We start from the raw sequence: 454,658 nt of genomic DNA, 5'->3' as shown, positions 1-454,658 counted from the left end.
GGATGGCGGTGATCTCGATGCCGCCGAAGCGCCGGCCGCAGGCGGCGACGATCTCGGCGATCGACTGTGGCCTGGCGATCAGCGACAATTGCCCGCCTGGGATTATGATGGCGCCGGCGGTGCGGATCCAGCTTTCGAACAGGCCGTCGGTCATCGCATGGGCTTCGGCCTTCAGCGCGTCCGGTGTGCGCCGGTCGCCGGCGTCGTTGAAGGGCGGGTTCATGATGACGTGGTGGAAGCTCTCATCGGTGAGCCCGGCATCGTTGCGCGCCTTGGCGGTCAGCGTCACATCGGCCTCGACGACGCTGACGCGGCCGGCGACATGGGCATTGTCAGGCAGCAGGATGCTGCGGCGGGCATAATCGGCCATCTCGGCCGAGCGCTCGAAAAGCACGACTTGCGTATTGGCAAGCCGCGAGGCGACGGCAAGGCCGGCAGCGCCGGCGCCGGCGCCGAGATCGGCGACCCTGACCGGACGATCGTCGGCGACGAGCGCCGCAAGCAGCATCGCATCCATGCCGGAGCGATGACCCCTGCCCTTCGGCTGCACCACATGGAAGCCGCCGCGATGAAAGGCATCGACAGTGTCAGTGGCGGTCATCGGAGCTCACTTCCGCTCGCGCAGCTCGCCGCCGAGACCGGCATCGGTGAGGATGCGGCGCGCCTGATCGGCCATCTCCTCATCCACCAGCAGGCGGCGCGACAGCATGCCGAGCGAGCCTTCCAGCACGCTCATGCCCTGATCGGCGATGAAGCAGTGAATTCCGGCATCCTTCATCAAACTCTCGGCAAAGGAGAGCAGAACGGGGTCGTTGGCGCGGATAAGCTCATGCATTTGCCGTCGTTTTCCTTCCAATTTCGCTCGGCGCGACAATTCACCCCTTGCCGCGTCCATCGCCCCTTTCTATTGTCAGGTGCAATGAATGAATAGGAGTCCGGGTCGTTGGGCGTGGTCATACCGCTTGAAGAAAGCAAAAACAAACTGGCATCCATAAAGCCGCTGGTCGATCTCACCAGGGCGGATATGGAGCGAGTAAACCAGCTCATTCTGTCTAAGGCCGGCTCCGACGTGCAGATGATCCCCGAAGTGGCGAACCATCTGATCTCGTCCGGCGGCAAGCGGCTACGGCCGATGCTGACGCTGGCTTCCGCCTCGCTGTTCGACTACAGGGGCGAAAACCACGTCAAGCTCGCCACATCGGTCGAGTTCATGCACACGGCAACGCTGCTGCACGACGATGTCGTCGACGAAAGCGATCTGCGCCGCGGCAAATCGACGGCGCGGATGATCTGGGGCAACCAGGCAAGCGTGCTGGTCGGCGACTTCCTGCTCGGCCAGGCCTTCCGGATGATGGTCGATGTCGGCTCGCTCGATGCACTCGACGTGCTGTCTTCCGCCGCCTGTGTGATCGCCGAAGGCGAGGTGCTGCAGCTTTCCGTCGCCAAGAACATGGAGACGACGGAGGACGATTATCTCTCCGTCATCCGCGCCAAGACGGCGGCTCTCTTTGCCGCCGCCGCCGAAGTCGGGCCAATCGTCGCCGAGGCCGGCCGGTCCGGCCGCAATGCGCTGAAATCCTACGGCATGAATCTCGGGCTCGCCTTCCAGCTGGTCGACGACGCGCTCGACTATGGCGGCAAGGCGGCCGATCTCGGCAAGAATGTCGGCGACGATTTCCGCGAGGGCAAGATCACCCTGCCGGTCATTCTCGCCTATCGCCGCGGCACCGAGGACGAGCGCGCGTTCTGGCGCGATGCGATCGAAGCCGGCAACAGCACCGACGCAAACCTCGAAAAAGCGCTGGGGCTGATCACCAAATATGGCACGCTGAGCGACACGATCGGCCGCGCGATCCATTACGGCACGATCGCACGGGATGCGCTTGCGCCCCTTCCCGATACGGTCTGGAAATCCGCCCTGATGGAAGTGATCGACTTCTGCATCGAGCGCGTCAATTGATCAAACGTCCTTGATCGCAGGCTGATTTTCTTGCGGCGCCGCTTCAAAAAAGCCATCCTGTTATGAATCAGTGATCGCAACTTGTTTTGCGACCGGCACATTGTCCGGGACGCTGTCGAAGAAAGGTTTCCTAATGCGGCAGAGACTTGCCATCCGTCTTCTTACGAGCGCAGCGCTTGCCGCTGTCCTTTCGCTCAGCGGTGTCGGCGGCGCGAACGCCGAGGATGCGGCCAAGACAGACGATGCCGGCACGGCCGTTCACTTCGATGCAGACAGCGTCACCACTTTCTCCGGCGCCTTCCTCGCCGCGCGCACGGCCGATGTCGATCATGACTACGAAACCGCGATCGAACTCTACAAGAAGGCGCTGCAGATCGAGCCCGGCAATCCCGAGATTCGCCAGCGGCTGATGATCTCGCTGCTGCTAAATGGCGATATCAAGGACGGCGTCAAATATGCCAACGACCTGAAGGGCGATCCTTCCGTCGAGCGCATCACCACGATCGTGCGCGGCATGGATGCCGTGCGCCGCGACGACTACAAGTCCGCCGAGGCCATCCTGAAATATAAGGGGCCAAACGATCTCGACCGGATGATGAACGACCTGCTGCTCGCCTGGGCCCGCGTCGGCGCCGGCCGCGGTAAGGAAGCGCTCACCATGGTCGAGAAGATGAAGGGCCCGGACTGGTTCCGCATCTTCCAGAATTACAATGCCGGCGCGATCGCCATCGTCACCGGCGACGTGAAATCCGCCCACCAGCATCTGAACGATGCCGTGCTCGACAAGGAAGGCGGCGCGACGGCGCCCGACACCTTCATGCGCGCCGTGATGGCGCTTGCCCGCCTCGAAGCAACACAAGGCAATAAGCAGAAGGCGCTCGACGCCGTTTCCGTCGGCGACAACCTGCTGCCGAATTATGCGCCGCTGAACGCGCTGCGCGACAGTATCGAGAAGAACGAGAAGCAGGACCAGCAGGTCAAGACGGCCGAAGAGGGTGCTGCCGGCGTGCTCTTTTCGGTCGGCGGCGCGCTGAACCGCGACGGCGCCGAAGACATCGTCTCGCTGTATCTGCAGACGGCCAATGCGCTCGATCCGAACAGCGCCGATACGCTGGTGCTGCTTGGCGGCATTGCCGAGAAGCAGAACCAGATGGACCGCGCCATCGCGCTCTACAAGAAGGTGCCGGAGAATTCGCCGATGCGGCGCATCTCCGAGCTGCAGCTCGGCCTTGCGCTTGCCCAGGGCGGCAAGGTGGATGAGGCGCGCAAGCACCTGCAGGCGCTTATCACCTCCGACCCGAAGGACATCCGCAGTTACCTCGCTTATGGCAGCGTGCTCTCCGACGCCAAGGACTACCAGGCGATGGCCACGAATTACGACAAGGCCGTCGAAACGATCGGCCCCATTCCCGGCCGCGCCAACTGGAGCGTCTTCTTCCAGCGCGGCATCGCCTATGAGCGGCTGAAGAAGTGGGACCAGGCGGAACCGAACTTCCGCAAGGCGCTGGAGCTCAATCCCGACCAGCCGCAGGTGCTGAATTATCTCGGCTATTCCTGGATCGACATGAACCGGAACCTCGATGAAGGTCTCGGCATGATCAAGAAGGCCGTCGACCTTCGCCCTGACGACGGCTACATCATCGATTCGCTCGGCTGGGCCTATTTCCGCCTCAACCGCTTCGACGATGCCGTCGACGAGCTGGAGCGGGCCGCACAGATCAAGGCCGGCGACGCGACGATCAACGACCATCTCGGCGATGCCTATTGGCGCGTCGGGCGCAAGCTCGAGGCCGTCTACCAGTGGAACCGGGCGCTCGCCTCCGAGCCCGAAGCTGCCGAGATCCCGAAGATCAAGGACAAGGTCGCCAACGGCCTGCCTCCCGCCAGTGACGATGCCAAGGCGGCCGACAAGAAGCAGCCGGATCCGGCGCCCGTCACCCCGCCGCCGGTCGACAAGAAATCCTGACGGACCATGCCTGATGAGGGCGTGGCCGGCGTGAGATCAAAGAAATAGAGCATGATGTCGTCCGAAAACCGCTCACACTTTTCGGCATCATGCTCTAGCTTTTCCGAGGAAGCACGCGCGAAAATCAACCTCGCCCTGCATGTGACGGGCCAACGGCCGGATGGCTATCATCTGCTCGATATGCTGGTGACCTTCGCAGGTCACGGCGATCGGCTGGACTTCATGCGGTCGCCGACCGACGCATTGACCCTGTCCGGCCGTTTTGGCGAAACGCTTGCCGGCGACGGCGGCACCAACCTGGTGCTGAAGGCCCGCGACCTTCTGCGTGAGGTGGTCGGTCCCCTCGCCTTTCCCGTCCGCATCCATTTGGAAAAGAACCTGCCTGTTGCCTCCGGCATCGGCGGCGGCTCGGCCGATGCGGCCGCGACGCTGCGCGGGCTGATGCGGCTCTGGGGCACGACGTTATCTGCGGAGACGCTCGCAGCATTGGCTCTGAAGCTCGGCGCCGACGTGCCGATGTGCCTGGAGAGCCGGCCGCTGATTGCCCGCGGCATCGGCGAAAAGATCGAACCGGTGCCTGATCTGCCGGCCTTTGCCATGGTGCTTGCCAATCCGCTGAAGGGCGTCGCGACGCCTGAGGTTTTCCGCCGGCTGGCGACAAAGAACAATCCGGCCCTGAGCCTGGCTTTGAGCGGGTCTCAGGCTGCCGACTGGCTCGCGGCGATTGCTGCTGCCCGCAACGACCTGGAGCCGCCGGCGCGCGAACTCGTGCCCGAGATTGCGGCGATCTCGGCGATGCTGCAGGCTCGCGGCGCCCTGTTGACCCGCATGTCCGGTTCCGGCGCCACCTGTTTCGGCATCTTTGCGAGCATGACTGCTGCCGAAGGTGCGGCGGCAGCTCTTCACGACAAGCGCCCTGACTGGTATTTCCAGGCGACAGAAACGGTTTCGGGAGGCGCGTGATGGCAGGTCTGGACGAAAAGCGACCCTTCATCGCGGTCGGCATTGCGGTTTTGACGATCTCGGATACCCGCACGCCGGAGACGGACAAATCAGGCGACACGCTGGCGGCGCGGATCAGGGAGGCGGGGCACAGGCTGGTCGACCGGGGGATCGTGCCCGATGATCGCGAAAAGATTGCCGCGCGGGTGAAGGCCTGGACTGAGAACCAAGACATAGACGTCGTCATCACCACAGGCGGCACCGGCTTTACCGGCCGCGACGTGACGCCAGAGGCGCTGGAGCCTTTGTTCGAAAAGCGGATGGACGGCTTTTCCGCCATTTTCCACCGGATCTCCTACGAGAAGATCGGCACGGCGACGATCCAGTCGCGCGCCACGGCGGGCGTTGCCAACGCCACCTTTATCTTCGTGCTGCCGGGTTCGCCCGGCGCCTGCCGGGATGCCTGGGACGGCATTCTGAAAGGACAGCTCGACTATCGCAGCGCGCCGTGCAATTTCGTCGAGATCATGCCGCGGCTGGACGAGCACCTGAAACGCGGCGCGACGAAGTAGGGCATGGTTGCCCCTGGCACACCAGGAGCATTCACTATGTGGCCAGGCCCGGCAGGACGGGCATCGTGTCCCAGCTGTCACCCGACAGCAGAACGCAGCTTATGCCGTGAACGTCCGTGACGATGAGGGTCCAGGTGCCGCTTTCGGCGGCATAGACCTCAAGAATGGCGTTCTCGTTGATCAGTCCGACTGCCGTGAGCTTTTCGGCGAAGTTCTTGTCCAGGAAATTGACGATTTCGGGTCGGCCTGCGCAACTGCGCATCATCTGCGATGCAGCCGAATGCGGATGCGCGATCACCAATGTCGGCAATATGACGGCTATGAGGCCGTAGATCATACTGCGTACGCCGTAGATCCTACCGCGTGCCATGACGCACCTCCTTTCGCCGGGAGCCCGGCAGAAGAGGAGATTCTCGCTGACCTGTTCTGCCGTTCACCGGCATTCCATGGCCATTCCGTTGCGAAGCGAGGCGCTTCGACGGCGCCATGTTGAATTATAGCGCGAAATCCTATTGGGCGCCATCTTTTGCTCATGGAGAGAGTTGTGGCACCTATCGCGCAGCGCGGGCAACCCAGGACGGAATCAATTCGCTCGCGAGCTTGCGCGGCTTCTGGCCCTTGACGAATTCGGTAAGCCGCATCCCGCTTTTGGCGATAGCGAGCGCCTGCTTCCTCGGCAGGAGAAAGCCGAGTTCCAGCGGCGGCACGGCCCGGCCGACACGCTGGAAGAAAGGGCGCCTATAGGCACGCGATGCGGTGAAGCGCGCCGGCAATTTGTTCAGCGCGACATATTCAGCGATCTCATCGATCCAGCCGGCCTGGGGTCTGGCGCCCGGCTCGACGAAGAGCAGCCATTCGCCGCGCGCCGAGCGGACGATGTCCTTGATATCCCACTGCGAATGGAAGCGGCAGCCGGCGGCGTCGGCCACCCGCGAGGTGCCGTCGCGCGAGCCGTGATCGAGCACGACCACATCGCTCACCAGCCCCTCCACCGCGCCTGCCACCAATACCGATAAAGTCTGTGCCAGCTCAGATTCCTGATCCTGACATTCGAGAACAACCGTCAACATTGACCATTTATAATGCGCCGCACAAATTTTTGCCAGCACCGTTTTCCTCATTTTGTTCTTGCATTGTTCTCGTTTTGCGGATAGGAATTTAATCAGCAAAACGGACGAGGGCGATGGCTTTTCGCCGCGGGAGAATCCGATGAGAGAGCAGTCCCTGGCAGGGCAGGCCGCATTCGCGCCTGCCAATACGGCAGATATTGCCGATGCGATGATCGTTTCCTCCGGTCTGAGAGTCGAGGTCGATCGGCGGCGTGGACGTGGAGCGGGACTGAACCCGACAGGTCGGTTCGAGGCGCAGCAACGCGAAACCGTCGACGATGGCTGGCAGACGTGGGAAGAGCTGCCGCCATTCAAGACCGAAGTGCAGGTCGAGAAGCCGCGCACGGCCATCACCCGCAACGAATCGCCGGACATTCCCTTCGACCGCTCGATCAATCCCTATCGCGGCTGCGAGCACGGCTGCATCTATTGTTTCGCCCGACCGACACACGCCTATATGGGGCTTTCTGCAGGGCTCGATTTCGAGACGAAGCTGTTTGCCAAGCCCGATGCGGCGAAACTCCTGGAGCGGGAACTCGCCAAGCCCGGCTACAAGGTGCGGGTGATCGCGATCGGCACCAATACCGATCCCTATCAGCCGATCGAGAAGGAATGGCGCATCATGCGTGGCATTCTCGAGGTGTTGAACAAGGCGAACCATCCGGTATCGATCGTCACCAAGTCGGCGATGATCCTGCGTGATCTGGACATTCTGCAGGAGATGGCAGCTAAAAACCTGGTGCGCGTCGGCATCTCGGTGACCACGCTGGATCGCAAGCTTGCCCGGACGATGGAGCCGCGAGCCGCCACGCCGCCGCGGCGGCTGGAGACGATCCACACGCTTGCCGAAGCAGGCATCCAGACGGCTGTGCTGGCCGCCCCGCTCATCCCGGCGTTGAACGACCACGAACTGGAGCGCATCCTCGAATCGGCCAAGGCTGCCGGAGCCGCCGAGGCGAGCTACGTCATCCTCAGGCTACCACTCGAGGTCAGCCCGCTGTTTCGCGACTGGCTGCTGCAGCATTACCCCGATCGTTACCGGCATGTGATGTCGCTGGTGCGCTCGATGCGCGGCGGTAAGGATTACGATGCCGAATTCGGCAAGCGCATGAAGGGCGCCGGCCCCTATGCCTGGCAGATTGCCCGGCGCTTTGAAATGGCCGCCCGACGTTTCGAGCTGACGCGCCGCAGCATGCCGCTGCGCGACGATCTGTTCGTGCCGCCCGATGGCAGCGGCGTGCAGCTGTCGCTTCTTTGATTTTTGAGCTTGCGCATCGGCTCTCGAGAAACCGCCTGTTTTCGAGCCCGAGCGCAATTCCCGCGGATGGCCCTGACCGCCACCATCCGCCGGAGCGTCCCCGGCCGCCGCCCTGATCCGGGGACTTGCGGGCAATCGGGTTGGCGTGCGAGGTTCAGCCGCATGAAACCTCGCACGTCACCCGATTCTCCCCTGCTTTTCGACACGGCTCCGCTCGTGCCGGATTTCCGACTGGAACTCAAAGCCCGCAAGGCTGGCCACTGGCCGGTCGCCGGCGCCGACGAGGCAGGCCGCGGGCCGCTGGCGGGACCCGTCGTGGCGGCCGCCGTTATTCTCGATCCGAGGCGCATCCCTGAGGGTCTCAACGATTCCAAGCAGCTTTCGGCGCAACGGCGCGAGGAACTGTTCGTGCAGATTCTGGCGACTGCGACCGTCTCCATCGCCTCCTCCAGCTCGACGCGCATCGACGAGACGGATATCCGCAAGGCAAGCCTCGACGCCATGCGCCGGGCCATCTGCAGCCTCGCCATTCCGGCAAGTTACGTGCTGACCGACGGGCTCGACGTGCCGCCCGGCCTCGATTGCCCCGGACAGGCGGTGGTCAAGGGCGATGCCCGCTCGGTCTCGATCGCCGCCGCCTCGATCGTCGCCAAGGTGACGCGTGACCGAATGATGGCGCGGGCCCACAGCGTGTTTCCGGATTACGGCTTTGCCGCGCATGTGGGCTACGGCACGGCGCAACACCGCGCCGGCATCGAGAGACACGGCCCCTGCTCGCTGCACCGGATGAGCTTCAGGCCATTGCGTAAGACCGAGGGCGCTCCTGAGACGGACGAGCTGCTTTCCGAGTAGGTTATTCAAAAGACCGGGATATGCCCGAGCTTGTCCCAATGCTGTCCGGTTCACGCCGAAGGCTGCCCCTCACCCTAACCCTCTCCCCGTAAACGGGGCGAGGGGACGTGCCCTGCGAGAGATAGGCGGGGGACGGAGAAGGCCGCGGCATATCCCTTCTCCCCGTCTGCGGGGAGAGGTGGCGGCAGCCGGATGAGGGGCTGGCGCCGGGTGAGAGCAGCGGACCGCAGCGGGTTTGCCCGAACGTCTGCAGTCGGTTTATCTGCGGCAGATACCCGGCACGAGACCGAGTAATCAACAAGAGAAAAGGCCGGGACATGCCCGGCCTCCTCTCAAATCTTTTCGAAACCGCTCAGTTCAGCCGGGTCTTGACCTGGCCGACGGCATTGCCGAAGAGCTCGGACTGGATTTTGGTGTCGGCCCGCTTGGCAAGCACGGTTTCAGCGGCCGCGATTGCGAGATCGACAGCAGCGGAACGCACCGCCTTCATCGCCTCGACCTCGGCCTGCTTGATTTTCTGCTCGGACAGCGCCGTGCGGTTGGCGACGAATTCTTCGGTCTTCTTCTTCGCTTCGGCGGTCAGCATTTCGGCTTCGCGCTCAGCGGCGGCAACGATGTGGGCCGCTTCGGCTTCCGCTTCCTTGCGCTTGCGCTGGTATTCGGCGAGCAGGTGCTGGGCCTCTTCGCGCAGACGCTTGGCTTCGGCCAATTCGTTGCGGATCTGATCGGCGCGGTCATCGAGCGACCGTGCCATCATTCCCGGAACCTTCAGATAAACGACCAGCGCCAGGAAGAGGACGAGGCCGACAAAGGCGAAGAAAGTCGCGTCAAAGGCAAATTCCATCGATCAAGCCTCCTTCTTGGCAGCCGCGACGGCGGCGGCGACATCGGCCTTGGCGACGGTGCCGCCGATCAGCTGATCGACCACGGCAGCCGCCGTTTCCTCGGCAATGGTGCCGACGTCGGCGAAAGCCTTGGCCTTGATCTCGCCGATACGCAGCTCGGCAGCCTTGATCTTTTCCGAAAGGCTCGCCTCGACAGCGCGGCGTTCCTCTTCGGCCTTGGCCTTGGCGGCGTCGCGTGCGGCGGAGCCGATCGCGTTGGATTTAGCGCGGGCAGCGGCCAGTTCACCTTCATAGGTCCGGACGGCGGCGTCGGCTTCGGCCTTCAGGCGGCCTGCTTCTTCCAGATCCTGGGAAATGCGCGTGTGACGCTGATCGAGGATGGTCCCGATGCGCGGCGCGATGACCTTTTGCATGAGCAAATAGAAGACGCCGAACGTGATCACCAGCCAGAGCAGCTGGGACGCGAAGGTCGTCGAATCGAAAGGCGGGAAAGGGCCGCGGGCGTGTTCGCCTTCGGCGACACCAGTCTCGGTATGGACCTCGCCTGCGGCCGGAGCGGCGTGCGCATCCGTACCCGTCGCTGCCGCCGGTGCTTCCTCAGCGTAAGCCGGGGTCACAAAAAACATGCTCACCTCCAGGTGGACTGCAAATGCAAAGGATCACGGCTTGCGGTCGCAGGCCGTGATCCATCTATTCGCCGATATCAGACGGCGAAGAGGAGGAGGAGAGCGACGAGCAGCGAGAAGATGCCCAGAGCTTCCGTAACGGCGAAGCCGAATACCAGACGGCCGAACTGGCTGTCAGCGGCAGACGGATTGCGCAGTGCGCCGGAGAGGTAGCTGCCGAAAATATTGCCGAGGCCGAGAGCCGTACCGGCCATACCAAAGCAAGCCAGGCCTGCACCGATGTACTTTGCTGCTTCCGCTTCCATGTTGAACTCCTTTGAAATGGTTGTTGCGGCGAATGACTGACGCCCTTTGACGTCGATGTCGTTATCCTTAGTGCCCGCCCGGATGGATTGCGTCGTTGAGGTACATGCAAGTCAGCACCGCAAAGACGTAAGCCTGGAGGAAGGCGACGAGGAACTCGAGACCGGTCAGGGCGACGGTCATGATGAGGGGAAGAACGGCGCCACCGATACCGAGAGCACCCATGGTTCCGAGCGAGGCGACGAAACCTGCGAACACTTTGAGCGTGATGTGACCGGCGAGCATGTTGGCGAAAAGACGAACCGAGAGTGAAATCGGACGCGACAGGAAGGAGATGATTTCGATCGTGACGACCAGCGGCAGCAGAAGGCCCGGCACGCCGGAGGGCACGAAGACATTCAGGAAGTGGAAGCCGTGCTTATAGAAACCGTAGACGAGAACCGTACCGATAACCAGAATCGCCAGAGCGAAGGTGACGATGATCTGGCTGGTGACAGTGAAGAAATACGGGAACATGCCGAGCAGGTTCGCCGTCAGGACGAACATGAAGAGCGAGAAGACCAGCGGGAAGAACTTCATTCCCTGCTTGCCCGCGCCTTCCTTCAGCATGTTGGCGATGAATTCATAGGACATTTCCGCAACCGACTGCGAACGGCCCGGCACGATGGCCCGGTTCGAGGTCGCGAAATAGAGGAAGCCTGCGGCAGCGGCAGCCGAAACGGCCATGAAGAGCGATGCATTGGTAAACGAAAAATCAATTCCGCCGATTTCGATCGGCACAATCTTCTGGATCAGGAACTGATGAGTCGGATCGTTAGACACCGCTTGTTCTCTCTCTTTGGCCCGCAGGACGCGGGGTCATTGCACTGGACCGGAACCGGTCCTTATTTCTTGTCGTCCTTGTCGTCCAGGGGATGGGCAACCACCCCCGCAGAACGCAGCACGTTCAGAACGCCGGCACAAAATCCAAGAAGCAGAAGAACAATCAAACCCCAAGGCGCCGTGCCAACAAAACGGTCGAGGAGATAGCCAAGCAGAGCACCGACGACGATTGCGGAAATGAACTCGCTGGAAAGCTTCATCGCCTGGGCATAACCTTTGCGGCTTACCTCGGCGCGGGCTTCCCTAGCCTCGTCTTCTCCCGTCTCGACGCCCTTGGTCGCGAGTTTCGCTCCCAATTGCGCACGGCGCTTTTCTAGACTTTCCTCGCGGTCGTCCGCCATGGATCTCTCCTCGCCTGCCCGTCGCCCGCACTCCCGCTACCCCGGTCATTCGGACCCCGGACGCGAAGGTTGAGACCCTTCCGGCCCGTTCTGAAGTCGCGCGCAACATAGTTTTAGGGATTAGCATAGTCAAGGCGTAGACAGCTTCTGTCCAGTGAGAAAATAATCCCATCAAATCAAAGAGATAAATCGACTCTGGGTCGATCGCGCAAATTCGACGGAAAGAATCCGCTTTTCCGGGCCGGAAATCGGCTTGCCCTGGCGATTTATCTCAGCTCCAGCCGCCGCCATAGGTGCGATAGAAGACGTGAAGACCGATGCGGCCGACCTTTTCCATGGTCTTTGCCCATTTCGGTCTGACATAGACGGCATGATAATGCGTCGCCGAACCCACCTGCGGCAGCCAGATCTTGCCTGATGTCACCGCCATCGCCACGTCACGGGCGACTCGCCAGTGATATTCCGAGTTCACCCTGTCCTTGATGCTGTCGCAGGCGAAGGAAAATTGGCAGCGGTTGCGCCAGTCCTCGTTCTGGTAGACGACGCCGCAGATGGTCTTCGGATAGGAAGGGTTGCGGACGCGGTTGAGGATGACCTGGGCGACGGCCGCCTGGCCCTTCACCGATTCCCCCCGCGCCTCGAAATAGATGCCGGAGGCAAGGCACTGCTGTTCGCGGGCGGAAAAGACGCTCGGCGCCAGCACGCTTGCGGCCCAGGCATGGTCGCGCGGGCCGATCTCCGGAACGAAGCGGCCGCTGTCCGGTTCGGCCAGGATGGAATCGAAGGGCGATTGGCGGGCATAGTCGGGTGCGGCCGGTGCATAGGCGGTGGCCAGAACATCGGCCTTGTTGTTGGTGACGAGGCTTGCGAGCATTGCCGGCACGCCGTTATCGGTCACAACGGGCTGCGTCTTATAGAAAGATGTGGCGATCTCGATTTCCTTGCCCTGGATCGTCGGCTTGACGAAGGCCGACCGGTCCTTGAGATCGAAGCTCGGGGTGAAGAGCATCTTGGTGCGCTCGAGGATCGAGCCGGCGGAAAAATCCTTCGGCGGCTGCATCTTCTCGACGGCGACGACGCGGCCCTTCTTGGCGCTGCGATTGACGCGATCCTCGTCCGGGGTGTCCTCATGGCCCCTATCCTTGGCAGTGCCCTTGTCCTTGGCATTGAAGGCGACCTTGCGGCCATCGGGCAGCACCATGCCGGCATCGGCTGCGATCGAACCCGTCACCATCGGCTCGGCAAAGGCGAGTTCGGCCTGGTGGATGGAGCCGGCCGGAGAATTGGTCAGTACCATACGCCAGTTCTCCCCCTCATGATCGAGGCCGGCGAGCATGGCGGCGAGATCGGCATGGGATGCGACGCTCGGGAAAATCAGCCAGCCGGCAAGACCGAAGATTACGGGGGACACCCAATTCTCGGGAAAAAGACGCAGCTTGCTACGGGAAGGGCTCTTTCGACGCAACACGGACTCCGGGCATGGAACGCTGGAACATTCCATTGAAAATCCCGCATTAACCTTGATGTCCGGTTAACAGGCCGTGCCGAAATGTGTCCATGAGAATTTTTGGATGTTCTAATGTGATGGATAGTTCGAGGGATGAGATGTGTCGTAGCCTCGCGAAAGGACCCTCCCCACAAGCGGGAGGGACTTATTGCGGCACCGCCTCGCTTATCTGAAATGTCGAAAAGTTGGCAGACGGCCCAACAGGTTAAACCCCTCCCCCTTGTGGGGAGGGATTTGGGGCGGGGTCTTTGCCCACCCTCAAATAATAACGTGCGAGCCCAGTTCCACCACCCGGTTCGCCGGCAGGCGGAAGTAGTCCGAAGGGTTGGCGGCGGCGTTGGCGAGCGCGATGTAAAGCCGGTCCTGCCAGTAAGGCATGCCCGACTTGGCGTCCGGCACCAGTTTGCGGCGGCCGAGATAGAAGGAGGTCGACATGATGTCGAACTTCAATCCTGTCTTGCGCAGCGTCGCCAAAGCCTGCGAGACGTTCTGCGATTCCATGAAGCCGAAGAGCAGTTCGACGCGGGAGAAACGCTCGGAAATCTGCTCTATCTTGTAACGGTCGTGGCTCGGTACACGCGGTTTGTTGATCGTGCGGATCGTCAGGATGACGTTGCGGTCGTGAAGCACATGGTTGTGCTTGAGATTATGCAGCAAGGCGGCGGGGGCCGATTCCGGATCGCTGGTCAGGAAGATCGCGGTGCCCGGAACCTGGGCCGGCGAATGTTCGCTCTTGCGCTCGATCGAGCTGACGAAGGAGGCGAGCGGAATATCGGTATGACGGGTCTTCTCCATCAGGATCGCCGTGCCGCGACGCCAAGTCCACATGACGACGGTAAAGGCGGTGGCGATCATGATCGGGATATAGCCGCCGTCGTGGATCTTCAAAAGATTGGCACCGAGGAAGATCATTTCCAGCACCACCAGCGGCGCGAGCGCGATCACCGCGACGGGAAGCGACCAGTTCCAGCGGGCGCGGACGAATTCGAAGGCCATGATCGAAGTGACGACCATGGCGCCGGTGACGGAGATGCCATAGGCGGTCGCCAGCGCATCCGAAGTCTTGAAACTCAAGACCAGGAAGATGACGCCAATGAACAGCACGGCGTTGACCGAAGGCACGAAGATCTGCCCGGTATTGGTTTCCGAGGTGAAGAGGATTTCCATGCGCGGCAGGAAGCCGAGGTTGATGCCCTGGCGCACCATCGAGAAGGCGCCGGTGATGACCGCCTGGCTGGCGATGATCGTCGCGGCGGTCGCCAGGATGACGACCGGCAGCAACGCCCATTTCGGAAACATCAGATAGAAGGGATCGGACATCGTCGCCGGATTGCCGAGAACGAGGGCCCCCTGCCCGAGATAATTCAGCGTCAGCGCCGGGAAAACCAGCATGAACCAGGCCCACTGGATGGGACGACGGCCGAAATGGCCGAGATCGGCATAGAGCGCCTCCGCACCCGTCACCGTCAGGAAGACGGCGCCGAGGACGACGACGCCGTAGAAGCCCTCATGCAGCAGGAAGCTGACGGCATAATAGGGATTGAAGGCGGCCAGAATGCCGTAATCGTCAGAGATATGGGAAATGCCGGCGGCGGCCATGACGAGGAACCAGACAGCGGTGATCGGGCCGAAGAACCTCGCGACGGCGCCAGTGCCGCGCGATTGCACGACGAAGAGCAGCGCCAGGATCACCACCGAGATCGGCACGATATAGTCCGCGAGTCTGGGTGTGACGAGTTTCAGGCCCTCGACGGCCGACAGCACGGACAGAGCCGGGGTGATCATCGCATCGCCGAGGAAGAGGGCAGCGCCCATCAGGCCAAGCAGCATCAGGATGGCGGTATGGCCGTTGGCGGTCTTCATCAGAAGGGCCAGCAGCGACAGCGTGCCGCCCTCGCCGTCGTTGTCGGCGCGTAGCAGGAAGAGCACATATTTGATGGTGACGATGATCGTCAGCGCCCAGATCATCAGCGAGATCAGGCTGATGACTTCAAAACGGGTAACGCCGTCATGGGCCACCGGCTTCAGCGCTTCGCGAAAGGCATAGAGCGGGCTGGTACCGATATCGCCGTAGACGACACCGACGGAACCCAGCGCGAGATAGAACAGCTTTCGCGGCGTCATATGGCGTTCGTTCGGATGGCTCTCTTCGGACATGAAGTTGCAACAGGCTCCTTAGAGCCAGCCTTTCCAGCGGAAAAAGAAAAAGGGGATGACGGCGGATATCACCATCAAGGCCAGCGAATAGGGATAACCCGCGGCCCAGGTCAGCTCCGGCATGACCTGAAAATTCATACCATAGACGGAGGCGACCAATGTCGGCGGCAAGAACACCACCGAGGCAATCGAGAAAATCTTGATGATCGAGTTCTGCTCGATGTTGATCAGCCCGAGCGAAGCATCGAGCAGGAAGGTGATGTTGGCGGCGACGAAGGAAGCATGCTCCGACAGCGACTGGATATCGCGCGAGACGGTGCGGCAAAGCTCCTTCGCCTCGCGGTCCTGCTGGATCGCCGGAATCGTGTGAAAGAACGTCAGCAGGCGGGCAAGCGAACCGAGACTGTCGCGCACCTTGCTGATCATCCGGTGATGGCCGGCAATATCGCGCAGCTTCTCCTCGAGATAGTTCGAGGGCTTACGCACCTTCCTTGCCCGCTCGCCGAAGACATGCATCGACAGGATGTCGAGGCGCGAGACGGCGATCTCGAGGATCTCGGCGGTGCGGTCGACGATCGTCTCCAAGAGCTTGGCAAGAAGGGCAGCGCCGCTGCGCCAGTTTTCCGGCAGCCGGTGGAGGGCGGCGATGAACAGCGCAAAGGATTTGGGATGGGCGTAGCGAATGGTGACCAGGCGGTTTCCAGCCAGGATGAAGGCAACATCGGTCAGCGTCGGTACGTCGGTGTCAGCCTTCCAGAGCAGCGAGGCGGTCATGAAGACGGCGTCGTTTTCGACATAGAGACGGGCGGAAGGCTCGATATCCTTGAGATCGTCGCGGGTCGGGACCTCGATGCCAAGAACCTTCTCAACATAGAGTTCCTCATCGCGGGTCGGCTCGATCATGTCGATCCAGACGACATCCTCGGGGAAGGACGCAGCATGCGACAGATCGCCGATCTCGACCGACTTGCAATTGGAACAGTAGGCGGTAATCACCGGTCGTCTCTCCGGCTGCATCCAACCTTAAAGGCCGGCATGCGCGTTGTGCTCAACCGCATCGCAGTTCCCAATCCTTCGATCGACAAGACAACTCCGAACTTGCAGGCGGGCCGGCATCTTCGATACGAAGACGACCGTCATTGAGCATCTGCAGCAAAATGCCATCATGGCGCCGCGGCATATGAAGCAAAGCCGTGAAATAATCAAGACATCTTCCGTGAAGCGCGGCTTTTCACCACGTTTCCCCCACAATTTGGGGTATCCGCTGCGGCGATTCGGGCCGCTAAAGCGCCGCGCTTTAGCCGCTGCACACGTCCCGGTGACATGCATTTTGTTTTATGCATGCCGTTATCCCGGAACCGCTGCACTTCCGGGCGACATGCATTTGTTGTGATGCGTGCCTTTATCCCGGAACCGCTGCACACTTCCGGGCGGCATGCATTATTCGAAGACGATCGTCGGTGCCGGACGCTGGGGCTGGCCGGCGACCTGCTCCCAAACCTTGGCGGCGATGCCGCGATAGATGCCGGCGACGACGCCGTTCGGCTCGGAGGCGACAAGCGGCGTGCCGGCGTCGGAGGTTTCGCGGATGTTCATCGTCAGCGGCACTTCGCCGAGGAAGGGCACGCCAATGCGCTCGGCCTCCTTGCGGGCGCCGCCATGGCCGAAGATGTCGTAGCGGGTGCCGGTATCCGGGGCGATGAAATAGCTCATATTCTCGACGATGCCGAGCACCGGCACCTCAACCTTGCGGAACATGTTGAGGCCCTTGCGAGCATCGATCAGCGCGAGATCCTGCGGCGTCGAGACGATGACGGCGCCGGCAAGCGGCACTTGCTGGGCCATGGTCAATTGGACGTCGCCGGTGCCGGGCGGCATGTCGACGACGAGGACATCCAGTTCGCCCCAGGCGACTTCGCGCAGCATTTGCAGCAGCGCCGACTGGACCATCGGCCCGCGCCAGATCATCGCCGTCTCCTCGTCGACAAGAAAACCCATCGACATGACCTTGAGGCCATAATTCTCCATCGGATTGATGATGCGGCCGTCGATCTGCGTCGGGCGGCCGGATATCTTCAGCAGCCGCGGCATCGAGGGACCATAGATATCGGCATCGAGAATGCCGACACGAAGGCCGTTGGCGAGCAGGCCGAGTGCGAGATTGACGGCGGTGGTCGACTTGCCAACCCCACCCTTGCCCGAGGCGACGGCGATGATCGCGCCGATGCCGGGCACACCGATCTTGCCGGCGCGCGGCGGTTGTTGAGGAGCGTGAGCATGACTCCCATGATCGTGCCCGGCATGACCGTGAGGCGGGTTCGCCGCAGGGCGGGCAGCCGGAGCGGCGGCGGCGGCCTTCTTGTCCGCCGTCAGTGTGACGAGGGCACCCTTGACGCCTGGCATTTCCTTGATGACGCGTTCGGCGGCGAGCCGCATCGGCTCCAGCTCCTTGGCGCGATCGGCCGGGACGGTGATGGAGAAATAAACCTTGCCGTCGGAGATGAAGACGTCGGAAACCATGCCGAGCTCGACGATATCGTGCTCGAGATCCGGTCCACGCACTGTCTTCAGCGTTTCGAGAACTTGTTCCTTGGTGACGTCGGCCATTCCACCCTCACTGCTTCTTGCAGATCACAGATAGTGGAGACGGAAGCCTTCGCCAAACAAAATCATCGGGAGGAAAATCCGGTGCGCCAAAAGAGCGCCGGGGAGAATTGGCAATCCGTTGCGGCCATCAAGTCCGCCGGGCTTTCGCCCTGATGGCCGCAACGGTCTCCCCGAGAACCGGCGCAATCCGGGGCGAACTAGAGCAAGCCGAAGAAAAGACCAGCGAAAAGTGAACGCGGAAGATGAATCGCCAACAGCCGGGAAAGAAGCGGTGCCAAAACGCAACAACCGCCGCCGACACCGAAGGGCCGGAAGAAAAGCGGCATCGGCGTCGGGCAGCGGTGTGTCGGCCGCGCCATTTTCTGGCGCTGGTCTCAAAGTCCCCTCTGGACCTCTCGCAGAAGAGATGCAGAAAGCGTGCCAGATGGAAAATCAGGAAAAACAGGGCAAAAGCGCTCGGGACAGGCTTCCAACGGGAAGGACTTGCCTATGCGCTGGGCGGCTTCGAAAGCACTCGGTTGTTTTTTGCAACTTATTTGATCAGGCCGATGCGCAACGCCTTGGCGACCGCCTGGGTACGGTTGACCGTGTCGAGCTTCTTGGTGGCACGGTTGAGGTAGTGATTGACCGTATGCTCGGACAGGGTGAGGATTTCGGCGATTTCAGCACTGGTCTTGCCGGCCGCCGTCCAGTTGAGGCAATCGATCTCGCGGTCGGTCAGCGTATCCGTCATGCGCGTATCGAGGTTGCGGATCTCGGCAAGCCTGTCAAAGATATGGATGGAAATGTAGCAGAGCTCACGCATCTCGGCCGGACTGAAGGGCTCGCGGTCGCCGGCGAAAGAGATGGCGCCGCGCAGGCCGGAGGGCTCATGCGTCGGGAAATAGGCGCAGCGCATCATCTTGAAACGTTCGAACAGGGAGGCGACGAGAATGGACTTACCGTCGTCCCGCGACAAGTTCTGCCGTGACATGTCGTAGAAGAAGGGCCGCGCCGATGTTCTGAGGCGTCTGAGGACCGGGCTGTTCACCATCAGGCCTTCCTGGTCGTAGAGCGCCAGAAGCTCGGCCGGCCAGCTGGTGATGACGGTGCTGCCCTGAAGATCGAAGGAGGTGATCGGCGGCAGGTTGAGAACCATGAAGGCACGGCTGCGATAGGCTTCCGTCACCCGTTTCATGAAACGGAAAATATCGAACTGGGTCTTCAGGCCCGCTATTTCCTGAACGTAGTCGTCTTCTTCCGTGGATGTTTGCGACAAGGGTGCCATCACATTTCTTCATCTTCGGCACAGCGGCCGGCAAACCGTTTGCGAAACCTGCCCGCCGTGGCCGGCTCGATTGCATCGGGAAACGACGATCGCTGGTTGGAATCGGCTTCAGCGTCGAGCGTTCGGCCGGTGAATGGTTGTAGATTTCGCGGACCGTTCTAGTTGTGGTGATTCGCCGGAAAATCTCAATATCGCGCTTATCATAAGCATGCTCTGCGATTACGTCCAGCAGCAGCAGCCGACGGCGATTTTTTCCGTCAGCGGCGCGGACCGAGCCGGACGCGCATGCCTTCCATGATCCTGACAGCCGCCAGTTGAACGGGAACGGTCCATTGATGCAGAAGTTCCATCGACAACCGATAGGCCGGGCCGGTAATCGAAATGCCCCCCATAAAGGTCCGATCCTCCGACCAAACGGGTGCGGCAACGCAGCGGATGCCGGCCTCATGCTCCTCGCGGTCGAAGGCATAACCCTGATCGGCAATCTCGCGGATTTCGGCAAGCAACGTTTCGGCCGAGACATGGGTCGAGGCGGTAAAGCTGGTGAAGCTCAGGCCGGCGATGAGATCGACGAGGCTTTCGGCCGGCAGCAGCGACAGGGCGGCCTTGCCGACGCCAGTGCAATAACAGGGCGAGGCATTGCCGATCTGCGAATACATGCGCACTGGCTGACGGCCCTCGACCTTATCGAGATAGATGATCGACTGGCCCCTGAGGACGCCGAGATGGACCGTCTCGCCGGTCGCCTGCTGCAGATCTCTAAGGTGTGGTTCGGCAATCAGACGAAATTCGTTGCGCGCCCAGCTGCGCGCGGCGAAATCGAGCAAGCGCAGGCCGGGCGCATAACGGCCGTCGCCATCGAGCTCGAGCAGCCCCTCCTCCACCAAGTGGCTCAACTGGCGATGCAGCGTGCCGCGCGGCTGGCCGGCAAGGGCCAGGATGTCGGTGAAACGCAGGGGCGCATCGGCATGGGTGACGAGATCGAGCAGAACCATCAGTTTGCCGAGCGTGCCGGTTTCGCGTGCCTGTGCTGCGCCGTCGCCGTTTGAATTCATCGCGTCACTCACCCTTGACAGAAAGGGCACTGTAATTCGATAATTCCATATAGTCAAATTAAGTTCCATATAATGGAACAACGATAAGGTCGGGAGGCGACGGTGACCATGATGCCAGCAGCACAATTTCCCGAGTTCAAAAACCGAGCCGTGCTGGTGACCGGCGGCGGATCGGGCATCGGTGCTGCGATCGTCGAAGGTTTCGCGCGCCAAGGCGCCAAGGTTTCGTTCATCGATATCGCCGAGGCCGCCGGCCGCGAGCTCGCCGAAAGGCTGTCGCGGGAGACCACGCATCCGGTCTCCTTTCACCATGCCGACCTGCGCGACATCGCGGCGATCCGGCGCACGGTCGATAGCGTCATTGCTAGCTCAGGGCCGATCCGCGTGCTGGTCAACAATGCCGCCTGGGACGACCGCCATGAATTCGACGCGGTGACCGAGGCCTATTGGGACAACAACCAGGCGGTCAACCTCAAACATGTGTTCTTCACCTCGCAGGCAGTCGTGCCGTCGATGCGAGCGGCCGGCGGCGGGGCGATCATCAATATGTCGTCAATCGCCTTCAAGCTGAACATGGGCGGCTTTCCCGCCTATGCGGCAGCCAAGGCGGCGGTCGTCGGGCTGACGAAGAGCCTGGCGGGCAGGCTCGGGCCGGAGAACATCCGGGTCAACTGCATCCTGCCCGGCATGGTCGTCACCGAGCGGCAGATGCAGCACTGGCTCACCGAAGAGAGCATTGCGCGCTCAGTCGAGGACCAGTGCCTGAAAGTCGCGCTCAAACCCGATGCGATCGTCGGTCCCTGCCTGTTTCTTGCATCCGACTGTGCGGCGGCGATGACCGCCCAGTCCCTGATTGTCGATGGAGGTGTTCTGTAATGGCAAATCCCGCTTATGTCGCGGTGGACTGGGGCACCAGCAGCTTTCGGCTCTGGCTGATCAGCAGAGACGGCACCGTCCTTGCCGAACGCCGCAGCGGCGAAGGCATGACGAGCGCGGCAAAGATCGGCTTTTCCGCGGTGCTTGCCGGCCATCTCGCCGCCATCGAGGCACCCGAAAACCTGCCGGTGATCGTCTGTGGCATGGCCGGCGCCAGGCAGGGCTGGGTCGAGGCCGGTTATATCGACGTGCCGGCGCCGCTTGCCTCGATCCTGACCGGAGCGGTCTCCGTGCCCGGCGAAAGCCGCGACATCCGCATTCTGCCGGGCCTTGCCCAGCGGGACATCGCGAGGCCCGACGTCATGCGCGGCGAGGAAACCCAGCTTCTCGGCGCGCTCGGCCGCGCAAGCGCGGGCGCGCAGGCGGTCTGCATGCCCGGCACCCATTCGAAATGGGTGCATGTGACGGATAGCAAGGTGACCGGCTTTTCGACCTTCATGACCGGCGAGCTTTTCGACGTCATCAGCAAACACACGATCCTTTCGCATGCCGTTGCCGGTGCGGAAGAGCAGCCGGCGGATGCGGCGGCCTTCGAGGCCGCGGTCTCGGCCGCTTTCGCACGTCCGGCCCTTGCCTCCAACCTGCTCTTTGCCGCCCGCTCCGGTCAGCTCCTGCACGGGATTTCTGCGGCTGCCGCGCAAGCCCGGCTTTCCGGTACGCTGATCGGCCTTGAAATCGCCGGGGCGCTGCAGGATGCGGCAAACGGCACCACCATCACCCTCGTCGCCTCCGGGCGCCTGCAGGCGCTCTACGAACAGGCCTTCAAAACCCTCTCCCTTGCCTTCACCGCCATTGACGCCGACGCCGCCGTGCGCCGCGGGCTTTCGGCTGCCGCCGAAGCCATCTGGCCGAATTGAGAAAGCTGACACGATGAACCGTATCCCCTTCCCCGACATGAAGCGCCCGCTGATCGCCATCCTTCGCGGCATCAGGCCCGACGAGACCGAAAGCGTCGTCGGTGCTCTGATCGACAATGGCCTGACGGCGATCGAGATCCCGCTCAACTCGCCGGAACCGTTCAAATCCATCGAGATCGCCGCGAAGATGGCGCCGGCCGAAGTGCTGATCGGCGCCGGCACGGTGCTGACCGTCGAGGCGGTCGACAGCCTACATGCGGCCGGCGGCAAGCTGCTGGTCACGCCAAATGTCGAGCCCGAGGTGATCATCCGGGCGCGCGACTACGGCATGGTGACGATGCCGGGCGTCTTTACACCGACCGAGGCGTTGGCGGCAGCGCGCGCCGGGGCCACCGGTCTCAAATTCTTTCCGGCCAGCGTGCTCGGCCCTTCCGGCATCACGGCGATCCGGGCGATCCTACCGCCGGAACTGACGATTGCCGCCGTCGGCGGTGTCTCGGACAAGAATTTCGGCGATTATACCAAGGCCGGCATCTTCGCCTTCGGTCTCGGCACCAGCATCTACAAGCCAGGAATGACTGCATCAGAGGTTGCCGAGCGCGCCAAGGCGACCATTTACGCCTATGATGCAGCCATTGGGAGCGTGAACGTATGACCGATATTTATGAGTTCGAGGGCAAAACACTTTGCAATACCAATTCCGTTCTCGGTGAAGGTCCGACCTATGATCCGGACAGCAATACCGTTTGGTGGTTCAACATCCTCGGCAAGGAACTGCACGAGCTCAATCTCTCGACGGCCGCGAAAAAGGTGCATCCGCTGCCTGTGATGGCGAGCGTGCTTGCCCGCATCGATGCCGGGCGGCAGCTGATCGCGACGGAGGAAGGGCTTTTCGTGCGCGATGTGGCAAGCGGCAACCTCACCTTCTACGCCGCCCTCGAAAACGACAGGCCGGAAAACCGTTCGAACGACGGCCGCACCCACCCGTCCGGCGCGCTCTGGATCGGCACGATGAGCAAGCGGGCGGAAAACCAGGCCGGCGCCATCTATCATGTCGCGAGCGGCAAGGTGACGAAGATCTTCAACGGCATCAGCATCCCGAATTCGATCTGCTTCTCGCCTGACGGCACGGTTGGCTATTATACGGATTCCCGCATCAACCGGCTGATGCGCGTTATGGTCGATCCGTTGACCGGCCTGCCCTCGGGCGAGCCGATCGTGCTCGTCGACAGCATGGACGACCCCGGCAGCATCGACGGCTCGGTCGTCGATGCCGACGGCTATCTGTGGAATGCGCGCTGGGGCGCCGGCGTCGTCGACCGCTATAGTCCAGACGGTCTGCGCATCTCGCGCTATATGGTTCCTGCCGTCCAGCCGTCCTGCCCTGCCTTCATCGGCGTCAATGCCGACCGGCTGGCGGTGACGACTGCCTGGGAAGGGCTCGACGAGGATGCGCGGTCGGCGCAGCCGAGCGCCGGCGCGCTGCTGGAACTCGGCATCGACGTCAAAGGCGTGTTCGATCCCGTCTATGTAATCTGATTTTTGCTTGCCAGCGGCGATCAGAGGCGCTCCCCATCGGGGCGCCTTTTTCTCGTTTTGGCCGCAGCTCTTCGATAAATGTTCCGTGAAAATCGAGAAATTTTCCGTGTTTTCAACCGGAACCAATCGCGCCACCAGCCATTTTCCTTTCGAACCGGCGCGGCAAAGAGACCTGGGAAACAGGTGTTGCCGGGTCAGCGATCACTCTAGGGAAAAACGAAGGTAGGTTCGAAATGACACGCAAACTCTTGACGACCGTTGCCGCTGGCGCACTGTTTGCCACGGCTTTCGCACCGGCGGCATTCTCGCAGGCGGCACCGCAGCCTGCGGATCCGGCCGCGCCGACCCAGGCGGCTCCCGCCGATCCGGCAGCACCGAAGCCGATGACGCCCGACGTCACCAAACCCGCAGGCGATGCCGCACAGGCTCCGGCCGCAGCACCGACAGCAGACACGGCACAGGCCGGCTATCTGACCGAGCAGTCTCCCGACCAGGTCAGCGCCAACACCTATATCGGCCAGTCGGTCTATAACGGCAACAATGAAAGCATCGGCAGCGTCAACGACCTTATCCTGAAGAAGGACGGCGGCTTTGTTGCTGCAATCGTTGGTGTCGGCGGCTTCCTCGGCATCGGCGAGAAGAACGTCGCCGTGCCAATGGAAAAGATTACCGTCGCCCAAAACACTCAGGACGGCAGCGTCAAGCTGACGACCAGTGAAACGGCTGAATCGCTGAAGGCCGCACCTGAGTTCAAGACGCTGGCAATGCAGTCGGCCGAAAAGGCTCCGGCTGCGACCGGTACAGATACCACGGCGACAGGCTCGACCACGCCTAAGTAATCCGTGCGCGGTAGTATAGCGTAGGCGATGGCGCTCCTAGGGGCGCCATCGCTTTATGCTGCGCCATGGCTTTATGCGCTGACACGCTCCACCATGGTCGGATCGTAATAATTCTCGTGCAGGAAGCGCAACGTGGCGATACCGTCGGCCGGACGGCCGAAATGATAACCCTGGCCCATGCCGCAGCCAAGCGTGCGCAACTTCACCGCCTCGGCATAATCCTCGATGCCTTCCGCCACGACCTCCAGCTCCAGGCCTTCGCACATGGTGAGGATCGCCTTGATGATATGTTCGGAGGCGCGATCGGAATTGATGCGTGAGACGAAGGCGCGGTCGATCTTGATCTTGTCGAAGATGAAGTCGCGCAGGCGCCCGAGGCTCGACTGGCCGGTGCCGAAATCGTCGAGCGAGATGCGCACACCGGCGGCACGCAGATCGGCGATGATGCGGTGAGCGGTATCGGCCGAACTCATCACCGCGGTCTCGGTGATTTCCAGCTCCAGGCGATGCGGATCGAAGCCGACGCGGCCGAGGATCGACAGGACGCTGCTGCTCGTACCCGGATCCATCAGCTGGGCCGAGGAGAGATTGAACGACAGGAAGAGTTCGCGCGGCCAGGAAAGTGCGGCTTCGGCGGCTTTGCGCAGCAGCGCCTCCGACAGCGCATCGATGAAGCCGCGCTCTTCGGCGAGCGGCACGAAGACGCCGGGCGACACGAAGCCGAGATCGGGATCGTTCCAGCGGGCGAGCGCCTCGAAGCCGACGACCTGATTGTTGGACAGCGAGACGATCGGCTGGAAATGCACATCGATAGCATCCGAGATGATGGCGTTTCTGAGCGCCTGCTCCAGCTGCGTGGCGCGCTTCATCTCCTGGGCGATCTCGCGCGAATAGACGGTGATCTGGCCGCGGCCGCGGCGCTTGGAACGGTAGAGCGCGGTTTCGGCGCTCTTCAGCAGTTCCTCGCAATCCTCTCCGGCGAAGGGATAGATGGAAAAGCCGAGGGAGGCGGAGAGACGGACATTGCGGTCCCCGAGGTCATACGGCGCCGACAGCACCTCGCGGATCATCTGGCCGAATTTCTCGGCACTCGCCCGCTCGAAGATCAACGGCAGCACGAAGGCGAATTCGTCGCCATCGTGGCGGGTAACCAGCGCGCCATCCGGAATACAGGCCCTCAGACGATGGGCGACCTGGCAGAGGATTTCATCGCCGGCTGTCGAGCCGAATAGATCGTTGATCGGCTTGAAACTGTCGAGGTTGACGATACCGATGGTGAAGGGGGCCGGATCGCTGGCGCGCTCAGCGGAGATCTGCAAGACCTTGTCCCGCATGCGATTGCGATTGCCCAATCCGGTCAGCGGATCGGTATAGGCCATCGCCTGAAGCTCATTCTGACCGACGGTCAAGAAAGCTATGTCCGCCGATTTCATCATCCAAACCCGAGCTTTCCTCCGGAGCCATGCAGAAGAATGACCGGCAGGTCTTAACAATTCGATAGTAAATCAGCGGCATAGCCGCCTGAACCTCCCCAAAATCTAGGGAGTTGACGGGTATTTTGGCGCCTGCACACTTTTCCGCGACATGCTTCAGTTTTGCGCCCGCATGGCCTCATTCATTAGGTATTTCTGAAATATGGTCTCCAGCATGTCGGGGCTGACGGGTTTCATGATGACGTCGTCCATGCCTGACTTGACGCATTCGGCGCGGTCGCGCTCGAAGGCCTGGGTGAGCACGCCGATGATCGGGGTGCGGATGCTGCCGCCGGTTTCCTCCATCTGCCGGATGAGGCGCGCGGCCTCGAAGCCGTTAAAGCCCGGCAGGGAAATATCCATCAGCACGATCTGCGGCCGGTGCTCGGCCCAGAGGCGCACGGCCTCGTCGCCGGTCGCCGCCAGCATATGGCGATAGCCGAGACCTTCGAGGATCTGCGAAAAGACGATCTGGTTGATATCGTTGTCTTCGGCGACGAGAACTTGCAGGCCAATCGCGTCGTCGGAAGTGCTGATTTCCCAATCCGCATCCGAACCGGCGGCGTTGCGGCTGTTGCGATTGAAATGGCGGGCGATCTGGAAGGTGAGCTCGTTGGCGATCTGGAAACCGTCCATGACGAGCGCCGGAATACCGTATTGTTCGGCAAGTTCGAGGCAACGCATGCCCATCTGGTTGTCGATGATCAGCAGATCGAGCGAAATGCCGGAGGAGGTGGCGATTTCCAGGAACCGCTCCTCTTCGTCCTCACCGCGGACCGAGCAGGATTCGAAGCCGTATTTCGTCAGCGTCCGCAGCGCGGCGGTCTCGGCGGCGAGGTCGGCAGTGACGACGAGGACCTTGCGGCCGGAGAAATTCTCCGGAACGATCGCTTCCATCGCCGCCGGCTCGCGCCGTTCGATGCCGCTTGGCACCGGCACATAGGCCCGGCGATAGCTTTGATTGCTGGAGGCGGTGATCGCGGACGCTTGGCCGAATTCGTCGAGATCGGCGCCGTCGCGCGGCAGATCCTGCATGGTCGACACCAGGAAATAGCGGCCGGGCTTGCCGATGCGGTGCTTGCGGCTGACGATGTCGCGCTCGATGCCGTCGCGGGAGATCTGCCGCTGGCGGGAGACGGACATCTCGCCGGTCTCCAGCACATGGCGGTCGCTTTCTTCGAAGCGCTTGGCGATCTCTTCTGAAAAAAGATCACCGCTCTTGCGCCCGAGCACCTCGTCGGCGCTCGTCTGATATTTCTCGCAGAAGGCAAGGTTCACCGCGACATAGCTGAGGTTGCGATCCTTGACGAATAGCGGGAACGGCAGATTGTCGAGAATGTCCTCGGTGAGCTGCACCCGCTCCAGATCGGAGCGCCATTGCTCTTCGCGCTTCTTGCTCTCGGAAATGTCGGAGATGATGCTGACGCCGTAACCGCCCGGCAGCCTGCGCTTGACGAAGCGGACCCAGCGGTCGGCGCCGTGGCGCTCGACGGCATCGAAGCGCTCGCGCCAATGCGAGGCGATTTTCTGTGACAGCCAGTCTTCGCGGCTCAGCGAGCCGCCCTGCCTGACATCATACTGCTGGCGAATGCCGGTGTCGTACATCGCGCCGAGGAAATCGCGAAGCCGCGTGCCGGGCTTCAGCATTTCGGACGGCAGCGGAAAGAATTCAAGTATCTGGCGGCTTGCGAAGACCAGATGATCATTCTTGTCGTAGATGATGAAAGCTGCGGAAAGGCTGTCGCACACCACATCGAAAAGCGCCGTCTGCAGATCGGCCTCGGCGGGAGTTCCATCGATTTCTGATGATGTGTCCGCCTTTTCGAAGCCGGCACTCATTCTGTTGCGTCCCACATCTGTTCGATTTCGCAGCTTCCGGAGGTATGTGATTAGAAATGCCATTTTTATGTTAAAACCGGCTTAACATTACCTATTCCCAAATTTGGGGGAGCTCCGGATCACGTTTCGGGAAAGCCTGTCGAAACCCCTTCCCTCCGGCCCGCGAATCCCCGAAAATAGCCCATGGCCATCAGACAGCTTTCCGAAACGCTCATCAACCAGATCGCCGCCGGCGAAGTCATCGAACGGCCGGCGAGCGCTGCCAAGGAACTGATCGAAAACGCGCTCGACGCGGGTGCGACGCGCATCGAGATCGCCACATCAGGCGGCGGCAAGGCGCTGCTGCGCGTCAGCGACAACGGCTCGGGCATGGACGCGGCCGATCTGGAACTGGCGGTCAGGCGCCACTGCACCTCGAAGATCTCAGAGACGCTCGAGGATATCCGCACGCTCGGCTTCCGCGGCGAGGCGCTGCCCTCGATCGGCTCGGTCGCAAGGCTCAGCATTGCAAGCCGCAGGCGCGACAGCACAGGCGGCCACGAGATTGCCGTTGCCGGCGGCAAGATCGCGCATATGCGCCCGGCTGCCGCCAATCCCGGGACGATCGTCGAAGTGCGCGACCTGTTCTTCGCGACACCCGCCCGGCTCAAATTCCTGAAGACGGAGAAAGCCGAGGCCGGCGCCATTACCGAGATCGTCAAGCGCATGGCGATCGCCTTTCCGGCGGTACGCTTCGTGCTGTCGGGTTCGGACCGCACGACACTGGAATTTCCGGCGACCGGCGACGACCATCTGGCGCGCATGGCGCAGGTGCTCGGCAAGGAGTTCCGCGACAACGCCATTGCGCTCGACGCGGTGCGCGAGGAGATCGCGCTTACCGGCTTTGCCGGCGTGCCGACCTTCAATCGCGGCAACTCCGCCCACCAATACGCTTTCGTCAACGGCCGGCCGGTGCAGGACAAGCTGATCCTCTCGGCGATCCGCGGCGCCTATGCCGAGACGATCCCATCCGGACGCTATCCGGTGGCGGTGCTGGCGATCACGCTCGATCCCGCTCTGGTCGACGTCAACGTGCATCCGGCAAAATCCGACGTGCGATTCCGCGATCCTAGCCTGGTGCGCGGCCTGATCGTCGGCGCCATCCGCGAGGCCCTGGCGCGCGACGGCAGCCGGGCGGCAACCACCGGCGCGAGCGACATGCTGCGCTCCTTCCGCCCCGGCTTCCAGCCGAATAGCCAGCGGCCGCAGGGCGGATGGTCGGCCGAAACGTCGCCCTCCCGGCCCTATCAGCCGACAACGGGTTTCGGCGAGCGGCCACAGGCGTCCTTCGACGGACTTTCGATGCCGACGGCGCGGGCCGAGCCGCAGTTTTCGCCGCAGCCGGCAGCACCCGAACCAAACGCACGGTATCCGCTCGGCGCGGCGCGGGCGCAGATCCACGCAAACTATATCGTCGCCCAGACCGAGGACGGGCTCGTCATCGTCGACCAGCATGCTGCGCATGAGCGGCTGGTCTTCGAAGCGATGCGCAAGGCGCTGCATTCGAAGCGGCTGGCCTCGCAGGTGCTGCTCATCCCCGAGATCGTCGATATTCCGGAAGAGGATTGCGACCGGCTGATGCAGCATGCGGCCGAGCTTTCCGAACTCGGCCTGGCGATCGAGCGTTTCGGCCCCGGCGCGATCGCCGTACGCGAAACGCCGGCAATGCTCGGCGAGGTCGATGCGCATGGGCTGATCCGCCAGCTTGCCGACGAGATTGCCGAATGGGACACGGCGTCGGGCCTATCGGCCAAGCTCGAATATGTGGCAGCGACCATGGCCTGCCACGGATCGGTGCGCTCGGGACGGCGGCTGCGACCGGAGGAAATGAACGCGCTGCTCCGGGAAATGGAAGTAACGCCCGGCTCCGGCCAGTGCAATCACGGCCGGCCGACCTATATCGAATTGAAGCTCAGCGATATCGAGCGGCTTTTCGGCAGAAGCTAAAAAAGCTGGAAAAGCAGCCCTTGCGGGAGTATGGCAGACTAAAGCGTGTCGCGATCTTTCAGATTCGCGTGCCACGCTTTAGGGCTTTGGTGTTCCGCATGTCGTGATCGCAAAACCGCGGCACACTTTTGCGCGACATGCTCTAATGACAGACGGCAGGGAACGGAGCGCATGAATTTGTTCGAAGGGCACGGAAACCGCGAGGCGAAGATCCGGTATCTCGATGGCGATTTCCAGATTCTCTCACCCGGCTCCTATGTCGTCTGCGCGATGACGGGGAAACAGATCCCGCTCGACGAATTGCGCTACTGGAGCGTCGCCCGGCAGGAGCCCTATGCCGACGTGATCTCGGCCATCGATGCCGACAAACGCGCCGGCGTGCTGCCGAACCAGCGGCGCTAGAGCAATTCCAGCAAAAGTGCGCAGCGGTTTTGCGTCCGGATTTGCGTGAAAACAAAAAGATAGAGCATTTCCGTGATTCGGAGAAAAACGGAAATGCTCTAACTGTGAGCTTGTCCATCGGAGCTTATTTAGAAGACTGGAATTCCCACCTCAGTTTTCCAGGAGAGGTCCGAATGGACGCAAACCGCTGCGGACTTTTGCTGGAACTACCCTAGATAGCCGAGGCTCGGCTTCGCTCAAGGTAGAGCTGCCGAAGTCGGGCTGCCATTGGTCCCGGCGTTCCCTTTCCGACCACCCGCTCGTTGATCCTGACGACTGGACTGACCAGGCCGGATGAGGAGGTCGAAAACGCCTCGGCGGCGTTCTCGACCTCCTCGACGGTAAACGGACGCTCCTCGATTCTCAGCTGAAGATCCTGTGCGCATTGCAAAACAGCCTCACGCGTGATCCCGCGCAGGATATCGGTTGAGAGATCCCTTGTCACAACCGTGCCCTCCAGGGTCACGATATAGGCATTGTTCGATGAGCCTTCGGTCACAAAGCCATCTCTGACCATCCACGCGTCGTCGGCGCCGCGCGACTTGGCTTCCATCTTTGCCATGGAGGGGTAGAGGAGTTGCACCGTCTTGATATCGCAACGTCGCCACCGCAAATCTTCCACCGTGATGACATGGAGCCCGCGCTCCGCCAATGGGCTATCAACGAGCGATTTTTTCTGCGTGAAAACCACGAGCGTTCTGGGCGTCGCATCGGCGGGAAAGAGAAAGTCGCGATCAGCGGCCCCTCGGGTCACTTGCAGATAGACCAGCCCTTCCTCGATATCGTTCCGCCGGATCAGTTCCCGATGGATATCCAGCAGTTTCTCGTTGGTCAGTGCGAAAGCCATGTCGAGTTCGCCGAGCGAGTGGCGCAGGCGGCGCATATGGCCCGCAAAATCAACAAGCTTACGGTCGAGTACGAGCGTTACCTCATAGACCCCGTCGGCAAACAGAAAGCCCCGATCAAAGACAGAAATCCGGGCCTCGGTTTCAGGCAGATAGTCCCCATTAACATAGACTTGGCGCATGAGATCAATCCCAAAGAAATACAGGTGGCGGCTGCATCAGCGAGCCATCTTAAGAGGCATTTTGCGGACAATGTTTCTCGTCCTTTGAGAGCGAGGCTGACAGGCAGGCTCCGTTGCGGCAAATGCCGTTTTCCGATAAGTTATGCAAAATTTGCATAAGGTTTGTGATGGAACTCGGTTGGCTAGAAGACTTCATGGAACTCGCGGCCGTGCGGAACTTTTCTACCGCGGCAGCGGCCCGACATGTGACGCAGCCCGCCTTCAGCCGCAGAATAAGGGCGCTGGAAAACTGGATCGGCGCCGCGCTGATCGATCGCAGCTCCTATCCGGTCAGGCTAACGAACGCCGGGGAGACGTTTCTCGAGTCGAGCCGTGAGTTGATGCGCGAAATCTACCGCGTCCGCGATGAATGCCGGCAACAGGCACGCGCCGGCATCGAGGTGCTCACCTTCAGCGCGCTGCACACCATCGCTCTTAGTATCTTTCCCGATCTTCTTACGAGCGTCGAACAACGCACCGGTCCCTTCATAACCCGTATGCATGCGACGGACTTCTACGACTGCGTAGAATCGCTTGCGCTCGGCCGCTGCGACATCGCCTTTTGCTATTCCCACGAGTTCGGGCCACCGGTCCTGCAGACCGGGCAGTTCTCCTCGAAGGTTATCAGAATCGATCCTTTCCACCTCGTCAGCAAGGCAGATCAACGAGGAAACCCGGTCATCGACTTGGCAACTTGGCCCGGAAACGAAGATATGCCTCTCGTCGCCTATTCATCCGACTGCTTTCTCGGAAAAGTGCAAACTCAGCTCATGCTCGACATGCAGAAGACAGGGCGGAGCTTTCGAGTAACCTATGAAAACTCGATGTCGGAGTCGGTCAAGCGCATGATTCTCGCGGGGAAAGGCATCGGCTGGCTGCCGGAAAGCTCTGCGACCCGCGAGATAGAGCGGAACGAACTCTGTATCGTCGACGCGCGACAGGCTGAGGTCACCCTGAACGTCCTCGCTATCCGCAAGCAGGGTAGCGGCTCAGCCGCCCTCGAACGCTTCTGGTCAAATCTGCAGGGTTTGTGATGATGCGTATTACGCGCTGATACCGTGATGCGATGACGACAGCAGCAAGTTCCGATGAATTCCGACATACCGGCTATGGAGCTCTGCGCCCCACCGAGCCTAGAGCCTTTCCGGGTTAGATTGAAGCATTCTGTTGGCTCAAACGGAGTCGGATGGTCGACCGGCCGGCGCGCGTCGTAGCCCAGCTCTACGGCCAAGCCGGCCGGTCGATCAGCCGGCCCGTTTCAGCCAACCCGAAGGGCCGGGCATCTTTGCGCCAGGATCAGAGGCGATCGGCTCGGACGTACCAAGAGGTATGCCCTTCGCCAATCGCCTCTGCCCTGACGAAAACCTGCTCCGGCAGAATGCTTCAATCTAACCCGGAAGGGCTCTAAGCCCCAGCCTTCATTTCCCGCAGCCGCCGCTCGCGGCAGGCGACGATCGCCCGGTCGATGATCAGGCTGGGGGCGAGGTGATCCTCGAAGACCATGTCGACCTCGATCACCCGGCTCTTTTCGACGAGCCGTGCCGCCTTGCCCTGATGGCCGGACAGGCGGACGAAATCCTTGGAGGTGGTGACGATCAGGAGACCTTGACGCTCGGCGGTTGTCAGGATGTCGTCGATCTCCTCCTCGGTCAGGTGCTCGTGATCGCCGAAGGACTTGGCGACGACGATCTCGGCGCCGCGGGATTCGACCGTGCGGAAGAATTTGGCGGGATCGGCAATGCCGGCAAAGGCGAGCACCTTGGTGCCGGCCAGCGTATTGTCGCCGCGCACTTTCAGCGATGCGGTGAAATAGGGCTTTGCCGCGCGCGCCGCCATGCGGACGATCCTGTCGGCGGCATTGCCGCCGCCGACCTTCAGCAAAGCGGTCGCGGACCGCAGCTGCTGGCGGATCGGCGCGCGGACCGGGCCACCCGGCACGATATGGCCGTTGCCGAGGCCGCGCGTCGCGTCGATGACGAGCAGGGCATAGTCGATCGCCAGACGGGCACTCTGGAAACCGTCATCCATGACGATGAGATCGGCGCCCTCCGCCACCAGCCGTGCAGCCCCTTCGACGCGCCGGCGCGAAATCACCGTCAGCGCTTCCTGGGCAAGCAACAACGGCTCGTCGCCGACGGCAATCGCCCGGTGATGATCGGGATCGACCACGGTGGTCACATCGAGCGAGCCGCCGTAACCCCTGCTGAGAAAGCCGGGCTTCAGCCCCTTCGCCCTGGCGGCACGGGCGATCGTCAGCGCCGTCGGCGTCTTGCCGGCGCCGCCGACGGTGAAATTGCCGACGCAAATGACCGGGATGGGAACGGAAGCGCGGCGCGCATGGGCCATACGGTGGCCGGCGATACGGCCATAGAGAAAGGAAAGCGGCAGCAGCAGCCAGGCCCGCCAATCGGCTTTCCTCCACCAGAACGGTGGCGCTTCGGATATCATCTTGCCGTCCCGCTCCCCTGCCCGGCTTGTTCTCACGCAATCCCTTGGGAAAGTCGCTGCGCGCTTTTCCCGGCAAAACCGCTGTGCACTTTTGCTGGAATTGCTTTAGCCACAGCCAGTCCCCTGCTTTTCGACCGGTCGGATTGAGAAGCCAAAACCGGTGAAAATGCAAGCCCTTACCGGTCAGGCCGGCTGCAAGTCGGGCAGCAGCGTCTCGATGGCGGTGATATCGTCGAGCACATGATCGGCCGCGGCGGCAAGCGTCTCCCGCGAACCGGTGCCGGTCAGCACCGCGATCCTGAGACCCGTGCCGGCATTCAGACCCATGTGCAGATCGTGATTGTTATCGCCGACCATGGCGACCTCTTCAGGCAAAAGACCGGTCGCAGCGCAGAAGCCGAGCACCATGCCGGGCTCCGGCTTGACGCCGAAACCGCTGTCGTAGCCGGCGATGTAATCGATATAGCGGGCAAAACCGAAACGTTCCGCCGTCTGGCGGATCGACCGCTCATTGTCGCTGGAGGCGACACCGAGCTTGAAGCCGCGCCGATGCAGCCGCTCGAAGAAGCCGGCGAGGTCGGTCACCGGCACGGAAAATTCGGCGGCACTGGAAAACAGGTCGTCGAGGCGGACCGTCAGTTCGTCGACATCCACCATCGAACCCGCGGCAACAAGGCCTGAGGCGATCTGACGGGTATTGCCGGCGGCAAGCAGGCTGTCGGGAACGATATGGCCGGTCACCGGATCCATGCCGCAGGCCGACAGCAGCCGGTTGGCGAGAAGCTCATCCCCTCTGGCGGCGATGCGGGCAAGCTCGCGGTTGACCGGCAGCCAGCTCTCGTCATAGTCGAGCAGCGTGCCGTCCTTGTCGAAGAGAATGCCTTTGATAGGGGCCACTGCCGACATCTTCGCTCCTCAGACCTGGGCCACGGCCTTGGGCAGCAGCCGCGCCTTCACCGTCAGCGGATTGATATAGGGTTCCAGCCCCTTTACCGTTGCCGTCAGCGCGCCGCGCATCTCGTGCACGGCGGTGATGCCGGCCTCGATCATGTTGCGGCGGGCGTCGTCGTTGATCAGCAGATAATGCACACCCTTGGCCAGCATTTCAGTATCGCGCACCATGCGGGCGCTGCCGCTGCGGGCAAGCTTCTGATAGGCATCGCGGAAATTCTGCACATGGCCGCCGGAGAGAATGGCGCAGCCGAGCATGGCTGGCTCCAGCGGGTTCTGGCCGCCTTCGGCAAAGAGCGAGCGGCCGACGAAGGCGATTTCCGTCAGACGGAGATAAAGACCCATTTCGCCGATCGTATCGCCGAGGAAAATATCGACATCGGCGGACAAGACATCGTCGCGGGTGCGGCGGGCGACCTTCAGCCCCTGCTTGACGAGGGCCGCCTCGATCTCGTCGCTGCGCTCGGGATGGCGCGGCACAATAATCGTCAACTGGCGGTCGCGCTCCCTGAGCGCCCGGTGAACGATGGCGGCAGCGTTCTCCTCGCCGTCGAAGGTCGAGATCGCCGCCCAGGTCTTGCGCTCGCCGATCTGCTTCTTGTAGCGGGCGAAGACAGCGCTGTCATAGGGCGGTGCGTCGGTATCGACCTTCAGATTGCCCGAGGTGATGACGGGCACAGCGCCGAGATCGCGGAAACGTTCGGCATCGACATCCGACTGGGCGATGACGAGGGCAAGATTCTCGAACAAGGCTTCGGCGATCGCCGGGCGGCGGCGCCAGCGGGCAAAGGAGCGGTCCGACATGCGGGCATTGATCAGGATCTGCGGAATGCGGCGGCGGCCGAGTTCCAGCACCGTTGCCGGCCAGATCTCGGATTCGGCGATGATGGCGCAATCGGGCTGCCAATAATCGAGGAAGCGGCTGACGGAGGGCTTCAGGTCGAGCGGCACATATTGATGGATCGCTTCCTGGCCGAGGCGCTCGGCGGCGAGCTTGGCCGAGGTGATGGTGCCGGTCGTCAGGATGACATGGATGTCGCGGCGGCGGATTTCGCGGATCAGCGGGATGACGGCGTTGGTTTCACCGACGCTTGCGGCGTGAAACCAGATGAGCGGGCCCTGCGGCCGGTTGGCGCTCGGATAGCCGAAGCGCTCCAGGCGGCGGGCCCGGTCTTCCTTGCCCTTGGCCGTGCGGTAGGTGATATAGAGGCCGACGACTGGAGAGGCCACGGTTCCCGCCAGACGGTATGCGTTCAGACCGAACCGCGCCATCCGGGAACTCATCGCGCCAGCCTCCGATCAAAACCGATCGACATCAAACCCATTCCCTAATTATCGTTGCGGCCGCAATGGCCGATTAATTTGTTCAGAATGCGTCCAACAATCCGGATCGACGGGCGCGCCCGGTGCACCAAAGCTCCGCTCGACGAGCGGCCGGCCGGCGGAACTTGCTAAGCTCAGCCCTTGGGCTTTTCCTGCGGATCGAGCAAACGATGCATGTGGACGATGAAGTAGCGCATATGCGCATTGTCGACCGTCTGCTGCGCCTTCGACTTCCAGGCCGTCAGCGCCGTGGCATAATCCGGGAAAATGCCGACGATATCGAGACCCTGCAGATCACGGAACTGGACGTCATCGAGGCTTTCAAGTTCGCCGCCAAAAACGAGATGCAGAAGCTGCTTCTTGTCACCGGAGTCAGTCATTTTTTCTTCTCTTTCTGCCTATTCTCCTCCGCCACCCATCTGCGGGATTTTGACGGAAACGTCAACTGTCTCGTCGCCCCGCAAAGGCCGCGAGGAACTCACTGATGCGGGGCGTTGGGGCCGCGCAGAGGACATTGTGGGTGACTTCGGCGCGATTGTAGACAATCGGCCGGCCTTCGATGTCGACGAGGCCGCCACCGGCACAGACGAGGATCAGATCGGCAGCGGCAAGGTCCCAATCATGTGAATTGCCCTTGACGAAGGTGCCGTCGAGACGACCGTCCGCCACCATGGCGATGCGATAGGCCAGCGAGGGAATGTATTTCTCGCGCGTCACCCGATCGCGGAATTCCGTCGGAAAGGTCTTCAGCAGGTCTTCGCCGATTGCAAGGCGGCTCATCTCTTCCGGTCCGGCCGCCGAGACGGTGAAGGGGACGCCGTTCTTCAGCGCCACGCCGCCCTCGACCGCCTCATAGAGCTCCTCGAGCGCCGGGGCATAGAGCACGCCAGCGACCGGCCGGCCGCGATGAACCACCGCGACGCTGACGCACCAGACCTTCTGCCCGCCGAGGAAGGCGCGCGTGCCGTCGATCGGATCGATGATGAACAGCGTTTCGCGTGAAAGGCGGTCGGCATCGTCGTCGGTTTCTTCCGACAGCCAGCCATAATCCGGCCGGGCCTTGCGCAGGATGGTCTCGAGCGTCTTGTTGGCGGCGAAATCGGCGGCGCTGACGGGCGAACGGTCCTCGTTCTTCCACCAGACCTCAGGCGACTGGTTGAAGAAGCCGAAAGCGACGGCGCCCGCCTCTTTCGCAGCATCGGCGATCAGCGTGAGATCGCTCTGCCAGCGGGCTTTCTCCATGTCGCTCATCAGATCAATCCATTTCTCAATTCAATAGTGAGAGCATGATTTCGCCCGAAAACCGCTCACACTTTTCGGCATCATGCTCTAAAGCGCGTCGCGATCTTTCAGATTCGCTTGCCACGCTTTAGGTCTTTGCTTTTCCGCATGTCTTTATCGCAAAACCGCTGCACACTTTTGCGAGACATGCTCTAGCGCCCCGCGAGCGTCATGCCTTCGATGGCAAACGTGGGAGCCGCGACGCCGAATTTGCGATCGATGTCGTTTGCCAGCGTCAGGCGCATGAACATCTCCTTGAGGTTCGAGGCGATCGTCACCTCGGAGACCGGGAAGGTGAGTTCGCCGTTCTCGATCCAGAAGCCGGTGGCGCCGCGGCTGTATTCGCCGGTGATCATGTTGACGCCGTGGCCGATCAATTCGGTCACATAAAAACCGTTGCCAACGCTGCGGATCAGATCCTCCGGCGAGATGTCGCCGGGTTCCAGCGCAAGATTGGTGGAAGAAGGCGAGACGGCGGTGCCGCCGCGCACGCCGCGGCCGTTGGTTTCGAGGCCGAGCTCGCGCGCGGTCGAGGTCGAGAGGAACCAGTGCTTCAAAACACCATCCTCGATCATCACCAGCCGCTCGCCGGACACTCCCTCGCCGTCGAAGGGCCGCGAGGAAGGGCCGCGCACGATCAGCGGATCGTCGGTGATCGACAGGCCTGACTTCAGGATCTGCTGACCCATCTTGTCGCGCAGGAAGCTGGACTTGCGGGCGACGGCAGCACCATTGATCGCACCGGCGATATGGCCGACGAAGCCGCGGGCGACACGCGGATCGAAGATGACGGTGATGTCCTTGCCGGTCGGCACCTGGCGCGGATTGATCCGTTTGATCACCCGTTCGCCGGCGCGACGGCCGATTTCAGCGGGATCGTCGAGCTCGGCATAATAGAGACGGCTGTCATAATCATAGTCGCGCTCCATGCCGGTGCCTTCACCTGCGATGACGCTGACGGAATGGCCGAAACGCGAGGCCATGTAACTGCCTTCGAAACCGTGCGAGGTGGCAAGAACGAGGCCGCCCATGCCGGCCGACGCGCCGGCGCCGGAGGAATTGGTAACCCCCTTGACCGCAAGAGCTGCTGCTTCAGCGGCAAGACCCGCCTCGCGCAGCATCTCGGAGGAGACCTCGGTGGTATCGAGCAATTGCAGGTCGGGATAGGATCTCGAAAGACTCGCCTCATCCGCCAGGCAGGCGAAGGGGTCTTCCGGAGAAACCTTGGCCATGGCGACGGCGCGTTCGGCCAGCGCCTGAAGATCGAAGCCCGGATTGGCCGAGACGCTGGCGACACGCTTGCCGATGAAGACACGCAGCGAGAAATCGTCGCTTTCGGAGGATTCCGTGCCCTCGACCTTGCCGAGGCGGACGCTCACCGATTGCGAGCGCGACCGGACGACGACGGCGTCGGCGGCATCGGCCCCTGCCTTCCTTGCCAGATCGATCAATTGACTTGCGCGGGAAAGAAGTGTCGAGGAATCAATTTCAGAGGACATGATTTGGCCTTTCCTTCGGCTTCCATTTATTGTGCACTCTCCCAAGCATCAAGGCCGCCGTCACCGATTCTTTATCGGGGCTGCCTGCTTGCTCCCCGCCGTCGAGAGAAATTGCCAGCATGTCAGCGTCCAATGCCTTTTTTTCCGAAACGATCCTGCTGCTTGGCGGGGCGGTGGTCGCCGCGCCGATCTTCAAGAAACTCGGGCTCGGCACGGTGCTCGGCTATCTCGCCGCCGGCATCGTCATCGGCCCGGTCTTCCACGGCATCACCGATGGCGAACAGATCCTCGCCGTCGCCGAACTCGGCGTCGTCTTCCTGCTCTTCATCATCGGACTGGAGTTGAAACCCACCCGCCTCTGGCAGATGCGGCGCGACATCTTCGGCCTCGGCGCGGCGCAGGTGGTGCTGACGGGGCTAGCGCTGACCGCGCTTGCCTGGTTTTCCCAGGTTCTCGACTGGCGCGGCAGCATCGTTGCCGGATTTGGCCTGGCGCTGTCTTCAACCGCCTTCGCCATGCAGATCCTCGAGGGCGACGGCGACGTCAATACCAGATACGGGCAACGCTCCTTTTCGATGCTGCTGTTCCAGGACCTGGCGATCGTGCCGCTGCTGGCGCTGATCACCATCCTCGACGGCGGCGATAAGGGCAGCAACGCGCCACTGTTCGATTTCGCTATCGCCGTCGGCGCGGTTGCGGCGATGATCGTCATGGGACGTTACCTGCTGACGCCGCTCTTCCAGATCATCGCCCGGACCGGCGCGCGCGAAGCAATGATCGCGGCTGCCCTCTTCGTCGTCATGGGATCGGCGAGCTTGATGCAGCTGGCCGGGCTTTCGATGGCGATGGGCGCCTTCCTATCCGGCGTGATGCTGGCCGAATCCTCCTACCGGCACGAGTTGGAGGCAGATATCGAGCCGTTCCGCGGCGTGCTGCTCGCTATCTTCTTTATCGCAGTCGGCCTGTCGCTGGAGCTCGACGTTCTCGCCGACAACGCGCTTTTCGTCATCGTCGCCGTGCCGATCGTCATGGCCGTCAAGGCGATCGTCATCTACGGGATCTGCCGGATCTCCGGCTCTTCGCACGACGATGCGATCCGCATCGCTTTCCTGCTGCCGCAGGGCGGCGAATTCGGCTTCGTGCTGTTTACCACGGCGGGTGCGGCCGGGCTGATGTCGACGAGCACAGCCTCGCTGCTGGTCGCGATCGTCACGCTGTCCATGGCGCTGACGCCGATCGGCTCGGCCCTTTCGAAGCGGCTGCTCAACGGCGACGAACAGGAGGAACTGGACGAGGATTTCGAGGGCGCGGGCGCCGACGTGCTGATGGTCGGCTTCTCGCGTTTCGGCCAGATCGCCGCCCAGATCCTGCTTGCCGGCGGGCGTAGCGTCACCGTCATCGATTTTTCCGCCGACCGCATCCGCCAGGCCTCCTCCTTCGGCTTCCGCATCTATTTCGGCGACGGCGCCCGCAAGGACGTGCTGCGCTCGGCCGGCATCGACCGGGCGAAGATCGTGCTGGTCTGCACGCAGAAGAAGGAAATCACCGACAAGGTGGTGGAGCTGGTGCAGGCCGACTATCCGCACACCCGGCTCTACGTGCGCTCCTACGACCGCATCCATTCGATCGAACTGCGCAACAAGGGTATCGACTACGAGCTGCGCGAAACGCTGGAATCGGGCCTACTCTTCGGACGGCGAACATTGGAGGCGCTCGGCGTTTCCGAGGTCGACGCCTACGAAATCGGCGAGGATATCCGCAAGCGCGACGAGGCACGCCTGGTGCTGCAGGTGTCCGAAGGACTGCAGGCCGGGCGCGACATGCTGTTTTCCCACCCTGTCCGCCCCGAACCGCTGGTCAAGCCGAAACGCGCCGCCGATCCCTTCGAGGACGATCCGCTGGCCGGAACCGCCGATGCGACGGCGGATGCCTGATCGCCCCTGACCGGCTTGCGAAATTGACGCATTGAATATGGAGGGGGCGGCGTTTATCAAACGTCCGATCGGAGCGATCCAAGAGGGAATCTTGATCAGACGGACGAGACAGATCGAACAATGGGCGCTGCGCATCCTGTGCGCGGTCGCACTGGTGTTCGTCGGCTTCGCCCATCAGGTTCCTCTCGCAGCAGCCGGCGAATTCGATCCGGCTGAACTCGCGCAATATGTGCTTCCGGACGGGACGCTGCCGACGCTTTGCGTCACCACGACAGACACATCCGGTCAGGAGCAGCACGACAAGGCGCATTCGCATGGTTGCGAAGCCTGCCGGATCAGCGCCTCCATCCTCCTGCCGGCGCCGACGGACATCGCCGGTTCCGCCATACACTTTGCGGCTACGGTTGAACTGCCGATTCCGGCCGAGGCCTTCCATCGCCAGCTTTTCCCGCCCAATACCGGCCCTCGGGCGCCTCCTTCCGATCCGATCCCTGCCTGAACTTCGCGTTGCGGCAGGCGCCGTGACGCGCCTTTCAACGCCGGCCGACCTGCATGCGTGCCGTCGGTCGTGGATACGGATCCATTCTCATGTCGACTATTACTGCTGCCGAACCGGCAGAGGACGCCGCAAACGGCGTTTCGCTCTACCGTGCCATCTGGCGCTGGCATTTCTTTGCCGGGCTTCTCGTCATACCCTTCCTGCTCAATCTGGCCGTTACCGGATCGCTCTATCTCTTCAAGGACGAGATCAACAGCACCTTCTTCGGCTACCGCTACAGTGTCCAGCCGGCTGGCGAAGCGCTGTCGCCGGAGCGGATCGCAGAGAGCGCCGCCTCCGCCGTGCCGGGCTCAACCGCGACATCTTACAAGGACCCGGTCCTGCCCGAGCGATCGGCCATCGTCACCCTCTCCAGCGATGCCGGCTCGATGCTGGTCTTTGTCAACCCCTATGACGGCAAGGTGCTCGATGTGGTCGGATCGACCGACGAGTTCAATTATGTCGTCAAGCGCATCCACAGCCTCGCCTATTTCGGCACCATAACGAACCGGCTGATCGAAATTGCCGGCGGCTTTGCCATGGTGCTCGTCGTCACCGGCATCTATCTCTGGTGGCCGCGACGCCAGACGGGCGGCGTTATCAGCGTGCGGGGAACGTCCGGCCGCCGCGTTTTCTGGCGCGACCTGCATGCCGTGACCGGTGCCTTCGCCGGCATCCTGATCTTCTTCCTTGCGATGTCAGGCATGCCATGGTCGGGCTATTGGGGGGCGAACGCCAATGCCTGGCTGACCGAACATGGCCTCGGCTATCCGGTCCAGCTCTGGGGCGACGTGCCGAAGTCGCGGAAAGTCACCGAGGATATCCTTCCGAACAGCGGCTGGATCGTCGAGAAGGCGCCCGTTCCGCTTTCCGATATCGCCGCAGCGCAATCAGCCAGGCCAATCGGCCTCGAAAAAGCCGTGGAGACCGCCAAACGGCTGGGCATGGCGCCGGGCTTCGACCTAGCGATCCCCTCCGACGAGACGGGCGTCTATACAGCCTCGCTCTTTCCCGACGATCTTGCCGACGAACGCACGCTCCATATCGACCAGTATTCCGGCAAACCACTGATCGATATCGGCTTCGATCAATATCCGTTCCTCGGCAAAGCGATCGAATGGGGCATCAATGTCCACCAAGGACAGGAATGGGGGCGTTTCAACCAGTTGCTGATGCTCGCAACATGCCTCGCAATTGTGCTCAGTTGCGTGACCGCTATCGTCATGTGGTGGAAACGGCGCCCGATCGGCCGCCTCGGCGTGCCACCCATGCCGCCGAAGCCTTCGATCTATTACGGCCTGTGGGTGATCGTCGGGATCTTCGCCGTCACCTTCCCGATGAGCGGGCTCGCGATTGTCGCCATGATCGCCTTCGACCAGATCGTCGTGCGGTTCGTACCGTTGCTGAAACGTGTTCTCGCTTGAGGAAGGCCATCAGATGAAGAAGATCATCGCTATTGTTGCCGGCGTGCTGCTTGCATCCATGGCATCTGCGGATGACGATCCGCAACAGGCGATCCCGGCGAGGCTGAAGGTGATGTTCGAACGGCCAGACAAGCCGCTCGATATCGCGCCGGTCGTCGTTCAGGCCGATTGGGCGATCGTCGGCTGGCGGCAGAACGGATACGGCGGACGAGCCCTGATGAAGAAGTCGCATCACGGCTGGAGCATCTATCTCTGCAGCGGCGACAGCCTGAAGGATGCCGGGACGCTGGAGACGATCGGGCTCTCCGCAGTTGACGCCGCCGGGCTGGCTGCGAAACTGAAGAATGCCGAGGCCGGCCTCGATTCTTCCGCGCTTGCGCTGTTCTCAAGCTTCGAGGGCACGGTGATGATGAACGAGGCTGCAAACGGTGCGGGTCACGCCGGCCATGAAGGCCATGCTCAGTGAAGCCAAGAGTGCTTTAGCGCTTCAGCCGAGCCTCGATTTCCCGGTCAAGGGCGAATTTCAGGTCGTCCTTGACGCCGACGGACATGGCAAGGACTTCGCGGGCCTTCAGGAAATCCATGACGCCGGTGCGCCCGACCGTCGGGCGCAGGAAGATATGCGGCGGGCGAAGCCTCAGCTTCAGCGAGATCGCCGTCTGCATCATCAGCTGGCCGGAACCGAAGATGCTCTCCATACGGTTCGGAATATGGGTGCCGTCGCCTTCCGGCGCGCCGACGACATCGATGCCGACGACGATGTCGGCAAGATCCATCAGGCATTCATAAGGCACCGGATTGCTGATGCCGCCGTCGATCATCACGCGGTCGTGCAGGCGCACCGGCATGAAGACGGCGGGGATGGCGGAAGAGGCCGCAAGTGCGGGAAACAGCTCGCCCTGTTCGATGATGACTTCGCACTGCCCGTAATAATCGGTGGTGATCACCTTCATCGGGACCAGCAGATCCTCGAAGCGGGCCGGCAGCTCGGAGGGCAGGAAAGCCTTGAGGATCCGCTCCAGATTGAACTGGCCGATGCGGATACCCTTGGCCACCGCATCGCGCACCGTCGCCGGCCTCAGGCCCCAGATGCGGGCGACGACGGCCGTCTTGTTGCCGACGGTCGTCAGCGCATGTTCGCGGATTTCGGCGCCTGACATGCCGGCCGCCATGCCGGCCGCCATGATCGCGCCGATCGACGAGCCTGATACCGCCACCGGGCGGATGCCGAGTTCATCGAGCGTCTCGATGACATGGATATGGGCAAGTCCGCGCGCACCGCCGCCGCCAAAAGCGACGGCGACCGTCGGCACATCGCTGATCGCAGGCAATTTCGGGCTGATGATCTCTGCCTGCTGCACGCCCGCCCCCGCTTATTGCGGCTGATATCGGAAGAAATGCACCCTCGTATCGCCAAAGATGCGGCTTTCGAGGAAGACATAGGAAGGATGGACGGAAACGACAATATCGGCCCGTTCTTCGAGCACCGCGATTGCGCCTGGCCGCAGCCAGCCGCCCTCGGCCGCCGCAGCCATCGCCTTCTCACCGAGACCCTTGCCATAGGGTGGGTCGGCAAAGAGCACGTCGAAGGGGTCGAGATTGCCGACGCTGCCGAGATCGGTCGCATCCCGGCGCAGGATGCGCGTTCGACCATGCAGGCCGAGCGCATCGATATTCTCCCAGAGCAGCGCCCTGCCCTCGACACTGTTTTCGACGAAGAGCGCATGGCGACAGCCGCGTGAGACGGCTTCGAGGCCGACGGCGCCGGTGCCGGCAAAAAGGTCGAGAATCCGGGTGCCATCGACGCATTCCGGATAGGCATGGCTCAATATATTGAACAGGCTCTCGCGCGTCCGGTCGGCGGTCGGCCGGATCTCGTTGGATTTTGGCACGGCGAGAGGCCGTCCGCGAAACTCACCGCCGACGATCCGCACCGCGCGTCATTCCTTTTCCTTTAGCACCACCTCTGGACGGCCCGCCCGCAGGCCTGTCGCCGCCCGGTCTGTCCCCGCCCGGCTTGGTGCCTTTCGGCTTGCCGGAAAAACTCTTGGCCCCACCAGGTTTCGCCCCGCTGGGCTTGGCCGCAAAGCCCTTGCCGCGCGGCCTGTCTCCAGAAGGCCTGTCACCCGAAGGCTTGTCACCGCGCGGACGCTCGGAGCGGCCCTCGCCGGCAAAGCTTCTGGCTGCCCGCGGACGCTCATCACCGTCCTCGCGCGGCCTGCGATCGCCACGCGGCTTATCACCGAAGGGCCGGTCTCCACGTGAAGGACGATCACCGGAGGGGCGGTCGCTGCGCGGACGCTCAGAACGGCCCTCATCGGGGGCGGTTCTGGCGGCACGAGGACGCTCGTCGCCATCCGCACGCGGCTTGCGATCACCGCGCGGCTTGTCGCCGAAGGGGCGGTCTCCACGCGAAGGACGGTCGCCGAAGGGGCGGTCGCCGCGCGGACGCTCCGAACGGCCCTCACCGGCAGGGCTTCTCGCGGCACGAGGACGCTCGTCGCCATCCGCACGCGGCTTGCGATCGCCGCGCGGCTTGTCGCCGAAGGGCCGATCACCACGCGGGGGACGATCACCGAACGGCCGGTCGCCGCGCGCCGGGCGGTCGCCAGAACCGCGGTCTTCGCGGGCGGGGCGATCACCAAAGCCGCGCTTGCGGCCGAAGCCTTCGCCCTCATCCTTGCCGCGGGGCTGCTCGCTCGAGCGGATCCATTCGCCATCCTCTTCGCGCACGCGGTTCACCTGCGTGCGCGGGCGATCCTCGATGCGATCATTCTTTGCCGGCGCCTGCTCGCCGCGCCGGCGCGCAGTCTGCGCATTCTTGGCGGCTTTCGCCGCTGCCTTTTCGCCGAGCGGCCGGGCGCCCGGCGCCATCCAGACATTGGCGCTGCGGCGCTGGCCGAGCGGCTGGGGACGCTTCGGCTTCTCGTCGTCCCTGCGGCCGCCGTCGCGGCGATCGTCCTCTTTGCGCGCCCCACCGTGGCGGTCGTCGCGCTTCGTATCGAGACGGCTCAGCGCCCGTTCGCGCTTGTCCTCGTCGCGACGCGGACGCTCGCGCTTTTCCGGTGCTGCCGGCTCTGCCTCCTCCTCGGCAGCGACCGCCGTCGTATTGTAGATCGGCGCGTCGAAATTCGCCTTGGCTTCCTCGATGAGGCGCGGGCCGAGCTGGTCGCGCAGTGTGCGGCCGCGCACTTCGACGACATGGCCTTCCGGCAGGTCGCCAAGCTGGAACGGGCCATAGGAAATGCGGATCAGGCGATTGACGTCGAGGCCGAGCGCACCGAGAACGTTCTTGATTTCGCGGTTCTTGCCTTCGCGAAGACCCATGGTGATCCAGACGTTCGAGCCCTGCGTGCGGTCGAGCGTCGCCTCGATCGAGCCGTAGAGCACGCCGTCGACGGCGATGCCGTCCTTCAGCTTGTCGAGCGCGTCCTGATCGATCTCGCCATGGGCGCGGACACGGTAACGCCGCAGCCAGCCGGTCGCCGGCAGCTCGAGCGCGCGGGCGAGACCGCCGTCATTGGTCAAGAGCAGCAGGCCCTCGGTGTTGATATCGAGGCGGCCGATCGACATGACGCGCGGCAATTCTTCCGGCAGGTTGTCGAAGACGGTCGAGCGGCCTTCCGGATCGGCATTGGTGGTCACCAGGCCGGTGGGCTTATGATAGAGCCACAGTCTGGTGCGCTCGATGCCGCGGATCGGCACGCCGTCGACTTCGATGCGATCGGCGAGCGTGACGTTGACGACGGGGGTGTCGAGCACCCTGCCGTTCAGCGTCACACGGCCTTCCATGATCATGCGTTCGATGTCACGGCGGGAGGCGACGCCGGCACGCGCCATCACCTTGGAAATGCGTTCGGCCTTGGCGTCACTATCGGTTTCGGCGGCGATTGCGCGTGCGACCGCAGGCTTTGCCGGCTTGTCGCCGTCCGCCTTCGGGCCGGCTTTCGACCTGATATCCCGTGAAAGGGGCTTTGCGCCCGGGCGTTTTGGCTTGTCTTTGGGTGTCATTTGTTGTTTGCCTGCCTTTTGGGCCTGTCTATCAGGTCACGCATCTGCGGTTAAGTGGAAATTCTTGCGATCGTGAAGACAAATCGTTTCATGGAGATGGCGCTCGAAGAAGCGCGTGCCGCCGGAGAACGCGGAGAGGTGCCGATCGGCGCCGTCGTCGTTATCGACGATATTGCCGTTTCACGCTCTGGAAACCGCACGCGCGAGCTCAAAGACGTCACCGCACACGCCGAAATCGCCGCGATCCGGCTCGCTTGCGAAGCGCTCGGACAGGAACGTCTTGCCGGTGCCGATCTCTACGTGACGCTGGAGCCTTGCACCATGTGCGCGGCAGCCATCTCGTTTGCGCGCATCCGCAGACTCTACTACGGCGCCGAGGACCCGAAGGGCGGCGGCGTCGACAATGGCGTGCGATTCTATGCGCAGCCGACCTGCCACCACGCCCCGGAGGTCTATTCCGGCTTCAACGAGGTCCAATCGGCCGATCTGCTGCGAAGGTTCTTTTCGCAAAGGAGAGAGGCGCCGTAATCCCAGCGCCTCTGCGCGGCGCCGTCATCCTTGCCGGCGCGCCGAAAAAGCCGCTATTGCAGGAGGTTCCACCACTGCTTGCCGGTGTTGGCGACCGCTGCATCCTTCTTGCGCTTCTTCTGCTTCTTGAGTTCGGGCTCGCCGACATCATCGAGCTTTGCCGGATCGTCGACGGTGCGGTAGCCGGGCGGCGGATCTGATATATAGCGGCGCTGATCGACATAGGAGCCCTTCTGCAGGGCGCGGGCTTCACGGTAGGCCTTGGTCTGAGCTTCCGTCGTGCGCCGGCCGCCTTCGATCGCAGAGCTTGCGAGCGGCGAGCGGTAATTCGGATTGTCCTCGTTCGCGTCGGCTTCCGAAACGAGACGAGCACGTGTCTCCTCCGGCGATTCAAGCCACTGCGGATTGTCCTTGTTGGCGACCGTCTGCTGCGGCGCAACGAGGGTCTCTTTCTGCGCCTGAGCCGGCAGCACCAGCGTTGGACGCGGCGTGTACTTGACGCCTTTGTTCTTCGGGTCTGGACCGGTCAAAGACACCGACTGGCCGAGATCGTCGGTCAGCTGCTCCATGGCGGTCTTGTCGGTGCCGTAGGTCGGGCTGCTGGCGCAACCGGACACCAGGGAGCATCCCGCCACTACAACAGACAGGCAGGCGCCCATACGGAACCAATGCGTTGCTAACATGAAAACCCTTCCAGCCCTGCCGGTGCAATCATCGCCCAACCGGACAACCGTCCCCCTGACGCAAAAATCCGGCCATTTTCAGGCAGCTTTTACCGGATGAACCGCGAAAACGCAATTCATCCGGCAATATTCTTCACGTAAGTGCGGCAAGCTCACGAAGGGCAGCAGCGTCGCGGGCCGAAACATCGGGATATTCGGGATCGGAACCGACATCCCTGGTGATGCGCCAGGAGCGGGCGCATTTCTCACCCTCTGCAAGCTTCGGCACGACGCTGACCTGAGGCACCTCCGCCAGGCGGAAGGCATCCCCTGGTCCTTCGCCGACCTTGATCTCGATTGCCGAGGTGATGCAGACCTCGGTGAAGTCCTGGCCTTCCAACGCCTTCAGCAGTTCCGGATCGGCGATATGAACGACGGGAGCCGCTTCCAGCGAGGAGCCGATGCGCTTGTCCTTGCGCTCGATCTCCAGAGCGCCTGTCACAACCGAGCGGACCGTGCGGATCTTCTTCCACTTCTCGGCCAGGGCATCGTTGCGCCATTCCTTTGCGACCGGGGCAAACTGTTCCAGATGCACCGAAACGGCGGACGGGTTGCGCGACAGCCAGGCCTCCTCGGTGGTGAAGGGCAGCATCGGGGCAAGCCACGTCACCATGCAATCGAAGATCTGGCGGATGACGTGCAGGCTGGCGCGCCGGCGCAGGCTCGACGGCGCGTCGCAATAGAGCGCATCCTTGCGGACATCGAAATAGAAGGCCGAAAGCTCGACATTGGCGAAATCGATCAGCGCGCGGGCGATCTTCTTGAAGTCGAAGGCATCGTAGTTCTCGCGCACCAGTTCGTCGAGTTCGGCAAGCCGGTGCAGCATCAGCTGCTCCAGCTCCGGCAGATCGGCAAACGCGATCTCCTCGCCCTTGTCGTGGGCGAGCGTGCCAAGCATCCAGCGGATGGTGTTGCGCAGCTTGCGATAGGCATCGACATTGGTCTGGATGATCGTCTTGCCGACGCGCAGGTCGTCGGCATAATCCGAGGTCATCACCCAGAGGCGCAGGATATCGGCACCGGCGTCCTTCATCACTTCCTGAGGTGCTGTGACGTTGCCCTTCGACTTCGACATCTTCTCGCCCTTCTCGTCCATGGTGAAGCCATGGGTGAGGACGGCGTTATAAGGCGCGCGGCCGCGAGTGGCCGCCGATTCCAGCAGCGACGAATGGAACCAGCCGCGATGCTGGTCGGATCCCTCGAGATAAAGATCGGCCGGCCACTTCAGGTCCGGGCGGTCTTCGAGCGTGAAGGTGTGCGTCGAGCCAGAGTCGAACCAGACGTCGAGGATATCCATGACCTGGGTCCAGCGGGAATGGTCGTGGTCATTGCCGAGGAAACGCTCCTTGGCGCCTTCGGCAAACCAGGCGTCGGCGCCCTCATGTTCGAAGGCTTCGAGGATGCGGGCGTTGACGGCTTCGTCGACCAGGACATCGCCATCATCGTCTGCAAAGACGGCGATCGGCACGCCCCAGGCGCGCTGGCGCGAGAGCACCCAGTCCGGACGGCCTTCGATCATGGCGCGCAGGCGGTTCTGGCCGGCGGCGGGCACGAAGCGCGTATCATCGATCGCACCCAGCGCGCGCGAACGCAGCGTCGTGCCGTCGGCAAGGGTCTTGTCCATATAGACGAACCATTGCGGCGTGTTGCGGAAGATGACCGGCTTCTTCGAGCGCCAGGAATGCGGATACTGGTGCTTCAGCCGGCCGCGGGCAAAGAGCGCGCCGCGGGCGATCAGTTCCCTGATGACACGGTCGTTGGCATCGCCCTTCTTGCCGTTGTCGTCGATGACGCGGGCGCCCTCGAAGCCGGGGGCGTCTGATGTGTAGAAGCCGCCGTCGTCGACCGGAAACGGGATCTTGGTGTCGATGCCGCGGGCCTCAAGCGCGCGGACAGCCGACATCCAGGCATCGAAGTCTTCCCGACCGTGGCTGGGTGCGGTGTGCACGAAGCCGGTGCCGGCGTCATCGGTGACGTGATCGCCATCGAGCAGCGGCACGCGGAATTCATAGCCACCGCCGAGACCCTTGAAGGGATGGGCACAGGTCATCGCTGCGAAGTCGGCTGCAGAGACATCGCTCAAGCGCTTATACTGCAGCTTGGCCTTGGCGAAGGATTCCTCGGCCAGCTTGTCGGCAAAGATCAGCTTTTCGCCGGGACGCGGACCAAAATCGTTCTCGGCGGCCGTCACTTCATAGAGGCCGTAGGAGATGCGCGGCGAAAAGGAGACCGCGCGGTTGCCGGGGATCGTCCAGGGCGTGGTCGTCCAGATGACCACGAACGCATCCTTGAGCGCGACCGGACCTTCGACGACTGGGAATTTCACCCAGATCGTGTCGCTCTCATAGTCCTGGTATTCGACCTCGGCCTCTGCCAGCGCCGTGCGCTCGACGACCGACCACATGATCGGCTTGGAGCCGCGATAAAGCTGACCGCTTGCGGCGATCTTCAAGAGTTCGCCGGCGATGCGCGATTCCGCGTGAAAATTCATCGTCGTATAGGGATTGTCGAAGTCACCCTCGATGCCGAGGCGCTTGAACTCTTCCGCCTGGACTTTGATCCAGCCGGCGGCGAATTCACGGCATTCCCGGCGGAATTCGTTGACCGGGACCTCGTCCTTGTTCTTGCCCTTCTCGCGGTACTTCTCTTCGATCTTCCATTCGATCGGCAGGCCGTGGCAATCCCAGCCGGGCACGTAATTGGCGTCGTAGCCGCGCATCTGGAACGAACGGTTGATGACGTCCTTGAGGATCTTGTTCAGCGCATGGCCGATATGGATGTTGCCGTTGGCATAGGGAGGGCCATCGTGAAGGACGAATTTCTCGCGGCCGGCGGCGGAAGCGCGCAGTTTCTTGTAGAGACCCATCTCCTGCCAGCGCTTGACGAGTTCCGGTTCCTTCTGCGGCAGGCCGGCGCGCATGGGAAAATCGGTCTCGGGCAAATAGAGGGTCTTCGAATAGTCGATCTTTTCGGCTGTATCGGTCATGTCTGACAATCGTTTTCTGGCGGCCCAGGAAGGGGCGCAACGGGCGTGAAATAGCTGGTGACGGAAGCGCTCTTACCAAGCGCCAAAAACCCGGACCTTCCGGCCGCTTAGCGCGCGCGGAAGGCCGGGCCGATAATTCGCATCATCATTGCCAGCCGATATTTCGTCATCGCGCCGGTTCATAGGCGTTTTTGCCGGGAAAAGGAAGAGAAGAATTCGCGGTTGGCAATCCGCTTCAACGGCTGGAATCGCCGGTGGCCGCAGCGACAGCCGCACTCAAGGCGACCTCAGGAAAAGCACAGTTTCCGATCAAGCGCGCCGAGTGGCTTGACACCCGCAAGCAGCGCCCCCGCCTCTTCCTCATCGCGCTTGATCTGGGCGACGAGCGGATCGAGGCCGTCGAATTTCAGCTCGGGGCGGAGATAACCAAAGAAGGAGACGGAGCAGAGCTGGCCGTAGAGATCGCCGCTGAAATCGAAAAGATAGGTTTCGAGCAGCGGCGCGCCGTTTTCCGTGACCGTCGGGCGGCGGCCATAGCTTGCAACGGCATCGTGGAGCGTGCCGTCCTGGCGGCGGAAGCGGACGGCGTAGATGCCGGCGGCAAGATCGACCTCCGGCGGCAGGCGCATGTTGGCCGTCGGAAAACCGAGTTGGCGGCCGAGCTTTTCGCCATCGATCACCTCAGCTTCCACCGTATAGCGGTAACCGAGCATGCCGGCGACTTCACTGACATTGCCCTCCTTCAGGAGCGCGCGGATATGGCTCGAAGAGACGACATCGGCGTTTTCGTCACGGAAGGCATCGATCAGGGTGACGCCGAAGCCGTAGGTATGGCCGGCATTCATGAGGAAGGCCGGACCGCCCTCGCGGCCACGGCCGAAATGGAAATCGAAGCCGGTGACCACTTCGGAAGCGCCGAGCCAATCCTTCAGGATCGAATGGATGAAATCATCGGCCGAGCGCTGCGAGAATTCGTAGTCGAAGGGATATTCGATGACGGCGCTGAAGCCCAGCGTTTCCAGGATACGGGCTTTCAGCGGCGCCGGCGTCAGGCGGAAGACCGGTGTCTGCGGCCGGAAGACCGTGCGCGGATGCGGCTCGAATGTCAGCACCAAAGCGGGGATACCGCGCGCCTTGGAGATCTCGAGCGCCCGGCTCAGCACCGATTGATGGCCGCGGTGCACGCCATCGAAATTGCCGATGGCAATGACGCCGCCCTTTAGATGGGCGGGTAGGGGTTCCCGGGTTTCATTGCGGTGGAAGACGGTCATCGGCTGGCTTCTCTTCATGCAAGGCGTGTCTTCATGCAAGGCGGGGCATCCACCACTTCGGCGCGGCGTTTTCCCGTTCGAGATAGGCGTTGAGGATCGCCTCGTCGGTCTCGCCGTTGAGAGTATATTCCTTAGCGTGGATACCGCCGCTGATGTAGAGGAGGTCGAGGCCGTAATTCAAGGCGCCGCGCACGTCGGTCGGCATGCCGTCGCCGATCGCCAGCACGCGATCGACCGGGAAATCGCCGCGAAGCTCGTGGGCAGCCGCAAGCGTCGCCTCGTAGATCGGCCGGTGCGGCTTGCCGGCGATGCGGGTTTTGCCGCCCAGCTGCTCGTAATAGGCGGCCATGGCGCCGGCGCAAGGGATGATGCGATGGCCGCGCTCGACGATGAGGTCGGGATTGGCGCAGATCATCGGCACGTCGCGGGCTTTGAAATCGAGAAGCATGTCGGTGTAATCCTCCGGCTTCTCGGTCTCGTCGTCGAAAAAGCCGGTGCAGACCAGCGATTGCGCTTCGCCCGCCGGCCGGCGCTCGACGCCAATGCCTTCGAGCAGCGCCTTGTCGCGCTCGGGGCCGAGCAGAAAGACGGTCTTCGGCCCTTCGGCGATCAGCCCGCGCGTGACGTCGCCAGAGGTGACGATCCTGTCATAGGCACTGTCGGGAACGCCGATCTGGCGCAACTGATCGACCACCTGCCAGGAAAGGCGCGGCGAATTGGTGATGAGGACAACGGCGAGGCCGTTTTCGCGTGCCGCTTCAAGGGCTGCGGCCGCCTTCGGGAACGGATCGACGCCGTTGTGAACGACGCCCCAGACATCGCAGAGCACCACATCATAGCGACCTGATATCTCCGAGAAGTTTTCTATCCGCTTAGCCATTCCGATTTCCCGATTTGCTTCAGTCACCGGTGACATTGCAAAGGCGCAAGACGATGGCAAGGCATTTTCTTCGCCGCCGGGCCAATGCGTAGAGCTCGAACGGCGATCCGGAGGAGCGGAAGGGCAAAGGGTTTTGACAATTATCGCGAAGCGGCAGATCGCCGAGCGCGGACGAGTTCGGCAAAGTTCAGCTGCGCCGAGGTTTTGGCCGCAATCTCCGACTATTCTCCGGCATCTTCACAATTCCGGCACAAAAATTCGTGATTGCTCTCATTGACTCCTCTCGGAGCCATCCCTAAATGCTCGTCGCTAGCACTCACCGCAAGGGAGTGCTAACATCTATCCATGTGGGCCAATCCGGTCCGCGAATGTCATTCGATCGAGGGATTAGACAATGGCAAGCACCAACTTCCGCCCCCTTCACGACCGCGTCGTTGTTCGCCGCGTTGAGTCCGAAGCCAAGACCAAGGGCGGCATCATCATTCCCGATACCGCCAAGGAAAAGCCGCAGGAAGGCGAAATCGTCGCCGTCGGCTCCGGCGCGCGCGATGAGTCCGGCAAGGTCGTCGCACTCGACGTCAAGGCTGGCGACCGCATCCTGTTCGGCAAGTGGTCCGGCACCGAAGTCAAGATCGACGGCGAAGACCTTCTGATCATGAAGGAAGCCGACATTATGGGCATCATCGGCTGATCGGCCGACCTGCTTTCCCGAAATGGCTGACGGGCTCTTTGCCCGAACAACTCGAATTCAGGAGTTAAGAATATGGCATCTAAAGAAATCAAGTTTGGCCGCACCGCGCGCGAAAAGATGCTGCGCGGCGTCGACATTCTCGCCGATGCAGTGAAGGTCACGCTCGGCCCGAAGGGCCGTAACGTCATCATCGACAAGTCCTTCGGCGCGCCGCGCATCACCAAGGACGGCGTTTCCGTCGCCAAGGAAATCGAACTCGAAGACAAGTTCGAAAACATGGGCGCCCAGATGGTCCGCGAAGTTGCTTCGAAGACCAACGACATCGCCGGCGACGGCACCACGACGGCTACCGTTCTTGCCCAGGCGATCGTTCGCGAAGGCAACAAGGCCGTTGCAGCCGGCATGAACCCGATGGACCTGAAGCGCGGCATCGACCTCGCTGTCGCCGACGTCGTGAAGGATCTCCAGGCCAAGGCCAAGAAGATCTCGACTTCGGAAGAAGTTGCACAGGTCGGCACGATTTCGGCCAATGGCGACAAGCAGGTCGGTCTCGACATTGCTGAAGCCATGCAGAAGGTCGGCAACGAAGGCGTCATCACGGTTGAAGAAGCCAAGACCGCCGAAACCGAACTCGAAGTCGTCGAAGGCATGCAGTTCGACCGCGGCTACCTCAGCCCCTACTTCGTGACCAATCCGGAAAAGATGATCGCCGACCTCGAAGACGTCTTCATTCTCCTTCACGAGAAGAAGCTCTCGAACCTGCAGTCGATGCTCCCGGTTCTCGAAGCCGTCGTTCAGACCGGCAAGCCGCTCCTCATCGTCGCTGAAGACGTCGAAGGCGAAGCCCTCGCTACGCTCGTCGTCAACAAGCTGCGCGGCGGCCTGAAGATTGCTGCCGTCAAGGCACCTGGCTTCGGCGATCGCCGCAAGGCCATGCTCGAAGACATCGCCATCCTGACGGGCGGCACTGTCATCTCCGAAGATCTCGGCATCAAGCTCGAATCCGTCACGCTCGACATGCTCGGCCGTGCCAAGAAGGTTTCGATCTCCAAGGAAAACACCACGATCGTCGACGGTTCGGGCGCTAAGACCGACATCGAAGGCCGTGTTGCCCAGATCAAGGCCCAGATCGAAGAAACCACCTCCGACTACGACCGCGAGAAGCTGCAGGAACGTCTTGCCAAGCTCGCTGGCGGCGTTGCCGTCATCCGCGTCGGCGGCTCGACGGAAGTCGAAGTGAAGGAAAAGAAGGACCGCATCGACGACGCGCTCAACGCGACCCGCGCTGCCGTTCAGGAAGGTATCGTCCCCGGCGGCGGTATCGCTCTGCTCCGCTCCTCCACGAAGATCACCGTCAAGGGTGCAAACGACGACCAGGAAGCCGGCATCAACATCGTTCGCCGCGCCCTGCAGTCGCTCGTTCGTCAGATCGCTGAAAACGCAGGCGACGAAGCCTCGATCGTTGTCGGCAAGGTCCTCGACAAGAACGAAGACAACTACGGCTACAACGCCCAGACGTCCGAATATGGCGACATGATCGCCATGGGTATCGTCGACCCGCTCAAGGTCGTTCGCACGGCGCTGCAGAACGCTGCTTCTGTCGCATCGCTGCTGATCACCACCGAAGCCATGATTGCCGAACTGCCGAAGAAAGAATCGGCTGGCGGCGGCATGCCGGGCGGAATGGGCGGAATGGGCGGAATGGACATGATGTGATAGGCCAACGGCCTTTCACAGCATCGTTCATGAAACCGCCCATCATCTAAGATGGTTCAGCGCGTCAAGCGCGCTGAACTGGCGGAATGGACATGATGTGATAGGCGAAAGCCATCACTGACCACCATTCCGGCATCCGGAACAGGAAGGGCGGCCCTCGGGTCGCCCTTTCCTTTTGCCCAAAGCGATTCGACGTGCGGCACAGTGATTTGCATAGCCGACGAACGCCCGCCCGGCTCCCTCTTACAGGCCCCGGGCACGAAGCTTGCGCGAGGCTTGCGCTGCCTGCGTCTTTCTCAGCCCACCGACATGCGAGAGATCATTGAGTTGCGGCACGATTTCCGGCCTGACGCAGAGTGAAAACGTTTGCAACGCTCGCAAAGATGATCTTCCCATGCCAATTCTGGCGAAATAGGCCGAAGATGCGGGCACCCCCAGAATGAAGCCGATCCGAATACCCCTTAAAAAGCCGTTGCCGTTTGTCCAAAAGCCCCTATAAATCCGCGCTGCAATTAAAGTGCGCCCGGCGATAATTTTTCGCCAATAGACGAGGCCGGGGCGCGGAAGGCGATGCATGAACGTTCGGCTTCGAAGGGCTCCGGTTACGGAGGCCAGATGGCCGTGGCAATCATCGCCGGATGAAGCGCGGGCATCATGCCCGCTGCTGCGTGATCCTGTTTCTTTGTGTTTGCCGAGCGTGCGGCGGGAGCCGCATCCGAACGGGGGAACGCCTTGTTTAAGATCGCCAGAGCCAATGCAGCCGTACCTTTGACACCCGGCTCGTTTGATGACGCCAATCAAAATCACGAGATGTTGGCGCAGTTTTCCGTTTCCGAAGCTTGGACTGGAGATTTTTCGAGCGGCATGCTCCGTCTCGGCGAATGGAGCGCGATGCTGCACGGCCTTGCCGCACGGGAATGCGGACTGCTCAGCCTGATCCGCTGCTATGATGCCAAGGACCGCAGCCACATATTGGAGCTGTTCGAGCAGGCGGCGACGCTCTGCTCCTCCTTCTGTTTTTCGACGACGATCATCATGCCGAACGGCTTGCGCCAGCCGCTGTTCTGCATGGGCGAGTCCAACGGTCTCGAGCAGAAATACAGCGGCAGCATGGTCGGCGTCTTCGTCTTTCCGCGCTTCAAGCTGGAAGGCACAAAGCAGATCACAAGCCGGCGATAGGCCGGACATCAAGATAAAAGGCCGCCTCGAGGGCGGCCTTTGTACTTTGCAGCGATCCGTCCGTTACTCCGGCTTGACCGGTATGTTGAGTCCCCTGGCACTTGCCGGGCGGGCGATGCAGCGCTCCAGCCAATCCGAGACGGCGGGGAATTTTGCGTATTCGAGCACCTCGCGGCCGCCATAGAAAATATCGGCGCCGCGAACCCAGGTGAAGGTGGTGATGTCGGCGATCGTGTATTGATCGCCCATGATCCATTGACGACCCTTCAGCCGGTCATCGAGCACGCCGAGCAGCCGTTTGGATTCATCGCGATAACGCTCGACCGGATAGGAATTGTTGGCGACCTTGTCGGCGGCGAATTTATGGAAATGCCCGAACTGGCCGAACATCGGGCCGATACCCGCCATCTGGAAAAACACCCACTGGATTGTTTCGTAGCGACCGGCGGCATCAGCAGGGATGAGCTTGCCGGTTTTTTCGGCGAGATAAAGCAGGATCGCGCCGGACTCGAAAAGGCCGATCGGCTTCCCGTCCGGACCGTTCGGATCGATGATCGCCGGAATGCGGCCGTTCGGGTTGAGAGATTCGAATTCCGGCGACTTCTGATCGTTGGCGGCGAAGGAAATATAATGCGGCTCATAGGCGAGGCCGAGCTCTTCGAGGGCGACCGAGACCTTCACCCCATTCGGCGTCTGCAGGGAATAGAGCTGGATGATGTCGGGATTTTTTGCCGGCCAGCGCGTCGTGATCGGAAATGCGGAAAGATCTGCCATCGGAGTCTCCATGTTGGGCGCCGACCATAAGAGACCCGGCTTGGCAAAGGCAAGCGGGGGCAGCTAATGCATGTCGCCCAAAAGTGTGCTGCGGTTTTGGGCCAACGACACGCATGACCACAAAAGATCCAACCGCGTCGCATGAATCCGGTCGAACGCGACGCGCTTTGGAGATCGTTCCATATTAGTGAACGAAGTGTCCCCTTTCGTTTATCTTTCCACAACGCAAGAAAAGAGCGACATAGAGGCATCCGAGGTCGAACCGGTGCTGGGGCACCAAGATCTCCAAAGTCCTTGAAACGGAGACAACGTCCATGTCGAACAACGTCATCATCCTGATTGCCCGTATTCTTCTTTCCTTCATGTTCATCCTTTCCGGCTTCATGAAGCTCACCGATCCTGCCGGTACTGCGGGCATGATCGCCGGTGCCGGCCTGCCGGCAGCAACCCTGCTGGCCTATGTCGCAGGCCTTTTCGAACTGCTGGCCGGCCTTGCGGTTCTCACAGGCTTCCAGGTCCGCATTGCCGGCTGGCTGCTCGCCGCCTTCTGTGTCTTCACGGGCATTGCCTTCCACCTGCCCTACGCGAGTGGCACGGAACTCGTGAACATTCTCAACCAGATCATGGTCATGAAGAATATCACGCTGGCCGGCGCGTACATACTGCTCGCCACCGTCGGTGCCGGCGCCTACTCGCTCGACGCCCGGCGCGGCGCCTACGCAACCGCCTGACACCAGCAGACATCCTCCCGGACATACAAAACCCGCCGTCATCCGACGGCGGGTTTTTCTTTTGCCTTCATGACTGAGATCAGAGGGCGGCACGCACCGCATCGATGATCGCCTGCACAGCGGGTTCGCCGGCGTGGCTTTCCTTGCGGGCGCGCACGAGGCAGGCCTGCGAATGCAGGATGACGCCGTCCTGGAGCACCTTCAGATGGTTGGCGCGCAGCGTCGAGCCGGTGGAGGTGATATCGACGATGATATCGGCCGAGCCGGAGGCGGGAGCGCCCTCGGTGGCGCCCAGGCTTTCGACGATGCGATAAAGCTGGATGCCGTGCTGGCTCGAAAAGAACTGCTGGGTCAGCCGCCAGTATTTGGTGGCGATGGCAAGGCGCCTGGAGTGGCGGGCGCGAAAATCGGCCGCGACGTCGACGAGATCGGCCATGGTGTCGACATCGAGCCAGATCTCCGGCACGGCGACGACGACATCGGCGTGGCCGAAGCCGAGGCGGGCGCAGAATTCGACGCGCTTGTCGACCTCGGCAAAACCTTCCCGCATCAGATCCTCGCCGGTAACGCCGAAATCGACCGTGCCGTTGCCGATTTCGCGGGAGATTTCGGACGCCGAAAGGAAGGCGATTTCCACATCGTCCCAGCCTTCGACGCGGCCGCGATAGGAGCGATCGTTGCCAACAGCCGAGATCGTCATGCCGGCACGTTCGAAGATCGCCGAAGCGTCCTCCTTCATCCGGCCCTTGGAGGGAAGCGCGATGGTGATGGTCATGCGGCTGCCCTTTCGGTTTCGATGCGGTCGAGCCAGAAGGAGAAGCCGACGGCCGGAATACGGTCCGTCGCACCCAGGAAGGTCAGGAGCCGGTCGAAGCGGCCGCCGCCGGCGAGCACCGCGGTCGAGCCTTCCACCGTCACCTCGAAGACGAGGCCGGTGTAATAGTCGAGCGGCCGTCCGAAGGCGGCGCGGTAGTCGAGGCAGGAAAGATCGACGCCGGCATTGGAAAGTGCTGCAACGCGGCCATTGAAGCGGGCGAGCGCGTTGCCGAGTTTCAGGCCGGCAGCATCGGCAAAACCGGAAAGGGCTGCGGAAGCATTGATAAGCGGCACGTCGAGCGACAGGAACTCTTCCAAAACACGGAAGGCCGCATCGTCGAGGCGCGTTTCGGACAGGATGAGCTTTTCCTTGAGCCTTCGGGCGATCTCCAGGGCCGAGCGGCCGGCATTCGTCGAATAGCCGGTCTTCTGCATCTCCCGCTCGAGATAGGCGACCAGCGCCTGCTCGTCGTCTGATGCGACAAGCCTGGCGATATCGTCGTCCAGCCCGGTGACGAATTGCGGGCTGACGAGGCTGGCAAGCAGGGCTTCCAGCTGCGTCATATTGCCGAAGGCGTGGATCAGGCGCTTCTGCCAGCCGAGCGGCAGGCCGAGCGCCTGGACGACAGCCTCAAACACTGCCTGGTCGCCCAATGTCACGGCTAAGCGGCGGCCCGGCAGCAGGCGGGCGAGAATGCCGGTGGCATCGCCGATGGCGCGGGCGTCGGCGTTTGACAGGTCGATATCGCCAAGATCCTCGATGCCGGCCTGATAGAATTCATTGGCGCCGTCGCGGCGCTGGCGGAAAACCTCGCCGAGATAGGCATAACGCTTCGGCGTGCCGGTCGCCGTCTCGATGTGGCGCAGACAGACGGGGATGGTGAATTCGGGACGTAGGCAGAGGCTGGCGCCGGTTTCGCTCTCCGTCATGAAGATGCGGCGGCGCAGATCCTCGCCGGCGATATCAAGGAAAGGTTCGGCCGGCTGGATGACAGGCGTGTCGATGCGCTCGGCGTTGCGCTCGATGAATTCGGCAATGAGGTCGTTGGCGAATTCGGGGAGATTGATCAGGGGCATGCTGCGCTCCGTATAATAGGCGACGGGCGTGCCGGAAATGCCTCAGACATTCGCCGCTCGCTTCCGATCCTCGGCCTGCGCAGCAAGGATCTCCCTGACCTTGGCGACGAGGTCGGCTTCCGGGACCGTCTCCTGCGCCACGCGCGCCTCGCGCCAGCTGGCATTGTCTTCAATCTCGCCGGAGAGCCGCTTGCCTTCGATCAAATCCTTGATCTGCACGACGCTTGTCGCGCGCTCGTCGCCGCCCTGGATGATGGCGACTGGGCAGCCGCGGCGATCGGCATATTTCAGCTGATTGCCGAACTTCTTCCAGTTGCCCTGGAACATCTCGGCGCGGATGCCGGCGGCGCGCAGTTCCTGCGTCATCTTCTGATAGCGGCCCATCGCCTCGACATCGCCGTCCATGACGGTCACCAGCACCGGCTCGATGACCTCACTGGCGCCGAGCTTGCCGAGGTTCTTCAGGGCTGTCATCAGCCTGGAGACGCCGATCGAAAAGCCGGTCGCCGGAACCGGCTGGCCCATGAAGCGGGAGACGAGGCCATCATAACGGCCGCCGCCGCCGACCGAACCGAAGACGACTTTTTCGCCCTTTTCATTGGTGACGTCGAAGGTCAGTTCGGCCTCATAGACCGGGCCGGTATAATACTCGAGGCCACGGACAACCGAGGGATCGATCTTGATGCGGTCAGGGCCATAACCGGCGCTGGTAACCAGCGCACCGATGAAATTCAGCTCGTCGACGCCCTCGCCACCCCTGGCGGTTCCCGCAACCAGCTCGGCGAGGCGGGCAGCGCTTTCGGCATAGTCCGTGATGCCGACGAAGAACAGCACCTTGTCGATCTGCTCCTTGTCGAGACCAGCACCCTTGGTGAAGTCGCCGGATTCATCCTTGCGGCCGGGACCGAGCAGCAGGGCCACGCCCTCCGGGCCGAACTTGTCGAGCTTGTCGATGGCGCGCAGCACGTTGAGCCGCTGGCCGGCCTTGTCGTCGCCGCCGAGACCGATCGCTTCGAGCACGCCATCCAGAACCTTGCGGTTATTGACGCGAATGAGGTAATCGCCGCGCTTGATACCGAGGGCTTCCAGCGTATCGGCCATCATCATGCACATTTCGGCATCGGCCTGCACGCCCGGCGCACCGACGGTATCGGCATCGAACTGCATGAACTGGCGGAAGCGGCCGGGGCCAGGCTTCTCGTTGCGGAAGACGTAACCGGCGCGATAGGTGCGATAGGGCAGCTGGATTTCGTTGAAATTCTCGGCGACATGACGGGCGAGCGGCGCGGTCAGGTCGTAACGCAGCGACATCCACTGCTCGTCATCGTCCTGCAGCGAGAAGACGCCCTCGTTCGGCCGGTCGCTGTCAGGCAGGAACTTGCCGAGCGCATCGGTATATTCGAACAGCGGCGTTTCGAGCGGATCGAAACCATAATGCTCATAGACTTCCCGGATCTTTGCCGTCATCTCGTTGACGGCGCGGATATCGCCGGCCGTCCGGTCGACGAAGCCGCGCGGCAGGCGGGCCTTGAGCTTTTGCGGTTTCTTCTGCTTGTCGTTCATTTCCGGGGATTCCACTGACTGTGACAGTGGCGGTTTCCTAGCGGATTGGGCGGGGAGCGGCAAGGGCGAAGGGCCTTGATCTCAAGACCGGAATCGATTGAACGAAGAGGCATCCATCAGAAATGCGGATATGTTCATGATCACTGAGGCGCTTCTCTATGCCGCAACCTTGCCGCTGACCGGCAAGCCGCATCGAAAGTTCATCCGCTATTCCGTCAATCTCTGGTCGCGGGCCGGGCGCTGCGCGGCGGATTGGGCCGAACATGAGGAGATGAGCCGGAAGGCGATCCTGGCGGCGACGGCCGATCTCAGACAGAAGCGGACCGCCGTCGTCCTCGGCTCCGGCCTGTTGCGCGATGTACCGATCGAAGTGCTGGCGCGAGATTTCGACACCGTCGTCCTGGTCGATCTCGTTCATCTCGCCTCGGTGCGCCTGTGGCTGTCGGCCAAGTTCCATCGCAATGTCCAACTGATCGAGCGCGATCTTTCCGGCTACGACGACCTCGCCGCCGGCCGCGAGCCCGAACCGCTCGGCTTTTTGCGTGCTGTGCCCTATCTCGATTTGGTGGTATCCGCCAACCTGTTGTCGCAGATCGGCCGCGGTGTGAAACGGCGCCATGGGGCCGAGGCGGGGCGAATGCCTGAAGACACGGTGGAAAGGCTGATCGCGGCGCACCTGACCGGGCTTTCGGGGCTTCCCTGCCGCAACTGCCTGGTAACCGACATCGCCTATGCCGTCATCGACCGCAACGGCAAGACGCATGAAGAGGCCGACCTGCTGCATGGCGTTTTGCCGCCGCCGGCAAAAGCCGCCTGGACATGGCCGGTCGCGCCGCTCGGCGAAGAGAGCAAGGATTATAGGATCGAGCACAATGTCATGGCTGCTTGGTGACCAGGATGTGACCGCCGATTGCCTTGGCTTGTATCCAGCATTCGCCTATAAAACAGCATGCGCATGCTCGCCCTCATCACGATGTTTCTCGGCTGGCTGGTCTACAGCGCCATGTCCGCATGGGCCGGCTGCCCGACCTGTGCGTCGATGAATGCGCCGGTCGTCGTCGAAAACGGCATGCACCATCAGATGGCTGGCATGGATAGGCATGAGGCGGCTGATACGGCCGATCCGTTGAAAGACCCTTGCGCCACCGGCAACTCCGCGCATATGCCGCTTTGCGTCGCCTGTCTTTTGCTGCCAGCGACGGTGACGGTCATGGATGGCGGAAAGTCCATTTTCGGCTATCCCGCCCCGGCGCTTGCCCGCGCCCTGGACGACGACAAGCCGACGCCGCAGCCGCCCCCTCCCCGACTGTCCTGACACGACGACTATCCATGCCAATCGGGTGGCCCAGCCGCCCGGCAAACCTATTGTCAGACAGAGGAAGGAACTCTCATGTCTTTGAAAATCATCACCCTCACCGCAATGCTCGCCATCATTGCCGCTCCCGTCCTTGCCAAAGACAAGCCGATGGACATGAGCAAGCCGATGGGCAACCACGATGCGGCGAGCCACGCCTTCAGCGAGGCGAACGCCAAGATGCACAAGGATATGATGATCGACTATAGCGGCGATGCCGATGCGGATTTCGTCCGCGGCATGATCCCGCATCATCAGGGTGCGATCGATATGGCCAGGATCGAGCTGCAATACGGAAAAGATCCCGATATCCGCAAACTCGCCGAAGCCGTCATCAGGGCGCAGGAAGCCGAAATCGCCGAGATGAACGCCTGGCTTAAGGCCCACGGCAAGTAGTCGATCGTTGAGGAAAAGGGGAACGCCGGATGTCCGGCGTTCCCCAAGACTTATGTTGGCGAGGTCAGTCCTTCGGCTCGAAATCGGCCGGGCGGCGGCCGGCGCCCTGTCGCGCCAGCATCCAGCCCGGATATTCGGGCGCAAGCGCGCTCACCTCGTCGAGCTTCTTGATATCCCCTTCATCGAGCTTCAGCTTGACGGCGGCAAGGTTCTGGTCGAGCTGATCGACACGCTTGGCGCCGATGATGACTGTCGTGACGAAGGGCTTGGCCAGGATATAGGCGAGCGCGACGGTGGCGACGCTGACGCCGTGCTTTTCGGCGACTTCGCGCATGACGGCGACACAGGCCCAGGCCTTGTCCTTGTCGACGGGCGGGAAATCGAAACTGGCGCGGCGGCCTTCACCATTGCCGGGCGCGCCGGGACCGTACTTGCCGGAGAGCAGACCGCCGGCGAGCGGGGACCAGACCATCAGGCCAAGCTTTTCCTCCTGCATCATCGGCACGATGTCGCGTTCGAGATCGCGGCCGGCGATGGAGTAATAGGCCTGCACGGTTTCGAAACGGGCAAAGCCGCGGCGCTCCGACAGGCCGAGTGCCTTGGAAATGCGCCAGGCCTGCCAGTTGGAGACGCCGATGTAGCGCACGAGACCACGGGACACGAGATCGTCGAAAGCGCGTAGCGTCTCCTCGACCGGCGTCACCGTATCGGTCGCATGGATCTGATAGAGATCGATATGATCGGTCTGCAGCCGCTTGAGGCTCGCCTCGACCGAGTCCATGATGTGACCGCGCGAGGCGCCGCGGTCGTTCGGCTTGTCGCCCATGACGCCGTAGACCTTGGTGGCGATGACGACGTCCTTGCGTTGGATGTCGAGGTTCTTCAGCGCCTGGCCGAGCAACCTTTCGGACTCGCCGGTCGAATAGACGTCGGCCGTGTCGATGAAATTGACGCCTGATGCAAGCGAGCGCTCGACGATCCGGTCGGCGGCATTCTGGTCGACGTCGGCGATGGCGCCCCAGGCAGTGCCTTGCTTGGCTTCGCCGAAGGTCATCGTGCCAGGCAGATTTCCGAGACGAAAAGTCCGGTATTTCCGAGTTGATTGTAACGCATGGTCGAAAAATTCCTTTGTGTCTGCCGCAAGAGGGGCTTGCGAACTACTGAACTTCATTTTTTGATTATTGGCCTGCATATGACAGGCACAGCCGTGGCTGGCTGCAAGGTGAGGCGATTTTCATGTAGTGCGGCGTCGGCGCTTTTCAACGCCGTAGCTTGGCTCTGCGGAGGCTATGCCCTTGTCTCGACACAGGCCGCCGATAGATTGCCGGCCATATTTTAAGAGGTGCGCATATGACGACGCGACCACTGACCACGATCGGCTTCGATGCCGACGATACACTCTGGCAGAACGAACAATATTACCGGCTGACGGAAGCCCATTTCACCGGGCTTCTTGCCGATTTCGCCGAAGGACCGAAGATTTCCGAACGGCTGCTGGAGGCCGAAAAACGCAACCTTCGCCATTACGGCTTCGGCATCAAGGGTTTCACGCTGTCGATGATCGAGACGGCGATCGAGATCACCGAGGGCAAGATTCCGGCCGGCGTGATCGCCAAGATCCTCGATACCGGCCGCGAGCTCCTCTCTCATCCTGTCGAGACCATGCCGCATGTGCGCGACACGCTGGAGGCGCTTGCCGGCAAATACCTGCTTGTCATGATCACCAAGGGCGATCTCTTCGATCAGGAGCGCAAGCTCGCCCAATCGGGGCTCGGCGACTTCTTCGATGCCGTCGAGATCGTCTCCGACAAGACGGCGGTCACCTATCGCCGCATCTTCGCCAAGGTCGGCGACGGGCCGGAGCGGGCAATGATGGTCGGCAATTCGCTGAAATCGGACATCGTGCCGGCGATCGCCGCCGGCAGCTACGGCGTCTTCGTGCCACACGAACTGACCTGGGTGCTGGAACATGTGGACGAGCCGAAAGAGGCGCCGCGTTTCCGCAAGATCGACCACCTCGGCGAATTGCGCGACCTGATCGCCCGGCTCGGCTAAGCCGGGCGCTACCTCCGCCTCATTGCGGCTTGGGCGGGGCCTTTGGGAACAGCGAGGGGCGTTCCGGCTCGGCCGGCGGTTTCGGCTGCTGCGGGGCAGCCGCCAATGGTTCGATCAGGATGCTGAAGGGAGCGCCGAGGCCGCGGCGCGGCGAGACCTTGGAATAATAGGGACGCAGCAGCCAGGTGGCGTTTTCCTTGATCGTCGTCTCGAAGCTCATGCCGTCCTCGTCGGTGCCGAAGAAGGCCTCGTCATCGGGTTTCGACAGGTCGAAAATCGCCAGGAAGGCAAATTTGCTTTTCGTCGAAAAGCTGATCTTCAGGTGCTGACCGGCTCGCACCGGCAGCGTATAGACATGGCCATTGCCGAACTTCGTCCAGCCCTTCAACTGCATGGTGACGGCCGGGAATTGCAGCTTCTCCAGCTTCTCACCGGGATCGAGCTGCGGCGTCTGCGCCATGGCGGAGACGGTCAGGAGGAAAAGGGCAGCGGCGGCGATCAGTGTTCTCACGGCGTGATCTTTCATGGGCGAACCAGAGCAGTGCGCATCGCCTCGACCTCGGGCCGGCAGAAGCAGCCTTCCAGATGATCGTTGACGAGACCCATCGCCTGCATGAAAGCATAAACTGTGGTCGGGCCGACAAAGGTCCAGCCGCGTTTCTTCAGATCCTTCGAAATGACCACCGATGTCGGCGTCGTCGGATTGGCGACGATGTGCTCGCGGTCGACCACCGCCGGCCGCTCGTTATGGCCGGGCTCGTAGCGCCAGAAATAATGGGCGAGCGAGCCGAATTCGCCCCGGAGCTCGATGGCGCGCTTGGCATTGTTGATGGTCGAGACGATCTTGCCGCGATGGCGGATGATGCCGGCATCGCCCAGGCAGCGAGCGACATCCTCTTCGCCGAAAAGGGCGACCTTGTCGAAATCGAAACCTGAAAAGGCGGCGCGGAAATTCTGGCGTTTGCGGAGGATCGTCAGCCAGGAAAGGCCCGACTGGAAGCCTTCGAGGCAGATCTTCTCGAAGAGGCGGATATCATTGGTGACAGGGCGGCCCCATTCCTCGTCATGATAGCGGAGATAGTCGGGCAGATTGGCGTGCCAGTGGCAGCGGCTCCTGCCGTCCTCGCCGATGATGATGCCTGTCGCGCTCATGATCCTTCATTCTGCGGGGATCCGCTTCGTTCTCTGCTCATGATTCCGGCTTTACCATTTGCAAACCGTCTTTCCAAACCGAACGGTAACCCTGACGAAAAGTTTATCCGATCGGTCGGCTTTTCGTGAATCGATCTTTACCATTCGCTGGCGGATTGGGTGGCAGCGTCTTTCCCGGGTGGGACATCTCCGCCCGGGCGGACATGTCCCGCCAGTCCATTTTCGGTCATTTGTAGAGAGTTCGTCCGATGATGAAACAGCTTGTTCTTGCCGCAGCCCTTTTCGGCATTTTCTCCCCGGCCGCCACTGCAGACGACCGCTACGCCACCCGCCCGCCCGTTGTGCTCAGCCCCGATCTGACCGCACCCTGGATCAACCAACTGGGCGGCGGCAGGGTTCGTCCCGTCGTCTATCAGCGACCGGTCGTCCAGCCGCAGCAGCGCGGCCTTTTCCAGCGCCGGATCATCCGTCGGGCGCCGCAGGTGTCACCGCAGACCGTTTCGGCGATCAATCCCGGCATCCCGTCGATCCGTCGTCCGATCGAACCGCAATACCTGCCGCAGATGGTGGATTACGACACCACGGAAAAGCCCGGCACGATCGTCATCGATACCAACAACCGCTTCCTCTATCTGGTGATGCAAGGCGGCAAGGCGCGGCGCTACGGCGTCGGCGTCGGCAAGCCGGGCTTCGAATGGGCCGGCGCCCACAAAATCACCCGCAAGACCGAATGGCCGGATTGGACGCCGCCTTCCGAGATGATCAGCCGCGAAGCCGCCAAGGGCCATTACCTGCCGGCGCGCATGGACGGCGGGGCGGAAAACCCGCTTGGCGCCCGCGCCATGTATCTCGGCTCGACGCTTTACCGCATCCACGGCACCAACGCCCCCTGGTCGATCGGCAGCGCCGTCTCCTCCGGCTGCATACGCCTGCGCAACGAAGACGTCGTCGACCTCTACGACCGCGTCAATGTCGGAACCCGCGTCATCGTCATGTAAAGGCGGCGCAATACTTACAGCGCCACGCGTCTTTTCGAGAGCCGCAAAGGGCGCTGTAATCCTTTAAATTGCTGCATAATTTTTCCTTAAGTCGAGTCCGATTTGAGGATAAATTATGCAGTGGGAGCCGCAAGAACATCCGGCTCTCCTTCTCCAAAAATGCTTTATCCGGCCACACCGATCTTGAATCAGGCAGAAGTTCATGTAGCTTCGAGCGGATTTGCTTGAGGGGAATCGATCATGATCAAACTAATGCCGGGTCTGGCTGCTGCCGGACTTGTCCTGTCGTTGATGTCTACATCCGCCTTTGCAGCACCTGCGGGCTCCGCGCCCGACAATGCACGGGCACCGGCACAGATCGTGCGCGTCGCGCAGATGCCGAAATATGTGAAGCCGCAGTTCAAGCGCAAGAAAGTGCGCCTGGCAACGACGGAAGCCGCCGGCACCGTTATCATCGATACCAACAACAAATATCTCTACCTCGTCGAAGGCAACAATCGCGCCACCCGATACGGCATCGGCGTCGGCCGCGACGGCTTCGGCTGGTCGGGGGTCGTCAAGATCGGCCGCAAGGCCGAATGGCCGAGCTGGACGCCGCCGGCCGAGATGCGCCGCCGCGAAGCCGCCAAGGGACATATGATTCCTGCTTTCCAGGAAGGCGGCGAGGACAATCCGCTCGGCGCCCGCGCAATGTATCTCTACCAGGGCGGCCGCGACACCATCTTCCGCATCCACGGCACCAATCAGCCCTGGACGATCGGCCTCAACATGTCTTCCGGCTGCATCCGGATGATGAACGAGGATGTGTCGCATCTCTACGATCGCGCGCCCGTCGGCACCAAGGTGATCGTCATCGGCCCCGGCAACAGGCAGGGCAAGGTGGCATTCGAGGACAGGGGCATCGACGTGCTGCGTACGATGTTCGGCGGCTGAGCAACACTTAGCAAAAAAACGAAAGGCGCAGTCTGATGCGCCTTTCGTTTTGCTTAGACTTTGCGGCCAAAAGCTGGCACACGTGCCTAAGAGTCGACATATTTATTTCGGGGCTATTCAATGACATCTGCGCTGCGTTCTTCCGCTTCCCTGCTTGCGGGCATCGCGTTTTTGACAATCTGTTCAGCAGTTTCCGCCTCGGCGGAAGACCTGCAATTCTCTATCTACGGCGGCTACCAGACCGCGCCGCATAGCGGCGTCGATCTTTCCGACGGCACGCACTTCACCGCCGGCTGGGAAGGCAAGTCCTTCGGCAGCCCGCCTTATTACGGCGGTCGCGTCACCTGGTGGCTCGAGAACTTCAACAAGCCGAACTGGGGTATTTCGCTCGATTATACCCATGACAAGGTCTATGCCGACGACGATACGCTGGCAAAGGCCGGCTGGTCGCATTTCGAATTCACCGACGGCCTGAACCTCCTCACGGTGAACGGTCTCTACCGTTTCCAGGATCCGACCCGCCGCTGGACCCCCTATCTCGGCGCCGGTATCGGCGTGAACATTCCGCATGTCGAAGTGATTCGTCCCGAGGGCAAGACCTGGGCTTATGAATTCGGCGGCGTGACGCTGCAGGCCCAGGCCGGCGTCGACTTCAAGGTGACCGAGCGCTGGTCGACCTTCGTCGAATACAAGGGCACCTATTCGCGCGTCGACGTTCCGATCGACAGCGGCGTGGACCTGAAGACCAACATCTTCACGAACGCCGTCAACGTCGGCGTATCGTTCCACTGGTAATTGAGTTGTTGAATTTCGGCTGTGGCGCTATTTCGTGCCGCAGCTGACCTTACCCTCGACGGCATAGGGTTTTTCACCGCCTTCGATAGTCAGGGAATAGCTGCCGCTAAAATTTGCCGCCGGCTTGCCGCGCTCGCCGGCGATAACCACCAGATCCAGCGTTGCGCCGCCAGTGTCATCTTCGCCACCGTCGAAGACTTCCATGAGCAGTTCGCCGTTACGCGACCAATGGTTGGTCAGGTGCTGCGATTCGAAAACACGCTTTCCGAACACGGCCTCTTGGGCCGGATCCTTGACGATCAGCGCGCCGCGGAAGTGGTTGAGCTTGTGGCCGGCGGCGCTTTCGAAACCGCTTTCGAGCGTGAAGCGCGCTTCCTTGTCGTCGGCGGAACAGAAATAACGGCTATTTGCATGGGCGGTGCCTGCCGCACCGAGCAGTCCCGCAAGCACAATCATTCCCCGCCACATCGTCTAAACTCCCGAGACCGGCCCGACGGGCCTTCGCAAGCTTCAGCCTAACGGCAAACCTGTTAATTTTTCCGGCACAGCGCCGCCGTAGGCCCAATCGAGCAGTTCGACCGTATGCAGGATTGGAATGCCGGTGCCGGTAGCGATCTGGGTGATGCAGCCGATATTGCCGGTGGCAATGATATCGGCCTTGGTCGCCTCGATGTTCTTGACCTTGCGCGCCTTCAGCGCCGCCGAGATCTCCGGCTGCATGATGTTGTAGGTGCCGGCGGAGCCGCAGCAAAGATGGCCTTCCGCCGGATCGCGCACCGTAAAGCCCGCCGCTTTCAGCAATTGCTTCGGCGCGAGCGTGATGCGCTGGCCGTGCTGCATGGAACAGGCGGAATGATAGGCGACCGTGATGCCCTTCGGCGTGTGTGCCGGCAGGTCGAGGGTTGCGAGATATTCGGTGACGTCCTTGGCGAGCGCCGAGACACAGGCCGCCTTTGCAGCATAGGCGGGATCGAGGCGCAGCATGTGGCCGTAATCCTTGATCGTCGTGCCGCAGCCCGAAGCAGTGATGATGATCGCATCGAGGCCCTGCCCCTCGATCTCGCGCGTCCAGATATCGACATTGGCGCGCGCACTTTCGAGCGCCTGCTCGGCGCGACCCATGTGATGCACCAGCGAGCCGCAGCAGACCTCGCCTTCCGGCACCACGACCTCGACGCCGAGCCGCGTCAACAGCCGGATCGCCGCCGCGTTGATGCCGGGATCGAGCACCGGCTGGGCGCAGCCGGAAAGGATCGCCACCCGGCCGCGCCGTTCCGTTTCGGGCCGATGCGTGCCGGGTTTTGCGAAGTCCGAAGCAGCGGGGATGCGGCGCGGCGCAAGTGCCAGCATGGCGGCGAAGGGTTTCAACGCGCCACCCCGCATCAGACCGGCGAAGGGCCGGCCGAGACGGGCGAGATTGAGCGCCAGGCGAAAGCGACCGGGATAGGGCAGCACAGCGGCAAGGATGGCGCGCGTCAGCCTGTTCATGAACGGGCGCTTGTAGGTCTTTTCGATATGGGCGCGGGCGTGATCGACCAGATGCATGTAATCGACGCCGGAGGGACAGGTGGTAACGCAGGCAAGGCAGGAGAGACAGCGGTCGATATGGGTGACGACTTCGGTATCGGCGGGGCGGCCGTTTTCCAGCATGTCCTTGATCAGGTAGATGCGGCCGCGCGGGCTGTCGAGCTCGTTGCCGAGCGTCACATAGGTGGGACAGGTGGCGGTGCAGAAACCGCAGTGAACGCATTTGCGCAGAATCTGCTCGGATTCGGCGACATCGGGATCGAGGAGCTGGGTCGGGGTGAAGTTGGTTTGCATCTAACGCGACCGCCGCTTTGGGAGGATATCGGGCGTTGTGCATGCAATACCCCCCTCTGTCCTGCCGGACATCTCCCCCACAAGGGGGGAGATCAACAAGAGGTTGGACCATCGCTTCCTATCTGCCGTGTCGGAGTCGCAGTGCCCTAATTGTTTGGGGAAGTCATAGCCCTCAGCCAATCTCCCCCCTTGTGGGGGAGATGTCCGGCAGGACAGAGGGGGGTAACCCAAGCACAAACTCATCTTATCCCTCACCCCATCTTCCCCGGATTGAAGATTCCCGCCGGATCGAATTTCTCCTTCACCCGCTGCGACAGCATCGTCACCGCCTCGGGCTCGGGATGAAAGGCAGCAGTTGTCGCCCTCGCCTCACCCGATGCACGGATCAGCGTCGCGTGGCCGCCGCCGAGCGCCTTGATGTAGCGACGGACCAGTTCCGCTTCGGGGCCGGCCTCCATGCGCATCCAGACGAGGCCGCCCTGCCAGTCGTAGAAGGCGTCGACGCCTGCCTCGAGGCGGAGCGCTGCGACCAGCTGAGGGCCGGTGCCGGGGGCGACCGAGACGCGCCAGATCGGCCGCATGCTGCCGTCGGCATAGGGCAGCACGTCGCGGATTTCCTGCCAGAGCTTTTGGCTCTCCGGCTGTTCCAGCCGCGTGACCGTGGCGAAACCCGACATTGCCGCGGCAAGCTTCTCGATGCGTACGTCGACCGAGCCCGGCAGGCCTTCGATGCGCAGAGCGGTCGCCTCGCCCTCCGGCAATTTGCCGGCGAGGAATTTCCACGTCACCGTCAGCGGCAGGTGGGCGGCGCCTGAGACTTCCACCGGCAGGGCCATTGCCGCCGCCATGGCGTTTGCCGCCTCGGCGTCGTTGAGGCCTGATAGCAGCACCGTCCGCTCCGTCTTCGGGCGCGGCGGCACGCGGAAGGTGACTTCGGTGAGGAAAGCCAGCGTGCCATGCGAGCCGGCGACCAGCTTGGCGAGATCGAGGCCGGTGACATTCTTCATCACTCGGCCGCCGGCCTTGATGATCTCACCCTTGCCGTTGACGAAGCGCACCCCGAGCAGGCTGTCGCGGGCGGCACCCGCGATCAGCCGACGCGGACCGGAGACATTGGCGGCAAAGACGCCGCCGATGGTCGGCTCGCCGGATGTGCCCATCACCGGGCGATGATCCATCGGCTCGAAGGCGAGCATCTGGCCGCTCTCCTGAAGTGCCGCCTCGACCTCGGCAAGCGACGTTCCGGATCGGACGGTCATGACCATTTCGCCGGGATTATAGGCGACGATGCCGGAAAGTCCGGTCGAGCGCAGCCGGCCCTCGGCGGCAACGGTATTGCCGAAGCCCGAGCGGCTATTGCCGCCGCAGATCGCCAGCGGCCGGCCGCTTTCCGCATGGGCGCGGACGATCACTGCTGCCTCTTCCTCGCTCGTCGGCGTCAGGTCGATCATGCGGCGGGGCGCCCTTCGAGCGGGAAGACCTTCGACGGATTGAGGAGCCAGCCGGGATCGAAGGCGGCACGCGCCGCCATCTGCTGGGTGAGATCGACCTCGGAATATTGGTGCCGCATCAGGTCGCGCTTCTCGATGCCGACGCCATGTTCGCCGGTGAGGCAGCCGCCGGCATCGACGCAGAGCCGAAGGATATCGTTGCCGGCGGCCTCGGCACGGGCGGCATCCTCCGGATCGTTGGCATTGAAGAGGATCAGCGGATGCATGTTGCCGTCGCCGGCATGGAAGACGTTGGCGACGCGCAAGCCGTAATGATCGACGATCTCGGCGGTCCTTTTCAACACGTAGGAAAGCTGGCTGAGCGGCACGGTGCCGTCCATGCAGATATAGTCGGCGATGCGGCCGGTGGCGCCGAAGGCGGATTTGCGGCCCTTCCAGATCAGCGCCGCCTCGGTCGCCGACTGGCATTCGCGCACGGTCTTGACAGCGTGCCGGCGGGCGATCTCGACGATGTCCTTCAGCGCGGCGTCCATCTCCGCTTCCGACCCCTCGACCTCGACGATCAATAGCGCGCCGACATCGAGCGGATATCCGGCATGGGCGAAGGCCTCGCAGATCTCGATCGCCGGCTTGTCCATAAATTCGATTGCGACCGGGATAATGCCGGCGGCAATGACATCGGCAACGCAGGCGCCGGCCTCCTCCGATCTCTCGAAGCCAAAGAGCACCGGGCGCGCGCCTTCCGGCTTGGCGATCAGCCGCACCGTTGCCTCGGTGACGATGCCGAGCTGGCCTTCGTGGCCGCAGACGAGGCCGAGCAGGTCGTAGCCTGCCGCATCCAGCGCCTTGCCGCCGAGCTCGATCACGGTGCCGTCGACCAGTACCATCCTGACGCCGAGCAGATTGTTGGTGGTGACGCCATATTTCAGACAGTGGGCGCCGCCGGAATTCATGCCGATATTGCCGCCGATGGTGCAGGCAAGCTGCGAGCTCGGATCGGGCGCGTAGAAAAAGCCGTCCGCGGAGACGGATTCGGAGATATTGAGATTGGTGACACCGGCCTGGACCACGGCGACCCGGTTCGGCAGATCGATTTCGAGGATGCTGTTCATCTTCGACAGGCCAAGTACGACGGCATCCTCCTGCGGAATGGCGCCGCCGGAGAGCGAAGTGCCGGCGCCGCGCGGCACGACGGGAATGCCGTAGCGATTGCAGTAACGCATGACGGCCGAAACCTCAGCCGTGGTGCGCGGGAGGGCGACGGCGAGCGGCAGGCGGCGGTAGGACACGAAGGCGTCGGTCTCGAACGGCACCAGCTCGCGCGCCTCATGCACCAGGCATTCCAGCGGCAGAAGATCGGTGAGATCGGCAACGATCTGGGCGCGGCGCGCCAGCACGTCGGCGCGCGGCTCGAGAAACGAAATGGCGTCGGACATGGCGTTCTCCCTGGCCCTGACGACGGGAATGACAGCGGGAAGATGACAGCGGAAACCGGCCGCGAACCTCCCTGCCGCCGATAAACCGGCTTAGCACTTTCCCGAAAGTGGCGCAAATGCTAAGCACTTATGCCAAAAGGGAAAAAGTTACGAAACCTTATGACCAATCTGGGTGATCTCGAAATCTTTGCCAAGGTCGTTTCGACCGGAAGCATGTCGCTCGCCGGCCGGGCACTCGGCTTTTCTCCGGCCGTCGTCTCCAAACGGATCAAGCGGCTGGAGGACCGGCTCGGCACCCGGCTTCTGCAACGCACGACGCGGCAGATCTCGCTGACGGAGGCCGGACAGGGCTTCTACGACCGGGTTCTCGGTATTCTCGCCGGGCTCGAGGAGGCAGAATTTTATATCTCAGGCCGCTCGGCGCAGATGCACGGCACGCTGAAGATCTCTGCCCCGACCTCCTTCGGGCGCATGCATATCGCGCCGCATCTGAAGTATTTCATGGAGGCGCATCCGGAGCTTGCGATCAACCTGGTGCTGACCGACGAATTCAGCGACATCGTCGGCGGCGGCTTCGATCTGGCGATCCGCATTGCCGAACTCACCGATTCGAGCCTCGTTGCCCGAAGGCTGGCGCCGGTGCGCCGGCTGCTCTGCGCCTCGCCGGATTACCTTGCGTCGCATGGCGAGCCGAAGCACATCGACGAGCTGAAACGCCATCGCTGCCTGCCGGCCCACAATAACGACACCTGGCGGCTGAACGGGCCGGACGGGGCGCTGAGTCTCAGGCCGGAAGGCTTGCTCGTCACCAATTCCAGCGAGGTGATCCGCGAGGCGGTCATCGCCGGGCTCGGGATCGCGCTGCGCTCCACCTGGGATATCGGTGAAGAGCTCAAGGCCGGCCGGCTGGTGCAGGTGCTGCCGGCCTATGAGAGCTCGCACAATGTCGCGCTGTCGGCCGTTTATCCCAGCCGGCAGTTCCTGCCGGCCAAGGTGCGGCTGTTCATCGACTATCTGGCAGAGCTTTATGGTCCCGTCCCCTATTGGGAGCGCTGACGGCATCACCGATTCAGCGCGCCAGCCTCTCGATGACAAGGTCCAGCAGGGCGCGCAGCCGCGCTAACCGCTTCATGTCGCGGTGATAGCCGACCCAGGTGTCGCGGCCGGGTGGCGGTTCACCGAGATCGACCAGTTCGATGGCCGCAAGAGAATCGCCGAGCGGCCGCGGCAGGACGGCGAGCCCGGCTCCGTTGGCGCAGAGCGCAGCCTGCACGTCGCGGCTGTTGCTGCGCGTGACGATGTCGGCCTGCGGCAACAGGCGCCGCAGCCAGCCGACATCCGGCATCTCGCCGAAAGCCTCGTCCATGGTGACAAGGCGGGCGCCCGCGCCGTCGCCGGCTTCGGGGTGCGGTGCGCCGCGACTGATGTAAAGGCCGTATTCGATACGGATAAGCTTGCGCGATACGATCTCCGCTTCCGTAAAAGGCTGGATGCGAAAGACGAGGTCGGCTTCGCGTCGCGACAGACTGAGAAGCCGGCTGTCAGTCAGCAATTCGACCACCACCTTCGGATGAACTTGCGAGAATTCCGCCAACACAGGCGAAAGCACGTGCGCGCCGAACCAATCGGATGAGGACAGCCTGAGTAAACCATCGAGCTGACGGCTGCCGCCGGCAAGGCTCCGCTCCATGGCGAGCGCCTCCTCCTCGATGCGTTCGGCGCCGGCGAACACGGCTGCGCCTTCGTCGGTCAGGACGAAGCCATCGGTCGTGCGCTGAAAAAGCGTCTGGCCGAGAGAGGCTTCAAGGGCACGCAGCCGTCTGCCCATCGTCGGCTGCGTCAGCCCGCGGTTGCGGGCTGCTGCCCCCAGCGTGCCGAACCGCGCGATCGCCAGAAACAGCCTGAGGTCACTCCATTCCATCGCTCGCATCCGCCAAACAAAAATGCATGGACTTCAGTCGTTATCTTTCATTTTCATTCGAGTTTCAATGAAGCATCTTTCTTCCACGCCAATTGCGGTGGTCCTACCGACGCCGCACCGCGAACGAAGGAGAGCTCCATGTCTGTACAATCAACGATGAAAGCGCTGTTGGCTGAAGCACCGAATTCACCATTGCGCATCGCCGATATTTCAAAACCGGTGCCCGGCGAAGGCCAGGTCCTGGTGCGCATCAAGGCAAGCGGCGTCAATCCGCTCGACCTCAAGATCCGGGCCGGCAATGCGGCCCATGCCCGCCATCCGCTTCCCGCCATTGTCGGTATCGATATGGCCGGTGTTGTCGAAGAGGTCGGAACTGGCGTCAGCGGTTTTCGCCGCGGCGACGCGGTCTACGGCATGACCGGCGGGGTCGGCGGCATTCAGGGATCGCTTGCCGAATTTGCAGCTGTTGACGCCGCGCTGCTGGCGCCAAAGCCGCAGAATCTGTCGATGCGCGAGGCAGCCGCCTTGCCGCTGATCTCGATCACCGCCTGGGAGGGGCTGGTCGACCGCGCCGGGGTCAAGGCCGGCCAGAAGGTTCTGGTGATTGGCGGCGGCGGTGTCGGCCATATCGTCGCGCAGATCGCCAAGGCTGCCGGAGCCGAGGTCTATGTGGTCGACGGCGCGTCGAAAGCAGACTATCTCGCCGGCCTTGGCGCAACGCCGATCGATCGTGACGCGGAAACGGTGGAAACCTATGTCGCAAGACACACCGGCGGCAAGGGTTTCGAACTGGTCTACGATACCGTCGGCGGCCAGGGGCTCGATGCGGCATTCCGAGCCGTCAGCCAGTTCGGCCACGTCGTCAGCTGCCTTGGCTGGGGAAGCCACGCGCTGGCACCGCTCTCCTTCAAGGCCGCCACCTATTCAGGCGTCTTCACGCTGCTGCCGCTGCTGACCGGCGAAGGACGCGCCCATCATGGTGAGATCATGCGAGAGATGACGAAGCTTGCCGAAGCCGGCAAGGTGATGCCGAAGCTCGACCCGCGCCGCTTCACCCTTGCCGATACAGATGAGGCGCATCGGCTGATCGAAAACCGGCAGGCGGACGGGAAGCTCGTCGTCGAGATCGACTGATCTAATCCGTCCGCGGAATCAACGCGCCAGATCGAGGTAGGCGTTCGCCACCATGGCATCGATATCCGCGGGCACAGGCACGACGCAGGATTGGGGGCCGGCCTCGCCCTTGGCGATGCGTTCCAGGCAGCGGGCCTGAAGGGTGAAGCCGAGATCCATCGACTCGACGGTATTGCCGAGCGGCCGCGGGCCGGCGAGATTGGCCATATGGCCGCCACCGAGCAGATGGAAAGAGCGGCCGTCGCTGAGATGGAAGGTCTCGATATGGTCGGCCTCGTAGCGATCGATGCCAATGACATCGGGGTGGCGACGGAAGGCTTCGACATCGATCTCATGCGGGAAATGGCCGCCATTCATCAGGATCGCGCCATCCTTGACGAGCGGCAGGTCGGCCGCCGTCACGATGCCGGCAAAACCCGTGACGGTAACGATGATATCGGCCGAGCGGATCGCCGCGTCGCGCAGCGGTGTGGTGAAACCGTCGAGATGAGCTTCGAGCGTCGTCACCGGATCGATATCGATGACGCTGACGGTGGAAAAGGCATTGCGGAAACAGGCGGCCGTGCCCTTGCCGCAGGCGCCGTAGCCGAACACCGTCACGCGCTTGCCGTTGGTGGAGCGGTTGGTGAAGCGCAGGTAGCTTTCGAACAGGCTCTGACCGACGGCATGCCTGTTTTCGGCGAACTGCTTGATCGGGCTGTCGTTGATGACGAGGATCGGCATGTTCAGGCGCGCGCGTAGCGGCAGCAGGCGGATGCGGCCCGAGGTGGTTTCCTCTGTGCCGCCGCGGAGATTGGCGTAGGGTTTTTCCGCCGCGATGGCGAAAAGATCGCCGCCATTGTCGAGCAGCAGATTCGGCTTTTCGGCAATCACCGCTTCGAGGCTCTGATGGTGAGCGGCGGGATCGGTCGTCTGCGTCGCGAAGACCGAGATGCCTTGGGTACGCAAGAACTCGACCGTCGAAGGCTGGGTGCTGTTGAGATTGCCGGTGCAGACAAGACGCGCCCCACCGGCGCGAAGCGTCGTCAGCAGCGCCACCGTCTTCGGCTCCAGATGGATGCCGGTGCCGATCGACAGGCCCTCGAAGGGACGCGTCCGCTCGAATTCGGCCGCCGTCGCATTGAGCAGCCGGCAGCTGTTGCCGATCCAGTCGATGCGGGTTGCGCTCTTTTCCATCAACTCTTTCCTATTTGCGTGTTGGTGCTGTTTCTAGCGGACCAACAGGGTTGCGAATATGGAAGTAATTCTGGCGAAGGGGCAGAAAATCTGCCCTTTCAGGCTGGTGTCCCGCAACGAAGCAACCAACCGGACAAGGCCGCAAAGGCCGGCCGTTTCATATCCGGCGTGCGGCAGCAGAGGCTGTAGCCCGATGGCCGAGAGATGAAGCCGGAGGGCGCGACCAGATGCCCGCGCTTGAGATCGTCCTCGATCGAGGCACGTGGGGCAAGTGCGATGCCAAGCCCGGAACGGGCGGCACCCAGCGCCAGCAGCAGATCCGCGAATTCCTGGGTGCGGGAAAAGACGACCGGCGGCGTGCCGCTTTCGGCAAACCATTCGTCCCAGAGCCTCGGAACGCTGCGGCTGATAAGCATCGTTAGCGCGCCCATCGCAGCCGGATCGCTCGATAGGGTCGCGGCAAGCGAAGGCGTTGCGACCGGACCGAACTCATCCGCCATGAATCGCAGGGCGGTAATGCCTGCGGCCGGCCGGTATTCGCCGCCCATGATCACGGCGTCCAATTCCGGGTGCATCTGCAGCGGTTCGACCGTGGCCATCGGCACGATGTCGACGGTATCGCCGAGGCTCGCCTGCATGTCTGCTGCACGCGGCATCAGCCACCAGACCGCGAAGGCGGAGGGTACGCCGAGCCGGATGCGGCGCGGCACGGCGCCTTCGAGTTCCGAAGCGGCGCGCTGCAGAATGTCGAAAGCCGCGCTCGCGGCGGCCGCAAAAGCGCTGGCCTGCAAGGTCGGGACCAGTCTGCGGCCGTCGCGCAGGAAGAGCTTGCTACCGAAGTGATTCTCCAGCGTGTCGATCTGCTGGCGCACGGCGCCGCGCACCACATTCAGCTCTTCGGCAGCCTTCAGAATGCTGCCATGACGGCAGACGGCCTCGAAGGCGCGGATGGCATTGAGCGGGGGAAGACGCATGGGGACGACATTCACAAAATCATGGTGGATCACTAGATCTCGGCATTGAACGAAAGGCAAGATCACGCCATATTGTACAGCTGTGCAATGTGACGCATTCGAGACAGGATGCGACGGATTTTCCGAGCCTGTCCGGCCTCGATTTCCCTATGAACGGCGATCAAATCGCGTTTCGAATCGTCCTGCGGCCTTTTGGATTGCGTAAGCTTTCCGTGATATACGTATATGAGTGATTCCTAACGACGACTGCGAAGGTGACCCGACCATTGACTCTTTTCGCCCGACTGGCTTCCGATGTGCAACTGATGTTCCGGCGTCCGCCGCGACAGCAATACGGTGCGCTCTGCTATCGGGTAAAGAAGAAGAGCGGTGAGGTCGAGGTGCTGTTGATGACCAGCCGCGATACCGGCCGCTGGGTCATTCCCAAGGGCTGGCCGATGACGCGCAAATGCGCCCATGAAGTCGCGATGCAGGAAGCCTTCGAGGAAGCCGGCGTCCGCGGCGCGGTCGAAACGGAGACGCTCGGCGCCTACACTTATTCGAAGGCGTTGCGCGACGGGGTGCAAGTGATCTGCAAAGTGCAGGTCTATGCGCTCGAGGTCACCGACATGGCGAAGAACTTCAAGGAAAAAGGCGAACGCCGCATCGAATGGGTCTCGTTCGACGAGGCGGCGGCGCGCGTGCGCGAACCGGAGCTCCGCCACCTTTTCCTCGCCTTCAAGCAAAAGATGACCGACAGGCTTTCGGCCAAGGCGGCCAAGCAAATTCCAGACGTGAAACAAATTCCGGCGGAATGAATCCTGCCATCTTGCACTGCTAGGAAAGCAGCGTAGAAGCAGATTCATCCTCAGGAAAAAGAATGCCGCCACGTCCCGCAGTCCTCACGAAACGCACGCTCGACAAGGACCTCGACAAGATCACCCATGCCGAGGACGTGGCGAAGCATGTTTTGCGGCGGCTGGTGGCGCCTGGTCTCGGGCTGATCTTCGTCGGTCTGGCCATGCTCTTTGCCGGCGTCTATGTATTCGACCGGCCGGGAGCGATGCTCGTCATCGCGGCCGCCGCCCTTGCCGGCTATATGGCGATGAACATCGGCGCCAACGACGTGACCAACAATGTCGGTGCCGCCGTCGGGGCGCGCGCCATGACGATGGGCCAAGCATTGGTCATCGCTGCGATTTTCGAAGTTCTTGGCGCCACGATCGCCGGCGGCGAGGTCGTCAAGACGATTTCCTCAAACATCGTCGACGCCGTCCAGGTACCGCCGGCGCTGCTCGGCTGGATCATGATGGCGGCGCTGATGGCGGCGGCTCTCTGGATCAACCTCGCAACCTGGATGAACGCGCCGGTTTCCACCACCCATGCTATCGTCGGCGCGGTGATCGGCGCCGGCATCTCAGCCGTCGGGCCGGAACCGGTGAACTGGCAGGTAATGCTGGAGATCACCTCGAGCTGGATCACCTCCCCGCTGATCGGCGGGCTGATCGCCGCCGGGCTGCTTTATCTCGTCAAGACCCTGATCATCTACCGCGACGACAAAGTAGCGGCGGCACAGCGCTGGGTGCCGGTGCTGGTCGCGGTGATGGCGGGCGGCTTCATGGCCTATATGGTGCTGCAGCTGTCGCCCCCGGGCAGGTTCCCGCCGCTGACCGTCCTCCTCATCGGAATCGGCATCGGGCTGGTGAGCTGGCTTGCCGCCCGGCCACTCGTTCTCGCCCAAGCGCGGGAGCTCGAAAACCGCAACAGCTCGCTGCGAACGCTGTTCCGGCTGCCGCTGATCGGCTCTGCGGCGCTGCTGTCCTTCGCGCATGGCGCAAACGACGTTTCGAACGCGGTCGGGCCGCTGTCGGCGATCGTCCATTCGGTCGGCATCGGCGGCGGCGGCGGCATCGGGCATCCGCCGCTCTGGGTGATGCTGATCGGCGCCCTAGGCATCTCCGTCGGTCTGCTGCTCTTCGGGCCGCGCCTGATCCGCCTCGTCGGCGAGGAAATTACCAAGCTCAATCCGATGCGGGCCTATTGCGTGGCGCTGTCGACAGCTTTTACCGTCATCGTCGCCTCCTGGCTCGGTCTGCCGGTCAGCACCACACATATCGCCGTCGGCGCCGTCTTCGGCGTCGGATTCTTCCGCGAATGGTATACGCGCCATTCGAAGCGTCGCATCGCCTATATCAGGCGCAAGGCCGAGAGCTTTGATATCGACGAGCCGGAAGAGCCGAATATCCACGAGACGCGGCGGCGCTATCTCGTGCGCCGTTCGCATTTCATGACGATCATCGCCGCCTGGATTGTCACCGTGCCGGTTTCGGCAGCGCTTGCGGCAATGATTTATTGGGTTATGTTCGCGCTCTTCGTCTAAAGCGCGTCGCGATTTGTCCCGGCGCCGTGCTTTAGGTCTTTATTTTCTAGCGTGTCATGATCGCAAAACCGCTGCACAGTTTTACGAGGCATGCTTTGAGACCCCGAGTTTTTTAATGCGCGCCAATTTTCGCATGCAACGGCTTTTCGTCGACGCGCCGCTTACGCGCGGTGCCGGCGTGGAGGCGAATGCCGATCAGTTCAACTATCTCGCCAATGTGCTGAGGATGGAGGACGGTGGGGAGATCCTGCTCTTCAACGGCCGCGACGGCGAGTGGAAGGCAACCCTTACCTTCCCCACGCGCAAACGCATCCTTTTGACGGCAACCGAAGAGACACGGCCGCAGCCGCAGCCTTGCGACCTGCATTATCTCTTTGCGCCGCTCAAGGTCGGCCGGATGGACTACCTCGTGCAGAAGGCGGTCGAAATGGGCGCCGGCCTGCTGCAGCCGGTCATGACCCAGCACGTGCAGGGCAAGATCACCAATCTCGACAAGCTGCGCGGCAATGTCGTCGAAGCGGCGGAGCAATGCGGCATTCTCGGCATTCCCGACGTGGCCGAACCGGTGAGGCTTCTCGACCTGCTCGACCGCTGGCCGAGCGAGCGCCGCATCATCTATTGCGACGAGGGCGATGCCGGGCAGAACCCGCTGCCGGTGCTCTCGGCGATCAGGGAAAGACATCTCGCTCTGCTCGTCGGGCCGGAAGGCGGCTTTTCGGAAGAAGAGCGGGCGCGGCTTCGAAGCCTCGATTTCGTCACGGCCATTCCGCTCGGACCGCGCATCCTGCGGGCCGATACGGCAGCCGTTGCGGCCCTGGCGGTGGTCCAGGCGGCGATCGGCGACTGGAACTAAGGTCGAAAACGGGTTGACATGGAAATCGCTGTTATTTTTTTGATGCGTCGTTGAAAGAATTTCACTTGCAACATGGGTGGCTTGGGTCCTAATCAGCCTTCCAACCGCCCGGCCCCCTGGGCGCCTTTTTGAATACAGGTATCCCGCATGGCCCGCGACACTACCGACCAGACACCGCTCTCTTCGGTCCAGGATCTGACCGATTATATCGCCGCCGGCAACAAGCCGCGGGAGCACTTCCGGATCGGCACCGAACACGAGAAATTCGCCTTCTTCCGCGCCGACAACAGCCCGGTTCCCTATTTCGGCGATGCCAGCATTTCGGCCCTCTTGACCGGCCTGCAAAAAAAAAGCGGCTGGGAGCCGATCACCGACGGCGGCAACATCATCGGCCTTGCCGAGCAGCATGGCATGGGCGCGATCTCGATCGAGCCCGGCGGCCAGTTCGAACTCTCCGGTGCACCGCTGGAGACGATCCACGAGACCTGCAAGGAATCGAACCAGCATCTGGCGACGCTGCGCGAAATCGCCGAGCCGATGGGCATCCGCTTCCTCGGTATCGGCGGCAGTCCGAAATGGACCTACGCGGAAACGCCGCAGATGCCGAAATCACGCTACGAGATCATGACCCGCTATATGCCGAAGGTCGGCACCCAGGGTCTCGACATGATGTACCGCACCTGCACGATCCAGGTGAACCTCGATTTTTCCTCGGAAGCCGACATGCGCAAGAAAATGCGCGTTTCGATGAAGCTGCAATCGCTGGCGACCGCGCTTTTCGCATCCTCGCCCTTCACCGAGGGCAAGCCGAACGGCCTGCTCTCCTGGCGCGGTGACATCTGGCGCGATGTCGACAATCGGCGCGCCGGCCTGCTCGATTTCAGCTTCCGCGACGATTTCGGCTTCCGCGACTATGCCGAATGGGCCCTCGACGCGCCGATGTATTTCATCGTCCGCGACGGCCGCTATCACGACTGCACCCATGTCACCTTCCGCCAGTTCATGAACGGCGCATTGAAGGGCGAGGTCGCCGATCCGGCGCCGACGATGGGGGACTGGACGAACCATCTTTCGACACTTTTCCCCGACGTGCGGCTGAAGCGTTTCCTCGAAATGCGCGGCGCCGACGGCGGCCCGTGGCGGCGCATCTGTGCGCTGCCGGCCTTCTGGGTCGGCCTGCTCTACGATGATGCAGCACTCGATGCTGCCGACGAGTTGACGAAGGATTGGACCTTTGCCGAGATCAGCGCCCTGCGCAATGCGGTTCCCGCCGAAGGGTTGAAGGCGCAATTCCGCGGGCACCCGCTCTTCGACATGGCGCGCGAAGTGGTCGGCATATCAAGGGCCGGTCTCAAGGCGCGCGGTAAGCTCAACCGGGAAGGCCAGGACGAGACGATCTTCCTGGCGCCGCTCGACGAGGTGCTCGCCAAGAAGGCGACGCTCGCCGAGGATTTGCTGTCGCTCTATCACGGCCGCTGGCACGGCTCCGTGGAGCCGGTCTTTGAGGACTATCAGTACTGAGTCCGACCCCGGTTCCCCTTTTCCTGGAATCGCTCTGACAGCCGCTGTTTTCGCCTGTTTCCGAGCAGCGGAAGTGAAGGCCGGCGACCTAGCGCATCGTGCTTTCCGAAAATCGGAATCGATTTTCGGAAAGCACGATGCGAGGATCGAAAGAGTTGGAGCGTCCTTTGTGCGTCAGAAAGCACGCACGGCGCTCGCGTGCTCCACCGACCCGCCGCTGGAGCCTCGGCCGCATGCTCTCGCTAAATTCCTCCCTAAGTTCTTATGGCAAAAAGCAGTTTGCTCATTGCCATTTCCGGTTATAGTGGCGTTACAACGCGTCACGACCCGGGGAAAGGGACTTCCATGCTGCCACTCTTCGACATGATGATGCAGGCGCAGAACGGCGCGGCGATGGAGGCGATCGCCCGGCAGTTCAACCTCGCGCAGGAACAAGCGACGAAGGCAATGGCGGCGCTGATGCCGGCCTTTTCCGCCGGGCTGAAGCGCAGCACCAGCAATCCCTATGATTTCGTCGGGCTGATGCAGGCGGTCTCCTCCGGCAACTATGCGCGATATTTCGAGGATATGAACCGGGCGTTCACGCCAGAGGGTATTTCCGACGGCAACAACATCCTTGCCCAGCTCTTCGGCTCGAAGGAGGTTTCGCGCGCGGTCGCCGCCCAGGCGGCACAGATGACCGGTATCGGCCAGGATATTTATAAGCGGATGCTGCCGGTGCTGGCCGATACGCTGATGGGCGGGCTCTTTAAACAGACGACCGGCCAGATGGCCTCGCCGGTCAACCCCTTCGTCAACACGGCGATGGGCGAGACCATGCAGAAATGGCTGGAAAGCACCGGCTTTGCGCCGAAGCCGAAGACGACCCCGGACCCCAGCATCTTCGACAATCCCTTCACCCAGGCGATGCAGCTGATGTTTTCGGTACCGAAGCCGGAAGCGACATCTCAGCCGAACCCCTTCCTCGACAATCCCTTCGCCAAGGCCTTCCAGGAGATGATGGGCGGGCTCGGCCAGCAGCCGGCGGCGCAGACTAAGACCAAGACGCCGGAGGCGCCGAAGGAAGAGGCGAAGCTCAATGCCGACAGCTATACCGAGATGCTGAACGCCATGTTCGACAGCGGACTGGAAGTGCAGAAGAACTACCAGAGGAACCTGGAAGCGATCTTCGAAACCTATCGGCCTAAGCCCTCCTCGGACAAGAGTGAATAGCACTGTAGATTTTTACGCATGTCGCTATCGCCAAACCGCGGCACACTTTGCGCGACATGGTTTAGCGCATAAAAAAACCCGGAGATGGCTTGGGAAAGCCGATCACCGGGTCAAGCGGCAGGGCTATTGGCTATCACCCTGCGGGGAAACTCGCCGCTCCTACTGTTCGTAGGAGCGGAAGAGGGACAGGCGCCAGCGATTGCGCGCCGAGCGCGTCAGATGTTCCGACGGGTCCTCGAAAAAGGTCGATGCCAGGAACGCGGAGGTCAGGTCGGCTCTGTTAAGGCCGATATCCCTCAGCTGAGCGTCGCTCAGATCGTGCAGCGTGTTGATCTCCATGCGATTGCGGAACCCGCGAAAGAGGGAGGTCAACGGTGCGAGGCCTGCTGCCAGACGCTGGGGAAACGTCGGGGTGAGCTTGCCGCAGTCGAGTTCTATTGTTCTGTCTGTCATCCGCATGGGACTCTCCTTTCTTTCGATTTCTTTCAGGCGCGCAACAACCCACCCCTCCACGCGAGGTCGCACGGGAAGGAGCAAGGCTGAATTGGCTCGGACAGGCAGGGTGTCTGTCCTTCACTTTGCTTGATTTGCATCCCGAAGATGCCAAAGACCTATTGATCAGTCCAACGAATGTTTCTAATGATTATCATCAGCTATCTTTATGGGTGACAACATGTCCGCGCCTCTTGATCTCGACCAATTGCAGACTTTCATCGCCATCGTCGATTCCGGCAGCTTCACCAAGGCCGCCGACAGGGTCTACAAGACCCAATCGGCCGTCTCCATGCAGATGCGCCGTCTCGAGGAACGCATCGGCAAGCAGCTGTTCATCAAGGACGGGCGGGGAAACCGGCTGACGGTCGAGGGCGAAAAGCTGCTCAACTATGCGCGGCGCATCATCCGCCTCAACAATGAGGCTATCGCCGCCTTCGACGACAACAGGCTGGAGGGGACGCTGCGCATCGGCACGCCCGATGATTATGCCGACCGCTACATGCCCGAAATCATCGGCCGCTTCGCCAAGACGCACCCGAATGTCGAGCTCTATATCGTCTGCGAGCCCTCGGTGGATCTTGCCGAACGCATGCATAAGGGCGAGCTCGACATCGCGCTCGTCACCCATAATCCGCGGGAGCGCATGTCCGATGTGGTGAGAACCGAGCCGCTCTGCTGGGTGGGCTCGGCCAACCATCCGATCCGCGACGACGCGCCGGTACCGCTTGCCGTCGGTCGGCGTGACTGCCAGTGGCGCCAGCTCGCCTGCTCGGCGCTCGATGCCGTGGGACGCGAGCACCAGATCCTGTTTACCAGCTGGTCCTGCACCGTCGTTGCCGCCGCCGTGCTGGCCGGCATGGCGGTTTCGGTGATGCCGGAATCGGCGCTGCGGACGGGCATGAAGGTGCTGAGCCAGGCGGACGGTTTTCCAGCGCTGCCGCCGGTGCAGATCGGCATCATGAAGCGGCCGGGCGTTTCGCTTTCGCTGATGAACGCGATCACCGCGCATATCACCGCCTGCCTCGACAATATCACGCCCACTGTCGTCGACGACAGCCTGGAGGCGGACGTTAAATCCGCCCAGGCGCGCCTTTATCCGCGGTTGAAGGCGGCCAATATGGTGCCAAGCTGGTAAGAGTTCTCAGGCAGCAGCCGGCACGGTCGCGGTGAAAAGAGAGGCGCGGATGACGCGCTTCCACTCATCGAGCATACGCCGTGCCAAGGCCTCCTCGCTGACGGCGGCAAGTCGGATCACGGCGCCGATCAGGTGGCTGAACAGGTAAGTGCGCGCATACATTTCTTCGTCGCAAAGGTCAGGGGCCAGCTGACGCACGGCGTCACGGAAGATGCCGGCGACGTGACCGCTATGCTCAATATTCAGCTGCAACAGATCCTGATCGGTCTCCGTTCCCATCCAGACACCGAGATAGACGGGATCGTCGTGGTAGGAATCGTAATACCAGTCGATGGTGGCGCAGACCACGTCCAGCGCCTGGTCGAGTGACCGTACGTCGGCAAACATCGCCGCCATCTTCGTCTGGATCGCCGAGGCATGCTGGTCGAACAGGGCTTTGACGATCGCCGCCTTCTCCGGGAAATACTGGTAGACCGAACCGATCGGCACCTTGGCTGCAGCGGCGAGCTCCGTCATCCGCATGGCGCTGACGCCCTTTTCGGCGATGATCTTGGCGGCGGCGGCGAGAATGAGGTCCAGCCTCTGGATGCTGCGCTCCTGCTTCGGCTTTCTGCGCAAGCCGATCCGATCCATGCTTTCCGCGCCCATGTCGTTCCCATTCTTTTTGTTCGCGGCGGAAGGCATGACATGCAGGTCTTCATCGGCCGTAAATGGAAACACTCGCATTTTAACGACCGGCAAAAGCGTATGAAAAACGGGGCTCTACGGCATTATGCTGCAACTCAAAGTGTTGCAATGTTCTTGCGCGTCTGAAAAGACGCGGAGCGCATGCAATGCATCTCGTATTTAAATCGGGACGTTTTTAGAATTTCACCGACAGCGTCGCTTTGGCCCCATGCTGCTGCGCGTTGTCGGCAATCTGGCCGGAATAGGCGATGCCGAGGATGGCGCTTTCGGTGAGGTCGAAGTCGAGCCCGGCGTCGAGAACGAAGGCGTTCTCTGCCACCGGCACTCCGGCGACGGCGAACGCGTCGCCTCCGGCAAAAGCATGCGTCGACACCGGAACGATGTCGCCGGCGGCATGCCGCCAGCCTGACATGCCGCGCAGGGTGGCGTTCGTCTCGCCCAAGCGAACCTCCATTTCGGCATGCAGGCCAAGCGTGGTGATGGTGGTGTTGGTCATGCGGCTGGAGCTGTCGAGCGCTGCCGCCCCGCCCTCTTCGGTGAAACCCGCCGTTCGAATGCCGATATGGGCGAGATTGACGAAAGGCTCGAAAGTGGCCGCCGCCGTATCAAACCGATAGCCCAGCTCCGCAAATGCCTGCAGCGTGCCGGCATTATAGCTTGCTTCCAGCCTGTCCTCGAAGCTTCCAATAGCGACGTTGCGGTTGGTCTCGATCTCGTGCCACGTATGAGCGAGACCGGTGCGGAAGGCGAGACCGCCCCATTGCGTGCCCGCGTAAAGGCCGAGGTGATAATCGTCGCTCGATCCCGATGAGCTTCGGTGCCGCGGGTCGAATTGGGAGTTGCTGTAACCGGCCATCAGGCCGAGCCTGACGTCATCGAACATGGCGTCGACGCCAGCGAGAAGCCCGCCGGTCTGGTGGTTGAGGGTGGCGGCATTGCCGTCCGTGCGTGTCTCGCTTGCGCCGCCAAAAGCCGTGCTCCAGAAAACCGGCGCGTCCGAAGGATTGGCAGCGATGAGTTCCGGACCGCCCGGCCAGAAAGCCTGTATCGGGATTACGCCAGCACTGGCGTCGCTAAACGCGGAACGCAGACGTTCGTTGGCGGCCTGGCGGACAAAGAGGCTTTGCGTAATCAGCGCCGTTTTGATCGAGCCATGGATTTCACCGGAAAGCGCGTCGTAACTGGCCTGAATCAGCGGCTCGTCATCGGGCAATGTGACGATGGCGTCGTAGATATCGTTGCCAGTTCCGAGATTCTCTGCAGCCTCTGCCGCGGCCATCTGGTTGCGCGTCCGTGCCATGTCGCTGAAACGCACGTTGTTGCGTTCGATCTCCAGATAGACGTTGTTCAGATCATAGGAGAGCTCCGCCGCCAGGAAGGCATAATCGGAGGTGACGGCGCCGAATGTTCCGTTGATCCCGCCAGCGGCGGTAAGGATCGTATAGGTGGAGAAAGGCTGGTAGTCGCCATTCATCCCGACATGGGTAACGCTGGCGCCGTTGAGGAACGCGGTCCCCGTGACCGAGATCAAATCGCTGGCAGTGCCAGCCGGATCGACCTCGACCTCATAGGTGGAACTGGGATCGAGGGTGAGGTTGCCGCCGATGGTCAATGTCCCGATGGAGTTGCCCGGCGCGATGGTGACGCCTGCGCCGGCGGTCACCGTACCGATATGACCCGACCCGGCCAGCGTGCCGCCCGTCATCATCAAGATGCCGCCAAGGCTGCCATTGACGATCAGGCGTCCGTCCGAAACCGTGGTCGTGCCGGCAAAGCCCGAACTGTTGCCGGTCAGGCGCAAGGTGCCGCTGCCCAGCATCGTGAAGTCGCCGCTGCCGGAGAGTATGCCGCCATAGGTGGTGTTGTTCGCCTGATCGAGCGTGAGTTCGGCGCTGCCGATGACGATCTCGCCGCCGCTTCCCGAAAGCTGCGCCATCGTCAGGTCGAAGCCGCCGAGATCGAATATGCCGCCATTGACCGCATAGGCGCCATTCTGCACGAAGGCACCGGCGCTGCCCGCCTGCAACGTGCCGGCCCCGACCGTCGTCACACCGGTAAAACTGCTGGTGCCCGAAAGCGTCAGTGTGCCGCTGCCCTGTTTGGTCAAGCCACCGGCGCCTTGCAAATCCGTGGCAATGCCGACGGCAAAGCCGTTCGTATCGATAAAGGCGCCGCCGGCATCAATCGTTACCTCGCCGGCGTTGAAACCGCGCAGGAAATTCGCCTCGTTGCCCGTTGCGCTGAGAATACCGCCATCGAAAACGAGGTCCGCGTCACCACCGCCTCTCTCGATATAACCGGTCTCCAGGACGCCGCGCCCGTTTGCGGCGCTTCCGGCGATCCGCACAGTTCCCGTGGCGCCCGAATCGTCGGCGATGATAACCTCGGAAGCCGAAACCGTGCCGCCATTCTCGACGCTCATACTGCCTGAACCGAATTCGCCCACGAACAGCGCGCCGGAATTGATCCAGCTCGACCCCGTACCGGTCACGCTCACCACGCCGTTGCCGTTCGAACTATAGCCGACATAACCTTCACTCGCAGTGACCGAGCCGCCATTCGAAATGGTCAGCGTTCCCGCTCCCGCCTCGCCGACCGAGATATAGCTGGAATTGCTCCAGATCGAGTTCGTGCCTGTGACGATGACCTCGCCTATGGCAGTCGTGTCGTTGCTGATAAGCCCGGCAGCGCTGCTGACCGTGCCGCCATTCGAAATGGTCAGAGTGCCGGTGCCGCTGTCGCCGATATAAAGATCCTGGGCGTTGGTCCAGGTCGAGCCGGTGCCGGTGACCGTCACCGTGCCGCTGGCGCCAGAGAAATAGCCGATACGGCCGAATATATTGTCGACGACGCCGCCATCTTCGATATTGAGCACGCCGACACCCCGATGGCCGACGTAGAGGTCGTCGGAATTGGTCCAGGCCGAGCCCGTCCCCGTAACCGTTACCGTTCCTGCGGCGCCGGGATCGACACCGAGCACGCCGATGTCATTGCTGACTATGCCGCCATTCCGGATGACAAGGGCTGCATCGTCACCATTCTGATCGCCCACGATGAGGTTGGTATTGATTGTCCATGGACTCGGTTGCGTGCCCGCGCCGGTACCGCCCGGGTCGTTGCCATCGACGATCTCCGTGTCGTTGCCGGTGATGACCTGCGCCCATCCCGGCCCTACAGCCAGCACCAGCGCCGCAGTGCTCGCCAATCCCGTAAGTCGCAGCATGACCATCCCTTGGATTGCCGCTCCAGATATCCTTTCGCCCATGCTCGCTCGCAAATCGTCCCCACCATCATTCGCTCGCGCAGAAATAGGCCAATCAATTTAAATATTAGTAACCATGTTATTGAAATATTCATCGACAGCGGTAACAACAGCCTTACGCCGCACGCGTTAGGCGCATGTTTTGACTGGTCTTCCAGCCTTTTCACTTTGGTGAAAACAATATCGTTGGGAATGGCTCAACGTCCGGCGGCCATATTGCCGCCGATGCCGGCAACTTGCGTCGTCGGCCTGCAACACTTACGGGCAAATAATGGGGCGGCGGCGCCTGTCGCCTCAGCTCATCAGCATCCATGCGGCAAGCCAGATCCACATGGCGGCAAGTACCAGGTAACCGGCAGCGAAGATCGGGCTGCGATAACGCAGGTCGTTGCTGGTGACGTGGATGGCGGCATGGGCGTAACGCAGGGCGACGAAGGCCCAGGCGAGGCCGAGGGCGACGAGATTGTCTGCCTCGGTGATATAGAGAAGAATGCAGCAGGCGTAGAAGAGCACAGGCAGTTCGAACTGGTTGGCGAGGCAGTTCTTGACGACAAGGCTTTCGGCCGGCTCGCCGCGGTTTTCGCGATAATCCGATTTCACGATGCTGCCGGCGCGGACCATTTTTGCGCGCCGAAGCCCAAGAAGCGCATAAATGCCATAGACCAGGGCCACATGGGCGAGCAGTGGCCAGAAGATTTGATAGCCGGTCATATGTTGGTCGTTTCCTTTCCGCTTCCGCGTTCGACGCGAGCATTAGCCGAAAGGGGAGCTGGATACCAGCATAGGGCGACGCCCCATCGGCACCTGCGTCGCTAAGGCACGTCGCCGCAGGTGTCCCGGCTTTTCGACATGGAGCTGGATGGAATAACGGCGCCTCAGTCCGGACGCGACGAGAGCCAGCGCATGACGGCGAGCCGGGCGATGAGGATGAAGCAGATGGCAAGGCTTGCGAATTTCAGCCGTGTCATCCACGGCAGCAGCTGCGTTGCAAGACTTGCAGACGCACCGTTGCCGAAGGCGATGAGGCTCGAGATGTTCTCGCCGTAGTCGGCGATGCCATAGATGAACGGCAGCAGGTAGACCGCCTTGCCAATGACCGGATGCACCGATTGGCCGAACCACGAACCGACGGGACCGAGCTTGAGGAAGGCGAGGAACAGCAGCGCCGTCAGCAATGCCGGAAAGATCAGCTCCGGCCCGAAATACATGGCGCGTAGCAGCCTGGTCGCCGTCTCGTTCTCATCGAGCAGCTTCTGCATGTGGAAGACCGCCGACTCGTCGTAACCGGCGAAATAGGTATCGAGCACCGCCTGGCCGGTTTCGTGCTTGAACGGAACGACGAAGCCGAAGGTCGTCCAGGCGAGCACGGCAAGGCAGAGGGCTGCGAGCAGCGCGACGACCCAGAGAGGAATCCCGCTGCCCGCCTTCATGATCAGAGGCCGGCGCCCGGATAGTTCGGGCTCTCGCGGGTGATCGTCACGTCATGGGCGTGGCTTTCGCGAAGACCGGCACCGGAGATGCGCACGAAAGTGGCGCGGTCCTGAAAATCCTTCAGATCCTTGCCGCCGACATAACCCATGGCCGCCTTGAGGCCGCCGGCGAGTTGGTGGATGACGCCCGAGACCGGCCCCTTGTACGGCACCTGACCTTCGATGCCCTCAGGCACGAGCTTCAGCGTGTCGCGCACCTCGGCCTGGAAGTAACGGTCGGCCGAGCCGCGGGCCATGGCGCCGACGGAGCCCATGCCGCGATAGGCCTTGAAGGAACGGCCCTGGTAGAGATAGACCTCGCCCGGGCTCTCATCGGTGCCGGCAAGCAGCGAGCCGATCATGACGGCGGAAGCGCCGGCAGCGATCGCCTTGGCAAGATCGCCGGAGAACTTGATACCGCCATCGGCGATGACGGGCACGTCCTGATCATTCGCGGCCTGCACCGCCGACATGATGGCGGCCAGCTGCGGCACGCCGACGCCGGCGACGATGCGCGTCGTGCAGATCGAACCCGGACCGATACCAACCTTGACAGCATCCGCGCCGGCATCGATCAGCGCCCTGGTGCCGTCATAGGTGGCGACGTTGCCGGCCATGATGCGCACCGAGTTGGAAAGCTTCTTGACGCGGGTGACGGCATCGAGGACGCGCTGCGAATGGCCATGGGCGGTATCGACGACCAGAAGGTCGACACCGGCCTCGATCAGCCGCTCGGCGCGCTCGAAGCCGTCATCGCCGACGCTGATGGCGGCGGCAGCGCGAAGCCTGCCCTGCGCATCCTTGGAAGCGTTCGGGTTCAGCTGCGACTTCTCGATATCCTTGACGGTGATGAGGCCGACGCAGCGGCCTTCGGTATCGACCACCAGCAGCTTCTCGATGCGGTGCGAATGCAGCAGGCGCTTGGCCTCCTGCTGATCGACGTTTTCCTTAACGGTGACCAGATTGTCCTTGGTCATCAGTTCATGGATCTTCTGTTCCTGATCGGAAGCGAAGCGGACGTCGCGGTTGGTCAGGATGCCAACGAGGCGGCCGGACTTCTCGACGACAGGGATGCCGGAGATGCTGTAGGACTTCATGAGCCCGAGCGCATCGGCAAGCGTCGCATCGGGGCCGATCGTCACCGGATTGACGACCATGCCGCTTTCAAACTTCTTCACTTGCCGGACCTGCTCGGCCTGTTCGATCGGCGTCAGGTTGCGATGAATGACCCCGAGGCCGCCGGCCTGGGCCATGGCGATCGCCAGGCGGCTTTCGGTGACGGTATCCATGGCGGATGAAATGATCGGGATGTTGAGTTCGAAATCGCGGGCGATGCGGGTGGAGATATTCGTCTGGCCTGGCATGACCTCGGAATGTCCGGGCTGCAGCAGCACGTCGTCGAAGGTAAGCGCGTCTGCGCCGGTTGCCGTTTCAATGATACGTGCCATGGCCAAATTCCTTCATTTAATAAAAATGCGACCCTGTCCGGAAACGAATCGTCCGCCCCGGCGGTCTGCATGGGTTGCTTGGAAGTTGGCGAGGGCTGGTAACACGTCTATGACAGGAAGGAAATAGCAAAAAGCCCGGCATGTCCGCCAGGCTCGTCATGGGTGCCATGCGCCAGGAGCATTGCGGGAAAAGCGCTCAGCACTTTTCCGTCCGGAATTGCATAAAAACAAGAAGTTAGAGCGGCCCAGCGCTTCCGCGAAAGGCGGAACCGCTCCCGATCAGATGTCGAACTGATAGCTCTTCGGCACGAAGCGATAACCGCCATCCTGCCTTTCGACGAAGCCGACCGCTGGGAACGGCATGTGGTAGCCAAGGAAGGCGATCTTCTCGCTCGCAATCATCTCGAAGACCTTGCGGCGGGTGGCGGCAGCCTGCGCCTTGTCCATGTCGAAGCGCACCTCCCAATCCGGCCGCAGCAGCGACAGGATATAATGGTTGGCCGTATCGCCGGTGAGCACAAGGCGTTTGCCCTCGGATTCGACGTGGAACACCATATGTCCCGGCGAGTGGCCGGCCGCCAGCACCGCAGTCACACCGGGCGCGACGCTATCACCTTCTTTGATAAAAGTAGTCTTCTCGGCGAACGGTACGACATTGGCGAGCACCGCCTTGTGGCCGCCCTCGGCAGGCGTGCCCTCACGTGCCTTGTCCGACCAGAAATCATATTCCGCCTGGCCGACGACATAGCGGGCATTCTTGAAGGCAGCCGCGCCGTTTTCCATCAGGCCGCCGATATGATCACCGTGCAGGTGGGTCAGCGCCACCAGCGTGACGTCGTCGGCCGAATATCCCGCAGCCTTCAGGCCTTCGGTCAGTTGGCCGGCGCCACGTGCGCGGCCGGCAGCGCCGAAGCCGGTATCGACGAGGATGACATCCGAACCGGTATCGATGAGAGCCGGCGTATAGCCATTCATGAACTTGTCGGCCGGCAGGAAATTTGCGGTCAGCAACGCCTTGACCGTTTCAGGATCCTGATTGGTGCCGAAGGTTTCATAGGGCTTTTCGACAATGCTGGTGCCGTCGCGGACGACGGTGAACTTATAGGAACCGAGCTTGAATTGATTGATCTCAGGCAAAGGCGTTCCATCCATAAGATTGCGTTCTCCAGTTGCGGCCGCTTCGGCCCTCTCTCTTAAAATGACCGGCGCCGCCAGCAGGCCAAGGCCTGCGGCAAAAAGGGTGCGCCGCTTTATTCCCGACGAAATTGTCATATGTCCATCCTTCATGACGTGCGGAGCGTCGCCGCACGGCCCCCAGTGTCGATTCCGGCCGGATTTCTTGCTCCCGCCAGGTAAACATATGTCAATCTTGACAAGCGACGTTAATGCGCAAGCCGTCTCACGCAGACGTGAAGCAAACGTGTCGTCGACCCGGATTTGGGGATTGGCAGAACCCGCAGCTGGGACTAAACAGCACCGGCCTTTCCAGCTCCATTCCGCGCCCATCAAGGCTTCCGCCTATGAATCGCATCGTCCCGCTGATCCTTGCCGTCGCCCTCTTCATGGAACAGATGGACTCGACTGTCATTGCGACGGCGCTGCCGGCGATCGCGGCGGATCTCAATGTCGGGCCGATCACGCTGAAGCTGGCGCTGACCTCCTACATGGTGGCGCTGGCGGTGTTCATCCCGGTCAGTGGCTGGATGGCCGACAGGTTCGGCGCGAAGAAGATCTTCCGCCTTGCCATCTCGGTGTTCGTCATCGGCTCGATCTTCTGCGCAATTTCGTCCAACCTCGTCGAATTCGTGTTTGCCCGCTTCCTGCAGGGCATGGGCGGCGCGATGATGACGCCGGTCGGCCGCCTCGTGCTGGTGCGCACGACGCAGCGCAGCGATCTGGTCTCGGCCATGGCGCTGCTGACCATCCCCGCGCTTGTCGGCCCGCTCACCGGACCGCCGCTCGGCGGTTTCATCACCACCTATTTCAGCTGGCACTGGATCTTCCTGATCAACGTGCCAGTCGGCATCATCGGCATCTGGCTTGCGACGATCTTCCTGCCGGAGGTGGAAGCGACGGCGCCGCCGCGGCTCGATTTCACCGGTTTCGTGCTGACTTCGCTATCGGCTGCGGGCGTCGTCTTCGGCCTGTCGGTGGTCAGTCTGCCGGCCCTGCCCCCGATCATCGGCGTCACCGCCACCTTGATCGGCCTCATCTGCGGCGTCCTCTACGTGCGCCATGCCAAGCGTCATCCGGCGCCGATCCTCAATCTCAACCTGTTCAAGAACCCGACGTTTCGGGCCTCCACCTTGGGCGGCATGCTCTTTCGCATTTGCGTCGGCGCCATGCCATTCCTGACGCCGCTGATGCTGCAGCTCGGCTTCGGGCTGACGCCGTTCCAATCCGGCCTGATCACCTTTGCAGGCGCGATCGGGGCGATCACCACCAAGTTCATGGCGAAGCGCGTCTTCGCCGCCGCCGGCTTCCGCACCACGCTTCTCGGCGCCGCCATGGTGACGACCCTGGTGACTGTCGTCACCGGCCTGTTCACGCCGTCGACGCCGCATCTCGTCATCATCGGCGTGCTGCTGCTCGGCGGCTTCTCCCGCTCCTTCATGTTCACCGGCGTCAATGCGCTTGCCTTCGCCGATATCGAAGATTCGGAAGCCAGCCAGGCGACATCGATGAGTTCGGTGATGCAGCAGGTCAGCCTGGCGCTCGGCGTTGCGGTCGCCGCCGCGATCCTGGAGAGCTCGATCTATTTCCGCGGCGAAGCGCTGCAGGTCGCCGATTTCCACCTTGCCTTCTACATCATCGCCGGACTGACCGTCATTGCGACCATTCCCTTCATCCGGATGGACCGCAATGCCGGCGCACTCGTTTCCGGCCACCGCTTGAAGACGATGACGGCCGCAACTGTTGAAGCCGAACAGCACGCGGTGAAATAAAGCATGTCGCGCAAAAGTGTGCAGCAGTTTTGCGGGAACGACATGCGTGGAAACAAAGACCTAAAGCGCGAGGAGCGAAGGCACCGCTACTGCGGGTTTTCGCAGACCGCAGAGAGCTTGTTACCGTCGAGATCACGCACATAGGCGGCATAGAATTGGGCATGGTAGGAGCGCAGGCCGGGCTCGCCCTCATCCACGGCGCCTGCCGCGATTGCCGCCGCATGAAAGGCATCGACATCAGCCCGCGTTTCGGCTGCAAGCGCCACCATGGCGCCATTGCCTGAGGTTGCCCGGCGGTGATTGAACGGCGTCACCACCCAGAAGCGGCAGCGCGTATCGCCCTCGGCGGAATAGCCGATTTCCTCTTCGGAAGAGCGCTGACGGCGATAGCCGAGGGGAGACAGCACGGCATCATAAAAATGCCCTGCGCGATAGAGGTCGTTGGTTCCGAGCGTGACGTAAAGAAGCATGGGATCAGCGGTTCAAATCCTGACAGCGCGGTGCGCCCTTCAGACACGCAAAGGACGCGGCAACGCTTTCCATTGCTGCATATCTTATCCTTAAATCGATACCGTTTTAAGGAGTTATGCAGTTGATCGCCATCATCCGTCGGGACCGGCCCGAAGATCAAGCTTCCTCTGCGTTGCCTTCGGCCTTGCGTCCCTTGAACCCCTTGGCCAGCAGGAACATCTCGACTGATTCGGCGCGCGACGAGTTCGGTTTGACATGGACGACCTGGCGGAAGTTCTGCTTGAGCATGGCAAGCAGCTCACGCTCGGTGCCGCCCTGGAAGGTCTTGGTGAGGAAGTGCCCGCCTTCCCCCAGCACTTCGACGGCGAAATGCGCCGCCACCTCACAGAGATGCATGGTGCGCAGATGGTCGGTGCGGTGGTGGCCGGTGGTGGGCGCCGCCATGTCGGAGATGACGAGATCAGGCGTGCCGCCGACGGCCTCCAACAGCTTTTCCGGCGCACTGGGATCGAGGAAATCCAGCTGCAGGATCTTGACCCCCGGCAGCTGGGTCATTTCGAGGAAATCGATCGCAGCCACACGAATATCATCATCTGTCGAACCGGTGACTTTGGCGGCGATCTGCGACCAGCTGCCGGGGGCAGCGCCGAGATCGATAATGCGCCTGGCGCCGCGCAGGATATGATGTTTCTCGTCGATCTCCAGCAGCTTGAAGGCGGCACGGGCGCGATAGCCTTCGAGCTGGGCGCGCTGCACATAGGGATCGTTGATGTGGCGCTCCAGCCATTGGCGGGAGGAGGCCTTCATCTTCTTGTTCTTGACGCGCTGGCCGAGCTTGCGGCCGGTGCGGTTTCCCGCGATCGGTGCCTTGGTCATGCCTATTCCTTATCTCACGATCTCACGCGCTGGCCGCGGCGGTTGCGGTTGCGCCGCCACACGCCGTCATCGGCCATCATGTCGGTGAGCAAGCCTTCCCTCAAGCCGCGATCGGCAACGCGCATGCGCGGGCTCGGCCAGCGGCGGCGGATCGCCTCGAGAATGGCGCAGCCGGCGAGCACCAGATCGGCCCGGTCAGGCCCGATGCAGGGATTGGCGGCACGGCTTGCGAAATCCCAGGAGAGAAGCTTTGCCTGCATGGCGGAGACCTCGTCGTCGGATAGCCAGATGCCATCGACCTTGCGCCGGTCATAACGCGGCAGGTCGAGATGCACGCCGGCCAGCGTCGTCACCGTGCCCGATGTGCCGATCAGGTGAAAGTCGCCGGTCTGGGCGACCTCGATCTCCGGGCAATCGAAGCTTCCAAGCATGCCTTCGACTTCACGCACCATGCCTTCGAAGGCCTCCGGCGTGACGTCGTGCCCGCCATGGCGCTCCGACAGGGTCACGACGCCGACCGGCAACGAGGTCCAGTGGGTGATGTGATTGGCAAGGCGGCTGAAGCGATTGTCGCCGATGCGGATGACGGCAATCTCCGACGAGCCGCCGCCGATATCGAAGAGCACGACGGAGCGCGTCTCGCGACCGACCAGCGAGGAGCAGCCGGAGACGGCAAGCCGCGCCTCTGTCTCGCGATCGATGATCTCAAGCGCGAGGCCGGTTTCGGCAACGACCCGGCTGAGGAATTCCTCGCCATTGACGGCCTGGCGGCAGGCTTCGGTGGCGATCAGCCGCATGCGGCGGATCTCCCGGTTCCTGAGCTTGGAGGCGCAGATCCTCAGCGCCTCGATCGCCCTCTCCATCGCCTCATCGGACAGACGGCCGCTGGCCGCAAGACCTTCGCCGAGGCGCACGATGCGGGAAAAGGCGTCGACGACGCGAAATTGTCCCGGACGAGTCGGCTGGGCAATGAGGAGACGGCAATTGTTGGTGCCGAGATCGAGGGCAGCATAGAGCTCCTCCGGCCACACATGTTCGCCGGCCTGACGATCCCCCTGATGCCCGGGATGGGCATGGCTTTCCTGGCGACCCCTGCGGTTGGCGCTCGCGCCATTCAGTGTTTCACGCAGTTCGCCACCGAGCGCCGTCTCTTCCGCGCGGCGTTCCTGCTGCGGGGCACCTGATGGTTTTGCCGGTGTTAGCGGCCGGCCCTGCAGACCGCGCTTGCCGCGATGCTTGCGGCGGTTGCGACGGCTCGGCGCCGAATCGCCATCGGAGCGGGCGGCATGATCTGCCGCTCCGGCCTGTTCCATCATATGAGGTTGAGGTGAACCATCCTGCACAGCACCATGGCCGCCACGACGGCGACGCTTGCGCTTGCGGGCCGGATTGCCGGCTGCATCTTCCATCGGGCGCGCAGGCTGTCCGGCACCGCCGGAAGGCTCATGCGAAGCGGGATGAGCACCGTTGCGGGATTGCCCGCCACGTTTGCCCTTGCGGCGCCTGGACTTCTTGCCGTCCTTGCGCCCTGCCGCCGACGCCCCGTCAAATTGCAGCTTTGCGCCGCCTTCGGGGTCTTCCACGTTGTTTTTCCATCGCGCCGCGCAAGTCTTGAGATATGCAGCAGGCGCTCATTCGATTTTTGCGTTGCGGCAAGAATATCAGCGCCCGCCGAAATCGCCAAATTCTTTTTTGGACAGGGGATTCGCAGCGGTTTCACCTTTCCGCGGCAGCACCGATTTTTTTCAAATCGGGTATTTGCAATCCCCCGGCTTTTGGTTATAAGCGCCGCACACCAGCCGACCGCCCGCCGGTTCGCTTATGCTGGGGAATAGTTCAATGGTAGAACGACGGACTCTGACTCCGTTAATCTTGGTTCGAATCCAGGTTCCCCAGCCAATTCTCCCCCACGACCACCGCCATGGCGGCGACATCTGGACGTCTGCTGGGAGAGTAGAGATGGTAGGCTGTAAACGGCTGGCTCCATTCTTCCAATACCTACGGCACTCGTCTGACCATCGCAGATCCCTACTCGCCTTGGTGCGACCTTCTCTGTTTTGACAGCGCTGCTACCTCTGGCGGCTGCGCCACTATGGTCGCTTATTTTCCTCCCAGCGGATTCCCGACGGCGACCGTGCAGATGTGGTGATCGGCTCCGGACGCAAAAGCAGACCGTGTGATGGTGGCCCTGCAGCTGAAGCTCGTGCCCGACCTCGATACTTCGATCGTCTGACGCACCATGCGGCCTCTGCGATCGCGCCACCCCCTAGCCAATCCGTTCTGAGTCCATCTGAATGGGGTTGCCCCACCAGAATTATCGGAGCCGGGCGTTATTTCATGCCTTGCTGTTCGCCCTTTACCCTCCGCATTAACACGGACGAAGAGCCGTCCCCGTGATGATATATAAATTTCCTGATTCCACACAATCTTCCCCGTCCTACGTCTCCCATGAACCACTTCCGTGTACTGCACCACAATCGAGTGGCCCTTCAGTTGCGCTTGAAGATCGCTTTGACTAAAGGCCGTGACGGGCATAGTTAAAGCAAGGAGAGCGCTCGCAATAGATATCAGCCGCATAGATACCCCTGCCTTTTCCTGGTTTTGCGATAGGTAAATCTCTTCAGCCGCTAGGAAGTGTTTTTCTCCATCAGAGACGACTGCGCCGACCTTTATTGCTGAAGACAAGCAATGCCGAAGGCCGGTAGTTCGGCATCACGTGCAAAACTGACAGATTCCGACCCTTTATTATCATATTCTAATTCCCAACTAAATAGAGTATGATTGCCTAGATTATTCGCACTGGTTGTGGTCGGCAGCTTTCGCGAGACGGCTCGGCCCCACGTCAGCTTCACTTGGGGGATATCCATGCGTACGCGTCGAACGTTTCTCGTGCAATCCGCGTTGGCTTTGGTGACGGCTGTTTCCGCCAGGGCAGATGATAGCTGGGAGGCTTTGCTCAAGGACGCAATCGGCGACGCGAACCCGATCACGCTTGGTCGGATCATTCCGCCTGCATCCTCGCCGCTTTGGAAGGAAGCACATGATCAACTTGATGAAGCACGGAAGGCTCGGCGTCCATATGATATCGCCAGATATTTCGTCACGTCGCTTCCCCCCAAATTTCAGATTGCGTGGCCCGAGCCAAATCCTGCGCGTCCCACCCTTGCGAACCCTCTGATCGTTCTATTCTTTGCTTCTACAAAAACTCAGCCCGCCGGGGACAAAACACCTTGGTGCTCAGCGTTTGTGAACTGGTGCCTTCAAAACGCTTCACCATCGATAGCGGGAACGAACAGCGCTGCGTCTCAATCGTTCATCAGAAATGCAGGCTGGGGCACAGAAGTGTGGAACAAGCGGGATAGCTGGCCACCAAGTGCGGCGAGACCGGGCGACATTGCCGTCTTCACGGATAGGTCGGATCCTACCCACGGACACGTGGCGTTTTTCCACCGCGCGACTCCTCGTCAGCCGCACCATGTAGACGTTCTGGGGGGGAACCAGTTCAATAGGGACGGCCTACATACCTTCAACGTAAAGTCGCTCAACATCAAGAACGAACTAGAACTTGTTTCCATTCGTAGAACGAAAAGCCTGCGAGATGGGTGAGCTCCACTCCCTGGGCCTCGTCGTTCTACGGGTTGCCCTGTTTCTTGGTGTCTGCAGCTCTTCTGCATGGGCCCAAAATCTCGAAATGACTTGGAGCGTCCCACCTCAATATCAAACGCCGGGAAACGGCTCCACCGCGATGATCATCAAGGATCCAGAGGGTGTTGCCAGGACAATATACGATGAAAGCTATGCTGTTCTCATCATTCAAGGGCGATATTCAAACGGTTGGTCATCAACCGTTGCACAGGGAGAGCGAAGCGCTTCCATTTTAAGGAAAGCACTTGAAGCTCGCGGTTATCACGTGATGATCTGGCGCGACTTGAAGGGGCAGCAATTCCAACTCCTACTGAGTGAAATACTATCGAACATTGGGTACCGGAACCAAACTCGCCTTCTATTTTACTATTTCGGCCATGGTACCTCACTAGGGACCTCCGATGACGATGCGGGGATACGGACTTTCTTGGTTCCCGTGGACGCTGGCGATCCCAGCACTAATCCTCAAGGATTTTACAGATCCGCAATTCCGATTTCGCGGCTGACTGAACTTGCCTCCGCGATGACCATCAAACATGCCTTTTTTGCGCTTGAAGCATGTAATGCCGGCGGGATTTTGTCCACGCTCGGTCTGCCACCGCCACCGAATGCGATGGGCTATATCTTCGGTGAAAACGTAAAAAAGCATGTCCGGCAATTCCTGACTGCCGGAAATGAGCAGCAGGAGGTTCCGTCGGGCGTATTTAGTGCGTTACTTGTGGGCGCATTCGACGAGGGAAGCCGAAATGCTGATGGTTACGTTACCGGATCAGACGTGATCTCCTATGTGACGCGCCATAGCCCACAATATACCAAGGATTTTCCACTAAATCCTTCATATGGATTTATTCCGCCAGCAGGGGGCGGTGACATGGTGATCGGTCCCTCACTTGCCAAGCTGGACGCGTCAATCGAAGGGGATAGCCCACCGGGCGTCGTGGACAGGCCGAGCGCGAGCGGGGCACTGAACGGCAAGAAACCTGCTGAGCCCGAACCAGCAGCGCCATCCGTGAAACAGACACCATCTTCGACAATGCCGAAACGCCAAGCCCAACCGCGAAATCCGGGAAAGCACAAGCCGCCCATCGTCTCTCAATCCGCGCCGCCGAAGTCGCTCCGCGGCAACGGAAACGTTAATACACCCACATCAGGAAAGTGCTTCAAGTTTGATGGCCAGACCTTTTGCGAGTAGACATGAACGGATCTTTCTGAAGCACAGGTAGCATCCGCTGCAGCCGAGACGTAAGGGCGGAAGTCTCAAAACCTGCTGTGGTTTTTTGGAGGAGCCATTGACCACCTGATGCTTTCGCTGCTCGCATTCCTGCTGGTGAGTATCTATGGGGGCGGAGTATGCTCCCGCGAGTTCGCAAACGTCACTGAAACAACCGCTGTACCTGCAGCGCCATACTGTGCACCGGGATTAGCAAATCCGAGCTGTAACGGTTGGCGAGTAGATGAACAGGGGTGCGCGAGTCCGATTTCGCGCCGCGCGCCTTGCAACAGACAGCCTGAGTTTGGCCCTTTGTCAGTCGTCTGACGCTTGCGTCGCGACGTCCGCTCTATTGCGCGCTATGGACGAAGCCGTGCCGAGACGATGATTTGAAGTCCGACAGCGGAAATTATTGCCGCTCGCCCGTCCTATTTACTGAGGCCCAAAGCCAGGCACAAACGTGGCATCCACGGTCGCTCGCCGCGGGAAAAAAGAGGGAATTTCAAGGCTTTTTCGTTAAGCCATTGAAATCATGTGGAATCCATGTTCCCCAGCCACTATTTCACTAAGCGATTGATTTTACGACAAAACGGGTTTGCTTTTATCTGCCCTCCCCGTCCCCTCCTCCAATGCCTGCTTCCTTTTCGCTGCCCCGATCACTTGGATCGACGGGCGCAGCATATCGGCGAATCCGACATCCTGGCTTGGGCGAACAGCTTACAGCATCTGCGCACTACACCCGCCCATTTCGATTTTTTTTGATTTCGGGCGCGCCGTGGTGGGCAGCGATGGTAGGCGCTAATTGGCGTCGGCCTGACGTCTTCTCGCTTCTGGAATGACCCATCGACAAAATTGGTCAGCGACTGGGAAAACAAATGCAAACTAATGAGGGTTCCGGAATGCTGATTTACAACAGCGCAGAAAATAAAGATTGAAATCGGCCCCGCCCACAAATCTTTTATCAGGTCATACTGTTCTCCCTCCAAGATCTCTGTGTTAGGCAGCCCAAAAGCGCCATTCTTGCGCGCGACAAAGTTACGCTCTCGATATCGAAGGCAGGCGCTAGCATTGAAGGCTTACAGACCAGAGATCGATGGCTTAAGGGCCATATCGGTGATTGCGGTTATCCTTTATCACGCCGAGTTCACGATTGCTGGCCACACGTTACTTCAGGGTGGATACATTGGCGTCGATGTATTTTTTGTGATCAGCGGCTTTCTGATTTCCCAAATCTTGCTGACAGAAATCGAAGCAACGGGGCGTATTGATTTCCTCAAATTCTACGCTCGGCGTGCAAGAAGAATTCTTCCTGCGTTGTTCGCAGTCATTTTCGTGACGATACCCTTCGCTTATTACCTTTTGCTACCGTCGGAACTCCTGGATTACGCGAATTCCATAGGTTCGACGCTCCTATTTGGGTCGAATATCTATTTTTATTTTACTGCGGCTCAATACGGGGAGCCCAATACCCTTCTCAAGCCTTTTCTTCACACCTGGTCGTTGAGCGTCGAAGAGCAGTTTTATATCGGGTTTCCGCTCTTATTGCTGATCGTGCGCCGATACCTGAAGTCAAGGTTTCTGCCATGCGTGTTGCTTGTGGCATCCCTCAGCTTTGTATTGTGTCTGGTGACGGTACGGTATGATCAACAGCAGGCCTTCTACTCGCCACTCACCCGGGCCTGGGAACTGCTGGCCGGAACACTTCTCGCCTATCACGATGTGAGGCGCGGACGAACTCGCCCTCGGCCGTTACTCGCCGCGGTCGGGCTTGTCCTCGTTCTTGGTTCACTGATCTTGTTCAGAAAGGACACAGCTCATCCCGGTCTGTTCACTGTGATCCCGGTCATCGGGACCTGTCTGTTGCTCGCATTCGCCAGTCAGCAGCACGCAGTCGGGCGCCTGTTGGCTTCTCCACCTGCGGCGCTCACCGGAATAGTATCCTACTCTCTATATTTGTGGCACTACCCGGTCTTCGCCTTCTTGCGGCTGACAAGCTTGAATTTCAACAATGGCGATAAGCTCCTCGCCATCGCAGCGACGGTCTTGGTCGCGGTCGTGAGCTTTGTCGTTATCGAAAAGCCCCTTCGCCACTCCAGGAGAAGCCGCGCTCTCTGGATCTACCTGGGCTCATCAGCTGCAACCATCACGGCTGCAGTTGTGTCAGCAATCTCTATGGCCGGTTTTCCTCACAGGTTGGATCAAATTTATCCACCTCTCGCGCAGACGAACGAAGCACGGCTCGAAAGCACTTTTCTAAGCTTGAACAACAACATTCAAGCTGGGAAGCCCATTATCTTCATAATTGGGGACTCGCACGCCAGAAACTGGTCGATCGCGCTGAAAAATTACATCGATTCCGACCGATATCAAGTCGTCGCAATCAGCTACTTAAACTGCATGGTGGAGATCAAGAACGATATTGTTAAGGCCCCCTCTCGCGCCAGCATTTTCGATAAATACTGCATTCCCTTTGAAAAATTTATCAACGACAAGTCATTGCTCAGCCGAACGAAAGCGATCTTCCTCACGAGCCTTCGGCCTTTTGAATACACCGTCAACCCCTTCAGGTTTGAGCTTCTTTCCTGGATGAAAAGCCACTCGGATGACGCGCGAATTTTCGTTTTCGGAAATTATTTCCAGCTCGACGAATTACACTCGTGCCTAGGGCTCATGTTTCAGAGAAAATCCGATGCCTCTATATGCCTGCGGGAAGCGACCTATCCGCCGGCCAACCAGCCTTTAGAGCAACTGCCATTTTTCCCATCCGATCTAGCGTTCACCTACGTCGATATCGTCAAGCTTCACTGCGATTACGACAAGGAGAAATGCCTCACGAGCAGCAGGGGTGTTCCGTTCATCACAGACTGGAACCATCTGACAGCAGAATTTCTGACGACCCTGATTGGTGACATTCTGGAAAAGAGAACCGCCGACCTAAGGGGCGATGGTCTCCTCGATTTCCTGGTACCGCCGCACGCCAGGCAATCCGAACGAACGGCAAGTTCTCAGCCGAACGCTGGTCGAACGTCTTCCGCTTCTCCATCAGATTAAGCGCCAGACGCCGGGAACGACGGTGAACTTGGTGTTCAAGTCCGGACTTTCGGCATACCCCATCGTCTCGATCAAGGGTAGCAGCCACGTCGCCTAGAACCGACGGCTCACACGTCACGCCAATCGCCGCCCTTTGGAGTTCTGGATGCCCGACAGCTATTGTCGCGCCACGGCGTTGCCTTCGAACTGCAGAAACCAATCATACACTGCGCGGATACCTTCCTCCAGCGAGATGCGTGGCATCCAGCCCATGTTCTTCAGCTTGTCGGTGCTCATGAGCTTACGCGGCGTCCCGTCAGGCTTGGAGAGGTCGTGGGCAATTTTTCCTTCGTAACCGACAACACGGCAAACCAACCGCGCGAGCTCGATGATTTCAATGTCCTCTCCCGAACCGACATTGACGTGCTGCGCGTCCGAATAGTTCTTCAACAGGAAAACCAGCGCATCCGCGCAATCGTCAACGTGGAGAAATTCCCGTCGTGGCTTTCCGGTTCCCCAGATGGCAATTTCGGATGCCCCCGTCACCTTTGCGACGTGCGCTTTGTGAATTAGCGCCGGCAGAACGTGACTGGATTGCAGATCGAAATTATCGCCCGGACCATAGAGGTTGGTGGGCATGGCAGAAATATAATCGCGTCCGTGCTGCTTGCGGTAGGCGTCGGCCAGCTTGATCCCGGCAATCTTGGCGACAGCATACCACTCGTTGGTCGGCTCAAGCGGTCCGGTCAGAAGCGCATCTTCAGAAATCGGCTGCGGCGCGAATTTAGGATAAATGCAGCTTGAGCCCAGAAACAGAAGCCTGTCGACGCCGTTACGATGCGCGGCTTCGAAGATATTGGCCTCAATAATCAGGTTATCGTAGAGGAAATCGGCCGGGAAGGTATCGTTCGCAAGAATACCGCCAACCTTTGCAGCAGCGAGGATGATCGCATCCGGTCTGTTCGTCTGGACGAATTTCTCGACCTCGTCCTGCCGTTTGAGATCAAGCTCCTGTCGCGTTGCCGTGATGACAGTGCAATTTTCTGAGTGAAGCCGGCGCACAAGCGCGCTGCCGACCATGCCGCGATGACCGGCGACCCAGATTTTCTTGTTGGACAGGTCGTACACTCAGATCTCTTTCCGGCTGTTTTGAGCCTTCAAGTGCTTGACATCCTCCCGCACCATTTCGGCGGCAAGTTCGCGAACCGGGGTCTTGTGGTGCCAGCCGAGTTTCTGACGTGCCTTGGTCGGGTCGCCAAGCAGAAGATCGACTTCCGTCGGGCGGAAATACCGCGGGTCGATTTCTACAAGGCAGGCACCGGACGCGGAGTCATAACCCTTTTCGTCGACGCCGGACCCCTTCCATTCCAAAGCAATGCCCACGTCGGCAAAAGCCCACTCCACAAACTGGCGGACACTCGTCGTCTCACCGGTCGCCAAGACGTAGTCATCCGGCTTGTCCTGCTGCAGCATGCGCCACATGCCCTCGACATATTCACGCGCGTGGCCCCAGTCGCGCTTGGCGTCGAGATTGCCGAGGAAAAGCTTATCCTGCCGCCCCAGATGGATGGCAGCAACGGCCATCGTGATCTTGCGCGTGACGAAGGTTTCGCCGCGAAGCGGGCTTTCGTGATTGAAAAGAATGCCGTTCGACGCATGCATGCCGTAGGCCTCGCGATAATTCACAACGATCCAGTAGGCATAGAGCTTGGCTGCGGCATAGGGAGAACGCGGGTAAAAGGGCGTCTTCTCGTTCTGCGGCACTTCCTGCACAAGACCGTAGAGTTCCGAGGTCGATGCCTGGTAGAACCGGGTCTTTTCCCCGAGCCCCAGGATACGGATCGCTTCGAGCAACCTCAGCGTCCCGACGCCATCGGCATCCGCCGTATATTCAGGTGTTTCGAAGCTCACACCCACATGGCTTTGTGCGGCAAGATTGTAGATTTCATCGGGCTGCGTCTGCTGCACGATCCGCAGCAGGTTGGTCGAGTCGATCATATCGCCATAGTGGAGAATGAAGCGAGGATGTGCCTCATGCGGATCCTGATAGATATGTTCGATGCGGCCGGTATTAAAAGACGAGGATCGCCGCTTGATACCGTGCACCGTATAGCCCTTGCTCAGAAGCAATTCGGCCAAATAGGCACCATCCTGACCAGTTACCCCAGTAATAAGCGCGGTTTTTGTCATTTTCATCGTCTTTCGATACAATCTTCGGGTCGTGTTTATGGAAACGGCCGAACGAGTGCAACCCCCATGTAACTGCGGCCAGGCCGGCGAAATGAGCATCGTCGATCTCTTCGGTTGACGCGAGGCTGGCACGATGAGACCAGAGCTTTCCATTTGTCAGATGTCTAAGGGGTAAATACGATCGGGCGGTTCTTCCTTGACTGTCCTCACCGGGCAAGAGGTCATTTTGCCCTTCAGTTTACTTTCCCGCTCCAGGTTTTGATGGCCCTTCAAGCACCATAGAAGAAATTGTCGATCATTGTCTCAAGATTGCAACGACACCCTCCAAACAGGTCCAACTTTGCTTGTGACCGGGCCGTTGTGGGTGTTGTCGTGATCGCAGGATATGCTAAGGCAAATACCAGGAATTAATTAGGTGCAAATGAATGGATGACGCGGATGACCCCTCGCGCCAATTGGTGAGAGCGCCCTTTTGCGGATCTCCGTGACGATCAATTCGTGACAGCATCCGCTGACTGTGACCCTTTTACAAAGGGGACGAGAAATTGAGGAGCGAGATCCGCTGTGTCAGATTTTTTGTGAAAAACGACGCGGTTCTCCGGCCTGATCGAAATGTGAAGTAGCCGTCTGCTGGCGCGGACGCTGAGGTTAGTCAAAGCATGAAAATTGGTATCTTGCTGGAAAACCCGATTCAGGTCGGTGGCGGATTCAATCAAGCAATCAATGCGATCGTACAACTCCAGCGTATCATCGGAAAACAGCATGAGGTCGTGGCTTTCACGACGATCAAAGCCAATCTGCAGCATCTCAAGCGGCTTGGAGTTCCCGCGGAATACCTGCCTGTCGCCGGAAGGCTATCTCGAATTGCACTCGCCGTGTTGCGCCGCTTAAGCCGCAAGGAAATTGGCAAAGCGTGGATGGCAAACAAAATGGAAAATGCGCTGCTGAAAGCAGGCATGGATCTGGCGTATTTTGTTACCCATTCCTCAACTCCGAACTATTTCCGCAAGCTCAACTACGTCACGACCGTTCTTGATCTCTGTCATCGGGACGATCTCGAATTTCCGGAAGTGAGCTCCGATGGCAGGTTCGAAGAACGAGAGCGGCACTTTTCCACATGCCTGCCACGTGCCGTCGCCGTCATGGTGGCATCACATCAGCTTCTGAAGAGCATTGTCGTTCGCTACGGAATTGACGAAGAGCGCATGATTGCGATGCCGTTCGAGCCCTCTCCGTTCTTAGGTGAAGCGCATTCGATCGATCGCACAGCCGTGCTTGGCAATTACGGGCTGAGGGATGGTTATTATTTCTATCCGGCGCAATTCTGGCCTCATAAGAACCATATACGCATTCTTGAAGCGGTCTCGTTGTTAAAGCAAAAGACGGCCGTCAATTCCGATATACGCGTGGTCTTTTCAGGTGCGGACCGCGGTAATTTGGCCCGGATCAAGCAGCAAGCGCAGCGGTTAGGCGTCTCCGACAATGTGACGTTTCTCGGCTTTGTGCCGGTTGATCACATGCGCGCGCTTTACGAAGGCGCTCTGGCCGTCGTGATGTCGACTTATTTTGGCCCGACCAATCTACCGCCGTTGGAAGCCTGGGCAGTCGGCCGCCCGTTGATCTATTCGGCGCACCTCAATGAACAGGTCGGCGATGCGGCGTTGTTTGCCGACGCTAATGACGCAGAGCAGTGGGCCGACGCAATGTTGCGCATTCGGGATCCTGCGGTGGCAGTTGATCTGATCGAAAAAGGGCGTAAGCAGCTAAAAGCGATCGACATGGAGCGGCTCGAAGCCGAGACCCTGTTCGTACATAGACTCGAGCAATTTGCGCAACGCAGGAAATGCTGGGAATAATCATGGAATGCGCACCAGTCATACTTTTTGTCTTCAATCGTCCCATGCATATGGCACGGACGGTCGCTGCATTGCAGGCAAACGAATTGGCGGAACAGACGCCGCTCTTCATTTTTTGCGACGGTCAGCGCAATGAAAAAGAAGCGGAGCGCGTGCGCCAGGTCCGTGAACAGGCAAAGACGGTAACGGGTTTCAAGTCAGTCACTATCGTCGAGCGTGAAAAAAACTATGGCCTTGCCGGTTCTATCATCGATGGCGTGGGCCGTCTGTGCGAACAATATGGCCGCGTCATCGTCGTCGAGGACGACCTGATAACCTCGCCTGACTTCTTGCGCTATATGAACCAGGGGTTGGATCTTTATGCAGATGAGGAGCGGGTCGCCAGCATTCACGGCTACGCCTATCCGGTCCCCAATGACGATGCTCCCGAGAGCTATTTCCTACGTGGGGCGGACTGTTGGGGATGGGCCACGTGGGCCCGGGCATGGAAACATTTCGAACCCAATGGGGCTAAGCTTCTGACGGGCCTGAAAGAGAAAGGCCTTGCCAAAGCTTTCGACTATGGTGGGAACGCCTTTTTCCTCGCGATGCTGCGCAATCAAGTCAAAGGCAAGAATCAATCCTGGGCGATCAGGTGGCATGCCAGCGCTTATCTGGACAATATGCTGACTCTCTACCCTCGCCAGAGCCTTGTGGAGAACTCAGGGTTTGACGACAGCGGGGTCCACTGCAGCGATGTCGATTATTACGCCGGCAGCCTTGGGCATGCGCCGGGGAAATTGCAAAAGATCCCCGTTGAAGTTAACGAACAAATGCGACTGCGCGTGTTGGGCTTTTTCGCAAAGATGCGCCGCCAGCGGATGAATGATTTTTACAAGCTCGTATTCTCGGCCGGGGTCAAGCGCATACGCAAAGTAGTCGGTTTGGCGGCATCCTGACGCATCGGTCGATTTGGGAAAGAGAAACATGATAGAAAAGATCACGAACGGTGGCGAGTTGCAGGCCATGATATTGCGGTCGAACTACACGTTCGATGGTATCCAATTCTTCACGCCGGACGAATTTTCGCAGCAACTCGCCTATATGAAGCGACCGACGGGCTATGTCATCCAACCCCACGTCCACAACGCCGTCGTGCGCGAGGTTCTCTATACGAAGGAAGTCCTGCTTATAAAGTCAGGCGTTGTCCGCGTGGACTTCTATTCCGACGCGCAGGAATACTACGAAAGCGCGATCCTGCGCGCAGGCGACGTCATACTGCTGGCCTTCGGCGGACATGGTTTTGAAATTATCGAAGAAGCTGAAATCATCGAAGTTAAGCAGGGGCCTTACGCCGGGGAATCCGACAAGACGCGATTTGTACCGTCGGTGCAGGAACTGAAGATAAAGGGTGCCGAATGATTCCGGTTAATGAACCGCTGCTGAATGGTAACGAGAGTAAATATCTGCTGGAATGCATCGAGACCGGCTGGATCTCCTCCGAAGGCCCCTTCATCACACGTTTTGAGCGTGAGTTTGCCGCGACCGTCGGCCGCAAGCACGCAATCGCCGTTGCGAATGGTTCGATGGCTCTCGACGCTGGCATGATGGCGCTTGGCCTGGAGGAAGGCGCCGAGGTCATCATGCCGTCCTTCACGATCATTTCCTGCGCCGCAGCCATCGTGAGAGCCGGTTGTGTGCCGGTTGCGGTGGATTCGGATCCTCTAACCTGGAATATCGATCCGACGAAGATCGAAGCAGCTATCACGCCGAAGACGCGCGCCATCATGGTGGTGCATATCTATGGCCTGCCCTGCGATATGACCGCGATCAACGAGATCGCCCGCCGCCACGACCTCAAGATCATTGAGGACGCTGCAGAAATGCATGGACAGACCTATAACGGCCAGCCTTGCGGCAGTTTCGGCGATGTCAGCATTTTCAGCTTCTATCCCAATAAGCACATTACCACAGGCGAAGGTGGCATGATCGTCACCGATTCCGACGCCCTTGCCGACAGATCCCGGAGCCTGCGAAATCTCTGCTTCCTGCCTGCCCGCCGCTTCGTTCACGAGGAACTGGGCTGGAATATGCGTATGACGAATATGCAGGCGGCTCTGGGTTGCGCGCAGCTTGAGCGCCTTCCGGAATTCGTCGAGCGCAAACGTGCGATGGGCAAACTGTATACCGAGCTGCTTGAGGACCTGCCCGGCATTCAACTGCCGTTGCCCGAGACAAGCTATGCCCGGAATATCTATTGGGTCTATGGCATCGTGCTGAAGGACGAGATCGATTTCGACGCAGCCGAAGCGATGAAACGATTGGCGGCGAAAGGCGTAGGCTGCCGTCCGTTTTTCTGGCCGATGCACGAGCAGCCCGTTCTGCAGAAGATGGGCTTCCTCAAGGATGCAGATCTTCCCATCGCCGCAAAGCTTGCGCGCCGTGGCTTCTATATTCCAAGCGGCATGGCGCTAAGGGAAGATCAAATTCGCGAAGTCGCGGGTATCGTAGCGGAGGTTATCCGTTGACGACCAGTTTCGGATTGTACTCCCAGTATTACGATCTTCTCTATAAGGACAAGGATTACGAGGGCGAAACAGCTTATGTGAAAGCTCTGCTGGAGCGTTATGCCACCGGCCCAATCGCGCAAATTCTGGAGTTAGGCTCCGGCACCGGCATTCACGCCGAGAAGATCGCAGAAGCCGGATTTGGGGTGCTGGGAGTAGAACTGTCGGAAACCATGTTTGCGGCGGCCATGCCGAAGGCGGCACAGTCGGGCGGCAAACTTGATTTCACGCTGGGCGATGCACGCACATTCCGGACGGATCGGCGATTCCAGGCGGTCATCTCCCTTTTTCATGTCCTGAGCTATCAGACGTCCGATGCCGATCTCGAAGCGATGATGGAGACTGTCTCCCACCATCTCGAAGATGGCGGAATTTTCATATTCGACTTCTGGTACGGACCAGCAGTCCTTTGGCAGCGGCCGAGTACCCGCGTCAAACGCTTGGAAAACGATGAGATTTCCGTCGTTCGCGTTGCAGAATCGGTGGTTCATGACGCCGAGAACATCGTGGATGTCAATTACACAATCTTCGCGACGGAGAAGCTGAGCGCCAAGACCGAAATGGTTTGCGAAACCCACCGCATGCGCTACCTCTTCCTGAACGAGATAGACCGCCTCCTGACGAATGCGGGGATGAGCCGGGTGATTGCCGAAGAGTGGATGTCCAGTTCGACGCCGGGGACCGAAACCTGGGGCGTCTGTGTCGTAGCGCGCAAGAACGCGGGCTGACTGTTGGCGATACATTTGGACAGCCGAATTACCTTGCGTCGGAAGAGGATTGGTTTCTATCTCGGAGTAGGCCGCCATGCCGGTGGTATGTTCCAGTACGCGCAAAGCCTCGTGCAGGCCCTGTCTTCAATCGACGGCACGGACGTGGAGGTCATCGTTGCCTATGGGGACGAAGCCTGGCGCTCGGAACTTGATGCCAGCCCGCTGAAGGCCGTCCCGCTACAGCACTGGAAGCGGGGCGAGACACTTGCCAAGCTGTTCATGGTTCTGCCCGGCTCCGTAGCGCGTGTCGTCGCGAGATGGGTGAACCCACTCGTGCGGGAATTGGCATCTCTCCAATGTGATCTGTGGATTTTTCCGGCTCAAGACGCCCTGACCTGGCAGATCAAGGAGCCCTCGATCGCAACCGTTCACGATTTGATGCACAGATATGAACGCAGCTTTCCAGAAGCTGGAAGCTGGTTGCGCTTTCAACTGAGAGAAAGCCGGTTCCGTCACCTTGCGAACCAGAGTGCTGCCGTGCTCGTCGATTCCGAAACCGGGCGGCGGCATGTCATGCAAAGCTACGGCACGCCAGAAGATCACATATATCCGCTGCCTTATATCGCTCCGAACTATCTGACAGATTCGGTTGAGACGTCCGCCTTCGCCGAACACTACCGACTTCCGGAAAAATTCTATTTTTATCCGGCGCAATTCTGGCCTCACAAGAACCATGTGCGGCTCATACAAGCGCTGGCAGCCGCGCGCAGGACTCATCCGGACATGGAACTGGTCTTGGCGGGCAACACAAAGCGCGAATATGCGGCCGTCAAAGCGATGGTAAGCGAGCTTGGGCTATCCCAAGCGGTTCACTTCGTCGGTTATGTGCCGGATTCGGATCTGGCTGGGTTTTATCGTCGTGCCAGAGGGTTGGTCATGCCGACTTTTTTCGGCCCGACAAACATTCCTCCGCTTGAAGCGATGGTGTGTGGTTGTCCCGTCTTGATATCAGACAAGTATGGCATGCGGGAGCAGTGCGGTGACGCAGCGCTTTACTTCTCGCCGCAATCCGTCGAGGAGATACAAGGGGCAATGAGCCGCCTGTGGGAAGATGAAGACCTACGTTCCTCTTTGATCAAAAAGGGGCTTGAAAGAGCCTCCTTGTGGAAGCAAGAAGATTTCGACCACCGTCTGAGAGAAATTTTGGGGCGTGTCCTCGATCGAGTCGCATGATACATGGCGTTGGTCCATGCAGTCCCCTGAGGCCGTAGAAAATATGGCACGAGCAACGGCTAACGGAGAGTTTGAGCGCATTAATATGACAGGTCACGTGACAAAACAGGAAAGGGAAAGCGGCACCGAACCCTGGGATATAATCATCAAGCCGTCCGGCACCATCAGCGTCGGGCTGACGACCGCGTGGAAATATCGTGAACTTATCTGGATGTTCTTCAAAAGGGATTTCACGACATTCTACAAGCAAACCGTGCTTGGACCGGTTTGGTATCTCATACAACCGATACTGACGACGATCACCTATTACATCGTCTTCGGAAAGATTGCCAATCTCTCCACCGATGGAATTTCGCCGCTTGTCTTTTATATGTCCGGCACCATTATTTGGAATTATTTCTCAGCTTGCCTCATCAATAACTCAGAAACATTTTCGAAAAACTCGAACTTGTTTGGAAAAGTGTATTTCCCCCGGCTAGTCGTACCACTCGCAGTCGCGATGAGCGGCCTGGTCGCATTTGCCATCCAATTCACGCTTCTGCTTACGATCTCTTTTGTTCTCTGGCTTAGCCAGGATGGAATAGTGATCAGCTTGCGTTTCGTTTTCGCGACACCATTGATTTTGCTATATGTTGCAACGCTTGGTGTGGGAATGGGACTCTTGGTTTCCGCGCTGACAGTTCGATATCGTGATCTGGTTTATGCCGTCGGTTTCGTTACGCAGCTTTGGATGTATGCGACACCTGTCGTCTATGCTTTCAGCCAGGTTCCCGAACGATATCAATGGTTTTACTACCTCAATCCGATGACGGCTCCGGTTCAGCTATTCCGTTGGGCACTTTTCGACGCGTCGCCGCTTCCTCTGAGCATTTGTCTGGCGAATGTCGCGGCCACTCTGATTATTATAATTGGCGGCTTGATACTTTTTGCGCGGGCTGAGGCAACCGCTATGGATACCGTTTGATGAATGATATCGTTATACGCGCCGAGAATGTCAGCAAACACTATCGCTTGGGTATCATCAATCATGGCACCTTGTACCGCGACCTCCAAAGCTGGTGGGCGCGCCTCCGCAATCTGCCGGACCCCAATGCCTCCGTATCGGATTACGCTTCTGACAGACAGAACAAGGCTCGGCTTAAGAACGATATTTTTCACGCCCTGGATGATGTCTCCTTCGAGATTTCCCGTGGCGATATCGTTGGCGTCATCGGTCGCAATGGGGCAGGCAAGTCGACCCTTCTGAAGCTGATGTCTCGCATAACGCGTCCAACCTCGGGCTATATTGGCATTCGAGGCAGGATTGCGAGCCTCTTGGAAGTCGGAACCGGGTTCCACCCCGAACTCACGGGGCGCGAAAACGTTTACCTGAACGGTGCCATTCTTGGAATGACACACTCCGAAGTTCGCACGAAGTTCGATGAGATCGTCGAGTTCGCAGAAATCGGCGATTTCATCGACACCCCAGTCAAACGTTACTCTTCAGGCATGTATGTTCGACTTGCCTTTTCCGTTGCGGCACATCTGGAACCCGAAATACTTCTTGTCGATGAGGTTCTGGCAGTTGGCGACGTCAACTTCCAGAACAAATGTATGGGCCGAATGCGGGAGGTGACCAAGGCGGGCCGAACAATCATGTTCGTCAGCCATAATATGACGGCTGTGAGCAGTCTTTGCCCTCGATCCATTCTGTTGTCCGACGGTCGCGTGGCTGCCGTGGGCAGTACGTCCGATGTCATTCGCGCCTATCTCGACCGGCCTGAAATGAGCGGGAAGATAGACTTTGAAATCGACCCACAGGATGTCGACGGCAAGGCGGTGATCTCTCGCCTTTCCATCCGAAACGAAGATGGCGAGCTAGCACAAACTGTTGAACTCACGAAGAATTTTATCATCGAGATGGAGTATGAACTGCGCGAGCCACTGACAGGACTTTCCGTCGGGCTGCAGATCATGATGGAGGATGGTTATTCCCCGGTCATCAGCCTGTCTGATCCGGAACTCGACTTAAGCCGTCTCGACACCCGGTCTCCAGGTTATTATCAGGCGCGAGTAGTCATTCCGGCTGCCTTGTTGAACACCGGAACCTTTTATCTCCGCGCCGGCATTTCCAGCCGTTTTTCGATCTATTCGGTGGTTGAAGGCATACGGTTCGAAGTCGAAGACAACGTCGGAATCATCCAGATGCTGGGGCAGCAGCGAAAACCGTCGATTTCGGCGATCCAGCTCCCCTGGGATGTGAAGATGCTTTACCTCCGCGATTCTGAGGGCTTATTGAAATGAAGAAAGTACTTGTGACCGGCGCGGACGGCTTCATCGGCTCTCACCTCGTTGAAACCTTGGTCAAGGCAGGCGTGGAAGTCCGCGCCCTTTGCCAATACAACTCGTTTTCCAGCTGGGGCTGGCTGGACCAGTCTGAATACCGCGGCAAGTTCGAGGTCATTCTTGGAGACGTTCGCGACCCCGCGCAAATGCGTGCCGTCGCTAAAGGCGTTGACACAATATTTCATCTGGCCGCGCTCATCGCTATTCCCTATTCCTATCAGGCGCCGTCCAGCTATGTGGACACCAACATTAATGGCACGTTGAATGTGCTTCAGGGCGCACTCGATGCTGGCGTTGGCCGTGTCATCCAGACCTCGACGAGCGAAGTCTACGGAACGGCTCGCTTTGTCCCAATCAGCGAAAGTCATCCGCTGCAGGCACAGTCGCCCTATTCGGCGTCAAAAATCGGTGCTGACGCGATGGCATACAGTTATCATTCGAGCTTCGATCTGCCGGTGACGATCGCACGGCCCTTCAACACCTTCGGCCCGAGACAATCTGCAAGGGCGGTTATTCCGACTGTGATTTCGCAGCTTCTGAGCGGGCGGACGACGCTGAAGCTTGGTGCGCTCTCGCCCACCCGGGATTTCAATTTCGTGCAGGATACATGCGACGGCTTTCTGGCACTCGCGGCTTGCGACGAAGCCATCGGACAGACGGTCAATATCGGCTCGGGCAGCGAGATATCGATCGGCGATACCGTCCAGTTGATCGCCGACATCATCGGCGTCAGCGTGGAGATCGAATGCGACGAACAGCGTTTGCGTCCGGCAAATAGCGAAGTGGAGCGTCTGTGCTGCGACAACAGCCTGATCAAGTCTCTGACAGGATTCTCGTCGCGTCATAGCTTGGAAGATGGTCTGAAAGCGACGATCGACTGGCTGCGTCAGCCGCAGAATCTGGCGAGATACAAGGCGGATATCTTCAATGTCTAGGCGCGCAGTCATTCTGGCGGGCGGAATGGGAACGCGGTTGCGGCCCTATACTGTCGTGCTTCCGAAGCCTCTGATGCCGATCGGCGACTATCCTATTCTTGAGGTGATCATTCGTCAGCTGATATCAGGCGGATTTCAGCATATAACACTCGCCGTCAACCACCAGGCCGAGCTGATCAAGGCTTTCTTCCAGGATGGCGACAAGTGGGGTGTACGCATCGACTATTCGCTCGAGGACGAGCCTCTTGGCACCATGGGGCCGCTGCGGCTGATAAAGGATCTGCCGGAGAATTTCCTGGTGATGAACGGCGACATCCTGACAGATCTCAACTATGCCGATTTTCATGATGCTCACGTCCGCGACGGGAATATATTCACGATCTCGTCCAAGACGCGTCAGCATCGCATAGATTATGGCGTTCTTGACACCGGCGAGGCCGGGCTGCTGACCGGTTTTCGAGAGAAGCCGACGGCCGAATACAAAGTCAGCATGGGCGTCTACATGGTGTCTTCGAGGGCCGTGGAGCACATACCACAAGGTGGCGCCTACGGCTTCGATCAGTTGATGCTTGATCTTCTTGCGGCCGGCAAACCGGCCACGGTTCGAGATTTTGCAGGCTATTGGCTCGATATCGGACGGCCTGACGATTATGCCTTGGCGATCGAGCAGTTCGAATCCATGCGGTCCAGGTTCTTGAATGGTTGATGCCATCGTCACCGGTGCTGGCGGTTTTCTCGGGAGCCGTCTGGTCAGACGGCTCAAGGAGGCCGGTTTTGACGTGCTTGCGCTTGACCGAACGCATGGTGATATAAGCGAAGAAAAGGTTTGGCAGGAGCTTCCCGCCGCACGCACGCTGTTTCACCTTGCCGGCAGGACATTCGTTCCGGATAGCTGGAGCCAAGGCCCGAGTTTCATGGCCGCCAACGTCCTCGGAACGCAGCACGCTTTGAACTGGTGCAAGCGACACAAGGCCAAACTCGTGTTCGCAAGCGCCTATGTTTACGGAGTGCCCGACCGGCTGCCGATCCATGAAAGCGATCCGGTCAGGCCGAACAACCCTTACGCTCTTTCGAAACATCTTGCCGAACAGCTTTGTGAGTTCTCCGCCACGCACGAGCAGATACCGGTGGTGGTATTGCGTCTTTTCAATATATACGGCGCAGGGCAGCGCCCCGAATTCCTCATACCGACGCTTCTGAACCGGATACGGACCAAGCAGGAAATACAGGTTCTGGATCTCAGTCCCCGGCGTGACTATATCTTCGTTGAAGATGTCCTGAGCGCCTTTGCCAAGGCCATGGACGTCGCGGAAGGCTACCATTGCATCAATATCGGCTCCGGCATGTCGTATTCGGTGCAGGAGATAATCGACATCTTGCAAGAAGCTGCCGGCACTGCTCTACCTGTAGTGTCATCTTGCACAGTTCGGCGGAATGAAATACCTGACGTGCGGGCCGATATCACGCGGGCTCGCACCGTTCTCGGATGGCGGCCGGAATGGGATCTGCCGACCGGGATGCGCGCGATGATGAAGGAGTCGTAAATTGAACGAACGTTACGTCCCGATCAACAAGGGCAACTACTCGATGGACACGGACGAGCGCGAAGCCGCGTTCGACAAATTCCGGGGCGAAGGGTGGGAAGCAGAATACGCGGATTACCGTCGCAAATGGTCGGAAAATGCCCTGAACCAGCAGGTTTCGGACTATCCGCTGCTCGTCGATCTCGAGCTGGCATCGATCTGCAATCTGCGCTGCCCGATGTGCTATACGATCAGCGACGAGTTCAAGAAAAGTGTGAACACGACGCGGATGGACTGGGATCTCTACTGCCGCATCATCGATGAGATCGGCGGCAAGGTTCCTGCGATCCGTCTGTCGCTGCGGGGCGAGGCCACGCTGCACAAGCGCTTCGCCGACTGTGTGCGTTATGCCAAGGATCATGGCATCAAGGAAGTCTCGACCCTCACGCACGGCTTCAAGCTCAACAGAGATTATTTCGCTCAGCTCGTCGATGCCGGAATCGACTGGATCACCGTTTCGATCGATGGCACCGGTGAGACCTACGAGAAAATCCGCAAGCCAATCAAGTTCGAGGCCCTGCTCGACAAGATCAAGGACATCAAGAAGTACAAAGACGAGCGTGGGCTCCACCGTCCGGTCATTAAGGTGCAGGGCATCTGGCCGGCAATCAGGGAAAATCCGGATCTCTATTATGAAACCTTTGCGCCTCACGTGGATCTTGTCGCCTTCAATCCGCTGATCGATTATTTGTGGAAAGATACGGAGATCCAGTATCTCGACAATTTCACTTGCCCACAGCAGTATCAACGCCTCGTCATTGGCGCTGATGGACTTGTCATGAAATGCTCGAACGACGAGGAAAACAAAGAGCTCATCGGCGATGCCAATAAGCAGACTGTTCATGAAATCTGGCACGGAGAGAAGATGCAGGCTGTGCGCGATCTGCACAAGGAGCCGCAAGGCTTTATGAAGAGTGAGGTTTGCCGCCGGTGCTATCTGCCGCGCTTGACAAATGACGAGACAGTGGAAATTGCCGGCCGGGAGGTGATCGTGCGTAACTATATCGACCGTATTCAGGAAGTCGGTAAGTAATGTGACGTCGAAGTATACGGAACTATGCCTTCCTGGATTGATCGCGTCGGAATATAAGCTCGTCATCGGTGACAATTTTGACCGGCGCTGAAACATTAGAGCGGTGCAACAACATCACCATCGAGAACAGCGCGTTTATGGGCTGCGATGTGCTTAATTGACCACCATCGTGAAAAGGCCGCCGATCAGCCGATTTTTGAGTGCGTCGAAATTGAGCAGATGTTCATCGGCAACAGCATATGGGCTGGCGAGGAAGCAACAACTTTGATTAACAACCGCGCCAGAAACGGTGCGGCATTCGGTAGCTATGCTGTGGTGCGCGGAGTTACCCGACTACGCAATCGCGGTGATGTCCCTGCTCGGGCGCAAATTAGGGAGTGGTAAATGTTCCGCAATTATAGACAAGACAGATGCTATATTATTGCCGAGATCGGTGGCAATTTCACAACTTTAGAGCAGGCGAAGCGTCTGATTGACGAGGCCAAGAAGGCGAACGTCGATGCGGTAAAACTTCAGACCTATCGGGCCGCGACCATTTCGAGCAAGCATGCAATCTTCGATATGGAGAATACGGGGGTTACCTCCCAATTCGACCTGTTCCGCAAGTACGAGGTCGACTTGGACTTGCATGAAGCCGTGTTCCGCTATGCCGAAGGGCATGGACTTGATTGGTTTTCCACGCCATCTCATGAAACTGACGTGGATCTTCTGGAAAAGTGCGGGGTTGGTGCGCATAAAGTCGGCTCGGACGATGCAGTAAATCTGCCTTTCTTGCGTTACTTGGCAAAGACCAAAAAGCCGATCATCCTTTCAACTGGCATGTGTACGATGGATGAAGTCAAGGAATCTGTGGCGGTCATCAAGGCAGCGGGCAATGAAAAATTGATCTTGTTGCATGCAATCACCAGCTATCCTACCCATGCTGAAAATGTAAATCTGGGTGCAATGCAGGCCATGATCCAGGCTTTCCCTGGTATCGATGTAGGTTATTCGGATCACACCCTGACTCCGATAGCCAGCCTCTGCGCTGCCTCCATGGGCGCGCGTGTCATTGAGCGACATTTCACTTACGACAAGAAGGCCGACGGTCCCGATCATATGCTATCTGCCGATCCCGAAGAAATGAGTTGGTTGGTTGATGCCATCAGGTCGTTCGAAATTATGCGCGGCAGCGGCGTGAAGGAGCCTGCGGCAAGTGAGGCGACGACCCGTATCAACAACCGAAAGAGCGTGATCTTGAGCAGGGCTATGAAGGCAGGTGACACTATTGGCACCTCTGACATCGCAATCAAGAGGCCCGGTTATGGTATCGCACCAAAGGACTTCGATCAGGTAATGGGACGCACGCTCGCAAGGGATATGAGCGAGGACGCGGTGCTGAAGTGGGATGATTTGAAGTGACGCTGGGGATAATCGTGCAGGCTCGGATGGGTTCAACTCGTCTGCCTGGCAAGGTGATGCGCCTGCTCAACGGCAAGCCACTAATCTCTCATGTAGTTGGCCGATTGATCATGCTGCGCAACGACGCCGAGATCGTTGTCGCAACTGGACAAGGGGCCGAAGATGAAATCATCGAACGCTGGTGCCGCGAGAATAATGTGAAATGCTTTCGCGGCCAGGAGATGGATGTTCTCGACCGTTACTATCAATGTGCAAAAACCTATGGCTTCACTGATATAGTGCGGCTGACGGCCGACAACCCATTTACCGATGTTGCTGAACTGGACCGATTAATTGATGTTCACCGGAGTGGGGGCTATGACTATACCCACGCTTTTGGCCACCTACCTGTAGGCGTCGGTGCTGAGATATTCACTTTCGTGGCATTGGAACGCAGTCATCGGGAAGGGTTGCTGCCGCATCACCGCGAACACGTCAACGAATACTTTGTCGACCGGCCAGAACTCTTTCTGATCGGGGAACTGGATGTGTCAACCGCAAAGACTGCCCCCGGCTTGCGGCTTACAGTCGATACCGATGACGATTTGCGGCGAGCCGATGCGCTGGCGAGACATGCCGCCGAGATCTGGCTAACTACCGAAGAAGCGATTACCTTATGTTCGTCTTCTGCATAGAGAGTTCTCATTCGCGCGGCATGGGGCATTTGTATCGTTCGTTGACCCTCGCGGGGGAACTACGTCGACGAGGGCGTGATATCCATTTTTTGGTCAATGACCATGCATCGACACTGAATGTCCTTCAATCACGTGGCTTCGAATCCACCATCTATGATCCTTCAGCCCCCGACGGCTCATGGGAGGCTGCATTCACTGAAAAAGTTCAGCAGCTTGAAGTGTGGATCAACGATCGTCTCGACACTGCCTTTGCCCACGCGGAGGCGGTGATGAGTACCGGAGCTAGACTCGTGACCTTCGACGATCGGGGAGACGGAGCTGAATTGGCCGACATCAATATCGGAGCGCTTGTTTTTGACAACACTGCTCAACTCAAAGGGCGAGAAGTACGGACCGGCATTGAATATATGATCCTCAATCCTGAGATCGAGCGCTACCGTCGAGCACGCACGAGATTGGGCTCCATCCTGGTGACGCTTGGAGGAGCCGATACCCATGGCGTCACAGTTCGTGTTGCGCGTTGGTTGCGGAACAAGCCGCTCAAGCTGACAATCGTGACTGGCCCCGCTTTTCAGCACCGAGAAGAGCTTGACGCTGTATTGTCCGAACCAAGTGTAGCACACATCGAACATCTGGACGGTGTTCCTTCGATGGCATGGGAAATGAGTAGGCACGAGCTTGCAATCACCGGCGGGGGCCTCACCCCTTTCGAGGCAGCAGCAAGTGGACTGCCCTCAATTGTCATCGCGAATGAACTTTTTGAAATTCCGGTCGGGCGCGCCTTGGAAGAGCTAGGCTTCTCCCGGTTCGCAGGTCACCACCGTTCTTTGGATCTTGGTAAACTATCCCTCGATTTGCCGATCGATGTGATGAGCCGAACGGCGTTGAGCCGCACCAATCTAGATGGCTATAGTCGGATCGCAAACCTTCTTGAGAGCTTGGTGCACTGATGCTCACAGTAGTTATTCATCAACCGGACTTTGCGCCGTATCTCGGCTTTTTTCAACGCTTTCTGAACGCGGACCTTTATGTCGCCCTCGACCACGTATCTTTCGTCTACGGAAGCCGAGGTTGGACTCACAGAGACAAGATCAAAACGGCTCAAGGAGCAAAATGGATCAATGTTGGAATTCAGAAGCCTGATTATGGCGCTCCCATAAATGCAGTGAGGATGGCGGAAGATCGTGCCTGGGTCGACCGTAATCTGTCCTTGTTGCGAGAAAACTATAGAGGATGCGCAGGCTGGAGCGAAGTGTTTCCTCGCATCGAACAGCTAATGCACGTCCGTTTCGATCTGATGTCGGACTTCAACCTTCACTTCTTAAATGGCATTCTGGAAATACTGCACGTGGACATTCCAACGGTGCGGTCGAGTACGCTTCAGCCGAAGGGCAACAAGAACGAATTGCTAATTGAGCTTCTTCAAAAAGTTGAGGCCACTTGTTACCTCTCGGGCCTTGGCGCACGGGATTATATGCAGCCGGAGCTTTTTGAAGCAGCAGGCATTCGTGTGATATGGCAGAATTTCGTCCATCCCGTTTATCCACAGCCGTTCGGCGAATTCATTCCCTATCTCAGCATCCTCGACACACTATTGAATTGTGGTATTGCAGGCACGCGTGACCTGCTCTGGAGTTGCAAATGAATATTCTCGCGATCGGTGCCCATTTTGACGACGTGGAACTGGGCTGTGGCGGTGCATTGGCGCGCCATGCGGCGAATGGCGACACGGTTTATGTCTATGTCGCGACCGTATCCGGCTTTTCCAACCAGTATGATCAGTCCGTACGCAGCAGCCAGGTCGCCAGAGCGGAAGCGGATGCTGCGATGGAAATCCTCGGCGTCCACAAGATGGTTTGCGGCGACTTCAAAACGCTCCAGATCGAATTCGTCGATCCGCTGAATATCGAGATCCTCAAGCTCGTGCAGGATCTGAAGATCGATATGGTTTACACCCACTGGGTCGGAGACATCCACCATGACCATCTGGCCTTGTCGCGCGCATCGCTGCACAGCTGCCGCCATGTGCCTCGTCTGCTGATGTACCGCAGCAACTGGTATCATTCGACGGTGGATTTCAGGGGGAATTTCTACGTCGACATCACCGCCCATTGGGACCAGAAGGAAAAGGCGATCCTTGCCCATGAATCCGAGATGGAGCGCACGGGGCGGAAATGGGTGAGCTTCTTTCGCAATGAAGCCGAGAACGCCGGCCAGCGCATCGGTGTAAAATACGCCGAAGTCTTCGAGGTGGTGAAGTGGCTGCAGCTTTGAGAAAGATTTTGACCTTTGGCTCCATGCTGCTCCCCTATGGTGTGCATGAGCTGAAGCGCAGGCTAAAAAATCGTCACAAACTCTCTGCTGATGTCGCGAGATCGCTGGCAGAAAATAGACAGCTTGCTGGTCTGCACGCGGGGCAGCGCTGTTTTATTTTAGGCAATGGCCCGAGCGTCAAGGGCTTGGATCTGTCGCGACTTCAGGGCGAAACCGTTATAACCGTTTCCAATGGTTACCTGCACTCCGATTTCGACAAGTTCCAGTCCCGTTATCATTGTGTTCCGCAAATTACCTATGGATTGATGACGCCGGAGGACGTGGTCCGCTGGTTTGACGAGATGCATTCGCACCTGGGCGGCGCGGAACTGTTCCTCAGTTCCACTGAAGCGGAGCTGGTTCGAAAACACAATCTGTTTTCAGGGCGAACGGTTCGGTATCTCGTGCTCGGCGAAAGCTTTGACGAAAGAGCATCTGTGGAAATCGTCGATATCTCTAAACCGGTGCCGGGTGTCGAGTCGGTGCCGGTGATGACCTTGATGATAGCAATGTATCTTGGTTTCAAAGAGATCATCCTGCTCGGCATCGACCATGATCGTTTCCTGTCAACAAGTTACGAATACGCGTTCGACCTCAAGGTGCAAAAAGGAAAAGATTTCACCGTAAATGCGGACGGCACCCCGACCACGACCCGTCATGACGACTTTCAGCGGGCGGCGCGGCTGTGGCGACAATATCGAGCCATCGCAAATATCGCGAGAGCGAATGATATCCGCATCGTCAATTCCACACCCGGCGGAGCACTGGACGAATTTGAGAGGCGGCCTTTCCAAGCTTGGTTCGAAGAATGAAGCGCCTTCATCCTGCGTCAATACTGGTTGATAGAACAAACGCGCGGTTCATTGTCGCCGATGTGTCTTTTGTGCAATGGCTAGATTTCTGTTGGTTCGCAAGGAAAGACGACAATATTTGATGCGCGTAAACGTCTTAATCCCGGTCTTCAATCGGCTTGAACATACTCGCAAAGTCATCGCGGCCTTGAGAGCCCAAACAGTTGTCGATAATATCCGAATTGTCATCATCGATGACGGCTCCACGGATGAAACGGCTGAGTTCCTCGCGGCGCAGCCTGACGTGACGAGCATAAGAGGCGACGGCAATCTGTGGTGGGGCGGAGCCATAGAGGTCGGCCTGAAGCGGGTTCTGCCCGACTGCGGCCCCGAAGACTACATCCTGTTCGTCAACAATGACACGTGGTTTGGCCCGACCTATGTCGAGACATTGATACGGTGTTCACGCGAAAATCGGGATGCTATTATCGGCAGCGTCGTTCACGAGGAGGAGAGCGACCCGCCTTTGACGGGGGTGGGACCGCGCTTGAACATAAATCGCATTGCAGTATGGGACATTCTTGCCGAGTTGAGTGAAGAGGAGCGCCGGAATCCTAAGCCGCTCTATAAGGCGGACGCGCTCAGCGGTCGCGGAACGTTGTTTCCCGCGGAACTGTTCAAACGGCATGGAACCATGCGTCCGCGTTTCCTGCCGCATTATATGGCCGATTACGAAATATCCATGCGCTTCGCACGAACGGGCGTACAACTCCTTGTTTCCAGCGAAGCCATAGTTTATTCACCGCCAGTCTACGGCGCTCACGTGTCGGATACGTCTTCGTGGAAGAAGCATTTTGGCCGGCGCTCGCCCCACAATGTATTTCAGCGGGCCGCGTTCTATTCTTTGATCGGCACGCCTTTGCAACGGCTGACAGCGCCATTGCGCATGGCGGCCTTCATGATTATCCGGACGGCCCATACTCTGCGAGCGAAGAAATGAAAAAGGACAATAACGACGCGATGAAGAGCGATCATCAGATGCAGTGTATTGCCTGCGGTTCGAATATGGAAACATTTATCGAGCGCATATCCGACGATCGATACGGCTGCCCCGGTGTATATTCGATCGAGAGGTGCGTGTCTTGCGGTCATATGACGACGACACCGCCGCTGACCGAAGCAGACCTGCCTGGGCTTTACAGTACGTATTATCCACGCAGGGAAGTTGATTTCTCCGCCATAGAGCGAGAAGCTGCGCTGGTAAACAAGCCTTTCGCCGCTTTCAATCGTTGGATGGCCGGCACCGATCATCAAGGCCACTATCTGGCGCAGCCTGGTGAGAAAGTACTGGATGTCGGTTGCGGCTCATGCATTTCACTCCTTGAAATGCGTAACAAGGGTATTGAAAGCTGGGGGATCGAGGCGGATCCGAATGTGCGGACTATCGCTGATCATTTCGGTCTGCAGGTCCATATCGGCAACATTTACGATCTGCCTTTTCCCGACATGAAGTTCGACCTGATTGTATTGAATCAGGTGCTCGAACATGTGCCGGATCCCTCGGCCATGCTGCAGGCGGTAAGAGAACGTCTCACCCCCCAGGGTCGCGTGATCATGGCGTTCCCCAATACGGGCTCGTTTCATCACAAGATCTGGAAAGACCGCTGGATCAATTGGCACATTCCCTATCACCAAAATCATTTCAATCGCACCTCTTTTACCAAGCTCGCCGGCAAGTTTGGTTACAAGGTCGAAAACGTCAGAACGGTTACGCCTAATCTCTGGTCGGTCCTGCAATTACGCACTGCACGCGAGCGGAAGCAGGAGGGCAAGTCATCATCCACCTGGATGCACAATGCTGATGCAATCCAAGGCAGGCCACCGTTCTTCACTCGACTGAAGAACGTAGCCCTATCGCGTGGCGCACGTGGGGCCGGGATGGTGATGGGATTGGGCAATCGAATTCTGGATGCCGCAGGCAAGGGCGACAGCCTTCTCTTCGTGCTGAGGCCGATCTAGAAATTCCACCCCGCTCTCCCGCAAGGTCAGGCGGTCGCACGTCGGAGAATTCAACAGAACGGTCCGACTGCATAGGAGCGGATATGCAGGCACGGGTGCAGTTCAAGCTCACGCCGCGAGGCCTGGATACAATGAGGTATGGCGTGTCAAGAACCGCAAGAAGTTGCTTCGAAATGGCGAGGGTCGCAGGATGCGAGCCGAGTGCTCGAGCCCCCGGCTAGCAAGATGCCCTTGCGCAGCTTTTTCTTCGAAGACAAGGGATCTCCTGCATTGACCAAGGATAATCTGCAGTACTGGATTGCGACGCCGCCTTTCCATCTGCTACGGGTTGGCTAGATTCCGCCTCTTCGAATATGAGCAAGACACCCGTTAAAATGGCTGCAGACACTGCCGATCCACGTGCTCCCCGGATAAGCCTCATCACCGTTTGCTGGAACGCCGAGCGGACCATTGCCGATACGTTGCGGTCCATCGACACGCAAACCTACGACGATTTCGAGCACATCATCATCGACGGCGGCTCAAAAGATTCTACGCTCGCCATCATCGCTTCGGCGCCCGCCAAGAACCGCCGTGTGCTTTCGGGACCGGATGGAGGCATCTATGTGGCGATGAACAAAGGAATTGGTCTAGCAACCGGCGATATTATCGGGTTCCTGAATGCGGACGATATTTTCGAGAGCAGCCACTCCCTCGGAACTGTGGCGGCTGCGTTGCAAGATGAAGCATATGACGGCTGCTACGGCGATCTCGTCTATGTTTCCAACCGGCATACCGATCGCAAGATCCGCTACTGGAAATCGCGTGCGTTCAGATCCGGTTCTTTCGCCCGTGGCTGGTGTCCACCACATCCGACATTCTATGTTCGCCGTAGCATTTATGATCAGTTAGGGCGGTTTGATCTGCGTTATCGGCTTGCAGCCGACGTCGAGCTTATGATGCGATTTTTGGAAGTCGCGCGGATCAGAACAATCTATATCCCGCGAGTCCTGGTCAGGATGCGCTTAGGGGGCGCCACGAACAAGAACGTTCAAAATATATCGCGTCAGAACAAGGAGGTGCTGTCCGCCCTTGCCGACAACGGCCTGAAGGTCTCAACATCGATGTTCTGGGCCTTTAAGATCATGAACCGGTTGGGCCAGTTCCTGATGCGCAATCGATCGCAGGATTTATCAGCGTAAATCCACGCCGTCGCCGATAGCCGGTTTTACACCGCCACCCTCCCCCGAACCCGTCCGCAATCGCCGTCATCCTCTCCGCCGCAGCATGCCAGATCTCCCCCCGGGGGTTTACCCGGAGGTCCGATCGGGTTCACGCAAAAAGGAAATCCCCCGAGTCTAGGCTCGTCAAGGCTACGTTCCTCAACACTATGGTGTTGTCGATATCGGCTGTAACGATTGTATCGTTGCCATTCTGACTGGATGCAGCAAAAAGCGATTCCCAGTCGGCGAAAATGTTGTGATCGATTCTGATCGTGTCGTGCGCCGGGCCAGTTGCCATGAAGTTTGTGATCGTATCGTGGCCCCAGTTCAGCAAATAAACGAAGACGTCGGCTGCTGCTCCACCAGTGAGGGTATCGTTACCGGCGCCGCCCGTCAGCGTATTAGAACCACTGCCGCCGACGATAACGTTGTTCAGCGCATTCCCTGTTCCGGCAAACGGCCCTATGCCGGCAAAGCTCAGGTTCTCGACATTGCCGGCAAGCGTATAACTCGCCAGGTTCGTGCGAACCGTGTCGATCCCCTCATTGGCAGCTTCGTTGACGAGGTCGCCGGCATTGTCGACGATATAGGTGTCGTTGCCCGCTCCGCCGATCAAGGTGTCCGCACCGACCCCGCCATTCAGGATATCGTTGCCGGCGCCGCCGGTGATCGTGTTGGCGAGCGCATTGCCGGTGCCGGTGAAGCTGGCAGATCCTGTATAGGTCAGGTTCTCGACATTGTTGCCGAGCGTATAGCTTGAAAGCGCCGTGTGGACTATGTCTATTCCCTCGTTCGCGTTCTCGATCACAATATCAGTCGCAATGTCAACGACGTAAACGTCGTCGCCCATCCCACCCGACATCTTGTCGGAGCCACCACCCCCGATCAATGTGTCGTTGCCCGCCGCCCCGGCGAGGCTGTCAGCGCCAACACCACCTGTGATAACGTTGTCAAGCAGATTCCCTGTTCCAACGAAGGTTGCCGCTCCGATATAGGTGAGGTTTTCGAGGTCGCTGCCAAGCGTATAGCTTGCCAGCGTCGTGCGAACCGTGTCGATCCCCTCATTGGCCGCTTCGGTGATGAGGTCGCCGGCATTGTCGACGATGTAGATGTCGTCGCCTGCACCACCGATCAAGCTGTCGGCGCCAGCCCCGCCATTCAGCGTATCATTGCCGGCGCCGCCTGACAGCGTATCGATGGCAGCGCCACCCGTGATCGTGTTGTCGAGGCTATTACCTGTTCCGGCGAAGGCTAGCGTGCCGATATAGATGAGGTTCTCGAGGTCGCTGCCAAGCGTATAGCTTGCCAGCGTCGTGCGAACCGTGTCGATCCCCTCATTGGCCGCTTCGGTGATGAGGTCGCCGGCATTGTCGATGATATAGGTGTCGTCGCCTGCACCACCGATCAGCGTGTCGGCCCCTGCCCCGCCATTCAGCATGTCAGAGCCGGCGCCGCCGGTGATCGTATTGGCAAGCGCATTGCCGGTGCCGGTGAAGTTGGCCGATCCCGTGTAGCTCAGGTTCTCGACATTGACCAATGTGGCGATGGAGTAGGCTGCAAGCAACGTGCGGATTTCGTCGGTGCCGGCACTGGCCAACTCGGTGATGACGTCGCCCGCACTGTCGACCACATAGATGTCGTTACCGGCGCCGCCGATCAGCGTGTCGTTGCCAGCACCGCCGTCAAGCAGATCGTTGCCGGCGCCACCGATGATCGTGTTGGCAAGCGCATTGCCGGTGCCGGTGAAGCTGGCGGATCCCGTATAGATCAGGTTCTCGACATTGTTGCCGAGCGCATAGCTCGAAAGCGCCGTCTTGATCAGATCGGTGCCTTCATTCAGTCCTTCGGTGACCACATCGCCAACGTCATCGACAATATAGGTGTCGTTGCCCGCTCCGCCGATCAGTATGTCTGCTCCGGCCTTCCCGTCCAGAATGTCGGCACCTGCCGCGCCCCTGATCGTGTTGGCAAGGCCATTGCCCGTCCCGGCAAAGGCCGCCGCTCCGATATAGGAGAGGTTCTCGAGATCATTGCCAAGCGTATAGCTTGCCAGCGTCGTGCGAACCGTGTCGATCCCCTCATTGGCCGCTTCGGTGATGAGGTCGCCGGCATTGTCGACGATATAGGTGTCGTCGCCCGCACCACCGATCAGCGTGTCGGCCCCTGCCCCGCCATTCAGCGTGTCGTTGCCGATACCGCCGGTGATCGTATTGGCAAGCGCATTGCCGGTGCCGGTGAAGTTGGCCGATCCCGTGTAGCTCAGGTTCTCGACATTGACCAAGGCGGCGATCGAGTAGGCTGCAAGCACCGTGCGGATTTCGTCGGTGCCGGCACTGGCCAACTCGGTGATGACGTCGCCCGCACTGTCGACCACATAGATGTCGTTGCCGGCGCCGCCGATCAGCGTGTCGTTGCCGGCACCGCCGTCAAGCAGATCGTTGCCGGCGCCGCCGATGATCGTGTTGGCAAGCGCATTGCCGGTGCCGGTGAAGCTGGCGGATCCCGTATAGATCAGGTTCTCGACATTGTTGCCGAGCGCATAGCTCGAAAGCGCCGTCTTGATCAGATCGGTGCCTTCATTCAGTCCTTCGGTGACCACATCGCCAACGTCATCGACAATATAGGTGTCGTTGCCCGCTCCGCCGATCAGTATGTCTGCTCCGGCCTTCCCGTCCAGAATGTCGGCACCTGCCGCGCCCCTGATCGTGTTGGCAAGGCCATTGCCCGTCCCGGCAAAGGCCGTCGCTCCGATATAGGAGAGGTTCTCGAGATCATTGCCAAGCGTATAGCTTGCCAGCGTCGTGCGAACCGTGTCGATCCCCTCATTGGCCGCTTCGGTGATGAGGTCGCCGGCATTGTCGACGATGTAGATGTCGTCACCAGCACCACCGATCAAGCTGTCGGCGCCAGCCCCGCCATTCAGCGTATCATTGCCGGCGCCGCCTGACAGCGTATCGATGGCAGCGCCACCCGTGATCGTGTTGTCGAGGCTATTGCCTGTTCCGGCGAAGGCTAGCGTGCCGATATAGGTGAGGTTCTCGAGGTCGCTGCCAAGCGTATAGCTTGCCAGCGTCGTGCGAACCGTGTCGATCCCCTCATTGGCCGCTTCGGTGATGAGGTCGCCGGCATTGTCGATGATATAGGTGTCGTCGCCTGCACCACCGATCATCGTGTCGGCCCCTGCCCCGCCATTCAGCATGTCAGAGCCGGCGCCGCCGGTGATCGTATTGGCAAGCGCATTGCCGGTGCCGGTGAAGTTGGCCGATCCCGTGTAGCTCAGGTTCTCCACATTGACCAATGTGGCGATGGAGTAGGCTGCAAGCAACGTGCGGATTTCGTCGGTGCCGGCACTGGCCAACTCGGTGATGACGTCGCCCGCACTGTCGACCACATAGATGTCGTTACCGGCGCCGCCGATCAGCGTGTCGTTGCCGGCACCGCCGTCAAGCAGATCGTTGCCGGCGCCACCGATGATCGTGTTGGCAAGCGCATTGCCGGTGCCGGTGAAGCTGGCGGATCCCGTATAGATCAGGTTCTCGACATTGTTGCCGAGCGCATAGCTCGAAAGCGCCGTCTTGATCAGATCGGTGCCTTCATTCAGTCCTTCGGTGACCACATCGCCAACGTCATCGACAATATAGGTGTCGTTGCCCGCTCCGCCGATCAGTATGTCTGCTCCGGCCTTCCCGTCCAGAATGTCGGCACCTGCCGCGCCCCTGATCGTGTTGGCAAGGCCATTGCCCGTCCCGGCAAAGGCCGCCGCTCCGATATAGGAGAGGTTCTCGAGATCATTGCCAAGCGTATAGCTTGCCAGCGTCGTGCGAACCGTGTCGATCCCCTCATTGGCCGCTTCGGTGATGAGGTCGCCGGCATTGTCGACGATATAGGTGTCGTCGCCCGCACCACCGATCAGCGTGTCGGCCCCTGCCCCGCCGTTCAGCGTGTCGTTGCCGATACCGCCGGTGATCGTATTGGCCAGCGCATTGCCGGTGCCGGTGAAGTTGGCCGATCCCGTGTAGCTCAGGTTCTCGACATTGACCAAGGCGGCGATCGAGTAGGCTGCAAGCACCGTGCGGATTTCATCGGTGCCGGCGTTGACCGCCTCGTTGATCACGTCGCCCGCACTGTCGACCACATAGATGTCGTTGCCCGCTCCGCCGTTCAGCGTGTCATTGCCGGTGCCGCCGTCAAGCAGATCGTTGCCGGCGCCGCCGATGATCGTGTTGGCAAGCGCATTGCCGGTGCCGATAAAATCGCCGGTGCCGATGAAAGCCAGGTTTTCGACATTGGCAATATTGGTCAAGGCATAGGAAGAAAGCACCGTCCTGATCAGATCGGTCCCTTCATTCAGCCCTTCGGTGACCACGTCGGCCAGATCATCGACGATATAGATGTCGTGGCCCGCTCCGCCGATCAGCGTGTCAGCACCTGCCCCGCCATTCAGGATGTCATTACCGACACCACCAGTGATCGTGTTGGCAAGGCTATTGCCTGTCCCGACAAAGGCTGCCGTTCCGATGTAGGTGAGGTTCTCGACATTGGCTCCCAGTGTGTAGGCGGCCAATATCGTGCGAACCGTGTCGGTTCCCGCGGCGGCGTTCTCGGTGACGCTGTCACCGGCATTGTCGACGACATAGGTGTCGTCGCCCGTTCCGCCGATCATCGTGTCGGCACCAGCCCCGCCATTCAGCGTATCATTGCCGGCGCCGCCGGAAAGCGTATCGATCGCAGCGCCACCCGTGATCACGTTGTCGAGATCATTGCCTGTTCCGGTGAAGGCTAGCGTGCCGATATAGGCGAGGTTCTCGAGGTCGCTGCCAAGCGTATAGCTCGTCAGCGTCGTGCGAACCGTGTCGATCCCCTCATTGGCCGCTTCGGTGATGAGGTCGCCGGCATTGTCGACGATATAGGTGTCGTCGCCCGCACCACCGATCAGCGTGTCGGCCCCTGCCCCGCCGTTCAGCGTGTCGTTGCCGATACCGCCGGTGATCGTATTGGCCAGCGCATTGCCGGTGCCGGTGAAGTTGGCCGATCCCGTGTAGCTCAGGTTCTCGACATTGACCAAGGCGGCGATCGAGTAGGCTGCAAGCACCGTGCGGATTTCATCGGTGCCGGCGTTGACCGCCTCGTTGATCACGTCGCCCGCACTGTCGACCACATAGATGTCGTTGCCCGCACCACCGTTCAGCGCGTCATTGCCGGCGCCGCCGTCCAGCAGATCGTTGCCGGCGCCGCCGGTGATCGTGTTGGCGAGCGCATTGCCGGTGCCGGTGAAGTCAGCGGATCCCGTGTAGCTCAGCTTCTCGACATTGTTGCCGAGCGTATAGTTTGCCAGCACGGTCTTGACCGTGTCGGTTCCCGCAGCGGCGTTCTCGGCAACGCTGTCGCCGGCATTGTCGACGATATAGGTGTCGTCGCCCGCTCCGCCGATCATCGTGTCGGCGCCAGCCGCACCATTCAGGGTGTCGTTGCCGACACCACCAGTGATCGTGTTGGCAAGGCCATTGCCTGTCCCGGCAAAGGCTACCGTTCCGATATAGGTGAGGTTCTCGACATTGACGCCAAGCGTATAGCTTGCCAGCACGGTCTTGACCGTGTCGGTTCCTTCATCGGCGTTCTCGGCAACGCTGTCGCCGGCATTGTCGACGATATAGGTGTCGTCGCCCGCTCCGCCGATCAAGCTATCGGCACCTGCCCCGCCATTCAGCGTGTCGTTGCCGTCGCCGCCTGACAGCGTATCAGCGGCGGCCGCCCCTGTGATTACATTGTCGAGATCGTTCCCGGTGCCGGCAAAGGCTGCCGTTCCGATATAGGTGAGGTTCTCGACATTGACGTCAAGCGTATAGCTTGCCAGGGCCGTGCGAACCGTGTCGGTTCCCGCGGCCGCGTTCTCGGCAACGCTGTCGCCGGCATTGTCGACGATATAGGTGTCGTCGCCCGCACCGCCGATCAGCGTATCGGCGCCTGCCCCGCCATTCAGCACATCGTTGCCGGCGCCACCGGTGATGGTGTTGGCCAGCGCATTGCCGGTGCCGGTGAAGCTGACCGATCCCGTATAGCTCAGGTTCTCGACATTGATCAGTGCAGCGATCGAGTAGGCTGCAAGCGACGTGCGGATTTCGTCGGTGCCGGCACTGGCCAACTCGGTGACGACGTCGCCCGCGCTGTCGACCACATAGATGTCGTTGCCAGCACCACCGATCAGCGTGTCGTTGCCGGCATCGCCGTCCAGCAGATCGTTGCCAGCGCCGCCGGTGATCGTGTTGGCAAGCGCATTGCCGGTGCCGGTGAAGCTGGCCGATCCCGTGTAGGTGAGGTTCTCGACATTGTTGCCGACCGTATAGTTTGCCAGCACGGTCTTGACCGTGTCGGTTCCCGCGGCGGCGTTCTCGGCAACGCTGTCACCGGCATTGTCGATGATATAGGTGTCGTTGCCCGCTCCGCCGATCAAGCTATCGGCACCTGCCCCGCCATTCAGCGTATCGTTGCCGACACCACCAGTGATCGTGTTGGCAAGGCTGTTGCCTGTCCCGGCAAAGGCTGCCGTTCCGATGTAGGTGAGGTTCTCGACATTGGCTCCCAGTGTGTAGGTGGCCAGGGTCGTGCGAACCGTGTCGGTTCCCGCGGCGGCGTTCTCGGCAACGCTGTCGCCGGCATTGTCAACGACATAGGTGTCGTCGCCCGTTCCGCCGATCAAGCTATCGGCACCTGCTCCGCCATTCAGCGTGTCATTGCCGGCGCCGCCGGTGATCCTGTTGGCGAGCGTATTGCCGGTGCCGGTGAAGCTGGCCGATCCCGTGTAGCTCAGGTTCTCGACATTGATCAGTGCAGCGATCGAGTAGGTCGCAAGCGACGTGCGGATTTCGTCGGTGCCGGCACTGACCGCCTCGGTGACGATGTCGCTCGCACTGTCGACCACATAGATGTCGTTGCCCGCACCGCCGTTCAGCGTGTCATTGCCGGCGCCGCCGTCAAGCAGATCGTTGCCAGCGCCGCCGGTGATCCTGTTGGCGAGCGCATTGCCGGTGCCGGTGAAGCTGACCGATCCCGTATAGCTCAGGTTCTCGACATTGATCAGTGCAGCGATCGAGTAGGTCGCAAGCGACGTGCGGACTTCGTCTGTGCCGGCGCTGGCTAACTCGGTGACGACGTCGCTCGCACTGTCGATCACATAGATGTCGTTGCCCGCTCCGCCGATCAGCGTGTCAGCACCTGCCCCGCCATTCAGGGTGTCGTTGCCGACACCACCAGTGATCGTGTTGGCAAGGCTATTGCCTGTCCCGGCAAAGGCTGCCGTTCCGATGTAGGTGAGGTTCTCGATATTGGCTCCAAGCGTATAGCTTGCGAGTGTCGCGCGGACCGTGTCGGTTCCCGCGCCGGCGTTCTCGGCAACGCTGTCGCCGGCATTGTCGACGACATAGGTGTCGTCGCCCGTTCCGCCGATCAAGCTATCGGCACCGGCCCCACCATCCAACACATCATTGCCGGCGCCGCCGGTGATCGTGTTGGCCAGCGCATTGCCAGTGCCGGTGAAGTTGGAGGATCCCGTGTAAATCAGGTTCTCGACATTGTTGCTGAGAATAGAGCTTGAAAGCGCCGTCCGGACGGTGTCCGTCCCCTTGTTCGCACTCTCGACCACAAAATCGACGCCAGCGTCGACCACGTAGATGTCGTTGCCAGCACCTCCGATCAGCGTGTCATTGCCGGCACCGCCATCCAGCAAGTCATTGCCGGCGCCGCCGGTGATCGTGTTGGCGAGGCCGCTTCCAGTTCCGGTAAAAGCGCCAGTGCCGGTGAAGGTGAGGTTTTCGACATTGGCAATATTGGTCAAGGCAAAGGAAGAAAGCGACGTCCTGATCAGATCGGTCCCTTGATTCAGCGCCTCAGTCACCACGTCGGCCAGACTGTCGACATTATAGGTGTCGTTGCCTGTTCCGCCGATCAGTGTGTCATTGCCGGAACCGCCGGAAAGCGAATCATTTCCGGCATTGCCCCAGAGCGTATTGTCCGCCTCATTGCCGATAATCGTATCGTTGCCGGAGCCGGACTGAACGTTCTCAATCAACGACGCGACATTGTCGTGATAAAGAAGGGCGTTGAAAATGTTGCCGCGGGCATAGCCATTGTTCGGACCGCCCCCCAGATAGGCCAACTGGCTCTGGGAAAAGACCGAGTACCCCCCCGCTCGCAAGTCGATCCTGAGGCCGGTCGTATAAGCGCTCAGATCATAGGTGTCGGTACCGCCTCCGTCCCAGATTGTTGCGAAGATCCTGTTGGCAGCGGGCGTGATGGCCGCAACGCCGTTGACATAGGTGATGCCCTGGTTGGGATTCCACCTATAGACGGTATCGCCACTGTTCGTCGTATAGTCCGCACCATACATTTCCTGCAGGGCGGCAATGTCGAGCATCATGAAGCTTTGTGGCGCGCCATCATGCTCATACTTGGCCCCACTCTCATCGTCTCCGATGAATGTGTGGTAGGTCATGATCGTATATTCGAGCGAGTCGTAGGCGCTCGGAACGACTGTTCCCCCTTCGTGAGCATGTTTCAGTCCGAGAGCGTGACCCAACTCATGCACCAGGGTATGGCCCGCATAGTTGCCGAACCTTGGGAAACGATAATCATCTTCGGTGCCAGCATATCGCGTCCCGAACCAGACGTCGCCACCCCGTCCATAGGCAGCTGGCATATAGGCCCCTGCCGTCGGAAGAGAGGGATCCGACGATTGAGCGAACCGCACCGTTGCGGTATCGGCGCTTCCGGCCTCAAAGTTGGCGTTCGTGAACCCCTCGACGGAGAAGCCGTCGTTTGCAGCATTCCCATAGGACTGCTCCATAAAGAATAAGGCGAGAGACTGCTGCTGCGACGAAATTGGAGTGAAAGAATAGTATTTTTCGGGGCCATAGCTATACGATGACGAAGTCGTGGGAAACGCATAGGTTATCGTTCCGTCCCAGGCGAAGAGATCAAGAAGCCCGTCAACTTTGTTATCGCCAGTCCAGTTGACGATCTTCGTCGGAGTAATAAGGTCCGTCATAAAATACCCGTTTGCCTATTCCATTCGGCCGCGCCTAATGCCAGTTTCCCTCTGCCGCAAATCAGGGGAAAATTCAACTAAAAGCTTTATTTCGCTTCAGGAAAGTTTTTTTGACCCTAGTAACTAACGCTCATGAAGCGCTTCCGCCGCAACCTCTATCGAAGGCCGGAAGACATATTCCAGGATCCTGTGCTCGCCCGTCCGAACCTCCGCAATTGCTGCCACGACGGCACTTAAATTGACGTTACGATCATCTGCTGAAATCTAATGAGTCTCCAGGCTTGGCTATATCGGGAAGCGAGAGGTCCGCATTCGACGTCGCCGAACGTTGTCTCCGGCAGTGGGGTCGCCCTCACTGCATGCCGCGTCGGGTTCGAGAATCGCATCTGCCGCAATCTTGGTGACGTGGGCTGTGATCGTTCCGTAGCGAGTGAAGAGAAAGGCTTTGAGCTTGACGACGGCGTCCTGTCCGACCGTGGCGAAGCCGATTTCCTTGTTCAAAGCATCAATTTGGAGCTCAAACGCGCTCCCCAAGAAAATGGGTGAAGCTGAAGCCCGCTAAGCCTGGTCAGCTTGAAAGCCTGCTCCGGGCGTTCTCCGCCAATTCCTCCACCCGGTCTACCGGGATGCGGCCGATCAGCATGAAGGCGTGCGTCGCATTCGACCAATAGACGACGTTCATACCCTTGCGGCTTTCGAGGTCCGGTGCCTTCGGCCCCTTGTCAGACTTGACGATGCAGAGCGCCATCGGCCCGGTCTCGGGGTCGAGATAGGCGATCTGGGCGAGCGCCTTGCCGTCATATTGCAGCAACTGGGCGCGTTTGAAATCGATGCCTGGGAGCGAGACGGCTTCGGGGGAGAGTGACAGGCCGAGTTTTTCGTCGAGGCCCGCGAGCTGGGCGGCCTGATCCTCCCTGCCGGGGACGGGGCCGGCGAGCGTTTCGGCGGAATAGAGCGAGATATAATCGGCGACCACGGCGCGCCATTCGCTGTTTTCGTCCTTTGCCGAAAAGCGTGCTCCCATGCCGATGACGGCGCGGTCGATCGTGATGCCGGCGACCAGCGAGGCGGCGAGTGCGCCGAGGAAGCGGCGACGAGTGGTGAATACGGGGGCGAATTTTGCGCTCTGCTTCACAGGGATGGCGGCGAGCATCGCTTCCAGCTTCTCGCGCGGGGCTTCCGACAGCAGCGGGGCGAAGGCTTGCTCGAAGGGCAGGCTGGCGCGTGCCAGGAATTCCAGCCGCTCGGCGGTACTCTCGTCTTCGTTCACAATGGCTTCAATGCGGGCGGCCTCTTTAGCCGTCAGTTCGCCGTCGATGAAGGCGGTCAGGTCCTCGTCGGAGGGAATGGTGTGTTTCGTCGTCATTGCCGTCCCCCTTCCGGTCCGGCGCCGGAGAGCTTGGCGCGGGCAGCCGCCAGCCGGCTCATCACGGTTCCGATCGGGATATCCAATATGCCTGCAACCTCGCGATAGGAAAGTCCTTCCACATAGGCGAGGAAAACCACCGTCCTCTGCGCCTCGGGCAGCGCATTCACCTGTTTCAGCACCTGATGGGCCATCACATGGGTTTCGGTGTCATGCGCGCCGTCGAAGGTCAGCGTCTCCCCGGCATCGACGAACCCCTGGCCCTGGCGCACCCGGCGCGAGCGGATCTCGTTCAGCCAGATCGAATGCAGGATCGAAAACAGCCAGCGGTCGAGCCGGGTGCCGGGGATGAATTGATCGGCGCGCTGCAGCGCGCGAAGGCAGGTCGCCTGCACCAGATCGTCGGCGACATCACGCTGGTGCGAGAGAACGAGACCGTAACGCCAGAGCCTTGCCAGATTTTCCGTCAGGCCGCTTCTGATATCCGCTTCGCTCGCGATGGCCGCCTCCGCCAATCCTGCATCCCTCGAAACCGCCGGATGAACCGGCGATTCCATACTCGCGCGACTATAGGCAGGAAAATGGGTGCGCGCGACCGACATTCTGACGTCCCTTTCGTGCTTCCATTTTCCCGCTGTGGCCTGCTGATCAGATCTTCGAGGGATCGAGGATTGCAGCGTTCAGATCCTGATATTCCTCGCAAGCCGTGCCGCAGATCGTCTTGATTGACATCAACTGATCCTTAGCGAGATCGAGCCGGCCCTTGATGACATAGGCTTCGCCGAGATATTCGCGGACCTTGGCGTATTGCGGGTCCATCTTCACCGACTGGAGATAATAGGAGATGCCCTCGTCGGTGCGGCCGAGCTTGCGGGTGGCATAACCGCGATAATTCAGCACTTCGGCGGTGTTCTGATCCTTGACCGTGTCGAGCATGGCAAGCGCCTCTTCATAACGACCGGCCTTGGCCAGCGAATAGGCATAGTCGGCGCGGTTCTCGTCGGAGACGTTGGCGCTCTGCTGCTTGACGCATTTCTTGGTCTTCTGGTCGTAGATCTCGCCCTTCTTGCAGACCGGTGTCGTGTTGCTATCATCGCCGACCGCAAAGACCGGGCCGGAGACAACAGAAGCGGCAAGGCAGCCGCCGAGAATGATGGAAGCGATGCGGGCTGTCATGATCGTCATGGGGAAACTCCTCGAAAGTGACGTTGCGACGAGAGAACACCGCTGCATCCAGCTTTATTCGGCACTGCTTGCATTTCTTTCTTCACCCTTTCGTGAAGCTTCAGAGCTGAATAATTTGGGCGTCTGCGTGTTTTCCTTCGTTCCGCCGGAGGGACAAGGAGAATTCTGTGACCGACACCGTCAAACTCGTCAGCCTCGCCATTGCCACACCCGAACATGTCATTTTCCAAAAACAGGCGGTCGAAGCCTCGGCCCGGCTGTTTGCCGACCGCTTCGAGGATTTCCGCCATCTTGCCCGCGTCTTCGATAGCGCCGGCATCGACAAGCGCCATGCGGCGCGGCCGCTTGCCTGGTTCGACGAGCCGCATGGCTGGCAAGACCGGATGCAGGCCTTTGCAGAGGTCGCAGGCGGGCTTTTCGTCGAGGCTGCCAGCTCGGCCCTTCGCCAGGCAGGGCTTGAGGCCGGCGATGTCGACTGTGTCGTGACCGTCTCCTCCACTGGTTTTACGACACCGAGCCTCGATGCGCAGCTTGCCGGCCGGATGGGTTTCAGACCCGATATCGAACGCGTGCCGGTCTTCGGGCTCGGCTGTGCCGCCGGCGTGTCGGGCTTTGCGATCGCCTCGCGGCTGGCGCGGAGCCGGCCGGGCACTGTTGTGCTTTTCGTCTCGATCGAGCTTTGCACGCTGGCCTTCCGGCTGGACGAACTGACGCGGCCGAACATCATTGCGACGGCGCTTTTCGGCGACGGCGCTGCCGCCTGCGTGCTGCGATCAGGCGAGAGAGGGTTAGCGGAGGTGGAATCGACCGGCGAGCATCTTTTTCCCGACACGCTCGATATCATGGGCTGGAAGATCGATGACGGCGGCTTCGGCATCGTACTGGCGCAATCGCTGCCGCCGTTTGCCGAAAAGGAGCTCGGCCCGGCGGTAAAGGCTATTCTGGCCCGCAACGGGCTGAGGGTGGAGGATATCGACCGCTTCATCTGCCATCCCGGCGGCATGAAGGTGCTGGCCGCGATGGAGAGCGCGCTGTCGATGGTGCCGGGCACGCTCGATCACGAGCGCGCCGTGCTTGCCGAATACGGCAACATGTCCTCGCCGACCATCCTCTTCGTGCTGGAGCGGGCAATCCGCGCCGGATTGCCGGCGCGCTCCGCAATGATCGCCATGGGGCCTGGCTTTTCGGCCAGTTGCGTGACGCTCAGGAGGGTCGCATGATGTGGCCGTCGATCGCGCTTCTGGCCTTCGTGACGCTGCAGCGGCTGGCGGAACTCGTGCTCGCCCGGCGCAATACGGCGGCGCTTCTTGCCAGAGGCGCCAGAGAGGTCGCACCCGAGCATTATCCCGTCATGGTGGCGTCGCATGCAGGCTGGATCATCGGCCTCTGGCTCACTGCACCAGGCAGGCCGGTCGCGCTCTTCTGGTTTCTGGTGTTCATGGGGCTGCAGGCGCTGCGGCTCTGGGTGCTGGCGACGCTGAAAGGCCGCTGGACGACGCGCATCATCGTCCTGCCCGGCGCGCCGCTCGTCAGATCCGGGCCCTATCGCTTCCTCCGCCATCCGAACTATGCGATCGTCGTCGGCGAGATCGCCGCCCTTCCCCTCGCCTTCGGCCTGCCGCTTTACGCGATCGTGTTTTCCCTTCTCAACGCGCTTATCCTCCATGTCCGCGTGAAGGCTGAAAATGCCGCACTGAAAAGCGCAATGATTTTGAAATGAATGCGATTTTCCGTTTGCGTCGCGGTATCGGCACGGGCATTTTCACCGCGTTAGACAAAGCGGAATGCAAGCGGAAATGACGAAGAACGCAATCGTGCTCGGCGCCGGCATCGTCGGGGTTTCCACGGCCATCCATCTTCAGCGACGCGGCCGGCAGGTGACGCTGATCGACCGCAAGGATCCGGGCAACGAAACCTCGTTCGGCAATGCCGGCCTGATCCAGCGCGAAGGTGTCGCGCCTTACGGCTTTCCCCAGCAGCTCGGGCTTTTGCTGCGTTATGCGCTGAATGACCGCATCGACGCGCATTATCATCTGCGCGCACTGCCGAGCCAGATCGCCTTTCTCGCTCGCTACTGGTGGAATTCCAATGCGCGCCGCCACGCGATCATCACCCGGGCCTATGCGCCGCTGATCGAAAATTCGGTTGTCGAACACAAGGATCTGATCGAGGCGTCGCAGGCCGAAGGGCTGATCCGCAAGGACGGCTGGATAAAGATTTTCCGCACTGAAGCCAAGCGCGACGGGGCTTTTGCAGAGGCAGCACTTTGGCAGAATGAATTCGGCGTGGAGTATGACAGCCTGACTCCGGCCGATATCGCCCGCATGGAACCGCATATGACCGGCGATTTCGCCGGCGGCATCCGCTGGCGCGACCCCTGGTCGGTGCTCGACCCGCATGCGCTGACATCGGCCTATCGCCGCTATTTCGAACGTATCGGCGGCCGCTTCGTGACGGGTGACGCCGCCTCGCTCGGTCCGTTCGGCTCCGGGTGGAAAATCATGACTGCGGAAGGTCCGCTCGAAGCCGACGATGCTGTGATGGCGCTCGGCCCCTGGGCGGCCGTTGCGACGCGCCGGCTCGGCTACTCCTTCCCGCTCGGCGTCAAGCGCGGCTATCACATGCACTATGCCGCCGAGGGCAGTGCCGTGCTCAACAACTGGACATTGGATGCCGAACGCGGCTACCTCCTTGCGCCGATGCGCCGCGGCATCCGCCTGACGACAGGGGCGGAGTTTGCAACGCTCGACGCCCCGAAGACGCCGGTCCAGCTCGACCGGGCCGAAGCCGTGGCGCGCACGATCTTCCCGCTCGGAGGCAGGCTCGATCCCGAACCCTGGATGGGGGCGCGCCCCTGCACGCCAGACATGATGCCGATCATCGGCAAGGCGCCGCGCCATCAGGGCCTGTGGTTTGCCTTCGGCCATGCCCATCACGGACTGACGCTCGGGCCGGTGACCGGCCGCGTGCTTGCCGAACTCATCACCGGGAGACGCCGTTCATCGATATCGCGGCCTTTTCGCCGCAGCGTTTCAACCCGTGACGCCCAGAGGGGTGAGGCCTTTGAGAGCGGTTGCGGCGATGCCGTCCACCGTGTCGTCGATATCGACGGTGACGACACCCGGCTCACCTGTGGGCACCTCAAGCGTCGCCAGTTGGCTGTCGAGCAGCGAGACCGGCATGAAATGTCCCTTGCGCTCACCCATACGCGTCATCAGCAGCGCCCTGGAACCTTCGAGATAAACGAAGAACAGATTGCCGCCGGCAGCGGCCCTCAGCCTGTCGCGATAGAGGCGCTTCAGCGCCGAGCAGGAGACGATGATGCCCTTGCCCTTTTCCAGCGAGGCTTTCATCTCTTCGCCGATGCGGTCGAGCCAAGGCATCCGGTCCTCATCGGTCAGCGGAATGCCCTTCGACATCTTCTCGACATTGGCGGCCGGGTGCAGCGCATCGCCTTCGACGAAGGCCAAGTGCAGGGCTTCGGCGAGCTTTTCGCCGACGGAGGACTTGCCGCAACCGCTGACTCCCATGACGATGATCGCATGGGGTCTGTTCATCTGCTCCGACATGATCCCTCCTTAGCTTGCCTTCCCGCTTAATCGAGCGGGAAATGACAGGCATATTGATGTGTGCCTTCCCCAGTTAATTCGGGAGCAACCTGGCGGCAATGGTCCTGCGCCTTCCAGCAGCGCGGATTGAAGTGGCAGCCCGACGGCGGCTTCAACGGCGACGGCAGCTCGCCCTGCAGGCGAATGCGGGTCTTTTCGCGATCGGGATCGGCGATCGGCGTCGCCGACAGCAAGGCGGCCGTATAGGGATGGCGCGGCCTGGCGAAGACCTCGGCGGCGGGACCGGTTTCCACGGGACGGCCGAGATACATCACCATCACCTCGTCGGCGATATGGTGGACGACGGACAGGCCGTGGGAGATGAAGAGATAGGCAAGCCCCATCTCCTTCTGCAGGTCCATCAGGAGATTCAGCACCTGCGCCTGGATCGAAAGGTCGAGCGCCGAAACCGGTTCGTCGAGCACCAGTACCTTCGGCCGCAGCATCAGGGCGCGGGCAATGGCGATGCGCTGGCGCTGGCCGCCCGAGAACATATGGGGATAGCGGCCATAGTGCTCCGGACGCAGACCGACGCGGGCCATCATCTCCTCCACCTTGCGGCGGCGGGCGGCGGCGTCGAGATTGGTGTTGATCTTCAGCGGCTCTTCGAGGATCGAGCCGACCTTCTGGCGCGGGTTGAGCGAGCCGTAGGGGTTCTGGAAGACGATCTGCACCTGGCTGCGCAGGCTGCGGTCGCCGACATGGGCGGGCTTGCCGTCGATCAGCAATTGCCCCGATGTCGGATTCTCGATCATGGTGACCAGGCGGGCGAGCGTCGACTTGCCACAGCCGGATTCGCCGACGACGGCGAGCGTCTTGCCGGAATGGAGGCTGAAGCTGACACCGTTCAGCGCCTTGACGGTGGCGTCGTCTTTGAAGAGGCCGCGGTTGACGGTGTAGAAGCGGGCGAGATCCCTGCCCTCGAGAACAGCGTCCGTCATACGAAGTCTCCTGCAGTTTGAACGGGCATGACGCCGGGATGCCCGAGCGGCTTGCCGTCCTTCAAAGGATAGTTGCAGAGCGCCAGTCCGAGCTCCGGCCCCTGGCGGACGACACCGCGATCGCATTCGACCGTGGCGAAGCCGCAGCGCGGTGCGAAGAGACAGCCTGTCGGGCGACCATGCTGGCCGGGAACGACACCGGCGATCGAGGGAAGACGCTGGCCGACCTTGGCGCGTTCTGGCAAGGCTGCGAGCAGGGCTGCGGTATAGGGATGATGCGGATCGCGGAACAATGCCCTCACCGGCTGTTCCTCGACCTTCTGGCCGGCATATTGCACCTGAACGCGTTCGGCGGTTTCGGCAACGACACCCATGTCGTGGGTGATCAGCACCAGCGCCATGCCCTGCTCTTTCTGCAGGCGAACGAGCAGATCGAGGATCTGTGCCTGGATCGTCACGTCGAGAGCGGTCGTCGGCTCATCGGCGATCAGCAGCTTCGGATTGCAGGCGAGCGCCATGGCGATCATGACGCGCTGGCTCATGCCGCCCGACATCTGATGCGGAAAATTCGACAGGCGCTCTTCCGGCGCCGGAATGCCGACGAGGTTCAAGAGCTCGATCGAGCGTTGGCGGCGTTCCTTGCGGTTGAGGCCCATATGGAAGCGCAGGGTCTCGCCGAGCTGGAAGCCGACCGTGAAGCACGGATTGAGGCTCGACATCGGCTCCTGGAAGATCATCGCCATATCCTTGCCGACGATCCTGCGGCGCTGGCGGCCGGAGATGCCGCGCAGATCCTTGCCGTCGAACTGCATGCGGTCGGCGGTGATCTTCGCCGTCCAGGGCAGAAGCCCCATCAGGGCAAGCATGGCAACGGATTTACCCGAGCCGGATTCGCCGACAACCGACAGGATCTCGCCCTTGTCGCAGGCAAGCGATACGCCGTCGACGGCGCGGAAGAGACCGGAGGAGGTCTGGAATTCGACAGTCAGATTTTCAATCTCGAGGAGTGGCATCACGACCTCTTCAGTTTGGGATCGAGCGCATCGCGCAGGCCGTCGCCCATCAGGTTGATGGCGAGAACGGTGATGAGGATGGCAAGACCCGGAAACGTCACCACCCACCAGGCGCGCGAAATGAACTCACGGGATTCGGCCAGCATCGTCCCCCATTCGGGTGTCGGCGGCTGGGCGCCCATGCCGAGAAAGCCGAGGGCGGCGGCATCGAGAATCGCCGCCGAGAAGGCGAGCGTCGCCTGAACGATCAGTGGCCCCAGACAGTTCGGCAGGATTGTCTTGAACATCAAACGGAAGGTGCCGGCGCCGGCGACACGCGAGGCAATCACATATTCCTTCTCACGCTCTGAAATGACCGAGGCGCGCGTCAGCCGCACGAAATGCGGCTGGTTGACCAGCGAAATCGCGATCATCGCATTGGTTAGCCCTGGCCCGAGCACGGCCACCAGCACGAGAGCGAGCAACAGCGACGGGAAGGCTAGGATGATATCCATCAGGCGCATGATCGCCGTATCGACCTTGCCGCGGAAAAATCCGGCGACGAGGCCGATCAGGACGCCTGAAATGACCGAAAGCGTGACGACGACGACGCCGATGAACAGCGAAAACCGCGCGCCGTAGATCAGGCGCGAAAGGATATCGCGGCCGACGGCATCCGTTCCGAGCGGGAAGGAGGCGCTGCCGCCCTCCATCCAGAACGGCACTGCGAGCAGTACCGCGCGGTTCTGCTCGTTCGGCTCATGTGGCGCAAAGAGCGGCGCGAGGACTGCGACGACCAGAATGATGATGAAAACCACCAGGCCGATGACGGCGCCCTTGTTGCGGGAGAAATAATGCCAGAACTCCGCAAGAGCGGATGGCTGGCCGGATTTGACGGTGACCGTGCTCATGGGCCGCTCCTAATGACGAATGCGCGGATTGATGAAGCCGTAGAGAACATCAACAATCAGGTTGACCAGCATGATGACGCCGGCGATCAGCAGAAGGCCGCCCTGGACCACGGCGTAATCGCGCTTGAAGACCGAATCGACCATCCATTTGCCGATGCCCGGCCAGGAGAAGATCGTCTCGGTGAGGATGGCGCCGGCAAGAAGAACGCCGATCTGCAGACCGATGGTGGTGATGACAGGGATCATCGCATTGCGCAGCGCATGCACGCCGACGACGCGCAGCGGCTTCAGGCCTTTCGAGCGCGCCGTGCGGACATAATCCTCACCCAGAACCTCGAGCATCGCCGAACGCGTCTGGCGGGCGATGACCGCAAGCGGGATGGTCGCCAGCACGACCGTGGGCAGAATGAGGTAGCTGACGGCCGAGGAAAACGCGCCCTTCTGGCCCGACAGCAGGCTGTCGATCAGCATGAATCCGGTGACCGGCTTGAAGAAATACATCAGCGAGATGCGGCCGGAAACGGGCGTCCAGCCGAGATAGCCGGAGAAGAAGATGATCAGCAGCAGCCCCCACCAGAAGATCGGCATGGAATATCCGATAAGGGCAATACCCATCACGCTTTGGTCGAACCACGTGCCTCGCTTGACGGCGGCAAAGATACCGGCGGGCACGCCAAGACAGACGGCGAGGATGATGGCACAGAGCGAGAGCTCCAGCGTTGCCGGAAACAGTGTCAGGAATTCTCCGAGAACGGGCCGCTTGGTGACGATCGAGGTGCCGAGATCGCCATGCAGGATTTTTCCGAGATAATCGAAATACTGCACATACATCGGCCGGTCGAAACCGAGATCATGCATGATCTGGGCGTGCCGCTCCGGCGCCATGACGCGTTCCCCCGACAGGAGCATGACGGGATCGCCGGGAAGCATGCGGATGAACGAGAAGGCAATGAGGGAAACGCCGAGGAATGTCGGGATCAGCACCGCAAGGCGGCCGATAAAAAAACGCAACATGGCAGATGTCCAATAGTTTCCGGCGGTCAGGAGACCCTGACCGCCGGCTGCGCCCAGCTTTGCCGGGCATTCTTACATTATTCTTGTTATTCGGATACGTCGACGCCGTCGAAACGGTGAATGCCGAGCGGGTCCATCTGGAAGCCCGAGACCTTCTTGCTCATCGGAACGAAGACGAGCGAATGGTCGATGGTTGCCCAGGGAGCTTCCTTCTTGAAGATCAGCTGCGCCTGCTCATAGGCCTTGGTGCGCTCGCCGACATCGGCCGTCAGCTTGGCCTTGGTCATCAGGTCGTCATATTCCTTGTTGCACCACTGAGCACGGTTGTTGCCGCCGACGGCATCGCAGCCAAGCAGCGTATCCATGAAGTTGTCCGGGTCGCCGTTGTCGCCGGTCCAGCCGAGGATGACGGCGCCGTCGCGCTTCACGTCGGAGGAGAGCTTCAGATATTCGGCCCATTCATGGGTGACGATCTCGACCTTGACACCGATCTTGGCGAAATCCGCCTGCATCAGTTCGGCGGCGCGGCGCGCGTTCAGCATGTAGGGACGCGACACCGGCATTGCCCAGATCTTCATGCTGAGATCCTTGACGCCAGCATCGGCAAGAGCCTTCTTGGCAGCGTCCGGATCGTACTTGTCGTCCTGAACGGCGTCGTTATAGGACCACATCGTCGGCGGGATCGGGTTCTTGGCAACGGCCGCGGCACCCTGGAAGACGGCGTCGATGATCGCCTGCTTGTTGATCGCCATGTTCAGCGCACGGCGAACTTCCGGCTTGTCGAACGGGGCCATCTGGGTGTTGTAAGCGAGGAAGCCGACATTGAGGCCGGCCTGTTCCAGAACGGTCAGATTTTCATCCTTCTTCAGTTCGGGTACGTCGGCTGCATTTGGATAGGGGATCAGGTGGCATTCGCCGGCCTTCAGCTTCTGGGCGCGCACGGCGGCGTCAGAGGTGATGGCGAAAACCAGATCGTCGATCTTTTCCTTGCCCTTGAAATAGGTTTCGTTCGCCTTGTAGCGGATGACGGCATCCGGCTGGTAGGCGACGAAGGTGTACGGGCCGGTGCCGAGCGGCTGCTGGTTGAGCTGCGCCATCTTGCCGTCGGCGGCAAGCTTGTCGGCATATTCCTTGGAGACGATCGAGGCGAAGTCCATGGCGAGGTCGGCGAGGAACGGCGCTTCGGGGTGGTTGAGCGTGAACTTGACGGTGAGGTCATCGACCTTCTCGACAGACTTGATCAGCTCGGGAAAGCCCATGCCGGCGGCGTATTCGTAAGAGCCGCCCTCGACATACTTGTTCCACGGATTGTCGGATTTCAGCTGGCGCTCGAAGGAGAACACGACGTCGTCGGCGTTGAAATCGCGCGTCGGCGTGAAGAAGTCGGTGGTCTGGTACTTGACGCCAGGATGAAGCTTGAAGGTGTATTCCGTGCCGTCGGCCGAAACGCTCCAGCTGTCGGCCAGGCCCGGTTCGATCTCGGTACCGCCATGCTTGAATTCGACGAGGCGGCTATAGACCGTGCGCGACGACGCGTCGAAGGTCGTGCCTGCCGTATAGAGGCTCGGGTCGAAGCCCTCCGGCGAGCCCTCGGAGCAATAAACAAGGGTCTTGGACCAAGCCGACGTCGCCATGACGGAAATCAAGGCCGTCGCTGCCAGCAGGACAGAGATCTTTTTCATAATATTGTTTCCCGGTTGTTCTTTTTTGATGTTTGGAGACCGTAGATTGGCATCTCGGTCGACGCTCGATGGAACGATATTTATTTACTGAAAGCAACGGGCTACGCAGAAAATTTTTCCACCTGGACAATTTTAGAAATTTTCCGTCAAAAATCAGCCTCATTCGGAAATTTTCGCACAAAAATGACCGAAATTTTGTCGCATTTGGTATAAAAACGCACCCATCGCGACATGCCGACGGCATTTCCCCGTATGCCGGAGACCACCCAGACGCTGCAAAAACAAAAACCGCGGTGGCCAGGGCAACCGCGGTTCAGAAGCAAATTATGATCTTTAATTCAGGCGGCGGGGGCAACGATCACGGGTTTGCGATATGCCGGCTCGCCTGTGATTCCGAGAAGGAAATTGATCTGTGGACGCGCCTTGACGAGGTCGTCGATGGAATATTCCGACAGCACCGCGAAGAAGGCATTGAGCGCCTTGCGCAGCGCCGAATTCAAACCACAGCTATCGACCAGCGGGCAGTCGACCTCACCGTCATCCTCGAAGCATTCGGCCATGGCGAAGCTGTCTTCCGTCACCCGAACGACGTCGAAAAGACTAATGTCGGCGGCCGGCTTGCCCAAGCGCACGCCGCCATTGCGACCGCGAACGGTTTCGACCAGACCCGCCTTGTTCAGCGGCTGAAGGATCTTGAAAAGAAAGAGCTCGGAAACGCCATAGGCCCTGGCGATTTCGGGAATCCGGCTCAAATGCCCGTCATTGGCAGCACAATACATCAACATGCGAACCGCATAGTTCGTCTGCTTCGTCAACCGCATGCCATTCTCCTGACTCGTCTGTTCAGACCTATATAGGCGGTTTGCTAGTTTTGAACAATTCCAAAATATGAAATTCGCATTCAGCTTATGAGGCCATTTGCCGCGACGTCAATCCCGCTCCAGGATCCCAACGTCATCGAGGATCGCCTGCTTGCGCTCGGGCGTGCCTTGCGCATCAGTTTGACCTCGGCACTGGGGAATAGGACATGGTCAGCAGACCGCGCCCTTGTCTCAGGACATCCTCGACGCCGGACCGATATCGCCGGCAATCAGCATGACGCGGAAAAATTCGGGAGCCAAAAGGCTCCCGAATTACAGATTTCAGATCGGAATGTCGTGACGATTACTTCATCGTCGGCATGACGAATTCCGCGCCGCTCTTGATGCCGGAGGGCCAACGAGCAGTGACGGTCTTGGTCTTCGTCCAGAACTTGATCGAATCCGTGCCGTGCTGGTTGAGGTCGCCGAAGCTCGAGGCCTTCCAGCCGCCGAAGGAGTGGTAGGCGAGCGGAACCGGGATCGGAACGTTGATGCCGATCATGCCAATATTGATGCGCGAGGCAAAATCGCGGGCGGCATCGCCGTCGCGGGTGTAGATCGCAACGCCGTTGCCGTATTCGTGCTTCATCGGCAACGACAGCGCTTCCTCATAGTTGTTGGCGCGAACGACGGAGAGGACAGGTCCGAAGATCTCTGTCTTGTAGATATCCATCTCCGGCGTGACGTGATCGAACAGGCAGCCGCCGACGAAATAGCCGTCTTCATAGCCCTGGAGTTTGAAATCGCGGCCGTCGACGACGAGCTTGGCGCCTTCCTCGATGCCGCGGTCGATCAGGCCGCGAACACGGGTATAGGCTTCCTTGGTGACGAGCGGGCCCATGTCGGCCTTGTCGTCGGTATAGGGGCCGATACGCAGGGATTCGATCTTCGGCGTCAGCTTCTCGACGAGGCGGTTGGCAGTCTCCTCGCCGACCGGAACGGCAACCGAGATCGCCATGCAGCGCTCGCCGGCCGAACCGTAGCCTGCGCCCATCAGCGCGTTGACGGCCTGATCCAGGTCCGCATCCGGCATGATGATCATGTGGTTCTTGGCGCCGCCGAAGCACTGGGCGCGCTTGCCGTTCATCGCCGCGGTGCCGTAGACGTAGCGGGCGATCGGCGTCGAGCCGACGAAGGAGACGGCGCCGATATCGGGATCGGTGAGGATCGCGTCGACGGCAGCCTTGTCGCCGTTGACGACGTTGAGGATGCCGGCGGGCAGGCCGGCCTCGATCATCAGTTCACCGAGACGGATCGGCAGGGAGGGATCACGCTCGGAGGGCTTCAGGATGAAGGCGTTGCCGCAGGCGATCGCCGGCGCAAACATCCACATCGGGATCATGCCGGGGAAGTTGAAAGGCGTGATGCCGGCGCCGATGCCGACCGGCTGGCGGATCGAATACATGTCGATCGCCGGGCCTGCGCCCTCGGTGAATTCGCCCTTGGCGAGATGCGGGATGCCGCAGACGAATTCGCAGACTTCGAGGCCGCGGATGACGTCGCCCTTGGCATCCTCGATCGTCTTGCCGTGTTCCTTGGAGAGGATTTCGGCAAGCTCGTCCATGTGCTTGTTCAGGAGTTCGACGAATTTGAAGAAGACGCGGGCGCGGCGCTGCGGATTGGTGGCAGCCCATTTCGGCTGCGCAGCCTTGGCGTTTTCGACGGCGGCGCGCAGTTCCTCGACGCTTGCGAGTGCGACCGTCGCCTGCACTTCGCCCGTCGCCGGATTGTAGACATTGCTCACGCGGCCGCTGGTGCCGGCAACATGTTTGCCGCCGATGAAATGACCGATCTCACGCATGGGTGTTCCTCCTGTTTTTCGATGGCCGACAATCGCACTTCAATTTGCACAAATCAATGCGCTGATATAAGCAACCGTTGTGCGTAAATTATAGCCCTGTCGTTGCATTGGGCGCTGCGGCTGCTTCAAACTTGGCACCGCACGCCGACAAGTCAAACGCCGACAAGTCAAACCCTGGGGAGGTCAAACCGATGAGCCGGAAACCCGTCGTCAGAATGGCGGAGCTGGAGATCGATCCGGACACGCTTGAAACCTATCGCGCATTGCTCACGGAAGAGATCGAAACATCCATCGCGCTGGAAGATGGCGTCCTTTCCCTGAGCGCCGTTTCCATCAGGAACAACCCAAACCGGATCCGTATCCTTGAAGTCTACGCCAACCAGGAAGCATACGAGGCCCATCTGCGAACACCGCATTTCATTAAATACAAGAACCAGACGGCGCACATGGTCACATCGCTGACGCTTATCGAGGTCGATCCGATCGCAATGCGTGCCAAGCCATGAACTGGGACGATGTTCGTATTTTCCTCGCCGTCGCCCGCACCGGGCAGATCCTTGCCGCCTCGAAGCGGCTGGGGCTCAATCACGCCACGCTCTCGCGCCGACTGACTTCGCTCGAAGAGGCGCTGAAGACGCGGCTTTTCATCCGTCGGACGACTGGCTGCGAGCTGACGGCCGAAGGTGAAGTGTTCCTGGCATCCGCAGAGCGGATGGAAACGGAAATGCTCGCAGCACAGGCCAGCCTCGGCCACACCGATACGGCAATTGCCGGGACCGTGCGCGTCGGCGCGCCTGATGGGTTCGGCGTTTCCTTTCTTGCGCCGCGCATGGGCAGATTGATCGAGCGTCATCCGGAGCTGAAGATCCAGCTCGTACCGGTGCCGCGCTCTTTCTCGCTGTCGCAGCGCGAGGCCGATATCGCCATCACGCTGGAGCGGCCCGAACAAGGCCGGCTCGTCTCCTCCAAGCTCACCGACTACACGCTCGGTCTCTATGCCTCACGCGCATACCTCGCCGCCCAGGGCACACCCGCCGATATCGACGCGCTCAAAGCGCATCGCCGCATCGGCTATGTCGAAGACCTGATCTTCACCGCGTCCCTGAATTTTTCCGGCGCAGTCATGCGGAGCTGGGATGCAGGCTTCGAGATTTCGACGGCGATCGGACAGACCGAGGCGGTACGAACAGGTGCCGGCATCGGCATCCTGCACGATTATATCGCCAGGCAATATCCGGAACTCCAGCGCATCCTGCCGGAGGTTTCGATCCGGCGCGCCTACTGGACGACCTATCACGAAACGGCGCGCGACCTGCTACGCGTCCGGAGCGTCGCCGATTTCCTCCAGGAGCTTGTCAGCGCCGAGCGGCACATCTTTCTTTAAGTCTCGAAAGTGTGTTTTGCCGGTTCGTCGTTCTCGTCGGGATTGGGAACCGGTGCTTCGTCGGGCAGCCGGTCAGGCTCCGGTTCTTTGATCGGAGGCACCGGCTTCCAGCCGGGTCCGGGCATCGGCGGCTGGTCGGGAATGGGTTCGTTGGGCACGGACATGACCGCCTCCCTTTCATGATCTTGGTTCTGCTTCGTGATCTTGATTCTCAGCGATATCAGGACGACTTGTCCGGCTTCAGCGATTCGGCAGCGCGCATCGGCATGCTGTCGATGATGGCCAAGAGCTCGCCATCGGTAATCGGCTCGCTGATCTTGAGCTTGACGGTGCCGTCCTTGCCGAGAAGGAAAGCGGCGAATTCGCCGACCTCCGGCGCCTCGAGATCGCGGCGGATCGCTTCGCCGTCGAGGCCGTCGGCCGCACCGAAGAGCGGCCGAACGCCAGCGCCGGAAATCTTCAGCACCACCAGGTCGCGCTCGTCGAGAGCCGAGCGGTCGGCCAGCAGCTGATTTTCCTGCCGGGAGGCGCGGGAATTATCCCTGTCGGCGAAAAGGATGAAGACGCGGTTCTTCCACTGAAACGCAGCAAGACTTTCTATCGGCGCGTAAGCGCTGTTGGTCTCGTCGATCTTCGTCGCACCGTAGAGAAGGGTTTTCGACATGCGTATTCTCCCGTTAACATGGAGAACGATCCGGTGCCGCATGGGTTCCATCGAAACGATAGGACCAGTTTCTCATTCTTGACGTGGGGGAGATGGTACGGTTGGGGGGTCTCGAACCTCCGACCTCAGGTGCCACAAACCTGCGCTCTAACCAACTGAGCTACAACCGCATAAATCGCGCTTGGCGCGACGGGGGTCACATACGAGGACTTGGAGATGAATTCAAGCCCCATTCCTCGTCAATATACAAAAAGGCTGGACGCGAGGTCCAGCCTTTTATCTGTGATCGGTAAAGACCGATCAGGCAACCTTGAAGGAAGCCATGGCCTTTTCGGCGGCGTCCTTAGAGGGCTTTGCGAGCTTCTCGGCCACCTGCTTGGTGGTTTCCTGGATCGACTTCGCCTGCTCGACGGTGAGTTCCGCCTGCTTGCGGATGAACGAGGTCTGCAGCTCGAAGAATTCGGCCGGCGACTTGACGCCGAGCAGCGCTTCGAAGTGCGACAGCGAGTTCTCGGAATTGATGCGCAGGATGTCGATCGCCTTCAGGCCGATCTCGACGCTGCCGGTCTGTGCCGTCTGGACGGTGGCTTCCAGCGTCTTGCCGGCTTCCTCGCCAGCGGTCTTCAGCTTGGCATAGGCATCCTTCGACTGCTGAGCGCCCTTTTCGGCGAATTCACGGAAAGATTCCGTGAACTTGGACGGGTCGAAAGAAGCAATTGAAAAAACGTCGTCGGTCTTTATGGTAGCCATGGGTCGCATCCTTTGGGTTGAGGCAGCCGCTGCCTGCGATTAGTTGGATGATGCTTATATAAGACATTCTATTGTGCATTGCAACAATTATTGTGCAATGCACAAGACGTTAACCTTTCCGGCCGAAAACCCCCTCCTCTTCTGGACCGGCATGCGCCTCGCAGTTATTAATAAGCCGTTAATTTAAGAAGGCCGACAGCGACAAGGTTCGAACATGCCCGCAGTCCAATATCCGTTCATCGATATCGCCGTGCATGCACGGGTACGGGAACGCTTTTCACGCGGCGAGGCCATGGTGCTGTTTTCGGCCGATCTCGCCCGTCTGCTCTGGGCGAACGGTGCGGGTGCCGAGCTTTTCGGCCATTCGGCGGTCTATGATCTGCTCGATCAGGGGGTCGACCGCGCCGACATCACCTTCCGCCAGCTGGAAACCGCCGCGGGCCAGCTGACCGATATCGGCGACAGCCGCAGCCTGATGATCCGCGTCGCCAAGGGCTTTCAGCGTGCGCAGGTGCAGGCGGCCGCTGAACTGATCCGACTTTCCCAGGGCGAACAGGCCATCCTGTTTTCAGTGCCGGTCTCGGCAAAACCACTCGCGGCCGGCGCATCGGCAGCCCAGATGCTGCAGGGGCTCGATGATCCCGACACGCATATGGCGGTGATCGGCGCCAATGGCGAGGTCATCGCCGCTTCGCCGGGCTTTGCCTCGCTCGGGATCTCCGAGCAGTCGGCAAAGACCTTGATCAACCTTGCCGGCGCGCATCCCGACCGGCTGGTGAAGCGACCTGTCGCCACCGACAGAGGCAATCTTCCGGCCGCGGTCGGCAAGCTCAGCGACGATCCGGCGCTCAATCTGCTCTTTGCTGTTGAGACCGCGGTCGGTCATCTCGACCCGGTCGACGCGCCGGCACCCGAGCCTGTCGATGCGCCCGCGCTCGATCCAGTCGATGCGCCCGCACAGGAAGAAAGCGCGCCGCCGACGGAGGTGATTCAGGACGAACCCGTCGCCGCTACAGGCTTCACCGAAATCATCGACGCGGTCTCGGGGATCGAAGAGGTCGAGGAGGCGCTCGAGGAGATCGCCGGCGAAAACGAGCAGCCGGCTGAGATAGCTGTGGCATCCGCAGACGAGGCGATTGACGGGATGGATCCTGCCGGGGACGCGGAGCCGGACAGCGACGACGGCGTGATCGATAGCAGCGCGGATGAGACCACCGAGCCCGCCGCGGTCATCGAAGACGATGTGACTTCCATTGCGGAGACGGTGGAAACGGCGACGACGGCGGAACCGCCTGTTGAAGCCAGCGAAACGCCTATCGAAGACACGCCGGAAGCGGTCCACGAAGAGCCAGCCATCGCAACGCCTGTGGTCCCGGACGCTACCCCTGCCCCGCAGCTTGCGGCTGAGCCCGGCTTCGTTTTCAGGCCGAATAGCCGCGCCACGCGCTTCGTCTGGAAGATCGACGCCGAAGGCCGGTTCAACGAGGTCAGCCACGAATTTGCCGCGGCCGTCGGTCCGCATGCGTCCGACATCATCGGCTCTGCCTTCGGCGATGTCGCCGCCCTCTTCAATCTCGATCCTGACGGCAAGCTTTCTGAGGCGCTCGCCCGCCGCGACACATGGTCGGGCAAGACGATCCTCTGGCCGGTCGAAGGCACCAGCCTCGTCGTTCCGGTCGATCTGGCGGCACTGCCGACCTATACCCGCAACCGCGACTTCGATGGTTTCCGCGGCTTCGGCGTCGTCCGGCTTTCCGACGCGCAGGAAGATCCGCTGGCGCTTGGCCTGACACTCGGCCCTGATGGTATCGGCCATGATGCAGCGAGCCTCGGCCCGCCCGCCGAGACCATTGCCGAGGTGGCGCACGAAGCGGAGACAGTGCTTGAAGAGCCCCTGATCGATCCCTCCCCGACGCAGGAGGTCGAGGATCAGGCGCTTACGGCAAGCGAACCACAGGCGGAGCCAGCGCCGGAAGAGATTGCCACCGAGCAGGCGGCCGAGATACCTGCCCAAGAAAGTGCTGCCGAAAAAGCGGAAGGCAGCGCCGATGCCGGCGACATTTCCGCCGCCGAGCCGGTAGCGGAACTTCCGCAAGAGCCGCCGGCGCTTCGGATTTCGGAAACGCCTAATCGCCGTTTCTCCGACAAGATCGTTCAGCTCCACAACACCGGTGCCGGACTGACGGCCGCCGAACAGGCCAATTTCCGCGAGATCGCCAAGCGCCTCGAAGCCTTCGGCACCAACAAGGACGAGCCCGCCGCCCCGGCGCCGATGGAACCCAACGCCACGGAAACGGCCGCCTTCAACGAGGCCTCCGGACCCGAAGCGTTCGGGGCCGAAACACCCACCGCCGACCAGGCGGACATACCGTCGCTCGAGGAGATCGCGCCGCAGGAGGCGATCTTCGAGAATGCCGTTGAGGCGGAGCGCGAAGACGACGGCGCCACCGAAGAGCCGGCTGTCATAGTCGAGGACGAGGCGACGGAAGGGCTGGAGGAGACGGCCAGCCAGATCGAGGTTCTCACAAGCTTCATCCCGCCGCGCATCAAGATGACGGACGGGCTTTCGGTGGGCACGGTCGACCAACTGCCTGTTGCCGTGCTCATCCATATCGGCGATGCGCTGATCCACGCCAATCCGGAATTCATGCGGCTGACGGGCTACGGTTCGCTCGACGCATTGCGCGAGGTAGGCGGCATCGAAGGTCTGCTGCAGCGCCGCGAACTCGAGGAGAAGGCCGCGGGCTCCGGCACCATGATGCTCGTCAAGGCCGATGATACGCTGGCGCCGGTGACCGCGCGGCTGCAATCGGTGCGCTGGGAAGACGCCAACGCCCTGATGCTGGCGCTGATGCCGGTGGAAGGCAAGGAAGATGGCCGCGGCGACGCAAACCGTTTCGACGGTCGGTCCGAAGACCGCCCCGAGCGGATGGTCGAGAAGGTCGCTAAACTCCAGGTCGAAGTGGAGGAATTGCGCTCGATCCTGGAAACGGCGACCGACGGCGTCGTCGTCATTGGCACCGAGGGCGACATCCGCTCGATGAACCGGTCGGCCAGCGCGCTTTTCAATTACGACGAACAGGAGACGCGCGGCAAACCCTTCGTCATGCTGTTTGCCCATGAGAGCCAGAAGGCAGTCATCGACTATCTGAACGGCCTCTCCGGCCATGGCGTGGCAAGCGTGTTGAACGACGGACGCGAAGTGATCGGCCGCGAGGCCGCCGGTGGCTTCGTGCCGCTGTTCATGACGATGGGCCAACTCACCTCCTCCAACGGCTATTGCGCCGTCATCCGCGATATCACCCAGTGGAAGCGCACCGAGGACGAGCTGCGCAACGCCAAAGGCGCGGCCGAAACCGCCAACGCCCACAAGACCGATTTCCTCGCCCGCGTCAGCCATGAGATCCGCACGCCGCTCAACGCCATCATCGGCTTTTCCGACATGATGGCCGGCGAGCGCTTCGGGCCGATCGGCCATCCCCGTTATATCGAATATGCCAACGACATCGGCCGCTCCGGCCGGCACGTCCTCGATATCGTCAACGACCTGCTCGACATCTCGAAGATCGAGGCGGGCGAGATGGATCTCGATTTTGCCGCCGTCGGCCTCAACGAGGCGGTTTCCGAAGCCGTGGCTCTGGTACAGCCGCAGGCGAACGGCCAGCGCGTCATCATCCGCACGGCGCTGTCGCAGGCAGTACCCGAGGTCGTAGCGGATCTGCGCTCGATCAAGCAGATCGCGCTGAACATCCTGTCGAACGCCATCCGCTTCACCCCCTCAGGCGGGCAGATCGTCGTTTCGACGTCCTATGAGGCGAATGGCAGCGTTGTCCTCAGGGTCCGCGATACCGGCATCGGCATGACGCGCAGCGAACTCGACCAGGCGATGAAGCCGTTCCGGCAGGTCTCCTCGACCCAATCTCGTCATCGCGGCGACGGCACCGGGCTCGGCCTGCCGCTGACCAAGGCGATGGTGGATGCCAACCGGGCGACCTTCACGATCAATTCGGCGCCGAACGAGGGCACGCTCGTCGAGATCACCTTCCCGTCGCAGCGCGTGCTGGCCGGTTGATAAAGAAAAGGCAGCCAAGAGGCCGCCTTTGAATTTGGTGCTGTTCAACAAGAGCTCAGTCGATCAACGTCATGTTTCGGAGGCCGGAAGGCCCCGGACCGCATCGTTCATGTGCGGCCCCCAAGTTAGCTTCACCTTTGACAAACCTTTCTTAACGAAAGGTTTCCATGACAGGAGATTGATAAAGGGTGAAAGCTTGTAATCTACGATCGCCGTCAATCCCTCAGTTCGCTTAGCCCGGCGAAGAGGCCCAGCGCCTCTGGATTGGCAAGCGCTTCCTGGTTCTTCACCGGCCGGCCGTGAACGACCTCGCGCACGGCAAGCTCGACAATCTTGCCGGACTTGGTGCGGGGGATATCGGCAACCGCGATGATCTTCGCCGGCACATGCCGCGGCGAGGCGCCGGTGCGGATGCGGGTCTTGATCGCCTTGACGAGATCCTCGGTCAGCGTCACATCAGGGGCAAGGCGGACAAAAAGAATGACGCGTACGTCGTCGTCCCAGTCCTGGCCGATGCACAGCGCCTCGGCCACCTCCGCCATCTGCTCCACCTGATTGTAGATCTCGGCCGTGCCGATGCGAACACCGCCAGGATTGAGCGTCGCATCCGAACGGCCGTGGATGACCAGGCCGCCATGCTCCGTCCATTCGGCGAAATCCCCGTGGCACCAGACATTGTCGAACCGGTCGAAATAGGCGGCGCGATATTTGGCGCCATCAGGGTCGTTCCAGAACATCACCGGCATCGAGGGGAAGGCCTTGGTGCAGACGAGTTCACCCTTCTCCCCGCGCACCGGTTTGCCGTCATCGTTCCAGACATCGACCGCAAGGCCGAGGCCGGCCCCCTGGATCTCGCCGCGCCAGACCGGCTGCAGCGGATTGCCGAGCACGAAGCAGGAGACGATATCGGTGCCGCCCGAGATCGAAGCGAGCTGCACATCCTTCTTGATGCCCTCATAGACGAAGGTGAACCCTTCCGGCGACAGCGGCGAGCCGGTGGAGGTCATCAGCCGCAGGCTGGAGAGATCGTGGCTGACGCGCGGCGTCAGCCCGCCCTTGCGCACCGCATCGATATATTTCGCCGAGGTGCCGAAGATGGCGAATTTTTCGGCCTCGGCATAGTCGAACAGCACGTTGCCATCGGGGGCGAAGGGCGAGCCGTCGAACAGGCAGAGCGTCGCCCCGCTGGCAAGACCGCTGACCAGCCAGTTCCACATCATCCAGCCGCAAGTGGTGAAATAGAACAGCTTCTCACCCGCCTGCAGGCCGCAATGCAGCCGCTGCTCCTTGAGGTGCTGCAGCAGCGTGCCGCCGGCCGAATGCACGATGCATTTCGGCACGCCTGTCGTGCCTGACGAAAAGAGGATGTAAAGCGGATGCGCGAAGGCAAGCCGCGTGAACTCCACCTCCCTCGCCTCATAGGGCACGACAAAGGCCTCAAGCGTTAAAGCCCCCGGCGTCTGGCGCGCCACGGCCTCCGCATCGCCGGCGTAATGGACGATGACTGTGGGGACACTCAGACTTTTTGCGACCGTGGCTACCTTGGCGCCGACATCCTGCAGCTTGCCGGAATACCAATAGGCATCACAGGCGATGAACAGCCTTGGCTCAATCTGGCCGAAGCGGTCGAGCACACCCTGCTCGCCGAAATCGGGCGAACAGGACGACCAGATGGCGCCGATCGAGGCGGCGGCGAGCATGGCGGCGACGGTCTCCGGCATGTTCGGCATCATCGCGGCGATGCGGTCGCCCTTGCCGATGCCGCGTGCTGCGAAGGCCTGCTGCAGCTTCGAGACCAGCGCGCGCAGCCGGTCCCACGACCAGCGGTCCTCGGCCTTGTCCTCGCCGCGGAAGATGATCGCATCGCCCTCGCCGCGGCCAGACAGCAGGTTTTCGGCGAAGTTCAGCGTCGCATCGGGAAAGAAGCGGGCTTCCAGCATGCGGTCGCCATTGGCAAGCACCTCTGCGCCACGCTCCCCCTGCACGCCGCAAAAATCCCAGACGGCCGACCAGAAATTCTCCCGCTCGGCCACCGACCATGCATGCAGATCCTCAAAGCCCGAAAGAGAGAGCCCGAAGTCGGCATTGCAGCGCTCCATGAAGGCATGGATCGGGCTTTTTGCAATGGCATCCTCCGAGGGCACCCAAAGTGGTCTGTTATCCTGCATTCAATCCTCCTCCCCAATGCCGTCCTTATATCATGCTGCATTGCATTATAAAGCGCGGAACCGACGCGATCCGACGCCTGGAGTATGATGTCGAAAAGTGTGAGCGATTTTCGGACGACATCATGCTCCAACTATTTAATTGAAAGTGCTACAGCGTCCTTTGCGCGTCTGAAAAGACGCGCGGCGCTGTCGGGATTTGCATATGCCTGATATTTCCTATATCCGGCAAAATCAGCGCATAACGGGATGACCGGCTGAATTTGCCGGCGGAGATCATGAGCACGTCAAGACATCGCAGGTGGCGCAGGAAGATCGGACCCGTTTCGCGCTGGCTTCCGGCCTTCGCCCGCCTGTCGACGGTATTCCTGCTGATCGCGCTGGCGCTTTTCGTGGCGCTCAGGGTTGCCGCACCCTATCTCATCTCGACCGGCTTCGTGCGCTCCGGCATCGAGGACGCGCTGTCGAAATGGACGGGCTACCATGCCGAGATCAAGGGTAGTCCGGTTCTCGAATTCTGGCCGACACCGCGCATTACGCTGAACCAGATCACCATCCGCCAGCCGCGCGAAAGTGGCGATAAGCTGCTCGGCAGCATTGAAAGCCTGTCGGCGGATTTCAGCCTCATCGATGCGTTGCGAGGCCGGACGAGCTTCCACGAATTCCACTTGGTGCGCCCCAACCTGGCGCTGACGCGCGACGAAAAAGGGCTGATCGACTGGAGTTATGCCGGCCTGCTCGCACGCGCGATCAGCGGCGTACGCTACGAAAACGGAGCCGAGGTGCTCGATCCCGATCTCGATGCCGAGATCGGCGCGGTGACCGTCGAGGACGGCACGCTTGTGGTCACCGACATCAAGTCCGCCAAGACCTATCATTTCGACAGCGTCACCGCAGATATCGCCTGGCCGAGACTATCCGGCGCAATCTCGTCGGTCGTCATCGCCCGCATCAACGGCCAGGACCTGAAAGTCGATTTCGCCTCGCGCCAGCCGCTGCTCGCCTTTGCCGGCAGGAATGCCGAGACACGGACGTCGCTCACATCAAACCTGTTGACGGCGCACTTCCAAGGCATTGCCAGCATCGCCAACCTTTCGGCCCTTTCCGGCAATGTCACAGCCAGCATTCCCGATGTGCCGGCACTTCTGACATGGTCGGGCAAATCGATCCCCGGCATCGCAACGTTGAAGAGCGCCTCGCTGGAATCCGACATCATGTCGTCGGGTAATGGGCTGCGTTTCAACAATCTCAGCCTCTCGTTGAACGAAGCGAGCGCCACCGGGGTAATGGACCTTTTCACCCAACCCGGCAAACGACCGAAAATCGGCGGCACGCTCGCCTTCGACCAGATGAACCTCAAGCCCTTCCTCGACGCCTTCGCGCTCCGCCTCGCGGCCGGCGAGGCGGAGGAAATTTCCGCCGGCATCAGCGGACCATTGCGGCTGCTCGATATCGACCTCAGGCTTTCGGCGCGGCGCGCGCAGATGGGTCTCTTCGAGCTTTCCGACGTTGGCGCCAGCGTGATCGTTGCCGGCGGCGAAGCGAAATTCGATATTGGCGACAGCCAGTTCGAAGGCGGTGAAATGACCGCGCATCTGGAAGCGACGCAGCGCGACTTCGACGGCGGCGGCAAGCTGCGGCTGTCGATCCGCGATGCCGACTTCGCGGCCCTTGCAGAACGCCTGCAGTTGAAAGGTCCGCTGCCGCTTGCGACAGGATCGATCGATCTCGACCTGCAGTCGCCCAAGGCGATCTGGACGACCGGCCTTGCCGACGTCACCGGCAAGCTGCACTTCTGGACCGGGGAAGGCACGATTCCCGGCATCGATGCCACGGCACTTCGGACGCAGGCAGCCGAAAAGCCGTTCTTTCCGCTGAGCGCGGCAGCAGGCGGCGCCTTCGCCTTCAGCCAGTTGAACCTACAGGCCGATTTCGCCAACGGCTCCGCCGAGATCCATGACGCCCATATCGCCGGACCCACACAGACACTGACGCTTTCCGGCATCATCACCTATCATTCGAACGGGCTGGCACTTTCCGGATCACTGGATGCAACCGATCCGGCCAAGGCGGCGGAGCTGCCGCTTCTGCCGTTCTTCATCGGCGGCTCATGGCCGAACCCGGTGATCTCGCCGGTTCCGCTATTCGGCAATACACCCCACGCGCAGTGAAGCATGTCGCGCAAAACTGTGCAGCGGTTTCGCGATAACGACATGCGCAAAATAGAGACATAGAGCGCGAGGAGCACGCGCTTTAGACCTCACGCACCGGCCGCAGCGGCGCGCTCGTCCCTCTGTCGCTGCGTTTCGCGGCGCTTGGTGATGATCGAGGCGCAGATGACGCCGAGGGCGACGATGCCGATCAGGATCGTGCACACCGCATTGATCTCGGGCGTTACGCCGAGGCGGACCTGGCTGTAGATCCTCATCGGCAGCGTGGTGGCGCCAGGCCCCGACGTGAAGCTTGCAATCACCAGATCGTCGAGCGACAGGGTGAAGGCCAGGATCCAGCCGGAGGCGACGGCGGGCGCGATGATCGGCAGGGTGATCTCGAAGAAAGTCCGCACCGGCGGCGCGCCGAGATCCTGAGCCGCTTCCTCGATCGAATGATCGAAACTCAGCAGGCGCGACTGGACGACGACGGCGACGAAGCACATGGTCAACGTCGTATGCGCGAGCGTGATCGTCCAGAAGCCGCGGTCGAGACCGATCGCGACGAAGAGCAGCAGCAATGACAGGCCGGTGATGACCTCCGGCATGACGAGGGGCGCATAGACCATGCCCGAAAACAGCATGCGTCCGCGAAAGCGCGTGTAGCGCACCAATGTCAGCGCCGCCATCGTGCCGAGGATGGTTGCAAACGTTGCCGACAGCAGTCCGACGCGCAGCGTCACCCACGCAGCGTCGAGCAAGGCCTGATTGCTCATCAACGAGACATACCATTTCGTCGAGAAGCCGCCCCAGACGGTCACGAGTTTGGATTCGTTGAAGGAGAAAATGACGAGAAGCACGATCGGCAGATAGAGGAAAGCGAAGCCGAGCGTGACGGAGACGATGTTGAAACGGGTCCATTTCAGCATGGTTTATTTCCCCCGCTCTTCGGCCTTGGCCTGGACATTCTGGAAGAAGACGATCGGGATGACCAGGATCAGCAACAGGATGGTCGCCACCGCCGAGGAGACCGGCCAGTCGCGATTGGAATTGAACTCGTTCCACAGTGTCTTGCCGATCATCAGCGTCTGCGACCCGCCGAGCAGATCGGGAATGACGAATTCACCGACGGCCGGGATGAAGACCAGCATGCAGCCGGCCACCACGCCGGGGATAGACAGCGGGAAGGTGATGCGCCAGAAGGCTGTGATCGGCGGGCAGCCGAGATCCTGCGCAGCCTCGATCAACGTGCCGTCCATCTTCTCGAGCGCCGAATAAAGCGGCAGCACCATGAAGGGCAGATAGGAATAGACGATGCCGATATAGACGGCGGTATTGGTGTTCAGGATGATCAGCGGTGTATCGATCAGGTGCAGCGACAGCAGCAGCTGGTTGAATAGGCCCTCCGGCTTGAGGATGGCGATCCAGGCGTAGACGCGGATCAGGAAGCTCGTCCAGAAGGGCAGGATGACGAGCATCACCAGCGTCGGCCGCAGGCCACGTGGCGCCTGCGCCATGCCGTAGGCGATCGGATAGGCGATCAGCAGCGTCAGGAAGGTGGAGATCCCGGCGATCACCACGCTCGACACATAGGCGTTGAAATAGAGCGGGTCGTCGGTGAGGTAGGTGTAATTGTCGAAAGAGAATTCGCCGATCTTGCTTAAGAGGCCGGCCCAGCCGTCGGCGAAGGAGAAGACAGGCTCATAGGGCGGCATGGCGATCGCCGTCGTCGACAGCGAAATGCGGAAGACGATGAAGAAAGGCGCCAGGAAGAAAAGCAGTAGCCAGGCGTAAGGGATGACGATGACGAGGCGATTGTAGAGGCCGGAAGTGAACTTGCCCATGATGTCAATCCTTCAGCAGGACGCCGGCATTCTCGTCGAAGGAGACCCAGACTTCCTGATCGTAGGTGAAGGGGTCGTCGACGGAGCGCTGCGCGTTGAGGGAGGATGCCTTGACGACGTTGCCGCTCTGCAATTTCACATGGAAGACGGTCATGTCGCCGAGATAGGCGATGTCCCAGAGTTCGCCCCTCGCAGCGTTGACCGACGCGTTGGCGGGAGGCGTGCGCCCGACCCGCATCTTTTCCGGCCGGATGGCAAAGCCGACGGCGCTGCCTGCCGAGGGAGTCTCGGCGGCGGCGACACGCACGCTGAAGCCGCTGTCGACTGATATCTCGACGGTGCCGTTGCCCGATGAGGCGACCTTGCCGTCGAAGATGTTCACGTCGCCGATGAAATCCGCGACGAAACGGCAATTCGGCGCCTCGTAGATCTCGGCCGGCGTCGCCACCTGCACGACCTTGCCGTGGCTCATGACGGCGATACGGTCGGCCATGGTCATCGCCTCTTCCTGATCGTGGGTGACGACGACGAAGGTGAGGCCGAGATTCTGCTGCAGGTCCATCAGCTCGAACTGGGTTTCCTCACGCAGCTTCTTGTCGAGCGCGCCGAGCGGTTCGTCGAGCAGCAGCACCTTGGGGCGCTTGGCGAGCGAGCGGGCCAGCGCGACGCGCTGGCGCTGGCCGCCGGAAAGCTGGTTCGGCTTGCGGGATGCAAATTGCTCCAGCTTGACGAGCTTCAACATCTGCAAGACGCGGTCGGTCATCTCGTCCTTCGCCATGCCGTCCTGTCTCAGGCCGAAGGCAATGTTCTTCTCGACCGTCATGTGCGGGAAAAGCGCATAGGACTGGAACATCATGTTGACGGGGCGCCTATAGGGCGGCGTGCCGGCCATGTCGGTGCCGTCGAGCACGATTTCGCCCGAGGTCGGCTGCTCGAAGCCGGCGAGCATGCGCAGAAGCGTCGACTTGCCGCAGCCCGAAGCGCCGAGCAGCGCGAAGAACTCACGGTGATAGATGTCGAGCGACAGGTTGTCGACGGCGGTGAAATCGCCAAAACGCTTGGTGACATTCTTGATCGATATGAAGGGCTTGGCGGACGGATCGGTCCAAGGTGCGAAAGAGCGGCGAATATTGCCTAAAGACTTCATATTGTTCCCCGAAAATACATTATTTTCTTTTGTTCTCGGCTTTTGTTCCCGGCTTCACCCGACTGGAATCGTCAAAAAAAGGCCCGGACGTTTCCGTCCGGGCCACGATCAGATCATTGGCCGGTGACCACGGTGGTCCATAGCCGCGTCACGAGCCGCTGCGCCTTCGGATCGAGCGGCGGAACGGTGAAGAGTTTCGCCATGACTTCGGGCGTTGGGTAGATCGCCGTGTCGTCGAGGACTTCCTTGTCGAGGAACTGCTGCGACGCCTTGTTGCCGTTGGCATAGAAGACGACGTTGGATGCCTTGGCGACGACTTCGGGCTTCATCATGTAGTTGATGAATTCATGGGCTTCGGCGACATGCGGCGCATCCTTCGGAATGCCGAAGACGTCAAAGAAGATCTGGGCGCCCTGCGACGGGACCGAATAATCGACCTTCACGCCGGCATTGGCTTCCTTAGCACGGTCACGGGCCTGGAACATATCGCCGGAATAACCGAGCGCGATGCAGATATCGCCGTTCGCCAGCGCGCTGATATATTCGGACGAATGGAACTTGCGGACGAAGGGACGAACGGCCGTGAGGACCGCCTGCGCCTTCTTGAGGTCGGCAGCGTCGGTACTGTTCGGATTGAGCCCGAGATAGGCGAGCACCGAGGGCACCACGTCGGTGGGGGAATCCAGCATGTAGATGCCGCAATCCTTGAGCTTTGCTGCTTTCGCCGGGTCGAACAGCGCGTCCCAATTGGGCTTTTCGTCGGTTCCGAGGGCAGCCTTGACCTTGTCGACATTGTAGCCGATGCCCGTCGTGCCCCACATGTAGTCGACGCTGTATTCGTTACCGGGGTCGAAGGACGCCACGCCCTTCATGATGACGTCCCACATGTTGACCAGGTTCGGCAGCTTCGACTTGTCGAGCTTCTGGTAGACGCCGGCGGCGATCTGGCGCTTCATGAAGGATACCGTGGGGACGACCACGTCGTACCCCGAACCACCAGCCAAGAGCTTGGTTTCCAGCGTCTCGTTGGAATCAAAAGTGTCGTAGACGACCTTGATGCCGGTTTCCTTGGTGAAATCCTCGAGGATGGAACTGTCGATATAATCCGACCAGTTGTAGACGTTGACCACGCGCTCCTGCGCAAGGGCCGGCGCGGCAGCAAGGAGTGCGGTAACGGCGGCGGCCGTCACGCATAGGATGGTTGACCTCATGACTTCTCCTGTTTGTTCAAAGATTCCGCACCCCCGGACATCTTTTCCCTCTGGTTTTCCATGCAGACTAGGAAGGAATTTCACAGCCCACAAGCGCAAAATCCTGCGCCCTCAATGATTTCACAATCACTGGAAATCGAAGGCGCTGAGGCCTGCCACCATCTCGTCGAGCCCAAGCGGTCTCGTCACCGGCGGCTCGGCCCGGGAAAGGCAGCCGCGCCGCTCGCAAAGGCGACAGGCCGGACCGACCGCGACCGGCTCGAGCGCCATCGCCTGCCCATAGACCACGCCCTCGCCAAGGGCAGCGTCGCAGCCGATCAGGATCGCCGTGCGCCTGATCCTTTCGCCGAATTCGACGCTCGGTCCCTCCAGGGTGCGGGCGACCGTCAGGAAGGATGCCCCGTCAGGCATGACGACCGTTTCGGCGAGGATCTGGCCCGGCTGCAGGAAGGCGGCATGGAGATTGAGCTTCGGACAGCTGCCGCCGAAACGGGCCTGCGGAAAACCCTGGGCGCCTGCCCTGCGCAGCCGGTGGCCGGCGGCATCGATCTCGATCAGGAAGAAGGGAATGGCGGCCGCTCCGGGGCGCTGCAGCATCGCAAGACGTGCAGCCGCCTGGCCGAAGGAGACACCGAAGCGTGCACGCAGAATATCGATATCGTAACGCGTCGCCTTCGCTGCCGAGAGAAAGGCCTCGTAGGGCATTGCAAGCGCCAGCGCGGCGATGCGGGCAAGCTCGAAGCGGGCGATGCGGCGCGCCTCGGCGGAGGAGAGCGAGAGATCGTCGAGCTCGGCATCGATTGCCGGCAGCAGGGCCAGAGTCGCGGCCTCGACTGATATCTCATGCGCCCGGTCGGCCTGCGACAGGCGCTCCGAGATGAAAAGCCGCATCGAATGGCGATCGAAACGGCGGCGCAGATCCGGCATGACATGGACGGGCAAGACACGCACCGCGATGCCGCGCTCGGAGCGCAGCCAATCTTTCAGTCCGGCGGCAAGATCGAGGCCGCCGGGAAGCGTTGCGGCAAAGGCTTCCGCCGCCGTCTCGATCCGCGCGAAATAGCCGGACCGGCGCTCCAGCATCTCGCGCACCTCGTCCAGCGGCAAGCGGCCGGCGGCGACCGGCGCATGCCCTTCGGCGACCATCAGCGCCGTCAGATCGGAGAGCCTCGCCGCCTGCTCGCGATAGGCGCGGTAGAGCTTGATCATGCCGCTTGCGGCATTGGGTGCGGCCTCGGCCACCTCCACCAGTTCCTGGTCACCCGGCAGCTCGCCCGATAGCAGCGGATCTGCAAAGACCTCCTTGAGTTGACCGAGACTGCCGCCGGTCTGTCCGCGCAACTCCTCAAGATCGACCCTGTAGACGCTTGCAAGCTTGAGAAGCAGCTGCACCGTCAGCGGCCGCTGGTTGCGCTCGATCAGGTTCAGGTAGGACGGCGATATTTCCAGCGCCTCGGCCATGGCGGTCTGGGTCAGCGCCAGCGCATTGCGGATGCGCCTGACTTTCGGGCCTGCGAATATCTTTCGTTCCGCCATGTCACACCCTTTGACAGGCAAGGAGCGCCATATTTACAAAATTTTACAAATTCACAGCGCCGCTCTGTCAATCCTCGTCATCTTAACCTCTTTCCGAGCAAGAAATCAAAGGTTTTTCTGGTCATATCGGCTCATATTGTCAATCTTGTCACGCAGCCACCCAGTGGCGGAGTTTAGCCAGGAGAGCAGCATGACGGATTTTTACAAGCTTGTCCCAAACGCTTCGGTTGATCGTTTCGACGGCATCGAAAGACCCTACTCCGCCGATGACGTACAGCGGCTCAGGGGCTCGGTGGCGCTCAGCCACACGCTGGCCGAAATGGGCGCGGACCGGTTGTGGCGGCTTCTGCATCAGGACGATTTCGTCAATGCGCTCGGCGCACTTTCCGGCAACCAGGCCATGCAGATGGTGCGCGCCGGGTTGAAGGCGATCTATCTCTCCGGCTGGCAGGTGGCGGCCGACGCCAATACGGCATCGGCGATGTATCCCGACCAGTCTCTCTATCCGGCCAATGCCGGTCCGGAACTGGCCAAACGCATCAACCGCACGCTGCAGCGCGCCGACCAGATCGAGACCGCGGAAGCCCAGGGACTTTCCGTCGAGACCTGGTTCGCGCCAATCGTTGCCGATGCCGAAGCAGGTTTCGGCGGACCGCTCAACGCCTTCGAAATCATGAAGGCCTATATCGAGGCGGGTGCCGCGGGCGTTCACTTCGAGGACCAACTCGCTTCGGAGAAGAAATGCGGCCATCTCGGCGGCAAAGTGCTGATCCCGACGGCCGCCCATATCCGCAATCTCGATGCCGCGCGGCTTGCCGCCGACGTCATGGGCGTTGCGACGCTCGTCATCGCCCGCACCGACGCGGAAGCGGCAAAGCTCTTGACGTCGGACATCGACGAACGCGACCAACCCTTCGTCGACTATGATGCCGGCCGTACGGTCGAAGGTTTCTATCAGGTGCGAAACGGCATCGAGCCCTGTATCGCGCGCGCCGTCGCCTATGCGCCGCATTGCGATCTCATCTGGTGCGAGACCTCGAAGCCGGACCTCGATCAGGCGCGCCGCTTTGCCGAAGGCGTGCACAAGGTCCATCCCGGCAAGCTGCTCGCCTATAATTGCTCACCTTCCTTCAACTGGAAGAAGAATCTCGACGAGGCGACGATCGCACGGTTCCAGCGCGAACTCGGAGCGATGGGCTACAAATTCCAGTTCATCACGCTCGCCGGCTTCCACCAGCTGAACTACGGCATGTACGAGCTGGCGCGCGGCTATCGGCAGCGGCAGATGTCGGCCTATTCCGAGCTGCAGCAGGCGGAATTCGCCACCGAAGTTAACGGCTATACCGCCACCAAACATCAGCGCGAGGTCGGCACCGGCTATTTCGACGCCGTGTCGCTCGCCATCACCGGCGGCCGGTCTTCGACCACGGCGATGCACGGCTCGACCGAACATGCCCAGTTCAAACCGGCTGCGGAATAACTCGAAGAGGAGGAGAAGATCATGGCATCCATCACACGCGTCAGGGAACGGGCCGAGGAGCAGGCGACAAGCATGAGCGAGGATCAGCAGACGACGATCCGCATGCTCGCCAATGACCTGCATCGGCTGAACCAATCGGTCATGAAAGCCGTCGAGGCCGGCGTCTCGGTCGAACTGGTGCGCTCGGCCCGTCATCACGGCGGCGACGGCAACTGGGGCGACCTGCTGATTCCGGTCGTCGTCACGAACCGGCATTGACGAAAGCCGGCCGCGGCGCTCTAGCCGCGGCTCGGTCGTTTTCCGGCGAAGAGATCGGCATAACTTTTGATGAGTTTGGTCATGCGGTCGGCGACGGTCCGGATCTCCGGGCGGTGGCGGTCCTCGGCATTCATGACGATCCATTGCCGGTGGCGCAATTCCGGCAACTCGCCACCCTGCCGCTGCAATTCGGGATGGAGATCGCCGACGAAACAGGGAAGCACGGTCTTGCCGGCGCCGGCGCGCACCAGATCCGGCAGCGAACGCGGCCGATTGACGGTGGCGACGATCCCTGTTGCGGCATGGGCGTGCGGCCAGCGCAGATAGGCCGATATCGCCTCTTCCTCGGCAACGGCAATCCAGCGCTCGTCGGTCTCGGCGGCGTTGCGTCTGATATAGACGGCATAGGCCACCTCCCCGAGCAGACGTGCGGCAAGATTGGCCTCCTCAGGCTCGAAGGCGCGAATACCGATATCGCTTTCACGATAGGCAAGGCTTGCCCGCGCCTCGCCAATGGTGAGCGAAATGGCGAAGGCATCGCCCGGCATGCGGATTGCGGCGAAATTCTCGGTCAGCAGCCAGGCGAGCCAGGTGCCGGCGGCGACCCTGACGGTCGTGCCGCCCTCGCCGGATTGCCGCCACGCCGCCACCTTGCGGGCGGCCGCCTCCATCTCCTGCAGGTGATCGAGCAGGGCCTGGCCATCCTGGGTCAGACGGTATCCGGTCTGGCTGCGCGAAAACAATGCGCGGCCGATTTCCTGCTCGAGATCGAGCATGCGTCGGCCGACGGTCGCAGGACTGAGCCCGCTTGCGGTGCTTGCCCCCGTTAGCCCGCCTAGCCGGGCCACCTGCAGGAAAAGCTGATAGGAATCCCAACTCGCGTTTTTCATCAATGAAAAACATAGCGGGATTTTTCCCGTTTATAAAGAGAAATTCGACGCCTAGATCAGGTGATGTCTTATACAGGAAAGGAGATCGTTATGATCGACATGCTCACCATCGCAGGCACCATCGGCTATCGGCACTATCCCAAGCGAAGCGGTTGCAAGGCGGAAGAGGACAGATTCTATGCCGAGTTCGGAAACAATAGTCTCATTGGCTTCGCCGCCTGGCTGACGTCGCTCGATCTCGACCTCAGAAGGCGCCGCAAGACCGCGGCGCAAGACCGCGGTGGCAGCGGCTGCGCGGTTCAGGCGACTCTTCTTGCTCCGAGATGAGCCGGTGCCGATTCTGCGACGATGCGGAAGCGCTCGATCAGCGCCATCAGCGTATCGGCTTCGCCGGCAAGCAGGCGGCTTGCCTGCGTCGTCTCGGCAACCATCGCCGCGTTCTTCTGGGTCATCTGATCCATGGCGTTGACCGAACCGTTGACCTCCTGCAGCGCGGCCGACTGATCGCGGCTGGCGGTGGCGATGGTTTCGACATGGCCGCTGATCGCGATGATCTCCTGGCTGATCGAGGCAAGGACACTGCCGGTCTTCTGGACCAGTTCGGACCCTGCCGTCACTTCGCGGCTCGATGTCTCGATGAGCGACTTGATCTCGCGCGCCGCATCGGCCGAGCGCTGGGCGAGTTCGCGGACTTCCTGGGCGACGACGGCAAAACCCTTGCCCGCCTCGCCGGCCCGCGCCGCCTCGATGCCGGCATTCAGCGCCAGAAGATTGGTCTGGAAGGCGATGTCGTCGATCACCTCGATGATCTGCTCGATGCGCTGCGAAGCCTGCTCGATGCGATCCATGGCGGCGACGGCATCGCCGACGACGGCGCCGGAATTGTCGGCCGTCTTCTTGGTCGCAGCCACGACATTGTTGGCTTCACGGGCACGCTCGGCGGATGAACGAACGGTCACGGTGATCTCTTCCACCGCGGCCGCAGTCTCCTCGAGGTTCGCCGCCTGCGCCTCGGTGCGTTTCGAAAGCTCGCCGGCAGAGGCGGAGACGGCGCCGCTGTTGCGCTGGATCGTCGCGGCGCTGTCACGGATACCGGACAGCGTATCCTGGAGCCGCAAGAGGGAAGCGTTGAAATCGACGCGCAGCTGCTCCAGCCGGCCGACGAAGGGCGTGCCGATCGTCTGTGAGACATCGCCCTGCGACAGGCGCCCGAGGCCGGCGGCAAGCTGGTTGACGGCAAAGTCGATCTGGCCGTCGAGCGAGCGCTTGTCGGCATCGTTCCTGGCCCGTTCGGCATCGCTCAATTCGCGCTGTTCGGCAGCCTGGGTTTCCAGGTCGCGCCTTGCGCGGGCACTGTCGCTGAAAAGCGCCAAGGCCCGGCCGATGTCGCCGAACTCGTTCTTCTTTTCGACACAGGGGATCGCCCCTTCGAGATCGCCCGCGGAAATCGAGTGCACGCTCGCTGTCAGCGCCTGCAAAGGCTTCACCGACAGGCGGATCGCATAAAAGGCGAGAACGCCGACGATGAGCATGACGATGGCGCCGACACCGAGAACCAGCATCTGCAGCTCATACATGCGCTGGTAATAGACCTCCATCGGAATGCCGATGAAGAGAATGCCGACATTGGCGTTCGAGGCATTCTTGATGGGGAAATAACCGGTCATGAACTTGCGGCCGAAAAGCTCCGCCGGACCGTAATAAGCCTCACCCCTGGCGAGAACTGGCTGGGCCGGGTGTTCGGCTATCAGCTTGGTGCCGACGGCGCGGTCGCCGTTTTCCTTCTTGACGTTGGTGGATATGCGGACGTAGTCGCTGCCCTGTTTTTGGAAGATGGTCGCGACACCGGCGATCGATTGCGCCGTGCGGTCGACCAGCGAATGATCGGCAAGGGCCGGGATGGCGTCTTCGGTGACGGCGGAGAGCTGATTGTCCTTCAGTTCGATCTTTGCAGCCTGATCAGCCGCGCCGTAGAGGACAGCCATCGCACGGGCGGCGTCCTTCGCATCGGAGACGGCCCCGTCCATGACCTGATGGCTCAAATTGTAATAGGTCACGCCAACGATGGCGGCCGTGCTGATCGCCAGCAGAAACAGCGTGATCGCAACGATCTGGCGTACGATCGACGTAGAGAAAAGGCGCAGCATCGAGACCCCCGGGAGATAGACCAAGGTTAAATTAGACTAAAAGCGTTAAGGAAGATTCTCCGTAAATCAGGGTTGTCGGAGGTATTCATCGGTCTCGTTTCGGACGGACCATCTATGCGTGATGGCCGCGCCGCCGCTCGCAATCCGACCGGAGCGCGATTTCTGCGAAATAAAGAAAACGGCCCCGGAAAACTCCGGGGCCGTTCGCACGAAGGCGGTCGGTCGATGATCAGGCGGCGCGATAGACCGGCGCACCGGTGGCGTCGCCGTCGATCTTGAACTGCTGAATGAGCCGGCGCAGCGAACCGGCCTCGTCGGCTAGTTCGCGGCTGGCGGCAGTCGTCTCCTCCACCATGGCGGCGTTCTGCTGCGTCATCTGGTCCATCTGGTTGACCGTCGCGTTGACGCTCTGCAGCGCGTTGGACTGGTCGTGGCTGGCGCGAGCGATCATCTCGACATGCTGGCTGATCGTGACGATCTGGGCGCTGATCTTGGCGAGCACCGTGCCAGTCTCCTGCACGAATTGCGAGCCGGAATTGACCTCGTTGGTCGATTTGTTGATCAACCCCTTGATCTCCTGCGCCGCGGCTGCGGAGCGCTGGGCCAGTTCGCGGACTTCCATCGCGACCACCGCGAAGCCTTTACCGGCCTCACCGGCGCGCGCCGCCTCGATGCCGGCGTTGAGCGCCAGGAGGTTGGTCTGGAAGGCGATCTCGTCGATGACGCCGATGATCTGCTCGATCTGGCGCGAGGCACCTTCGATGCGGCTCATCGCGTCGATCGCATTGCTGACGACGACGGCGGAATCGTCGGCGCTGCGCTTGGCCTGGCGGACGATCTGGTCGGCATCCTTGGCCCGTTCGGCCGACGAGCGGACCGTGACGGTGATCTGATCGACGGCAGCCGCGGTCTCTTCGAGCGAGGCAGCCTGCTGTTCGGTGCGCTTGGAGAGATCCTCGGCCGACTGGGCCATCTGGTTGCCGTTGCCCTGGATCAATTCGACATTGTCGCGGATCTGGCTCATCGTCGCCTGCAGGCGCATCATCGAACCGTTGAAATCCTGGCGCAGCTGTTCGAGGCGGCCGATGAAAGGCGTTTCGATCGTCGTCGAGATATCGCCCTGCGACATGCGTTCGAGGCCGGCGGCGAGCGCGTTGACCGCGAATTCGATCTGACGATCCATCTCGCGCTTTTCGGCGTCGTTACGCAGGCGCTCATGTTCGGCAGCGGCGCGTTCCTCGTCGCTCTGCTCCTCGATGCGGATCTTCGAGATGGCGTTTTCCTTGAAGATGCCGAGCGCGCGGGCCATGTCGCCGATTTCGTCGTGGCGCTGCTCGCCGGAGATGCTGGTGTCCAGCGCCCCTTCGGCGATGCGGCGCATGGCGGCGGTGATATGGCTGATCGGGCGCTGCAGCGTCAGCACCAGGGCAATACCGCCGAGGATCGACAGCAGGATGCCGAGACCGGTGGTCATGACGGAAATGCTGTTTGCCTGAGTGCGCTCGGTGCCGGCCGTCTGCTTCTGCAGTTCGGCGAAGTCGGTCAGCTTTTTCCAGATCTGGTCGAGCTCCTGGCGGGCGGCGGCATAGGCCGTGACGCGCTCGCCGATCGTGTCGACGATCTTCGAGCCGCCGCCGGAGATGACGTCGAGCGCCGGCTGGATCGCGCCGGATATACCTTCGGCAAAGCCCATGCCCTTGGCGCTGGTGACCAGCACCTGCATGTCCTTGCCGAGCGTGCCGGCCTGCTGCTGCAGACGCACGAGATTTTCCTTGCTGGAGTCGGCGAGAAAGTCGGAAAGAACGATCTGCAGCGAATAGACGGAATTTTCGAGGCGCCTCGTATCCTGCAGGACCGAGTTGGCCTGGGCGATCCGGCCGTCGAGCGCCGCGAATTCCTGGGTCGCGTCACGCATCTTCTGCGTTGCGGTCAGCTGCGTATAGGTCGAGGTCTGGCGGAAGCGCGAAACAAGGCGGCCGAGTTCGGTGGCGGTCTCGTCGGTCGGATTGGGCGTCTGGACGATCGCCTTGATGCCGTCGATGGTCGCAGCCAGCGCCTCGATGACATTCTTCTGATTGCTCGGAACCGAGATGGCGATCAGACGCTGCGATTTGATGATCTCCGGCATCTGTTCGTTGATGAAGGCGATCTTGTCCTGCGGTGTCTGCGGCTTGCTGAAGCCGCTGGCGACGGTGCCGAGGAAATCGCCGCCCTTCAGCAGGCGGTCGGCCGTGCGAAGGGTGCTGGTGGCGGCGCTCTCGTCGCTCTGGACGGTGCTCTGCAACTGCTCGGCCTGGTAGGACACAGTGAAACGGGTGCTGATCACGCTTTTCTGGGCCGCGTCGATCTGCTCATGCAATGCCTGTTCCTGCTCGTGCAGGGCCCAGAGCTTGTCGACGACGCCCGAAATTTCCTTGGTGCGGCGCGATGCCTCCGCAAGGCTGTCACGGCCAGCGGCTTCGTCACCGACCTGGCTCAGCGTCTGGTCGAGCACGCCTTGCTGGATCTTCAGATCCGCGCTCAGTTTGTCGCGCGCCTCAGGGCTGGTGACGCGCAGGAAATCATCCATCGAACCATAGAGATCCTTGAAGCCGCTGAGCGACTGCAGCACACTGTTGGATATTTCCATACGGCCCTGCAGTAGTCCCGAAGCGTAGAGGCCGGTCAGGCCCACCGCCGAAATGGTGACGACGAAAGGCAGAACGAAGATCAGAACCTTGGTCTTGATCCTGAAGCGGGAAAGAATCTTGTCAATCAACATGGCGTTCCGGGCCTTTCATACACCACTCCTCCCGCAGGCGGCCACATGGCGCCAGCCGGGTGCACATCGAGCTGTTCTTATTTTACATTGGGGAACCCGGAGGCCAGGCGGCAGTCATTGCCAGTTCACGTCCAAACAACTTGGAGATGCCCAAATATTCGCGAGCAATTGTGTCAGATTAGATATTAATTTTCGGATAAGCAGTGACGGCGGGTTAAGCCAAGGCAGTGAAATAGTTGCAAAATTATGGGCCGCGTCGTCGCGGTGAGGTGATCACCATGCCGGAACGTTTGCTCCAGGCCTGCGGACGGGATCAGATGAAGTGCGAGAGCAGCAGCGCGAGGCTGGCGGCGGTGGCGCCGGCTGCAAGCATCAGATAGCGCAGGGCGACCATTCGAGCGTTGGGCTTTGCCTCGGCAATTGCGATGGCGCGGGCGCGTCGTGCGTTTCTGTTCATGGTCGAAACCTCACTTCTCTCTGACACAACAACAATCCAACAAAACGGCTTGCCGGTAAAGCTTAATTTAGGAACGACCTTACAAACCGCCAATTGAGACAGGATGGCGCACCTCTATTAAAAAGTCTTGAATCGGCATTTCTAAAGCACGTCGCGCTGAATCGGGACCATGCGACGCGCTTTAGGTCTTTGTTTTATGCATGTCGTTATCTCAAAACCGCTGCACACTTTTGGGCGACATGCATTAGACGCATTCGCCCGCGGCAAAACCGGAAGCCCAGGCCCACTGGAAATTATAGCCGCCGAGCCAGCCGGTGACGTCGACGCATTCGCCGATGAAATAAAGGCCGGGCACGGCTTTTGCTTCCATGCTGCGGGAATCGAGCGCTGCCGTGTCGATGCCGCCAAGCGTCACTTCGGCGGTGCGGTAGCCTTCCGAGCCGGACGGTTTGACCACCCAGTTCTGGACGCCGGCGGCAAGACGCAGCAGCGCCTTGTCGGGCAGGTCGGCCATGTTGCCGGAGATTTTCTCGCGCTCGACGAGAAATTGTGCCAGCCGCTTCGGCAGGATATCGCCGAGTGCCGTCTGCGGCGACTGACGGCCATTGAGCTGCTTTGCCGCCTTCAGATGGGCGGCAATGTCGATATCCGGTTCGATCGAGACCACGATCTCCTCGCCCTCGCGCCAATAGGAAGAGATCTGCAAGATGGCGGGGCCGCTCAGCCCGCGATGGGTAAAAAGCAGCGCTTCGCGGAAGCCGGTCCTGCCGTGGCGGATTTCGGCCGGGGCGGCAATGCCGGCGAGCGGCGCGATGCTTTCCAGCAGGACGGGATCGAGCGTCAGCGGCACGAGGCCGGGTCGGGTTTCGAGCACGGGCAAGCCGAATTGTTCGGCGAGGCGATAGGCAAAGCCGGTGGCACCCATCTTCGGGATCGATTTGCCGCCTGTGGCGACGATCAGCGACGATGCTTCACAGTGACCTTCGCTTGTCGCTACCCGGAAGCCGGATTCGGTCTTTTCGACGCCTGATATCTCGGTGCCGAGATGCAGCACCGCACCGGCCATGCGCATTTCAGCCAGCAGCATGCGGATGATGTCTTTGGCGCTGTCGTCGCAGAAAAGCTGGCCGAGCGTCTTCTCGTGCCAGGCAATGCCGTGGCTGTCGACCATGGCGATAAAATCGGCGGACGTGAAACGGGCGAGCGCCGACTTGCAGAAATGCGGGTTGGCGGACAGGAAATTCTTCGGTCCGGCATGGATATTGGTGAAATTGCAGCGTCCGCCGCCTGATATGCGGATCTTCTCGCCAGGCGCCCTGGCATGGTCGAGGATGACGACCGAGCGGCCGCGTTTTCCGGCGCGGATGGCGGCCATCATGCCCGCCGCTCCGGCGCCGATGACGATAACGTCGCTTTTGCGCTGCAAACCCGTTTCCCCGATCAAACCCGCGTCTTCTTTTTCCATCAAAGGGCGAAAGTCAACGTTTGCCACCCCTCGCCAATTGGCAAAGTCTGGTTATGATGGCACCACGATCAATACAAACCGGTGTGTCATGTCCCCAAAAAAGACGACGCTGAAGCCTGCCAGAAACGTACCCGCCTCGAAGAAAACTCCCCCGGAACCCGGATCCCTGCGTGGCGTTGCGAACTGGAAGGAAGCAGCGCGGTGGCTGAGGGCGAGAGGCATCGAAGACATCGAATGCATCACGCCGGACCTTGCCGGCGTTGCGCGCGGCAAGATGATGCCGAGCTCGAAATTCACCTCCAACACCTCGCTGGCGCTGCCTTCGGCCATCTACCGGCACACGATTTCGGGCGAATATCCCGACGAGACGGAGAGCTTCCGCTATGAGCCGCGCGACAGCGACCTGAAGCTGATGCCCGACCTTTCGACGCTGTCCGTCGTGCCCTGGGAGACCGACCCGACGGCACAGGTGATCTGCGATATCGTCGATTCGGACGGCGGCGAAGTGCCCTATACGCCGCGCAACGTGCTGAAGCGGATCATGAGCCTCTATCATGAGCGCGGCTGGAAACCGATCGTGGCGCCCGAGATCGAATTCTATCTCGTCGCCAAAAACGACGATCCCGACTATCCGCTCCACCCGCCCAAAGGCCGGTCCGGCCGCTCGATCCTCGGCGGCCAGGGCTATTCGATCGCCGGCATCAACGAGTTCGACGAACTGATCGACGACGTCTATCATTTCTCGGAGAAGCAGGGGCTGGAGATCGATACGCTGATCCATGAAGAGGGACCGGCGCAGATGGAGATCAACCTGCGCCACGGCAATCCGATCGAACTTGCCGACCAGGTATTCCTGTTCAAGCGGACGATCCGCGAGGCGGCACTGAAACACGACATCTATGCGACCTTCATGGCCAAGCCAATGCAGGGCCAGCCGGGTTCGGCGATGCATATCCACCAGTCGGTGGTCGATATCGAGACCGGCAAGAACATCTTCTCCAATGCCGATGGCTCGGCTTCGAAGGAATTCTTCCATTTCATCGGCGGCATGCAGAAATTCGTGCCGAGCGCGATGGCGATGCTGGCGCCTTACGTGAATTCCTACCGACGCCTGCAGCCCGATATGTCCTGCCCGGTCAACAATGCCTGGGGTTACGACAACCGGACGACCGCCTTCCGTGTCCCGGTCTCCGATCCGCAGGCGCGGCGCGTGGAAAACCGGCTGCCGAGCTCGGACGCCAACCCCTATCTCGCGCTCGCCGCCTCGCTCGCCTCCGGCCTGCTCGGCATCATGAAGCAGATCGAGCCGACGGCGCCGACCGAGGATTCGGCCAATGAGGGATCGATCGACCTGCCGCGCGGCCTGCTGGAAGCCGTGGCGCTGCTCGAGGACGAACCCGCTTTCGAGGAGATGTTCGGCAAGCAGTTCATCGGCCTTTATGCCGGCGTCAAGCGCGGCGAGTTCGAGACCTTCATGCAGGTGATCAGCCCCTGGGAGCGGGAATTCCTTCTGCTCAACGTGTGAGGCAAGCATCAAATGGCATCGCAGGAGACGTGGCAGAGCCCGATCGCGCCCGGGCTGTCCTGGTATCAGGCAACCGTCGGGGAGCGGCCCACCTACCCCGCTCTCGACGGCTCGAGAACATGTGACGTCGCAATTGTCGGCGGCGGTTATACCGGCCTGCAGGCCGCCTATAATCTTGCCAAGTCAGGCGTTTCGGTGGTCCTTATCGAGGCCTACCGCTTCGGCGACGGGGCGTCCGGGCGCAATGGCGGCCAACTCGGCACCGGTCAGCGATGGTGGCCGGAAGAACTCGAGGAGAAGATCGGCTACGAACGCTCGAAGGCGCTGTTCGATCTTGCCGAAGCGGCCAAGCGCCATCTCATCGATTTCGCCCGCGAGCATCAGATCGAGATCGACTATGTGCCCGGCCAGCTCAACGTCGCACACAAGGCGAGCTACAAACGCGACTATTACGAAAATGCCGAAATCGCCGCCTTACGGTACGGCTATCCGCATCTAAGCTTTATGGACGAGAAGGAAACGCAAGAGAGGCTCGGTTCGAAGCGTTTCCATTGCGGTGTGCGCGATGTCGGCACCGGCCACATCCATCCGCTGAAGCTGCTGGTCGGGCTGGCGCGGGTCGCCGCCAATGCCGGCGCTGAAATCTTCGAGATGACCAAGGCAACGGCGATCCGCCAAAGCGGCGGCAAGGTGACGATCGAAACCGAAAGGGGAACGATCACCGCCGAGCGCGCACTGATCGCCTGCAACGGTCATATCGGCGACCTTGAACCGGTAACGGCGAGCCATGTCATGCCGATCCGCTCCTTCATCGGCGCCACGGCGCCGCTCGATGGGCATGCCGGTGTGCTTCCCGGGGGCGAGGCCGTGGCCGATTCGCGCTTCGTCGTGCGCTACTTCCGCAAATTCGGCGATGGCCGCCTGCTGTTCGGCGGACGCGAAGCCTATACCTCGGACAATCCGCGCGACATTTCAGAGCACATCCGCCGGCAGATCGCCGAGATCTATCCAGAGCTGAAGGACATCGAGATCACCCATGCCTGGGGCGGCAGCGTCGGCATCACCCTGCCGCGCCAGCCCTTCGTGCGCGAGGTCATGCCCGGCGTCATCTCGATCGGCGGTTATTCCGGCCATGGCGTCATGCTGTCAAACTACTGTGGCAAGCTCTATGCGGAAACGGTGCTTGGAAAATCCGGCGATCTCGATCTCTTCACATCGCTCGATATTCCCGCCTTTCCCGGCGGAGCCCGGATGCGCGCGCCGTTGCTTTTCCTCGCCTTGTCGTGGTTTGCACTTCGCGACAAGTTTTAGTCCGATTGCGGATTTCCTCTTCCGGAAATTCGCTCTAAAACCAGTTCCTGAGAGATTCATTGCACTGCACACTGGCTTTTTTAAATCGATTAGATTAAAAGAGCCGCCAACCAGCCTGATTGAGAGACAAGCTCATGAGCAGCCAAATCATTCCCGTTGAGCCCTTTGATTATGTCGTCTTCGGCGGCAGCGGCGACCTTGCAGAACGCAAGCTTCTGCCCGCGCTGTATCATCGCCAGATCGAAGGCCAGTTCAGCGAACCGACCCGCGTGATCGGCGCCTCGCGCAGCCCGTTGACGCACGAGGAATACCGCAAATTCGCCAAGGACGCGCTGAACGAGCACCTGAAGAAGGGTGAATATGACGAGGCGGAGGTGGAGAAATTCTGTGCCCGCCTCTACTACGTCTCGGTCGACGCCCGCACGGATGCCGGTTGGGATCAGCTGAAGAAGCTGCTCGACGAAGGCAAGGATCGTGTGCGCGCCTTCTACCTCGCCGTCGCTCCGGGCATCTTCGGCGACATTTCGCAGAAGATCCACGACCACAAGCTGATCACCAAGTCGACCCGCATCGTCGTCGAGAAACCGATCGGCCGCGACCTCGCCTCGGCGCTGCAGCTCAACGACACGATCGGCCGCGCCTTTAAGGAAGAGCAGATCTTCCGTATCGACCATTATCTCGGCAAGGAGACGGTGCAGAACCTGATGGCGCTGCGCTTCGCCAACGCGCTCTACGAGCCGCTGTGGAACGCCAACTACATCGACCACGTGCAGATCACGGTGGCTGAATCGGTCGGCCTCGAAGGCCGCGCCGGCTATTACGATACGGCGGGCGCACTGCGCGACATGGTGCAGAACCATATCCTGCAGCTGCTCTGCCTGACGGCGATGGAAGTACCCTCGTCGATGGATTCGGAAGCCGTGCGCGACGAGAAGCTGAAGGTGCTGCGGGCGCTGAAGCCGCTCAATGCCTCCAACGTCGAGCAGGCGACGGTCCGCGGCCAGTATCGCGCCGGCGCATCTGGCAGCGGCCCGGTCAAGGGTTACCTCGAAGAGCTCGAAGGCGGCGTCTCGAACACCGAGACCTTCGTTGCCATCAAGGCCGAGATCAACAACTGGCGCTGGGCGGGCGTTCCCTTCTATATAAGAACCGGCAAGCGCCTGACCGGGCGCATGTCCGAGATCGTCATCACCTTCAAGCCGATCCCGCACGCGATCTTCGACCAGGCGGCCGGGCGCATCAACGCCAACCAGCTGATCATCCGCCTGCAGCCGGATGAGGGCGTCAAGCAGTCGCTGATGATCAAGGATCCGGGTCCGGGCGGCATGCGCCTGCGCAACGTCTCGCTCGACATGAGCTTCGCCCAGGCCTTCAACGTCCGCAATCCCGACGCCTACGAGCGCCTGCTGATGGACGTGATCCGTTCCAACCAGACATTGTTCATGCGCCGCGACGAAGTGGAAGCCGCATGGAAATGGGTGGATCCGATCCTCAAGGGTTGGGAAACGACCGGCCAGCAGGTGCAGGGCTATACAGCCGGCACCTGGGGGCCGAGCCAGGCCATCGCGCTGATCGAGCGTGACGGCCGCACCTGGCATGACGAAATCTAGGACGAAATCGATGGCATCGACCCTGCATTCCTTCGCCAGCGCCGCAGACCTCGCCGGCAGTCTCGCCGACAAGGTCGCCGATGCGCTTTCGGCGGCGATTGCCGCCCGCGGAACGGCGTCCATCGCCGTTTCCGGCGGCTCCACGCCGAAGGTCTTCTTCCAGACGCTTTCGACGCGCGACATCGCCTGGGACAAGGTGACGATCACGCTTGTCGACGAACGTTTCGTGCCGGCCGACAATCCGCGCTCGAACCATCTGCTGGTCGATGCCAATCTGCTGCAGAACAAGGCAAAGGCGGCACGCTTCCTGCCGCTCTATCAGGATGCCGCCTCCGCGGAGGAGGCGGCAAGGCTCGCAACCGAGAAGACCAGGGCGATCAGTTCACCCTTCAACATCGTCATCCTCGGCATGGGTGGCGACGGCCACACCGCCTCATTCTTTCCCGGCGGCAGCAATCTTGCCAAGGCGATCGATGCGTCGACGCCGCGCGGCATCATTACCATGGAAGCGGAAGGAGCCGGCGAGCCGCGTCTGACCTTCACCTTCTCCAGTCTTGAGGATGCCGCACTCCTGGTTCTCCATATTGAGGGCGAAGGCAAAAAAGACGTTCTCGCCAAGGCGGAAGGCAGCGGTGACGAGGCAGAAATGCCGATCCGCGCCGTTCTGCGCCGGGCCACTTCCCCGGTCGAGATCTACTGGGCTCCCTGATCCACCGTCATCCGGATTGAGATTCAGGCCAGAGCCGCCGAAACAGATAAAGACAACGAACAAGGCAGGGATTTTCCATGTCCGCTCACGCACGCATTTCTGCGATCACCGATCGCATCGTCGAACGCTCGAAACCAAGCCGCGAGCGCTACCTGGAACGCCTGCGCGCCGCCGCTTCCAAGGGTGTCGCGCGCTCGGTGCTTGGCTGCGCCAACCTTGCCCATGGCTTCGCGGTCTGTTCCCCCGCCGACAAGGATGCGCTCGCCGGCGACCGCATCCCCAATCTCGGCATCATCACCGCTTATAACGACATGCTCTCAGCCCACCAGCCATTCGAGACCTATCCGGCGATCATCCGCGAGGCGGCGGCCGAGGCAGGCGGCGTGGCGCAGGTGGCCGGCGGCGTGCCGGCGATGTGCGACGGTGTCACCCAGGGACAGCCGGGCATGGAGCTCTCGCTGTTCTCGCGCGACCTGATCGCCATGTCGGCGGGCGTCGGCCTGTCGCACAACATGTTCGATGCCGCCCTCTTCCTCGGCGTCTGCGACAAGATCGTGCCCGGCCTGGTGATCGCGGCATTGTCCTTCGGACACCTGCCGTCGATCTTCGTTCCGGCCGGTCCGATGACCACAGGCCTGCCGAACGACGAAAAGTCACGCGTGCGCCAGCTCTTCGCCGAAGGCAAGGTCGGACGCGCCGAGCTGCTGGAGGCGGAATCGAAATCCTATCACGGCCCCGGCACCTGCACCTTCTACGGCACCGCCAATTCCAACCAGATGCTGATGGAGATCATGGGCTTCCACATGCCCGGCTCGTCCTTCATCAATCCCGGCACGCCGCTGCGCGAAGCGCTGACGCGCGAAGCCGCCAAGCGGGCGCTGGCGATCACCGCGCTCGGCAACGAATTCACGCCGGCCGGCGAGATGATCGACGAACGCTCGGTCGTCAACGGCGTCGTCGGCTTGCATGCGACCGGCGGCTCGACCAACCATACGCTGCACCTCGTCGCCATGGCGCGGGCGGCCGGCATCCATCTTACCTGGCAGGACATTGCCGAGCTCTCGGAAATCGTCCCACTGCTTGCCCGCGTCTATCCGAACGGGCTCGCCGACGTGAACCATTTCCAGGCGGCCGGCGGCATGGGTTTCCTCATCAAGGAACTCTTGAAACACGGCCTGGTGCATGACGACGTGCGCACCGTCTTCGGCCACGGTCTCCAAGCCTATACGGTCGATGCCCGCCTCGGCGAAAACGGCGCCGTCCTGCGCGAGCCGTCGCCGGAAAAAAGCGTCGATCCCAAAGTGCTTTCCAGCATCGAAACGCCGTTCCAGGCGAATGGCGGGCTGAAGATGCTGCGCGGCAATCTCGGCAAGGCGGTCATCAAAATCTCCGCCGTCAAGCCCGAGCGCCACATCATCGAGGCCCCGGCAATCATCTTTCACAGCCAGCAGGAGCTGCAGGACGCTTTCAAGGAAGGTAAGCTCAACCGCGATTTCATCGCCGTCGTGCGCTTCCAGGGCCCGAAGGCGAACGGAATGCCGGAACTGCACAAGCTGACGCCGCCGCTCGGCGTGCTGCAGGACCGCGGCTTCCGCGTGGCGCTGCTCACCGATGGGCGCATGTCCGGCGCATCCGGCAAGGTGCCGGCGGCGATCCACGTCACGCCGGAAGCGGTCGATGGCGGTCCGATCGCCCGTATTCGCGAGGGCGACATCATCCGCCTCGACGCGATCAAGGGCACGCTCGAGCTGCTCGTCGATGCAGCCGACTTGGCCGAGCGCGACCCTGTCGTCGTCGATCTCTCCGACAATGAATTCGGCATGGGCCGCGAGCTCTTCGCGCCGTTCCGCCGCGCCGTTGGAGCTTCGGACCAGGGTGCGAGCGTGCTCTTCCACCACTGAGCATGGTCACTGGAGACAAACAAAACCCGCGGAGCGCAAAAGCACCCGCGGGTTTTCTGTATCAGTCCCGTGCTATCCGTCAGGCTCGAATATCGAGAACGTAGTCGCGGTGCGCCGGATGGGTGCTGTAGACGAAGATCTTGTTCAGCTCTTTCTGCGTCAGCAGGCGCAAGAAGCGAACTTCCACTGTGTTGTTGGCGTTGACCTTCATCAGCAGGCATCCGACCTTGGTGATGCGGGCATCCGGAATATCCAGATAGAACTGCTTCGGCAGGCTGAACTGGGTCAGGATCGCGAGCGTCGCGCTGCTCATCGAGATCCGGACAATGTCGCAGCGGCGCGAAGCCGCGTGCATGACGCCCTTTTCCGTATATTCGATGCGCGCGGCGTTCATGGTGTCCTCCATCTTGAACCGCGCCTCGCGGTCATACATGAAGGATTCTTCCTTGCTCAGGAAATGAGATTTTGGCTGTGACGGATTGGAAGCGGCCACGTGCTTATCCCCCTCATAAATTGACAGGGAAAAGGTAGCAGCCGATCTTTAACAGAAAGTGAGAATTCGGTCCGTCCCACACAATTCTTGGGACCATCACCCCAAAAATGGCCGCCTCATTTCCGGTAGGTATGACCGGTTGCGTCAAAGAGATGCAACTTCTGCCTGTCGGCGGCAAACCGCATCCTCTGGCCCTTCTTCACATCATAGATGCCGGGCAGTTTGACGACGATCGGCTCGCCGGGAACCAGGCCCTCGATATAAAGCAGCGTCACTTCGCCGAGCGCTTCGACGATCGACACTTCCCCTTCGAAAAGGTAGTCGGCGCCGTCGGCAACCCGGAGATCCTCCGGACGCACGCCGAAGCTTGCCTGCTTGCCCATTTCGGACGCATCGGTTGCCACATCCAGCGTCACCGACATGCCGCCGGTCAGCGTCACCGTCGTCTGGCTTCCGGTTCCGGCGACCGTTGCCGGAATGATGTTCATCGCCGGCGAGCCGATGAATTTCGCGACGAAGAGGTTTGCCGGGCGCTCGTAGAGGTCCAGCGGCGCACCGACCTGCTCGATATTGCCGGCGGAGAGAACGACGATGCGGTCGGCGAGCGTCATCGCCTCAACTTGGTCATGGGTGACGTAGATCATCGTCGTATCAGCCATCTGTTCGTTCAGGCGGGCGATCTCGATGCGGGTCGCGACGCGCAGCGCGGCATCGAGGTTGGACAGCGGCTCGTCGAACAGGAAGACCTTGGGATCGCGGCAGATGGCGCGGCCGATCGCCACGCGCTGGCGCTGGCCGCCGGAAAGCGCCTTCGGCAGGCGACCGAGATATTGGGTCAGTTGCAGGCTCTCGGCCGCCGCTTTGACGCGGCGATCGATTTCCTGCTTGCTTTCGCCGGCGATCTTCATGCCGAAAGCCATGTTGTCGAACACGGTCATATGCGGGTAGAGCGCATAGGACTGGAAGACCATGGCGATGCCGCGCTTGGAGGGCGGCACGTCATTGACGAGATGGCCATCGATATACATCTCACCGCCGGTGATCGCCTCGAGACCGGCGATCATGCGCAGAAGCGTGGACTTGCCACAGCCGGACGGACCGACGAAGACGATGAATTCGCCCTGCTTGATATCGAGGTCGATACCATGGAGAACGTCCACGGAACCGTAGGATTTGCGGATATCCTTCAGCGTCAGTCCAGTCATTTCTCTCTCTCCCCTTAGTTCCTAGGCGAGACGGGCGAAATACGCCCCCCAGGCCGGAATATCGATCTTGTCGCCATAGTTGTTGCTGGTAAAGCCGTGGCCCGTCAATGCCTGCCATTCTCCAGCAGGCAGAATGACGGCGGCCTCGGCCGGGCTCATGTTGAAGATGCAGAGCAGCTTCTCGTTGCCGTATTCACGGGTGAAGACCAGGCTGTCACCCTGTTGTTCCTCGAATTCGATCTCGCCCTTAGCAAAAGCCGGGTGCAGCTTACGGAAAGCGATGAAGCGGCGATAGTGCTCCAGCACGGAAGCCTCGTCGCCCAGCTGGACGCTGACGGCACGCAGGATATGCTCGACCGGCACCGGCAACCAGGGCTTGACCGTCGAGAAGCCGCCCTGGGCGACCTGGCTGTCCCAGACCATCGGCGTGCGGCAGCCGTCGCGACCCTTGAACTCCGGCCAGAACTGGATGCCGTAGGGGTCCTGCAGATCCTGATAGGCGAGATCGGCCTCGGTCAGCGCCAGCTCCTCGCCCTGATAGAGGCAGACGGAGCCGCGCATCGTCATCAGCAACGAGGCATAGAGCTTGGCAAAGGCGTCGTGATCGGCGACCAGCCCGCCCCAGCGGCTGACATGGCGCATGACGTCGTGATTGGAGAAGGCCCAGCAGGCCCAGCCATCGGGTGCCGCAGCTTCGAAATCCTGCATCACCTCCTCGACGCGCTCCGGCGTCAGCGGATCGGGCGCCAGGAATTCGAAGGCGTAGCACATGTGCATCTTGTCATTGCCGGAGGTGTATTCGCCGACGATTTCAAGGCCGCGCTGGCTGTCGCCGACTTCGCCGACAGCGGCGATCGCGGGGAATTCCTCGAGAACGGCGCGAAAGCGCTTCAGGAAGGCAAGGTTTTCGGGCCGGTTCTTGTCGTAGAGATGCTCCTGAAAATTATAGGGATTGACCGCCGGCGCCGTCGAGGCGTTGCGGCGCTCGGGGGCAAGCGCCGGATTGTCGCGCAGCTGCGTGTCATGGAAATAGAAATTGATGGTGTCGAGGCGGAAGCCGTCGACGCCGCGATTGAGCCAGAAGCGCACGACGTCGAGCAGACGGTCCTGCACCTCAGGATTATGCAGGTTCATGTCCGGCTGCGATGTCAGGAAATTGTGCAGGTAATATTGCATGCGCGTCGGATCCCACGCCCATGCCGAGCCGCCGAAGATCGACAGCCAGTTGTTCGGCGGCGTACCGTCCGGCTTGGCGTCGGCCCAGACATACCAGTCGGCCTTGGCGTTGGTCTTGCTGGAGCGGCTCTGCGCGAACCAGGGATGCTGATCCGAGCTATGGGAGATGACGAGGTCGATCATCACGCGGATGCCGAGGCGATGAGCCTCGGCGATCATCGTGTCGAAATCCACCAGCGTGCCGAAGATCGAATCGACATTCTCGTAGTCGGAAACGTCATAACCGAAATCGCGCATCGGCGAGGTGAAGAAGGGCGAGATCCAGATCGCATCGACGCCAAGGTTTGCCACATGCGGCAGGCGAGCGGTGATGCCCTTCAGGTCGCCGATGCCGTCGCCGTTCGAATCCTGGTAGGAGCGCGGGTAGATCTGGTAGATCACCGCGCCGCGCCACCAGTCCTTGTCAGGGGTCGAGATCGATTGGGAAGCCACGTTCATGGAATATCCTGTTTGAAGTCACGTTCGGGAATGGTCAGCCTCCCTTGACCGAACCCGCCAGCAGACCGCGCACCAGGTAACGCTGAAGCCCGAAGAAGACGAGCAGCGGCACGATGATGGTGACGAAGGCTGACGCCGTCAAAATCTCCCAATTGCCGCCGCGCGAGCCGAGCAGCGCGTTCAGGCTGCCGGTCAGCACGATGTGGTCCTTGTCGGTGCCGAGGAAGACCATGGCGACGAGCAGGTCGTTCCACACCCACAGGAACTGGAAGATGGCGAAGGAGGCGAGTGCCGGGAAGGACAGAGGTAAAACGATGCGGACGAAGATCTCGAAATCGCTTGCGCCGTCGACGCGGGCGGATTCGATGATCTCCTTCGGCAGGCCAGCGATATAGGCCCGCAAGAGATAGATGGCGAGCGGCATGCCGAAAGCGGTATGAGCCAGCCAGATGCCGGGATAGGTCTTCGACGGCTGGCCGAGCAGGTTGCCGACCTCGTTATAGAGGCGCAACAGCGGGATCAGCGACATCTGCAGCGGCACGACGATGAGGCCGACGACGAGCGCAATCATCAGCCCGCGGCCGGGAAACTCCATCCAGCTCAGAGCATAGGCGGCGAAAGCGGCAATCAGGATCGGGATGATCGTCGCCGGGATCGTCACGGTCAGCGAGTTGATGAAGGATTGGCCGATGCCCTCGCCGGTCAGAACCGTGTTGTAGTTCTGCATCGTGAATTCCGGCGGCGCCGAGACGGATGCATAGATGCGCCGCGGGCGTTGGTCGGGCGAAAAGGCGGCGTTCTTCACATAGCGATAACTGCCGTCACTGTTGATCTGCAGGGTTTCACCGTCGCCGAGATCGGCGGTCTCACCGGCTTTAAAGGCGGCCGGCTGCTGCACGCGGTTGCCGAAGGCCTTCACCGCGCGGCCGGTCTGGCCTTCCAGCACATTACCTGAGATGACGTAGCTGGCGCCCTCTTGCTTTTGCTGGTCGGGTGTACCGAGGCGGACCGCGGCGGTCTGGGTCGAGCCGACGAAGGCCGTCCACCAGCCGGAGACGACGATCTGGTCCTTGTCGCGAAGCGCGCTGACGAAGATGCCGAGCGTCGGGATAAGCCAGATGATGACGATCAGCAGAACGGCTGCGTGAACGAAGAGCCGGGCGGGGCCGATCTTGAAGTAGCTTCCGATAGCGGTCATCTCAGTGCCCCTTCAATTCGCGATTGGCGCGGCGCACGTTCCAGACCATGATCGGCGTGACGGCGAGCATGATGATGATGGCGATGACCGCACTTCGGCCGGAATCACCGCCGCCGCGGAACATCCAGTCGAACATCAGGTTCGCCAGCACCATCGTCTGCCACTGGCCGTTGGTCATGGTCAGCACGATGTCGAAGACCTTGAGGACGAGGATGGTGATCGTCGTCCAGACGACGGCGATAGAACCCCAGACCTGCGGCACCATGATGCGCCAGAAGATCTGCCAACCATTGGCGCCGTCGATCACGGCGGCTTCGATCGTCTCCTCGGGGATGCCGCGAAGGGCGGCCGACAGGATGACCATGGCGAAACCGGTCTGGATCCAGATCAGAATGATCATCAAGAAGAAGTTGTTCCAGAAGGGAATGGAGATCCACACCTCCGGCGTGCCACCGAAGGTCTGCACGATAGCGTTCAGCAGGCCGATCTGGACGTCGTTGCCGCCGCGATATTCATAGATGAATTTCCAGATGACCGAGGCGCCGACGAAGGAGATCGCCATCGGCATGAAGACAATGCTCTTGGCGATATTGCCCCACCAGATGCGATCGGTCATCACGGCGATGACGAGGCCGAAGAAGGTGCAGGCGGCCGGCACGACGGCGAGCCAGAGGATGTTGTTGAAGATCGACTGGCGGAATTCGCGGTCGCCGAGCGCCCATTTGTAGTTGGCGAGGCCGACGAACTGCAGGCCGGCACGGTCGTAGAAGGAGAGGATGAAGGTCGCAACGACGGGATAGACGAGATAGACGACGAGCAGGAAGAGCGCCGGGCCGATGAACAACCACGGCCGGACGAGTGCACGCCGGTTGAGATTGCGCGATGCGGCGCGGATGTCACCATCCTTCACCGGCAGAGCGAGATCCAGGATCTTGTTCGAAAAATAGAAATAGGCCGAGCATGCGATAACGGCTCCGACCACGACGCCCAAAGCGGACACTATCTGCGACAGCATTTCGTCCCTCCCCTGCTTCCCCTGATCTTATTCCGACCGGCTTTTATTCTGACGGGTCAACGCCGGTCACCGTCAATCTATTTGTATAGCCCAATCACAATATATCCTGCGATGGCCGGGCTCTTTGCGAGCCCGGCCAGTCATGCAAGCCCATACCGCCGGCAAGCCGGCGGCATAATTTTGAAAGATTACTTGATGCCGTCCCAGGCGCTCTGGATTTCGCCAGCGGCCTCTTCAGCGGACTTGCCGCCGACGAAATCGACCATGCCCGTCCAGAAGGCGCCGGCGCCGATCTTGCCCGGCATCAGGTCGGAACCGTCGAAGCGGAAGGTGGTGGCCGAGGTCAGGATATCGCCTTCCTTCTTCATCTGCGGGTTGGCATAGGCCTCGGTGCTGACGCCCTTATACGGCGTCAGGAAGCTCGACTGCGCCATCCAGACCTCATGGGCGATCGGGGTCTTCAGGAAGTCGATGAAGGCGCGGGCCGTCTTCGAGTCCTTGGCGATCGAGACGAGCGTGCCGGCGCCGAGAACCGGCTTGCCGAGTTCGGGATGCGACGCAAAGGTCGGCATGTAGAAGAAGTCGGCATCCTGACCGAGCTTCGTGCCTTCAGGGAAGAAGGACGGGATGAACGAGGCCTGATGGTGCATGTAGCACTTCGGCGGAACCGCGAAGAGGCCCTTCGGGCTGTCGCGGAAATCGGTCGAGGCCACGGCTGCGACGCCGCCATCGACGTATTTCGCGTTCTTGGCGAACTTGCCAAACTCGTCGATCGCGGCAACGACCGCCGGATCGGTGAACTTCAGCTCGTTGGTCGTCCACTTGTCGTAGGCTTCCGGCGGCTGCATGCGCAGCATGATGTCCTCGACCCAGTCGGTCGCCGGCCAGCCGGTGGCGCCGCCGGAACCGAGTCCGATGCACCAGGGAACGCCACCGTCCTTGACGATCTGGTCGGTCAGGGCATGCAGTTCTTCCATGGTCGTCGGGATCTTGTAGCCGGCTTCCTCGAAATTCTCCGGCACGTACCAGACCAGCGATTTTACGTCGGCCTTATACGGGAAGGCGTAGAAGGCTTCCTTGCCGTCCTTGCCCTTGTAGGTACCGTAACCGACCCAGCTGTCGCCGGCGCCGTAATTGTCCTTGATCCACTTGGAGTTGTCATCGCCGAGCGGCGTCAGGAAGCCCTTGCTGGCGAGATCGGCCAGGAGGCCGGGCTGCGGCAGAACGGCAATGTTCGGCGGCGAGCCCGCCTGCGTGTCGATAACGATCTGCTGTTCGTAGTTTTCGGAAGACGAGTATTTGGCATCGATGCCAGTGGCTTCGGTGAAATAGGCAAGCACGCTCATGAAGAACGCCTCGTCCTCGCCGCGCCACGGCCCAAAGATCGTCAGCGGCTGACCCTTCAGATCGGCATGCGCAGCCTTGAACTCGTCATAGCTCTTCCAGTTGAACTTGGAATCCTGTCCGGGGGCAAATTTCAAATCGGCCGCGGACGCAGCACCGGCAAAAAGCGCTGCCACGGCAACGCCCATCAAAAATGACTTTTTCATGTGATCAACCTCCCATCACAATCCCAACCGCGCCGAATTCCCTCAATAAAGAAATTTCAAAGCGCTTTGACACCCAACTCATTCCACTTTCGGTGGAATGAAGTCAAGTTAATTCGCGAAAACCCGCTGCAAACACGCCAGATATCGGGGCATATCGCGGCGCAACAGCACCTATCGGGAACTATGGAGCGATTTTTCTTGAGTCAAGCGCGCCAGATGATACAAATTGAAAGCGCTTTGGATGCCACTGGGAGGCGGCAGGCCTTTTCAAGACGGCTGACGGGCGGGCCGGGAGGAAGCATAGCAGGTGAATCTCAAACAGCTATCGGAATTGCTGGGGCTGTCTCAGACGACGGTGAGCCGAGCGCTCAACGGCTATCCCGAGGTCAACGAGGCGACCCGGGAGCGCGTGCTTCAGGCTGTCAAGGAAACCGGGTACCGCCCGAACAAGGCGGCGCAACGGCTTGCGACCGGCAAGGCAGGCTCGATCGGCCTCGTCATGCCGACGGCGCCCGGCCACCAGTCCGACGTTCATTTCGGTGAATTCCTGGCAGGGCTGGGCGAAGAGGCCGTGCGCCACGACTTCCACTTCGTGATCATGCCGGCCGACCCGGATGACGAGGTGGCGGCGCTGCGCCGCCTTGCGATCAGCGGCAATGTCGATGCCCTGTTCGTCGCCTATATGCGCGGCCACGATCCACGGCTCGCCATGTTGAAATCGCTCTCGATGCCCTATGTCGTGCACGGCCGGTCCTTCGGTTCGGAGCCGGACTATCCCTATCTCGACATCGACAATGAAGGCGCCTTCTACGACGCGACGCGGCTCTTGCTACAGCTCGGCCATACGCGCTTTGCGCTGATGAACGGACCGATGCATCTCGATTTCGCCATCCGCAGGAAGAACGGTGTCGTCGCCGCCCTTGCCGAGCGCGGGCTTGCGCTCGAGGAGGGTTGCATGAGCCACGCGCTGATGACGGACGAACAAGGCCTGCTGGCAATGGAACACTTCCTGCAATTGCCGGAGCGACCGACGGCGATCCTCTGCTCCAGCACGGTGCTGGCGCTCGGCGCGATCCGCGCGGTCAACCAGGCCGGATTGCGGCTCGGCGAGGATATCTCGCTGATCGCCCATGACGACGTACTGCCGCTGCTGAAACCGGAAAGCTTTTCCGTGCCGCTGACGACGACGCGCTCTTCACTGCGGGCGGCGGGCGTTCGCATCGCGCAGCGGCTGATCGGCACGGTAAAGCAGGCGGGCCCCTTCCCCGACCAGGAGCTCTGGAAGACCGAGCTGATCGTCAGGGCCTCGACCGGTCCTGTTCCCCAGGCCTAGAACAGGATGTCGTCCGAAAACCGCTCACACTTTTCGGCATCATGCTCTAATCAAAACTGCGGCGGTGTCTGCCCTGCGGTGCGATGGGCGGCAATGACCGTATTGGCCATCAGCATGGCAATGGTCATCGGCCCGACGCCGCCGGGAACCGGGGTTATGGTGCTGGCGACCGCCGAAACCTCCTCGAAGGCGACGTCACCGACGAGCCGGGTCTTGCCCTCGCCTCTTTCGGGGGCTGCCACCCGATTGATGCCGACGTCGATGACCGTCGCACCGGGCTTGACCCAATCGGCCCTGACCATCTCCGGCCGGCCGACGGCGGCCACCAGGATATCGGCGTTGCGGCAGACCTCGGCGAGATTCTTGGTCCTGGAATGAGCGATCGTCACCGTCGCATTGGCGTTGAGCAGCAATTGCGCCATCGGCTTGCCGAACAGGTTGGAGCGACCGATGACGACGGCGTTGAGGCCGGAGAGATCCTCGCCATGGGTGCGGCGGACGAAGACCATGGCGCCGGCCGGGGTGCAGGAGACAAGTCCGGTCTTCAGATCGCCGGTGGCGAGCTTGCCGGCATTGACGACGCTCAGACCGTCGACATCCTTTTCCGGCAGGATCGACTGGATGATCGCCTCGCTGTCGAGCGGCTTCGGCAGGGGCAGCTGCACCAGAATGCCGTGGATCGACGGATCGGCGTTGAGGCTGGCGACGAGGGCTGCCAGATCCTCCTGCTTCGTCTCGGCCGGCAGCGTGTGCTGAACGGACTTGAAGCCGCACTCCTTGGCCATGCGGCCCTTGGAGCCGACATAGGCGTGGCTTGCCGGATCGTCGCCAACGATGACAACCGCAAGACCGGTGGTGACGCCGCTGCTCTTTTCCAGCGCCGCCGTCGCACTCTTGACCGTCTGAATGACCGATGCAGCTACGTTCTTTCCGTCGATTACTGTCGTCACGCGTCTCTCCGCCCTGTTTCGCGTCAATCTATGGATATTCGGCGAGCGTCAATTGCCCGCTAACGCCCTATCCTGTCCGAAAGCGGCAAGGCAATAGCAAGCTTGCAAGGAAATGTTTTCAGCGCAGGGGCTGCCGCGCTTCGAGCGCATGAACACGAAGCCGGTCGCGCAGGCCGGAGATCTCGGAGCGCAGCAGCTCCATCTCGTCGACCGGTGCGGGGGCCTGCGCGGGCATCGACGGCAGTGCGGCCTGCGGCCGAAGTACTGGCATTTTTTCCCTTGCGGGATCGGCGACGGGCCTCCGCAGCCGGAGCAAGAAAGCCGCGGCAAGGCCTATCGCAAGGCCCGCTGCGGCACCGGCCAGCGAGCGGCCGGTCAGGCCATCGCTTCCCGATACTGCGGTTGCCAATGCTGGCTTCAGGAGAACGATACGACCGTCGGCGGCCGTTTCCACCGCTGTGGACGTCGCCTCTTCGAGGCGCGAGCGGGCGGCATTCGCCTTTTCGCTGAGCTCGGTCAGGCGTGACAAATCGACGCCGGTGTCCCGGCTCTGGGCGATCAGCGTGTTGCGGCGATCGTTCAGGCCCTTGCGCGCATCGACGGCGGCTTTGGCGGCGAGGTTGGCAGTCTGGGCAAGACGGGTCAGCTCCTTGCCCATATTCTCCTTCAGACCGTCGGTTTCGGCCTGCTGCTGCAAGAGGCGCGGATGGCGCGGGCCGAGCTCGGCGGAAAGCTGCGCAAGCGTCGTTTTGGCGACGGCATATTTGTCACGCCAGTCCTGCAGCGCCGGCGAAAGCATATCGGAGGGGAGCGAACCGTCGAGCACTTCGGCAAGTTTTGCGGCTTTGAGCCGGTCGGTCTGCGCCTTGGCGGCAAGGATGTTCTGGTCGGCCGCTTTCAGATCGGCATCGAGCTGGTCGATCTGGCGGCGAAGATCGATCGCCACCTTGACGTTGCCCTCGCCGCTCTTCGCCGTGAAGGCGGCAAGCTCCACTTTCACCTCGTCATAGATTTTGCGCAAGGCGGTATCGGTCTCGACGTTGCCGCCGGGTCCGTCTGCTGCGGACACCGCTTCGGCAAGCTTTGCGGCGATGCGCATGGATTTGCCGCTATTACCGGTCGTCGCCCTGACGAGGATGGTGCCGGCGGCGGCATCGGGCAGTATCTCGACCGCATGTTTCAGCGTCGCCTCGGCGCGCGAGGCCGGATCGGCAGCAGCGCCGGTCGCCGAGAGGAGATCGAGCGCGACGCCGAGCGCATTGGCACTGGCGCCGGCAAATTCGGGGTCGTGATCGAGTTTCAGGGCGGCCACCGTCGAAGCAACCACCCGCGCCGACAGCAGCCCTTTCGCCGCGGCCTGGGTGAAGGCAGCGCGGCTTGCGGCATCGCTCTTCACCGCAAGCGTCGCCTCGGCACGGTAGAGGGCCGGCGAAGCCGGCATCAGCGCCGGCAAGCCCGCGCCGACGATCGTCGCGGCGGCCACCATCATCACAAGACCAATGCCGCCCACGCGGCGGCGCGGTGCGACCGACCGGGCCGCCGCGGGTTCTTCACGGACCGCTGCCAACGGTTCGGGTGAGATCATCGGCTCGTCGGCCGGAACGCTCAGCTCTTCGTCGCCCGCCGGCTGCTGAAGAAGCGGATGGCCGACGTCGTTGGCGGCCCGGAGGCGGTTGCCGAGGATGGTTTCGATGCGGTCGACCAGCGGTGCGGTGCGCGCCGCCCTGGCGCGCTGCTCCTCCAGCACCCGGCCGATGGCGCGCAGCAATTCGGCCTCGGGCGGCGCGATATCAGGCTGGCTCGACCGGGGCGCCCCGTAGGAATCGTCATCGTGGCGCGGCCCTGCGGCTACGCGATCCTGGAAGTTGTTTCTGGCCCTGATATCGTACATTTGCGCCACATCTCATGCACATGATGGCCGAGTTCGCTCATCCGCACGGATACAGATGATTAAGCCACTCTAAATATTCATGGCAAAGAAATGGTTAACCGCAGCGGGCAAAAATTGCTAAGCCGCGCGTCTTGTTAGACGCGCGGCGCTATAAGGTCAGCTCGCCTTCTTATGATCCGACCGCGGCTGCAGCGCGCTGCCGTGCTCTTCCGGATGGCTGAGGATCCTTTCGCGCCGGCGGAAGCGGTAGCGCAGGACATGGAAGAGAAACACCGGGATGCCGATGATGTAACGGCGCCAGAGGCGCGTCGGCTCCTGCAGCAGGCGATAGGCCCATTCCAGGCGCATCATCCGCACCGTCTTCGGCGCGCGTGGGACAGCGCCGGAGACAAAGTCGAAGAGAGCGCCCACCGTCAGCACCAGGCGTGCATGATCGGCGCGAATATGATCGTGAACCCATTTTTCCTGCAGCGGCGTCCCCATACCGACGATCAGAATATCGACCTTCTGGCGCTCGAGTTCCTCGATGACATCTGTGGGATCGACCTTGTCGAAGTAACCGTCGGAAACGACGACGAATTCGTGCCAGGGCGTGTGCCTGCGGAAATTTTCCGCCGCTGCCTCGACGACCGAACGCTCACCGCCGATGAGGCCGATGCGGCGCGGGGCCTCCATGAAGGTGAGGAAGGCCGGCACGAAATCGGTGCCGTTCAGATTGGCGGGAAACGGCGAACCATGGGCGATCTGCGATGCGATGTTGAGGCCGATACCATCAGGCAGCACCAGATTGTGCGACATGATCCGGTAATATTCGTCGTCGCGCAGCGCGGTCAGCATGTTGTGGGCGTTGACGAAGCAAACCACGGTCTGGCCGACGGGAATAGAGGCCAGCTCGTTGATGAAAACGAGGGCATCGTCCCAGCCGAGATCGCAGACCGGCAGATCGAAGATCGTCCGCCGCGATGCGAGCACCGCGAAGTTTGCAATCAGATTCATTCCTACCTCCTGCCGAGGGTGCTGCATGCGCCCGACATCCCGGAAAACAAGCCTATATTTCCGCACCGGAGGTCTCGAAAGGACCGGTCGCGTCCCGCCGGGACGGCGTCGCTCCGATCTCGGATAAGCGGCGCATGCCAAGCTGTGACACCTGATATAACAGGACGGTTTCAAACAACCCTTAGGAAAATTCCTTGAATTTCTATGCTCGTATAAGTGGATTATTAACCACGCGCCAACGACAAACGGCGCCCTCGGGCGCCGTTTGTCGTCGATGATCAAATGATGTTTAGTGGGCCGCTGGGGCCGGTGCTTCGGCGGCCGGTGCGGTCTCGACGATCTTGACGGGTTTGCCCACCTTCTTCGGCTGACCGGCGGAGCTTTCCTTGACCTCTTCCTTGGAGAGATAATCGAGCTGCTCCAGCATCACGTCGGCGACGTATTCGCCGCCGAGGCGCTCGTTCATGCCCTTCTTGATCTCCTCGCGGAAGGCCTTCGGATCGAAGGATTTGATGTGGGCGATATCGACCATCTTGTTGCCGACGAGCAAACTGAAAAGCTCGTCCGTCGTCATCTCGCTCAGCGGCAACGTCACGCCTTTCAACATGTCCTTGTTCATCATGAACGAAACGCGGCCGAGGAAGTAACCGGTGATCGCACCGTTGCCAATGATCGGCACCGTGATCGTTTCGCCCTTCACCAGTTCAAGAGCGCTCTGCTTGGAATCCGTTGCTGCGGGCGCCGGCGCGGTCGCCAGGTACACCGAGAAATAGACCGATGCCAAGGTGATGGCGCAAACCCAGACACCGGTGAGGACGAGCTTGATCATCAGTTTCCACGCGCGGCGAATTGTTCCTGGGAATAGGTGCCGTCGGCATCGGCGTCCTGAACCGCGTTCTTCAGGAGGTCGGCGACGGCGCGAACCGCTTCGAGATGCGCCTCGACGCGACGGGCATTGAGAACCAGTTTCTTCTTCAGGCCGTGCAGCTGATCGAGATGGGCAGCGGCAAGCTCGGCCGGATCGGTGTCGCGGAAAAGCATCGACAGCTCGTAGAGGCAGCGGCTCTTATGCGCATTGGAGACCTTGAGATCGAACTGCGGATCGTTGCCGATCCGGGTGTTCTCATTATCGATGATCATTTCGAGGCGTCCGAGAACGGATTTGATCCTGTATTCGTTCGAAACTATTTCCATTGTACCCTCGGTTATGCGTCGCTTAGAGCATGATGCCGAAAAGTGTGCGCGGTTTTCGGACGACATCACGCTCTAACTCTTTAATTGAGAACAGGATTCAGATTTTGGGCCAACGGGCCTAAAATCATCCTGTTCTATCGGTCTTGGCTTCGGCGGTCGGCGTGCCAAAGGTCTTGCGCTGGAAGTCGTCGATCATGCTGAGCGCAGTGTTGCGGTCATCGTCGTCGGTGGAGGCATTGACGATCTTGCCTTCCTGCCGGCGCAACTGCTCGCTGTACATCTGCTTGGCGATGCCGATGCCGTCTCCCTTGGCCATGACGTTGCCGAGCTGTTCGGCCATCATGCCTTTCCAGATATCGCCGGTCGCACCCTTGCCGTAGACGTCTTCGCTTTCGCTCGGCAGCATGGACTTGACGAAATTCTGCAGGACCATGGCCTCGAACTTCCGGTAGCTTTCCGGAGCTTCCTCGGCCTTGGTGCGGTTCTGAATGTTGTTGAGGCCACTCTTCTGGCCGACTTGATCGAGAACGTCGACCGTATTGGAGAAGCCCTTGCCATTCTCGGCGAGGCTCGTTGCGGCAAAGGCCGCACGATTTGCCTTCAACTTTTCCTGAGCTGCCTGAACCTCCATGGGGTCGGCAGCTTTGACAACGTCCAGGACCAGATCACTGGGGGGCGAAATAGCCACGTTACAATCCTCTGAATTTAAGATCGTAACGACTATGGTTTTTGAAGCTTGCTGGAGGCTGGCGTTGCGAATTGCTGATCTATGACATCGTAGACGGCGTTGTCATCTGCCTCGCGGCGCTCGACTTCCAGGGCTTCCTGCATGCCCTCTTCGAGGCGGTCGCCCTTGGCGCGCTCGCGCGTCAGCCGCATCTCGTGGATCTGCTGCATGCCGGTCAGCTGCTGGTCCTTGATGGTGAGCCTGCCGAATCGGTCGGCGTAATTTTGCGAGAAGGCGTGGTGGACGGGGTCCATCGAGCCGAGCGCGAGGATGACGTCGTCCATCGCCACATTGACCTCGACACGCTGGCGGCTGGTTTCGGCCAGGTCGTTCTCGGCCATTCTTTCGATATGCCGCTGCACCGAGAGCAGCCGCTTGAGCTTCTGGGAGCGCTTCTTTTCGATCATATCAGCCTCATCGCCCGATATAGATCGAGCCGAAGGACTGGCCGAACTGGCTGACCATCGCCGCAATCGAGAAATAGATCAGGAAGAGCCCGCCCATCAGCAGATAGGGCGTGGAGATGAAGTAGACCGGGATCTGCGGCGCCAGCTTGTTGATGAAACCGATCGAGACGTTGAAGATCAGGCCGTAGATCAAAAACGGGCTCGACAGCCGCAGCATGATGTAGGTGGTCTGCTCCAGCGTGTCGGTAAAGGAGATCAGCGTCGCGCGCATCTGCATCAAGCCGCCGAAGGGCATGGTCGTGTAGGAATCGATCAGCGCGCGGAAGACGATGTGATGGAAATCCATAATGAAGAGAATCATCATGCCGGCAAAGGTAATGAAGCCGGAAAGGCTGGTCTCCGGCGTGTCTTCGAGGATGTCGGCGGAACCCGGCTGGGTGTAGCCGACCATCATGGCGATGATCGTCGCGGCGAACTGCATGCCGAGCGTGTAGATCCTCGCCAGCATGCCATACATCACGCCGATCAGCGATTCGCTGAAGATCAGGCCGATATAGGTTCCGGCACCGGTGTGAACGGCCGGATAGACGGTATCCCAGAGCAACGGCATGACGGCGATCGACAGCGCCCCCGCAATGAAGACGCGCAGCTGATCGGGCACGCGCGCCGAGGAAAAACCCGGAAGAGCCAGCACACAGCCACCGATCCGGCAGAAAACCAGAAACAGCGCGAGAACGGTCCCTTGCGGGTCTGTTATCATGAAATAGAGCCCAAAATCTTTATCTCGATGCCCTTGGCCAGTTCGACATGCGACAGGACCGGGAGCGTGGCGAACAGCCTCTCGATGATCATGCGCACATAGGAGCGTGTTTCCGGCGACGTGACAAGTGCGAATGGCAGGCCGCGATCCATGAACTCACGGATAACTTTGGTGGCCTGCTCGCTGAACTCCTCCAGGCTGCGCGGATCGATGTCGAATTCGATCACCTCGCCCTTGGCGTCGCGCTTCAGCGCCTGGTGGAAAGCGAGATCCCATTTGCTGCCCAGCCGCAGCACGCGCAGCACGCCGTTGTCGGCCAAGTCGCCGCAAAGCTGCTGGGCCATGCGGATGCGGACATGCTCGACAATCTGCTCGGTCTTCCTGACATGCGGGGCGAGTTCGGCCACCGCTTCGAGAATGAGATGCAGGTTGCGGATCGAGACGCGTTCGGCAAGCAGCAGCTTGAGCACCGCCTGCAGGCCGGAATAGGACATGTGCGACGAGCAGATCTCGTCGGCGAGCTTCTTGTATTCTGGGTCGAGCCGATCGATCAGCACCTTAACGTCCTTGTAGGACAGAAGCTGCGGCAGGTTGTTGCGGATCACCTCGCTCATATGGGTCAACACGACGGAGACGTTGTCGATCGGCTGGAAGCCCTCGCGTTTCAGATCGTCGGCGAAGTTTTCGAGGATCGAGACGGCAGGCATGCCGAAAGCGGGTTCGCGGATTTCGTCGCCGGGAATGCTCGGCCGGCGGCCGGCGCCGGTCACGACGAGGACTTCGCCGACGCGCAGTAGGTTGGAGGCGACCGTCGTGCCGTGGATGCGGATCTGGTAGGACTTCTCGGCGATGGCGATATCGTCGGTGACCTTGATCTCGGGCACGACGAAGCCGTATTGCGTGGCGAACTTCTTGCGCATCTTGCCGACGCGGAAGGCCAGCTCCTGGTGGGCGCCGAGCAGGCGCGTCGAGACCATCTTGCCGAGTGCGAGCTCGATTTCGGAGGTGCGCAGCACTGCCTTGACCGAATCCTTTTCCAGTTCCTTGCTCTGGACGACCTTTTTTTCTTCCTGCTCGCGGCGAAGCATGTTCTCTGCCTCGACCTGACGTGGGATGAACCAGGCGCCGAAGGCCAGAAGACCGCCGAGGGATACGAAGGGGACGAACGGCAGGCCCGGCATCAGGGCCAGGATGAACATCAGCACCGCCGAGACGGAAAGCGCACGGGGATAACCGCTCAGCTGATTGACAACCGCCTGGTCGGTGGAGCCGGTGGTGCCGCCGCGCGAGACGAGAAGGCCGGCCGCGAGCGAGACGATGAGAGCCGGCATCTGTGCGACGAGGCCGTCGCCGACGGAGAGCTTGACGAAAACGTCGGCCGCTTCGCCGATCGGCATGCCGTGGCGGAAATAGCCGATGATGATGCCGCCGAAGATGTTGATGCAGGTGATGATCAGGCCGGCGACGGCATCGCCGCGCACGAATTTCGACGCACCGTCCATCGCCCCGAAGAAGGAGCTTTCCTCCTCGAGCTCCTTGCGCCGGCGCTGGGCTTCCCTCTCGTCGATAATGCCGGCCGATAGATCGGCGTCGATCGACATCTGCTTGCCGGGGATGGCATCCAGGGTGAAACGCGCGCCGACTTCGGCGATACGCGTAGCACCCTTGGTGATGACGATGAAGTTGATGGTGATGAGGATCAGGAAGACGATCAGACCAATGACGAAGTCACCGGACATCACCAGGCTTGCGAAACCCGCGATGACACCGCCCGCCGCATCGTGGCCCTCATGACCATGCGAAAGAATGACGCGGGTCGTCGCGATGTTCAACGCCAGCCGCGTCATCGTCGCGATCAGAAGAATGGTCGGAAAAGACGAGAAATCGAGCGGTTTCTGGATCCACAACGCGACCATCAGGATCAGCACCGAGAGGGCGATCGAGAAGGCCAGTCCCATGTCGATCAGGAATGGCGGGATCGGCAGGAAGAGGATGCAGATGATAACGATGATGCCGAGGGCAAAACCGACATCGCGCAGGTTCGGGGCGACTTTCGGAAGGGGGAGTGCAGGTGGTTGCGCCATGACGATTCCGTCTCTTCATGAGAGGAGGCGGACATGCGGTCCGCCCAATTCGGATCGAGAGTTAAATGGCGAAGCTTGCGCGAAGGTGGCTCAGAGCGGTTCAGATTTTATGGAAGCGTAGAACCGCTCTAACCTTTTGTTTCTACGCAATCCCCCGGCAAAAGCCCCTCGCGCTTTGCCTAGCAAAACCGCTGTGCACTTTTGCTGGAATTGCTCTAGAAGCCGGACTGGATGCGCGAGAAGACCAGATTGGTGAAAATCGAGATCTGCGAACCGACGAACGGCGCGGTGACACCGACCGTGATCAGCACCGCGACGATCTTCGGCACGAAAGTCAGTGTCGCTTCCTGCACCTGGGTCAGCGCCTGGATCAAGGCAATGACGAGACCTACCACCATCGCGGCGATGACGGCGGGACCGGCAGCAATCAACACGGTCCAGATCGCCGCCTGGAACAGATCCAATGCATCAGCTTCATTCATCCGAAGGCAACCTCATATCGCCTTGAAGCAGCCCCGCCGTGGCCGGACCGCCATTGATTGGTATCACCCGAGCTATGCGGCGCACCGGCGCCGTGGGTATCAGGTATCGGTCGACGTCGTCGGCGCCTTGTCGGCAACGGTGATTCCCGCCTGCACGAGTATATTACCGCCATCCGTGGTCGTCGCAATGATTCCGTCGGAATAAACCTTGACGGATTCGATGGTGCCTTTGACGGTGCCGTCGGCGCTTTCCATGTATTTGCCGACGTAGCTGCTGGCCTGGGTGAGGCTCGAACTGGCGAGCAGCGTGTCCAGCTTGGTGTTGGTCTGGATCGTCTGCTCGACCTGCGAGAAGCTCGCCAGCTGCGACATCTGTTCGCTGGCGTCGACCGGATCGGTCGGATCCTGGTTCTTCATCTGCGCGATGAGCAGTTGAAGGAAATTGTCGTAGTTCAGCGTCGCCTTCTGCTGGGCCGTGTTCGTCGTACTCGTCGAACTCGTGTTGGCCACGCTTGATGTTGCATCTACCGCCATGGTGCAATCTCCCTGCGAATCTGCTCGACCATCGTCGGCGGCATTTCGTGGTTGTTGAGGATATTGTCTTCGATCGCGTAGAGGCCGCGGATCGCCTTGAGTGCATCGAAGGCGCGACCAGTCGAGACGAGCGCATCGATGCGCTTCAGTTCGGCGAGGATCTCTTCGTTCTTGAAGCAGGTGAGCAGCATGGTGATCGACTTGCGGAACAACGCCGTCGAGTGGTCCTTGCCCTCTGGATTGATGAGGATCATCTGCGCGATGAAATAGAGCTGACGCAGCGGCGTCGTGGCGCCCTCCGGCTGGAGGACGTGGTTTTCGAGAAGGAACGTCACATCATTCAGGAATTCCAGCGCGACCTTGCGGTCGACGCGCAGGACGGCGCCGTTGATGAAGATTCTTTCTCCGGCTTTCAGAGAAATGCGAAGTGTACTTTTCATTTAAGTCCATCCCTGATGATGGTGGTAACGTCGATGATGCCCTGGTAGTTATTAGACTGACGTTTTCTGATCCTGTCGCATTCCTTCAATATCCAGATCGCGATCGAGATGAGGTTGGCCCTCAGCCCGATCTCCAGCTGGTTGTCGGGATGTTTGAGATCCTCGATGAAGCTGATCCAGACCCGGCGGGTATAAAACAGGGCTTCAATGGCTTCCCGGCCGTATTTTTCCTTTTCGCGCGCCGCCGCCAGCAGGTCTATGGACCGGTCAAGAACCTGCCATTCCCGCTCTTTCGCGTCGGCCACCGAGTCCTGCATGACTTCGGCATATGAGAACTGATACATTCATGCATCCTTCTTTATTGCGCGCCTTTGATCATCAAAGGTAGTTTACTAGACTCAACTGCTGGATCTTCGAGACGATCGTGTAAGCGGTTTCAAGCTGCGTTTCCAAAGTCTTGACGAGGGTCGAGGCTTCGTAAGGATCGACGCCCTGGAGATCGACGAGCTTGTTCTTGATGATGTTCGATTGAGCGTCGAGAGCGTCGTTGGACTTCTTGACGCGCTCTTGGGAAAGGCCGAGCTGGCTTGCCTGGGTCACGAGGCCCCTGGTCGCCTTCGTCGTATAGCTGATCGCCTGCTTGGACACAGTGCTCATCGCATCGCTGCTGAGGCCCTGACCCAACAGCGCCGAGGTCATCACCGAGGCGAGCGCGAAGTAACGCATGCCCTCGGAATTGGCATTGGTCGAGGATTCGATCACCTCGGAGTTGCTGATGCGGCTCGTCATGTTCTGGCTCGATGCCTGCGACCAGCCGGTCGTCGGGTCGGTCCAGGCGGCCTGGCTGAACATCGGCTCTACCTTCGTGGTGATGAAGGTGCTTATTTCGGCGCCGGTGAGAGCACTGACCGCCTTCGGCGGGACGAGAGCGGCGGCGTAAGTATTCAACTCCGTGACGATGGCGGCACTGGTCGCGGTCGTCTTGTCGGTCAGCGGCTGCACATCGGTGTTGATGCCCGAGAACAGATATTCGCCGTTTACCATGGTATTGGCCGTGTCCATCATTGTGGACAGGGCGCTGGTCGCCGACTGGATGGCGACGGTGATGCTGCCGGGATCATGGCTGCCCTGGAGCGCCGTCAGCTTCGAAACGAGGCCGTCGCCGACATCCTTCATCTTGGAAAGGCCGAGCTGCGAGGATTCCATGCGCGCGGTGACAAGCGAATTGCTTGATTTGATCGAGTCTATCCTGTCGACCTCGCGGCTGAAGTCCACGCTCCTGGCGGCGTTGCCGCCGAGCGAGACACCGATATCCGCATAGACTCCCGTCGTCGCTTCCATCGTCGCCTTCGTCATCTGGTTCTGCGCCTGACGGATCGTCAACCGCATCGCATTCTGAATGGCCGAACTTGAAATAAATGAGCTCTTCATGGCTTAACTCGCAATATCCAGCAATGACTTCAACATTTCGTCAACGGCGTTCAAGATCTTGGTCGCCGCCTTGTAGGACTGCTCTATGTCGAGGAGCAGCGTCAGCTCCTCGTCGAGGTTGACGCCCGTCTCGTTGGAATAGGCTTCGTCAGAGCGTGACAGCGCCGCCGAGGTGTTTTCCGCTGCCGTCGTGGCATTGCTACGGTACTGTTCGAGCCAGCCGAGGGAATTTGTGGCGAATTCCATGATGCTGACGTTTGAATCGATGCCTGTCGTGGCGTCGAACCCGACAGGCGTCCCCGCCGCTGGATCGAAATCGATGTCGGAGCCCAATGCGGTATAGAGACGATCGAGTTCCGTCGTATAACCGCTGGCGCCTGACGTGTTCAGGACGAGGCCGGTGGCGTTGACGCCGCCATCGCGCAAGCGCATCGGATCGCCGCCTTGCGAGGTGATGACGCGGCTGCTGACTGTGATGGTCGCCGCCATGCCGGCAACCGCGGTGGCGCCGGTATCGACCGTGCCGCCGCTCCAGGTGAAGAGGCCGGGCACATAGGCCGGGCCGGCTGCCGTGTTCTGCTCCTTGAAGAGCGAGACCAGGCCGCGGGCGACTTCGTCGAGCTGCTTCTGGAAATTCGGGGCGATCTCGTCGCGGACCTGGAGGAGAGACTGAAGGCTTCCCTGCCCCGTCGTCGTCGATCCGCTGCCGCGTGGAAGTGCCACACCGTCAACATAGACCGAATTGCCGGTGATGGTCGCGGTATAGACATCCTGAGACTTGAACGTCACCTTGCGCGGGATCGTCTCGAAGAGGATCGTCCCGTCAGAGGTGCTCAGCACCATGTCGTTATTGTCGCGCGTCGTCGTGTTGACACCGACGATCTGCGAAATCTGCTTGAGAGCCTTCTCACGCTCGTCGAGCGCGCCGGATGCATCCGCACCCGAGGCCGTGGCGGTCTTCACCGCGTTGTTGGCCTTCTCGAAGTCGTTGAGAAGCGTATTCAGTTTATCGACGTCGGTGGCGATCTGCTTGTCGGCGGTGGCGCGGACGTTCTGAACGGATTGCGAGGCATTGTTCAGCGAGTTGGCGACGTCCTGCGCGGCGGTGATGGCGCCCTGAGCAGCGACGGTGCTGCCCGGCGTCGTGCGGAAGGCCTGAAGCTTCTGCTGGAAAACACCGAGATAGGTGGATGGCGACGTTTCGTAGTCGTTGCCACCCACGATCGACTTGAGGTCCTCGAGACCGCCGAGCAATGCCTGCTGGGCACTGTCGTGAGAGGATGTCTTCAGGTATTGGCGCAGCAGCGCCTCTTCCTGCGCCCGATCGATCTTGACGACCTGTGCGCCATTCAAGGACGTGGTGAGCATCGCCTGCCGGCGCACGTAATCTTTGTTGCCCGCATTCGAGATATTGTTCGATACGACACTGCTCTGAGTACCCGTATTGTTGAATATGTTCTGCGCGGTATTAAGTGCGGATGTGAGCGACATGGCTTACCCGGTACCTTGCTTATCTCTTGAGGTTGACGAGAACGTCCATAATGTCGGATCCCGTCTGAAACACCTTGGAATTGGCGGTATAGCTGCGCTGCGATTCGATCATCTCGGTCAGCTCGCCGGCGAGGTCGACGTTCGAACCTTCGAGAGCGCCTGATTTGATCGTGCCGAGACCGTTGGTCTGCGGGAAGCCGGTGACGGTGACGCCCGACTGGCCGTTGGCGCTGTAGACGTTGCCGCTCATCAGCGTCAGCTTGTCCGGGCTGGCGACATTGGCCAGCGGAATGCGATAGAGCGGCTTGGTGCTGCCGTCTTCGTATTTCGCGTAGACGATGCCGTCGCCATCAACCGTGACGTCCTTGACCGGGGTCGCTGCCTGACCGTTCGGCGTGCCGGTGCCGGAGAAGTCGGCACCGAGCTGTGTGAAGGCGGAGAAGTCCATGGCAATCGTCTGACCAGTCACTGGGTCGACGATGTTAACGGCGCCGCCCGCGGTCAACTTGCCGTTGGCGTCGAAGCTGAGCGTTCCGGTGCCGACAGAGGCGGTGCTGTAGGGGAAGGAGGTCGTGCCGCCCACCGCAGCATCGGCGTTGCGGAACATCGACACTTCCCAGGTGGCAGCCGTAGCGGGCGTTGCCGGCGGCGGCGTAACAACTGTTTTTTTCGTGAAGTAGAAGTCGTACATCACCTTGTTGCCGAGACGGTCATAGGCGACCATCGAGACCTTCTTGGTGTCGGTCGTCGTCGTGGCGAGGTTGGCGCTCGGCAGCGTCGCAGGAGCGACCGGAGCGATCTTGGCATTGGAGTCGAGGTTGCCCTTGAAGATACCCGAGGTCGAGGCGATGGCGGTCAACCCATCCTGGTTGACGTTGACGGGAACGAGGCCATCGAAGCCGTTGACGACGACAGCAGGAGAGCCGGAGTCGTAGGAATAACCCATCAGCATGAAGCCGGCGGCGTTGACGAGATTGCCTTCGTCGTCCTTGGTGAAGTCGCCGGCGCGGGTCAGAACCGGGGTGCCGTCAGGACCCTGGACGATGAAGAAGCCGTCGCCTGAGATTGCAAGGTCGGTGCTCGACGTGGTGTAGGAAATATCGCCCTGGTCGGAGACGGCTTGGCGGACGGAGGTCTGAACGCCGCCGGAATTGTAGTTGCCGCCCGAGGAGGGCAGAACCAGCGACGAGAAGCTCGTCGACACGGCCTTGTAACCGGTCGTGTTAACGTTGGCGATGTTGTCGGCGACGGTGCTGAGGCGGTTGGCCTGCGCGTTCATCCCCGATACTGCCGTCTTCATGCTGCCGAAAATGCTCATCTGAAAACCTCGCTTTACCTGTTATGCACGAGAGTATTTGTCGGGCCTTGCGTGAAGCTGTCTGTCATGCGAGCTGCGAGGCCGGATATGCGGTTCAGCCCGGCGCCGCCCGGCCGAGAAAATCAGGCCCAATCGATGCAGTAACCAAGGAAGCGCTTGGAATCGACCGGATCGACGCCGAGCTTTTTGCGCAGCTTCTTGCGCAGCTTCGAGATGTGGCTTTCGACGACGTTCTCCTCGACCTCTTCATCGAAGATGCCGTAGATGGCGTTGAAGATCTGGGTCTTGGTGACGCGGCGACCGCGATTGGCGATCAAATATTCGAGGATGCGGCGCTCGCGCCGGGGAAGTGCGAAGACTTCGCCGTTGATCTCGGGGTCACGGCCATCCGAGAAGACGCGAATCCCGCCGATCTCGGTATAGTTGGTGATCGCCTTCAGCCGGCGCCGGATCGCAGCCGCCCTTGCGAGGATTTCACGGGGATGCACCGGTTTGCGCACCACGTCGTCGACGCCGCAATCGAACAGCGCAAGGGTGTTTTCGAGCGAGTGCTGATCGCTGACCGCAATCACCGGCGCCATCGACCGATCCCGGATCGCCCGGGGCAGTTCGAAGTTGCGCTGGCCTTGACCGATCAAGAAGGCCTCGACTGCAGCTATATCGGAATCGGCGGCGGTTTGTACCCACTCGCCGAATTCCGCTGGATCAAAGCCGGTGGAGGGAATGCCCTCACGACCGAACAGAGATGTGTATCCATCTTTCACGAGCTCACGCTCATCAACCACTACGATCATTCGTCCGCCTCCGAATCAGTGTGGCACTTCGATGATCTATGGGTACGAATCGCACGAATCGGCGACAACTCGTTAAAGTTAATGGCAGAAACTAATAATTGATTAAGATTTGGGTAGCGATTTGATCTATATCTAGTGGGTAGCCCTAAATATACCCACCAAAATTTCGTGGAAAAGTTAACAGTCGGTTAAATATGACTTGCGCGGGGGATTCACGCCGGATTCCTGCCACATTGTGACACAGTTTCGTCACAATACGCCTCTTCTATCTTTAGTTGAATCAATTTCGGCAAAAGTTACTCGCATTGAGAGTCCATTTGCCGTAACCCGTGGCGACGAGATTGGAGATGACGCGGCAGACATATTGCTTCTGTGCCGGATTATTGTTCGGTCCGGCATGGTATCTGGCTACCGCCATCGTCCATGTCTCGTGACGGTCATGCAGATTGCGGAGGAATTTTGCCGCATACTCGACGTTGCGATGCGGGTCGAACATCTCCTCGGCGGACCGGAAATTCTCGCCGTGAAAGTAATGGTTGATCTGCATGCAGCCGATGTCGATGAGCTTGGCGCCGCTGTTGCGGGCGACATCGAACTGTCGCATCGCGTCCTGCTCCGAGGGCGGAAAGATCGCCTTGCCTTCGACGTTCATGGCATAGGGATAGAGCGAGCCCTTACGGCCGGTTTCCGTCAGACCGACCGAATAGAGGATCCCTTCCGGGATGCCGTATTTGGCCGCTGCCGACTGGATCTCGCGTTCGCAGGCGCCGGTGGAGGCGGTCGCCTCAGAGGTAAACGCCGCCAGTACCGCTGCTGCCGCCAGCACGAGCGTCTTCAATACCAGTCTCGCCTGCGCCATTGAAGCCTCCGTCCGTCCGCTGTGCCGTCTGATTGTGGCGCTCGCGCGCCTCGCCGCCCTGCCCCTGCTGGGGGGGGCGACTGCTGCTGGGAGGCCTGGCCCTGGTTGCCGGCGTCGGAACGCTCGACCGGCGCCATGCTGATGGTGACGTTTTCGACCGCGTAACCCTGGCTGCGCAGAGCTTCGAGAATCTTGCCGTGATCTTCCTTCATCTGACGATAGGCGGCCCCGGTTTCGACCTTGAGGTCGACGTTCAGGGCGTCGCCGGACAGGCGCATGGTCGCCGTCACCAGACCGAGATCGAGCGGGTTCATCTGGATCTTCAACGTATTGACCACCCTGCCGGTGCTCGTCCATTCCGCCGTGTTGGAGAGCGCCGAGCTCGGCTCCATGGCGCGCGCCCATTCGGAATCGCCGGAGAGAGCGGCGGTAACGGCAGCGGAATTCGAATTCTGCATCAGGCCGATATAGCGGCGCGATTCGAGCACCGAAACGTTTTCGACATCGGCCTTCTTCGAGCCATCTTTCGGACCGACCTGATCGGTGCCGATGTGGACATCCATCGAGACGCCGCGGCCATCGGCGCGGCTGATCCTGAATGTCTTTCCATCGGCGGCTTCGGCAGCCTCCGATCCGGGAACCTTGATATTATCCGCCTTGCCGCTCTCGACGTTGCCGCTGACGGCGGCAAGAGCGTCGGACGCATGGCCGCCCGCCTTGGCTTCGATACCATCGATTTTTTTGTCGGCAGCTCCAGCCTCGTCGACGTTTGCAAAGACGTGATGCGCGGTGGCCGCCGGCAAAGTCACGGTCCCGTCGGCAGGCTCCTGCTTCAGCAGACCCAGAACATCGGAAATGCCGCCGTCATCATCGTCGCTGGCCTTATCCGTATCGGTTTCCAGCGCGTCGGCCTTGGTGTGTTTGCCGCCCTTGGCTGCCGGAGCGACCCCGTTTGCGGAACTGTCCTTCGGATCGAGCTTGCCGAGGCCGAGATCGGTCGGCATTTTGATCTCGGCCTTTACCGGCTTCGCCGCGGCCTTGTCAGCACTGACGATCGTTTCCGGCTGCGCCTCCGCCTGTGCCTTCAGCGCGGCGTCGCTAAGATCGATCAAGGGCTTTGCGCCGTTGCGGCCGCGGATCGACTGCGCCGCTTTCTCGGCGCTGCCATCGGCTGCCACGCCCTGATTCGGCTGCGCATCGTCGGCATCGTCATTGGCAGCACTGCCGCTTGCCTTGGCCAGCGCGTCGGAGAAGCCGTTCTTTTGGCCGGCGGCATCGTCTTTTCCGGCCGGTCGCGCAGATTTCGCAGTCGCGGCGGACTCCGCACCGGGGGCTCCGCCCGAGACGCTCATATCCATCATTGTTCGTTGCCTTCCTGCGCCAGAAGACCGTCGATCTCGTCGAGCTTGGATCGATTGGTCGTCACAAATGCGTTGAATGAGGGGTCGGTATCCTGGCTTTGGCCAGTCGATGCCACACCTCCCGGAACAGGCTCGGGAAGCGCGCCTGGCGCTCCCGGTTGCGTGGCTATAGCCGCAGCCTTTTCAGAAGTGATTTCTTGATGGTCAGTGTTAGGATCCGAGGCTTGCGTCAGGCTTGCCGGGTCGGGAGCGCGCAGGATCTGGTCGGCGACGGACCGCGCGGCCTCCTGCAGCGCCTGATCCCGCGGCGAAAGCGCGTTGCCGTCGATGCCGCTGACATTCTTCGCCGCCTGATCGATATCCTCCGTAGGAAGGCCGGCCATTCCGCCATAGAAATCTGCAAGCGAACCGAATGGATTGTCGGTGCCGGCGCCAAGCGACTGCACGCGACCGACCGCCATGCGCGCCAGCTCCGGCTTGCCTGATATCGCGGCAGCGCGGGCGATGCGCAGATAGACCTCGCGTTGGCGCGGGGCGTCCATGAAGGACAGGATGTCGATGACATCCTGCGGTTTCACGTCGTGATCGTGGCCGACGACGAGCGTGACGAAAAGATCGGCGAACTGGCTGGCATAGGGCGAATGCAGGAAGCGTCTGACATAGCGCTGCGAATAGGCCATTCCCCTGTCGAGCATTCCCTTGTCGACGCAGATGGCGACGGAGCGGCGCAACGCCGCCTCCTCGACGATCGTACCCGGAGCGGCAAGACGCGCCTGGTCGTAGAGATCCAGCGCGTCTGTCGGTTTCGTCGCGATCAATACGTTGCCGCCGATCAGGGCAAGGTAGGGGCCGATCTTCTTGTCGCGATATTCTCTGGCCGTCTCCTCCAGTGTCTTGGCGACGAGCAGCCCCTTGCCGCTCAGATATTTGCGCAGCACATCGGTGACGCGGTTGTCGAAATAGCCGTTGACGTCATGGGCGATCAGATATTCGAGTGTCTGGGGATTGCCGCCGCTCATCGCGTAGATCAGCGCTGCGTCGACGTTGCGGTCGTCGTCGAATGTCGAAGGATCGACAGTGCGCAGCCGCTCGTCGATCGTGCCCAGCATGAAGCGTTGCATCTCGCCGGCCGAATGATCGCCGCTGACGACGGAATCCTGCACGAATTGCAACGATCGCAGCATCTTGTACGGCGCGAGATCGTCCGGATCCTGCGCGTTGCCTCCGGCCGGCGAAAGCATCGCCAGGCCGAGGGCCACAAATCCGACGTAACGGTGCTGCCGACGCGCCATTCGACTATCCTTGATCCGCCTGCACCAGGATCTCGATCCGGCGATTGGTCGCGTTGAACGGGTCAGACGGCAGCTTCAGCCGACGATCGGCAAAGCCGGAGACCTGGGAGATGCGTTTCTCGTCGAGCCCGCCGCGTACGAGCATGTAGTAGGCGCTTTGGGCGCGATCCATCGAAAGCCGCCAGTTCTCATTCTGCGTGCCCTTATACTGGCGACCATCCGTGTGGCCGCGGACGGCAACCGCACCACCCCTCTCCTTCAGGATCGCGCCGATCTTTTCCATGGCCAGCACCATCTCCTGGCGCGGAACCGCAGAACCGATATTGAACATCGAATCGTCGGTCTGATCGGAGATGCTGACCAGCAAACCGCCTTCGGACGCCGTCACGGTCAGACCTTCAGCGAGCTTGCCGGCAACGCCGCCGATCTGCTGGGCGATCTGCGCCTGCAGCTGCTCTGCTTCCTTCTGCTGTTGCTGTTCGGTTTCGGCCGCGATCTTGTCTGCGTCTTTCTGATGATCGGCTGCCTTCTGAGCTTCGGCCTTCTTGTCCTCGGGCGACTTGCCAGCCGGCGCTTTGCCGTCTTTGGCTTCGACCGCGCCCTTGGTTTCCTTAGTTTCTTTGGTTTCCTTGGCGGCCTTCTGATCGGTGGTCAGCGGTATAGGCTTCATATCCTCGACCTTGGCGATCTCGGTTGTCTCGCTCTCGACCGCCTGCTGGTCGCTCTTGCCGGGCGGCAACGTCTTGCCGGCGGTGGTGACTTCGACCTGTTTCGTCCAGAAATCCGGATCGAAGGGATCACGATAGGCCTCGCCGCCATCGGCGCCGGTGGCCGGGCCGGAATCGGCGGCACCGCCGTCGCCCTTGGCGCTGACATTGGCCTGCTGGCCGACTTCCTGGGCGATCTCGGCCAGAACCGAATAAGGATTTTCGAAGAAATCGGCCTCGGAATAATTGGTTTGGTCGCCTGAGGTCGATGTCTGGTCGTCACCATCCGCCGCGGCCTTGCCGTCGTTCGGATCTTCTTCCTTCTGTTTCGACTTCTCCTGCTTCTCTTCGCCCTCGGCGTTGTCGACGGGCTTCTTCAGGCCCTTCTCGGTCGGCTTTTCGTCGGAGAGTTTGATCGGATTGAAATAGGTCGCGACCGAGGCCTTGGTCTCCTCGTTGGCGGCATTGACCAGCCACATGACCAGGAAGAACGCCATCATCGCCGTCATGAAGTCGGCATAGGCAATTTTCCACGCACCGCCATGGGCGCCATCGTGATCACCGCCGCCATGTCTCTTGACGATGATGATCTCGTTCTTGCCGTGGTGGTGGTTTTCGCCTTCGCTCATTCGAGAACTTTCTTCAAGCTGGCCGCCCAGGCGGACATACGGGTGACGATGACGGCATCACCGATTTCGACGGCAAGATCGATATCGTCGGTCTCAATGTGGCGAACCGCCTCGGCATGTTCGCCGAGTTCGGCCTTCAATATGTCGAAAAGCCGGGTCGGCCCCCTGACGACGACCGCTCCGGCCGCGCCTTCGAGGATCGCGTCACGCAGCAGAGAGGCGAGGCTTTCGGCAGCCTTGGCGGCAAGCGCTTCGGTCATCACAGGCGCGATGGCAACGGCGGCGCCGGCGCTGACCAGTTGAGCGATCTCTTCGGCGATATCGCGGATGCGGGATGCAATGACCGCCGCCGCCTCGACTTCGTAACGCAGCTTCAGCTCTTCGAGTTCACGCGCATGGACCTCCGCCAGCATCCGCACCTCGCGCTCGTATTTCTCAGTCAATTCCACGGTCGCTGCGGCATGACCTTCCGCATAGGCTTCGCGGCGCTCCGCCTCGACGTCGATCGCCGGTTCGCTCGCCATTTCGGGGAAAGCGTCGCTGCCGAAATCGTCCATCTCGAGGATCGGCGCTGACGATTCCGGTTCACCGAAATCCTTCAAATACCGGGAAAGCGCAATGCTCATAAAAAACCATCCAGCATTCGGGAGGCATGCAACATGCCCGCCCCCGCTCAAAGTGACGTTGTGCGTCGGCATCCCCTTCGAAACGGGCAAGAGCCTGACCTTGCGCCGGCACGGATTCGGACGATGCCTTCATGCCGGAAACTAGGCAGTCAAACTTGCGCGAGGATGAATGGCGCCGCTGCACCCGTGATCGCGCCCGCCCCTATTCCAGCAGGATCAGGATCTTGCTTGCGGCCGTGTTGAGGATCGAGATCGCTTCGACGGCCATCTGCTTCTGGGTTTCGATCGCCTTCTGCCGGATCGAAGCCTCGTCCATGTCGGTATCGACGAGCGCACCGACGCTTTTGTCGATCGAATCGGACAGATTGGCGGTATAGTCGATCTGATCGTCGATGCGCGTCTTCATCACGCCGATGGACGCGGCCGTGGTCGTCAGCGAGGAGAGCAGCGAGTCGGTCACGTCAAGCATGTCGGTGAGTTGTGCATCGGTCGTGTTCTTGCCAATCGCAATTTCCGTACCTGTCGCCGGCGTGGTGGAGTTGGCGTTCAGCAGATAATAGTTCCGCGACGTCGCGCCGCTGTTGTTGATCGCGTTGGCATCGACCGACTTGGTCAGCAGGCCGCCGCTCGCATTGTTCTTGTCGATGAGGATGGTCTGCGAGGATGGGAAATCGATGGTCTGAGCCTGATATTCGCCGGTTGGAGCGCGCACGAAACCAGAGATCACCTGCCATGTCGGCGGCGCGGCGGCATCGCCGTTCAACAGCCAGTTTTCACCCGCAAACGACGTCGATTCGACGACCGTCTGCAACTGCTCCTTGTATTCACTGATCTCGGCGTTGATCTTGTCCTTGTCGGCGCCTGGTTCTCTTGCCGAAACCAGCTTGGCGCGAATCTCACCGATGAGATCGATCGCGGAGTCCATCGCCGTGTAGGTCGCATCCACCTTGGCAGCGCCGAGGCCGAGCGCATCTCCGATCGTTCCGAGATTGGTGCTGTCCGAACGCATGACGGTCGCGACCGACCAGTAGGACGCATCGTCGGCGGCCGTCTCGATACGATATCCCGAGGATACTTGCTGTTGGGTCTGGCTGGCTTCTTTGTTTATGCTGCGCAGCACCGCAAGCGCATTCACCGCGGCCGCGCTGGTAATCTTAACGGTCATCGACAGGTCTCGGAATCGGGGTGAAAGGGCAGGCCGGATTGCCGGCGGCGACTGGGGTGGCGTCATGCCTCCGGCAGAGTTTCCACCGGTGTGTCGCAAAGCAAATCAACTCAAAGCGAAGTTAACTCGATATCAACCGGTTGGGCAAGAGCCTGGCGCCGAGCCCGGCGCGTCGCCAGAAATTTCGATCAAGCCGTTGATATAAAAGGAAGAACCGCGCCGTTTTGAGGCGCGGTCCGGGAGGCTTCTCGTTTGCGGCCAGACGACGGCGCAAGATTCGGTCCAGCTTCAGCGCCTGACTTAGCTACGGAACAGCGTGAGGATGTTCTGAGCGCTGGAGTTGGCGATCGACAGCGACTGGATGGCCAGCTGTTGCTGGGTCTGCAGAGCGCTGAGCTTCGAGGATTCTTCTTCCATATTGGCGTCGACGAGGCGGCCGACACCGGAGTCAATCGAATCGCTGAGCGCGCTGACGAAGCCTTCTTGCAGCTCAATGCGAGTGGAAATAGAGCCGAGCTGCGATGCAGCCTTGGTCATCGCCTCAAGGCCTGCCTCGATTGACGTCAGGGCCATGGAGATCTCAGGCGAATCGAAGTTGGTGATGTCCATCGAGTAGATCGAGCCGATCGTACCGGATGATGTGCCGATAAGGCCGGAGCTGGTCTCGATCGCGCCGGTCGAGTCCATGCCGAAGAGAACGTTGCCCGTGGAGCTCGTGTCCAGAATGTAGTCCGTCGTCTTGACCGAGACATTGCCGTTGCCATCGCGGACGAACGAGGAAACGACGCTCTTGGTGCCGTCAGCGCCCGCGACCCAGTTTTCACCGGAGAAGGAAGCCGATTGCGCGATGCTCAGGAGCTGCTGCTGCAGCTGGCCGATTTCTTCCTGCACTTTAGCCTTGTCGACACCCTTTTCGGTTGCAGCGACGATCTTCGCCTTGATCTCGCTGATGACATCGATGGCACTGTCCATGGCGGAGTAAGCGGTGTCGACCTTGGCAGCGCCGAGGCCGAGAGCGTCGGAGACAGCCGAGAGAGCCTTGTTGTCGGAACGCATGGTCGTTGCGATCGACCAGTAGGCGGCGTTGTCGGCCGCCTTCTCGACGCGGTAACCCGATGATACGCGGTTCTGCGTATCCTCGAGGCTGTCGTTGATTCCGCGAAGTGTTTGAAGAGCGGCCATTGCCGCAACGTTCGTCAAAATGCTGGTCATGAAATGATTGCCCCTTGTTGGCAGATGGAAAAAAGGGACATTCCGGAAAGCTACCGGGAACGGGGACCAGCCTCATGCCTGTTAACCGGTTCTTAAATTTGGTTAACCCACCGTCTCGTTGACCGCAGAAGACAGCATTATGGTTAATCGATCGTTAACGGACATTAAAAAAGCCGCGCTCCATTGAAGCGCGGCTCGATTCCGAGATGCCCGCCGGAGACCGGCGGGCTGATGTTTCGGCGGGTTATTAGCCGCGGAACAGCGTGAGGATGGTCTGCGAAGAGGAGTTCGCGATCGACAGCGACTGGACGGCCAGCTGCTGCTGGGTCTGCAGGGCGCTGAGCTTGGAGGACTCTTCTTCCATGTTGGCGTCGACGAGACGGCCGACACCGGAGTCGATCGAGTCGCTGAGAGCGGACACGAAGTTTTCCTGCAGTTCGATGCGCTTGGAGATCGAGCCGAGCTGAGCGCCGGCGCTGGTCATCGCCTTCAGAGCCGATTCAACGTTAGTCAGAGCCGACTGGATTTCGCCGAGGGTGAAGTTGGTGATATCCATTGCGTAGACAGAACCGGTCGCACCATTCGAAGTACCGAGGATACCCGTGGAGGTTTCGACCGAGCCGACGCTCATGCCAAACAGAACGTTGCCCATGGAGGAGCTGTCGAGAACATAGTCGGTCATCACGACCGAAACGGCGTTGGAGCCGTCACGGACGAAGGAGGCAACGACGTTCTTGGTGCCGTCAGCGCCAGCAACCCAGTTTTCACCGGAGAAGGAAGCCGACTGAGCGACGCTCAGGAGCTGCTGCTGCAGCTGGCTGATTTCTTCCTGGACCTTGGCCTTGTCGACGCCGCTTTCAGTGGCGGCAACGAGCTTGGCCTTGATGTCGCCGACGACGTCGATGGCGCTGTCCATAGCAGAGTAAGCGGTGTCGACCTTTGCAGCGCCGAGGCCGAGAGCGTCGGAGACAGCCGAGAGAGCCTTGTTATCAGAACGCATGGTCGTTGCGATCGACCAGTAAGCAGCGTTGTCCGAAGCCTTGCCGACGCGATAGCCGGACGAAACGTGGGCCTGGGTTTCCTGGAGACCCTGGTTGATGCCACGGAGAGTCTGGAGGGCTGCCATTGCAGCGTTATTGGTGTTGATGCTCGTCATAGTTTGCTTGCCCCTTGTTGGCAGATTTTAAACAGGGACATTCCGGATTTTCGGCCGGCCCACAGCGATCAGCATCATGCCTGTTAACCATTTCTGTTAAGGTTAACTCGCCGTTTCGATGGGCCTAGAAAACACCAAGATGGTTAAGGAAAGCTGAATTCGAATTGGAAATTACTTAAAAATATCTGAGGCTTAGAAGGATTTTCATTAACCTTATATTAAAATATTTCGCGGCCGGGGATGACCCGGCCGCGAAACTTGGAAACCTTGTGTCGACCGGTCTTAGCGGAAGAGCGACAGGATGTTCTGCGAAGAGGAGTTCGCGATCGACAGCGACTGGATCGCCAGCTGCTGCTGGGTCTGCAGGGCGCTGAGCTTGGAGGACTCTTCTTCCATGTTGGCGTCGACGAGACGGCCGACACCGGAGTCGATCGAGTCGCTGAGAGCGGACACGAAGTCGTCCTGGGCGTCGATGCGGCTGGAGAGCGAGCCGAGAGCAGCGCCTGCGCTGGTCATGGACTTCAGAGCTGCTTCAACGTTGGTCAGAGCCGACTGGATCTGGCCGGCGGTGAAGCTGGTGATGTCCATCGCGTAGATCGAACCGGTCGCACCGCTCGAAGTACCGAGGATACCCGTGGAGGTTTCGACCGAGCCACCGCTCATGCCGAACAGAACGTTGCCTGCAGAGCCGCTGTCGAGAACATAGTCGGTCGTGGTGATCGAAACGGCGTTGGAGCCGTCACGGACGAACGAGGAGACGACGCTCTTGGTGCCGTCAGCGCCGGCAACCCAGTTTTCCCCATTGAAGGAAGCCGACTGAGCGATGCTCAGGAGCTGCTGCTGCAGCTGACCGATTTCTTCCTGGACCTTGGCCTTGTCGACGCCGTTTTCAGTGGCGGCAACGAGCTTCGCCTTGATGTCGCCGACGACGTCGATGGCGCTGTCCATGGCGGTGTAAGCAGTGTCGACCTTGGCGGCGCCTACGCCGAGAGCGTCGGAGACGGCCGAGAGAGCCTTGTTATCAGAACGCATGGTCGTTGCGATCGACCAGTAAGCAGCGTTGTCCGAAGCCTTTTCAACACGGTAACCAGAAGAAACGTGGTTCTGCGTGTTGTTCAGGTTCTGGTTGACGCTGCGCAGCGTCTGGAGAGCGGCCTGTGCGGAAGAATTCGTGTTAATGCTTGTCATAAGTCTGTCCCCTGGAAACTAGATACAAAAAGGAGGACATACCGGACTATAGTACCGGCGATGACGGACCAGCTTCATGCTACTCGGCGCCTGTTTTGTTTGGCCCAAACCCGTCATGTCCAGGGCAATCTCGCAGCCAATGCTTGCCAACTCCTTAAAAATACGGACCCTCGGCCGGCTCCTCGCAGGGCATAGTTAATGCCTTCTCACAAGGCTTAGTTAATGCCTGCTGAAGATAATTTTCGGCATCCGAATTCGAGCGGCAAAAGAAAACTTTACCGGCGGAAGGGGCGTTTTCCTGGGACAGTCGAGGCTTTCCGGACAAAGCAGGCACTCATCGTGCCACCGGTTTCAAGCAAGCTTCGAATGCCAGTATGGCAGATGCCGGGATAGCATCATCGGACTGACCTCGTTTTTGGGAGGACGGTCGATGCGCGCTTCGGCGATCGACAGCCATGCCAGAACATTTCCTTCACGGAGTTGGGTTTTGAACAGCAAAGTTTCGTTCTCTGCGGCATCCAAGGATTACCAGATGGGCCGCTACACACAGTCCTTGGCGACGCTCAACCAGTTGATGGATATCCAGCAGGACGCCAAGACCTATGCGCTGCTGGCCAAGAACCTCGTGCAGCTCGGCTTCAAGGCCGATGCCGCGAAAGCCTATGGCCTGGCCGGGAATTGCGAAGGACCGAATTCCTACGAATACCAGAAACAGGCTGCCAAGCTGCATTACGAGACCGGCAACGAGGACGATGCTCTGCTGATCGCCATGCGAAACCTCACCAAGGCGCAGGAAGACGCGGAACTCGCCTTCATCATCACCGCGATCTATCTGAAGCGCCAGCAGCGGGATATCATCCGCCCGTTCAAGACGGTGCTGTCGCAGAGTGCCAATCCCGATCATATGCGCCTGGCGGCCCTGCTGCTGAGCGACGATCTGAACGACGCAACCAACCAGAACCTCGCGCGCAACATCTTCAAGCGTTTTCCCGGCAACCTCGCATTTCGCTTCCTTCACCTTGTTTTCGCCCGCGAATTCAATGAGTTCGAAGAGGCGAGCAAGCATCAGGCGGTAATCGACGCGGCCCTTGCAAAGGGCGATATCGAGATCCTGCGCAAGGACAACCCGTTCTATCATCTGCACTGGTGCGGCAATGAAGACTTCAACCGGTATGCGACGATCGGCACCACCCCCCTCAACCAGGAACGGGTGGCCTTCCGCCGCAATCAACCGCACACATGGTCGGACAAGATCCGCATCGGCTACATGTCATCAGACTTCTGGGATCGCCATGCGACGATGAAGCTATTGCAGCGCATCCTGGAACTGCACGACACGGACCGGTTCGAGGTGACGCTCTTCTGCCATACGGGCCCGGAATACCTCAAGCACAACACGATCGACCGCAGCCGCTGGGGCCGGATCGTCACCGTTCACGGCTTCTCCGATCAAGCGGTGCTGGAAGCGGTGCGCGAGCATAATATCGACATCATGGTCGACCTGAAGGGCCACACTTCGGGCAGTCGCGCGACGGCCTTCAACCTGCCGCTCGCACCGGTGCATGTCGGCTGGCTCGGTTTCCCCGGCAGCACGGTCAATGTCGATCTCGATTACGTCATCGGCGACCATTTCGTCCTGCCCGAGGTGGCCAAGCCCTTCTACCACGAGAAGTTCTGCCGCCTGCCGGAGAGCTACCAGCCGAACGACCCGATGCATCGTCCGAAGCCGCGTCCTGTCACCCGCGAGCAACTCGGCCTGCCTGATGACGCCTTCATCTTCGCGTCCTTCAACGGTAACCGCAAGATCACGCCGGAGACGATCGACAGCTGGTGCCGCATTCTCAAGCGCGCACCGAACAGCGTGCTCTGGCTGATGGCGAATACGCCGCGCAACCAGGCAAACCTCCTGAAGCAATTCCAGACGGCGGGCATTTCCGCCAAGCGGATCATCTTCTGCCCCCGCGCGCCCTATGAACAGCACATCGACCGCCAGCAGGCGGCCGATATCGGCATCGATACCTTCCCCGTCAATGGCCACACGACCACCTCGGAGCAGCTCTGGGGCGGCCTGCCGGTCCTGACCGTCAAGGGCACCAACTTCGCCTCACGCGTCAGCGAGAGCCTGCTCAGGGCCATCGACCTGCCTGAGCTCGTCGCGCCCGACCTGCAGGCCTATGAGGATATGGCTGTCGAACTGGCTGAGAATCCCGGACGGATCGCTGAGTACAAGGCGCATCTCAAGGAGAAGCGCTATACCGCGCCGCTCTTCGACGCAGAACGGTTCTGCGACCATCTGGAGCAGGCCTATCAAATCATGGCCGAGCGCGCCAAGCAGGGTCTTGCCCCCGATCACATGGACATTCCGGCGTTGCCGCCGCGCACGGCGCCGTTCGCGGCCGAATGAGGCTTTTCGACCGCTACAGCGCCGCGCGTCTTTCAGACGCGTAACGGACGCTGTAGCTCTTTGAATTGCTGCATAATGAGAAACCCGCCGGAGCGATCCGGCGGGTTTCTCATTGGCGAATATCCAAGCGGCGGCAGCCGGTCAGCTGAACGAGCGCACCAGGCTGCCGACGAGCAGGTTCCAGCCGTCGATCAGCACGAAGAAGAGAATCTTGAAAGGCAGCGAGATCGAGGTCGGCGGCAGCATCATCATGCCCATCGCCATGGTGATGGTCGCGACGATGAGGTCGATGACGAGGAACGGCAGCACGACGAGGAAGCCGATCTCGAAGCCGCGGCGAATTTCGGAAATCATGAAGGCCGGGATCAGCACGCGGTAGTCGATCGGATCGGTCGTCTGGATATTCTGTCCGCGTTCGCGCGCCAGATCGACGAAGAGCGCCAGATCCTTGTCGCGGGTATTGGCCGCCATGAAGGTGCGGAAGGGTTCGGCGATACGCTGGACCGCTTCGGTCTCGTTGATCTGATTGGCAAGCAGCGGCTGCACGCCGTTCTGCCAGGCCTGATCGAAGGTCGGCGACATGACGTAGAAGGTCATGAACAGCGACAGCGACAAGAGGATCATGTTGGAGGGCGTCGAGGAGAGGCCCATCCCCGAGCGCAGGATCGAGAAGGCGATGATGAAGCGCGGAAAGCTCGTCACCATAATCAGGATGCCCGGAGCGACCGAAAGAATGGTCAGCAGGCCGAATGTGCGGATGATCCAGGCGGCGACGGAGCCATCGACCGGCACGTTCAACAAGTCAGTCGGCAGCTGCTGTGCCACCGCCAGTTCCGGTACCGCCATCATGGCGGCAAGGAAAACTATGAGACGAATCATTCGATGACAAATGTCCTGAACATGACCTTCGATACCCGCCCTTGCGAGCGAAGGTCAACACGTTCCTGTATGTCATCCTTGAGATATTGAAAGCCGCGCGGCCCCTCGATCTGCTGGAGGGAAACGGTCCTGATATAGGCGAGGATATCCTGGTGAATATCCTCGGAAACCTTGACATCCGGCGGCCCGTTGAACAGCAGCGCGACTTCGAGTCGCACCCAGTTTTCTGAGGGGTAGGCGAGGTTCGAGGTGATCGGCTCGAGCTGGACGACGTTGTTGGCCTCGGTCGAGATGCGCGCCAGGCCTTCCTCGGCCTTCTTCTTGGCCTCAGCATCCTTGGCCTGCTCGACCTCCTTGGCGCCCTTGATGTTGGGCGCGACGATCGTGCCGACCGCCCAGCCGCCGCCGGCGCCGAGCAGGGTCAGGACGGCGATGCCGATGATCGTCATCAGCGCGCCGGATTTCTTCTGCGATTGACCTGCGCTTGCGTCTGGCTCTGCCATCGTCGTTCAGCCTCAAAGCGGCGAGAAAAGATCGACGGCCTGCTGGCCGCGCGGAGGCTGCTGCACTTCCATCAGACGGCCGCGGCCGCCGTAGGAGATGCGGGCTTCGGCGATCTTGTCGTAGGAGATCTGGTTTTCGGCATTGACGTCCTGCGGACGAACGATACCGGCAACGTTCAGGATGCGCAGTTCCTGGTTCAGGCGGACTTCCTGCGAGCCTGATATGACAAGGTTGCCGTTTTCGAGAATGCCGGTGACGACGGCGGCGACCAGAAGGGTGAGCTTGTCGGTGCGCTCGATCTTGCCCTTGCCGTCGGTGCTGGTGTCGGAACCATAGGTGAGGTCGGTCTTGGACTCGGGCGTCCAGCCGAAGATCTGGGCGTTGACGTCCCAGTTCATGCCGCTCGAATTCTTCCGGCTGCGGTTGGTCTCGTTGTCGAAGGAGCCCTTGTCGTTGATCTGGATGTCGACGGTCAGGATGTCGCCGACGTTCAGCGCGCGCGCATCCTTGAAGAGGGCGGCCTGCGAATCGCTCCACAGCGAATAGCCCTGCGCCACGGCGCGCGGCTGTTTCGGATAAAGCGCCATCTGCGGCGTCTGCCCGTAGGCAAGGCCGCTGCCGATCGGGCTCATGGCAGGCGCACGGCCGATCTCGCTGACCGCCGTAGGAGACTGGCAACCTGCAAGGAGTGCGAGGGCGGCGATCGCGGCCGGGAAACGCATATTCATGAAGGATCCTTCGACGTATTGGGATCGGACGCACTGGCGATGACGCTGGCGATGACCGCGGCCTTCTCAGGGTCCATCTCGTTGAGGATGAGGCTCGACTGACGCGGCCCGAGCCGCATGATCACGGCGGAGGCCACCTCGATCTTCATGTCCTGCAGCTGGAGTGCGGCCGCATCCGGCTTCATCTTCCTGTAGATTTCGGTGAGGCCGGCCTCCGCCTGCTTCAGGAAATCGTCGCGCCGCTTCAGCCAGTCCTGGTACTCGGCCTTGCGCTTGTCCATTTCCGCCATGCGGGCGTCAATGTCGGCGCGAAGCTTTTCCAGTTCCTGCTTCTGCAGGAGGTAACGCTGGTCGCGGGCGGGCTCGGCGATGTTGGTGCAGAACTGCTTGATCTCGTCCTGGGACGTGATGTCGCCGGCCGGCGCATGTTCCTGCGCGAAGGCACTGGGGATCGACAGAAGGACGAGGCCTGCGGCGGGCAGCGCCAGCCGGCGCAGCAACTGCAAAACCGTCATGTCAGGGTTGATGATATCAATCATTGCAGCACAAGCTCCGCCTGCAGGGCGCCCGCCGACTTGATGCCCTGGAGAATGGCGATGATGCCATCCGGTTTCACGCCGATATTGTTGAGACCGGCGACAAGGGTCCTGAGATCCGGACCATCGATGATGGCGACGCGCCCGCCGGTCTGCTCGGCCGCAATATCGGTCTGCGGCTGGACGGCGGTCCGGCCTTGCGAGAAGGGTTCGGGCTGGATGATCTGCGGCGTCTCGGTGACCTGGACGGTCAAGGTGCCGTAGCTGACGGCGACCGGCGAGACGCGGACGTCGGACCCGATGACGATCGTTCCGGTGCGTTCGTTGATGACCACCTTGGCCGGCGTGTCGGTCTCGACGATGAGATTTTCAATATCGGCCATCAGCCGGGTGAGATCGGCTGTGCGCGGCTTCTGGATCACGACTTCCTGCGAATCCTTGGCTTCGGCGACCGGCCCGCCGAAGCGCGCCGAGGCATAACCGTTGACGATGTCGGCGATGCGGATCGCCGTCGAGAAGTCGGGGTTGCGCAGCTGCAGGACGAGATTGACCGAGTCCTTGAAGCGGGACGGCAGTTCACGTTCGATGATCGCGCCGCCGGGCACGCGGCCGGCGGTGGTGACACCTTCGGTCACGGTCGCCGCCTGGCCCTGCGCCTGAAAACCGGAAACGATGGCGGCACCCTGCGCGACGGCATAGATTTGGCCGTCGGCGCCAGAAAGCGAGGTCATGACGAGCGTGCCGCCGCGCAGCGACGTCGCATCGCCGAGCGAGCTCACCGTCACGTCGATGCGGCTGCCGGGGCTTGCGAAGGGTGGCAGGTTGGCGGTGACCATCACGGCCGCCGTGTTCTTGGCGTTGGACTGGCCGCCCTGCGTCGAGATGCCGAGATTCTGCAGCATCGCGCGCATCGACTGCTCGGTGAAGGGCGAGGACCGGAAGCCGTCGCCGGTCCCCTGGAGGCCGACGATGAGGCCATAACCGATCAGCTGGTTGTCGCGGCCGGCCTGAAGGGAAGCGATGTCCTTGATGCGGGAAGTCAGCGCCCAGGCGGGCACGACATCAGCCAAACTCATGGCGAGAACCGCGACAAGGGTGACGAAGCGGAAGAACAATTTCATTTTGCCCTCACATGGACCGTGCCGTCCGCAAGCACCGTGCCGCTGACGATGACGCCGGAGTCCATATTGCGCGCGCGGACGACCTGCCCGGTCGTGCCGTCTTCGAGCGGCGTGCCGGCGGCGGAAATCGTCAGCGCGCCGAACGACAGAACCAGACGGATCGAAGAGCCGCGCGTCACCGTATAGGCCTCGCGCAGGCCCGAAACCGAAATCGTCCGGCCCGGCAACAGCGTACGCTTGGAGACCATGCCTTCGACCTGGGAAATGGATTTGGCATAGTCGCCGGCGAGGTTGGGGTTGGTAACCTCGACCTCCTGAAGCTGGCTGGACGACAATGTGTCGCCGGGATAGATGATCGTCGTCGGAACGACGGCATAACCCATGCCGGCATCCACGTCCGCGGGCAAGAAAATGCCCGCGACTGCGATCGTGGCTGCTGCCACCCATCCTGAGATGTGTCCTGCCCGGCAAAACATCATGTTTCGGCCCTTCCCTTTACTTCAGATTCTTGCTGACGATGGAGGCCATTTCGTCAGCGGTGGTGATCACCTTGGAATTCATTTCATAAGCGCGCTGGGCCGAGATCAGCTCGGTGATTTCCTTCACCGGGTCGACGTTCGAAGATTCCAGGTAACCCTGCTTCATGTAAGCGAAACCTTCCTCGTCGGGATTGCCGATGACGGCTTCGCCGGAGGCCGGCGTTTCCTGGAAGAGATTGTCGCCGAGCGGCTGGAGACCCGCCTCGTTGACGAAGTCTGCAAGGGTCAACTGGCCGAGCTCGGTTGCCTCCGTCGCACCCGGCAGCTTGGCTGTGACCTGGCCGGAGCGGCTGATCGTCAGTTCGGTCGAGCCCGTCGGAATGGTGATGCCGGGAAGTACCTCGTAGCCGTCGATGGTGACGAGCTGGCCCTGGTCGTTCTTGTTGAAGGCGCCGGCGCGGCTGTAAAGCGTCGTCCCGTCGGTCGACTGGATCTGGAAGAAGCCCTTGCCGATCAGCGCCACGTCGAGATCGTTGCCGGTCTGGGTCAGTTCGCCCTGGAGATGCAGGTTGCGGACCGCTGAGGTCTGGACGCCGAGGCCGATATTGGCACCTTCCGGAACGACGGCCTGGTTGGCGCGGTTGGCGACACCCTTGGCACGTTCGGTCTGGTAGAGAAGATCCGAGAATTCGGCGCGGGCGCGCTTGAAACCGGTCGTATTGATGTTCGCGATGTTGTTCGCGATGACTTCCAGATTGGTCTGCTGGGCATCCATGCCCGTTGCTGCGATGGCGAGCGCTCTCATGTGTTCGTCCTCAAATCAGTTACATCTGCATCTTGGTGACTTCGAGAAAGGCCGAGACGACCTTGTCGCGGATGGCAATCGCGGTCTGCAGCGTCTGCTCGGCCTGGAGCATGGAATCGACGACTTCGCGCGTCGTCGCCGTGCCCTTGATACCGGCAAAGGACATGCTTTCCGCACCCTTCAGGCTGCTGACCGCGTCGCTCGCCATGTTACCCATGACGGAGGCGAAGCTCATGCCGTTGGCCGCACCTGCGGCGCCCGGCATGGTGGCGGCAGACGACGAGGTGGAATTTTCGGTGTCGACGGCGCCGAGCGCACGGGTCATCGAAAGGTTGCTGACGTTCTGGACGCTGCTGATCATTATTATTGGCTCTTCAGGAGGTCGATCGTGGAGGAGATGAGATCGCGGGTCTGTTTGATGGTCTGCAGATTGGCGTCATACGAGCGGTTGGCTTCGCGCATGTCGGCCATCTCAACCAGGATATTGACGTTCGGCAGTTTGACGACGCCCTTCGGGTCCGCAGCCGGATTGCTGGGGTCGAATTCAGTGCTGAAGTCGCCTTCGTCGACGCCGACCTTTTTGACGCCGACAGTCTCGACACCGTTGGTGCGATCCATCTGCTGGCCGAAGGTGATCGTCTTGCGACGATAGGGATCGGCACCGGGCGTGTCACCCGTCGAGCGGGCATTGGCGATGTTTTCCGAGACGATGCGCAGCCGCGTCGACTGCGCCTCGAGCCCGGAACCGGCGATTTTCATTGCTGCTGAAAGCGGATCCATAACTTTACTTCCTGACGGTCATCAACATCATGCGGTTGAAGGAACTGACCAGCGAGGTGTTCAGATCGTACTGACGCTTGATATCGCCCGACTTGGAGAGCTCCTCGGCCAAACCGACCGTATTGCCGGATTCCTGGACACCGATTTCCTGGTCGAGCGCGGCATCCTTGACGTCGATATCGCCGCTGTCGCTGAAATCGTTGCCGCTGAGATGCGCCGGATTGGTGCGCGCCATGTTGATATTGGAATTGTCGAGCACCGCATCAAAGGGCGTAACGTCCTTGGCGTGGAACTTCGGGGTATTGGCATTCGCGATGTTGCCGGCAACAACCTGCTGACGAATCGTCAGCCATTCCGCCTGCCGCGAAGCCAAGTCGAAAAGTTGGATCGGTTGCATGAGAACTCTCCGTTTTTACTGTCCCGAACCTAGTGCGGTAATCTTGCGTGGGACTTACGGGAATTCAGGCTTCGAGGCGGCTTTCGGCGAAGGCCGCCGCTATGACGGCGCCGCGCGTCTTGCCGATGCGCCAGGACGCTGTAACTCTCTGAATTGCTGCGTCATTTCCCCAAATCGGAATCGATTTAAGGAATGACGCAGTAAAAAACAGGGGCTCCGGCCGGTCACGGCGGAGCCCCTGTTGCCTTCCGCGTTTGCGGACAGGTTCAATTGTTCTGGTAGGTCTCGCCCTTGGAGGTGACGATCACCCATTTGCCGTCGCGCTGCTCGAGTGTCGCAAGGCGGCTTTCATCGGGCAGGATCGAGCCGATGCGCACCACATACATGCCGGAGGGATCCTCGATCAGCGCCCGGCCGTTGGAAACATGCAACAGCCGGAAGGACGATTTGCCGGGGAAGGGCTGATCCTCCTGTATAGCGCGGCCATCGCGCTCCTTGCCGAGATCGGAGACCGTCGCCGTCGTCAGCGGATCGATCGGCGGGGCCTTCTTGTCCGCTTCGTTCTTGTTGACCATGGCAAGCGGCGAGACGCTGAAGACGTTGCGGGCCGGCCAGTCCGGCAGTTCGCGCGAATTGCTGCTGCTGGCGACATTGATGCCGAACTTGTCCGCGTTGAAGAAGACGTACCAGGGAAAGAAGGCGGAGGCGCCGGCAAGCGCCAGGCCGGCGAAGGTCAGAAACCGATCCAGGATGGCGGCTTTCCTGCGCTGCTTCAGGGAAGCAATGCGTTCGTCGTCGAAATCAGCCACGTCTAGCCTCTCCTCTGAATAGGGGCGCCCTGATTGCCCATGCCGGCTGCAGCCTTGAGCGCACCGGCGAGATCGGCGAAAGCGTCGAGCGAGTCGCGGTCGCCCGGAGACTGCTTCAGGACGTCGTAAATGATCGGCACCTGCTTGATCGCCATGTCGAGATCGGGATCAGCACCCTGACGGTAACCGCCGATCATGCGCAGATCGCGCGTCTCTTCGAAACGGTGGATCAGCACCTTCAGCCGCGATACCAGCTTTTCCTGATCCGGCGTCCAGGCCTTGCGGGCAAGACGCGAGATCGAGGCGAGCGGATCGATCGGGGGATAACGCCCTTCTTCGGCGAGACTGCGCTGCAGGACGATATGTCCGTCGAGGATGCCGCGGGTCGAATCGGCGATCGGGTCATTGTGATTGTCGCCGTCGACAAGGATCGAGATGATCGCGGTGATGGTGCCGGCGCCCTCGGGACCGGGACCGGCGCGTTCCAGGAGGCGCGGCAGCTCGGTGAAGACGGAGGCGGGATAACCGCGCGCGATCGGCGGCTCGCCGGAGGCGGTCGCCACCTCGCGGATCGCATGGGCGAAACGCGTGACGCTGTCGATGATGAAGAGGACGTTCTCGCCCTTGTCGCGGAAATGCTCGGCGATAGTGACCGCCGTCAGCGGCGCCATCTTGCGCAGCATCGGGCTCTCGTCGCTGGTGGCGACGACGGCGATCGCCTTCTTCATATTGCTGCCGAGCGTATCCTCGATGAATTCGCGCACCTCGCGGCCGCGTTCGCCGACAAGCGCAATGACAACCTTGTCGAAAGCATCGGCGCGGGCGAGCATGGAAAGAAGCGTTGACTTGCCGACGCCGGAGCCGGCGAAGATGCCGAGGCGCTGGCCGAGGCAGAGCGGCGAGAAGATGTCGATCGCGCGTACGCCGGTCTTGAAGCCGGTCTCGACACGCTTGCGGGTCATCGAGGGCGGCGCGGTATTGGAGATCGAGCGGCGATCGAGGCCCTCGGCGATCGGGCCCAGCCCGTCGATCGGCTCGCAGAGCGAGTTGACGGTGCGCCCGCACCAGCTGTCCGTCGGTGCAATGCGGAAGGCGCCCTTGCGGATGACGGTATCGTGGATGCCGATCGGCTCGCCGGGTTCGATCGGGCAGACATAGATCAGTTCCGGCTCGACGCGCACGACTTCGCCGAGATGGATGCCGGTCGCCGATTTATGGGCCACGAACTCGCCGAGACGAACGTGGCGGGAGAGACCGTGAACCGTGTAGTGGCCGGCAGCGATGGTCTGCACGCGACCGCCATGGGCAACCGCAAACTCCGGCGATGCGTATCGGTCGACGAGGCCCGCCAGATGCGCCAGCTTCGGAGAAAGACCGTCCATAGACAGTAGCGTGGTGCTCATGCTTCAAATCCCGCCCTGAAATACGTTGCGTGCAGCTCGCGGCATGCGACGTATTTTGGGTCTTTGTTCTTGTGCATCTCGTTCTCTCAAAACCGCCAAACACTTTTGGACGACATGCATTAGCGGCTGCCGCCAAGCGTCTGGACGGCTTCCTTGAAGGAATCCTCGCTGTCGCGCATCAGCGATGAGACGCTTTCGAAGGCGCGGTTGACTTCGATCAGCTGGGTGATCTCGCGCATGGCGTTGACGTTGGAGTTTTCGAGATAGCCCTGCTCGACACCGACATTGAAGCGGTCGACGACGGCGCGCGGCTGGTCGGTGGTCATGATGCCGCTGTTTTCGTAACGCAGGTAACCCTTGCTGATATCGGCCTCGAACAGGCCGAGCGAAGCAACCTGGCGGTCGGCCTGATAGATGATGCCGTCCGTACCGACGGCCGGCTCGCCACCCTTCGTGTTGAGCTGAATCGGCGCGCCGCCGGCGTCAAGAACCGGATATCCCCTTATCGAGACGAGTTCGCCGGTATCCTTGATCGTGAAGCGGCCGTCCCTCGTCAGAACGCGGCCGGCCGGCGTATCGAGCGCAAACCAGGCATCGCCCTTGATGGCGAAATCGAGCATGTTGCCGGTGTGCTGCAACTCGCCATTTCCCTCGTTCAGGTAGTCGTTGCCCTGGGAAACGAAGGCCACCTTGGTGTTCAGCTTGTTCTTAGTGGCCGCCACCATCTCATCGAACTTCACCTCGGTGGCGCGAAAACCCGTCGTGTTCACGTTCGCCATGTTGTCTGCGATGGTGTTCAGACGCTTTTCGAGAGCCATCTGCGACGACAGAGAAACATAAAGACCGGATTGCATGTCGGTAAGCTCCAAGCATTGGCGATGAACGGAACGAAAAGCCGGGGGTCGTCTCATGTGGTTCGGCCGGGATTTCGCTGAGGCGGCATCTCAGAAACGGGCGCGGGCACCCATTCGTCTTCTTTAGACTGACGGCAGATGCTTGCGCGAAGCTGGCACGCGGAAATGCCTTGCGATCGGGCCTTTCATCAGCCTCACGCAAGGCAGAAACCCTATCGGTCTAAAAGAAAAGCAACGTTCAGATTGGGCTGACGATGAACATCATTATCGGATTTATAGTGACTTGCGGCTGTATCGTCGGCAGCTTCATGGCGATGGGCGGCGAAGTGGACGCGCTGTTCCAGCCCTTCGAATTCCTCATCATCGGCGGCGCCGGCCTCGGCAGCTTCATCATGGCGAACCCGATGAAGGTGGTGAAGGACTCAGGCAAAGCGCTCAGCGAAGCCTTCCGGCACGCCGTACCGAAGGAACGCAATTATCTCGATACGCTCGGCGTGCTCTATTCGCTGATGCGCGACCTGCGCACCAAGTCGCGAAACGAAATCGAAGCCCATATCGACAATCCGGCCGAATCGACAATCTTCCAGTCGGCTCCGACGGTTCTGAAGAACAAGGAGCTGACGGCGTTCATCTGCGACTACGTGCGCCTGATCATCATCGGCAACGCCCGCAGCCACGAGATCGAGGCGCTGATGGACGAAGAGCTCAACACAATCATGCACGACAAGATGAAGCCCTACCACTCGATCCAGATCATGAGCGATTCCTTCCCGGCGATCGGCATCGTCGCGGCCGTTCTCGGCGTCATCAAGGCGATGGCCCATATCAACGATTCACCCGAAGTGCTCGGTCATCTGATCGGCTCGGCACTCGTCGGCACCTTCCTCGGCATTCTCTTGTCCTACTGCGTCTGCTCGCCGCTGGTCTCCCAGATCAAGGTCGTGCGCAACAAGCAGCACCGCCTCTACGTCATCGTCAAGCAGACGCTGCTTGCCTATATGAACGGCTCGGTGCCGCAGGTCGCTCTCGAATACGGCCGCAAGACGATCTCGGCTTACGAGCGTCCTTCCATCGACGCGGTCGAGCAGGAAATGATGAACCCTGGTGGCGAAAACAAGGCGGCTTAAATGACTATGAGCAATGCTTCGCACGACAAACCGGCAATGGATCCTGCCCTTCTCGCCAAGCTGACAGGCGGGCTCGGCGACAGAGGCGGAGTTGCCAAGATCTGCAGTTCCTTCGGGGAAATCTACAGCGAATTCTTTCCCGACGTCATCAAAAGCGAGACCGGCCTCGACGTGACGGTCAACTATCTCGGCTGCGAGATCGGCTACAAGAACCACCTGATCGAAGATCTGAGCGCGAACGTCACGCTGGTCGATGCGACGCTGCGCAACTGGTCGCAGAACATCACGCTTGCCTGCGGCAACGGCTTCGTCATCACGCTGATGGAGCACCTGCTCGGCGCCACCGCCGATACGATCGAGGAACCGGCCGACCGGCTGCTTTCGATCATCGAGCTCGATCTGGCGGTCATGGTCTTCGACAAGATCGCCAAAGTGCTGCGCTCGGCCGTCAACGCGCCGGGCGGCTTCGAACCGAGCCTTTCGGCCCCGCACGCCCTTGACGCGCGCGCCCGGCCGCCGGAAGATCGTCCGGACGAATTCGCCGCTGCCATCAACATGTCGATCACGCTTGCCGGCATCGTTTCGGAATTCGCCTTGATCGTTCCGCAGACGGCGCTGCTCAAGACCAAGGTGACGCCGCCGAAGCCGAAACGCCAGGCCACCGGCAAGTCACCGGAATGGACTGAGCAGCTCGGCGACCAGGTCCGCCGCTCGCATGTCACGCTCGAGGCGAAGATCAGGCTGCAGGACCTGACGCTTCGCACGATATCGAAGCTGATGGTCGGCGACGTCATTCCGTTCCGCGACCACGGCGACGTGCGGGTCGAGGTCAGCGCCAACAGCAAGGAATTGTATGTGTGCGAGTTCGGGCGTTCAGGCGAAAATTACATGGTCCGCGTCAAGGATACGATGAACTCGGATGACGAACTCATCCGTCATTTAATGAATTAATCGGTTCTCTGGCTTTTGGGCTGCAAAGGCAGTTTGAGGCAAGTTTCAACTGGAATAGTGATTTCATGGCTACGAAGAAAACACAGCAGAACAGCGACCTCTCCCTGGATCTTCCGGGCAGCGAAGCCGATCTCGATCAGGCGATCGACGATCTGCGCGGCGTACTGAAGCAGGATGCCGACGGCGACCTGCCGCAGTTTGGCGACGACCCGCAGAGCGACCCCTTCGCAGCAGGAACGGACCTGGCGGCCTTCGGCGGCGAGGCTTCGGAAAGTCCTTTCGGCGGCGACGATTTCGGCGGCGATTTCGGCGGCAGTGCGAGCTCGGCTGCCGGCATGGATTTCGGCAGCAGCCCCTCCTTCGAGGAGTCACCGGCTCCACTCGGCAGCGCTTTGAATTCGAACTTCGACCTGATCATGGACATCCCGATCGACGTCCAGATCATGCTCGGCACCAGCCGCATGCAGGTCTCCGGCCTGATGAACCTCAATGAAGGGGCGACGATCGCCCTCGATAAGAAAATCGGCGAACCGGTCGAGATTATGGTGAACGGCCGCAGGATTGCACGCGGCGAAATTACGGTGCTTGATAACGACGACACGCGATTCGGTGTGAAGCTGATTGAAGTTTTGAGTACGAAAAAAGCCTGATCCCTGTGTGGGACGGAGAGGTTAGACCATGATGGACTTTGACGATTTCGGCGGCGCATTAGCCGGGAAACCGTTGACCCAGGCTGAAAAGGCGGCGGCTGTTCTTCTCGCTATGGGAAAGGGAGTCGCCGGCCGGCTGTTGAAATATTTCACCCAGGCCGAACTGCAGACCATTATCTCATCCGCCCAGTCGCTGCGCGCCATTCCGCCGGACGAGCTGCTGTTGCTCGTCTCCGAGTTCGAAGACCTCTTCACCGAGGGCGCCGGACTGATGGACAATGCCAAGGCAATCGAAGCCATTCTTGAAGAAGGCCTGACGCCCGACGAGGTCGACAGCCTGCTCGGCCGCCGCACTGCATTCCAGGCCTACGAAACCTCGATCTGGGATCGCCTCAGCGAGGCGGAGCCGACATTCGTCGCGCAGTTCCTGCTGCGCGAGCATCCGCAGACCGTCGCCTATATTCTTTCAATGATGCCCTCCTCTTTCGGCGCCAAGGTGCTGCTGCAGCTTCCCGACAACCGCCGCGCCGACATCATGAACAGAACGGTCAATATGAAGACCGTCAGCCCGAAGGCTGCGCAGATCATCGAGAACCAGGTCATGACGCTGCTTGCCGAAGTCGAGGCAGAGCGCAATGCGGCCGGCTCGACGAAGGTCGCCGATCTCATGAACGAACTCGACAAGCCGCAGGTCGACACGCTGCTCAGCTCGCTCGAATCGATCAGCCGCGAATCGGTCAACAAGGTTCGCCCGAAGATCTTCCTGTTCGAGGACCTCATGTACATGCCGCAGCGCAGCCGCGTCATGCTGCTCAACGACATCTCGACGGATGTGCTCACCGTCGCGCTACGCGGGTCGCCCCCCGAGATCCGCGAATCGGTTCTCTCCGCCATCAGCCCACGCCAGCGCCGCATGATCGAATCGGATCTGCAGAGCGGCATGGGCGGCGTCAATCCGCGCGAGATCGCGATTGCCCGCCGCGCCGTGGCGCAGGAAGCGATTCGCCTGGCCAATTCCGGCCAGATCGAGCTCAAGGAAAAGGAAGGCGACGCTTCGGCGGCCGCCTAAAGTGCGCCGCGATCTTTCAGATTCGCTCCTCGCGCTTTAGGTCCTTGTTTTTACGCATGTCGTTGTCGCAAAACCGCTGCACACTTTTGCGCGACATGCTTTGGCGCTTCGAGACTGTTGACAAATCCGGCATGTCGAACGGCGGCTGTTGATCGCCGTGCCACAGGCGACTACCCTTCCAGCAACAGACCGTGCTCTAAAGCGCGTCGCATAGAACTCGGTTCCTGCGACGCGCTTTAGGTCTTTGTTCTGATGCATGTCGTCATCCCAAAAGCGCTACACGTTTTTGGCGGCATGCATTAGCTGCGGCCTATTTCTTTGAAGAGGGCCGCGACTTGGCAGACGATGACAAGGACAGCAAAACAGAAGCCCCAACCGCGAAAAAGCAAAGCGATGCCGCGGAAAAGGGCAACGTGCCGTCTTCGCGCGAACTTTCGATCTTTGCGACCATCCTCGCGACCTTCATTTACCTCGTATTCTTCCTTCCCGACAGCGTCGGACGCATGAGTGAAACGCTGCGCGACATCTTCGAACAGCCCGACCAATGGAAGATCGAGACGGGGCCGGATGTGCTGGCACTATTCGTGCGGCTCGGCTGGGCAAGTGCGGCGCTGGTGGCGCCCGCCTTCATCCTGTTCATGGTGTTCGGCGTCGCCTCCTCCGTCTTCCAGAATCTGCCGACACTGGTGCTGGAACGCATCCGCCCGCAGGCCTCGCGTATCTCGCCGATCAAAGGCTGGTCACGGCTCTTCAGCGTGCCCGGCCTGGTCGAATTCGGAAAGTCGCTGTTCAAGGTGGTCGTCGTCGGGGTGATCCTGTTCTTTGTGCTCAGGAGCGAATATTTCGGTTCGATCGACGCGATGTTCTCCGATCCGCAGACGATTCTGGTGCGACTGATGGCGGCGATGCGCAAGATCATCATCGTCATGCTGATCGCCACCGCGATCGTGGCAATCGCCGATCTTTTCTGGACGCGCCATCACTGGTTCACCGAGCTGAAGATGACGCGGCACGAGGTGAAGGAAGAAAACAAGCAGGCGCAGGGCGACCCCTTCGTCAAGAGCCGGCAGCGCTCGCTGATGCGCGACCGCGCGCGCCGGCGCATGATCGCCGACGTCCACCGCGCGACGCTGGTGATCGCTAACCCGACGCACTATGCGGTGGCGCTGCGTTACGCGCGCGAAGAGAACGATGCGCCGGTGGTGCTGGCCAAGGGTCAGGACCTGATTGCGCTCAAAATCAGGGAGATCGCCGAGAAGAACGGCATACCGGTGTTCGAGGATCCGCCCCTTGCGCGCTCCATGTTTGCGCAAGTCTCGATCGATAGTGTCATCCCGTCAGTCTTCTATAAGGCGGTAGCGGAGCTCATCCACCGGGTCTACGCTGCGGACGCCAAGAACAAACGGGTAAGATAAGCCGAATGAAAAAATGCCCTCACTCTACCCAGCGTGAAAAGATCCTCGCAGACGCGATCAGCCCGGTCGCTACTGAACTGCGCCTTCTGGATGCTTCTGACCTTATTTCACTGCTGCGCTTCGAGTATTACGGCAACCTTTCCGATCTCGTCGCTTCGGCGGCGGAGCTTTTCTTTCATCCGGGCACGGTGAATTTCGGCCTGGGCGGCAATTATACTCTGGAATGGGGCGGCAAGCCCGAAGTCGTTCTCGATCTGGAAATCAAGCCACGCGGCGTCACCGTCTACGCACAGCTCACCCTTGCCGAAGACCACGCCGGCATCGAGATCAATCATATCGCCTTCCAGAACCCCTCAGCGGATCCTGACGAGAACACCATATTCCTCAGAAGAAGCCTTCGGGAATCGCGTTACAGCATCAACCAGCCGCCTCAGACGCTGGCCGGCTGACATCTTTCAAGACAACCGAGCTTTCGCATTCGCCTTGGACAGCAATTCAAAGCGTTACAGCGTCGCTTGCGCGTCTGAAAAAACGCGCGACGCTGAAAACGACCGCGCGGGTTCAGCTGATATAACCGAGCCGGATCGCCTTGGCGATCGCCTGGATGCGATTGACGGAATCGAGCTTGATGGTCGCCGAGCCGAGATAGGCGTTCACGGTGTGCACGGACAGGCCGAGCTTGTCGGCAATCTCTTCGCTGATGCGGCCGTCGCCGGCCAATTGCAGACAGGCGATCTCGCGTTCGCTGAGCGCCTCGGCAGCCGCCGTGCGGCGCTCGTCGAGCGAGAGCAGATCCATCATGATATGGCAGCATCGACCGTGCAGCTCGACGATGGTATCGCTCGAAGGATCGATCTCATCGCCGGTGAAAAGGATGAAACCGTTGCCGACGGCGCCAAGCCGCACCGGAAAGGCAAGTCCGGAGAAGGGCAGAATACCGTCCTGCAGCCGCGTCATGAACGGCGAGAAGTCCGCCGGACCGGGTGCCGCACGGTCGTAACCGCCTGCCCATGAGAGCGGCAGCAGCGACTTGTCGATATGGTCGAGAAGAATATCGCCGTAGGCATCCGTGAAGGCCTTGCCGAAACCGGCATTGGAAGACCCCCAGTTCTCGAGCTCGCAGACAAGCCGCTGCTTTGCCGGAATGCCCGAGCCGCTGACGCGGAAGATCGCGAAGCCTTGCGCATCGGCGAGCTTCTGCATCGCGATCAGCCGCGGAAAAAGATCGGACCGGCTGGAAATCCTGTTCACACGTACCATGCGCAGCTGCTCGGCGCTGCTCATGGTCCTGCCTGATGGATAACCCATATATCCCCCTATACGAGATTATTGCGGACGGCGAAGGCAATGGCCTCGGACCGGGTCTTGGTCGCCGTCTTGCGCATCACGCTGGTGATGTAGTTGTTGATGGTATTGCGGGATATTCCGAGAATCATCGCGATCTCGTCGCTGGTCTTGCCCTCGGCGATCCAGAACAGGCATTCCAGCTCGCGGTCGGTCAATTCGAAATCGCGATCGACCTTCGTACCGCCGCAGCGAAGGAAGCTCGCGACATAACCTGCAAGCAAGCCTACATCGCGCAGGCGCTCCGGCGAAAGGATGAATCCCTCCCCGAACAGGAACATCAAGGCCAGCCGCGACCGGCCGACATTGAAGGTCACCGAACAATATTGGCGGCTGGCGCCATCCGGGACCTCGGCACTGTCAGGCAGAAGAGCAAAACTCGGCTGGAAGACCTGCATGCATTTTTCCAGCTCGGTCGACCGGGCATAGCCGCGGACCAGATCATTGGCGATGTCCCTGACCAGGTCGAAAGGCCAGTCAGACGAAACGATGAAATCGAGGCCACTTTCCTGGAGGAGATCGCAGCGCGCCAGAAGGTAGTACGAAGCACCCACGTAGTCCGTCAGTGCGCGCAGACCAGACTGCAACCTGCCGGTGCTGGCGACGCCGTGGAGGCGCTGGAGCAGCTCATCACGCGGCAACAGATCCGGCACCGCCGCACTCGCGAAATTCGCCATCTGCCTCTCGCCTTTGCTCGCCTGAATTACATTCATATCCACTGGCAATGTCCTGCGGCTGAGAAACGATCGAACTCGGTGCAACAGCAATTTTTCTGTAAGGGATTCAAGTCAACTTCCGCTCGAATCCCATTTCGAATCACCTAAGGGTAAGCCAGTCGATGCAAATCACCATCTCCGACTTCTAGGGATTTACTTTCGCTGTCGCCAATGCACTGATTCGACCACTCGTTCCAGCCTTCAGATAGAGGGAGGCTAAGGTGATTCTGGCGGTATCGCAACTTGCTTCGCGTTTTACGCGAGTCCATCTCATTAAGTTGCGCTACAGCCGCATTTCAGTTGTCGGGTCTAACGTCTTATTCGAATTCCCGACCCTGATGTCATGCCGGGTCTCTTGCATCTCCAGTCACGGCTTTTCAGCAAACAGCGGTTCGGGAATCAAGCTTCGGTACCGACATGAAAAAAGGCCGGTTGCCCGGCCTTTGTTTTACGCTGCTTCGTCGATCGCCCATTTCCTGAGGATTTTCGCGGCGCGTTCCTCGTTGATCTCGACCATACGGGAAAGCTTGCGTTCCGGGCCTTCCTTGACGCGCCGATTGAAGTTTCCGTCGTCGTCGCCGAGGCTGAGCAGGTCCTCGGTACTGTCGAAGCCGAAGTCGGACCCGAAGCCGTCCATGAGAGCGCCTCCGGGTGCTCCCGATGCAGGCGCGAAGTCCGGAAGCTCGAGGCCGGCCGCTTCCGGCGTCGCGTCGCCGAAAGCCGCAGAGCTGCCGTTGCCGCTGACGCTGCGCACCAGTGGCCGCAAGCCCATCCAGACCACCAAGAAGGCAACCGCGACAAAGGCGAGCGAGTTGATGATGCCGGCCAGATTGCGGCTCAGCATATCCATGACGCGGACACCACCGGTGGCGTCTTCGAGCAGCTGATTTTCGAGGAAGTCCATCGCCGTGACGGTGACGACGTCGCCGCGCTTGGCGTCGATGCCGGCCGCCGAAGCGACGATCTTCTGCATTTCGGCGAGATAGGCGTCGACCTTTGTCTGGTCGGCGGGCTCACCGACCATCTTGGCGATGCGGCCCTTGTTGACCACCACGGCGATCGAAAGCTTTTCGACCTTATAGCTGCTGCGGGTCGTCGCCGTCGTCTTGCTGTTGATTTCGTAGTTGGTCTGCTCTTCGCGCTTGTCGGACTTGTCTTGCGATTCGGGCCCGGCGGAGCCGCCGGCCTCGGGAGCCGCCTGCGGAATGTTCTGCTCGACCGTCGTCGCGCTATCGGACTGCTTCTGCTGCGACTGCTGGGCTTCCTTGGTCGAGCGGACCGAACGTTCGACCTTGGATTCGGGATCGTAGGTCGTTTCCTGGATCTGCTGGGCGTCGGTGTTGAGATCGGCGGTGACGCTGGAACGGAAGTTGTCCATGCCGAGGAAGGGTGCCAGCGCCTTGTCGATGTTGGATTCGACTTCCTGTTGAACGTTCTGGACGATGTTGAGCGAGCGGTTCAGCGAGCTGTTGCTCGCCTCGTCGCCGGAAGCGAGGAGCTGGCCGGCGGAATCGAGGATGGTGACGTCATCGACGTCAAGCCCCGGCACGGCCGAGGCGACGAGGTGGCGGATCGAGGTCGCCGCGCTGCGCCCGGTGGTAGCGCTTGCGCGAATCATGACGGATGCGGTCGGCTTCTGCTCCGCCTTCCGGAAGTTTCCAACCTCCGGCATGACGATATGGACGCGCGCGGCGGTGATGCCCGAGATCGACTGGATGGTGCGGGCGATTTCGCCTTCCAGCGCTCGAACCCGCGTCACCTCCTGCATGAAGGAGGTCAGGCCGAGGGAGCCGACATTGTCAAAGAGTTCGTAACCGGCATTGGCGCTGTTCGGCAGGCCGCGCTCGGCAAGCATCAGGCGGGCCTTGCCCGTCATTCCAGCGGGAACGCTGATGCTGGTGCCGTCGGTGCCGACCTGGAAATTGATGTTGGCTTCGGCAAGCGCCATGCTGATCTGGTTGAGATCGGGCGAATCCAGACCGACATAGAGTGTTTCCTGTGCCGGCTTGTTGACGAAAAGAGCGGCCGCAAGGACGATTGCAATGGAAACGGCACCGACGCCTCCCAGAATCATCAGGCGTGTTCGGCCAAGGGAACCGAAGTTCTTAAAGATCTGAACTAATTGATTTAACAGATTCATTCTGTTCTCGCACGATTCGTCAAAGACAAAGCAGGCTTATTGCCTCATCAGACGAATAGTCGGCGAAACTTGTGCGAGCGTTTCGTGAGAGCGTGCGGGAGCGAAAAGGCCTAAAGTAATTCCAGTAAAAATGCGCAGCGGTTTTGCGTCCGGGATAGCGCAAGAACAAGGAGAGAGCGTTTCCGTCAGTCGGAGAAAAACGGAGCGTTCTAGAAGAAATCGAAGTCGCCGGCTGCCTTGCTCAATGGCTGGGAATGGCCGTGGCGTGTGGCCCCGCCCAATGCCTTCTGCATCTCTGCCAGTTTGACGAGGCTGAGCGCGGTTGCGACGTCGACTGCCCAGCCGTGCGGGATTTCGCCGGTGATGGTGTCGATGAATTCGGCAAGGCCGCGTGATTTCTGCACGGCCAGATCGATGCCCTGCATGACCTTCATGGCATCCGGCGAGTTCAGGATTTCGGCGCTGCCGAGGTCGAGAAGCTGGGGCTCGATGCGTTCGATGAGGTAGGCGACATCGTGCAGTTCGGACACGATGCGCATCAGGATGTCGCTCAGCGCTTCGACAGGCGCGGGCGGCTCCATCATCTGGGTAAATGTCATATGAAAATCCTCGCCATCAAAAAAATTCGATACTGGTTTCGACGGGTTTCTGCGGAGCGGCGGGACGCTGCTCGAGAGCGACGGTTCTCTGCGTTTCGGCGCCGGTCAGGGGGTATTGCCGGGCACGACCGGAGACCGGCCAATATTCAAGCTTGCGTCCATGCTCTCCGCCGGTCGAGGAACCGACCACCGGAATGCCTTCATCCCTCAGGAACTGCACGGCGAAGGCCGCGTTCTGCTCACCGACATTGGAGAATGTCGAGATCGTCTTCGCGCCGCCGAAGATCTTTGCCTCCAGCCGGTCGCGCCGGGCGCCCTGCTTCAAGAGACCGTTGATCAGCAGTTCCATCAGATGCACGCCGTAGCGCGTGGCATCGCCGCCTGATGTCGGCGACGTCGCCGAACCGGGCAGCAGAAAGTGGTTCATGCCGCCGACACCGGCGACAGGATCTCTGAGGCACGCAGCCACGCACGAACCGAGAATGGTCGAGAGGACCGCATTCGGATCGTTCAGAACCTTGTACTCGCCCTGAATGATGTGCACGCGGCGGGCTGCCCCCTCAGTGATCATTTCAGGGCTCCAAACACGGCTTCGATGGCCGCTTTCATCTTCTCGATCGTGAACGGCTTGGCGAGCACGTTGTTGGCGCCGAGCTGGGCCGCCTTCTGCACCAGTGCGCGGTCGCCCTGGGCGGTCAGGATGATGAAGGCCGCCTTCTTGGTGTTCGGGTTGGTGCGCACGGCCTGAAGGAAGCCGATGCCATCCATCTTCGGCATGTTGAAGTCCGAGATCACCAGGTGGTGCGGCTGCTCGGCCATGATCTTCATGCCCTGCTCACCGTCACCGGCCGAGGTGATCTGCTTGAAACCGAGCTGGGTCAGCGCGTCGCTGAGCAGCAACCGGCTCGTTACCTGATCGTCGACGATCAGAACTTTGATTTTCTCCGCGATCGACATTTATTCGGTCCCTTCCTTTCGGGCGGCTGTCATTTTCAATATTTCTTCACCAATGGCAGACAGCGGCAGCTGCTGCTCAACGGCGCCAAGTTCGTGGGCAACCCTTGGCATTCCGTAAACGACGCAGGTTTTTTCGTTCTGGCCGAGCGTTCTGGCGCCGGCGTGGCGCATTTTCAACAATCCGGCGGCGCCATCGCGGCCCATTCCGGTCAAAATCACGCCGACGGCATTACGGCCCGCCAGTTCAGCGACCGAATCGAATAGCACGTCCACCGAGGGGCGGTGACCGTTGACCGGTGCCCGGTCAATGAGTCGGCAGCATGGTGCCGAGGCGTTGCTGACCTGGAGGTGACGCTCGCCGCCGGGCGCCAGATAGATCTTGCCGATTTCGAGACGGGCACCGTCGGTCGCTTCCTGCACCACCGGCGCACAGAGGCGGTTCAGCCGTTCGGCGAAGCTCTTGGTGAAGGTCGGCGGCATATGCTGGGTGATGACGGTCGGCGGGCAATTCGCCGGAAACTTTTGCAGCACGGCGATCAGCGCCTCGACGCCGCCGGTGGACGAGCCGATCGCGACGATCTTGCGGCCGACGCGGAAGTCGGCAACCGAGGGCGGTGGCGCGACGGCGGCGACGGGCTGGGAATATTGGCGCTGCGTGCGCGCGGCGGCCTTGACCTTCTCGGCGAGGTCGCCAAACGGCCTGAGTTCGCCCGGCGCCGGCTTGCCGACACAGTCGAACGCGCCGATCTCCAGCGCCGCAAGCGTCGCCTCGGCGCCGCGATGGGTCATTGTGGATACCATGATCACCGGCATCGGCCGCAGCGTCATGATCTTTTCGAGGAAATCGAGACCGTTCATGTTCGGCATCTCGATGTCGAGCGTCAGGACGTCGGGGTTCAGCCGCTTGATTGCCTCCCGCGCTTCCAGCGCGTCGCCGGCCTGGCCGATGACGTTGACCTCGGGGTCGGAACTCAAGACGGCGGTGATCAGCCCCCGCATCGTCGGCGAGTCGTCAACAACGAGAACCCTTGCTGGAGCGCTCATGCCTTCCTCCCGAGACCTTTGGACGTGTAGCGATAGGTCGTGATGCCAATATTGTCGAAGACGTGTTTTGCCTCACCCGAAACACGCTCGGAATGACCGATATAAAGATGACCGCCCTCCGGCAGCAGGCCGGCGAAACGCTGCCAGATCTTCATCTGCGTCGGCTCGTCGAAATAGATGACGACGTTGCGGCAGAAGATGACGTCGAACTTGCCCTTGAACGGCCATTGCGCCATCAGGTTCAGCTCGTTGTAGGTGATCAGCCGCTTGACGCGGTCGTCGACCTGGAACTTCCGGCGGCCCTGTATCTCGACTTCGCTGAACCATTGTTTGCGCATGGCGGGCGATACGGTTTCGAGCGCGCTCTCGTCATAGGCGCCGGCGCGGGCGATCGCGAGGATCTTCGGGTCGATGTCGGTCGCCAGGATCTTGAAGTCGTAATCGGCGACGTTCGGCATCAGCGACAGCACCGTCAGCGCGATCGAATAGGGTTCTTGCCCGTCGGAAGAGGCGGCCGACCAGATGCGCACCCTGCCGCCCGATCTCGCCCGCTGCAGAAGCTCCGGCAGGACATGGTCGCGCAGGTGATCGAAATGATGGTTTTCGCGGAAGAAGCGAGTAAAATTGGTCGTCAGATGCGAAAGCATCTCGCGGCGCGGCGCAGCACCGGCCGGCGAAGCGACGAGGTCGCAATATTCCCGGAAGCCGGACAGGCCGAGATTGCGGATATGCTTCGACAGGCGCGAATAGACGAGCGACGCCTTCGTTTCGTTGAGGAAGATGCCGGCATCCGAATAGATCATTGCGGCGATTTCAGTGAGGTCGCGGCGCGTCAGCGGATATTCTCCGCTCGCCAGGACCTCGTCGGATCCCTGTCTCTGATCTTTTGCGCCCATTACACTCATGCGGCTTCGCTTTCGGTCTCTGGAAAGAGGGATTCGAGTTCGATCAGGCAGATCATGCGCTTCTCGATGGCGAGAATGCCGCGGGCAAATTGACGCTCGAGCTCGGAGGAGATCTCGGGCGTCGGCTGGATGGTTTCGTCGGTCACCGTCAGGATATCGGAAACGGCGTCGACCAGCAGGCCGACGACCTTACGCCGGACCTGGGCGACGATGATGACATGACGGGCAGTCGGATCGGCCGGCTTCATGCCGAGCCGGGCCGCAAGATCGATGATCGGCAGCACCGCGCCGCGCAGGTTGATGACACCCAGCATATAGCCAGGCGAATGCGGCATCGCGGTCGCCGGGGTCCAGCCGCGGATTTCGCGAACCGACATGATGTTCACGCAAAATTCCTGATCCCCGATGCGGAACGCGATCAGCTCGCGATCCCCCTCGTTCAGATTTTTTACAGTGTACGACATTCCCTTATCCCACCGCTGCTAACGACATTTCCGCTTTGAGCGACTGGCCGCGCGAGGCGCCGACGACTGCGTCGACATCGAGGATGAGAGCGACGCGCCCGTCACCGAGGATGGTGGCGGCGGCAATGCCCGGCACATGGGTGTAGTTCGCTTCCAGGCTCTTGATGACCACCTGGCGCTGACCCTGGATGGCATCGACCATCAGGGCGCGCTGGCCGCCGCCTTCGGATTCCACCAGAAGCGCCACGCCCTCGACCGGATTGGCCTGGGTGGCGCGGAAGTTCAGGATGCGGCCGACATCGACCAGCGGGCAGAAGCTGTTGCGGATCGAGATCAGCCGGTGGTTGGCACCGAAGGAGTGGATCGCGGCCGCTTCCGGCTGCAGGGTTTCGACGATCGCCGTCAGCGGCACGACCAGCGTCTGGCCGGCGACTGTGACTACCATGCCGTCGAGGACGGCGAGCGTCAGCGGCAGGCTCATGGTGAAGACCGAGCCGTGACCCGGCTTCGAGGTGATGTTGATGCGGCCGCCGAGCGCCTGGATCGAACGTTTGACGACGTCCATGCCAACGCCGCGGCCGGAGATGTCGGAGATCTTGTCGGCCGTCGAGAAGCCCGGCAGGAAGATCAGGTTGTCGATTTCCTCGTCCGACAGGTTGGAATCGGCCGGGATGAGGTCGTTGTCGATCGCCTTCTGGCGGACCTTCTCACGGTTGATACCGGCACCGTCGTCGGCAAGCTCGATCAGGATGCGTCCCGAACGATGCTTGGCGGTCAGGCGGACAGTGCCTTCGGTGTTCTTGCCGGCGGCTGCACGCTTTTCGGGCGTTTCGATGCCGTGGTCGACGGCGTTGCGGATCATGTGGGTCAGCGGTTCGGCCAGCTTGTCGATGACCGTCTTGTCGACTTCGGTGTTTTCACCTTCGGTGATCAGGCGGATCGACTTGCCGGTCATGTCGGCGATTTCGCGGACGATACGCGACATGCGCTGGAAGACCGGCTTCACCGGCTGCGCGCGGATCGCCATGACCGAGTCCTGGATCTCGCGGGTGAGCTGCTGCAGCTCCTCGAGGCCCATATTGATCGAGGAGGTGCCGGTCGTGTCGTTCTCGATTACGCTCTGCGACAGCATCGCCTGGTTGATGACCAATTCGCCGACGAGGTTGATGAGGCGGTCGACACGGTCGAGATCGACGCGGATCGTCTGGCCGGCACCGGCGGCATTGTTCTGAGCGGCAGCACTTGCTGCGGCCGCTGCGGCGGCGGCCGATTCCTTCTTCTCTACGCGGGCGGCGACAATCTGCGTGACGTTGGAGGCAGTCTCGGCTGCGGCAACGGCTGCGGCCGTCTCCTCGGCCCGCGCGTCTGAGGCGGAAACCTCTTCGATTGCGCCGGCTTCGTCCAGGATCGACAGGTCGAAAGGAACCGGCACCATCGGCAGTTCGTCGTTGCTGGTCGCCTCGGCCCTTGCTTCTTCGACCGGCTTTACCGTCAGTTCGCAATCCCACTCGGCGAATTCGAAGACGGTGCGGATGGCGTCCTCGCCCTTGTCCGTCTTGATCGTGACATTCCAGAAGAAATAAGCGCCTTCCGGATCGAGTTCCTCGAGGCCCGGGAGGTCATCCGTATTGCAATAGATCGTCATTTCGCCGAGGCGCGAGAGATCGCGCAGCAGCAGGGTGGCGTCATTGCCCTTGGAATAGAGTTCGTAGCGCGGCTTGAAGATGACTTCATAGGCCGGCATGCCGCCGGCATCGCCCTCGCCGCCAAAATCGTCGAAGGAAAAGGGGACCGGCTGGAAGCCGCTGTCGTCCGTCGGCTTGGGGGTCGGCGCCGGAGCGGCCTTTGCGGCTGCCTTCGGCGCAGGCGCCTCGACTGACGCCGAGGGAGACGGCATTTCACCGTTGGCCAGCGCCTCGAGCTCCCTGACGAGGCCGCGGCTGCGGCTTTCATCGACGCTGCCGCCGTCGCGCGCAACGTTCGTCAGGTCAGCGAGCACGTCGGCCGACTTCAGCATCACCTTCAGGACGTCCTGGTTCGGCTCAAGCTTGTTGGATCGAACGCAATCGAGAGTGGTCTCGAAAACATGGGCGAAGGCTACCAGATCGTCAAGGCCGAAGGCGCCGGCGCCGCCCTTGATCGAATGCACGGCACGGAACACCGCATTGACGGTTTCCGGATCGCGATCGCCATCATTCATTTTCAGAAGACCGGATTCCAATTCTGCGAGCTGTTCCTCGCACTCCTGGAAAAAGATCTCTTTGATTTCGTTCATATCCATAGGAGCAAATCCTGGGTTTAAGCGGTTACACGCTCAATGGCATCGATCAGCTTGGCCGGGTCGAAAGGCTTGACTATCCAGCCCGTGGCACCGGCCTGGCGGGCGCGGTTCTTCTTTTCCGCGTCGCTTTCCGTGGTCAGGACCAGGATCGGGATCGCCCGATATTTCTCGTTGCGGCGGACACCTTCGATGAAGCCGAAACCGTCGAGGCGCGGCATGTTGATGTCGGTCACGATGACGTCGGGATTGGACTCTTCGAGAACCTCAAGGCCCTCGATGCCGTCTTCCGCCTGGATCGTCTCGAAGCCAGCATTGTTCAGTGTCACGAGAAGCATGTTTCGGATGGTGCGGGAATCATCCACGGTCAGCACTTTTTTCTTCATTGCCGAATCTCCTTGGCAAGCAGGTGGTCAATATTGACGCCAACCAGCTGCATGGTTTTCTGAAATGCGTCGGACACCTTGGAGAAGGTGAACGGCTGCTTGTCCTGCTCCCAGGTCTTCTCGGCGGACATCAGAACCTGGGCGCAAAGCGCACCGATCCGTTCGACGCCGGAAGCGTCTATCGAAAGACCGCTACCCCGGAGGGAGAGGAGTTTATCGCGCAAGGCGGAAGCCTCGTTGAGGTCGAGCACCGCTGTCAAATCAAGCGTTTTGCCACTCTTCTTTGCTGCCATCAGCTTTTCCTTGTCCCCTTGTCCCCGGCCCGAAAAGACGAGCTGCGGCAATCATCCGATAGGTTAGTAAACATTCCGCCCACCTCCGACGCTTGCGAACGCTTGCGGAAGGCCAAAATCGTCATTTTCGTATTCGTCCACGACCGGTGCCGGGCGGGTAGCGCCCTCAAGGGCCCGCGGCGGTGTCACGCGCACCGGCGCAGGGCGCCCGGCAGTGGCGTTTTCCCGGGCGATGCGGAATTCGCGAATCGTCTGGCCGAGCTCGAGAATGACGCTGTGGAGGTGGTCGGCGCCTTCGGCCGAGCGCTCCGCAAGGCCGGCGCTATCGGCCACCTCGCCACCCAGGCCCTTGACGTCTGATGTCACGCTGTCGAGGCTTGCGGCATGTTCGCCGGTTCGGGTGGCGATGCCTGATATGGCGGCGTTGATGTCGGTGACCTGGCGCACGATGCTGCCGATCGAATCCTGTGTGCGGCCGACCATCTGCACGCCAGCGTCGACCTGCGCCTTGGTCGTCGTCACCAGCGTCTTGATCTCGCGGGCGGCTTCGGCCGAACGCTGGGCAAGGGCGCGGACTTCCTGGGCGACGACGGCAAAACCGCGGCCGGAATCGCCGGCGCGCGCGGCTTCGATGCCGGCATTCAGCGCCAGAAGATTGGTCTGGAAGGCGATCTCGTCGATCGCCCCGATGATCTGGCCGATCTTTTCGGCCGACTGCTCGATATCGGCCATGGCGCTGATCGCGCGGCCGACGACTTCACCGCTTTCCTCGACGGCAGCGCGCGTCGTGGCGGCCGCCTGTTCGGCAGCGCGGCTGTCAGCAGCACCATCGCGCACACTGCCGGCGATGCCGGCAAGGGCAGCGGCGGAAAGCTGCAGCCGATCGGCCTGGCCGGACGCCGTGCCGGCGAACTGCCGCGACAGACCGGCAAGCGAACCTGTCGCCGCTTCGGCCTTGACCGTGCGCTCGGTAATAGCGGTGAATTCGGCCTGGAGGCCGTCCAGCGCGCCATTCAGCGCGGCGGCGATCCCGCCATAGGCGCCGTCGCCGTCGACAGGCGCGCGGCGCGTCAGGTCGCGTGCGGACAGGCCTTCGATGACATCGCCGAAGATCCTGATGATCTCGGCCTCGTTGGCGGCGCGCTGATCGGCGAGCGCGCGCTGCTCCCCGGCGCGCAGCGCATTGAAGCGGAGCGAGACGGCAATTTCCACATCGACCATGACGATGCGGATGATCGCCGTCATCAGGTCGGAGATTTCGCGGGTGCGGCGCTTGGCCGACGGCAGCAGCGGACGGCCGGCAATCTGCTCGGCGAGGCCGGAAACGACATGCTCCAGCATGACGCCATGGCCGGCCACGTGCCAGCGCGGGTCAAGACCCATCTTGCTTTCGGTATCGGAGAGAACCTTGACGCGCTCGGCATAGAGGCTGTCAAACCGCGCATCCGTCAGCACGTCCCAATGCGAGGACTGCAGATCGTGCAGACGCTCGACCTGGCGTTCGCTCTCGAAATTGCGCGAGGCGTCGGGGAATGACTGGAACCGGTGGAAGAGATCCCTCAGGCCCGCCTTCAGATGGGCTTCGAGCGCCGGCCGGTTACGGCGCACCAGCTCGCACTGGTCGGCATCGAGACCGGCAAAGCGCAGGCGGTCGCGCAAGCTGCCTGCCTGCGCTCCACGAGCCTGATCTGATGGCATGTCCTGCCTCAACGCCTGTCCCCAACCACTTTCCGGGCGAAAGCCCGGCCAAAAACTTGTGCAGCATCCGATGAACGCGAAGCGTTGAGACGGTTCTCACCACCGGTTACAACCGGCGGAGCGAAGCCCCCTGATCAGCTATGTTTCGGAGCTGTCTGAAGAGATGGATACCGGATCAACCCGGTACGGCGGGACGGCGTCATGCCTGGTGGGAACGAGTGCATCTTCCCATTCCGACGTGTAGACCAATGTTTATGGTTAATTCCTTGCTTGAAGGTTAATAAGCCTTTCGGAGAACAGGCTTTTCAAGCAATTCAAGGCAGTTCGCAGCAAATACTGTTGCGGAGTTGCATGGCTGCTACAAGGCACACGCAAGCTCCGTGTTATATGCCGGTCGATAACCAAGACATGACGTCGACAAGGACAGAGCAATGATTGTTCTCGGATTGGGTGCCTGCTTGATTGCAATGACGCTGCTTGCCGCCGTCGCCCGCCTCGATTCCATCGCCGCAAACCGCGACATCCGCGCCCTTCGGGTGTTCTAAGCGCGTCGCAATCTTTCAGATACCTCCTTGCGCTTTAGCTCTTTGTTTTACGCATGTCGTTGTCGCAAAACCGCTGCACAGTCTTGCGCGACATGCTTTAGAGCGCCGTGCGTCCTTTCGGACGCACAAAGGACGCTCTAACACTTTGAATCTACGCATCGTGCTTTCCGAAAATCGGAATCGATTTTCGGGCCGATGCGCTAGACCCACCCTTCCCCGTTGGCAGTCCGGCACCTTTGGTGTATCGCACTCGCGCCTTTCATGTCAGCGGAACTATCGGTTCATGTCCCCCAGATCTGGTCTCCTCATCGTTCTTGGCTTCACGCTCTGGCGCGTCGTCATGCTCAATTTCGATACGACGGACCTTTTCGTCGACGAGGCGCAGTACTGGTTCTGGTCGCAAAACCTCGACCTCGGCTATTATTCCAAGCCGCCGATGATTGCGTGGGTGATCCGGGCGATGACCGAGCTTTCCGGCTCCAACGCCATCTATGGGATCAGGCTGCTCGGACCGCTGATCCACATGGCGGCGGCACTGGTGCTGATGAAGACGGCAAAACGTTTCGTCGGGCCGGAGATCGAAGGCTGGACGGGCGCCACCTATATCACCCTCCCGGGCGTCGCGCTGTCTTCGGTGTTCTTCTCGACCGACGTGATCCTGCTGTTCTTCATCGCGATCGCGCTGCTTGCCTATTTCGGCTTGACCCAGCGGCGCTCGGTCGGGCTGGCGCTCGTCATGGGCCTTGGCGTCGGCCTCGCCTTCCTGACGAAATATGCCGTGCTGTTCGTCGTTCCGGGCGGAGCGCTTGCCCTCCTCCTCATTCCGGCGGCGCGCATCGCCATCCGGGATTTCATCATCGCGGTCGCGGTCGCGGCGGTCGTCGCCTTGCCGAACCTCTGGTGGAATCTGCAGCACGACAACACGACGGTGCGGCATACGCAGGATATCGCCCATTGGAGCGAACTCGGCATCAATCTCCGTCGCGGGCTTGAATTCTTCGCCGCCCAGTTCGGCGTGGTCGGGCCGATCATCTTCTTCGCGATGCTCTGGGCGGTCTACCGCATGATCAAGGGCAGGAGTGACGATCGGGAAAAGATGCTGGTCTGGCTGTCGATGCCGGTCGTCGTGCTCATCACGCTGCAGGCGACGGTCGCCAAGGCCTATGCCAACTGGGCGGTGACTGCCTATGTCGCCGGCACCATCCTTGCCGTCTGGCTGCTTTACCTGAAGTGGCCGAAGGGGCTCAGGCTGTCGCTGACCATCAACGGCATCGCCAGCCTGCTCTTTCCGCTGGCGACGATCTTTCCGCATCAGTTGCTGCTGCCGAACGGCGACGCGCTGATGAAGCGCTATCTCGGCCGCGCCGAGGTCAGCCGCGAGACCGCCGCACTCGCAGCTCAGGCCGGCACCGACATCATCGTCACCGACAATCGCGATATGGTCGCCGATCTTTTCTACACGCTGCGCGATGCATCCTACAGGATCTATGCGCGGGCGCCGGCGGGCCTTCCGGAGAGCTATTACGAGCAGGAATTCGCTCTGCCCGCCGACATCACCGGCAAGGTGCTTTTCCTGACGGACGGGGCCTTCACCTGCGCCACCGAGACGCCCGAGGTGCTGAAGAACTGGCAGCCGACGGAGGGCAACTACAAGGGTAAGACACTTTCCATCTACAAGGTCTCTGCCGCCTGCCTGGCACCCTGAGCGTGTTCAGTCTGCCCGATGACAGCACCAAGCCTCTTTTCAGAGGCGCAACGCAGTAACACTTTGAATTGCTGCATCATTTTATGCAGTGGGCAGGTAAACGCCGGTGCCTGCCCCTTGGATCTCCACGAATTTGACGCCGCCTTCCTCGAAGGCGAGGCGCAGTTGCGCTTCCGTCGCGCGGTGGATGTCGTGGTGCCGGCCCTCATAGTCGCGGATGGTGCTGCGCGAGACGGCAGCCCTGTCGGCAAGATCGGTTTGAGTCCAGTCGAGCAGGCCGCGCGCCGCGCGGCAGAGAGCGGGAGTGAGAATTGTTTCTCTTGCGCCTTGACCCATGATTTCAAGTTGCCCATATTGGTCGATATAGACCATATATGTCATATTACAATCGGGATTTCCAGATCGGAAGACAGCAATGCCACACGATACGCCCTTGATTTCGACAATCGTCGGCGGCCTCGTGCTGGCTTTCATCTTCGGCGCCTTCGCCCATCGGCTGCGGATGCCGCCGCTCGTCGGTTATCTGATCGCCGGCGTGCTCGTCGGGCCACATACGCCAGGTTATGTGGCAGATCAGAACCTTGCGCCGGAGCTGGCCGAAATCGGCGTCATCCTGCTGATGTTCGGCGTCGGGCTGCATTTTTCCCTGAAAGACCTGCTGTCGGTGCGCGGCATCGCCGTGCCCGGCGCGATCGTGCAGATCGCTTTTGCGACATTGCTCGGCTGGGGGCTCGGCGCCTTCATGGGCTGGCCGACCGGCGGCAGCCTGGTTTTCGGCCTGGCGCTTTTGGTCGCCTCCACCGTCGTGCTCTTGAAGGCGCTGCAGGAGCGGCGCCTGGTCGAGACCGAGCGCGGCAGGATCGCCGTCGGCTGGCTGATCGTCGAGGATCTCGCCATGGTGCTGGCGCTGGTGCTGATCCCGGCCGCAGCCAGCATCGGCGGTGAGGGGCACGCTCCCGTCGAGCCGCTCTCAGCCGCGCTCAGCCGCCTGTTCGGCCTCGATCTCGGCATCGGCGGCATGATCGCCATGACGCTGGTGAAGGTGGCGCTGTTCGTGGCGCTGATGCTGGTCTTCGGCCGCAAGCTCATTCCCTGGACGATGCATCGCATCGCCCATACCGGTTCGCGCGAGCTTTTCCGGCTCGGCGTGCTGGCGATCGCGCTCGGTGTCGCTTTCGGAGCGGCGAAGCTCTTCGGCGTGTCGCTGGCGCTCGGCGCCTTCTTTGCCGGCATGGTGCTTGCCGAAAGCGAGCTCAGCCATCGCGCCGCACAGGAAAGCCTGCCGCTGCGCGACGCCTTCGCCGTGCTGTTCTTCGTCTCGGTCGGCATGCTGTTCGATCCGAACATCCTGATCGACAAGCCGCTGCCGATCCTCGCCACCATCTTCATCATCGTCATCGGCAAGTCCGTCGCCGCGCTCCTGATCGTGCTCGCCTTCAAGAAGCCGCTCAGTACGGCGCTGACGATTTCGGCCAGCCTCGGCCAGATCGGCGAATTCTCCTTCATCCTCGCCGCCCTCGGCGTCGAACTGGGGCTGCTGCCGGAGGAAGGCCGCGATCTGATCCTTGCCGGCGCCATCATCTCGATCATCCTCAATCCGCTACTGTTCTTCCTCTGCGACCGCATGCGGCCGCTGCTGGATGGTGCAAAGCGCGAAGACGTCGCGGCAGACCCTGCTCCCGCTGCAGATGCAATAGCAGCGCCGGAGGAGATACCGCCCGAAGATGACGAGGTGCACCCGACCGCTCTCCGCGGCCACGCCATTCTCGTCGGCTACGGGCGGGTTGGCAGCATCGTCGGACAGAATCTCAAGTCGTCAGCCACACCTTTTCTGGTCATCGAGGACTCTGACAAGCGCATCGGCGAGCTGAAGGCGCAGGGCATCGAAACTCTGGCGGGCAATGCGGTGATGCGGGAAACGCTCGACCTAGCCAATCTTTCCGGCGCCCGCAGCATTGCGATCGCCATCCCCAACGCCTTCGAGGCCTGCCGCATCGCCGAGCAGGCACGCAGCGTCAATCCATCGATCCTCATCGTCGCCCGAGCCCATTCCGACGCCGAAGTCGATGAGCTGAAGCAATATGGCGCCGACACCGTCATCATGGGCGAGCGTGAAATTGCGCTTGGCATGGTTGACCGGCTCGCCCAAGTGCATCATGAGAGTGTGCCCTATGAAGACAGCCATGGGCCTGATACAATTGCCCCGACGGATGACCCTCCGCCGGAAAGAGAATGAGAGATTGGCGCGCTTTTGAGCCGATACGGGAGTGACATCGCCGGGACGGAGAAGATGGAGCTGGAACAGCACCGTCTGACGAGCCGTATCGCCGCTTCCGTCCTCGTCGCCGTCCTTGCCTATCTTGGCCTGCTTTTCGGCGGCAATCTGGTGATCTCGCCGGCGGCGGCCGCCAATACGCTTTCCTCTTCCGGTCGAGATCCTCAGCCGCCGCAGCTGACTGCGCGCGATACCGTGCGTGGGCTGCTTGCCACGGAGCGCAAGCTTGTGCCGAAGCAGGCGGCACATGACGGCGGATCGCCTGCCCTTGCCGCCGCTCCGACCCTTAACTTCGCCGGCTGGAATATATCAGCGGCTTTTCCGGCATTTGAAGCTTCGCTTCACGCCGCAGTCTCCAGGACCCATCAGCCGCGCGCACCGCCGGTCGCTGCCTGACGCTCGCGCCGATCGGCGCTTCCGACCATTGACGACATGCCGCCAGCGCCCGAGCGCCGGCCCTCGATATCAAGGAATACAACATGCGTACTTCACGATGGCTGGTGATCACCTATTCGGTGATCATCCTACTCGGCCTATTGATCGCCCTGCCGAACGTCCTGCCGCAATCCGTCCTCCAGCGCGTGCCGGCCTGGCTGCCGCATGAGCAGGTGTCGCTCGGCCTCGACCTTCGCGGCGGTTCGCACCTCGTTCTGGAAGTCGACGAAGCCGACCTGACCAAGGAGCGGCTGCAATCGCTGCTTCAGGACGCGCGCCGTGTGCTGCGCGAAAAGGGCATTCAGCCGAAGGCCGTGGTCCGCAGCCAGAACCAGATCGTCGTGACGCTTGCCGATGCCGCGCAGAGCGATGCTGCCGTCACCGAACTCAAGACGCTTGCCAACCCGATCAGCACCGGCCTCAGCGCCGGCCAGGCCGATCTGGCCGTCACTGCGAACGGCGCCACCATCACCGTCGGCTTCTCGCCGGCCGGCATCTCCGCCAATGTCGACAATGCCGTCCAGCAGAGCCTCGAAGTCATCCGCCAGCGCGTCGACCAGGTCGGCGTCTCCGAGCCGACCATCCAGCGCATCGGCGCCAACCGCGTGCTCGTCCAGCTTCCGGGCGCGCAGGATCCGTCACGCCTGCGCGAACTTCTCGGCTCCACCGCCAAAATGTCGTTCCACATGCTGTCGCCGAACAATGCGCCCGGACCCGGCGTGACCATGCTGAAGGACGACGAAGGCCGGTCCTTTCCGGTCCTCGACCGCGTCGAAATCTCCGGCGACCGCCTTTCGGATGCCCGCGTCAGCTTCGACCCGAACACGCATGAGCCGATCGTCAGCTTCAGATTCGACAGCGCCGGCGCCAGCCGCTTTGCCGAGATCACCCGCCAGAACGTCGGCAATCCCTTCGCCATCGTCCTCGACGACAAGGTGCTGAGCGCGCCTGTTATCCGCGAGCCGATTACCGGCGGTTCCGGTCAGATCTCCGGCAGTTTCTCGGCCGATAGCGCCACGACGCTGGCCGCCATGCTGCGCGCTGGCGCCCTGCCCGCCAAGCTGACGGTCATCGAAGAGCGCACCGTCGGCGCCGACCTCGGAGCCGACGCCATCAAGATGGGCATTTATTCCGGCATCGTCGGCTTTGTGCTCGTCGCCGTCTTCATCTTCGTACTCTATGGCACCTGGGGCTTCCTGGCGAATATCGCGCTGTTGATCCACACGATCCTGACCTTCTCGGCGCTAACGCTGGTTGGTGCGACGCTGACGCTGCCGGGCATTGCCGGTGTCGTTCTCGGCATCGGCCTTGCGGTCGACGCCAACGTTCTCATCAACGAGCGCATCCGCGAAGAAACGCGCAAGGGCAAGAGCGCCTTCGCCGCCATCGATACCGGTTTCCGCCGTGCCTATTCGACCATTATCGACGGCAACATGACGGCCCTGATCGCTGCGGCCATCCTGTTCTTTTTCGGCTCCGGACCGGTTCGCGGCTTTGCCGTGACCATGGCGCTCGGCCTGATCATCTCGATGTTCACATCGGTCGCCTTCGTGCGTGTGGCGATGATCGAGATCACCCGCCGCAGCAAGCTCAAGGTGCTGAACATCCGGCCGCTGATCCCGTTCAGCCCCTATGACAAGCACATCCAGTTCATGAAGGCGCGCTTCTTCGGCATCACCGTTTCAGCGCTGCTTTCGATCGCCTCCATCGTGCTCTTCATTCATCCGGGCCTCAACTACGGCGTCGATTTCCGCGGCGGCATCCAGATGGCCGTCAAGACCACCGGCCCGGCCGACCTCGGGACGTTCCGTGAAGGCCTGAACACGCTTGGTCTCGGCGAAATCTCGCTGCAGTCCTTCGGCGACAAGAACAGCATTCTCGTTCGCGCTCAACGGCAGGAAGGCGGCGAAGAGGCACAGACGGCAGCGGTGACCAAGCTGAAGGCAGAAGTCACCAAGATCGATCCAACCGCCACCATCGAAGGCACCGACGTCATCGGCCCGAAGGTCAGCGGCGAGCTTGCCTGGGCCGGTATCCTGTCGGTGGTGATCGCGAGCTTCGCGATGCTCATCTACATCTGGGTGCGGTTCGAATGGCCGTTTGCCGTCGGCGCCATCGTCACGTTGGTGCTCGACGTCACAAAGGCGATCGGCTTCTTCGCGATCACCGGTCTCGACTTCAATCTGACGGCCATCGCCGCCATTCTGACGCTTGTAGGTTATTCGGTGAACGACAAGGTCGTCGTCTATGACCGCATGCGCGAAAACATGCGGCTCTACAAGTCGATGCCGCTGCGCGAGATTATCGACAAGTCGATCAACGAGACCCTGGCGCGAAGCCTTTACACCAATGCGACGGCCTTCCTCGCGCTGGTGCCGATGGCGATCTGGGGCGGTAGTGCTGTCTCGAGCTTCGCGATCCCGATGGTCTTCGGCATTCTCGTGGCCGGCGCCTCTTCGATCTTCATCGCGGCACCGATCCTGCTCTTCCTTGGCGACTGGCGCCGCCGCCATGCCAAGGCATCGGCAACCGATGCGGCAGTCGAGATCATTCCGCCGGAACAGGGTCGTCCGCGCAAGTCCGCGAGCTAAAATCCCGTTGACGCATCCTTGATAGGGCGCCGGTTGCACAGCCGGCGCCCTCTTTCTATTGTCGGCTACTGCATTATGTGCCAATTCAAGGTGTTACAGCGTCCTTCGTACGTCTGAAAGGACGCGCGCGCTGTAATTGAGATCGGGGAAGCCGCCAGATGTCATCCAACCCGACAAGACCGCCGGAAACCACCGTTGCCGGAGACAGCGAGGAGCGCATCAAGCGTTTTCTCGCGACTGCCTCGCACGACCTGCAATCACCGCTCCGCCATATCGCCATGTATGCCGAGCTGCTGCTCGACGATCTCGAGGAGACGCTCGACGGCGAACAGCTTCAGAGCCTCCGGATGATCATGGAAAAGGCGCAGACGGCGCAGCGCCTCACCAAGGCATTGATGAGCCTTGCCGCGGGCACACCTCAGGTGACGCCTGAAGAGGTCGATCTGCAGGCGCTCGCCGAAAATGTCTGGGGCGAACTGACCGACGAGACGGCGGTCGGCGCAGCGACGCTTGAAAGCGACGGCCTGCCCTCCATCCGTACCGACCCTGCCCTCCTCGGTCTGGTGCTGCGGCACCTTTTGACCAATGCCCTCACCTACCGCGGGGAAGCGCCGCCGCATGTGGCCATTGCCGCGGAGCGCGAGCGGACGGACTGGTTCATCCGGATTTCCGACAATGGGACAGGCATCGATCCGGCTTATCGAGAGCGGATATTCGAGCCGTTCTGGAAATTGCCGAAGGCGGGGGCGGTCCCGGGCGCCGGTCTCGGATTGACCACGGCGCGTGAGTTTCTGGCGGCGCTTGGCGGCGATATCAGCCTCGAACGTTCGGATGAAAGCGGCAGTCGCTTCATCATCCGCCTTCCCATCGCTTGATGGTTAGATACTATAATCGTCCTTCCAGAAATCCGGGACGTCATAGGTCACATATTCGCGGATGATGTGCTGTAGCGTCTGGGCATCGATTTCGTCCTTGCCGATGCGGAAATCGACGCCGTAATCCGGGAATTCCTGGAAATAGCCGCCCGATATATCGGTCGAGACGACGCCGATCGGGCCGGTGTAGCCGATGCCGCGCAGCTCCGGCACCGTCTCGCGGAAATCGGCATTGGGCAGAAGGCGATTGTCGAGCAGGATGAGATCGAAGCGCGCCAAGCGGATCTTTTCCAGCGCGTCACCGATCGATGGCGAATATTCAACCTCGACTGCCGGCTCGGAGAGATCGGCGATCTTCTTCTTGAGCGCGCGGAATTCGATAAATTCGTCGTCGACAAAGAGAACCTTTACGGCGTTCCTCCGGCCCGTTTCGGTGATCATCGTCTCATTTCCCCAATCCCGAAACCAACTTCACGAAACCAAACCATTCCTCAAGGCGATCGCCACCATATGAACGCGGTTGACAGCGTCGAGTTTGCGCGCGGCCGCGGTGATGTGCGAATTGACCGTATGTTCGGAGAGACCGAGAATGATGGCGATTTCCGCCGACGTCTTACCTTCGCTCGTCCATTTGACGATTTCCGATTCGCGCTGCGTCAGCCGTCCGGACATTTCCGGCGTCAGGATTTCCTCGTAGAGCTTGTCGAAAATGCGCATGGCGTCGAGAAGTATGTCGGCGATCTCACTCTGATCCGGCTCCTGACGCTCGCCGCTGAGCACGAGGCAATATCGCCGCCCTTCCGGCGTAAACAGCGGGATGAAGAGAAAGACGCCGCTCAGGAATTCGTTGAAAACCAGATCGGACGGATAAACTTCCGGCTGTGCGCTCCTGCCATGGACCGGCGTTGCCAGGAACTGGGCGGTCTTTGCCCGGACGGTGCCCAGCGCTTCCTTCAACGTCGTGATGAAAAGGCCGACACGCCGCTCGGCGACATTGGTGATGACGACATCACGTTCACCGAAAGGGGCCGAAGCCTCGGAAATGCGGGCCAGCGCAAAATTGTCGAAGTTGTAATGCTGCGCCGCCGATTTCAGCAGACGGAAAAAATCGGTGCGGTTGATCGCCCGGCTCAGCTCCGGTCCGGCATGAAAGGGAATTGCCGGGGCATTGTTCATTCCCACTCTTCCTCTCCTCCCGCCAATGCCTCTAATCCCGAAATCTTGGGATATACGTCTTAAACGCGAAGAGCTACAAAAATTGCGAGACGGTTGATGAGAGATATCGAAAACGGGGACTTTCGATATGTAAGGCGGAAATCATCAATTATCTCAACGACAGGTGATGCACGGGCAGATTTTACTGAGGGGCAGTAGTTCTTACCTGGGTATCGTATTCTTCCTGCATTCAACATCCATGAATGCGAGAAGGCAGTGCCAGACGTAAGCGCGAGAGAGCCGATGACCCATTCAGCTAAGGGGTTGGCTGATGTTCGTGGCGGCGAACGCGGGTTGATCGGTTCTCTCAGCGCTTATTTCGCGTTCCATATTCTTCGCTTCGGTTGCATCTTGTGATGCGTCCTCGACCTTGTCAATTGCGGTTTGTCAGATGGCTTGGACGAATGAGAGGAAACAGGGCTTGCGGCTTTCGACGTTTTCTACATCTCAAGATTGAGAATGATCTTGGCAAGGTCAAGTGGCTTTTCCAGATAGACATCGGCGCCGGCATCGAGTGAGCGGGCGCGGTCCTCGGCAGCATCCGATCCGCTGCAGATAGCAAGTCGCATCGCCTTGAAACGATCATCCAGGCGCAACCGCGTGATCAGGCCAATGCCGCTATCGAGCGGCATGTAGAGATCGGCGACCAGAAGATCGGGCGAGGTCTTGCCTTCTGCCGCGCGCGTCTCCAGCGCCTCAAGCGCGGCCTCGGCTGTGGAGAAACAGAATAGATCGATGTCTATCTGCTGCTTTCTGCTCATATAGTCGAGATAGAAGAGGTCATCCTTGCTGTCGTCGACATAAAATAGGGTGGTCATCTAGCACCGTAATTTGGATATTGTTCGAATGAACCTCGCTGTCCTTCGACATCACCATATCGCGGTTCCACTAAAATTCGATATACCTCATCGCAAATCATTTCGCAAAAAGCGCGGCACCGCCCTGCCTTGGCTATTGAGTATTCCTCGATTTCGGAAAAGATGGCCGCGCAAACCGAAGGAGGACACAGGGGTGCAGGATCAGGGCAACGTGGACCTGCAGGACCAGCCAAGACAGCACTACCGAGCCTTTGCGATTGCCGTCGGCTGCCTGATGTTGCTTCTCGGCGCGACGGCGCTTACCGGCTGGCTGCTGCAGGCCGAGATTGTCATCTCGCTGGTTCCCGGCTTTCCGTCGATGGCTTTCAACACCGCGCTCTGCTTTGTGCTTTCCGGCGCAGGGCTGGCCGCCTCGACACTGGCCGCCCGCCGTTTTCGAATAATGGCAGCGATCACGATGGGGCTTGCGGCGGCGATCGCCGCGGCCCGCCTCGTCGAAATCGTCACAATCGGGCGGAGTTTTCACAATGTCGACGTGCTGATCTCGCGCTTTCTGGTTTCGGCGGATTTCCTCGCCGAGATCGGCGGCGGCATGGGGCCGAACACGGCATTGGTCTTCCTGATTGCCAATCTTTCGCTGCTGCTCTCGCTCCAGGTGGAGAAGTCGAGAAGCCAGGTGGTGCAGGAATTGACGAGCTATGTCGTTATCACGCTCGGCATGATCGCGCTGGCCAGCTATGTCACCGATGCCGAACAGGGCTACCGCTGGGGCCCCTATGCGGCGATGGCGCTGCACACGGCGGCCGGCATGGTAATCTTCGGCTCGGGGCTTCTCGCCCGCTCCTGGTGGATGCAGCCGGCAAACCGGGCACAGATCCCGCTCTGGATCCCGGCTGCGGTCTGCTTCACCGGTCTTCTCGTCGATCTCTATACGCCGCTGGGTGTCGCCAACGGCATTCTCTACGTACCGCTGGTGCTGACGGCGCTCTGGTTCGGCAACCGGAACGCGCCGCTTTTCTTCGCCTTTGCCTGCACCGTGCTCCTGATGCTCGGCTTCTTCGCCGTCAAGCATAACGAGGCGGCGTTCTGGCAGGAAATCGCCAACCGTGCCATCACGGCTGCCACGCTTTGGCTGATCGCGATCCTCGTCTTCTATTTCATGCGCAACAACTATAACCTCGAAACCGAGCGCGTCCGCTTCGGCGCGCTGGTGCGCGGCACGCCCGATGCCGTCGTCGTCATCGACGAGCGTGGAACGATCAGGAATTTCAATCCGGCGGCTGAAAGCATGTTCGGTTACTCCCCGCAGGAGACGATCGGCAAGAACATCAAGATGCTGATGCCCGAACCCTACCATTCCGAGCATGACGGCTATCTCGCCCACTACCGGCAGACTGGCGACGAGCGCATCATCGGCACGACGCGCATGGTCTCCGGACGACGCAAGAACGGCATCGTCTTTCCGATCGACGTTTCCATCAGCGCCGTCGTCACCGGCCATACGAAGACCTTCGTCGGTATCGTGCGCGACATCAGCGAGCGCGTCCGGCAGGAAGAACGGATGAAAACGACGCTTTCCCAGCTTGAGGCCTATACGGCCGAACTCGAGCGCAGCAACCACGACCTCGATGAATTCGCCTATATCGCCTCGCATGATCTCAAGGAACCGCTGCGCGGCCTGCACAACCACTCCCGCTTCCTGTTGGAAGATTATGAAGACAAGCTCGATGCGGACGGCGTGCGCCGGCTGAACCGGCTCGTGCGTCTCAGCCAGCGCATGGAGAAACTCGTCAACGAGCTTCTTTATTTCTCCCGGCTCGGACGCCAGCAGCTGGCGGTCAAACGCACCGATATCGGCCTGATCGTCAAGGATGTCGTCGCGACGATGGAGTTGCTACTCGAGGAACGACACGCCAAGGTGATCATCGACGGCCGGCTGCCGGAGGTGGTCTGCGACGCGACGCGGCTGACCGAAGTGTTCCGCAATCTCATTACCAACGCGATCAAATACAATGACAAGCCGGCGCCGCTCGTCTCGATCGGCTATCTTGATCGGTTCGTCGGCAAGGACGGCACGGTTGCCCGCAACGTGTTTTTCGTTAAGGATAACGGCAAGGGCATTCCGCGGGAATTCCACGAGGATATTTTCCGCATTTTCAAACGGCTGGAAAAGTCGCAGGATTCCGACGACGGGACCGGAGCAGGCCTCACCTTCGTTCGCAAGATCATCGCCCGGCACAATGGCGATATCTGGCTGGAATCCGAGGTCGGCACCGGCACGACATTCTACTTCACTCTGGGAAAAAAGCGCGAGGGGCAGAATGCAGCAGCGTGATACGCAACCGATCCTGATCGTCGAGGACAGCGAAGACGATTTCGAAGCGACGATGCGCGCCTTCAAACGCACCAATCTGCGCAACTCGATCCGCTGGGCGGCCTCCGGTCAGGAAGCGCTCGACATGCTCGCCGAGATGGTGCCGAAACCGGGGCTGATCCTGCTTGACCTCAACATGCCGGGTCTTGACGGCCGCAAGACGCTGGAGGCGATCAAGTCGAACGCCGGCTGGCGCAAGATCCCGGTGGTCATCCTCACGACCTCCGACGACGAACGCGATATCGAAGGCTGCTACGCGCTCGGCGCCAATACCTATGTGCAGAAGCCGGTGGATCTCGACGGGCTCTTTGCCGCGATCCAGCGGCTGAAGGAATACTGGTTCGAAATCGCGATCCTGCCACTCGAGGACTGACAGATTGGCGGAACACTGCTCTATTCTCATCATCGACGACAACATCGACGATCTCGAGGTCTATCGCCGCATATTGGGCCGCGTTTCCAGCACTGCCTATACCGTCGTGGAGGCGGAGACGGGCGAAGAGGGCCGTGCGCTGAATGGCCGGAAACGGCCGGACTGCATCCTGCTCGACTATTCGCTGCCTGGGCGCGACGGGCTCGGCGTTCTTGCCGATATCCTGGAGGATGATCCCGCCGCCAACGTCATCATGCTGACCGGCCAGGGCAGTGAGACCGTGGCCGTCGAGGTGATGAAGAGCGGGGCACGCGACTATCTGACAAAGGATTCGCTTTCGCCCGAGACGCTGCATCGTTGCATTCAGAACGCCATCATGCACGGCATGCTGGAGGCGAAACTGGAGCAGAAGCGGCAGTCGCTGGAGATTTTCACCCGCGCCATGGCCCATGATCTGAAGGAGCCGCTCCGGACGATCAAATCCTTCACCCGCATCCTGCACGGTTCTGCGGCGCTGCCGGCCGAAGACCGGGAATTGCTCGATTACGTGCTCAGCGCGGCCGACCATATGGAAGACCTGATCGTCAAGGTCTCGGGCTTCACCAAGCTCGAGGCCTCCGGCGGACTGGAGCTCAGGCCGGTCTCGCTCTCTGATGTGCTCGACCAGGTGGAGGACAATCTGCGCCAGCAGACCGAAAGCCGTGGAGCCGTCATCATCCGCGGGGCGCTGCCGGAGGTCATGGGCGATGCGACGCTGCTGACCCAGCTCCTGCAGAACCTGGTGTCGAACGCCATCCGCTATTGCGAGCAGAAGGTTCCGGAGATCAGCATCACAGGCGAAGCGCAGGGCGATACCTGCCGCCTCACGGTGCGTGACAACGGGCCCGGCATCGACCCCGAGCACCGCGAACTGATCTTCCAGCCGTTCAAGCGTCTCGTCGGCCGTGGCATCGAAGGCACCGGGCTCGGCCTTGCCATCTGCCGCCGCATCGCGCAGATGCATGGCGGCTCGATCTGGTGCGAGGCAGAAAATGGGCCGGGCGCCACCTTCATTCTCGAAGTGCCGCTCGCCGAGGCGAGGCCCGTGCCATCAGCCGCATCGGCCGTGCCGCACAGCACAAGGCCGGCGGAGCAGCAAGCCGAAGGTTCGGGCAGGCTTGCCGAAGTGCTGCTGGTGGAAGACAGCCCGGCCGACATTCAACTTCTGAAGATCAAGCTGATGCGGAGGGAGAAGGTGAACTTCAACCTGCATGTCGCCACCAACGGGCGCGAGGCGATGCGGCTGCTCGAAGAACGCGCCGGCATTGCCGATCTGCCGCAGATCGACCTCATGCTGCTCGACATCAACATGCCGATCATGGACGGCTTCGAGGTGCTGCATGCGCTTTCAGCCGACGTGCGCCTCAAGCAAATTCCCGTCTGCATCCTCAGCACATCAAGCGACGAGAGCGACATGCGGCGGGCCAGAAATCTCGGTGCGCGCGCCTATATGGTCAAGCCGCCGACCCTGCAGCAACTAGAAGAGGCACTCGAAGATGTCGAGAATTTGGAGTTGTTGCAGCGCGGCGATTCGCTTGCGCTTTGTGCGGAACAAAACTAAGCGATCGTCATTGGCAACGGTATGACCTTCGCAGCTCTCATACTCGCGCTCCTGACGACGCCGCTTCAATCAGGACTGCTCTCGATGGTATCAGGTATACATCACGTCACGGCCGTCACCCGAAAGGTGCAGGCGAACGTGGACTTTTACGCGGGATTTCTCGGCATGCGGCTCGTCAAGCAGACAGCCGGTTACGAGGACGCGACGCAGCTTCATCTCTTCTATGGCGATGGAGAGGGGACGCCGGGTTCGCTGCTGACCTTCCTCGCCTGGGAAGATGGTGCGCCCGGCCGGGCCGGCTATGGCCAGATCAGCGAAATATCGCTGTCGATCAACCCCACCAGCATCGGCTACTGGCTGACGCGTGCCATGAGCTTCGGCCTCAGCTCCGAGGGACCGGCCGACGAATTCGGCGAGCCTGTCCTACGGCTGAAGGACCCTGACAACATCATCCTCAAGCTCGCCGGCGCAAAGAGCCTGGTATCGCCGGCCGCCTGGGACGGCGCCTCGATCCCGGTCGAGCATGCCATCCAGCGGGTGCGCGGCGCAACCATGCTGACGGAGAAGCCCACCGAAAGCCGCAGCTTCCTCGAGAGCCATTTCGGTTACCGCTTCCAGGCCAGCCGCGGCACGATCGACAGGCTGGTGTCGCAATCCGGCGACATTATCGACGTGCGCGATGCGCGCGGCTTCTGGTCCGGCGCGCCAGGCACCGGGACGGTCGATCACGTCGCCTTCCGCGCCGCCGACGAGGAGACGCTGCTTGTCGTTCGCAAGGCTCTGGAGGCGACTGACGCATCGCCGACCAACATGCATGACCGTAAATATTTCCGCTCGCTCTATGCCCGCGAGCCCGGCGGTACGCTGGTGGAGCTCGCCACCGACAAGCCCGGCATGACCGTGGACGAAGAGCAGGCCGCCCTCGGGGGGAAGCTGTTCGCACCGCCCGAAGCCATCACCAATCTTCACGACCTGAAGGTGATGCTGCCGCAATTTTCGATGCCCGGCCAGCCGCGTGTCAATTATCGCGAGCTGCCATTCGTCCACCGTTTCTATACGCCCCCCGATCCCGACGGCAGCGTCTTCGTGCTGTTGCACGGCTCCGGCGGCAACGAGACGACGCTGATGCCACTGTTGAACAAAGCGGCGCCGCGGGCGACGCTGCTCGGCGTGCGCGGCCGGGCGACGGAGGAAGGTTTTCCGCGCTGGTACAAGCGCATTACGCCCTTCTCCTTCGACCAGAACGACATCAAGACCGAGGCGGAGGCCTTCGCGGCCTTTATCGAGGGCGCCGTCAAATCCTACGGGCTCGATCCTCAGAAGGTCGTCTATGTCGGTTATTCCAATGGCGCCAACTTTTTAAACTCGCTGCTCTACCTACACCCGCACCTGGTTCACAAGGCCGTGCTGCTGCGTTCCATGCCTGTGCTCAGCGATTATCCGCATGCCGATCTGAAAGGCACGGACCTGCTCGTCATCAGCGGCAAGACGGATGCCTATGGCAAATATGCGAGCGAGTTGGAAGGGAGGCTGAAGAGTTCGGGCGCCACCGTCGATTCCGACGTCATCCCCGGCGGCCACGATCTCGGCGATGCCGACATTCCGATCATCCAGAAATGGCTGCTGCAGGAAAACCGCTGATCTGCCGCGGCTTCACACCTGAACGCGGGATGTCCGGGCAATCATGATGCCGGCCAGCACGACGGCGCCGCCGAGCGCCTGCATCGTTCCGATCGCCTCGTTAAGCAGCGCCCAGGCCAGGATTGCCGCAACGACCGGCTGCAGCAGCAGTGTCAGCGAGGAAAAGGCCGGCGGCAGATAGGCGAGCGCATAGGTGATCGCCACCTGTCCGCCGGCATGGCTGATAAAGGCGAGGCCGAAGACGATCGACCAGCCATAGACGGTCGCGGGCAGCATATGGCCCTCGTAGATCAGGCCGATCGGAAAGATGCAGGCGGCAGCGCAGGTCGTGCTCCACAGCATGATGCGGAGCGTATCGAAGCGGCTGCGCAGCCTGCCGATCGCAAGGATGTAGCAGGCATAGAAGAAGGCGGCGATCATCGCGATGCCGTCGCCGCGAAGGTCGCCATTGCCGATGGCTGCCGGTCCGCCCTTCAGAATGACGACGCCTGAGAGCGCAAGGACAAGCCCGAGCGCGAAGCCGCGGCTGATCCGCGCGCTGAAAAAGACGAAGGCAATCAGCGTGACGAAAACAGGTGCGAGGTTGGCAAGCAGAGTCGCATTGGCGACCGACGTCATGGTGAGCGAAAGATGCCAGGCGGCAAGGTCAAGCGCCAAGATGACGCCTGGGAGAATGAGCATGCCGTAGTCGGAAAGGCTTTGCGGCTTCGGCCCCCTTTCCTTCTTCAGCAGCGAGACGATGACGATCGGGATCAACGCCAGCGCCACACGCCAGAAGGCCGTCGCCATCGGTCCGACTTCGGACAGCCTGACGAAGATCGGCGAGCCGCCGATCGCCGCGCCGCCGAGAAGGAGCGCCGCAAGGGCGAAACGATTGGAAGGCGAGGCTTCGGAAAGGGTGGGGGCGGCCTGCGACATGGTCTCGATATTTCTGGTCGCCCGAATGCCGGGCCGGCGGGATATTACAGCGCCGCGCGTCTTTTCAGACGCGCAAAGGACGCTGTAACACTTTAAATTGCTGCATAATTTTATCCTTAAATCGCCTTCGATTTAAGGAATTATGCAGTGATGGCCGAGGGACTATCAGAAGTCGATCACCGGGGACAGTCGAAGAGCGACATATTGGTGGAAAATCAGGCAGGATGCCTATTCGTCGCGCTGGTCCGCAGCTTTTCGGCAATCTCGCCGGCGACGAAAAAGGCATGCTCGGTCACCTGCGGCAGTCCCATCAGCTCGCCGAATGTACCGCGCGCCAGCGGGCCGGAGATCAGCAGCGAGGGATCTACCTTTCCTGACGGGCCGATCGCCTCCGAGCGCTCGGTGCAGGCAAGGCCGAGGCCGGTCGGGTCGAGCGCCAGGTGACCGTTCGCCGCGAGTGCTGCGAGCCAGGGTTGGGTGTCGAGAATACCGCCATGCGCCGGGCCGGTGGTGACGACGACGGCGTCATAGCGCCGCTCCAACGGCTGGCGCTGATGACGCGGCTGCAGGGAGCAAAGAATGAGCTCGCCCTCGATGCGCGCATCGGCGACCGAGCCGGCCAGGATATCCAGACGGCCCGAGGTAACAGCTGCGTCGAGCACGGCCTCGACCTGCGGGGCGATCCGGAAACGATGCACATCCCAATAGGGACGCAGATGGCGGACGAGACGGCGTCGTTCGGCGACCGGCAGCGCCTGCCAGAGATCGTATCCCTGCGCCCGCACCTGGTCGATCACCCCATGCCAGCTTATGCCCTGCGCCTTCGCCGCACCTATGGCGGTACGGATCCCTCTCAGCAGCGACACGGCGGAATGGGCTGCACTGGAGACGAAATCGCCGAAGAGTTCCTGCGGTACCAGCGGATGGCCGCGAGACCGCAGCCCGCGGCGCGAGATCGCGGTCACCGAACCGTCATGCCCGCGCTGCGCCAGCGAGGCGATGACATCGGCGGCCGTCAGGCCATTGCCAATGACCAGCACCCGGTCATGCGGGCGGATCACGTCGAGCGCGTTCGGCTTGGTGGTATCGGCGACGAAACGGGGATGGGCAGCAAGCCGGCTCCCAAGCCGGCCTGGGGCTGTCGGCGGCGGATGGCTGGTGGCGATCGCGACGATATCGGCCTTCGTCACGCCGCCTCTGTCGTCGCGGATTGACCAGCGGCCGGCACAGCGTTCGACAGCCGTCACTGCAGCGCGGCAATGACGCACGCTACCGTCTTCCAGTAGCGGCTTCAGCAGCGAGGCGACATAATCGCCGAACAGCCGGCGCCGGGGGAAGAGCGAGCCATCGGGCTGCCTGGCCTCAGGGTCGCCGGCGACCGCATCGCGGACTTCGATCCAGGCCAGGAATTCGCCCAGGTCATCTGGCTGCAGGCTCATCTTGGCGGCTGGAACATTGATGCGGTGGGCCGGATCGGCCGTGTCGTAGGCAAGGCCGCGGCCGAGTTCGGCACGCGGCTCGAAAACCACGATGGCAGGGCGCTCGCCGCAGTTGGCTCTCGCGAGATGATAGGCGACGCCGGCGCCGGAGACACCGCCGCCGATGATGGCGACGACGGGCTGTTCAGACGTCGGGAGAGGCTTGGGCTGCATGGTGGCCGGGATCATTGCTTTCGATGCCCGAGCATAGAAGCCGGGCATTGGTCACGCAATCCTCCGCTCTCGATTGTCTATAATTATTATGTAGATTTAGCCTTACCCCAATATCGTCGTCGAGAACTCGGGATTGCCGCGGATGGTGTTGCTCACGGTGCAGATCTCGTCTTCGGCGGCATGGGCAATTTTCTGCCGGGTTTCCTCGTCGATATCGCCCTTGATCGAAAAGGCGATGTTGAACTTGGCGACGCGCGAAAGGCCTTCCGTCGCTTTCTCGCCGGTGACCTCGGCAGTGATCTCGCTGATCTTGTCGAGAATGCCCATCTGGCTGGCGGCGATGCGGGCGCTGAGCACCAGACAGGCCGAGAGCGAGGAATAGAGCAAATCGAGCGGATTGAAACCCGGCTGCGACGGCCCGGTGACGATATCTATTTCGCCCTTGGTGGCGGAGGTGACGTGCGGGAAACCGGTACGGCCGAGAACGGCGGTGGCGCCGGTCGGGCGGGGACGAGCCTTGAGATCGGCCATGTTGAAATCCTCTGGCGAACATGTTGCAGATAGTAATTTCCGCCTGAGGCGGCAATGGCAAGCGGCGGCCCATCGGTTTCGGAACCTTTCGATCCGTCATCAGTTGAATACACCTGAACGAAATCAGTGACAAAGGTGGATTGCGATGCCTGACGTCCGCAGCATGGATAACCAAGGCCGGCGGATGGATGCTCGCGATCGGCTGATCGTTGCGCTCTATGCGCAGCTGAAAGCCGAGCGGGAAACCCGCGAAACGCTGGAATGGGCGATCCGAAATGGCGCCGTCTCACAGGAAGTGCTGGAAGCCATCGCTGCTGATCCGGTTCCCGTCGTCACCAGCGAGGATATCGCCTCGCTGGAGAAGATCATCGCGCTCGATGAACGGCGCAAAGCAAATCGGAACTAGCCGACGACATCATGCACCCTATTTGAGTGAGAAGAGGAGATCCGAAATGGCCGATATCACCTATCAGGTCGTGCCGCATGACAATGGCTGGGCCTACAAGCTCGGCGACACACTTTCGGAAACCTATGCGACAGCGGATGAAGCGATCATCCATGCCAAGGACGCCGCATCGCGCCAGAAGATCGGCGATGGCGATGCGTTGCTCGCCTATCCCGCGCCCGACGGCCGTGGCTGGGCATTTCAGGAACTCGAAACCGACAAGAGCGGCAGCCGGCTCTGATTGCGACGGAGGATGGAATGGCCGCTCGGGCAAGCTGGAAGGGTCATCTGAAGGTGGGCGACCTTGCCTGCGCCGTCGGGCTCTACACCGCCGTTTCCTCCTCCGACCGCGTCTCCTTCAACATCATCAACCGCAGGACCGGCCACCGGGTGGAACGGCAATTCGTCGACAGCGAGACCGGAAAGCCGGTCGAGCGGGGCGACCAGGTCAAGGGCTACCAGATGGAGAATGGCGATTACATCGTCATCGAGGGCGACGAGATCGCCGAAATCATGCCGGAAAGCGACAAGGTCCTCAATATCAAGGCTTTCATCGCCTATGACGATATCGACAAGCTCTATTTCGACCGCCCTTATTATCTCGCGCCCGTCGACGAACATGACGAAGAGGCGCTGTCGCTGATCGCCAGGGGCATGCGTGACGGCAAGGTCGCGGCGCTGGCCGAAGCCGTGCTTTTCCGGCGCAACCGGACACTGCTGATCCGTCCGCATGACGACTACATCGTCGCGACGATGCTGAATTTCGACTACGAGGTGCGCTCGGCCGAGACGGTTTTCGAGGACATTCCCGACATCAAGTTCGACAAGGAAATGATCGCGCTTGCGGGCCATATCATTGGCACCAAACAAGGCAGCTTCGAACCGAGCACATACGAAGATCGCTACGAAGCCGCCCTCGTCGAGTTGGTGAAGGCGAAGATCGAGGGCCGGGCGCCACCGAAGAAGAAACCGGCCCCGGAACGCAAGGTCGTCGACCTGATGGAAGCGCTGCGCCAAAGCGCCAAGATGAGCGGCAACGCTCCAGCAAAGAAGGCCCTGGCGAAGAAGAAGGCACCGGCGCGCAGCGACAGCCGCAGCAAGAAGGCAAGCTGAGATGGCCTCGACCCTGGCGGGCGATGGGCAATCTCAAGCGCACCCGAGCTCGCGCGAATGCATCGGTTTGTCGCGCCGGCGAAGCCGCCGGACTTAAGCGCGTCAAAGTGGATTCCCGCGGCGCGCTTTAAATCTTTGATTTATATATGCAGTTTCCCGAAATCTCTGGCCACTTTTTCATTGGCGCGGCTTCTGGCCGCCTTCGGCCGCCAGGCTTTTTTTCAGCGCATCCATGATATTAATGACGTTGCCGGTCGATTTCACCGGTGCAGGTTTTTGCGCAGGCGCCGCCTTCTTCAGGCTCTTCTGCTTGCCGCGGATCATCGACTTCAGGCGTTTCTGAATCGGGTCCTGCACCATGGCCGGGCTCCAATTCTTCGTCTCTTCCTTCACCAGTTGCGTCATCAGCGCAAGCAGCTTGCTGTCGATTTCAGTTTTGCTGTCGAGTTCGGCCACGGGGTCCCGCACTTCGTCGCCATAGCGCAGGGTCCAGAGAACGATGCCTTTGCCCAGCGGTTCCAGCAGCACCGCACGCTCGCGGCGATAGAGGACAAGGCGGGCGATGCCGACGACGTCATTCGCCTTCATCGCCTCGCGGATGACGCAGAAGGCTTCCACTCCGACCTTGTCCTCCGGCGCCAGAAAATGCGGTTTGTCGTACCAGATCCAATCGATCGAGCCGCGCGGCACGAAATTGTCGATCTCGATGGTGCGGGTGCTTTCGAGCCCGACTTCCTCGATCTCCTCGTCTTCGAGAAGAACATAGTCATCCTCGCCGCGCGGATAACCCTTCACCTGGTCCCTCTCGGCCACCGGTTTGTGGGTGACGCTGTCGACATAGCGGCTTTCGACGCGGTTCTTCGTCTGGCGATTGAGGACGTGGAAACGGACCTTGTTGCTTTCGGTCGTCGCCGGCGTCAGCGAGACGGCGGCGGTGACGAGCGAGAGCTTGAGATAACCTTTCCAGAATGTCTGACGTGCCATGTCTGTCATGTCTCCCGGACACGGTGGGGCATGGCAATCAACGGCGGGTTCGGTCTTTGGTTCCGGCAATTGACGATTTCGTTGATCGGATGCGGTCGGTGCATGTCCATTTCATGGATCGGCTGCCATGCCCGAGCATTGCGGGCGGAGAGACCAGAACCACTCTTTCCTTGCCACCGCCATTTTCCTCTTCAATAATGAAAGCCCCAAGACGTCAGGATATCGGTCATCTGAATGTTGCGACTTTTCGCCAACCTCGTCATCGTCCTCGCATTGAATTTCCTTCTCATCGTCGGCAATGCTGGGCCGTCCTTCGCACAGGAATGCCCTGACCCTGCAAAAGCGACGAACGCCTCGGCCCAGCAAAAGCAGGCAAGCAAGCGACTTAATCGCGCTCTTCCCAGCTATCGCGTCAAATCGGCCCGATACAATCTGGCTCTTGTCGGCGATTCGCTCGTCGAACTCTGGCAGCCCTGGATCAAGGACAGCTTTCCCACCCGCCCGGCGATGAACCTCGCGGTCGCCGGCGACACCACGCAAAATGCATTGTACCGCCTCGATGATCTAGACCTTCCGGATTTCCATCCGACGGATGTCGTCGTGCTTATCGGCACGAATAACCTGGGTGCGAAAACGGCGCCATGCGCCGTGGCGGCGGGTGTCGTGGCTGTTGTCAGCAAGGTTCGCGCTCTTTGGCCAGGCGCCCATATTTATGCGTTGTCCATACCGCCTCGGGGCAAGCGCTACGCCTTCTACGAGGATGTCCGAATTCCGGCCAACCAACTTGTCGCATCGTCATTGGCTGAAATGCCTGGTGTCACCTTCGTTCAAATGAACGATGATATGTTGCGGTGCGGCAAACCAAGCGATAAGGATTGTTCCAACTACAAGCCTGACCATCTTCATTTCAATGAAGGGGCATACAAGCTGATCACGAGCTTCCTCGCCGCAGCGGGTCTGCAGCTTTGATTTTTGCCGCTCAGGTGGTTACCAAAACGTAAGGCGGAATGTCATGAGCACCTCATTTGACAGCTACCAACCGATTGGCCTGCAAAGACATAGACCCAGAGCTCGCGCGCAATATCGCATTCGGCGTGAAACCCTCGTTCGGATCCTCCTCTCGGCAATATTTTATATTTCCCTCTGGAGAGCGACTGGCATGTGGTACGGGCTGCCCGCCGACTTCCAGGAGGGTGTCGGCAAAGATCCCATGCCAATGCGACTGTTGCTGATGTCGCTCGTTCCACTCATCGGCCTCTACTGCTTGCTGGAGCCCAGGCGAGTCGTTGAAATGCTCCGCAGCGCCTCGCCGCTGGTCGGCATAATCTGCTTATGCGTCTTTCTGTCGATTGCTTTTTCCGTCAGCGTTACAGCCTCGCTCCGGGCTCTCGTCGCCGTCGCATTGCTGACTGCTGGACCCCTTCTTTACCGAGCCCGTTATGGAGCCGTCGACACATTTGAAAGCTTGGCGAAATTTGCCATTGCCACGGCTTTCATCAATATTCTTTACACGGCAGCCTTTCCCCGGTTTGCGGTGATGAGAGGCAGTTATGCCGGGATGGTGAAAGGGGCGTTCTACCACAAAAATATGCTCGGCCAGTTTTCGGCAACAAACTTCATCCTGCTACTTCCAGCCCTGCCGATGTGGCGCCTGCGCTATTATGATCTCCTGCGATGGGCGGCAATGCTGCTCTACCTCGTGCTCATCGTGCTGGCGAAATCATCGACGGCGATCATCCTGCTTTCGATCGGAATAGCCGTATACTACGGAATGAGCTGGATTCAGCGCTTTCCAGGCCGCATCTTCAGATCCTTCGTCGTTCTTCTTGCATTCGCCCTGCTAGGCTTCGTCGTCTCCGTCGCGTTGATGGGTGTGGCCCAGGCGATTGCCGAGTCATTCGGGAAAGACCTTACGCTCAGCGGACGTACGAATGTCTGGGAACAGTTGCTGCCGCTGATCTACGAGCGGCCGTTTTCAGGCTGGGGATTCGCCTTGTTCCGACAGCCCGATATCATGGAGCAATATGTTCGCCTTACGTGGGACGCTCAATCGACACACAACACCTATATCGAACTTGCGCTGAACATGGGCATACCAGCCACCATCATCTGGACCTCGTTCGTCGTGGTGCGGCTCGTGGGGAAGATGACCTCGTCACCCCTCAATCAAGCGCTCGCCATCACCAAGCGAAAGGAGGTTGTCATTATCCTCCTGATCTTGATCGGCGCGTTCACCGAAGCCGGAATGATGCTGGCCCCCTTCATCTTGTGGCCCCACACCGTGATCGCGCTTACGAGCCTTGGCCCGGAGTTCCTGTCCCGCTTCCGCAAACCGACCCAGGCAGGGGCGCAACATGCATCAGGCTAAAAAGATGACTTCAAATAGTCGTAGACTGGTTGGCCTCGATGGGATTCGTGGCTTGGCGGCCATTTGTGTGGCAGTGCATCACACCGAAGGGTTCGTCGGATTTGATGCAGCACCTGCTGCCTATCTCGCCGTCGACCTGTTTTTTTGTCTCAGCGGCTTCGTGATCGGCCACGCCTATGAGAGGAAACTCATTCAAGAGTCTTCACTCTCTGCCAATGATTTTGCCATCAAGCGTCTCATCCGCTTATACCCCCTGTATCTGCTCGGTTTGCTGCTCGGCGTACTCGCATATGCCGGCATGTCGCTCAGCAGAAATCAGCAAATCGATCCGATGCTGTTTGCCACCTCGTTGATTGCCTCGATGTTCTTCCTGCCGGCGATCGGTGGAACATCGCTGAAGGCGCCGAACCTGTTCCCCTTCAACGGTCCGTCATGGTCCCTATTCCTGGAGATCGTGATCAACCTGGCCTACGGCTATGCGGCGAGAATGCTGTCCAGCGGCGTACTCGCACTCATCCTGCTTGCGTCATGGGTTTGGCTGGCGGCGCAAACGCTGGCCCATGGAAGCGCCGACCTGATCCCGCTCGACGGCGCCTTGCTCTCCGGATTTCCCCGCGTTCTCTTTTCTTTCAGCCTCGGCATCTTGATGTACCGCTACCGTCAGCGGCTTTCCCCTTCAGGCATCGGAAAAGCCGCCGCAGTGACAACAATCGTCGTCGCGACCGCTCTTCTCGTCTTCCAGGCGCCGGCCGCCTGGGTTGGCATAAAGGACCTGATTGTCATCACTGTTTTATTTCCTATCGCCGTGCTTGTCCTTTACACAGCCAACTTCGATGGCGTGTTGCGGCAGCCCCTTCTTATTGCGGGAGAGGCGTCTTACGCGCTCTATGCAATTCATGTTCCGCTGCTGGGCTTGCTGTTGGGAGCCTGGAAAGCCGCTGGCTTGGGACAACCGCCAGCCTGGGCGATCTTTGCCATCGTTCTTCCGCTGATCGTCCTATTGGCCATTGTCGTCACCCGCCTCTACGATGAACCGGTTCGCAAAGCGCTCAGCGCAGGAAAGGCCATGAGACTTCGCTGGCGTCGATCCTGATTTTGCGCGATCCGGGCCCCCGTCGCACGGCTTAAATCGAGAGATAGCGCTTCTGCCAAGGCAGCTTGTGTTCCTGCCATGCGCGCGGCGTGAAGTCGTCATAGGCAGTCTCGGCGATCGCCAGCATCCAGTTCTGGTCTTTGCGAGCCAGCAAGACGCATGACAATTCCATGCCAGGCTCCGCGGTGAAGGAGGGCCGATTGGCGCCTGGGATATCGATCCCCTTGTTGCGCCACTGGATGCGGATTTCGTCGGGCTCGGATGTCCATTCCCCGGAGGCAACGGACGCGTTGCCATCGGGCTTGAAGCGAAGCGGCGGCGGGGTGACGTTCAGGAAGCTGCCATCGTTGCGATAGTTGCCATCGATATCACCCGCAGTCGCTTTGCCGTTTCCCTTGAGAACGATGTCCTGTTCGCACCGCAGGAATATGTTGCGCCGAAAGCTGCCGGACCACCGACGGTTGGCGAAGAACGCGATGTCGCATTGGCTAATGACGTTGTCGTGGATATCGATGTCTTTGCGAAATGCCAGCTCCTGATCCGAAAAACCGCTCAGGCTGACGCCACGATTGGTGTTCTCGATCCAGTTGTCATAAACGTGATGGCCGGCGTGGTCGGCCTTGTCGCCAACGCCGTAGCCGAAGGAATAATCATTCATCCTGCCATCGCGCATGATGTTGCTGCGCACCACGGCGTCATCGCCGATCGACGAAAAGGAGAAATTCTTGCCGCCGATGAAATTGTATTCGACCAGGTATTGTCGCGTTTTGTCGCAGACCAGCGCGCCCTTGTTCGATGCGCTCGCCGGCGACTGCAGGAAGAGGTTGCCGCGGATCACGATATCGGAGCTGATATTGTCGTCGCTGTTTTGATAGGCGAATTGGCAGCAGTCTGCTCCCTCGCCCGGGGCCGCGCCGATGCGATTATTCTCCAGCAACACGTGCGTCGTCTTCGTCAGGTAGATGCCGTCGCCGTTCACATTCTCCGTTTCACAGCGCCTGACGGTGAGATTCTTGCCATTGTGAAATTTGAAGCCGCGAGGGGAATTCTTGACGATAACGTCTTCGATCACCGTATCGGAAAACACCTGATAGGCGACGCCGACATCGGGCGCACCGTCGATGACCTGTCCGCGTGTAGACGCGCCGTGAACTTTCTTTCGCAGGATGGCGGTCATTGCATTTCCTTCGATACCGGTGCCGCGGGGAATTAAGCAGAGGGCATGTGGCAGATGTTTGAATATTTGGAAATTCAGCTTGTAAACCGCCCATCTTTCAGAAACGACAGGGCTTGGCTCCACATCGTCTTGTTGACGGGCAAGAAAGTGTGGTTTGCCGGAATGACGATATGGTCCGCCGCGCCGTCAAGGCGCGTGCTCTCCACCGAAACCTTCCCATCATTCGGAACCCTGAGGCCAATGATAAGCGAAGAGACCGGATCAATGGTCCGGTTCCCGGCAATGATGCCAAGTTCGTAATCGACCGTGCCGAACAGCTCGGTCATGGCGGTTTGATCGGTAATCAGCTGCTGTCCTGCCGGTCCATAGACCTTCCTGTATAGTGGCCAGCTCTTGAGGAAATCGGCAATCTGACTGCCGTTGTTCGGCGTTCCGACCATGACCACTCTCCCCAGCTTGGCTGGGCGATAGCGCCTGAGAAAAGCGCGGATGACCAGCCCACCCATCGAATAACCGACGAAATGGACCCGGCCATCGCCTGCTTTCTTCACGGCGTCGTCGATCTCCGGTCGGATGATGTCGATGAGGTCGCTGATCGAAAACTTGGTGGAGGGGTAACCGACATTCACAACCCGATAACCGTGGCCGGACAGGAAGCCGGCGAGCTTCGCCATGCTTTTCTTCGTCCGGGCAATGCCGTGAAAAAGAAGAACTGTGTCGTTCATCACTGTCCGCTCAACGTGCTGCTATCGATAGGGTCTATCCTGTAGCTCTCAAGGTGAAGCTTGTCACGACGGCAGACGTTCTCGAATAGCGGCGCGTGCTTGATGCGGCGTCCTGCTAGTGATCTAGTGGAGGATGAAATGAAGGTGAACGTCAGCAGTCCGTCTGATGAATGTTCGACCGCTCCTGTGCTAGCCTCCTATGCGCGTCTGAAAAGACGCGCGGCGCTGTAGAGAAAGAAATGCGAGCACGTGACGACCAGCATCCGACATATCGCTAAACTTGCAGGAACGTCAGTCTCTTCGGTCTCGCGCGTGCTCAACAACAGCGGTTATGCCTCGCCTGAGCTCAGGGAGCGGGTCGAGGCGGCTATCCGAACGCTGAACTACACGCCGAGCAAAGGTGCCCGTATGCTGCGCGGTGCACCAAGCCGGATGATCGGACTGATGCTGCCGTCGATTGACGTGCCTTTCTTCGGCATTCTGGCCCATGCGATCGAACAGGAACTGTTCCAGCACGGCTATCAGACGCTGATCTGCAGCACGGCGGAAAACATGGACCATGAGGTGCGCTATATCTCGATGCTGCTCGCGCAGCGCGTCGATGGCGTCATCGTGGCAAGCGCCTTCGGCAGCATCGAGCATTTCGGGGTGCTGCGGGACGCTGGCATTCCGATCATCGCCATTGACCGCGAGCTGAGCGGCATCGCCGACGACGCTGTCATGGCCGATCACGAGGAAGGCGGACGGCTGATGGCGCGCCATCTGATCGATCTCGGCCACCGGGCAATCGCCATCGTCGGCGCGCCGGCCCACAGCCAGCCGATCCAGCTTCGCCTTCAGGGCATCACGGCGGAAATGGCGAAAGATGGCATCGCGCCCGCCATCGTGGCGATGGCGGAAGAGCACAGCTTTGCAGAGACCTACCGGCTGGCGCGGGAATTGCTGGCGTCTCGACCCGAGGTCACCGCAATCATCGGCACGACCGACGTTTCGGCGATTGCCGCAATCCATGCCATCCAGGATCGCGGATTTTCCGTTCCGGGCGACTATTCGGTCGTCGGCTTCGACGATCTGCCGGAGGCCGCTTACGTCTTTCCACGGCTGACAACGGTTGCGCAGCCGATCCGCAATGTCGGACAGCAGGCAGCACGACTGCTGGAAGCGCTGATCGAAGAGCACCAAACAGGAGACGAATCTCGGCAAGGCGCGATCGTAAAAGTGCCGGTCACCCTGATCGAGCGCGATTCCACCGGTCTCGTCCGCAACTGAGGTGGGACCCCGAAGCTAGGGCCGGACGATGACCTTGATCTCGCCCGGCAATGGCGCGTTGGCCACCACGTCGGCGACCTCCTCGAGACTTATGGTTTTGGTGACCAATGCGTCCAGCTCCAACACTCCGCTCGCGACCATTGCCGCAGCCCGCGAATGGGTGAAGGGGTTGAGGTAGGCCGGCCTGATATCGACTTCGTTTACCAGCAGATCGAAAGGCAGAACCGGCACCTCGACCCCCGCCGGTGTGACCCCGAAAAGCACGAAGGTACCACCGCGCCGCGCCATCTTCAGACCGCTTTGCAGCGTGTCGCTGACGCCGGCGCACTCGATGACCACGTCGGCGCCGCCTTTGGTGACCTCTCGAACGGAAGCGATTGTGTCCGAAGCGGCCGGGTCGAAGGCGTGCGTCGCCCCCAGGCGCAGAGCGGTTTGGCGTCTCGATTGCTGCCGCGTAATCAAAATAATCTCGCCTGCCCCAGCCAGGCGGGCCAGTTGCACCATGAGCAGGCCGATCACTCCCCCGCCGAGGATAGCGACGCTGTCGCCCGGACGGATCTTTGCCTTGTCGATGGCGTGGATACAGCAGGCCAGCGGTTCACTGAAGGCGCCGTGAACGGGATCGAGGCCGGCCGGCAGGACGAAGGCCTGGGCCTGCGGCACCGCCACATATTCGGCAAAGCCGCCATCCCGTGTCACGCCGATGGCGGTCAAGCTCTCGCACAAATTCGGCCGCGCCTGCGTGCACGCCCGACAGGTGCCGCAGGCAATATTCGGGTCCACCGTCACAAGCTCACCACCGGTAAAGCGGGTAACGGTATCGCCGATCGCTTCCACTATGCCGCACAACTCGTGGCCCAGCGTGACGGGGATAGCCGTCGGATACTCGCCCTTGTACATGTGGCGATCGGAACCACAGATGCCGGCCACTGCAACCCGGACAAGCAGCTCGCCCGGTCCGGCAACCGGCCTCTCGACGCTGCGCATGGTCAAAGACCCGATCGACTCCAAACGTACAGCTCTCATTCCACTCCTCCAGACATCAAGTTCGATTGCCCATTCCGGCTGATGAAGCCAAGCGCCTCAGCTCATGACATTGCCGCCGTCGACATTGTAGCACTGCGCCACGATGTATGCTGCATCGGGTCCGGCCAGGAAGGCGGCCATGGCAGCTTGTTCTTGGGGGGCGCCAAATCGTCCGGCCGGGACGGCGGCGGCCACGCGGCGCTTGACGTCACCGGGTCTCAAACCTTCCCGGCTGCCGAGTTTTGCATCGACGACGTCCCACATCGGCGTATCGACGACGCCGGGAGCGATGGCGTTGACGTTGATCCCGTAACGGATCAGCTCCAGAGCGCAGCTTTGGGTGATGCTGATGACGGCCGCCTTGGAAGCGCAGTAAGCCACGGCCGGTCCTTCGCCCCGGCGCCCAGCCTGGGACGAGAAGTTGATGATGCGTCCACCTTCCCCTCTTTCCACCATGTGCCGGGCAACGGCCTGCGTCATGAAGATCAGGCCTTCGATATTGACCTGAAATACCCTAGCGGTCCGTTCCCGGGATATTTCCAGGATGGACTCGACGTCGTAAATGCCTGCGGCGTTGACCAGGATGTCGATCTGACCGGCGGTTGATATAGTGAAGCGTACGGCTTCTTCGATGCTGTCCTGGCGGGTCACGTCAAGCGCTGCACCCCAGACATCAGGGCCGATCGCTTCCGCCACCCGTGCGCATCGTTCACCGTCGAGGTCCGCCACGACAACCCTCGCGCCTTCGGCAGCGAAGCGTTGGCATACCGCCTTGCCGATGCCGCTCGCTCCCCCCGTGACCAATGCCACCTTGCCGGAGAGCCGCGCCGTTTCCGCATATGTCATCGCACTGCCTCCCCGATGGCGCCTAAATCGGCAAATGCGCCGTACGCGGCTGCCATAATGAATAGCTTCATGGTTGCTCCTCCCCTTTTGACTGAACGATAATCGGAGCCGCCCTCCTGAGGCGACGCCAATGGGCTAAGCGGATTCCGGCTTCGTCTCCTTCGCCTCGCAAAGAAGGACGGACATGTCGGGGATGCCATCGGTGGCCGTCGCCCCCTCGAGGCAACGCGCAGCTGCGGCGTGGGCGACGGCGCAGATATGCTCGACCGGCCAGTTCTCATGCAGGCCGTAGAGCACGGCGGCGCAGAAAGCGTCTCCCGCGCCGACGGTACTGACGATGTCATCGGGATCGACGGGTCGTGAGCGCGTCATGATCGGAGAAGCGCCGGGCGAAAACCAGAAGCAGGTTTCCGGCGCATGGATGATCGCGCCCTTGGCGACGCCCGCCGCAAGCAGGCGCTCGCCCGCTTCCAAAAGCCCCGCCTCGATCAAATCTCCCTTCGCATCGCGAACGATAACGCCGGTTGCCCGCCCCGCCTCCATCTCGTTGATGATCAGGAAATCGCAGAAGGGCAGAGCGACGCCGACCTTGGCCGCAAATTCCGGGTCTTCGCTCGATACGAAATCCACGCAGGTCGTCAGGCCGGCGCGCCGCGCCGCTTCCAGCAGGCGCGATGCTCCCGAACGGCCGTCAGGGCCAATGCGGTCGAGACCCGGCAACAGCATGAGATAACCGAGATAGAACAGCCGATAGCCGGCCGTGGCGAAGGCCGCGGGTGAGACAAGCTTGTCCGTGACGGCGTCGTTGGCGCCACCATGATAGAAGAAGGTCCGGTTCTGGCCGGGCACATTCATGACATGGGTATGCGCCGTCACCCGGTCGGCAAGCGCGGTGAGCCCCCCGACATCGACGCCGGCAACTGTTAGACGGGCCTTGACGATCTCTCCGTCCTGATCGGCGCCGATGCATCCTGCTGCCGCCAGCTTTCCGGGAAATCCAAGCGAAGCCAGATCGGTGACGACATTGGCCGCCCCGCCCCCCACACCCAGATCCTGGTGCAGGATATGGGCGAGATTGCCCTGTTCGGGCCAATAAGACAGGGTGTGGACGCGATCGACGATGAAGTTTCCGGCGCAAACGATGCCGCCCTGCTTTTGACTGTCGCGATCGTGAACCTCCTCCCCGGCTCGCATCAGCTGACTCCTTCGTTCCACAAGGGTCTCAGCGGCGGCTCGTCTTCCTCGATCGCGGCAAAGCGCGCGATCGGCTCCAGAAAGAAATTGTCGCTGTTGTCGTCGTTGACCTGGCTGACCTCGCCGACAAGGACAGGTCCGCCGCCTTTCCTGCCGTAGAAGCGGTGGTAAAGCCCGGTGCGGATCGTCACGCTCTGGCCGGGCTGGAGAACCAGCGGCTCCCATGCGGCGAGCCGGTGCTGCAGCCCGTCTACCGGCACCGTCACATCCTCCGCCAGCACATTGCCATCGGCATCGGTTGCGGCGAATTCGATGACGAGATCGCCGCCGGCGCGATTGATGATGTCTTCCATCTTCGCCGCATGACGGTGGGTCGGCGTAACCTGCCCTTCCCCAACGAAGAGCAGCTTTTCGGCATAGGTCCGTTCACCCCTGATATCAACGACGCCATTGCGCAGGCTAAACAGCACGAGACCGCATTCGGCGAACCGGTTCGAGCCGAAATCGGTGACATCCCAACCCAGCTGATGGGCGCGCAAATAGGCTGATGCCTCAGGATGAGCGGCAAAATCCGCTGCCGTCCAGGAGCCCCATGCCGGCAGAGACCAGTGCCAGCGCTCGAGGGTCTCGGTTGCCCGCAGCAACGCGGCGTTGATCTCGGAGCGCTTCATCAGGCTGACGCCCCGTCATACTCGACCGGTACCACGACGTCCTCGAGGCCGGATTTGAGGGCTGCCGTCAGGACCGCATGATGCGCCTGCGCCTCGGCCGGCGTCGCGCAGCCGAAACCGTTGGCATTTCCTCCAACAAGCTCATCGACGAAGGCCGCCCACATCTGCTGTATGGCGTCAGCAAAACCGAATTCGAAGATCTTGCCTGTTATGGCTGGAAACAGCGAGCCATAACCGAGATCCTCGGTGCTCCAAGCCTGGACACCGCCATTATAGTCCATCCACTGCCATTGGCGCGGCGACTTCGTGCTGAAGAACGCGCTCTTCTTCATGCCGAGAACGCGGAGGTACCAGGTGTTGGATTCGCCGGGCGCGATGCGCCAGGTTTTCAGCACCATCGGGAAATCCTGATCGCCGGTGCGCACGCGGCTGCTGATCGTGGCATTGTCCCAGGTGGTGCAGGGCAACATGCCGCCCTTGCCGTCAGGACGTTCGGTGACCTTCTTGACCAATTGCGCATGCAGGGTCGTCGGGCGCCAGCCGAGACGCAGCGGCACGTGCAGCACATGCATGCCGAGATCACCCATGCAGCCATAGTCGCCATTGATATCGGCCATGCGCTTCCAGTTGATCGGCTTCTGCCGGTCGATATCCGAAGAGTGCAGGAAACCCGCCTCGACTTCGATTATATCCCCCATCTCGCCGCTTTTTGCGAGCGCGATGACCTTCTGCGCGCCGGGGAAGAAAGGCATTTCCGACGAGCAGCGGACCAGGAGTTCGGGATGCTCGGCGAGAACAGCCATGATATCCCGGTTCTGCGCGGCGTCCATGCCGAAGGGCTTTTCGCCGAGAAGATGTTTTCCGGCCTTCAGGACGTCGATGTAGAATTGCTGGTGCAGCACATGCGGGACAGCGCAATAGACCGCATCGACCTCGGGATTGGCCAGAAGCTCCTTATAGTCGGCGGCGAACTGCCGAACGGTCGGCACATGATCCCTGAACCAGTCGAGCAGCGTCGCGTTGGTATCACAAACGGCGACGATTTCCGGTCGCGCCTTCACATCGGCCAGATGCAGCCAGCGCGCCGCGGCACTCGCGAACTCGCGCCCCATCAGACCGCAGCCGATGACGCCGAAGCGAAATATTTTCGTCATGACATGTCCTCCCAGACGCGCGTCAGCCAATATGCAGCGAGGCTTGCTCGACGGAAGCCTTGTCATGGACAATTGCCATCAAGGCCCGCGTCATGCCGGCGGGATTCTGATGCTGGATGACGTTGCGGCCATAGACGATGCCACGGGCGCGCTGCTCCATCAACTGCTTGGTGCGGATCAGGATTTCCTGATCCGAAACGCGGCCGCCGCCGCGCACCAGCACCGGCAGGCCTTGGGCGATTTCGACCACGCGGTGATATTCCTCGACATTGTCGCAGGGGTCGGCCTTGATGATATCAGCGCCGAGTTCGGCCGCCTGGCGCACGAGCGGCAGGATCTTGTCGATCGCGCCGTCGACCATGTAGGCGCCCTTGGAATTGTCCTGCATGACGAGCGGCTCGACCATCAGCGGCATGCCGTAGATCTCGCATTCGCGTTTCAGGCTGTTCACATTGCGCACGCAGGCGCGGTAGACTTCCGGCTGGTCCGGCAGCATCAAGAGATTGACGACGACACAGGCGGCATCCAACGCAACGCCCTGTTCCACCGCCCTGTCGATCATTTCGGAAAACAGCTGAGACGGCAGGGGATTGCCATAGATGTTGGCGATGTCGGTGCGCAGCACCAGCGCCGGACGCTGCTTGCCGGGGATCGCCTGCAGCATGGGTGCGGTTCCCGGCGGCAGCTGAATTGCATCCGGCGCCGCTTGCGCGATCACCTCGATCGCTGTCTTCATGTTCTCGATGCCGGCGAGGAAAGTCCGTTCATTGAACATGCCGTGATCGATAGCAACGTCAAAACAATTTCCAGATACGCCGAAAAGTCGGTTCAATCGCGCGGATTTCATCAAGCTTCCTCCCGATATGGTAACGTTTCCACATTTGGATAAACGCAGCAGGAATGCGAGTCAAGATAATGTGGTAACGTTTCCATACGGGTTTCCAGGTGTGGACGAGGCGCCGCTCTCACCTCGTCCGGGACCGACTACCAGCAGGTGAACCCTGCATCGACGTTGACGATCGCCCCGGTCATCAGGCTGGCGGCGCCCGACGCGAGGAAGAGGACCGCACTTGCAACCTCCTCCGGCGTTCCCATTCTTCCCATCGGCGTGTCGGCGAGCCAGAGCGGGATACGCTCGCGATTGGCTTCGACGGCGACCACCATCGGTGTCTCGATATAGGTGGGCGCAACGGCATTTACCCTGATACCGTGGTGTGCCCACTCGGCGGCCAACGAGCGCGTGAGGTGATGGACTGCCGCCTTGGAGACGTTATAGGCCGTCTGAGGCTGGGGCCGGTTGCAGATCGTCCCCGACATCGAGCCGAGGTTCACGATGGCGCCGCGTTTCATCGAAATCATCGGACGACCAAAGGCGCGCGAGCACCAGAAGACGCCGTTGAGATTGACGTCCATCATGCGCAGCCAATCGGCGTCGGTGAGATCCTGCGCCGGGATGCCGCTCTGGCCAATTCCGGCATTGTTCACCAGGATGGTCGCCGGCCGCCCGCCGTCGGCAAGCTCGGTTGCGATCGCGTCCATTCGGGCCGCGTCGGTGACGTCGCCCACCCGGACTTCGATGTCGTAGCCTCTGTCCCGGAGAGCCAACGCCTGCTCGGCATCGGCCTCGCTCCGTTCGATGACGACGACGGCGGCGCCCGCCTCCGCCAGCGCCTCGGTGCAGCAGAGACCGATCGCACGCCCTCCGCCTGTGACCACCGCACGTTCGCCGTCGAGGCGAAATTTCTGCTGGTAGCTCATGTCACGTCTCCTCAAATGTCAAAGGCGCTTGGAAGCACGACGATATCGCGGATGGTGACGTTGCGCGGCCGTGTCAGCATGAAGATGATCGCGTCGGCGACTTCCTTGGGCTCGATCAAGGCTCCGGCCTCCTTGGCCTTGCGAAGGTTTTCTTCCGGCCAATCCGCGAGCAAAGCGCTGATCACCGGGCCTGGAGAAACCGACCCCACACGAATGCCACTTTTCAGAAGCTGGCGTCGCATCGTCTGGACGAAGCACGTCATCGCCCACTTCGATGACGAATAAACAGGTTCCCATGGAATCGCCGAGTGTCCAGCGACGGAGCTGGTGACGACAATGTCGCCGGTGCCGCGTTCGATCATGTGCGGAATGACGCTTCGAACGTTCTTGATGACAACGTTTACATTGAGATTGAGCATCCGATCGATGGTATCGAGGTCGGTTTCCATCAGGTCGCCGCCGATATAGGTGCCTGCATTGGCATGCAGGATATCGAGCTTGCCCGTCTTCGACAGGATGCCATCGAGCAGTCCCGCACACTCGCCCGGATCCAGCAAGTTGATCTTGAGCGGAATAGCGCGCTCGCCAAGCCGGGCACAAACCGTCTCAAGGGCCTTCTCATCGCGGTCCACCAGCACGACCGTCGCGCCAGCGGCGAGCATTGCCTCCGTCGAAGCGAGTCCAATTCCGGACGCAGCACCCGTGACCGCCGCGATCTTCCCATTCAATTCCGTCATGATTTTCCTCCTGTCTTGATCCTGATTGTCAATTTTTCCCGACACCGCAGGCGGCGTGATAGTCCGAGAGACTCTTCGTCACCCTCCAGATCAAAACCTGTTCCGGATCGAGCGGCGCATCTGCGAATTCCTGTGCGGCCGGCATATGCTGCCAAAACAAGGGCAGCGGTACAATTTGCCCTCGAAGCGCCTCGCACAGGCGCCCGACGGCCTCTTGGGCTTCAGCCGACGCCCAATAATAGCGAATGCGGTCAGACAGCGAGTAATGCCGCAGCCAGCGCATCTCGGCGTTTGTCCCGTGGTAGTGGCGGCTCCAGTTGCCGGACTGATCGAGCATCACCGCTTCCATCGCCGCATAGAGCGGACGTTCGCCGTAATCGGGCAAGAGGTGCGACGCGATCGCATCCAACGCATAGAGCGCTTCGCGCAGGACGAAGGTCAGCTCGGGACCGACCTTCAGAATGGGAAAGCCGTCCTCCACCAGCGCGGTCAAGGGCCGGGTTCCCTGATAATCCGTCGAATGCGCCTCGAAGACGAACTGCGGCTCCTCGGTGAGCACCGATTTCAGCGCGTCTATCTTGCTGCGGTCGTAAAGGATGACATTCTGATTGCCGAACTCGACGCCCGGCTGAACGACCAGCCCGATGGCCCGTTCAAACGCTTGGCCGAGTCCTGCCTCCGCAAAGATCCGGCGGTGGACTTCGATCGTCTTCAGCGCCGCTGCGGCCGCCGTCGGATCGATGGTTGTCAGGGCATGATCGGCCCCGCCTGGCGGCGGCACTTCGGTGCCGATGACATAAACCGGCATTGCGCCGCCGCTCTTCTTCGCCGAGGCCTCGGCGACCGCCGCGAGCCGGGCGGCGCGATGGGCGGTGGTTTCGTCGTCGAGCGCCACCGGCTCGCCCTTGCAGCCCATCGAGGCATCGAGGTGAATCTTGCGAAACCCGGCCTCGACATAGGCGGCAACCATCTTCTCCGCCTCGGCCATGGCCTCTTCGGCCGGGCGATCGCGCCAAGGATTGGGGCCGAGATGGTCACCGCCGAGAACGATCAGATTTTCGGGGCATCCCTCCTCGACTGCTATTTGGCGAACGCGGGACGCGAAGTCGCTTGGCGTCATTCCGGTGTAGCCGCCGAGGTGGTTGACCTGGTTGCAGGTCGCTTCAATGAGGACGGTGCTCTCGTGTTGCCGTCCATGTCGGAGCGCGGCGCGAAGCACGATGGGGTGGGCGGAGCATACGGAGGTCACGCCTCTGGGGTGGCCTTCGATCCTCAGCCTGGCCAGTTCGTTGAGATGCACCTGCATCACGACCGCCTTTCCGTTGAAGCGATGAACGCATCGAGCTCTTGCCGAGTGCCGGCACCTTCCATCGGACCCAAGACCATCACGTTGCGGGCGCCGGCGGCCGAGGCATAGGTCAGAGCTTGCTGCGGAGACATTCCGAGCCGCCGGCAGGTGAGATAGGCGCCACCAAAGCAGTCGCCGGCGCCGGTGGGGTCGACCTCTTGAACGACAAATGCCGATGCGTCGATGCGGTCTCCTTGCCTGCCGAAATAGGTTGCGCCTTCGGCGCCGCGCTTCAGCACGATCTCCTTGACGCCGATCTCGAACAAGCGGCGGATCGCCTCTGCCTCGCCTTCGACGCCGGCGGCACGCTCAAGCTCCTCTCCGGACGGCAGAAGCAGATCGGCGGCAGCGACAAGCTTGGAAAAGCGGCGCTCTGTATCCTCATCCAGCTTCAATTCCTTGCGAATGTTCGGATCCACTGAGAGGGTTCCGCCCCGCGCCTTGACGATGTCGACCGCCTTGTCGATCACAGCGCGCGCACTGGGGACCGACAGGGCGGAACCCATCACGTGAAGATGCCCGCTCCGATGGATGAGATCGCCGACCGCTTGAGACCAGCCGAAGCGCGCAGCTGCTGATGTGGCGATGTTATAGACGAAATCCCTGGAGCCATCCTTGCGGTAGCGGACAAAGGCGCTGCCTGTGGGGTAATCCGAATCGATCGAGATCGTCGAAACGTCGACGCCGTCGCGTTTGAGGCGATCGGTATTGACACGACCGAAATCGTCATCGCCGACGGCGCCGACCATTGCGGCCTTGCCGCCCAGGCGCCCGCATTGCGAGATGAAGATCGCCGGCGCTCCGCTCGCGAACGGACCGACGAGCGGCTGGGCTTTGAGAAAGCCGTCTCCGACCGTCGTGGCGACGATCTCGACGAGGATCTCCCCTACGCAAACGGTGGGACCAAGCGGGTCCGGAGCCAGTACTGAAGTCATTTGCAATCCTGCTTTCGATCGTTCTTGTCGTCAACTCGTCGCCGACTGGATCGGCGCACCGTCCTCGCCGCCGAACTCCTCGCTCTCCAATGACAGAAAGCGCTGGTGCAACATGCACGCCGCCCCGAAGGCGGAGCCGAACTCCGCATCATCGTCCACGACGATCTCCGGCGTGGGGAAAGGTATACTCTGGCCCTCCGACATGTGGACCGCCACCCGGGCGGCCACCATCGGGTAGAGGGATGCCACAGAGCCACCCAGCACGATCCTGTCGGGGTCGAGCAGCCGACAGGCCTGCAGCAATGCATATGCGAGATGGCGCGACCAGGTTTCGGCGATATTGACCGCGGCCGGGACACGGTCATGAACGTCGCCAAGGAATTCCTGCAGATCGACGTGCTTACGTCCAATAGCCTCGCGATATTGCCTGATCAGCACTTCGCGACCGATCAGTTGCTCAAACTTCTGACCGCCGCTTCCCGGCACCAGGGTGTGACCGATTTCTCCCGCCAGGCCGTGGCCGCCCCGGAACAGCTTGCCATCGATCATGATACCGCCACCAACGCCGGTTTCCATCAGCAGGAACAGGGTCACGCCTGAGACGCCGTGACGATAGCTGTCGCCGATCGCAAACGCGTTGGCGTCGTTTTCAACTGCGATCGGGACGGCGGCCGGGAAGGCGGCCAGGAAGGCGGATCGGCCAATCTCCTTCAACGACACCTCCCGCCAGCCGATGATGGGTGCGAGGGTGACAATTCCGTCCGGCCGGATGTGGGCCGGCGCCGATATGCCGAGACCCTTGCACCGTCCGATCATCCCCTTCGCCATCGCGCCGACGATCAGCTCGACACCCCGCGCCACGGCCTCCTCCACGGTCGACGACATGGTGTCGAACGCGATTTTCCGACATGCCCGGACTTCGGCGGAGAGATCGACAACTGCAGCCGATATATGCTCGACGCCAATCTCGATCCCGACGAAGAATGCGGCATCGGGGACCAGTTCGAGCATGATACCAGGACGCCCGGCACGGGAATGCTCCAGGCGCTGCTTGCCGCTCTCGTCCGACTCCTGAACGAACCCGCCTTCCGTCAGCTCGGCGACGATCTCTCCCGAGGACGAGCGATTCATCCCGAGCTTCCGGGCGAGATCCGCCCGGCTGAGGCTTCGGTGGGCATAGATCGTCTGCAAGGCGGCGACGATATTGTTCTGTCGGATCCTGCGCGGCGAACTTCCGATGGAGACGGTGTCGTTCATGTTTCAATTCCCTTCAGTCGGCCCAACCCTTACACGACTGGAACAGGCTGTCAGAGGGATAATCAGGGCCGCGCGTTTGTGGCGCGGCGGCGCTTGGCCTCGTCATATTTCAGCTCGATGTAGCGCTTCGCGTGCGCCGCAAGCGGATCATTATCCTCCCAGGTGTCGCGCCAGATCGCGCAGGCGAGCGACAGGCCTTCGTCCACGACCGTCGTCGAGAAGCTTTCGAACACGATGTCGCGCTTGTAGTCGATGTCGAGCAGAGCGTCGAAGATCAGATCGAAATTGATGACGCCGTCGCCGAGGTAACCGCGATTGCTCTCGCCGATGTGGAAGTAGCCGATCTTGTCGCCGGCCAGGCGGATCGCCGCGGCCGGATTGGCTTCCTCGATGTTCATATGGAATGTGTCGAGGTGGAGACGGACATGCTCCGATCCCGTCTCGGCGATGAACTTCAGCCCCTGCGCCGCCGTATTCAGCAGGTTCGTCTCGAACCGGTTGACAACCTCCAGGACGAGGTCGACGTTCGCTTGTCTGGCGACTTCGGCGGTCGCGGCGATCGCGGCGACGCTATTGTCCCAGCCCTTCTTCGTCGGCTGGCGATTGTACTTGGTGTGCGCGGAATAGAGAATTCCGCCCAGCTTGTTGCCGCCGATGTCACGGACCGCCCGAACGGCGTCGGCCAGCGTCTGCTTGCCGGCGGACACAGCAGAGGTATCCTCGCTCGATACGTCCCTGTCGAGCGGCAGGCCCATCGTCACGCCAATCTCCACGTCAAGCGACTGCGCAAGCTTTGCCAGTCGATCGAGATTGAATTTCTCGGGGCGCAGATAGGCAAATTCGATGGTGCGATATCCGTGTTCGGCCGTCTTGTTGAGGGCCATCTCCAGCCCTTCCTGCGTTTGGCCGCCTGTCCATACAAATGAATGGATACCCAATCGACGCATAGCCTTTTCCTCCAAAAAATGCCTTTGGCTGCGGACAGTGCTATGCCATTTAGTTTGGCAAGACAACAAATAATTTTGGCTTAAAATCTTTTGCTGCTTTGCAAAAATACCTTGCAATGCAACATTTTAAGGTTGTGCCCATTGCATTCAACCCTCCGTCGGAAATTAGTTTCTGCGAAAATCAATAAGATAGATCCTCTATTTGCATGTTTAGACAACAAATGTTGCGCCGGTGGTTTTTTTGGCCTACACAAAGGACCGGCGAAATGATCTCGCTGCACTTTGGGAGGATTGAAAATGAACTATGCTTTGAAGGCTAGCGCGCTTGCGCTGACGCTCAGCCTCGCCGCCACTGCTTCGCCTGCCTGGGCTGATTTCTGGTCCGACGCCGGCGCCAAATTCAAGGGCGTGACACTGCACGGCGTCACCGAAAGCACCCCGCCATCGAACTACATCAGGAATGTGCTTGCTCCGGAATTCGAAAAGAAGACCGGCATCAAGGTCGACATCGAGACGACGTCCTGGGATCAGATGTACGACAAGGCCATCAAGGACATGGAAGCCAAGACTGGTATCTATGACATGGTCTACATCGAGCAGGACATCATCTACTCCTATCTCGCCAGGAATTTCCTCGTCGACATCACCAAGACGCTTAAAGACCAGCCGGATCTGAAGGCGCCGACCTACGACGATGCGAACTTCACCAGCTTTGCCGACTATTTCAAGGACGCGAGCGGCGATCTCTTCGGCGTTCCGATGGAAGCCTTCCTGAAGGCGTATCTCTATCGTAAGGACCTGTTCGAAGATCCGAAGATCAAGGAAGCTTTCAAGAAGGAAACCGGCAAGGACCTGAAGCCGGCGACCACACACGCGGAATACACCGAGATCGCCGAATTCTTCACGAAGTACGGCAAGGACAACGGTATGGAGCTCTGGGGCACCACCGCTCAGGCACATACCGGCCATCCGGCGTCCTGGTATGAATTCTTCGAGTCCATCGCGCCGACTTTCGGCGTCTACAATTGGGGCATCGACGCCAAGAACAATTATGCGGCGACGGTCGAACATGGCGGCGCAATGAACGGCGACAAGGCCAAGGCCGCGTTGAAGTACTGGCTGCACCTGCGCGACATCGCTCCTCCGGAATCGACGCAGTCAACCTGGACGGAAACCGCGACGACCTTCGCCGCGGGCCGCGTCGCCCAGGGCCTGATCTACGGTGAGAACGCCGCGTGGATCGCAAGCGATCCGGCGCAGTCGAAGGTGGTCGGCCAGGTCGGTTTCGCTCTGCCGCCGCTCGAGCCGGGCGTATTGGACGACGCGAAAGCTGGAAAGGGCTATATCGGCTACTACGATGGCGGCGCCTTCGGCGTTCCGGTCACGTCCAAGAACAAGGAAGCATCACTGCTGTTCCTCGAATTCATCGGCCAGAACGAAGTGCAGCCCGATTGGGCGATCGCTGCACCGCGCATCACCAACAAGGCGACGTTCGACGATCCGAAGGTGAAGGAGATGGACGTCAAGCTTGGCGGCTTCTACACGATGCTGAAGGACGACGGCAAGCTCTTCGCCGGCGCTCCCCCCTATCCCTTCCATGCGCAGGTGCGTGAAGCGACCGCTCCTATCTTCTACGACATCCTGACCGGCAAGATCGGGCCCGATGAAGGCCTCGACCAGATGGCGGCCAAGGCCGAAGAAGAGCTCACCTCGCTCGGCTATCGCAAATAAAACATCCTCCCCAACTTGACGGGTCGTTCCGACGACCCGTCATCTTCCGTTCCCAGATGGAGCGGACGTCCACATAACGTTCAATGGGGGATAGGCGATGCATTCGCAGAAGCTCGGGTGGCTGTTGCTGTCACCGACCATAGTGATCCTCGGATTGTTCGGGATCTTTCCTTTCATCTACGTCCTCTGGGTCTCTTTCCATTCATGGAACCCGTTCGCGGCCAATCCGGGCATGATTTTCAACTGGGCTGAGAATTATCGGCGGCTCGTCTTCGACCCGCAGTTCCTGGCATCGCTCGGCATCACCCTGACATTCGTCTTCTTCGCGGTCGTCTCGGAGCTGGTCCTTGGCTACATCCTCGCCCAGGCGCTGCTCAAGGACTTTCCCGGAAAAGCGGTGTTTCGCACGATCCATACGCTGCCGCTGATCATGGCGCCGATCATCGTCGGCTCAGTCTGGAAGCTGATGACCACCCCCTCCATCGGCATCATTCCCTATCTTCTGAGGAGCTGGTTCGGCTACGATCTGAATATCGGCCAGAGCGCCGTCGCGGCCTTCACCGTCACTGTCATCATGGACATCTGGCACTGGACGCCGCTCGTCACCCTCTCGCTGATCGCCGCACTCGTCTCACTTCCTTCAGACCCGTTCGAGCAGGCGCAGATCGACGGCGCGGGCAAAAGCCAGATCTTCTGGCACATCACGCTGCCCCTGATCCGTCCGGCCATGCTCGCCACGGTGTTCATCAGGCTGATGGATGCGCTGCGCACCGTTGACGAAGTCCTGATGCTGACCGGCGGCGGTCCGGGTTCATCGACGCGCTACATCGGCGTCCATATCTTCAAGGAAGTCTTTCCCAAGACGAATTACGGCTACGGTTCGGCGATCTCCGTCATCGTCCTCTATCTCACCATCGTCGTCTGCTGGCTGCTCTACGTCGGTTTGATTGCGCCCCGCGTGAAGAGAGGTTGAAGCGATGAAGAAGACCCGTTTTCCCTGGCTTCCGGTCGTCCTGTGGACCTTGATAAGCCTCGCGACCCTTTTCCCGATCTACTGGCTCTTCGTCATATCGGTCAAACAGCCCTTCGACCTGTTCTCGACGCCCGATGTCATTCTCCGGAGCTTCTTCTGGAAGAACTACCAGGACGTGCTGACCAATCCGACCTTGCGCGGATACATGCTCAACTCGATGATCATTTCGTCAGGCAACGCGCTGCTCGTCACCACGCTCGGCTTCCTTGCCTGCTACGCCCTGACGCGCTTCGACCTCGCCGGCAAGGAAAGCATCTTCTTCTGGACGATCACCAACCGCATGGCGCCGCCGGCGGTCTTCCTGCTGCCGCTTTTCCTGCTACTGACGCAGGTCTACAGGATCGGCGACTTCTCGCTCGCCGATTCCAAGCTGGGCATGATCCTGGTCTATTGCTCCTTCAACCTTCCCTTCGCCATCTGGACGCTGCGTCCGACCGTGGAAGGCATTCCGAAGGAATTGGACGAGGCGGCCTACATGGACGGCGCGAGCCCATGGACCGTCCTCTATGATATCATCTTTCCTTTGGCACGGCCCGGACTTGCGGTGACGCTAATCCTGACCTGGGTGTTTGCGTGGAACGAATACCTGCTGGCAGCGACGCTCACCAATTTCCACGCGCGGACTCTGACCACCGGCTTGTCTGAATATGTGACGACGACGGGAACGGCCTGGGGCATCATGGCCGCGATCTCAATGCTGACATTGGTTCCGGCGCTCATCGTCTTTTCGGTGGTCCAGCGTCACATCGTCGCCGGCCTGACCTTCGGCGCCGTGAAAGGATGAAACTATGACGTCTCAATCAGGAAATAACGAACGCAAGCCGGGATTTCTGCCGATCGAAACGAACTGGTTCGACCGGCTCTTCATCTCGATCGTGATCTGGGTCGCGCTCTCGCTGTTCTGGATGCGGTTCATCGAGCCGTTCGGGCCTTCGGTATGGTTCGCGGCGGCAATCTCGGCGGTCCTTGGCGCCTATGTCGTCTGGAAGGGATGAACCGATGAATTCCGTCAATGACATCAAAACACAAACTGGGCTGCTTTAGGGGGAACGACATTGGCAAACGTACAGGTTAGCGACGTCACCAAGAAGTATGGCTCTCTTCAGGTCATGCATGGCGTGAGCGTCGACATCGAGGACGGGGAATTCGTCGTTCGGGTCGGTCCCTCCGGATGCGGCAAGTCCACCCTGCTCCGGATGATCGCCGGGCTGGAGACGGTCAGCAGCGGAGACATCCGGATCGGCGGCCGTGTCGTCACCGACGCTCCTCCAAAGGAGCGTGACATCGCGATGGTCTTCCAGAGCTACGCGCTCTATCCCCACAAGACGGTCGCCGAGAATATGGGCTTTCCGCTGAAGATGGCCAAACGTCCGAAGGCGGAGATCGACGAGAAGGTCGGCAGGGCGGCCGAGATCCTCGATCTGACGCGTTATCTCGACCGCTATCCGAAGCAACTGTCGGGCGGACAGCGTCAACGCGTGGCGATGGGTCGTGCCATCGTCCGAGACCCGAAGGTCTTCCTATTCGACGAGCCATTGTCGAACCTCGACGCTAAACTCCGCGTCACCATGCGCGTCGAGATCAAGGAGCTTCACCAGCGGCTGAAGACCACCACCGTCTACGTCACGCACGATCAGATCGAGGCGATGACGATGGCCAACAAGATCGTGGTGATGCGTGACGGGAGGGTCGAGCAGATCGGCAAGCCTCTCGATCTCTACGACTTCCCCGTCAACCTCTTCGTCGCCGGCTTCATCTGCAGCCCATCGATGAACTTCCTTGAGGGCCGCATAGCCACCCGCGACGGCAGGAAGATCGTCGTCACCGAACAGGGCATCACCTTGCCCATGGCAGATACAAATGCGGAGGAAGGACGAGCCGTTACCTACGGCATCCGACCGGAGCACATCACGATCGGCGAAGAAGGCGTTCCGGTCGAAGTCTCGGTGTTCGAGCCGACGGGTTCCGAGACGTTGATCTTCGGCCGCACGGGAGGCGTGCCGATCGACGCGCTGATCCGTGAGCGTATCGAGGTCGACCCCGGACGGACGATGTACTTCCACATCGATCCCCGACGTGCGCATATCTTCGATCGGGAAACAGGCCAGAGACTTTAGGAGATCGACCCATGGAGTTCAGAGGAAAGACGGTGATCGTGACCGGCGCCGGCAAAGGTATCGGACGCGAAATTGTAAGGATGCTCGTCGAACGGAGTGCGCAGGTCGTCGCGCTGACGCGTAGTGCTGCCGACGTCGAAGCGTTGCGAGGGGAATTCGGCTGCCGGGCAATCCAGGTCGATCTCGCGGACGCCGATGCGACCAGAGAGGCGGCGATCGCTGCCCTTCCCGCAGATTTCCTTATCAACTGCGCCGGCACGACCGAGCTCCAGCCGTTCCTGGAGACGACCGTCGAAGCGTTCGATCGTCTTGTCGCGGTCAATACGCGCGCTCCGATGATCGTCGCCCAGGAATATGCCCGTTCGCTGATCAAGGAGGGCCGCAAGGGCGCCATCGTCAATGTCTCGTCGGTCGCCTCCTTCGTCGGCATCCCCGACCACGCGGCCTATTGTGCATCGAAGGGTGGATTGGATGGCTTGACGCGGGTCATGGCCAAGGAACTTGCGCCGCACGGCATCCGCGCCAACGGCGTCCATCCAACGGTGACGTTGACGCCAATGGCGGTGAAGGCATGGAGCGATCCCGAGAAAGCCGCGGGGATGATGAAGCGAATTCCCGTCGGTCGCTTCGCCGAGCCGGCAGATATCGCCGAGGTTGTTCTTTTCCTGCTGTCCGATCAGGCTGCCATGGTGAACGGGATATCGATGCCGGTGGACGGTGGTTATATGATTGCTTGAAGTTCAGGACGAACGCGTCGTACGAGGCTGCGATTGCAATCGGGAAAGCGGCGGCGTTGACCGCCGCACCAATCGGCGCAGCTCATCTTGATCGACAAAATGGTCCGTCACTCCGGCCTCTTTATCCGGATGACTGAAGACAAGACCGTCGGAATCCTCAAGCTTGAGAGCTTGCTCGGTATTCATGATCCCCAGTGCCTGGCGCTCGTACTCGGACTCGAGCGCCGCCTCGACGATGGCTTTTCTCTTGCGCATGTCCATATCCTCCGTTCCTCAAAGGGTAACGGACGGCCGGACTCGCGGTTCCGATCGAGGCATCACGATATGAGACCCGTTGAAACGAACGCCCCGCCGATACTCCCCGGTACTGGCGACGCCGCCTAACTCGGCGAGACGTCAGGCCCACCGGCGGCTCTTTGAATTAAGCGGGCAACCACTTCTGTGCGGTTCTGCGCCTGCAACTTGCGCATTATGTGCTGCAAATGCATCTTCACCGTATGCCCCGACAAATTAAGTTTTCCTGCAATGACCTTATTTGAACAGCCGCATTGCAGCTCTGCGAGGACATCCGCTTCCCGGGGAGTGAAATCAGCAATCGCCAAATACTGCGTCCTCTCATCCAAACTCTTTTCGGCCTCATTTCTGACCGGCGTATGATCGTTTGGGACTGCTGTAACAGCTCCCAATAGCTGCGGGAAAAACGTTCCTCCAGCCAGAACGAGACGAAGACCGGCAAGGGCAATGTCAATGGGAAGTGAAGTCGAGAATAAGCCGCGGAGGCCCATCTTGAGTGCCTGACGGGCTATGATGGCGTCATCCGTACCTGAGAGCAACGTGACAGGAGCCTCAGGAAAACGTGCAGCAATCGCCGCGAGATCGTCACGCAGGCTGGTGCTCTCAACACTTCTGCCAGCCAGACCCAATACAATCAAACGCACCTCAGCCCCGAGAGCACTCTCGAGACTCTCGGTCGAGATCAAATCTATAACGTTCCATCCGGCGAGTTCACGCTCAAGAAGCTTCACCACGGTGGTGCGCGCCAATGTAGAATGCTCGATGATGATCACAGTTGGTGCATTGCGCCCGATACGGCGCCTAGTTCCAGTAATGTCGGACACTTGCGTGCTCCCCAAGAATATTTGCAACGCAACAGCTGTTCATATTATTCCTGTTCTCACTACATGTCATGAGAAAAAGTGAGTGTATTTCTGATATTAATAGTCTTACCTCTCATGATAATTCTTATAGTTTATAAAATATCAATGATAGATAACTGGGATTGCAGAGCACATTGAAGAGATTTTTCATGAATGCCTGCTGGTTCGACTTGTCGCTGCAGACTTTCCAGCCTTCGCCGAATTCACGTACGGCAAGCGGGTCAACAAAGCTTTCAAAGGCACTGAAAAGGCAACTGATCTGCTACCGACCCATTTCGGAAAGCGCCATTGGATATAACGAGTTGCCGATCGGCTCGGCTTTGTTTCCATATCTCAATTCAAAGCAGTCGCAGACCCGACAACAAAATGACAAACGCGAAAAGCAACAAAAGCCTGAGATCGCTGACTACCCCTTATGATTAGTGAAACTGTGCTCTAATGACGCATTAATACCAGTTAGCATTGTTCTCCCGCAAACAGCACTGCGCCGGCACCGACCGATAGCGGCCGGAGGTCACGGCCCCAGTCGGCCGAAATCGGCGACAATGCGGATGAGGTCATTGTGGAATGTTCGGGATCTCACTGAGCCCGCCGTTCAGTGTCATATCGGCCCAAGGAGCCGAATGCCGGGCGGAGGAAGCAATTCAACACATGGCTTGAAAGATCGCACAAAGAACGGTTTCGTGCAGTTGAGCCTCCGCAATGCAAGTGGGGAGGCTATGCGCTAGCGCAATATCAGCAAAAATGCGTAGCGGTTTTGCGTCCGGAATTGCGTGGAAACAAAGAGATAGAGCATTTCCGTGCTTCGAAGAAAAATGGAAAGGCTCTAGCCATGCATGAAGCTCAGAATGTCGTCTACGAGAGCCGAATGGGCGTCTGTGAGGTTACCGTCTCCGCCGTGGCCCGCGATGCCGGCCAACTGGAGCGCATGTTGATCATAGAGAACATGATCGACCTGTTGGGCGTCCGCCGTCCCACCGGCGGGAACGGCAATGTTGATGGGATGGAAATAGCCGAAATTGACATCGACCATGCTGCCGGTTGACGATCCGACCCCGTCACCGCCACCGCCGAGCGCATGGTTGCCGGTGAAAATCGTGTCTGACGACAGGTTGAAGCCACCGCCATTGCCGCCGATGCCTGCGATCTGCACAGCTCCCTGATCGAAAATGACATTGTTTGTCTGATGGGCCTCCGCCGAGCCGCCCGCGGCGCCAATGGCGATATTGATCGGCGAGAAGATGGCGATACTCACGTCGACCATAGTGCCGACGAAATATCCATCGCCGCCATGACCTGCATAAAAGTCGCCGGTCAATGTGAGCGCAGTTCCCGGGCTCATCGACGAGCCGTGGCTCGCGACGTTATGGTCTCCGCCCGAGCCGCCCATGCCGCCGATCTGGGTTGCGCCCTGCAGGAACAGGGCGTTGTTCGATTGCTCGGCGTGAGCCGTCGCGCCGGGGCCTGCAGCCACGGCAGTATTGACGGGGGCAAACAGTGCGACTTCGGTGCTCACGAGTCCGCCGTAGAAAAGCCCATTGCCCCCCGTGCCGGCATGATTGGCGCCATCGCCGCTGCCGATGGCAACATTGCCGCTGCCGCCATTCCCACCTATCCCGGCCATTTCGGTGGGATGCTGATTGATGAGCGCATCATTGCCCTGGAAAGCGTCGGCACCCGAATGAGGTCCCGCAATAGCGGCATTGGACGGCATGAAAACGGCCAACGCGTTGCTGCTGATCACGCCTTCGCTTATTCCGTCACCACCGCTGCCGGCTGAATTAGAGCTTGGACCGGAAGCGACATCCAATGGAAGCCAAGTCGGCACCAGCGCCAGATGTCCCGCGGCCACATTGGAGTCGAGGTGTTGATCGGTGCCCGCCTTGGGCAAGTCTTCCACTAAGGAACGAGTTTCCGCCATTGCCGTCTCCATCCGCGGTCAACCGCACGTCCACCGAGCGTGCGGCGCCATGCAGCCTGAATTGTTCAGGCATTGTGCCTCTGAACGGAAGAAAAGCGGAGCCTGCAATTCGTCTACATCCCGTCGGCTAGGACTGTAGCCATTTGGCTGTCATGACCGCAGCGCCCGTTGTGCGAGTTTGCGAGCACCAATCCGCCCTTGGATCAGAGGTCCTGCATCTTTCTCGCGGCGGAACATAAACGTTTTCAGCCCCGAACAGGATCGTCTTTGCCAAGCGCAAACCTGATGAGAACCCCGGATACAGGCGGTTTTCTTCGGCGGGCGTTGCTTCAAAAAGCGGCGCCGCTTCGACGAGGTCGCAGACATGATCGTGGCCATGCCATCCGACGCCAAAGCACCAAGTACCAATTCAAATAACGCTTCGCCGCCTCGAAGTATACATCCGAATGAATGTCACCGAATATCTAGATGGTTCACAGATTAAATCGCAGGCATTATTTGCCTGCGGTTGTATTGGCTGGCGGTGACATGCTTGATACTCACGCCGTAAAAGCAACACTGATGAAACGAAGTAGAAGGAGTGACATCAATGCCTATTCCACAGATATCCGACACGATTCATCTCAACAACCCGGATGCGGGTGACGCGAATGCCGGCAACGGCGGCGATGGCCACAACGATGGGAACATCAACTACAACCCGGTTGCATATGTAGACCCAGTGCAAACGGTCTACGGGGCCGATACCCATCTGCACAACGGCGATCACGTTTGGCAGAAGGCAGGTTGGGACGCCGGCAGTGGCGGAGACGGTGGCTTTGCTCAGGCCAAGAACGGCTTCCTGGCGGCGGTCACGAACAGCGGCGACGGCGGCGCGGGGGGAGATTCCCACTCCAACGGCAGCCAAGGAAACTCGAGCGGCGGCGACACGGCTACCGTGAATGCGGCGACGACCGCGACCCAATATACGCAGCTTGTGGCCGATCAGCATGCGACCATCCTCGCAGGCGTCGGCGGCAACGGCGGCAACGGAAACAACGCTCTGGGCGGCGATATCTCGTCAGCTCTGGTTCACACGGATCCCGAAACGACGACGGTGAACAATTCTCTCGATCACTTCATAAACGCCTTCGGCCATATCGACGTCGACCATCTCGGCTCCTGAACTCAGACCTCAAGGGCCGCTGGTTTCGGCCGGCGGCCCTCAAGGTAAGCAGCCTCTTCTTGTCAGTATCAAGTGCAGCGAGATCTGATAATGACAACAATTTCCATAAAGCCACCGCGCCCGCCGACACAGCTTGTTGTTGCGCTCCGGGCTTGTGCCGGAGCCTTCGGGCTGGTCTTCCTCTATAGCTGCGGCTACAATCTGTTTCTTCTCGCGCCTTCGATCTATCTCCTGCAGATCTACGACAGGGTCCTGTCGAGCCGAAGCGCTGACACGCTGCTGATGCTGACGATGATCATCGCCATCGGCGTGATGGTCGGGTCCACGCTGGATATCGTGCGCAGAGCAGCTCTTTCGCGCATCGGCAGTTGGCTGGACCACAGGCTGCGGCCCATGGTGCTGACGGCATCGTTCGAATATGCCGCTCGCGCCGATACGGGAGCCGCCACGGAATGCTACAGGGACCTGGCCGCACTACGCCAGTTCCTCGATTCACCGGCTAGCTCGCTCTTTTTTGATGTTCCCTGGGCACCGGTATTCCTGTTCCTGCTCTTTCTTGTTCATCCGCTGCTTGGGACCATCGGTCTTCTGAGCGCGCTTGCACTTCTGCTGTTTGCGTTCCTGACGGAACTGGCGACGAGAGAGCCGCTTGCCTACGCCAATCTTGCCCTTTCGAGGAGCTATATCCGGTTTGCGACCGCCCTCAAAAACATCGAGGTGATCCGGGCAATGGGCATGCAGGATGGCGCAGCGCTGATCGTCTATCGCGATGCGGAAATGGCAAGAAGGGCGCAGGACATCGCGATGCATCGGACGGAGATCATTCTTGGTTTCTCCAAATCGATCCGCACCCTCGCGCAGATCCTGATGATGGGATCCGCCACCTGGCTGGTGCTCGCAAACAATGGCAGTGCCGGGATCATCTTCGTTGCGAGCCTGCTGCTCGGACGCGGGCTTGCACCAATCGAGGGCGCAATAGGTGCATGGCGCTCCTTTACGTTTGCGCGCAATGCCTTCAATCGCTTGAACAGAATGCTGATATCAGTTGCATCTGAACACGATGCTCGAATGGTGCCGTTACCGGAACCCAATGGCCTCGTTCTCGATAATGTCAGCTATATCAAGCCATTCGCCGATCGGCCGATATTGACAGGCATCACCTTGCGCCTCGCGCCCGGCGATTGCATAGCGCTCATCGGTCCTTCGGGATCGGGAAAATCGACACTCGGTCGCGTCATAGCAGGCGTTGTGCAAGCAACGAGCGGATGTGCTCTTCTCGGCGGGGTCGATATCTCAGCTCTGCGCCTTTGCGGGGGGACCCGCCACGTCGGATACCTGCCGCAGGACATCGAACTTTTCGGCGGGGCGATCAAGGATGTGATCGGCCGGCTGGACGGAGGAGATCCCGGCAAGGCGATCGACGCCGCAAAGCTGGTTGGCTTGCACGACGCGATCATGCGGCTGCCCCAGGGCTACGAGACCGATATCGGTGAAGGTGGAAACCTGCTCCTTCGAGCGCAACGCCAACAGCTGGGACTGGCACGGGCGGCCTATGGAAATCCGTCCCTGATCGTTCTCGACGATCCGAATTCGAGCCTGGATTATGACGGCGAACGCATGCTGTTCACGGCAATCGAGCGTATGAAATCCAGGGGGATGACCGTCGTTATCATGACTCACCGGATGGGGATCCTGCCGGTCACCAACAAGATTGCCATCATGCGTAACGGGACGGTGGCAGCCTTCGGCGACAGCGAGCGGATTTATGAAACTTATCTTCAGCCACCGTCTCGAACAGGAACATAGGGAGAAACGCTGCCATGGCCCTTGTTCAACTGGACGCAACGCCGGCGAAATTTTCAAATTCGTCAAGGACGAGTCAGCAGTTGGTTCCACGATCGACAGCGACGGCCAGGCAACAGACGGCCTATTTGCCGGTGATCGAGTCGAAACAGCGCGGACCCGCCCCCCCTTCGCCCATGCCCGGGCTCAGAGGTGTTGTCTGGACGGGGAACCTGTTGATCCTGGTCTTCATCGTCGGATTGGGAATCTGGTCGGTCCTGGCGCCGCTGAAAAGCGCTGCGATCGCATCCGGCGTTGTCGAACCGGAGTCCAGCCGCAAGACCATTCAGCATCTGGAAGGCGGGATTGTCCGACGGATACTCGTTAAAAACGGCGATGCGGTCATGGGCGGGCAAATCGTGATAGAGCTCGACGATACGAAGTCCCGCTCGGAGCGCGACAGCATTCAAGGGCAACTTTGGGACGCCGAAGGAAGCCGCGCCCGCCTGCTTGCGGAGCAGACGGGCGGCGACCATATCGCCTATCCTGAGGATCTCAGGGCAGCAATGGACAAATATCCTTCGGTCAGCACAATTCTGATTGGGCAACAGAAAATCTTCGAAGCCCGTCGCCGGGTCATGCAGGCCGAAATTCAGATCGCCAATGAAAAGATCGCGCAGGTGCGGCAGGAAATCGTCGGACTTGGCGCGCAGAAGGCAGCACTGGCCGACAGAGCGACAATCTCGAGCCAAGAACTGGATCAGGTTACGATCCTCAGCGCCAAAGGTCTGGAAAGAAGAAGCAGACTTCTCAACCTCCAGCGGGAAAAAGCAGACCTTGATGGCCAGCAGGGTCAAGTCGAGGCACAGATCTCTCGCGCCTACCAGGTGATCAGCGGGTCACAGGCCGATCTCGCAAAGCTTGAGAGCGACCGGTTGAGCGAAGTCGCCCAGGGCATGCGCGATACGGAGAGCCGGATCATGCAACTGCGCGAGCGTTTGCGGGCGATCGACGACCAACTCTCAAGGACCGATATCCGTGCTCCCGAAGATGGAACAATCATGAACCTGCGCATCCACACATCAGGTGGGGTGATCGGCGCGGGTGAACCGCTCGTCGATCTTCTGCCGCGCTCAGATCGCCTTGTCGTGTCTGCCCACGTCAGACCGGAAGACATCAATCTCGTCCATGCCGGGCTCGAGGCACAGGTCCACCTCCTTCCATATAATCAGCGGCGCGTTCCACTCCTGAAAGGTCGAGTGGAGTATGTATCAGCGGACCGCCTCACCGATCCGCAGAGCGGCCAGCCCTACTTTGCCGCGACGATCCGTGTAACGGACGAGCGGTTGGCGAAAATGAAAGATGTCGAGCTGGTCGCGGGCATGCCCGCACAGATACTGATCGAAACGGGCAAAAGCAGCGTGGCGCTCTATGCCGTCAGACCACTCCTCGACAGTTTCAACAGAGCATTTCGCGAGGACTGAGGCGGTGATGGGCAAGCGAAAATTCGACGACGACCAGATTACGGGTATTCTGAAGGAGCACCAAGCCGGAGTGACAGTGGCAGATGTTTGCCACAAGCACGGTATCAGCGAGCCGACCTTCTATCGGTGGCAATCCCTGCAGTTCGGGAATGTCGGTCTCCATGCCAAAAGGTTGAGAGCACTGGAGGAAGAGAACCAGAAGCTCAAGAAGCTTTTGGCCGAATCCATGCTCTCGGCGGCAACACTGAGCGAGATGCTGGCGAAGACATTGAAAGGGCGACACTAACCTCTAAAGAGAGGGGCTTGTTGGCCGCCTTCTGGCCCTGCATACCAGGAGCTCGGCATCATATTTTTGGACGGGGGAGCCTCCCCAAGTGGGGCAAAGGGATACGGCTCTAAAAGCAGCAAGCTCGATCACAGCATGGCCGCCTTGGGATGCGTATACATCAAGCCACATCGTCAAGGTCGACGTCCAGCGCGCTGGCGATCGACCTGAGTGCGTCCAGGGAGCCCTCCTTCTTTCCGGTCTCGATTTCGGAAAGATAGGGCTGGGAGAGCCCGGACTTTTCAGCCAGCTCCTTGATGCTCATGCCGCGATGCTTACGGAACACCCGGACAGGATCTTCGCCGGCGATCAGCGCCTTGACGACGTCTTCAGGCCAGGTCTCTTCGCCAGCGTCGATACGCGCCTTTGCGGCACGCGCGTCGCTGACGTCGACAAGGTCCTGATAGTCGTCTTCGGAAAGCAGCACGTACCCCTTGCCGTCGATGGTCAGTTTCTGGATTTCACCCATGGTGGTCTCCTATTCGTTATAGATGTCGCCGCGTGGGCCGGCCTTGATGACGAGGACCTGCATGGTCTGATCGTCGATGATGACGCGGTCCTGTCCGACACGAATTCAAAAAAATTCGCTGCCTTGCAGCGTCTTGAGGTCGACCGGCTCGCCGTTGGCGATGATCGCCGCGGCGCGCTTCGGCTGCATCTTGCGGAGTGCCTTCGTGGCGGCCTTGCTGTAGGCGATCCTTTTCATGAGTAAATATAGCTGATAGCTAACTATTTCGCTACAATAATATTGCCAGTGGCGATACTTGCTAAATTCTGCAGGTTCTTTCAATCGGATGCCCGCGCGCATCGATAATGCGGATAAAAAAATGCAATGAAAACATCGTGGATTGAGTGGTGCCCAGGACCGGAATCGAACCAGTGACACGCGGATTTTCAATCCGCTGCTCTACCAACTGAGCTACCTGGGCTAACCTGCTTCCGATGGTCCCTTTCAGAAAAAGGAACCGCGGGGCCTTGGTTCACCCCGGAAGCGAGCGGGGTTATAGCATCTTGTTCGGCCATGGCAAGCGTCAAATGACTCTTTTTTGACGGTCTTGCCGGCTTTGCGGATTCATGAGGAAAAATAAGAGCTTCGCGGGCGGAAATCTTTAATTTTCTTCATCCGGATAATCAGCCTTCGTCTCATCGTCGGCAACAGGAATGGCATAGGCGCCGGTCAGCCAGCGGGAGAGATCGGCCTCGCGGCAGCGGTTGGAGCAGAAGGGGTAATGTTCGCGGTGGGAGGGTTTGCCGCATTCGGGGCAAGGGCGCGTCTTGCGCAGCGGTTCGACCTTGGCGGCCGCTTTCTTGTCTTCAGGCATATCAGTCCGTCCTAAAGCATGTCGCGTAAAAGTGTGCAGCGGTTTTGCGACAACGACATGCGAGAAAATAAAGCCTTAAAGCGCGACGCTCGGATCTGAAAGATCGTGGCGCGCTTTAAGCATCGGCCCTCGGGGCTCAGCCCTCGGGCCACCGGCTATGCACATCGAAGCCTTCGCCGGTCAAAAGCAGAATGGTTTCATAAAGCGGCAGGCCGACGACATTGGTGTAGGAGCCCACCATCTTCTGCACGAAAGTGCCGGCGAGGCCCTGGATGCCGTAGGCGCCTGCCTTGCCGCGCCACTGGCCGGAGGCCAGGTAGTTCTCGATCTCGAAGCCGGAGAGACGCTTGAAGCGCACCTTGGTCTCGACGATCTTCTGACGGACCTTGCGATCCGGGGTCACCAGGCAAACGCCGGTGTAGACCATATGGTTGCGGCCCGACAGAAGATGCAGCGAGTTCAACGCCTCGTCGGCGAACTCAGCCTTGCCGAGAATGCGCCGGCCGACAGCGACCACCGTATCGGCAGACAGGATATAGCTGCCCTTCCAGGTGATATCGCCCTTGATGGCGGCAAGAGCGGCTTCCGCCTTCTCGGCCGAAAGCCTGCGGGCGAGCGAACGCGGATGCTCCGACTTCTTCGGCGCCTCGTCGATATCCATCGGCATCAGGCGCGAGGGCTCGATGCCGGCCTGGTTGAGCAGGTCGACGCGACGGGGCGAGCCCGAGGCCAGAATGAGCTTGTATTTCAGCGCCATGGAACCTCGACCATCGTCAGACGGGAGCAAAAACCCTTGCGGGGACCTTCGGGCAAACTTACTTGAAACGGTAGGTGATACGGCCCTTGGTCAGATCGTAGGGCGTCATTTCCACAAGCACCTTGTCGCCGGCGAGAACGCGGATGCGGTTCTTGCGCATGCGGCCCGCGGTGTGGGCGATGATCTCGTGTTCGTTTTCGAGCTTCACGCGGAACGTCGCATTCGGCAGAAGTTCGGTGACGATTCCCGGGAATTCGAGGACTTCTTCTTTAGGCATATAAGTGTTTTCTTCCTGTGGGTTGAATAGGCAGCGCAGCGCGCGCCTTTAAAATTTGGGCGGAAACTACACAATCAACGAAGGTTTGTGAACCTCGTTGATCAGGCTTTCCTTTATTTGTTTTCATGCCGATTGCGCGGCAATGCCATTTCGTTTGAGTAGCCGGCTTTCGATAAGGCCGGCCAGGTGATCGCGGACCTCGCGATAGCTTTCCAGAATCTGCTCGCGCGTTCCGATTGCAACCGTCGGATCCATGGTCGGCCAGTAGACGACATCGACTGCACTCGACCGCGTCAGCTCGAGTGCTGCATGATGGGCCTGCGGCGACAGCGTGATGATCAGATCGAAATAATCATCCTCGAGTTCTTCCAGCGTCTGCGGCTGGCGGCGCCCGAGGGAAAGCCCGATTTCATCCAGCACGGCATCCACGAAGGGATCGCGCTCGCCGGCGCGAACGCCGGCAGACCTGATATAGGTATTGGCGGGCAGAATGCTACGGGCGATCGCTTCGGCCATCGGCGAGCGGATGGCATTCATCCCGCACATGAAGAGGATGGCGCCCGGCCGCTTTCCCTCCTCGACGTCGACGGCGAGCTCCATTGCCGTCATCCGCGCCAGTAGAGCACGCAGACCAGCGTGAAAAGGCGCCGGGCGGTGTCGAAATCGACCTCTATCTTGCCGGCCAGCCTATCCTTTAGCGTCTGCGAGCCTTCATTGTGGATGCCGCGCCGGCCCATGTCGATCGCCTCGATGCGGCTCGGCGTCGACGAACGGATCGCTTCGTAATAGCTCTCGCAGATCATGAAGTAATCCTTGACGATCCGCCGGAAGGGCGTGAGCGACAGGATATGGGTGGCGACGCCGCCGCCTTCTTCGGTGGTGATGGCGAATACCAGCTTCGAATCGACCAGCGAGATATTCAGCCGGTAGGGCCCGCCGGCATGGCCGAGCGGCTCGAACCTGTTCTCCTCGATCAGATCGAAGATGGCGACGGCGCGCTCATGCTCGACATCGGGCGTCGAACGGCCGATCGTATCGTCAAGGACGACGTCGCAAAGCCGGAATTCGCCCTTCGCCATGCCCTCACCTTTCGAGGTTGAGGCGGATCGCGACCGATCGCGCATGGGCATCGAGGCCTTCGGAAACGGCAAGGGCGATCGCCGCCGGGCCGAGGGTGCGGAGCTGCTGCGGGCCGAGGCGCAGGATCGAGGTGCGCTTGACGAAATCGAGCACCGAAAGGCCGGATGAGAAGCGCGCCGAACGCGCCGTCGGCAGCACATGGTTCGAACCGCCGACATAATCGCCGATCACCTCGGGCGTATGGGCGCCGATGAAGATCGCGCCGGCATTGCGGATGCCGTCGAGCAACCGGTCCGGATCGGCGACGGCGAGCTCCAGATGCTCGGCAGCGATACGGTTTGCCAGCGGAATGGCCTGTTTCAGATCGGCAACGAGGATGACCGCGCCGAAATCGCGCCAGCTCGCTGCCGCCGTCTCAGCCCGGTTCAGCGTCTTCAGCTGGCGTTCGACCGCCTGCTCCACCGCCTTGCTGAATGCGGCGTCATCCGTGATCAGGATCGCCTGGGAACTGACGTCGTGCTCGGCCTGGGCCAAGAGGTCGGCTGCGATCCAATCCGGATTGTTGTCCTTGTCTGCAATGACAAGCACCTCGGAGGGGCCGGCGATCATATCGATGCCGACGGTGCCGAAGACATGACGCTTGGCGGCAGCGACATAGGCATTGCCGGGGCCGGTGATCTTGGCGACTGGGGCGATCGTCTCGGTGCCATAGGCAAGAGCCGCGATCGCCTGGGCGCCGCCGACACGATAAATCTCCGTGACGCCGACAAGCTTGGCGGCGGCAAGCACCGCCGGATTGACGGCGCCGCCGGTGGCGGGAACGGCGATGACGATGCGATCGACACCGGCGACCTTGGCCGGCACCGCATTCATCAGCACCGAGCTTGGATAACTCGCGGTGCCGCCCGGAACATAGAGCCCGACCGCTTCGATCGCCGTCCAGCGCGAGCCGAGACCGACACCGAGGTCGTCCTCGTAGATATCATCCTTCGGCAGCTGCCGGCGATGGTGGGATTCAATGCGCAGTGCGGCGAGCTTCAGCGCCCCCAGCACTTCCGAAGGCACCGCCTCGACGGCGGCGTCGATCTCTTCAGCTGTGACGCGCATCGGGACGGTGGCGTAATCGATGCCGTCGAATTTCAGCGAATATTCGGCCAGCGCCACATCACCGCGGGCGCGCACGTCATCGATGATGGCGCGAACGACGATGTTCACATCCTCGGAGACTTCACGCTTCGTCGTCAGAAAGGCGGCAAAATGCTGCTCGAAACCTTCCGATGCCTGATCCAGCCAGATTGCCAAGGTCGATATTCCTTCCCAACTCGAAACTGCGATATCTAAACTTCCGGCGTCATGTCAGCGGTGGCGAGGCTTGGAGGAAGCCTCCCAGGCGCCGCCGATATCGGCCAGCTGGGCTTCGATGCATTCGACATCGAGCGCAATCGAGGCCGTGCCGGACAGCGACAGCTCGATCGTGCCCTCCGGCCCCTCGCCCTTTTGCTCGAAGCGCAGCGCCAGCAGCGACAGCACCTCGTCGCGTTTGCCGCGATCGATGCCGAGCGAACGGACGGCAAGCACGCGCTTGAAAACCAGGGCAGCACGGCGGCGCTCGAAACCCTTGCGCTTGCGCTCGGCACCTTCCCAGACGAAACGATTGGCGGCAAGCGCGAACTGCGCGTCGCGCGGCGACCAATCGATGTCGCCGACCTTGAAGACACTGTCCTGCATATGCGCGGACATGATCGCAAGATCCTCGTTATCGAGCGCAACAAGTTTCAGGTCGGTCATTCAGTCTCAATCCCATTACCGGCCTAGGCCGGGCACCGCCGGAATGGCGATGCGTCAGACAAGGGAAATAAGGCGCGGCGACCAATTACGCAACCGGGATGAACGGTGCTTACTCGCTGATGCGCTCGACGATGGCGCCGCAGCGGGTCAGCTTCTCCTCGAGCCGTTCGAAACCGCGGTCGAGGTGATAGACGCGGGAGACCGTGGTTTCGCCCTCGGCGGCAAGGCCGGCGATGACGAGCGAGACGGAGGCGCGCAGATCGGTCGCCATGACGGGCGCGCCGCGCAGGCGTTGGACACCCTCGATCTTCGCCGTCTGGCCGGACAGCGAGATCCTGGCGCCGAGGCGGGCAAGCTCCTGCACATGCATGAAACGGTTTTCGAAGATGGTCTCGGTGACATGCGAGACGCCGGAAGAACGGGTCATCAGCGCCATGAACTGCGCCTGCAGGTCGGTCGGGAAGCCCGGGAAAGGATCGGTGACGATATCGACCGGCCTGATGCCGGCGCCATTGCGCTTGATGCGCATGCCATTGTTGGTCGACGAGATTTCCGCGCCGGCGCGGCGCAGCGTTTCCACCGCGGTTTCGAGCAGCGCCACATCGGTATTTTCGAGCACGACGTCGCCACCGGCCATGGCGACCGCCATGGCGTAGGTGCCGGTCTCGATGCGATCCGGCAGGACGCGGTGGCGGGCGCCGGAGAGCGAGGTGACGCCTTCGATGGTGAGCGTCGCCGTGCCGGCACCTGTGATCTTGGCGCCCATGGCGTTCAGGCAGTTGGCGAGATCGACGACCTCAGGCTCGCGGGCGGCATTGCCGATGACAGTCGTGCCGCGGGCAAGCGTTGCCGCCATCATCATCACATGGGTGGCGCCGACGGAAACCTTCGGGAAAGTGTAGCGGGCGCCGATCAGGCCGCCGGCAGGCGCCTTGGCATTAATATAACCGGCATCGATTTCCATGGTGGCGCCGAGCGCCGTCAGGCCCTCGATGAAGAGATCGACGGGGCGCGTGCCGATGGCACAGCCGCCCGGCAGCGACACGCGGCAATGGCCTTCGCGCGCCAGCAGCGGGCCGATGACCCAGAAGGAGGCGCGCATCTTCGAGACCAGCTCATAAGATGCGGTGGTATCGACGATGGTGCGGCAGGTGAAATGGATCGTGCGCGAATAGGCGTCTTCCTGGCGCTCGCGGCGGCCGTTGACGGCGACGTCGACGCCGTGATTGCCGAGAATGCGCATCAGCAGCTCGACGTCGGCCAGATGCGGCACGTTTTCGAGCGTCAGCGTATCGCTGGTCAGAAGCGAGGCGATCATCAGCGGCAGTGCGGCATTCTTGGCGCCGGAAATCGGAATGATGCCATTCAGCTCATTACCGCCGACGATTCTGATACGATCCATGTGCGCTTACGGGCCGAGCCCGCCTTTCCTGAAAGTTCTGCCTTGGAATAAGGAGTGAGGTGTTTAGGGGATTTCTCGACACGCTTCAATTCGCGACGGACGGAACATTACGATTCGTCCATTTTTGCGGCGGGCAGCCCATTTGTTTCGTCGGCCTGGCCCGAACGGCGGGCGCGGACCTGCTGTTTGCGTCGCCCCAGATTTTCCCTGAGCTTTTCGGCGGCGCGCTCGCGGCGCAGTTTCGCCTGTGCCTCGATCGCCTGTTTGCGGCTCTGCTGGCCGGTTTCGGTCTTTTCGTTCATGCGACAGGATTAGCCGAATTCGCGCCAATCCAAAAGGCCCTTTGCCTCAATCCATACGAAGTTGGAATTTGCGGCTTGCGCTTGCCGCCAAGCTGTGGCAATAGCCCCCCGTTCTCGCGATTGAGCCACACGGCTCGCACGGGTCCTGGTCCTGCTGCCGTAGCTCAGTGGTAGAGCACACCCTTGGTAAGGGTGAGGTCGGTGGTTCAATCCCACTCGGCAGCACCAGTTTTTTTTAAAGACAGTCAATCTCGACTCCCCACCCTTCCCGGCGAAAACACCTCATAAGTTGGCGTTTCTCATCAACTGCCGTCCATAGGCTTTCCTGTCATGGGTCGAGGCGAAACCATTCGTGGCGGCATCAGCGACGATCCGCCCATTGCTGACGGTGAAAATCTCGCTAGAGTATTAACTATCGCAAAGTCTCCCCGGAGGAACTGGGAGATGCTGCACTTCGTTTCTGTCGAAAATCGTGGAGGAGCGTCGATGGCAACTGAAAGATGGAACAGCCCGGTCAAGGTTGGTTTCGAAGGTGCGGATGCGCGAACGGTCAATGGGCCGTTCGATGCGCTGAAGTGCCTGGCGGATCTGTGGCCGAGTATGCGCGGGCTTCGTTATATCAAGGCCCGCAGCGCCTGCCGGGCGGCGCTCGATGGGCGCAAGAGCGTGGAAGAAGCAAGAGCCGAGTTCCTGGCGGCCGCCGAAGAGGCGAAGCTGAAGCTGCATTAGCAGTTCGACAAGGAATTTTCGGGCGATTTCGCCTTCTGGGCGCGCAAGCGTGCCGGAACGGGACGATGCTTTAATTTTGGGCTTTAATTTTGGTTTAACCCTGCAACAAGTGCGTGCCGGGTTTCGGTGCAAAGGGCGTTGCGCCTGGTACGGGTGCTTCAATAGAAGACGCCCAGCCATCATGATGATGGTTAGAGGCTCGTCACCTCTGCGGAAACGCAGGCGAGCCTCGTCCGAGCAAAGCGGATGCCTCAGCAGTCCGCGCCGCCCTCATTCTCGACCTCGACATAACCGACGCCAATGATCGTGCCGTCCGCCGCGCGGATGAAGGAGGGGAGATAGTGGGGCTCTACCGGTGTGCAGGCGACGGCACCGGTATATTCGTTGAGGGCGATCTGGTCCTTCGGCAAAGCGGAATAATTCGTGCCGGTTTCCAGCGAACCATGGGCGGAGCCGGCAACGACACCGCAACCCACTATCAAGGTCGTTGCCCAGAGGCGAGGAAGCAACTGCATGAGAGTCTCCAGCGTTTAGGTCCGGCCTTTCAACACGCGAGAGAGCATTTTGGTTCCCTTCATGCCTCGCAAAGACATGCGCGTCCGAGCCGGCTAGCGTCGCAGCAAGCGAGCACGCACATAGCCCCGGCCGACGACGCCCTCGGCGATCTCGATCGCCCGCTCGACATCGCCCCGCCGGCGCACGAAACCTTCCAGGATGACATAGGAGCCCGATATGCTGACGGTGATTTCGCCGGCTTCGATATCGGCGGCGGCATGAAGGGCGCTCTCCACCGAGGCCCGCGTCGCCGCATCGCTGTGGCCCTGCCGGCCGGGCTCGCCATGCCCCATGAATGCTGGAAAGCCGAGCACCGTGAACGTTTCCTAATGTAGGTTGATGTCTGTTAACGCCGCTGCGACGCATTCGTTGCGTCCCCCGGAAAAGAAGAGCCTGCTCGACAGCGATACCTGCGCGGCGGCATGGACGGCCCTTGGCGAAAGGCGCCGCGGTTTCCATATCTGGCGGCAGTCGAAAGAGGGATGATGACGATGAAAGCGCTTCTGCCCGCCTTGTTTGCCGGGGCATTGCTTGCCGGATGCTCCTCGGCAGATACGCCGGCGCTGGAACCCATTCCCGGCAGCATTACCTATGGCGGCCAGCCGCGAACGAAGCTCAGCAAGTCGCCGGTCGGCAGCGCCGTCTACAACCAGTTCTACAACGGGACGGGCCAGCGCGTGGAGGAAACTTATATCCTTCAGCCCGACCGCAGTCTGAAGCTGGTGCGGCGCGAGATCGGCCCCGATTTCCCCGACTGAGATGTTGCTCGCGCGCCAGATCGCTTGACAGGGACGGCAATCGCGAACATTCAAGGAACATCTAATCTTTCCCCAGTGATTCTGCGGGAGCCCGACCGGACGGCTGGATGTATCTCGAAAAGCTCAATCCGCAGCAGCGCATGGCCGTCGAGCACGGCACGCTCATCGACGGCAGCCATATTGCCGGGCCGCTGCTGGTCATTGCCGGCGCCGGCTCCGGCAAGACGAATACGCTGGCGCATCGGGTCGCCCATCTGATCGTCAAAGGCGCCGATCCCCGCCGCATCCTGCTGATGACCTTTTCGCGCCGGGCAGCCGCCGAGATGGCGCGGCGCGTCGAGCGCATCTGCCGCGACGTGCTTGGTTCGAATGCCGGCGTCATGGCGGACGCGCTTTCCTGGTCCGGCACCTTCCACGGCATCGGCGCCCGGTTGTTGCGCGATTATGCGGAGCAGATCGGTCTCGATCCTGGGTTTACCATCCACGACCGCGAAGACAGTGCCGATCTGATGAACCTGATCCGGCACGACCTCGGCTTCTCGAAGACGGAAAGCCGCTTTCCCACAAAGGGCACGTGCCTTGCCATCTATTCCAGGGCGGTGAATTCGGAAACCGCGCTCGACCTCGTGTTGCGCGACGTCTTTCCCTGGTGCGCGACGTGGGAGAAACAGCTGCGCGAACTATTCGCCTGTTATGTCCAGGCCAAGCAGAGCCAGAACGTGCTCGATTACGACGATCTGCTGCTCTACTGGGCGCAGATGGTCGGCGAAGCGATGATTGCCGAGGATATCGGCAGCCGCTTCGACCATGTGCTGGTCGACGAATATCAGGACACCAACCGGCTGCAGGCCTCGATCCTGCTGGCGCTGAAGCCCCAAGGCCAGGGGCTGACCGTCGTCGGCGACGACGCACAGTCGATCTATTCCTTCCGCGCCGCGACGGTGCGCAATATCCTCGATTTTCCCGCCGCCTTCAGCCCGGCCGCCAATATCGTCACGCTCGACCGCAACTACCGCTCGACGCAGCCGATCCTCGCCGCCGCCAACGCCGTCATCGATCTCGCCTCGGAGCGCTTCACCAAGAACCTCTGGACCGAGCGGCAATCGTCCGAGCGGCCGCGCCTGGTCACTGTGCGCGACGAGGCCGAGCAGGCGCGGTATATCACCGACATGGTGCTCGATAACCGCGAGGAAGGCCTCACGCTCAAGCAGCAGGCCGTGCTCTTTCGCGCCTCGCATCACAGCGGGCCGCTGGAGGTCGAGCTGACCCGGCGCAACATTCCTTTCGTCAAGTTCGGCGGGCTGAAGTTTCTCGACAGCGCGCATGTGAAGGACATGCTGGCCGCCCTTCGCTTCGCGCAGAACCCGCGCGACCGGGTGGCGGGCTTCCGGCTGATGCAGATCCTGCCGGGCGTCGGCCCGTCGACGGCACAGAAGACGCTCGACCTGATGGCCGAGGATGCCAGCCCGATTACTGCTCTTGGCGCCATGCCGGCACCGCCGCGCTCCGGCGACGACTGGACAATGTTCGTTGCGATGCTGCAGGAGCTGAAGACCGGCAAGGCCGGCTGGCCGGCAGAGATCGGCCTGGCACGGCAATGGTACGCGCCGCATCTGGAACGGCTGCACGAGGACGCAGCAACGCGGCAGGCCGACCTGCTGCAGCTCGAGCAGATCGCTAGCGGTTATGCCTCGCGCGAGCGCTTTCTCACCGAGCTCACCCTCGATCCGCCGGATGCGACCAGCGACCAGGCGGGCGTGCCGCTTCTCGACGAAGACTATCTCATCCTGTCGACCATCCATTCCGCCAAGGGCCAGGAATGGACGAAGGTCTTCATGCTGAACGTCGTCGACGGATGCATACCGAGCGATCTCGCCGTCGGCACAACCGCCGAAATCGAAGAGGAACGCCGGCTGCTCTATGTCGCGATGACGCGCGCCCGGGATGGTCTCGACCTCGTCGTTCCGCAACGCTTCTTCACCTATGGGCAGAACTCGCAGGGCGACCGGCATGTCTATGCCTCACGCAGCCGCTTCATTCCGGCAACGCTGCTGCAGTTCTTCGAGGCCTGCAGCTGGCCGCAGGTGAAATCGGAGGCCGCGCAAGCCCACGCGCGGCAAGTGCGCATCGATGTCGGCGCCCGCATGCGCGGCATGTGGCGATAGCCGGATAGCGTTCAGAGCGAAAGCGGCGGTTCGGCTGGTTTCAGGAAATGCTCGACCCTTGCCACTTCCACAGCCTCGACTGATGCGGGCGACCATTTCGGATTGCGGTCCTTGTCGATGACGGCGGCGCGAATACCCTCGAAGAAATCGGGATTATCAAGCATCCGCAGGCAGGCGCCGAGTTCGCGGCCGAGGCATTCGGCAAGCGAGGCGCTGCTGCGGCCGGCTCTGAGCAGCCGCAAAGCGAGCTTCAGACTGGTCGGTGAACGCGTCAGCAGCACCCGGCGCGTCTCGGCGGCGAATTCGGCTTCCTCCTCGGCAAGCGTTGCCAGGATCTCCTCCACGTTGTCGAAACAAAATGCGCGATCGATCATCGCCGCGTTCTGCCTGAGCCGGCTTTCTCCCTGAGGCTCCGAAAGCGCCTGCAGCACGGCATCGACATCGCCGGATGAGCTGGCGCGCGGCAGGGCGGAGAGAGCATCGATCGCCTCGCCGAGCCGCGACGAGGCGATCTGAAGGTCGGCAAGGCGGGCGTGGATCGCATCGGCAGCCCCCATATCAAGCCCTGTCAGACCGAGCCATGTTCCGGCCTCGCCGGGGCCACGCGGCAGCAGCCAGGTGGCGCCGACATCCGGGACATAGCCGATGCCGGTTTCGGGCATGGCAAGGCGGGTGCGCTCGGTGACGATGCGGTGGCGGCCGTGCGACGACAGGCCGACGCCGCCGCCCATGGTGATGCCGTCCATCAGCGCGACATAGGGCTTGGGATAGGAGGCAATCATATGGTTGAGGCGGAACTCCTCGCGCCAGAAGCTTGCCGCCAGGCCATCGCCGGCGCGGGCGCTCTCATGCAGGGCGCGGATATCGCCGCCGGCGCAGAAGCCGCGTTCGCCCTCTCCCGTCGCCACGACGCTCGCCACCTCGGGATCACCGGCAAAGTCGTGAAGGGCCGCGGTGATCGTGCGGATCATCGGCAACGTCAGGCTGTTCAGTGCTCGCGGCCGGTTGAGCCGGATGACGCCTGCGGTACCCCGCCGTTCAATGATGACTTCATCTTGCCGTTCGCCGTCCTGCATGGTTCACCTCATCTACTACGACCATGAATAGACGACGATGACGCATCGCTCCAGTCGATTTAAGGTAGCTCAGGCAGACAGCGAATTGCGGGCGGAGGCTGCGGCCTCGCACCGGGCGGCGTAATCGATGGCAAGTTCGAGCGGCAGCGGCCGCGAGAAATGATAGCCCTGCGCCAGACGAACGCCCATCGCCTTCAATCCCTCGGCAATCTCTTCGCTTTCGACGCCTTCGGCGACGGAGGCGATGCCGAGGTTCTGGCAGAGATTGGCGACCGAGCGGGTGATGTTCATGCAGCGGGCGTCTCGATCGAAATTCATCACGAACGACTTGTCGATCTTCAGCTTGTCGAAGCCGAGACGATGAATATGGCTGAGGCTCGAATAGCCGGTGCCGAAATCGTCGAGCGCAATCGAGATGCCGGCAGCGCGCAGCATGGATATCACCTGATCGGCGGTGTCGAAATCGGAGAGCAATGCGGTCTCGGTAATCTCGAATTCGATGCGCTTCGGATCAATGCCGGAACGGGTGATCATGGCGAGCAGCGCCATCGAGGTCTCGTGGTCGCAGATATCGCGCGCCGAGAGATTGAAGGACAGCCTGAGATGCCGTGGAATGATCGCCAGCGCTTCGAGCGCCTTGGCGAAGAGGATGCGGGTTATGCGGCCGATGACCGCCGTGCGCTCGGCAGCGGGGATGAAGGCGTCTGGGCTGATACGGCCGAAGCGGGCGCTGTCCCAGCGGGCGAGCGCCTCGTAAGCGACGACGCGGCCGCTCCTCAATTCGACGATCGGCTGATAGTCGAGTTTCAATTCCTTGGCGAAGTCGTTCGCCTGCAGCTCAAGTTCGATCAGGTGGCGCTGCGTCAGGATCTTCTCGTGCTCGGCCGAGAAAAATTCGACGCCGCTGCTGCGCTTGCTCTTGACCTGGTAGAGGGCAAAATCGGCTTTCTCGTAGAGATCCTCGGCGGTGTATGTGCCGATATCAGGATAGACGATGCCGCAGGAGCCGAAGACGCGGACCGAGCCGTCGGGGATTTCGAAAGGATCGCGGACGGCAGCACAGAGCGCCTGGCCGAGATCGGCGATCGCCTGGCGCGTCATCAAGGAGGGAAAGATGATACCGAACTCATCGCCGCCGAGACGGGAGACGATGCCCTCTTCGCCGACCAGCGCGACAAAGCGGCGGGCCGTCTCCTTCAGCACGAGATCGCCGGCGGCATGGCCGAAGACGTCGTTGACCGGCTTGAAGCCGTCGAGATCGAGAATGCCGAGGACAGGCGGCGTCGACGAATCCTTCTGCAGCCGTTTTTCCAACGAGAGAAAGAAGCTGCGGCGATTGGCAAGGCCGGTCAGCTGGTCATGCAGCGCATTGCGGCTGTTGACGAGGTTCAGTTCTTCGGCTTCCGCCTGCTTCTGCTTCAGCTCCTCGGTCAATTGCACGAGACCGACGAAATTCTGGAAGTAGCTGTTGATCACCCGGAGGAAGGGCAAGATCAGAAAGAGGCCACTGATGGCCGTCGCGACGAAAACGGGATTGCCCGAGAACAAGAAGGTCGCGACCATGGCCGAGAAGGTGATGACCGTGGTCAGCGCCGCCGCCATCGGCAGGTGCATCAGGCAAAAGATGCAGGATATCCCGGTCACGACGAGGAAATAGGCGATCTGACCCTGCTGGGAAGCGTCGCCATATTGGTAAAGCGCGATCGCCCAGCTGCCGAAAGCGACGGCCAGGATGCCGGCCCCTGATATCGTGAGCTTCATCAGCCTGTAGGCCCGCTCGGCGGTGACCTTTTCCTTGCCGCGGATCTCCCACCAGCAGAGACGGAAGACACAGACGACGCTCAAGGCCACGGGAATGTAGAGCGAGAGCCAAAGGGGGGCGGATTTGAGGTGGGTGATCGCCACCGCAAGGGCGTTGATGACCAGAAGGACATAGAGAATGGGAATCTGCGACGACAGGGCCCGGAACTGCGCCAGCAGAAGCGTCGGATTGTCTTTTTGCAGTTGCAATGAGGCCAGAAAGTTCTTCATCTTCTCTTTTCCGTTGGCCCGAGCCAGCCAGAGAAAGCTTGTTTTTTCCTTATTCACGTGACGGCATGCGCCCCCGCAGGCGCGGGGATGGTAAACGGGTTCCCCGATCAGAACGAAGCGGCGGCCAATGCCCGGTGGATGCTGTGCAGGTCGTCGACGTTCTTGTTCGACAGGAACAGTTCCCAATCGAGCGAACTCTGGACGATGGTTTCCAGCGAATCGTGTCTGGGCTTCCAGTCAAGCACCTGCCTTGCGAGCGAAGCGTCGGCGACGACGCTTGCGGAATCGCCGGCGCGGCGCGGCGCCATGTGGATCTTGAATGAATGTCCGTGCAGGCGGGTGACCATGTTCAGCACGTCGAGCACGGAATAGCCGCTGCCGTAACCGCAATTGGCAACGAGCGAGCCCTTGCTTCTGCGCAGATGCTGCAGCGCCTTCAGATGTGCATCCGTGAGATCGCTGACATGGATGTAGTCGCGCACGCCGGTGCCGTCATGGGTGGGATAGTCGACGCCGTAGACATTGACGCTGTCGCGCCTGCCGAGTGCTGCCTCGCAGGCGACCTTGATCAGGTGTGTGGCGCCTGAGGTCGACTGGCCGGCGCGGTGGTGCGGGTCGGCGCCGGCGACGTTGAAATAACGAAGCGCGACATAGTTGAAATCATAGGCGGCAGCGGCATCGCGCAGCATGAATTCGGTCATCAGCTTCGACTGGCCGTAGGGATTTTCCGGATTGAGCGGAGCCGTCTCCTTCACCGGCAGGTCGGTCTTTTGCTGGCCGTAGACGGCCGCCGTCGAGGAGAAGACGAAGTTGCGGATACCTGCCTTGACCGAAGCGCTCAGCAGCGCCCGGGTCTTGCCGGAATTGTTGTCGTAATAGGAGAGCGGATCGGCGACCGAGACCGGGACGACGGCAGAGCCGGCGAAATGGATGATCGCCTCGATGTCGTTTTCGATGAAGACCTTTTTCAATATGTCGGGATCGGCAACGTCGCCGAGATAGAAACGCGCCGCCGGCGCCACGGCCCAGCGAAAGCCTGTGGAGAGGCGGTCGAGCACGACCACATCCTCGCCCGCATCGAGCAGCGCCCAAACCATGTGAGTGCCGATATATCCGGCGCCGCCCGTCACCAAAACCGCCATGTCCCGCATCCCTGCTTTCGTTTTTTATAAGCAGGGGCATCAGGCGCCGGTTTTTCTTTCCAATTTTCTTATCGAACGGCGTTTGGAAGGCCTTTGAACGGGTATGTTTGGAGTCGTGGTTAGAGGCCGATTTCGGGCTTTGCTAGAGTTTTATCGATCCGGCGATTTCGGCACAAATCGACGCCTCGGTCGCCACGACGCGTCTTGCGGCCAGTGCTTCTCAGAGCTTGAGGATATAGTCGCAGAGACGCTCGGCGGCGATCGCCACCTGCGTGGGGTCGCGCAGGAAACAGGCGCGCAGGAAGAGTTCCCCGCCCGGTCCGAAGGCTGTTCCGGGTGCAAGCCCGACGCCTGTCTTGTCGACGATGTCGAGCGCTGCCTTGCGGCTGTCGGCGACGCCGTCGATCTTCAGGAAAGCATAGATCGCGCCATCCGGTTTCAGTGTCTCGACGCGGTTGGTGGCGACAAGCGCATCGCAGAGAGTATCGCGGGAGCGGGACGCCTTGGCGATATTGGCAGCGACGAAATCGTCGCCTTGATCAAGGGCTGCGACGGCGCCTTTCTGCATGAACTGCGCCACCCCCGATGTCGAATACTGGATGAGGTTTTCGAGCACCTGGCCCATTTCAGGCGGGGCGACGATCCAGCCGACGCGCCAGCCGGTCATCGACCAGTTCTTCGAGAAGGAATTGACGAAGATGATCTTGTCGCCCTCGTCCATCACATCGAGGAAAGAGGGCGCGCGGCCGCCGGCAAAATAGTAGCGGGCGTAGATTTCATCCGCCAGGATCCAGAGGTCGTGCTTGCGGGCAAGCGCCAGGATATCGCCAAGATCCTGTTTCGTGGCCGTCCAGCCCGTCGGGTTCGACGGCGTGTTGATGAAGATGCCCTTGGTCTTCGGGGTGATCGCGGTTTCGATGCGGTCAAGATCGACCGCCCATTTGCCGCCTTCAAACTGCAGCTCGACACTGAGCGAGCGCGCACCTGCTATCTCGAGAGCGGCGGCAATGTTCGGCCAGGAAGGCGACAAGTAAACCAGTTCGTCGCCCGGCGAGGTCAGCGCCTGCACGGCGATCTGGATCGCCTGCATGCCGGAACCGGTGACGTAGAAATGCTCGACCGGAAGCCGGATTCCGAAATGTCTGTCGTAATAATCCGAAAGCGCCTGGCGAAGCTCCGGAATGCCGCGCTGCCATGTGTAGAAGGTCTCGCCGCTAGCAAGCGCGTCCATCGCCGCCCTGCTGATGAAATCAGGCGTCGGCAAGTCGCCCTCACCCACCCAGAGCGGCAGCAGGCCTTCGCGGCCACGGGCATAGTTGACGAGTTCGACGATCCCGCTTTCGGGCGCCGCCAGTGCGCGCGGGCTGAGGCTGCTAACGATCGACATGCAAATCTCCGGTTTCCGCCTTCATAGCGGATTTGCGCCGGCAAATCCCATGACATCCAGTGATGGCATATCGATTTTGGTGATGAATGAGCCCGACCGAAGCGGACGGGCTCCAGCCCGGATCAAGCCGTCGGGCGCGTGGCGAGAAGATCGCGAATTTCCGTCAGCAGCTGAACGTCTGCCGGCGGCGCTGGCAGCTCTTCCGGTGCCACCTTTTCCTGGCGTTCGACCTGGGCACGCAGGGTGTTCACGCCCTTGACCATCAGAAAGATGATCCAGGCGAGAATGAGGAAGTTGATGAGCACGGTGAGGAAACTGCCATAGGCAAACACCGCTCCCTGCTCGCGGGCGGCGGCGAGCGACTGTGCGTTGACGGCCGACGACAGTGGGAGGAAGTAATTCGAAAAATCGAAACCGCCGAAAATGGCGCCGACGATCGGCATAATAAGGTCATCCACCAAAGATTTGACGATGCCACCGAAGGCGCCGCCGATGATGACGCCGACTGCAAGATCCATGACATTGCCGCGGGCGATAAAGGCCTTGAACTCATTGAGCATCGGATCCGTCTCCCTTTGATCCATTTCAAAGATATGCGATTGTTTTTATTAGCTACATCTTCATTGCAATTAATCAATCGGCAATCGCAATTATTCGGCGATACCTCCCCGCGGTCTTTGACTTAAGGCCTAGACAGCCAGGAATTTTCAAAGCGTCTGAAATGACTTAAGCTGACCCATGTTGCGGGAGGGTCCCGGCGGGTTTTCCGCCGGCGGAGGGTCAATGCTTCCAGGCTGGGTCATATTCGCGTCTGCCTTCGGCTATCTGCTCCTGCTTTTCGCCGTGGCAAGCTATGGCGACCGCAAGAACCGTGGCCAGGGCAACCTCAGCCCGGGAACGCTGGGCGGATGGCCGGTGGTCTATGCGCTGAGCCTTGCGATCTATTGTACCTCCTGGACCTATTTCGGCAGCGTCGGGCTTGCGGCGCAGCGCGGCCTGGAATTTGCCGGCATCTATATCGGCCCTATCCTGGTCTTCACGCTCGGCATGCCGCTGCTTCGCCGCATCATCGAGCTCGCCAAGGCGGAGAAGCTCACCTCGGTTGCCGACTTCGTCGCCGCCCGTTACGGCAAGAACCCGACGGTCGCAACGATCGTCGCCCTGATCTCGCTGATCGGCGCCATTCCCTATATCGCGCTGCAGCTCAAGGCGATCTCGAGCACCGTCAGCGCCATGGTCAATCCATCCGATTACGGCATCGGCAGCGGCAATCTCTATTTTCTCGACCTGCCGCTCGTCGCAACGCTGGTGCTTGCCTGTTTCGCCATCATGTTCGGCACACGGCATACGGATGCGACGGAGCATCAGGATGGCCTCATCCTCGCCGTTTCGATGGAATCCGTCGTCAAGCTCGTCGCCTTCCTGACGGCCGGCGTCTGCGTCATATGGTTTCTGTTCGACGGTCCGACCGATCTCTGGCGCAAGACCGTCGACAATGAGCTGGTCATGTCGGCGCTCAACTACCATACGCCGATCAGCCGCTGGATCACCCTGATCATCTTGTCGGCCTTTGCGATCATCCTGCTGCCGCGGCAATTCCACGTGACGGTTGTCGAAAACCGAACCCCGAAACAGCTGAAACTCGCAGGCATCCTGTTTCCCAGCTATCTCATCGCCATCAATCTCTTCGTGCTGCCGGTGGCGATCGGCGGGCTGCTGACCTTCGGCGGCAGCGGCAATGCCGATTTCTACATGCTGTCGCTGCCGCTTGCCGGCCAGATGCCCGTCATTTCGCTGATCATCTTCATCGGCGGGTTCTCCGCCGCGACGGCGATGGTCATCGTCGATTCCGTCGCACTGTCGATCATGGTGTCAAACGACATCATCATGCCGATCTTCCTCAGGCGCAAACTCGCCGGCCGCGCCAGCCTGCGCGATAATTTCGCCAAGACGTTGCTCAACATCCGCCGCAGCGCCATTTTCGCCGTGCTGCTCTTCGGCTATGCCTATTACCGTTCGACCGACAGCACGGCAGGCCTTGCCTCGATCGGCCTTCTTTCCTTTGCCGCGATCGCGCAAATCGCCCCAGCACTGTTCGGCGGGCTGATCTGGCGGCGGGCGAACGCGCGCGGCGCAATCCTCGGGCTTTCCTCCGGCTTCATCATCTGGATCTACCTGCTGTTCCTGCCCTCGCTCGGCGGCCCCGACTATTCCTATGTGGCGAGCGCCGTGCTCGGCTTCATCTTTCCCGGGACGACGTTGTTCACCGCGCCCGACGCCGATCCGCTGGTCAATGCGACGGCAATGAGCCTGCTCGTCAACACCGCTTTCTTCGTCGTCGGGTCGCTCACCCGCAACGCCAAGCCGCTGGAGCGCATCCAGGCCGGTATCTTCGTCAAACGGCATTCGCGCTCGCAATTTGCCACGCGCGGCTGGAAGACCCGCATTAGCGTCGGCGATCTCAAGGCGGCGATCTCGCGCTATCTCGGCGAAGAGCGCATGCAGCGCTCGTTGACGACCTACGAACAAAGCTCCGGCCGCAAGCTGGAAGACGAGCAGCCGGCCGACATGGCGCTCATCCATTTTAGCGAACAGCTGCTCGGCAGCGCCATCGGCTCGTCCTCGGCCAGGCTGGTGCTGTCATTGATCCTGCAGAAGATCGAGGATGCCTCTTCCGATACCGCCTGGCTGCTCGACCAGGCGAGCGAGGCGCTGCAATATAACCAGGACATGCTGCAGACGGCGCTTTCGCAGATGGACCAGGGCATTGCGGTCTTCGACAGTTCCAATCGGCTGACGATCTGGAACCGGCGTTTCCGGCAATTGCTGGATCTTCCGGAAAGTGCCGGCCAGGTCGGTTTTCCCTTGTCTGATATCGTCACCACGCTTATCCAGCGCGGCGATATCGCGCCCGGCGATCTCAGCCAGACGGTGCGGCATTTCCTGACGCTCGACAAGCCCTTTTCGCTGGTGCTCGGCGGCGGCGAGCGGATCATCGAGGTGCGCTCCAACGCCATGCCCGACAAGGGCATCGTTGCCACATTCACCGACATCACCCAGCGCGTCAGCGCCGACCAGGCACTGAAACAGGCGAATGAGACTCTGGAGCAGCGAGTCGCCGAACGCACGGCCGAGCTTACCCGGGTCAACCGGGAACTCGGCGAGGCGCGCGCCGCCGCCGATGAGGCGAATATCGGCAAGACACGCTTTTTCGCCGCCGCCGGCCACGATATCCTGCAGCCGCTCAATGCCGCCAGGCTCTATTCCTCGGCATTGGTCGAGCGCATGGCGCAATCCGAGAACAGCCTGATCGTGCGCAACATCGATTCCGCGCTGGAATCGGTCGAGACCATTCTCGGCGCGGTGCTCGATATCTCCAGGCTCGATACCGGCGCCATGCGACCGCGGCTTGCCTCCGTCGCGCTCTCCGACCTGCTGAAGCGTATCGAGACCGATTTCGCGCCGATCGCCCGCGAAAAACAGCTGAGGCTGGTGGTCATGCCGACGTCGCTCAGGGTCCGTTCCGACCCCAACCTGCTGCGCCGGCTGGTGCAGAACCTTGTCTCCAACGCCATCAAATACACGATCAACGGCAAGGTGCTGGTGGGCGCGCGACGGCGCGGCAACCAGGTGATCATCCAGGTCATCGATTCCGGCATCGGCATTCCGCCGTCGAAATTCCGCACCGTGTTCAAGGAATTCGCGCGGCTGGACGAAGGCGCGAAAACCGCCTCCGGCCTCGGGCTCGGCCTGTCGATCGTTGACCGTATCGCCCGCGTGCTCAACCATCCGGTCGAGCTGCAGTCGACGCATGGCAAGGGCACGGAATTCCGTATCGCCATGCCGCTCGACGTCTCGCGCCCGGCCGCGGCCACGGCGGCAATCACGCCTGCCGACCGTCCCGGCCAGCCGCTGAGCGGGTTGAAGATCCTCTGCATCGACAACGAGCCGAAGATCCTCGAAGGCATGCGGCTCTTGATCAGCGGCTGGGGCTGCGAGGTGGAGGCGCTGGATTGCCTCGCCGACGTCACCGCCCTCGACGGCCAGGAGGGACCACCTGATATCGTCATCGCCGATTATCATCTCGGCGACGGCACCGGCATTGCCGCGATCCTGCATCTGCGCCGGCAGTTCGGCGCCGATATCCCCGCTTTGCTGATCACGGCCGACCGCACGCCGGAGGTGCGCAGCGAGGCCGAGCGACATGGTATCGCCGTCCAGCACAAGCCGGTGCGGCCGGCGGCGCTGCGCGCCTATATCACCCAGATTTCCGGCCTCAAGCGCGCAGCCGCGGAGTAACAGAAAACTCAGAGCATTTCCGTTTTTCTCCGAATCACGGAGATGCTCTATCTCTTTGTTTTCACGCAATTCCGGACGCAAAACCGCTACACACTTTTGCTGGAATTGCTCTTAGTCCGTCGCGCTCATGACACGCGCAACCAGATCGCGCACACGCGCTGTCGCCGGCACATCGCCGAACAGGATGCGGTACATGATCGGCGCCACGACCTGGTCCATGACGCGGTCGACATCCGGAAAGGCCTCGCCGCGAGCCTTGGCCCTCTCGGCGATGACGTCGACCTGTTGGCGGGTAAATTCAGCGCATTTACAGGCATTCGCGCCCGCCTGCGCCGCCAGCACGTCGCGGATCATCTCGCGGCCCGGGCCGGAGGACATTTCCTCGGCATATTGCTCGGCCCAGGTTTCGAGATCGGCCTTGCCGCTGCCGGCATCGATCGGCTGCATGTCCGGCCGCAGCCGATCGACGGCGACATCGGCGAGAAGCTCCTGCAGGTCGCCCCAGCGGCGATAGATGGTCGACGGCGTTACCCCCGCCTTGCCGGCAATCAGCGGGATCGTCACCTCGGCGCGGCTCATCTCGGCCATCAGCTCACGGACCGCTTTGTGCACCGATGCCTGAACCCGGGCGCTTCTGCCGCCCGGACGGAGATTCTCTTTTACTGTCATGCGTGCAACCCGACTTTCGCCCTTTGACACCGTTGGTTCAAAATCTTTGATAGAACTATTAACGCAAATAAATTGCTTTTACGAAGTCCCCGCTCTACTTAGGCTAACGCAACAGCTTAGCTTTAAGGGGCTTATATATGTTCGCCGCAGCCAAATCCACCGAGAATTCGCCGCGTCCCTCGATCGGCTTTCATGCGCTGACGCTCGCCACCTTCTTCGGCGCCTCCGCGGCGCCGACGCCGCTCTACCGGATCTATCAGGAAAGTTTTTCCGTCTCGCCGGTGCTGATCACGGTGATCTTCGCGGTCTACGCCTTCGCGCTGCTGGCGGCGCTGCTGATCGCCGGTTCGATCTCGGATCATCTCGGCCGCAAGCCGGTGATCTTTTTCGCCCTCGTGCTCGAAATCGCCGCGATGGGCCTCTTCGTCGTCGCGAGCGGTCCCGCCTGGCTGATCGCGGCGCGGATCGTGCAGGGGCTGGCAACGGGGATCGCCGGCGCCTCGATCGGAGCGGCGCTCGTCGATGTCGACCGGGCAAAGGGACAGATCGTCAATTCGATCGCGCCGCTTTGCGGCATGGCAGTGGGGGCAGTGGGCACCAGCGCCCTGATCCAATACGGGCCCTTCCCGATGCATCTGGTCTATGCGCTGCTGCTCGTCGCCTTCACGCTGCAGGCGGCTGCCATCTGGCTGACAGGCGAGACCGGCGGCACGCGGCCGGGGGCTCTCGGCTCGCTGATACCGCGGGTCACCATTCCCCAGCAGGTGAAGCGGCCGCTCTCAATGGTGACGCCGATCAACATTGCCAACTGGACGCTTGCCGGCTTCTATCTCTCGCTGGTCCCGTCCTTGGTCGCCAGCACGACCGGCAGCCGGGCGCCGCTGACGGGCGGGGCCGTCGTCACCGCGCTGATGGTGAGCGGAGCAATCGCCGTCTATCTCAGGCGCAGCAAGACGGCATCGGCCAATCTGGTTTTTGGCGTGTCGGCCAAGACGCTCGGCATCCTGACCGTCGTTGCCGGCGTGCATCTTGCCAATGTGCCGCTGCTGCTCGTCGGCACGATTTTCACCGGCGTCGGTTTCGGCACCAATTTCCTCGGTTCGATCGGCACCATCATGCCGCTCGCTAAACCGCACGAGCGGGCCGGGCTGCTATCGGCCTTCTACGTCCAGAGCTACCTCGCCTTCAGCCTGCCGGCGATCCTGGCCGGGTTCCTCGCGAAATCGGCCGGCTACGCATTGACGACGGATATCTATGCGACAGCGATCCTGCTTTTGATGGGCGTCGGAATGTTGAGCATTCGCGCCGACCGGCGCAGGGTGGCGGAGAGCGCGGCCTGAGAAAGCAGTTCACGGCTTGAGATCGAGCAGTGCCTGGCCGCTGCCGTCCATGGCGAAGGGCACCGAGGCGTGCTGGTGGGCAACCAGCCAGCGGCCATCCTGCTTGACAAGACCGAGGGTCTGGCGAAACCAGAGATCGACGGCGGTGCCGTCGGTCTTGGTCCCGCTCATGCGCGTGAGGCCGCTCCAGAAAGCGACATCCTCGCCAACCGTCAGTCTGGCATCGCGCACCTCGCCGCCGATCGGGCCTTCCCAGCTATCGAACCAGGCTTGCAGACCCGCTTCGTCCTGGCCGTGGTAGACGAGCGGCGGCGCCAGCGAAAATTCGACGGAATCCTCGGCCTCATAGGAAAGCGCGTCGCTGGCGTTCTTCTCACCCAGCGCCTTGGCGCGCATCATCAGCATGGCGATGATCGCCTCTTCCTCGATCCTGGCATTCGCTTCGTCTTTCACAATCGTTCTCCTTCTCCGTTATGGACAGAGGACGAAGGGGAGGACGACGATCCGACATCAGCGATAGAACCACTGCGCACTTTTGGAATTGCGTCAGAGATAACTCGTCACCGCCGGTTCGTTCCACCAGGCATCGTGCCTGCCGTCGGCATAACGGACAGGCAGTGCTGCCAGTTCCTCAGGGGTGATATCGTCAAGGCAGGCGATGTTGATCGAGACATAGGCGCCGCCGATTTGTTCGACATAACCGTCGCCATAGGCCGGCACACCGCAGGTGCGGCAGAAGCGGTGATGACCGCTCATGGTGTTGAACTGATAGTCGGACGTTTCCGCCTGGTCGCACATCAGCCGGAAATCCTCCGGCTTGACGTTGGCGCCCCAATAGCGCCGCTTGGCGCAGATCGAACAATTGCAGCGGCCGGTGCCCTCCTCGAGGTCCATGTCCACCTGGTAGTGCACTTTGCCGCAATGGCAGCTTCCTCTGTAGGTTTTCTTCATGGCGATCTCCTCCTTCGGCGTTGCCTTCAGTCTCCAAATATGACAATATGTTGTCATTATGGATGAGATACAAAATCGACAACATGTTGTCAAACAAAATCGACCGGAGCGAACGATGGAGGGGGATGCCTTTTCCGCTTTCGCAATCACCGCTCTTCGCCTCGCCGGCCATCTGACGGCGGCGGGCGACCAGTTGGCAAAGCCGGCAGGACAGACGAGCGCGCGCTGGCAGGTGCTGGCGGCGGCGCGACGCGGCGGCATGTCGGTGGCGCAGATCGCCCGTGCGCTCGGCGTCGCCCGCCAGGGCGTGCAGCGGCTTGCCGATGTGCTGGAGAATGAAGGGCTGATCGCCTATGCCGACAACCCGCAGCACCAGCGCGCCAAGCTGGTACGATTGACGGAAGAAGGGGCGGCGCGGCTCGGCGTCATCGAGATCGCGCAAGCCGGATGGGCCGACGGGCTGGGCGCTGCTTTCACGTCAGCGGAACTCGATGCGGCACGGGTGGTGATGGCGCGGGTTATGGAGATGCTGGAAGGTGGCGAGGCGTAAGGCGGCTAAGGGGAGATGCCCGGCAGGGCAGAGGGGGGTGTCGCGGACGCAATTCTTGGGAAAGGGCACAACATCAGCCAACCGGACACAAAAAAAGGCCGGGTGAACCCGACCTTCCCTGCTATCTCAACGAACCGTGCCAGTACATCCGTGGTCACGATCCGGAGATGATATTTAGAGCCTTGAAGGCTCAGGCCGCCTGGAGGCGGTCTGCCGACATCTTGCCGGACTTGTTGTCGCGGACGAGCTCGTAAGACAGCTTCTGGCCATCCTTGAGATCGCGCATGCCAGCGCGTTCAACGGCAGAGATGTGGACGAAAACGTCGGCTGCGCCGTCATCCGGCTGAATGAAGCCGAAGCCCTTGGTTGCGTTGAACCACTTTACGGTACCTGTGCTCATGACGATATCCTTTTCGAATCGTTCATAGAAGAATGCAGCCCGGATAAATGCCGAACGGCGATGAAAACCGATTTTGGAGGAAGTTCGCCAGGAACGACACGAGGCCGTTTCAAAGTTCATCTAGCAAGATCGATGCGCGGATATGTAATCGGAAATTGTGTCCGTGACAAGGCCGCAGCCAGGGAAATCGGTGACGTTTCAGACACCGCGGACAGGTCTTTGCCTGCCGCGATGCGCGGAAAACCAGGGCGAGATTTTTTGCAGAAGCTGAAATACCGTCTATTCGGCCTGCGTCAATCTGGTGATCGCCTTGCCGAGGCGGACGACCCGCACTTCCGGGGTCGTTGCTTTCAGGAGCGGCAGGACGATTGCATATTGGCCGGTCTTGTCGAGCCGCGCAAAGGCAGCACTGGCGGCAGCGTTCTTAGCGAGCGCCTCCGCCAGATCGTCCGGCAGGCCGGCATCGCGCTGCGGAGCGTAGGCGACAGCCCATCGTCCGTCGGCTTTGGCGGCAGCGACTTCGGCAAGGCCCGCGGGCCGCATGCGCCCGGTTTCTGCGAGTGCTGCGACCCGATCGACATTGAGCTTCGACCACGAACTTTTGGCGCGCCGGGGCGAATAACGCTGCAGGTAGGAATGCGCGTCAAACCCCTTGCGCTGGCTGTCAATCCAGCCGTAACAGAGCGCCACATCCAGCGCCTCGTCGATGGTGATGAGAGTTCGTTTCGGATTTTTCTTACCGATCTTCAGCCAGGCGCCGGTCGATGCCGCGTGATGCAGGCAGAGCCAGGATTCCCACTCCATCGGATCGGCGAAGGCGAGGATGTCGGTTGACGGTTGCATGGGCGGTCCGATCCGGGTGACAGCGAGGCGCGGGTTGCTTACGGTTCAGATTGCCATCGCCACCTGCCCCATTCAACGTTTGAAACCCGACAAGAGCTGCACGACTCAAAGACGGCCTAAGCCGCCTTCCCCACCTTCGCATAGGGGTCGAACCGACCGTAAAACGTCTCGCCCTTGGCGGCCATGTCCTTCAGCAGCGGCGTCGGCTTGAAGTGGTTTCCGTAAGTACCTGCTAACTTTTCCGCCAATTCCACGAAAGCCTTCGCACCCATCCCGTCGATATAGCTCAGCGCCCCGCCGGTATAGGGCGCGAAGCCAAAGCCCAGGATCGAGCCGACATCCGCCTCGCGCGGATCGGTGACGATGCCTTCCTCGACTGTGCGGGCAGCTTCCAGCGCGATGGTGACGAGGAAACGCTGTTTGAGGACGTTGACATCAACCTCATCTGCCTGCTTCTGCGGATAGAAGGACTTGAGGTCGGGCCAGAGGGACTTCTTCGCCGGTTTCGGCGGGTAGTCGTAGAAGCCCTTGGAATTCTTGCGGCCGAAACGACCCTCCTTTTCCACCATACTGGAGATGAGATCCATATGCCTGGGGTCGATGGCTTTTTCGCCGAGATCGGCGACCGTCGCCTTGAGGATCTTCAGCGAGAGGTCGATGGCGACCTCGTCGTTCAGCGCCAAGGGACCGACCGGCATGCCGGCCATCTTGGCGGCGTTCTCGATCATGACAGGCGGCACGCCCTCGATCAGCATATCGTAGCTTTCCGACATGTAACGCAGCACGCAGCGATTGACGAAGAAGCCGCGGGTGTCGTTGACGACGATCGGCGTCTTCCTGATGGCTGCAACATAATCGAGAGCGACGGCCAGCGCTTTGTCGCCGGTGTCGCTTCCGAGGATGACCTCGGTCAGCATCATCTTCTCGACAGGGGAGAAGAAGTGGATGCCGATGAAATCGGCCGGGCGTTTCGAATTCTTGGCGAGACCTGAGATCGGCAGGGTCGAGGTATTGGAGGCGAAGATCGCGCCTTCCGGCAGCACGGCTTCGACCGCCTCGATGACCGCTTTCTTCACCTCGCGATCCTCGAACACCGCCTCGATGACGAGATCGGCATTGGCGAGGTCGGCATAATCTGCCGAGGGGGTGATGCGGGAGAGCAATGCGGCTGCCTCATCTTGCGTAAGGCGCCCCTTACCGATAGAATCCTTGACCAGGCCTTCGGAGACGGTCTTGCCCTTGGTCGCCGCTTCGATGTCGCGGTCGATCAACGTCACCGGAATGCCGGCGGCGGCGGTGACATAAGCGATCGAGGCGCCCATGAAGCCGGCGCCGACGACGCCGACATGTTTCAGCTCGGTCTTCGCATGACCCGCCGGGCGGCGGGCGCCTTTTCCGAGCTCCTGCATGGAGATGAACAGCGAACGGATCATCGAGAAGGCTTCGCGGGTCTGCAGCACCTCGGTGAAATAACGCTGCTCGATCTTCAGGCCGGTGTCGAAAGGCACCTGCAGACCTTCATAGACGCATTTCAAAATGGCGAGTGCCGCCGGATAATTGCCCGATGTTTCCCGGCGCAGGATTGCCGGAGCTGCCGGCCAGAGCTGGGCGGAAGCCGGCGTCCAGATGCCGCCGCCGGGCGCCTTGAAGCCCTTCTCGTCCCAGGGGGCGACCGGCTTCAGGCCATCCTTGATCATCTGCTTGGCGGCGGGGATGAGCTGATCCGGCTCGACCACCTGGTGCACGAGGTTCATCGCCTTGGCGCGGGAGCCGGTCAGCGACTGGCCGGTCGTCATCATCTGCAGCGCATCCTGGGCGTTCGCCAGCCGCGGCACACGCTGCGTGCCGCCGGCGCCGGGGAAGATACCGACCTTCACTTCGGGCAGCGCGATCTTGACGCTCTTGGCATTGGAGGCGACGCGGCCGTGGCAGGCGAGCGACAGTTCGAAAGCGCCGCCCATGCAGGTGCCGTTGATGGCGGACACCCAGGGCTTGCCCGATATTTCGAGCTTGCGGAACAGGCCACTCATGCGGCCGACCAGACCGAAGAGGTTCTGCACCGCCGTCTCGGGGCTCTTTGCCTTCTCCTCCTGATAAGAACTGAACATCGACTTGATCATCGACAGATCGGCGCCGCCGGAGAAGGAGGACTTGCCCGAAGTGAAGACGACACCCTTGACGGCGGCATCGGCGGTCGTAGCGTCGATGATGGCGTCGAGTTCGGCCATCACCTCGGCGGTGAAGACGTTCATCGATTTGCCAGGCATGTCCCAGGTGACGAGAGCGATGCCATCGGCGTCGGTTTCGAGCGTGAAATTGGTGTAGGTCATTGGGTTTCCTCCCCGATCAGGCCGGCAAATGGCTGCGCTGCGCGTCTAAGGTCTTCGTCTTTTCGGTGACGACATCGCCGGTGTGCTTGGTCAGCGACGGCTCGAAAAGCACGATCCAGCATTCCTCCTCAGCAACAGGATTATGCTCGACACCCCTTGGCACGACATGAAAATCGCCACTCTTGAGATGCACATGCGGGCGGTCGCGATATTCGATGGTCAGCGCTCCCTTCCAGATGAGGAAAAGCTCGTCTTCGTCGCGGTGGGAATGCCAGGCGAGCTGGCCCCTAACCTTGGCGAGCTTGACGCTCTGGCCGTTGAGATCGGCGATGACGCGGGGCGACCAGTGCTCGCTGACCTCGGCATATTCGGTTTCGATCGTGCCGGTGTTGAAGCCCATCGTCAGACCCTCTCGATAACCGTTGCGGTGCCCATGCCGGCGCCGATGCAGAGCGTCACCAACGCGGTGTTGAGGTCGCGGCGTTCAAGCTCGTCCAGCACCGTGCCGAGGATCATCGCGCCGGTGGCGCCGAGCGGATGGCCCATGGCGATGGCGCCGCCATTGACGTTGATCCTGTCATGGTCGATGTCGAATGCCTGCATGTAGCGCAGCACCACGGCAGCGAAGGCCTCGTTCAGTTCGAAGAGGTCGATGTCGGAAAGGCTCATGCCTGATCGTTTCAACAGCTTCTCTGTGACGTCGACGGGCCCGGTCAGCATCAGGGCCGGATCGGAGCCGATGTTGGCGAAAGCCTTGATGCGGGCGCGCGGCTTCTTGCCCATGCTCTGACCGCCGGCTTTGGAGCCGAGCAGGACGACACTGGCGCCATCGACGATGCCGGAGGAATTGCCGGCATGGTGGACATAGTTGATGCGCTCGATCTCAGGATGGGCCTGGATGCCGACGGCCTCGAAGCCGCCCATCTCGCCGGGCATCTGGAAGGACGGATTGAGGGAGGCGAGCGCCTGCATATCGGTGCCGGGACGCATATGCTCATCCTTTGCCAGGATCGTCAGGCCGTTCTGGTCCTTGACCGGGATGACCGACTTGTCGAACCAGCCCTTTTCCCAGGCATGGGCGGCACGCTTCTGGCTCTCGACCGCATAAGCGTCGACATCGGTTCTGCTGAAGCCGTATTTGGTGGCGATCAGATCGGCCGAGACACCTTGCGGCATGAAATAGGCCGGGAAATTTACCGAAGGGTCCATGAACCAGGCGCCGCCGGACATGCCGAGGCCGACGCGGGACATGCTTTCGACGCCGCCGGCAATGACAATATCGTCGGCGCCTTGGGCGATCTTGCCGGCGCCGAAATTGACGGCATCGAGGCCGGAGGCGCAGAAGCGGGAGATCTGCATGCCGGGTGCCTTGGTGGAGTAACCGGCTTCGAAGGCGGCGGCCTTGGGGATGACGGCGCCGGCATCCATGACCGGATCGACGCAGCCCATGATGATGTCGTCGACCGTGGCCGTGTCCAGCCCGTTGCGGTCGCGGATCGCTTCCAGCGTCTTTGCCGCGAGGCGAACGGAGGGCACCTCATGCAGGGCGCCGTCCTTCTTGCCGCGGCCGCGCGGCGTACGCACGTGGTCGTAAATGAAAACCTCGGTCATTGTCTCATCTCCCTGACGGCGCGGCGGCGCCGGTGAATTTCGTTCTTCCCTCTTCTCCCCAGCGGGCCACCTCTGCCTGGGTCGAGCCACCGGTCTCGACCCGTCCTTCGGACCCCCGCTGGGGAGAAGAGGGACACAATCAAAACGCTTCGGCGGCCAGTTCCATCATCGTGTCGGCGCCGGCTTCGATGCGGGCCTTGCGAAGCGCGGTTTCCGGCATCAGGCGTTCCATGAAGAAGCGGGCGGTGACCAGCTTGTTCTTCAGGTATTCCTCGCGGGCGGCATCGCCGGATGCAAGGCCGTCCTCGGCGGCCTTGGCCATCTTCGCCCACATATAGCCGAGAATGACGAGGCCGAAGAGGTGCATGTAGTCGGTCGAGCCGGCACCGGCATTATCGGGCTTGGCCATGGCGTTCTGCATGAACCACATGGTCGCGCCCTGGGCATCGTTCAAGCCCTTCTTCAGATGCTTGGTGAAGAAGGAGAGCTTTTCGTTGCCGCGGTTCTCCTCGCAGAAATCGCCGATCTCCTTGAAGAGGGCCATCGCGGCGCGGCCGCCGTTCAGCGCCAGCTTGCGGCCGACAAGATCGAGCGCCTGAATGCCGTTGGCGCCCTCATAGATCATGGCGATGCGGGCATCGCGCACATACTGGCTCATGCCGTGCTCTTCGATATAGCCGTGGCCGCCGAAGACCTGCTGGGCCATGACGGCATGATCGAAGCCCTTGTCGGTCATCACGCCCTTAAGGATCGGGGTGACGAGGCCGAGAATATCGTCGGCCGTCTGGCGCTCCTTCTCGTCGCTGGCGCGGTGAGCGATATCGGACTTCAGCGCGGTCCAGAGCAGGAAGGCGCGGCCGGCCTCGTTGAAGGCGCGGATGGTCATCAGTGTGCGGCGAATGTCCGGATGGACGATGATTGGATCGGCCTTCTTGTCGGGCGCCTTGGGGCCGGACAGCGAGCGGCCCTGGATGCGGTCGCGGGCGTAGCTGGCGGCGTTCTGATAGGCGATCTCGGAAATGGCGATGCCCTGCAGGCCGACCATCAGGCGGGCCTCGTTCATCATCACGAACATTGCGTTGAGGCCGCGGTTTTCGGCGCCGATCAGGAAGCCGGTCGCCTCGTCGTAATTCATCACGCAGGTGGCGTTGGCGTGGATGCCCATCTTGTGCTCGATGGCGCCGCAGGAGACAGCGTTGCGGGCGCCCGGTGCGCCGTCCTTGCCGACGAGAAATTTCGGAACGATGAAGAGCGAAATGCCCTTGGTGCCCTCGGGCGCACCCTCGATGCGGGCCAGCACCAGATGAATGATATTGCCGGTCAGGTCGTGCTCGCCGGCGGAGATGAAGATCTTCTGGCCGGAGATCTTGTAACTGCCGTCAGCCTGCGGCACCGCCTTGGTGCGCAGCATGCCGAGATCGGTGCCGCAATGCGGCTCGGTGAGGTTCATGGTGCCGGACCACGTGCCGTCCACCATCTTCGGCAGATAGGTGGCCTTCTGCTCGTCGGAGCCGTGGACGAGGAGTGCGGCGATCGCGCCCTGTGTCAGGCCTGGATACATCATCAGCGACATGTTGGCGGCGGAGGTATATTCGCCGACGGCGGTATGCAGCGTATAGGGAAGCCCCTGCCCGCCGAATTCCTCCGGCACCGCAAGGCCGATCCAGCCGCCTTCGCGATAGGCTTTATAAGCCTCTTTGAAGCCCTTCGGCGTCGAGACGCTGGCATCGTCGTGGCGCGTGCAGCCTTCCTGATCGCCGGAATAGTTCAACGGAAAGAGAGCTTCCTCGGCAACCCTTCCGGCCTCACCGAGGATTGCTTCGATCATATCGGGGGTCGCATCGGCAAAACCCGGCAGATTGTTGTAGCGTTCGAGACCCAGCACGTCGTTCAAGACGAAGAGCGTATCGTTCACCGGGGCCTTGTAGACTGGCATCTCTCAAATTCCTCCCATTCGACTGACCGGATCGCGCCGGCCTTGGGCACTGTCTTACAAAATATTGACGTTTGCGTAAACGTCAAAGTCCGCACTTGTGCCGTCTTTTCTTGAAAAAATTCGAGAGCATGAATCCGCGGGCCATAAAGCGCCGAAAGGAGCAAACGCCATCTCATCTTGCTTGTCCATCGCAACGGAGTCACCGCCGGGCAGTAGCGCAAGTCGTTCGGACTTCCTAAGTCTTTCGGACGATTCATCGAGGAAGACATCATGACCGACTTTCCCTATGAGAGTGCGCTGATCGTCGGCGCGGGCTCCGGCATCAGCGCATCGCTTGCCCGGCAATTGTCGGCGCAGGGCGTCAAGGTCGGGCTCGCCGCCCGCAATATCGAGAAACTGCAAGGGCTCATCGAAGAGACCGGCGCCAGCGCCTTTACAACAGATGTCTCGCAACCTGCGAGCGTCGCAGCACTCTTCGAAGAGGCTGCCGCCGCAATCGGCGGGCCTGACGTGGTGATCTTCAATGCCAGCGCTCGTCAGCGCGGCCCGCTCGCAGAACTCGATCCCGCCGATGTCGAGAAGGCGATTGCGACCTCCGCTTTCGGCGGTTTCCTGGTGGTGCAGCAGGCAGCGCGGCGGATGATCCCGCGCGGCCGCGGCGCCATCCTGATCACCGGCGCGTCGGCAAGCGTGAAGGGCTTTGCGCAATCAGCCCCCTTCGCGATGGGCAAGTTCGCGTTGCGCGGCCTTGCCCAGAGTGCAGCCCGCGAACTCGGGCCGATGGGCATCCATGTCGCGCATTTCGTCATCGACGGCGCGGTGCGCTCGCAGATCCGGCCGGACCGGGTGGAGAAGCCGGATGGCACGCTGCTGCCGGAGGCCATCGCCCAGACCTATATCGACGTGCTTCGCCAGCACCGCAGCGCATGGTCGCTGGAGGTGGAAGTCCGGCCCTGGACGGAGAGCTTCTGAGCTCTTGCTATAGACGGATACAGCAACTTTCGCGGCGGCTTCAAACAGGCTAGACTTTGCCGTCAATGCTGGCTGGGAGGACACCAATGCCGCGCCTGGACCACGTCACCATCGAAACCCGTGATGCCCCCGTCATGATCGGTTTTCTGGAAACCTTGCTCGGCGTCAGGGAAGGCTATCGGCCACCCTTCGCCTCGCCCGGCCATTGGCTCTATCTCGACGAGTGCCCGGTCATTCATCTCAGCCTGACATCACGCAGCACCGATTTTCCGCCCGGCATCTTCAACCACGTCGCCTTCAGCCTTTACGAATTCGAGCCGGCGCTGGAACGCATCAAGGCGACCGGCTATCGCTACGAATATTACGATATTCCCGACACCGATCTCGGCCAGGTCTTCGTCTATGGCCCCGAAGGCGTGAAAATCGAGCTGCAATATCCCAGGCCCGCCTGAGCGCAGCGTCGCCATTCGATGTGACGCGTCCGGGGGCAATTGCCGCCAAAAACGGCGTTTTGAACACAAACGTTAAAAAATTCCCATCGACATTAACGGCTTGTTTACCACGTTTCGTGAAAGGTGCGGATTGAGCAGTAGCGATCCGCATTCCTTTTCCCAGTCTCGCGTTCCCTTAGGATGCCGCTACATCGTTCAGCTTGAGGAAAGTCTAATTGACTATCGTCTTATGAATGGTGCGCTCAGGTCCGCGTAAAGCGGGCAGCAGACGAAAAGCCAAAGATCGAGCTCTGACGAGGGGTCGAGCAGTCGAAGCGAGCAAGAAGATGAACGGATCGCGATCAAATCCTTCCCGACAGTCCGACAGGACCTCGCTCGATGCGCTGAACCGCACGATCGAAGGGCTGGAGGCGCGCATCGAAGGGCTGATGGGCAGCGGGCGCGAACAGCGGCCGCGCACGGCAGCGGCCGAGCGCGATCCTTATGCCGCTTCCCATGCTCCCCGGCCCGCAAAGGCCCCGCCCGAGCCGCGGCCGGATCCGCTCGCCGAAATCCGTCAACGCCAGCGCGCGCTTGAAGCTAGCCGCGAGCGGCCTTATGCACGCGAACAGGCCCCGCAGCTTCGGGAACCTGCGCCTCGCGCCGCTGCCCCAGTGCCGGCGCCGGCCTTGCGCGCCGGCAACGACACGATGACGGAGATCGCCCAGGCGCTCGTCAACCTGCGGCAGGACCTGAAGCGCGACATTTCCGAGGGCGTCACCCGCGAGATGAACGCGTTGCGCGCCGAGCTGCGCGAAATCAAAACAAATGCCGGAGACGGCCGTTTCGCCGACGACATGCGCGCCGATATGGGCCGCCTTGCCCAGAGCATCACCCAACTGACCGGTCGCTCCGTCGCACCGGAGGCCACCGGCCTTCGCGAGGATTTCGAAGAGCTGCGCTCGCTGATGGACGGGCTGGCGCGCGAGGATTCGCTGCGCCATATGGAAAACCGCTGGGACGGTTTCGAAAACCGGCTTGCGGCGCTCGATACCGAGGGGCTGCAGGAAGAGCTCGTTTCGCTCGCCTATCGGCTCGACGACATCAAGCGCCATATCGGCGGCATGGGCGAGAGCCCGGCCGTTCGGGCGCTGGAAGACAAGCTGATCTCGATCGCCACGGCGATGGAGCATTTCGGCAATATGATCCAGCCGCACGACCGGGTGATGTCCGAACAGTTCGCCGCCATGGATATGCGGCTCGACGAGATCAGCCGGGCAATCGCGGCAAGCGGGCGCACGGCCACCACGAATGATCCGGGCCTGATGCAGCGGCTGGAAAATCGGCTGGAGGCGCTGGCCGATCAGATCGACCTGATGAGCCATGATGCGGCCAGCCGCGTGAACCCGGCCGACGAGCTGGCGATGCGGCTGGAGGCGCTGACGGGACGCGTCGAGGAGATGACGAAGGCGGAAGCGACGTCGCGGCTCGACGAACGGCTGGAACATCTCTCCTATCTGCTGGAGCGCACGCAGGAGACGGCGCCGCAGGCCGACCTCACCGGCACGCTTTCCGACATTTCCCGCAAGATCGACGCGCTTGAGAACGGCGCCGTCAACGACGTGCTGGCGCAGCGGCTCGACCATCTTGCCCGGCGTATCGACGAGATGGCCCATCAGCAGCAGGCGCCGGCGCCTGCTGCTGTAGCCGACGACAGCGCCTTCCTGCGTCTCGAAGGACGGCTGAGCGACATTGCCGCCCGCCTGGAGGAAAGCACATCGGCAGCGCCGACCGATCCGCGGGCGCTGAAGAACCTCGAAGACCAGATCGCCAATCTGTCGGCGCTGATGAGCGCGCCGCGCGAGAGCGCTGTAATACCCCCCGAATTCGACCAGCGCATGGGCGCGATCGAAGACTATATGGCGACGAGCGACGAATATATCATCGAGGCCGCACGCCAGGCGGCAGAGGCCGTGGTCGAAGCCTATTCGCGTCATGGCGGCCCGCAGGGTGTCATGCCGGCCGCCGACATGTCGGCGCTGACGGCGCTGGCCGAGGATCTGCGCCACCTCGAGGATCTCAGCCGCGACAGCGAGGAACGCACGCACAAGACTTTCCAGGCGCTGCACGAGACGCTGGTGCATATCGCCGATCGGCTCGACGGCATGGAAGATCGCGGCCGGCCGCTCGCCCAGATGCCGGTCGCCGACGTCGATTTCGATGTCGATCCCTATGCCCTGATGGTGGCCGAAGCCGAGCTGAACAGGACGCCGGCCACTGCCCAGACAGCGAATGCTTCTCCTGTTATTCGCACGGCCGAGGTCGCCGCCGAACCTGCCGCCCCGGCGCAAGCCACCGCCATGAGCGGAACGAGCGCGATCGCCATCGAAGCCGCGACCAGGACGACGGAAGTTGCGACAGCCGCACGGGCACAGGCCCCGGCGAAGGCCAGCCTGCTCGCCAGCCTCGGCAAGCGGCTGCTGCCCGGCAAGAAAGCCGAGAGCAGGGCGACCGAGCGTCCGATGATTGACCCCGCGCCGTCGATCGATCCCACCGACGTGGTGCCGACGGATGCGGCAAACGAACTGCTCGAGCCGGGCTCGGGCGCGCCTGACGTGAAGAAGATCCTTGAACGGGTTCGCGCCAGCCAGAGTGCGGCACGCGGCAAGCCTGCCGGCGAAACCGATCGCGCCGATTACATCGCTGCTGCGCGCCGTGCGGCACAGGCGGCTGCGATGGAGGTGGATGCCAATCCGAAGCAGGCAGCCGTTAAGGCCGAGAAAAAGGGCGCGAACGCCGACAAGGCCGGCAAGACTTCCGACAAGACGGGCAAGACCAGCGCCTTTTCGCGCTACCGGCGGCCGATCCTGCTGGCCGTCGGCGCCGTGCTGCTCGCCATCATGGCCTTTCCGCTCGCCCGAACGCTGACGAGCGGCGAGCGCGCGCCGCAGCCGCCAGCCGAAGTCTCGGCGCTGACGGGTGCTGCGGAAAACCCGGCGCCGCCCTTGCCTGAAGCGACACCTGCCCAGCCGGATGCCGCCGCTCTCGGAACGACCGCTCCGGCAGCGGAAGCTGTACCGCCCGCCGCCGAACAGGCGCAGCCGGAAGCAACCCCACCTGACGCCGGCGAGCATCTGACCGACGTGGCGCCGCTTGACGGCGAAGGGGCTGCGACCCTTGCCCCTCCCGGTCCGTCGGGCGCGGCACAGGAGACATCGGGCTTCGTTCCGAACGCCCCGGCTGCGGCGGCACCCGCACCGGCCATCACCATTCCCGACACCGTCCAGCCGAAATCGCTTGCCGATGCGGCGAGCAGCGGCGATACGCTGGCGCTGTTCGAGATCGGCGCGCGTTATTCGGACGGCCGCAACGGCATGACGGTCGATCAGAAGCAGGCGGCGAGCTGGTACCAGCTTGCGGCGGATAAGGGCTTTGCGCCCGCGCAATACCGGCTCGGCAGCATGTACGAGAAGGGCAACGGCGTCGAACGCGACATCACCAAGGCGAAGGGCTTCTACGAACAGGCGGCCAACCAGGGCAATGCCAGCGCCATGCACAATCTCGCCGTGCTCTACGCCTCCGGCGCGCTTGGCCAGCAGGATTATGCGACGGCCGCCTCGTGGTTCACCAAGGCAGCGAACCTCGGCATCACCGACAGCCAGTTCAACCTGGCCATCCTCTGCGCCCGCGGCAACGGGGTCCCGGCGGATCTCGAAGAGTCCTACAAGTGGTTTGCGATCGCCGCCAAGGGCGGCGACAAGGATGCGGCGCAGAAGCGCGACGAAGTGGCCAAAGCCATGAAACCCGACCAGCTCGAACGGGCGCGCGCCAAGGCCGATCTCTGGAAACCGGAGCCGGTCGACCACCGCACGAACGCCATCGACATCCCCGACGAATGGGCCGGCACCGGCGCGAAGACGGCGAGCGTCGACATGAAGAAGGCGGTCCGCAACATCCAGGCGATCCTCAACAATAACGGCTTCGACGCCGGCGTGCCGGACGGCGAAATGGGCGCGAAGACCGTGACCGCGATCAAGAACTTCCAGAAGTCGGTCGGCCAGGAGCCGGACGGCAAGGTGACCGATGCGACCGTGAAGGCGCTGCTCGAACGCAACAAGCAGGCCGGCAAAGCGATCTGAGGCGCGTCGCATCGACGCGGGATCGTCTCGACCCTTTCTTCCGGGCAATGAAAAACGCCTGGCGGCACTATGCCGCAAGGCTTTTTCCAATTTTGCCGTCGCCTGTCACAAAACCTGAAAAAAGCCGGATTATGCCGGACATATCGATCCGCGCATTCGGCGAATCCTCTGCCACCGATCTCTCCGCCAATCTCTATGGCTAATCATGGGGCCGATCGAAAGCCTCTGGCAACGATTTCACAGTATGGTGCGCATTCGAACGGGGACGTGACAAGAAACCGCCCGGCAGGAGCGGTCATCATTCGGGGTCGGCTGTGACAATCTATCTGCCCATCGCAGAATTGTCGGTGAACATTTTCATCATTCTCGGCATGGGGGCGGCCGTCGGATTCCTGTCTGGAATGTTCGGCGTCGGCGGCGGCTTTCTGATCACGCCGCTATTGATCTTCTACAACATTCCCCCGGTCGTCGCGGTCGCGACCGGCGCCAACCAGGTTGTGGCTTCGTCGATATCGGGCGCGATCACGCATTTCCGGCGCGGCTCGCTCGACGTCAAGCTCGGCACGGTGCTGCTGGTCGGCGGCCTTACGGGTGCTACGGTCGGCATCTGGATCTTCTCGCTGCTGCGCGCCATCGGCCAGCTCGATCTGATCATCTCGCTGATGTATGTCGTCTTCCTCGGCACAGTCGGCGGACTGATGCTGCTCGAAAGCATCAATGCCATGCGGCGAGCAGCGCGCAACGAGCCACCCGCACCGCGCAAGCCCGGCCACCAGCACTGGGTGCACAAGCTGCCGCTGAAGGTGCGTTTCAAGAAATCGAAGATCTATCTCAGCGTCATTCCGATCGTCGCACTCGGCTTTGCAATCGGCATCCTCACCTCGATCATGGGTGTCGGCGGCGGCTTCATCATGGTGCCGGCGATGATCTACCTGCTGCGCATCCCGACCAATGTGGTCGTCGGCACCTCGCTGTTCCAGATCATCTTCGTGACCGCCTATACGACGATCGTGCAGGCGGCGACGAACTTCTCCGTCGACATCGTGCTTGCCTTCATCCTGATGGTAGCGGGTGTCATCGGGGCACAATACGGCGTGCGCGTCGGCCAAAAACTGCGCGGCGAACAGCTGCGCGCGCTGCTCGGCCTGCTGGTGCTCGCCGTCGGCGTGCGTCTTGCGATCGCGCTGGTGGTGACGCCGGCCGATGTCTATTCGGTGGTGATGGGAGCGGGCAACTGATGCGCCTGCTTGTTTTCGTCATCGCGTTGCTTTGTCTGCTACCGGCGGTGGCCGGAGCGCAGTGGCTGCCGGGGCAGGCAACGGAGGCGGTGCGTGAAGGGCTGGAAATCGGCACGTCGACCAGCGAAATCGCCATCACCTCGGATTTCCACGGCGCGGATTTGACCATCTTCGGAGCGCTCTCGAACACCGACCAGCTACTGCTCGCCGTCGGCCAATATGATGTGGTCGTGGTGCTGGAAGGCCCGCGCGAGGATGCGACGGTGCGCAAGAAGGAACGCGTCTTCGGCATCTGGGTGAACACCCGCTCGATGACCTTCGAAGCGGTACCGCATTCCTATTCGATGTCGAGCTCGCGCATGATCGACGACATCGTGACGCCGCTTGACCTGACCGATCAGGGGATCGGCATCGACCACATTCCGCTTACGCCGGTCGGCTTCGTCGGCGACGGCAGCAATCTCGGCGAGTTCCGCGAGGCCTTCCGGCGGCTGCAGCAGGGCGGCGGGCTTTATGACCGCAACCCGAGCGGCGTGCGGTTCGTTTCCTCCAACCTCTTCAAGGCGAGCCTGCGCCTGCCGGCAAACATTCCGAACGGGGTGCACAGTGTGCGCGCCTATCTGTTCAAGAGCGGCCTTTTCGTGACCGAGAAATCGCTGCCGCTGCGGGTCATCAAGACCGGCATCGAGCAGACGATCACCGATGCGGCGCATGATCAGCCGATCCTCTACGGCTTTGCGGCCGTGCTGCTCGCCGTGATCACCGGCTGGGGTGCCAGCCTGATCTTCCGCAAGGACTGATCCACAGCCAAGGCGCTCAGGATTTCTTCCCGAAACTAGGCTCGGCAAGACGCTGAGCGCGAAGGCCCGCGGCAGCAGCTGCTTGCCCGAATGTTCTGCTTCAAAAAAACCGCTTGCATTTCGCTATCAGTCGACTTAAATTTCAACCAGTTGTTAAACGCAACCAGTTTTAATGGACGGCAATTCAGAAGGAGGATGGAAATGAGAAAGCTTATCGTCTGGAACCTGATGACGCTCGATGGTTATTTCGAAGGCACGAAGCCGTGGGATATCGACTTCCACAATCTCGCCTGGGGGCCCGAATTGCAGCGCTATGCCGAACAGTTCGGTAGGGAAAGCGATCTGCTGGTCTTCGGCCGCAAGACCTATGAGGGCATGGCCTCCTACTGGCCGACCGCCGAGGGCGAAGGTGAGATCAAAACCTATATGAACGGCATCGCCAAGATCGCCGTGTCGCGGACGATGAGCGAGCCCGGCTGGAACAATGCCCGCGTCGTCAGCGATCCGATCCCCGAATTGACCAGGCTGAAGCAGGAGGATGGCAAGACGATCTTGATCTTCGGCAGCGCCGAGCTTGCCGATAGCCTGCTGAAAGCGGGGCTTATCGACGAAGTCAGGGTTTGCCTGGTGCCGGTGATCCTCGGCGGCGGCAATCCGCTTTTCAAACAGGCAGAGGGCCAGCTGCCGCTGAAGCTCATCGAATCCTCGACAACGGAGGGCGGCGCGGTGATCCTGCGCTACGAGCCCGTCAAGGCGTAGGGATTTTGATGCGATGCCGGCCCGGTGGTCAGGCCAGGGTATCCATCCCTGGCCACACAAGGAGGCAGCCGCGGAAGTTCGCATTCGACTAAAAACCGGTTTTTAACATTTACGAGTTAGTAATCTCTCGGAAACGAGAGGTTTTGTCATGCGTACTCGTATCGTTCTGACGGCCGTGGGTCTCGCGCTGCTTGCCGGCTGCGCGACGGCGCCGAAGCAGACGAGGAACATCTGTGCCGTCTTCGACGAGCGCGACGGGCTTTTCTCCAGCTGGCAGAGTGCCGCCGAGCGGACGGAGAAGAAATACGGCGTGCCCGTTCCGATCCTGATGGCGACGATGTATACTGAATCCGGCTTCCAGCCCTATGCGCGGCCACCGCGCACCAAGCTGTTCGGCTTCATTCCCTGGACCCGGCCTTCGACCGCCTACGGTTATTCTCAGGCGCTCGACGGGACTTGGGATCACTATCAGTCGCAGACCGGCAACTGGACCGCGCGGCGGGCGAACTTCGCCGACGCGATCGATTTCATTGGCTGGTATCACTATCAGAACAGCGTGGAGACTGGCATTCCGCTGAACGATGCCTATAATCTCTATCTCGCCTATTATTCCGGGCCGACGGGATACAAACGCGGCGACTGGCGCTCGAACGGGCAGTTGCAGCAGACGGCGCAGAAGTTTGCGCGGATGGCAGGGACGTATCAGCGGCAGCTGCAGGAGTGCGATTGAGTTTAGGTGGTGCCGTCCAAATATGGAGGGCACTACCCCCTCAAGTTCCCATATCTGACCGAATAAATCCGATCCCGCCCCAGCAGATGCGCCACCAGCAAAGCCTTGTCGAACAGGCCCTTCATCGCCTGATGGCCGAGATCCAGACCGCCGCTCATGAGGCCGAAGGCCGGCATCAGCAGGCGGGCGCCGTCGGTGGCAAAGCACGGGCGGCGGACGGATTTCTCGCGGCGGCGGACCGTCGCCGACGGGTGCAGGTGGCCGGCGATCTCGCCGCTTTGCAAGCCGTTCTTCGGCTCGTGCCGAAAGGTCAGGCCGGCATAATACATCTCGTCGGCAGATGTGCCCGGCAGGTCGACGATGCCATCCGGATCATGGTTGCCATTGATCCAGATCCATTCGCGGCCGCGCGCCATCTCGACGATCAGAACGCGAAAATTCTCCGGCAGGTGCTTGGAACCGATGCGGTCGTGGAAATTGTCGCCGAGCGAGATGACGAGCTTCGGATCATAACGCGAGATGACGGCGGCAAGGACGGTCAGCGTTGCCAGCGTATCGTAAGGCGGCAGCATCATGCCGCGGCGGGCGAAGGCTGCGCCCTTTTCCAGATGCAGGTCGGAGACGACGAGCAGGCCGGCATCGGGCAGATAGAGGGCGCCGAGCGGATCGCAGACGGCGGCAATGCCATGGACCGATGTCTCGATGCCTGGTATCGCGGCCAGTCCTGAAATGTCGCGCGCGAGCGCCAGGCGGTTCATCACTTCTCCTATTCCCAAATACGTCAGTCAGGCCCAATTCTCGTCAAGCGAGCGCTTCGGCGATCAGATCGTCCGCCGCTTCGGCGAGCAGTGTATCATGGGCCTCGCCCGGCACCGCCTCGCGTCCGATTTCCAGCATCACCGGCACGGCGAGCGGGGAAATATGGTCGAGGGCGCGGTGGGTGATGTGGCCCCTGATTCGTCTCAGCATATCGCCAAGACGGCCAATATCCAAAAGTCCCGTCGCCGCATCCTGCCGCGTCGCCTGCAGGAGGATGTGATCCGGTTCGTGGCTGCGCAACACGTCGTAGATCAGATCGGCCGAGACGGTGATCTGGCGGCCGCTCTTTTCCTTGCCCGGATGGCGGCGCTCGATCAAGCCTGCAATCACGGCGCAATTGCGGAAGGTGCGCTTCAACAGGAAGGATTCGTCCAGCCAGGCTTCGAGATCGTCGCCGAGCATGTCCTCGTCGAAGAGGTCGGAGAGGTTGAGCCGGCCATTGCGGATCATCAGGCCCATATCCTCGAGGCCCCAGACGGCAAGGGAATAATCGGTGGCGACGAAACCGAGGGGCTTGGCGCCTATCCGCTCCAGCCGGCGGGTGAGCAGCATGCCGAGCGTCTGGTGGGCGAGACGGCCTTCGAAGGGATAGGCGACCATATAGCCGCGGCTGCCGCGCGGGAAGGTTTCGATCAGGAACTCGTCGCGCTTCGGCAGCATCGACTTGTCGTTCTGCAGCGACAGCCAGTCGCGCACCTGATCCGGCAGGCGGCGCCAGCGATCGGGATCGGCGATCATCGCCCGCACCTGCTCGGCGAGATAGGTCGACAGCGGAAACTTGCCGCCATTATAGGAGGGGATCTTCGGATCGAGCGAAAAGGCCTGCGACGCCAAGCACTCGTTTTCGCGGATGCCCTCGAAACGCAGCACCTTGCCGGAGAAGACGAAAGTATCGCCCGGCGACATCTGCTCGAGGAAATATTCCTCGACCTTCCCCAAGGTAGCGCCGCCGCGGCCGATCCTGCCGCCCTCGCCGCGCTTGACCATGCGGATATTCAGCATCGGGCTTTCGACGATGGTGCCGAGGTTGAGGCGGTATTGCTGGGCGACTGCAGGGTTGGAGACGCGCCAGCGGCCCTCCGCAGTCTTGCGGATACGGGCGTAACGCTCATAGGTCCGCAGCGCATAACCGCCGGTCGCGACGAAATCGATGATGCGCTCGAAGGTCTCCCAGCTCAGATCGGCATAGGGCGAGGCGCTGATGATTTCATCGTAGAGTTCCAGCATGTCGAAAGGTTCGGCGCAGGCCATGCCGAGCACATGCTGGGCGAGCACGTCGAGCGCGCCGCGCCCGACCGGCGGGGTGTCCTGTGCGCCGATATAATTGGCGTCGAGGGCTGCCTGACACTCCATGACCTCGAAACGGTTGGCCGGCACGAGGATCGCCTTCGAGGGCTCGTCCATGCGGTGATTGGCGCGGCCGATGCGCTGGGCAAGACGCGAGGCGCCCTTCGGCGCGCCGACATGGATGACGAGATCGACATCGCCCCAGTCGATGCCGAGATCGAGGGTGGAGGTGGCGACGACGGCGCGCAGCCGGTTTTCGACCATCGCCGCCTCGACCTTGCGGCGCTGGGCGACATCGAGCGAACCGTGATGGAGCGCGATCGGCAGGTTGTCGTCATTGATCGTCCAGAGCGCCTGGAAAAGCATTTCGGCCTGGCTGCGGGTGTTGACGAAAAGCAGCGTCGTGCGATGTTCGACGAGCTTGTTGTAGACATCGGGAATGGCATATCGGGCGGAATGGCCGGCCCAGGGGATCCGCTCTTCGGTCGACAGGATCGAGATATCTGGTTTGGCGCCGCCTTCGACGACGACGAGGCCGGCATGATGTTCGCCACCCTCTTCCTGGCCGACCAGCCATTTCTGCAGGTCCATCGGCTCGGCGACGGTGGCCGACAGGCCGATGGTCTTGAGGCCGGGGGCAAGGCGGCGGAGACGCGCTAGGCCGAGCGAAAGCATATGGCCGCGCTTGGAGGTGACCAGCGAATGCAGCTCGTCGAGGACGATATATTTCAGGTCCTTGAAGAACCGCTCGGCCTCCCGGTTTGCCAGAAGCAGGGCGACCTGTTCCGGCGTCGTCAGCAGAATATCCGGCGGGTTGAGCTTCTGGCGCTGGCGCTTGGCGTTCGGCGTGTCGCCGGTGCGGTTTTCGACGGTGACAGGCAGGCCCATCTCCTCGACCGGCTTCATCAGGTTGCGTTCGATATCGATGGCAAGCGCCTTTAGCGGCGAGACATAGAGCGTGTGGATGCCGGTGAAGGCCGAGCCCGGCGGGATCTTGCCGCGGCGGGTGAGATCGGTGAGCGAGGGCAGGAAACCGGCGAGCGTCTTGCCGGCGCCGGTCGGGGCAATCAGCAGCGTGCTTTCGCCGGCATCAGTGCGGGCGAGCAGTTCCAGCTGATGGGCGCGCGGGCGCCAGCCCTTTTCCGCAAACCAGCGGGTAAAGGCGGCAGGAAGCAGGGTACGGGCTTCGGAATCGATCTGGTCCACGCCCTGAAAGTAGTGAAACGCCGGGGAAAGAGAAGAGCGGCCAAAGCATGTCGCGCAAAAGTGTGCAGCGGTTTTGCGATAACGACATGCGTAAAAATAAAGAGCTAAAGCGCGAGGAGCGAATCTGAAAGATCGCGACGCGCTTTAGCAATTCACATGGCGATATAGCGGTCCTTGCGGTGGTTGATGGCAATCGTCAGGTTGAGAACGATCGCGCCAAGCACCGAGCAGGCGATGATGAAGGGGCTAGCGACGAAGAAGGAGAGCGCCAGGATGATACCGTCGAAGCCGAGCTGGACGAAGCCGGCGCGCCAGCCGAAGCGATCCTGGATATAGAGGGCGAGAATGCCGATGCCGCCGAGGCTGGCGCGGTGGCGGAAGAGCGCCAGCATGCCGGCGCCGATGACGAGGCCGCCGAAGAGCGCGCCGGCGATGGGATCGACATGCGCCATGCTGACAAAGCCCGAGATGAATTCCGACAGGACCGAGGTCAGCGCGATGGCCGCGAAGGTCTTGATGGTGAAGGCGAGGCCCAAGCGGCGGAAGGCGAGATAATAGAAGGGCAAGTTCACGACAAAGAAGCAGAGGCCGAAGCTGAAGCCCGTCGCATAATGGGCGAGGAAGGCAAGGCCCGCCGTGCCGCCGGCAAGCAGCCCGGCGCTGGAGAGAAGCGTTACGCCGAGCACGGCGAGCATGCTGCCGGCAACGATGCCCTGGGCGTCGTCGAAGAGCGAATGACGGTCGGCGCTGGAATTCAGAAGGCCTGCAAAAGCGTTGGATGCCATGGTGTTCCCCTGTCTGCGTTTCCGTCTTCTATCCGCGGTCAGGATAAAGGCAAGCGGCAGCAGAGAGGACACCTCTTGACAGCTGACATAATCATGGATATTTTTTATCCACGAATTGAGGAGGCCATGTGCATGAAGATGGGCGATGGGGTCGAGCAGGCCATTCACAGCGTTGCGATGCTTTCCGGCCTCTCCGAAGGCGGCGTGCTTTCGGCCGCCGCGCTGGCGGAATTCCACGGCGTCTCGACGAGCTATCTGCTGAAGCATCTGCAGGCGCTGTCGGGCGCCGGCATCCTCGATACCGTACCGGGGCCGAAGGGCGGATATCGGCTGGCAAAAGCGCCGAAGGAGATTTCGCTGCTCGACATCGTGCTCGCGGTCGAGGGGTCTGCGCCGGCGTTCCGCTGTGCCGAAATCCGCCAGCGCGGACCGAACCCGGTCTCCGATCGCTTGTTCGCCAATCCCTGCACCATCAACGCGGTGATGCTGAAAGCCGAACGGGTCTATCGCGCCGAACTCGCCAAGACGAGCCTGGCGGATATCGGCATCGAACTTGCCGCCGTCGACGACGGATCGATCGCAGCTAGGGGCTGCGCCTTCCTTGAAATCCATGAACGCAAGACGGCTCGTTGAGCCATAACAAAGGAGAAAGAGCATGCAACCACGTTTCAATTTCGCCAAAGCCGCTCCCGATGCCTACAAGGCAGTCGCCGCGCTCGAGCAATATGTCCAGTCCTCCGGGCTGGAGCGCCGCTTCATCCACCTGATCAAGCTGCGCGCCTCGCAGATCAACGGCTGTGCCTATTGCGTCGACATGCATGTGAAAGAAGCCCGCCATGATGGACTCTCCGAACAATGGATCAACCTGATGTGCGTCTGGCGGGAATCGCCGGTCTATGACGCCCGCGAACGGGCGCTGCTCGGCTGGGTGGATTCAGTGACCAATATCGCCAAAACAGGGGCGCCCGATGCCGACTACGAGACGCTGAAGGCGCATTTCTCCGAAGAAGAAATGATGAAGATCACGGTGGCGATCGGCGCGATCAACATCTGGAACCGGCTTGCCGTCGGCTTCCGCTCGCAGCATCCGATTGATGCAGCAGCGAAGGCCGCCTGAGATATCTGCTGAGAGGAAATCATCCTTGCAACCGACCCGAAATCTCGGGTCGGTCGAATATCGGGTCACTCGTGATCCCTGGTGGCCCGTACGGCAACGGCGTCAAACCGATTGCCAGAGAGGTCGACGCTATTGAATAGGTCTCGGACGACTTTCGCAATTTCTTCTGCGGAAGCGCCCTTGGCGTATTCTTCCTGCATACGGCGTCTCACAAGTTTTTCCAAATCTGACATAACTCACCTCATCAAATCCGGCGCGAGATGAGTTTCGCGCCAAGACCGATGACAGGCAAGTTACGTTTTATTTAGAATGGCTTACCGATTGGTAATGTTAGAGCATGTCGCGCAAAAGTGTGCGGCGGTTTTGCTACAACGACAGGCGTAAAACTAAAGCGCGATGTAGCGATCAGCGCGGTGATTGATGGCGACGAAGAGGTTGAGGACGACGGCGCCGAGAACCGAATAAAAGACGACAGGCGGCGTGGTGACGAAGAAGGCGGCGGCGAGCACGCACATATCGATGGCGAGCTGGACGAGGCCGGCGCGGATGCCGAACCGCTCCTGCAGGTAGATACCGAGAATGCCGACACCGCCGAGGCTGGCGCGGTGGCGATAGAGCGCCAGCAGGCCGAAGCCGAGCAGCAGGCCGCCGAGAAGGGCCGCCCAGGCTGGATGGATGCTCGAAATGGACAGGAAGCGCGACTGCACGTCGGCAATCACCGAGGTCAGGCCGATGGCGATGAAGGTCTTGATGGTGAAGGCCATGCCGAGGCGCTTCCAGGAGAGATAGAAGAACGGCAGGTTCAGCAGGAAGAAGGCAAGCCCGAAATTGACGCCGAAGGCATAATGCAGGAGGAAAGCGACGCCGGCCGTGCTGCCAGTGAGAAGGCCGGCGCTGGCGAGCACGTAGAGGCCGAGAGCGGCAACGAGGCTGCCGGAGAATATGCCCTGCACGTCTTCGATCGGCGTGTGGCGCGTCGCAGTCGTATTCCAGAAGCCAAGGGCATTGATGAGCTGTGTCATGTCGCCAGTCTCCACGGCAGACGAGTTCAAGAACGCGCTTGGGAAAACCCGGGCGCGACGGAATTTTGGATCATGAAAGGAGCACGAGCGCCTCGGCGTAATATTGCCGGGCTCTCTGCCGATGCGGTGCAGTATCGGGTTTTTCGGTCTTCCGATCAAGCGAAATAGGTAAGTAATGCTGACCTATTAAAAGATCGCAAGAAATGTTCGCTCACGCCGGCTTCTGCGTAAGGAACAGAATGCCGGAAACCGGTTTTCCGCCATCTTTGCGAATGACCGACTTGACGGTCTTGAGGATTTGGAAGCCGTGACGGGCAAGCAACATCCTGACATAGCTTTCCGAATGGGCGTAGCGCAGAGAGGGAGCGAGGTGAAAGCCGTCGCCCTCACCTGCATCCTCGACGGAAAAGGCGATGTCGGCGCCTGATGCAGCGAGTTCTCCGACGATGGCAAAGACGCTCTCGAGATTGCCGAGATACATCAGCACATCGGCTGCCGTCACCAGGTCGGCGCGATGGCGCGCGGCATCGGCAAAGACGCCGGAGAGATCGGGGGCGAGCGAAAGATCGGCCTGGGCGAGACTGTCATAGACATGTTTCTCGGCGGCCTTCGCCAGCATGTTCTGCGAGAGATCGAAGCCTTCGAGGCGGTCGACATTGGCCCGGATCTCCGGGCCGAGCAGGCCGGTGCCGCAGCCGAGATCGACGGCGCGTTCGTAGCGCCTGCCGGTGGAGGCGATAAGCGCGGCCAGTTTCTGCGGGACGCTGTAGTCGAGCTTTTCGACAAGTGCTGATTCGAAACGGTCGGCATAGTCGTCGAAGAGGCGCTCGACATAGCGGCTCGGCGGCCGGTCAGGCACGGCGCCATCACCGAGAAGGGCGAGCTTGAGGGCGGCGCCGAAAATGTCATCGGGACCGAGAGCAAGCGTCCTGCGATAGGCCTCGATCGCGGCTTCACCCCTGCCCGCCTTTTCCAGGTAGGTGGCGAGGCGATACCAGCCGGCGGCCCAGGCAGGCACGAGCTCGAGGGCCTGCTCCATCAGCTCGGCGGCCGCTTCCGGCTCGCCGCCTTCTTCGAGCATCCGGGCATAATCGGCGCGGCGGTCGGCGATGACATCGCCTGAGGAAAGCTGGTGGGGCTGCATCAATGGGCCTGTAGCTCTTTGTTTTATGCATGTCGTTTTCCCGGAACCGCTGCACACTTCCGGGCGACATCCATTGGCCCGCATTTGGCGGCGGCCACAAAAAAACTCAAGTCCTATTTCAGAGGCGAAGCGGCCAATTCCGGAAAGGGCTTGCGGGCGCCGCGCCGCGACCTTATTCCAAGGGCAAACAGGAGATGGCTTATGTCCGATCAGGCGAACAGGTTCCTCGGTGATTCGATCGGCCGCACATTGATAAAGCTTATCGTGGTGTCGCTGATCGTCGGTTTCGTCATGACCGTCTTCGGCCTGACGCCGTGGGGCATCATCTACGGCATACGCGATTTCATCCTGGAGATCTGGTACCGCGGCTTCTCGGCGCTTGGGCGCGTCGGCGACTATCTCCTCCTCGGAGCAACGATCGTCATCCCGCTCTTCATCATCCTTCGTCTTTTCAGCTACCGCCGGTAACATGACATCCATCGATCTTTCCAGGCGCGGCCTGCTGCGCCTTTCCGGACTTGCGCTTGCCGCCGGCATCGCCGGCTGCACCACGACCCCGCGGATGGCCGGCACGCCGTCGGACGGCGAGGACGAGACGGCGAGCGTGCTGCCGCTTGTCAACCGGCTCAGGGCCAAAAACGGCCTGCCGCCACTTACCATCGATCCGGCGGCGAGTACTGCCGCCTTGTTCCAGGCAAAACGCATGGCGAGTGTGGGCAAAATGGCGCATCTCATGGGTATGACCGACAGTTTCGGCGCGCGCGTCAAGGCGAGCGGCGTGCGGTTGCCGGCGGCCGAAAACATCGCGTCGGGCCAACAGAGCGTCGATGCCGTGGTGACGGCCTGGATCAACTCGCCGCATCACCTGGAAAACATGCTCGGACGTTATGGCGGCCTTGGCGTCGCCGTCGCCCACAATACATCTTCCAGGAACCTGCCCTATTGGGCCATGGTGCTTTCCAGCTGAGGTGATTCCGCCGGCAGCAGTTCAAGTGATGCAGCGTCGGTTGCGCGTCTGAAACGACGCGTCGTGCCGTCGCGACGAGGCCGGCATGGATACACGCAGCAATCGCAACGCGCTCGCATTCGACGTGACGCACCGGATGGTGCTGTCGATCGCCCTTCCGATGACGCTCGGCTTCATGACGACGCCGCTGCTCGGGCTGACGAACACCGCCGTCGTTGGCCGCATGGGCAATGCGGAAGCGCTGGCCGGGCTGGCGATCGGCGCGATGCTCTTCGATCTGATCCTCGGCAGCTTCAACTTCCTGCGCGCCTCGACGACCGGGCTGACGGCGCAGGCCTATGGCCGTCATGACCAGCACGAGCAGCAGGCGGTCTTTTCCCGGGCGATGATTTCGGCGCTCGGCTGCGGACTGGCGCTGCTCTGTCTTTCACCGCTGCTAATCACCGGCGGGCTGAGGCTGATGGGGGCGGAAGGAGCGATCGCCGAGGCAACCAGCACCTACTTTTCGATCCGCATGCTGGCAGCACCCGCGGCACTGGCGAATTATGCCATCCTCGGCTTCGTGCTCGGGCGCGGACAGGGCAAGATCGGGCTGCTGCTGCAGGCGATCATCAACGGCATCAACATCCTGCTTTCCATCTATCTCGGCCTGACGCTCGATTGGGGCGTGGCGGGGGTCGCCTGGGGGACCATGGCCGGCGAAAGCGTCGGCGCGCTCGCCGGGCTTTTCATCGTGCTCAGCGGCTTCGGCAAGGCAGCGCGACCGGCATGGTCCGAGGTCTTTTCCCGCCACCGGCTGGCCGAGCTTTTCGCGCTCAACCGCGACATCCTGATCCGCACTTTCGTGCTGATCGGCGCCTTCACCATCATGACGCGGATCGGCACCAGCTTCGGCGCGGTGACGCTAGCCGCCAATGCCGTGGTGATGAATTTTTTCCTACTATCAGGCTATTACCTCGACGGGCTTGCCAATGCCGCCGAACAGATCATCGGCCGGGCGATCGGCGCGCATTACCGGCTGGCCTTCGACCGGGGGCTGAAGCTGACGACCTTGTGGTCCTTCGGACTGGCGGCGCTCGGCTCCGCCGTCTTCTTCCTCGCCGGCCCCTGGCTGATCTCGGTGCTGACGACCTCACCCGATGTGCGGCAGGCGGCCGAAACCTATCTGCCCTGGGCGGCGGTGACAGGACTGACCGGCGCGCTCGCCTTCGTGATGGACGGGGTCTTCATCGGCGCCACGTGGTCGGCCGACATGCGCAACCGCATGCTGATCTCTTTTGCCGGTTATCTCTTGATGCTCGCGATCTTTGTGCCGCTCTTCGGCAATCATGGCCTGTGGCTGGCGATGAACGCCTTCCTGCTCTTCCGCGGCTTCTTCCTGGCGATGCTCGTCAAGCGACGGGCCGATCAGACCTTTCGCGCTGCCCAGTAATCCAGCCTGACATCACGCAGGTCGCGGATCGAGGCGGCCTTTTCGCGGTCCAGGAGTTTCGACAGGCCGCGGACGATATCGCCGGCCAAACCGGGGCCCTCATAGACCATGCAGGAATAGAGCTGGACGAGATCGGCGCCCGCCCTGATCTTTTCCAGCGCGGTCTCGGCCGAGGAGACGCCGCCGACGCCGATGATCGGCAGATCAGGGCCGACGCGCTTGCGCATCCTGGCGAGCACCGCCGTCGACTTTTCGAAAAGCGGCACACCGGAGAGGCCACCCGCCTCCTTCGCCTGGCGCTGATCCCTAAGGCCGTCGCGCGACAGCGTGGTGTTGGAGACGATCAGGCCATCGAGCGCATGCGAAAGCGCCTCGGCGGCGATATCGTCCACGCCTTCCTCGGTCAGATCAGGCGCGATCTTCAGAAAGACCGCGATCTTCCGGCCGGATGTCGCCGCCATCTCGTCACGCGCCGCAAGCACTGATGACAACAGCACCGCAAGGCTTTCGCGCCCCTGCAGGTCGCGCAGGCCAGGCGTGTTCGGGGAGGAGATGTTGGCGGTGAAATAGCGCGCGACGGAATAAAAGCGGCGGATGCCGGCGACATAATCGGCGATGCGATCCTCGCTGTCCTTGTTGGCGCCGATATTGACGCCGATCATGCCCCCGCCCGTTAGCGCGGCGAGGCGCCCGAAAGCAGCATCATGGCCTTCATTGTTGAAGCCGAGGCGGTTGATGACGGCTTCATCCTCGACCAGGCGAAAGATGCGCGGGCGCGGATTGCCGGATTGCGGCTTCGGCGTCACCGTGCCGATCTCGGTAAAGCCGAAACCGAGCTTCAACAGCGCCTCCGGCACCTCGGCATTCTTGTCGTAGCCGGCGGCCATGCCGAGCGGATTTTCGAAGGTAAGGCCGGCAACGGTCTGGCGCAGGCGCGGATCGGGGGTGATCTGGCAGGCGGGCACGAGACCGGATTTCAAGGCGGCGATCGACATGCCGTGCGCCGTTTCCGGATCGAACAGGAAGAGACCCTTGCGGGCGAGGCGCTTGAAGGGATCGATCATGGCTGCAGCTCCGGAAAGACATGGGCGCCGGCTTCGTCGAGCGGCAGCGGCGCCTCCCAGAGCACGGCGGCAAGCGGCAGATCGGCGTAGAGGTGCGGGAAGAGATCGCCGCCGCGCGAGGGCTCGAAGACCAGCTTGTCACTGAAGCCGCCACCATCGACGGCAATCAGCAGCAGGCCGGACTGGCCGGCGAAATGCAGGGCGGCGGTCTGCTTCACCTGGTCCGCCGTCGAGAAATGGATGAAGCCGTCCTTGAGATCGATGCCGGCGCCATGAAAAGTGCCGGTTTGTCTGGCTTGCTGCCAAAGCGTTTCCGTCACGATCTTGTAAAGGGTCGGTGTCAGGGTCATCATGGCCTCACGATAGGCTGTTCCTTGGTCACCAGGGCTTTGCCGGAAAGAGGCGGCGATGTCCACGCCCCGGCGCCGAAAAACGGGACCGGCAGAACAGGATTCAGATTTTACGCCGACTCGGAGGATAAGACGATGAAGGCATTCGTTATCACGCTTGGCGTTTTTTTCATGCCGTTGGCGGCCGCGGCGGCCGAAGCCGATGCCGGCCGCTTCCAGCTGGAGAAGAGCGGCGATCATTTCGTCCGGCTCGACCGGCAGAGCGGGGCAATGTCGATCTGCCAGGACAAGGACGGCGCCCTCGTCTGCCGGATGGCGGCCGACGAGCGGGCGGCCTATGAGGATGAACTCGACCGGCTGGCAAAGCGGGTGACGGCACTAGAACAGGGCAATGTCGCCCAGCGCGCGCTGCCGAGCGATGCCGAGGTCGACCGTTCGATCAGCATCATGGAGCGGATGATGAAGAGTTTCATGGGGATGGTGAAGGAGTTCCAGGCCGAGGAAAACACCAATCCCCTTCCGCAGAAGACCTGATCTGATATAGTCGATATGAGCAAGCCGGCATGCAACGCGGAGGGATGGCGTCGCATGCAAGGCATGATCGGGCTCTTGGGAGGGAGTTTTCGATGCACGAACAGACCATCATCATTGCGGACGATCATCCGCTTTTCCGTGACGCACTGCGCCAGGCGGTGATCGGCATGGAAGGCCGGCAATCGATCGTCGAGGCCGGCGATTTCGCTGCCGCGCGCCGGGCCGCCGGCGCCCATGCGGATGCCGATCTGATGCTGCTCGATCTCGCCATGCCCGGCGTCAGCGGCTTTTCCGGCCTGATGGCATTGCGCTCCGAATTCGCCAGCCTGCCGATCGTCATCGTCTCGGCAACCGACGACGCGACGACCATCCGCCGGGCGCTGGAGCTCGGCGCTTCCGGCTTCATTTCGAAATCCTCCGGTATCGACGACATTCGCCGCGGCATCCAGACGGTGCTCGCCGGCGACATCGCCACGCCGGAAAGCTATCGCGACGGGCAGGAGCAGGATCCCGATGTCGCCGACCTGATCCACCGCCTGCATACGCTGACGCCGCAGCAGAGCCGGGTGCTGACCATGCTTGGCGAAGGGCTGCTGAACAAGCAGATCGCCTACGAACTCGGCGTCTCCGAAGCGACGATCAAGGCGCATGTCTCGGCGATCCTGTTGAAACTGGACGTCGACAGCCGGACGCAGGCGGTGATCCAGCTCGGCAAGATCAATATGGCGATGGTCGCCTGAACGATACATTTCCCTTTGGAAACAGGATTTTATTCCTCTTTCATCTTTACTCAGACGGCACGGTCGATTAATATTCGACATGGTTGAAGCGCGGCGTTGAATGCCGCGACGGAATCGCGCGCATGCTGTCACACAACCAGATCTGGGAAGCGCTCGACAGGCTTGCCGAACGGCACGAGCTGACGCCATCCGGACTTGCGCGCCGCGCCGGCCTCGACCCGACCTCCTTCAACAAATCGAAACGGCTTTCCGCCGATGGGCGGCTGCGCTGGCCTTCGACGGAATCGATCGCCAAGGTGCTCGACGCCACAGGGGCGAGCATGGAACAGTTTATGGCTTTCATGCGGCCGGACGCCGGTCTTTCCAAGCAGCCGGCCGGGCAGCAGGAAAACGCGTTTCCGCCGCAAGGCGGCTCCATTCCGCTGCTCGGCTTCGCCCAGGCGGGCGCCGGCGGTTTCTTCGACGATGGCGGCTTTCCGGCCGGCCAGGGCTGGGACGTGGTGGAATTTCCGGCCGCCCCGTCGCAAAAGGCCGGCGTCTATGCGCTGGAGGTGCAGGGCGAGAGCATGATGCCGCTTTATCGCGACGGCGACGTGCTGATCGTCGAGCCGGGGGCGCAGGTGCGCCGCAACGACCGCGTCGTCGTGCGCACAAATGAGGGCGAGGTGATGGCCAAGGTGCTGCTGCGCCAGAGCCCGCGGTCGATCGAGCTGCTGTCTCTCAATCCCGAACATCCCAACCGCACCCTCGAGCTTTCCGACGTCGACTGGATCGCCCGCATCATCTGGGCCAGCCAATAGGAAGATATTCCATGCGCCCTGCCGCCTTCATCACAGGTATCACGGGGATGGTCGTGGTGACCGGCCTGCTGCTGGCAGGCGAAGCAAGGCTTGGCGGCGGCACGGCCGGCGAAGAGACGGCGTCCGCCGAGGAGACGGCGACCGCACCGGCGGGTGCTGCCTCCGACGCCGACGAAGGTGCGGCGATCTCGGACGACCGTGCCGAAATGATCGCTCGCTCAACGGAACCGGCGGCTTCGCCCTCTCCGGCGCCAGGCGACGGGGTGACATCCAGACCGGCCGATGTCCCGCAACAAGCGGAGACGGCTGGCGGGCAAGCGGCAAGTCCGGCTACGAAAAAGCCGATGGAGCTGGCGCGGCCGGCGGTCGAAAATGCCGGCATTCTGTCCTTCGGCGAGCGCCGGCTTCAGCTTGCCGGCATCGTGCCGACGCCGGTCGACAGGATATGCGGGCCGGCGGCCCGGAAATGGCCCTGCGGCATGATGGCGAAGACGGCGCTGCGCCTGCTGTTGCGCAACCGCAGCGTCGCCTGCGATCTCGAGACGGTGGAATGGAAGGACACAGTAGCGACTGCCTGCCGGCTCGGCACAGAGGATCTCGGCGCGTGGCTCGCCGAAAACGGCTGGGCGGAAGCAGCAGTGGGTTCGCCGCTTACGGCGGCCGCCGAAAAGGCCAGGCAAGCAGGAAAAGGCCTTTACGGCGACGATCCGCGCCGCCATTAAACCGGCAGTCGTGACAGCGATCGGACAGTCCCGGATCGGGCCGATCCCTTGTAATGGCTGCCGCCAATTCCTAATCTCGGCTGATCGAAAAAGGAATCAGAGATGAACAAGCCGCTTTCCGCCCATGATGCGCTGATCTACGTGATGGTGATGGCATCCGCCGTCGACAGCACGATGAACGACAGGGAAATGGAAAGGATCGGCCAGTTGATCGGATTCCTGCCAGTTTTCCGGGATTTCGATGACGACAAACTGATTGCGGTGGCGCGCGACTGCGCCTCGCTGCTTGCAGGTCCGGAAGGTCTCGACGTCGTTCTCGAAACCGTGCGCGATACCCTGCCCGCAAAGCTCTACGACACGGCCTATGCGCTGGCCGTCGAGGTGGCATCCGCCGATCTCTCGGTCAAGGCGGAGGAGTTGCGGCTGCTCAGCCTGCTGCGCGACCGGCTCGGCCTCGACAAGCTCACCTGTGCGGCGATCGAGCGCAGCGCGATTGCCCGGTTCCGCAAGGGCTAAAAGCTAAAACGCGTCCAGTGCTTTTAGCGGCTTCAATAAAGCCCGTAGGGAAAGTAGCGCAGATAGATTTCCTGGAGGCGGCCGTTGCGCGACAGCGTGGCGAGTGCGTGGTCGATGGCTGACGTCAGCACGCTGTCCTTCTGCCGCAGCATGATCGTCATGCCCTCGCCGAGGAAATGCTCGGAAAGATAGGGGCCGTCGAACAGCGCGCAGCATTTGGCCGAGGCTGGCGAAGAAACCCAGAAGGAAAGCTGCAGCGCATCGGCGAAGGCGGCATCGACCTTGCGGTCCCTGAGCGCCGCAAGCAGGGCGTCCTTTGTGTCGAACGGCTCGGCCTTGAGCGTGGGGAAAAAGGCGGCCAGCATCGCCTCGTGCACCGTCCCCCTGACGACACCGACCGGGTGGCTGGAAAGGGCGGAAGCGGTCTTTCCGTCGAGCGGCACGGCGAGATTGCGCACGAAGCGCGCCGGCAGCATCAGATAGGGTCTGGAGAAGACGAATTGCCGGCGCAGCTCCGGCGTCACGGCAAAACCGGCGATGACGGCATCGCCCTGCGAGGCGGCGAGCGCATCCCTGAGGTCGGCGAAGGGGATCGCCTGGATCTGGCACTTATCCGATATTTCCAACTCACTGCAGATTTCGCGGGCGAGGTCGACATTGAAACCGGAAAGCTTGCCGTTCTGATCGGTGAAATTGAACGGCGGGAAATCGACCGACGTTAGGAAGCGCAGGCGCACCAACGAGGAGAGATCGGGCCTGGCAAGACGTTCGCGCGCATCGAAGAGCAGCGGCAGCGAGGGCGACGCCTGTTGGGCCGATGCGGCAAAACTCGAAAAGAGCACGCCGAGAAACAGGCCGAACGCGAAAAAACCCTTCAGAGTCAGGGATGCCAGCTTGGATTGCATCATCGTGATTGTGGTCTCTGGATTAAGCGCGAAACAATGCGGCGTTGGCGAGATGTATCAGAGTCATGCGGGGTGGGGAATATGTGTGGGAGTGAGGTGAGCGGATGACGGTCACGAACTCATCGGCCTCGTAGCAGCGCGCCACCCTCTGACGTCCCTCATCCTGAGGCGCGGAGGCCAAAGGCCGGAGCCTCGAAGGACACGCCGCAACGCTGCTCCTTGCATTATCCGACGCGGAATGCCCGCCTCGCCCTTCGGGGCCCCTGCGGGGCACCTCAGGATGAGGCTCTCTTGAATGCCGGCGCTCCGAGGCTTGATCTCGGTGCCCGTCATACGCGCTAGGTGACTGCAACCTCTCAGCCCCAAAAAATCACAGCCATCCCCCCGCCCCGTGTTAGCGCGGAATTAAAGAATATCGCCTCTTATTTGTTGCGACGACATCGGACCCCGCCAGCCGATCGCATGATGCAAGCGTCAGCCCAAACGTAATCCCTAAACCGCGATATTGAAGCCGCGTTTTCTGCAACAATTGATTTCAAAAGCACCGGGCGCGACACGCCCCGTCAATCGGGTGACATTTCCATGCTGAAACATCTGAAAATCCGCACAAAAATCATATCGGTCGTGGCGCTCATGGGGCTGATCACGATGGCCGGGCTGATCTATGTCATCTCCGAATTCCGCCGTGCGGATGCGGCCTACAGCGCCTTCATCGATCATGAAGCGCAGGCCTCGATGCTGAGCGCGCGCGCCAGCGCATCGGCGGTGGCCTCGGTGCTGCAGGTCACCCTGATTGCCGACATGAAGCCCGATACGCCGGCATTCCAGACGGCGCTCGCCACACCGAGCAAGCTGCCGCAGGCGCGCGACCGCATGAAGCAGGCGCTGGCGCTGGTGCCCAGCCGCAAGCCGGCGATCGATGAAATCCAGGCGGGCATCGATGAGATCGAAACCCTGGCAAACAAGATCATCGAACAGAGCAAGGCCAAGGACAGCGCCGGCGCGCTTTCGAATGTTGCCCTGATCAATGCCAAGCTCGATGCGCTGACGCCGAAGATGATCGCCAACAATGATGCGATGATGGCGATGCTCAACGATGGCGGCGACGCGCTCTCGGCTTCCGTCAACGGGCGGATCGTCTTCTGTTTCGTGCTGATCGGCATCGCCGTTCTCGCCGCCGTCGGCTTCAGCGTGGTCGTCGCCCAGAAGGGCATCGCCGGCCCGATGACGCAGCTGCGCCTACGCATGACCCGGCTTGCCGAGGGCGATACGACAAGCGATGTCAGCGGCCTCGACCGCGGCGACGAAGTCGGCCAGATGGCAAAGGCGGTTTCGGTCTTCCGCGACAATGCGATCGAGCGTGCCCGGATCGAGGCGCGCGCCGAAACAGACCGCGACGTCAGCGACAGCGAGCGCCGCGACCGCGAGGCGCAGAAGGCCCGCGAAGCATCGGAACTCGACCGCGCCGTCACCGCACTCGGCGACGGCCTGCGCCGCCTTGCCGCCGGCGATCTCGCCTCGCATATCGCGGAGCCCTTCGTCGCGCATCTCGATGCGCTGCGTGAGGATTTCAACAACTCGGTCGAGAAGCTCAACGAAACCCTGCATACGGTCGGCGCCAATGCCCGGGCGATCGGCGCTGGCGCCAACGAGATTCGTTCCTCCGCGGACCAGCTTTCCCAGCGGACGGAACAGCAGTCAGCCTCCGTCGAAGAGACGGCAGCAGCGCTGGAGGAGATCACAACGACGGTGCGCGACGCCGCCAAGCGGGCCGAGGAAGCAAGCCAGCTCGTCGCCCGCACCCGCCTCGGCGCGGAGAAATCCGGCGAGGTCGTCCGCAAGGCGGTCTCCGCCATGCAGCAGATCGAGAAGTCCTCGGGCGAAATTTCCAACATCATCGGCGTCATCGACGACATCGCCTTCCAGACCAACCTTTTGGCTCTGAACGCCGGCGTCGAAGCCGCCCGTGCCGGCGATGCCGGCAAGGGTTTTGCGGTCGTCGCCCAGGAAGTGCGCGAGCTCGCCCAGCGCTCGGCGAAGGCGGCCAAGGAGATCAAGGCGCTGATCAGCACCTCCGGCTCGCATGTGCAGACCGGCGTCTCGCTGGTCGGCGAAACCGGCAAGGCGCTCGACGCGATCGTCCAAGAGGTGCAGGAGATCAACCAGCACGTCCACGCGATCGCCGAAGCCTCCCGCGAACAATCGATCGGGCTGCAAGAGATCAACACCGCCGTCAACACCATGGACCAGGGCACGCAGCAGAATGCGGCGATGGTCGAGGAATCGACAGCCGCCAGCCATAACTTGGCTACGGAAGCGTCAGCGCTCAACAATCTGCTCGGCCAATTCAGGCTGACCGGCACCGGCGGCTTCACCACGAGTACTCCAATCGCCGCAGCAGCACCTCGCGCTGCCGCCCGCCCGGCAGCCAGGGCAGCCCCGGTCCGCGTCGCTCGCGAAGGCACCGCCCGCCCGGCCGCCTCACCGGCCCGCGCGCTCGGTCAGAAGATCGCCAACGCCTTCGGCGCCGGCAGCACATCGCCGAGCCAGGATCCCGACTGGACGGAATTCTGAGCCGACCTCGGCACGAGGCACTGCTGTCCGGTTCGCGCCGCGGTTGCCCCTCACCCTAACCCTCTCCCCGTAAACGGGGCGAGGGGACGTGTCCCGCGAGAGGCTGGCGAGGAACGGAGAGGTCGCGGCATATCCCCTTCGCCCCGTTTACGGGGAGAAGGTGGCGGCAGCCGGATGAGAATCTGTGTTGGTTGTCAAGGGGGATTTGGGGTCCAGAGGCGATCCCGAGATAGAAGGCAGTTTGCCAGAACGAGCAATTTACGCATGACGGCGACCAAGATGACCTTCGCTGGTTTTCCTGCGGCTTTGAGTGTGTCTGCGAAACGAGCAAGGGTGGGATTGTAGCGACAGGCAGACAAGGCGGCCATGTAGAGCGCGCGCCGGGGTGCGGGCCTGCCGGCGCGGATGGAACGACGTCCGGTTCGGGCACCGCTGTCGTTAGCGATTGGGGCAAGCCCTGCCAGCATGGCGGCCTGCTTGCCCGAACAACTGCCCAACTCGTCCATGCCGGCCATCAATGCCAGGGCCGTGACGCGGCCGATGCCGGGAATGGAGGTGAGGATCTCGGCCTTGCGGTAGAGCTGCGGATCCTCGCCGACACGTCGCTCGATCTCTTTGTCGAGACGTTCGACATGCTGTTCCAGCCGACGCACGAGACGGTTGAGTTCGCCGCGCAGAAGGGCGGTGGTGGCAGTCTTGCTGCGGTTCTGCAGGGCGGTGATGTCGCATTTGGCTGCCGATCGTGCATTGACCAGCTCCTGCAAGGCCTCAACGTGAGGACTTGGTGGCGTGTCGGCCGGCGGGCGCAGGCTCTCGGCCAGGAGCGCCAGGAAACGGGCATCGAGACGGTCGGTCTTGGCGAGATAGCCGCAGGCACGGGCAAACATGCGGGCGCGCAGCGGATCGACCACGGCGACGGCAAAGCCATCGAGCCAAAGCGAGCGATGGGCGGGGCGATGGAACTTGCCGGTTGCCTCCATCACGATGCTTTTGGGCCGATGCCTGGCCAGCAGCCGTTTCAGCTGGCGGATGCCGGTCTTGTCATTGCTAAACCGCCGGCTTTCGCCCAGCGGATGCAGATGAATATCGAGCCACTCTTTACTCACGTCCACACCGGCATAAACTACCGGCATCGCGTCTTCTTGGAACGAAACCTTGCCTTGCATGCGGGACTTGCTCCCCATCATCTGTTCAGGACAAACGCGAGGACGGCCGGACCAATCTCATCCCCGGTTCAAGCCAAGGGGCCTGCGGTCCCGGCCGTCCGCACTCCGGCGGATGGCCATCCGCCGGAGTGCGCACCGATCATCCAACAATCAGTGCAAATTGAACATGCAAGGGGCGGACGGCGGCGGCCGCCCTTTCCTTTTGGGTATCGTCTAACCCGGCCGCCAGCCGATCTCGACGAGAATGTTTCCGGGAGCCGTGCAATAAAACAGCCAGCCGCCGCGCATGGCGGCCGGCGGACCGGACAGCGCAGCACCGGCAGCAGCAAGCCCGGCATGGACCGCATCGACATCCGCCCTTTCAGGCAGGATGAAGCCAATGTGATAGGTCTGGCGTCCCATCTCCACCTGATCGGCGGTGCCGAATTTTGCGATTGCGTGGCTGAGGACGATTTCGAGGCCGGTATCGTCTTCGAGGATCGCCAGGCCGTTCTGGCCGCGCATATCCTTAAGCCTCAGACCGAAATGGCGGATGAAGAAATCCGCCGTGGCAGCGATATCGGGAACGTGGAAATCGAGATGGTTCAAGCGCATGACAGTCTCCGTTCGAAAAAATCCCGGGACTGCCTCTTTGCCGTCTCCGCACGCCGCCGGGATCCCGCATCTTCATGCGGATCACGTCGCGGGTTCTCGTGCCATGGCACGGAGCAGAGCTTCCGTGAGAGCGCGCTTGACGCCCGAACGGAAGGGACCGGGCTTACCTCAACCGATCCTGCCTTTTTCGACGATGCCGATCTAGCAGACGGCACCGGTTTCGGCAATGGATGCGTCGGGGCGCCTGGAGGAACGGGATTCTCACCCTAATATCCATAGGCGGATGTCGCGTCCGGCCGCTCGATCACGGCGTCCCCGGCAAGGCTTCCCGAAGGATTGAAGAGCGGCATGAGCATTCGTGTCGTGAGCCCTATCCGACGAGGTGTAGAGTGATATTATTCAACGCATTGGGAGGGATGGACATGAAACCTGCAATCATCGGCCTCGTCGGCACGCTCGTTCTGGCGGGATGCAACACCGTCAGCTACAGCGGACCGGGCCTCGAACCCATCCCTGGCAGCATCACCTATAGTGGCCAGCCGCGCAGCAAGCTCACCAAATCACCCCCCGGCTCCGCCTTCCCGCATGACTTCATCGACCAATACGGCCGAGAAGTGGAGGAAACCTACATCATCCAGCCCGACCGGAGCCTGATCATCGCGCATCGGCAATACAAGCCGATCCGCTTTTTCGGGGATTAGGCTTGGTCGGTATGGTTTGCGGGAGATGGAGCGGGTGAAGGGAAATATTCCCTCAATTGCGAACGGAGGCCATGGGTCTGGATCAAGTCTGCGGTGTCTTCGGCAAGCGCGTCGATCGCTGCTTAACGGACTTCGAGTCCGGATTTCAGCCCGAGCCGGATCAACCCGTCAGGGCCAGCCAATCACCGATCGTTTTTTCGTAACGCCGCGTGGAGCGGATGGCCGGAGCCGGCCGCTGTTGGGTTGCCATCGTCCTTCGGATTTCACGCGGGCTCAGCCCGAATTCGTGGATGAAGGCGCGCGTAAAATTGGCGGCGACCTCGAAACCGGCGGCTTCTGCGATTTCTGAAATCGGCCTGTGGTCGGCCGAATTGCTGAGATCCGCATAGGCCTGCAGCAATCGCCGCTTGCGAATATAATTGAGCACGCCTCCGCTCGCCTCAAACAGTTGATAAAGCCGCGTACGCGAAATCCCCAACGCGCGGCACATCACGTCCGGTGTCAGGTTTTCCGAATGGAGATTGACGTGAATGTAGCGGTGCGCCCGCTCCATCAGTCCCATGTTGGCCTGGTTTTGACCGGTATCAGTCCTTGTGGACGATGCGGCGCCCGCAACGACCATATCGCCGATGGTTTGGATGATCCGGGGCACTTCCTCTATCGTCAGATTGCCGAGGTTCGTTTCGAGGCCCGTGAGATAGCCCGTGAGCAACTCGGCGTGGCTGCCCGAAAGAACCGTGTTGCCGGCGCTCTGGAGAAGGCTCGCATCGCGAGCCAGCATCTCATACGGCAGGAACACGAGCAAAGCTTCGGTATCGGTCGTCCGTCCGCGATAGGGGCTGCCGAGCGACATGAAAAATATCTCGCCGGCACCGGTCTCGGTGACACGACGGTTGACCTCGGTCCAGGCCTGGCCGCTGCGCTGCAGGCCGACGTTCCAATGGTCGATAGGGCTCGATCGAAGCATGGCCTGATCGCGGACATATCTGTGGGCATGCGCGCGCTGCTGGACGATCAGGATATCGCCGAGATGCCAGCCGATCTGCTCCGCAAGGAACCCGTCTTCCGGTGATTTTCCCTCCGGCAGATGAACATCCACGAGCGGCGCCATATGTGCCCGCCAGGCCTGGAATTGTTCTGCCGGTGGTAGGTCCTGCGTCGAGAATCGCAGCGGCACGAGTGCAGGGGAGGCATGGGGTGGGCGTTCCTTGCGCATGGCCGGTTCACGCGGCCAGCGCCGCCGCTCCATATGCGCCGGCCGTTCCTGTTCCGCGGCAGGATCATCGTCGGATTCAGACCCTGTAGCCATCCAATTCCTCCAGCGCATAACCCGACCCGAGCCATGGAAATTGAGAAAAGCAATTGTTTTTGCGGCTGAAATCTCCGCAGAACTCCGTCTGGAAAAACGGAAGTGCCCGAAGATTCTCCTCCATAAGTTGTTTACCATATTCCTTTTCGCTCTGAAATGTACGGAGCGATAATTTCCAGGACGTGAGGATAACGACAATTGCCTTTCTTAGCTGTATCTAAATAAACATCGGTTCTTTCCAAAAGAAAAACCGGACGAATAAAACATTCGCATGATCGAACGACTTGGTTTCGCGATATGTCGAAGTAAATATCGAATATCCCATAGCAAAATATGAAAACACGGGAGGTAGTCGTGAACTATCTTGGTAAGATTCGTGCGCGCTCTGTACAAGTTTCTGCTCGTGATGCAAATTGTCCTTCCGGAATACATCATGCTCCCAAGAGAGTTCTTGTCACCGGCGGTGCAGGTTTCCTCGGATCGCATCTCTGCGAGACGCTTTTGGCCGCCGGACACCAGGTGATCTGCCTCGACAACTTTTCCACCGGCATGCGGCGCAATATCGTCCATCTGAAGCGAGTCGATCGCTTCAATGTCGTCGCCCACGATATCGTCCACCCGCTCGATCTGGAAGTCGACGAGATCTATAACCTCGCCTGCCCGGCATCGCCCCCGCATTATCAGGCCGATCCGATCCATACGACAAAGACCTGCGTGCTGGGCTCCCTCAACCTTCTGGAGCTGGCCGCGCGCACCGGCGCACGTATCCTTCAGGCATCCACCTCCGAAGTCTACGGCGACCCGAACGTCCACCCGCAGGTCGAAAGCTACTGGGGCAACGTCAATTCGTTCGGGCCGCGCTCCTGCTATGACGAGGGCAAGCGCTGCGCCGAGACGCTGTTCTTCGACTTCCACAACACGCACGGCGTCGAGATCAAGATCATCCGCATCTTCAACACCTACGGCCCGCGGATGCGTCCGGACGACGGCCGCGTCGTCTCGAATTTCATCGTCCAGGCCCTGACGGGGCAAGACATCACGATATATGGCGACGGTTCGCAGACCCGCTCGTTCTGTTTCGTCGATGATCTCATCGGCGGCATGGTCCGCATGATGGCCTCACCGTCGTCGCTGACGGGGCCTGTCAATCTCGGCAATCCGGGCGAATTCACGATCCGGGAACTGGCCGAGCAGGTGATCGGATTGACCGGTTCCCGGTCGCAAATCATCCATCGCGCTCTGCCGGTTGACGATCCCCGTCAGCGTCGCCCCGATATTTCGCTTGCCATGCAGGAACTCGACTGGCGGCCGAAGATCGACTTGTCGAGTGGCCTGCGTCAGACGATCGACTATTTCGATGGCGTTCTCACCCTTCCGGCACGCGAGCTGGAGGCGGTCTGATGGATGCGCCCCGGGTCCTGGTCACGGGCGGTGCCGGCTATATCGGCAGCCACACCGCCAAGCTCCTCCGCTCGGAGGGGATTGAGCCTGTCGTCTACGACAATCTCACGACCGGAAACCGTTCGTCCGTGCGCTGGGGGCCTTTCGTCGAAGGTGACGTCCTCGACACGTCATGCCTGATCGAGGTCATCGAGAAATATGCTCCCGATGCCGTCATCCACTTTGCCGCCTCGGCCTACGTCGGCGAGTCCGTGGAAAACCCGGCGAAATATTACAACAACAATGTCTGCGGTGCATTGTCGCTTATCGATGCCTGCCGGCAGACGGGGCTTCAAAACGTCATCTTCTCATCGAGTTGTGCCGTCTACGGCGTCCCGTCCGTGCTGCCGATCGATGAGACGTTGCCGAAGGCTCCGATCAATCCCTACGGCAAGACCAAGCTGATCTTCGAGCATATGCTCGCCGATTATGCGGCGGCCTACGGCCTGCGGTATGTTGCCCTGCGTTATTTCAATGCCTGTGGAGCCGATCCGGACGGCGAGCTTGGCGAATGGCACGTTCCGGAAACCCATCTCATTCCGCGGGCGCTGCTGGCCGCGGCCGGCCGGATTCCGCACCTGGAGATATTCGGCGATGATTACGACACCCCTGACGGGACCTGCATAAGGGACTATATTCACGTCGCAGATCTCGCGCGCGCCCATGTTCAGGCCTTCACCCATCTCGCCAAAGGCGGAGCAAACCTCGCTGTCAACCTCGGCACCGGGCGGGGTTTTTCCATCAGGGAAGTCCTGCGCGTGATCCAGGAAACGACCGGCTGCGAAGTCCCGGTCGTCATCCATCCACGCCGGCCGGGCGATCCGCCCAGCCTCTACGCCGACGCCAGCCTGGCCCGCGAGACGCTCTGCTTCCAGCCTCGATATTCCGACCTCGAAACCATCGTGCGGACGGCGGCTCCGTTCTTCGGACTGGAGGCGCGCGCGTGACCGAACTTGCGATTACCCAAGCGACGCATGCTCCGGAATCCTCCCACGAGCCGCTTCTTGTCCCGGTTCTGACCGGATATCGGCGGGCCGAATATTTGTTCTCGGCGGCCGTATGGGCCTGCGCCTTCGCCTATTTCTGGATCTGGTGGCTGGAGCCGCGCCATCACGTCGATGCTTTCGGCACGATTACGGTGAGCCTCGTTCTTGCCTGGGTTACCGCTCTGCCGGCCTATTTCATCGTCGTCTTCTATCGGGCGGCAAGACCGAACGGTCCCTTGCGCCTGCCGGCGGGCAGTCGAGTGGCCATGGTCGTGACCAAGGCGCCGGCGGAACCCTTCTCGGTCGTCAGTGAAACCCTGCTGGCAATGCTTGCCCAGGAGGTGGAACACGACACCTGGCTTGCCGACGAAGACCCTTCCCCCGAGACTCTCGACTGGTGCTCCCGCCACGGGGTCCTCGTCTCGACCCGCAAGGGGCGATCCGATTATCATCGGACGTCGTGGCCCCGACGCACGCGGTGCAAGGAAGGCAACCTCGCCTTCTTCTACGACCACTACGGCTACAGCCGCTACGATTTCGTGGCACAACTCGATGCGGATCATGTTCCCGCGCCCGACTATCTCTTCCACATGCTGCGTCCGTTCGCCGATCCAAAGGTCGGCTATGTCTCGGCCCCCAGCATTTGCGACAAGAACGCTTCCGAAAGCTGGTCGGCACGTGGAAGGCTCTATGCCGAGGCCAGCATGCATGGCTCGCTCCAAGCCGGTTACAATGGCGGCCTGGCGCCGATGTGCATAGGGTCGCATTACGCGGTACGTACCGTCGCCCTCAAACAGATCGGCGGCCTCGGTCCGGAGTTGGCTGAAGACCATTCGACGACGTTGATGATGAATGCCGGCGGCTGGCGGGGTGTGCATGCGCTGGATGCCATCGCCCATGGTGACGGCCCCAGAACCTTCAGCGATCTCGTGACGCAGGAATTCCAGTGGTCGCGCAGCCTGGTCATGGTGCTGTTGCGGTACTCGCCGAGCCTCGTCGGCCGGCTGCCGCCCCGGCTCAAGTTCCAGTTCCTCTTTTCGCAACTCTGGTATCCGCTTTTTGCGTTCTTTATGTTGCTCATGTTTGCGTTGCCGATCATCGCGCTCGTGCGCGGCCAGAACTTCGTAACGGTGACCTATCCGGATTTCCTGGCGCATTTCGCACCGCTTTCTATCGCTCTCGTGGTGATGGCTTATCGCTGGCGCGCCAGCAGCTCGTTCCGCCCCTACGACGCCAAGATCCTGAGCTGGGAATGCATGCTCTTTCTCTTTGCGCGCTGGCCCTGGGCGCTCGCCGGCACGCTGGCTGCGGTGCACGATTTTGTAACAGGCTCCTTCGTCGATTTCCGCGTCACGCCGAAAGGCCGGTCCGAAGTCGATCTGCTGCCGGTGCGTGTCCTGGCGCCCTACGCTTTGCTGGCGCTCATGGCGGTATTGCCTGCCCTGGCAATCGGCGATGCCGGCGCCTCCAAGGGTGGTTACTTCTTTACCATCCTGAACGCGGCAATCTACTGCGCGCTGCTGTTGGTCATCGTCGGGCGTCATTCGAAGGAAAATACGGTTGCGGCGGCCCCGCGTTTCTACCGTCCGGCGATGGCGACCGTGCTTCTTGCACTCGTCGCGTTGCCGGGGGCTGCAACCATCATGCGCGGAAAGGATGCGACCGAGGCACTCGCCTGGGGCAGCGGCCGCCTTCAGCTGTTCGAAGAGCGCTACGCCGCCTCCGGTGCAGGCCGGGGCGGGACCGCCCTGCGCACGATCTTCTTCAAACCACGATGGATTTCCGATCCGGAGGAGATCCAACTGAGAACGGATGCCGCTCACCCGGATGTGCGGCCGAGCGTGGAGGAAATACACAATGCATAGCCCATCCAAAATAGCCCTGTTGTCGTTAACCGGCCTGTTGCTGTCGGGAGTCGCGGTCCTGCCGACCGCTCTGGGCAGTTCTGCCGGAGAGCAGCCGCTTGCAATGACGACATCGTCCATTGCGCCGCCGGCCAAAATGCCGATCGTCACGAAGGAGTCGATCACGTTCGGCGCCTATGATCCGCACGGAGATTTAGGCGCCTCGCCCGATTCGAAGATCGAACACCTCTTCCTGCCCTGGGAAGATGTCGATCTGCGCACGCTCGCCCTCGCCGACGATTATGCGCAAGCGCGTGGCCGCACCCTGCTGATCTCGGTCGAGCCCTGGACCTGGTCGACCGGTTCGCGCCAAACCTCGCAGGAACTGCTGCACAGTATCCTGGACGGTTCGCGCGATGCGAACATGGCCGCCGTCTGCTCGACTGCTGCCAAGCTGAAAAGTCCGGTCATCATTCGCTGGGGACAGGAAATGGACGAAACCGACAGCCAGTTCTCCTGGTCGCATTGGCAAGGCGCCGATTATGCCAAGGCCTATCGCCGGATGGTGGGGGTCTGCAAGGTCCACCTGAAGACGGCCAAATACATGTGGTCACCGAAGGGCAATGAGGGGCTTCAAGCCTTTTATCCCGGCAACGATGTCGTCGATCTCATCGGGCTCTCGGTCTTTGGCCTGGAGCAATACGACAGGGACAAGACTGGCCGTGACCAGACGTTTGCCGAGCACCTTGCGCCCGAATACGCCCGTGTCGCCGCTTACGGCAAGCCCATCATGGTTGCCGAACTCGGCTACGAAGGCAGCGATTCCTTCGTGCGAAACTGGGCTGAGAGCGTAACGAAACGCTATCCCCAGTTCCCGGCCCTGAGCGCCGTTATCTACTTCAACGACCGTGAAGTCTATCCGTGGCCGGACGGCTATGGCCGCCCCGACTGGCGGGTCGTCCGCGAAAGCATCAATTGAACAACAAGGAACCTGAACATGTCCATGCTTCAAAAAATGTTCCTGGCCGTGGCCCTGACCAGTGGTATCGCCACGGCCGCGTCCGCTTCCGGAACCAATGAGCCTGCTGGGATCGAGACCGCAAAGCCGATGAGCAGCGCGGAAATCTATCGGCTCTACAACCAGAATTCCTGGATGTGGAAAGCCGGCGCCGGCTACTTCTCCGCAAAGGCGCGTCGCTTTACCGCCTGGTCGCGGGAAAATGGCTCGCCGTCCTTCGGCACGGGCCGCTGGTTCATCACGGAAACGGGTAAACTCTGCTTCAACGCCGACTGGCACGCCAAGACCGGAACGGCGACGGCGATCACCTGCTTCAGCCACCGCAAGAAGGGCGGCCTGATCTATCAGAAACGCGAACCGGACGGTGAATGGTACGTTTTCAAGAGCGCACCGGCACAAGCCACCGACGAATTCGCAAAGCTTCGCCGCGGCGACTACGTGGGTTCTCAATTGGGGAGGATTGAGACGAGCGTCAGTAAGACCAGATAAAGGCGAAGCTAGGGGTTGCGCGCGGCCGAGGCGCCATCTGTGTCCTTGTAGGAGCCGATGCCTGCGCGCAACCCTTTTCATAAAAGATCACGAAGCGCCTTCAAAAGGCGGCGAACGGCCTGAGGGTGAATGGAGCGGGTGAAGGGAATCGAACCCTCGTATTCAGCTTGGGAAGCTGCTGCTCTACCATTGAGCTACACCCGCGATGAAGCGAGATTTCCAACAGATAGGGGCCGCTGTCAAGTCGCGGCCGCCGGGAAGCCTCAGATGCGGAAGTGCTTCGAGAGCTTCAGGCCCTGGGCCTGGTAATTGGAGCCTAGGCCGGAGCCGTAGAGGCTGGCGGGCTTTTCCTGCATGTGTTCGTAGACGAGGCGGCCGACGATCTGGCCGTCTTCGAGGATGAAGGGCACCTCGTGGCTGCGCACTTCGAGCACCGCGCGGCTGCCGCGCCCGCCGGCAGGCGCATGGCCGAAGCCCGGATCGAAGAAGCCGGCATAATGGACGCGGAATTCGCCGACCAGCGGATCGAAGGGGGTCATTTCGGCTGCGTAATCCGGCGGCACGTGCACCGCCTCGCGCGAGACGAGGATATAGAATTCATCGGGATCGAGGATCAGCTCGTTGCGGCCGCGGCTGTGGAGCGGCTCCCAGAAATCGAAGAGGTCGTGCTCGGCCTTCTTGTCGACGTCGACGACGGCGGTGTGATGTTTGCCGCGATAACCGATCAGGCCGTCCTTGTCTCCGGCGAGGTCGATCGACAGGGCGATGCCGCCGCCGGAAACGTTCGGCAGCTTGCTGGCGACCAGCGTCTCGCTCTCATGCAGCTTCAACAGTTCCGGCTCGCCGAGCAGCGCCTGGCCGACGCGGAAACGGATCTGCGACAGGCGCGAGCCGCGGCGCACAACGATCGGGAAGGTGCGCGGGCTGATTTCGAGATAGAGCGGGCCGGAATAGCCTGATGGGATCTTGTCGAATTCCTGGGCGTAGTCGGTAATGACGCGGGTGAAGATATCGAGGCGCCCGGTCGAGCTCTTCGGATTGGCCGAGGCCGACATCTCGGCCGGCAGCGCCAGGCTCTCCATCAGCGGCACGATATAGACGCAGCCCGTTTCGAGCACCGCGCCTTCGGAGAGGTCGATCACGTGCAGGCTCAGCCGGTCAAGCTTGTCGGACACCAGATGCGAGGGGCCTGGCATGAAGCTGGCACGCACCCGAAAAGCCTTGCCGCCCAAGCGCAGGTCGAGGCTTGCCGGCTGGATCTGGTCGCGGTCCAGCTCCCGCTCGGAGATCAGACGCCCCGTTTCGAACAGCGCGGAGATCGCGCGATCCGCCAGAATTCCCGTTTCGCGAGCCATCATGCCTCATCCATCATTTGCCGCCGACAAAACCAAACTCGGGGAATTGACGCAAGCAGCTAACAGCAGTATTGCAGAATTATCCCGTGGTGATTTGGCCGGTCGGCTTGCAGCCACGTTAAACAAGTGGCTAAAAAGACCGGGTTGAAACCGGTCTGCTTTTGCGACCGGTTTTTTTGTTATGTGAAGGTGATGGCATGAGCAAGACCTGGCGCCCGGCAACCCAACTCGTCCACGGTGGCACGCTGCGTTCGCAATATGGCGAGACGTCCGAGGCAATCTATCTCACCCAAGGCTTCGTCTACGAAACGTCCGAGGCGGCCGAAGCCCGCTTCAAGGGCGAGACGGAGGGCTTCATCTACGCCCGCTACGGCAGCCCCACCAACGACATGTTCGAAAAGCGCATGTGCATGCTCGAAGGCGCCGAAGACGCCCGCGCCACCGCTTCCGGCATGGCCGCCGTCACCGCGGCGATCCTCTGCCAGCTGAAATCAGGCGATCATATCGTCGCCGCGCGCGCCCTGTTCGGTTCCTGCCGCTGGGTCGTCGAGACGCTGGCGCCGAAATACGGCATCGACTGCACGCTGATCGACGGCCGGGATCTGGCGAACTGGGAAAAGGCGATCACGCCGAAGACCAAGGTGTTCTTCCTGGAAAGCCCGACCAACCCGACGCTCGAAGTGATCGATATCGCTGGCGTCGCCAAGCTCGCCAACCAGGTCGGCGCCAAGGTCGTCGTCGACAATGTCTTTGCCACGCCACTTTTCCAGAAGCCCCTGGAGCTCGGCGCCCATATCGTCGTTTATTCCGCCACCAAGCATATTGACGGCCAGGGCCGCTGCCTCGGCGGTGTCGTTCTTTCCGACAAGGAATGGATCGACGAGAACCTGCACGACTACTTCCGCCATACTGGGCCGGCCATGTCGCCGTTCAATGCCTGGACACTGTTGAAAGGCATCGAGACGCTGCCGCTGCGCGTGCGCCAGCAGACCGAGAATGCGGCAAAGATCGCCGATTTCCTGGCCGAGCAGGGCAAGGTCGCCAAGGTGATCTATCCCGGCCGCAAGGACCATCCGCAGGCCGATATCATCGCCAAGCAGATGACCGGCGGCTCGACGCTGGTCGCCTTCGAGCTGAAGGGCGGCAAGGATGCGGCCTTTGCGCTGCAGAACGCGCTCGATATCGTCAAGATCTCCAACAATCTCGGCGACAGCAAGAGCCTGATCACCCATCCGGCGACGACGACGCACAAGAACCTGACGGATGAGGCGCGCGCCGAACTCGGCATTTCCCCGGGCACGGTCCGCCTTTCGGCCGGCATCGAGGATACCGACGACCTGATCGAAGATTTCGCCAAGGCGCTTGACAAGGTCTTGGCCTGATCGACAGCCAGAGCGGCCGGACCCCACCCGGGTTCGGCCGGATCTCACTAAAGCGCGTCGCGATCTTTCAGATTCGCTCCTCGCGCTTTAGTTTTTGTTTTTACGCATGTCGTTATCGCAAAACCGCTGCACACTTTTGCGCGACATGCTTGGGGTTCGGCCGTGCCGGACCTCACTGGGTGAGACCGAGGGGGGGGGAACAAGTTTGCCCGCCGCGGCGTTCCGAAACTGAATTAACACTGACAATTAGGCTTAACGATCGAAAACCCTTCGGATCACAGCCATTTCAGCGATGATAATTGTTCCGTTTCTTGACGGACAGGGCCTCTTATAAGATACGGGTAAGATATCTTGACTAAGGTGCAAGGCATGTATCGCGCCCTCACAAGAGAGATCGAAGTTGTCGTCGAACCGTTCTATCTGGAGGAGCAATCCGATCCGGACGACGACCGCTATGTCTGGGGTTACCGGATTGTCATCAGCAACAATTCCGGCATAGCCGTTCGACTGGTCAATCGTTACTGGAACATCACCGACCAGAACGGCCAGGTGGACGAGGTGACCGGTCCCGGCGTCGTCGGCGAGCAGCCGCGGCTCAGCCCCGGCGACACCTACGAATATTCCTCCGGCTGCCCGCTCGACACGCCCTCAGGACTGATGTTCGGCCATTACCAGATGGAAACGGACGACGGCGAGATGTTCGATGTCGACATCCCCGCCTTCTCGCTGGATTCACCTGGGCTGCTGCGCGTGCTTAATTGAGAGCGTAGGTTCGCGGTCGTTTCGTCGGTGCAAGCACGGCGCGTGGATCCGGCCGGCTACAGCCTTCCAGTCAGTACCAGCATGGACGCCGTACCCTCGGTCGTAGATCCTCGGGCTTGCCCAGTCATCAATCTACTAAAGGTCAAAAGGATCCGAGGCCTGGGTGCCTGGCTTTGCTTCGAACGGATCTTTTGATTGTGGCGGCGCCGGATGTTTTGCGACCGCATCGTTTACCGCCTTTTGGCAGGCGAGCAACTCATCCGCTGCACTGGCGGAATCTTTCAAACCGAGAGCCACAATCTGCTTTCCTCCAAAGCTGGCGCGGAAACTCAGTTTACCAGCGAACTCCTCAATCAAGTCGGGATCCTCGAAATCAATCCATAATGATTTGAGGCCATCGAGATCCAGACCTCTCCCATCAGCCGTCCGTTTAGACTGGTCGAACGAGAGTTCGATGGGATAATGCTTACCTTTCTCCAAGGATTTCCAGTTTGGGTTTCCGAGCAGAATGTAAAGAGGGTTGTCCTTTTTGCGGAAATTGAAGCCAAGACGAAAAATGGTGTCGTCATCAAAGGAAGTCAGAACAAAACAGCCATTGTCTAAAGTCGGGTCGACAGCCACGCTCCAGCCCCCGACCTCTTTCCATGGGACTGTCTGGTCATCAGCCAAGCTCACTGGTGGCATCGCAGCTATGAGCGCGAGTACAAAAAACAAAAGTCTCATCAACGCCCCATCCGCTTTCCTAGGCCAGAACCAATGAAACAGAATAGGTGCACAGTGACTACGCGAAGTCGAGTCACCGTGCTGCATCATCGCTAATCTTTTATTGTTCGCTGTGCGTGTCCTTAACCGCGCCTATTCCGCCGGCTGAAGTTCGGCCGGCTCGAAGCGGTAGGTGGTCGAGCAGAATTCGCAGGTCACGGCGATTTCGCCATCTTCCTGGCTGGCCTCGATCTCCTCGGCCGAAAAGCCCTTCAGCACGCCCTTGATCTTGTCGCGCGAGCAGCTGCAGCGGTCGAAAACCGCGCGCGGTTCGTAGACGCGCACGCCGCGCTCGTGGAACAGGCGGAACAGCAGCCGCTCGGTTCCGACCAGCGGATCGGTGAGTTCATCGGCGTCGATGGTCTCGACCAGCGAACGCGCTTCGAGCCAGGCATCGTCCTCGCCGTGCGGGCGGCTGCCGGTGTCGCCGTCGCCGCCGTGGAGATCCGGCTGGCGCATGCGCTCCGGCGCTTCCGGAAGGAACTGGGCGACGAGGCCGCCTGCCCGCCAGCGATGGCGCGGCTTGCCCGCATCGTCACGGTCGAAGAGTTCGGCCGCGGCAAGACGGACGCGCGTCGGGATCTGCTCCGACTGGCGGAAATAGACGCCGGCAATATCTTCCAGCGTGGTGCCGTCGAGCGGAACGATGCCCTGGTAGGGCTGGCTGAACTTGCCCTGGTCAATGGTGAAGGCGAGCACGCCCTTGCCGAGCAGTTGCTCCGGCTCGGTTTCACCTGACTCGATCGCCTTGTTGAGCAGCGCCTGATCGAAACGGGCGTAGGCGCGGACATTTTCCGGCGTCGAGAAATCGGCGACGAGAAGATCGACCGGGCCGTCGCCCTTGGTCTGCACCGTGAACTTGCCGTCGAACTTCAGCGAGGTGCCGAGCAGCACCGTCAGCACGACGACTTCGGCAAGCAGCCGGGCAACGGGTGCGGGATAATGATGACGCTCGAGGATGGCGTCGAGCATCGGGCCGAGCTGGACGGCGCGGCCGCGCACATCCAGCCCTTCCACCTGGAAGGGGACGACATGGTCATCGCCGGCGAAATCAAACTGGCCGAGGGCGGCTGCAGCTTCTGCCATGGCTTTTAACTCCTAGTTTCAGAGCGATGGGCCAGCGTGCCCTTCGCTCACGCGGTCACGAGTCTGTCTCTCGCGACGTCCGATTATGGTTCAGATCGCGCCCAGGCACCAAGCAAGAATCGACTTCTGCGCATGAAGACGGTTTTCCGCCTCATCGAAGACCACGGATTGCGGACCGTCGATCACTTCGTCCGTCACTTCCTCACCGCGATGAGCGGGCAGGCAATGCATGAACAATGCATCATTGCCGGCTTTCGCCATCAAGGCCGCGTTGACCTGATAAGGCTGGAAGACATTGTGACCCCGGGCCCGATGTTCCTGATTCATGGAGACCCAGGTATCGGTCACCACGCAATCGACGCCGGCGACCGCACGGTCGGCATCATGGCAAAGCATGATTTCGGCGCCCTCATTGCGGGCCCAGTTCAGATAGTGATCCTTGGGCTCCGAGCCAAGGGGCACGGCCATGTTCATGCGGTAGCCGAAGCGGGCGGCACCCTCGACCAGCGAATGCAGCACATTGTTGCCGTCGCCGGTCCAGGCGATGGTCTTGCCCTTGATCGGGCCGCGATGCTCTTCGAAGGTCATGATATCGGCCATGATCTGGCAGGGATGAGTGTCATCCGTCAGCGCATTGATCACAGGCACGGTCGCATGCTGGGCCAGCTCGACCAGCCGGGAATGCTCGGTGGTGCGGATCATGATCGCATCGACATAACGCGACAGCACCTTGGCGGTGTCGCCGATCGTCTCGGCGCGGCCGAGCTGCATCTCGGTGCCGGACAGGAACAGCGTTTCGCCGCCGAGCTGGCGCATGCCGACGTCGAAGGAGACGCGGGTGCGCGTCGACGGCTTTTCGAAGATCATCGCCAGCATCTTGCCGGCGAGCGGCTTGTCGCCCTGGCCTGCCTTGAAGGCCTGCTTGCGGGAAAGCGCATCGTTCATGATGGTTCTGAGATCGGCTGATGTGACTGCCGAAAGATCGAGGAAATGTTTAGGGCTCATATCGTCTTCTTACCTGTGCTGCGCCCGAAGGCGGCAATCTCTTCAAGCCGTCTTCTTGACCTTGGAGGCGCGAATGCTCTCGGCGGCGCGTTCGACGCGGGCAAGGCCCTCGCGGGCTTCCTCGGCGGTGACCACGAGCGGCGGAAGAAGGCGGATGACATTATCGCCGGCGGGTACGCCGAGAAGATGGGCGGCGCGGATCGCCTGCAGCAGTTCGGCTGAGGGAACGGCAGCCTTGATGCCGAGCAAAAGCCCTTCGCCGCGCACGTCCTCGATCACATCGGGATAACGATCCTTCAGCGAGGCGAGGCCCTGGCGGAAGACAAGTGCTACGTCGCGCACCTGCTGGAGGAAGCCATCGGCAAGGATGATGTCGAGCACGGCGCTGCCGACGGCCATGGCAAGCGGATTGCCGCCATAGGTCGAGCCATGCGTACCGGCCTTCATGCCGGAGGCGGCCTCTGATGTGGCAAGGCAGGCGCCGAGCGGGAAACCGCCGCCGATGCCCTTGGCGACCGCCATGATGTCGGGGGTGATGCCCGACCATTCATGGGCGAAGAGCTTGCCGGTGCGGCCGACGCCGGTCTGGACCTCGTCGAGGATCAACAGCAGGCCGTTCTCGTCGCAGAGCTGGCGAAGCGCCTTCATGAACTCAGGTGTGGCAGGACGCACACCGCCCTCGCCCTGCACCGGCTCGATGAGGATGGCGGCCGTCGCCTCGGTGATCGCGGCGCGGACCGCTTCGATATCGCCGAAAGCCACCTGATCGAAACCCGGCGCCTTGGGGCCGAAGCCTTCGAGATATTTCTCCTGGCCGCCGGCGGCGATGGTCGCCAGCGTCCGTCCGTGGAAGGCGCCTTCGAAGGTGATGATATGGAAGCGCTCGGGATGGCCCTTGGAAAACTGATAGCGGCGCGCCGTCTTGATCGCGCATTCGAGCGCCTCGGCACCCGAATTGGTGAAGAACACCTTGTCGGCGAAGGTGGCGTCCGTCAGGCGTTTTGCCAGACGCTCCTGGCCGGGGATCTCATAGATGTTCGACAGGTGCCAGACCTTGTCGGCCTGCTCCTTCAGTGCGCCGACCACATGCGGATTGCTGTGGCCGACTGAGGTGACGGCAACGCCGGCGCCGAAATCGAGATATCGCTCGCCAGTTTCGGTGATCAGCCATACGCCCTCGCCTCGCTCGAACCGCAGCGGGGCACGAGAATAGGTGTCATAAAGCGGCGCGGCTTCAGCCATGGCGCGATCTCCATCAAAGTTGCCGGGCAATGACTCCGGCTAAGGAAACCAGGCCCGAAAAATCAAAAATGCCGCCTTGCGGCGGCGAGTGGCACTATTTCCTTTTCGCGCTGCAATGTCAACAAAACGGCGCCCTTAGCGTATGCAGCACAGGTGTACAGCGGCATTTTCAGTCTTCAACAGGCATTATTGCAGAAATGCCACGCAGGGACAGCAAGTTGGGGAAAACTACGAATTCGATTCATCCGGATTCATGCGACTCTTGTCACGGAGTCAGGCTCACACTAGGTTAAAGATCAATTACTAGACTGCATGCGGCGGAACTAGTCACCAAAATTGATCAAGCGTTTCTTGTTTCGGAGCTCCCGGGACAACGGTGAGGGATTCTGCCATCACCAACGCAAAAGGTGGAGACAGGGCATGAACTGGACAGACGAGCGGGTCGAGAAACTCAAGAAGCTTTGGGCCGAAGGACTGAGCGCCAGCCAGATCGCGGCACAACTTGGCGGTGTCAGCCGAAACGCGGTCATCGGCAAAGTGCACCGGCTGTGCCTTCCCGGCCGTGCCAAGGCCGGCGGCACCAACACCGCGGCGCGAACGCCGAAGCGCAACACATCGGCGCCGCGCGCGCCGAACTTCGCCTCTCGCATCACCACCCGCACCGTTACCCGCCAGCAGGGCGCGACGATGCTGAAGGAAGAGATCGAGATCGAAACGATCGAGGAAATGGAATACGTGCCGAGAGGCAATGTGGTGGTGCCGATTTCGCGCCGCCTCGGCCTGACGGAACTGACCGAGCGCACCTGCAAATGGCCGGTCGGCGATCCGCTGAAGGACGACTTCCATTTCTGCGGCTGCGAGTCCCCCGACAATTCGCCCTATTGCAGCTATCACCAGAAGCTTGCCTACCAGCCGGTCAACGAACGCCGCCGGGCAGCGGCGCGCGCCAGCTGAGGGGGCTGACCATCGTTAGAATGCAGAAAACGGGCCGAGCGGCCCGTTTTTTTATGCGCGGATGGAAGCTCAGGTTTCCCTCCGTCATGCTCGGCCTTGTGCCGAGCATCTGATCACCTCAACTACTTGAGAGAAAAACCTTTATTTTCAAATGCTTAATTTGGCGTGCGCAGATCCTCGGCACAAGGCCGAGGATGACGTCGCGGGTTTTGCCAGGGCTTTGCCAGCAGGCTCAGATGAAAGCCCTCAGGCTTCCATCGAATAACCGGCGCCGCGGACGGTGCGGATGACGTCCTGCATGTTGGAGAAATTCAGCGCCTTGCGCAGGCGGCCGACATGGACGTCGACGGTGCGCTCGTCGACATAGATATCGTGGCCCCAGACGCCGTCCAGAAGCTGCGAGCGGGAGAAGACCCGGCCCGGCGACGACATCAGGAATTCCAGCAGGCGGAATTCGGTGGGGCCGAGGCGGACTTCGCGGGTCTTGCGATGGACGCGATGGGTCTCACGGTCGAGCTCGATGTCACCGCATTTCAGCACCGTCGACAGCACCTCGGGACGGGCGCGACGCAGCATCGCCTTGACGCGGGCAACGAGCTCGGGGGTCGAAAAGGGCTTGACGACATAGTCGTCGGCGCCCGTCGACAATCCGCGGACACGCTCGCTCTCTTCGCCGCGCGCCGTCAGCATGATGATCGGCAGGCGCTCGGTCTCCGGCCGCATGCGCAGGCGCCGGCAGAGCTCGATGCCGGAGACGCCGGGCAGCATCCAATCGAGGATGAGAAGATCGGGCGTGCGCTCCTGAAGCCGCATTTCGGCTTCGTCGCCACGAAGGATGGTATCGACCTCGAAGCCTTCCGCTTCGAGATTGTAGCGAAGAAGCACGCTGAGGGCTTCCTCGTCTTCAACAACTGCAACTCTCGGGATCATGCGTGTGGGTCTCCTCGCGCATGATCCTTAAACCGGGGGTGATTTAAGCAATGCATCCTGCGCAAAATCAGAATTGGCTGCGACCTCTTGCGCGCCCGGATGGGCGCGCACGCAAGCGGCGGGGTGTAGGCGGTTATTCGGTGACCGCGCCGACGGTGTTGGCGCTGTCATCCTTTGGACGGTCGCCTTCCGGCTGCGCGCCTGTCGTCATGTAAAAGATCGTCTCGGCGATGTTGGTGGCGTGGTCGCCAATGCGCTCGATGTTCTTGGCGCAGAAGAGAAGATGCGTGCAGCTGGTGATGTTGCGCGGATCTTCCATCATGTAGGTCAGGAGTTCGCGGAACAGCGAGGTGTACATCGCGTCGATCTCGTTGTCGCGTTCGCGGATCGCATTCGCCTTGTCGGCGGAACGATTGGTGTAGACGTCGAGCACTTCCTTGAGCTGGACGAGCGCCAGCTCGGACAGATGCTCGAGGCCGCGGGCGAGCTTGCGGGGAACGCCGGTGCTTTGGACGGCGATGACGCGCTTGGCGGTGTTCTTGCCGAGGTCGCCGACCCGTTCGAGATCGGCGGCGATGCGGATCGAACCCATGATTTCGCGAAGGTCCGCGGCCATCGGCTGGCGGCGGGCGATGGTGACGATCGCCTTGTCGCCGATTTCGCGTTCGGCGTGATCGAGGATCACATCGTCGGAGATGACCTTCTGCGCCAGCGCGGTATCGCCGTTGACGAGCGCCCGCACGGCTTCGGCGACCATCTGCTCGGCCAGGCCGCCCATTTCGGAAATCCGCCTGGACAGGAACTTCAGATCATCATCATAGGCAGAATAAATATGTGTCGATGCCATGGGGCTTTATCCTCGAATAACGGAAAGGCTTGGTGACGCCAAAATCAGCCGAAGCGACCCATGATATAGTCCTGGGTGCGCGGATCGTCGGGATTGGTGAACATCTTGTCGGTGTCGTTCTCCTCGACGAGATTGCCGAGGTGGAACATGGCGGTGCGCTGCGAAACACGCGCGGCCTGCTGCATGGAATGGGTGACGATGACGATCGTGTAGTTCTCGCGCAGCTCGTGGATCAGCTCCTCGACCTTGGCGGTGGCGATCGGGTCGAGCGCCGAGCAGGGCTCGTCCATCAGGATGACTTCCGGGCTGACGGCGACGGCACGGGCAATGCAGAGGCGCTGCTGCTGACCGCCCGACAGGCCGGTGCCGGATTCGTGCACGCGGTCCTTGACCTCGTTCCAGAGACCGGCGCGCTGCAGGCTGGTCTCGACGATCTGGTCGAGATCGGCCTTCGACTTGGCAAGGCCATGGATGCGCGGGCCATAGGAGACGTTTTCATAGATCGTCTTCGGGAACGGGTTCGGCTTCTGGAAGACCATGCCGACGCGGGCACGAAGTTCGACGACGTCGATATCGGGATCATAGATATCGTCGGTATCCAGCGTGATCTTGCCGGTGACGCGGCAGCCGTCGATCGTGTCGTTCATGCGGTTGAGGCTGCGCAGGAAGGTCGACTTGCCGCAGCCGGACGGGCCGATCAGGGCGGTTACGGTGTTTTCGCGGATGTTCAGGTTCACATCGAATAGCGCGCGCTTTTCGCCGTAGTAAACCGAGACATCCTTTCCGATCATCTTATACGGGACGTTGCTCATCTTGTGATCCAGCGCCTTTTCAACTGCAGCTTCCGTCAACATGTTCATGATCTTGTAACTCCGTTTACCAGCGGCGCTCGAAGCGACGACGCAAGAGGATGGCGCCCATGTTCATGACGATCAGGAACAGGAGCAGGACGATGATGGCACCCGAAGTACGCTCAACGAAGGCACGTTCGGCCTCGTTGGCCCACATATAGACCTGTACGGGCAGAGCCGTCGAGGGATCGAGCGGTGTCGTCGGCGCGTTGGCGACGAAGGCGACCATGCCGATCAGGAGCAGCGGCGCGGTTTCGCCAAGCGCGTGCGCCAGGCCGATGATCGTACCGGTGAGGATGCCGGGCATGGCGAGCGGCAGCACATGGTGGAACACCATCTGCATCTTCGAAGCGCCGAGGCCGAGGGCTGCGGCACGGATCGACGGCGGCACGGCGCGAAGGGCGGCGCGCGTCGCGATGATGATCGTCGGCAGGGTCATCAGCGTCAGCACCAGGCCGCCGACCAGCGAGGCCGAGCGCGGCAGGCCGATGAAGTTGATGAAGACGGACAGACCAAGCAGGCCGTAGACGATCGAAGGGACCGCGGCGAGGTTGTTGATGTTGACCTCGATCAGGTCCGTCAGCTTGTTCTTCGGCGCGAACTCCTCGAGATAGATCGAGGCGGCAACGCCGATCGGCAGAGCGAGCACGAGGACGATCAGCATCAGGTAGAGCGAGCCGATGAGGGCGACGCCGAGGCCTGCGGCCTCCGGACGGCTGGAGTTGCCGTTGACGAAGAGGCCGGTGTTGAACTGCTTGTGGAGAGCGCCGCTCGCCTTCAGCTCGTTCATCCAGCCGACCTGCTTATCGTTGACCTTGCGGTTCTTCTCATCGACCGAGAGATCGATCTGGCCCTTATTGGCGCTGTCGACATTGGCGTCGGCGAGCACCGTGACATTGACCGTCTTGCCGATGATCGACGGATCGGCAACGACCATGTCGCGCAGCTGGACCGGCGCACCCTTGGAGAGCATGGCGGATGCGTCGCGCACATCGGGACGGCTTGCGGCATTGACGTTCAGCTGCTTGACGATCGCGTCGCGCAGCAGAACCGGGTAGTTGGCGGCGATCAGCACCGAAGGGTCGGTCGCACGCTTGTTGTTCGGGTCGATCGTCTTCTCGGAGAATTCGATCGGCAGGGTGATCGCCGTCTGCTGGAAGGCGGTGTAGCCCTTGCCGATCACCGTCCACAGCAGGATGAACAGGAAGACGAGACCGAAGGTGATGGCGGCGATGCCATAGGCCTGGAACCGGCGCTCGGCGGCGTAGCGGCGCTTGATGCCGATATCGCGGCGCACTGGCGCCTTGGAAACGGTGACGCCTGATGTGGGAGAAACAATATCCGTCATTCGTACTGCTCCCGGTATTTGCGCACGATGTAGAGCGCATAGATATTGAGGCAAAGCGTGATGCAGAACAGGGTGATGCCAAGGGCAAAGGCAACCAGCGTCTGCGGCGAGGTGAACTCAAGGTCGCCGGTCAGCTGGTTGACGATCTTGACGGTCACCGTCGTCATCGGCTCGAAGGGGTTGATCTGGATGCGGGCGGCGACACCGGCGGCCAGCACGACGATCATGGTTTCGCCGATGGCGCGCGAGGCCGTCATCAGCAATGCGCCGACAATGCCGGGAAGGGCTGCGGGCAAGACCACTTTCTTGATGGTTTCGGAGCGTGTGGCACCAAGACCGAGCGAACCGTCACGCAAGGTCCGCGGCACGGCGGTGATGATGTCGTCCGACAGCGAAGAGACGTAAGGGATCAGCATGATGCCCATGACGATGCCGGCCGTCAGAACGCTCTGCGCCTGGATGAAGTTGCTGTAGTTGCCGGAGAGCAGGCCGCTGATCTGGGCTGAGAAATCGCGCAGGAACGGGCCGACGGTGACGAGCGCGAAGAAGCCGTAGACGATCGTCGGAATACCGGCGAGCACTTCGAGGAGCGGTTTGGCGACGCCGCGCAGCTTCGGCGAGGCGTATTCGGCCATGTAGATGGCGGCAAAGAGGCCGACCGGCACGGCGACCAGCATGGCGACCAGACCGATATAGATCGTGCCGAGCAGCAGCGGGATCAAGCCGAACTGGCCGAAGGACGAGCTGCCGGCGCCGGCAAAGCGCGGATCCCAGACGGTGCCGAAGAAGAAGTCCATGGCGGGAACGGCCGCAAAGAAGCGGGCGGCTTCCGACAGCATGGAGAAGACGATGCCGATCGTCGTCAGGATGGCGATCGAGGAGGCAAGCAGCAGGCCCCAGAGCATGACGCGCTCGACCCGGTTGCGGGCGCGGAAGCGCGGAGCGATGGAACGCAGCGCATAGAAGGCACCGGCAACGGCGAGAGCGAAGACGATCGCCGTCATGGCGATGCGGCTCGTCATGCTCATCGCGTTGAGCTTTTTGGCGGCGTCGAGCATGTAAGGCAGCGGCTGGCTGGCAAGCGGCACGCCCTTTTCGAGGAGCTTGGCCTGCAGGGCAGCCGGATCGTTGGCGACCGCGGCAGTTTCATCCGAGGTCAGCATCGTCATGCCGCGGGCAACCGTCGCCACCGTCGAATAGCCGAGATCCTGCTCGACTGCGGCTTGCGCTTTGATGTCGTCGGGGAAAGCACCGCGAACCGAGGACTGGATGATGCCGGGGCTGATGGAGAGCCAGAGGCAGAGGACGAGCAGGGCGGGAAGAACTGCCCAGATCGCCGCATAGGCGCCGTAATAGACCGGCCGTGAATGCAATGCGGAGGATCGGCCTCCGGCAAGCGCCGTGGCACGACTGCGCGCGACCAGATAGGCGGCGGCACCGATCACCACAAGGCACAAAAGTATGATGGATGTGCTCATTCGTTACGTCCCCAGGCCCATAGCCCCCAAAAAGCCCGGCAGCTTCATCAGCCTGCCTTCAGCTTCCAATCATGGAGAAGGAATTCCAACCCTGCAGCTCCAGAACCGCTGGCGCGCAGGGACATAAGCAATGCCGGCGCGGGCCAAGAAGGACCGCGCCGGCAAAATGATTACATGGACTTGCCTGCTTCGACGTCCTTGCGGATTGCGTCGCGCTCTGCGTCCGGAGCGGCAACGAGGCCGTATTCGACGAGCGGGCTGTCGGGGCCGATCATCTGGTCGGATACGAAGAAGTTGACGTATTCCTTCAGGCCCGGAACAGCGCCGAGATGTGCCTTCTTGACGTAGAAGAACAGCGGGCGGGAAACCGGGTAGGTGCCGTTGGCGATCGTTTCGGTGGACGGAACGATACCGCTCATGCTCGCAACTTTGAGCTTGTCGGCATTGTTTTCATAGAAGGAAAGGCCGAATACGCCGACGCCGGTCTTATTGGCGGCGATGCGTGCGAGGGTTTCCGGATAGTCGCCGTCGATGTCAACGGCAACGCCGTCCTTGCGGACTGCGACGCAGGCCTTGCCCTGGGCAGCCTTGTCGGCGATTTCCTTGGCGATGACGTCAGTTGCGCCCGAAGCCTTGCAGCCGGCGGCGAGAACGTTCTGTTCGAAAACTTCGCGGGTGCCGTGCTTTTCGCCCGGGATGTAGGCAGCAATATCAACAGCCGGAAGCTTCGGGTTGACTTCCGACCACTTCTTGTAAGGGTTGGCGACGAGCTTGCCGTCGACGACGACCTGGGCTGCGAGGGCCTTGTAGATGTCGGCAGGAACGTAGGCGACGTCAGGGTTGGAAGCGTCGGTTGCGAAGACGATGCCGTCGTAGCCGATCTTGACTTCCTGGATGTCGGTTACGCCGGCAGCCTTGCAGGCTTCGGCTTCGTTCTTGTTGATCGGACGCGAAGCGTTGGCAATGTCGATGGTGTCTTCGCCAACGCCCTTGCAGAATTCCTTCAGACCAGCGCCCGTGCCGCCGGATTCAACGACCGGCGTCTTGAAGTTGGTGAAGGTTTCGCCGAAGGACTCGGCAACGATCTTTGCGTAAGGCAGGACGGTGGACGAACCAGCAACCTGAATCTGGTCGCGGGCGACGGCAGCGCCAGCGAAAGCAGCAGTTGCGGCGAGCGCGGCAACGGTGAGCTTAAAGGTGTTCATGTAAATCTCCCGGCATTTGGGCTTGTGTGAGTGCGGCCTTAGAGAGGCCCTCGCATTGCCTTTTTTCATCGGCGAGACTCTCTTAGCGCTGTAAGCACCGTCCTTTTATGTCAAAGCCGTGAAACATTTGTGACAGGTTAAGTTATTGATTTATAATGATTTATTTTAAATAGGCCAAACGATCGTGCCGGGCGGCCGGCAATGTTTGCCGGTCAATCCACCTCGCGTTGTAAAAATGGCTGCAGATAGGCGAGCGGTTGCGGTCACTTCCCGCTTGCGGCCGCCACCTTCTGCCCGCTCGCGGGGCTAAGGGACATGCCGCAGCGTCTCGACTCCCTCTTCTCCCCTCGGGGAGAAGGTGCCCGTAGGGCGGATGAGAATCTGTGTTGGTTGTCAAGGGGGATTTGGGGTCCAGAGGCGATCCTGAGATAGAAGGCAGTTTGCCAGAACGAGCAATTTACGCATGACGGCGACCAAGATGACCTTCGCTGGTTTTCCTGCGGCTTTGAGTGTGTCTGCGAAACGAGCAAGGGTGGGATTGTAGCGACAGGCAGACAAGGCGGCCATGTAGAGCGCGCGCCGGGGTGCGGGCCTGCCGGCGCGGATGGAACGACGTCCGGTTCGGGCACCGCTGTCGTTAGCGATTGGGGCAAGCCCTGCCAGCATGGCGGCCTGCTTGCCCGAACAACTGCCCAACTCGTCCATGCCGGCCATCAATGCCAGGGCCGTGACGCGGCCGATGCCGGGAATGGAGGTGAGGATCTCGGCCTTGCGGTAGAGCTGCGGATCCTCGCCGACACGTCGCTCGATCTCTTTGTCGAGACGTTCGACATGCTGTTCCAGCCGACGCACGAGACGGTTGAGTTCGCCGCGCAGAAGGGCGGTGGTGGCAGTCTTGCTGCGGTTCTGCAGGGCGGTGATGTCGCATTTGGCTGCCGATCGTGCATTGACCAGCTCCTGCAAGGCCTCAACGTGAGGACTTGGTGGCGTGTCGGCCGGCGGGCGCAGGCTCTCGGCCAGGAGCGCCAGGAAACGGGCATCGAGACGGTCGGTCTTGGCGAGATAGCCGCAGGCACGGGCAAACATGCGGGCGCGCAGCGGATCGACCACGGCGACGGCAAAGCCATCGAGCCAAAGCGAGCGATGGGCGGGGCGATGGAACTTGCCGGTTGCCTCCATCACGATGCTTTTGGGCCGATGCCTGGCCAGCAGCCGTTTCAGCTGGCGGATGCCGGTCTTGTCATTGCTAAACCGCCGGCTTTCGCCCAGCGGATGCAGATGAATATCGAGCCACTCTTTACTCACGTCCACACCGGCATAAACTACCGGCATCGCGTCTTCTTGGAACGAAACCTTGCCTTGCATGCGGGACTTGCTCCCCATCATCTGTTCAGGACAAACGCGAGGACGGCCGGACCAATCTCATCCCCGGTTCAAGCCAAGGGGCCTGCGGTCCCGGCCGTCCGCACTCCGGCGGATGGCCATCCGCCGGAGTGCGCACCGATCATCCAACAATCAGTGCAAATTGAACATGCAAGGGGGCCAGCGAAGCCGGTCTTTCCTATGACCCGGGCAACGGTGCAGGCGTCGTCTCGACCATCGTCAAGGCCCTTGCGCAGGCATCGCGGAATAGGTTTTACGTGAGGTTTTGCCGTGCGGCCCCCTCATCCGCCTGCCGGCACCTTCTCCCCGAGGGGAGAAGAGATTTGCGGCAGCCTCTCCGTTCCTCATGCGACACATGCGTCAGAAACGGACAGTAAAATCAGTGCCCTTGCCGACTTCCGACTTGACGATCAGCCGCGCGCGGTGGCGGGTAAGGATATGTTTGACGATGGCAAGGCCGAGGCCGGTGCCCTTTTTCGAGCGGCTATCCTCGATGCTGACGCGATAGAAGCGCTCGGTCAGGCGCGGCACGTGCTCGGCCGGTATGCCCGGACCCTTGTCGACGATGCTGACCTCGACCGGCTGGCCGGCGCCGTTCTTCAGCCAGACATCGACGATCTCGCCCTCCTGGCCGTATTTACAGGCATTTTCCATCAGGTTCTCGAAGACCTGGACAAGTTCGTCGCGGTCGCCCAGCACCTCGACCTTGCCGTCGGGCAAATGCAGGTTGATGTCGACGCCGACATCCTTTGCCAGCGGCACCAGTGAATCCCGGACATGGCCGAGCAGCGGCACCAGATCAATCTTCTCATCAGGCGCGATGTGCGATTTCAATTCTAGGCGGGAGAGCGACAGCAGGTCGTCGACCAGCCTGCTCATGCGCGTCGCCTGATCGAGCATGATATTGAGGAAACGCGTCTGCGCCTTCAGATCGTTCTTCGCCGGCCCCTGGATGGTCTCGATGAAGCCGCGCAGCGAGGCAAGCGGCGTGCGCAGCTCATGGCTGGCATTGGCGACGAAATCCGAGCGCATGCGGTCGATGCGGCGGACCTCCGATATATCGCGGAAGGAGAGGATGAAATAGCGCTCACGCGGACCGTCCTCAGCGGCGAATTCAATGGGGGCGCTGCGCACGATATAGACGCGCTCGGAGGGCAGCCGCTCGGAATGCTCGATCTGGTTCGGCGCGTTGGTGGCGATGGTTTCGCGCACCATGTCGAGCACGCCGGGCGAACGCATACGGGCCGATATATGGGCGCCGAGCGCCACCTCGCCGAAGGCCTTTTCGGCAGCGCGGTTCTGGAAAAGCACCGAGGCGTCGTCCGACAGCAGCATGACGGGGATATCGAGGCCGGAAAGCGTGGCGGAAACTTCCGGCAGGCGGCTTGGCGGCGCCTCCGGCTTGATCTCCACCGGCAGGGCGGGTTCTGCCTCGATGACGGGCGCCTCATTGAAGAGCGCGGTGAGGATCATCACAAGCAGTAGGCCAAGCACAACCCACTTGTTCATGCCGGCGGCAAGCGCGGCGAGCGCGCTGAGGATCGCCGCCAGCAATACCGGCCGTTCGCGCCTTATGCGCGCCAACAGGCTTTTTCTCCATGGAGTTTCGTCTGGCAAGTGCCCTCGCGGCGTCGATTCGTTTTTCGTTATATTGAACTCTGCCTGATAGCGGCAATTCATGACAGAAGTTTTCGGGCTGCCGCGTCCCAAGCGAAAGGCAGCAGCCGAAACCCATGAAAAATTGCCGGCCGGCCGCGAGAGATTTGATTTTCAACGGTAAATATGTTCGCTTGGAGGACGAGAAGCGATCGGGCTGAGGAGGCTGATATGGACGAGGACATCGAAAACAGGGCCGTGGAACTGGAGATCCGCGGCAAGAAGCGCACCTTCGATGTCGACGACCCCACCCTGCCGAACTGGGTGGACGAGCACGCGCTTGAGTCCGGCGACTTCCCTTACAAGAAGAAGCTCAAGGAGGAGGACTATCTGGAGGAGCTGGAAAAGCTGCAGATCGAACTCGTCAAGGTGCAGTTCTGGCTGCAGGCGACTGGCAAACGGGTGATGGCGCTGTTCGAGGGGCGCGACGCGGCCGGCAAGGGCGGCGCGATCTCGGCCTCTTCGGCGCATATGAACCCACGCCTTGCACGCGTCGTGGCGCTGACCAAGCCGACCGAGCGCGAACAGGGGCAATGGTATTTCCAGCGTTATGTGGCGCAGTTTCCGACCGCTGGCGAATTCGTGCTGTTCGACCGCTCCTGGTACAACCGCGCCGGCGTCGAGCCGGTCATGGGTTTCTGCACGCCACAGCAATATGAGGATTTTCTCAAGCAGACGCCGCAGCTCGAAAAGATCATCGCCCATGAGGGCATCTTCTTCTTCAAATTCTATCTCGATATCGGCCGCGAGATGCAGCTCAAACGTTTCCACGACCGCCGGCACGATCCGCTGAAAGTCTGGAAACTGTCGTCGATGGACATCGCCGCCCTGACGAAATGGGGCGACTACAGCGAAAAGCGCGACCGGATGCTGAAGGAAACCCATACGGATTTCGCGCCCTGGACGGTGATCCGCGCCAATGACAAGCGGCGGGCGCGCCTCGAACTCATCCGCCACATGCTGAACAAGATGGATTATGACGGCAAGGACAAAAAGGCGCTCGGCACGGTCGACGAGGAGATCATCGGCTCAGGGCTAGGCTTCCTGAAATAGGGCTTTCCGAACAGGCTGGCCCGCAATCGTCACCGGCTCCGCCGGGACCGGCCTTACTGCCCCGGCAGGATGCGTATGGCGAAGAGGTTGATGCCGCGCGCCTTGCCGTCGAGATCGCTGTTGATCGTCAGCGTGCCCGGCGAATTCGGCGCCAGCGAGCGGTCGAACTTCACCTGCAGCAGCGCATCCGACTTTTCCCGGGTGACGGTAAAGCGGTGACGGGCGCAATTGCCGAGCGTCTGGAAATTGCATTCGACGGTGATCTGCGTCGGCTCGTCGGTGGTGGACTGCAGCGTCAGCGCGATCGTCGAGGATTTTCCGGCCAGCTGCTGCAGCACCGATGGCGGCACGCTGATCGAGACATTGCCATCGGCCGCACCGCTTTCGGAAATCAGCCGTACGGCAGGACCGTCATTCTCGGCGATTTTTTCGGTGCGCGCCCGCGGGCCGCTCTGGATCTTGTCGGCGTCCTCAGGCTTGAACAGCGGGATCCAATCGGCCGAGAAACTGTTCTGCGGATCGATGGTCACCGGCTCATCGGTGTGAGAAGCGGCATTGCCGGCGCTGTCGTCATTGCCGGTAAAATCCTCCGGTTGCGTGCTTGCCGGCGGATTGGCGACGCTGGTGTCGCGCTCGGCCGCCGTCATCAATAGGCCTGACGTATGCGCCCACCAGGCGCCGATGCCGATGAAGGCCAGCAGGACGCACCAGACGAGCAGCCTCGAAAAGAATTTGCGTGGCTTGCGCCGGCCTGCCGCCCGCTCCGGACGGAAATCCATATTGGTGGCGCGCTGACCACGGGCAAGGCGCTCCTCGCCGACGGGGGCGGCAGCCAGATGATCTGTATTGCCGGCATGCACGTCGTCGAGGCTGGACTCGTCGCCGCGGTGCATAACCTCAGGCGCGCGGGTCTCGCCTGACACCATCGGGCCGTCGAACTCATCGGCTTCGGCCTGGTGAACCGGCGGCGCCGGCATTTCCACGACCGGCGGCACGGGCACTTCAGGCGGTCTCTGGCGGGGATGAAGGCGGTCGCGCTCCTCGCCTTCGATGGCGTGGATGGTGCTTTCCAGGCGGTGGCGGTGATGGGCGACGACCTCGGTGTCGGTGATATCCTGCTTGCGCAGCCCGGCTTCCAGCGCCTGGCGGGCCGACTGATAGATCCTCGCTCGAACCTCCGGATTATCGCGATCGGAATTCTCGAGCGCCGTTCTGATGGCCGTTTCTAATCCGCTCACATTCAGTCCTTCACCTTGAATTCGGCATCGGACTGCAATCCCCGCCGTTCTCCATCAAAATTCGGTAGCGTCAAGTGCGGCAAACCGCAAGCCTTGCGAGGGTGGGCCACCATCGATCGGCGGGGATATCGGCAGGTTTCACCGCTTGTGGGCCTTATTCTATTAGCTTTCTCGGACGTATATATTCGGGCTGAAATCGACGAAGGCATGGCAGCCGCTCTTTTATCGCCTTTTCATCTCTGTTATGAGATTGACGTTTTCGTAAACGTCAATGGAAGCGATGAGCCATGGCCCTGCCCCCGATCCTCAAGGACAGATTGAGACTGCCGGTCATCGGCTCGCCGCTGTTCATCATCTCGCATCCGGCGCTGACGCTGGCGCAATGCAAGGCGGGCATCGTTGGAGCATTTCCGGCGCTGAACGCCCGGCCGGAAAGCCAGCTCGACGAATGGCTGGCGGAGATTACCGAGGAGCTTGCCCGCCACGACGCCGCCCATCCGGAGCGGCCGGCCGCGCCCTTTGCCGTCAACCAGATCGTCCACATGTCGAACAAGCGGCTGGAGCACGACCTCTCGCTCTGCGTCAAATACAAGGTGCCGATCGTCATCTCCTCGCTCGGCGCGGTGCCCGAAGTGAACGCCGCCGTGCATTCCTATGGCGGCATCGTGCTGCATGACATCATCAATAACCGCCATGCCCATTCGGCCATCCGCAAGGGCGCCGACGGGCTGATTGCGGTGGCGGCCGGCGCCGGCGGCCATGCCGGCACGCTGTCGCCCTTTGCGCTTGTCCAGGAAATCCGCGAATGGTTCGACGGGCCGCTGCTGCTGGCCGGCGCCATCGCCACCGGCGGCGCGATCCTTGCCGCAGAAGCGATGGGCGCCGACATGGCCTATATCGGCTCGCCCTTCATCGCCACTGAGGAAGCCCGCGCCGCGGACGCCTACAAGCAGGCGATCGTCGAAGGCGCCGCTGGCGATATCGTCTATTCCAACTATTTCACCGGTGTGCACGGCAACTATCTGAAACCCTCGATCCTCGCTGCCGGCATGGACCCCGACAACCTGCCCTTAGCCGATGTCTCGAAGATGGATTTCGAGCAGGCTGTCGGCGGCGCCAAGGCCTGGAAGGACATTTGGGGCAGCGGCCAGGGCATCAGCGCCGTCAAGGCCGTCGAGCCCGTGTCCAAACTCGTCGACCGGCTGGAGGCCGAATACAGGGCGGCGCGCACCCGGCTGGCGCTCTGAGGCGCCCTTCCCGCGCCTCCCCTCTTTTTTGCCAAAGCCATGACAGGGTGCTTGAAATCTTCCAACAATGCCTGTATCAGCGCCATGCAAATCGCAGGCCGCATGCTTCGGCCGTGAGGGGCCGCTTTAGCTCAGGTGGTAGAGCACATCATTCGTAATGATGGGGTCGCAGGTTCGAGTCCTGCAAGCGGCACCATTTCTTTTCAAGAACTTAGGCTGTGCATTACCGGAAATTGGGGTCTGACTTTCAGCCCTGGGTAACGCAATGGGTAACAAACTGCCGATTGGACATTAATTCATGCAGGCCAGCTGTCTCGAAGACTACTCATAAGACGAACTGAGCGTTCGAATCCTGTCGGGTGCGCCACTTCCGAACAAAACTGGGAACTCCGGCAGGAGTAGCCCCGCCGCCCATCACCAGCAGCTCCAAAACAGCTCGCTGCCCGCGGATGCGGATTACTTCGTTGCAAAGGGCGCGCCTTTGAATTCCATAGTACGACGTGGATTGATTAGAGCTTCTCGCTCTTTCAGCGCTTCGGTATAGATGAACCATGGGTAAAAATAGCCGAATCCGAGTTCTTCCGGATTTGAGCCGTGCATAACTGTGGATTGCCTGACTTCTTCACCTTGCTCGGGCGACAATGCACACCAATTCTGTCCACTTTATCATGCGGAGGGCTGCGAACGAGTCGCCGCGCCGGAAAAGAGCGCCATGACCGATCAATATGAACTCACGAGTATCTTCTGCGCTAAGCCGCAGCAATTTGCGTGGTTCATCGGCGCAGGAACTTCCGCCGTCGCAGGATTGCCGACGGCATGGGACATTATTTGGGACCTGAAGCGGCGGCAATATTGCCGCGAGGAGAGCCAAGACATTTCCCGGCAGGATGTTCAGCTCGGAGCAATCAGGTCGCGGATTCAAAGCTACATGCTGTCAAAGGGTTATCCCGCGGAGGGCGACCCTGGAGAATACACACTTACTTTCAAAATATCTTTGGGGAGGACAAGGAGCGGCAGCGCCAATATCTGACCGCTTTCCTATCGGAAGATAAAGTCACGCTTTCGATTGGGAACCGGGTTCTTGGCGCACTTCTCTCTACGGGACGAACCCGCGCCGTTTTCACGACAAATTTCGACAGTGTCGTCGAGCGCGCTGTGGCGGAAGTCAGTGGCAGGTCGCTGTCCGCATATCACCTCGAAGGAGCAGCGTCGGCCAATAGTGCCGTGAGCAACGAAGAGTTTCCCTTTTACTGTAAACTGCACGGCGACTTCCGATACGACAGCATCAAGAACCTGCGCAGCGATCTTGCCGCGCAGAACAAGGATTTGTCTAAAGCGCTTGTCAATGCTGCGAACCGGTTCGGGTTTATCGTGGCGGGCTACAGCGGTCGCGACGAGAGCGTTATGAATCTCCTGCGTTCGGCGCTTTCAACACCAAATCCATTTCCCCACGGCCTCTTCTGGACAGGGATGAAAAAGGCTCCTGTACTGCCAGCGGTCGAGCTTCTGCTCGAAGACGCAAGGGCAGCTGGTGTTAACGCGTCCTTTGTCGAAGTCGAAACCTTCGATGCCCTCATGCTCCGGTTCTGGCGCAATATCGATGGTAAAGAGCTCGCCATCGACGCGAAGGTTCAGAAGATCTCCCGCGCCAGCGTCAGCATCCCCATGCCTGGCCCTGGAAAAGGCCAAATCGTCCGAATGAACGCGCTGCCGATTATGGGGATGCCGGGAGAGTGCCAGGCGCTCACTTTTAAATCTCCGAAGGAATGGAGCGATCTGCGGACCGCTGCAAGTGTCAATGATGGCAGGCTTATCTTTACGAAGTCCGATACGGTCATGTGCTGGGGCGAGGAGGCGCTGGTTCGCGGGCATTTCCCCGACATCGTCTCGGTATCCCCTCAGGACATTTCGGCCAAGATTGCCGACACGGACAATCATCTTTACATCAAGCAGTTTCTCGAAGAAGCGATGTCCCATGCGCTTGTGCGTGACAGGCCACTTCTTACTCGCACAACGAAGGCGGGCTCCTACCTTATCGCCGATTCTCATAGCAGCGATCAATCCGCGCTAGAGCCTTTGCAGAAGGCCGTCGGCAAAACGTCGGGCCGGATGGCAGGGATTTTTGCGCCCGTGGATATTGAGCATCCGCACGCCGAACAAGTCTCCTGGGCTGAAGCGTTGCGCGTCTCGTTCCAAATTGTCGATGGAAGGAACTGGCTACTCCTCGATCCCGATATTTGGGTTTGGCCGCCGCGGGCTCGCCCTGAGGCCGGGACATTCCTCGATAAGCGCCGCGGGGACAGGTACAATAACGTCTACAATGACATTCTGGACGCATGGCTTTCCGTGCTGTTCGGCAAACACGACCGCAAAACCGCCTTCAAAATATCGGCTTACGAAGGAGGAACCTCTGTCGAAACGCCGTCCTTCACCATCGGAGCGCGAACGGCATTCACACGCAGGCTCGCATCATGACCGAGCACAGCAGCGAGCTCCCCGGCTTCACCACGATCCCCGAGCCGGATTTGATGTTCGCGCAGGGCGGCCTCGATAAGCACCCGCTACGCGGACTGATCGATCACGGTCCCTATGGCCTCAAGTACGGAACGCCCGCGACCGTTCGTTTCGCGCTGCTCGCTCCGAGCACTAAAATTCGGCAGCTGCGCGGTCTTGTAACCGAGCTGGGCGGCATCGCGAAAACACGCGAGGTTCCAGCATACTACCCGGATTATCCGGGCTTCGAGAAGGTCTTCCGGATTCCGATTGCGCCGGTCGATGACCGGCTTGTGTTCTCGTTTCCGGATGAGTTGGACGGCCACGCCCAGAGGCAGGACAAACGTGCGCTTGCGGCGGGCCTGTTTCAATGTATCGCTCAGCTGCGGGCAATCCGCTCAAGCTTCGATGTCGCACTCATATATCTCCCGCCGAACTGGGCAGCTTGCTTCGAGGACGAGGGCTTTAATTTCCACGACTACCTGAAGGCGTTTTGTGCGCCTTCAGGTATTCCCGTTCAGATTCTTCGTCAGTCGAGTTTCGAAAGGGCTTGCCGGTCAAACGTGATGTGGGGCCTCAGTGTTGCCCTGTATGCGAAGGCTGGAGGCGTGCCGTGGAAGCTAACAGGACTTAATCCCGAGGAAGCGTTCATCGGTATCAGCTATGCCATGAAGCGGCTTTCGTCTGGTATGGAATACAGCACTTGCTGCAGCCAGGTGTTCGACCCGGACGGCACCGGATTTCAGTTTGTTGCTTATGATGCTCGCGAGTATACACAGGACAGGAGCAAAAACCCCTATCTGTCGTATTACGAAATGCAGTCAGTTCTCTCGCGTAGCCTTGAAATCTATCAGCGCGGATATTTTGGCAAACTGCCGAAGAAGGTGACGATTCACAAGAACACAGAATTCAAGGAGGAGGAAATACTCGGGGCGCTGGACAGCTTCCGTGACGGGACAGAGGTCGAGCTAGTGCAGATCGTAAAAGGTGTGAGCTGGAAAGGCATCAGGTTCAATACATCGAAGCCGCCACAGCCAATCGGATACCCAGTAACCCGCGGAACTTATATTCCCGTGGAGAAGAATGAGGCGCTCCTGTGGACGCAGGGCAGCGTCCGGGGCGTGAATCTGAAAAACTCGGCGTACGACATTTATAAGGAAGGAGCCTTGAAACCGACCCCGTCGCCGGTTCTGGTTCGCCGCTTCGCTGGAGAGGGAGGATGGCACGACACTTGTGCAGGTATTATTGGTCTGACGAAAATGGACTGGAACAATAATACGCTCTACAAAAAACTCCCGGTCACGCTGGTCTATTCAAAGATATTTGCTGACATCATCCAGCAGAATCCGAACATCGTAGACAATATCTACGATTTTAGAAGCTTTATGTGAAAAATGCTTAGGTTCCTTGATTGTCACTCGCATCGTTCGTGCGGAGGCTGGCAATTTGGGTGACCACAAATTCTTCGATGGCATCGGGGAATTGAGGCTCGACTACGGTCCTGGGTACCGTTTGTATTTTGCAATGCAGGGCAGCGTTGTCGTTATTCTCCTGTTGGGGGGCGACAAGGGCAGCCAGGAGCGGGACATTAGGCGAGCGATCGAAATGTCCAAGGAGATATGAGATGGCGCTTGAAATCATCCCTTTTGACGCAACCGAGTTTCTGGATACCGAAGAATCTCAAACCCATCTCATTGAAGATGCGTTTGAAAGCGGTGACGCAGGTTATATCGCGCACGCATTGGGCGTTGTTGCGAAAGCTCGCGGCATGTCACAAGTCGCCCGGGATGCCGGCGTTACTCGCGAGGCTCTGTACAAATCGCTCAGTGAGAAAGGCGACCCAAAGCTTTCAACGCTCATCGGTGTAGCTGCAGCTCTCGGATACAAGCTGACAGCGACGCGTGTGAATGATTCAGATGCGCGCGAGGACGAGCGCCGATCTGCATAGCCGGCACGATACAATTCCGATGCTGCGGGCGATCTGACTTCAAAGAAAATTTCGAGCCTCGACAGCCCACTTTCTCTGCCCATCATGGAGATACAGGTCCAGTAGTCGCCCAGGCCGTTATCTGCCTCCAATCAAACGACCGTGAAAACCGCAACTCCGACAGGAACAAGCCCCCGCCACGCAGGTTCTCCCCTTGAGACAACAAGCATGGAGAAAATCATGTCCTGCAAGTTCATCGCGATATCACTGCTTTCGATCGGTCTGGCCGGCTCGGCGCTAGCGCAGACGGCCGGGGGTGCGGATGCCAACGGGCGGCTTTCGGTGGCGCCTGTTATCGGCGGATCGGGGAGTTCGGGCGCCGGTTCCGCTGGGGCCGGGTCGGCTGGCACCGGGTCTGTCGGCGGCGGTGCAACAGGCACAGGGTCTGTCGGAACCGATCCCGGCACCACCGGCAGCACGACGGGCAATGGCGGCGTCGATCTCAACAGCGGCCGCAGCACGATCAATCCAGGCGGGGTCAATCCCAACCTGCAACAGACGCCGGGTTGCACCGGCGGAAGCGCGGATACCGGCTCGCTGGGCGAGGCATGCCCGCAATGAGGATGAGGTGATTATCGCCTTTCCTTCGGAAAAAACGAGGCCGGGAGCGGAATGGGACCGGGCCTTCGCTTTCGGCCGAAACTTCCCTGACATCCCGCGAAAACAACCGGTGCTGTCAGAAACCGGTCGCGGCCTGCTTTACCGGCCGGGCTTGAGGTCGTAAAAGGACGGCATCACTCCGCAAGCGGCGCATCGCCCCACATCTCGCCAGCCTGCCGATATTTCCGGCATCTGCGGAGCACCCGAAGAGGATCGTCATGTCGAATGCAGCGCAACGCTCGAACCGCGTGCTTATCGTCGCCACCATCATGCTCGCGACCTTCATGGTGGCGATCGAGGCGACGATCGTAGCGACCGCGATGCCGCGCATCGTCGGGGAGCTCGGCGGCTTTTCCTATTATAGCTGGGTGTTTTCGGCCTTCCTGCTGGCGCAGTCGACGACGACTGTTATCTACGGCAAGCTTTCCGACATTTTCGGGCGCAAGCCGGTGCTGATCGGCGGCATCCTGATCTTCCTGGTCGGCTCTTTGCTCTGCGGGCTTGCCTGGTCGATGATGTCGCTGGTGCTGTTCCGGCTGCTGCAGGGGCTGGGCGCCGGCGCCATCCAGCCGGTGACGACGACGATCATCGGCGATCTCTTCAAGCTCGAGGAGCGCGGCCGCGTGCAGGGCTTCATGGCGACCGTCTGGGCGACGTCGGCTGTCGTCGGGCCGCTGGCCGGCGGCATCATCGTCGACAACATCTCCTGGGCCTGGATCTTCTGGATCAACCTGCCGATCGGCGTCATCTCGATCATCGCCTTCATGGTCTTCCTCAAGGAGGACGTGGCGCACAAGCAGGCAAAGATCGATTACCTCGGATCAGTGCTGTTTTCGATCTCGATCGTCGCACTTCTCGTCATGCTGACGGAAACCGATGCCAGCGCCTGGATCCTGATTTCGCTTTTCGCCGTCTTCGTGATCGCGGGCATCCTCTTTCTCGCCCAGGAGAAGCGGGCGCCGGAGCCGATCATCTCGATCCCGCTCTGGAGCCGCAGGCTGATTGCGACCAGCAATGCGGCGACGCTGCTGGCCGGCATGGCGCTGATCGGGCTTTCGACGATCCTGCCGCTCTACGTGCAGGGCGTACTTGGCCGCTCGCCTCTTGTCGCGGGGTTCACGCTCACCATGCTCGTTGTCGGCTGGCCCTTGGCGGTGATGCTCTCCGGCCGTTTCTACAGGGCCTTCGGCATCCAGCGTACCTTGCGCGTCGGCAGCCTGATGTTTCCCTTCGGCGCCTGTTTCCTGTTGTTCCTGACACAGGAAAGCTCGCCGATCGTTGCCGGCGCCGGCTCCTTCTTCATGGGCTTCGGCATGGGTCTCATCAGCCTCACCAGCATCGTGCTGGTGCAGGACAGCGTCGAATGGTCGATGCGCGGCAGCGCCACGGCCTCGATCATCTTTTCCCGCAGCCTCGGCAATACGCTCGGCGCCACCGTGCTCGGCGCCATCCTCAATGCCGGCATCAACCATTATGCGAGCGGCGAGGCGGCGGCCGGCCTGCACGAGGCGCTGAACCAGCCGACCGGGCTCTCGGCCCTCGCCGCCGATCCGGCCATCCGCTCGATCTTCAATGCGGCGCTGCACTGGAGCTTCTGGGGCGTGGTCGTCGTTGCGGTGCTGACCTTTTTCACCACCTGGCTGATCCCGGTCGGGCCGAGCCAGAAACGCGAGGGGACGGCTGTCGCCAGCGAGGCGGCATCGCATTAAGCGGTTCAGCTCGTGGAAGCGCAGAAATGCTGTGTTTTCACACCGATGGATTGTGTTGGGAGAGTTGTCGAACGATGAGTGTTTTCGTGTTGCTCTTGGGGTTTCCGGGCGTCGGCAAGCTGACAATCGCCAAAGAACTCGGCTCGCTTATATCAGCAAAGGTCGTCGATAATCACTGGTTCAACAACCCGATCTTGCGCCTCCTCGACGAGGAGGGGACCGCTCCGCTGCCGAAGGGCATATGGGAGTACACCGGCAGAGTCCGGCAGGCCGTCCTGGATGCGATCACCGCCTATAGCGGCCCGTCGGCGAATTTCATTTTCACCCATGCCGGTGTCGAAGGCGATGAGCGGAGCACACGGACCTGCGAGCAGTTCGTCGAAGCCGCCAGACAGCGCGCCGCGGTCTTCGTTCCGGTGAGATTGCTGTGTGCCGAAGAAGAATTGGCGCGTCGCGTTTCGGCTCCCGCACGGCGCGACCACTTGAAAACGACCGACGTCGAGACGTCGAGGAGCCGAAGCCAACAGGCCGTGGTTCTCAATATCCCGCACCCAAACGCGCTGACGTTGGATGTGACATTCACGTCGCCTTTGGAAAGTGCTGCGGCAATACGGGATCATGTTGTGACATGCCTGCCGAAAGGGAGCTGATTGTGTGATTGCGTGCAACGAAAGAGGATATTCCGAAGTGTGGCGTCGTCATCGACGCCACCGCGCCGTTCACCGTCGTTGTCGACGAGGTCTTGGGGCTATCGCGTGCCTATGACTACCGTTGCCGTTGAGCGAAGGCGAACCTTGCCATCACTGACGGATTGGAGCGCTAGCTCCAGAACCTCGCGACGGATTTTCTCCCGTGTTGCCGCATCTGCCCTGGATAGTCCGGCGACAACAGGCGCGGCGATCTCGGTCATGAAGTCCCAGTAGCGCTCCGGGGTATCGTGAACCATCATCGCCGACACTTCTTCCTCGGCGAGATCGAGAAGGCCCGCCTCACTGAAGGTCTCGACCATCATGCCTTCCTCCGCGCAGCGGAACAGGCCCGGAACTCCGGGTGGTGGCGAGGGCATTTCCACGTGGCGGGCAATCGTACCCATGACCGTGGTCGCCCATGAATTTTTGGCAGGCACGCTCCAGACTGCGGCGCAGACGCGCGCACCGGGTTTTGCCACGCGTGCCATCTCCTTGGCGGCGGCAGCGATGTCAGGGAAGAACATAAACCCAAACCGGCACAGGACGGCGTCGAAACTGGCATCGGCAAAAGGCAACGTTCCCGCATCGCATAGGCGAGTTTCGAAGTTTTTGAGGCCACGTCTGGCCGCATTTTCGGCGGCAGCAGTCAGCATATTTTCCGAGAGATCGGTGACGACAACATGACCCTCGGGGATTGCCGCCGCCGCCGTCAGGCCGGGTTCGCCAGTGCCAGCTGCTATGTCGAGCACGCTGAAACCGTTGGAGAGATTTGCGCGCCGGAGCATCGCGTCACCAAACGGGGCGAGCCAGCTGAGAACCAGGCTGTCCCATTTCTTCCAGCCGGCAGAAAACTTGTCCCAGGTCTCACGTTGCTGGTTACGGATATCGTCGAGATTTGCTGACATGCACCGGCTCCCCCTACGTTCAACCGGCAAAGCCGGGAACGTCGGTACTATGCGCCGCTGATGTCGGGATTCAATGGAAATAAGCGCAATCGGGCCAACCGCCAGGCATGACCAAACCTGTTGGGACGGAGTGATGAATTGACCAAGACTATTGGAGCTTTTATACAATAGCTTTTGCGAAACTCCGGATTGGCCAAAATTAATCCTTTTAAATCAATGGGCTTCTCCTGGATGGTGCCAAGTCAAGAATACGGAACAAGCGGATTGCTGAAGCGATGCAGCCCGGCTGTAAGCATCAGCCATGGAGAAACAAAATTATAAAGATCATGGTCTTGCTGCACAGCGCCGATGGCATGGCTTGGCAGTCTCCCCCCAAAGGCACCAGCCTGAAGACATTGAGCGAAGCCGAGGAGCAAGGCTTCATCTTGATCCGCGGGGAATTTCAGAAACGCCAATTCCGTCTGACAGAGCTGGGCTCCAACTATGTCGAGCGCGACAAGCGGCGTCTGGAAGCGCGCAAGCTCTGAGCAGATACCGCCGGCTAAGCGGGAATTGAACGCACAAGCCGCCGACGGCCGAAAGGCGGGTCTGACAATGGCGCGTCGCAACGGGAGCGCTCATCCCCGCATAGGGAGTACCAGCCTACAGGCCATCCCGGATATCGAAGCGGACGATCTTGTCGCCTTCCATGCGAAAAATATGCGTCACCGTCTTGTCCTTAAGGCCATGACTTTGCCCTTCCAGCGGCCGGCCATGGAGGTCGAAGACCGATTGGATCACCTCGACAGCGAAGGCGCCATCTGGCGTTTCTTCAAATGCGACCGGCTCGACGTGTGGACTGATGACGGCCCATTGGCGTGTCCAATAATCGCGTACAGCCTCACGACCATGAACATGGCCACCATCCATGCCGTTAGCCCAGGCGACATCATCGGAAAGCATGGCAAGCACAGCGTCGATGTCTCTGGCGTTGAAGCTGGCATAGATGCGCTTGATCATTTCGACGTCATTTTCAGACATATCGTTTCCTCGGTGGAGATTGAAACATTCGCTGTGCGGCATCGAAACGCCATTGCCTCGTGCCGCGCATCAAGTTACATATGTACATATGTATCTTGCGGTCAAGCGCAGGCAAGGGGTCGAGCGGAATGGACGAAGACGTGCTTTCAACGCCGGGGCATCTCATCAGTCTTGCGGCGCGGGGGTTCGCCCGCCTCAGCGAGTCACGCCTTAAACCGCTCGGCTTCGGTGTCGGCCAGTTGCCTGTGCTGGTCGCGCTGCAAAATGGCAAGGCCAGCACGCAACGCGACCTCGCCCGCTTTGCCAGGATCGAGCAACCGCCGATGGCGCAGATGCTCGCACGCATGGAGAGGGATGGCTTGATCGAGCGGACACGCGACCCGGCTGACGGTCGCAGCAGCCGTATCGTGCTGACCAAGGCTGCACAGCACAGCATGCCGGAGGCGATTGCGGCTTTGTTCGAAGGGAATAAAGAGGCCTTGACCGGCTTCACGGATGCGGAAGCGGAGCAACTTGCAGATCTGCTGACGCGGCTGATCGACAATCTGGATCAAATTGCGAGCGCAGAGCCTTCGTCAGGTGATTGATGGTTTTGTGGTCAAACGGCGAGTTTCTATTCGGGGACGGTGCCGCCTTCATTCGAGGTCGTACTGCCTTTTGGCGGGGAGCGGCGCTTCTCCAAAACGCGTGACAGCAAGTTCCGTTTTCTCTTGCGCTTAATCAGATCGATATCGCTGACAAGCTTTGCGCCGCCCTCGCGCCGCTCGAGCGTGATCTTGCGGCTATGGAAGACTTCCAGCTCAGCGCGATGCGCGACGCTTAGGATGGTGACCTCAGGCAATTCATCGATCACCATCTGCATCATCTTATCCTGGCTCTTCTCATCGAGTGCTGCCGTTGCTTCATCCAGCACGATGATATCGGGTTGGTGCAGCAGCAGACGCGCAAATGCGAGCCGCTGCTTTTCGCCACCCGACAAGGTCTGGTCCCAAGGCGCATCTTCCTCGATCTTGTCGTTCAGATAATCCAATCCCACCTTGTCGAGGGCCGACTTGATCTCATCCAGCGGCCAGGTATCGGCGGCGCCGGGATAGGCGACGGCGCGGCGAAGCGTCCCGGACGGGATATAGGACCGTTGCGGCAACATGAACAATTGTCTGTCGGCGTGGAAATTGACGCTACCGCTACCCCACGGCCAAAGACCCGCGATGGCCCGCACCAGCGTGCTCTTGCCCGACCCGGATTCACCGGACACAAGCACCCGCTCGCCGGGCTCGATTTCGACCCGGGTTTCCGTCACCACGGCGGTGCCATCGTCAAGCGACACGGAGAGATCGTTGAGGCTGAGCATCGCCTCGCCTTCGGTTTCACCATGCTTGATGCGCCCGAGCGAGTCGCTCTGTTCGGCGCGCTCCAGCCCGTCGAGCGACATCATCAGCGAGGCGATGCGCCGTGCACAGGCATTCCAATCGGCAAGACGGGGATAGTTGTCGACCAGCCAGCCGAACGCGCCCTGAACGATGGCAAAAGCAGAGGCGGCCTGCATGACCTGTCCGAGGCTCATGCTGCCTTCGAGAAATTTTGGTGCGCAAAGCAGGACCGGGACGACTGGCGCAATCAGCATCGACCCATGCGAAACAAGCGTCGTGCGCATGTGCTGGCGGGCAAGCAGCGCCCATTGCCTGAGCACATTGGCGAAGGTCTTATCGAGGTCGTTACGCTCCTCCTCTTCGCCACCGAGAAGCGCGATACTCTCGCCGTTTTCCCTGACATGCGTCAGCGTGTAGCGAAACTCGGCTTCAGCCTGATTTTTGGCCTCGGAGACGTGGACGAAATAGCGGCCGATGACCGCCATCGAAGTAGAGGTGATCGCGGCGTAGAGGACCGCAGTGACGACGAGAAAGCCGGGAATGGTAACGGTGAAACCTGCGATCGGCAGAGTGAGAGCCCCGCCGATCGTCCAGAGCACCACGATGAAGGTCGAGGCTGCCAGAAATGCGGAAATGACGCCGGCGATGAAATCGACGGGTGCTTCGGTGGCAATCCGCAAATCCTCGGAAATGCGCGCTTCGGGGTTCTTGTGGTCGCCGCCGATGAGATTCAACTGATAGTAACGGCCATTTGCGAGCCAGCGCGCGATGACTGATGTTGTCAGCCAGGAACGCCAGCGACGTTGGATCATCATGCGAACGGCGACTTGTATGGTGACAATGGCGACAGTTCCGAGCACGAGCGGCACGAATACGGCGCTCAGGAAATAGACGGTGCCGGCATCGTGTCGCTCTATGGCGTCGAAGATCCCGCGGTTCCACAGATTGATTCCGTACTGGAAGCCGACATTCATGCCGATCAGGGCCAATAGCCCGATCGAGAAGGGCCAAGCGAACTTGTCGCCACCGCGGCCCCAGTAACGGCGCGCGCTGATCCAGAAACGTTTGAGCAGATACCGCTTGCGCGCCTGCTCGGCCTCTTCAGGCGTCAACTCCGGATCGGGCTCGATGGCATCTGGTGGCGGCATGACCTCGACAGTCGATGCCGTCTCTGGAGGTGAGTTCCCGGCACCGTGCGGTTCGGTGCCGTCGACCGATTTCGGTTTGAGTTTAGCGTCGGTCATAAGCGCGATAACGGCTTAAACATCGAAATGTTTCATGATGCCGGTGCCATCCGCCGTATCGAACAACATCAGCCCCTCACCTTAACCCTCTCCCCGTTCTGACGGGGAGAGGGGACATGCCATACGAAACGCGATAGAGGGACGGAGAGGTCGCGACATATCCCCTTCGCCCCGTTTACGGGCAGAAGGTGCCCACAGGCGGATGAGGGGCTGGCATCGGCGATCTCTGGGCCGAGATGTCCCCCGCTCAGGCGCTCTCTGTCGCGACTTGCGGCAGGGATTGCAGCAGAGTCTGGCGGGCGGAATGCAGATGGGCGCGGCAGGCGATTCCGATTGCGGCCTGATCGCCGGATTCCAGCGCTGCGATATAATCCAGATGTTCGTGGATGGCGCGCTCGTTGCGCTGGCGGGCGGCAGTCTTGTTCCACTGGTAGTGATAGTGGAAGACGATGGCGATCGCGTCGTAGAAATCGGCGATGAAGCGGTTCTTCGAGGCGCGGTGGATCAGCAAGTGGAAGCGTTCGTCGAGGACGGAGAAATCCTTGAAGCGCTGGTTGATGTCGGCAAGCATGGCGTGATGTTCGTCGCGCATAGCGGCAAGATCGGCCCAGCTTTGATTATCCCTGGGAAGCCGGCCGAATTCGGCGGCGGAATGCAGCTCGAACATTTCGCGCACATCGGCAAGTTCGAGGGCGAATTCGCGGGTGAACCCTTTGAGCGTCCAGTGGCTGTTCGGGCGTTTCTCGATGAGGCCGAAGCGGGAGAAGCGGATCAGGAACTCGCGCACGCTGGTGGTGCCGGTGCCGATCTCGCGGGCAAGCTCTAACTCGTTGATCTGCATGCCGGGTGCTGCATCATCGGCAAGGATGCGCTGCATGAAGCTGCGCTCGATGATATCATGCAGGGAGTCGGTTTCTTCGGAGGGAAAGAGATCATGGTCAGTCGGCTGGCGCAGCACGATCTTCTGGCGTTTGTTCCAGCGGATGATGCCTTCTTCGCTGAGCCGTGTCAGGATGGCGCGCGCCGTCGAGCGGCTGACGCCGAGTTGGGCGGCGATCTCCGGTTCCGACGGCAGCGCCGTATCCGTGCGCAGGGCTACGGCATACCTGTTGTAGGCTTCCTTGAAGACCGTATTCTGCCTTGCCACCAGACCCCGCTTTCCGCCCTCGTATCCACCGCCCGCTCTCCAGCAGGGCAGAAAAATCGGGGCTTGTTCAAACGACCTTTAGCTTATTTCCGGTCGCCTGCGGCTCATTGCCTCCCTCGTCCACAGGATCAATATTCCCGTTGACTTGAAAATGTTTATTGTAGATAAAAAACAAAATCAATGCGCTTTCGCCGATGCAGCGAGCCTTTCCCAGGGAGAATAAATTGGACAAACTGCCTTGGATCATCCTTTCGGCCGGCGACAATGTCGCGGTCGCAACGGCGGCAATCGCGCCGGGTTCGACGGTTGCCGGCATTCAGACCCGTGAGAAGATCGACCCCGGCCACAAGGTGGCGATAGCGGATATTCCGCTCGGGGGACCCGTGGTCAAATACGGACAGGCGATCGGCCGCACGACGGCCGAGGTCAAGGCCGGCGACCATGTGCACAGCCACAACCTGCATTTCGAAAACGACCGGCTGGCGGCAACCGCCAATTCGGCGCCGGAAGCGGCGACAGCCGACGACGTCGGGCGCACCTTCATGGGCTATCGCCGCGCCGACGGGCGGGCGGCAACGCGCAACTATATCGGCATCATCGCCAGCGTGAACTGTTCCACCACGGTCTGCCGGGCAATCGCCGACGAGGCGAACCGGACGATCCTGCCGCATTATGAAGGCATCGACGGTTTCGTGCCGATCGTGCACGACCAGGGCTGCGGCATGAGCTCGACCGGCGACGGCATGAACGTGCTGCACCGGACGCTCGCCGGCTATACAAGGCACGTGAATTTCGGCGGCGTGTTGATGATCGGCCTCGGCTGCGAGGTCAACCAGCTGACGCTCTACGGCCAGAGTGGTGCCGGCGCTTCGAAGCGGCATTTCAACATCCAGGACGCCGGCGGGTCGCGCCGTGCTGTCGAGCGCGCCATGGGCATGCTGCGCGAAATCGCCGCCGATGTCGGCAAGGAAAAGCGCGTGCCGATGTCGATCGGGGAGATCATCATCGGCCTGCAATGCGGCGGCTCCGACGGCTTTTCCGGCATCACCGCCAATCCGGCGCTGGGTGTTGCGGCCGACCTGCTGGCGGCGGCCGGCGGCACGGCGATCCTGTCGGAAACCTCGGAAATCTATGGTGCGGAACATCTGTTGCGCAGCCGCGCCGTCAGCGATGAGGTGGCAAAGAAGCTCGACGACAAGATCGCCTGGTGGGAAGATTACGTCGCCCTGCACGGCGCCTCGCTCGACAACAACCCCTCGCCCGGCAACAAGCGCGGTGGCCTCACAACCATCCTCGAAAAGTCGCTCGGCGCGGTTGCCAAAGGCGGGCGTTCGCCGCTGACGGCGGTCTATGGTTATGCCGAGCGGGTCACGGCCCCCGGCCTCGTCTTCATGGACACGCCCGGCTACGACCCGGTCTCGGCGACCGGCCAGGTGGCCGGCGGGGCGAACATGATCGCCTTTACCACTGGCCGCGGGAGCTGCTTCGGTTGCCGGCCGGCGCCGTCGCTGAAGCTTTCCAGCAATTCGGCGCTCTATGCCTCGATGGAAGAGGATATGGACATCGATTGCGGCACGATCGCCACGGGTGACGCGACGATCAGCGGCAAGGGCCGCGAGATCTTCGACCTCATCGTCGATACGGCATCAGGCAAGAAGACCAAGAGCGAGCTCTTCGGCTACGGCGACAATGAATTCGTGCCGTGGCATCTGGGTGCGACGCTGTAATCTTTGTTTTTACGCAATCCCGGACGGAAAACCGCTTCACACTTTTCCTGGGATTGATTTGAAGTACGCAATCCCGGACGGAAAACCGCTTCACACTTTTCCTGGGATTGCTCCAGATAGTTCAGCTTCTTCGTGAGGAGGAATGATGAAGACGAGACAGATCGGCAAGACCAAGCTGGAGGTGACCGAAATCAGCTTCGGTGCGGCCGCTCTCGGCGGTCTCTACCGCGCATGCCCGCGCGAGGTGGCGATGGACACGCTGCAGGCGGCCTGGGATAGCGGCATCCGCTATTTCGATGTGGCGCCCTGGTATGGGCTCGGCCTTGCCGAACGGCGGGTCGGCGATTTCCTGCGCGACCAGCCGGATGGCAGTTACGTGCTTTCTACCAAGGTCGGCCGGCTGCTTCGGCCGGTGCCGACCGGCAAGGTGCCCGACTACAGCTATGTCGACCCGCTCTCCTTCGATGCCGATTACGACTATTCCTATGACGGCATCATGCGCTCGGTCGAATTCAGCTATGCCCGCCTCGGACTCAACCGCATCGATATTCTCTATGTGCACGATCTCGGCGTCTACACGCATGGCGCGGCGAAGAATGCGGTCCACCAGAAGCAGTTTCTCGATTCCGGCGTGAAGGCGCTGGAGGAACTCAAGTCGTCTGGCGCGATCTCCGCCTTCGGCCTCGGCGTCAACGAAGTGCCGGTCTGCCTCGACGTTATGCGCCATTCCGATCTCGACTGCATCCTGATGGCTGGCCGCTACACGCTGCTCGACCGCTCGGCCGTCGCCGAACTGCTGCCGCTTTGCCGGCAGAAGGGCACGTCGCTCGTCGTCGGCGGCGTCTTCAACTCCGGCATCCTCGCCACCGGTCCGGTACCGGGTTCGCATTTCGACTATATGCCGGCTGATGACGATGTGCTTGCCAAAGTCGGCGCGATGGAGGCGATCGCCAAACGCCACGGCGTGCCGCTGGCAGCGCCCGCCCTGCAGTTTCCGCTGCGCGAACCGATCGTCGCATCGGTCCTGATCGGCACGGCGAAGCCGTCGAGCCTGACGCGCAACATGGAGATCGTCGAGCCGCGGCTTGCCGACGCGATCTACGCCGAATTCGAACCCTATACGCTGGTCGCGCCGCCGCTCGGCGCCGAAGCTGTGCGAGTCTGAGGAGAGATTATGCTCAAGGGTATTCATCCGCTGCTTGGCCCCGACCTGCTCCATGCATTGAAGACCATGGGACATGGCGACGATATCGTCATATCGGACGCCAATTTTCCCTCGGGCTCGATGGGCCCGCCGGTCATTCGCGCCGACGGCGTCAGCGCCACTGACATGGCCGCGGCCATCCTGACCCATATGCCGCTCGACACTTTCGTGCCGGAAGCGGCGTGGCGGATGGAGGTGGTCGGCGATCCCGATGCGATGCCGGAGGTCTGCACCGAATTCCAGCAGATCGTTTCCAAGCACGCCGGCGATTTCCGCATCGTGCCGGTGGAGCGTTTTGCGTTTTACGCGATGGCCCGCAAGGCGACCTACATCGTCGCGACGACGGAATTTCGGCTGTACGGCAACCTGATTTTGAAAAAGGGCGTCGTCCATCCGCACGAGGTCGATCAAGCCTGATCCCTATTTTAGGGTATCGTTGTATTGGAATAAAATCAGTTGCTTGGCGGGAGTTTACCGAAGAAAAAAAGCCTGTTTGGCGCTCTTGCAATTTGATTGCGCCTCGGCTAGCTTCACCTGGCAAATGTTTTTTATCGATAAAAATCGTCCGCCTGCGTTCAGCGGTCGATTTATTCGGAGGAGAACGCACCCTGAGAGGAGAACCCTTATGAGTTTCGTGAAATCCCTTCTGTCCCGCCGCGCCTTTACCGCGCTTGCGGGCGCCGCAGTTATCGCCTCGGCGATGCCGGCACCGTCGTTTGCAGCCGACGTGACGATCCCGATCATCGTCAAGGACACGACGTCCTTCTACTGGCAGATCGTTCTCGCCGGCGCCCGCAAGGCCGGCAAGGATCTCGGCGTCAACGTGCCGGAACTCGGCGCACAGGCCGAATCCGACGTCAACGGCCAGATCAGCATTCTGGAGAACGCCGTTGCCGGCAAGCCGGCCGCTGTCGTCATTTCGCCGACCGAATTCAAGGCGCTCGGCAAGCCGATCGATGAAGCGGCCAAGTCGGTTCCGATCATCGGCATCGACTCAGGCGCCGACTCCAAGGCGTTCAAGTCGTTCCTGACGACCGACAACGTTCAGGGCGGCCGCATCGCCGCTGACGGTCTGGCTGCCGCTATCAAGGGCGCCACCGGCAAGGAAGAGGGCGAAGTCGTCATCCTCACCAACCTTCCGGGCGTCGGCTCGCTGGAACAGCGCCGCGAAGGCTTCCTGGATCAGGTGAAGACCAAGTATCCGGGCCTGAAGGTCATTGCCGACAAGTACGGCGACGGCCAGGCAACGACCGGCCTCAACATGATGACCGACCTGATCACGGCAAACCCGAACCTCGTCGGCATCTTCGCCTCGAACCTGATCATGGCGCAGGGCGTTGGCCAGGCGATTGCCGAAAACAAGCTCGGCGAGAAGATCAAGGTCATCGGCTTTGACAGCGACGACAAGACGGTCGGCTTCCTCAAGGATGGTGCGATTGCCGGCCTCGTCGTTCAGGACCCCTACCGCATGGGTTATGACGGCGTGAAGACCGCGCTTGCCGTCTCCAAGGGCGAGAAGGTCGAAGAGAATGTCGACACCGGTGCAAACCTCGTCACCAAGGCTAATATGGCCGACCCGAAGATCGACGCGCTGCTGAACCCGAAGATCAAGTAATAACGACAGACAAGCCGCGCCGGCTTCAAAAACCGGCGCGGCTTTTTCCATCCGTGCTATGTTTTGCGGGGGATGGAGAGCAGACGCGACACAAGGAGGAGAGGTCCCATGATCGGACTGGAAGAGGTCAGTCATCGCCATGATGACAGTGCGACGCTGAAAGAAGCCAATCGAATTCCCGCCGGATCGCCTATCCTCGAACTCAAGGGCCTGCAGAAGAATTACGGTCATGTGCAGGCGCTGAAGCCAGCGACGCTGACCTTTCTCGCCGGCGAAATCCACGCCATCGTCGGTGAAAACGGCGCCGGCAAATCCACCCTCATCAAATTGCTGACCGGCGTCATCACCCGCACCGCCGGCGAAGTGCTGTGGTGCGGCCAGCCGGTGGGGCTGGCGACGCCGAACGAGGCGATCGCCCGCGGCATCAACGCCGTGCACCAGGAAGTCGTGCTCTGCCGGCACCTGACGGTCGCCGCCAATCTCTTCCTCGGCGACGAAGTCAACCGCTTCGGCCTGATGCGCAAGAAGCAGATGGAGAAGATGGCGCAGGCCGTGCTCGACGATCTCGGCTTCGGCCTGCCGGCCGGTGCGCTGTTGAGCTCGCTGACCATCGGCCAACAGCAGCTGGTGGCCACGGCACGCGCAGCGATGCGCGGCACGCAATTCCTGATCTTCGACGAACCGACTGCCTATCTCACCCGCCAGGAATCGGCGCAGCTCTTCAAGCTGATCCGCCGGCTGCAGGGCGAAGGCGTCACCATCGTCTATATCAGCCACCGCATGGAGGAAGTCTTCGAGCTTGCCGACCGTGTCTCGGTGCTGCGCGACGGCACGCATGTCGGCACGCGCCTGATCGGCGAGACCAACGATGCCGAACTGATCTCGCTGATGATCAACCGCTCGATCGAACAGATCTACCACAAGGAAAAGATTGCGATCGGCGAGACGATCCTCACGGTCAACGGCCTCTCCGGCCCGGGCTTCGAAGATGTGTCGCTCAGCGTAAAGGCGGGACAGATCGTCGGCCTCTACGGCCTGATCGGCGCCGGGCGCAGCGAATTCGCACTCGGGCTCTACGGCCGCCAGCCGACGACAGCAGGCGATGTCGAATGGATGGGCAAGCCTGTCAACATCCGCAACGAACGCACGGCGATGGAGCTCGGCATTGCGCTGGCGCCGGAAAGCCGGCGCGACCAAGGGCTTTGCCTCAACCTGCCGATCGGCCTCAACATCAACCTGCCGGTGTTCGGGCGGCTGAGCCACGGGCCGGTGATCAATCACACGCGCGAATCGGCCAACGCCGACCAGCAGATCCGCAATCTCAGCATCAAGACGCCGAGCCGGCGCGTTCCGGCCTCCAGCATGTCGGGCGGCAACCAGCAGAAGATCGTCATCGGCAAGTGGCTGAGCCATGGCGCCCGGCTTTTCATCTTCGACGAGCCGACAGTCGGCGTCGACGTCGGCACCAAGGCGGAAATCTACCGGCTGTTCGCCAAGCTTCTGAAGGACGGCGCCGGCATCATCCTGATCTCCTCCTATCTGCCCGAGGTCTACGAACTGGCCGACCGGCTGCACGTCTTCCGCGCCGGCAAAATCGTCGCGAGCCATGATTATCACGCGGCGACGCATGAAGAAGTGCTCAGCGAAGCGATCGGCGTCTGAGCCAAAAGAATAAGAGGGAGAAAATTCATGACTGCCACCCCCACCGAAATCGTCGCGCCGCCGCCGCGCCGGAAAATGAACATCCTGTTCGGCCTGACGCTGATCGGCCTGCTGATCTTCCTCTGGATCGTGCTCGGCGTCGTCACCCCGAGCTTCTGGACGCCGCTCAATATCTCGAACCTGCTGCGTCAGGGTGCGATGACGGCGATCCTGGCGCTCGGCCAGACCTTCGTCATCATCACCGCCGGCATCGACCTTTCGGTCGGCGCCATCGTCGGCTTCTGCACCGTGATCATCGCCTGGCTGCTGCAGGCGGGCGTGCCGGTCTGGGGGGCGATCGCGCTGACGCTGCTCATGGGTGTGGCGATCGGCGCCTTCCATGGCTTCGGCATCGTCCATATGGGCCTGCCGCCGTTCATCATCACGCTGGCAACCCTGACATCGCTGCGCGGCATCGGCCTGCTGATTACCAACGGTTCGACGATCAACATCACCAATGAGGGTTTCAGCAATTTCGCCCGCGCCGATCTGCTCAGTATTCCGAGCCTGTTCTGGATGGTCATCCTGGTGGCGGTCCCCTCCTTCATCTTCCTGCATCTGAGCCGTTGGGGCCGCTATCTCTTCGCGGTCGGTTCGAACGCCGAGGCGGCGCGCCTTTCCGGCGTCAACGTCAAGGGCATGATCTACCTCGCCTATATCCTGTCCGCCTCCTTCGCAGCCTTCGTCGGCGTGCTGCTTGCCTCGCGCATCGCCATCGGCAATGCGACGCAGGCCGACGGCTGGGAATTGCAGGCGATCGCTTCCTCCGTCATCGGCGGCACCAGCCTGTTCGGCGCGGTCGGCTCGGTGCATGGCCCGCTGATCGGCGCCTTCATTCTCGCCACCATCAATAACGGCGCGAACCTTCTGAACGTCAACTCCTTCTGGCAGCGCATCATCACCGGTCTGCTGATCATCGTGATCGTGTTCTTCGACCAGCTGCGCCGCCGCCGGAGCAATTGAGCGACAAGAGACAGCCGGCCTGAACAAGCCGGCTTCTTCCATTCCAGGAATGCGAGACCCGTCATGAAAGCAGTTCTTTGCCGGGAGCCCGGCGTGCTCGATATCGTCGAGCGCCCTTCACCAGCGGCTCCCGCCGCCGGCTGGGTGCGGCTTGCCGTCAGCCATGTCGGCATTTGCGGCACCGACTACCACATCTTCGAGGGCAAACATCCCTTCCTCGAATATCCCAGGGTGATGGGGCACGAGATCTCGGCGACGGTGCTGGAAGCGGGCGACGGCGTCACTATCGCAGTCGGCACGCCTGTTATCGTCAATCCCTATCTCTCCTGCGGGCAATGTATCGCCTGCCGTCAGGGCAAGCCGAATTGCTGCACCAATATCAAGGTGCTCGGCGTCCATACCGACGGCGCCTTCTGCGAGGAGATTTCGGTTCCGGCCGAAAACCTCTATGCCGCCAAAGGTGTAAGCCTCGAGGCGGCGGCGACGACCGAGTTCCTGGCGATCGGCGCTCATGCGGTGCGCCGTTCGATGACCGGCGCCGGAGCGCGGGCACTCGTCATCGGCGCCGGGCCTATCGGGCTCGGGGCGGCGATCTTCTCGCGCATTGCCGGCCATGAGGTGACGCTGCTCGATACCAGCACCGAGCGGCTGCAGATGGCGTCGGAACGCTTCGGCTTCACCTCCGGCATCGTTGCGAACGAGGCGACAGCGGAGACCGTCCGGGAAAAGACCAACGGCGACGGTTTCGACGTGGTCTTCGATGCGACGGGTTACGGCCCTTCGATGGAGAAGGCCTTCTCCTTCGTCGCCCATGGCGGCGCGCTGGTGCTGGTCAGCGTCGTCAAGGACGATATCCGCTTCTCCGATCCCGAATTCCACAAGCGCGAGATGATGGTGATCGGCAGCCGCAACGCCACCCGCGTCGATTTCGAGCATGTCGCGGATTCGATCGCCAAAGGGCTGGTGCCGGTAGACAAACTGATCACCCACCGCACGACGCTTGCCGATGCGCCGCGCGATCTCGCGCGCTGGGCGCATGAGAAGAATGGGCTGATCAAGGCTGTGATCAGTATTGGTGGTTAGGGCGTTTCCAGCGAACGCGTGACGTGGTTTCCGTCCGCTTCGCGCCGGCGGCTGCCCCTCACCCTAACCTTGCCGGGGTCGAGCCACTGGTCTCGACCCGTCCTGCGGACCCCCGTAAAACGGGGCGAGGGGACGTGCCCTGCGAGAGCTGGGCGGGGGACGGAGAGGTCGCGGCATATCCCCTTCGCCCCGCAAGCGGGGAGAAGGTGGCGGCAGCCGGATGAGGGCAAGCCGCGGTCGCTAAACTCCCGCCTCGATCGCCCTGCGCATCTGCCTGACGACGGCGACATCCGTCTTGTTTGTGCTTCTCGCCTCGAAACCAAAAGCGACCGCGCGCGGATCGGCGCTTTCGACCGGTGAACTGCAGGAGCCGTGGACCTCGCGGGCGCCGGTCGCCTTCAATATCTCGCCGACATTGGTGGGGCGGATGCCGCTGCCGGGCATGATGGCGATGCGGCCGGCGGCCTTTGCCGAAATGCGCTTCAGCGTGTCGAGGCCGTCTACCGCCTTCAGCGCGCAGCCTGATGTCAGGATGCGTTCGCAGCCGAGCTCGACCGCCTGCTCCAGCGCCTGGTCGGCATCCGGCACCAGATCAAAAGCGCGATGCAGCGTCGAGCCGAGTCCCGCCGCATGCGCCTTCAAACGGTGGACCAGCGGCATGTCGAGCGTACCATCCGGCCGGTTGGCGCCGATGACGACGCCGGCAAGGCCGGCGGCGCGCACGGCGTCGATATCGATCATCATCGCCTCCTCGTCTGCCCCGTCGAAGATGAAGGGGCCGGCGTGAGGGCGGATCATCGCATAGACCGGAATGGGTGCCCGGGCGGCGATCCGCATCAGGCTCGGCAACGGCGTCAGGCCGCCGAGTTCCAACGCCGAGCAGAGCTCGATGCGCCCGGCGCCACCCTCGATCGCGGCGGCAAGGCCTTCGGCGCTGTCCACGCACACCTCAAGCAAGATCGTCATGTTGCGGTCTCCCTAGCTCCGCCGAGGCTTAAGCCACGGCTGCGGTTCGCACGACCGCTTCAGAGGTAATTCTCGCTGCCGCCTCGATGATCATGGTGCAGGCATCGGCGGCGGCTTTTCGATGGTTGAAGGCGACGTGATAGGACATCAGCAGGTGCTCGTCGAGATCGACGATGCGCACCTTGTCGGCAATCGGCATGGCGCTGACCCGGCCGAGGAAGGAGACGTAACCGTGATTGGCGACGAGATCGACGATGACAGGCAGCGAATCCGCCGCGGTGATATCCTGGCCGCGCCGGCACCGGTTGGGAGCGCGCTCATAACTGAAGGCCATGGCTGCATGGCCGAGGCCGGTGCGTGGGCTCGGCATGCAGATCGGGTGGCCGGCGACGAGATCGGCGACACTGGTCTCGGTACTGTCAGGCGGCGCGATCACCACCATATCGGTCTGCAGCAGTTCGCGATGCCGAAAGCTTTCGAGGCCGAAGACCGAATCCAGGATTGCGACATCGATGCGGCCGTTCTTCAGCGCCTCGCGCAGATCGTCGGCGGTCATCGACACCAGCGAGATCGCATTGTTGTTGCGGCGCATATTCCATTCCGAGACCAGCGATCCCAGGCAGCGCGCCACCCAGCTTTCCGATCCGGTCGGGATGATCGAGCCGATGCGCAGCGACCGGGCGGTGCGCCGATAACGTTCGTCGGCCGATGATTTGAGATCGTTCCACGCCTGGCTGATCGCCATGAAGATCTGGTAGGCGCGCCTGCCCTCCTCCGTCAGCACCGAGCCCTGCGCCTGCCGCTCGAACAGGCGATGGCCAAGAAATTTCTCAAGATTGGCAAGCTGAAGCGAAAGCTGCGGCTGACCGAGGCGAAGGCGGCGGGCGGCCCGGTTGATGCTCCCCTGGTCGGCGACTTCGAGAAAACGCTCCATCGTGACGATCTTGACGGGAATGCGGGACGGCCAGGCCTCGTCGATCCCGGCCGCGGGGTCGTGACCGGCCCATTGGCCGAGCTCGGCGATCGCAGCCATGATCGGCTTCAGGCCTTCCAGCACCCTGCCGCTCGCAATCAGCGTCGCCAGCTCGCCGGAGGCGCGTTCGGTCAGCTTCATCGCCAGTTCGGTCTCGAGATTATGAATTGCCGTCGAGACGGTGGAGGGCGACAGCTGGAACCGCCGCGCGGTCTCGCGGACCGAACCGGAGGTCAGGACATGGCTTGCGATGAACAAGGCACCAAGATGCAAACGGCCACCTCCGGAAAGCGCTGGAAAAACCGGAAGATATGATGTGTTCAGGAAAAAAGATATCCCTGCCTCCGAAGAGGCGGGCTATCGTTCGATCATAGAAAAATCCGGGCGGCGGGAATCTGCAACAGAGCCTGGGAATATCGTGGAAACACGCAAGGGGACAAAAACAAATCGCGCCGGCCTTGGAAAAGGGAATGCGTTTCCGCGCGCGGAGGTGCATTCGCCGCCATAATCGTGCAGCGACCGCAAATACTGGAGGGGGCTTGCATCGATTTTTCGGGCATGCACGCTATTTCCATCACGCACGCAATTCCGGCATGATGGCGACTTGGTCGCCTTCGCCGGCGGATTTCCTATGCGCAAGCCTCCCGGCGGGGCTTGGGCCACTGCATAATTCCTTAAATCGGTATCGATTTGAGATAAAATTATGCAGCAATTCAAAGTGCTACAACGTCCTTTGCACGTCTGAAAGACGTGCGGCGCTGTAGGTCAACGGTTTTTGAAAAAGGGGACTTTCCATGCTGAAGAAACTCGCACTTGCCGTTTCGCTCTCCGCCTTTGCAGCGGGTGCGGCCCATGCTGCAGACGTCGTCGTCTCGTCGAAGATCGACACGGAAGGCACGCTGCTCGGCAACGTCATCGCGCTCGCTCTCGAAGCGAACGGCATCAAGACGCAGGACCGCATTGCGCTTGGCGCGACACCGGTCGTGCGCAAGGCGATCACCGCCGGCGAAATCGACATCTATCCCGAATATACCGGCAATGCCGGCTTCTTCTTCAACAAGGCCGATGACGCCGCCTGGAAGAACATCGACCAGGGCTATGAGCTGGCGAAGAAGCTCGATTACGATGCCAACAAGATCGTCTGGCTGACGCCCTCGCCTGCCAACAACACCTGGGCGCTCGCCGTGCGCAGCGATGTTGCCGGCCCGAACAAGCTGAAGAGCCTCACGGACTTCGGCAAATGGGTTGCCGGCGGCGGTGCCGCCAAGCTTGCCGCCTCCGCCGAATTCGTCAATTCGGCCGGCGCGCTTCCGGCCTTCCAGACGACCTACGGTTTCCAGCTGAAGCCCGACCAGATGGTCGTTCTCTCCGGCGGTGACACAGCGGCAACGATCAAGGCAGCCGCCGACCAGACGAACGGCGTCAACACCGCCATGGTCTACGGCACCGACGGCGCCATCGAAGCGGCCGAACTTACCGTTCTCGAAGACGACAAGAACGTGCAGCAGGTCTATGCCCCGACGCCGATCATCCGCGAAGAGGTGTTGAAGGCCAATCCGAAGATCGAGGAAGTGCTCTCGCCGATCTTCAAGAGCCTGACCGCCGACGAGTTGCGCAAGCTCAACGCCAAGATCCAGGTCGACGGCGAGCCGGCAAAGTCGGTCGCCGAAGCCTATCTCAAGGAAAAAGGCTTCCTGAAGTAGTCATTGCCCGCTCCGCCCGATTACGGGCGGAGCTTTCTTTCCTGACAGGATTGGGATTCATGGCAGAAACCTTAGCGGTCCGCAGGCTGGACCGGCTCGGCGTGGTTCTGGTGGCCGGCGGCATCGCGGCAACAGCACTGCTGCCCTTCATCTACGTGAAGGCAAACCGCATCGCCGCCGGCAAGCCGATGCTGCTGATGCAGCTTCTTCCCCAGCCTTCCGTCGTCATCCTGACCGTGCTTCTCCTTCTCACCGCCTTCGCCACGCTGTTCCTCACCAATGCGATCGCGCGGCTTGTCATCGCCACACTCTGCCTTGCGGCGCTGATCGTTGCGATCGGCCTCGTCTCGACAGCGGCAACGCCACCCGGCAGCACGGTGGCGCGGATGACGCCCGGCGGCGGCTTCTGGGTGCTGTTTGCCGTGATCGGCCTCGTCATATCCGATGCGCTGGTGAAGGTCCGGTTGGCGCCGTGGATGCGGGTCGCAGCCCTGGCCGCCTATACGGCGCTGCTCTTCATTTCGCTCTTCTCCGGCCTGCTCGACAGCCTTTCGATCATGAAGGAATTTTCGACACGGGCTCCGCAGTTCGAAACCGAAGCGATCTCGCATCTGCTGCTGGCGTTCGGCTCGCTTGCCATCGCCATTGTTCTCGGCCTGCCGCTCGGCATTCTCTGCTTCTGGGTGCCGAAGCTGCGAGCCATCGTGCTGCAAGGCCTCAGCCTCATTCAGACGATCCCGAGTCTGGCACTCTTCGGCCTGTTGATGCTGCCGCTCGGCTATCTCGCCACCCATGTGCCGCTCGCCGCCGCGATCGGCATCCGCGGCATCGGCACGGCGCCTGCCTTGATTGCACTGGTGCTCTATTCGCTGCTGCCGATCGTCGCCAACACCGTTGTCGGCCTGCAGGGCGTCGATCCCTCGGTGCGGGATGCTGCGGCCGGCATGGGGCTGACACGCTTGCAGATCCTTGTTGGAATCGACATGCCGCTCGCCTTCCCGGTTATCCTCACCGGTATCCGCATCGTGCTGGTGCAGGCGATCGGTATGGTGACGATTGCCGCACTGATCGGCGGCGGCGGCTTCGGCATCTTCATCTTCCAGGGGCTCGGCCAGACGGCCATGGACCTCGTCCTGCTCGGCGCCGTGCCGACCGTCTTCTTCGCCTTCTCATCGGCCGTCATCCTCGATGCGGTCATCGAAAGCATCCGGGGATCTGCCGCATGACCATGATCGAGATCAGGAACGTCACCAAGCGCTACGGCACGGCCACCGTCGTCGACGACGTCTCGATGAGCGTCGAGAAGGGCGAGATCACTGTCATCGTCGGCACGTCTGGCTCCGGCAAATCGACGCTGATGCGGATGATCAACCGGCTGGTGCCGATCACCGAAGGCGAGATCTTCGTCGGCGGACAGAATGTGATGGACGTTCCGGTGACCGAGCTTCGCCGCAAGATCGGCTATGCGATCCAGGGGCACGGCCTCTTTCCGCACCGGACCGTGGCGCAGAATATCGCCACCGTGCCGCAGCTTCTCGATTGGGATTCCGCCCGCATCGCCAAGCGGGTCGAGGAACTGCTCGGGCTCTTCAACCTCGATCCGGCAACATTTGCCGATAAATATCCGCATCAGCTCTCCGGCGGCCAGCAGCAGCGCGTCGGTGTCGCCCGGGCGCTGGCGGCCGAACCGGAGCTGCTGTTGATGGACGAACCCTTCGGCGCGCTCGATCCGGTCATCCGCGGCAAGGCGCAGGACGACCTCTTGGCGATCCAGAAGCAGTTCGGCACGACGGTTATTCTCGTCACCCACGACATGGACGAGGCCTTCCATCTCGGCAACCAGATCGCGGTGATGAGCGAGGGCAGATTGCTGCAATGCTCGACGCCGGAAAAGATCCTCACAGAACCCGCCGATCCCTTCGTGCAGCAATTGACCGGGACGTCCGACCGGGCCTTGAAGCTGATGTCGCTGCTGCCGCTGAAGGAAAGCATGGAGCCGGCCAAGAACGGTCTCGCCTACGCTCTGCCGCAGTCGCTCAGCCTGCGTGATGCGCTGGCCGAGATGATCTGGCAGGGGGTCGATGAGGCGGCCGTGCAGGACGGCGAAAAGGCGCCTGTGGGATCGATCTCGATGACGCGGCTGCTCGAACTGGGCCGCAAGGCATGAAGCTCGTCGTCGCCAATCTCTTCCGCCTGGCGGCGCTGGCTTTGCTGCTCATCCTGCTGTTCAGGACGGAGTGGCTTTCCTTCATGCTGGTGCCGCTGATCAGCAATAATGCGCCTGCCGTCTATACCCAAAACAGCCTTGCTTCACTGGCCGCCGGCCATCTGCAGCTGGTGATCGGCTCAATCGTCTGCAGCGCCGTGCTCGCCGTTATCGGCGGCATCTTCGTGACGCGGGAAAGCGGCGCTGACTTCCTGCCGCTGTCGCGCGCCATCGCCAATGCGGGGCAGACCTTTCCGCCGGTCGCGGTGCTGGCGCTCGCCGTTCCCGCCACCGGTTTCGGCGCCATGCCGACGCTGATCGCGCTCTTTCTCTACGGGCTGCTGCCGATCTTCGAAAACACCGTTGCCGGCTTGAAGCAGGTTTCGCCGCAGGTTCTCGATGCCGCCGACGGCATGGGCATGAACGGCACGCAGCGGCTGTTTCGCGTCGAGCTGCCGCTTGCCCTGCCGCTGATCCTCGAGGGGCTGAAGGTCGCGACCGTGATCAATATCGGCACGGCGACGATCGGCTCGACGGTTGCGGCCAAGGGCCTCGGCGAGGTCATCATCGCCGGGCTGATTTCCGACAACACCGCCTTCATCCTGCAGGGCGGCCTGATCGTCGGCCTGATGGCGGTGCTGATCTATGACGCCATGGGCTTGATCGAAGGCGCGATTACGCGAAGAATCGGCTTGCGCGCGGCGTAGGAGGACGGGTACCAAGACCGCCGTGATGGATGACAAAGGGAGGCAGAATTGGCGAAGATGATCCACTCCATGATCCGCGTTCTCGATGAGGCGCGCTCCGTCGAATTCTACGAGAGGGCCTTCGGCCTTTCGGTCGCCGACCGCGTCGATTTCGAGACCTTCACGCTGATCTATATGAGCAATGCCGAGACCGGCTTCGAGCTGGAACTGACGGTCAACAAGGGCCGGACCGCGCCCTATGACCTCGGCAATGCCTATGGCCATCTCGCCGTCTCCGTCGAAGAGGTGGCGGTCGAGCGCGAGCGGCTGTCGAAGCTCGGGCTCAAGCCGGGTGAACTGGTGGAGCTCAACCGGGACGGCAAGCTCTTCGGTCTGTTTTTCTTCATCAGCGATCCGGATGGCTACAAGATCGAGGTGCTGCAGCGCCACGGCCGGTTTCTCTGAGGTACCTGACGCCGAACCACCGGCACGTTCCAATCCATAGATAATCCCACAGCTTCAAGCGGCATGCATCAGGAGCCCGCCATGATCGAAAAGACTGCGCTCAATTCCGGCTGGACGCTCTCCTGTAACGATACAGTAAGGCTCGGCCTGCCGGCTGCAATCCCCGCGACGGTGCCGGGCTGCGTGCATCTCGACCTTCTCGCCAACCGGCTGATCGCCGATCCCTATATCGACGTCAACGAGATCACCAATGACTGGATCGGCAAGACCGACTGGACCTATCGCTGCAGTTTCGAGGCGATGCCTGACGATGCCAGGGTGCAGGAACTGGTCTTCGACGGGCTCGATACGGTCGCGGTGATATCCCTAAACGGCGAAGAGATCGGCTGCACCTTCAACATGCACCGTACCTATCGTTTCGATGTTTCCCGGCTTCTGAAGGCTGGCCAGAACGAACTCACGGTCACCTTCCGCTCCGCCTACGCCTATGGAGCGGAGATGGAAAAACATTACGGCTACCGTCCCAACAACTACCCGGGACCGGGCAATCTGATGCGCAAGATGGCCTGTAATTTCGGCTGGGACTGGGGGCCGACGCTGGTGACGGCAGGCCTCTGGAAGCCGGTCCGGCTGGAAAGCTGGGATCGGGCGCGGCTTGCCGAAACACGGGTATCGGCAATACTTTCCGGCGGCGACGGCCTAGTGAAGGTCCATGCCCGGCTGGCGCGGCATGGAGATAAGACGCCGTTGAGGCTCGTTGCCGAAATCGGCGGCGTGAGCAAGACGGTGGCGATTGCGCCTGATGAAGACGCGGTTTCCTTCGAGCTTGCCCTCCCCTCGCCGCAGCTCTGGTGGCCGCACCATCTCGGCGCGCAGCCGCTATATCCAATGACGCTGAGGCTGTTCGACGAGGCCAGCGACGATCTGCTCGACAGCTATCAGCGTGAACTCGGTTTCCGCTCGCTGCGGCTCGATACCGCAGCCGACGACCATGGCTCGGCCTTTACCTTCATCATCAACGACGTGCCGCTCTTCATCTGCGGGGCAAACTGGATTCCGGACGATTGTTTTCCCCCGCGGTTGACGGCCGAGCGTTATGCCGCGCGGATCGAGGAAGCAAAGGCCGCCAATATTCATATGCTGCGCGTCTGGGGCGGCGGCATCTTCGAGGCCGACGAGTTCTATGAGGCCTGCGACCGCAAGGGCATGCTGGTCTGGCAGGATTTCCTCTTTGCCTGCGCCGCCTATCCGGAGGAAGAGCCGCTCAGAAGCGAGGTCGAGGCGGAGGTGCGCGACAATGTCGTGCGGCTGATGCCGCATGCCTCGCTCGTCCTCTGGAACGGCAATAACGAGAACATCTGGGGCTTCGACGAATGGGGCTGGCGGCCGATCATCAAGGCGGGCGAAAGCTGGGGGCTCGGCTACTATCTCGACCTGCTGCCGAAACTCTGCGCCGAACTCGATCCGGACCGGCCCTATTATCCCGGCAGCCCCTATTCCGGCTCGATTGAGATCGAACCGAATGCCGACGGTCATGGCTGCAAACATATCTGGGACGTGTGGAACGATGTCGGCTACGAGGTCTACCGCAATTATATCCCGCGCTTCTGCTCCGAATTCGGCTGGCAGGCACCGGCGGCCTGGGCGACGATCGAAGAAAGCGTGCATGATGCGCCGCTGACGCCGCAATCGAACGGCGTCTTCCACCATCAGAAGGCGACTGAGGGCAATGACAAGCTGATCCGCGGCCTGTCCGGCCATCTGCCGGAGCCCCGGACGATGGACGACTGGCACTTCGCCACCCAGCTCAACCAGGCGCGCGCCATCCGTTTCGGCGTCGAGCACATGCGCTCGCATCGGGATATCTGCAAGGGTGCGGTGGTTTGGCAGTTCAACGATTGCTGGCCGGTGACCTCGTGGGCCGCCCTCGATTCGGCTGGGCGCCGCAAGCCGCTCTGGTATGCGCTGAAGGCGGCCTATGATCCGCGCCTGCTGACGATCCAGCCGCGCGACGGCGGGCTTGCCGCGGTTGCGGTCAATGAACGAACGCTGTTCTGGCGGGCGAAGATCAGCGGCAAACGCCTGAAGCTCGACGGCACCGTGCTTGCCGAATTCGAATTCTGGCGGCTGCTGTGCGACCGCTTCGAGGCAAAGGAATTTCCGCTGCCTGAGGATATCGTCACCCCCGGCTTACCGAAGGACGAGCTCATCGTCGTGCAGATGCTGGACAGGCGCGCCTTCCACTATTTCGTCGAGGATATCGAGCTTGCCCTGCCGGCGCCGCGGCTGACGGTCGATGTCGTCGGGATCGACGGCGGGTATGCGGTCAAGGTGACGGCGCAAAACTTCCTCAAGGATCTCTGCCTGATGGCCGACCGGCTGGATCCGCATGCCGTCGTCGACACGATGCTGGTGACGCTGCTGCCGGGCGAGAGCCATTTGTTCGTGGTCAAGACGGCAAAGGCGATCGTGGCAGACGACATTGTCGTCGGCACCGTGCTGCGCTCGGCCAACGATCTTGTTGTCGGTTCGCGCTAGTGGCTGCCCCTCACCCTAACCCTCTCCCCGTAAAAACGGGGAGAGGGGACGTGTGCCCTGCGAGAGGCTGAGGGAACGGAGAGGCCGCGGCATACCCCTTCGCCCCGCGAGCGGGGAGAAGGTGGCGGCAGCCGGATGAGGGGCAACCATTGGCGCGAACCAACAATAGGCAGCCATCGGCACGAACCAAACGCTAAAAAGGCCCCGCATCCGCGGGGCCCTTCCAGCTCGGCCTATCGGACGACGTTACATCCAGTAGGGCGGCACGCCGTAGTAATCATAGACCCGGCGGCCATTGTCGTTGTACCAGGTGTCGTCATCGTCCGAATAGCTCGGGGCGCCTTCGATCTGCTCCTTGGTCAGGTCGATGCGATAGCCATCCAGCTGGGTGTCGTAGTTCAGCTTTTCCCAGGGAAGCGGATAGTGATCGTGGCCGATGCCCAGGAAGCCGCCGAAGCTAAGCACGGCATAGGCAACACGGCCGTCGAGCTTTCCAATGATCAATCGTTCGATCGAGCCGATATGCTTGCCATCGGCCCCATAGACACGGGTGCCCTCGACGCGGTCGCTGGCGATCAGCGAGTGGGTGCTCTTGACATTCGGGTCACGGCGGGTGGCGTCAGTATCCTGGTTCAACATTGTGCACCTCCTTTTGGTGTTCCTCGTGATGAGTATGCGAGATCAACGTCATGGCGGACTCAAAGTTCCCGATCCTTCCACCGATCGCGCAGCGAGCGAATGTTGACGTTTACGTCAAGGTTAGTATAGCTTCATTCGGCTTGAACCGTTCAGGCAATGGCATAAGCTGCCGGACTGGAAGATGGAGGATCTTTCTGGTTATCTGCCGAATGATGTCGGCGCGGCGGCCGCAGGGGAGAGAGACAGATGAACAGCATTTCCGTCCATCCAAACGGCGCCAGGCCGGACAAGCCCTGGCTTGCCGCCTACCCCGATATCGTTCCGGCAGAGATTCCGCCGCTGGAATATGCCTCGCTTGCCGAACTGCTGGAAAAATCCTGCGCCCGTTATGCCGACCGGACCGCCTTTTCCAGCATGGGCAAGGGGATGCGCTACCGCGAACTGGAGAGCCAGACGCGCAAACTCGCCGCCTGGCTGCAGAGCACCGGCCTTCAGAAGGGCGACCGCGTCGCTGTGATGATGCCGAACGTGCTGCAGAACCCGATTGCCACCTATGCCATCCTGCGCGCCGGCCTCGTGGTGGTGAACGTCAACCCGCTCTATACGCCGCGCGAACTCGAACACCAGTTGAAGGATTCCGGCGCCAAGGCGATCTTCGTGCTGGAGAATTTCGCACGCACGGTCGAGCAGGTCCTCAACAAGACGGATCTCCGCCATGTCGTCGTCACCTCGCTCGGGGAAATGCTGGGGCCGAAGGGGCTGATCGTCAATTTCGTCGTGCGCAAGGTGAAGAAGCTCGTTCCCTCCTGGTCGATCCCTCAGCACAAGAGCTTCGGCCAGGTGCTCCGTGAAGGTGCGGGAAAAAAGCTCCAGCCGGTCACGCTGACGGGCAGCGATATCGCTTTCCTGCAATATACCGGCGGCACGACGGGCGTTGCCAAGGGCGCGGTGCTGACGCATCAGAACCTGCTTGCCAACAAGGCGCAGCTGTCGCTCTGGCTTCGATCGGCCTTCGAGCGCAAGAAAGAGCCGGAGGTGCTGAATTTCCTCTGCGCCCTGCCGCTCTACCACATCTTTGCGCTGACGGTGAATTCGCTGATGGGCATGTCGCTCGGCGCCCACAATATACTGATCGCCAATCCACGCGACATTCCCGGTCTCGTCAAGGAATTCGAAAAGTCGAAGGTGCATATCTTCCCCGGCCTCAACACGCTGTTCAATGCGCTGATGAACAATGCCGATTTCGCCAAGCTCGACTTCTCCTCGCTGATCATGTCGCTCGGCGGCGGCATGGCTGTGCAGCGCCCGGTCGCCGACCGCTGGCTGAAGATGACGGGCACGGCAGTGACAGAGGGGTACGGCCTTTCCGAGACATCGCCCGTTGCCACCGCCAACCGCTTCGATTCGCCTGAGTTCACCGGCACGATCGGGCTGCCGCTTCCCTCCACCGAACTCGACATCCGCGACGAAGCTGGCAATTCGCTACCGCTCGGCGACGTCGGCGAGATCTGCATCCGCGGGCCGCAGGTGATGGCCGGCTACTGGCAGAAGCCGGAGGAGACGGCGCGGGTGATGACCGATGACGGCTATTTCCGCTCGGGCGACATGGGCTTCATGGACGACCGCGGCTATACCAAGATCGTCGACCGCAAGAAGGACATGATCCTCGTCTCCGGCTTCAACGTCTATCCGAACGAGATCGAGGAAGTCGCCGCCATGCATGCCGGCATCCTCGAGGCCGCAGCCATCGGCGTGCCGGACGGACATTCCGGCGAGGCGGTCAAACTCTTCGTCGTCAGGAAGGATCCGAACCTGACGGAAGCCGAGGTGAAAGCCCATTGCATCGCCAACCTCACCAACTACAAGCGGCCGCGCTTCATCGAGTTCCGCACCGAGCTGCCGAAGTCGCCTGTTGGTAAGATCCTGCGCAAGGACCTGCGCGGCTGAATTCGACGATTTGATGAATTAGAGGCTTTCCTGAAGGGGCCATCCGCTTGCCGCAGGTGGCTTTTTTCCATTTCGACAGGTGGCTGAACTTGATTTGCGGGTGAGAAAGCGAATAGTTTCCGCAACCTTTCCGCCTCCAAAGGAGCCTCCCATGAACGCCATCGTCGAACAGCTGAAAAGCACCGCTGATGCCACCAAGGCAACCGATATCCGTGCCGCCTTCGCCACCGATTCGCAGCGCTTTTCGCGCTTTTCCGTCGCGCTTGACGACCTGCTGATGGATTTTTCCAAGACGGCGGTGAATGACGACATCCTCAAGCTCTTGGTGAAGCTCGCCGAAGACGGCGGCGTCGAGACGAAGCGCGAGGAAATGTTCTCCGGCAAGACGATCAATTTCACCGAGGATCGCGCCGTTCTGCACACCGCGCTGCGCAACCGCTCCAACACGCCGGTGCTGGTCGACGGCAAGGATGTCATGCCCGACGTCAATGCGGTGCTTGCCGCCATGGGCAAGTTTGCCGACGACGTCCGCTCCGGCACGCTGAAGGGTGCGACCGGCAAGGCGATCACCGATGTCGTCAATATCGGCATCGGCGGCTCGGATCTCGGCCCTGTGATGGCGACGCTGGCGCTTGCCCCCTTCCATGACGGTCCGCGCGCGCATTTCGTCTCCAATATCGACGGCGCCCATATCGCCGATATCCTGAAGCTGGTGCAGCCGGAAACGACGCTGTTCATCGTCGCCTCGAAGACCTTCACCACCGTCGAGACGATGACCAATGCGCAGACGGCGCGCAATTTCATCGCCAAGGCGCTCGGCGAAGCGGCCGTGCAGCACCACTTCGCCGCCGTCTCGACGGCGCTCGACAAGGTCGCCGCCTTCGGCATCGACAGCGCCCGCGTCTTCGGCTTCTGGGACTGGGTCGGCGGCCGTTACTCGATCTGGTCGGCGATCGGCCTGCCGCTGATGATCGCAGTCGGCCCTGAGAATTTCGGCAAGTTCCTCGACGGAGCCCACGCCGTCGACAATCATTTCCGTAAGGCGCCGATTACCGAAAACCTGCCTGTGCTGCTCGGCCTGATCGGCTTCTACCATCGCAATGTGCTGGGCTACCCCACCCGCGCCATCCTGCCCTACGACCAGCGCCTGTCGCGTTTCCCGGCCTATCTGCAGCAGCTCGACATGGAATCGAACGGCAAGGGCGTCACCATCGACGGCACGCCGGTCGAAGGCAATTCCGGCCCCGTCGTCTGGGGCGAGCCCGGCACCAACGGCCAGCACGCCTTCTACCAGCTCATCCATCAGGGCACGAGCATCATCCCCGCGGAGTTCATGATCGCTGCCAACGCCTTCGAGCCGGAGCTGCGCCACCAGCACCAGCTCTTGATCTCCAACGTTCTCGCCCAGTCGGAAGCGCTGATGAAAGGGCGCACCTTCGCAGAGGCCAAAAAGCAGCTGACCGACAAGGGCATGGACGACAAAAAGGCCGATTTCATCGCGCCGCACCGTGTCTTTAACGGCAACCGGCCGTCGATCACCTTCGTCTACGACAAGCTGACCCCTTATGCGCTCGGCCGGTTGATCGCGCTTTACGAACACCGCGTCTTCGTCGAAGGCGTGCTCTTCCGCATCAACTCCTTCGACCAGTGGGGCGTCGAGCTCGGCAAGGAACTGGCAACGGGTCTGCTGCCTGTCGTCGAAGGCAAGGAAAGTGCGGCATCGCATGACTCTTCGACGCAGGGCCTGGTTGCGGCACTGGCGAAGCTGGCGAAGTAAGCGATCGAGATTGCCCCTCACCCTAACCTTGCCGGGGTCAAGCCACTCGTCTCGACCCGTCCTCCGGACCCCCGTTCTGACGGGAAGAGGGACGTGCCCTGCGAAAGGCGAGTGAGGAACGGAGAGGTCACGGCATATTTCCTTCTCCCCGTCAGAACGGGGAGAGGGCGCCGGCAGGCGCGCTGACGCTGGCTCCAACCTTACAAATCAATCTCACGCGCCGGGGCGGATTGGCGCCAACATCGACATTGCCGCCGCAATGGCGAACTGATAGCGGTCGGCCTGGCACATCCCTTTTGATGGGGCCCACGGTGCGAAACCGGATGAACGTTCTCCTAATCAAAAAATTATAGAATGAATTCTTTCAATTCGTTGGAATCGCCCTAGATTCAAGCAAAATCTGTGCGGAAAATGCGCCGTTCGTTGTTCTTGTTGGCATCTGCACCCGGCGCTCGCGTCCGGGTCGGCTCTGTCGATGTCGGCGCCTTCACTGCATGGTCCCTGCCCAAGTTCAGGAGATGCCTCAAGACGCTCGTCACCCAGCGTTTTCATGGCCTATCTTCACCAAAGGAAGCTCATGAGCCGTCTTGTCGTCGTTTCCAATCGTGTTCCCATGCCGGCCAAAGATGGGAGCGCCGCTGCCGGCGGCCTGGCCGTCGCGCTGCAGGCAGCCCTGCAGGAGCGGGGCGGCATCTGGATGGGATGGTCGGGAGAATCGAGCGGGGACAGGGAACCTGGCCCGCTGTCACAGCTGCAGAAGGGCAACATCACCTATGCGCTGACCGATCTCACCGACACCGACGTCGAGGAATATTATCGCGGCTTCGCAAACCGGGTTCTCTGGCCCATCTGCCACTACCGCCTGGACCTCGCCGAATATGGCCGGAAGGAAATGGCCGGCTATTTCCGCGTCAACCGCTTCTTCGCCCACAGGTTGGCGCCGATGATCGAGCCGGACGACATCATCTGGGTTCATGATTACCACCTCATTCCGCTGGCGGCCGAACTGCGCCAAATGGGGCTGAAAAACCGGATCGGCTTCTTCCTGCACATTCCCTGGCCGCCGGCCGACATTCTCGTCACGATGCCCGTCCATGAGGAAATCATGCGCGGGCTCTCGCATTACGATCTCGTCGGCTTCCAGACCGACTACGACCTCCAGAACTTTGCCGGGTATCTCAGAAGGGAGGGAATTGGCGACGACCTCGGAAATGGATTGTTCGATTCCCATGGGCGGATATTCAAGGCCGGCGCCTATCCGATCGGGATCGAAACTGCTGCCTTCGCCGAATTCGCCGAGAGAGCCGCAAACAATATCATGGTACAGAAGACCCGGCGCAGCGTTGAAGGCCGGGACATGATCATCGGGGTCGACCGCCTCGATTATTCGAAGGGCATCATTCAGCGGCTGGAAGCGTTCGAAACCTTCCTCACCAGCAATCCTGCCTACCAGAACAAGGTCACCTATCTGCAGGTCACGCCAAAATCGCGATCGGAAGTTCCCGAATACGAGCATATGCAGGGGATGGTCGCCGAACAGGCCGGCCGTGTCAACGGCGCCATCGGAACGGTCGACTGGGTGCCGATCCGCTATGTCAACCGATCGATCAGCCGCAACGTGCTTGCCGGCCTCTACCGGCTGGCGACGATCGGGCTGGTCACGCCGTTGCGCGACGGCATGAACCTCGTCGCCAAGGAATATGTCGCCGCCCAGGACCCGGATCGCCCGGGCGTATTGGTGCTATCGCGCTTCGCCGGTGCGGCTCGCGAGTTGAAGGGCGCACTGCTGGTCAATCCTTACGATGTCGAAGGCACTGCCAATGCCATCGCCAAGGGCCTTGCCATGTCGCTGGAGGAGCGCCGCGACCGCTGGAGCATGATGATGGAGCATCTGCTAACCCACGACGTCTCGCTTTGGTGCGAAAACTTCTTGGGGGATCTCGTGCTTGCTCCCGAGCTTCGACCGGAGCGTGACTCCCGGATAGGCTCCTGATCGATCGACGTCGACCCGTCCTTCGGACCCGAGGGAAGAAGAGGGAATCGAGACGTAGCGGCAAGGAGGAGGCACTTACGGGCGAGATTCCGCGTGACCTGCTGCGTGATGTGGCGGATGACTGTCGCCCGCCGTTTCAGTTGCGTTGACGCGTCTCAACCCTCGCCTTGGCACGATCGTATGTGGCAGCTTGATCGCCGAAGCCAGACCGAGCCTTGCCAGCAGCCCGATGAAATACCAACCGAGATCCAGCTGCCCCGGCTCGATGCCGAGCCGCGCCGAATCCGGAAAGGCGTGATGATTGCCGTGGAAGCTCTCGCCGAAAGTCACCAGCCCGAAACGCGGGAGGTTATAGCCCTGTACCGCGACATCATCGACACTCCAGCCCTGATGGCCGTCTCGATGCGCGAAATGGCCGACCAGCCAGTGTCCGGTCAGCGACACCGATATCCGCACGGCAATACCCCAGACCACCCATGGCAGTCCGCCGAGCGCAAAGAGCGCGAGTCCCAAGAGAATCTGCTGCGCCATCCATGTCGCCTCCAGAAAACGATAGAAGCGGTCGCGCCGCTCGCGCTCCTCGAGGACGAAACGCGGCGGATGGTCCAGCGCCACGATGCAATGCATCTGCCAGAAGGCATCGATGAAGAAAGACCGCCGATGGGCATAGAGGTCATGGCAGTCTCGCTGCCGTTGCGCCCAGTCGCGAATGTCGTGCGCGTAGATCATACCGAAGGGGCCGGCCATGCCGACCACCGTACCGAGATAGATGAGAAAGTGCTCGATCCAGGTATGAGTGCTGAATGAGCGATGGATCAGCAGCCGGTGCATGCCGACCGAATGACCAAGGCAGATCGTGATGGCGGTCAAGAGGATAAAGACGGCAAAGGCGCTCCAGGTGAAGGTCAGTGGACCACCAATGACGGCAATCAAGGTCATGGCGGTGATCCAGATCGACTTTGCGGGCATCCAGACCACTCTGCCCTTCACCGCATCGCTGCTGTTGTCAATCATTCGTCCAGTGGAAATACTGCTCATGACAAACTCCTTCCCATCGGGCGCATTCTCTACTTGAACATCGCCTACCAATTCATTATTTAAGAAATTACCTAATTACTTTGCACGAACGAAAACAATTAAGCAATGCATTAACTTCTTAATTGATTAACGGATCGATGCGATGATGCCGCAGGCACGGAGACCGGACTTGGACGAAGAGACTTTCGATGACGCTGTAGAAGGCCGCTCCGTCAGCGCCGCCCAGCGGGTATTCCACGCGCTTTCCAGTGCGCCGCGCCGGAAGATCCTCGCCTATCTCTCGGCATCGGGTCTGACCGCTGGCGAGATCGCTGACCGCTTCAGCATGTCCAAGCCAGCCGTTTCGCAGCATCTTTCCATCCTCGAAGCTGCGGGTCTGATCAGACGAGAGAAACAGGGCCAGTTCGTCCACTATTCCCTGATCGAGAACAATCTCGTCAACACGCTCAACGGCTTCGTGCAGGAGGTCTGCCCGGTCGGTCGGCCGATCAAGAAGGAAAGTCAGGCGCGCACCCGGGGCGGATTGGTGCCGGCGAAGCCCGCGAAATAAGCGTTCGAGATTTGCCCCTCACCCTAACCCTCTCCCCGCGAAGAACGGGGAGAGGGGACGTGCCATACCGGACGTCAAGGGGAACGGAGAGGCCGCGGCACATCCCCTTCGCCCCGTGTTTACGGGGAAAGGTGCCGGCAAGAGGATGAGAGGCGGAGGCTTGCTCGAGCCTTAAAGACCGATCTCGCGCGCCCAGGGCGGATTGGCGCCGGCGCGGGAGACGGTGACGGCGGCGGCTTTGGCGCCGAGGGTCAGGGCGTTGCGCAGCGCCTTTTCGTCGAGCGAAGCGACCTGCGCCTTGGTCAGCAGATTATCCATCTTCAGCGACGCCAGGATGCCGGCATCGAAGGTATCGCCGGCGCCGACCGTGTCGACCACGGTGACGCGTTCGCTCGGCACCGTCACCTTGCGCTCCTTGGTATAACCGGAAGCGCCTTCCGCGCCCTTGGTGATGACGACGAGCTTGGCGCCGTGGTTCAGCCAATGGGCGGCGAGCGCATCATGGTCGCCCTGCAGGCCGAACCATTCGAGATCCTCATCGGAGAATTTGACGATGTCGGCTTTGCCGGCCATGCGCTTGATGCGGGCCATATGCGACGGCTTGTCCTTGATGAAACCGGGACGGATATTCGGATCGAGCGAGATGACGCGGCTTGCGGCTTCGCGGTCGAGCAAGGCTTCGTAGGTTTCGCCGCAGGGGCTCGGAATCAGGCTGATTGCGCCGAAATGCAGCGCCTCGCAATCATCGCCGAGATCGGGCAGGTCGGCCGTGGTGATCATCCGGCCGGCCGTGCCCTCGTCGTAGAAGGCATAGGTCGCCTGGCCGTTGACCAGCTTGACGAAGGCGATCGTCGAGGGACGCGACGTGATGGCGCATGGGCTGTAATCGACATTGCTCGCCTTCAGCGTCTCAAGCAGGATTTCGCCCATCATGTCATCGGCGATGCCGGTGAAGAAGGCGGTCGGGATACCGAGGCGGCCGAGCGCGATCGCGGTGTTGAAGATTGCGCCGCCGGCATAGGGCGCAAAGCCCTTTTCGCCGAGCGTCGTGTCCCTCGGCAGCATGTCGATCAAGGCTTCGCCGCAGCACAAAATCATCGTATTCCTCCAACAGCACTTATACGTTCATCAACCGATTAAGCGAGCTTTTGTCAACTAGCTAGAGCGAAAGCTCACTCACCCCGCCATTCCTTCCCGACCAGGCGAGCGGCGCATCGAGGAAGGCCTCGACTTCCGAAAGCGTCTTGTCGTCGAAGAGCTTCTGCGCCTTGGCAACGGCCAGAACATTACGCCAGGTGGCGATGTGATGCAGCCTGACCTTGCCGTCGGCAAAGCGCTGTTCGCCAAAAATGCCGTAGAAGAACAGCGCGATGCCGTGATCGACGATACCGCCGGCGGCACGGACCGCATCGATGAACTTGAACATGCTGCCGCCTGCTGTCGTCAGGTCTTCGATGACGAGCACGCGCGACCCTTCCGGCATATTGCCTTCGATCTGGGCATTGCGGCCATGGCCCTTCGGCTGCTTCCGGACATAGATCATCGGCAGGCCGAGACGATCGGCAAGCAGGGCGGCGAAGGGAATGCCTGCGGTCTCGCCGCCGGCGATGCAATCGAACTGCTCGAAACCGGCATCGCGCAGCAGGGTGCTGGCGGCGAAGTCCATCACCGTCGAGCGGATGCGCGGGAAAGAGAGCAGCTTGCGGCAATCGATATAAACCGGGCTCGCCATGCCGGAGGAGAGTTTATAGGGCTGGGCGGCATTGAAATGCACCGCCTTGATTTCCCAGAGCATCTTGGCCAGCAATTCGGCCATCACGGCGCGGTCGGGAAATGTGGTCTGGATCATGCGGCTCTCCTTCGGCTTGGATCCTTGCGGGAATAGCAGCAAGAGCCCGCCGTTTCCAGACGAAAGGTGCGCTCATTACAGCAGCAGACGGCCGATATCGGCGATCTGCATCTTCTTGAACAGGGCGATCGCCTGGGCGCCCTCCTCCGCATCGAGCGAAACCGCATAACGCACGCCGGCGGCAAGCAGCTGCATCGTCAACCGGGCGATCGCCAGCAACTCCTTGCGGTCGCGATCCGGCCATAGACGGATAAGCACGGCGAGAAATGCCTGGGCATGAAATTCCATGTCCTCGGCATCGACCTGCTGCAGCAGCTTGTCGGTATGGGTCGCATGCCAGATGTCGCGCATGACGGGCTCGCGGCGGAAGAAGGCATAATATTCGTCGATGATATTGGCGAGGGCGCCCTGCAGGGCCGCAGCGTCGGTCACCTTCGCCAGCTCCTCTTCGACACACCGCCTGCCCTGCTCGTTGAAGCGCTCGGCCAATGTGCGGATGATCGAGGTCTTGTCGGGGAAATATTGGTAGAGGGCGCCGAAGGAGAGACCGGCCGTTTCGACGATCTCGCTCATCTTCAAACCGTCGCTGCCATGGCTTTCGATCAGCTGCGAGGCAACCGCGAGGATCTTTTCGAAGCGCTCGCGGCCGCGCTGCTGGCTCGGGATGCGGCGCGGCTGGCCGGTAGATTCCTGCTGGCGCCTGCGCGTTGCGACCGGCTGTTCCGACATGCTCTCTCCTTTTCCGCGTTGACAAACAAAATAAGAGAGATTATCTCATTTTGCAAATGAGAGAGTTTCTCTTGTTTGCAAAATTTGGAAGGAGTTTTGACATGCAGACTTCCGAGATCGTCCTCGTCGGTGGGTCGGGAAAGACCGGCGGCCGCATCATCAAGCGTATGGAAGCGCGCGGCCTCACCGTTCGCGCGGCATCGCGCTCCAGCGCACGTCCCTTCGACTGGGAGGACAGGTCGGCCTGGCGCGGCGCGCTTGACGGCGCATCGAGCGCCTATGTCGCCTTCCAGCCGGACCTATCCGTCGCCTGGGCGGCGGAAGCGATCGAAGCGCTCGCCAAGGTCGCTGTGGAATGCGGGCTTGAGCATATCGTGCTGCTTTCCGGCCGCGGCGAAGAGGGCGCGCAGCGAAGCGAAGCGGCGCTGAAAGCTTCCGGCATAAACACCACCATCCTGCGCGCCTCCTGGTTCTGCCAGAATTTCAGCGAGGGCGCCTTTATCGAGCAGATTCTGGGCGGCCGGCTGCAATTGCCGGCGGGCGAGATCAGCGAACCTTTCATCGATGCCGACGACATCGCCGATGCCGCCGTCGCCGCCTTGACCGACCCGCGCCACCGCAACAAGACCTACGAACTAACCGGCCCTCGGGCGCTGACTTTCCGCCAGGCGGTCGCCGAAATCGCCGCGGCCGCCGGGCGGCCGATCGAATATGAGCAGGTGTCGATGGCGGATTTCACCGGCGGGCTTGCGGCCGCCGGCCTGCCGCAGGGCCTGATCGATCTTCTGGAGGAACTTTTCGGCCAGGTGCTCGATGGCCGCAATTCCAGCGTGATGGGCGGCATCACCGAAATTCTTGGCCGCCCCGCCACCGATTTCAGCGAATATGCCCGCCGGACCGCGGCAACCGGACTATGGAGCGCCTGACCATGCAGATCTTTCTCACCCTCTCCCTCGTGGCCGCGGCGATCGGCAGCGGCCTCGTCGCCGGCATCTTCTTCGCCTTCTCGACCTTCATCATGACCGCCTTCTCGCGGATCCCGGCAGAGCAAGGCATCGCGGCGATGAACTCGATCAACGTGACGATCGTCCGCTCGCCCTTCATGGGCCTCTTCGTGCCGACGGCGATCCTCTGCCTCGTCATCGCCGTGCTCGCCCTGATCGACTGGCGCGGCGGGGTATCCTTTCTGATGCTGGCGGGTGCAGCTCTCTACATCATCGCCTCCTTCCTCTCGACCATCGTCTTCAACGTGCCGATGAACGATGCGCTGGCAAAGGTCGGCGGCAATGGGGCGGAAGCGGTTCAGCTCTGGACCACCTATGTCAGGGACTGGACGCGGTGGAACCATGTGCGGACCATCGCCTCGCTACTCGCCTCGGTCGCCTTCGTGCGGGCGTTGATGATCGTCTGAATGGTTGCTTCCCGGCGATCCAACGCGCCTTTCAGGAATCGGGTGGTTGGCCCCGGGCGGGCATGCGATGTTGGGCAATCGCAGCGAAAGGACCGTCATGTTTACGCTTCACGATTATCTGCCGTCGCAAAATGGCTGGAAGGTCCGGGTTTTGCTCGGCCTGCTCGACATGCCCTACCGCAGTCGCATGGTATCGATCTTCGAGGGCGAGAACCGCACCGAGACGTTCCTGGAACTCAATCCGGTGGGCGCCATCCCGGTTCTCGAACTCGACGATGGTCGTGCGATCGCCGAATCCAATGCGATCCTCACTTTTCTTGCCGAGGGCACGCGCTTCCTGCCGTCAGATCACTATCTGCGCGCCAAGGTCATGCAATGGCTGTTCTTCGAACAGTATCATGTCGAGCCGGTCATCGGCTCGCTGCGCTTCTGGACGTTGACGGGACGGCTGGAGCGCAACCAGGGCATGGTCGCGGGCAAGCGCGAAGCCGCAGCCCGCGCGCTTGCCGCCATCGATCGCAGGCTGACCGACAGCCTGTTTCTTGTCGCCCAGCAGCTGACGATCGCGGATATCGCCGTTTACGCCTATAGCCACCGGGCCGAGGATTGCGGCTTTTCTCTCGCAGCCTATCCCGCCTTCGCCGCCTGGTCCGGCCGCGTTCGGGATGCCATCGGCGCCGATCATCCGGTCTATCAATATAGCATGGACCCACATTCGGCCGGCTAAGACAAAGTCCTGCTCGTTCCGGCTATTTGCCAGCATCCCGGGTGCGGAACGCGCGCCAGGCTGAGATCACAGCGAGCAACAAGAACAGCCCTGCCAAACCAGCCCACAGAGAGCCGCCTTGCGTTAGATTGTCACCGTCGGGAGTGAGGCAACTGGATAGGGCCTGCGATATGCAATCTCGGAACTTCCAGTACCTTTCATAGAATAACCATCCGAAAAAAATCGACAGGAACGCTAAAATCAGGACCGAAACACATTTCATCTGGTTCCCACCCTGCCGACCAGGACTCATTTCCATTGAAGCAACGTCGATGGTGTGACTGTAGGTTCCAAAGACGGAGATGCAAGCGCCGACATCCAAGGGAGCGCCATCCTTGTAGTTTGTCGTTGGTGTATAAGGGGGTTCCGCGACCTCTTAGACGCAGCCAAAATGGTTTTTGCTGCCTGATCGTGCCCCTTGAAGCCGCCAGCCGAAATGTGTCACAGAGTGATTGACATGTTGCGATGTAAAGAGCGGTACGTTGTCCATGGGGTCGAAGGAAGAGAGTGTCGAATGGCCGCTCGGTAAACCGGGCGGGATCCTTCTGACCATGCTGTTTTTGCCGACTGTACTTGCCATTTTCGTCCAGATATCCGGCTTTAACTTTCTGCCGTCAAACGAGTGGATTTCCAAGGCGGCCCTTCCTGCTCTCGCCGTCGGCGTGGTCTCTGCGGCATTGCCGTTCTGGCTTATTTTGAGGAGCAGGCACGAGACCGACGGCGTGAAGAAAGGTTTCGGCCTGCTAATCGCTCCGGTTGCTGGTTATTTCCTCGGAAAGCATCTCGTCGTCATCGCTGTGCCGATGCTATTCGCCGTGATCGCTGGCCATCAGGTAGAGCTTTCCTTCACCGTCGTCGACGCACATGAATGGGGAGACTCAAAATGTCGGACACCGGTTCAGGTCGAAGGGGTTCCGATGTTATTCGACGAAATTTGCCGTGTCCCTGATGACATCAGGCGAGAACTTGGACCGCTACACCGGGTCGCCGTTTCGGGCCGGGGCACCAGTTGGGGTGTCTTTGTGGAAAGTCTGCGCCGGATAGATTGAAGAAACGCCACTGCACAACACCACTTGGCCGTGGGGTGTACAACGAGACGACAGTCCGGGATCAAGACGCCGTGCGCGGACGCCTCAGAGTTCAACGCCGGTCTTGGTCGCCCAGGCACTGAAACTCTTTAGCGGCAGGTCTGCACACGATCGCGGCTTCCAACCTTCGAACTGCCCCCTCTTTGTCACCTGTAAGCCAAGCTGCCCTGGACTATGTTTGCTCGCAAAAGGCGATGCGGTTGCTGAAGGGGTCGATGACGGTCATCTCGAGCCCCCACGGCGCTTGCTCGACGCCGGGCTTCATGTAGCGGTAGTCCTTGCCTGAGAGCTCGGCGTGATAGGCCCGCACATTGGCGACGCGGACGAAGGCCTTGGCGCCGGGGCTGGCGTCGCCGGAATGTTCGCTGAGGTGCAGCGCCATGCCGTCGCGCGAGACCTGGCAATAGAGTGGGAAGTTTTCGCCGAAACGGTGCTCCCAATCGAGATGGAAGCCGAGAAAGCCGCAATAGAACTCCATGGCCTTTTCGACAGAGAAGATGCGGAAGATCGGCATCGGCGGCTCGATGCCGATGGCAGAGGGGTTAGCCCCCGCCGCATCGATCTTTGCCGAGAGGATATTCCACTGATCGAGCCCGAACTGCCGGGCGACGATTTCGAGCGTCTCGCTGTGGGTGAGCGAAATGTCGCGGTCGGCAAGGGCCTGCCGCAATGTCTTTGCCATGAGCTTGGCATCGCGAAAATCGCGCATGATGTCATCCTTCCGTTGGCGGCAAACAGGAAGATCAGTGCCCGCGTCTGCTGACCCGTTCGCCATCGATCGCCAAACGGCAAGGGATGTGAAGGATGTTGTCTGGATACATTCACCTTAACGCAGAAGCGTCGCGGGGCGGCTGGCCGCATCCGGCCGAGGGCGATAATATGAGAGGGTCGGTCAGGAATCAAGACGCGGTGCGTGTTGCCTCGACGGGAACCGCCTTGAGGTAGCTGGCAAGCTCGACCCGGTTGCGGCCGGCGCGCTTGGCGACATAGAGCGCCTTGTCGGCGGCACTCAGCATGGTGTCGAAATCCAAGCTCTTCGAACGGCCGGGGGCGACGCCGACGCTGACCGTGCATGTCAGCACCTCGTCGTCGATATGGATCTCGCGCGCCTCGAACGCCCGGCGGATGCGCTCGGCCGTCAGTTCCGCCCGGCCGGGCATGATCTCCTTCAGCACCAGCACGAATTCCTCGCCGCCGAGCCGGGCAGCGGTGTCGCCGGTGCGGCAATGCGCCGAAAGTTCGCCGGAAAAGACATTGAGCACGCGGTCGCCGGCGGCATGGCCGAAGCGATCGTTGACGGATTTGAAATGGTCGATATCGAAGACGATGACGGCCGTCGTAGTTCCCATCGGGCGCGTGCCGTATTGGTCGAAGAGGGCCCGGCGGTTGAGCAGGCCGGTCAGCGGATCGGTGATCGCATCGAGGCGATGGCGGGCAGCGAGCCGCCATTGATGCAGCGCCAGCGACAGCGCGCCGATCCCGGTCATGCCGGCGATGCAGACGGCAAGGCTCAGGTCTTCGGCCCAGTTGCTGGGGGCTTTGCCGAGCACCAGCTTGCCGTCTGAAATCAGCACCGCGGCGCAGAGAACGAAGGAGATCGCCGTCAACGTATAGAGCACTGTGATGCCGAGGAGCGGCGCCGGTGCTTCGGCACGGGCGAGCCAGTATTGCCGGGCGGTGGCAAAGAGCAAAAGGGCGATGGCGAGATTGTCGGCGATGAAGGCCATGCCGTCATAGCCTGACAGCATCGGCACGACGGAGAAGACCATCGCCGCAAGCGCGCGGATCGCGATGGCGGGGAGAGACACCCGGCCGGTGAGGAATTGTTTGCCGGCGCCCCAGATGGTGGCAAAACCGGCATGAAACAGCACGAAATTGGCGACGCCGAGCCATGTCTCCGGCGTATCGACATAGGCGCTATAGACAAAAATGCCGCTGACGACGAGGACAAGGCCGACGGTGGCGGTGAGCAACACGGTTTCCGAGCGACGGACAAGCCAGCTGCCCATCAGCGTCACCGCAAGGCAGGCCGCGGAGACGCCGAGCGCCAACAGGAGGGAGTTATAGTCAAGCATCATGCTTTTCAGTCTCCGCAGCTATTGTCGCTTCGAATGGCAGCTTATGGGTCCGCGAGGAGGAATGTCTTATGCATCCGTTAACAAATGATGCACCGCACAATACAAATGTTACGCGTTTAACGTCGCGCCGAAGTTTAAGATGAATATTCTATTTAAAATTGAAATCCGAAAGCTTACGCCTGCTGTACCACCTGCCAATGCAGGGGAAACATCGGATCGAACACCGTCACGGGACCGGCGCCGGTTTCAATCCTCGCGGGAAAGACGACCGGGTCGGCCTGCCTCGCCAGGGTGATGCGCTCCTCGTTCGGCTGAAGCCCGTACCAGGCCGGCCCGTTCAGCGACACGAAGGCTTCGAGCCGCTCCAGAGCGCCCTCCTGCTCGAAGACATGGGCGAGGCAGCTCATCGTATTGACCGAGGTATAGATGCCGGCGCAGCCGCAGGCGCATTCCTTCAGCGGATCGACATGCGGGGCGGAATCCGTGCCGAGGAAGAAGCGGGCATCACCGCTGACGGCCGCCGCACGCAAGGCCAGCCGGTGGTTTTCGCGCTTGGCGACGGGCAGGCAGTAATAGTGCGGGCGGATGCCGCCGACGAGGATGGCGTTGCGGTTGATGATCAGATGGTGGGTGGTGATCGAACCGGCGAGATTGCCCTTGGCCGTCTTGATGTAATCGACGCCATCGGATGTCGTCACATGCTCCATCGTCACCTTCAGCTCCGGCAGGCGCTGGCGCAGCGGATCGAGCACGGTTTCGATGAAGACGGCCTCGCGATCGAAGATATCGACCTCCGGCGTCGTCACCTCGCCATGGACGCAGAGCGGCAGGCCGATCTTTGCCATGCGCTCCAACACCGGCATCGCCTTTTCCATATCGCGGACGCCGCCATGCGAATTGGTCGTGGCGCCGGCGGGATAAAGCTTGACGGCGGTGATGAGGCCGCTGTTCTTCCCCTCCTCGACGTCATCGGGGCTGGTATGTTCGGTCAGATAAAGCGTCATCAGCGGCTGGAAGCGATGGCCATCAGGCAAGGCCTTGAGGATACGTTCGCGATAGGCCTTGGCGTCAGCTGACGTGACGACCGGCGGCACGAGATTGGGCATGATGATGGCGCGGGCGAAGGTGCGGCTCGTATCGGCGATCACGCCCTCCAGCATGGCGCCGTCGCGCAGATGCAGGTGCCAGTCATCAGGACGGCGGATGGTGATCGATTGCATGGCAGGCCTCCGAAGCGATGCGTCTGCCGTCTCGATAACACTAAAGCGCGCCGCATTGAAATTGAATCATGCGACGCGCTTTAGCTCTTTTTTCATGCGTGTCGCGCGGCATTACGCCAGCGCGATCTCCAGCGTCACATCGGCCGGGCGGCGGTTTTCGAGGATCAACCGGCCGTTCGGCAGGTCGTTGCCGTAGACCTTGGCGTTGGCGGCCTCCTCGGTCAGGTTGTAACCGCGCCAGCGCGCCCAGAGCCGCTCCTCGAGCACCTCGATCGGCGGCGCCAGCATGATCGAAAAGTCGAAGACGCCTTCGAGTTCGGCCCATTTGCCCAGCGAAAAGAGCAGATAATTGCCCTCGACGATGATGAAGCGGTGATCCGGGGAAACAGGGCGGGCCGAGGCGATGGCGAGTTCACGCGAGCGGTCGAAGACCGGCACCAGAACCTCCTGATCGGCCAGCCTGACGGCGCGAATGATATCGAGGAAACCGCGGACATCGAAGGTCTCGGGGATTCCCTTGCGCGCCAGCAGGCCGCGTTCGATCAGGATGGCGTTGTCCATGTGGAAGCCATCCATCGGCAGGACTTCGGCACTTTCGCCCTTGGCCTTCAGCGCTTCCGCCAGATTGTCGGCCATGGTCGATTTGCCGGCACCCGGCGGTCCGGCGATGGCGACCAGGAAACGCTTGGAATGGCCGGCGCGGTCAAGAACTGCGCCGGCGATTTCATCGATGCGTGCATTCATGCGGCGACGGGCTCCGTCGGCACCGCCTTGGCGCCGGTCATGAAGGCGACGGCGTCGGACATGGTGTATTCCTTCGGATCGATCACCGTCAGCCGCCGGCCGAGACGGTGGATATGGATCCGGTCGGCCACCTCGAAGACATGCGGCATGTTGTGGGAGATCAGCACGATCGGCAGGCCGCGGGCGCGCACGTCGAGGATCAGCTCCAGCACGCGGCGGCTTTCCTTGACGCCAAGCGCGGCCGTCGGTTCATCCATGATGATGACCTTCGAGCCGAAGGCGGCGGCACGGGCGACCGCAACACCCTGGCGCTGACCGCCGGAGAGCGTTTCCACTGCCTGGTTGATGTTCTGGATGGTCATCAGGCCGAGTTCGGACAGCTTGTTGCGCGCCAGCTTTTCCATGGCCGGCCGGTCGAGCATGCGGAACATCGAGCCGAGCACGCCCGGTTTGCGGATCTCGCGGCCGAGGAACATGTTGTCGGCGATCGACAGCGCCGGCGACAAAGCAAGATTCTGATAGACGGTCTCGATGCCGGCGTCGCGCGCCTCCATCGGCGAGCGGAACTGCACCTGCCGGCCTTCGAGGGTAATCACCCCCTCGTCCGGGGTAACCGCGCCCGATATTGCCTTGATGAGCGAGGATTTGCCGGCGCCGTTATCGCCGATGACGGCGAGGATTTCACCCGGATAGAGGTCGAAATCGGCATTGTCGAGCGCGGTCACGCGTCCATAACGCTTGACGAGACCGCGGGCGGTGAGAAGGGGTTCGCGAGCCATGATTACACCGAAACCTTTCTGATCCACTGATCGATGGCGACGGCGGCGATGATCAGCACGCCTGTCAAAAGGACTTTCCATTGCGGGTCGGCGCCGAGCATGTTGAGGCCCATCGACACGACGCCGACGATCATCGCACCGAAGAGCGTGCCGAGAATGGAGCCGCGGCCGCCGAACAGCGAGATGCCGCCGATCACCGTCGCGGTGATCGCCTGGAGGTTAAAATCGGTGACGGCCGACGACGGCGAGATCGAGCCGTTGCGGCCGATCGAGACCCAGGCGGCCAAGCCGGCAATGACACCCGAGATGGCGTAAACGGTCAGCAGCACCTTCTTGGTCTGAATGCCCGAGAGCTTGGCTGCCTCCGGATCGTCGCCGACGGCATAGACATGCCGGCCCCAGGCGGTGTGATTGAGGACATACCAGAGCACCAGGACGAGCAGCACCATGGCGATGACGCCGAGGGTCAGCACGGCGCTGCCGAGCTTGAAGCTCACGGCGAAAAGATGCAGCAGCGGCGCCTTTTCGTCGACGTCGGTATCGCGGATCGTCTCATTGGCGGAATAGATGAAATTCGTCGCCATGACGATGTTCCAGGTGCCGAGCGTGACGATGAAGGGCGGCAGCTTCATGTAGGCGACGAGGAAGCCGTTCAGCAATCCGCAAAGGCCGCCGACAAGCATGCCGGCTGCGACCGCGATCGGCGTCGGTATGCCGTAGGTGATGGCGACATTGCCCATGATGACCGCCGAGATCACCATGATGACGCCGATCGAAAGATCGATGCCGGCGGTCAGGATGACCAGCGTCTGGGCGGCGCCGAGAATACCGACGATGGCGATCTGCTGCAGGATGAGCGTCAGCGTATAGGACGAGAAGAACCGTCCGCCGATGGTGATCCCGAAGATGACGATCGCCAGCACCAGCACGATCAGCGGCACGGCGGCCGGCGTCGAGTGCAGAAAATGCTGCGCGCGCTTGATCAGCGAGACTTTCTCGTGCTCGAAGGAGGCAACGCTCTTGTCGCTGCCGTCGAGGACACGTTCGAATTCCTGTGTTCCGGTCATGGTTCCTCCTCCGCATCCGCGCGCCGAACTCGCGCGGGGGCCGTCACCGATATCCATCCGGTCTTTGATTAGCCGGTTCGTGAGGCGACGGCACATCGTCCGTCGAAAACGGCCGGGGATCAAGCCCCGGCCGGTCTGCTTTCAACAATCAGGGCTCAGCCCCAGCACTTGTCCGTGCCTTCCTTGGTGTCGATCGACTTGACGCCGGAAACCGGCTTGTCGGTGACGAGCGAGACGCCGGTGTCGTAGAAGGACTTGCCTTCGGTCGGCTTCGGCTTTTCACCGCTGTCGGCGAACTTCTTGATCGCTTCGACGCCAAGGGCTGCCATCATCAGCGGATATTGCTGCGAGGTAGCGCCGATGACGCCTTCCTTGACCGACTTCACGCCCGGGCAACCGCCGTCGACCGAGACGATCAGCACGTTCTTTTCCATGCCGACGGCCTTCAGCGCCTGATAGGCGCCGACAGCGGCCGGCTCGTTAATCGTGTGGATGACGTTGATGCTCGGATCCTTCTGCAGAAGGTTTTCCATGGCCTTGCGGCCGCCTTCTTCATTGCCGTTGGTCACGTCATGACCGACGATACGAGCATCGTCCTCGTCGCCGATCTTGTTCGGGTCCTTCGGATCGATGCCGAAGCCCATCATGAAGCCCTGGTCGCGCAGAACGTCGACCGTCGGCTGTGACGGCGTCAGGTCGAGGAAGCCGACCTTGGCATCCTTGGCCTTGTCGCCCATCGTTTCCTTGGCCCACTGGCCGATCAGCTTGCCGGCGAGCAGGTTGTCGGTGGCGAAGGTGGCGTCGGCGGCATCGGCCGGCTCGAGCGGCGTGTCGAGCGCGATGACCAGCAGGCCGGCATCACGGGCCTTCTTGACCGAAGACACGATGCCCTTGGTGTCGGAAGCAGCAATCAGGATGCCCTTTGCGCCGTCGGCAATGCAGCTTTCGATCGCGGCCACCTGGCTTTCGCTGTCACCGTCGACCTTGCCGGCATAGGACTTCAGCGAGACGCCGAGTTCCTTGGCCTTGGCCGTCGCACCTTCCTTCATCTTGACGAAGAAGGGGTTGGTGTCGGTCTTGGTGATGAGGCAGGCAGCAACGTCAGCCGCCATAACAGGAGCGGAAAAGGTGACACCAAGCGCGAGCGCGCCGAAAGCGAGAACAGATTTCTTCATGGAACTCCTCCCAGAGTTTGCCGGCGCCGCCCCTGCGGGGCCGGAAGCTTAAGATATGACACTTCGCCGTGGATCGCTAATGCCTCCCAGCGGTCCCGTGCCCTTGACGACGGCAATTAAGAGCGAAAAGAAATCGGCTTGTCAATAAATAAATCCAATTGAATTATTAATTCGATGTGGCATGCTCCATCGAATTCGGGCATAGGCCAACGATCGGGAGGAGCGGCCATGTCGACCTTGGATGGACCGGAACACACGCCGGTCCCGCCACCAATTCTGAATCCGGCCGGAGGTGCGAACCAGGTCAGGGTGCGAGCCTATAACGAACGGCTCGTGCTGTCGCTGGTGCGTCTCTACGGCACGCTGTCGAAGGCCGATATCGCGCGTCGCAGCGGACTGTCGGCGCAGACCGTCTCCGTCATCATGCGGGTGCTGGAAAAGGAAGGGCTGCTGTCGCGCGGGGAACCGGTGCGCGGCCGTGTCGGCCAGCCGTCGATCCCGATGCATATCAATCCCGATGCCGTCTATTCCTTCGGCCTGAAGATGGGCCGGCGCAGCGCCGATCTGGTGCTGATGGATTTCGTCGGCCGCATCCGCATGCAGCTGCACCGGACCTATGCCTATCCGCTGCCGGATGAAATCCTCGCCTTCGTCACCTCGGGCATCCGGGAGCTGGAAGACCGGCTCGACGACAAGCAACGTAGCCGCATCGCCGGCCTCGGCATCGCCGCCCCTTTCGAGCTCTGGAACTGGGCCGAAGAGGTGGGCGCCCCGCCGGGCGCCATGGAGGTCTGGCGCGACGTCGACCTGCAGGCCGACATCGCCGCCCGCGTCTCCCATCCGGTCTTCATGCAGAACGATGCGACCAGCGCCTGCGGCGCCGAACTGGTCTTCGGCGTCGGACCGTCCTACCCAGATTTCGTCTATTTCTTCATCGGCTCCTTCATCGGCGGCGGCATCGTGCTCAATTCGGCGATCTTTTCCGGCCGCACCGGCACGGCGGGCGCGATCGGGCCGCTGCCGGTGCGCGGCAAGAACGGCGAGACGATGCAGCTGCTCGAAATCGCCTCGATCTTCGTGCTCGAAAACATGCTGCGCGAGCGCGGCATCGATCCCGAGCCGCTCTGGTATTCGGCCGACGGCTGGGTGGATTTCGGCGAGCCGATGGAAGCCTGGATCCAGGACAGCGCCAAGGCGCTGGCGCAGGCGATCGTTGCCGCCGCCTCGATCGTCGATTTCAGCGCGGCTGTGATCGACGGCGGCTTTCCCGATTGGGTGCGCAGCCGGGTGGTGCAGGCCACGATCGACGAAGCCGCCAAGCTCGACCTGCAGGGCGTCGTCATGCCCGAAATCATCGAGGGCGCGGTCGGCGCGCAGGCGCGCGCCATCGGCGGCGCCAGCCTGCCGATCTTTGCGCGTTACCTCACCGACCAGAACGTACTCTTCAAGGAGGTAGACCATGCTGAAAGGACTTGACCCGCTGCTGAGCCCGGAGCTGCTTTTGACGCTTCGCGCCATGGGTCACGGCGACGAGATCGCCATCGTCGACGGCAATTATCCGGGCGTCGAACATGCCCGCCGGCTGATCCGGCTCGACGGCCACCACCTCATCCCGGTCCTCAATGCCGTGCTCAGCGTGCTGCCGATCGACGACTTCGTGGCGGAAGCGATCTTCCGCTCGACCGTCAAGGCCGAGCGCGACAAGCTCGACCCGGTGCATGAGGAGATGATCGACTGCTGCGCCCGCCACGAGCCGCACCGGCAGGTGGTGCCGCTGATCGGCCAGGATTTCTACGGAAGGGTGAAGACCGCCCATGCGTTGATCCAGACTGGCGAGCCCAGGCTCTATGCGAACATCATCCTGCGCAAGGGCGTGATCTATCCGAAAGAGCCGGGCACCCATGCCGCGGCCGGAGTCGATCCGTTCGTCTATTAGAATAATTCCGGCAAAAGTGCACAGCGGTTTGGTCGTCGGTAAGCTTTGGCTTTCGGTCCTGCTGAAGGTCAGTCTTTCGCCATTCGTTCGATGGATGTTATGGTGCGGCGGTTGCGTTGGTCCGCCGCGCCGGCAAACCGCTCGGCAAGCCAAATGCTGCGAACGGCGCCTCACCACCAGGAGCGGACGTCGCGCGGCTCTATGGACACGTGCGGGATCAGGCCGGTGAAGCGATGAGGAGACGGGTCTCACATGGCACCAGACATGAGCACGGTCCCTCGTCGCAGCACCACTGGTCTGCGCAAGTTTCTGGATCCTGAGCAGCAGCGCGATTGGGTAGAAGGCGAGGCGGATTTGATCGACGCCGAAGAGCGCTCGGAGTCCCTGGAACAGCGGTTCAAATACGTCGCCCGGTACGAGAAGCTGCTTCGTCGCCCGCAGGCGCAAGACGTTCTGGAAATTCTCAGGGTATATGGGCAAACCTGCATCCCCATCCCTCGCAAGACCGAGCGTCACTACTGGTCGGTTTCTTGTCTGCCCTCGACCTCAGACAAGCCGCTCATCCGCGTCAATGCGAGCTGGATGGAGCTTTTCACGCTCTATGCCGACGGCGAGGGCCTGCGTGCACGATTCCTCGTGCATCTTTCGCATTTCACTACGGACCATTCACCCGCGCAGGGCGATGTCGACGAGCCTTTTCTCGAGGACTGCGTCACGACGCCCGAAGACGTCGGTTATTTTTTTCCGCGCGGCGAGGACATTTTCGGCATCACTGTGCGGGGCTCGGCCTCGATCCGCAAATTCCTCGCGGAGCGCCGCATCTTGCGCGCCATTCGGACTTTCAATGTGACGCACATGAACCGAGGTCGGAACGCCTATCAGGCGAGCCACTGCTACAGCCTGGCGGATACCATGCTGGCAGATTGATCGCTCCGGGATGCGCCCGGCACCCATCCGGGGTCTGACGGCGGTCGGTTCGATGCCGATCCTCCGGCGGATTCTTCAGCCGATCGAAAGAATGGCTGTGTGCAGCGACCGATGGACCGGAACCGAATCCTCATCCAATTTGCGGCAAAGATATCCATTGTGCGCAGCGAAACTCCCGTGCCTTCGCAAAGGCAATCCACCATTAACCTACCAGGCGCATAGACGATCTTTGGGATTTGTCGGTGCTGCGCGGCTTCATCAGCCACTGCGATACCGGCCCTCTTAATTCCGCCCGAATGAATTGAGGCGGTCTTCGATCACGGCGTAGGACCGCCGATGCCGTGAAGTTGCGCCATCCGTCATCGGCATTCGGTGATACGAGCGTACCAAACTGGCCATGACGGCTCTTCACACAACAGGAGCCTGTTCATATGCCTCGCAGCCAACCAACCAGACCGCAGATCGAGATCGTTGCCTGGCTCGCGATCTTCCTGCTTCTCTTCTGCCTATCTTGGCTCTTCCAATGGCATGAAGGGCTGGATGAGTTTATCGAGAAGCATCATGACTATCCGCTGGACCACGCGCTCCTCGCCCTGAATATCTCCGGGTTTCTCGGGCTCATCTATTCCGCGCTGAGGATCCGGGATCTTTCGAGGGAGGTTCATCGCAGGCTGCAGGCCGAAAAGAACGTAGACTGGATTGCCTGTCACGACACGCTGACCGAACTGCCTAACCGCAGATTTCTGGATTCTATATGCGCGCAGGCGATGAGCGATCAGAGGGCACAAGAGACCTATGCCGTGTTCAGCATCGATCTCGACGGCTTCAAGAAGGTCAATGATCTCCTGGGGCATGATCACGGTGATGCGGTGCTGAAGACTGTTGCTCAGCGGCTCTCTTCCCTCTTTCCCCGTGAGCGCGTTTTCCGCCTTGGGGGAGACGAGTTCGTTGTTCTGGCGCGGCGCACTGGAAATCCCGATCTTGTTGCGTTGGGGAACCGCATCGTGACCATGATCGGCAAGCCGTTCACATTCAATGGTGTCGCCGTCGACCTCGGCGCCAGTGTCGGCTTCGCGCTTTTTCCGGAGAACGGCGATGACCTCGGTCAGGTCATTCGACATTCCGACTGTGCGATGTATGTCGCCAAAAAGCAGGGGCGCAATCTGGTGAAGCCCTTCGTGCCTTCGATGCAGGACGAGTTGGCGAAGCGGGTCCGGCTGGAAGCTGATCTGAGAGCAGCCATCAAGAAGGCAGAGATCGTTCCCTACTATCAGCCGCTCGTGGACCTGAAAACGAATAGGATTATCGGCTTCGAGGCCTTGGCACGCTGGAAGACGGCCTCCGGCGAATTCATCCCACCGAACGAATTCATTCCGGTGGCAGAGGAAGCCGGTCTGATCGTCGAATTGACAGACCAGCTGCTTCGCCACGCCTGCGCCGATGCGCTTTCCTGGCCAAATGAGCTCGTCCTGTCATTCAACCTTTCTCCGATCCAACTGAGCGACCGACTGCTGGGGCTTAGAATTCTCAAGATATTGGGCGATGTCGGTCTGCCGGCGCACAGGGTCGAGCTTGAGGTGACGGAGAGCGCCATCATCCAAGACGCCGTCACTGCGCGAATCGTCCTCGACGATCTGGTGAACGCCGGCGTCAGGATTGCTCTCGACGACTTTGGAACAGGTTATTCCAGCCTCTCACAACTATCCAACTACCGGTTCGATAAGATCAAGATCGACAGGAGTTTCGTCTCTTCATTCGAAACCAATGATAAGCAGGACAAGGTGATCAAGGCCATCATCGCTCTCGGTGCGGGACTTGGCGTGACGATAACCGCCGAGGGTATCGAAGAAGAGAGCCAGCTTCAGCGGCTTCAGGATCTGGGTTGCGACATCGGCCAAGGATATCTGCTTGGTAGGCCAGCCCCGGCCGCGGAGCTTGCCACAGATCACGTCAGCACTAGAATTTTGCAACGCGGTTGATGGGCCGCGGCGTGTCGGATTCAGCCGCGAGATGCTCGAGGCTGTCGTCGAACACGCGCTGTCCACCTGGCCGACCGGCCGTCCATGCTCTCCGAAACATCATCTTAAAGCTTAAGAGAGAAGCACGCCGGCCGTCGTCGCCTCCGTGACATCCTCGGGTCAAGCGGCGCATCCAACGAAGCATCGTGCGGACGCTGACACCTCGCCAGCGCCCGGAGCGGCGGCGTTTAAGAGAGCCTCATCCTGAGGTGCCCCGCAGGGGCCTCGAAGGACGAGGCGGGTATTCCGGCGCCGGATCATGCAAGGAGCGGCGTTGCGGCGTGTCCTTCGAGGCGATCCTGCGGATCGCACCTCAGGATGAGGTATATTGGAGGGTGCCGCGGCTTAGCTCTCTCTTCTCCTCAACGGGGTCCGGGTTGGAGTGAGGGGGTCATCGGGACGAAAAGAGGGACCAACATCTGTCGACCCCCCGTTTTTGCCGACGCAGGCAACAGATCCCGATTCAGGTGTTCAAGCCGCCATCCACTGTGAGGATGGTGCCGGTGATGTGCCTTGCAGCAGGGCTTGCGAGGAAAGCCACAGCAGCCGCCACATCTTCCGGCTCGCCATAACGGCCAAGTGGGATCAGGGCACGCTGGAAATCGGCGAAGTCGCCATCGGCGGGATTCATATCGGTGTCGGTCGAACCCGGCTGAACGAGGTTTACGGTGATATCGCGAGATCCGAGTTCCCGCGCGAGGCCGCGGGTAAACGAGTGGAGCGCGGATTTTGTCATGTAATAGACCGTGCCGGTGTCGCCGACGATGCGTTCGGCGCCGACCGAGCCGATGGTGATGACGCGGCCTCCCGCCTGCAGATAGGGAATGGCGGCCTGCGAAGCGAGCAGAGGCGACCGCACATTGACATCCAGCAGCGCATCGATCTGCTCGACGCTGACGTCGGCGATCGCACCGTAAAGCGCGATTGCGGCATTGTTGACGAGAATGTCGAGACCGCCAAGTGCCTGGGCGGCCTCGTCGACCGAGCGCTTCACGGCCGCCGGATCGGCGCTGTCGGCCTGGATGGCAAGCGCTTTGCGGCCCTTGCCCTCGATCGCCCGGACGACTTCGGCGGCGCGATCGGCCGAACGCTCATAGGTGATGGCGACATCAGCGCCTTTGTCGGCAAGCGCCAATGCGATGGCGGCTCCAATGCCACGCGAGCCACCTGTGACCAGGGCACGCTTTCCAGCCAGTTCTGTCATGATCTTCTCTTTCTGTAGTGATCGACACATAAATAGCTAGGCACGTTGCGATGGGGTGTCAATGGGTTTATATAATGATCGATGCAAAAATCGGATGAGACCTCGAACGTCGATGAAACCCCGACCCGCGGGCGCGGACGGCCGCGGGCGTTCGATCGGGAAGCAGCCTTGGCGCAGGCGACCCGCCTGTTCTGGATCAAGGGCTTCGAGGCGACCTCGATCGCCGACCTCACCGAGGCGATGGGGATCGGATCGCCGAGCCTTTACGCGGCATTCGGCTCGAAAGAGGCGCTCTATGCCGAGGCGCTGCGCCACTATCGCGACAACAACGAGGCGCTCGTCTGGGGAGGCTTCTTTTCCGCGGGCACGGCCCGTGAGGCGGTGAGGTCGTTTCTGATGGATTCGGCCGCTGCCCTGACCGGCTGTGTCGTGGATATTCCCCGCGGCTGCATGGTGGCGCTCTCTTCGGTCGGCAGCGAGGGCCATGTGGAACTCGGCGAACTCGTGCGAGCCGCCCGCGCCGTCACGCTCGACCGCCTGAAGCTGCGCCTGAACCAGGCGATATCAGAGGGCGAAATTCCCGTCTCGACCGACGTCCATGCACTCGCCCGTTTCGTCCAGACCGTTCAGAACGGCATGTCGATCCTGGCCCGCGACGGCGCGACCCGCGGCGAACTGGAGGCAGTCGCCGAGCTCGCCATGCTGGGTTGGGACACTCGAACCGGGGATTCTGAGCGCAGGCAGACTTACGCCGATCATGCGTAACCTTTAGGCAGTCGGTCGCGGAAGCTCCGTAGGATCGTTGGAGCGTGCCGCTGCCCCTTGCATGTTCAATTTGCACTGATTGTTGGATGATCGGTGCGCACTCCGGCGGATGGCCATCCGCCGGAGTGCGGACGGCCGGGACCGCAGGCCCCTTGGCTTGAACCGGGGATGAGATTGGTCCGGCCGTCCTCGCGTTTGTCCTGAACAGATGATGGGGAGCAAGTCCCGCATGCAAGGCAAGGTTTCGTTCCAAGAAGACGCGATGCCGGTAGTTTATGCCGGTGTGGACGTGAGTAAAGAGTGGCTCGATATTCATCTGCATCCGCTGGGCGAAAGCCGGCGGTTTAGCAATGACAAGACCGGCATCCGCCAGCTGAAACGGCTGCTGGCCAGGCATCGGCCCAAAAGCATCGTGATGGAGGCAACCGGCAAGTTCCATCGCCCCGCCCATCGCTCGCTTTGGCTCGATGGCTTTGCCGTCGCCGTGGTCGATCCGCTGCGCGCCCGCATGTTTGCCCGTGCCTGCGGCTATCTCGCCAAGACCGACCGTCTCGATGCCCGTTTCCTGGCGCTCCTGGCCGAGAGCCTGCGCCCGCCGGCCGACACGCCACCAAGTCCTCACGTTGAGGCCTTGCAGGAGCTGGTCAATGCACGATCGGCAGCCAAATGCGACATCACCGCCCTGCAGAACCGCAGCAAGACTGCCACCACCGCCCTTCTGCGCGGCGAACTCAACCGTCTCGTGCGTCGGCTGGAACAGCATGTCGAACGTCTCGACAAAGAGATCGAGCGACGTGTCGGCGAGGATCCGCAGCTCTACCGCAAGGCCGAGATCCTCACCTCCATTCCCGGCATCGGCCGCGTCACGGCCCTGGCATTGATGGCCGGCATGGACGAGTTGGGCAGTTGTTCGGGCAAGCAGGCCGCCATGCTGGCAGGGCTTGCCCCAATCGCTAACGACAGCGGTGCCCGAACCGGACGTCGTTCCATCCGCGCCGGCAGGCCCGCACCCCGGCGCGCGCTCTACATGGCCGCCTTGTCTGCCTGTCGCTACAATCCCACCCTTGCTCGTTTCGCAGACACACTCAAAGCCGCAGGAAAACCAGCGAAGGTCATCTTGGTCGCCGTCATGCGTAAATTGCTCGTTCTGGCAAACTGCCTTCTATCTCAGGATCGCCTCTGGACCCCAAATCCCCCTTGACAACCAACACAGATTCTCATCCGGCTGCCGCCACCTTCTCCCCGCCTGCGGGGAGAAGGGCATATGCCGCGACCTTTCCGTTCCCCATTGGCCTCTTGCATGGCACGTCCCTCTCGCCGTTTTTACGGGGAGAGGGTTAGGGTGAGGGGGCAACCATCGGCGCGAACCATGCTCCTCGCAGTCAAATCTCCCCAGCCGATGGCCCCCACACATCCGTCAGCGCAAAACCGTTCGGATGCGGGTCAAAGGGGTCGAGCGCCACCTGGGTCAGGCCGAAGGTGAAGCCGCGGCCGGTGATGGTGGGGATGACGGCGGGGCGGCCGGCCACCTCGGTCACCGCCTGGAGGCCGACTTCGAATTCGGAGCCGATGATCGACTTCGAGGTGAAGGTGTCGCCGACCTTGGCCTTGCCGCGGGCATAAAGCGTGGCGAGATTGGCGGAGTTGCCGGTGCCGCAGGGCGAGCGGTCGGCCCGGCCCGGCCACATGGTGGTGCAGGTGCGCACCGTGCCATCGACTTCGGTATCGCGGAACATGACATAGGCGACGCCCGAGATCGCCGGGATCTCGGGATGGACGACCTTGATGTCGCGGTTGATCAGCTCCTTGAGGATCATGCCGGCCTGGACGAGGCCGGCGGCATTGGCCTTCTCGATCGTCAGACCGATCTGGCCGACATCAACAAGCGCATAGAAGATGCCGCCATAGCAGATATCCGCCTTGATCCTTCCCCAATGCGGCGTGTCGATTGCGACATCGAGCTCATGCACGAAGGAGGGCACCATGGTGAGCCTGACCTTTTCGCAGCGCCCGTCGCGGCAGGTCGCCGTCGCCTTGACGAGACCGGCGGCGGTTTCGAGTGTGACTGTTGTCTCCGGCTCCTTCATTTCGACGATGCCGGATTCCAGCAAGGCCGTGGTGACGCAAATCGAGTTCGAGCCGGAGCTCGCATGCGCCTGGTCGGGCTGCAGGATGATGAAGGCGGCGTCGGCCTCCGGGTGCCGTGCCGGCAGCAGCAGATTGACCGAGCCGATCGGCGCGCCGCGCGGCTCCAGGCAAAGGAAGCGGCGCAGTTCGTCGCCCTTCGGATCGGTGTTCAGCCAATGCAGCTGGGCGGCGATGGTCTCGCCGGGGATCTTCGGCACGCCGCCGATCGCGACGCGGCCGATCTCACCTTCGGCGTGGACATCCAGCAGCTGGATCGTGCGCTTCCATCTCATATCGAAAACTCCAGATCAGACGTGACGGGTGACGCCGCCATCGACGCGGATATTCTGGCCGGTGATATAACCCGCGCCGTCGGAGAG

At 61.0% G+C, this 454,658-nt stretch carries 422 protein-coding genes, 6 tRNA genes, 5 pseudogenes and 1 riboswitch (2 of these 434 running past the window's edge); of the genes and pseudogenes, 189 read left to right on the top strand and 244 right to left on the bottom strand.

Annotated features, from left to right (window positions below; translation table 11 throughout):
* Both AC244Q_RS02750 and AC244Q_RS02745 read right to left on the bottom strand, forming a co-directional pair.
* Positions 1-601, bottom strand: the 5' portion of a protein-coding gene (locus AC244Q_RS02750; protein ID WP_113545783.1) for a tRNA1(Val) (adenine(37)-N6)-methyltransferase. It extends 170 nt beyond the left edge of the window; the window shows 601 of its 771 coding nt (coding positions 1-601); the start codon lies at positions 599-601; the stop codon falls past the left edge of the window.
* A 6-nt stretch (positions 602-607) separates the two neighbouring features.
* Positions 608-835: a putative signal transducing protein gene (locus AC244Q_RS02745; RefSeq protein ID WP_003556924.1), complete on the bottom strand. Its 228-nt coding sequence runs from the start codon at positions 833-835 to the stop codon at positions 608-610.
* Positions 836-943: 108 nt separating this feature from the next.
* Between AC244Q_RS02745 and AC244Q_RS02740 the strand changes: the two genes are divergently transcribed.
* The 4 genes from AC244Q_RS02740 to moaB all read left to right on the top strand — a co-directional run bounded on the left by AC244Q_RS02740 (position 944) and on the right by moaB (position 5,440).
* Positions 944-1,960 carry a polyprenyl synthetase family protein gene (locus tag AC244Q_RS02740; RefSeq protein WP_003556922.1) on the top strand — a complete coding sequence of 339 codons (1,017 nt, stop codon included), beginning with the start codon at positions 944-946 and terminating at the stop codon, positions 1,958-1,960.
* 133 nt (positions 1,961-2,093) lie between these two features.
* Positions 2,094-3,926, top strand: coding sequence for a tetratricopeptide repeat protein (locus AC244Q_RS02735; protein WP_128407652.1), 1,833 nt, complete (start codon positions 2,094-2,096; stop codon positions 3,924-3,926).
* 51 nt (positions 3,927-3,977) lie between these two features.
* On the top strand, positions 3,978-4,889 hold the full coding sequence (locus tag AC244Q_RS02730; protein WP_128407651.1) for a 4-(cytidine 5'-diphospho)-2-C-methyl-D-erythritol kinase: 912 nt from the start codon (positions 3,978-3,980) through the stop codon (positions 4,887-4,889).
* The gene (moaB, locus tag AC244Q_RS02725) at positions 4,889-5,440 is read left to right on the top strand and encodes a molybdenum cofactor biosynthesis protein B (protein ID WP_012756248.1); all 552 of its coding nucleotides are present in this window, start codon (positions 4,889-4,891) and stop codon (positions 5,438-5,440) included. Before AC244Q_RS02730 ends, moaB begins: the two co-directional genes overlap by 1 nt.
* A 34-nt stretch (positions 5,441-5,474) precedes the next feature.
* Here moaB and AC244Q_RS02720 read toward each other — a convergent pair whose 3' ends face one another.
* Together AC244Q_RS02720 and AC244Q_RS02715 are read right to left on the bottom strand one after the other, a co-directional pair.
* Positions 5,475-5,810 carry a hypothetical protein gene (locus tag AC244Q_RS02720; RefSeq protein WP_012756247.1) on the bottom strand — a complete coding sequence of 112 codons (336 nt, stop codon included), beginning with the start codon at positions 5,808-5,810 and terminating at the stop codon, positions 5,475-5,477.
* Between the two features lie 181 nt (positions 5,811-5,991).
* Entirely contained in the window at positions 5,992-6,510 is a 519-nt protein-coding gene (locus AC244Q_RS02715; protein WP_128407656.1) for a glycosyltransferase family 2 protein, read from the bottom strand.
* Between the two features lie 139 nt (positions 6,511-6,649).
* Between AC244Q_RS02715 and AC244Q_RS02710 the strand changes: the two genes are divergently transcribed.
* A complete protein-coding gene (locus tag AC244Q_RS02710; RefSeq protein ID WP_113545780.1) occupies positions 6,650-7,807 on the top strand; it encodes a PA0069 family radical SAM protein in 1,158 nt (385 codons plus the stop codon).
* 162 nt (positions 7,808-7,969) lie between these two features.
* Positions 7,970-8,659, top strand: a complete 690-nt coding sequence (gene rnhB, locus AC244Q_RS02705; RefSeq protein WP_012756244.1) for a ribonuclease HII — start codon at positions 7,970-7,972, stop codon at positions 8,657-8,659.
* Positions 8,660-9,011: 352 nt separating this feature from the next.
* Here rnhB and AC244Q_RS02700 read toward each other — a convergent pair whose 3' ends face one another.
* The 11 genes from AC244Q_RS02700 to AC244Q_RS02650 form a co-directional block, all read right to left on the bottom strand.
* Positions 9,012-9,503, bottom strand: a complete 492-nt coding sequence (locus tag AC244Q_RS02700; RefSeq protein WP_012756242.1) for a F0F1 ATP synthase subunit B — start codon at positions 9,501-9,503, stop codon at positions 9,012-9,014.
* 3 nt (positions 9,504-9,506) lie between these two features.
* Positions 9,507-10,130, bottom strand: a complete 624-nt coding sequence (locus tag AC244Q_RS02695) for a F0F1 ATP synthase subunit B (RefSeq protein ID WP_012756241.1) — start codon at positions 10,128-10,130, stop codon at positions 9,507-9,509.
* Positions 10,131-10,207: 77 nt separating this feature from the next.
* The gene (locus AC244Q_RS02690) at positions 10,208-10,435 is read right to left on the bottom strand and encodes a F0F1 ATP synthase subunit C (RefSeq protein WP_003545854.1); all 228 of its coding nucleotides are present in this window, start codon (positions 10,433-10,435) and stop codon (positions 10,208-10,210) included.
* 67 nt (positions 10,436-10,502) lie between these two features.
* Positions 10,503-11,255: a F0F1 ATP synthase subunit A gene (locus AC244Q_RS02685; protein ID WP_012756240.1), complete on the bottom strand. Its 753-nt coding sequence runs from the start codon at positions 11,253-11,255 to the stop codon at positions 10,503-10,505.
* A 62-nt stretch (positions 11,256-11,317) separates the two neighbouring features.
* Positions 11,318-11,656 (bottom strand): AtpZ/AtpI family protein, encoded by a 339-nt coding sequence (locus AC244Q_RS02680; protein ID WP_012756239.1) that lies wholly within the window; start codon positions 11,654-11,656, stop codon positions 11,318-11,320.
* A gap of 271 nt (positions 11,657-11,927) precedes the next feature.
* The gene (locus AC244Q_RS02675; RefSeq protein WP_128407395.1) at positions 11,928-13,157 is read right to left on the bottom strand and encodes a cell wall hydrolase; all 1,230 of its coding nucleotides are present in this window, start codon (positions 13,155-13,157) and stop codon (positions 11,928-11,930) included.
* A 264-nt stretch (positions 13,158-13,421) separates the two neighbouring features.
* Positions 13,422-15,320, bottom strand: coding sequence for a potassium transporter Kup (locus AC244Q_RS02670; protein WP_012756237.1), 1,899 nt, complete (start codon positions 15,318-15,320; stop codon positions 13,422-13,424).
* An 18-nt stretch (positions 15,321-15,338) separates the two neighbouring features.
* Positions 15,339-16,316 carry a magnesium transporter CorA family protein gene (locus AC244Q_RS02665; protein ID WP_012756236.1) on the bottom strand — a complete coding sequence of 326 codons (978 nt, stop codon included), beginning with the start codon at positions 16,314-16,316 and terminating at the stop codon, positions 15,339-15,341.
* A 444-nt stretch (positions 16,317-16,760) separates the two neighbouring features.
* Positions 16,761-17,927 (bottom strand): Mrp/NBP35 family ATP-binding protein, encoded by a 1,167-nt coding sequence (locus tag AC244Q_RS02660; protein WP_012756235.1) that lies wholly within the window; start codon positions 17,925-17,927, stop codon positions 16,761-16,763.
* 532 nt (positions 17,928-18,459) lie between these two features.
* Positions 18,460-19,194: a helix-turn-helix transcriptional regulator gene (locus AC244Q_RS02655; RefSeq protein ID WP_012756234.1), complete on the bottom strand. Its 735-nt coding sequence runs from the start codon at positions 19,192-19,194 to the stop codon at positions 18,460-18,462.
* Positions 19,195-19,451: 257 nt separating this feature from the next.
* A complete protein-coding gene (locus AC244Q_RS02650) occupies positions 19,452-20,249 on the bottom strand; it encodes an IclR family transcriptional regulator (protein WP_012756233.1) in 798 nt (265 codons plus the stop codon).
* 108 nt (positions 20,250-20,357) lie between these two features.
* Here AC244Q_RS02650 and AC244Q_RS02645 point away from each other — a divergent pair, with 108 nt between their 5' ends.
* From AC244Q_RS02645 to AC244Q_RS02625, 5 genes are all read left to right on the top strand, one after another.
* Positions 20,358-21,125 carry an SDR family NAD(P)-dependent oxidoreductase gene (locus tag AC244Q_RS02645; RefSeq protein ID WP_206641114.1) on the top strand — a complete coding sequence of 256 codons (768 nt, stop codon included), beginning with the start codon at positions 20,358-20,360 and terminating at the stop codon, positions 21,123-21,125.
* A complete protein-coding gene (locus AC244Q_RS02640) occupies positions 21,125-22,042 on the top strand; it encodes a 2-dehydro-3-deoxygalactonokinase (RefSeq protein ID WP_128407394.1) in 918 nt (305 codons plus the stop codon). The genes AC244Q_RS02645 and AC244Q_RS02640 overlap by 1 nt, the downstream gene beginning before the upstream one ends.
* A gap of 13 nt (positions 22,043-22,055) precedes the next feature.
* Positions 22,056-22,697, top strand: a complete 642-nt coding sequence (locus AC244Q_RS02635; RefSeq protein WP_012756230.1) for a 2-dehydro-3-deoxy-6-phosphogalactonate aldolase — start codon at positions 22,056-22,058, stop codon at positions 22,695-22,697.
* Positions 22,694-23,581 carry an SMP-30/gluconolactonase/LRE family protein gene (locus AC244Q_RS02630; RefSeq protein ID WP_012756229.1) on the top strand — a complete coding sequence of 296 codons (888 nt, stop codon included), beginning with the start codon at positions 22,694-22,696 and terminating at the stop codon, positions 23,579-23,581. Before AC244Q_RS02635 ends, AC244Q_RS02630 begins: the two co-directional genes overlap by 4 nt.
* Positions 23,582-23,814: 233 nt before the next feature.
* Positions 23,815-24,420, top strand: a complete 606-nt coding sequence (locus AC244Q_RS02625; RefSeq protein WP_012756228.1) for a PRC-barrel domain-containing protein — start codon at positions 23,815-23,817, stop codon at positions 24,418-24,420.
* 71 nt (positions 24,421-24,491) lie between these two features.
* Here AC244Q_RS02625 and AC244Q_RS02620 read toward each other — a convergent pair whose 3' ends face one another.
* Both AC244Q_RS02620 and AC244Q_RS02615 read right to left on the bottom strand, forming a co-directional pair.
* Positions 24,492-25,856, bottom strand: coding sequence for a putative bifunctional diguanylate cyclase/phosphodiesterase (locus tag AC244Q_RS02620; RefSeq protein WP_012756227.1), 1,365 nt, complete (start codon positions 25,854-25,856; stop codon positions 24,492-24,494).
* Between the two features lie 153 nt (positions 25,857-26,009).
* Complete coding sequence (locus AC244Q_RS02615; RefSeq protein WP_113548458.1) at positions 26,010-27,731, bottom strand: response regulator; 1,722 nt, start codon at positions 27,729-27,731, stop codon at positions 26,010-26,012.
* Positions 27,732-27,914: 183 nt separating this feature from the next.
* On the opposite strand from AC244Q_RS02615, the gene mutL reads away from it, so the two are divergent.
* Together mutL and AC244Q_RS02605 are read left to right on the top strand one after the other, a co-directional pair.
* Positions 27,915-29,717, top strand: a complete 1,803-nt coding sequence (mutL, locus tag AC244Q_RS02610) for a DNA mismatch repair endonuclease MutL (RefSeq protein ID WP_113548459.1) — start codon at positions 27,915-27,917, stop codon at positions 29,715-29,717.
* A gap of 171 nt (positions 29,718-29,888) precedes the next feature.
* Positions 29,889-30,119 (top strand): DUF2093 domain-containing protein, encoded by a 231-nt coding sequence (locus AC244Q_RS02605; RefSeq protein ID WP_003545832.1) that lies wholly within the window; start codon positions 29,889-29,891, stop codon positions 30,117-30,119.
* Between the two features lie 211 nt (positions 30,120-30,330).
* Here the strand turns inward: AC244Q_RS02605 and AC244Q_RS02600 are convergent, their stop codons facing one another.
* Positions 30,331-31,185, bottom strand: a complete 855-nt coding sequence (locus tag AC244Q_RS02600) for a D-amino-acid transaminase (RefSeq protein WP_113548460.1) — start codon at positions 31,183-31,185, stop codon at positions 30,331-30,333.
* Positions 31,186-31,379: 194 nt separating this feature from the next.
* Here AC244Q_RS02600 and AC244Q_RS02595 point away from each other — a divergent pair, with 194 nt between their 5' ends.
* Positions 31,380-32,258, top strand: a complete 879-nt coding sequence (locus AC244Q_RS02595) for a LysR substrate-binding domain-containing protein (RefSeq protein WP_162770465.1) — start codon at positions 31,380-31,382, stop codon at positions 32,256-32,258.
* A gap of 370 nt (positions 32,259-32,628) precedes the next feature.
* On the opposite strand, the gene lpxK is transcribed toward AC244Q_RS02595, so the two are convergent.
* The 6 genes from lpxK to AC244Q_RS02565 all read right to left on the bottom strand — a co-directional run bounded on the left by lpxK (position 32,629) and on the right by AC244Q_RS02565 (position 38,726).
* On the bottom strand, positions 32,629-33,672 hold the full coding sequence (lpxK, locus tag AC244Q_RS02590; protein WP_113548597.1) for a tetraacyldisaccharide 4'-kinase: 1,044 nt from the start codon (positions 33,670-33,672) through the stop codon (positions 32,629-32,631).
* A gap of 183 nt (positions 33,673-33,855) precedes the next feature.
* Positions 33,856-34,578: an HAD family hydrolase gene (locus tag AC244Q_RS02585; RefSeq protein ID WP_113548596.1), complete on the bottom strand. Its 723-nt coding sequence runs from the start codon at positions 34,576-34,578 to the stop codon at positions 33,856-33,858.
* 9 nt (positions 34,579-34,587) lie between these two features.
* Positions 34,588-35,907, bottom strand: a complete 1,320-nt coding sequence (gene waaA / locus AC244Q_RS02580; protein ID WP_003556858.1) for a lipid IV(A) 3-deoxy-D-manno-octulosonic acid transferase — start codon at positions 35,905-35,907, stop codon at positions 34,588-34,590.
* A 173-nt stretch (positions 35,908-36,080) separates the two neighbouring features.
* Entirely contained in the window at positions 36,081-36,326 is a 246-nt protein-coding gene (locus AC244Q_RS02575) for a DUF4170 domain-containing protein (protein WP_003545820.1), read from the bottom strand.
* A 61-nt stretch (positions 36,327-36,387) separates the two neighbouring features.
* Complete coding sequence (locus tag AC244Q_RS02570) at positions 36,388-37,197, bottom strand: 3'(2'),5'-bisphosphate nucleotidase CysQ (RefSeq protein WP_113548595.1); 810 nt, start codon at positions 37,195-37,197, stop codon at positions 36,388-36,390.
* 182 nt (positions 37,198-37,379) lie between these two features.
* Complete coding sequence (locus AC244Q_RS02565; RefSeq protein WP_113547270.1) at positions 37,380-38,726, bottom strand: TldD/PmbA family protein; 1,347 nt, start codon at positions 38,724-38,726, stop codon at positions 37,380-37,382.
* 119 nt (positions 38,727-38,845) lie between these two features.
* Between AC244Q_RS02565 and AC244Q_RS02560 the strand changes: the two genes are divergently transcribed.
* The 4 genes from AC244Q_RS02560 to AC244Q_RS02545 all read left to right on the top strand — a co-directional run bounded on the left by AC244Q_RS02560 (position 38,846) and on the right by AC244Q_RS02545 (position 43,088).
* Complete coding sequence (locus AC244Q_RS02560; protein ID WP_113547269.1) at positions 38,846-40,660, top strand: monovalent cation:proton antiporter-2 (CPA2) family protein; 1,815 nt, start codon at positions 38,846-38,848, stop codon at positions 40,658-40,660.
* A gap of 91 nt (positions 40,661-40,751) precedes the next feature.
* A complete protein-coding gene (locus AC244Q_RS02555) occupies positions 40,752-41,159 on the top strand; it encodes a hypothetical protein (RefSeq protein ID WP_113547277.1) in 408 nt (135 codons plus the stop codon).
* An 89-nt stretch (positions 41,160-41,248) separates the two neighbouring features.
* Positions 41,249-42,622 carry a PepSY-associated TM helix domain-containing protein gene (locus AC244Q_RS02550; protein ID WP_113547268.1) on the top strand — a complete coding sequence of 458 codons (1,374 nt, stop codon included), beginning with the start codon at positions 41,249-41,251 and terminating at the stop codon, positions 42,620-42,622.
* Between the two features lie 13 nt (positions 42,623-42,635).
* Entirely contained in the window at positions 42,636-43,088 is a 453-nt protein-coding gene (locus AC244Q_RS02545) for a copper uptake system-associated protein (protein WP_113547276.1), read from the top strand.
* A 13-nt stretch (positions 43,089-43,101) separates the two neighbouring features.
* Here the strand turns inward: AC244Q_RS02545 and AC244Q_RS02540 are convergent, their stop codons facing one another.
* Genes AC244Q_RS02540 through AC244Q_RS02530 form a run of 3 tightly spaced genes read right to left on the bottom strand, consistent with a single transcriptional unit; the run spans position 43,102 to position 46,633 of the window.
* On the bottom strand, positions 43,102-43,983 hold the full coding sequence (locus AC244Q_RS02540) for a patatin-like phospholipase family protein (RefSeq protein ID WP_113547267.1): 882 nt from the start codon (positions 43,981-43,983) through the stop codon (positions 43,102-43,104).
* A gap of 12 nt (positions 43,984-43,995) precedes the next feature.
* Positions 43,996-44,556 carry a 16S rRNA (guanine(966)-N(2))-methyltransferase RsmD gene (rsmD, locus tag AC244Q_RS02535; RefSeq protein WP_011650636.1) on the bottom strand — a complete coding sequence of 187 codons (561 nt, stop codon included), beginning with the start codon at positions 44,554-44,556 and terminating at the stop codon, positions 43,996-43,998.
* Positions 44,537-46,633, bottom strand: a complete 2,097-nt coding sequence (locus AC244Q_RS02530; protein ID WP_128407393.1) for a pseudouridine synthase — start codon at positions 46,631-46,633, stop codon at positions 44,537-44,539. Before AC244Q_RS02530 ends, rsmD begins: the two co-directional genes overlap by 20 nt.
* 90 nt (positions 46,634-46,723) lie before the next feature.
* Between AC244Q_RS02530 and AC244Q_RS02525 the strand changes: the two genes are divergently transcribed.
* Positions 46,724-47,161 carry a nucleoside deaminase gene (locus tag AC244Q_RS02525; RefSeq protein ID WP_032996237.1) on the top strand — a complete coding sequence of 146 codons (438 nt, stop codon included), beginning with the start codon at positions 46,724-46,726 and terminating at the stop codon, positions 47,159-47,161.
* Between the two features lie 53 nt (positions 47,162-47,214).
* Here the strand turns inward: AC244Q_RS02525 and AC244Q_RS02520 are convergent, their stop codons facing one another.
* The 4 genes from AC244Q_RS02520 to AC244Q_RS02505 all read right to left on the bottom strand — a co-directional run bounded on the left by AC244Q_RS02520 (position 47,215) and on the right by AC244Q_RS02505 (position 53,020).
* Complete coding sequence (locus tag AC244Q_RS02520; protein WP_012756210.1) at positions 47,215-47,844, bottom strand: hypothetical protein; 630 nt, start codon at positions 47,842-47,844, stop codon at positions 47,215-47,217.
* A gap of 133 nt (positions 47,845-47,977) precedes the next feature.
* Positions 47,978-50,869, bottom strand: coding sequence for an isoleucine--tRNA ligase (ileS, locus tag AC244Q_RS02515; protein WP_113547265.1), 2,892 nt, complete (start codon positions 50,867-50,869; stop codon positions 47,978-47,980).
* 287 nt (positions 50,870-51,156) lie between these two features.
* On the bottom strand, positions 51,157-52,140 hold the full coding sequence (locus AC244Q_RS02510; protein WP_113547275.1) for a bifunctional riboflavin kinase/FAD synthetase: 984 nt from the start codon (positions 52,138-52,140) through the stop codon (positions 51,157-51,159).
* A 31-nt stretch (positions 52,141-52,171) separates the two neighbouring features.
* Positions 52,172-53,020, bottom strand: coding sequence for a TIGR01459 family HAD-type hydrolase (locus tag AC244Q_RS02505; RefSeq protein WP_113547264.1), 849 nt, complete (start codon positions 53,018-53,020; stop codon positions 52,172-52,174).
* A gap of 394 nt (positions 53,021-53,414) precedes the next feature.
* Here AC244Q_RS02505 and groES point away from each other — a divergent pair, with 394 nt between their 5' ends.
* Together groES and groL are read left to right on the top strand one after the other, a co-directional pair.
* Positions 53,415-53,711 (top strand): co-chaperone GroES, encoded by a 297-nt coding sequence (gene groES / locus AC244Q_RS02500; protein ID WP_003545797.1) that lies wholly within the window; start codon positions 53,415-53,417, stop codon positions 53,709-53,711.
* 72 nt (positions 53,712-53,783) lie between these two features.
* The gene (gene groL, locus AC244Q_RS02495; protein ID WP_012756206.1) at positions 53,784-55,427 is read left to right on the top strand and encodes a chaperonin GroEL; all 1,644 of its coding nucleotides are present in this window, start codon (positions 53,784-53,786) and stop codon (positions 55,425-55,427) included.
* Positions 55,428-55,670: 243 nt separating this feature from the next.
* Here groL and AC244Q_RS02490 read toward each other — a convergent pair whose 3' ends face one another.
* Positions 55,671-56,003: a hypothetical protein gene (locus tag AC244Q_RS02490; RefSeq protein WP_162770438.1), complete on the bottom strand. Its 333-nt coding sequence runs from the start codon at positions 56,001-56,003 to the stop codon at positions 55,671-55,673.
* A gap of 156 nt (positions 56,004-56,159) precedes the next feature.
* On the opposite strand from AC244Q_RS02490, the gene AC244Q_RS02485 reads away from it, so the two are divergent.
* Positions 56,160-56,606, top strand: coding sequence for a hypothetical protein (locus tag AC244Q_RS02485; RefSeq protein ID WP_012756205.1), 447 nt, complete (start codon positions 56,160-56,162; stop codon positions 56,604-56,606).
* A gap of 63 nt (positions 56,607-56,669) precedes the next feature.
* Here the strand turns inward: AC244Q_RS02485 and AC244Q_RS02480 are convergent, their stop codons facing one another.
* Positions 56,670-57,380 carry a glutathione binding-like protein gene (locus tag AC244Q_RS02480; RefSeq protein WP_012756204.1) on the bottom strand — a complete coding sequence of 237 codons (711 nt, stop codon included), beginning with the start codon at positions 57,378-57,380 and terminating at the stop codon, positions 56,670-56,672.
* 314 nt (positions 57,381-57,694) lie between these two features.
* Here AC244Q_RS02480 and AC244Q_RS02475 point away from each other — a divergent pair, with 314 nt between their 5' ends.
* Positions 57,695-58,111: a DoxX family protein gene (locus AC244Q_RS02475; protein ID WP_017993060.1), complete on the top strand. Its 417-nt coding sequence runs from the start codon at positions 57,695-57,697 to the stop codon at positions 58,109-58,111.
* Positions 58,112-58,190: 79 nt separating this feature from the next.
* Here AC244Q_RS02475 and hisG read toward each other — a convergent pair whose 3' ends face one another.
* The 3 genes from hisG to hisS are packed head-to-tail and all read right to left on the bottom strand — an operon-like array spanning position 58,191 to position 61,567.
* Complete coding sequence (hisG, locus tag AC244Q_RS02470; protein WP_012756202.1) at positions 58,191-58,886, bottom strand: ATP phosphoribosyltransferase; 696 nt, start codon at positions 58,884-58,886, stop codon at positions 58,191-58,193.
* A complete protein-coding gene (locus tag AC244Q_RS02465) occupies positions 58,883-60,004 on the bottom strand; it encodes an ATP phosphoribosyltransferase regulatory subunit (RefSeq protein WP_017993059.1) in 1,122 nt (373 codons plus the stop codon). The genes hisG and AC244Q_RS02465 overlap by 4 nt, the downstream gene beginning before the upstream one ends.
* Before the next feature lie 42 nt (positions 60,005-60,046).
* Positions 60,047-61,567: a histidine--tRNA ligase gene (gene hisS / locus AC244Q_RS02460; protein WP_128407392.1), complete on the bottom strand. Its 1,521-nt coding sequence runs from the start codon at positions 61,565-61,567 to the stop codon at positions 60,047-60,049.
* A gap of 130 nt (positions 61,568-61,697) precedes the next feature.
* Between hisS and AC244Q_RS02455 the strand changes: the two genes are divergently transcribed.
* From AC244Q_RS02455 to copM, 3 genes are all read left to right on the top strand, one after another.
* The gene (locus tag AC244Q_RS02455; protein WP_171815672.1) at positions 61,698-62,459 is read left to right on the top strand and encodes a hypothetical protein; all 762 of its coding nucleotides are present in this window, start codon (positions 61,698-61,700) and stop codon (positions 62,457-62,459) included.
* Positions 62,460-62,516: 57 nt separating this feature from the next.
* Positions 62,517-62,882, top strand: coding sequence for a hypothetical protein (locus tag AC244Q_RS02450; RefSeq protein WP_012756198.1), 366 nt, complete (start codon positions 62,517-62,519; stop codon positions 62,880-62,882).
* 75 nt (positions 62,883-62,957) lie between these two features.
* Complete coding sequence (copM, locus tag AC244Q_RS02445; protein ID WP_012756197.1) at positions 62,958-63,317, top strand: CopM family metallochaperone; 360 nt, start codon at positions 62,958-62,960, stop codon at positions 63,315-63,317.
* Positions 63,318-63,381: 64 nt separating this feature from the next.
* On the opposite strand, the pseudogene AC244Q_RS02440 reads toward copM, so the two are convergent.
* Positions 63,382-64,430, bottom strand: a pseudogene (locus AC244Q_RS02440) (aldo/keto reductase).
* Between the two features lie 237 nt (positions 64,431-64,667).
* Between AC244Q_RS02440 and AC244Q_RS02435 the strand changes: the two are divergent.
* Positions 64,668-65,372 (top strand): HAD family hydrolase, encoded by a 705-nt coding sequence (locus AC244Q_RS02435; protein WP_017993053.1) that lies wholly within the window; start codon positions 64,668-64,670, stop codon positions 65,370-65,372.
* Between the two features lie 19 nt (positions 65,373-65,391).
* Here AC244Q_RS02435 and AC244Q_RS02430 read toward each other — a convergent pair whose 3' ends face one another.
* Both AC244Q_RS02430 and AC244Q_RS02425 read right to left on the bottom strand, forming a co-directional pair.
* A complete protein-coding gene (locus AC244Q_RS02430) occupies positions 65,392-65,898 on the bottom strand; it encodes a hypothetical protein (RefSeq protein WP_128407391.1) in 507 nt (168 codons plus the stop codon).
* On the bottom strand, positions 65,895-66,524 hold the full coding sequence (locus tag AC244Q_RS02425; protein ID WP_113547260.1) for a DNA-3-methyladenine glycosylase I: 630 nt from the start codon (positions 66,522-66,524) through the stop codon (positions 65,895-65,897). The genes AC244Q_RS02430 and AC244Q_RS02425 overlap by 4 nt, the downstream gene beginning before the upstream one ends.
* Before the next feature lie 248 nt (positions 66,525-66,772).
* Here AC244Q_RS02425 and AC244Q_RS02420 point away from each other — a divergent pair, with 248 nt between their 5' ends.
* The 3 genes from AC244Q_RS02420 (at position 66,773) to AC244Q_RS02410 (ending at position 69,250) form a co-directional block, all read left to right on the top strand.
* On the top strand, positions 66,773-67,522 hold the full coding sequence (locus tag AC244Q_RS02420) for a L,D-transpeptidase (RefSeq protein ID WP_128407390.1): 750 nt from the start codon (positions 66,773-66,775) through the stop codon (positions 67,520-67,522).
* Between the two features lie 240 nt (positions 67,523-67,762).
* Complete coding sequence (locus AC244Q_RS02415) at positions 67,763-68,455, top strand: L,D-transpeptidase (protein WP_128407389.1); 693 nt, start codon at positions 67,763-67,765, stop codon at positions 68,453-68,455.
* 120 nt (positions 68,456-68,575) lie between these two features.
* Entirely contained in the window at positions 68,576-69,250 is a 675-nt protein-coding gene (locus AC244Q_RS02410) for an outer membrane protein (protein WP_012756190.1), read from the top strand.
* A gap of 27 nt (positions 69,251-69,277) precedes the next feature.
* Here the strand turns inward: AC244Q_RS02410 and AC244Q_RS02405 are convergent, their stop codons facing one another.
* From AC244Q_RS02405 to AC244Q_RS02390, 4 genes are all read right to left on the bottom strand, one after another.
* Positions 69,278-69,718, bottom strand: a complete 441-nt coding sequence (locus AC244Q_RS02405) for a hypothetical protein (RefSeq protein WP_012756189.1) — start codon at positions 69,716-69,718, stop codon at positions 69,278-69,280.
* 42 nt (positions 69,719-69,760) lie between these two features.
* The gene (glcF, locus tag AC244Q_RS02400; RefSeq protein ID WP_128407388.1) at positions 69,761-71,071 is read right to left on the bottom strand and encodes a glycolate oxidase subunit GlcF; all 1,311 of its coding nucleotides are present in this window, start codon (positions 71,069-71,071) and stop codon (positions 69,761-69,763) included.
* Between the two features lie 251 nt (positions 71,072-71,322).
* Positions 71,323-72,522 (bottom strand): FAD-binding protein, encoded by a 1,200-nt coding sequence (locus AC244Q_RS02395; protein ID WP_012756187.1) that lies wholly within the window; start codon positions 72,520-72,522, stop codon positions 71,323-71,325.
* Complete coding sequence (locus AC244Q_RS02390) at positions 72,519-73,958, bottom strand: FAD-linked oxidase C-terminal domain-containing protein (RefSeq protein ID WP_128407387.1); 1,440 nt, start codon at positions 73,956-73,958, stop codon at positions 72,519-72,521. The genes AC244Q_RS02395 and AC244Q_RS02390 overlap by 4 nt, the downstream gene beginning before the upstream one ends.
* Positions 73,959-74,117: 159 nt before the next feature.
* Here AC244Q_RS02390 and AC244Q_RS02385 point away from each other — a divergent pair, with 159 nt between their 5' ends.
* On the top strand, positions 74,118-75,014 hold the full coding sequence (locus tag AC244Q_RS02385; protein ID WP_128407386.1) for a LysR family transcriptional regulator: 897 nt from the start codon (positions 74,118-74,120) through the stop codon (positions 75,012-75,014).
* Between the two features lie 13 nt (positions 75,015-75,027).
* On the opposite strand, the gene AC244Q_RS02380 is transcribed toward AC244Q_RS02385, so the two are convergent.
* Positions 75,028-75,879 (bottom strand): LysR family transcriptional regulator, encoded by an 852-nt coding sequence (locus tag AC244Q_RS02380; RefSeq protein ID WP_128407385.1) that lies wholly within the window; start codon positions 75,877-75,879, stop codon positions 75,028-75,030.
* 138 nt (positions 75,880-76,017) lie between these two features.
* Here AC244Q_RS02380 and AC244Q_RS02375 point away from each other — a divergent pair, with 138 nt between their 5' ends.
* On the top strand, positions 76,018-77,013 hold the full coding sequence (locus AC244Q_RS02375) for a zinc-dependent alcohol dehydrogenase family protein (protein WP_113547253.1): 996 nt from the start codon (positions 76,018-76,020) through the stop codon (positions 77,011-77,013).
* A gap of 18 nt (positions 77,014-77,031) precedes the next feature.
* Here the strand turns inward: AC244Q_RS02375 and AC244Q_RS02370 are convergent, their stop codons facing one another.
* Together AC244Q_RS02370 and AC244Q_RS02365 are read right to left on the bottom strand one after the other, a co-directional pair.
* Entirely contained in the window at positions 77,032-78,189 is a 1,158-nt protein-coding gene (locus AC244Q_RS02370; protein WP_113547252.1) for an adenosylhomocysteinase, read from the bottom strand.
* A gap of 98 nt (positions 78,190-78,287) precedes the next feature.
* Positions 78,288-79,196 (bottom strand): LysR substrate-binding domain-containing protein, encoded by a 909-nt coding sequence (locus AC244Q_RS02365; protein WP_113547251.1) that lies wholly within the window; start codon positions 79,194-79,196, stop codon positions 78,288-78,290.
* A gap of 233 nt (positions 79,197-79,429) precedes the next feature.
* On the opposite strand from AC244Q_RS02365, the gene AC244Q_RS02360 reads away from it, so the two are divergent.
* The 5 genes from AC244Q_RS02360 to AC244Q_RS02340 all read left to right on the top strand — a co-directional run bounded on the left by AC244Q_RS02360 (position 79,430) and on the right by AC244Q_RS02340 (position 85,108).
* On the top strand, positions 79,430-79,960 hold the full coding sequence (locus AC244Q_RS02360) for an NUDIX hydrolase (RefSeq protein ID WP_012756180.1): 531 nt from the start codon (positions 79,430-79,432) through the stop codon (positions 79,958-79,960).
* Positions 79,961-80,022: 62 nt separating this feature from the next.
* Positions 80,023-81,522, top strand: coding sequence for an inorganic phosphate transporter (locus tag AC244Q_RS02355; RefSeq protein WP_017993039.1), 1,500 nt, complete (start codon positions 80,023-80,025; stop codon positions 81,520-81,522).
* 115 nt (positions 81,523-81,637) lie between these two features.
* Positions 81,638-82,375 carry a 16S rRNA (uracil(1498)-N(3))-methyltransferase gene (locus AC244Q_RS02350; RefSeq protein ID WP_017993038.1) on the top strand — a complete coding sequence of 246 codons (738 nt, stop codon included), beginning with the start codon at positions 81,638-81,640 and terminating at the stop codon, positions 82,373-82,375.
* A gap of 147 nt (positions 82,376-82,522) precedes the next feature.
* The gene (locus AC244Q_RS02345; protein ID WP_128407384.1) at positions 82,523-83,896 is read left to right on the top strand and encodes a glutamate--cysteine ligase; all 1,374 of its coding nucleotides are present in this window, start codon (positions 82,523-82,525) and stop codon (positions 83,894-83,896) included.
* 345 nt (positions 83,897-84,241) lie between these two features.
* On the top strand, positions 84,242-85,108 hold the full coding sequence (locus tag AC244Q_RS02340) for a DUF937 domain-containing protein (RefSeq protein ID WP_012756176.1): 867 nt from the start codon (positions 84,242-84,244) through the stop codon (positions 85,106-85,108).
* 159 nt (positions 85,109-85,267) lie between these two features.
* Here AC244Q_RS02340 and AC244Q_RS02335 read toward each other — a convergent pair whose 3' ends face one another.
* On the bottom strand, positions 85,268-85,567 hold the full coding sequence (locus tag AC244Q_RS02335) for a DUF1127 domain-containing protein (protein WP_012756175.1): 300 nt from the start codon (positions 85,565-85,567) through the stop codon (positions 85,268-85,270).
* Between the two features lie 214 nt (positions 85,568-85,781).
* On the opposite strand from AC244Q_RS02335, the gene AC244Q_RS02330 reads away from it, so the two are divergent.
* On the top strand, positions 85,782-86,738 hold the full coding sequence (locus AC244Q_RS02330; RefSeq protein ID WP_032986695.1) for a LysR substrate-binding domain-containing protein: 957 nt from the start codon (positions 85,782-85,784) through the stop codon (positions 86,736-86,738).
* 6 nt (positions 86,739-86,744) lie between these two features.
* Here the strand turns inward: AC244Q_RS02330 and AC244Q_RS02325 are convergent, their stop codons facing one another.
* The 6 genes from AC244Q_RS02325 to AC244Q_RS02300 form a co-directional block, all read right to left on the bottom strand.
* Positions 86,745-87,386: a TetR/AcrR family transcriptional regulator gene (locus tag AC244Q_RS02325; protein WP_113547273.1), complete on the bottom strand. Its 642-nt coding sequence runs from the start codon at positions 87,384-87,386 to the stop codon at positions 86,745-86,747.
* Positions 87,387-87,600: 214 nt separating this feature from the next.
* Complete coding sequence (locus tag AC244Q_RS02320) at positions 87,601-90,648, bottom strand: autotransporter outer membrane beta-barrel domain-containing protein (RefSeq protein WP_245460603.1); 3,048 nt, start codon at positions 90,646-90,648, stop codon at positions 87,601-87,603.
* Positions 90,649-90,981: 333 nt separating this feature from the next.
* Complete coding sequence (locus AC244Q_RS02315) at positions 90,982-91,398, bottom strand: MAPEG family protein (RefSeq protein ID WP_113547248.1); 417 nt, start codon at positions 91,396-91,398, stop codon at positions 90,982-90,984.
* Positions 91,399-91,562: 164 nt separating this feature from the next.
* The gene (locus AC244Q_RS02310) at positions 91,563-92,117 is read right to left on the bottom strand and encodes a hypothetical protein (protein WP_113547247.1); all 555 of its coding nucleotides are present in this window, start codon (positions 92,115-92,117) and stop codon (positions 91,563-91,565) included.
* Positions 92,118-92,119: 2 nt separating this feature from the next.
* Positions 92,120-93,604, bottom strand: coding sequence for an IMP dehydrogenase (guaB, locus tag AC244Q_RS02305; protein WP_113547246.1), 1,485 nt, complete (start codon positions 93,602-93,604; stop codon positions 92,120-92,122).
* Between the two features lie 279 nt (positions 93,605-93,883).
* Entirely contained in the window at positions 93,884-94,876 is a 993-nt protein-coding gene (locus AC244Q_RS02300) for an MBL fold metallo-hydrolase (protein ID WP_113547245.1), read from the bottom strand.
* Between the two features lie 248 nt (positions 94,877-95,124).
* Here AC244Q_RS02300 and AC244Q_RS02295 point away from each other — a divergent pair, with 248 nt between their 5' ends.
* On the top strand, positions 95,125-96,549 hold the full coding sequence (locus tag AC244Q_RS02295) for a DHA2 family efflux MFS transporter permease subunit (RefSeq protein WP_113547244.1): 1,425 nt from the start codon (positions 95,125-95,127) through the stop codon (positions 96,547-96,549).
* 86 nt (positions 96,550-96,635) lie between these two features.
* Here AC244Q_RS02295 and AC244Q_RS02290 read toward each other — a convergent pair whose 3' ends face one another.
* From AC244Q_RS02290 to AC244Q_RS02280, 3 genes are all read right to left on the bottom strand, one after another.
* Positions 96,636-97,019, bottom strand: coding sequence for a VOC family protein (locus AC244Q_RS02290; protein WP_012756167.1), 384 nt, complete (start codon positions 97,017-97,019; stop codon positions 96,636-96,638).
* 157 nt (positions 97,020-97,176) lie between these two features.
* On the bottom strand, positions 97,177-97,896 hold the full coding sequence (locus AC244Q_RS02285; RefSeq protein WP_113547243.1) for an RlmE family RNA methyltransferase: 720 nt from the start codon (positions 97,894-97,896) through the stop codon (positions 97,177-97,179).
* A gap of 14 nt (positions 97,897-97,910) precedes the next feature.
* Positions 97,911-99,479: a Ppx/GppA phosphatase family protein gene (locus tag AC244Q_RS02280; RefSeq protein ID WP_041935463.1), complete on the bottom strand. Its 1,569-nt coding sequence runs from the start codon at positions 99,477-99,479 to the stop codon at positions 97,911-97,913.
* A 242-nt stretch (positions 99,480-99,721) separates the two neighbouring features.
* On the opposite strand from AC244Q_RS02280, the gene AC244Q_RS02275 reads away from it, so the two are divergent.
* The 4 genes from AC244Q_RS02275 (at position 99,722) to AC244Q_RS02260 (ending at position 105,802) form a co-directional block, all read left to right on the top strand.
* A tRNA-Gln gene (locus AC244Q_RS02275) sits at positions 99,722-99,795 on the top strand.
* A 966-nt stretch (positions 99,796-100,761) separates the two neighbouring features.
* A complete protein-coding gene (locus tag AC244Q_RS02270; protein WP_113547242.1) occupies positions 100,762-101,502 on the top strand; it encodes a CHAP domain-containing protein in 741 nt (246 codons plus the stop codon).
* Between the two features lie 139 nt (positions 101,503-101,641).
* Complete coding sequence (locus tag AC244Q_RS02265; RefSeq protein ID WP_162770440.1) at positions 101,642-102,733, top strand: caspase family protein; 1,092 nt, start codon at positions 101,642-101,644, stop codon at positions 102,731-102,733.
* A gap of 1,086 nt (positions 102,734-103,819) precedes the next feature.
* Positions 103,820-105,802 (top strand): acyltransferase family protein, encoded by a 1,983-nt coding sequence (locus AC244Q_RS02260; protein ID WP_113547240.1) that lies wholly within the window; start codon positions 103,820-103,822, stop codon positions 105,800-105,802.
* A 156-nt stretch (positions 105,803-105,958) separates the two neighbouring features.
* Here the strand turns inward: AC244Q_RS02260 and fcl are convergent, their stop codons facing one another.
* Both fcl and gmd read right to left on the bottom strand, forming a co-directional pair.
* Complete coding sequence (gene fcl, locus AC244Q_RS02255; protein ID WP_113547239.1) at positions 105,959-106,909, bottom strand: GDP-L-fucose synthase; 951 nt, start codon at positions 106,907-106,909, stop codon at positions 105,959-105,961.
* Positions 106,910-107,971: a GDP-mannose 4,6-dehydratase gene (gene gmd / locus AC244Q_RS02250; protein WP_113547272.1), complete on the bottom strand. Its 1,062-nt coding sequence runs from the start codon at positions 107,969-107,971 to the stop codon at positions 106,910-106,912.
* 659 nt (positions 107,972-108,630) lie between these two features.
* Between gmd and AC244Q_RS02245 the strand changes: the two genes are divergently transcribed.
* From AC244Q_RS02245 to AC244Q_RS02145, 21 genes are all read left to right on the top strand, one after another.
* Complete coding sequence (locus AC244Q_RS02245; RefSeq protein ID WP_113547238.1) at positions 108,631-109,827, top strand: glycosyltransferase family 4 protein; 1,197 nt, start codon at positions 108,631-108,633, stop codon at positions 109,825-109,827.
* A gap of 2 nt (positions 109,828-109,829) precedes the next feature.
* Entirely contained in the window at positions 109,830-110,765 is a 936-nt protein-coding gene (locus AC244Q_RS02240) for a glycosyltransferase family protein (protein WP_113547237.1), read from the top strand.
* A gap of 28 nt (positions 110,766-110,793) precedes the next feature.
* On the top strand, positions 110,794-111,228 hold the full coding sequence (locus tag AC244Q_RS02235) for a hypothetical protein (RefSeq protein WP_113547236.1): 435 nt from the start codon (positions 110,794-110,796) through the stop codon (positions 111,226-111,228).
* Positions 111,225-112,334 (top strand): DegT/DnrJ/EryC1/StrS family aminotransferase, encoded by a 1,110-nt coding sequence (locus AC244Q_RS02230; protein ID WP_113547235.1) that lies wholly within the window; start codon positions 111,225-111,227, stop codon positions 112,332-112,334. The genes AC244Q_RS02235 and AC244Q_RS02230 overlap by 4 nt, the downstream gene beginning before the upstream one ends.
* Positions 112,331-113,101, top strand: coding sequence for a class I SAM-dependent DNA methyltransferase (locus AC244Q_RS02225; RefSeq protein WP_113547234.1), 771 nt, complete (start codon positions 112,331-112,333; stop codon positions 113,099-113,101). Before AC244Q_RS02230 ends, AC244Q_RS02225 begins: the two co-directional genes overlap by 4 nt.
* Positions 113,102-113,116: 15 nt before the next feature.
* Complete coding sequence (locus AC244Q_RS02220; RefSeq protein ID WP_245460601.1) at positions 113,117-114,316, top strand: glycosyltransferase family 4 protein; 1,200 nt, start codon at positions 113,117-113,119, stop codon at positions 114,314-114,316.
* A gap of 85 nt (positions 114,317-114,401) precedes the next feature.
* A complete protein-coding gene (locus AC244Q_RS02215; RefSeq protein WP_113547232.1) occupies positions 114,402-115,280 on the top strand; it encodes an ABC transporter permease in 879 nt (292 codons plus the stop codon).
* Complete coding sequence (locus AC244Q_RS02210; protein WP_113547231.1) at positions 115,280-116,599, top strand: ABC transporter ATP-binding protein; 1,320 nt, start codon at positions 115,280-115,282, stop codon at positions 116,597-116,599. Before AC244Q_RS02215 ends, AC244Q_RS02210 begins: the two co-directional genes overlap by 1 nt.
* Positions 116,596-117,576 carry an NAD-dependent 4,6-dehydratase LegB gene (locus AC244Q_RS02205; protein ID WP_113547230.1) on the top strand — a complete coding sequence of 327 codons (981 nt, stop codon included), beginning with the start codon at positions 116,596-116,598 and terminating at the stop codon, positions 117,574-117,576. The genes AC244Q_RS02210 and AC244Q_RS02205 overlap by 4 nt, the downstream gene beginning before the upstream one ends.
* Complete coding sequence (locus AC244Q_RS02200; RefSeq protein ID WP_003545678.1) at positions 117,569-118,282, top strand: nucleotidyltransferase family protein; 714 nt, start codon at positions 117,569-117,571, stop codon at positions 118,280-118,282. Before AC244Q_RS02205 ends, AC244Q_RS02200 begins: the two co-directional genes overlap by 8 nt.
* Positions 118,275-119,120, top strand: a complete 846-nt coding sequence (locus tag AC244Q_RS02195) for an NAD-dependent epimerase/dehydratase family protein (protein WP_113547229.1) — start codon at positions 118,275-118,277, stop codon at positions 119,118-119,120. The genes AC244Q_RS02200 and AC244Q_RS02195 overlap by 8 nt, the downstream gene beginning before the upstream one ends.
* Position 119,121: 1 nt before the next feature.
* Positions 119,122-120,192 (top strand): radical SAM/SPASM domain-containing protein, encoded by a 1,071-nt coding sequence (locus tag AC244Q_RS02190; protein ID WP_113547228.1) that lies wholly within the window; start codon positions 119,122-119,124, stop codon positions 120,190-120,192.
* Positions 120,193-120,576: 384 nt separating this feature from the next.
* Positions 120,577-121,593, top strand: coding sequence for an N-acetylneuraminate synthase family protein (locus tag AC244Q_RS02185; RefSeq protein WP_113547226.1), 1,017 nt, complete (start codon positions 120,577-120,579; stop codon positions 121,591-121,593).
* The gene (locus tag AC244Q_RS02180; protein ID WP_113547225.1) at positions 121,590-122,267 is read left to right on the top strand and encodes a cytidylyltransferase domain-containing protein; all 678 of its coding nucleotides are present in this window, start codon (positions 121,590-121,592) and stop codon (positions 122,265-122,267) included. Before AC244Q_RS02185 ends, AC244Q_RS02180 begins: the two co-directional genes overlap by 4 nt.
* Positions 122,249-123,217 (top strand): PseG/SpsG family protein, encoded by a 969-nt coding sequence (locus AC244Q_RS02175; protein ID WP_113547224.1) that lies wholly within the window; start codon positions 122,249-122,251, stop codon positions 123,215-123,217. The genes AC244Q_RS02180 and AC244Q_RS02175 overlap by 19 nt, the downstream gene beginning before the upstream one ends.
* Positions 123,214-123,912, top strand: a complete 699-nt coding sequence (locus AC244Q_RS02170) for a WbqC family protein (RefSeq protein ID WP_113547223.1) — start codon at positions 123,214-123,216, stop codon at positions 123,910-123,912. Before AC244Q_RS02175 ends, AC244Q_RS02170 begins: the two co-directional genes overlap by 4 nt.
* A complete protein-coding gene (locus AC244Q_RS02165; protein WP_113547222.1) occupies positions 123,909-124,541 on the top strand; it encodes a PIG-L deacetylase family protein in 633 nt (210 codons plus the stop codon). The genes AC244Q_RS02170 and AC244Q_RS02165 overlap by 4 nt, the downstream gene beginning before the upstream one ends.
* The gene (locus tag AC244Q_RS02160) at positions 124,526-125,392 is read left to right on the top strand and encodes a hypothetical protein (protein WP_206641111.1); all 867 of its coding nucleotides are present in this window, start codon (positions 124,526-124,528) and stop codon (positions 125,390-125,392) included. The genes AC244Q_RS02165 and AC244Q_RS02160 overlap by 16 nt, the downstream gene beginning before the upstream one ends.
* 121 nt (positions 125,393-125,513) lie before the next feature.
* Positions 125,514-126,371, top strand: coding sequence for a glycosyltransferase family 2 protein (locus AC244Q_RS02155; protein ID WP_113547221.1), 858 nt, complete (start codon positions 125,514-125,516; stop codon positions 126,369-126,371).
* Complete coding sequence (locus AC244Q_RS02150) at positions 126,368-127,390, top strand: class I SAM-dependent methyltransferase (protein ID WP_128407382.1); 1,023 nt, start codon at positions 126,368-126,370, stop codon at positions 127,388-127,390. The genes AC244Q_RS02155 and AC244Q_RS02150 overlap by 4 nt, the downstream gene beginning before the upstream one ends.
* Before the next feature lie 374 nt (positions 127,391-127,764).
* On the top strand, positions 127,765-128,571 hold the full coding sequence (locus AC244Q_RS02145; protein ID WP_113547219.1) for a glycosyltransferase family 2 protein: 807 nt from the start codon (positions 127,765-127,767) through the stop codon (positions 128,569-128,571).
* 130 nt (positions 128,572-128,701) lie between these two features.
* Here the strand turns inward: AC244Q_RS02145 and AC244Q_RS02140 are convergent, their stop codons facing one another.
* The 5 genes from AC244Q_RS02140 to AC244Q_RS02120 all read right to left on the bottom strand — a co-directional run bounded on the left by AC244Q_RS02140 (position 128,702) and on the right by AC244Q_RS02120 (position 140,183).
* On the bottom strand, positions 128,702-137,632 hold the full coding sequence (locus tag AC244Q_RS02140) for a M10 family metallopeptidase C-terminal domain-containing protein (protein ID WP_487764144.1): 8,931 nt from the start codon (positions 137,630-137,632) through the stop codon (positions 128,702-128,704).
* A gap of 285 nt (positions 137,633-137,917) precedes the next feature.
* Entirely contained in the window at positions 137,918-138,133 is a 216-nt protein-coding gene (locus AC244Q_RS02135) for a beta-barrel domain-containing protein (protein ID WP_487764143.1), read from the bottom strand.
* Between the two features lie 67 nt (positions 138,134-138,200).
* Positions 138,201-138,998: an anti-sigma factor family protein gene (locus AC244Q_RS02130; RefSeq protein WP_113546470.1), complete on the bottom strand. Its 798-nt coding sequence runs from the start codon at positions 138,996-138,998 to the stop codon at positions 138,201-138,203.
* On the bottom strand, positions 138,995-139,600 hold the full coding sequence (locus AC244Q_RS02125; RefSeq protein WP_113546471.1) for an RNA polymerase sigma factor: 606 nt from the start codon (positions 139,598-139,600) through the stop codon (positions 138,995-138,997). The genes AC244Q_RS02130 and AC244Q_RS02125 overlap by 4 nt, the downstream gene beginning before the upstream one ends.
* 46 nt (positions 139,601-139,646) lie before the next feature.
* Positions 139,647-140,183, bottom strand: a complete 537-nt coding sequence (locus tag AC244Q_RS02120) for a tetratricopeptide repeat protein (RefSeq protein ID WP_113546472.1) — start codon at positions 140,181-140,183, stop codon at positions 139,647-139,649.
* Between the two features lie 167 nt (positions 140,184-140,350).
* Here AC244Q_RS02120 and AC244Q_RS02115 point away from each other — a divergent pair, with 167 nt between their 5' ends.
* From AC244Q_RS02115 to AC244Q_RS02105, 3 genes and pseudogenes are all read left to right on the top strand, one after another.
* A complete protein-coding gene (locus tag AC244Q_RS02115) occupies positions 140,351-141,403 on the top strand; it encodes a type III polyketide synthase (RefSeq protein WP_113546473.1) in 1,053 nt (350 codons plus the stop codon).
* Complete coding sequence (locus tag AC244Q_RS02110; protein WP_113546474.1) at positions 141,400-141,903, top strand: isoprenylcysteine carboxyl methyltransferase family protein; 504 nt, start codon at positions 141,400-141,402, stop codon at positions 141,901-141,903. Before AC244Q_RS02115 ends, AC244Q_RS02110 begins: the two co-directional genes overlap by 4 nt.
* A 76-nt stretch (positions 141,904-141,979) precedes the next feature.
* Positions 141,980-143,226: pseudogene (locus AC244Q_RS02105) on the top strand (NAD(P)/FAD-dependent oxidoreductase).
* On the opposite strand, the gene AC244Q_RS02100 reads toward AC244Q_RS02105, so the two are convergent.
* From AC244Q_RS02100 to AC244Q_RS02065, 8 genes are all read right to left on the bottom strand, one after another.
* Positions 143,216-143,752, bottom strand: coding sequence for a gluconokinase (locus AC244Q_RS02100; RefSeq protein WP_260691245.1), 537 nt, complete (start codon positions 143,750-143,752; stop codon positions 143,216-143,218). The pseudogene AC244Q_RS02105 and the gene AC244Q_RS02100 overlap by 11 nt on opposite strands.
* A 26-nt stretch (positions 143,753-143,778) precedes the next feature.
* Positions 143,779-144,732, bottom strand: coding sequence for a peptide ABC transporter ATP-binding protein (locus AC244Q_RS02095; RefSeq protein ID WP_113546477.1), 954 nt, complete (start codon positions 144,730-144,732; stop codon positions 143,779-143,781).
* On the bottom strand, positions 144,729-145,745 hold the full coding sequence (locus AC244Q_RS02090; protein ID WP_113546478.1) for an ABC transporter ATP-binding protein: 1,017 nt from the start codon (positions 145,743-145,745) through the stop codon (positions 144,729-144,731). Before AC244Q_RS02090 ends, AC244Q_RS02095 begins: the two co-directional genes overlap by 4 nt.
* The gene (locus tag AC244Q_RS02085) at positions 145,745-146,635 is read right to left on the bottom strand and encodes an ABC transporter permease subunit (protein ID WP_113546479.1); all 891 of its coding nucleotides are present in this window, start codon (positions 146,633-146,635) and stop codon (positions 145,745-145,747) included. Before AC244Q_RS02085 ends, AC244Q_RS02090 begins: the two co-directional genes overlap by 1 nt.
* A 9-nt stretch (positions 146,636-146,644) precedes the next feature.
* A complete protein-coding gene (locus tag AC244Q_RS02080) occupies positions 146,645-147,649 on the bottom strand; it encodes an ABC transporter permease subunit (protein WP_113546480.1) in 1,005 nt (334 codons plus the stop codon).
* An 86-nt stretch (positions 147,650-147,735) separates the two neighbouring features.
* Positions 147,736-149,331 (bottom strand): ABC transporter substrate-binding protein, encoded by a 1,596-nt coding sequence (locus tag AC244Q_RS02075; RefSeq protein WP_012756121.1) that lies wholly within the window; start codon positions 149,329-149,331, stop codon positions 147,736-147,738.
* Positions 149,332-149,669: 338 nt separating this feature from the next.
* Positions 149,670-150,152, bottom strand: a complete 483-nt coding sequence (gene rirA, locus AC244Q_RS02070; protein ID WP_113546481.1) for an iron-responsive transcriptional regulator RirA — start codon at positions 150,150-150,152, stop codon at positions 149,670-149,672.
* Positions 150,153-150,495: 343 nt separating this feature from the next.
* Complete coding sequence (locus AC244Q_RS02065) at positions 150,496-151,992, bottom strand: CoA-acylating methylmalonate-semialdehyde dehydrogenase (RefSeq protein ID WP_113546482.1); 1,497 nt, start codon at positions 151,990-151,992, stop codon at positions 150,496-150,498.
* Positions 151,993-152,183: 191 nt separating this feature from the next.
* Here AC244Q_RS02065 and AC244Q_RS02060 point away from each other — a divergent pair, with 191 nt between their 5' ends.
* Both AC244Q_RS02060 and AC244Q_RS02055 read left to right on the top strand, forming a co-directional pair.
* Complete coding sequence (locus AC244Q_RS02060; protein WP_128406375.1) at positions 152,184-152,498, top strand: putative quinol monooxygenase; 315 nt, start codon at positions 152,184-152,186, stop codon at positions 152,496-152,498.
* On the top strand, positions 152,495-153,376 hold the full coding sequence (locus AC244Q_RS02055) for a LysR family transcriptional regulator (protein WP_113546484.1): 882 nt from the start codon (positions 152,495-152,497) through the stop codon (positions 153,374-153,376). Before AC244Q_RS02060 ends, AC244Q_RS02055 begins: the two co-directional genes overlap by 4 nt.
* Here the strand turns inward: AC244Q_RS02055 and AC244Q_RS02050 are convergent.
* The 4 genes from AC244Q_RS02050 to AC244Q_RS02035 form a co-directional block, all read right to left on the bottom strand.
* Entirely contained in the window at positions 153,373-153,540 is a 168-nt protein-coding gene (locus AC244Q_RS02050) for a hypothetical protein (protein WP_017990318.1), read from the bottom strand. The genes AC244Q_RS02055 and AC244Q_RS02050 overlap by 4 nt on opposite strands.
* A 56-nt stretch (positions 153,541-153,596) precedes the next feature.
* Complete coding sequence (locus AC244Q_RS02045; RefSeq protein ID WP_113546485.1) at positions 153,597-154,040, bottom strand: DUF4174 domain-containing protein; 444 nt, start codon at positions 154,038-154,040, stop codon at positions 153,597-153,599.
* Positions 154,041-154,133: 93 nt separating this feature from the next.
* Positions 154,134-154,210 (bottom strand) — tRNA-His (locus AC244Q_RS02040).
* 130 nt (positions 154,211-154,340) lie between these two features.
* Positions 154,341-154,790, bottom strand: a complete 450-nt coding sequence (locus tag AC244Q_RS02035; RefSeq protein ID WP_113546486.1) for a phasin — start codon at positions 154,788-154,790, stop codon at positions 154,341-154,343.
* A gap of 214 nt (positions 154,791-155,004) precedes the next feature.
* Between AC244Q_RS02035 and AC244Q_RS02030 the strand changes: the two genes are divergently transcribed.
* The gene (locus tag AC244Q_RS02030; RefSeq protein WP_113546487.1) at positions 155,005-158,862 is read left to right on the top strand and encodes an ATP-binding protein; all 3,858 of its coding nucleotides are present in this window, start codon (positions 155,005-155,007) and stop codon (positions 158,860-158,862) included.
* 215 nt (positions 158,863-159,077) lie between these two features.
* Here the strand turns inward: AC244Q_RS02030 and AC244Q_RS02025 are convergent, their stop codons facing one another.
* Positions 159,078-161,030 (bottom strand): acetoacetate--CoA ligase, encoded by a 1,953-nt coding sequence (locus AC244Q_RS02025; RefSeq protein WP_113546488.1) that lies wholly within the window; start codon positions 161,028-161,030, stop codon positions 159,078-159,080.
* Positions 161,031-161,305: 275 nt separating this feature from the next.
* On the opposite strand from AC244Q_RS02025, the gene AC244Q_RS02020 reads away from it, so the two are divergent.
* Positions 161,306-163,198 carry an AsmA family protein gene (locus AC244Q_RS02020; RefSeq protein WP_113546503.1) on the top strand — a complete coding sequence of 631 codons (1,893 nt, stop codon included), beginning with the start codon at positions 161,306-161,308 and terminating at the stop codon, positions 163,196-163,198.
* Between the two features lie 89 nt (positions 163,199-163,287).
* Here the strand turns inward: AC244Q_RS02020 and AC244Q_RS02015 are convergent, their stop codons facing one another.
* The 5 genes from AC244Q_RS02015 to AC244Q_RS01995 all read right to left on the bottom strand — a co-directional run bounded on the left by AC244Q_RS02015 (position 163,288) and on the right by AC244Q_RS01995 (position 168,915).
* Positions 163,288-164,106, bottom strand: coding sequence for an ABC transporter permease (locus tag AC244Q_RS02015; protein WP_012756111.1), 819 nt, complete (start codon positions 164,104-164,106; stop codon positions 163,288-163,290).
* Positions 164,107-164,109: 3 nt separating this feature from the next.
* Positions 164,110-165,021: an ABC transporter permease subunit gene (locus AC244Q_RS02010; protein ID WP_012756110.1), complete on the bottom strand. Its 912-nt coding sequence runs from the start codon at positions 165,019-165,021 to the stop codon at positions 164,110-164,112.
* 4 nt (positions 165,022-165,025) lie between these two features.
* Positions 165,026-166,168, bottom strand: a complete 1,143-nt coding sequence (locus AC244Q_RS02005; protein WP_012756109.1) for an ABC transporter ATP-binding protein — start codon at positions 166,166-166,168, stop codon at positions 165,026-165,028.
* Positions 166,169-166,281: 113 nt separating this feature from the next.
* On the bottom strand, positions 166,282-167,379 hold the full coding sequence (locus AC244Q_RS02000; RefSeq protein WP_062942504.1) for a polyamine ABC transporter substrate-binding protein: 1,098 nt from the start codon (positions 167,377-167,379) through the stop codon (positions 166,282-166,284).
* A gap of 126 nt (positions 167,380-167,505) precedes the next feature.
* Entirely contained in the window at positions 167,506-168,915 is a 1,410-nt protein-coding gene (locus AC244Q_RS01995) for a helix-turn-helix domain-containing protein (protein ID WP_113546489.1), read from the bottom strand.
* Between the two features lie 190 nt (positions 168,916-169,105).
* Between AC244Q_RS01995 and aceA the strand changes: the two genes are divergently transcribed.
* Positions 169,106-170,395, top strand: a complete 1,290-nt coding sequence (gene aceA, locus AC244Q_RS01990) for an isocitrate lyase (protein WP_128406376.1) — start codon at positions 169,106-169,108, stop codon at positions 170,393-170,395.
* 21 nt (positions 170,396-170,416) lie between these two features.
* The gene (locus tag AC244Q_RS01985) at positions 170,417-170,653 is read left to right on the top strand and encodes an SMc00767 family acetate metabolism repressor (RefSeq protein ID WP_072639610.1); all 237 of its coding nucleotides are present in this window, start codon (positions 170,417-170,419) and stop codon (positions 170,651-170,653) included.
* Positions 170,654-170,673: 20 nt separating this feature from the next.
* On the opposite strand, the gene AC244Q_RS01980 is transcribed toward AC244Q_RS01985, so the two are convergent.
* A complete protein-coding gene (locus AC244Q_RS01980) occupies positions 170,674-171,543 on the bottom strand; it encodes a LysR family transcriptional regulator (RefSeq protein WP_113546491.1) in 870 nt (289 codons plus the stop codon).
* Positions 171,544-171,633: 90 nt separating this feature from the next.
* Here AC244Q_RS01980 and AC244Q_RS01975 point away from each other — a divergent pair, with 90 nt between their 5' ends.
* Positions 171,634-171,870: a hypothetical protein gene (locus AC244Q_RS01975; RefSeq protein ID WP_128406377.1), complete on the top strand. Its 237-nt coding sequence runs from the start codon at positions 171,634-171,636 to the stop codon at positions 171,868-171,870.
* Here AC244Q_RS01975 and AC244Q_RS01970 read toward each other — a convergent pair.
* The 4 genes from AC244Q_RS01970 to AC244Q_RS01955 all read right to left on the bottom strand — a co-directional run bounded on the left by AC244Q_RS01970 (position 171,843) and on the right by AC244Q_RS01955 (position 178,373).
* Positions 171,843-173,690, bottom strand: a complete 1,848-nt coding sequence (locus AC244Q_RS01970) for a methyl-accepting chemotaxis protein (protein ID WP_128406378.1) — start codon at positions 173,688-173,690, stop codon at positions 171,843-171,845. The genes AC244Q_RS01975 and AC244Q_RS01970 overlap by 28 nt on opposite strands.
* Positions 173,691-173,919: 229 nt before the next feature.
* Positions 173,920-176,451, bottom strand: a complete 2,532-nt coding sequence (locus tag AC244Q_RS01965) for a methyl-accepting chemotaxis protein (RefSeq protein WP_113546493.1) — start codon at positions 176,449-176,451, stop codon at positions 173,920-173,922.
* A 313-nt stretch (positions 176,452-176,764) separates the two neighbouring features.
* Entirely contained in the window at positions 176,765-176,908 is a 144-nt protein-coding gene (locus tag AC244Q_RS01960) for a hypothetical protein (protein ID WP_012756101.1), read from the bottom strand.
* 244 nt (positions 176,909-177,152) lie between these two features.
* Positions 177,153-178,373 (bottom strand): BaiN/RdsA family NAD(P)/FAD-dependent oxidoreductase, encoded by a 1,221-nt coding sequence (locus AC244Q_RS01955; protein WP_128406379.1) that lies wholly within the window; start codon positions 178,371-178,373, stop codon positions 177,153-177,155.
* Positions 178,374-178,461: 88 nt separating this feature from the next.
* Between AC244Q_RS01955 and AC244Q_RS01950 the strand changes: the two genes are divergently transcribed.
* From AC244Q_RS01950 to edd, 5 genes are all read left to right on the top strand, one after another.
* Complete coding sequence (locus AC244Q_RS01950) at positions 178,462-179,898, top strand: glutamine synthetase family protein (protein ID WP_012756099.1); 1,437 nt, start codon at positions 178,462-178,464, stop codon at positions 179,896-179,898.
* A 12-nt stretch (positions 179,899-179,910) separates the two neighbouring features.
* Positions 179,911-181,209, top strand: coding sequence for an NAD(P)/FAD-dependent oxidoreductase (locus AC244Q_RS01945; protein WP_128406380.1), 1,299 nt, complete (start codon positions 179,911-179,913; stop codon positions 181,207-181,209).
* A gap of 134 nt (positions 181,210-181,343) precedes the next feature.
* The gene (gene zwf, locus AC244Q_RS01940; protein ID WP_012756097.1) at positions 181,344-182,819 is read left to right on the top strand and encodes a glucose-6-phosphate dehydrogenase; all 1,476 of its coding nucleotides are present in this window, start codon (positions 181,344-181,346) and stop codon (positions 182,817-182,819) included.
* A 10-nt stretch (positions 182,820-182,829) separates the two neighbouring features.
* Entirely contained in the window at positions 182,830-183,528 is a 699-nt protein-coding gene (gene pgl / locus AC244Q_RS01935; protein ID WP_128406381.1) for a 6-phosphogluconolactonase, read from the top strand.
* A gap of 77 nt (positions 183,529-183,605) precedes the next feature.
* Complete coding sequence (gene edd / locus AC244Q_RS01930; RefSeq protein WP_012756095.1) at positions 183,606-185,429, top strand: phosphogluconate dehydratase; 1,824 nt, start codon at positions 183,606-183,608, stop codon at positions 185,427-185,429.
* A 79-nt stretch (positions 185,430-185,508) separates the two neighbouring features.
* Here edd and AC244Q_RS01925 read toward each other — a convergent pair whose 3' ends face one another.
* The 6 genes from AC244Q_RS01925 to AC244Q_RS01900 all read right to left on the bottom strand — a co-directional run bounded on the left by AC244Q_RS01925 (position 185,509) and on the right by AC244Q_RS01900 (position 192,564).
* Complete coding sequence (locus AC244Q_RS01925) at positions 185,509-185,862, bottom strand: hypothetical protein (RefSeq protein WP_003545591.1); 354 nt, start codon at positions 185,860-185,862, stop codon at positions 185,509-185,511.
* 176 nt (positions 185,863-186,038) lie between these two features.
* The gene (locus tag AC244Q_RS01920) at positions 186,039-187,127 is read right to left on the bottom strand and encodes an ABC transporter ATP-binding protein (protein WP_017992956.1); all 1,089 of its coding nucleotides are present in this window, start codon (positions 187,125-187,127) and stop codon (positions 186,039-186,041) included.
* 21 nt (positions 187,128-187,148) lie between these two features.
* Positions 187,149-188,801, bottom strand: coding sequence for a beta-galactosidase BglA (gene bglA / locus AC244Q_RS01915; RefSeq protein ID WP_128406382.1), 1,653 nt, complete (start codon positions 188,799-188,801; stop codon positions 187,149-187,151).
* Between the two features lie 34 nt (positions 188,802-188,835).
* On the bottom strand, positions 188,836-189,999 hold the full coding sequence (locus AC244Q_RS01910) for a carbohydrate ABC transporter permease (RefSeq protein WP_062942491.1): 1,164 nt from the start codon (positions 189,997-189,999) through the stop codon (positions 188,836-188,838).
* Between the two features lies 1 nt (position 190,000).
* Positions 190,001-191,014 (bottom strand): carbohydrate ABC transporter permease, encoded by a 1,014-nt coding sequence (locus AC244Q_RS01905; protein WP_003545587.1) that lies wholly within the window; start codon positions 191,012-191,014, stop codon positions 190,001-190,003.
* Positions 191,015-191,202: 188 nt separating this feature from the next.
* Positions 191,203-192,564, bottom strand: a complete 1,362-nt coding sequence (locus AC244Q_RS01900; protein WP_012756090.1) for an ABC transporter substrate-binding protein — start codon at positions 192,562-192,564, stop codon at positions 191,203-191,205.
* 307 nt (positions 192,565-192,871) lie between these two features.
* On the opposite strand from AC244Q_RS01900, the gene AC244Q_RS01895 reads away from it, so the two are divergent.
* Positions 192,872-193,897: a LacI family DNA-binding transcriptional regulator gene (locus AC244Q_RS01895; RefSeq protein ID WP_012756089.1), complete on the top strand. Its 1,026-nt coding sequence runs from the start codon at positions 192,872-192,874 to the stop codon at positions 193,895-193,897.
* 50 nt (positions 193,898-193,947) lie between these two features.
* On the opposite strand, the gene folD is transcribed toward AC244Q_RS01895, so the two are convergent.
* The 26 genes and pseudogenes from folD to AC244Q_RS01765 all read right to left on the bottom strand — a co-directional run bounded on the left by folD (position 193,948) and on the right by AC244Q_RS01765 (position 219,591).
* Entirely contained in the window at positions 193,948-194,847 is a 900-nt protein-coding gene (folD, locus tag AC244Q_RS01890; RefSeq protein ID WP_012756088.1) for a bifunctional methylenetetrahydrofolate dehydrogenase/methenyltetrahydrofolate cyclohydrolase FolD, read from the bottom strand.
* Between the two features lie 118 nt (positions 194,848-194,965).
* Positions 194,966-196,738 carry a GumC domain-containing protein gene (locus AC244Q_RS01885; protein ID WP_128406383.1) on the bottom strand — a complete coding sequence of 591 codons (1,773 nt, stop codon included), beginning with the start codon at positions 196,736-196,738 and terminating at the stop codon, positions 194,966-194,968.
* Between the two features lie 156 nt (positions 196,739-196,894).
* Entirely contained in the window at positions 196,895-197,734 is an 840-nt protein-coding gene (locus AC244Q_RS01880; RefSeq protein WP_128406384.1) for a WecB/TagA/CpsF family glycosyltransferase, read from the bottom strand.
* 289 nt (positions 197,735-198,023) lie between these two features.
* The gene (locus tag AC244Q_RS01875) at positions 198,024-198,563 is read right to left on the bottom strand and encodes a hypothetical protein (protein ID WP_012756085.1); all 540 of its coding nucleotides are present in this window, start codon (positions 198,561-198,563) and stop codon (positions 198,024-198,026) included.
* Positions 198,563-198,928, bottom strand: a complete 366-nt coding sequence (locus AC244Q_RS01870) for a hypothetical protein (protein WP_003556590.1) — start codon at positions 198,926-198,928, stop codon at positions 198,563-198,565. The genes AC244Q_RS01875 and AC244Q_RS01870 overlap by 1 nt, the downstream gene beginning before the upstream one ends.
* Positions 198,929-199,052: 124 nt before the next feature.
* A complete protein-coding gene (locus AC244Q_RS01865) occupies positions 199,053-199,616 on the bottom strand; it encodes a rod-binding protein (protein WP_128406385.1) in 564 nt (187 codons plus the stop codon).
* A 32-nt stretch (positions 199,617-199,648) separates the two neighbouring features.
* Entirely contained in the window at positions 199,649-200,062 is a 414-nt protein-coding gene (locus AC244Q_RS01860; protein WP_128406386.1) for a hypothetical protein, read from the bottom strand.
* A gap of 7 nt (positions 200,063-200,069) precedes the next feature.
* Positions 200,070-200,822 carry a flagellar biosynthetic protein FliR gene (fliR, locus tag AC244Q_RS01855; protein ID WP_012756081.1) on the bottom strand — a complete coding sequence of 251 codons (753 nt, stop codon included), beginning with the start codon at positions 200,820-200,822 and terminating at the stop codon, positions 200,070-200,072.
* Entirely contained in the window at positions 200,819-202,906 is a 2,088-nt protein-coding gene (gene flhA, locus AC244Q_RS01850; protein WP_012756080.1) for a flagellar biosynthesis protein FlhA, read from the bottom strand. Before flhA ends, fliR begins: the two co-directional genes overlap by 4 nt.
* A gap of 215 nt (positions 202,907-203,121) precedes the next feature.
* Entirely contained in the window at positions 203,122-203,388 is a 267-nt protein-coding gene (gene fliQ / locus AC244Q_RS01845; protein WP_009992823.1) for a flagellar biosynthesis protein FliQ, read from the bottom strand.
* Positions 203,389-203,487: 99 nt separating this feature from the next.
* Positions 203,488-203,922 (bottom strand): flagellar hook assembly protein FlgD, encoded by a 435-nt coding sequence (gene flgD / locus AC244Q_RS01840; RefSeq protein ID WP_012756079.1) that lies wholly within the window; start codon positions 203,920-203,922, stop codon positions 203,488-203,490.
* Entirely contained in the window at positions 203,913-204,362 is a 450-nt protein-coding gene (flbT, locus tag AC244Q_RS01835) for a flagellar biosynthesis repressor FlbT (RefSeq protein WP_012756078.1), read from the bottom strand. Before flbT ends, flgD begins: the two co-directional genes overlap by 10 nt.
* Positions 204,359-204,706 carry a flagellar biosynthesis regulator FlaF gene (flaF, locus tag AC244Q_RS01830; protein WP_003556569.1) on the bottom strand — a complete coding sequence of 116 codons (348 nt, stop codon included), beginning with the start codon at positions 204,704-204,706 and terminating at the stop codon, positions 204,359-204,361. Before flaF ends, flbT begins: the two co-directional genes overlap by 4 nt.
* A gap of 34 nt (positions 204,707-204,740) precedes the next feature.
* Positions 204,741-205,793: a flagellar hook-associated family protein gene (locus AC244Q_RS01825; protein ID WP_128406387.1), complete on the bottom strand. Its 1,053-nt coding sequence runs from the start codon at positions 205,791-205,793 to the stop codon at positions 204,741-204,743.
* 3 nt (positions 205,794-205,796) lie between these two features.
* Positions 205,797-207,284: a flagellar hook-associated protein FlgK gene (flgK, locus tag AC244Q_RS01820; RefSeq protein WP_113546499.1), complete on the bottom strand. Its 1,488-nt coding sequence runs from the start codon at positions 207,282-207,284 to the stop codon at positions 205,797-205,799.
* A gap of 19 nt (positions 207,285-207,303) precedes the next feature.
* Entirely contained in the window at positions 207,304-208,602 is a 1,299-nt protein-coding gene (locus tag AC244Q_RS01815; protein ID WP_012756075.1) for a flagellar hook protein FlgE, read from the bottom strand.
* Between the two features lie 122 nt (positions 208,603-208,724).
* Positions 208,725-209,396: a transcriptional activator Rem gene (rem, locus tag AC244Q_RS01810; RefSeq protein WP_003545558.1), complete on the bottom strand. Its 672-nt coding sequence runs from the start codon at positions 209,394-209,396 to the stop codon at positions 208,725-208,727.
* Positions 209,397-209,676: 280 nt separating this feature from the next.
* Positions 209,677-210,234, bottom strand: a complete 558-nt coding sequence (locus AC244Q_RS01805) for a transglycosylase SLT domain-containing protein (protein ID WP_012756074.1) — start codon at positions 210,232-210,234, stop codon at positions 209,677-209,679.
* Positions 210,182-211,616: pseudogene (fliK, locus tag AC244Q_RS01800) on the bottom strand (flagellar hook-length control protein FliK). Before fliK ends, AC244Q_RS01805 begins: the two are co-directional and overlap by 53 nt.
* Complete coding sequence (motC, locus tag AC244Q_RS01795) at positions 211,613-212,908, bottom strand: chemotaxis protein MotC (protein ID WP_012756072.1); 1,296 nt, start codon at positions 212,906-212,908, stop codon at positions 211,613-211,615. The pseudogene fliK and the gene motC overlap by 4 nt, the downstream one beginning before the upstream one ends.
* A 4-nt stretch (positions 212,909-212,912) precedes the next feature.
* Positions 212,913-214,244 carry a MotB family protein gene (locus AC244Q_RS01790; RefSeq protein WP_113546501.1) on the bottom strand — a complete coding sequence of 444 codons (1,332 nt, stop codon included), beginning with the start codon at positions 214,242-214,244 and terminating at the stop codon, positions 212,913-212,915.
* Positions 214,241-214,870 carry a FliH/SctL family protein gene (locus tag AC244Q_RS01785; RefSeq protein WP_113546502.1) on the bottom strand — a complete coding sequence of 210 codons (630 nt, stop codon included), beginning with the start codon at positions 214,868-214,870 and terminating at the stop codon, positions 214,241-214,243. Before AC244Q_RS01785 ends, AC244Q_RS01790 begins: the two co-directional genes overlap by 4 nt.
* A gap of 202 nt (positions 214,871-215,072) precedes the next feature.
* Positions 215,073-216,035 carry a flagellin N-terminal helical domain-containing protein gene (locus AC244Q_RS01780; protein WP_012756069.1) on the bottom strand — a complete coding sequence of 321 codons (963 nt, stop codon included), beginning with the start codon at positions 216,033-216,035 and terminating at the stop codon, positions 215,073-215,075.
* Between the two features lie 300 nt (positions 216,036-216,335).
* Positions 216,336-217,247, bottom strand: coding sequence for a flagellin N-terminal helical domain-containing protein (locus tag AC244Q_RS01775; protein ID WP_012756068.1), 912 nt, complete (start codon positions 217,245-217,247; stop codon positions 216,336-216,338).
* 247 nt (positions 217,248-217,494) lie between these two features.
* Positions 217,495-218,403, bottom strand: coding sequence for a flagellin N-terminal helical domain-containing protein (locus AC244Q_RS01770; protein WP_011650481.1), 909 nt, complete (start codon positions 218,401-218,403; stop codon positions 217,495-217,497).
* Between the two features lie 282 nt (positions 218,404-218,685).
* On the bottom strand, positions 218,686-219,591 hold the full coding sequence (locus AC244Q_RS01765) for a flagellin N-terminal helical domain-containing protein (protein ID WP_012756067.1): 906 nt from the start codon (positions 219,589-219,591) through the stop codon (positions 218,686-218,688).
* A gap of 430 nt (positions 219,592-220,021) precedes the next feature.
* On the opposite strand from AC244Q_RS01765, the gene AC244Q_RS01760 reads away from it, so the two are divergent.
* The gene (locus tag AC244Q_RS01760; RefSeq protein ID WP_113548501.1) at positions 220,022-221,995 is read left to right on the top strand and encodes an O-linked N-acetylglucosamine transferase, SPINDLY family protein; all 1,974 of its coding nucleotides are present in this window, start codon (positions 220,022-220,024) and stop codon (positions 221,993-221,995) included.
* Positions 221,996-222,136: 141 nt separating this feature from the next.
* On the opposite strand, the gene fliP is transcribed toward AC244Q_RS01760, so the two are convergent.
* The 13 genes from fliP to flgF form a co-directional block, all read right to left on the bottom strand.
* Positions 222,137-222,874 (bottom strand): flagellar type III secretion system pore protein FliP, encoded by a 738-nt coding sequence (gene fliP / locus AC244Q_RS01755; RefSeq protein WP_003556541.1) that lies wholly within the window; start codon positions 222,872-222,874, stop codon positions 222,137-222,139.
* The gene (locus tag AC244Q_RS01750) at positions 222,871-223,377 is read right to left on the bottom strand and encodes a flagellar basal body-associated FliL family protein (RefSeq protein ID WP_012756065.1); all 507 of its coding nucleotides are present in this window, start codon (positions 223,375-223,377) and stop codon (positions 222,871-222,873) included. The genes fliP and AC244Q_RS01750 overlap by 4 nt, the downstream gene beginning before the upstream one ends.
* Before the next feature lie 12 nt (positions 223,378-223,389).
* Entirely contained in the window at positions 223,390-224,106 is a 717-nt protein-coding gene (flgH, locus tag AC244Q_RS01745; RefSeq protein WP_003556536.1) for a flagellar basal body L-ring protein FlgH, read from the bottom strand.
* Positions 224,103-224,645, bottom strand: coding sequence for a MotE family protein (locus AC244Q_RS01740; RefSeq protein WP_012756064.1), 543 nt, complete (start codon positions 224,643-224,645; stop codon positions 224,103-224,105). The genes flgH and AC244Q_RS01740 overlap by 4 nt, the downstream gene beginning before the upstream one ends.
* The gene (locus AC244Q_RS01735; RefSeq protein ID WP_012756063.1) at positions 224,642-225,763 is read right to left on the bottom strand and encodes a flagellar basal body P-ring protein FlgI; all 1,122 of its coding nucleotides are present in this window, start codon (positions 225,761-225,763) and stop codon (positions 224,642-224,644) included. The genes AC244Q_RS01740 and AC244Q_RS01735 overlap by 4 nt, the downstream gene beginning before the upstream one ends.
* Entirely contained in the window at positions 225,760-226,242 is a 483-nt protein-coding gene (flgA, locus tag AC244Q_RS01730) for a flagellar basal body P-ring formation chaperone FlgA (protein WP_012756062.1), read from the bottom strand. The genes AC244Q_RS01735 and flgA overlap by 4 nt, the downstream gene beginning before the upstream one ends.
* Before the next feature lie 16 nt (positions 226,243-226,258).
* Entirely contained in the window at positions 226,259-227,047 is a 789-nt protein-coding gene (flgG, locus tag AC244Q_RS01725; protein WP_012756061.1) for a flagellar basal-body rod protein FlgG, read from the bottom strand.
* Positions 227,048-227,066: 19 nt separating this feature from the next.
* The gene (gene fliE, locus AC244Q_RS01720) at positions 227,067-227,408 is read right to left on the bottom strand and encodes a flagellar hook-basal body complex protein FliE (protein WP_003556525.1); all 342 of its coding nucleotides are present in this window, start codon (positions 227,406-227,408) and stop codon (positions 227,067-227,069) included.
* Positions 227,409-227,410: 2 nt separating this feature from the next.
* Entirely contained in the window at positions 227,411-227,827 is a 417-nt protein-coding gene (flgC, locus tag AC244Q_RS01715; RefSeq protein WP_003556520.1) for a flagellar basal body rod protein FlgC, read from the bottom strand.
* A gap of 4 nt (positions 227,828-227,831) precedes the next feature.
* Positions 227,832-228,224: a flagellar basal body rod protein FlgB gene (gene flgB, locus AC244Q_RS01710; RefSeq protein ID WP_012756060.1), complete on the bottom strand. Its 393-nt coding sequence runs from the start codon at positions 228,222-228,224 to the stop codon at positions 227,832-227,834.
* A gap of 266 nt (positions 228,225-228,490) precedes the next feature.
* Entirely contained in the window at positions 228,491-229,033 is a 543-nt protein-coding gene (locus AC244Q_RS01705) for a hypothetical protein (protein ID WP_012756059.1), read from the bottom strand.
* A gap of 2 nt (positions 229,034-229,035) precedes the next feature.
* Positions 229,036-230,436, bottom strand: a complete 1,401-nt coding sequence (gene fliI, locus AC244Q_RS01700) for a flagellar protein export ATPase FliI (RefSeq protein ID WP_017992941.1) — start codon at positions 230,434-230,436, stop codon at positions 229,036-229,038.
* A 119-nt stretch (positions 230,437-230,555) separates the two neighbouring features.
* Entirely contained in the window at positions 230,556-231,290 is a 735-nt protein-coding gene (gene flgF / locus AC244Q_RS01695; RefSeq protein ID WP_012756057.1) for a flagellar basal-body rod protein FlgF, read from the bottom strand.
* A 254-nt stretch (positions 231,291-231,544) separates the two neighbouring features.
* Here flgF and motA point away from each other — a divergent pair, with 254 nt between their 5' ends.
* The 6 genes from motA to AC244Q_RS01665 all read left to right on the top strand — a co-directional run bounded on the left by motA (position 231,545) and on the right by AC244Q_RS01665 (position 236,951).
* Positions 231,545-232,417, top strand: coding sequence for a flagellar motor stator protein MotA (gene motA, locus AC244Q_RS01690; RefSeq protein WP_003556508.1), 873 nt, complete (start codon positions 231,545-231,547; stop codon positions 232,415-232,417).
* Positions 232,418-233,368, top strand: a complete 951-nt coding sequence (locus AC244Q_RS01685; RefSeq protein WP_012756056.1) for a FliM/FliN family flagellar motor switch protein — start codon at positions 232,418-232,420, stop codon at positions 233,366-233,368. It begins immediately after the preceding gene.
* A gap of 65 nt (positions 233,369-233,433) precedes the next feature.
* Positions 233,434-234,018: a flagellar motor switch protein FliN gene (fliN, locus tag AC244Q_RS01680; protein WP_012756055.1), complete on the top strand. Its 585-nt coding sequence runs from the start codon at positions 233,434-233,436 to the stop codon at positions 234,016-234,018.
* 28 nt (positions 234,019-234,046) lie between these two features.
* The gene (gene fliG / locus AC244Q_RS01675; RefSeq protein ID WP_012756054.1) at positions 234,047-235,087 is read left to right on the top strand and encodes a flagellar motor switch protein FliG; all 1,041 of its coding nucleotides are present in this window, start codon (positions 234,047-234,049) and stop codon (positions 235,085-235,087) included.
* Positions 235,088-235,422: 335 nt separating this feature from the next.
* On the top strand, positions 235,423-236,502 hold the full coding sequence (gene flhB, locus AC244Q_RS01670; RefSeq protein ID WP_012756053.1) for a flagellar biosynthesis protein FlhB: 1,080 nt from the start codon (positions 235,423-235,425) through the stop codon (positions 236,500-236,502).
* A gap of 5 nt (positions 236,503-236,507) precedes the next feature.
* Complete coding sequence (locus AC244Q_RS01665) at positions 236,508-236,951, top strand: hypothetical protein (protein ID WP_012756052.1); 444 nt, start codon at positions 236,508-236,510, stop codon at positions 236,949-236,951.
* Between the two features lie 112 nt (positions 236,952-237,063).
* Here AC244Q_RS01665 and visR read toward each other — a convergent pair whose 3' ends face one another.
* The 13 genes from visR to AC244Q_RS01600 all read right to left on the bottom strand — a co-directional run bounded on the left by visR (position 237,064) and on the right by AC244Q_RS01600 (position 249,326).
* Positions 237,064-237,810 (bottom strand): transcriptional regulator VisR, encoded by a 747-nt coding sequence (visR, locus tag AC244Q_RS01660; protein ID WP_012756051.1) that lies wholly within the window; start codon positions 237,808-237,810, stop codon positions 237,064-237,066.
* A gap of 8 nt (positions 237,811-237,818) precedes the next feature.
* Complete coding sequence (gene visN / locus AC244Q_RS01655) at positions 237,819-238,565, bottom strand: transcriptional regulator VisN (RefSeq protein ID WP_128406388.1); 747 nt, start codon at positions 238,563-238,565, stop codon at positions 237,819-237,821.
* A 445-nt stretch (positions 238,566-239,010) separates the two neighbouring features.
* Positions 239,011-240,702 carry a flagellar basal-body MS-ring/collar protein FliF gene (gene fliF / locus AC244Q_RS01650; RefSeq protein ID WP_012756049.1) on the bottom strand — a complete coding sequence of 564 codons (1,692 nt, stop codon included), beginning with the start codon at positions 240,700-240,702 and terminating at the stop codon, positions 239,011-239,013.
* A 209-nt stretch (positions 240,703-240,911) separates the two neighbouring features.
* Positions 240,912-241,301 carry a chemotaxis protein CheT gene (gene cheT / locus AC244Q_RS01645; RefSeq protein ID WP_017992935.1) on the bottom strand — a complete coding sequence of 130 codons (390 nt, stop codon included), beginning with the start codon at positions 241,299-241,301 and terminating at the stop codon, positions 240,912-240,914.
* Between the two features lie 16 nt (positions 241,302-241,317).
* On the bottom strand, positions 241,318-241,872 hold the full coding sequence (gene cheD / locus AC244Q_RS01640; protein ID WP_003545509.1) for a chemoreceptor glutamine deamidase CheD: 555 nt from the start codon (positions 241,870-241,872) through the stop codon (positions 241,318-241,320).
* Positions 241,869-242,258, bottom strand: coding sequence for a response regulator (locus AC244Q_RS01635; RefSeq protein WP_003556488.1), 390 nt, complete (start codon positions 242,256-242,258; stop codon positions 241,869-241,871). Before AC244Q_RS01635 ends, cheD begins: the two co-directional genes overlap by 4 nt.
* Positions 242,259-243,302, bottom strand: a complete 1,044-nt coding sequence (cheB, locus tag AC244Q_RS01630) for a protein-glutamate O-methylesterase CheB (protein WP_003556486.1) — start codon at positions 243,300-243,302, stop codon at positions 242,259-242,261. It lies immediately after the preceding gene.
* Complete coding sequence (gene cheR, locus AC244Q_RS01625; RefSeq protein ID WP_012756046.1) at positions 243,299-244,207, bottom strand: protein-glutamate O-methyltransferase CheR; 909 nt, start codon at positions 244,205-244,207, stop codon at positions 243,299-243,301. The genes cheB and cheR overlap by 4 nt, the downstream gene beginning before the upstream one ends.
* Entirely contained in the window at positions 244,204-244,671 is a 468-nt protein-coding gene (locus AC244Q_RS01620; protein WP_012756045.1) for a chemotaxis protein CheW, read from the bottom strand. The genes cheR and AC244Q_RS01620 overlap by 4 nt, the downstream gene beginning before the upstream one ends.
* A gap of 4 nt (positions 244,672-244,675) precedes the next feature.
* Entirely contained in the window at positions 244,676-246,952 is a 2,277-nt protein-coding gene (locus AC244Q_RS01615) for a chemotaxis protein CheA (protein ID WP_012756044.1), read from the bottom strand.
* A 17-nt stretch (positions 246,953-246,969) separates the two neighbouring features.
* Positions 246,970-247,335, bottom strand: a complete 366-nt coding sequence (cheY1, locus tag AC244Q_RS01610; protein ID WP_003545492.1) for a chemotaxis response regulator CheY1 — start codon at positions 247,333-247,335, stop codon at positions 246,970-246,972.
* Positions 247,332-247,628 (bottom strand): STAS domain-containing protein, encoded by a 297-nt coding sequence (locus AC244Q_RS01605; RefSeq protein WP_003545491.1) that lies wholly within the window; start codon positions 247,626-247,628, stop codon positions 247,332-247,334. Before AC244Q_RS01605 ends, cheY1 begins: the two co-directional genes overlap by 4 nt.
* 63 nt (positions 247,629-247,691) lie before the next feature.
* Positions 247,692-249,326 (bottom strand): globin-coupled sensor protein, encoded by a 1,635-nt coding sequence (locus AC244Q_RS01600; protein WP_128406013.1) that lies wholly within the window; start codon positions 249,324-249,326, stop codon positions 247,692-247,694.
* A gap of 828 nt (positions 249,327-250,154) precedes the next feature.
* On the opposite strand from AC244Q_RS01600, the gene AC244Q_RS01595 reads away from it, so the two are divergent.
* The gene (locus AC244Q_RS01595; RefSeq protein ID WP_128406012.1) at positions 250,155-251,576 is read left to right on the top strand and encodes an ArnT family glycosyltransferase; all 1,422 of its coding nucleotides are present in this window, start codon (positions 250,155-250,157) and stop codon (positions 251,574-251,576) included.
* An 81-nt stretch (positions 251,577-251,657) separates the two neighbouring features.
* On the opposite strand, the gene AC244Q_RS01590 is transcribed toward AC244Q_RS01595, so the two are convergent.
* Complete coding sequence (locus AC244Q_RS01590; RefSeq protein ID WP_012756041.1) at positions 251,658-251,957, bottom strand: helix-turn-helix transcriptional regulator; 300 nt, start codon at positions 251,955-251,957, stop codon at positions 251,658-251,660.
* Between the two features lie 34 nt (positions 251,958-251,991).
* Between AC244Q_RS01590 and ybaL the strand changes: the two genes are divergently transcribed.
* The 4 genes from ybaL to AC244Q_RS01570 all read left to right on the top strand — a co-directional run bounded on the left by ybaL (position 251,992) and on the right by AC244Q_RS01570 (position 257,752).
* Entirely contained in the window at positions 251,992-253,812 is a 1,821-nt protein-coding gene (gene ybaL / locus AC244Q_RS01585) for a YbaL family putative K(+) efflux transporter (protein WP_128406011.1), read from the top strand.
* Positions 253,813-253,866: 54 nt separating this feature from the next.
* Positions 253,867-254,247 (top strand): hypothetical protein, encoded by a 381-nt coding sequence (locus tag AC244Q_RS01580; protein ID WP_128406010.1) that lies wholly within the window; start codon positions 253,867-253,869, stop codon positions 254,245-254,247.
* An 83-nt stretch (positions 254,248-254,330) separates the two neighbouring features.
* Positions 254,331-256,877, top strand: a complete 2,547-nt coding sequence (gene secD / locus AC244Q_RS01575) for a protein translocase subunit SecD (RefSeq protein ID WP_012756038.1) — start codon at positions 254,331-254,333, stop codon at positions 256,875-256,877.
* A 158-nt stretch (positions 256,878-257,035) separates the two neighbouring features.
* Positions 257,036-257,752 (top strand): sensor histidine kinase, encoded by a 717-nt coding sequence (locus AC244Q_RS01570; protein ID WP_012756037.1) that lies wholly within the window; start codon positions 257,036-257,038, stop codon positions 257,750-257,752.
* Positions 257,753-257,755: 3 nt separating this feature from the next.
* Here the strand turns inward: AC244Q_RS01570 and AC244Q_RS01565 are convergent, their stop codons facing one another.
* From AC244Q_RS01565 to AC244Q_RS01555, 3 genes are all read right to left on the bottom strand, one after another.
* The gene (locus AC244Q_RS01565) at positions 257,756-258,193 is read right to left on the bottom strand and encodes a response regulator (RefSeq protein WP_003556461.1); all 438 of its coding nucleotides are present in this window, start codon (positions 258,191-258,193) and stop codon (positions 257,756-257,758) included.
* 30 nt (positions 258,194-258,223) lie between these two features.
* Positions 258,224-258,928, bottom strand: a complete 705-nt coding sequence (locus AC244Q_RS01560; RefSeq protein WP_012756036.1) for a helix-turn-helix transcriptional regulator — start codon at positions 258,926-258,928, stop codon at positions 258,224-258,226.
* Between the two features lie 479 nt (positions 258,929-259,407).
* Positions 259,408-259,785, bottom strand: coding sequence for a response regulator (locus AC244Q_RS01555; protein ID WP_128406009.1), 378 nt, complete (start codon positions 259,783-259,785; stop codon positions 259,408-259,410).
* A gap of 28 nt (positions 259,786-259,813) precedes the next feature.
* Here AC244Q_RS01555 and AC244Q_RS01550 point away from each other — a divergent pair, with 28 nt between their 5' ends.
* From AC244Q_RS01550 to AC244Q_RS01535, 4 genes are read left to right on the top strand one after another with little or no spacing between them, the layout of a single operon-like run.
* A complete protein-coding gene (locus tag AC244Q_RS01550) occupies positions 259,814-262,120 on the top strand; it encodes a sensor histidine kinase (protein WP_206641047.1) in 2,307 nt (768 codons plus the stop codon).
* Positions 262,107-262,532 (top strand): response regulator, encoded by a 426-nt coding sequence (locus AC244Q_RS01545; RefSeq protein WP_003545468.1) that lies wholly within the window; start codon positions 262,107-262,109, stop codon positions 262,530-262,532. Before AC244Q_RS01550 ends, AC244Q_RS01545 begins: the two co-directional genes overlap by 14 nt.
* Before the next feature lie 4 nt (positions 262,533-262,536).
* Complete coding sequence (locus AC244Q_RS01540; RefSeq protein ID WP_012756033.1) at positions 262,537-264,132, top strand: response regulator; 1,596 nt, start codon at positions 262,537-262,539, stop codon at positions 264,130-264,132.
* A gap of 21 nt (positions 264,133-264,153) precedes the next feature.
* Positions 264,154-265,773 carry a VOC family protein gene (locus tag AC244Q_RS01535; protein ID WP_206641046.1) on the top strand — a complete coding sequence of 540 codons (1,620 nt, stop codon included), beginning with the start codon at positions 264,154-264,156 and terminating at the stop codon, positions 265,771-265,773.
* Between the two features lie 12 nt (positions 265,774-265,785).
* Here the strand turns inward: AC244Q_RS01535 and AC244Q_RS01530 are convergent, their stop codons facing one another.
* From AC244Q_RS01530 to AC244Q_RS01520, 3 genes are all read right to left on the bottom strand, one after another.
* On the bottom strand, positions 265,786-266,691 hold the full coding sequence (locus AC244Q_RS01530; RefSeq protein ID WP_012756031.1) for a DMT family transporter: 906 nt from the start codon (positions 266,689-266,691) through the stop codon (positions 265,786-265,788).
* 215 nt (positions 266,692-266,906) lie between these two features.
* Positions 266,907-268,391 (bottom strand): FAD/NAD(P)-binding protein, encoded by a 1,485-nt coding sequence (locus AC244Q_RS01525; protein WP_017992925.1) that lies wholly within the window; start codon positions 268,389-268,391, stop codon positions 266,907-266,909.
* Positions 268,392-268,445: 54 nt separating this feature from the next.
* A complete protein-coding gene (locus tag AC244Q_RS01520) occupies positions 268,446-268,874 on the bottom strand; it encodes an OsmC family protein (RefSeq protein WP_017992924.1) in 429 nt (142 codons plus the stop codon).
* A gap of 145 nt (positions 268,875-269,019) precedes the next feature.
* On the opposite strand from AC244Q_RS01520, the gene AC244Q_RS01515 reads away from it, so the two are divergent.
* Genes AC244Q_RS01515 through ku (AC244Q_RS01505) form a run of 3 tightly spaced genes read left to right on the top strand, consistent with a single transcriptional unit; the run spans position 269,020 to position 270,432 of the window.
* Positions 269,020-269,280, top strand: a complete 261-nt coding sequence (locus tag AC244Q_RS01515) for a hypothetical protein (RefSeq protein ID WP_011650444.1) — start codon at positions 269,020-269,022, stop codon at positions 269,278-269,280.
* Positions 269,281-269,326: 46 nt separating this feature from the next.
* On the top strand, positions 269,327-269,560 hold the full coding sequence (locus AC244Q_RS01510; RefSeq protein ID WP_012756027.1) for a DUF2188 domain-containing protein: 234 nt from the start codon (positions 269,327-269,329) through the stop codon (positions 269,558-269,560).
* Positions 269,561-269,577: 17 nt separating this feature from the next.
* Entirely contained in the window at positions 269,578-270,432 is an 855-nt protein-coding gene (gene ku / locus AC244Q_RS01505; protein ID WP_012756026.1) for a non-homologous end joining protein Ku, read from the top strand.
* A 177-nt stretch (positions 270,433-270,609) separates the two neighbouring features.
* Here the strand turns inward: ku (AC244Q_RS01505) and ku (AC244Q_RS01500) are convergent, their stop codons facing one another.
* On the bottom strand, positions 270,610-271,416 hold the full coding sequence (ku, locus tag AC244Q_RS01500) for a non-homologous end joining protein Ku (protein WP_128406006.1): 807 nt from the start codon (positions 271,414-271,416) through the stop codon (positions 270,610-270,612).
* Between the two features lie 234 nt (positions 271,417-271,650).
* On the opposite strand from ku (AC244Q_RS01500), the gene AC244Q_RS01495 reads away from it, so the two are divergent.
* The 3 genes from AC244Q_RS01495 (at position 271,651) to AC244Q_RS01485 (ending at position 274,877) form a co-directional block, all read left to right on the top strand.
* Positions 271,651-272,385, top strand: a complete 735-nt coding sequence (locus tag AC244Q_RS01495) for a GDSL-type esterase/lipase family protein (RefSeq protein ID WP_012756024.1) — start codon at positions 271,651-271,653, stop codon at positions 272,383-272,385.
* Positions 272,386-272,428: 43 nt separating this feature from the next.
* Positions 272,429-273,784 carry an O-antigen ligase family protein gene (locus AC244Q_RS01490; protein ID WP_012756023.1) on the top strand — a complete coding sequence of 452 codons (1,356 nt, stop codon included), beginning with the start codon at positions 272,429-272,431 and terminating at the stop codon, positions 273,782-273,784.
* A gap of 67 nt (positions 273,785-273,851) precedes the next feature.
* A complete protein-coding gene (locus AC244Q_RS01485) occupies positions 273,852-274,877 on the top strand; it encodes an acyltransferase family protein (RefSeq protein WP_017992920.1) in 1,026 nt (341 codons plus the stop codon).
* A 31-nt stretch (positions 274,878-274,908) separates the two neighbouring features.
* Here AC244Q_RS01485 and AC244Q_RS01480 read toward each other — a convergent pair whose 3' ends face one another.
* Positions 274,909-276,054 carry a right-handed parallel beta-helix repeat-containing protein gene (locus AC244Q_RS01480; protein WP_017992919.1) on the bottom strand — a complete coding sequence of 382 codons (1,146 nt, stop codon included), beginning with the start codon at positions 276,052-276,054 and terminating at the stop codon, positions 274,909-274,911.
* Positions 276,055-276,128: 74 nt separating this feature from the next.
* Complete coding sequence (locus tag AC244Q_RS01475) at positions 276,129-276,779, bottom strand: esterase/lipase family protein (RefSeq protein WP_026157249.1); 651 nt, start codon at positions 276,777-276,779, stop codon at positions 276,129-276,131.
* Positions 276,780-277,028: 249 nt separating this feature from the next.
* Between AC244Q_RS01475 and AC244Q_RS01470 the strand changes: the two genes are divergently transcribed.
* A complete protein-coding gene (locus AC244Q_RS01470) occupies positions 277,029-278,048 on the top strand; it encodes a LacI family DNA-binding transcriptional regulator (protein ID WP_017992904.1) in 1,020 nt (339 codons plus the stop codon).
* Between the two features lie 15 nt (positions 278,049-278,063).
* Here AC244Q_RS01470 and AC244Q_RS01465 read toward each other — a convergent pair whose 3' ends face one another.
* From AC244Q_RS01465 to AC244Q_RS01410, 12 genes are all read right to left on the bottom strand, one after another.
* Positions 278,064-279,074, bottom strand: a complete 1,011-nt coding sequence (locus AC244Q_RS01465) for a zinc-dependent alcohol dehydrogenase family protein (protein ID WP_128406004.1) — start codon at positions 279,072-279,074, stop codon at positions 278,064-278,066.
* A 57-nt stretch (positions 279,075-279,131) separates the two neighbouring features.
* Positions 279,132-279,920, bottom strand: coding sequence for an L-iditol 2-dehydrogenase (locus AC244Q_RS01460; protein ID WP_128406003.1), 789 nt, complete (start codon positions 279,918-279,920; stop codon positions 279,132-279,134).
* Between the two features lie 135 nt (positions 279,921-280,055).
* Positions 280,056-281,114, bottom strand: coding sequence for a carbohydrate kinase family protein (locus tag AC244Q_RS01455; RefSeq protein WP_128406002.1), 1,059 nt, complete (start codon positions 281,112-281,114; stop codon positions 280,056-280,058).
* Positions 281,114-281,785, bottom strand: coding sequence for a D-lyxose/D-mannose family sugar isomerase (locus AC244Q_RS01450; RefSeq protein ID WP_012756015.1), 672 nt, complete (start codon positions 281,783-281,785; stop codon positions 281,114-281,116). The genes AC244Q_RS01455 and AC244Q_RS01450 overlap by 1 nt, the downstream gene beginning before the upstream one ends.
* Positions 281,785-282,939: a Gfo/Idh/MocA family protein gene (locus AC244Q_RS01445; RefSeq protein ID WP_128406001.1), complete on the bottom strand. Its 1,155-nt coding sequence runs from the start codon at positions 282,937-282,939 to the stop codon at positions 281,785-281,787. Before AC244Q_RS01445 ends, AC244Q_RS01450 begins: the two co-directional genes overlap by 1 nt.
* Before the next feature lie 22 nt (positions 282,940-282,961).
* The gene (locus AC244Q_RS01440) at positions 282,962-283,786 is read right to left on the bottom strand and encodes a class I fructose-bisphosphate aldolase (protein ID WP_128406000.1); all 825 of its coding nucleotides are present in this window, start codon (positions 283,784-283,786) and stop codon (positions 282,962-282,964) included.
* 137 nt (positions 283,787-283,923) lie between these two features.
* Positions 283,924-284,697 (bottom strand): SDR family NAD(P)-dependent oxidoreductase, encoded by a 774-nt coding sequence (locus AC244Q_RS01435; RefSeq protein ID WP_113548211.1) that lies wholly within the window; start codon positions 284,695-284,697, stop codon positions 283,924-283,926.
* 11 nt (positions 284,698-284,708) lie between these two features.
* The gene (locus tag AC244Q_RS01430; RefSeq protein ID WP_012756011.1) at positions 284,709-285,434 is read right to left on the bottom strand and encodes an SDR family oxidoreductase; all 726 of its coding nucleotides are present in this window, start codon (positions 285,432-285,434) and stop codon (positions 284,709-284,711) included.
* A 28-nt stretch (positions 285,435-285,462) separates the two neighbouring features.
* Complete coding sequence (locus AC244Q_RS01425; RefSeq protein WP_128405999.1) at positions 285,463-286,740, bottom strand: D-tagatose-bisphosphate aldolase, class II, non-catalytic subunit; 1,278 nt, start codon at positions 286,738-286,740, stop codon at positions 285,463-285,465.
* A complete protein-coding gene (locus AC244Q_RS01420) occupies positions 286,740-287,717 on the bottom strand; it encodes a tagatose kinase (protein ID WP_113548209.1) in 978 nt (325 codons plus the stop codon). Before AC244Q_RS01420 ends, AC244Q_RS01425 begins: the two co-directional genes overlap by 1 nt.
* Positions 287,718-287,747: 30 nt before the next feature.
* The gene (locus AC244Q_RS01415; RefSeq protein WP_017992895.1) at positions 287,748-288,974 is read right to left on the bottom strand and encodes an ROK family transcriptional regulator; all 1,227 of its coding nucleotides are present in this window, start codon (positions 288,972-288,974) and stop codon (positions 287,748-287,750) included.
* A gap of 62 nt (positions 288,975-289,036) precedes the next feature.
* Positions 289,037-289,921 carry a sugar phosphate isomerase/epimerase family protein gene (locus tag AC244Q_RS01410; RefSeq protein ID WP_128405998.1) on the bottom strand — a complete coding sequence of 295 codons (885 nt, stop codon included), beginning with the start codon at positions 289,919-289,921 and terminating at the stop codon, positions 289,037-289,039.
* A 297-nt stretch (positions 289,922-290,218) separates the two neighbouring features.
* Between AC244Q_RS01410 and AC244Q_RS01405 the strand changes: the two genes are divergently transcribed.
* The 6 genes from AC244Q_RS01405 to AC244Q_RS01380 all read left to right on the top strand — a co-directional run bounded on the left by AC244Q_RS01405 (position 290,219) and on the right by AC244Q_RS01380 (position 295,539).
* Positions 290,219-291,652, top strand: coding sequence for an extracellular solute-binding protein (locus AC244Q_RS01405; RefSeq protein ID WP_012756006.1), 1,434 nt, complete (start codon positions 290,219-290,221; stop codon positions 291,650-291,652).
* 97 nt (positions 291,653-291,749) lie between these two features.
* Positions 291,750-292,625 carry a carbohydrate ABC transporter permease gene (locus AC244Q_RS01400; protein WP_012756005.1) on the top strand — a complete coding sequence of 292 codons (876 nt, stop codon included), beginning with the start codon at positions 291,750-291,752 and terminating at the stop codon, positions 292,623-292,625.
* A gap of 4 nt (positions 292,626-292,629) precedes the next feature.
* A complete protein-coding gene (locus AC244Q_RS01395) occupies positions 292,630-293,469 on the top strand; it encodes a carbohydrate ABC transporter permease (protein WP_012756004.1) in 840 nt (279 codons plus the stop codon).
* A 4-nt stretch (positions 293,470-293,473) separates the two neighbouring features.
* On the top strand, positions 293,474-293,680 hold the full coding sequence (locus AC244Q_RS01390; RefSeq protein WP_003556377.1) for a DUF2160 family membrane protein: 207 nt from the start codon (positions 293,474-293,476) through the stop codon (positions 293,678-293,680).
* A 60-nt stretch (positions 293,681-293,740) separates the two neighbouring features.
* Positions 293,741-294,802, top strand: coding sequence for an ABC transporter ATP-binding protein (locus AC244Q_RS01385; protein WP_128405997.1), 1,062 nt, complete (start codon positions 293,741-293,743; stop codon positions 294,800-294,802).
* Between the two features lie 11 nt (positions 294,803-294,813).
* Positions 294,814-295,539 (top strand): SDR family oxidoreductase, encoded by a 726-nt coding sequence (locus AC244Q_RS01380; RefSeq protein ID WP_012756001.1) that lies wholly within the window; start codon positions 294,814-294,816, stop codon positions 295,537-295,539.
* Positions 295,540-295,542: 3 nt separating this feature from the next.
* On the opposite strand, the gene AC244Q_RS01375 is transcribed toward AC244Q_RS01380, so the two are convergent.
* Together AC244Q_RS01375 and AC244Q_RS01370 are read right to left on the bottom strand one after the other, a co-directional pair.
* Complete coding sequence (locus tag AC244Q_RS01375) at positions 295,543-295,800, bottom strand: hypothetical protein (protein ID WP_017992890.1); 258 nt, start codon at positions 295,798-295,800, stop codon at positions 295,543-295,545.
* A gap of 119 nt (positions 295,801-295,919) precedes the next feature.
* Positions 295,920-296,684: a LuxR family transcriptional regulator gene (locus tag AC244Q_RS01370; protein WP_017992889.1), complete on the bottom strand. Its 765-nt coding sequence runs from the start codon at positions 296,682-296,684 to the stop codon at positions 295,920-295,922.
* 161 nt (positions 296,685-296,845) lie between these two features.
* Between AC244Q_RS01370 and AC244Q_RS01365 the strand changes: the two genes are divergently transcribed.
* Positions 296,846-297,115 (top strand): hypothetical protein, encoded by a 270-nt coding sequence (locus AC244Q_RS01365; RefSeq protein WP_113548207.1) that lies wholly within the window; start codon positions 296,846-296,848, stop codon positions 297,113-297,115.
* A 407-nt stretch (positions 297,116-297,522) separates the two neighbouring features.
* Here the strand turns inward: AC244Q_RS01365 and AC244Q_RS01360 are convergent, their stop codons facing one another.
* Entirely contained in the window at positions 297,523-298,617 is a 1,095-nt protein-coding gene (locus AC244Q_RS01360; RefSeq protein WP_128405996.1) for a hypothetical protein, read from the bottom strand.
* Between the two features lie 589 nt (positions 298,618-299,206).
* On the opposite strand from AC244Q_RS01360, the gene AC244Q_RS01355 reads away from it, so the two are divergent.
* The 4 genes and pseudogenes from AC244Q_RS01355 to AC244Q_RS01340 form a co-directional block, all read left to right on the top strand.
* Positions 299,207-299,782, top strand: coding sequence for a hypothetical protein (locus tag AC244Q_RS01355; RefSeq protein WP_012755996.1), 576 nt, complete (start codon positions 299,207-299,209; stop codon positions 299,780-299,782).
* Between the two features lie 90 nt (positions 299,783-299,872).
* A complete protein-coding gene (locus AC244Q_RS01350; RefSeq protein WP_012755995.1) occupies positions 299,873-301,588 on the top strand; it encodes a type I secretion system permease/ATPase in 1,716 nt (571 codons plus the stop codon).
* A 14-nt stretch (positions 301,589-301,602) separates the two neighbouring features.
* Positions 301,603-303,048: an HlyD family type I secretion periplasmic adaptor subunit gene (locus AC244Q_RS01345; protein WP_012755994.1), complete on the top strand. Its 1,446-nt coding sequence runs from the start codon at positions 301,603-301,605 to the stop codon at positions 303,046-303,048.
* Between the two features lie 7 nt (positions 303,049-303,055).
* A pseudogene (locus AC244Q_RS01340) lies at positions 303,056-303,319 on the top strand (transposase); the annotation flags it as partial.
* A gap of 175 nt (positions 303,320-303,494) precedes the next feature.
* On the opposite strand, the gene AC244Q_RS01335 reads toward AC244Q_RS01340, so the two are convergent.
* The 12 genes and pseudogenes from AC244Q_RS01335 to AC244Q_RS01280 all read right to left on the bottom strand — a co-directional run bounded on the left by AC244Q_RS01335 (position 303,495) and on the right by AC244Q_RS01280 (position 310,301).
* A complete protein-coding gene (locus tag AC244Q_RS01335; protein ID WP_003545376.1) occupies positions 303,495-303,842 on the bottom strand; it encodes a helix-turn-helix domain-containing protein in 348 nt (115 codons plus the stop codon).
* Between the two features lie 9 nt (positions 303,843-303,851).
* Positions 303,852-304,079 (bottom strand): annotated as a pseudogene (locus AC244Q_RS01330) (type II toxin-antitoxin system RelE family toxin).
* A 147-nt stretch (positions 304,080-304,226) separates the two neighbouring features.
* Positions 304,227-304,302 (bottom strand) — tRNA-Phe (locus AC244Q_RS01325).
* A gap of 180 nt (positions 304,303-304,482) precedes the next feature.
* On the bottom strand, positions 304,483-304,695 hold the full coding sequence (yacG, locus tag AC244Q_RS01320; RefSeq protein ID WP_012755993.1) for a DNA gyrase inhibitor YacG: 213 nt from the start codon (positions 304,693-304,695) through the stop codon (positions 304,483-304,485).
* A gap of 136 nt (positions 304,696-304,831) precedes the next feature.
* The gene (locus tag AC244Q_RS01315) at positions 304,832-305,452 is read right to left on the bottom strand and encodes a Maf-like protein (protein ID WP_003545339.1); all 621 of its coding nucleotides are present in this window, start codon (positions 305,450-305,452) and stop codon (positions 304,832-304,834) included.
* Positions 305,453-305,510: 58 nt separating this feature from the next.
* Positions 305,511-305,729 (bottom strand): translation initiation factor IF-1, encoded by a 219-nt coding sequence (infA, locus tag AC244Q_RS01310; RefSeq protein ID WP_003545338.1) that lies wholly within the window; start codon positions 305,727-305,729, stop codon positions 305,511-305,513.
* Between the two features lie 123 nt (positions 305,730-305,852).
* Positions 305,853-306,338 carry an arsenate-mycothiol transferase ArsC gene (locus tag AC244Q_RS01305; protein WP_206641045.1) on the bottom strand — a complete coding sequence of 162 codons (486 nt, stop codon included), beginning with the start codon at positions 306,336-306,338 and terminating at the stop codon, positions 305,853-305,855.
* Positions 306,335-306,808, bottom strand: coding sequence for a UPF0262 family protein (locus AC244Q_RS01300; RefSeq protein WP_011650397.1), 474 nt, complete (start codon positions 306,806-306,808; stop codon positions 306,335-306,337). Before AC244Q_RS01300 ends, AC244Q_RS01305 begins: the two co-directional genes overlap by 4 nt.
* A 4-nt stretch (positions 306,809-306,812) precedes the next feature.
* Positions 306,813-308,111: a histidinol dehydrogenase gene (hisD, locus tag AC244Q_RS01295; RefSeq protein ID WP_128405994.1), complete on the bottom strand. Its 1,299-nt coding sequence runs from the start codon at positions 308,109-308,111 to the stop codon at positions 306,813-306,815.
* A 54-nt stretch (positions 308,112-308,165) separates the two neighbouring features.
* Positions 308,166-308,597 (bottom strand): DUF2948 family protein, encoded by a 432-nt coding sequence (locus AC244Q_RS01290; protein WP_003556337.1) that lies wholly within the window; start codon positions 308,595-308,597, stop codon positions 308,166-308,168.
* A gap of 109 nt (positions 308,598-308,706) precedes the next feature.
* The gene (gene murA, locus AC244Q_RS01285; protein ID WP_033181534.1) at positions 308,707-309,999 is read right to left on the bottom strand and encodes a UDP-N-acetylglucosamine 1-carboxyvinyltransferase; all 1,293 of its coding nucleotides are present in this window, start codon (positions 309,997-309,999) and stop codon (positions 308,707-308,709) included.
* Between the two features lie 107 nt (positions 310,000-310,106).
* Entirely contained in the window at positions 310,107-310,301 is a 195-nt protein-coding gene (locus tag AC244Q_RS01280) for a hypothetical protein (RefSeq protein ID WP_003556333.1), read from the bottom strand.
* A 153-nt stretch (positions 310,302-310,454) separates the two neighbouring features.
* On the opposite strand from AC244Q_RS01280, the gene AC244Q_RS01275 reads away from it, so the two are divergent.
* A tRNA-Thr gene (locus tag AC244Q_RS01275) sits at positions 310,455-310,529 on the top strand.
* Between the two features lie 258 nt (positions 310,530-310,787).
* Positions 310,788-311,030, top strand: coding sequence for a DUF982 domain-containing protein (locus AC244Q_RS01270; RefSeq protein ID WP_011650393.1), 243 nt, complete (start codon positions 310,788-310,790; stop codon positions 311,028-311,030).
* A 251-nt stretch (positions 311,031-311,281) separates the two neighbouring features.
* Here the strand turns inward: AC244Q_RS01270 and AC244Q_RS01265 are convergent, their stop codons facing one another.
* Positions 311,282-311,545, bottom strand: a complete 264-nt coding sequence (locus tag AC244Q_RS01265) for a hypothetical protein (protein ID WP_128405993.1) — start codon at positions 311,543-311,545, stop codon at positions 311,282-311,284.
* A 93-nt stretch (positions 311,546-311,638) separates the two neighbouring features.
* Positions 311,639-311,899 carry a BON domain-containing protein gene (locus tag AC244Q_RS01260; protein WP_113548198.1) on the bottom strand — a complete coding sequence of 87 codons (261 nt, stop codon included), beginning with the start codon at positions 311,897-311,899 and terminating at the stop codon, positions 311,639-311,641.
* A 177-nt stretch (positions 311,900-312,076) separates the two neighbouring features.
* Between AC244Q_RS01260 and AC244Q_RS01255 the strand changes: the two genes are divergently transcribed.
* Positions 312,077-312,343 carry a membrane protein gene (locus AC244Q_RS01255; RefSeq protein ID WP_027666312.1) on the top strand — a complete coding sequence of 89 codons (267 nt, stop codon included), beginning with the start codon at positions 312,077-312,079 and terminating at the stop codon, positions 312,341-312,343.
* Between the two features lie 107 nt (positions 312,344-312,450).
* Complete coding sequence (locus tag AC244Q_RS01250; protein ID WP_128405992.1) at positions 312,451-314,508, top strand: ATP-dependent helicase; 2,058 nt, start codon at positions 312,451-312,453, stop codon at positions 314,506-314,508.
* 11 nt (positions 314,509-314,519) lie between these two features.
* On the opposite strand, the gene AC244Q_RS01245 is transcribed toward AC244Q_RS01250, so the two are convergent.
* From AC244Q_RS01245 to mscL, 5 genes are all read right to left on the bottom strand, one after another.
* A complete protein-coding gene (locus AC244Q_RS01245) occupies positions 314,520-315,584 on the bottom strand; it encodes an enoyl-CoA hydratase/isomerase family protein (protein WP_128405991.1) in 1,065 nt (354 codons plus the stop codon).
* A 69-nt stretch (positions 315,585-315,653) separates the two neighbouring features.
* Positions 315,654-317,615, bottom strand: a complete 1,962-nt coding sequence (locus AC244Q_RS01240; protein WP_128405990.1) for a putative bifunctional diguanylate cyclase/phosphodiesterase — start codon at positions 317,613-317,615, stop codon at positions 315,654-315,656.
* Positions 317,616-317,722: 107 nt separating this feature from the next.
* Positions 317,723-318,757, bottom strand: a complete 1,035-nt coding sequence (gene galE, locus AC244Q_RS01235) for a UDP-glucose 4-epimerase GalE (RefSeq protein WP_128405989.1) — start codon at positions 318,755-318,757, stop codon at positions 317,723-317,725.
* 220 nt (positions 318,758-318,977) lie between these two features.
* A complete protein-coding gene (locus AC244Q_RS01230) occupies positions 318,978-320,144 on the bottom strand; it encodes a pyridoxal phosphate-dependent aminotransferase (protein WP_017992875.1) in 1,167 nt (388 codons plus the stop codon).
* Positions 320,145-320,266: 122 nt separating this feature from the next.
* Positions 320,267-320,704, bottom strand: coding sequence for a large conductance mechanosensitive channel protein MscL (gene mscL / locus AC244Q_RS01225; protein WP_012755977.1), 438 nt, complete (start codon positions 320,702-320,704; stop codon positions 320,267-320,269).
* A 223-nt stretch (positions 320,705-320,927) separates the two neighbouring features.
* Between mscL and AC244Q_RS01220 the strand changes: the two genes are divergently transcribed.
* Positions 320,928-324,443, top strand: coding sequence for a PAS domain-containing hybrid sensor histidine kinase/response regulator (locus AC244Q_RS01220; RefSeq protein ID WP_128405988.1), 3,516 nt, complete (start codon positions 320,928-320,930; stop codon positions 324,441-324,443).
* A gap of 111 nt (positions 324,444-324,554) precedes the next feature.
* Here the strand turns inward: AC244Q_RS01220 and AC244Q_RS01215 are convergent, their stop codons facing one another.
* Positions 324,555-325,112, bottom strand: coding sequence for a TetR/AcrR family transcriptional regulator (locus tag AC244Q_RS01215; protein WP_012755975.1), 558 nt, complete (start codon positions 325,110-325,112; stop codon positions 324,555-324,557).
* Positions 325,113-325,249: 137 nt separating this feature from the next.
* Here AC244Q_RS01215 and AC244Q_RS01210 point away from each other — a divergent pair, with 137 nt between their 5' ends.
* Positions 325,250-326,452, top strand: coding sequence for an MFS transporter (locus AC244Q_RS01210; RefSeq protein WP_128405987.1), 1,203 nt, complete (start codon positions 325,250-325,252; stop codon positions 326,450-326,452).
* 9 nt (positions 326,453-326,461) lie between these two features.
* On the opposite strand, the gene AC244Q_RS01205 is transcribed toward AC244Q_RS01210, so the two are convergent.
* A complete protein-coding gene (locus AC244Q_RS01205; RefSeq protein WP_128405986.1) occupies positions 326,462-326,905 on the bottom strand; it encodes a YybH family protein in 444 nt (147 codons plus the stop codon).
* A gap of 93 nt (positions 326,906-326,998) precedes the next feature.
* Positions 326,999-327,403: a GFA family protein gene (locus AC244Q_RS01200; RefSeq protein WP_012755972.1), complete on the bottom strand. Its 405-nt coding sequence runs from the start codon at positions 327,401-327,403 to the stop codon at positions 326,999-327,001.
* A 58-nt stretch (positions 327,404-327,461) separates the two neighbouring features.
* Here AC244Q_RS01200 and AC244Q_RS01195 point away from each other — a divergent pair, with 58 nt between their 5' ends.
* On the top strand, positions 327,462-327,953 hold the full coding sequence (locus tag AC244Q_RS01195) for a MarR family winged helix-turn-helix transcriptional regulator (RefSeq protein WP_026157244.1): 492 nt from the start codon (positions 327,462-327,464) through the stop codon (positions 327,951-327,953).
* A 190-nt stretch (positions 327,954-328,143) separates the two neighbouring features.
* Here the strand turns inward: AC244Q_RS01195 and AC244Q_RS01190 are convergent, their stop codons facing one another.
* The 6 genes from AC244Q_RS01190 to AC244Q_RS01165 all read right to left on the bottom strand — a co-directional run bounded on the left by AC244Q_RS01190 (position 328,144) and on the right by AC244Q_RS01165 (position 335,073).
* Positions 328,144-328,353: a cold-shock protein gene (locus AC244Q_RS01190; protein WP_003545273.1), complete on the bottom strand. Its 210-nt coding sequence runs from the start codon at positions 328,351-328,353 to the stop codon at positions 328,144-328,146.
* A 279-nt stretch (positions 328,354-328,632) separates the two neighbouring features.
* Positions 328,633-329,196, bottom strand: coding sequence for a YdeI/OmpD-associated family protein (locus tag AC244Q_RS01185; RefSeq protein WP_128405985.1), 564 nt, complete (start codon positions 329,194-329,196; stop codon positions 328,633-328,635).
* A gap of 116 nt (positions 329,197-329,312) precedes the next feature.
* A complete protein-coding gene (locus tag AC244Q_RS01180) occupies positions 329,313-331,526 on the bottom strand; it encodes a 3-hydroxyacyl-CoA dehydrogenase NAD-binding domain-containing protein (protein ID WP_113547951.1) in 2,214 nt (737 codons plus the stop codon).
* 16 nt (positions 331,527-331,542) lie between these two features.
* Positions 331,543-331,926, bottom strand: coding sequence for a cupin domain-containing protein (locus AC244Q_RS01175; protein ID WP_012755968.1), 384 nt, complete (start codon positions 331,924-331,926; stop codon positions 331,543-331,545).
* A gap of 2 nt (positions 331,927-331,928) precedes the next feature.
* Complete coding sequence (locus tag AC244Q_RS01170; RefSeq protein WP_012755967.1) at positions 331,929-333,137, bottom strand: acetyl-CoA C-acetyltransferase; 1,209 nt, start codon at positions 333,135-333,137, stop codon at positions 331,929-331,931.
* A gap of 139 nt (positions 333,138-333,276) precedes the next feature.
* Positions 333,277-335,073 carry an acyl-CoA dehydrogenase C-terminal domain-containing protein gene (locus tag AC244Q_RS01165; RefSeq protein WP_012755966.1) on the bottom strand — a complete coding sequence of 599 codons (1,797 nt, stop codon included), beginning with the start codon at positions 335,071-335,073 and terminating at the stop codon, positions 333,277-333,279.
* A 270-nt stretch (positions 335,074-335,343) separates the two neighbouring features.
* Between AC244Q_RS01165 and AC244Q_RS01160 the strand changes: the two genes are divergently transcribed.
* From AC244Q_RS01160 to AC244Q_RS01130, 7 genes are all read left to right on the top strand, one after another.
* The gene (locus AC244Q_RS01160) at positions 335,344-336,045 is read left to right on the top strand and encodes an SDR family NAD(P)-dependent oxidoreductase (RefSeq protein WP_012755965.1); all 702 of its coding nucleotides are present in this window, start codon (positions 335,344-335,346) and stop codon (positions 336,043-336,045) included.
* A gap of 86 nt (positions 336,046-336,131) precedes the next feature.
* Positions 336,132-336,497, top strand: coding sequence for a VOC family protein (locus AC244Q_RS01155; protein ID WP_012755964.1), 366 nt, complete (start codon positions 336,132-336,134; stop codon positions 336,495-336,497).
* 326 nt (positions 336,498-336,823) lie between these two features.
* Positions 336,824-340,615 (top strand): peptidoglycan-binding protein, encoded by a 3,792-nt coding sequence (locus tag AC244Q_RS01150; protein WP_128408058.1) that lies wholly within the window; start codon positions 336,824-336,826, stop codon positions 340,613-340,615.
* A gap of 314 nt (positions 340,616-340,929) precedes the next feature.
* A complete protein-coding gene (locus tag AC244Q_RS01145; RefSeq protein ID WP_003556284.1) occupies positions 340,930-341,853 on the top strand; it encodes a sulfite exporter TauE/SafE family protein in 924 nt (307 codons plus the stop codon).
* The gene (locus tag AC244Q_RS01140; RefSeq protein ID WP_128408057.1) at positions 341,853-342,653 is read left to right on the top strand and encodes a TIGR02186 family protein; all 801 of its coding nucleotides are present in this window, start codon (positions 341,853-341,855) and stop codon (positions 342,651-342,653) included. Before AC244Q_RS01145 ends, AC244Q_RS01140 begins: the two co-directional genes overlap by 1 nt.
* Before the next feature lie 201 nt (positions 342,654-342,854).
* Positions 342,855-343,412 (top strand): dihydrofolate reductase family protein, encoded by a 558-nt coding sequence (locus AC244Q_RS01135; RefSeq protein ID WP_012755961.1) that lies wholly within the window; start codon positions 342,855-342,857, stop codon positions 343,410-343,412.
* Positions 343,413-343,560: 148 nt separating this feature from the next.
* Positions 343,561-344,142 carry a transglycosylase SLT domain-containing protein gene (locus AC244Q_RS01130; protein WP_003545252.1) on the top strand — a complete coding sequence of 194 codons (582 nt, stop codon included), beginning with the start codon at positions 343,561-343,563 and terminating at the stop codon, positions 344,140-344,142.
* A gap of 32 nt (positions 344,143-344,174) precedes the next feature.
* On the opposite strand, the gene pdeM is transcribed toward AC244Q_RS01130, so the two are convergent.
* The 3 genes from pdeM to AC244Q_RS01115 form a co-directional block, all read right to left on the bottom strand.
* On the bottom strand, positions 344,175-344,900 hold the full coding sequence (gene pdeM / locus AC244Q_RS01125) for a ligase-associated DNA damage response endonuclease PdeM (RefSeq protein WP_032996226.1): 726 nt from the start codon (positions 344,898-344,900) through the stop codon (positions 344,175-344,177).
* Between the two features lie 43 nt (positions 344,901-344,943).
* A complete protein-coding gene (locus AC244Q_RS01120) occupies positions 344,944-347,454 on the bottom strand; it encodes a ligase-associated DNA damage response DEXH box helicase (RefSeq protein ID WP_128408056.1) in 2,511 nt (836 codons plus the stop codon).
* Between the two features lie 152 nt (positions 347,455-347,606).
* Positions 347,607-348,239, bottom strand: coding sequence for a YitT family protein (locus AC244Q_RS01115; RefSeq protein WP_017992860.1), 633 nt, complete (start codon positions 348,237-348,239; stop codon positions 347,607-347,609).
* A 132-nt stretch (positions 348,240-348,371) separates the two neighbouring features.
* Here AC244Q_RS01115 and AC244Q_RS01110 point away from each other — a divergent pair, with 132 nt between their 5' ends.
* Complete coding sequence (locus AC244Q_RS01110) at positions 348,372-348,872, top strand: RrF2 family transcriptional regulator (protein WP_128408213.1); 501 nt, start codon at positions 348,372-348,374, stop codon at positions 348,870-348,872.
* A 22-nt stretch (positions 348,873-348,894) separates the two neighbouring features.
* On the top strand, positions 348,895-349,356 hold the full coding sequence (locus tag AC244Q_RS01105; RefSeq protein WP_017992858.1) for a carboxymuconolactone decarboxylase family protein: 462 nt from the start codon (positions 348,895-348,897) through the stop codon (positions 349,354-349,356).
* A 386-nt stretch (positions 349,357-349,742) separates the two neighbouring features.
* On the opposite strand, the gene AC244Q_RS01100 is transcribed toward AC244Q_RS01105, so the two are convergent.
* Both AC244Q_RS01100 and AC244Q_RS01095 read right to left on the bottom strand, forming a co-directional pair.
* A complete protein-coding gene (locus AC244Q_RS01100) occupies positions 349,743-350,378 on the bottom strand; it encodes a YitT family protein (RefSeq protein ID WP_012755954.1) in 636 nt (211 codons plus the stop codon).
* A gap of 211 nt (positions 350,379-350,589) precedes the next feature.
* On the bottom strand, positions 350,590-351,522 hold the full coding sequence (locus tag AC244Q_RS01095) for a class I SAM-dependent DNA methyltransferase (protein WP_128408214.1): 933 nt from the start codon (positions 351,520-351,522) through the stop codon (positions 350,590-350,592).
* Positions 351,523-351,723: 201 nt separating this feature from the next.
* On the opposite strand from AC244Q_RS01095, the gene AC244Q_RS01090 reads away from it, so the two are divergent.
* The 3 genes from AC244Q_RS01090 (at position 351,724) to AC244Q_RS01080 (ending at position 353,921) form a co-directional block, all read left to right on the top strand.
* Positions 351,724-351,990 carry a DUF6460 domain-containing protein gene (locus AC244Q_RS01090; RefSeq protein ID WP_003545236.1) on the top strand — a complete coding sequence of 89 codons (267 nt, stop codon included), beginning with the start codon at positions 351,724-351,726 and terminating at the stop codon, positions 351,988-351,990.
* 1 nt (position 351,991) lies between these two features.
* Positions 351,992-352,489, top strand: a complete 498-nt coding sequence (locus tag AC244Q_RS01085) for a CAP domain-containing protein (RefSeq protein WP_128408215.1) — start codon at positions 351,992-351,994, stop codon at positions 352,487-352,489.
* An 85-nt stretch (positions 352,490-352,574) separates the two neighbouring features.
* A complete protein-coding gene (locus tag AC244Q_RS01080) occupies positions 352,575-353,921 on the top strand; it encodes an MATE family efflux transporter (RefSeq protein ID WP_128408216.1) in 1,347 nt (448 codons plus the stop codon).
* Here AC244Q_RS01080 and AC244Q_RS01075 read toward each other — a convergent pair.
* Both AC244Q_RS01075 and AC244Q_RS01070 read right to left on the bottom strand, forming a co-directional pair.
* Positions 353,897-354,985: a quinone-dependent dihydroorotate dehydrogenase gene (locus AC244Q_RS01075; RefSeq protein ID WP_128408217.1), complete on the bottom strand. Its 1,089-nt coding sequence runs from the start codon at positions 354,983-354,985 to the stop codon at positions 353,897-353,899. The genes AC244Q_RS01080 and AC244Q_RS01075 overlap by 25 nt on opposite strands.
* Positions 354,982-355,335 carry a DUF952 domain-containing protein gene (locus AC244Q_RS01070; protein ID WP_113547964.1) on the bottom strand — a complete coding sequence of 118 codons (354 nt, stop codon included), beginning with the start codon at positions 355,333-355,335 and terminating at the stop codon, positions 354,982-354,984. The genes AC244Q_RS01075 and AC244Q_RS01070 overlap by 4 nt, the downstream gene beginning before the upstream one ends.
* Before the next feature lie 135 nt (positions 355,336-355,470).
* On the opposite strand from AC244Q_RS01070, the gene AC244Q_RS01065 reads away from it, so the two are divergent.
* From AC244Q_RS01065 to AC244Q_RS01045, 5 genes are all read left to right on the top strand, one after another.
* Positions 355,471-355,869 (top strand): hypothetical protein, encoded by a 399-nt coding sequence (locus AC244Q_RS01065; RefSeq protein WP_128408218.1) that lies wholly within the window; start codon positions 355,471-355,473, stop codon positions 355,867-355,869.
* A 92-nt stretch (positions 355,870-355,961) separates the two neighbouring features.
* Positions 355,962-356,609, top strand: coding sequence for a response regulator (locus tag AC244Q_RS01060; RefSeq protein ID WP_012755946.1), 648 nt, complete (start codon positions 355,962-355,964; stop codon positions 356,607-356,609).
* 122 nt (positions 356,610-356,731) lie between these two features.
* Positions 356,732-357,409, top strand: a complete 678-nt coding sequence (locus AC244Q_RS01055; protein ID WP_012755945.1) for a S24 family peptidase — start codon at positions 356,732-356,734, stop codon at positions 357,407-357,409.
* 11 nt (positions 357,410-357,420) lie between these two features.
* On the top strand, positions 357,421-358,131 hold the full coding sequence (locus AC244Q_RS01050; protein WP_128408219.1) for a thermonuclease family protein: 711 nt from the start codon (positions 357,421-357,423) through the stop codon (positions 358,129-358,131).
* A gap of 102 nt (positions 358,132-358,233) precedes the next feature.
* Positions 358,234-358,647: a tellurite resistance TerB family protein gene (locus AC244Q_RS01045; protein ID WP_012755943.1), complete on the top strand. Its 414-nt coding sequence runs from the start codon at positions 358,234-358,236 to the stop codon at positions 358,645-358,647.
* A gap of 32 nt (positions 358,648-358,679) precedes the next feature.
* Here AC244Q_RS01045 and AC244Q_RS01040 read toward each other — a convergent pair whose 3' ends face one another.
* The gene (locus AC244Q_RS01040) at positions 358,680-359,555 is read right to left on the bottom strand and encodes a transporter substrate-binding domain-containing protein (RefSeq protein WP_113547960.1); all 876 of its coding nucleotides are present in this window, start codon (positions 359,553-359,555) and stop codon (positions 358,680-358,682) included.
* A gap of 579 nt (positions 359,556-360,134) precedes the next feature.
* Between AC244Q_RS01040 and AC244Q_RS01035 the strand changes: the two genes are divergently transcribed.
* Positions 360,135-362,126, top strand: a complete 1,992-nt coding sequence (locus AC244Q_RS01035; protein ID WP_128408220.1) for a methyl-accepting chemotaxis protein — start codon at positions 360,135-360,137, stop codon at positions 362,124-362,126.
* A 194-nt stretch (positions 362,127-362,320) separates the two neighbouring features.
* On the opposite strand, the gene AC244Q_RS01030 is transcribed toward AC244Q_RS01035, so the two are convergent.
* Both AC244Q_RS01030 and AC244Q_RS01025 read right to left on the bottom strand, forming a co-directional pair.
* Entirely contained in the window at positions 362,321-363,292 is a 972-nt protein-coding gene (locus AC244Q_RS01030; protein WP_128408304.1) for an IS110 family RNA-guided transposase, read from the bottom strand.
* A 213-nt stretch (positions 363,293-363,505) separates the two neighbouring features.
* A complete protein-coding gene (locus AC244Q_RS01025; RefSeq protein WP_128407898.1) occupies positions 363,506-363,886 on the bottom strand; it encodes a VOC family protein in 381 nt (126 codons plus the stop codon).
* A gap of 422 nt (positions 363,887-364,308) precedes the next feature.
* On the opposite strand from AC244Q_RS01025, the gene AC244Q_RS01020 reads away from it, so the two are divergent.
* Positions 364,309-364,587 (top strand): hypothetical protein, encoded by a 279-nt coding sequence (locus tag AC244Q_RS01020; protein ID WP_012755938.1) that lies wholly within the window; start codon positions 364,309-364,311, stop codon positions 364,585-364,587.
* A gap of 160 nt (positions 364,588-364,747) precedes the next feature.
* Here the strand turns inward: AC244Q_RS01020 and AC244Q_RS01015 are convergent, their stop codons facing one another.
* Positions 364,748-365,896, bottom strand: coding sequence for a helix-turn-helix domain-containing protein (locus AC244Q_RS01015; protein WP_012755937.1), 1,149 nt, complete (start codon positions 365,894-365,896; stop codon positions 364,748-364,750).
* Between the two features lie 354 nt (positions 365,897-366,250).
* On the opposite strand from AC244Q_RS01015, the gene AC244Q_RS01010 reads away from it, so the two are divergent.
* Genes AC244Q_RS01010 through AC244Q_RS00990 form a run of 5 tightly spaced genes read left to right on the top strand, consistent with a single transcriptional unit; the run spans position 366,251 to position 371,673 of the window.
* Positions 366,251-367,297, top strand: a complete 1,047-nt coding sequence (locus AC244Q_RS01010; RefSeq protein ID WP_128407900.1) for a UDP-glucuronic acid decarboxylase family protein — start codon at positions 366,251-366,253, stop codon at positions 367,295-367,297.
* Positions 367,297-368,283, top strand: a complete 987-nt coding sequence (gene galE, locus AC244Q_RS01005; RefSeq protein ID WP_113547935.1) for a UDP-glucose 4-epimerase GalE — start codon at positions 367,297-367,299, stop codon at positions 368,281-368,283. Before AC244Q_RS01010 ends, galE (AC244Q_RS01005) begins: the two co-directional genes overlap by 1 nt.
* On the top strand, positions 368,280-370,187 hold the full coding sequence (locus AC244Q_RS01000) for a glycosyltransferase family 2 protein (protein ID WP_128407901.1): 1,908 nt from the start codon (positions 368,280-368,282) through the stop codon (positions 370,185-370,187). Before galE (AC244Q_RS01005) ends, AC244Q_RS01000 begins: the two co-directional genes overlap by 4 nt.
* 19 nt (positions 370,188-370,206) lie before the next feature.
* Complete coding sequence (locus AC244Q_RS00995) at positions 370,207-371,145, top strand: glycoside hydrolase family 26 protein (protein ID WP_128407903.1); 939 nt, start codon at positions 370,207-370,209, stop codon at positions 371,143-371,145.
* Between the two features lie 18 nt (positions 371,146-371,163).
* Complete coding sequence (locus AC244Q_RS00990; RefSeq protein WP_128407902.1) at positions 371,164-371,673, top strand: DUF995 domain-containing protein; 510 nt, start codon at positions 371,164-371,166, stop codon at positions 371,671-371,673.
* 130 nt (positions 371,674-371,803) lie between these two features.
* Here AC244Q_RS00990 and AC244Q_RS00985 read toward each other — a convergent pair.
* Positions 371,804-371,877, bottom strand: a tRNA-Gly gene (locus AC244Q_RS00985).
* 59 nt (positions 371,878-371,936) lie between these two features.
* Positions 371,937-373,031: a 2'-deoxycytidine 5'-triphosphate deaminase gene (locus tag AC244Q_RS00980; protein ID WP_012755918.1), complete on the bottom strand. Its 1,095-nt coding sequence runs from the start codon at positions 373,029-373,031 to the stop codon at positions 371,937-371,939.
* Between the two features lie 73 nt (positions 373,032-373,104).
* A riboswitch (SAM riboswitch) is annotated at positions 373,105-373,183 on the top strand.
* Between the two features lie 42 nt (positions 373,184-373,225).
* On the opposite strand from AC244Q_RS00980, the gene AC244Q_RS00975 reads away from it, so the two are divergent.
* A complete protein-coding gene (locus AC244Q_RS00975; protein WP_012755917.1) occupies positions 373,226-374,410 on the top strand; it encodes an O-succinylhomoserine sulfhydrylase in 1,185 nt (394 codons plus the stop codon).
* A 369-nt stretch (positions 374,411-374,779) separates the two neighbouring features.
* Positions 374,780-375,172: a Co2+/Mg2+ efflux protein ApaG gene (gene apaG / locus AC244Q_RS00970; protein ID WP_012755916.1), complete on the top strand. Its 393-nt coding sequence runs from the start codon at positions 374,780-374,782 to the stop codon at positions 375,170-375,172.
* 135 nt (positions 375,173-375,307) lie between these two features.
* Here the strand turns inward: apaG and AC244Q_RS00965 are convergent, their stop codons facing one another.
* The 4 genes from AC244Q_RS00965 to AC244Q_RS00950 form a co-directional block, all read right to left on the bottom strand.
* Complete coding sequence (locus AC244Q_RS00965) at positions 375,308-375,895, bottom strand: hypothetical protein (protein ID WP_012755915.1); 588 nt, start codon at positions 375,893-375,895, stop codon at positions 375,308-375,310.
* A gap of 132 nt (positions 375,896-376,027) precedes the next feature.
* On the bottom strand, positions 376,028-377,020 hold the full coding sequence (locus AC244Q_RS00960; protein ID WP_012755914.1) for an Hsp33 family molecular chaperone: 993 nt from the start codon (positions 377,018-377,020) through the stop codon (positions 376,028-376,030).
* 90 nt (positions 377,021-377,110) lie between these two features.
* Positions 377,111-378,025, bottom strand: a complete 915-nt coding sequence (argF, locus tag AC244Q_RS00955; protein ID WP_003545186.1) for an ornithine carbamoyltransferase — start codon at positions 378,023-378,025, stop codon at positions 377,111-377,113.
* A 42-nt stretch (positions 378,026-378,067) separates the two neighbouring features.
* A complete protein-coding gene (locus AC244Q_RS00950; RefSeq protein WP_113547931.1) occupies positions 378,068-379,267 on the bottom strand; it encodes an aspartate aminotransferase family protein in 1,200 nt (399 codons plus the stop codon).
* A gap of 420 nt (positions 379,268-379,687) precedes the next feature.
* Between AC244Q_RS00950 and AC244Q_RS00945 the strand changes: the two genes are divergently transcribed.
* Entirely contained in the window at positions 379,688-380,221 is a 534-nt protein-coding gene (locus tag AC244Q_RS00945) for a GcrA family cell cycle regulator (protein ID WP_003545183.1), read from the top strand.
* A 246-nt stretch (positions 380,222-380,467) separates the two neighbouring features.
* Here AC244Q_RS00945 and phoB read toward each other — a convergent pair whose 3' ends face one another.
* The 8 genes from phoB to phoR all read right to left on the bottom strand — a co-directional run bounded on the left by phoB (position 380,468) and on the right by phoR (position 389,847).
* Positions 380,468-381,151, bottom strand: a complete 684-nt coding sequence (phoB, locus tag AC244Q_RS00940; protein ID WP_003545181.1) for a phosphate regulon transcriptional regulator PhoB — start codon at positions 381,149-381,151, stop codon at positions 380,468-380,470.
* Positions 381,152-381,284: 133 nt separating this feature from the next.
* Positions 381,285-381,998: a phosphate signaling complex protein PhoU gene (gene phoU, locus AC244Q_RS00935; protein ID WP_024321049.1), complete on the bottom strand. Its 714-nt coding sequence runs from the start codon at positions 381,996-381,998 to the stop codon at positions 381,285-381,287.
* Positions 381,999-382,042: 44 nt separating this feature from the next.
* Positions 382,043-382,858 (bottom strand): phosphate ABC transporter ATP-binding protein PstB, encoded by an 816-nt coding sequence (pstB, locus tag AC244Q_RS00930; protein ID WP_003556197.1) that lies wholly within the window; start codon positions 382,856-382,858, stop codon positions 382,043-382,045.
* A gap of 16 nt (positions 382,859-382,874) precedes the next feature.
* A complete protein-coding gene (pstA, locus tag AC244Q_RS00925; protein WP_003556196.1) occupies positions 382,875-384,197 on the bottom strand; it encodes a phosphate ABC transporter permease PstA in 1,323 nt (440 codons plus the stop codon).
* Complete coding sequence (gene pstC, locus AC244Q_RS00920; RefSeq protein WP_027681884.1) at positions 384,194-385,675, bottom strand: phosphate ABC transporter permease subunit PstC; 1,482 nt, start codon at positions 385,673-385,675, stop codon at positions 384,194-384,196. The genes pstA and pstC overlap by 4 nt, the downstream gene beginning before the upstream one ends.
* A gap of 170 nt (positions 385,676-385,845) precedes the next feature.
* Entirely contained in the window at positions 385,846-386,880 is a 1,035-nt protein-coding gene (locus AC244Q_RS00915) for a substrate-binding domain-containing protein (protein WP_003556194.1), read from the bottom strand.
* A 393-nt stretch (positions 386,881-387,273) separates the two neighbouring features.
* Positions 387,274-388,245 (bottom strand): IS110 family RNA-guided transposase, encoded by a 972-nt coding sequence (locus AC244Q_RS00910; RefSeq protein ID WP_017992870.1) that lies wholly within the window; start codon positions 388,243-388,245, stop codon positions 387,274-387,276.
* Between the two features lie 378 nt (positions 388,246-388,623).
* The gene (gene phoR, locus AC244Q_RS00905; protein WP_113547210.1) at positions 388,624-389,847 is read right to left on the bottom strand and encodes a phosphate regulon sensor histidine kinase PhoR; all 1,224 of its coding nucleotides are present in this window, start codon (positions 389,845-389,847) and stop codon (positions 388,624-388,626) included.
* A 243-nt stretch (positions 389,848-390,090) separates the two neighbouring features.
* Between phoR and ppk2 the strand changes: the two genes are divergently transcribed.
* Positions 390,091-390,972, top strand: a complete 882-nt coding sequence (gene ppk2, locus AC244Q_RS00900; RefSeq protein ID WP_113547209.1) for a polyphosphate kinase 2 — start codon at positions 390,091-390,093, stop codon at positions 390,970-390,972.
* Between the two features lie 53 nt (positions 390,973-391,025).
* Here the strand turns inward: ppk2 and AC244Q_RS00895 are convergent, their stop codons facing one another.
* The gene (locus tag AC244Q_RS00895) at positions 391,026-392,210 is read right to left on the bottom strand and encodes a hypothetical protein (RefSeq protein ID WP_012755906.1); all 1,185 of its coding nucleotides are present in this window, start codon (positions 392,208-392,210) and stop codon (positions 391,026-391,028) included.
* A gap of 287 nt (positions 392,211-392,497) precedes the next feature.
* Between AC244Q_RS00895 and AC244Q_RS00890 the strand changes: the two genes are divergently transcribed.
* The 10 genes from AC244Q_RS00890 to AC244Q_RS00845 all read left to right on the top strand — a co-directional run bounded on the left by AC244Q_RS00890 (position 392,498) and on the right by AC244Q_RS00845 (position 400,896).
* Positions 392,498-393,457, top strand: coding sequence for an NAD(P)H-dependent flavin oxidoreductase (locus AC244Q_RS00890; protein WP_128407467.1), 960 nt, complete (start codon positions 392,498-392,500; stop codon positions 393,455-393,457).
* Positions 393,458-393,577: 120 nt separating this feature from the next.
* Positions 393,578-393,653: transfer RNA gene (locus AC244Q_RS00885), tRNA-Thr, on the top strand.
* A 516-nt stretch (positions 393,654-394,169) separates the two neighbouring features.
* Complete coding sequence (locus AC244Q_RS00880; protein ID WP_245460614.1) at positions 394,170-394,487, top strand: hypothetical protein; 318 nt, start codon at positions 394,170-394,172, stop codon at positions 394,485-394,487.
* A 125-nt stretch (positions 394,488-394,612) separates the two neighbouring features.
* Positions 394,613-395,932, top strand: coding sequence for an SIR2 family protein (locus tag AC244Q_RS00875; protein WP_245460616.1), 1,320 nt, complete (start codon positions 394,613-394,615; stop codon positions 395,930-395,932).
* Complete coding sequence (locus tag AC244Q_RS00870; RefSeq protein WP_128407469.1) at positions 395,929-397,341, top strand: argonaute/piwi family protein; 1,413 nt, start codon at positions 395,929-395,931, stop codon at positions 397,339-397,341. The genes AC244Q_RS00875 and AC244Q_RS00870 overlap by 4 nt, the downstream gene beginning before the upstream one ends.
* A 16-nt stretch (positions 397,342-397,357) precedes the next feature.
* Positions 397,358-397,573 (top strand): type II toxin-antitoxin system RelE/ParE family toxin, encoded by a 216-nt coding sequence (locus AC244Q_RS00865; protein WP_313905171.1) that lies wholly within the window; start codon positions 397,358-397,360, stop codon positions 397,571-397,573.
* Position 397,574: 1 nt separating this feature from the next.
* The gene (locus tag AC244Q_RS00860; protein WP_128407470.1) at positions 397,575-397,898 is read left to right on the top strand and encodes an addiction module antidote protein; all 324 of its coding nucleotides are present in this window, start codon (positions 397,575-397,577) and stop codon (positions 397,896-397,898) included.
* A 219-nt stretch (positions 397,899-398,117) separates the two neighbouring features.
* Positions 398,118-398,498: a hypothetical protein gene (locus AC244Q_RS00855; protein ID WP_128407471.1), complete on the top strand. Its 381-nt coding sequence runs from the start codon at positions 398,118-398,120 to the stop codon at positions 398,496-398,498.
* Positions 398,499-398,755: 257 nt separating this feature from the next.
* Entirely contained in the window at positions 398,756-400,246 is a 1,491-nt protein-coding gene (locus AC244Q_RS00850) for an MDR family MFS transporter (RefSeq protein WP_012755900.1), read from the top strand.
* Positions 400,247-400,320: 74 nt separating this feature from the next.
* Positions 400,321-400,896, top strand: coding sequence for an AAA family ATPase (locus tag AC244Q_RS00845; RefSeq protein ID WP_128407472.1), 576 nt, complete (start codon positions 400,321-400,323; stop codon positions 400,894-400,896).
* A 98-nt stretch (positions 400,897-400,994) separates the two neighbouring features.
* Here AC244Q_RS00845 and AC244Q_RS00840 read toward each other — a convergent pair whose 3' ends face one another.
* The gene (locus tag AC244Q_RS00840) at positions 400,995-401,840 is read right to left on the bottom strand and encodes a class I SAM-dependent methyltransferase (protein WP_128407473.1); all 846 of its coding nucleotides are present in this window, start codon (positions 401,838-401,840) and stop codon (positions 400,995-400,997) included.
* A gap of 326 nt (positions 401,841-402,166) precedes the next feature.
* Between AC244Q_RS00840 and AC244Q_RS00835 the strand changes: the two genes are divergently transcribed.
* Complete coding sequence (locus tag AC244Q_RS00835; protein WP_128407474.1) at positions 402,167-402,367, top strand: hypothetical protein; 201 nt, start codon at positions 402,167-402,169, stop codon at positions 402,365-402,367.
* Positions 402,368-402,482: 115 nt separating this feature from the next.
* Here the strand turns inward: AC244Q_RS00835 and AC244Q_RS00830 are convergent, their stop codons facing one another.
* Complete coding sequence (locus AC244Q_RS00830; protein WP_128407475.1) at positions 402,483-402,860, bottom strand: nuclear transport factor 2 family protein; 378 nt, start codon at positions 402,858-402,860, stop codon at positions 402,483-402,485.
* A 128-nt stretch (positions 402,861-402,988) separates the two neighbouring features.
* On the opposite strand from AC244Q_RS00830, the gene AC244Q_RS00825 reads away from it, so the two are divergent.
* Positions 402,989-403,447: a MarR family winged helix-turn-helix transcriptional regulator gene (locus AC244Q_RS00825; protein WP_128407476.1), complete on the top strand. Its 459-nt coding sequence runs from the start codon at positions 402,989-402,991 to the stop codon at positions 403,445-403,447.
* Between the two features lie 26 nt (positions 403,448-403,473).
* Here AC244Q_RS00825 and AC244Q_RS00820 read toward each other — a convergent pair whose 3' ends face one another.
* The gene (locus tag AC244Q_RS00820; RefSeq protein ID WP_128407477.1) at positions 403,474-405,474 is read right to left on the bottom strand and encodes an ABC transporter ATP-binding protein/permease; all 2,001 of its coding nucleotides are present in this window, start codon (positions 405,472-405,474) and stop codon (positions 403,474-403,476) included.
* A gap of 247 nt (positions 405,475-405,721) precedes the next feature.
* Positions 405,722-406,621, bottom strand: coding sequence for a GntR family transcriptional regulator (locus AC244Q_RS00815; protein WP_128407478.1), 900 nt, complete (start codon positions 406,619-406,621; stop codon positions 405,722-405,724).
* A gap of 224 nt (positions 406,622-406,845) precedes the next feature.
* Between AC244Q_RS00815 and AC244Q_RS00810 the strand changes: the two genes are divergently transcribed.
* From AC244Q_RS00810 to AC244Q_RS00780, 7 genes are all read left to right on the top strand, one after another.
* Entirely contained in the window at positions 406,846-408,348 is a 1,503-nt protein-coding gene (locus AC244Q_RS00810) for a UxaA family hydrolase (RefSeq protein ID WP_012755891.1), read from the top strand.
* A 145-nt stretch (positions 408,349-408,493) separates the two neighbouring features.
* Complete coding sequence (locus AC244Q_RS00805) at positions 408,494-409,513, top strand: aldo/keto reductase (protein WP_128407479.1); 1,020 nt, start codon at positions 408,494-408,496, stop codon at positions 409,511-409,513.
* 9 nt (positions 409,514-409,522) lie between these two features.
* Positions 409,523-409,969 (top strand): RbsD/FucU family protein, encoded by a 447-nt coding sequence (locus AC244Q_RS00800; protein ID WP_012755889.1) that lies wholly within the window; start codon positions 409,523-409,525, stop codon positions 409,967-409,969.
* A gap of 208 nt (positions 409,970-410,177) precedes the next feature.
* The gene (locus AC244Q_RS00795; protein ID WP_017995933.1) at positions 410,178-411,167 is read left to right on the top strand and encodes an ABC transporter substrate-binding protein; all 990 of its coding nucleotides are present in this window, start codon (positions 410,178-410,180) and stop codon (positions 411,165-411,167) included.
* Positions 411,168-411,275: 108 nt separating this feature from the next.
* Positions 411,276-412,829 carry a sugar ABC transporter ATP-binding protein gene (locus tag AC244Q_RS00790; protein ID WP_017995932.1) on the top strand — a complete coding sequence of 518 codons (1,554 nt, stop codon included), beginning with the start codon at positions 411,276-411,278 and terminating at the stop codon, positions 412,827-412,829.
* A 27-nt stretch (positions 412,830-412,856) separates the two neighbouring features.
* Positions 412,857-413,831, top strand: a complete 975-nt coding sequence (locus AC244Q_RS00785; protein ID WP_003545129.1) for an ABC transporter permease — start codon at positions 412,857-412,859, stop codon at positions 413,829-413,831.
* 63 nt (positions 413,832-413,894) lie between these two features.
* Positions 413,895-414,914, top strand: coding sequence for a zinc-binding alcohol dehydrogenase family protein (locus AC244Q_RS00780; RefSeq protein ID WP_012755886.1), 1,020 nt, complete (start codon positions 413,895-413,897; stop codon positions 414,912-414,914).
* Between the two features lie 240 nt (positions 414,915-415,154).
* Here AC244Q_RS00780 and AC244Q_RS00775 read toward each other — a convergent pair whose 3' ends face one another.
* Both AC244Q_RS00775 and AC244Q_RS00770 read right to left on the bottom strand, forming a co-directional pair.
* On the bottom strand, positions 415,155-415,880 hold the full coding sequence (locus AC244Q_RS00775) for a copper homeostasis protein CutC (protein ID WP_012755885.1): 726 nt from the start codon (positions 415,878-415,880) through the stop codon (positions 415,155-415,157).
* A 28-nt stretch (positions 415,881-415,908) separates the two neighbouring features.
* The gene (locus AC244Q_RS00770; protein WP_128406016.1) at positions 415,909-417,126 is read right to left on the bottom strand and encodes a LysR family transcriptional regulator; all 1,218 of its coding nucleotides are present in this window, start codon (positions 417,124-417,126) and stop codon (positions 415,909-415,911) included.
* Between AC244Q_RS00770 and AC244Q_RS00765 the strand changes: the two genes are divergently transcribed.
* From AC244Q_RS00765 to AC244Q_RS00735, 7 genes are all read left to right on the top strand, one after another.
* Positions 417,104-417,361 (top strand): acetyltransferase, encoded by a 258-nt coding sequence (locus tag AC244Q_RS00765; RefSeq protein WP_245460424.1) that lies wholly within the window; start codon positions 417,104-417,106, stop codon positions 417,359-417,361. The genes AC244Q_RS00770 and AC244Q_RS00765 overlap by 23 nt on opposite strands.
* 286 nt (positions 417,362-417,647) lie before the next feature.
* Positions 417,648-418,556 (top strand): glycine betaine ABC transporter substrate-binding protein OsmF, encoded by a 909-nt coding sequence (osmF, locus tag AC244Q_RS00760; protein ID WP_017995929.1) that lies wholly within the window; start codon positions 417,648-417,650, stop codon positions 418,554-418,556.
* 59 nt (positions 418,557-418,615) lie between these two features.
* Complete coding sequence (locus AC244Q_RS00755; RefSeq protein ID WP_128406017.1) at positions 418,616-419,782, top strand: ABC transporter permease; 1,167 nt, start codon at positions 418,616-418,618, stop codon at positions 419,780-419,782.
* Positions 419,779-420,723, top strand: a complete 945-nt coding sequence (locus tag AC244Q_RS00750) for an ABC transporter ATP-binding protein (protein ID WP_113547154.1) — start codon at positions 419,779-419,781, stop codon at positions 420,721-420,723. Before AC244Q_RS00755 ends, AC244Q_RS00750 begins: the two co-directional genes overlap by 4 nt.
* Positions 420,720-421,469: an ABC transporter permease gene (locus AC244Q_RS00745; protein WP_113547153.1), complete on the top strand. Its 750-nt coding sequence runs from the start codon at positions 420,720-420,722 to the stop codon at positions 421,467-421,469. The genes AC244Q_RS00750 and AC244Q_RS00745 overlap by 4 nt, the downstream gene beginning before the upstream one ends.
* A gap of 48 nt (positions 421,470-421,517) precedes the next feature.
* Entirely contained in the window at positions 421,518-421,913 is a 396-nt protein-coding gene (locus AC244Q_RS00740; protein ID WP_011650298.1) for a VOC family protein, read from the top strand.
* A gap of 81 nt (positions 421,914-421,994) precedes the next feature.
* Positions 421,995-424,451, top strand: a complete 2,457-nt coding sequence (locus tag AC244Q_RS00735) for a glycoside hydrolase family 2 protein (RefSeq protein ID WP_113547213.1) — start codon at positions 421,995-421,997, stop codon at positions 424,449-424,451.
* Positions 424,452-424,697: 246 nt separating this feature from the next.
* Here AC244Q_RS00735 and AC244Q_RS00730 read toward each other — a convergent pair whose 3' ends face one another.
* The gene (locus AC244Q_RS00730; RefSeq protein WP_011650296.1) at positions 424,698-425,090 is read right to left on the bottom strand and encodes a PRC-barrel domain-containing protein; all 393 of its coding nucleotides are present in this window, start codon (positions 425,088-425,090) and stop codon (positions 424,698-424,700) included.
* 246 nt (positions 425,091-425,336) lie between these two features.
* On the opposite strand from AC244Q_RS00730, the gene AC244Q_RS00725 reads away from it, so the two are divergent.
* The 3 genes from AC244Q_RS00725 (at position 425,337) to otsA (ending at position 430,807) form a co-directional block, all read left to right on the top strand.
* Entirely contained in the window at positions 425,337-427,037 is a 1,701-nt protein-coding gene (locus AC244Q_RS00725) for a long-chain fatty acid--CoA ligase (protein WP_113547152.1), read from the top strand.
* 151 nt (positions 427,038-427,188) lie between these two features.
* Entirely contained in the window at positions 427,189-428,814 is a 1,626-nt protein-coding gene (pgi, locus tag AC244Q_RS00720; RefSeq protein WP_113547151.1) for a glucose-6-phosphate isomerase, read from the top strand.
* A 577-nt stretch (positions 428,815-429,391) separates the two neighbouring features.
* Positions 429,392-430,807, top strand: coding sequence for an alpha,alpha-trehalose-phosphate synthase (UDP-forming) (gene otsA / locus AC244Q_RS00715; protein ID WP_012755875.1), 1,416 nt, complete (start codon positions 429,392-429,394; stop codon positions 430,805-430,807).
* 75 nt (positions 430,808-430,882) lie between these two features.
* Here otsA and AC244Q_RS00710 read toward each other — a convergent pair whose 3' ends face one another.
* Positions 430,883-431,845 (bottom strand): acyl-CoA desaturase, encoded by a 963-nt coding sequence (locus AC244Q_RS00710; protein WP_113547150.1) that lies wholly within the window; start codon positions 431,843-431,845, stop codon positions 430,883-430,885.
* Positions 431,846-432,014: 169 nt separating this feature from the next.
* Here AC244Q_RS00710 and AC244Q_RS00705 point away from each other — a divergent pair, with 169 nt between their 5' ends.
* Positions 432,015-432,395, top strand: a complete 381-nt coding sequence (locus AC244Q_RS00705; RefSeq protein WP_041935453.1) for a metalloregulator ArsR/SmtB family transcription factor — start codon at positions 432,015-432,017, stop codon at positions 432,393-432,395.
* A 171-nt stretch (positions 432,396-432,566) separates the two neighbouring features.
* On the opposite strand, the gene AC244Q_RS00700 is transcribed toward AC244Q_RS00705, so the two are convergent.
* From AC244Q_RS00700 to AC244Q_RS00690, 3 genes are all read right to left on the bottom strand, one after another.
* On the bottom strand, positions 432,567-433,493 hold the full coding sequence (locus AC244Q_RS00700) for a carbohydrate kinase family protein (RefSeq protein WP_017995920.1): 927 nt from the start codon (positions 433,491-433,493) through the stop codon (positions 432,567-432,569).
* Positions 433,494-433,554: 61 nt separating this feature from the next.
* Positions 433,555-434,244, bottom strand: coding sequence for an orotate phosphoribosyltransferase (locus AC244Q_RS00695; protein WP_113547149.1), 690 nt, complete (start codon positions 434,242-434,244; stop codon positions 433,555-433,557).
* 75 nt (positions 434,245-434,319) lie between these two features.
* Complete coding sequence (locus tag AC244Q_RS00690) at positions 434,320-434,973, bottom strand: TetR/AcrR family transcriptional regulator (protein ID WP_113547148.1); 654 nt, start codon at positions 434,971-434,973, stop codon at positions 434,320-434,322.
* A gap of 101 nt (positions 434,974-435,074) precedes the next feature.
* Between AC244Q_RS00690 and AC244Q_RS00685 the strand changes: the two genes are divergently transcribed.
* The 4 genes from AC244Q_RS00685 (at position 435,075) to AC244Q_RS00670 (ending at position 438,199) form a co-directional block, all read left to right on the top strand.
* Positions 435,075-435,899, top strand: coding sequence for an NmrA family NAD(P)-binding protein (locus tag AC244Q_RS00685; RefSeq protein ID WP_128406018.1), 825 nt, complete (start codon positions 435,075-435,077; stop codon positions 435,897-435,899).
* A complete protein-coding gene (locus AC244Q_RS00680; RefSeq protein ID WP_206641048.1) occupies positions 435,887-436,384 on the top strand; it encodes an anthrone oxygenase family protein in 498 nt (165 codons plus the stop codon). Before AC244Q_RS00685 ends, AC244Q_RS00680 begins: the two co-directional genes overlap by 13 nt.
* Positions 436,385-436,481: 97 nt before the next feature.
* Positions 436,482-437,111, top strand: coding sequence for a glutathione S-transferase family protein (locus AC244Q_RS00675; RefSeq protein WP_113547211.1), 630 nt, complete (start codon positions 436,482-436,484; stop codon positions 437,109-437,111).
* A gap of 527 nt (positions 437,112-437,638) precedes the next feature.
* Positions 437,639-438,199 carry a hypothetical protein gene (locus AC244Q_RS00670; protein ID WP_113547146.1) on the top strand — a complete coding sequence of 187 codons (561 nt, stop codon included), beginning with the start codon at positions 437,639-437,641 and terminating at the stop codon, positions 438,197-438,199.
* A 211-nt stretch (positions 438,200-438,410) separates the two neighbouring features.
* Here AC244Q_RS00670 and AC244Q_RS00665 read toward each other — a convergent pair whose 3' ends face one another.
* The 7 genes from AC244Q_RS00665 to AC244Q_RS00635 all read right to left on the bottom strand — a co-directional run bounded on the left by AC244Q_RS00665 (position 438,411) and on the right by AC244Q_RS00635 (position 445,301).
* Positions 438,411-438,947, bottom strand: a complete 537-nt coding sequence (locus tag AC244Q_RS00665; protein ID WP_113547145.1) for a glyoxalase superfamily protein — start codon at positions 438,945-438,947, stop codon at positions 438,411-438,413.
* Between the two features lie 190 nt (positions 438,948-439,137).
* Positions 439,138-440,316, bottom strand: a complete 1,179-nt coding sequence (locus AC244Q_RS00660; RefSeq protein ID WP_017995914.1) for a GGDEF domain-containing protein — start codon at positions 440,314-440,316, stop codon at positions 439,138-439,140.
* 173 nt (positions 440,317-440,489) lie between these two features.
* Positions 440,490-441,536 carry a dihydroorotase gene (gene pyrC / locus AC244Q_RS00655; protein WP_012755863.1) on the bottom strand — a complete coding sequence of 349 codons (1,047 nt, stop codon included), beginning with the start codon at positions 441,534-441,536 and terminating at the stop codon, positions 440,490-440,492.
* 111 nt (positions 441,537-441,647) lie between these two features.
* Complete coding sequence (locus AC244Q_RS00650) at positions 441,648-442,280, bottom strand: nucleoside triphosphate hydrolase (protein ID WP_003556147.1); 633 nt, start codon at positions 442,278-442,280, stop codon at positions 441,648-441,650.
* Complete coding sequence (locus AC244Q_RS00645; protein WP_003556145.1) at positions 442,277-443,059, bottom strand: ATP-binding cassette domain-containing protein; 783 nt, start codon at positions 443,057-443,059, stop codon at positions 442,277-442,279. The genes AC244Q_RS00650 and AC244Q_RS00645 overlap by 4 nt, the downstream gene beginning before the upstream one ends.
* Positions 443,060-443,061: 2 nt before the next feature.
* A complete protein-coding gene (locus AC244Q_RS00640; protein WP_012755861.1) occupies positions 443,062-444,126 on the bottom strand; it encodes an ABC transporter permease in 1,065 nt (354 codons plus the stop codon).
* Positions 444,127-444,281: 155 nt separating this feature from the next.
* The gene (locus tag AC244Q_RS00635) at positions 444,282-445,301 is read right to left on the bottom strand and encodes a sugar ABC transporter substrate-binding protein (RefSeq protein WP_003556143.1); all 1,020 of its coding nucleotides are present in this window, start codon (positions 445,299-445,301) and stop codon (positions 444,282-444,284) included.
* Positions 445,302-445,529: 228 nt separating this feature from the next.
* Between AC244Q_RS00635 and AC244Q_RS00630 the strand changes: the two genes are divergently transcribed.
* From AC244Q_RS00630 to AC244Q_RS00615, 4 genes are all read left to right on the top strand, one after another.
* On the top strand, positions 445,530-446,777 hold the full coding sequence (locus AC244Q_RS00630) for an ROK family transcriptional regulator (protein WP_012755860.1): 1,248 nt from the start codon (positions 445,530-445,532) through the stop codon (positions 446,775-446,777).
* Positions 446,761-447,237: an RbsD/FucU family protein gene (locus tag AC244Q_RS00625; protein ID WP_012755859.1), complete on the top strand. Its 477-nt coding sequence runs from the start codon at positions 446,761-446,763 to the stop codon at positions 447,235-447,237. Before AC244Q_RS00630 ends, AC244Q_RS00625 begins: the two co-directional genes overlap by 17 nt.
* Before the next feature lie 252 nt (positions 447,238-447,489).
* Positions 447,490-448,164, top strand: coding sequence for a hypothetical protein (locus AC244Q_RS00620; protein ID WP_012755858.1), 675 nt, complete (start codon positions 447,490-447,492; stop codon positions 448,162-448,164).
* A 431-nt stretch (positions 448,165-448,595) separates the two neighbouring features.
* On the top strand, positions 448,596-450,143 hold the full coding sequence (locus AC244Q_RS00615; RefSeq protein ID WP_113547144.1) for a putative bifunctional diguanylate cyclase/phosphodiesterase: 1,548 nt from the start codon (positions 448,596-448,598) through the stop codon (positions 450,141-450,143).
* Between the two features lie 502 nt (positions 450,144-450,645).
* Here AC244Q_RS00615 and AC244Q_RS00610 read toward each other — a convergent pair.
* Entirely contained in the window at positions 450,646-451,386 is a 741-nt protein-coding gene (locus AC244Q_RS00610) for an SDR family NAD(P)-dependent oxidoreductase (RefSeq protein ID WP_012755856.1), read from the bottom strand.
* Positions 451,387-451,467: 81 nt separating this feature from the next.
* On the opposite strand from AC244Q_RS00610, the gene AC244Q_RS00605 reads away from it, so the two are divergent.
* Both AC244Q_RS00605 and AC244Q_RS00600 read left to right on the top strand, forming a co-directional pair.
* Positions 451,468-452,151: a TetR/AcrR family transcriptional regulator gene (locus tag AC244Q_RS00605; RefSeq protein ID WP_012755855.1), complete on the top strand. Its 684-nt coding sequence runs from the start codon at positions 451,468-451,470 to the stop codon at positions 452,149-452,151.
* Between the two features lie 229 nt (positions 452,152-452,380).
* Complete coding sequence (locus tag AC244Q_RS00600) at positions 452,381-453,352, top strand: IS110 family RNA-guided transposase (protein ID WP_017992870.1); 972 nt, start codon at positions 452,381-452,383, stop codon at positions 453,350-453,352.
* Between the two features lie 181 nt (positions 453,353-453,533).
* On the opposite strand, the gene AC244Q_RS00595 is transcribed toward AC244Q_RS00600, so the two are convergent.
* On the bottom strand, positions 453,534-454,571 hold the full coding sequence (locus AC244Q_RS00595; RefSeq protein ID WP_113546976.1) for a 4-hydroxyproline epimerase: 1,038 nt from the start codon (positions 454,569-454,571) through the stop codon (positions 453,534-453,536).
* 15 nt (positions 454,572-454,586) lie between these two features.
* Positions 454,587-454,658, bottom strand: the final stretch of a protein-coding gene (locus tag AC244Q_RS00590) for an SDR family oxidoreductase (RefSeq protein ID WP_017995908.1). 639 nt of this gene lie beyond the right edge of the window; 72 of the gene's 711 nt are visible here — the last part of the coding sequence; its start codon lies off the right edge, out of view — the gene reads right to left on this strand; its stop codon occupies positions 454,587-454,589.

The organism is Rhizobium sp. CB2179 (genome assembly GCF_057653455.1).
The sequence above is the reverse complement of the archived record's forward strand: the minus strand, read 5'-3'. Positions and strand labels throughout refer to the sequence as shown.

What these genes read in the sequence shown, in the direction of transcription:
- AC244Q_RS02745 (WP_003556924.1), bottom strand. Translation starts at nt 835, where the DNA reads ATGCATGAGCTTATCCGCGCCAACGACCCCGTTCTGCTCTCCTTTGCC.
- AC244Q_RS02735 (WP_128407652.1), top strand. Translation starts at nt 2,094, where the DNA reads ATGCGGCAGAGACTTGCCATCCGTCTTCTTACGAGCGCAGCGCTTGCC.
- AC244Q_RS02730 (WP_128407651.1), top strand. Translation starts at nt 3,978, where the DNA reads ATGATGTCGTCCGAAAACCGCTCACACTTTTCGGCATCATGCTCTAGC.
- moaB (WP_012756248.1), top strand. Translation starts at nt 4,889, where the DNA reads ATGGCAGGTCTGGACGAAAAGCGACCCTTCATCGCGGTCGGCATTGCG.
- AC244Q_RS02720 (WP_012756247.1), bottom strand. Translation starts at nt 5,810, where the DNA reads ATGGCACGCGGTAGGATCTACGGCGTACGCAGTATGATCTACGGCCTC.
- AC244Q_RS02715 (WP_128407656.1), bottom strand. Translation starts at nt 6,510, where the DNA reads ATGTTGACGGTTGTTCTCGAATGTCAGGATCAGGAATCTGAGCTGGCA.
- AC244Q_RS02710 (WP_113545780.1), top strand. Translation starts at nt 6,650, where the DNA reads ATGAGAGAGCAGTCCCTGGCAGGGCAGGCCGCATTCGCGCCTGCCAAT.
- rnhB (WP_012756244.1), top strand. Translation starts at nt 7,970, where the DNA reads ATGAAACCTCGCACGTCACCCGATTCTCCCCTGCTTTTCGACACGGCT.
- AC244Q_RS02700 (WP_012756242.1), bottom strand. Translation starts at nt 9,503, where the DNA reads ATGGAATTTGCCTTTGACGCGACTTTCTTCGCCTTTGTCGGCCTCGTC.
- AC244Q_RS02695 (WP_012756241.1), bottom strand. Translation starts at nt 10,130, where the DNA reads ATGTTTTTTGTGACCCCGGCTTACGCTGAGGAAGCACCGGCGGCAGCG.
- AC244Q_RS02690 (WP_003545854.1), bottom strand. Translation starts at nt 10,435, where the DNA reads ATGGAAGCGGAAGCAGCAAAGTACATCGGTGCAGGCCTGGCTTGCTTT.
- AC244Q_RS02680 (WP_012756239.1), bottom strand. Translation starts at nt 11,656, where the DNA reads ATGGCGGACGACCGCGAGGAAAGTCTAGAAAAGCGCCGTGCGCAATTG.
- AC244Q_RS02675 (WP_128407395.1), bottom strand. Translation starts at nt 13,157, where the DNA reads ATGGAATGTTCCAGCGTTCCATGCCCGGAGTCCGTGTTGCGTCGAAAG.
- AC244Q_RS02670 (WP_012756237.1), bottom strand. Translation starts at nt 15,320, where the DNA reads ATGTCCGAAGAGAGCCATCCGAACGAACGCCATATGACGCCGCGAAAG.
- AC244Q_RS02660 (WP_012756235.1), bottom strand. Translation starts at nt 17,927, where the DNA reads ATGGCCGACGTCACCAAGGAACAAGTTCTCGAAACGCTGAAGACAGTG.
- AC244Q_RS02655 (WP_012756234.1), bottom strand. Translation starts at nt 19,194, where the DNA reads ATGGCACCCTTGTCGCAAACATCCACGGAAGAAGACGACTACGTTCAG.
- AC244Q_RS02650 (WP_012756233.1), bottom strand. Translation starts at nt 20,249, where the DNA reads ATGAATTCAAACGGCGACGGCGCAGCACAGGCACGCGAAACCGGCACG.
- AC244Q_RS02645 (WP_206641114.1), top strand. Translation starts at nt 20,358, where the DNA reads ATGATGCCAGCAGCACAATTTCCCGAGTTCAAAAACCGAGCCGTGCTG.
- AC244Q_RS02640 (WP_128407394.1), top strand. Translation starts at nt 21,125, where the DNA reads ATGGCAAATCCCGCTTATGTCGCGGTGGACTGGGGCACCAGCAGCTTT.
- AC244Q_RS02635 (WP_012756230.1), top strand. Translation starts at nt 22,056, where the DNA reads ATGAACCGTATCCCCTTCCCCGACATGAAGCGCCCGCTGATCGCCATC.
- AC244Q_RS02630 (WP_012756229.1), top strand. Translation starts at nt 22,694, where the DNA reads ATGACCGATATTTATGAGTTCGAGGGCAAAACACTTTGCAATACCAAT.
- AC244Q_RS02625 (WP_012756228.1), top strand. Translation starts at nt 23,815, where the DNA reads ATGACACGCAAACTCTTGACGACCGTTGCCGCTGGCGCACTGTTTGCC.
- AC244Q_RS02620 (WP_012756227.1), bottom strand. Translation starts at nt 25,856, where the DNA reads ATGATGAAATCGGCGGACATAGCTTTCTTGACCGTCGGTCAGAATGAG.
- AC244Q_RS02615 (WP_113548458.1), bottom strand. Translation starts at nt 27,731, where the DNA reads ATGAGTGCCGGCTTCGAAAAGGCGGACACATCATCAGAAATCGATGGA.
- mutL (WP_113548459.1), top strand. Translation starts at nt 27,915, where the DNA reads ATGGCCATCAGACAGCTTTCCGAAACGCTCATCAACCAGATCGCCGCC.
- AC244Q_RS02605 (WP_003545832.1), top strand. Translation starts at nt 29,889, where the DNA reads ATGAATTTGTTCGAAGGGCACGGAAACCGCGAGGCGAAGATCCGGTAT.
- AC244Q_RS02600 (WP_113548460.1), bottom strand. Translation starts at nt 31,185, where the DNA reads ATGCGCCAAGTCTATGTTAATGGGGACTATCTGCCTGAAACCGAGGCC.
- AC244Q_RS02595 (WP_162770465.1), top strand. Translation starts at nt 31,380, where the DNA reads ATGGAACTCGCGGCCGTGCGGAACTTTTCTACCGCGGCAGCGGCCCGA.
- lpxK (WP_113548597.1), bottom strand. Translation starts at nt 33,672, where the DNA reads ATGATATCCGAAGCGCCACCGTTCTGGTGGAGGAAAGCCGATTGGCGG.
- AC244Q_RS02585 (WP_113548596.1), bottom strand. Translation starts at nt 34,578, where the DNA reads ATGTCGGCAGTGGCCCCTATCAAAGGCATTCTCTTCGACAAGGACGGC.
- waaA (WP_003556858.1), bottom strand. Translation starts at nt 35,907, where the DNA reads ATGAGTTCCCGGATGGCGCGGTTCGGTCTGAACGCATACCGTCTGGCG.
- AC244Q_RS02575 (WP_003545820.1), bottom strand. Translation starts at nt 36,326, where the DNA reads ATGACTGACTCCGGTGACAAGAAGCAGCTTCTGCATCTCGTTTTTGGC.
- AC244Q_RS02570 (WP_113548595.1), bottom strand. Translation starts at nt 37,197, where the DNA reads ATGAGCGACATGGAGAAAGCCCGCTGGCAGAGCGATCTCACGCTGATC.
- AC244Q_RS02565 (WP_113547270.1), bottom strand. Translation starts at nt 38,726, where the DNA reads ATGTCCTCTGAAATTGATTCCTCGACACTTCTTTCCCGCGCAAGTCAA.
- AC244Q_RS02560 (WP_113547269.1), top strand. Translation starts at nt 38,846, where the DNA reads ATGTCAGCGTCCAATGCCTTTTTTTCCGAAACGATCCTGCTGCTTGGC.
- AC244Q_RS02550 (WP_113547268.1), top strand. Translation starts at nt 41,249, where the DNA reads ATGTCGACTATTACTGCTGCCGAACCGGCAGAGGACGCCGCAAACGGC.
- AC244Q_RS02545 (WP_113547276.1), top strand. Translation starts at nt 42,636, where the DNA reads ATGAAGAAGATCATCGCTATTGTTGCCGGCGTGCTGCTTGCATCCATG.
- AC244Q_RS02530 (WP_128407393.1), bottom strand. Translation starts at nt 46,633, where the DNA reads ATGACACCCAAAGACAAGCCAAAACGCCCGGGCGCAAAGCCCCTTTCA.
- AC244Q_RS02525 (WP_032996237.1), top strand. Translation starts at nt 46,724, where the DNA reads ATGGAGATGGCGCTCGAAGAAGCGCGTGCCGCCGGAGAACGCGGAGAG.
- AC244Q_RS02520 (WP_012756210.1), bottom strand. Translation starts at nt 47,844, where the DNA reads ATGTTAGCAACGCATTGGTTCCGTATGGGCGCCTGCCTGTCTGTTGTA.
- ileS (WP_113547265.1), bottom strand. Translation starts at nt 50,869, where the DNA reads ATGACCGATACAGCCGAAAAGATCGACTATTCGAAGACCCTCTATTTG.
- AC244Q_RS02510 (WP_113547275.1), bottom strand. Translation starts at nt 52,140, where the DNA reads ATGACCGTCTTCCACCGCAATGAAACCCGGGAACCCCTACCCGCCCAT.
- AC244Q_RS02505 (WP_113547264.1), bottom strand. Translation starts at nt 53,020, where the DNA reads ATGGCTAAGCGGATAGAAAACTTCTCGGAGATATCAGGTCGCTATGAT.
- groES (WP_003545797.1), top strand. Translation starts at nt 53,415, where the DNA reads ATGGCAAGCACCAACTTCCGCCCCCTTCACGACCGCGTCGTTGTTCGC.
- groL (WP_012756206.1), top strand. Translation starts at nt 53,784, where the DNA reads ATGGCATCTAAAGAAATCAAGTTTGGCCGCACCGCGCGCGAAAAGATG.
- AC244Q_RS02490 (WP_162770438.1), bottom strand. Translation starts at nt 56,003, where the DNA reads ATGCATCGCCTTCCGCGCCCCGGCCTCGTCTATTGGCGAAAAATTATC.
- AC244Q_RS02480 (WP_012756204.1), bottom strand. Translation starts at nt 57,380, where the DNA reads ATGGCAGATCTTTCCGCATTTCCGATCACGACGCGCTGGCCGGCAAAA.
- AC244Q_RS02475 (WP_017993060.1), top strand. Translation starts at nt 57,695, where the DNA reads ATGTCGAACAACGTCATCATCCTGATTGCCCGTATTCTTCTTTCCTTC.
- hisG (WP_012756202.1), bottom strand. Translation starts at nt 58,886, where the DNA reads ATGACCATCACCATCGCGCTTCCCTCCAAGGGCCGGATGAAGGAGGAC.
- AC244Q_RS02465 (WP_017993059.1), bottom strand. Translation starts at nt 60,004, where the DNA reads ATGCCCCTGATCAATCTCCCCGAATTCGCCAACGACCTCATTGCCGAA.
- hisS (WP_128407392.1), bottom strand. Translation starts at nt 61,567, where the DNA reads ATGAACGACAAGCAGAAGAAACCGCAAAAGCTCAAGGCCCGCCTGCCG.
- AC244Q_RS02455 (WP_171815672.1), top strand. Translation starts at nt 61,698, where the DNA reads ATGTTCATGATCACTGAGGCGCTTCTCTATGCCGCAACCTTGCCGCTG.
- AC244Q_RS02450 (WP_012756198.1), top strand. Translation starts at nt 62,517, where the DNA reads ATGCGCATGCTCGCCCTCATCACGATGTTTCTCGGCTGGCTGGTCTAC.
- copM (WP_012756197.1), top strand. Translation starts at nt 62,958, where the DNA reads ATGTCTTTGAAAATCATCACCCTCACCGCAATGCTCGCCATCATTGCC.
- AC244Q_RS02435 (WP_017993053.1), top strand. Translation starts at nt 64,668, where the DNA reads ATGACGACGCGACCACTGACCACGATCGGCTTCGATGCCGACGATACA.
- AC244Q_RS02430 (WP_128407391.1), bottom strand. Translation starts at nt 65,898, where the DNA reads ATGAAAGATCACGCCGTGAGAACACTGATCGCCGCCGCTGCCCTTTTC.
- AC244Q_RS02425 (WP_113547260.1), bottom strand. Translation starts at nt 66,524, where the DNA reads ATGAGCGCGACAGGCATCATCATCGGCGAGGACGGCAGGAGCCGCTGC.
- AC244Q_RS02420 (WP_128407390.1), top strand. Translation starts at nt 66,773, where the DNA reads ATGATGAAACAGCTTGTTCTTGCCGCAGCCCTTTTCGGCATTTTCTCC.
- AC244Q_RS02415 (WP_128407389.1), top strand. Translation starts at nt 67,763, where the DNA reads ATGATCAAACTAATGCCGGGTCTGGCTGCTGCCGGACTTGTCCTGTCG.
- AC244Q_RS02410 (WP_012756190.1), top strand. Translation starts at nt 68,576, where the DNA reads ATGACATCTGCGCTGCGTTCTTCCGCTTCCCTGCTTGCGGGCATCGCG.
- AC244Q_RS02405 (WP_012756189.1), bottom strand. Translation starts at nt 69,718, where the DNA reads ATGTGGCGGGGAATGATTGTGCTTGCGGGACTGCTCGGTGCGGCAGGC.
- glcF (WP_128407388.1), bottom strand. Translation starts at nt 71,071, where the DNA reads ATGCAAACCAACTTCACCCCGACCCAGCTCCTCGATCCCGATGTCGCC.
- AC244Q_RS02395 (WP_012756187.1), bottom strand. Translation starts at nt 72,522, where the DNA reads ATGATCGACCTGACGCCGACGAGCGAGGAAGAGGCAGCAGTGATCGTC.
- AC244Q_RS02390 (WP_128407387.1), bottom strand. Translation starts at nt 73,958, where the DNA reads ATGTCCGACGCCATTTCGTTTCTCGAGCCGCGCGCCGACGTGCTGGCG.
- AC244Q_RS02385 (WP_128407386.1), top strand. Translation starts at nt 74,118, where the DNA reads ATGACCAATCTGGGTGATCTCGAAATCTTTGCCAAGGTCGTTTCGACC.
- AC244Q_RS02380 (WP_128407385.1), bottom strand. Translation starts at nt 75,879, where the DNA reads ATGGAATGGAGTGACCTCAGGCTGTTTCTGGCGATCGCGCGGTTCGGC.
- AC244Q_RS02375 (WP_113547253.1), top strand. Translation starts at nt 76,018, where the DNA reads ATGTCTGTACAATCAACGATGAAAGCGCTGTTGGCTGAAGCACCGAAT.
- AC244Q_RS02370 (WP_113547252.1), bottom strand. Translation starts at nt 78,189, where the DNA reads ATGGAAAAGAGCGCAACCCGCATCGACTGGATCGGCAACAGCTGCCGG.
- AC244Q_RS02355 (WP_017993039.1), top strand. Translation starts at nt 80,023, where the DNA reads ATGCCGCCACGTCCCGCAGTCCTCACGAAACGCACGCTCGACAAGGAC.
- AC244Q_RS02350 (WP_017993038.1), top strand. Translation starts at nt 81,638, where the DNA reads ATGCGCGCCAATTTTCGCATGCAACGGCTTTTCGTCGACGCGCCGCTT.
- AC244Q_RS02345 (WP_128407384.1), top strand. Translation starts at nt 82,523, where the DNA reads ATGGCCCGCGACACTACCGACCAGACACCGCTCTCTTCGGTCCAGGAT.
- AC244Q_RS02340 (WP_012756176.1), top strand. Translation starts at nt 84,242, where the DNA reads ATGCTGCCACTCTTCGACATGATGATGCAGGCGCAGAACGGCGCGGCG.
- AC244Q_RS02335 (WP_012756175.1), bottom strand. Translation starts at nt 85,567, where the DNA reads ATGCGGATGACAGACAGAACAATAGAACTCGACTGCGGCAAGCTCACC.
- AC244Q_RS02330 (WP_032986695.1), top strand. Translation starts at nt 85,782, where the DNA reads ATGTCCGCGCCTCTTGATCTCGACCAATTGCAGACTTTCATCGCCATC.
- AC244Q_RS02325 (WP_113547273.1), bottom strand. Translation starts at nt 87,386, where the DNA reads ATGGGCGCGGAAAGCATGGATCGGATCGGCTTGCGCAGAAAGCCGAAG.
- AC244Q_RS02320 (WP_245460603.1), bottom strand. Translation starts at nt 90,648, where the DNA reads ATGCTGCGACTTACGGGATTGGCGAGCACTGCGGCGCTGGTGCTGGCT.
- AC244Q_RS02315 (WP_113547248.1), bottom strand. Translation starts at nt 91,398, where the DNA reads ATGACCGGCTATCAAATCTTCTGGCCACTGCTCGCCCATGTGGCCCTG.
- AC244Q_RS02310 (WP_113547247.1), bottom strand. Translation starts at nt 92,117, where the DNA reads ATGAAGGCGGGCAGCGGGATTCCTCTCTGGGTCGTCGCGCTGCTCGCA.
- guaB (WP_113547246.1), bottom strand. Translation starts at nt 93,604, where the DNA reads ATGGCACGTATCATTGAAACGGCAACCGGCGCAGACGCGCTTACCTTC.
- AC244Q_RS02300 (WP_113547245.1), bottom strand. Translation starts at nt 94,876, where the DNA reads ATGACAATTTCGTCGGGAATAAAGCGGCGCACCCTTTTTGCCGCAGGC.
- AC244Q_RS02295 (WP_113547244.1), top strand. Translation starts at nt 95,125, where the DNA reads ATGAATCGCATCGTCCCGCTGATCCTTGCCGTCGCCCTCTTCATGGAA.
- AC244Q_RS02290 (WP_012756167.1), bottom strand. Translation starts at nt 97,019, where the DNA reads ATGCTTCTTTACGTCACGCTCGGAACCAACGACCTCTATCGCGCAGGG.
- AC244Q_RS02285 (WP_113547243.1), bottom strand. Translation starts at nt 97,896, where the DNA reads ATGACCAAGGCACCGATCGCGGGAAACCGCACCGGCCGCAAGCTCGGC.
- AC244Q_RS02270 (WP_113547242.1), top strand. Translation starts at nt 100,762, where the DNA reads ATGCGTACGCGTCGAACGTTTCTCGTGCAATCCGCGTTGGCTTTGGTG.
- AC244Q_RS02265 (WP_162770440.1), top strand. Translation starts at nt 101,642, where the DNA reads ATGATCATCAAGGATCCAGAGGGTGTTGCCAGGACAATATACGATGAA.
- gmd (WP_113547272.1), bottom strand. Translation starts at nt 107,971, where the DNA reads ATGACAAAAACCGCGCTTATTACTGGGGTAACTGGTCAGGATGGTGCC.
- AC244Q_RS02245 (WP_113547238.1), top strand. Translation starts at nt 108,631, where the DNA reads ATGAAAATTGGTATCTTGCTGGAAAACCCGATTCAGGTCGGTGGCGGA.
- AC244Q_RS02240 (WP_113547237.1), top strand. Translation starts at nt 109,830, where the DNA reads ATGGAATGCGCACCAGTCATACTTTTTGTCTTCAATCGTCCCATGCAT.
- AC244Q_RS02235 (WP_113547236.1), top strand. Translation starts at nt 110,794, where the DNA reads ATGATAGAAAAGATCACGAACGGTGGCGAGTTGCAGGCCATGATATTG.
- AC244Q_RS02230 (WP_113547235.1), top strand. Translation starts at nt 111,225, where the DNA reads ATGATTCCGGTTAATGAACCGCTGCTGAATGGTAACGAGAGTAAATAT.
- AC244Q_RS02215 (WP_113547232.1), top strand. Translation starts at nt 114,402, where the DNA reads ATGACAGGTCACGTGACAAAACAGGAAAGGGAAAGCGGCACCGAACCC.
- AC244Q_RS02210 (WP_113547231.1), top strand. Translation starts at nt 115,280, where the DNA reads ATGAATGATATCGTTATACGCGCCGAGAATGTCAGCAAACACTATCGC.
- AC244Q_RS02205 (WP_113547230.1), top strand. Translation starts at nt 116,596, where the DNA reads ATGAAGAAAGTACTTGTGACCGGCGCGGACGGCTTCATCGGCTCTCAC.
- AC244Q_RS02200 (WP_003545678.1), top strand. Translation starts at nt 117,569, where the DNA reads ATGTCTAGGCGCGCAGTCATTCTGGCGGGCGGAATGGGAACGCGGTTG.
- AC244Q_RS02195 (WP_113547229.1), top strand. Translation starts at nt 118,275, where the DNA reads ATGGTTGATGCCATCGTCACCGGTGCTGGCGGTTTTCTCGGGAGCCGT.
- AC244Q_RS02185 (WP_113547226.1), top strand. Translation starts at nt 120,577, where the DNA reads ATGTTCCGCAATTATAGACAAGACAGATGCTATATTATTGCCGAGATC.
- AC244Q_RS02175 (WP_113547224.1), top strand. Translation starts at nt 122,249, where the DNA reads ATGTTCGTCTTCTGCATAGAGAGTTCTCATTCGCGCGGCATGGGGCAT.
- AC244Q_RS02165 (WP_113547222.1), top strand. Translation starts at nt 123,909, where the DNA reads ATGAATATTCTCGCGATCGGTGCCCATTTTGACGACGTGGAACTGGGC.
- AC244Q_RS02155 (WP_113547221.1), top strand. Translation starts at nt 125,514, where the DNA reads ATGCGCGTAAACGTCTTAATCCCGGTCTTCAATCGGCTTGAACATACT.
- AC244Q_RS02150 (WP_128407382.1), top strand. Translation starts at nt 126,368, where the DNA reads ATGAAAAAGGACAATAACGACGCGATGAAGAGCGATCATCAGATGCAG.
- AC244Q_RS02145 (WP_113547219.1), top strand. Translation starts at nt 127,765, where the DNA reads ATGGCTGCAGACACTGCCGATCCACGTGCTCCCCGGATAAGCCTCATC.
- AC244Q_RS02140 (WP_487764144.1), bottom strand. Translation starts at nt 137,632, where the DNA reads ATGACGGACCTTATTACTCCGACGAAGATCGTCAACTGGACTGGCGAT.
- AC244Q_RS02130 (WP_113546470.1), bottom strand. Translation starts at nt 138,998, where the DNA reads ATGACGACGAAACACACCATTCCCTCCGACGAGGACCTGACCGCCTTC.
- AC244Q_RS02125 (WP_113546471.1), bottom strand. Translation starts at nt 139,600, where the DNA reads ATGTCGGTCGCGCGCACCCATTTTCCTGCCTATAGTCGCGCGAGTATG.
- AC244Q_RS02120 (WP_113546472.1), bottom strand. Translation starts at nt 140,183, where the DNA reads ATGACGATCATGACAGCCCGCATCGCTTCCATCATTCTCGGCGGCTGC.
- AC244Q_RS02110 (WP_113546474.1), top strand. Translation starts at nt 141,400, where the DNA reads ATGATGTGGCCGTCGATCGCGCTTCTGGCCTTCGTGACGCTGCAGCGG.
- AC244Q_RS02100 (WP_260691245.1), bottom strand. Translation starts at nt 143,752, where the DNA reads ATGTCGGAGCAGATGAACAGACCCCATGCGATCATCGTCATGGGAGTC.
- AC244Q_RS02095 (WP_113546477.1), bottom strand. Translation starts at nt 144,732, where the DNA reads ATGACGGACGCTGTTCTCGAGGGCAGGGATCTCGCCCGCTTCTACACC.
- AC244Q_RS02090 (WP_113546478.1), bottom strand. Translation starts at nt 145,745, where the DNA reads ATGCCACTCCTCGAGATTGAAAATCTGACTGTCGAATTCCAGACCTCC.
- AC244Q_RS02085 (WP_113546479.1), bottom strand. Translation starts at nt 146,635, where the DNA reads ATGAGCACGGTCACCGTCAAATCCGGCCAGCCATCCGCTCTTGCGGAG.
- AC244Q_RS02080 (WP_113546480.1), bottom strand. Translation starts at nt 147,649, where the DNA reads ATGTTGCGTTTTTTTATCGGCCGCCTTGCGGTGCTGATCCCGACATTC.
- AC244Q_RS02075 (WP_012756121.1), bottom strand. Translation starts at nt 149,331, where the DNA reads ATGAAAAAGATCTCTGTCCTGCTGGCAGCGACGGCCTTGATTTCCGTC.
- rirA (WP_113546481.1), bottom strand. Translation starts at nt 150,152, where the DNA reads ATGCGGTTGACGAAGCAGACGAACTATGCGGTTCGCATGTTGATGTAT.
- AC244Q_RS02065 (WP_113546482.1), bottom strand. Translation starts at nt 151,992, where the DNA reads ATGCGTGAGATCGGTCATTTCATCGGCGGCAAACATGTTGCCGGCACC.
- AC244Q_RS02060 (WP_128406375.1), top strand. Translation starts at nt 152,184, where the DNA reads ATGAGCCGGAAACCCGTCGTCAGAATGGCGGAGCTGGAGATCGATCCG.
- AC244Q_RS02055 (WP_113546484.1), top strand. Translation starts at nt 152,495, where the DNA reads ATGAACTGGGACGATGTTCGTATTTTCCTCGCCGTCGCCCGCACCGGG.
- AC244Q_RS02050 (WP_017990318.1), bottom strand. Translation starts at nt 153,540, where the DNA reads ATGTCCGTGCCCAACGAACCCATTCCCGACCAGCCGCCGATGCCCGGA.
- AC244Q_RS02045 (WP_113546485.1), bottom strand. Translation starts at nt 154,040, where the DNA reads ATGTCGAAAACCCTTCTCTACGGTGCGACGAAGATCGACGAGACCAAC.
- AC244Q_RS02035 (WP_113546486.1), bottom strand. Translation starts at nt 154,790, where the DNA reads ATGGCTACCATAAAGACCGACGACGTTTTTTCAATTGCTTCTTTCGAC.
- AC244Q_RS02030 (WP_113546487.1), top strand. Translation starts at nt 155,005, where the DNA reads ATGCCCGCAGTCCAATATCCGTTCATCGATATCGCCGTGCATGCACGG.
- AC244Q_RS02025 (WP_113546488.1), bottom strand. Translation starts at nt 161,030, where the DNA reads ATGCAGGATAACAGACCACTTTGGGTGCCCTCGGAGGATGCCATTGCA.
- AC244Q_RS02020 (WP_113546503.1), top strand. Translation starts at nt 161,306, where the DNA reads ATGAGCACGTCAAGACATCGCAGGTGGCGCAGGAAGATCGGACCCGTT.
- AC244Q_RS02015 (WP_012756111.1), bottom strand. Translation starts at nt 164,106, where the DNA reads ATGCTGAAATGGACCCGTTTCAACATCGTCTCCGTCACGCTCGGCTTC.
- AC244Q_RS02010 (WP_012756110.1), bottom strand. Translation starts at nt 165,021, where the DNA reads ATGGGCAAGTTCACTTCCGGCCTCTACAATCGCCTCGTCATCGTCATC.
- AC244Q_RS02005 (WP_012756109.1), bottom strand. Translation starts at nt 166,168, where the DNA reads ATGAAGTCTTTAGGCAATATTCGCCGCTCTTTCGCACCTTGGACCGAT.
- AC244Q_RS02000 (WP_062942504.1), bottom strand. Translation starts at nt 167,379, where the DNA reads ATGAGGTCAACCATCCTATGCGTGACGGCCGCCGCCGTTACCGCACTC.
- AC244Q_RS01995 (WP_113546489.1), bottom strand. Translation starts at nt 168,915, where the DNA reads ATGGCGGAACGAAAGATATTCGCAGGCCCGAAAGTCAGGCGCATCCGC.
- aceA (WP_128406376.1), top strand. Translation starts at nt 169,106, where the DNA reads ATGACGGATTTTTACAAGCTTGTCCCAAACGCTTCGGTTGATCGTTTC.
- AC244Q_RS01985 (WP_072639610.1), top strand. Translation starts at nt 170,417, where the DNA reads ATGGCATCCATCACACGCGTCAGGGAACGGGCCGAGGAGCAGGCGACA.
- AC244Q_RS01980 (WP_113546491.1), bottom strand. Translation starts at nt 171,543, where the DNA reads ATGAAAAACGCGAGTTGGGATTCCTATCAGCTTTTCCTGCAGGTGGCC.
- AC244Q_RS01975 (WP_128406377.1), top strand. Translation starts at nt 171,634, where the DNA reads ATGATCGACATGCTCACCATCGCAGGCACCATCGGCTATCGGCACTAT.
- AC244Q_RS01970 (WP_128406378.1), bottom strand. Translation starts at nt 173,690, where the DNA reads ATGCTGCGCCTTTTCTCTACGTCGATCGTACGCCAGATCGTTGCGATC.
- AC244Q_RS01965 (WP_113546493.1), bottom strand. Translation starts at nt 176,451, where the DNA reads ATGTTGATTGACAAGATTCTTTCCCGCTTCAGGATCAAGACCAAGGTT.
- AC244Q_RS01960 (WP_012756101.1), bottom strand. Translation starts at nt 176,908, where the DNA reads ATGAACAGAAACGCACGACGCGCCCGCGCCATCGCAATTGCCGAGGCA.
- AC244Q_RS01955 (WP_128406379.1), bottom strand. Translation starts at nt 178,373, where the DNA reads ATGGAAAAAGAAGACGCGGGTTTGATCGGGGAAACGGGTTTGCAGCGC.
- AC244Q_RS01950 (WP_012756099.1), top strand. Translation starts at nt 178,462, where the DNA reads ATGTCCCCAAAAAAGACGACGCTGAAGCCTGCCAGAAACGTACCCGCC.
- AC244Q_RS01945 (WP_128406380.1), top strand. Translation starts at nt 179,911, where the DNA reads ATGGCATCGCAGGAGACGTGGCAGAGCCCGATCGCGCCCGGGCTGTCC.
- zwf (WP_012756097.1), top strand. Translation starts at nt 181,344, where the DNA reads ATGAGCAGCCAAATCATTCCCGTTGAGCCCTTTGATTATGTCGTCTTC.
- pgl (WP_128406381.1), top strand. Translation starts at nt 182,830, where the DNA reads ATGGCATCGACCCTGCATTCCTTCGCCAGCGCCGCAGACCTCGCCGGC.
- edd (WP_012756095.1), top strand. Translation starts at nt 183,606, where the DNA reads ATGTCCGCTCACGCACGCATTTCTGCGATCACCGATCGCATCGTCGAA.
- AC244Q_RS01925 (WP_003545591.1), bottom strand. Translation starts at nt 185,862, where the DNA reads ATGTATGACCGCGAGGCGCGGTTCAAGATGGAGGACACCATGAACGCC.
- AC244Q_RS01920 (WP_017992956.1), bottom strand. Translation starts at nt 187,127, where the DNA reads ATGACTGGACTGACGCTGAAGGATATCCGCAAATCCTACGGTTCCGTG.
- bglA (WP_128406382.1), bottom strand. Translation starts at nt 188,801, where the DNA reads ATGAACGTGGCTTCCCAATCGATCTCGACCCCTGACAAGGACTGGTGG.
- AC244Q_RS01910 (WP_062942491.1), bottom strand. Translation starts at nt 189,999, where the DNA reads ATGACCGCTATCGGAAGCTACTTCAAGATCGGCCCCGCCCGGCTCTTC.
- AC244Q_RS01905 (WP_003545587.1), bottom strand. Translation starts at nt 191,014, where the DNA reads ATGCTGTCGCAGATAGTGTCCGCTTTGGGCGTCGTGGTCGGAGCCGTT.
- AC244Q_RS01900 (WP_012756090.1), bottom strand. Translation starts at nt 192,564, where the DNA reads ATGAAAAAGTCATTTTTGATGGGCGTTGCCGTGGCAGCGCTTTTTGCC.
- AC244Q_RS01885 (WP_128406383.1), bottom strand. Translation starts at nt 196,738, where the DNA reads ATGTACGATATCAGGGCCAGAAACAACTTCCAGGATCGCGTAGCCGCA.
- AC244Q_RS01880 (WP_128406384.1), bottom strand. Translation starts at nt 197,734, where the DNA reads ATGAATCTGATTGCAAACTTCGCGGTGCTCGCATCGCGGCGGACGATC.
- AC244Q_RS01875 (WP_012756085.1), bottom strand. Translation starts at nt 198,563, where the DNA reads ATGATCAAGCTCGTCCTCACCGGTGTCTGGGTTTGCGCCATCACCTTG.
- AC244Q_RS01870 (WP_003556590.1), bottom strand. Translation starts at nt 198,928, where the DNA reads ATGGAAATAGTTTCGAACGAATACAGGATCAAATCCGTTCTCGGACGC.
- AC244Q_RS01860 (WP_128406386.1), bottom strand. Translation starts at nt 200,062, where the DNA reads ATGATCGAAAAGAAGCGCTCCCAGAAGCTCAAGCGGCTGCTCTCGGTG.
- fliR (WP_012756081.1), bottom strand. Translation starts at nt 200,822, where the DNA reads ATGATAACAGACCCGCAAGGGACCGTTCTCGCGCTGTTTCTGGTTTTC.
- flhA (WP_012756080.1), bottom strand. Translation starts at nt 202,906, where the DNA reads ATGGCGCAACCACCTGCACTCCCCCTTCCGAAAGTCGCCCCGAACCTG.
- fliQ (WP_009992823.1), bottom strand. Translation starts at nt 203,388, where the DNA reads ATGAATGAAGCTGATGCATTGGATCTGTTCCAGGCGGCGATCTGGACC.
- flgD (WP_012756079.1), bottom strand. Translation starts at nt 203,922, where the DNA reads ATGGCGGTAGATGCAACATCAAGCGTGGCCAACACGAGTTCGACGAGT.
- flbT (WP_012756078.1), bottom strand. Translation starts at nt 204,362, where the DNA reads ATGAAAAGTACACTTCGCATTTCTCTGAAAGCCGGAGAAAGAATCTTC.
- flaF (WP_003556569.1), bottom strand. Translation starts at nt 204,706, where the DNA reads ATGTATCAGTTCTCATATGCCGAAGTCATGCAGGACTCGGTGGCCGAC.
- AC244Q_RS01825 (WP_128406387.1), bottom strand. Translation starts at nt 205,793, where the DNA reads ATGAAGAGCTCATTTATTTCAAGTTCGGCCATTCAGAATGCGATGCGG.
- flgK (WP_113546499.1), bottom strand. Translation starts at nt 207,284, where the DNA reads ATGTCGCTCACATCCGCACTTAATACCGCGCAGAACATATTCAACAAT.
- AC244Q_RS01815 (WP_012756075.1), bottom strand. Translation starts at nt 208,602, where the DNA reads ATGAGCATTTTCGGCAGCATGAAGACGGCAGTATCGGGGATGAACGCG.
- rem (WP_003545558.1), bottom strand. Translation starts at nt 209,396, where the DNA reads ATGATCGTAGTGGTTGATGAGCGTGAGCTCGTGAAAGATGGATACACA.
- motC (WP_012756072.1), bottom strand. Translation starts at nt 212,908, where the DNA reads ATGGCGCGTCGGCAGCACCGTTACGTCGGATTTGTGGCCCTCGGCCTG.
- AC244Q_RS01790 (WP_113546501.1), bottom strand. Translation starts at nt 214,244, where the DNA reads ATGAGCGAAGGCGAAAACCACCACCACGGCAAGAACGAGATCATCATC.
- AC244Q_RS01785 (WP_113546502.1), bottom strand. Translation starts at nt 214,870, where the DNA reads ATGAGCATTGCGCTTTCCCGGTATTTGAAGGATTTCGGTGAACCGGAA.
- AC244Q_RS01780 (WP_012756069.1), bottom strand. Translation starts at nt 216,035, where the DNA reads ATGACCGTTAAGATTACCAGCGCGGCCGCGGTGAATGCGCTTGCGGTG.
- AC244Q_RS01775 (WP_012756068.1), bottom strand. Translation starts at nt 217,247, where the DNA reads ATGACCAGCATTTTGACGAACGTTGCGGCAATGGCCGCTCTTCAAACA.
- AC244Q_RS01770 (WP_011650481.1), bottom strand. Translation starts at nt 218,403, where the DNA reads ATGACGAGCATCAACACCAATAACGCTGCAATGGCAGCCCTCCAGACT.
- AC244Q_RS01765 (WP_012756067.1), bottom strand. Translation starts at nt 219,591, where the DNA reads ATGACAAGCATTAACACGAATTCTTCCGCACAGGCCGCTCTCCAGACG.
- AC244Q_RS01760 (WP_113548501.1), top strand. Translation starts at nt 220,022, where the DNA reads ATGCGCGCTTCGGCGATCGACAGCCATGCCAGAACATTTCCTTCACGG.
- fliP (WP_003556541.1), bottom strand. Translation starts at nt 222,874, where the DNA reads ATGATTCGTCTCATAGTTTTCCTTGCCGCCATGATGGCGGTACCGGAA.
- AC244Q_RS01750 (WP_012756065.1), bottom strand. Translation starts at nt 223,377, where the DNA reads ATGGCAGAGCCAGACGCAAGCGCAGGTCAATCGCAGAAGAAATCCGGC.
- flgH (WP_003556536.1), bottom strand. Translation starts at nt 224,106, where the DNA reads ATGAATATGCGTTTCCCGGCCGCGATCGCCGCCCTCGCACTCCTTGCA.
- AC244Q_RS01740 (WP_012756064.1), bottom strand. Translation starts at nt 224,645, where the DNA reads ATGATTGATATCATCAACCCTGACATGACGGTTTTGCAGTTGCTGCGC.
- AC244Q_RS01735 (WP_012756063.1), bottom strand. Translation starts at nt 225,763, where the DNA reads ATGAAATTGTTCTTCCGCTTCGTCACCCTTGTCGCGGTTCTCGCCATG.
- flgA (WP_012756062.1), bottom strand. Translation starts at nt 226,242, where the DNA reads ATGATGTTTTGCCGGGCAGGACACATCTCAGGATGGGTGGCAGCAGCC.
- flgG (WP_012756061.1), bottom strand. Translation starts at nt 227,047, where the DNA reads ATGAGAGCGCTCGCCATCGCAGCAACGGGCATGGATGCCCAGCAGACC.
- fliE (WP_003556525.1), bottom strand. Translation starts at nt 227,408, where the DNA reads ATGATCAGCAGCGTCCAGAACGTCAGCAACCTTTCGATGACCCGTGCG.
- flgC (WP_003556520.1), bottom strand. Translation starts at nt 227,827, where the DNA reads ATGGATCCGCTTTCAGCAGCAATGAAAATCGCCGGTTCCGGGCTCGAG.
- flgB (WP_012756060.1), bottom strand. Translation starts at nt 228,224, where the DNA reads ATGCAACCGATCCAACTTTTCGACTTGGCTTCGCGGCAGGCGGAATGG.
- fliI (WP_017992941.1), bottom strand. Translation starts at nt 230,436, where the DNA reads ATGAGCACCACGCTACTGTCTATGGACGGTCTTTCTCCGAAGCTGGCG.
- flgF (WP_012756057.1), bottom strand. Translation starts at nt 231,290, where the DNA reads ATGCAATCCGGTCTTTATGTTTCTCTGTCGTCGCAGATGGCTCTCGAA.
- motA (WP_003556508.1), top strand. Translation starts at nt 231,545, where the DNA reads ATGAACATCATTATCGGATTTATAGTGACTTGCGGCTGTATCGTCGGC.
- AC244Q_RS01685 (WP_012756056.1), top strand. Translation starts at nt 232,418, where the DNA reads ATGACTATGAGCAATGCTTCGCACGACAAACCGGCAATGGATCCTGCC.
- fliN (WP_012756055.1), top strand. Translation starts at nt 233,434, where the DNA reads ATGGCTACGAAGAAAACACAGCAGAACAGCGACCTCTCCCTGGATCTT.
- fliG (WP_012756054.1), top strand. Translation starts at nt 234,047, where the DNA reads ATGATGGACTTTGACGATTTCGGCGGCGCATTAGCCGGGAAACCGTTG.
- AC244Q_RS01665 (WP_012756052.1), top strand. Translation starts at nt 236,508, where the DNA reads ATGAAAAAATGCCCTCACTCTACCCAGCGTGAAAAGATCCTCGCAGAC.
- visR (WP_012756051.1), bottom strand. Translation starts at nt 237,810, where the DNA reads ATGGGTTATCCATCAGGCAGGACCATGAGCAGCGCCGAGCAGCTGCGC.
- fliF (WP_012756049.1), bottom strand. Translation starts at nt 240,702, where the DNA reads ATGAATCTGTTAAATCAATTAGTTCAGATCTTTAAGAACTTCGGTTCC.
- cheT (WP_017992935.1), bottom strand. Translation starts at nt 241,301, where the DNA reads ATGACATTTACCCAGATGATGGAGCCGCCCGCGCCTGTCGAAGCGCTG.
- cheD (WP_003545509.1), bottom strand. Translation starts at nt 241,872, where the DNA reads ATGATCACTGAGGGGGCAGCCCGCCGCGTGCACATCATTCAGGGCGAG.
- AC244Q_RS01635 (WP_003556488.1), bottom strand. Translation starts at nt 242,258, where the DNA reads ATGTCGATCGCGGAGAAAATCAAAGTTCTGATCGTCGACGATCAGGTA.
- cheB (WP_003556486.1), bottom strand. Translation starts at nt 243,302, where the DNA reads ATGAGCGCTCCAGCAAGGGTTCTCGTTGTTGACGACTCGCCGACGATG.
- cheR (WP_012756046.1), bottom strand. Translation starts at nt 244,207, where the DNA reads ATGAGTGTAATGGGCGCAAAAGATCAGAGACAGGGATCCGACGAGGTC.
- AC244Q_RS01620 (WP_012756045.1), bottom strand. Translation starts at nt 244,671, where the DNA reads ATGTCGTACACTGTAAAAAATCTGAACGAGGGGGATCGCGAGCTGATC.
- AC244Q_RS01615 (WP_012756044.1), bottom strand. Translation starts at nt 246,952, where the DNA reads ATGGATATGAACGAAATCAAAGAGATCTTTTTCCAGGAGTGCGAGGAA.
- cheY1 (WP_003545492.1), bottom strand. Translation starts at nt 247,335, where the DNA reads ATGAAGAAAAAAGTGCTGACCGTGGATGATTCCCGCACCATCCGAAAC.
- AC244Q_RS01605 (WP_003545491.1), bottom strand. Translation starts at nt 247,628, where the DNA reads ATGGCAGCAAAGAAGAGTGGCAAAACGCTTGATTTGACAGCGGTGCTC.
- AC244Q_RS01600 (WP_128406013.1), bottom strand. Translation starts at nt 249,326, where the DNA reads ATGCCATCAGATCAGGCTCGTGGAGCGCAGGCAGGCAGCTTGCGCGAC.
- AC244Q_RS01595 (WP_128406012.1), top strand. Translation starts at nt 250,155, where the DNA reads ATGTCCCCCAGATCTGGTCTCCTCATCGTTCTTGGCTTCACGCTCTGG.
- AC244Q_RS01590 (WP_012756041.1), bottom strand. Translation starts at nt 251,957, where the DNA reads ATGACATATATGGTCTATATCGACCAATATGGGCAACTTGAAATCATG.
- ybaL (WP_128406011.1), top strand. Translation starts at nt 251,992, where the DNA reads ATGCCACACGATACGCCCTTGATTTCGACAATCGTCGGCGGCCTCGTG.
- AC244Q_RS01580 (WP_128406010.1), top strand. Translation starts at nt 253,867, where the DNA reads ATGGAGCTGGAACAGCACCGTCTGACGAGCCGTATCGCCGCTTCCGTC.
- secD (WP_012756038.1), top strand. Translation starts at nt 254,331, where the DNA reads ATGCGTACTTCACGATGGCTGGTGATCACCTATTCGGTGATCATCCTA.
- AC244Q_RS01570 (WP_012756037.1), top strand. Translation starts at nt 257,036, where the DNA reads ATGTCATCCAACCCGACAAGACCGCCGGAAACCACCGTTGCCGGAGAC.
- AC244Q_RS01565 (WP_003556461.1), bottom strand. Translation starts at nt 258,193, where the DNA reads ATGATCACCGAAACGGGCCGGAGGAACGCCGTAAAGGTTCTCTTTGTC.
- AC244Q_RS01560 (WP_012756036.1), bottom strand. Translation starts at nt 258,928, where the DNA reads ATGAACAATGCCCCGGCAATTCCCTTTCATGCCGGACCGGAGCTGAGC.
- AC244Q_RS01555 (WP_128406009.1), bottom strand. Translation starts at nt 259,785, where the DNA reads ATGACCACCCTATTTTATGTCGACGACAGCAAGGATGACCTCTTCTAT.
- AC244Q_RS01550 (WP_206641047.1), top strand. Translation starts at nt 259,814, where the DNA reads ATGAACCTCGCTGTCCTTCGACATCACCATATCGCGGTTCCACTAAAA.
- AC244Q_RS01545 (WP_003545468.1), top strand. Translation starts at nt 262,107, where the DNA reads ATGCAGCAGCGTGATACGCAACCGATCCTGATCGTCGAGGACAGCGAA.
- AC244Q_RS01535 (WP_206641046.1), top strand. Translation starts at nt 264,154, where the DNA reads ATGACCTTCGCAGCTCTCATACTCGCGCTCCTGACGACGCCGCTTCAA.
- AC244Q_RS01530 (WP_012756031.1), bottom strand. Translation starts at nt 266,691, where the DNA reads ATGTCGCAGGCCGCCCCCACCCTTTCCGAAGCCTCGCCTTCCAATCGT.
- AC244Q_RS01525 (WP_017992925.1), bottom strand. Translation starts at nt 268,391, where the DNA reads ATGCCCGGCTTCTATGCTCGGGCATCGAAAGCAATGATCCCGGCCACC.
- AC244Q_RS01520 (WP_017992924.1), bottom strand. Translation starts at nt 268,874, where the DNA reads ATGGCCGATCTCAAGGCTCGTCCCCGCCCGACCGGCGCCACCGCCGTT.
- AC244Q_RS01515 (WP_011650444.1), top strand. Translation starts at nt 269,020, where the DNA reads ATGCCTGACGTCCGCAGCATGGATAACCAAGGCCGGCGGATGGATGCT.
- AC244Q_RS01510 (WP_012756027.1), top strand. Translation starts at nt 269,327, where the DNA reads ATGGCCGATATCACCTATCAGGTCGTGCCGCATGACAATGGCTGGGCC.
- ku (WP_012756026.1), top strand. Translation starts at nt 269,578, where the DNA reads ATGGCCGCTCGGGCAAGCTGGAAGGGTCATCTGAAGGTGGGCGACCTT.
- ku (WP_128406006.1), bottom strand. Translation starts at nt 271,416, where the DNA reads ATGGCACGTCAGACATTCTGGAAAGGTTATCTCAAGCTCTCGCTCGTC.
- AC244Q_RS01495 (WP_012756024.1), top strand. Translation starts at nt 271,651, where the DNA reads ATGTTGCGACTTTTCGCCAACCTCGTCATCGTCCTCGCATTGAATTTC.
- AC244Q_RS01490 (WP_012756023.1), top strand. Translation starts at nt 272,429, where the DNA reads ATGAGCACCTCATTTGACAGCTACCAACCGATTGGCCTGCAAAGACAT.
- AC244Q_RS01480 (WP_017992919.1), bottom strand. Translation starts at nt 276,054, where the DNA reads ATGACCGCCATCCTGCGAAAGAAAGTTCACGGCGCGTCTACACGCGGA.
- AC244Q_RS01475 (WP_026157249.1), bottom strand. Translation starts at nt 276,779, where the DNA reads ATGAACGACACAGTTCTTCTTTTTCACGGCATTGCCCGGACGAAGAAA.
- AC244Q_RS01465 (WP_128406004.1), bottom strand. Translation starts at nt 279,074, where the DNA reads ATGAGAGCTGTACGTTTGGAGTCGATCGGGTCTTTGACCATGCGCAGC.
- AC244Q_RS01460 (WP_128406003.1), bottom strand. Translation starts at nt 279,920, where the DNA reads ATGACATATGCGGAAACGGCGCGGCTCTCCGGCAAGGTGGCATTGGTC.
- AC244Q_RS01455 (WP_128406002.1), bottom strand. Translation starts at nt 281,114, where the DNA reads ATGCGAGCCGGGGAGGAGGTTCACGATCGCGACAGTCAAAAGCAGGGC.
- AC244Q_RS01450 (WP_012756015.1), bottom strand. Translation starts at nt 281,785, where the DNA reads ATGAAGCGCTCCGAGATCAACGCCGCGTTGCTGCGGGCAACCGAGACC.
- AC244Q_RS01445 (WP_128406001.1), bottom strand. Translation starts at nt 282,939, where the DNA reads ATGACGAAAATATTTCGCTTCGGCGTCATCGGCTGCGGTCTGATGGGG.
- AC244Q_RS01440 (WP_128406000.1), bottom strand. Translation starts at nt 283,786, where the DNA reads ATGAAATCCGCGCGATTGAACCGACTTTTCGGCGTATCTGGAAATTGT.
- AC244Q_RS01435 (WP_113548211.1), bottom strand. Translation starts at nt 284,697, where the DNA reads ATGAGCTACCAGCAGAAATTTCGCCTCGACGGCGAACGTGCGGTGGTC.
- AC244Q_RS01430 (WP_012756011.1), bottom strand. Translation starts at nt 285,434, where the DNA reads ATGACGGAATTGAATGGGAAGATCGCGGCGGTCACGGGTGCTGCGTCC.
- AC244Q_RS01425 (WP_128405999.1), bottom strand. Translation starts at nt 286,740, where the DNA reads ATGCAGGTGCATCTCAACGAACTGGCCAGGCTGAGGATCGAAGGCCAC.
- AC244Q_RS01420 (WP_113548209.1), bottom strand. Translation starts at nt 287,717, where the DNA reads ATGACTTCAGTACTGGCTCCGGACCCGCTTGGTCCCACCGTTTGCGTA.
- AC244Q_RS01415 (WP_017992895.1), bottom strand. Translation starts at nt 288,974, where the DNA reads ATGAACGACACCGTCTCCATCGGAAGTTCGCCGCGCAGGATCCGACAG.
- AC244Q_RS01410 (WP_128405998.1), bottom strand. Translation starts at nt 289,921, where the DNA reads ATGCGTCGATTGGGTATCCATTCATTTGTATGGACAGGCGGCCAAACG.
- AC244Q_RS01405 (WP_012756006.1), top strand. Translation starts at nt 290,219, where the DNA reads ATGAACTATGCTTTGAAGGCTAGCGCGCTTGCGCTGACGCTCAGCCTC.
- AC244Q_RS01400 (WP_012756005.1), top strand. Translation starts at nt 291,750, where the DNA reads ATGCATTCGCAGAAGCTCGGGTGGCTGTTGCTGTCACCGACCATAGTG.
- AC244Q_RS01395 (WP_012756004.1), top strand. Translation starts at nt 292,630, where the DNA reads ATGAAGAAGACCCGTTTTCCCTGGCTTCCGGTCGTCCTGTGGACCTTG.
- AC244Q_RS01390 (WP_003556377.1), top strand. Translation starts at nt 293,474, where the DNA reads ATGACGTCTCAATCAGGAAATAACGAACGCAAGCCGGGATTTCTGCCG.
- AC244Q_RS01380 (WP_012756001.1), top strand. Translation starts at nt 294,814, where the DNA reads ATGGAGTTCAGAGGAAAGACGGTGATCGTGACCGGCGCCGGCAAAGGT.
- AC244Q_RS01375 (WP_017992890.1), bottom strand. Translation starts at nt 295,800, where the DNA reads ATGGACATGCGCAAGAGAAAAGCCATCGTCGAGGCGGCGCTCGAGTCC.
- AC244Q_RS01365 (WP_113548207.1), top strand. Translation starts at nt 296,846, where the DNA reads ATGAATGCCTGCTGGTTCGACTTGTCGCTGCAGACTTTCCAGCCTTCG.
- AC244Q_RS01360 (WP_128405996.1), bottom strand. Translation starts at nt 298,617, where the DNA reads ATGGCGGAAACTCGTTCCTTAGTGGAAGACTTGCCCAAGGCGGGCACC.
- AC244Q_RS01355 (WP_012755996.1), top strand. Translation starts at nt 299,207, where the DNA reads ATGCCTATTCCACAGATATCCGACACGATTCATCTCAACAACCCGGAT.
- AC244Q_RS01350 (WP_012755995.1), top strand. Translation starts at nt 299,873, where the DNA reads ATGACAACAATTTCCATAAAGCCACCGCGCCCGCCGACACAGCTTGTT.
- AC244Q_RS01345 (WP_012755994.1), top strand. Translation starts at nt 301,603, where the DNA reads ATGGCCCTTGTTCAACTGGACGCAACGCCGGCGAAATTTTCAAATTCG.
- AC244Q_RS01335 (WP_003545376.1), bottom strand. Translation starts at nt 303,842, where the DNA reads ATGGGTGAAATCCAGAAACTGACCATCGACGGCAAGGGGTACGTGCTG.
- yacG (WP_012755993.1), bottom strand. Translation starts at nt 304,695, where the DNA reads ATGCCTGAAGACAAGAAAGCGGCCGCCAAGGTCGAACCGCTGCGCAAG.
- AC244Q_RS01315 (WP_003545339.1), bottom strand. Translation starts at nt 305,452, where the DNA reads ATGGCGCTGAAATACAAGCTCATTCTGGCCTCGGGCTCGCCCCGTCGC.
- infA (WP_003545338.1), bottom strand. Translation starts at nt 305,729, where the DNA reads ATGCCTAAAGAAGAAGTCCTCGAATTCCCGGGAATCGTCACCGAACTT.
- AC244Q_RS01305 (WP_206641045.1), bottom strand. Translation starts at nt 306,338, where the DNA reads ATGACGGCAATGGAGCTCGCCGTCGACGTCGAGGAGGGAAAGCGGCCG.
- AC244Q_RS01300 (WP_011650397.1), bottom strand. Translation starts at nt 306,808, where the DNA reads ATGGCGAAGGGCGAATTCCGGCTTTGCGACGTCGTCCTTGACGATACG.
- AC244Q_RS01290 (WP_003556337.1), bottom strand. Translation starts at nt 308,597, where the DNA reads ATGACCGACCTGAAACTTGTTGCGCTCGATAACGAGGATCTTGCGATC.
- murA (WP_033181534.1), bottom strand. Translation starts at nt 309,999, where the DNA reads ATGGATCGTATCAGAATCGTCGGCGGTAATGAGCTGAATGGCATCATT.
- AC244Q_RS01280 (WP_003556333.1), bottom strand. Translation starts at nt 310,301, where the DNA reads ATGAACGAAAAGACCGAAACCGGCCAGCAGAGCCGCAAACAGGCGATC.
- AC244Q_RS01270 (WP_011650393.1), top strand. Translation starts at nt 310,788, where the DNA reads ATGGCAACTGAAAGATGGAACAGCCCGGTCAAGGTTGGTTTCGAAGGT.
- AC244Q_RS01265 (WP_128405993.1), bottom strand. Translation starts at nt 311,545, where the DNA reads ATGCAGTTGCTTCCTCGCCTCTGGGCAACGACCTTGATAGTGGGTTGC.
- AC244Q_RS01255 (WP_027666312.1), top strand. Translation starts at nt 312,077, where the DNA reads ATGAAAGCGCTTCTGCCCGCCTTGTTTGCCGGGGCATTGCTTGCCGGA.
- AC244Q_RS01250 (WP_128405992.1), top strand. Translation starts at nt 312,451, where the DNA reads ATGTATCTCGAAAAGCTCAATCCGCAGCAGCGCATGGCCGTCGAGCAC.
- AC244Q_RS01245 (WP_128405991.1), bottom strand. Translation starts at nt 315,584, where the DNA reads ATGCAGGACGGCGAACGGCAAGATGAAGTCATCATTGAACGGCGGGGT.
- AC244Q_RS01240 (WP_128405990.1), bottom strand. Translation starts at nt 317,615, where the DNA reads ATGAAGAACTTTCTGGCCTCATTGCAACTGCAAAAAGACAATCCGACG.
- galE (WP_128405989.1), bottom strand. Translation starts at nt 318,757, where the DNA reads ATGGCGGTTTTGGTGACGGGCGGCGCCGGATATATCGGCACTCACATG.
- AC244Q_RS01230 (WP_017992875.1), bottom strand. Translation starts at nt 320,144, where the DNA reads ATGTCGATCGTTAGCAGCCTCAGCCCGCGCGCACTGGCGGCGCCCGAA.
- mscL (WP_012755977.1), bottom strand. Translation starts at nt 320,704, where the DNA reads ATGCTCAATGAGTTCAAGGCCTTTATCGCCCGCGGCAATGTCATGGAT.
- AC244Q_RS01220 (WP_128405988.1), top strand. Translation starts at nt 320,928, where the DNA reads ATGCTTCCAGGCTGGGTCATATTCGCGTCTGCCTTCGGCTATCTGCTC.
- AC244Q_RS01215 (WP_012755975.1), bottom strand. Translation starts at nt 325,112, where the DNA reads ATGACAGTAAAAGAGAATCTCCGTCCGGGCGGCAGAAGCGCCCGGGTT.
- AC244Q_RS01210 (WP_128405987.1), top strand. Translation starts at nt 325,250, where the DNA reads ATGTTCGCCGCAGCCAAATCCACCGAGAATTCGCCGCGTCCCTCGATC.
- AC244Q_RS01200 (WP_012755972.1), bottom strand. Translation starts at nt 327,403, where the DNA reads ATGAAGAAAACCTACAGAGGAAGCTGCCATTGCGGCAAAGTGCACTAC.
- AC244Q_RS01195 (WP_026157244.1), top strand. Translation starts at nt 327,462, where the DNA reads ATGGATGAGATACAAAATCGACAACATGTTGTCAAACAAAATCGACCG.
- AC244Q_RS01190 (WP_003545273.1), bottom strand. Translation starts at nt 328,353, where the DNA reads ATGAGCACAGGTACCGTAAAGTGGTTCAACGCAACCAAGGGCTTCGGC.
- AC244Q_RS01185 (WP_128405985.1), bottom strand. Translation starts at nt 329,196, where the DNA reads ATGCAACCGTCAACCGACATCCTCGCCTTCGCCGATCCGATGGAGTGG.
- AC244Q_RS01180 (WP_113547951.1), bottom strand. Translation starts at nt 331,526, where the DNA reads ATGACCTACACCAATTTCACGCTCGAAACCGACGCCGATGGCATCGCT.
- AC244Q_RS01175 (WP_012755968.1), bottom strand. Translation starts at nt 331,926, where the DNA reads ATGGGCTTCAACACCGGCACGATCGAAACCGAATATGCCGAGGTCAGC.
- AC244Q_RS01170 (WP_012755967.1), bottom strand. Translation starts at nt 333,137, where the DNA reads ATGACCGAGGTTTTCATTTACGACCACGTGCGTACGCCGCGCGGCCGC.
- AC244Q_RS01165 (WP_012755966.1), bottom strand. Translation starts at nt 335,073, where the DNA reads ATGCCAGTCTACAAGGCCCCGGTGAACGATACGCTCTTCGTCTTGAAC.
- AC244Q_RS01160 (WP_012755965.1), top strand. Translation starts at nt 335,344, where the DNA reads ATGACCGACTTTCCCTATGAGAGTGCGCTGATCGTCGGCGCGGGCTCC.
- AC244Q_RS01155 (WP_012755964.1), top strand. Translation starts at nt 336,132, where the DNA reads ATGCCGCGCCTGGACCACGTCACCATCGAAACCCGTGATGCCCCCGTC.
- AC244Q_RS01150 (WP_128408058.1), top strand. Translation starts at nt 336,824, where the DNA reads ATGAACGGATCGCGATCAAATCCTTCCCGACAGTCCGACAGGACCTCG.
- AC244Q_RS01140 (WP_128408057.1), top strand. Translation starts at nt 341,853, where the DNA reads ATGCGCCTGCTTGTTTTCGTCATCGCGTTGCTTTGTCTGCTACCGGCG.
- AC244Q_RS01135 (WP_012755961.1), top strand. Translation starts at nt 342,855, where the DNA reads ATGAGAAAGCTTATCGTCTGGAACCTGATGACGCTCGATGGTTATTTC.
- AC244Q_RS01130 (WP_003545252.1), top strand. Translation starts at nt 343,561, where the DNA reads ATGCGTACTCGTATCGTTCTGACGGCCGTGGGTCTCGCGCTGCTTGCC.
- pdeM (WP_032996226.1), bottom strand. Translation starts at nt 344,900, where the DNA reads ATGAACCGCCTGGCGCTCGCGCGCGACATTTCAGGACTGGCCGCGATA.
- AC244Q_RS01115 (WP_017992860.1), bottom strand. Translation starts at nt 348,239, where the DNA reads ATGGCATCCAACGCTTTTGCAGGCCTTCTGAATTCCAGCGCCGACCGT.
- AC244Q_RS01110 (WP_128408213.1), top strand. Translation starts at nt 348,372, where the DNA reads ATGAAGATGGGCGATGGGGTCGAGCAGGCCATTCACAGCGTTGCGATG.
- AC244Q_RS01105 (WP_017992858.1), top strand. Translation starts at nt 348,895, where the DNA reads ATGCAACCACGTTTCAATTTCGCCAAAGCCGCTCCCGATGCCTACAAG.
- AC244Q_RS01100 (WP_012755954.1), bottom strand. Translation starts at nt 350,378, where the DNA reads ATGACACAGCTCATCAATGCCCTTGGCTTCTGGAATACGACTGCGACG.
- AC244Q_RS01095 (WP_128408214.1), bottom strand. Translation starts at nt 351,522, where the DNA reads ATGCAGCCCCACCAGCTTTCCTCAGGCGATGTCATCGCCGACCGCCGC.
- AC244Q_RS01090 (WP_003545236.1), top strand. Translation starts at nt 351,724, where the DNA reads ATGTCCGATCAGGCGAACAGGTTCCTCGGTGATTCGATCGGCCGCACA.
- AC244Q_RS01085 (WP_128408215.1), top strand. Translation starts at nt 351,992, where the DNA reads ATGACATCCATCGATCTTTCCAGGCGCGGCCTGCTGCGCCTTTCCGGA.
- AC244Q_RS01080 (WP_128408216.1), top strand. Translation starts at nt 352,575, where the DNA reads ATGGATACACGCAGCAATCGCAACGCGCTCGCATTCGACGTGACGCAC.
- AC244Q_RS01075 (WP_128408217.1), bottom strand. Translation starts at nt 354,985, where the DNA reads ATGATCGATCCCTTCAAGCGCCTCGCCCGCAAGGGTCTCTTCCTGTTC.
- AC244Q_RS01070 (WP_113547964.1), bottom strand. Translation starts at nt 355,335, where the DNA reads ATGACCCTGACACCGACCCTTTACAAGATCGTGACGGAAACGCTTTGG.
- AC244Q_RS01065 (WP_128408218.1), top strand. Translation starts at nt 355,471, where the DNA reads ATGAAGGCATTCGTTATCACGCTTGGCGTTTTTTTCATGCCGTTGGCG.
- AC244Q_RS01060 (WP_012755946.1), top strand. Translation starts at nt 355,962, where the DNA reads ATGCACGAACAGACCATCATCATTGCGGACGATCATCCGCTTTTCCGT.
- AC244Q_RS01055 (WP_012755945.1), top strand. Translation starts at nt 356,732, where the DNA reads ATGCTGTCACACAACCAGATCTGGGAAGCGCTCGACAGGCTTGCCGAA.
- AC244Q_RS01050 (WP_128408219.1), top strand. Translation starts at nt 357,421, where the DNA reads ATGCGCCCTGCCGCCTTCATCACAGGTATCACGGGGATGGTCGTGGTG.
- AC244Q_RS01045 (WP_012755943.1), top strand. Translation starts at nt 358,234, where the DNA reads ATGAACAAGCCGCTTTCCGCCCATGATGCGCTGATCTACGTGATGGTG.
- AC244Q_RS01040 (WP_113547960.1), bottom strand. Translation starts at nt 359,555, where the DNA reads ATGATGCAATCCAAGCTGGCATCCCTGACTCTGAAGGGTTTTTTCGCG.
- AC244Q_RS01035 (WP_128408220.1), top strand. Translation starts at nt 360,135, where the DNA reads ATGCTGAAACATCTGAAAATCCGCACAAAAATCATATCGGTCGTGGCG.
- AC244Q_RS01030 (WP_128408304.1), bottom strand. Translation starts at nt 363,292, where the DNA reads ATGCAAGGCAAGGTTTCGTTCCAAGAAGACGCGATGCCGGTAGTTTAT.
- AC244Q_RS01025 (WP_128407898.1), bottom strand. Translation starts at nt 363,886, where the DNA reads ATGCGCTTGAACCATCTCGATTTCCACGTTCCCGATATCGCTGCCACG.
- AC244Q_RS01020 (WP_012755938.1), top strand. Translation starts at nt 364,309, where the DNA reads ATGAAACCTGCAATCATCGGCCTCGTCGGCACGCTCGTTCTGGCGGGA.
- AC244Q_RS01015 (WP_012755937.1), bottom strand. Translation starts at nt 365,896, where the DNA reads ATGGCTACAGGGTCTGAATCCGACGATGATCCTGCCGCGGAACAGGAA.
- galE (WP_113547935.1), top strand. Translation starts at nt 367,297, where the DNA reads ATGGATGCGCCCCGGGTCCTGGTCACGGGCGGTGCCGGCTATATCGGC.
- AC244Q_RS00990 (WP_128407902.1), top strand. Translation starts at nt 371,164, where the DNA reads ATGTCCATGCTTCAAAAAATGTTCCTGGCCGTGGCCCTGACCAGTGGT.
- AC244Q_RS00980 (WP_012755918.1), bottom strand. Translation starts at nt 373,031, where the DNA reads ATGATGGCTCGCGAAACGGGAATTCTGGCGGATCGCGCGATCTCCGCG.
- AC244Q_RS00975 (WP_012755917.1), top strand. Translation starts at nt 373,226, where the DNA reads ATGAGCAAGACCTGGCGCCCGGCAACCCAACTCGTCCACGGTGGCACG.
- apaG (WP_012755916.1), top strand. Translation starts at nt 374,780, where the DNA reads ATGTATCGCGCCCTCACAAGAGAGATCGAAGTTGTCGTCGAACCGTTC.
- AC244Q_RS00965 (WP_012755915.1), bottom strand. Translation starts at nt 375,895, where the DNA reads ATGAGACTTTTGTTTTTTGTACTCGCGCTCATAGCTGCGATGCCACCA.
- AC244Q_RS00960 (WP_012755914.1), bottom strand. Translation starts at nt 377,020, where the DNA reads ATGGCAGAAGCTGCAGCCGCCCTCGGCCAGTTTGATTTCGCCGGCGAT.
- argF (WP_003545186.1), bottom strand. Translation starts at nt 378,025, where the DNA reads ATGAGCCCTAAACATTTCCTCGATCTTTCGGCAGTCACATCAGCCGAT.
- AC244Q_RS00950 (WP_113547931.1), bottom strand. Translation starts at nt 379,267, where the DNA reads ATGGCTGAAGCCGCGCCGCTTTATGACACCTATTCTCGTGCCCCGCTG.
- AC244Q_RS00945 (WP_003545183.1), top strand. Translation starts at nt 379,688, where the DNA reads ATGAACTGGACAGACGAGCGGGTCGAGAAACTCAAGAAGCTTTGGGCC.
- phoB (WP_003545181.1), bottom strand. Translation starts at nt 381,151, where the DNA reads ATGATCCCGAGAGTTGCAGTTGTTGAAGACGAGGAAGCCCTCAGCGTG.
- phoU (WP_024321049.1), bottom strand. Translation starts at nt 381,998, where the DNA reads ATGGCATCGACACATATTTATTCTGCCTATGATGATGATCTGAAGTTC.
- pstB (WP_003556197.1), bottom strand. Translation starts at nt 382,858, where the DNA reads ATGAACATGTTGACGGAAGCTGCAGTTGAAAAGGCGCTGGATCACAAG.
- pstA (WP_003556196.1), bottom strand. Translation starts at nt 384,197, where the DNA reads ATGACGGATATTGTTTCTCCCACATCAGGCGTCACCGTTTCCAAGGCG.
- pstC (WP_027681884.1), bottom strand. Translation starts at nt 385,675, where the DNA reads ATGAGCACATCCATCATACTTTTGTGCCTTGTGGTGATCGGTGCCGCC.
- AC244Q_RS00915 (WP_003556194.1), bottom strand. Translation starts at nt 386,880, where the DNA reads ATGAACACCTTTAAGCTCACCGTTGCCGCGCTCGCCGCAACTGCTGCT.
- AC244Q_RS00910 (WP_017992870.1), bottom strand. Translation starts at nt 388,245, where the DNA reads ATGCAAGGCAAGGTTTCGTTCCAAGAAGACGCGATGCCGGTAGTTTAT.
- ppk2 (WP_113547209.1), top strand. Translation starts at nt 390,091, where the DNA reads ATGGACGAGGACATCGAAAACAGGGCCGTGGAACTGGAGATCCGCGGC.
- AC244Q_RS00890 (WP_128407467.1), top strand. Translation starts at nt 392,498, where the DNA reads ATGGCCCTGCCCCCGATCCTCAAGGACAGATTGAGACTGCCGGTCATC.
- AC244Q_RS00880 (WP_245460614.1), top strand. Translation starts at nt 394,170, where the DNA reads ATGACCGATCAATATGAACTCACGAGTATCTTCTGCGCTAAGCCGCAG.
- AC244Q_RS00870 (WP_128407469.1), top strand. Translation starts at nt 395,929, where the DNA reads ATGACCGAGCACAGCAGCGAGCTCCCCGGCTTCACCACGATCCCCGAG.
- AC244Q_RS00860 (WP_128407470.1), top strand. Translation starts at nt 397,575, where the DNA reads ATGGCGCTTGAAATCATCCCTTTTGACGCAACCGAGTTTCTGGATACC.
- AC244Q_RS00855 (WP_128407471.1), top strand. Translation starts at nt 398,118, where the DNA reads ATGTCCTGCAAGTTCATCGCGATATCACTGCTTTCGATCGGTCTGGCC.
- AC244Q_RS00850 (WP_012755900.1), top strand. Translation starts at nt 398,756, where the DNA reads ATGTCGAATGCAGCGCAACGCTCGAACCGCGTGCTTATCGTCGCCACC.
- AC244Q_RS00845 (WP_128407472.1), top strand. Translation starts at nt 400,321, where the DNA reads ATGAGTGTTTTCGTGTTGCTCTTGGGGTTTCCGGGCGTCGGCAAGCTG.
- AC244Q_RS00840 (WP_128407473.1), bottom strand. Translation starts at nt 401,840, where the DNA reads ATGTCAGCAAATCTCGACGATATCCGTAACCAGCAACGTGAGACCTGG.
- AC244Q_RS00835 (WP_128407474.1), top strand. Translation starts at nt 402,167, where the DNA reads ATGGTCTTGCTGCACAGCGCCGATGGCATGGCTTGGCAGTCTCCCCCC.
- AC244Q_RS00830 (WP_128407475.1), bottom strand. Translation starts at nt 402,860, where the DNA reads ATGTCTGAAAATGACGTCGAAATGATCAAGCGCATCTATGCCAGCTTC.
- AC244Q_RS00825 (WP_128407476.1), top strand. Translation starts at nt 402,989, where the DNA reads ATGGACGAAGACGTGCTTTCAACGCCGGGGCATCTCATCAGTCTTGCG.
- AC244Q_RS00820 (WP_128407477.1), bottom strand. Translation starts at nt 405,474, where the DNA reads ATGACCGACGCTAAACTCAAACCGAAATCGGTCGACGGCACCGAACCG.
- AC244Q_RS00805 (WP_128407479.1), top strand. Translation starts at nt 408,494, where the DNA reads ATGAAGACGAGACAGATCGGCAAGACCAAGCTGGAGGTGACCGAAATC.
- AC244Q_RS00800 (WP_012755889.1), top strand. Translation starts at nt 409,523, where the DNA reads ATGCTCAAGGGTATTCATCCGCTGCTTGGCCCCGACCTGCTCCATGCA.
- AC244Q_RS00795 (WP_017995933.1), top strand. Translation starts at nt 410,178, where the DNA reads ATGAGTTTCGTGAAATCCCTTCTGTCCCGCCGCGCCTTTACCGCGCTT.
- AC244Q_RS00790 (WP_017995932.1), top strand. Translation starts at nt 411,276, where the DNA reads ATGATCGGACTGGAAGAGGTCAGTCATCGCCATGATGACAGTGCGACG.
- AC244Q_RS00785 (WP_003545129.1), top strand. Translation starts at nt 412,857, where the DNA reads ATGACTGCCACCCCCACCGAAATCGTCGCGCCGCCGCCGCGCCGGAAA.
- AC244Q_RS00780 (WP_012755886.1), top strand. Translation starts at nt 413,895, where the DNA reads ATGAAAGCAGTTCTTTGCCGGGAGCCCGGCGTGCTCGATATCGTCGAG.
- AC244Q_RS00775 (WP_012755885.1), bottom strand. Translation starts at nt 415,880, where the DNA reads ATGACGATCTTGCTTGAGGTGTGCGTGGACAGCGCCGAAGGCCTTGCC.
- AC244Q_RS00765 (WP_245460424.1), top strand. Translation starts at nt 417,104, where the DNA reads ATGAACAAGGCACCAAGATGCAAACGGCCACCTCCGGAAAGCGCTGGA.
- osmF (WP_017995929.1), top strand. Translation starts at nt 417,648, where the DNA reads ATGCTGAAGAAACTCGCACTTGCCGTTTCGCTCTCCGCCTTTGCAGCG.
- AC244Q_RS00755 (WP_128406017.1), top strand. Translation starts at nt 418,616, where the DNA reads ATGGCAGAAACCTTAGCGGTCCGCAGGCTGGACCGGCTCGGCGTGGTT.
- AC244Q_RS00750 (WP_113547154.1), top strand. Translation starts at nt 419,779, where the DNA reads ATGACCATGATCGAGATCAGGAACGTCACCAAGCGCTACGGCACGGCC.
- AC244Q_RS00745 (WP_113547153.1), top strand. Translation starts at nt 420,720, where the DNA reads ATGAAGCTCGTCGTCGCCAATCTCTTCCGCCTGGCGGCGCTGGCTTTG.
- AC244Q_RS00735 (WP_113547213.1), top strand. Translation starts at nt 421,995, where the DNA reads ATGATCGAAAAGACTGCGCTCAATTCCGGCTGGACGCTCTCCTGTAAC.
- AC244Q_RS00730 (WP_011650296.1), bottom strand. Translation starts at nt 425,090, where the DNA reads ATGTTGAACCAGGATACTGACGCCACCCGCCGTGACCCGAATGTCAAG.
- AC244Q_RS00725 (WP_113547152.1), top strand. Translation starts at nt 425,337, where the DNA reads ATGAACAGCATTTCCGTCCATCCAAACGGCGCCAGGCCGGACAAGCCC.
- pgi (WP_113547151.1), top strand. Translation starts at nt 427,189, where the DNA reads ATGAACGCCATCGTCGAACAGCTGAAAAGCACCGCTGATGCCACCAAG.
- otsA (WP_012755875.1), top strand. Translation starts at nt 429,392, where the DNA reads ATGAGCCGTCTTGTCGTCGTTTCCAATCGTGTTCCCATGCCGGCCAAA.
- AC244Q_RS00710 (WP_113547150.1), bottom strand. Translation starts at nt 431,845, where the DNA reads ATGAGCAGTATTTCCACTGGACGAATGATTGACAACAGCAGCGATGCG.
- AC244Q_RS00700 (WP_017995920.1), bottom strand. Translation starts at nt 433,493, where the DNA reads ATGATTTTGTGCTGCGGCGAAGCCTTGATCGACATGCTGCCGAGGGAC.
- AC244Q_RS00695 (WP_113547149.1), bottom strand. Translation starts at nt 434,244, where the DNA reads ATGATCCAGACCACATTTCCCGACCGCGCCGTGATGGCCGAATTGCTG.
- AC244Q_RS00690 (WP_113547148.1), bottom strand. Translation starts at nt 434,973, where the DNA reads ATGTCGGAACAGCCGGTCGCAACGCGCAGGCGCCAGCAGGAATCTACC.
- AC244Q_RS00685 (WP_128406018.1), top strand. Translation starts at nt 435,075, where the DNA reads ATGCAGACTTCCGAGATCGTCCTCGTCGGTGGGTCGGGAAAGACCGGC.
- AC244Q_RS00680 (WP_206641048.1), top strand. Translation starts at nt 435,887, where the DNA reads ATGGAGCGCCTGACCATGCAGATCTTTCTCACCCTCTCCCTCGTGGCC.
- AC244Q_RS00675 (WP_113547211.1), top strand. Translation starts at nt 436,482, where the DNA reads ATGTTTACGCTTCACGATTATCTGCCGTCGCAAAATGGCTGGAAGGTC.
- AC244Q_RS00670 (WP_113547146.1), top strand. Translation starts at nt 437,639, where the DNA reads ATGGGGTCGAAGGAAGAGAGTGTCGAATGGCCGCTCGGTAAACCGGGC.
- AC244Q_RS00665 (WP_113547145.1), bottom strand. Translation starts at nt 438,947, where the DNA reads ATGCGCGATTTTCGCGATGCCAAGCTCATGGCAAAGACATTGCGGCAG.
- AC244Q_RS00660 (WP_017995914.1), bottom strand. Translation starts at nt 440,316, where the DNA reads ATGATGCTTGACTATAACTCCCTCCTGTTGGCGCTCGGCGTCTCCGCG.
- pyrC (WP_012755863.1), bottom strand. Translation starts at nt 441,536, where the DNA reads ATGCAATCGATCACCATCCGCCGTCCTGATGACTGGCACCTGCATCTG.
- AC244Q_RS00650 (WP_003556147.1), bottom strand. Translation starts at nt 442,280, where the DNA reads ATGAATGCACGCATCGATGAAATCGCCGGCGCAGTTCTTGACCGCGCC.
- AC244Q_RS00645 (WP_003556145.1), bottom strand. Translation starts at nt 443,059, where the DNA reads ATGGCTCGCGAACCCCTTCTCACCGCCCGCGGTCTCGTCAAGCGTTAT.
- AC244Q_RS00640 (WP_012755861.1), bottom strand. Translation starts at nt 444,126, where the DNA reads ATGACCGGAACACAGGAATTCGAACGTGTCCTCGACGGCAGCGACAAG.
- AC244Q_RS00635 (WP_003556143.1), bottom strand. Translation starts at nt 445,301, where the DNA reads ATGAAGAAATCTGTTCTCGCTTTCGGCGCGCTCGCGCTTGGTGTCACC.
- AC244Q_RS00630 (WP_012755860.1), top strand. Translation starts at nt 445,530, where the DNA reads ATGTCGACCTTGGATGGACCGGAACACACGCCGGTCCCGCCACCAATT.
- AC244Q_RS00625 (WP_012755859.1), top strand. Translation starts at nt 446,761, where the DNA reads ATGCTGAAAGGACTTGACCCGCTGCTGAGCCCGGAGCTGCTTTTGACG.
- AC244Q_RS00620 (WP_012755858.1), top strand. Translation starts at nt 447,490, where the DNA reads ATGGCACCAGACATGAGCACGGTCCCTCGTCGCAGCACCACTGGTCTG.
- AC244Q_RS00615 (WP_113547144.1), top strand. Translation starts at nt 448,596, where the DNA reads ATGCCTCGCAGCCAACCAACCAGACCGCAGATCGAGATCGTTGCCTGG.
- AC244Q_RS00610 (WP_012755856.1), bottom strand. Translation starts at nt 451,386, where the DNA reads ATGACAGAACTGGCTGGAAAGCGTGCCCTGGTCACAGGTGGCTCGCGT.
- AC244Q_RS00605 (WP_012755855.1), top strand. Translation starts at nt 451,468, where the DNA reads ATGCAAAAATCGGATGAGACCTCGAACGTCGATGAAACCCCGACCCGC.
- AC244Q_RS00600 (WP_017992870.1), top strand. Translation starts at nt 452,381, where the DNA reads ATGCAAGGCAAGGTTTCGTTCCAAGAAGACGCGATGCCGGTAGTTTAT.
- AC244Q_RS00595 (WP_113546976.1), bottom strand. Translation starts at nt 454,571, where the DNA reads ATGAGATGGAAGCGCACGATCCAGCTGCTGGATGTCCACGCCGAAGGT.